Raw genomic sequence first — 461,373 nt, forward strand, 5'->3', positions numbered from 1 at the left:
TTCCCGCTGATCCTCACCCAGTCCGACTCCACCAAGGTGATCACCCTCGGCCTCTACAACTTCCAGACGCAGTACGGGATCAACATTCCCGGCCTGCTCGCCGCGGTCGTGCTGTCGATGGTGCCCGTCCTGCTCGTCTATCTGTTCGCCCGGCGGGCCCTGGTGCAGGGGCTGATGGGCGTCGGAGGAAAGTGACCGACAACGTGACCCTCGACATCGCCCCCGGCACCGCGACCTGGACCGACCCGACCCTCGACCTCGCGACCCGCGTCGACGCCCTGGTCGCCGCGATGACCCTGCCGGAGAAGGTGGCCCAGCTCTACGGCGTCTGGGTCGGCGCCGCCGCCGACGGGGGAGAGGTCGCGCCGTACCAGCACGACATGGAGGAACCGGTCGACCTGGACGACCTGCTGGACGCCGGCCTCGGCCAGCTCACCCGCCCGTTCGGCACCGCGCCCGTCGACCCCGCGCTCGGCGCGCTGTCGCTGCTACGGACCCAGCAGCGCGTCGCCGCCGCCAACCGGTTCGGCATCCCGGCCATGGCGCACGAGGAGTGCCTGGCCGGCTTCGCCGCCTGGGGCGCGACCGCGTACCCCGTGCCGCTGTCCTGGGGCGCCACCTTCGACCCGGAGCTGATCGGGCGGATGGCCGCCGCCATCGGCGCCGACCTGCGCCGCGTCGGCGTGCACCAGGGGCTGGCGCCGGTGCTCGACGTGGTGCGCGACGCGCGCTGGGGGCGGGTCGAGGAGACCATCGGGGAGGACCCCTACCTGGTGGGCACCATCGCCACCGCGTACGTGCGGGGGCTGGAGTCCGCCGGCGTGGTGGCCACCCTCAAGCACTTCGCCGGCTACTCCGCCTCCCGGGGCGGACGCAACCTGGCGCCGGTGCCGATGGGCCCCCGTGAGCGCGCGGACGTGATCCTCCCGCCGTTCGAGATGGCGGTACGCGAGGGCGGCGCGCGGTCGGTGATGCACGCCTACACCGACACCGACGGGATGCCCTCGGCGGCGGACGAGCAGTTGTTGACCGGCCTGCTCCGCGACGCCTGGGGCTTCGCGGGCACCGTGGTGGCCGACTACTTCGGCATCGCCTTCCTGCACACCCTGCACGGGGTGGCCGGCGGCTGGGCCGAGGCGGCGGCCGAGGCCCTGGCCGCCGGCGTGGACGTGGAGCTGCCCACGGTGAAGACCTTCGGCGAGCCGCTGCGCGAGGCGCTCGCGGCCGGGGCGGTGCCGGAGGCGCTGATCGACCGGGCGGTGCGCCGGGTGCTGACGCAGAAGGCGCAGCTCGGCCTCCTCGACGCCGACTGGAGCCCGGTGCCGGCCGCGCTGGCCGGCGCCGACCTGTCCGACCCGGACGCGCTGCGCGGCACCGTCGACCTGGACCCGCCGGCCAACCGGGCGCTGGCCCGCGAGGTCGCCGAGCGTTCCGTGGTGCTGCTGGCCAACGACGGCATCCTGCCGCTCGACCGGCCGGCCCGCATCGCGCTGGTCGGTCCGCAGGCGGAGAGCCCCACGGCGGTGCTCGGCTGCTACTCGTTCCCGGCCCACGTCGGCTCACGCCACCCCGAGGTGCCCGTCGGCATCGAGCTGCCCACCCTGGCGGCGGCGCTGCGCGCCGAGTTCCCGGACAGCGTCGTGGTCACCGTGGCCGGCGTCTGCGTCGACGGCGACGACACCGGCGGGGTGCCGGCGGCCGTCGAGGCGGCGCGGGGCGCGGACGTCGTGGTCGCCGCGCTCGGCGACCGGGCGGGCCTGTTCGGGCGGGGCACCAGCGGCGAGGGCTGCGACGCCGAGTCGCTGGCCCTGCCCGGGGCGCAGCAGCACCTGCTCGACGCGCTGCTGGACACCGGCACGCCCGTGGTGGTGACGCTGCTCGCCGGGCGCCCCTACGCGCTGGGCCGGGCGGTGACCGAGGCCGCGGCGATCGTGCAGTCCTTCTTCCCCGGCGAGGAGGGCACCCCGGCCATCGCCGGCGTACTCGGCGGCCGGATCGACCCGCAGGGGCGGCTGCCGGTCAGCGTGCCCCGTGGGCCGGGCGCGCAGCCGACCACCTACCTGTCGGCCCGGCTGGGCCAGGCCAGCGACGTCTCCAACGTCGACCCGACGCCCGCGTACGGCTTCGGGCACGGCCTCGGCTACACCACGTTCGACTGGTCGGGCCTGGTGCTCGACGAGCCGGTCGCGGCGACCGACGGGGAGCTGCGGCTGCACTTCGAAGTGCGCAACACCGGCTCCCGGTGGGGCAGCGAGGTGGTGCAGGTGTACGCCCACGATCCGGTGGCCTCGGTGGTCCAGCCCGTGCAGCGCCTCGTCGGCTACCTGCGGGTGCCGCTGGAGGCGGGCGCGGCCTGCCGGATCGACCTGGCGGTGCCGGCCGACCTGTTCTCGTTCACCGGGCGCGACGGGCGGCGCGTGGTCGAGCCGGGCGAGCTGGAGCTGCGGCTGGCGGCGTCCAGCACCGACCATCGGCTCGTGGCGGCGGTCGCGCTGCGTGGTCCGGCCCGACACGTCGACCACACCCGGCGGCTGCACCCCCGCTTCGCCGTCACGCCGTCGGCCGGCTGAGCGGTGGCCCTCACCGACCTGCCCGAGGAGCAGTTGCGGGCGTACCGGGGTCAGGTGGCGGAGCCGGCGGACTTCGACCGGTTCTGGGCGGACACGATCGCCGAGGCCCGGGAGTGTGGCTGGCCGGTGCGCGTCGAGCCGGTGCCCACCGGGCTGGCCACGATCGACGTGCACGACGTGACCTTCCCCGGGTTCGCCGGGCAACCGGTGCGGGCCTGGCTGCGGCTGCCGCGCGGCGTCGAGCCGCCGCTGCCCACCGTCGTGCAGTACGCCGGCTACGGCGGCGGCCGGGGCCAACCGCTGGAGAACCTGCTCTGGGCCTCGGCCGGCTTCGCGCACCTGCAGATGGACACCCGGGGGCAGGGGGCGGGCTGGGCCCGGGGGGACACCCCGGATCCGGCCGCCGCCGGTCCCGAGGCGCCCGGGGTGCTCACCCGGGGCGTGACGGACCCCCGTACGTACTACTACCGGCGGTTCCTGACCGACGCGGTGCGGGCGGTGGACGCGGCCCGGACCCTGCCGGCGGTCGATCCGGCGCGGGTCGCGGTCCTCGGGCACAGCCAGGGCGGGGCGGCGGCGCTCGCCGTGGCGGCGCTGCGGCCCGACCTGCGGGCCGTCGTGGCCGGCGTGCCCTTCCTGTGCGACATCCCGCGCGCGATCACGGTCACCGACGCGTACCCCTACCGGGAGGTCCGTGACTTCCTGGCGATCCACCGGCACGCCGAGGAGCGGGTGCTGGCCACCCTGGCCTACGTCGACGGGGTCAACTTCGCCAGCCGGTGCCACCTGCCGGCCCGCTTCTCCGTCGCGCTGATGGACGAGATCGTGCCGCCGTCGACCGTCTTCGCCGCCGTCAACGCCTGGCGGGGACCGACGGAGGTGTCGGTCTGGCGGTACAACGGTCACGAGGCCGGCGGGATCGACGACGACGAGGCGGCCGTGCGCTTCCTGCGCGTACACCTCTCGCCGGACCGGGCGCCCGACGGCCCGCAGCCTGATAGACAGGGGGCGTGGCCAGCCCAGCGCGGATCCGCCGGCGAACCGCGACCGCCCGTGGGCGGGCCGTCGCGGCGGCCGTCGTGATCGTGGCGCTCGCGCCCGGCTGCACCCGGCCCGCGCCGTCGCCGTCGCCGTCCGCCGTGCCGCCACCGGCCACCTCACCGACGCCGCCACCGTCCGCCCCGCCACCGTCCGCCCCGCAGACGTCGGCGTCGGCGGGCACGCCGCGCGGGCCGGGCCTCGTCGTCCTCAGCGACGTCGACCCGCGCATCCGCACCGACATCCGGTACGCGGGCGCGCACAACTTCGTCGGACGCCCGGTCGCCGGCTATGCCGAACCCCTCTGCCTGCTCAGCCGGCCGGCCGCCGAGGCGCTGCGCCGGGTGCAGGACGCCGCGCTGGCCCGGGGCCGCAGCCTGAAGGTGTACGACTGCTACCGCCCCCGCCGGGCCGCCGACGACTTCGTCGAGTGGGCCGGGCAGCCGGGCGAGCAGCGGATGAAGGCCGAGTTCTATCCCCGGGTGGCCAAGTCCGAGCTGTTCGACGAGGGCTACATCGGCGCCCCCACCGCCCACAGTCGGGGCAGCACGCTCGACCTGACCCTGGTCGACGTGCCGACCCCCACCCAGCCCCCGTACGCCCCGGGCCAGCCCCTGGTCTCCTGCACCGCCCCGAAGGGCCAGCGGTTCGCGGACAACGGCGTCGACATGGGCACCGGCTTCGACTGCTTCGACCCGCTCGCGCACACCGACTCGCCGCAGGTCACCGGCGTGGCCCGGGACAACCGGCGGCTGCTGCGGCAGCTCATGACCGACGGGGGCTTCGTCAACTACGACCGCGAGTGGTGGCACTACCGCTACCGCGACGAACCCTGGCCGGACACCTACTTCGACGTGCCCGTGGCCCGCTCCTCGGCCGAGCCGGCGGGCGGCTAGGGCCCCGCCTCGATGCGCGGCCGGTCGCGAGCAGCCAGCGCCGTCCGGGCTCCGCTCGAACACCGCCGCACCGCCGTCCCTCATCAGGAGACAGACTTGATCAGGCATCCGCTTTCGCTGGTCGCAGCCGCTGTTCTCGGCCTTTCCGCCGTGGCCGCACCCGCACAGGCCGCCCCGGCACCGGCCCACGTGGTGGCGCAATCCGACCTCGGCGTCCAGGTCGCCCCCACCGGCTGCACGACGTGGGTGCAGTGGGTGCAGGAGGGCGGCAACAGCTACTACTACGGTCGCGGCAACGTGCAGTGCGCCACCGGCCGCTACAAGGTCAAGCTTCAGTGCCGCAACCTGCAGACGGGCGTGGGGTACGTCGTCTACGGCGGCTATGCGGTGAACGCGCCGGGCACGGCCACCGCCACCTGCTACAGCGGTAACGTCGCCGAAGGCGTGTACCCCGTCGAGGACCCACTGCCCACGGCCGGCGTCACCGGTTGCGTCTCTTGGGCGGAGTGGGTCCACCAGGGGAGCAACCACTACTACGGCCGTGGTACCGCCCAGTGCGACACCGGCACCTACCGGGTCCAGATCCAGTGCCGCAACGCGCAGACGGGCCAGCGATACGTGGTCTACGGCCCGGCGGTCACCGCCCCCAGCATCTCCACCACCACCTGCTACCAGGGCAATGTCGCGGACGTGGTGTCGGGCGTGCCGGCGTGACGGCTGCCGTGGTCGCGCCGCGCCACGCCGGCTAGCTACGCCGGATCTCGACAGCCGGCGGTGTAGTCCCCTCGGTCTTGATACCACACAGGCATTCTTATGCCACACAGGTATCAGTGTTGCGGCGACAGTGGTTCATCAGCCTCACGCGCCTTCCACCGAGTTTCCCCCGCTCACTTGAAGGCGGCGTGACCCGTCAGCACCTGCCCGATGATCAGCTGATGCACCTCGGACGTGCCCTCGTAGGTGAGCACGGACTCGAGGTTGGCCGAGTGCCGGATGACCGGGTAGTCGAGGGTGATCCCGGCCGCGCCGAGGATCGCGCGGCACTCGCGGGCGATGGCGATGGACTCCCGCACGCTGTTGAGCTTGCCCAGGCTGATCTGCCGGTGGTCGAGGGTGCCGGCGTCCTTCAGCGCGCCGATCTGCAACGCCAGCAGCATCCCCTTGCCCAGTTCCAGCCCCATGTCGGCGAGCTTGAGCTGGGTGGCCTGGTACGCGGCCAGCGGCTTGTCGAAGATCTGCCGGCTGCGGGCGTACGCGATCGTCGTCTCCAGGCAGTCGTGGGCCGCGCCCAGCGCCCCGAACACGATGCCGAAGCGGGCCTCGTTGAGGCACGACAGCGGCCCGGACAGGCCGGCGGCCTCCGGCAGCATCGCGTCGGCGGGCAGCCGCACGTCGTCGAGGACGAGTTCCGAGGTCACCGAGGCGCGCAGGGAGAGCTTGCGGGTGATCTCGGGGGCGGTGAAGCCGGGGGTGCCGGCGGGGACGAGGAAGCCGCGTACGCCCTCGTCGGTGCGGGCCCACACCACGGCGACGTCCGCGACGGAGCCGTTCGTGATCCACATCTTGGTGCCGTTGAGCACCCAGTCGTCCCCGTCGCGGCGGGCCCTGGTGCGCATCCCGGCCGGGTCGGAGCCGAAGTCCGGTTCGGTCAGGCCGAAGCAGCCGATCGCCTCACCGGCGGCCATCCGGGGCAGCCACTGCTGCTTCTGCTCCTCGGAGCCGAAGCGCCAGATGGCGTACATGGCGAGCGATCCCTGCACCGAGACCAGGGAGCGCAGCCCCGAGTCGCCCGCCTCCAGTTCGAAACAGGCCAGCCCGTACGCGACGGCGGAGGTGCCGGCGCAGCCGTAGCCGCTGAGGTGCATGCCGAGCACGCCGAGTTCGCCGAGTTCGCGGGCCAGCTCCCGTACGGGCAGGCGGCCCTGCTCGTACCAGGTGGCGATCTCCGGCCGGATCCGCCGGTCGACGAAGCCACGGACGGCGGCCTGGAGGTCCCGGGTGTCGTCGTCGATCAGGGCGTCGACGCCGAAGTACGCGAGCGCGGGCGAGGGGATGGACAGGGTCACGGTTGATTTCCTCCCGGGGCTTGCAGGTGCGCGATCACGCTACGCGCGACGGCGACGGCCATCGAGTCCAGCGCGTCGTGGGTCATCGCCGCCATGTGCGGGGTGGCGAAGACCCGCCGATGGTGCAGGAGCGGATCGTCGGGGCGGGGCGGCTCGGGCGCGAAGACGTCCACCGCGTAGCCCCGCAGCCGCCCGGCGTCGAGCGCGGCGAGTACGGCCCCGCTGTCCACGACCCCGGCCCGCGCGGTGTTGACCAGCAGGGCGTCCGGCCGCATCCGGGCGAGCGCGGCGGCGCCGATCAGGCCGGTCGTCTGCGGGGTCTGGGGCACGTGCAGGCTCACCACGTCGGCCTCGCGCAGCAGGTCGTCCAGCGCGACGAGGCGTACCCCCGGGGGCGGGGTGGCCGTCGCGACGTCGTACCCGATCACGTTCATGCCCAGGCCCTGGGCGCGGGTCGCGACGCCCCGGCCGATCGCGCCGAGCCCGACGAGGCCCAGGGTGCGGCCGGCCAGCATGGTCCCGGTGAGCCCGGCCGCGACGACCGCCGACGGCAGCGACCGGCCGGCCGGGAAGGCGCCCCGGGCCAACGACGCGGCGGCCGACGGCGCCTGCCGGGCGAGGGTGAGGGCGGCCAGGATGACGAACTCGGCGACCGATTCGGCGTTGGCGCCCGGCGTGCTGACCACCGGGATGCCCAGGCGGTCGGCGGCGGCGAGGTCGATGCCGTCCAGCCCGGCGCCGTGGCGGCCGACGACCCTGAGCCGGCGGCCCGCTTCGAGCATGCCGGCAGTCACCGGAGAGGAGCGCACCACGAGGGCGTCGGCGGTGGTCAGTGGCCCGGCGGCGAGCGTCGCCGGGTCGGTGGCGTGGGCGACGTGCACCTCGCCCGCTGCCCGCAGCAGCTCCATGCCGGCCGCGGCGATCGGCTCGGTGAGCAGGATCTTCGGTGTCATGGCGTCCTCACCAGCCGGTGTAGCAGGTCACCGGTACGGAGTAGAAGTCCCGCGCGTAGCCGCCCTGCTCCCGAGGCCCGTGGTTGGAGGCGCCGGTGCCGCCGAAGGGCAGGTGCAGCTCGGTGCCGGCGGTGGGCAGGTTGACCGAGACGATGCCGGCGCGGGCGTCGCGTTTGAACCGTTCGGCCGCCGACAGCGACGTGGTCACGATGCCGGCGGAGAGCCCGTAGTCGGTGTCGCCGGCGACGCTGATTGCCTCGTCGAGGTCGTCGACCTCGATCACGCAGGAGACCGGGCCGAAGATCTCCTCCCGGGCCAACCGCATGTCGTTGCGTGCGCCGGCGAAGAGGGTGGGCCGCATGAACTGGCCCTCGTCCGGTTGGTGCGTCCCGCCGGCCACCACCCTCGCGCCCTCGTCGCGCCCGATCCGGACGTAGTCGAGGTTCTGGGCGAGCTGTTCGGGGCTCACCACCGGGCCCAGCTCGCTGCGGGGGTCGAGTGGGTCGCCGACCCGCAGCGCGCCGGCCGCCGCGGCCAGCGCGTCGACGAACCGGTCGTGGATGCCCGCCTGCACGATCAGTCGGCTCGACGCCGTACAGCGCTGGCCGGTGCTGAAGAAGCTGCCGTCCAGGGCGCAGCGCACCGCGACCTCCAGATCGGCGTCGTCGAGCACGACGAGGGGGTTCTTGCCACCCATCTCCAGCTGGAACCGCTTGTTGCCGTGCGCGAGGCACTGCCGTGCCACGTGGCCGCCGGTGCCGGTGCCTCCGGTGAAGGAGACGCCGTCGATCCCGGCCGAGGTCAGCAGTTCCTCGCCGACGACCCGCCCGGCGCCCATGACGAGATTGAACACGCCGGGCGGCAGCGCGGATCCGGCGATGATCCGGGCGAGTTCCCCGGCCGAGGCGGTGACCAGTTCGGCGGGTTTGAGCACGACCGCGTTGCCGTAGGCGAGCGCGGGCGCGACCTTCCAGGCCGGGATGGCGAGGGGGTAGTTCCAGGGTGTGATGATCCCGATCACGCCCAGCGGGCGGCGCCGGACCTCGGCGTGGACGCCGGGGCGAGTGGAGGAGTAGACCTCGCCCTGCGGTTGCAGCAGTTGGTGGGCGTAGTAGCGGAAGGTCTGGCCGGCGCGGCTGACCTCTCCGCGCGCCTCGCTGAGCAGCTTGCCCTCCTCCCGCGAGAGCAGGACCGCGAGTTCCTCGGTGCGGCGCAGGATGGTGGTGCCGATGTCGTCTAGGACGGCCATACGGGACCCGACGGGTTGGCTGGCCCAGCCGGGCTGCGCACGGCGGGCGGCGTCGATCGCCGCGCGGGCGGTGTCCCGGTCGGCCACGGCGTACTCGCTGACGATCTCGCCGGGGCGGGCGGGGTTGCCGTTGGACCGGCGTTCCCCGTCGACCCACTCGCCGTCGACGAGGTTGAGATGCACGGTCACGCTCATCGGCCACCAGCCGCGGCGGCGAGGGTCTGGTCCATCGGGCCGGGCTCCTCGGGGAAGTGGCAGGCGACCTGGTGGCCGCTGCCGGCTGCCGTCGTGAGCACCGGCTCCTGCGCCGCGCAGATCTCCTGCGCCTTCCAGCACCGGGTGCGGAAGCGGCATCCGCTGGGCGGGCTGAGCGGGCTCGGCACGTCTCCGGTGAGGATCACGCGCTGGCGCTCGGTCTCGACCAGCGGATCGGGGATCGGCACCGCCGACAACAGCGCCTTGGTGTAGGGATGCTGCGGCCTGCGGTACATGTCCTCGCACTCGCCCACCTCGACGACGGTGCCGAGGTACATCACGGCGATGCGGTCGCAGAGGTGCCGCACGACGGCCAGGTCGTGGGCGATGAACATCATCGTCAGGCCCAGCTCCTCCTGCAGTTGTTCGAGCAGGTTGACGATCTGGGCCTGGACCGAGACGTCGAGCGCGGAGACCGGCTCGTCGGCGACGATGAAGTCCGGGTTGCTGACCAGCGCCCGCGCGATGCCCACCCGTTGTCGCTGGCCGCCGGAGAACTCGTGCGGATAACGGTCGTGCCACTGCTCGCTGAGCCCGACCAGTTGCATGGTGTCCACCGCCTTGGCCCGCCGCCCGGCGGCGGAGAGGTCGGCGTGCACGAGCAGCGGCTCCTCGATGAGTTCGCCGATGGTCATGCGCGGGTTCAGCGACGCGTACGGGTCCTGGAAGATCATCTGCATCCGTCGGCGCATCGCCCGCATCCGGCCCCGGCTCAGGGTGGTCAGCTCGGTGCCGTCGAAGGTCACCGTTCCGCTGGTGGGCTTGAGGAGCTGGAGGATCGCCCGACCGGTGGTGGACTTGCCGCAGCCGGACTCACCCACGACTCCGATGATCTCGCCACGCCGGACGTCGAGGTCCACGCCGGACACGGCGCGCAGGCGGGCCGGGCGCAGCTTGCCACGCGCGGGCACCTTGAAGTCGACCGCCAGGTCGCGCACCCGCAGCAGGGCGTGCTCGGAAGCGGCGACAGGGGATTCGGTCATGAGCTCTCCTCTGTCGAGAGATAGGGGTGCCGGTCCTGGGTGGAGAGCCAGCCGCCCTCGCTTTCCGGTCGCATGCCCCAGCAGCGGGTCAGCTGGCCCCGGTCCGGCTTCTCCCACGTCGTGACGAGGTCGGGTGCGCGGCCCTGGCATGTCTCCCGGACGTGCGCGCAGCGGGGCGCGAACCGGCAGCCGGGGGGCATCTCCGACAGCTCCGGCGGGCGCCCGGCGATCGGTCGCAGCTTGCCGCCACGGACGAGGTCCAGCCGGGGCACCGACCCGAGCAGCCCCCAGGTGTAGGGCATCTGCGGACGGTGGAACAGATCGACCGTCTCGGCCCGCTCCACGATCTGCCCGGCGTACATCACGTTGACCCGTTCCGCCATGCCGGCCACCACCCCGAGGTCGTGGGTGATGAGCAGGACGGCGGTCCGGGTCTCCCGGGCCAGTTCCCTGAGCAGTTCCAGGATCTGCGCCTGGATGGTCACGTCGAGGGCGGTGGTGATCTCGTCGGCGAGGATCAGCCGGGGTTGGCAGGAGAGGGCCATCGCGATCATCACGCGTTGCCGCATGCCGCCGGAGAGTTGGTGCGGATAGGAACTCAGCCGGGTCTCCGCGGCCGGGATGCGCACCATCTCCAGCAGCTCGACGGCTCGCGTACGCGCAGCCCTGCGGCTGAGTCCAAGGTGCAGCTCCAGGGTCTCGGTGAGTTGCCTCCCCACGGTCAGCACCGGGTTCAGCGAGGTCATCGGATCCTGAAAGATCATCGAGATGCCCTTGCCGCGGACGGCCCGCAGCTCGCGAGGGCGCAGGCGCACCAGGTCCCTTCCTTCGAAGAGGACCTGTCCGCCGGTCACCTGTCCGGCCGGCGGCACGATCAGGCCCATGATGGACTGCGCGGTGGCCGACTTTCCGCAGCCGGACTCGCCCACCAGTGCCACCGTCTCGCCGGCGTCGACGGTGAACGAGACCCCGTCGACCGCCGTCACCGAACCCCGTGCCGCACGGAATTCGGTACGCAGGTCCCGCACCTCCAACAAGGCCATCGAACCCACCCCGCAGTCTGGACGCTTTACGTCGCCATTCGTCAACCAGGAGTGTTGCACAGACGATGTTCGTCGTCTAGGCTCCCGACAGCGACGAATACCGCCATCAAGTGAAGTTGGAGCAACGTTGGCATCCAAGAGCTCGATCGAAAAAGATCGCAGCATCATCCGGGAACTCGTCCAGGACCCGCGACAGACGAACGTGGCGCTGGCCGCCAAGGTCGGACTGTCGGAAGGGTCGGTCCGACGACGGATGGAAAGGTTGATCGCGGACGGGCAGTTGCAGTTCGCCGCGATTCCCAGCGCCGCGTTCATGGGGCGTCCGGTGCACACACTCTTCGAGATCCAGAGTGCGCCGGGCAGCACCGACCAGCTCATCGACAAGCTCGCGGGCATGCCCGAGATCGCGTACGTCTACCACGTGACCGGGCAGTTCGACGTCATCGCCGTCGGCTACTTCGCCTCCAGCAACGCCATGCGCCGGTTCTGGACGGAGCGGCTGGGCCACCTCGACGGGGTGATGGAGAGCCGCTCGGTGATGGTGCTGCGGGTCGCCAAGCGTGCGCACGAGTGGGCCCGCGACATCGCTGTCACCGGCGACGAGGAGTCCGCCCGGGACGCGAGCTCGGATCCTGGCGCGCCCGGTTCTGAAGTCTGACCAGACCGAAAGAGGCAAGACATGCTGCGCATCACGCTGATCCGCCTTGTATCGGTTATTCCGGTCCTGTTCGGGATCTCGGTGATCTCGTTCCTGGTGATCCGCATGATCCCCGGCGACGTGATCAGCTCGATCATGGGGCAGGACTTCGGCGACCCCGCGATCGAGGCGGAGATGCGCCGCTACTTCGGGCTGGACATGCCCGTGTACGAACAGTTCGTGCGGTGGTTGGGCGCCCTCCTGCAGGGCGACCTCGGCACCTCGATGCGCACCGGTCAGCCGGTGCTCGAAGAGATCATGCAGCGCTTCCCGTCCACGCTGTTGCTGGCCGTGTCGGCGCTGCTGGTCTCGATCCTCATCTCGATCCCGCTCGGTGTGCTCAGCGCCACCAAGCGCAACGGCCTGCTCGACGCCAGCACCCGGGTCGCGTCGCTCATCGGGCTGTCGTTGCCGAACTTCTGGCTCGGCATCCTGTTGGTGTACGTCTTCTCGGTCTCGCTGGGCTGGCTGCCGTCACAGGGCGCCGGGGAGGGCGAGGGCTTCCTGGGCAGCCTGAAGTACCTCGTCCTCCCCTCGGTCACCCTCGGCGCCAGCCTCGCGGCGATCAGCATGCGGATGACCCGGTCCAGCATGCTGGAGGTGCTCAACCAGGACTACGTCCGCACCGCCCGCGCCAAGGGGCTGGGCGAACGCGGGGTCATGGTCCGGCACGCCCTGCGCAACTCGCTGATCCCGGTGGTGACCGTGCTGGGCATCCAGGCCGGGGCGTTGCTGGGCGGCACGGTCATCGTGGAACAGGTCTTCGCCTGGCCGGGGCTCGGCACGATGGTCATCCGCGGGATCAGCCAGCGTGACTACCCCGTCGTCCAGGGGACCCTGCTCTTCCTGGCCTTCTTCTACGTCGTGGTCAACCTCCTCGTCGACCTGCTCTACACCTACCTGGATCCGAGGTTGCGCAGTGGTCACTGAAGTCGTTCCCGGCCGCCGCCAACGTCGCGGCGGGCAGCAGGGCGCCTCCCCGAAGTCTGTCGGGCGCCGCAGCGGGCACCTGCTGAGGTTGCTGGCGCGTGACAAGGTCGGCCTGGTCGGGCTGGTCATCGTGGTGCTGATGATCGCAGCCGCCGCGTTGGCCCCGCTGATCTCCCCGTACGACCCGACCGCGATGTCCGACCAGCGGCTCGCCCCGCCCGGCGGCGACTTCCCGCTCGGCGCCGACGAGGCCGGGCGCGACCTGCTCAGCCGGGCGCTCTACGGCGCGCGCACCTCGCTGACGGTGAGCCTGATCGTGGTGACCTGCGCCGGGGCCATCGGCGTCCTGCTGGGGCTGCTCGCCGGCTTCTACCGGGGCGTACTCGACGCGATCATCACCCCGGCGACCGACATCATGTTCTCCTTCCCCACCCTGCTGCTGGCCCTCGCGGTCGTGGCCGCCCGCGGGCCGGGCACGGAGAACCTCGTCCTGGCCCTGGTCATCGTCTTCATCCCCAGCTTCGCCCGGATCGTGCGCGGCACCGCGATGTCGGTGCGCCGGGAGCCGTACGTGGAGTCGGGCCAGGCGGTCGGGCTGAGCAACACCCGGCTCATCCTCAAGTACATCCTGCCCAACTCGGTCGCCCCGATCGCGGTGCAGTTCACCACGAGCATCGCCTACGCGATCCTGATCGAGGCGTCCCTGGGCTACCTCGGGCTCGGTGTCCAGCCGCCCCAACCGTCCTGGGGCTCGATGCTCTCCAACGGCAAGTCCTTCATGGAGATGTCGGTCTGGCCGTCGGTCGTACCCGGGGTCTGCATCATGATCGCCGTTCTCGGTTTCAACCTCCTGGGCGACACCCTTCGCGACGTTCTGGACCCGCGGTTGCGGGGCCGCTCCAGTCGCTGACCCGCAAGGAGCACAACCGCGTGGAATCCATCGACGAGCACCTGGTCCGCCGCCTCACCGAGTGGTCCGCGGGTCAGCCACTGCCCGAGCAGACCTCCCCGGCCGTCGACGTGGACCCCGGCCTGGCGCTGGACTACCTCGACGCCCAGATCCAGAGCCGGCACCTCGACCTCGCGCTGCGCTGGTTGCAGGCCCGGCAGGAAGGGTTCTACACGATCGGCTCCAGCGGGCACGAGAGCAACGCCGCCGTCGCGCTGGCGCTGCGCCCGACCGATCCCGCCCTGCTGCACTACCGTTCCGGCGGCTTCTACGCCGCGCGGGCCGGTCAGGTCGCCGGCTCCACGCCGATCGCGGACGTGCTGCACTCGGCGGCGGCGTCCCGGCAGGACCCGATCTCCGGTGGTCGGCACAAGGTCTTCGGCCACCGGGACCTGAGAATCATCCCGCAGACGTCGACGATCGCCTCCCATTTGCCGCGGGCCATGGGCCTGGCGTTCGCACTCGACCGGGGCGTCACCGACACCGGATACCCGGCCGACGCCGTGGTGGTGTGCAGCTTCGGCGACGCCTCGGCCAACCACTCCACGGCGGCCGGCGCCCTCAACGCCGTGGGCTACAGCGCCCACCAGGGCATCCCGGTGCCGCTGCTGTTCGTCTGCGAGGACAACGGCATCGGCATCAGCACCCGTTCCCCCCGGGGCTGGGTGCGCCGGATGCTGTCGGCCCTGCCCGGCATCGACTACGCGTACGCCGACGGCACCGACCCCGCCGGCCTGCTGGCCACCGCGGCCGACGTGGCGCACCAGGTGCGTACCCAGCGCCGGCCCGCCGTGCTGCACCTGAGCACCGTACGGTTCATGGGCCACGCCGGTTCCGACGCCGAACTGGCCTACCGCACCCGCGCGGAGATCCTCGCCGACCACGCCCGCGATCCGATCCTGGCGACAGCGGCCCTGCTCGCGCGGCGCGGGATGCTCAGCCCGGCCGAGACCCTCGACCGCTACGAGCATTGCCGCAAGCGGGTGATGGAGCAGGCCGAGCTGATGCTGGGCCGGGTCGGGCGACTGGACGACCCGGCGGCGGTGACCGCACCGTTGACCGCCCGGCGGGTGAACCGGGTCGGCGCTGCCGCGCGCCGCGCCGCTGCCGGGCGGGAGAGGGCGTTCGGCGGCAGGCCCCCCGAGTCTCGCGGCCCGCTCACCCTGGCCCAGTCGATCAACGCCGCCCTGCACGACGCGCTGCTGACCTGGCCGCAGGCTCAGGTCTTCGGCGAGGACGTGGCGCGCAAGGGCGGTGTCTACGGCGTCACCCGGGGGCTGCGGAAGGTCTTCGGGGCCAGCCGGGTCTTCGACACCCTCCTCGACGAACAGACCATCCTCGGGGTGGCGCTCGGCGGGGCCCTGGCCGGCACGCTGCCGATCCCGGAGATCCAGTACCTGGCCTACCTGCACAACGCGGAGGACCAGCTGCGCGGTGAGGCCGCGTCGCTGCGTTTCTTCTCCGACGGGCAGTACTCCAACGGCATGGTGGTGCGGATCGCCGGCCTGGCCTACCAGAAGGGGTTCGGCGGGCACTTCCACAACGACAACTCGGTGGCGGTGCTGCGGGACATCCCCGGGCTGGCCTTCGCGGTCGCCGCACACCCGGCCACCGCCCCCGCCCTGCTGCGCCAGTGTCTCGCCCTGGCCGAGCAGGAGGGGCGGGTGTGTGTCTTCCTGGAGCCGATCGCGCTCTACCACCGCCGTGACCTGCACACCGACGGCGACGGCGGCTGGCTCGCCGACTATCCGGAGCCGGCCGACTGGGCGGCGACGGAGAACCCGCTCGGCCAGGTGCGGACGGTGTGCGAGGGCACGGACCTGGCGATGGTCACCTTCGGCAACGGCGTTCCGATGAGCCTGCGGGTGGCCGCGACGCTGGCCCGGGAACGACAGGTCAGCACCCGGGTCATCGACCTGCAGTGGTTGTCGCCGCTGCCGGCCGTGAGCCTGCGCGCCGCGCTCGCCGGGATCTCGCGGGTGCTCGTCGTCGACGAGAGCCGCACCAGTGGTGGCGTCTCCGAGGCGGTGGTGGCCGCGCTGGTCGACTGCGGCTTCACCGGCCGGATCTCGCGCGTCAACAGCGTCGACAGCTACGTCCCCCTGGGCCCGGCCGCCGACCAGGTGCTGTTGGGCGAGGACGACGTGCTGGCGGCGGCCCGCTCGTTGCTCGGGTGATCCCGGCAGGACCGCAGGACGCCGGCGGCCCACCCGATCGACCGGGTGGGCCGCCGGCGCGTCTGCGGGACGCGTACGGCGTGTCCGCCCTGTCGAGCTGAGTCGTTGACGACACCAGGCGCCGCGTCCGCGCGGGCGGCAGCGGCCGGGCACGACGTGAGGGCGGCGGAGCACCCGTATCCAGGTGCTCCGCCGCCCTCACGACGCGGGCGGGTCGGTCAGTACCCCAGCTCGGGCTGACGCTTCGTGCCGGTCAACGGCTCACCGGCCAGGTACAGGTCGAAGTTGGCGCAGAAGTCCGCGTAGAGCCGTTGCAGGTTGCCCGAACCCCGGAACGACGTGTGCGGGGTGACCGTCGTGCGGGGCAGCCCCCACAACCGGTGCTCCGGGGGCAGCGGCTCCTCCTCGAACACGTCGAGCACGGCACCGGCGATGCTGCCCTTCCGCATGGCGTCGACGAGGGCGTCCTCGACGACCAGCGCACCCCGCCCGACGTTGACCAGGATGCCGGTCTCCTTCATCGCCGCGAAGCGCTCGGCGTCGAAGAAGTACCGGTTCTCCCTGGTCAGTGGCATGGCCAGCACCACGGAGTCGGCCTCGGGCAGCAGCGCGAGGTGGTCGGCGAACGAGACCACCCGGTCAAAGCCCTCGGCGGGCGTACCCGCCCGGTTGACCCCGATCACGGTGACGCCCAGGGCCCGGGCGCGCCAGGCCACCTCGCGCCCGATCCCGCCGGTGCCGAAGACCAGCATGGTGCTGCCGATGAGGTCCCGGCCGACGATGCGCACCCACTCCCGGCGCTCCTGGGCCTCGCGCAGGTCGGGAAACGCCCGCTGGTGCAGCAGCACCGCACCGATGACGTACTCGGCGATCGGCACGTTGTAGGAGTTCCCGGAGCGGGTGTAGACCAGCCCCTCGTCGAGGCGGCGGCGCATGATGTCGCCGCCCACCCAGTCGAACCCGGCGGCGGTGATCTGGACCCAGCGCAGGCCGTCGCACTTGCTGAGCAGTTCGTCGAAGGTGTCCTCGTTCATCGCGCTGCGCAGGATCACCTCGGCGTCGAGGTACTCCGCACGTACCGGCTCGTCCTCCGGCACCGACGTGAACCGGCACTGTGGATAACGCTCGCGCAGCTGTGGCAGCAGTTCGGCCAGGTTCGGCGTGATCAGGACGTGGGGTCCCCCGGTGGCCACGGTCATGACGACTCCTGCGCCTGCTTCTTCCGCTCGTTGTAGGTCAGGCCGCCCTTGGCCCAGTTGTCGTACGAGACCTCGTACAGCAGGACGTGGGTGTTCTCCCGCGGGGAGCCGTACTTGACCAGCACGTCGGTCAGTTCGGCGATGATCGCGTTCTTGGTCTCCTGGTCACGCTTGCCGATCTCGGCACGGATGATGGCCATCGTCCTCAGCTCTCCTTTGTCGTCGCCGCGGCGAAGTCGGGATTGTTGGCGTACTCGGCCTTGACCGCGAGGTAGGCGAAGGCGTGCGTGACACCGGTCCGCAGCACCCCGTCGAAGACCTCGCGGGCCTTCTCGATGTCGCCCTGGTGGTAGTGCCAGTTGCCCAGACCGTAGCCCTGCGTGACGGTCTTCAGGTCGTTGCCGTCACACATGGCCCACAGCTGCTCCGGGGTGATGTCGCCCGTGTAGAGCTGCATCCGGCCCTCGTAGCCGACCAGGTGGTCCTCCTGGACCAGGGCGATCGTGCGGAACCGGTCGAGCACCTCCTCGGCCTCGGCCGGCCGGCCGAGGCGGCGCAGCGCCATGTACTGCCAGTCCTGCGACGCCACGGTGCCCTCCTGGTGCCGCGAGGACTCCTCGGCCGCGCGGAAGCTGGGCAGGCAGCCCTCGAAGTCGCCGCTCAGGTACTGGGCGACCCCGAGGTGGTACCAGATGCCGGCGTGCAGCGTCGCGTTGTACCGGCCGAGGGCCTGCGGGTCCTGGGCGGCCATGGTGTCGGTGAGGTGCTGCGGGCGTACCTGCTCGGGCCGGCCGAGGATCAGGCTGACGACGTCCTTCTCCACCTCGGGCTGGTACATCTCGTACTCGTCCTCGACGCCGGGCAGCTGGTCGGCCGCGGCGCGCAGGTCGGCGATGGCGCCGGCGTAGTCGCCGATCGAGATGCGCCGGTGCCCACGGAAGCGCAGCAGGCGTGCGCTGCCCGGCTCCAGTTCGAGCGCCTCGGTCAGCAGCGCCACCGACTCGCCGTGCTTGTTGAGATAGCCCTTGAGTCGGGCGGCGATGACGTAGCGGTCGGTCAGCGGTACAACCGTCATGGGCCTGCCTTTCGTCGTCCTGCGGGGGTGGCGGGGGCGCCGGGAGGCCGGCGTCCCCGCCACGGCGTCAGCGGTCGAGCCAGATGTGCCGGTAGAAGCGGTACGTCGGTGTCGGGTCGCCCTGGTATCCCATGACGTCCTTCTGCACCACGTCGAAGTCCGCGTTCAGGAAGGTCATGGCCACCGGCCCGCGTTCGGCCAGGATCTTCTCGGCCTGCTGGTAGAGCGCGGCGCGCTTGTCCTTGTCCATCTCCGAGCGGGCCTGCACGACGAGGTTCTCGTACTCCTGGTCGGTCCAGTTGCCGTAGTTCAGGCCGCCGCCGGAGAGGAAGCTGGCGGTGAACCGCTCGTCCGGGTCGTAGGTCAGACCGAAGCCGGACTGGTACATGTCGAAGTCGGCGGACTTCGTCTTCGTGTCGGCGATGGTCGACTCGACCGACTCGATGGTCACCTTGATGCCGATCTTGGCGAGCTGCTGCTGCTCCACCTCGGCCGAGCGCACCTGGAACGCCGACGTGGCGATGACCATGAGCTTGGCCTCGAAGCCGTTCGGATACCCGGCCTCGGCCAGCAGCGCCTTGGCCTTCTCGATGTCGGCCTTGCCGTAGATCGGCTCCTGCACCGCGCCGAACCGGTCCGGCGGCAGGTATCCGGCGTTGAGCGCGGTCCCGAAGCCGGAGTTGGCCACATTGAGGATCTCCTGGCGGTCGAGCGCGAGGAAGATGGCCTGCCGGACCTTCACGTTGTCGTACGGGGCCTTGGAGGTGTTGAGCCGCAGGTGCAGCGAGAGCGACCCGGAGCCGCCGTACCACTTGAGCTTCTCGTCGCGCTTGAGCGCGTCGATGAACTCGGGCGCGGGACGCCAGAGGAAGTCGACGGTGCCGCTGCGTACCGCCGCGGCGCGGGCGTTGTCGTCCGGGTTGAACGTGAAGTCCATCCCGTCCAGGTAGGGGACGCCCGGCTCCCAGTACTGGGCGTGCTTGTCGAGCTTGATGGCCTGGCCGGTGACCCGCGAGGCGATCTTGAACGGGCCGCTGCCGCCGTCGACGCTGCCGTTGAGGCCGCCCGCCTCGGCCACCGAGCGGTCCACGATCGACGAGGCGGCGGTGGAGAGCAGGGTCAGGATGGCGGCGTTCGGCTTGGCCAGCTTCATCTCGACGGTACGTTCGTCGACCGCCGTGACCGAGGTGATGCCCTCGTAGCTACGGGCCCGTGGCGCCCGGGTCGCCGGGTCCTTGATCCGTTCGATCGAGTACTTCACGTCCGCCGCGGTCACCTTGCGCCCGCTGTGGAAGACGGCGTTGTCGCGCAGCTTGAACGTCACCGACAGGCCGTCGGTGCTCTGCGTCCACGACTCCGCGATGGCCGGCTTGATCTCGCCCCGGTACGACTGCACCAGCGACTCGTAGATCTGCTCGTTGATGACGAAGGCCGAGGTCTCCGACATGCGGTGCGGGTCGAGTTCGTTCGCGTCCAGCCGGATCATGACCCGGAGCCGACCGCCGGACTTCGGGGTGCCTGCCGGCTGCGACTCGTCCTGAAGGCGGACGTTGCCGCTCAGGCCGTCGTTGGAGCTGCTGCCGCTGTTCTTGGACGGAGGCTCACCGCCTCCGCAGCCGGCGGCGAGCGCCGAGATGACGCCCACTGCCAGCACCTTGGTCAAAACACGAGTTCGCATGGGTCTCCTTGGCTGGTATCACGATCAGCACTTACAGGTCAGGCCGGTTTCCACGTCTGTCCGTAGACCCGGAGCCAGTTGCCGCCGAGGATCTTGGTCACGTCCGCCGGCGAGAAGCCGCCGTTCAACAGCGCCTCGGTGAAGTTGGGGAAGTCCGCGGCGTCGTCCATCCCGATCGCCCGACGCTCGGTCCAGCCGAAGTCACCGAGGAGGTTCTGGTGCTCCTTGGACTTCGACTGGGCGATGGACTTCAACTGCGCGATCCGCATCGGCTCGGTCCACGTCTCGTCGTAGTCGGTGGCGATCGCGACGTGGTCGATGCCGGCCACCTCCACCACGCGGCTGACGTGCTCGACGAAGCGGGCGAGATCCGGACGCCGGGACGGCTCCTCCGGGTAGTACAGGAAACCTGACAAGGTGGTGATGCCTATGACGCCACCCTGCTCGGCGAGGCTGCGCAGGTATCCGTCGGACTTGGCCCGGATGTGCGGCGACATCGCGTCGCAGAAGGAATGGGTGACGACGACCGGCTTGGCAGACGCCTCCATGGCGTCCAGGCCGGTGCGCTCGCCACAGTGCGAGACGTCGACCAGGATGCCCAGCTCGTCCATCGCCTGGACGAAGCGGCGACCCCGGTGCGTCAGACCCGAGTCGGTCTCCTCGCCGCAGCCGGCGCCGAGCAGGTTCTGCCGCTGGTAGGTCAGTTGCAGGATGCGGACGCCGAGATCGTAGAAGGTGCCGAGCAGGTCGAGATCGACGCCGATCATCTCGGTGTCCTGCGGGCCGAAGATGACGGCTTCCTTGCCCTCGGCCTTGGCCCGCTCGATGTCGGCGACGGTCAGCGCGAGCAGCACGTCGTCGGAGTGTTCGTCGATCCACCTGCGGCACCGGTTCACCTCCCGCAGGGCGGTGACCGTGTCCGCGTACGGCCTGGTGACGGTGTGGTTGACAGCGGTGACGCCGCCTCGCCGGATCCGGTCGAGGTGGGCGTCGCTGAGCTCGATGACCGTGCTCCCGTCCACCACGGTGGCGGCGGCGTGGAGGTCGGTCGCCAAGTTGGCGGGAATTTCCGTGGTGGCAGTGTTCACGTCATCTCCAGGATCATCGGAAGATGGTGAGACCCTACGAGTGTCGGCGGTTCATGTCCATAGATCCTGGCTAACTCGTCAAATAATTGCCTCTGGACGACGAATTTCGTCGTTTTGACGGGTCGTTAGTCGTCCTAGGGGAGCGCTAATGGACAAACAGGACGACCTTCTGCTCCTGGCCTGATCACGGGGTCGTGGTGCGTCCGGACGGGACCCTCGGGGTCCCGCGGGTCGGCGGGCGGCGGGGCCGCGTACCGCGTCCTACCGACGTCCGGCATGATCACCCTGCGGCGGGGTTCCGCCGCGGAGCCGGGCGACCGTCGGACGGCGGGTGCGCCGTCACGCGAGGGGGAGTGGGCCGTGGCCACCGAACGGATCGGGCCGCCCGTCACCGGGGACGAGCGCGAGATGCTGCGCGCCTTCCTCGACTACCACCGGGCGACCCTCGCGATGAAGTGCGACGGCCTGTCCGACGAGGACCTGCGCCGGCGGTCGATGCCCCCGTCCACCCTGTCGCTGCTCGGCCTGGTCCGGCACATGGCGGAGGTGGAGCGGGCCTGGTTCCGCCGCACCATCGACGGCGAGGACGTGCCGCTGGTCTGGTCGGACGCCGGCGACTTCCAGGTGGCGTACGACGCGAGCGGCGCCACCCGCGCCGACGCCTTCGACGCCTGGCAGCGGGAGGTGGCGCACTCCCGCCGCATCGAGCGCGCCGCCGAGTCGCTCGACGTGACCGGCCGCCACGCCAGGTCCGGCGAGGACGTGTCCCTGCGGCTGGTGATGCTGCACCTGATCCACGAGTACGCCCGCCACAACGGTCACGCGGACCTGCTGCGCGAGGGCATCGACGGCACCGTCGGCGCCTGAGCCGGCCGGCGGCCCCCGCGCCCCCGTGCGCTCAGCCGCCGGCGCGCAGCGGCAACCAGGCCAGCACGTCCTGGATCTTCGCGTCCCAGTACGCCCAGTCGTGCGCGCCGGGGGAGAAGTCCACGGTGAGCGGCACGCCCCGCTCGTGGGCCGCCGCCACGAAGGTCAGGTTGTCCTCGTACAGGAAGTCCTCGGTGCCGCAGGCGACGCGCAGCGCGGGCAGATCGTCGTCGCCCGTGGCCCTGCCAAGCAGGGCGAGGAGGTCGTCGTCGCTGCCCGCGACGGGGCGCTCGCCGAAGGCGGTGTGCCAGACGGCGGGGTCGAGGGGCGCGGTCGTGGCGTGGCGGCGGGCGGCCACGTCGAGCGCGCCGGAGAGGCTCGCCGCCGCCGCGAAGCGGCCCGGCTCGCGCAGCGCCCACTTCAGCGCGCCGTAGCCGCCCATCGAGAGTCCGGCGACGAAGGTGTCCTCCCGGCGCGCGGAGAGCCGGAAGAACCCGTGGCACAGCCGGGGCAGCTCCTCGGTGAGGAAGGTCCAGTACCGGTTGCCGTGCTCCTCGTCGGCGTAGAAGCTGCGCCCGACCTGCGGCATCACCACGGCCAGGCCGAGCGGCGCCACGTACCGCTCGATCGAGGTGCGGCGCAGCCAGATCGTGTCGTCGTCGGACAGGCCGTGCAGCAGGTAGAGCACGGGCGGGTCGCCCTGCCCGGCGCTGCCGGACATGCCGATCTGCGTGGTGGTCTGCTGGGGCAGGATCACCGTCATCGAGGTGCTGAGACCGAGCACCTCGGAGTAGAAGTCGACACGCGTCAGGGCCACGGTCGTCGACCGTAGCGGATCGTCAGGTCCAGTACAGGACCCGGCAGGCCGGCAGCCGGGCCGCCAACTCGCGCTCGAACCAGGAGCGCAGCTCCGCCATGGTGTCGCGCGGGTAGACGTACTTCACCGCGCCGAATCTGCCGTGTTTGCGGCTGCGGGCGGACTCGTCCATCTCCAGCCTCGTACGCGGGTACCAGCCGAGCAGCACCTCCCTGCTGCCCGGGGTGAAGCGGTGGGTGATCAGCTCGGCGGTCAGGTCGAGCCCGGGCACCCCGGCGACGGCGCCGGCCACCGCGTCGAGCAGCTCGCCGTAGTGCTCCCGCCAGCCGGGCAGCGGCATGATGGGCGCGACGGTCAGGCCCACGGGGTAGCCGTCGAGGGCGAGCCGACGCAGTGCTGACAGCCGGTCCGCGACCGTGGCGGTGCCGCCCTCCATCCGTTCGCTGACCGGGCGGCAGTTGACACTGAACCGCACGCGGGTGCGGCCGGCGTGCGGCAGCCCGACGAACGTGTCGACGTCGGCGTACTTGGTGGTCCAGCGCAGCTGCACCGGGGCGTCCCAGCCGGCGAAGTGCTCCACGGCCCGCCGCCAGCTGCCGGTGAGGTGCTCCAGGGCCAGCGGATCGGTGTAGCAGGACGCCTCGAAGGTGGTGCCCTCGCCGGCCCGCGCGGTGCTGCGGCTGGTCACCGTGCCCCGCCCGGCGTAGGCGGCCAGGCCGGCGAGGATGTCGTCCAGGTCGGCGTAGACCCGCGTCACCGGCGGTCCCGACAGCGAGCCGGCCAGGTAGCAGTACTGGCAGTGGGCGGGGCAGCCCTCCGCCAGGTCGAAGCGCCAGTCGGCGCTGGGCGCGATGGGTTGCAGCCTGTGGCGCGACGGCGGGCTGACCACGATCGCCATGGTCGCCTTCGCCCGCGCGTACGTCTGCCGTTCCGTGTCGCCCCGGACGCCGGTGAGCCGGTTGCCGCGCAGCCGCTCGACCTCGATGCCCAGGGCCTCGACCCGCTCGGCGATCCGCCGGCCGTGCGGATGGTCGAGTGCGGCCGGCGTGGCGACCACCCGGCGCGGCGTCCACCGCCGCGCCGGGCGCGCCGCCGGCGCCAGCCCGGCCAGGTCGCGGGTCGGCACGCGTTCGCCGCTGGCGTCGTGCGGCGCGGGCGGTACGTCGACGGCCAGCGGCTCGTCGACGTCCACGGGCTCCGCCCCGGGCCTCATCCGCGCCGGTTACCCGCCCCGCCGGCCGGCAATCCCGGGGCGGTCAGCCGCGCGTCGGTGCCCCGTCCGGCCCGCGCCCCGCCGCCGGCGCCAGCCGGGCGTCGAGGGCGTCGAGGTCGGGGACGAACCACACGTGCCCGGACCGGTTCGACTCGTGGACGAGGGCGCGCAGGGCCGAGCTGGCCGCGAGGTGCGCGGCGATGTCGCCGACGACGACCAGGCGGATTCGGTAGTTGACGAACTTCTGCATGATCTCGCCGGCGAAGCGGGTGCCGAGGGCGAAGAAGGAGGGGTCGAGCCGGCTCGCCGGCACGGCCACCAGTTGGGCGCCGAGGAAGGCAGCGCCGATCAGGTCCAGCGCGTCCTGCTCGGTGGTCACGGGGGGACCGTCCGGGTCGCACACCAGCACCGGCACCCCGGCCCGCTCCTGGATGACGTCAGGCACCGCCGGCCTCCCCGGTGAGCAGGCCGTTGTCGCCGTCGAGCACGGCGTCGACGAGACGCAGCACGTCGGCGGTGGCCGAGGCACCGCCCAGTATCACGATCTTCATGCGGTTTCGCTCCTCGTCGTGGACGGTCTGGATGCGCAGCGGGTGCGCGGGCTGGTGGTTGGTGTTCGCCGTGGCCAGGACGAGCGTGGCCAGCCGGTCGGCTGCGGCCCGGTCGACGCCGTCGATCTGCAGGATGCTCGACACCTCCACCGCCGCGCCGCCGGCGGGTGCCGGCCGGCCGGTCAGCGAGTCGAGGTCGGCGCGGGCGATCCGGTACTGCTTGCCGATCCGCACCGCCCTGAGCCGACCGGCGCGGATGTAGCCGCGCACGGTGCGTACGTGCAGTCCCAACCGCTCGGCCACCTGCTCGACCGAGAACATTTCCTCACTCATCGGTACCCAACCTAGCCCCAACAGGGAGGGTTAGGGAAGTTCTTATCCTCGCCGCCGGGCGCAGGTGTCCCCGAATACCCATTGCGCCACCCCCGCGGCCCGCCTACCGTCATCGGCGCAAGGTCAACCGAGCCGCCCAGGGGAGTACGCCGTGTCGCAGCGCACCCGCACCGACGCCACGTGGCCGACGCCGCGTGGTGGGGCCGCGCTGTCCACAGGCGGACGGGCCCGCGGGCGGTGCCGCCCCGAACAGGGCCGGCTACAGGGGCGGTGGCGCGGCTAGCGCCGACCCGTACGCGCAGCCGCCCACCCCACCGGGGACCGGGCGGCTCTTTCGTCCACCCGGTGCGAACCAGGTCGACCGCCGCACCCGTTGGGCCCCGCCCTTCGGGCCGGCCGCGCGCCGGGCGCGGGGAGAGGCCGAGCGGCCACTCCCACCGGGTTCGACTCCCGGGCGGCCGTCGATCCCTTCCGGTCCCGCCGTTGCGGCGACGACCAGCCGACGACACGAGGAGACGACGATGAGCTACACCCCGCTCGCGGGCACCCGCGCGCCGGTACGGGTCTGGACCGACCCGTACGCCATCGAGCCGCAGGCCGCCCAGCAGCTGCGCAACATCGGCGCGCTGCCCTGGGTGCAGGGCGTCGCGGTCATGCCGGACGTGCACTTCGGCAAGGGCGCCACGGTCGGCTCGGTCATCGCGATGCGGCAGGCCGTCTCGCCGGCCGCCGTCGGCGTCGACATCGGTTGCGGCATGTCGGCGGTGCGCACCACGCTGACCGCCGCCGACCTCCCCGACGACCTGGCCGGGCTGCGCTCGGCGATCGAGGCCACCATCCCGGTCGGGTTCAACCAGCGGGAGAAGCCGGTCGACCCGCGCCGGATCCGTGGGCTGGAGCAGGCCGGCTGGGACGACTTCTGGCGCCGGTTCGCCGACCTCGACCGGCGGGTGGCGCAGCTGGAGACGCGGGCCCAGCGGCAGCTGGGCACGCTCGGCGGCGGCAACCACTTCATCGAGGTCTGCCTGGAGCAGGGCGGCGCCGACGACGGACGGGTGTGGCTGATGCTGCACTCCGGCTCCCGCAACATCGGCAAGGAGCTGGCGGAGCGGCACATCGCCGTCGCCCGGCGGCTGCCGCACAACGCCGACCTGCCCGACCGGGACCTCGCGGTGTTCCTCGCCGGCACGCCGGAGATGGACGCCTACCGCCGGGACCTGTGGTGGGCGCAGGAGTACGCGCGGCGCAACCGGGCGGTCATGCTCGCCCTGCTCTGCGGTGTGGTGCGGGAGCAGTTCCCGCAGGTCGGCTACGACGAGCCGATCAGCTGCCACCACAACTACGTGGCGGAGGAGAGCTACGACGGCGTCGACGTGCTGGTCACCCGCAAGGGGGCGATCCGGGCCGGCCGGGGAGACCTGGGCGTCATCCCGGGCTCGATGGGCACCGGCTCGTACGTCGTGCGGGGCAAGGGCAACCCGGACGCGTACTGCTCGGCGTCGCACGGGGCGGGGCGGCGCATGTCGCGGGCGCAGGCGAAGCGCACGTACAGCACCGCCGACCTGGCCGCGCAGACGGCCGGCGTGGAGTGCCGCAAGGACGCCGGAGTGGTCGACGAGATTCCCGGCGCGTACAAGGACATCACCCAGGTGATGGCGCAGCAGGAGGATCTGGTCGAGGTGGTCGCGCACCTCAAGCAGGTGGTCTGCGTGAAGGGCTGAGCGTCGACCGGCGCCCGGTGGGGGGCGGGCGCCGGTCGTACGGCCCGGGCGGCGCGGCCGGCGTCCGGTGGGGATCCCCCCGTCCGGGCCGGCCCCCGATCGATACCCGTAGAGTCTCGCCGTGACCGAGATCGACGTACAGGTCGACCTGTTCCACCCGGCGGACCGGGTGTGGCACGCATTGACGGATCGCGCCCTGCTCGCCCGGTGGTTCACCGAGGTCGAGCCGATGGCCGGAGGGCGCGACCGGCTGCTGCTGTTCACGGCAGGCCTGCCCGGGTTCGACGCCGCCGTCGACGCGGAGGCGACCGACCGGCGGGAGCCGGAGCTGATCGCGTTGCGGTGCCTCGAGGGCGGCCGACGCAGCCGGCTGACCTGCGCCGTCGCCCCCACCGCCGAAGGCTGCCGGCTGTCGGTGCGCGAGGTGCTGGAGCACGGCGGTTGGGCCGAGGAACAGCGCGAGGGCCGCGAGGAGTCCTACCGGCAGGCGCTGACGGGGCGGCTGCCGGCGATCCTCGACTGGCTGGCCTTCCGGCAGGTCGACCTGCGTCGGGGCGAGGCGGGGATGACCGCCGAGATGCCCGTGACCGAGGGCGTCGACGACGAGCCGGCCCCGGCCCGCCGCCGCTGGCCGCTGTTGGTCGGCGGGCTGACCGGCGTCGTGCTGGTCGCCGGGGCGGCGGTGTGGGCCGTGCTGCCCGCCGACCCGGAGCCGGTCGCCGGCCCGGCTCCGGCACCGTCGCCGACCGCCACGGCCACCCCGAGCCGTACGCCGCAGCCGACGCCCTCCGTCCGCCCCACGCGCAGCGCCTCACCGAGCCCGTCCCGCCCGAGCCGCACGCCGTCGGCGACCCCCTCGGCCACGCCTTCGCGTACGCCCAGCTCGGGCGCGCCGTCGGCGCCCGCCCTGACCGCCCGCTACGAGACCGTGTCGACGCGGCTGCTCGGCTACACGGGCGAGGTGGTCGTCGACAATCCCGGGGGCGCGGCGGTGAACGGCTGGAAGGTGGTCGTCACGCTGGCCGAGGGCGGCTCGCTCACCGACGTCAGCGGGGCCGAGTGGCGGCAGGAGGGGCAGGTCGTCACCTTCACCGGGCCGTCCGTGCCGGCCGGTCGCTCCCGCACGTTCACGTTCGCGGTCCGTGACGTCGACCCGCTCACCAGGGCGCCCGAGGACTGCGCGCTGGGCGACGCGCCCTGCGCGGGTCTCTGACGCCGTCGCGCGTACCCGTCGCGTCGGGCACGCGCTGTTAGGATGGGCGGCAGTGATCGGGACAGGGAGACCAGACATGGCGGGTGACGACGACAGCTCCGGGTGACACCGGATGGTGCCCGGCCACCGGCAGGCGTTCGACCGCCGCCGAGCGCCCAGGGCGTCGTTGCCGCATCCCGTCTCTCCCGGGCGCCGGGCGCGCCCACGTCACCGCAAGGGGTCTCCCCATGTCGCAACCCTCCATCGTCTGCTCGCGCCTCTCCTTCTCCTGGCCGGACGACACCCCGGTCTTCGAGGGGCTGTCGTTCACCGTGGGCGCCGGCCGCACCGGCCTCGTCGCGCCCAACGGCGCCGGCAAGACCACGCTGCTCCGGCTGATCGCCGGCGAGTGCCGGCCCACGGGTGGCTCCGTGACCGTCGATGGCGTGCTCGGCTACCTGCCGCAGAGCCTTCCGCTGACCGGTGACCTGACGGTTGCCGAGGTCATGGGTGTCGCGCCGGTCCTCGCCGCGCTGCGCGCCATCGAGTCCGGGGACGCCGACGAGGAGCACTTCACCACCATCGGCACCGACTGGGACGTCGAGGAGCGCACCCGCGCCCAGCTGGACCGCCTCGGCCTCGACGACGTGTCCCTCGACCGCCGGCTGCACACCCTCAGCGGCGGGCAGGTGGTCTCCCTCGGCCTGGCGGCGCAACTGCTGCGGCGCCCCGACGTCCTGCTCCTCGACGAGCCCACCAACAACCTGGACCTCGACGCCCGCCGCACGTTGCACGCCGTGCTGGCGGACTGGACCGGTTGCCTGCTGCTGGTCAGCCACGACCGGGCGTTGCTGGACGGGATGGACCGCATCCTCGAACTCGACCGCGCCGAGATCCGCTCCTACGGCGGGAACTACACCGCGTACGAGGAGGCGGTGCGCGTTGAGCGGGAGGTCGCGGAGAAGAACGTCCGCCACGCCGAGCAGGAGGTCAAGCGGGAGAAGCGGGAGATGCAGCAGGCCCGCGAGCGGGCCGATCGTCGGGCCGGCAACGCCGCCCGCAACCTCAAGAGCGCCGGCCTGCCGAGGATCGTCGCCGGTGGGATGAAGCGGAGCGCGCAGGAGTCGGCGGGCCGCGCGAACGAGACGCACGCCGCGCGGGTCGGCGACGCCAAGGCCCGGCTCGACGAGGCGGGTCGGGCCCTGCGCGAGGAGCAGCGGATCACGCTGGAGCTGCCCGGCACGAACGTTCCGGCCGGGCGTACGGTCTTCGACGGCGAGGGGATGCAGGTGCGCCACGGCGGGCGTGCCCTCTTCGCCGGCGACGGGCTGGAGCTGACGATCCGGGGACCCGAGCGGATCGCGCTCACCGGCCCGAACGGCGCCGGCAAGTCCACCCTGCTGCGCCTGCTCACCGGCGACGTGCAGCCGGAAGGGGGCCGGACCAGGCGGGCCGACGGCCGCATCGCGTACCTGTCGCAGCGGCTGGACCTGCTCGATCCCCAGCGCACGGTGGCGGAGAGCCTGGCCGCGTACGCCCCGACGACGCCGGAGGCGCAGCGGATGACCCTGCTCGCCCGCTTCCTGTTCCGGGGCCCCCGTGCCCACCTTCCGGTCGGGGCGCTCTCCGGTGGTGAGCGCCTACGCGCCACCCTGGCCTGCGTGCTGTTCGCCGAACCGGCACCGCAGTTGCTCCTGCTGGACGAGCCGACCAACAACCTGGACCTGGTCAGCGTCGCGCAGTTGGAGAGCGCGCTCGACGCGTACGAGGGCGCGTTCGTGGTGGTCAGCCACGACGCGCGGTTCCTCGCGTCGATCGGCGTGGACCGCTGGCTGCGGCTCGCCGACGGCCGGCTGCGGGAGACCACCGCCCCCGCCGGCGTGGCAGCGCAGTCGTGACCGGGGACGTCAGCCGATGCGGTACTGGTCGCCGTAGACGGCGAACACCAGCGGCGTGTTCAGGTTGAAGTTGCCGTTGTTGAGGAAGACCCGCTGCGCGGTGTCCACGCGGGAGGTGTCCGAATGGGCGGGTTCCTTCCTCATCTCGGCGACCCGCTCGTCGAGGAAGGCGTGCAGCCAGGTCCGCTCGTCGCCGCCCTGGGCCGGGGGCTTCGCCCGGGCCAGGGCGCGGCTGCGGATCGCGCGCATGCCCTCGTAGCCGTGCATCACCGCCGCGTCGTAGTAGGCGAACTGCCCGAGCGCCCGCACCCCGTCGGCCTTGCCGTCGCGGACGGACGGGTTGAAGTAGACGCGGTCCCGTTCGGCCTCCTGCGCGGCCCGGAACACAGGGTCGGCGGCGGCGGTGCGCCAGTCGCGGGGGAAGTACGGGTCGAGGCCGGCGTGCGAGTCGCTGCCGTTGACGGCGCGCAGCGCCGGCAGGTAGCCGGCCAGCACGTTGCCGGGCTTGGTCCGCGCGTACGCCTCCACCAGTTCGAGCATGTCGCCGGTGCCGGAGCAGAAGCCGATGATGCCGGCGGTGTAGCCCCGCCCGTCGCCGATGTCCTCGATGTAGGAGAACTGCGCGCGCCAGTCGAGCGAGGAGTTCTCCGCCGCCGACACGAGCTGCATGGCGACGTCCTTCTTGGCCGGGTCGTCGAGGGGAGCGCCGGCCGGGGCGGACGGGGTGGGTGTGGCGCCGCCGCCGGGCAGGGTCCACCGCTGGTTGGCGGTGCCGGCGCAGCTCCAGATCTGCAACCGGGTGCCGTTGGCCGTGCTCCAGTCCGTGACGTCGAGGCACTTGCCCGAGCCGGTGTTGACCAGAGCGCCGTTGCTGGCGGTCCACTTCTGTGCGCCGGTGCCGTTGCAGTCGTACAGCTGCACCTTGGCGCCGTCGGCGGTCGACGCGGCGGTGACGTCCAGGCACTTGCCGAGCGCGCGGACCGATCCGTCGGCGTTGCCGACCGTCCAGACCTGGGCTGCGGTGCCGTTGCAGTCCCAGAGCTGGATCGGCGTGCCGTTGGCGGGGTTGGCCCCGGCGACGTCGACGCACTTGCCGCCGAGGCCGGTGACCGGCCCGGCCGCCGCGGCGCTGGCCGAGGGCAGGCCGTAGCCGATCGCGGCGACGGTGACGGCGAGGGCTCCCGAGAGCTGGGCGACTGTCCGCTTGCGAGGCATGGCGCTCCTCGATTGGGATGGCGGTGCGCCGCCTCCGGTCGGTGGGCCCCGCGGCCCCGTGGGACGGCCGGACGGCCACCAGGAGCTTCAGGAAACTGTACTAACAAATAGCAGTGCGTCGATTGACTGTCAAACGTCGAGGCCGGCTGCCCCTGGGTGGGGTGGCGCGCGACGTGGCACGATGCGGGGTGGACCCGAGCAGGGGAGGCCGCAGTGTCGACATCCGTCACCGAGTTGAGTGAGCTGCGGCGTCGCCTGACGCGGGTGATCCTCGTCCATGTCGCGCTCTCGGTCGGGTTCGCGCTGCTCGCGGCGGGCGGCGTGTCGTCGTCCGCCGGGCGGGCGGGGGCGTTCGCCGTGCCGTGGCTGGTGATCGGGGTCGCCGGTGCGCTCGGTGCGTTGCTCATCGCCGCTGCCGCCTGGCAACTGCGCGCGGGCCGGTCGTCGGGGAGTCGGTGGGCCGTGCGGTGGGAGGCGTCGGCCCGCCTGGGCATGGCGCTCGCGGCGGCGGTGGCGCTTGCCGTCGGTGTCGCCGTGGCGCCGGCCGGGTCGGAGCGGGGATTCGTGATCGGGGTGGACGCGGCCCTCGCCGGCGCACTCGCGCTGTTCGCGCTGGCGGCCGGCGACGTCCGCCGGGCCGTCCGTTCGTCGGAGCGGACCGCCGCGTCGTCGGCCGGATGAGCGCCGGCGCCGGGGGCGATCCGCTCGCGGCGCCGAGGGGGCGGAGGGCGTACTCCCGCCCGGCCGGAGCAGGCTCCGGCCGGGCCGGCGGCGGTCGAGGCCGAGCCGCGTGGCCGGACCCGGCGCGGCCCGCCGCGACTGGGCGCCGATCCGGTCCGTGCGCCGCGCGGCGGTGCGGCCGGTATGACGGTTCCGTTATGCCGCATATCGACGGCCCTCGCTCTAGCATTCACGTACATCGATGACCGGTGGTGGCACGCCGCCGGCCAACTCAGGGAGTGCGTGTATGTTCCGACGACAACTGCTGCGCGCGGCGACCGCCGCGCTGGCGGCGGTGCTGGCCGCAACCGGAATGCAGGTCGCCACCGACACGAGCGCGTCCGCCGCCGCTCGCACCGTCTACTACGACGCGAGCCGCGCCGGCGAGTTCCGCACCAACTTCGACCAGGCCGCGACCATCTGGAACAGCCAGGTCAGCAACGTCCGGCTGGTTCCCCGCACGCCGGGCAACGTCACCATCTACGTCGACAGTGGCTGGCCGCGCGCCCAGGTCAGCGGGCTCGGCTCCGGCCGCGTCTGGATGGGCTGGACCGCCGTCAACCAGGGGTACGACCGCACCCGCATCGCCACCCACGAGATCGGCCACATCCTCGGCCTGCCCGATCGGCGTACCGGGCTCTGCTCCGACCTGATGTCGGGCAGCAGCGCGCCGGTCTCCTGCCGCAACGCGTACCCGAGCGCCGCCGAGGCGTCGCGGGTGAACCAGCTCTTCGCCGGCGGTCTCGCCGCGGCGGAGGCGCCGACCGGCACGTTCGTGTGGAACGACACCGACGACATCTCGCCGCTGGTGGTCAACGGCCGGCCGGCCACCGAGAACTACCCGTGGATGGTGTACGTCTCCGGCTGCACCGGCACGCTGATCAAGGCGAACTGGGCGGTCACCGCCAAGCACTGCGGGACCCCCTCCTCGGTGCGGGTCGGCAGCATCTACCGCAACAGCGGTGGCACCGTCGTCTCGGTGATCCGGGCGGTGAACCACCCGAGCGTCGACGTCAAGCTGCTCCGGCTGTCCAGCTCGGTCAGCTACGCCCCGGCGCCGATCCCGAGCACCTCCGGCGCGGTCGGCACCGCCACCCGGATCATCGGCTGGGGCCAGACCTGCGCCCCCCGGGGTTGCGGTAGCGCCCCGACCGTCGCGCACGAACTGGACACCTCGATCGTCGCGGACAGCCGCTGCCTCGGCATCAACGGCCCGTACGAGATCTGCACCAACAACACCAACGGCAACGCGGGCGCCTGCTACGGCGACTCGGGCGGCCCGCAGGTGCGCCGGATCAACGGGGCGTGGGCCCTGATCGGCGCCACCAGCCGGGCCGGCAACAACAACTCCACCTGCGCCACCGGCCCGTCCATCTACGTGGACCTGCCGTCCATCCGCACCTGGATCAACACCCAGGTCGGTGGCCTGCCGGTCTGACCCACCCGGTACGGGGGACGCCGCTGACGGCGTCCCCCGTACGTCTGTCTTCGGGCCGCGTCGTCGGGGCGTCACGCGGCGACCACCCGGAGTGCGGTACGGTGCCTGGCACATCGACCCCTTCCGAGGTGAACCATGCGTGTCGTGGCCGCGCTCGCCCTGACCCTGGCGTTGGCTCCCGCGCCGACGCCCTCCGGCGGACCGGTGGGCGACCTGCTCGACGGCGTCGGTCGGGTCGTCGGCGACCTGCTCGACGGTGGTGGGAAGGCCACCCCGGGCACCTCCCCGACGCCCGTCCCGTCCCACTCGACGGCGCCCACCCCGGGCCCGGTCGGCCCCTCCGTCGCCCCGGTGGCGCCCGGGCGGTCCGCGCCCGCCAGCGCCGGCGTCGCCGGACCCGCACCCGTGAGCGCCCGCGACGGGACGGCCGGACGCCCGGCGGCACGGGAGGGTGAGCCGCCCGCGAACGGGCCGGGCGCCACCTCCGACGCTCCCTCGACGGTCGCGGCCCCGCCCCGCGAGGACGACGGGGGAGTGGACCGGTGGCTGGTCTACTGCCTGGCGCTGGGCGTCCTGGTGCTGTCCGTGCTGCTCGTCCTGACCCGGCGTCGTCAGCCTGCCGTCGTTGCGACCGGTACGGCTGGCCCGGCGACCGACGCGGGTGCCGCGGGGAGCGGCGCGGCCGTTGCGGCTGGTCCGGCGGCCGGCGGGGATGTCGCGGCGGCGGTTGGGGCGGGGAGTGGCGCGCCCGGGTCGGCGAGTGGCGCGGTTGGCGCGGCCAGCCCGGCGGCCCTCACCCCGGACCCGTACGAGGAGCCCGTGGCCGACAACGTGACCCACCTGCCGACGGAACTCAACGCGATCTACGAGTTGGGTCGGCTCGACGAGCGGCTCGTCCAGGAGCGCAACCGCCGGTCCTGAGCCGGACGAGCAGCGACCGGGCGAACCCGGGGCGCGACTGCGCAGGCAGGTCACCGGCGACGGTGTCGTGCGACGGCTGCCAGAAGCCACGAACCACATCGCGCCCTTCGGCTCGTGTAGTTAGGGCCGGTCGCGGTTCGTGACACGGGTCCGTCTCACCGCTTCAGCGAAACCTCGGCGGTCGCGGTTCAGGACCCGGGCGAGGCGGTGACGGTTCCGCTCGAACCCAGGTGGTTTCCCGTTCGCGCCGTCGGCGGACGGCGCGAACGGGACGCGGCTCAGCTAATCGGGCCGAAGATCCCGGTACGGTCGAAGTCGGCATCCATGCTGTCCAGCACCGCTCCCAGTTGCTTCTCCTCGTACTTGAAGTGCGTCTCCATGACCGCCTCGATCCCGTCCAGGTGACGGTGTGCCACCTCCGGGTCGGTCGAGTCGGCCACCGCCTTCTGTAATCCACCGATGAGGTGCTCAATCATGTTGTGGTCCTGAGTCAGCTTCGCGACCACCGGCGCCAGGTCGGGTCGCGCCCGTAGCAGTTCCGGGAACAGCGAACCGTCCTCGGCGCGATGATGGCCGGACAGGGCAGCGCAGAACCCGTGGCAGAACAACAGCAGGTCGGTGGCGGCGTCGGCGGGGTCGCCGCCGTCCAGTCGCGCCCGCGCCAGCGCCAACGCATTGCGCAGCTTGCCGTGCACCCGCTGTAGTTCTCCGCCCCAGGCGGTGACGCGGTCAGTCGGCAAGAACGCCCTCCCGCCGCAGCCAGGCAGCGCACGCGGTCGTCCAGGACGCGGTGTGCGGCTCGCGTGCAATGAACTTATGCGGCTGACCGCCGTATTCCACGCCGTCGGCCAAGCCGATGCCGTGGCTGCCGCCCGGGTAGACGTGCAACTCCACCGGTACCGCGGCGGCCGCCAGCGCCCGGGTCCACTCCAGGGCGTTGGGCAGGCCCGGCGGGTCCTGAGCGGTGGCCCATACGAAGGTCGGGCACACCGAAGCGTCCACATGCTTGGCAGGGGATAGCTCGTCCTTGATGGGCAGCAGGTCGCCGAGCAGGTTCTCGACCACCGGCGGCGGCAGCAGGTCGAGGTCGGCCAGCGCGTAGGCCAGGATCGCGAAGTCCGGTCGGGGCGGGTCGGCGACGCCCTCCTCGATGGACAGGACCCGGCCGGTCATGAGCAGGCCGGCGAGTTGGCCGCCCGCGCTTGATCCGATGACGCCGACCCGGCCGACGTCGAGGCCGTGGTCGCCGTTGCGGATGTGGTCCAACCCGGCCCGGGCGTCTTCGAGCGGGGCCGGGAACCGGTCCGGCAGCAGCCGGTAGGACAGGACGAAGGCGTGGATGCCGAGGCCGGACAGCCAGCGCGCGTAGCCTTCGCCCTCGTGCGGTGGAAGTTCCCGGAAGCCGCCGCCGGGCAGGACGAGGACGGCGGGTCGGGGGCCGAAGAACCGGTCCTCGGCGGGGTAAAGCGTGATCTTCTGTGAAATTGGGGTGGGAATGGCCGTAGCCACCTTTCGATACGACGCCTCCATGCCTGACGATCAATCCGCCACCGGCACGCGACGCTGCTGGCACTATAACCGCGACCCGCAGATGAGCCGGCACCTGATCGTGACCGTGCGGGCCACGAGCCGGCCGCTGGACTGGCTGATCATCGGAGCCCGCGACATGACCGCCGATGAGGCGGCCGAGTACGACCGATGGGAGGCTGATCATGACTGACGAGAGGGAAATACGGGGTGAGGTTCCGGCCGGCGCGGGACTGCAGATACACGCCGTCGGCCTCCCGGTAGGCGATCGCCCTCCAGCCGTCACACTTCGGCTCGTACACCAGGTCCGGGCCCTCCGGCATGGCGTCGACCGATACTGCGAGCATCGGCGCGACCGGCCGCCGCAGCACCCCGGCGGGCGCTCCAGCCCGGCGCCGCGCCGGGCTCACCGTCCCCGCCGGTCTGAGCGGTCCTCACCTTCGCGTCGTGGGGGAGGGGTGACCCGGTAGGGACGAAGATCCGCAGAAGCCGATGCCCGAGGGCCGGCAGGTCGGGGGCTGGCCGGTGAAGGATCGCGCCCGTGGACGAGGACCATGTAGGCCGGGACGGCACCGTGGCTAGCACGGGCGGCGAGCACGGCGCCCAGGTGGACCGGTGGCAAGCCGACCCGGACCGCAGCGCCGGTCACGGCGCGAGGACCGGAAGCGGCGCGGCGTGCGCCACGAGGCGCTGTTTGACCGTGCGGAGGTGAAAGGACTCCGCCGGCGGCCTGTCGTAGCAGGCCGCTTGAAGTTGGGGGCAGCCTGGGCCCGGAGACGCGGGTGAGGGTGGGAGCAGCCCTGACAACGACGGGACGCGTCGGCACTGCCAGACGGCGCGGGTCCGGCAAACGAGTGGGAAAGGTGTACGTGAGGGACCAGTGTTGTAAAGCCCTTCAAGGCTTCCACCAGCTCGAATCTGGCGGATCTGGGCTGGGTTGCGGTGCGCACCCGTCGGTTGACCGGTGGGGAACTCCTGGACCGGGTGTCGCGGTCGGTCGGGAGGCTCTGGTGAAGGACTACGGCGTAGCCAGGGCGATGCCGCAGGGGCATAGCTGGACACCTAATCCGACGAACGGTCAGCAGTGAACGTGGGAACCATCTCGCACCACTCCACGACTCCGATCGTGCAGGTCGGCACGGGGATAGGCGCGTCGTCTGCCGAAGGGGCGGGATGGGGCGGGGCCTGCGTAGTACTCCGGGCACGGGAAAGCCGTGCACATGGGGAAGGCGGGCAGCAAGTTCGAGCAGCATGGATCAACAGGTCAGGAGTCCGTCCGTGAATACGGGCGAACTACTCCTTGAGCCCGACGTGGCCGAGGATCGGGTACTGAGGATGCAGACCAAGCTGCACCGCTGGGCCGGTGAGCGTCACCTACTTCACCGCCGACACCCTCGACGCCGCCTGCCGCCAGGCGCAGCGGCTGCTCGACGCCGTTGACGGCCCGGCCGACCGTTACGGCGAGCTGTATGCCCACGACGGAGACGGCACCGCGGTCTACGGCGACACCATTCACCGGCCGAGTGACCATTGAAAGCGCGCGAATGGGCGGCCCCATTGACCGGGCCGCCCATTCGGCTGCATGTATCCGGTGGCTCTACGGTCCACGGGGACCTGATCACCCCTGGCTGAGTGCCGTGGACGGCAAGCGGGGCGGGTCGAGGCTCGGGGGCAGTGAGGAAGGGGCACCGGGTGCCCGGCCCCGCGTGCACGCCAAGGCCGGCAGACCCCTGATGAGCGCTGAGAGCAGCGTGAACTGGTGCCGATCATGCGCTCCCACAGCATCCCTGTCAGGGGGGTGGGGGGAGGCGGCGTTCGATGGTGACGATGGTGCCCTCGGCGGTCGACATCAGCCGCACGTCGCCGTACGCGTTCATCAGCGTGGCGCCCCGACCCCGGTCCATCGCGGGGCGGCGGTCGCGCCACGTGCCGAAGTCGCGCACCGTGATCCGTACGGAGCCGTCGGCCACCCGTAGCCGTACCCGCACCTCGGGGCGGGTCGGGCGTTGGGCGTGCTCGACGGCGTTGTTGACCGCCTCGGAGGCGGCCAGCAGCAAGTCGGCCACGGTGTCCGGATCGACGTCCAGCCCCTCCAGCGAGGCCCGTACGTCCCGCCGCATCGCGGCTGCCGACGTGGGCTGCGACGGGTACGTCCAGCCCTCGTCCACCGCGGCCGGTTGCCCGGGAGCCGGGCGCCGGGCCTCGTCGTGCGCGTACCCGACGTTTCCGCCGTCGGGCGCGGGGTGCGGGACCTCCGTCGCGACGGCGTCCCCGGTCGGCGGGCCGGCGGGGACGTCCTGCCGGCCCGGGGCGCCGCCGTGCGCGTCCGTGGTGCCGCCGCGCGCGTCGGGGGTCGAGTCGTCGCGACGGTCTCCCCGGCTACGGGCGCCGTGCAGGGTGGCCCGGATCCGAGCGATCAGATCGGCCGCGGCGAAGGGCTTGACGACGTAGTCGTCGGCGCCCAGGTCGAGCCCCTCCACGCTGGCGTCCCCGCCGGCGCGGGCGGAGAGCACCACCACCGGCAGCGTCCGGGTGTCGGCCTGCCGGCGCAGCCGGCGGACCAGCTCGAAGCCGTCGACCTCGGGCATCATCACGTCGGTGAGCACCAGGTCGGGCCGTTCCCGGCGGATCGCCTCCAGCGCCTGCCGCCCGTCGCCGACCGTCTGCACCTGCCAGCCCTGCTCGCCCAGCAACCGGGCCAGGTACGCGCGCATGTCGGCGTTGTCGTCGGCGACCAGGATCCGCGCGTGCCGCGACGCGTCCTCGCCACCGTACGCCCGCACCGGTGGCCCGGCCGGCGCGGACGCCCCCGCCCGCGCCGGATCGGCCAGCCAGCCGATCGCCTCCTGGGCGGCGGCCCGGGCCGCGCCCCCGATCCCGTCGACCTCGGCGACCGGCCCGGCGGTACGCCCCGTGGCGGACCAGGGCAGCGCCACGGTGAACGTCGTGCCCGTCCCGATGCGGCTCTCCACCCGCACGTCGCCGCCCTCCAGGCGGGCCAACTCCCGCACCAGGGCGAGCCCGATGCCGGTGCCCTCGTGACTGCGCGACCGGGCGCCCTGCACGCGGTGGAAGCGCTCGAAGAGCCGGGGCAGGTCCTCCTCGGCGATGCCGATGCCCGTGTCGGCGACGGTCAGCCGGATCTCCTCGTCGTCGGCGGTGAGGGCGACGCGGATCCGGCCGACGAAGGTGTACTTCAGGGCGTTGGACAGCAGGTTGGTGACGATGCGTTCCCAGTTGACCGGGTCGACGCAGACCGGGCGCGGCAGCGGCGGACAGTCGACCTCCAGGCGCAGCCCGGCGCGTTCGACGGCCGCCCGGAAGACGCTCGACAGCTCGGCGGTCAGCCCGGCCAGGTCGACCTCGCGGGCCTGGCTGTGTGCCTGCCCGGCCTCCAGGCTGGAGAAGGTGAGCAGACTGTTGACCAGGGTGAGCAGCCGGGTGGCGTTGCGCCAGGCGGTGTCGACGCGCTCCCGCTGCGCCGCCGGCAGGGGATGCTCGTTGTCGTTGAGGGCGTCGGCCAGCGGGCCGAGCATCAGCGTCAGTGGGGTCCGGAACTCGTGGCTGACGTTGGTGAAGAAGCCGGTCTTGACCCGGTCCAGCTCGGCGAGCGTCTCGGCCCGCCGGCGCTCCTCCTCGTACGCCTGGGCGTTGCGCACGGCGACGGCCACCTGCTGGGCGAGCAGCGCGTGGAACGACCGGTACGCCTCGTCCAGCCCACGGCTGGGGCTGACCCCGACCAGCAGCACCCCGAGCGGCTGGCCCGCCTCGGCGGAGGGCAGCGGCAGGGCGAGGGCGGTACCGACCGGGTCGCCCCACGGTCCGGCGGGCAGGGTGAGCCACCGCTCGACGCCGGCCACCTCGGTCGTCGTGCCGCCGGCGGCGGCCGCCAGCCCCCACCCGTGCTCCTGGCCCGTGGACAGCGTGGCGGGCAGGGCGGCGGCCACCGGCTCCCCGCCGACGCAGGCGGCGCGGCGCAGCAGCGCGCCGTCGCGCAGGTAGATCGCGGCGAACGGGACGTCCAGCGGGTGCCCGCCGATGGCCTCGGCGAGGCGGACGCAGGTGCTCTCGACGTCGACGGTACGCCCGTCGCCGCCGACCGACAGGTCGCGCAGCAGGCGCAGCCGGCGCTCCCCGACGACCTGCTCGGTGACCTCGCTGCACACGGTGAGCACCCCCACCGTGCGTCCCTCGTCGTCGCGGGCGGGGGCGTGCGAGACGCTGAAGTACGCCTCCTCGCGGTAGCCGGCCCGGTCGAGCAGCAGTTGCAGGGCCGGTACCCAGCTGGCGACCCCGGTCGCCATCGCCTCGACGATCAGGGGGGCCAGCACGTCCCAGCCCTCGGCCAGGGTGATCCGGACGTCCCCGCCGAGCGCGTCGGGGTGCTTGTCGCCGATCAGCGCCGAGTACGCGTCGTTGTAGAGCTGGGTGAAGCGCTCGCCCCACAGCAGGAGCATCGGATAGCGGGAGGAGAGGACCATCCGGACCGCCGCGCGCAGGCTCTGCGGCCAGCCGTCGACCGGGCCGAGCGGAGTCTCCGCCCAGTCCAGGCGCGCCATCAGCCGCCCGGTCTCACCGCCGTCGGTGAACAGGTCCCCCGTGGGTCGCGTCACCCTCGGTCGCACCTCATCGCAGCCCTCACTTCCGGGCCCCGACGACCCTTGCTGGCGTTACCCGCACATCCTGGCACCCGGTCCGAGCTGCATGCCCGCCGGCACCCCAGCGCGTCTCTGTACCCGGGCGTCCGCGTTTCCACACCTGCCGGTAGCGGATTCGGGCGAACCGTCGGAGCGGACGACGCCGGTCAGTCGCGGTCGGCCGCCCGACGACGCAACAGCTCGACCGCCTCGTCGACCCGGCCGCGTTCGGTGAGCAGCGTCAGCAGCAGCGGAAGGTGCCGCCACCCGCCGCCGTCGACGGCCTGCCGCAGCAGGGCGACCGCCTCCTCGTGCCGGCCCCCGGCGGCCAGTAGGGCGGCCAGCTCGTCGCGGGCGCGCGGATCGCCCTGCTCGGCGGCGATCCGCCAGTACCGTTCCGCCTCGTCGGTGCGGCCCTGCTCGGCGCGCAGCGCGGCGAGCCGGGCGGCGGCGTGCCAGTCGCCGTGCTCGGCGCGTACGCGCAGCTCCTCCGTGCGTCCCCGGTCGGCCAGCAGGTCGACCAGGACGCTGCCCGCCCCGTCCGCGCCGGCCCGGTCGAGGTCGCGCAGGTAGCCGGTCGGGTCGGGTACCGCCACCAGGCCGGCGGACTCGGGGCCGAAGAAGCGGCTGCCGCCGAACTCGCGCCGGAGCTGGTCGTCGAGGTCGTCCGCGAGCGCGATCATGGCGCGCAGGGCCAGCAGCAGGTGGGTGGGCGCGAAGTCCTGCCCGAAGACGGGGATGGACGCCCAGACGGTGTCCCCGGTGCAGTAGACCCGACCGATCACGAGCCCGTTGGTGAGGTCGGAGAGGCGGCGGTACAGCGACTCGGTCGGGTCCACGCCGGTGAGCAGCGGGGAGAACACGTCGACCAGCGGCGGGTCGTCCTGCGCCCGTACGAAGATCATGGCGGAGCCGGCGCGGATGCCGACGTCGCCGTCGGCGTCGACCCGTAACTGGTCGGTGGTGACGCCCAGGAGGCCGGCGAGCACCGCCCTGACCCGGTGGGTCAACTTCCCGTCGCCGTCGTCACCGGTCCCGGGGCCGGGGAGCGGGTCGACGGTGCGGGCGGCGGGGGTCACGGGACGCGCGGCCAGCGCGGCGGCGAGCCGCGTCCGGGCCGGTACGGGAACCGCCGTGGCGGTGGTGGCCGGGCGGGCGGCCAGCGCGGAGACGAAACGGGCCAGCAGGCTCTCACGCGGCGTCATCGTGCTCGCCGCCCGTGTCGCCTCGACCCGTGTCGGCCGGTCGGTCCGCCACCCGGACCTGGTCGAACATCTTGGCGATCACCAGCGGCGCCGCGACGCCGAAGGTGAAGCTGGCGAAGGCGGTGGTGGCCAGCCCACCCGCACCGGCCGCCGCGGCGAGGCCGGTGCCGGCCATGGTCCTGAGCAGCACCGCGAACACGACGATCGGGGCGTCCCGCCGGTCCCGCCACGGCCACTGCCACCGGCCCCCGGACTCGCTGGTCGGGCGCATCATCCCGGAGAGGTTCAGCGCCTCGGCCACCGCGCTGCCGACCAGTCCCCACATCGCGGCCACCCATAGAGACACATCCCTACCGTACTGACCGCCCGCCGCGGCGGTCACACCAGCCCTCGGCTCGTCCCGGCGGCCCCGTCGACGCCGTCCCCGACGGTAGGACGCCGGGGCAACGCGCCGCCCCGACGTCGCGCGGTCCCGTCGTCCCGCCGTCGGCGACGGCTCGTATCCTTTCCGCGAACCTTCGGTGGGCTTTCGAGGATGAAAGGACACGGTGTGAGCAACCGGGCCGAGACGTTGGAGTTCCAGGCCGAGGCGCGTCAGCTGCTCCAGCTGATGGTCCACTCGATCTATTCGAACAAGGACGTCTTCCTGCGTGAACTGATCTCGAACGCCTCGGACGCGCTGGACAAGCTGCGCCTGGCGTCGATGGTCGACAAGGACCTGGAGGTCGACACCTCCGACCTGCACATCGAGATCGAGGTCGACAAGGCGGCGCGTACGCTGACCGTCCGGGACAACGGCATCGGCATGTCCCGCGACGAGGTCGTCCAGGTGATCGGCACGATCGCCAAGTCGGGTACGGCCGAGCTGCTGCGCAAGCTGCGCGAGTCCTCCGACGCCGGCGCGCGGCAGGAGCTGATCGGCCAGTTCGGCGTGGGCTTCTACGCGGCGTTCATGGTCGCCGACCGGGTGGAGCTGGTGACCCGCCGGGCGGGGGAGAGCGGCGGCACCCGCTGGGAGTCGGCCGGCGAGGGCACGTACTCCGTCGAGCCGGTCGAGCAGGCGCCGCAGGGCACCTCGGTGACCCTGCACCTCAAGCCGGCCGACGACGAGGACAACCTGCACGACTACACCGCCGAATGGACGATCCGCGAGATCGTCAAGCGCTACTCGGACTTCATTGCCTGGCCGATCCGGATGACCGTCGAGCGTCCCGGCGAGGGCGACGAGACCAGCACCGAGACCCAGACGCTCAACTCGATGAAGGCGCTCTGGGCCCGCTCCCGCGACGAGGTCGACGAAGCCGAGTACAAGGAGTTCTACAAGCACGTCAGCCACGACTGGGCGGACCCGCTGGACATCGTGCACATGCGGGGCGAGGGCACCTTCGAGTACGAGGCCCTGCTGTTCATCCCGTCGCACGCGCCGCTGGACCTGTTCGCCCCGCAGGGCCGCCGTGGCGTGCAACTCTACGTCAAGCGCGTCTTCATCATGGACGACTGCGAAGCGCTCATGCCCAACTACCTGCGCTTCGTCAAGGGCGTCGTGGACGCGCACGACCTGTCGCTGAACATCTCCCGGGAGATCCTCCAGCAGGACCGGCAGATCCAGGTCGTCCGTCGCCGCCTGGTCAAGAAGATCCTGGCCACGGTCAAGGACATGAAGGCCAACCACGCCGAGCGCTACCGCACCTTCTGGACCGAGTTCGGGGCTGCGGTCAAGGAGGGCCTGATCGACGACACGGAGAACCGGGACACCCTCCTGGAGATCCTGTCGGTGGCCTCCACCCACGACCCGGCCGAGCCCACCGACCTCGCCGGCTACGTCGGTCGGATGAAGGACGGGCAGAGCGACATCTACTACGCCACCGGCGACTCGCGCACGATGATCGAGAACTCGCCGCACATGGAGGCGTTCCGCGCCAAGGGCTACGAGGTGCTGCTGCTCACCGACCCCGTGGACGAGGTGTGGATCGAGCGCGTCGGCCAGTACGACGGCAGGACGCTGCGCTCCATCGCCAAGGGGCAGGTGGACCTCGACACCGAGGAGGAGAAGAAGGAGGCCGAGGCCGAGCGCGAGCAGCAGCGCAAGGACTTCGCCGACCTGCTCACCTGGATGGGCACGACCCTCGCCGACTCCGTCAAGGAGGTCCGCCTCTCCTCCCGGCTGACCACCTCGCCCGCCTGCGTCGTCGGCGACGCCCACGACATCACCCCGACCCTGGAGAAGATGTACCGGGCGATGGGGCACGAGGTGCCGGCGGTCAAGCGGATCCTGGAGCTCAACCCCGGGCACCCGCTGGTCACCGGCCTGCGCAAGGCGCACGAGCAGGGCGGCACCGAGGAGTCGCTGAAGGAGACCGCCGAGCTGCTGTACGGTCTGGCGCTGCTCGCCGAGGGCGGGGAGCTGGCCGACCCGTCCCGGTTCACCCGTATCCTCGCCGACCGTCTCGCCCGTACCCTCTAGGCGGGTTCCCGGCGCGGGCTGCCGCGTGGCGGTGACCGTCGGACGCCGAGGTCTCCGGTGTCCGGGTCCTCCGACCAGGAAGGATCCGGATGCCGGAGACCTCGCGGCCGACGAGGCGGCACCGCACCGACCGGCGTGCGGGCGTGGAAACCTCGCCGGCCGGGTATTCCCGGCGGTCATGAGCACGAGCAGCACGGCGGGCGACGGCCCGGCGAGCGCGGCCCGGGTGGGCACGGTCGCGGTCGTCGCCCACCGGAAGAAGACCCTGGGCGGCGGCCTCGACGAGCTGCGCGCCGAGCTGGCCGGCGCGGGGGTCGAGCGCCTGATCTGGTACGAGGTGCCGAAGAGCCGCAAGGCGCCGAAGAAGGTCCGCAAGGCACTCAAGAAGGGTGCCGAGCTGGTCTTCGTGTGGGGCGGCGACGGCATGGTGCAGCGCTGCGCCGACGCCCTCGCCGGCTCCGGCGCCGCCATGGCCATCGTGCCCGCCGGCACCGCCAACCTCTTCGCCGCCAACCTGGGCGTCCCGGAGGACCTGCCCGAGGCGGTCCGGATCGGTCTGCACGGCCGCCGCCGCGCCCTCGACCTGGGCAGGATCAACGGCGAGCACTTCGCCGTGATGGCCGGCGCGGGCTTCGACGGCGACCTCATCCGGGAGGCCGACCGCAAGCTCAAGGGCCGGCTCGGTCGCCTCGCCTACATGTGGACGGGGCTGCGGCACGTCCGTGGTGAACTGGTGCGCACCCGGATCACGGTCGACGGCACCCGGTGGTTCGACGGCGACGCGAGCTGCGTGCTGTTCGGCAACGTCGGCACGATCACCGGCGGCATCCCGGCGTTCGACGACGCCCGCCCCGACGACGGCTGCCTGGAGATCGGCGTGTCCACCGCCGACGGCGCGGTGGACTGGGCGCGCACCCTGGGCCGGATGGCCGCCGGCCGCTCGGAGGAGTCGCCGTTCGTACGGATCACCCGGGGCCGCAGGATCAAGGTCCGGCTCGCCGCCCCGCGCACGTACGAGCTGGACGGCGGCGCGCGCGGGGAGACCACCAGGCTCAAGGTGCGGGTGGTGCCCGGGGCGCTGACCGTCTGCTGCCCCCCGACGCACTGACCGGCCGCCCGCCGCGGGCGACACGCGGAGCCGGACGTTCCGCGTCAGGTGAGGCGGGCGCCGGCCGGAGTGGCGGGCACCAGGTGGCGGGTGATCCACAGCGGCGAGGTGACGGCGTTGCCCATCACCACCGCGTGGGCACCGGCGGCGAACGCCGCTCCGATCTGCTCGACGCTGCGGTAGCGACCCTCGGCGATCACCGGCACCGTCAGCACACCGGCGAGGCGGGCCAGCAGCGTCAGGTCCGGTCCGTCGGTCGGTGAGCTGGCCGGGGTGTAGCCGGCGAGGGTCGTCGCGACGGCGTCCGCGCCGGCCCGCACGGCGGCCACGCCCTCCTCGACGGTGGAGACGTCGGCGAGCACCAGCGCGTCGGTCCGTTCCCGGAGCGCCCGTACCGTGTCGGCGAAGCTGCGACCGTCCGGGCGGGGACGGTCGGTGGCGTCCACGGCGACGATGTGGGCGCCGGCTGCGGCGACGTCGAGCGCGTGCGCCGCCGTCGGGGTGATGAACACCCCGTCGACGCCTTGCTTGTGCAGCCCGATGACCGGCACGTCGACGGCGGCGCGGATCGCCCGGACGTCGGCGGTGCCGTTGGCCCGCACGGCCACCGCGCCGCCGCGCACCACCGCCGCGGCCACCCGGGCCTGCACGTACGGGTCGCGCATCGGGTCGTCGGGGTCGTCGAGCAGCGGCTGGCAGGAGACCACGAGGCCGCCGGCCAGCTGGTCGAACACGTTCACGCTCTCGTCCTCTCATCGGTGGGCACGGCCGGGATGCCGTCCGCCTGCCCGTCGTGGCCGGGTTGGCCGGCCAGCCGGGCGGCGCCCACGACGACCGCGTCGGCGCCGAGCGCCGCGGGGAGCAGGGGCACGTCCGCCCAGGCCGCGGGCAGTTCGGCGGTGAAGGCGGCGCGGGCCGCGGGCAGCAGGGCGTCGGCCGCCCCGCCGGCGAGCACCACGGCCTGCGGGTCGAGCAGGGCGACCAGCCCCGCGAGCGCCCGGCCGAGCGCCGTCGCGGCGCGCTCCACCACCTCGTGGGCGACGGGCTCGCCGGTCGCCGCCCGCTCGGCCACGTCCCGTCCGCTGATCCGCACGCCGGTCTGCAGGGCGTACGCGGCGGCGAGTCCCGTGCCCGAGGCGATGCCCTCCAGGTGCCCGTACCGGCCGCAGCCGCAGCGCAGCCGCTCGGCGCCGGGAGCCGGCAGGTGCCCCACCTCGCCGGCGCCACCCCGGGCGCCGGTGGAGATCCGGCCGCCCCGCAGCAGCGCGCCGCCCAGGCCGGTACCGACCGCGACCAGCAGCAGCTCCCGCCGGCCCCGGGCGGCACCCACCCAGCTCTCGCCGAGCCCGGCGGCGTTCACGTCGTTGGTGACCCGGACCGGTCGGGCCAGCCGCGCGGCCAGCTCGTCGGCGACCGGCGTACCGGACCAGCCGGGCAGGCTGTCGGTGGCGTACCGGATGGTGCCGGTGCCCGGGTCGACCGTGCCGGCGGTGCCCACGCCGACCGGGCCGGCGTCGCCCGGATCGAGCAGTTCCCGGGCGAGTCGTGCGGCGGTGTCCAGCACGGCCGCCGGCCCCGACCCGGCCGGGGTGGGTGCCAGGCGACGCCCCAGCACCTCGCCGTCGGCACCGACCAGCGCCGCCGCCGTCTTCGTGCCGCCGATGTCGACGCCCACCCGGGCGGTCGGCACCGTCATCCCTTGAGCCCGGTGTGCGCCAGGCCCTCGACGAACTGCTTCTGCGCGATGACGAAGACCACCAGGACCGGCAGCGCGGTCATCGACGCCGCGGCGAGCTGGACGTTCCACATCGGGCCGCCGTAGGCGTCGACGAACTGGGTGAGCGCCTGCGGCAGGGTGAACTTCTCCGGCGAGGAGAGGAACACGATCGGTTCCAGGTAGAGGTTCCAGCTGTGCAGGAAGGTGAAGATGGCGACCGCGCCCAGCGCGGGCCGCGACAGCGGCAGGGCGATCTTCCAGAAGGTGGCGAACCGGCCCAGCCCGTCCACCCGGGCTGCCTCCTCCAGCTCGCCGGGGAGGCTGATGAAGAACTGCCGCATGATGAAGGTCGCCAGCACGCTCGGCGCCCCGAGGATCGGCACCAGGATCAGCGGCCAGTGGGTGTCGACGAGGCCCAGCTTGAAGAACATCTGGAACAGCGGCACGATTGTCACCTCGCTCGGGATGAGCAGGCCGGCGAGGATCACCAGGAAGAGCACGTTCTGGCCGGGGAAGCGGATCCGCGCGAAGGCGTACCCGGCCAACGCCGCCACCGCCAGGGTGCCGACGGTGACCACCAGCGCGATGTAGAGGCTGTTCAGGTACTGCTGGCCGAACGGCTGCAACTCGAACACCCGCCGGTACGCGTCCAGCTCCGCGTCGACCGGCAGCAGCTTCGGCGGGAAGGCGAAGATGTCCGACACCGGCTTCAGCGACGAGGTGACCATCCACCAGGTCGGGAAGACGAACGGGACCGCCAGGACCATCAACACCCCGTAGAGCAGCAGCTTGGTCCGGCGCGACAGCTCACGACTCATGGTGGACCCACCTCTTCCGCATCTGCCACTGGAGCACGGTGAGCGCGAGCACGATGACGAACAGGACGATCGACAGGGTGGCGCCGTAACCGAAGTGATGGAACTGGAACGCCTGCTGGTAGAGGTAGTAGACGAGCACCGTGGTCGAGGTGCCCGGGCCGCCCTGGGTGAGCACGGCGATCTGCGCGAAGACCTGCAACGAGCCGACCACCGTGATGATCGACGTGAGCAGGATGGTCGGGCTGATCATCGGTACGGTGATCCGCCAGAACTGGCGCAGCCGGCTCGCCCCGTCCACCTCGGCGGCCTCGTACAGCTCGGCCGGCACCCCCTGGAGCGCGGCCAGGAAGAGCACCATGTTGAGGCCGACGTTCTTGAACACCTGCACCACCACGACCGAGAACATGGCGGTGCCCTCACCACGCAGCCAGTTCGGCCCGTCCACGCCGATCGTGTCGAGCAGGCCGTTCACGCCGCCGTTGTCCTGCAACAGGAACCCCCACACGATGGTCCAGGCGACCAGCGAGACGACCACGGGGGAGAAGAACAGGGTGCGGAACAGGATCGTCCCGCGCAGCTTCTGGTTGAGCAGTACGGCCAGCAGCAGGGCCAGGCCGAGGTTGAACACCACCAGCCCGACCGAGAACAGGCCGGTGGCCCGCAGCACCGAGCCCAGGTTGGTGTCCTCGGCGAGGGCCGCGTAGTTCTCGGTGCCGACGAAGTCGAACGTGCCGGCCAGCACGTTCCACTCGTGCAGGCTGTACCAGACCACCAGGATCAGCGGCAGGATCACGAAGACGGCGCTGCCGAGCAGCTGGGGAGCGATGAACAGGTAACCGGTGAGCTGGTCGCGGCGGCGACTGGTCCAGTACGGCCGCGACCGGTCCCGGGTGGGCGGGGCCTCGACCCCGCCCACCGTCGTGTCCGTCTGGGACATGGTCAGGCGCCCTACTTCGCCAGCAGCGGCTGGATCTTGGTGCAGACGCCGTCGAGGACGGCCTTGACGTCCGCGTCCGCCTTCCAGAGCGGGTCGAGCCCGGCGCGCACCTGCTGGCTGAGCTCGGCCTGCCCGGCGTGGCTGGGCTTGACCACGCCGTTGGTGATGCCGTCGATGACGACCTTCTGCAACTGCTCGGGCTTCAGCGTCGGGTTCGACTTGGCCAGCGTCTCCGCGGTGAGCTGCGACTGGCGCGGCGGCGGGAAGAACTGGGCCAGCTTGGCCGAGTTGGTGGGGTTCGTCAGGAAGGCGAGGAAGTCCGCCGCCGCGTCCGCGTTCTTGCTCTTCTTCATCACGCCGACGCCGGCCTGGCCGACCACGGAGTAGTTGCCCTTCGGCCCGGCCGGCAGCGGCACCAGGTCCCAGCCGAACCCGTCCGGCTTCAGCAGCGAGGCGCGGGAGATCTGGGTGACCGTCATGGCGGCGTCACCGGCGAAGAAGTCGGCGGTCGTACCCGGGCCGGGCAGCGCCTTGCCGGTGAAGATCGCCTTGTGCAGGGTGGTCATCGCCTCGACCATCTCCGGGGCGGCGAAGCCGCAGGACTTGCCGTCCTCGCTCCACGCCTGGGCGCCCCAACCCGTCCAGACGGTCGACAGGTTGTCCCAGCCCTTGTAGTCGAAGTCGCGGATCACCAGGCCGGCCTTGCCGGTCGCGCCCGCGGTGGCGCCGGCGACGGTCAGCGCGGTGTCCCAGTTCCACTGCCCGGCCGCGATCAGCTCGGCCGGGGTCTTCTGCCCGGCCTTCTTGAGCAGGTCGGTGTTGACGAAGACCCCGAACGGCGAGGTGGAGAACGGGTACGCGTACAGCTTGCCCCCGTCCTGCCAGAGCTTGAGCGTGGCGGGGGAGATGTCGTCGTACTGGTAGCCCTCGGTCTTCTTGAGCTTGTCGTCCAGCGGCAGCAGCGCGCCGGAGGCGACGAAGTCGGGCGCCGAGTTCTCGAAGACCCAGGCCAGGTCGGGCGCGTTGCCGCCGGCGATCTGGGTGGTCAGCGTCGTGGTGTAGTTCTCGAACGGCAGCGGGTCGAACGTGATCGACGCGACGTCCGGGTGGCTCTTGCGGTACTCGTCGGCGATCTCGTTGAACAGCTTGAGGTGCGCCTCGTTGGCCGACCAGACGGTCATCCGCAGACTGGCCGGACCCTTGTCCCCGGCCTCGTCACCGCCGCCGCAGGCGGTCAGGGCGAGGACGCCGGCCAGTGTCGCCGCGACACCGCGTACAGCCTTTCCCAATCTCATGATCTTCTCCTCAACGGGGGTGTTCAGTAGCCCGCGACCTGGGGCCAGCGCAGTTCCACGCCGGCCGCCGTGAGGCGGTCCTGGAAGTCGGCCAGCAGGCGGGGGGTGCCGCGGACCGCGCGCGGGGACTCGCCCCGCGCCAGACAGAAGTCGGCGAGCAGGCCGGCGACCTCGCCGACGTTCCACTCGACCGGGTGCAGCCGGTAGCTGCCGTTGGTGATGTGGGTGGTGCCGATGTTCTTGCCGGCCGGGAGCAGGTTCTCGACCCGCTGCGGGATCAGCGCCCCCAGCGGGATCTCGAACGGGCAGGAGCCGACGTCGATGTAGTTGTCGCCGCCGGTGGAGGGATGCAGGTCGATGCGGTACATCCCGACGCCGATCGAGTCCGGGTAGGCGACCGCGCCGTGCTCGCCGCGTACGGCCAGCGACAGGTCCTGCTCGACCACCGTGTACTCGGCGCGGATGCGGCGCGACTCACGGATGTAGGGCGCCTGCGCCAGGCCGTCACGGCTGCCGGTCACGTCGCCACGCAGGCGCAGCCCGGGGAAGCCGGTCCCGCCGTCCGGCCGGGGCGCCTCGGTCTGCATCCAGTAGAGCACCGAGTACGACAGCTCGCGGGCCTTGCTCAGGTGCCACGACGCGTTCGGCACGTCGATGACGGGGCCCTCGAAGTAGTCGATCATCGGCCAGTTCACCAGCGTGATGTCGCTGTCGTACGCGCCGTCGGTGAAGTTGCGCCGGGCGGCGATGCGCCGGAACGTCCAGAGGTTGCCGTCGCCGGGGTTGAGCCGCTGGTCGGCGTTGACGGCCAGCGGGTCGTCGTCCGGGTTGGGGGTGAAGCTGCGCTCGACGATCTCCAGGGTGCGCGGGTGCGGCGAGCGCCAGGACAGCAGCCGGTCGCCCCAGAAGTCGGGCTTGTAGTCGCGCCAGAAGTCGTAGTTCGCCGGCCGCTCGATGGTGTGGTCGCCGTCGACGTGGTCGAGGGCGAAGCAGACGGAGACGGCCTGCATGTTCATCGGCTGCGCGTCGGCCGGGGCGCTGGGCTCGCCGGTGTCGGCCTGCGACTCGAAGCCGGTGACGTACTCGGTGCCGGTCAGCGGCAGCAGCTCGCCGGTCTCCGTCGCGTCCAGCACGTACGGGGCGACGAGGTCGATCCGCTCGTCCCGGTCGCGGTGCGCCACGGTCACCCCGACCACCCGGTCCCCGTCGGTTTGCGCGGCCACCGGCCGGTACGGCTGGAGCACCCTCAGCCGGCCGGAGCCGAGGAACGGCGCCAGCATCTGCTCGATGACGGCGACGGCCACCCGGGGCTCGTGGCAGACCCGGCTCACCCAGCCGGCTCCCGGGTTCAGGTCGCTCCAGGCCCGGGACCGTTCGGTGAGCGGGTAGTGCCGGCGGTAGTAGTCGCGGATCCCGGTGCGCAGCGCCCGGTAGCTCGCGGTGGCGCCGAACTGCTCGATCCAGGAGTGCTCGTCCGGCGGGACGGCCTGGCTGGTGAGTTGCCCGCCGAGCCAGTCGAACTCCTCGGTCAGGATGACCGACCGGCCGGCCCGGGCCGCGGCGAGCGCCGCCGCCACCCCGCCCAGCCCGCCCCCGACGACGAGGACGTCCGCACGCATCTGTACCACTTGCTTCCTTCCGGTTGCACGGTCACCGCCGAGCTGCGGTGGACCGCCGATCAGGGGGTGCCGAGGGTGTCGCCCTCGACGAGTTCGCAGGGCAGGAGCCGCTGCTGGACGCCGACGGCGCTGCCGTCGATGACGCCGGCCAGCACCTCGACGGACTGCCGGCCCATCTCCTCGCGGGGGATGCGGAACCCGGTGAAGGCCAGGTCGGTGGGAACCGGGACCGTCGGGTCGCCGAGGGTCAGGATCGACAGGTCGGCCGGGACGCTCAGGCCCCGCCGCCGGGCGGCCTGCTCCAGCGCCACGGCGGTGGCGAAGTCCTCGATGAACGCGACGGTGGTCCGGTCGGCCAGCAGGTCGTCGAGGATCGCCTCGGCGTCGCCGGCGACGGCCGTCAGGTGGCGGGCGCTCTCGGCGGCCGTCGCGGCCGCGACGAACCCGCGCCGCCGGTCCGCCGAGGACTCCGCGGTCAGGTCCGTGTTCAGGTAGGCCAGGCGCCGGTGGCCGCGGGCGAGGGCCAGGGCGACCAGCTCGCCCACCGCCGTGGCGTAGTCGGCGCCGACGTACGGCACCGGTCCGCCGGCGTCGTCGCGGCGCCCGACGGCGACGTACGGGAAGCCGTCCCGGTTGAGCCGGTGCAGCTCGGCGGCGTCGATCTCCCGGCCGAGCAGGATGCACCCGTCGGCCAGGCGCAGCCGGTTGTCCTGGTGGAAGATGCGTCGCCGGCCGTCGACCACCGGGGCGCTGGTGAACAGCAGCAGGTCGCAGCCGGCCCGTTCCGCGTACTCCTCGATGCCCAGCAGGAAGGGGTGGAAGAAGTCACGGCTGCCGCTGGGGAAGGCGGGCTCGTAGGTGAACACCCCGAGGATCCGGTTGAACCGGGCGGCGAGCCGGCGTGCCACGGGGTCGGCGGCGTAGCCGGTCTCGGCGATGGTCCGCAGCACGCGGTCGCGGGTCTCGGGCGCGATGCGCACGTCGGCGTCGGCCCGGTTGTTGAGCACCAGCGACACGGTTGCCTGACTGACGCCGGCCAACCGCGCGATGTCACGCTGCGTCACGCGTCGGGGGGTAGAGGGCACGACTGGTCCTTCCGGTGCGGCTAATGCGTATTAGCGCTCGGCGTTGGGGAGGAGCCTGGCGGGCCGACCCCGCTCGTGTCAAGGGTGGGCGAAGAGATTTCGCGGAGATGAAGTCGCAGGAGTAATGCGGATTAGCTCCGGAGCGGCCACCCGGCGGACCCGGCGGCGGGCAAGCCTCCAGCGGGCTGTGGGGGCGTCGCGCCGGCCGGCGGCCGAGCTCTTGACAAGACCCTTCCGGGTCGAGCAACATTCGAGAAGCATAGATGCTAATACGTATTAGCAGTCGACTGGGCGGCCCGCTTCGCCGCTGCGGTCAGGTCGTTGTCTCACCCAGCGTGACGCCGCGCCGCCCTGCGGCCTGTCGCGCGACGTCCACGGTCGTCACCGGTGTGGGGAACCGTCCGCACCCCGTCGGCACGCCCGACACCAGCGGGCGGTTGCGGGCGGAACGCGACGGCGCCGGCGGGGACAGGGTCCACACCCTGACGTACGGGGGCCACGACGAGATCGGCCGCCCGATCGGCTGCACCGTGACCGTCACCGTGCCGCACGACCAGGGCCGCGCCTGACCGCACCGGAGAGGGCGCCCGGCCGTACCGCACGGTGCGGCCGGCCGCCCGTGCGTGGACCCGCCCGGCGCGGCCGGATACCGTACCCGCGGCGCGGATCACCCCGCGTCCTGGCCGTCGAGCGGTGGGAGGCATCCGATGCGCCTGCACGTGGGGTGCGCCATGTGGACGCACAAGTCCTGGCAGGGGCGCTTCCTGGCGCACCCGCTGCCGGCGAACGAGCGGCTGCGCGCGTACGCCGGCTGGTGCACCGCCGTCGAGGGCAACACCACCTTCTACGCGACCCCCACCCGCGAGACGGTCGCCTCCTGGGCGCAGCAGACCGACCCCGACTTCCGCTTCGTGCCCAAGCTGCCGAAGATCGTCACGCACGAGCGCCGGCTCACCGGCGCCGACGAGGAACTCCGGGCCTTCCTCGACGCCGTCGAACCCCTCGGCCCACGGGCCCACGCCCTCTGGATCCAGCTGCCGGGCTCGTTCGGGCCCGCCGACGTACCCGCGCTGGCCCGCTTCCTGCGCGGGCTGCCCGCCACCCACCGGTACGCCGTGGAGGTCCGCCACCCCGCGTTCTTCGACGATCCCCGGGCGGCACGGATGCTGGAGGAGGCGCTCGCCGCGGCCAGCGCGGAGTGGGTCCCCTTCGACACGACCGCGTTCTTCCGCACCCCGCCGACCAGCGACGCGGAGCGGGAGGCGTGGACCAGGAAGCCGCGCACCCCGCTGCGCACCCGCGCGCTGACCGACCGGCCGATCGTGCGGTACCTCGGCCGCGACGACCCCGCCCGCACCGTCGAGGGCTGGCAACCGTGGCTCGACGTGGTGACCGGCTGGCTGCGCGAGGGCCGCTCGCCGACGATGTTCGTGCACACCCCGGACAACGCCGACGCGCCCGAGCTGGCCCGCCGGTTCCACGACGAGGTCCGGGCGCGCCTGCCCGGGATCGAGCCACTGCCGGAACCGGAGCCGGTCGGGCCGTCGACGCTGTTCTGAACGGACCGACGTACGCCGATCCCGCCGTGCGGCCCCAGCACCCTGAGACCGTCGCCTGAGGAGACCCGATGCCGTCGCTGGCCGTACCACCGCTGTTCGCCGCGCTGGAGTCGGCCCGCACCGTGCTGATCGCCGGGGCGGGTGGCGGCTTCGACGTGTACGCCGCGATTCCGCTGGCCGTCGCGCTACGCGACGCCGGGCGGACCGTGCACCTGGCCAACCTGTCCTTCACGCGGCTCGAAACGCTCGACCTGGACGCCTGGGCGGCGCAGCACGTCGCCGCCGTCACCCCGGACACCGCCGGCCTCGACGAGTACTTCCCGGAACGGGCGCTGGCCCGCTGGCTCGCCGCCAACGACCAGCCGTGCACCGTGTACGCCTTCCCGCAGGTGGGCGTGGAACCGCTGCGCGACGCCTACCGACACCTGGTCGACGTGCTCGGCGTCGACGCGGTGGTGCTGGTCGACGGAGGCACGGACATCCTCATGCGCGGCGACGAGGCCGGCCTCGGCACCCCCGTCGAGGACATGACCAGCCTCGCCGCGGTCGCCGGCCTGGACGTGCCGGTGAAGCTGGTGGTGTGCCTCGGGTTCGGCATCGACGCGTACCACGGGGTGAACCACACCCAGGTGCTGGAGAACATCGCCGCCCTCGACCGCGACGGCGCGTACCTCGGGGCGTTGTCCATCCCGGGCGACAGCCGGGAGGCGCGGCTGTACCGGGAGGCGGTGGCGTACGGGCAGGCGGCCACGCCGCTGCGGCCCAGCATCGTGCACGGGCAGATCGCCGCCGCCATCCGCGGCGCCGACGGGGACGTGCACGTGACCCGACGCACCCGGGGCAGCACCCTGTTCGTCAACCCGCTGATGGCGATCTACTTCAGCTTCGACCTCGACGGTCTGGCCCGCCGATCGCTCTATCTCGACCGGCTGGAACACACCGTCGGCATGCGGCAGGTGGCGTCCCGGATCGAGGAGTTCCGCGACGAGGTCGAGCGGCGAACGCCCCGGGCCTTCCCGCACTGACCCGGCCAGGGCGCGCCACCTGCCGAATCAGGCCCGTTCCGGCCGGTTCGGGTCGATCAGCACCTTGGTGTGCTCGCTGCGGCCCGAGTCGAGTTCCTCGAGGACGTCCTTCAGCGACGACAGACCGAAGGTGCCCGTGTGCAGCGACGCCACGTCGATCCGACGCGCGGCGATCGCGTGCATGGCGCCCACGAAGTCCTCGTGGTGGTAGGCCAGTGACCCGATCACCGTCAGCTCGCGGCTCTGCCAGTCGCCGTAGCTGACGCTCGAGTTCTCCAGCGGATAGCCGAGCAACGCGAGCGTCCCGCCCCGGCGCACCAGCTCCGCCGACGGCTGCAACAGCGCCGGCACGCCGCTGCACTCGTACACGACGTCGGCGCCCAGGCCGCCGGTCAGCTCGTCCAGCGCGGCCGACAGCTCGGCGGGCTCGACCACGTGCGCGAAGCCGAGGTCGCCGGCCAGCGCGCGCCGCGCCGCGGACGGCTCGGAGACGACCATCGGCCCCGCCCCGGCGTTACGCGCGTGCTGAGCGGTGAGCAGCCCGATCGGGCCGGCGCCCTGGATCACGGTCGTGGTGCCGTACTCCGCCGCCACCCGCCGCACGGCGTGGAAGGTGACGGTGGCCGGCTCCACGAGCGCCGCCTCCACGTCCGAGAGGCTCTCCGGGACCGGGATCACCCGCCGCGCCGAGACCTGCACCCGGGTGGCGAAGGCGCCGTGCGGCGGCGCGTCGGCGTCGACCCCGTTGGCCTCGGCGAACACGGTGTCGCAGTTGCGGGCGTGCCCGGCGACGCACTGGCGGCAACGGCCGCATGCCGGCCCCACGGCGCCCACCACGCGCTGCCCGACCCGCAGGCCGTCCACGCCGTCGCCCACCGCCGAGACCGCACCGGTCCACTCGTGCCCGAAGACCGCCGGCGGCAGCATGTGCCCGTCGGTGTAACCGTGCACGTCCGTGCCGCAGATCCCCGTGTACGCGATGTCGACCGTCACCCGGCCGGGCCCCGGCTCGGTCACGGACACCTCGCCCTCGCGGAGCTGGCGCGGACCGGCGACGGCAAGGTAACGACCTGCGGACATGCGCATCCCCCTCGGCGACAGCCCCAGTCTTGCACCAGGCCCGCGCCGCAGGGGCGGCTACCAGGAGAATCGGACGCGCGGACGGTGGCGGGTCCCGCCGCGCTCATCGACCCCCGGCCCTCGAGAGCCCGGCGGCGACGTCGACGGGTGCCACCCGCCGGCGCACCCGGGCCGGCGGGGCGGGCAGGGCCCGCCGGTCGACCTTGCCGTTCGCGGTCGCCGGCAGCTCCGGCAGGGCCACGTACCGCAGGGGCACCATGTGGTCGGGCAGCTGCCGCGCCAGGAACGCGCGCAGCGCGGGCTCGGCCACGGCGCCCGGGTCGGCGTCGCGCTCGGCCACCACGTACGCCACCAGCGTCGCGGCGGCGCCCAGGTCGTCGCGCAGCAGCACGACGCTGTTGGCGACGAGCGGGTGCCGGTTGAGCACCGACTCGATCTCGCCGAGTTCCACCCGCTGCCCGCGGATCTTCACCTGGGTGTCGATGCGCCCGCCGTAGTGCAGGTGCCCGTCCGGCGACCACCAGGCCAGGTCGCCGGTGCGGTACACCCGCTGCGGCCACCCGGCGACCGCCACCTCGACGAACCGCTCGGCGGTCAGGTCGGGTCGCCCCGCGTACCCCCTGGCCAGGCAGTCCCCGCCCAGGACCAGTTCACCGGGCACACCCAGCGGGGACAGCCCGCCGCGCTCGTCGAGGACGTACGCGGCGACGTTCGCGATCGGCCGGCCGATGGGGACGGTGTCCTCGGGCTCGGGGCGGCGGCACGGCCAGGCGGTCACGTCGATGGCGGCCTCGGTGGGCCCGTACAGGTTGTGCACCTCGACCTGCGGCAGCGCCGCGGTGAGCTTGTTGACCAGCTTCGGCGGCAGCGCCTCCCCGCTGCAGATCACCCGGCGCAGGTTGGCGCAGCGGGCCAGGCCGGCCTCCTCGACGAAGAGGGCGAGCATGGACGGCACGAAGTGCACGGTGGTCACCGACTCGCGGGCGACGACGTCGACCATCTCCTGCGGGTCGCGGTGGGCCTGCGCCTCGGCGGTGACCAGCGTCGCGCCGGTCATGAACGCCCACAGCAGCTCCCACACCGACACGTCGAAGGTGTACGGGGTCTTCTGCAGCACCACGTCGCCGGGGCCGATGCGGTACGCGTCGCGCATCCACACCAGCCGGTTGGCCAGCGACAGGTGCGTCATCTGCACCCCCTTGGGCGCCCCGGTCGAGCCGGAGGTGAAGATGACGTACGACAGCCCTTCGACGACCTCCTCCGGCGCCCGGTAGCCACGCCAGCCGACGGGCGCGGCGGGCAGGTCGCCGCCGGTCAGCGGCTGTACGGGCACGGACGGCCCGCCGCCGGAGCCCAGCGCGGCCCGCCCCGCGTCGTCGGCGAGCACCAGCGCGGCGTCGGCCGCGCGGAGCATGAGGTCCAGCCGCGGGCGCGGGTGGGACGGGTCCAGCGGCAGGTACGCGCCGCCGGCCAGCAGGACGCCGAGCACCGCGACCACCATCTCGGGGCTGCGCTCGGTGCACAGCCCGACCACCGACCCGGGTCCCACGCCCTCGGCGCGTAGCCGCCCGGCCAGCGCCGCCGCCTCGTCCAGCAACTCGCGGTAGCTGCGCTCCCGTCCGCCCCCGCGCAGCGCGACGGCGTCCGGGGTGCGCTCCGCCTGGCGGCAGATCGTCTCGTGCACGGGCGTGCGCGGCGCGGGGGTGGGCGCCGGGTTGAAGCCGAGCAGCGTGCCGCGCTCCACCGGGCCGACCAGCGCGGCCTCCCGCGCCGGCCGGTCCGGATGGGCGGTGAGCCAGGCGCGCAGGGTGTCCAGGCGCTCCCGCAGGTACGCCGGCTCCCCCGGCTCGCGGGCGAACCGGACCGGCACCCCGCCGAGGACCGCCGACGCCCCGGCGACGTCCGTCCCGGGCGTGGCCAGCAGGACGTCCACGGCACCGCCCGGCGCGGACGGGTCCGCCGCGCCGGCCGCGACGACGGCATCCGGCCGCAGGCGGCGTGCCTGCTCGCGTACCCCCGTCAGGGTGCTGTCGGGGGACACCCGCACCAGGACGTCGCCGCGCGGGCCGCGCACCGCGACCGAGGTCGCGCCCGACAGGCGGTGGCAGAGCACGGCCGCCACCGCCGCGACCAGATCCAACTCGTCGTGGCCGGTCATGCCGTCACCAGCCCGGCCAGCGCGCGCGGCGTCGGATCCGCCGACAGCGCGTCGGCGGGGATGCGTACCCCGAACCTGCGCTGCACCTGGCTGATCATGCGGATGAACAGCAGCGACTCGCCGCCGAGGGTGAAGAAGTTCGCGTCCGGCCCGATGTCGGCGCAGCCGAGCATCCTGCCCCACAGCTCCATGATCTCCTTCACCACCTCGTCCTCGCCGGTGGCGGCGGGCTGCGGCGCCGGTTCGGCGACGGCCGCGTCCGGTGGTGGCGGCGCGGCGTCGAGCCAGTGCCGGGTGCGGGCGAACGGGTACGTGGGCAGCGGGACCCGCCGTGCGCCGCTGTCGCCGCGCACCGCGGCCCAGTCGACGGACGCCCCGGCGGTCCACAGCCCGCCGAGCCCGGCGAGTACGTCGCCGGCGTCGGCCCGCTCCGTCGGCCGCGGTTGCAGGGCGAACCCGGGCGCCCGCGACCCGCCCTGCCGGGCCATGCCGGTCAGCGCGGTGCCCGGCCCGACCTCGACCAGGACCGGGTCGGGCAGGCCCAGACCGGTCAGCAGCGCGTCGTGGTAGCGCACCGGGCTGCGCAGCTGCGCGCCCCAGTAGCCCTCGGCGCGCGGCAGCCCCTTGCCCAGCAGCGTGCCGTCGACCGTGCTGATCACCGGGACGGTCCGGGGCCGCCGGGCGACGCCGTCGGCCTCGGCGCCGAGCAGCCGCGCCGCGTCGGCCATCATCCGCGAGTGGAAGGCGCGCTGCGCGGGCAGCGCCCGGCACTGCACCCCCGCCGCGTCGAGGCGTTCCCGCAACGCGGCGAGTGGCGCCACCGGACCGGCCACCACCGTGAACTCGGGGGCGTTGCGGGCGGCGACGTCGAGGTCGTCCAGCCCCGCGAGGTGCTCGTGGAGGGCCGACGGCGGCGCGAGCACGGCCAGCATGGCACCCTCGGGCGCGTCCTGCATCAGCCTGCCGCGGGTCGCGACCAGGCGCAGCATGTCGTCGGCGGCCAGCTCGCCGGCCAGCGCCGCGGCCGCGAACTCGCCGACGGAGTGACCGATCAGTGCCGCCGGGCGTACGCCCCACGACACCAGCAGCCGGCCGAGCGCGAGCTCGTGCAGCGCCAGCGCGGGCTGGGTGACGTCGGTGCGGTGCACGAGCCCGTGCGGGTCGTCGTCGACCAGCACGTCGCGCAGGTCCAGCCCCAGCAGCGGGGCCAGCAGCCCCGCCCCGTGGTCGAGCTCCGCCCGGAAGGACGGGTAGCGGTCGTAGAGGCCCCGCGACATGGCGGGGAACTCGGCCCCCTGGCCCGGGAACAGGAACAGCACGCTGGGCCGGCGCGCGGCCTCGCGCACGGGCGCCCTGCGCAGCCGGGCCAGCGTCGCCGGGACGTCGCGCGCGGCGACCGCGAGGCGGTGCGTGAAGTGCCTGCGGTACGTCTGCGACGTCAGCGCGACGTCGGCGACGGCCAGGTCGGGGCGCTGCCGCAGGTGTTCGCTCCACTGCTCGGCGGCCGCGTGGACCGCCTCCGGGTCGCGCCCGGACAGCACGATCAACTCGGTGCGACCGTCGGCCGCCCCGGCACCGGAACCGGCCGGGCCGTCGGCCTCCTCCAGCACCACGTGGGCGTTGGTGCCGCCCAGGCCGAAGGAGCTGACCGCCGCCCGGCGCGGCCCGTCGGCATCCCACGGGCGGGCCACGGTGTCCACGGTGAACGGGGTCGACCCGTCGAGCAGCTCGGGGCGGGCCTGCTTGAGGCCGGCCAGCGGCGGGATCTGCCGGAAGTGCAGGGCCAGCGCGGCCTTGATGAGCCCGGAGACGCCGGCGGCCGCGTCGAGGTGGCCGACGTTGGCCTTGACCGAGCCGATGGAGCACGCCCGCGCGCCCGGGCGGAACACCTCGCCCAGCGCCGCCAGTTCGATCGCGTCGCCCACCTCCGTGGCGGTGCCGTGCGCCTCCAGGTAGCCGACGGTGGCGGGATCGACGTCGGCGGCGGCGTACGCGCGGGTCAGCACGTCGATCTGTCCGGCGACGCCGGGCGCGGTGTAGCCGACCTTCATGCCGCCGTCGTTGTTCACGGCCGACCCCTTGATCAGCGCGTAGACGGTGTCCCCGTCGCGGCGGGCGTCCTCGGTCCGTTTGAGCGCCACCATGGCGACGCCGTTGCCGGGGACGGTTCCGGCTGCCGAGGCGTCGAAGGGCCGACAGGCGCCGTCCGGCGACATGATGCCCTTCGTCTCGTAGAGGTAGCCGGCCTGCTGCGGCACCGCCACGCAGGCCCCGCCGGCGAGCGCGACGTCCGAGTCGCCCGTACGCAGGCTCTGGCAGGCCAGGTGCACCGCCACCAGCGACGTCGAGCAGGCGGTCTGCACGGTCACGGCGGGACCGCCCAGGTCCAGCCGGTACGCGATCTTCGCGGCGAGGTGGTCCTTCTCGTTGCCCAGCACCACCGAGAGCAGCCCCTGGGTGTCGACCAGGCCGGGGTGCGGGTACACGTGGTGCAGCGCGTAGTAGTTGAACCCGGCCCCGGCGAACACGCCGACCCGGCCGAAGGGGCGCCCGGTGGCCGAGCCGGCGGACTCCAGGGTGGCCCACGCCGTCTGCATCAGCAGCCGGTGCTGCGGGTCCATGGTCTCGGCCTCGCGCGGCGTGATGCCGAAGAAGGCGGCGTCGAACAGGTCCGGGTCGGCCAGCACGCCGCGTGCCGGCACGTACGCCGGGTCGTCGAGCCGCTGCGCGGGCACGCCCGCCGCCAGCAGCTCCCCGCGCGTCAGCTCACTGATCGTGATCTTCCCGGCGACCACGTTGGACCAGTACTCCCAGACGTCGGCGGCACCGGGAAACCGGCCCGCCAGGCCTACGATCGCGATGTCGCCGTTCATGAGGATGCGCCTGCTCCTTCGGTCTGTGCGTGCAGATGCCGGGCCAGCGTCTGGACGGTGGGGAAGCGGTAGAGGTCGGTCAGCGGGATGGCCCGGCCGGCCAGCCGCTGCTGGAGCAGCCGGCGCACGATCGCCAGCCGCAGCGACTCGCCGCCGACGTCGAAGAACGCCTCGTCGACGTCGAAGTCGTCGGTGCCCAGCGCCTCCACCCAGGCGCCCGTCACCAGCTCCTCGAACTCGGCCAGCGACGCCGAGCGCGCGTCGGGCGCCGGCGCAGCGGCGCCGGCGCCCGACGCGGCGTCGGGCGGCGGCGCCCCGGCCAGCGCGGCCAGGGCCCGCAGGTCGACCTTGCCGTTGCGGTCGAGCGGGAACTCGGCCACGGTCACCCACTGCTGCGGCCGGGCGTAGGGGGCCAGCTCGGCCTCCACGGCGCGGCGCACGGCGTCGGCGTCCAGGCCGCCGGGCGCGGGCTTGAGGGCGGCGCAGAGGCTTACGCCCGTGACCGGGTCGCCGGTGGTGAACACCACCGCGTCGCGCACCCCGGGTCGCGCCCGCAGCCTGCGCTCGACGTCGACCAGCTCGACCCGGTGCCCGGCGATCTTCACCTGGCGGTCGTTGCGGCCCAGGAAGCGCAGCTGCCCGTCCGCGCCCCAGCGCACCAGGTCCCCGGTGCGGTACAGGCGCACCGGCGGATCCCCGTGCCGCACGAACGACGCGTCGGTGCGGGCGGGGTCGTCGAGGTAACCGTCGGCGAGGCCGGTGCCCGCCGTGCGCAGCTCGCCGATCGCGCCCGGCGGGACGGGGCGCCCCGCCGGGTCGACCACGTGCAGGTCGGTGCCGCGCACCGGCGCGCCGATCGGCAGCGGGTCGGGCGTCGCGTCGGCGTGCTCGACGGACCAGGTCGTGGTGAACGTGGTGTTCTCGGTGGGGCCGTAGCCGTTGGTGACGCGCAGTCCCGGGCAGGCCCGCAGCACCCGGCGTACGTGCGCCGGGGACACCACGCCGCCGCCGGTGAACACCTGCCGCAGCCCGGCGAACGCGTCCGGCCGGTGGTCGGCGACCAGGTGGAACACGCCGGAGGTCAGCCAGGCGTGCGTGACGTCGGTGGTGCGCAGGAACTCGGCCAGGCCGCTGGGCGTCGGCTCCCCGGGCGGGAACACCACCACCGTGTCGCCGTTGGCCAGCGGCACCAGCAGCTCCAGTGTGGACGCGTCGAACGCCAGCGGCGACAGCCGCATCATCCGCATGCCCGCCCGGTCGGCGAACAGCCCCGGGTCGTCGGCCAGCCGCAGCACCGCCCGGTGCGGGACGACCACGCCCTTGGGCACCCCGGTCGAGCCCGAGGTGAAGGAGACGTACGCGGTGCGCGCCGGGTCGGTCGGGGCCGCGCCGAGCGGGTCGTCGCCGCCTTCCGCGCCCCCGGCCCGCGTCGGATGGTCCGGGCCGGCCAGGGCGCAGTCGGGGACGGTCGCGTACTCCGCGTCGGCCGGGGCCGTGCCGAGGCGGGCGCGCGGCGCGACGGTCGCGGCCAGGTGCGCCCGCCACTCGCCGGTGGCGTGCTGGTCGACCGCGACGTAGTGCGCGCCCAGCCGCAGCACGCCCAGCACCGCCACGGCCTCGGCGGCCGAGCGCGGCAGCTCCAGGAGCACCGCGTCGCCGGCCCGTACCCCGCTGGCGTGCAGCAGCCGCGCCTGTGCGACGGCGCCGTCGTGCAGTTCGCGGTAGGTCAGGGTGCGTCCGGCGTGCGCGTCGACCAGCGCGATCCGCTCGCCCGCGGATCGCGCGTGCGCCGCGAAGCGGCTCCACACGTCGTCGGTCGTGTCGTGTGACCCGCCCGTGCCCAGCGCCCGCAGCCGCGCGCGCTGCCCCGCCGACAGGGTGGTGACGTCGCGCAGGGCGGCGCCCGGCCCGGCGGCCAGCTCCCGCAGTGCCGCCTGGAACGACTCGGCCAGCTCGCCGGCGTCGGCGGCGGTGAGCGCCGACGTCGCGTACTCCAGGGCGAAGCGGGGACGCTCCGACCACGACTGGAGGTAGAGCAGCGCGTCGAACACCGCGCCGTGGCAGTGGCCCTCGTGCACCCGCCAGGCGCGGCCCCCCGCGACCAGCTCGTCGGGCACCAGCTCGTGGTGGGCGGCGAAGCCGAGCTGCGCCAGCGGGTTGCGGCCCGGGTCGGTGGCGACGTCGAGCCCGGAGACGACCCGCTCGAACGGCACGTCGGCGTCGGCCGCCGCCTCGGCCAGCGACGCGGCCACGGCGCGTACGTAGTCCTGCGCGTCGACGTCGTCGCCCGCCGCGCAGCGCACCGGGACGACGCGCGTGCACAGGCCCACGATGCCGGCCATGCCCGCCTCGAACCGGCCCGCCGCCGGCACCCCGAGCACCAGGTCGGTCAGGCCCGCCTGGCGGGACGCGGCCAGCGCCCACGCCGCCATGGCCACCGACGTCACCGTCACCCGGCAGTGCCGGGCCAGCGCGGTCGCGGCCCGCGTGGTTGCCGCGTCGAGGTGGAAGCGCAGGCGCGCGCCGTGGCCGTCGGCCTCGACGACCGGGGGCAGGTCCGTGGGGAGCGTGACCGTCCACGGCGCGCCGTCCAGCCGGGCCGCGACCCGCGCCAGCGCGCCGTCCAGCGCCCCGGACGCCTCCTGCGCGGCCAGCCGCGAGCAGACCCAGTCCGGCGACGGCGCGGGGCCGGTCGGGCCGGCGGCGGCGTAGAGCTCGGCGAACTCGCGCCAGAGCACCCCGATGCTCCAGCCGTCCGCGACCGTGTGGTGCACCAGCAGGGTGAGCAGGTCACGCCGCCCGGCGCGGGTCAGCACGAAGACGACCGGCGGCTGCGCGAAGGGACGCAGCAGCCGCGCGGCCGAGCGGCCGTACAGGTCGTGCACGGCGCGTACCGGGTCGTCGTCGGGCAGCGTCTGGTGCAGCAGCCGCGGCTCGTACGGCGCGGGCAGCACGATCCGCGCCTGACGCGGGTCGCGGACGAAGCGCGTACGCAGCGCCTCGTGGCGGGTCGTCAGCTCCCGCAGCGCCGTCCGGGTCCGGGCTTCGTCGAGCGGCCCGTCCGCCTCCAGCGTGAACATCAGGTGGTACGGCGCGTCGCGCTCGAGCAGGTGCGCGGCGAGCATGGCGCGCTGACCCGGCAGCAGCTCCAGCTCGGCCGGCCGGCGCGCGGCCACCGGCGGGGCGGTGTCCACGTGCGCCACCGCGCCGGCCAGCGCCCGCGCCAGCGGCAGCGCCGACAGCAGCCGGGCGCTGTCCACGTGCGCCCCCAGCTCGCGCTGGCCGAGCGAGACCAGCGCGATGGCCTGGAGCGAGGTGCCGCCCAGCCCGACGAACGACTCGGTGCCCGCCGCGTCGCGCAGCCGCTCGGGCGCGAGACCGAGCACCCGCGCGGCGAGCGGCGTCCAGGCGGAGAGATCCGGGGCGGCCATCAGACGGTCTCCGCCACCGGCTTGTCCAGCGGCACCTGGCCCGCGACGTCCCGCAGGTCGGCGAAGCGGGGGTTCTCCAGCACGTGGCCGAACATCACCGCGAGGTTGAGTTCCTGGCGGATCAGGGTGCTCAGCCGCAGCGCGCTGAGCGAGTGGCCGCCGAGGTCGAAGAAGTCGTCGTCGTCGTCGACCGTGTCGACGCCGAGCACCTCCATCCAGAGCTGCTCGAACTCGCCCACCCAGGTCCGGTCGTGTACGTCGCGCATCAGTGCTGCCTCTCTGAGTCCAGTCGGGTCGCGGGGGCGTCCAGGTAGTGCCGGGTGGCCGCGAAGGGGTAGGTGGGGGCGGGCAGCCGGCGGCGGCCCGAGTCGTGCACGGGGTCCCAGGCGCCGGCGAGGCCCCGCTGCCACAGCGCGCCGACGATCGCCAGCAGCCGGGCGTGCCGGTCGGCGGGCAGCGCGGGCGCGTCCGGGCCCAGGTGTGCGGTGACGCTCGTACCGACCTCGATCCAGAGCGCCCCGTCGAGCTGCGGCGGCACCGCCGGTGCGAGCGGCTCGGCCGCCCGCGCCCGCCAGTACGCGAGCCCGTCCGGCCCGGTCGGTGGCTGCCCGCCCGGCACGTGCACGGGCAGTTCGGCCGGTCCGAGCCGGAGGCCGTCGACGTCCGCGCCGCACACCAGCGCCAGCGCGTCCGCGACGGACATGACCCCGGCCACGACCGCGCACGCCACGGCGCCGAGGCCGCCGCCGGCCAGCGCACGCGGGGCCACGCCCCGGCTGCGCAGCGACCGCGCCAGGCCGACGCAGGCCAGCAGCCGGGTGCACCGCTGCCGTACGGCCTCGTCGAGGTCCCGGTCGCGCAGCAGCGCCACGCCCTCGTCGACGACCCGGCGGTACACCGGGTCGGCGTCGTAGTTCGGTCGGTTCCCGGTCAGCTCGCCGGCGCCGGTGAGGTGCAGCGCCACCCCGCGCGCCCGCGTCCTCGCGTCGACCTGCCGGGGCGCGGCCGGCGCGCCGTGCGACCCGGTCAGGAACGCGGCCCGCCACGGCAGCCGTGCCCGGCCGGTGCGCAGCGTGTACGCCAGGTCGGCCAGCTCGCCGGGCGCGGTCTGCGCCACGCAGGCGACGGTGCGGTCCAGGCTGTCCTGCGCCACGGCGGCGGTCTTGGCGGAGACCAGGACCAGTTCGGTGACGTGGCGGCGCGGCCGGGGCCGGGCGGGCGGAGCCTCCTCCAGCACGACGTGGGCGTTGGTGCCGCCGATGCCGAAGGCGCTCACCCCGGCCCTGCGTACGCCGTCGATCGGCGCCCAGGGTCGGGCCGTCGCCGGCAGCTCGAACACCGAGCCGTCCAGCCGTACCGCGGGGTTGGGCGTGGCGAGGTGGGCGATCGGCGGGACCACGCGGTGCTTCAGCGCCAACACCGTCTTGATCAGGCCGATCACTCCGGCGGCGGTGTCCAGGTGCCCGACGACCGACTTGGCCGCGCCGAGCGCGCAGGGCGCCCGGTCGGGCCGGTCGCTGTCGAAGACCTGCCGCAGCGCCGCCACCTCGATCGGGTCGCCGAGCGCGGTGCCGGTGCCGTGGGTCTCGACCAGGCCGACGCTGTCCGGGTCGACGCCCGCGACGCCGATCGCCGCGGAGATCACGTCGGCCTGGCCGGTGGGGCCGGGCGCGGTGAAGCCCGCCTTGCGGGCGCCGTCGTTGTTGACCGCCGAGCCGCGGATCACGGCGTGCACGGTGTCGCCGTCGCGCAGCGCGTCGTCGAGCCGCTTGAGCACCACCACGCCCGCGCCGTCGCCGGGCACGGTGCCGTCGGCCGCCGCGTCGAACGTCCGGCACCGGCCGTCGGAGGAGAAGATCCCGCCGGGCTCGTGCAGGTGCCCGCGCCGCGTCGGCGGGGCCACCGTGGCGCCCCCGGCCAGCGCCATGTCGGCGTCGTAGGTCAGCAGCGCCTGCGCGGCCTGGTGCACGGCGACCAGCGACGTCGAGCAGGCGGTCTGCACCGTCAGCGCCGGGCCTTGCAGGTTCAGCTTGTACGCGATGCGGGTGCCCGCGAAGTCCTTGTCGCTGCCGATGATCAGCCCCAGGCCGCCGGCCGCCTCGACCGCGCGCTCGTCGGGCCACACGTTGTCGAGCAGGTAGACGTTCAGGCCGGTGCCGACGTACACCCCGATCCGGTTGCCGTCGGCGGCGACCGGCGGGTGCCCGGCGTGCTCCAGCGCGGCCCAGGCGCACTCCAGCAGGATCCGCTGCTGCGGGTCCATCAGCGCGGCGTCCGACGGCGAGTAGCTGAACAGCCGGTGGTCGAAGCGGTCCGCGTCGCGCAGCACCGCCCGGGCGGGCACGAAGTCGGGCCGCTCCACCATGTCCTTGGGCACGCCCCAGCCGAGGAGCTGCTCGGGGGTGAAGAAGGTGACCGCGTCGATGCCGTTCACCACGTGGTGCCAGAAGAGGTCCAGGTCGCGTCCGGCGCCGGGGACCCGCACGGCCATACCGACCACGGCCACCGCCGCGCCGTCGTGCGGCTCAGCCACGGCGACCGCCGCGCCGTCGTGCGGCTCAGCCACGGCCACCGCCGCGCCGTCGTGCGGCTCAGCCACGGCGACCTCCCGTGGTGCGGCGCCGCTCCGCCAGCAGGGCCCGTCCCCGGTGGCGCTGCGCCACCCGCGCGTCGGCGACCACCGGTGCCGCCCGTTGCAGGTGGGCGGCGCAGCCGGCGACGGTGCCGGCGCGGAACAGGTCCGTCACGGAGACCTCCAGTCCCTCGTCGGAGAGCCGCTGCTGGAGTGCGATCAGCGCGAAGCTGTGCCCGCCCAGGTCGAAGAAGTTGTCGTGCAGCCCGACGTCGGCCCGGTCGAGCACCTCGCTCCAGCAGGCCCGGATGCGCTCCTCCAACCCGCTGCCGGCGGTGTGCCCGCGCGGTGCGGCGGGCACGGTGGTGTCGCGGGCGGCCCGGCTGTCGGCCAGCAGGCGGGCGGTGTCCACCTTGCCGTGGGCGGTGAGCGGGACCGCCGCGACCGACAGGATGCGCGACGGCACCATGTACGCCGGCAGCGTCGCGCGGACGTGGGCGCGCAGCTCGCGTTCGGCGTCGGGGCCGAGGTCGCCGACGACGAAGGCGGCCAGCTCGTCGTTCTCCGCCGCCACCGCGCACGAGCGCACCGCCGGGTGGGTCAGGAACGCGCCCTCGACCTCGGCCAGCTCGACACGGTAGCCGCGCAGCTGCACCTGGGTGTCGGTGCGGCCGAGGTACACCAGGTTCCCGTCGAGGCCCCACCTGACGACGTCGCCGGTCCGGTACATCACGCCCCCGCCGTACGGGTCGGGCAGGAAGCGCGCCTCGGTCAGCTCCGGGTTGCCCACGTAGCCGTGCGCCACGAGCACACCGCCGCAGTACAGCTCGCCGGGCACGTTGCGGCCGGTCGGCCGCAGGTCGTCGTCGAGGACGTAGCAGCGCCCCGACGGCAGCGGCACACCGATGGTGCCCTCCCTGACCCGGGCCAGCTCCGCGGTGGGGGCCTCGAAGATCGTGACGTGGATGGTGCCCTCGGTGATGCCGTACATGTTGACGAACACCGCGCGCAGCCCCGGCGCGCCGGCGACCAGCGACGCGACCCGCGACCAGCTCAGCGCCTCGCCGCCGAGGACGACGTAGCGGATGGGGGAGACCTCGTCGGCGTCCAGCAGCCGCAGGTACGGCGGCAGCAGCCGGTAGAGCGCGCCGGGGGTCTGGAACAGCACGGTGACGCCCTCGCGGCGCACCAGCGCGGCCAGCCGCTCGCGGTCCACCAGGTCGGCCTGGTCGGCGACGACCAGCCGCCCGCCGGTGCTCAACGCGCCCCACATCTCCCACACCGAGGCGTCGAACGAGAACGAGCTGGCGGCCAGCCACACGTCGTCGGCGGTGACGTCGAGGCCGGCGGGGGTCGGGTCGTTCAGGGCGTCCAGGCCGCCGTGCCCGACCATGACGCCCTTGGGCACCCCGGTGGAGCCGGAGGTGTAGATGACGTACGCCTGGTCGCCGGGCCCGGGGAACGTCGGTGCGACCACGGACGTCCCGTCGAGGGTGTGCGCGTCGGCCAGCCGGATGTCGCGGCCCCGCGCCAGCGCGCCGGCCGTGTCGGCGGTGGCGGCCTCCACCAGCATGACCGGCAGGTCGGCGCTGGCCGTGATCAGTTCGAGGCGCTGTCGTGGATACTCGGGGTCCAGCGGAACGTAGACGCCGCCGAGCTTCCACACGCCCAGAATCGCCGCGACGATCGCGGGGGAGCGGCGCAGCAGCAGTCCGACGCGGTCGCCGCGACCCACCCCCCGGTCGGCCAGCCCGGCCGCGATCCGCCCGGCCCACCGGTCCAGCTCGGCGTAGGTGACCTCCACGTCCCGATGGCGTACGGCCACCGCGTCGGGGGTGCGCGCCACGTGCTCGACGAAGCGGCGCAGCACCGACGGGTGCTCGGCCGGCCGCCGCGCGACCGGCGGGTTCACCCCCTCGGTCAGCAGCAGCCGCTCCGCCTCGTCCACCATGCTCGGCTCGGCGTCCGGCCCGTCGACGATCGACCGCAGGAAGGTCAGGTAGTGCGCGAGGAGCGTCGTGACGGTCTCCGGGGTGAACAGCTGGGTGCTGTACTCGGCCCGCAGGAACGGCGCGGCGGTGGAGACGTCGAGGGTCAGGCCCAGGTCGAACTTGGTCACGTCGACCTCGACGTCGACCTCGGTGACCGTCACCCCGTCGAACTCGGGGAACGCGAAGGGGAAGTTCTGCACCGTCAGGGAGGTCTGGAACAGGGGCGCGTGGCTGAGCTGCCGTTCGCCGACGGTGGCCGCCACGATCTGCTCGAACGGCACGTCCTGGTTGGCGAACGCGGCCATGCTGGCCCGGCGGGCCCGCTCGACCAGCTCGGCGAAGCCGGGCCGGCCGGACAGGTCGAGCCGGATCGGCAGCGTGTTGACGAGGCAGCCGACGACGCGCTCCTCGGCCTCGTCCATCCGGTTGGCCACCGGCACTCCGATGACCACCTCGTCCTGGCGGGCGTAGCGCGACAGCACCGAGGCGTACGCGGCGAGCGTCACCGTGAACAGCGTCGTGCCCCGCGAACGGGCCCACGCGGTCAGGCGCTCGACCAGCCGTGGCTCGACGGGGCGGCGCAGCACCGCGCCGTCGGCGCTGAGCACGCTCGGCCGGGGGAAGTCGGTGGGCAGCGCGAGCTGCGGGACGTCGCGCAGCTCGGCGCGCCAGAAGTCCAGCCCGGAGCTGTCGCGCTCGAAGCAGTCGCGTTGGTGCTGCGCGTACGCCAGGTACGACTGCGCCGGTTCGGCGTAGGCGGCGGGCGTCCCCGACAGCGCCGCGTGGTACTCGGCCGCGAGGTCGCGCAGCAGCAGCCCCACCGACCAGCCGTCGCAGGCGATGTGGTGCACCAGCACCGCGAGGGTGTGCTCGTGCGGTCCCCAGGAACGCAGGAAGGCGCGCAGCACCGGGCCGTCACCGAGCTCGAACGGGCGTCGGGCCTGCTCGGCCACCAGGGTGTGCAGGAAGGCCTCCTGGATCTCCCGGTCGGCCCACGCGCCCGTCTGCACCTCGACGTGCGCGTGCGGGGTGGGTGACACCCGCTGGGTGAGTACGCCGTCGACCAGCGCGAACGTGGTGCGCAGCGCGTCGTGCCGGGCGACCACGCGGGTCAGCGCCGCGCGCAGCGCCTCGGGCCGCAACGCCCCGTGCAGGTGGACGGCGAACGCCACCACGTACGCCGGGTTGCCGGGCTGGAGCTGGTTGAGGAAATAGAGTCGTTCCTGAGCGAAGGAAGCACGACCGGTACGAACCATGGCTCGATGGTGGTCCCTGCGACGTCCCGTCCGGCAGAGCGAGCTTCCCCGCCTGAGCAGGGAAAACCTCCCGGTCGGGTGCCGGACGCCCCACCCCGACCCCGGGACGCGGCGCGGCCCCCGGTCCGACGGGGTCAGCCGTCGGACCGGGGGCCGGTCGGGGTGCGTCGGGGCGGCCGTGCGGGACCACCCGGTCGGGGAGTGCCTAGTACTCGCCGCGCCCGAAGGCGGCCAGCTCCGCGGAGTGTCCCGGGTTGCTGACGTACGTCGCGCCGATCGGGGCGGTGACCCGGCACCACGCGTCGAGCCGCGCCACGTCGATGCCGGCCGCCGCGGCCAGTTCGTCGCGCCGGCGCAGCATCTCCGCGCGGTCCAGGCCCTCCAGCACGTAGTCGACCGCGTCGAAGCACGGGTCGCCGGCGCAGGCCATCGGGTCGATGGCGACCAGGCCCTTCACGCCGCCGGCGAGCACGTTGCCCAGGTGCAGGTCGCCGTGCAGCAGCACGGTGGCGGTGGGTGCGGCGAAGAGGTCGTCGCGCAGCCGCTTCGACCCGGCGAGGTCGGCGCCCCGCCGCGTCGCCGAGTTGAACAGCACGTCGATCCAGTCCTCCAGCCGGCGCGGGGCGGCGGCCGGGTCACCCGCGCCGTGCAGGTCGTTGAGGAAGGCGGCGTACTCCTGCGGCGACGGCGGTCGCGGCATCTTCTCCACCAGCGTGCCCGGGTGGATCGACTCGAGCAGCACCGCGCCCTTCTCCGCCGCCAGCACCGCCGGCACCCGCCCGCTGGGCGCGAACTGGCGCAGCATGTCGACCTCCTCGCGTACGGCGTAGCTGTCGGGCGACAGCTTCAGCACCGCCTCGCCCCGCGGGTGCCGGCACCGGAACACCACCGAGGAGTTGCCGGACTTGACCGGCTCGCCGAGGTCGAGCTCCCACCGCGCGACGAGTTCGTCGAGCCGTCGGGTCAGCGTGCCGACCCAGCGGTGCGCCGCCTTGCCGAACCGCGGCTCCAGCCGCTTCGCGACCGCCTCCAGATCCAGGGTCATCCCGCTCACCTCTCCGTCGATCTCGCGCCGGCGTACGCGGCGGAGCCGCCCGGCAGGGGGGTGCCGCCGTGCGCCCGGGCCGACGGGGCGCCGCCGCCGGGCAGCGGGTGGGAGCCCGGCCCGTACGACCCGACGCGCTCCAGCCTGGCCTTGCGGGCGACCTCGATCGCCTCGTGCCGGTCCGACACGTTGAGCTTGCTGAAGATCGTCGAGATGTGGTTGCTGACCGTCTTCGGCGACAGGTTCAGCCGGGTGGCGATCGCCCCGTTACGCATGCCGGACGCGATCAGCTCCAGCACCTGCCGTTCACGCGTGGTCAGCTCCGGGAAGAGCTGCTGGTTGCGTGGTTCCCGCCCGAGCTGCCTGACGAGCTGGTCGGCCACGCGGGGGCCGAGGATCACCTCGCCCGTCGCCAGGCCCCGGATCGTGCGGACGATCCCGTCGCCCGGGCAGCTCTTGAGCACGTAACCGCGGGCGCCCGCCCGCATGGCCGCGAAGACCGACGCCTCGTCCTCGACGGCGGTGAAGACCAGCACCGCGGTCGACGGTGACATCCGGGCGATCTCCTGCAACGTCACCCCCACCTGGAAGCCCGGCAGCTCGACGTCGAGCACGAGCACGTCGGGGCGCAACGACGCCACCGACCGCATCGCCTCCCGCGTGGTGCCCGCCTCGGCCACCACGGTCACCTCAGCCGAGGGCGACAGCAGGGCGTGCAGGCCCCTGCGTACCACCGGCTGGGCGTCGGCCAGCACAACTGTCACGGCGCGACGTTTTGCGCCGTCCGCGACGTCTCCCGGTTCCCGCCTCATCGTATGAGCCGGTTCCGGGGTCGAGCCAACGCTGACCATTGCCACACCCCACCCGTCCTAACTGGTTCCGCGACGCCTCCCGGTCCGGAAGGCGTCGCGGAAGCGCCGACCGTGATCGGCGTGAACATTCTGACGGGCAATAGAACAACACATGAACTCGACGCGACGGCAGCCATGTCAATCATCTGACGCATTTCCCACGACCAATTAAATGAAAAGCGTCGAAGGCGATCCTCGGTCTGAATGGAGCAGGCCGCGACAGAACGGGAATGCCGGGACGAGGCGCCCGAAGGCCTGCTCACGCGGCCACGGAGGGCCGACCCGGCCGCCCTGGCTAGCGCATCGCCCGCCGGGCGTCCACGGGAGACCTTCCCTGGTCGGCCGGGAAGTCGTCCCGTGCCCCGTCCGCCGTGCGCCCTGTCCCGCCCGGCGTCTTCGCCCGGAGGATCGACGCGACCGATCCACCACACCAGGATGTGCAAATATGCCGTTGTCTCGACTGCTCGATTATTCGTCGCGTCTGGTGCCGACCGATCCGCTGCGCAGGAAACTGATCGCGATCCGGCTGGCCGAATCGATCGGCAAGGGAGTCTTCCTCAGCGGCAGCGTCGTCTACTTCACGCTTCGCGTCGGGCTCGACGCCCGACAGGTCGGTCTGGGCCTGTCGGCGGCGGGACTGTCCGCCTTCATCTCGTCGGTCCTGTTCGGCGTCGTCGCCGACCGGGTGGGCGCGCGCCGGCTGCTCGTCATCCTCTTCGCCGCGCTGGCGGTGGGCTTCGGGCTCTACACCCTCGTGGACGGCGCGACCCACTTCTTCGTCCTGGTGGTCGCCGTCGGCTTCCTCGAGTACGGCACCGGCCCGACCAACGGCGCCCTCGTCGGCAACCTCGTGCCCGCCGAGGAGCGGGTCAAGCTCAAGGCGATGATGCGGTCGGTGTTCAACATCGGGTTCAGCATCGGCATCGGCGTGGCGGCCGTCGCCGCGCTCGACCAGCGGCTGCTCGTGCTGATCCCGCTCAGCACCGCCGCGCTGATGGCCGGGGCCGCGCTGCTGGTCACCCGCCTGCCCGACGTGCCGCCGCGCCCCGCGCCGGTGGGCTTCAAGCGCTTCGCCGCCGTACGCGACCCGCGCTTCCTCGCCGTCATCGGCGTCTCGACGGTGCTCGCCTCGCACGTCACCGTCATCCTGGTCACGATGCCGCTGTGGGCGCTCAACCGCACCTCGCTGCCGCACTTCCTGGTCCCGCTGCTGCTCATCTTCAACACGGTGTTCGTGATCCTGTTCCAGGTGCGGGCCAGCCGTGGCGCGGACACCGTCGAGGGCGCCGGCCGGCTCGCGCGGCGTTCCGGCTACTGGCTGGCGGGCGGCTGCGCCGTCATCGCGGTGAGCGCCCTCGGCGACAACGTCGTACTGGTCTGCGTCGCGATCGTCGCCGCGGTGCTGATCCTGTCGGTGGCCGAGGTCATGCAGGCGGCCTCGGGGTGGGGCCTCGCGTTCGGCCTCGCCCCCGAGCACGCACAGGGCGAGTACCTGGGCGCGTTCGACCTGCACGTGATCACGCAGAACATCGTCGGCCCGGCCGCGCTGTCCGGCCTGGTCATCGCCTTCGGCTTCTGGGGCTGGCTCGGCATCGCGCTCGCCGCGCTGGCGGCATCGGCGCTGATCATCCCGGTCGCGCACCGCAGCCGGGCCACCCTCGTCCCCGAGGCGGCCACCGCGACCAGCCCGTAGCCGCCGCCACCGGCAGGGGCGGGCGAAACATACCTTCATTGCCCACGGGTCAACATGTAGACAATCTTCCTCGTTCTGTCTATCGTCAGCACCACTTAGCGATGTCCTTCGATTGAAAGAGGTCGTCAATGGTGCACATCAGACGATGGGCCGGCATCGCCACCGCCCTGCTGGCGACGGAGCTCCTGGTCGCGGGCACTGCGGCGCACGCCGCCCGGCCCACTCCGGATCCGGTCCGGTTGAGCGTCGAGGACGCCGTGGCCGCCAAGCTGCGCGCGCAGGTCGACGCCGCGGCGGCGGAGCACGCGGACAGCCCCGCGGCGGAGGACGCCGAGAACTCCGAGACCCGCGTGAGCGTCACCCGCAGGAACGGCCAGTGGGCCTTCGGCACCGCCGTCGCCGTCACCACCCACGAGAAGGACGTCCACCCGACCGGCGCGATCTTCATCGCCCGCGCCGAGGCCGGCACGTGGCGGGTGAACTTCGACGGCGAGGCCGGGTTCAGCGAGCTGGCCGCCGAGTCGCCCCTGGTGAACAAGCAGGAGAAGGCGACCTTCACGCGTACGCCGGGCACCATGTACGCGGGCGGCGACTACCGGACCGGAATGGCCCTGCCCTTCGCGGTCGGCCAGACCTGGACGCTGACCGGCGGCCCGCACGGCTGGGGCGGCTCCGAGGCGCCGTACAGCTCGATCGACCTGGCCGGCGGCGACCAGGTGGTCCGTGCGGCGCGGGCCGGCACGGCGTACACGATGTGCACGGGCTGGATCCGGGTGATCCACGACCGGGGCTACTCCACCGACTACTACCACCTGTGGAGCAGCATCTCGGTCAACGGCGCCGCCGTCGGCCAGGGCGCGTACCTGGGCTACACGGGCACCGACGTCACCTGCGGCGGGGCGGCCTCCGGCCGGCACGTCCACTTCGGGCTGCGACAGAACAGCGCCTACGTCTCCATCGGCGGGCACGGCATCGGCAAGTGGACGTTCGAGAACGGCGCCGGCCCCTACCAGGGTGGCGCGCGGCACGGCTCGACCTGGCGGGGTGCCGGCGGCGCCCTCTACAACTACGGGGCGCTGGGCTTCAACCAGGCGGTGGTCGACGCCAACGGCGGGGGCACGCTGACCAAGCGGTCCGGGCCCGGCACCGGCTACGCCGTGCAGGGGTCGGTGGGCGACGGCGCGACCGTCACCGTCTCCTGCTCCGCCAACGGCACCTCCCACACCGGGCGGTACGGCAGCACCGCGCTGTGGAACCGGCTGAGCGACGGCACCTGGGTGTCCGACGCCTACCTGTGGACCGGGGTGAACGGCCCGATCAACGGTTGGTGCTGACCGCGCCCGACCGAAGCTTCCGACGCAGGGCCTCCGCCATCTCGGCGGGGGCCCTGCCCACATGCGGGGCCAACCAACCGCGACCGTCCCGGACGGGGCGCTCGCCGGGTGGAATGCGTGCGCGTGGAGGGCTGGCGCCAACAGGTTTGTTATGGATACCTATTGGCATGACCTCGGATGTGGTTCCTGCCGGCGGCGATCCCCGCCGGCTCCTGGCCGACGTACGCGGCCTCTCCCGCCGCGTACGCCTGGCCCGGCGGGTGACGTGGCTGCCGCTGCTGGTGCTGGCCGTGGTGACCTTCGGCGCGATTCCCGCCTCCGGCGGGGGTCCCACGATCGTGCGCGACTGCCGGGCGGCCGACGGCGGTGAGGTGTGCAAGGTCTGGGAGCCCGTCGCGCAGCTCTACTGGCTGGCGGCGCTGCTGGTGGCCTACGCGGTGATCGCAGGCCGGTGGCAGGCCGCGCCCATGCTGGTCATCACGGGCGGCCTGCTGCTGTTGGGTAGCGCCGGCTTCGCGCTCGCCCCGCGGCTGCGGCGGCCCCGATGAGCGACCCGGCCGTCACCCCGGCGCCGGACGGGTCCGCGCCCGCGCATCCGGTCACCGACCTCGACGACGTGGTGCACCAGCGGGTCCGCCTCGGCATCCTCACCATCGCGCACGAGGCCCGCCGGGTCGAGTTCGGGTTCCTGCGTACCCAGCTCGAGCTGACCGCCGGGAATCTCTCCAAGCACCTGAGCGTGCTGGAGGCGGCCGGCCTCATCGGGGTGGAGAAGGGCTACCAGGGTCGACGCGGCCGCACCTGGATCACCCTCACCCCCGCCGGCCACACCGCCCTGGCCGAGGAGATCGCACGGCTGAAGGCCCTCATCGCACGGGTCGAGAACACCGAGACCCCGCAGGACCGATGACCACCCGACACGGACCCGGCCGGTCAGGGCAGGATCTGGACGTACCCGTCGGTGGCGTGCAGGCGGATCCGCTGCCCGTCCCGGATCAGCCTGGTCGCGTTCTCCACCCCGACGAGGGCGGGCAGGCCGTACTCGCGGGCGACGACCGCCCCGTGGGTCATGAGGCCGCCCACCTCGGTCACCAGTCCCTCGATCGCGACGAACAGGGGTGACCAGCTCGGGTCTGTGTAGGCGGTGACCAGGATGTCGCCCGGTTCGAGATGGGCCTCGGCCAGGTCCAGGACGACGCGCGCCCGCCCCTCGACGATCCCGCCGGAGACCGGGAGGCCGACCAGCGCGCCGGTCGGCACGTCGTCGCGCCGGTACGCCCCGGTGATGCCCTCACCCTCCGAGGTGAGCACCCGGGGCGGGGTGAGCGTCCGGTACGACCGGAACGCCTCCTTGCGCCGGTGGATGAGCCGGTCGTCCACCTCGCTCGTGCGTACGACGTCGTGCAGTTCCTGGAACGTGAGGTAGAAGATGTCCTCCTTCTCCCGGAGCACGTCGGCCCGTACGAGGCGCTCGGCCTCCGCCAGCAGGGCCTGCTTGTAGATGAGGTAGCGGCTGACGATGGCGTACTTCGGGTACTCCCGGTAGCCGATGAAGGTGCGGACCCGGTCGATCATCCGCTTGGTCTCGGCCGCCTTCCGCTCCCCGTCCGGCAGGGCGCGCAGGCGCTCCAGGACCTCCCGTTGCTTCTGCTGCGCCTGCCGGTGCCCCTGCTCGAAGCGCCGCTTGCCGGCACCCGGCTCGAGGTTCCTGATGTTGTCGAGGATGACGGGCACGAGCGTGCCGGGGCGCTCGCTCCAGCGTGGCCTCGTGATGTCGATCTCGCCGACGCAGCGCATGCCGTACCTGTCGAGATAGGCCTGGATGGCGTCGCGCGCCTCCCGGCCGCCCGGGAGCTCGACCAACCCATCCAGGAAGTTGTCGTCCCCGGCCTCCCGCAGGAAGGCCACGACCTGCGGATGCGGGCGGATGACGTCGGCGACGTCCAGGAGGGCCAGCCCCATCTCCGACGTGACGTTGTCAGGCGCGGACAACGTGAGCGTGTCGGCGGCGTTCCGCTCGCCAAGCCACGCCTGCAACCGCTCGTTGAGCCACCAGGTGGCCTCCATCCCCGCCATGATCGCCTGCATGCTCAACGGATCACCGAGGGCGCGCCTGTGCTCCTCGAAGGCCGCCAGGAGGAAGTCGAACAGCGCCGGCCCGGACACCGTCCGGATGTCGCGTCGCAGGGTGGCGATGGACGCCTGGCTGCGTTCGATCAGGTCGGTGACGATGGCCGGATCGGTCTCGATCGGGGTGGGCGCGCCGCCCCCGGTCGGTCCGGCCGGGCCCTGGTCGGGCAGCGACGGAAGGAAGTCGCCCCGGTCGACGACGCTCTGCAGCGCGTCCCGGACCAGCGGATCGGACCGCCCCACCATCTCCAGGAAGCCGGCGCGGCCCGCCGGCGAGGCCAGGGCCCGGGTGGCGTCCACGAACAGCCGCCCACCGGCCTCGTGCATCGGCGCCATGGCGGTCAGCTGCCACACGGAGATGCCCAGGGGCTTCATCGGATCGGTCATCATCTGCTGGTGCCCGACGGAGACGTAGACGCGGTTTCCCGCGTTGCCGGCCTCGGGGACGGGGAACAGCGTGGTGATCGGTCGGCTCTGGACGATCTCGAAGTCGTCGTCGACCAGGCACCATTCGATGTCCTGGGGATGGCCGAAGTGGGCCTCGATCCGCCGGCCCAACCGCACCAGCCGCACGACCTGAGCATCCGTGAGCGCCGGCTGCTCCTGTCGCTCGGGGTCGATCGCCCGTTCCCGCGTCCCGCCGGTCGGCAGGGCGTGGACGGCGAGCCGCTTGGCGGCGATCGTCCTGCCGATGATCTCGTCGTCGCGCACCCGGTAGGCGTCCGCGTTCACCAGGCCGGAGACCAGGGCCTCGCCGAGGCCGAAGCTGGCCTCCACGGAGGCGACCCTCCGGTTGGACGTGACGGGATCGGCCGTGAACAGGACGCCGGCGGCCTGCGGGAAGACCATCTCCTGCACGACGACGGCCATCTGGACCTCGCGGTGGTCGATGCCGTTGCGCTGGCGGTACGTCACGGCCCGCTCCGTGAAGAGCGAGGCCCAGCACCGGCTGACGTGCTGAAGGACCGCCGTCCGCCCCACGACGTTGAGGTAGCTGTCCTGCTGGCCCGCGAAGGAGGCGGTCGGCAGGTCCTCGGCCGTCGCGCTGGAACGCACGGCACAGGCGGTTCGCTCGCCGAGGTCGCGGAGAGCCCGGACGATCGCCGCGGCCACGTCGTCGGGAAGCACGGACCCTTCGATGCTTTGGCGGATCTCCGCGCTGAGCGCACGGATCGCCTCCCGGTCGTCCGCGTCCAGGCGCGACAGCCGATCGAGCAGATCGTCGGCCGAGGGTGCCTCGGCCATGATGCGCCGGAAGGCGTGCGTCGTCACGCAGAAGCCTGCCGGCACCCGTACGCCGTCGATCCGCGACAACGCCCCCAGGTGCGCGCCCTTGCCGCCCACGACGGCGACCTGCTCCTCGTCGACCTCCCGCAGAGCCGACACGTACCGTCCGACACCGCGATTTCCGTGGGTCGACACCAACACCCGCACGTCGTGCCCCATTTCTTAGGTTGATCCGGGTCCGGCCGACGATTCTGCGGCAAGACCCGGGTCTTGCCGCAAGCCCCCGGGTGCGATATACGTTTAAGTGGGATCGGGTTTCCTTTGTTTTTCGCCGCACACTGAAACCATTTCGCGAAAATGTGGCGTGCGGCGTCATTCCGACTTCGGAAACGCACGCACCCGATGCGGATGCTGTTACGACTGGCGGGCGGCCGAGGCGCGACTGAACGGGTACCCTCGCCGGGGCCTGAGCCCCGGGACACCGGATCGGGCCGGCGCCAGTTTCCTCGACGGGCGGCCGGCGGTTGTACGAGACGTGACGGGAACCTCGCCATCCATCACCGCCGCCTCGGCGGCGGCGCAGCCCGAGTGGACGACCAGGTGGGCGGAGCGCGAGAACGACCGGCGACGGTGCGCGTACGACGCGGAGGTCGCGGCCTGGCGGCGGCACCACGACCACCTGGTCCGGCTGCGGATCGAGGCGGCCGGGTTCCTCGGCTGCACGCGACCGAGGGCCGGCCTGCCGGTGGAGCTCGACGGCGACGAGGTGGTCTACCGGGTGCTGCCGGTCGCGGACCTGGTCGAGGCGGACGCGCGGCACGGCACCGGGCTGCCCGCCCCCGGTCCGACCGTCGTCACGAAGGACGTCGCCGGCCGCGCCCTGCCGAGGGGCGTGCGGTGCGTCGCGACGGGCATGGCCGTGGTGACCAACCACCGCGTCGCCTTCGCCTCGCCGGGCGGGCGGCGGCGCGAGTGGCGGTACGCGGACCTGGTGGGGCCCGCGCACCATCCCGCGGCCCCGCTCACCCTGCTGCACGCGACCGACGGGCGCCGGCTGGCCGGGCTGCGGGTGCCGGCCGTCGCGGCTGTGAACTTCCGCTTCTACCTCACCCTGGCCTTCGCCGCCGCCACCGGCGGTCGGGCCGGCGTCGTCGGGCAGCTCGATGCGCTGCTGGCCGCCCACCGGCGCGCGCGGCCGGCACCACCGCAGCCGGTCCACCCGGATCAGGCGCCGCCGGGCGTGCTGCCGGCCGGACGTCGCGCGGCCCTGGCTGCCGCCGTCGTCGCGGTGGTGTTCGTGGCGCTGTCCTCGACGGTCCCGGTGTCGCCGTCCCGGGCCGGCGGTCCGGTCCCGGCCGTCAGCCCGGCTCCCGCCACCGCGCCGCCCGCACCGCGACGGCCCACCCCCGGTCTCCGCGTGGACGTCGCGCTGCCGCTGGCGCGGTGGTACGCCTGCCCGCCGGACGGTCCCGGTGCCGACCCGGTTGCCGGTGGCGACGGTACGCGGCGTGAGCCCGGCAGGATGATCGCCGACTCCTCGGCCCGTTCAGGTGGCGCGGCGGGAGCGGTCGACCCGGCGGCGATGCCGCCTGCGGCGGTTCACGCGGTCACGGTGGCGATGAACGCGGCGACGTTCGCCACGGTCCGTTGGATCTTCTCCCCCACGGTGAGCGACTCGTGCAGCCGGGCGCCGGCGCCCGCGTCCTTCTTGCCCCGCACGTACAGCGAGCAGGCGAGGTCGCTGCACATGTAGGTGCCGACGGTGTTGCCCTGCTGCCCGGCCCTGCCCGCCCTCGGCGCGACCATCAGCGAGACGCCGCCGGTGGGGGAGGTCAGGCACATCGAGCACATGCCGCGCCGTGGTTGCGTGGGGGCGGGGCTGGGGCAGCGCAGCGCGAGGGCCCGGGGCTGGCCGTCCAGCTCCGTGACGAGGTACGCGCGATGGGGGGCGCGCGGATCCCGCCAGCCGAGGTAGTCCAGATCGTCCCAGGGGCGCTCGGCCAGGTCACGCGGGACGGACAGGCGCCTGGCCTCGCCCTTGGTGCAGTTCACGAAGGCGGTACGGATCTCCTGCTCGGTCAGCGGCTTCATACAACGCACGCTAATTTGCCTAAAGGTATTAGGCAAATGCATAATGAGTCATGCCGAGCGGGCGGAGGAGCATGGGCCGCGCAGGACTGACCACGGAGCGCCTGACCCTGGCGGGCGCCGAGCTGGCCGATGAAGTCGGCTTCGACCAGGTGACCGTCTCGGCGGTCGCCAGGCGGTTCGACGTCAAGGTCGCGAGCCTCTACTCGCACCTGAAGAGCTCCCAGGACCTCAAGACCAGGATCGCCCTGCTGGCCCTGGAGGAACTCGCCGACCGGGCCGCCGACGCCCTGGCCGGCCGCGCCGGCAAGGGCGCCCTGACCGCCCTCGCCGACGTCTACCGCGACTACGCCCGGGAGCACCCCGGCCGCTACGCCGCCGCCCAGCTCCGGCTCGACCCGCAGACGGCGGCTGCCAGCGCCGGCGGCCGGCACGCCCAGCTGACCCGGGCGCTGCTGCGCGGCTACGACCTGAGCGAGCCGGACCAGACGCACGCCGTCCGGCTGCTGGGCAGCGTCTTCCACGGCTACGTCAGCCTGGAGATGGGCGGCGGGTTCAGCCACAGCGCCCCCGACACGCAGGAGACCTGGTCGCGGGTCCTGGACGCCCTCGACGTCCTGCTGCGCAACTGGCCCGCGCCGGGTGACACGACGCGCTAGAGCCGGTGCCGGACCCAGACGTTGGGCTCGACGTAGAGGGCGTGGTCGTGCGCCACGTCGCAGCCGCCCCGACCGACCCGGCGAGCCGCCGCGGGGCCCGCGCCCCGACGGCCGTTGGCCGGTACGCGGACCTTCGGTCTATGGTGGCGCCGTGACCGTCCCCGGCCCCTCCCGGCAGCGCCGCACCGCGGCCCGCCAGGACCTTTGCGCCCCGCCGCGCACGGCCGCGACGGTCGGTCCGCTGACCCGCCCCGTGGCGGGTACGGCCACCCGTCGCCTCGTCGTGCCGTCGGTCGCCCGCCGGGGCGCCGTCGCGCCGCCGACCCGGCGGGCGCCTCGTCCGCGCCGCCCCCCACCACCCGGTCGAGATCCACAGGACCGGCACCGGCGGGCGGAGCGCATCAGCGCTCCGCCCTTTCTTTTCGCCCCGAGCAGGAAGAGGAACCGATCGTGTACGTCGTGAACAGGCAGGCCGAGCTGGGGGTGCTCCGGATCGTCCTGGAGGAGCAGTACGAGCGGCACAGCACCCAGCTGGCGTTGCTGGCCCGGCAGGCGCGCCGGACGTGCTCGGACGGCGTGGACGTCGAGGCCGCCTCCGCGTTGACCGCCGCCACGCGCCGCGCCCTCGGTGACATCGCCCGGGCGCTGCACTACCTGGAACAGGGGCACTACGGCACCTGCGAGGAATGCGACCGCGACATTCCGATCGAGGAGTTGGCGCACCGCCCGGCGACCCGCTACTGCGCCCCCTGCCAGCCGGGGTCGCACCGGCGATCCGCGCCACTCGCCGCCCTGCGGAGCGACGTCCGATCGTTGCGCGCCTCCCGTGCAACCTCCGGCGCGCCCGGCTCAGCGCAGCGGGTCGAAGGGGCGAAGCTCCACGGGCTGCCCGCCGCCGGTGATCTGCTCGGCGAGCAGTTCGCCGGTGAGCGGGCCGAGGGTGATGCCCCACATGCCGTGGCCGCCGGCGGCGAAGACGCGCGGTGACCTGGTCCGGCCGATCAGGGGAAGCCCGTCCGGGGTGCAGGGGCGCGAGCCGACCCACTCGTCGGTACGGTCGTCCAGGTCGGCGCCCCGCAGCAGCGGTCGGGCGGCCTCGGCGATGGCCGAGATGCGGCGCCCGTCCAGCGGCGCCTCGGCGCTGCGGAACTCCATCATCCCGGCGACGCGCAGCCGGTCGCCCAGCGGCGTGCAGGCGACGCGCTGGGCGGGGAAGTAGACCGGCCCGGCCGGCAGGTGCTCGATCGCGACGCTGAAGCTGTAGCCGCGGCCGGCCTGCACGAGGGTGCGGACGCCGAACCGCCGGGCGAGCTGGCCGAGCCAGGTGCCGGTCGCCAGCACCACCGCGTCGTAGCGCTCGTCGGTGCCGGCGGAGGTCACCACGCGCACGCCGCCCGCCTCGTCGCGGACGTCCACGACGTCCACCCCGGCCACGATCGCGCCGCCGCGCGCGCGGACGGAGTCGGCCAGGGCGTGCACGTACTGCCCCGGGTTCACGTAGCGCTGGTCGTGCAGGCGGATGGCGGCGCCGACCGCGTCCGACAGGGAGGGCTCCACCTCGCGGGCCTCGGCCCCGGTCAGGACGTCGAACTCGATCCCCTGGCCCGCGGCGTGGATGTGCGCCAGCTCGTCGAGCAGCACCGACCGTTCGGCCTCGGTCCGGTACGCCGCGAGGAACGACTTCGCCTCGTGCGTCGGCGCCGCGACCCCGCCGGCCGTCAGCGTGTCGAACGCCGCCAGCGCCCGCCGGTTCATCGGGATGAAGGCCCGCATCGCGCGCTGCCACTTCGACGGCGTGCTATGCCGCGCGAAGCCGGCCAGGAACCGCAGCAGCCGGGCGTCCGCGCGCGGCGGCACGTAGACCGGGGAGGACGGGCTGAGTACGGCGCGCACCCCGTAGCGCAGCACGGCCGGCTCGGGCAGGGGAGTGGTGATGCCGGGGGTGAGCCAGCCGGCGTTGCCCCACGACGCGCCCGCCGCCACGCCCGTACGGTCGAGCACGGTGACCCGGACCCCCCGCTCCTGAAGGAACCAGGCGGTGGCCAGCCCGACCATCCCCGCGCCGACGACGGCGACGTGCTGGGGGGCGGGCACTGACTCGACGGGGGACATGTCGTTTTCTCCTTCAGGTGCAACGGGGATTGCGGCCAATCCTGTCCCCGCCGGGCCGAGAGGTCATTGTCCGTCGCGGCCAAGGATCGCCCAGGTCGTTGGCCGGGTGGCACAAGACCGAGGCACAATCGCGGCATGCTCACCGTGGCCGGCGTGGTGGACGCGGCCGGCGCCGCGTTGCTCAAGGTCGTCGTACCCGCCGGCGAGGCGGAGGTACGCGACGTGACCCTCGCCGAGCTCGACGACGCCACGCCCGGCCAGAGCGGCGACCTCGTCCTCGGCGCGGGCATCGCCACCCGCGAGCAGGCACTCGCCGTCGTCGCGCGCTGCCACGAGGCCGGGGCGGCGGGCCTCGTCCTCAAGCCCCCGCTGGCCGCGCACCCCGACGTGACGTCGGCCGCCGCCGAGCGGCGCCTGACCCTGGTGGAGTTGCAGCGCCACGGGTCCTGGGCCCAGCTCGTCTGGCTGCTGCGCGGGATGATCGACCGGGCCGTCGCGCCCGGCTCGCCGGAGACCGGGGAGCCTGGCGTGTACGACGAGCTGTTCGCCCTCGCCGACGCGACCGCCGCCGTCGTCGACGCGCCGGTGACGATCGAGGACGCCCAGTCCCGGGTGCTCGCCTACTCGTCGCGCCAGGACCGCACCGACCCGGCGCGCGTGTCGACGATCGTGGGCCGCCGCGCGCCCGGCGACGTGATCGCCCACTTCCGTTCCCGTGGCGTCTTCCGCAAGCTCGCGACGGGCAGCGAGCTGATCTTCGTACCACAGGGCCCGGACGGGACGCTGCCCCGCCTCATCATCCCGATCCGCGCCGGAGGCGAACTGCTCGGCTCGATCTGGGCCGTCGTCGAGGGCCCCGTGCCGGAGGGGCGGCTGCGCGATCTCCAGGGCACGGCGTCGGTGCTGGCCCTGCACCTGCTGCGCCTGCGCGTACAGGCCGACGTCGCGCGCCGGGTGTCGGCCGACCGGCTGCGGGCCGTCCTGCGGGCCCCCGGCGGCATCGGGCGCGAGGAGCTGGCGCTGCCCGAGGGGCCGTGGCGGGTCGTGGCCCTCGGCGCGCACGGCGGTACGGGGGAGATGGTCGACAACCTCGCCCTGTGGGAGTCGATCACCCGCCGCCACGGCTGGCGCCAACCGCTGCTCGCGGACGTCGGCGACGTCCTGTTCGCCGTCCTGGTCGACGGGGGCGCCTCGCCCGGGTCGCGGCGGTGGATGGAGAAGCTGATCCACGACGTCGCCGTGCACGACCCGGGCCTGTACGCCGCGTCCGGCGGTGTCGCCCGGGACCTGACGGAGCTGCCGCGATCGCGCGCCGAGGCGGCGGAGCTGCTCGCGCTGTGCGCCCCGGCGGGGCGACGCGGTCCGGTGCTGCGGTTCGAGGACCAGTGGGCCGAGGTGGTCGTGCACCGGGTGGTCGGCGCGGTGCCGAGCGGCGACCTGCTGGTGGGTGGGCCGCTGCCCGTCCTCGTGGCCCACGACCGGGAGCACGGCACCGAATACGTCGCCACGGTGGCCGCCTGGCTGGACCAGCAGGGCGACCCGACGAGGGCCGCCCGACAGCTGCACGTGCATCCCAACACCCTCCGGTACCGGCTGCGCCGCCTCACCGAGGTCGTCCCCGTCGACCTCGCCTCGCCGCGCGCCCGGCTGGCGTTGCAGATCCAGCTCGCGGCGCTGGGCCGCGCGGGGTCCCCACCCCGCCCGGCGGGTTGACAGCCGCGGGCAGCCGGTGGGCCGGGCGCCCGGTTCGTCCCGACGGCTGGGCCCGGCGGCGCGGGGACCTCGGACTGCTCAGGCGAGACGGTGGTCGAGGGCGGTGTGGCGGCGCCCGGCGCCGACGGTGCGGACGGCGGCGGCGAGGGCGCGGCGGGAGCCGACGAGGACGACGAGCTTCTTGGCGCGGGTGACGGCCGTGTAGAGCAGGTTGCGTTGCAGCATCATCCAGGCGCTGGTGGTCAGCGGGACGACCACGGCCGGGTACTCGGAGCCCTGCGAGCGGTGGATCGTCATGGCGTACGCGTGGGCGAGTTCGTCGAGCTCGTCGAAGTCGTAGTCGATGCTCTCGTCCTCGTCGGTGCGTACCGTCAGGGTCTGCTCCTCCGTGCTCAGGGCGGTGACGATGCCGACGGTGCCGTTGAAGACGCCGGCCTGGCCCTTGTCGTAGTTGTTGCGGATCTGGGTGACCTTGTCGCCGACGCGGAACACCCGTCCGCCCAGGCGCCGCTCGGGCTGCCCCTCGCGTGCCGGGGTGAGGCGCTGCTGGAGCAGCGTGTTCAGGGCCGCCGCGCCGGCCGGGCCGCGGTGCATGGGGGTGAGCACCTGGACGTCGCGGCGCGGGTCCAGGCCGAAGCGGGCGGGGATCCGGGCGCAGGCGACGTCGACGGTCAGGGCGGCGGTGGCGTCGGTGTCGTCGCTGGCGAACAGGAAGAAGTCGCTGAGGCCCTGGAGCAGCGGCGGCCTGCCGGCGTTGATCCGGTGGGCGTTGGTGACGACCCCGGACTCCGCGGCCTGGCGGAACACCTGCGTGAGCCGGACCCGGGGAATGGCCGGTGCGGCGAGCAGGTCCCGCAGCACCTCGCCGGCGCCGACCGAGGGGAGCTGGTCGACGTCGCCGACGAGCAGCAGGTGCGCGCCGGGCGGTACGGCCTTGACGAGCTTGTTGGCCAGGATGAGGTCCAGCATGGAGGCCTCGTCGACGACGAGGAGGTCGACGTCGAGGGGATTCTCCCGGTCGTGGCTGGCCTCCCCGCCCGGGCGCAGCTGCAACAGCCGGTGCACGGTGGCCGCCGGATGCCCGGTCAGCTCCGACAGGCGCTTCGCGGCGCGGCCCGTCGGCGCCACGAGGGTGACCTTGGCCTTCTTCGCGGCGGCGAGTTCGACGATCGAGCGGACGGTGAAGCTCTTGCCGCAGCCGGGCCCACCGGTCAGCACGGCGACCCGGGAGGTGAGGGCGAGGCGGACGGCCTGCTCCTGCTCGGGGGCGAGGTCGGTGCCCGTACGGGCCTTCAACCAGGCCAGCGCCCTGCCCCAGTCGACGCCGGTGAAGTGGGGCAGCCGGTCGGCGCGGTCGCGCAGCAGCCGCAGCAGGGACCCGGCGAGGGACTGCTCGGCGCGGTGGAACGGCACCAGGTACACCGCCGTCGTCGGCTCGCCGTCCGGTCCGGGCAGCGTCTCGCGGACCACGCCCTCCTCCTCGACGAGTTCGTCGAGGCAGGCGGTGACGAGGTCGCCCGGCACGTTGAGGATCGTGATCGCGGCGTCGACGAGCTTCGGGTGGGGCAGGTAGCAGTGCCCGTCGTCGGTGGCCTCCGACAGGGTGTGTTGCAGGCCGGCCTTGATCCGCTGCGGGCTGTCGTGCGGAATCCCCACGGCCTGGGCGATGGTGTCGGCGGTCTTGAAGCCGATGCCCCACACGTCGGCCGCTAGCCGGTACGGCTCGTTGCGGACCACGGTGATGGCGGCGTCGCCGTACTGCTTGAAGATCCGTACGGCCAGGGAGGTGGACACGCCGACGCCCTGGAGGAAGAGCATCACCTCCTTGATGGCCTTCTGCTCCGCCCACGCCGCGGTGATCTTCGCGGTGCGCTTCGGTCCCAGGCCCGGCACCTCGACCAGGCGGGCGGGCTCCTCCTCGATCACGCGGAGGGTGTCGAGGCCGAAGTGCGCGACGATCCGCTCGGCGAACACCGGACCGATGCCCTTGACCAGCCCGGATCCGAGGTAGCGGCGGATGCCCTGGATCGTGGCCGGCAGCACGGTGGTGTACGAGTGCACCTCGAACTGCCGCCCGTACTGCGGGTGCGACGACCATCGGCCGGACAGGCGCAGGCTTTCGCCCGGCTGGGCCCCCAGCAGCGCACCGACCACCGTGAGCAGGTCGCTGCCCCGGTCGGTGGCCACCCGGGCGACGGTGTAGCCGGTCTCCTCGTTGACGTACGTCAACCGTTCGAGCACCGCGTCCAACACGGCGGAGGGGGCGCGGGTGGGGGCGGTCACCCGCCCATCCTGCCTCCCGCCGGCGCCACGGTCCCGGCGGCCCGGCGCGCGCCACCGCGGAGGAGCCGTCCCGCGCGGACGGATCGTGGATCCCGCCGGTGCCCGGATACGCGGACGGCGGCGCGCAGAGCCGATGAACCACTGCCACCGGGACGCTGATACCTCTACGGCATAAAAATACCTGTGTGGTATCCCGCGAGCGCAGCTACACCGCCGCCGTCGAGGTCCGGCGCAGCCCGTCACGGTTCATGGGACAGAACGGTGGTGCGGGTGTTCCCTCGTCGTGGCCGCCACCGTCAGATCTTGGTGCCGGAAACCTTACTGTCGGGTTTTCGGGCTGGCGCCGTACCGGCACTTCCGGTCTTCGACGAGGTGGCCGCCGGCTGGCGACGGCAGCTGATGTGTAGATGTTTGTGCGAGATCGGCCGAACCTTCGTCCGCACGGGCAAGGTCGACACGCCGTGCCCGTGCGGTGATCTAACGTGCCCCCATGCCGATCACGCTCCGACCGCTCACGCTCGACGACACCGCTGCCGTCCACGACTGGGCGCGCCTGCCGGAGTCGTGCCGCTACCAGGCGTGGGGACCCAACACCTACGAGCAGACGCAGGCGTACGTGCGGGACGCCGTGGCGGCACCGCCGGACCGGCTGGTCTTCGGGGTGCTCCTCGACGGTGAGGTCGTGGGCAGCGCAGAGCTGAAGCTGCACGGCCCGAGCACCGGCGAGATCGCGTACGCGATCCATCCACGGCGGTGGGGGCGGGGCATCGCCACGGCCGCGGCGCGGGAACTGCTGCGACGGGGCTTCGGCGAGCACCGGCGCCATCGCATCTTCGGTACGTGCGATCCCCGTAACCTCGCCTCGGCGGCGGTGCTGCACAGGATCGGTATGCGGTACGAGGGCCGGATGCGTGGCACCGCCTACATCCGCGACGGCTGGCGCGACTCGCATCTGTACGCGGTCCTCGCCGACGACTGAGCCCGGCCCGGTCGCACCTCACCGTCCCCGCCGGGCGTGGGAGCGGTAGGCTGTCGGAGCGGGTACGCGACGGCCGATGACGGGCCCCGACCACCCGCCTTCCTTCCGGCTCGCAGCTGCCAGTGAACATGTTGCGCGCCGCCCTGTGAAATCTTGGAGTACGTCTTGGCAGACATGACGCCGCCCGCCCTGAATCCCTTCGAATCAGAGGGAGACGGGGACACCGACCGCGAACGCGGGCGAGCGGTGGACGTGAGCGCGGACGCGATGACCCGCATGCGCACCCCGTTCGTCCCGGCAGACAGTGACTGCGGCACCGCTGACGAGAGGCGGGCGTCGCGTTCCTGACGCGCCGCGCCGGAGTGGTCGAGGGCGACGACTCCGGCTGGATCCGCCACAGGATCGGCGTCCGGCCCTCAGCTGACCGTCAACTAACGGTTCAACTGGTTCACCAGGTGGGTCCGGGCTGGGCAGACTGGGACGATGTCCGCAGCTGAGTCGCCCGCCCGCCGCCGTCGTACCCAGGCATCCGTCGCGGTGGTCGCCGCGCTCGCCGTGGCGGTCGCCCTCGGCGCCTGGTCGCTGCGGGACCGGGTAGCCGGTGGAAACGGCCTGCCGGAGCAGGGCGCCGTGACCGCCTTCGGCGCCGCCCCGGCGCATCGCGCCCCCGCCTGCGCCGGTCGACCGGCCCGGGCGCCCCGCGAGCTGCGGGGCATGTGGATCACGACGGTGAACAACATCGACTGGCCGAGCCGGCGGGGACTGCCGGCCGAGACGGCGCGGGCCGAGTTCCGGGGCTGGCTGGACCTGGCGGTACGGCGCAACCACAACGCGGTCTTCGTGCACGTGCGCCCGAGCGGGGACGCGCTCTGGCCGTCGGCGTACGCACCGTGGTCGGAGTGGCTGACCGGGCGACGCGACGGCCGCGACCCGGGCTGGGACCCGATGGAGTTCATGGTCGCCGAGGCGCACGCCCGCAACCTGGAGTTCCACGCCTGGTTCAACCCGTACCGGGGCGGGCAGCCGGCCACGGTCGGCGGGCCGGGCCCGAGGCTGGACCGGCTCGCTCCGACGCACCCGCTGCGGCAGCACCGCGACTGGGTGGTGACCTATCCCAGCGCCGACCGGCCCGGCAGCCGCCTCTACTTCGACCCCGGCATCCCCGAGGCACGCACGTTCGTCGAGGACTCGATGCTGGAGGCGGTCCAGCGCTACGACGTCGACGGCGTGCACTTCGACGACTTCTTCTACCCGTACCCGGAGGCCGGGCAGGACTTCCCGGACGACGCGACGTTCGCCCGGTACGGCCGGGGGTTCGCGGACAAACGGGCCTGGCGCCGGGACAACGTGAACACGCTGGTCCGCGAGATGAGCGAGCGGATCAAGGCGATCAAGCCGTGGGTCAAGTTCGGCATCAGCCCGTTCGGCATCTGGCGCAACGACCGCACCGACCCGGCCGGCTCGGCGACCGCCGGCTTGCAGAGCTACGACGACATCCACGCCGACACCCGACTCTGGGTACGGCGGCAGTGGCTGGACTACGTCGTCCCGCAGCTCTACTGGCACATCGGGTTCGGCAAGGCCGACTACGCGAAGCTGCTGCCGTGGTGGGCGGCCACGGTGCGCGGCACGAGGGTGCAGCTCTACATCGGCCAGGCCGACTACCGGGTGGGTGAGCGCGGCGCCTGGCGCGACCCGACCGAGCTGACCCGCCAGCTCGCCCTCAACCGTCGGTACGGCGTCGACGGCAGCGTGCACTTCAGCGCCAAGCAGGTACGCGCCGACCGGCTCGGGGCCGTCAGCCGCTACAGCGCGGCCCACCACGCCGGCCCGGCGCTGGTGCCCACGATGGCGCACCTTCCGTCGACGCCGCCCGCCGCCCCCACGGTCACCGGCGCGCACCGGGCGAACGCCGACGGCGTGACGCTGACCTGGCGCGGGGGCGGCGCCACGAGCTTCGCCGTCTACCGCGTCGACGGCGACGCGGCCCGGCTCGTGGGCGCGGCCCGGGGCACCGGCTGGGTGGACCGCACCGCCCCGGCCGACCGCCCGCTGTCCTACTGCGTGTCCGGCCTGGACCGCAGCGGCAACGAGGGCCCGCTCAGCGCACCCGTCTCCGTCGGCGCGCGGTAGGAGACCGCCGGGGCGGCAGCCGTCGTGCCGCCCCGGTCGCGGGGGCGGCCCGTCTGGCGGGCTACCCTGCGGCGGTGGTGGTCGGTGAGGACGCAGAGCGGCTGGCGGCGTCGCTGGCCGGCCTGATCGACACGGTCACCTTCGCCGACCTGACCACGGACGAGGTCACCGCCCGCCTGATCGACACGGTGGTCGGGTGGGCGACGGCGCAGGGCTGGCGGGTCTACCGGCGGGCGGCGAGCGTGCTGCCGTTGCCACCGCCGATGTCCGCGCAGCAGTCGGTGCTCGACGTGGCGTGTGCCCGCCCGGACGGGCCGCCGGTCGTCGTCGAGGTCGACCACGGTACGCGCCGCCGCACGTGGGAGAAGCTGCTCGCCGAGGCCGACGCGGGGCGGATCCCACTGTGGGTGCGCTGGGGCGCCGGCCGGCTGACCGCGCCGCCCGCGCCGATCCTGATGGTGACCTGCGAGGTGAGCAGCCGTACGGACCCGACCGGCCGGGGCCGGGTGCACAGCCGTTCGCCACGGGCCGACATGCCGCCGCCGACCCACTCGGCCGTACGGGTCGAGACGGTGGCCGCCGTCGAGTTGCCGCTGCCGCCGAACGGGGCCTGAGCCGGGGCGTGTGCCGCGGGCCGGCCGCCGGCGTCGCGGCGGGTACGCGCATCCGGCGCCGCCGGGTGGCGCTCGACGGTGCGACGCGCGATCAGGACACCACGGAGTCGTCGTGCCGTGCCAGACTGTGATCATGAGCGAGACGCCGAGCTTCCTCCGCCCGTTCGTGCTGACGCCGCCCGCCCGCCGGCACGAGCGGGTGGCGAACCTCGACTGGTACGTACCGGACGGTGACGTCCCGCGCCCCGCCGTGGTACTCGTCCACGGTGGACCGCTGCCGGACGACCTGCATCCGGGTCCGCGTGACTGGCCGGTCTACCGCGGCTACGGCTGCCTTCTGGCCGACCTCGGTGTCCTGGCCGTCGCCGTCGAGCACCGGATGCGCGTCGTAGACGGCCCGCAGGGTCCCGCCACCGACTGCGCGACGGCCGCCCTCGACGTCGCCGCGGCGGTGGACCAGGTACGCGCCGACCCGCGCGTCGACGGCGAGCGCATCGCCCTCTGGTTCTTCTCCGGCGGGGGACTGCTGAGCACGGACTGGCTGCGGGACCGGCCTTCCTGGCTGCGGGCGGTGGCGCTGACGTATCCGCTCCTCGCGCCGCTGCCCGGCTGGGGCGTCGACCCGCGCTTCGCGCCGGGCGTCGCGCTCGGCGAGCCGGGCGGGGCCGTACCGCCGCTGCTGCTCACCCGGGTCGGCCGGGAACGGAAGGAGATGGCCGAGACGGTCGCGGCGTTCCTCGACGCGGCGGGCGACGCCGGCGTACGGGTGGAGGTGATCGACGTACCGGACGGGCAGCACGGGTTCGACATGCTGGACCACACCGACGAGTCCCGGCGGGCGGTCGAGCAGGCGGCCGACTGGGTCGCCCGGCGACCCGGCTCCTCGCCGTCGCGCACCGCCGCCGCTGAGCGGTACGACACGCTGCTCCGCCACCTCGGCAGCGGCCCCGTCGCCACCCGGGCGAGCTGCCGCAACTGATCCGTCGCGCCGGTCCCGGCGAACGGCCACCGGGAGCGCGCCCGGCTGAGCGCGGTAGGTGTGGATACTCAGCGCGGGACCGGTGCGACAGCTCAGGCGTCCGCGACCGGGCCGGTCGAGGATTCACCCATGACCGAGACGTTGCGTCGATATTCCGATCCGTCACCCCTCGCGTCACCACGCCTGACGGCCGGCGAACGCTGGCGCCGGGCCCGTCTGGCCATCTTCGTCCGGGTGCTCGGGGCGGCGGTACGGCTGGCCGGCCGCCACCCCGCGTCGTGGCGCTGGTCGGCCCGGCGGCACCACCCGGTGCTGGACCGGATCGCGGCGGCGAACGCGCGCGCGGGTTGTGCGCTCGCCGCGCTGGACGTGCCGGCGTACCGTGCCTTCCTGCGCGCCCGACCGGCCGGAGCCGGCCGTCGGCTGCGGGACTTCCCGGAGACCGACAAGGTGAGCTACGTCGTGCCCTTCCCCGCCGCGCGACGCTGCCGGGACGGGCGACTGCCGGACCGGGGCGTGGTGGTCGACGAGTCGGCCGGCTCGTCGGGCCGACCCTTCAACTGGCCCCGGGGCGAGCGCGAGCTGCGCGCCGTGCACCGCGACATCGTCGGCTACACGAGCCTGGTCTTCCCGATGCGCCGCCCGTTCGTCATCAACGCCTACTCGATGGGCGCCTGGGCGACCGGGACGACGACCGGCGCCGCCATGGCGCGGATCGCGGTGGTCAAGAACACCGGCCCGGACCTCGGCAAGATCGTCGACACGCTCCGCGAGTTCGGCCCGGACTTCGACTACCTGGTGACCGCGTACCCGCCGTTCCTCAAGCACCTGCGCGACCGGCTCGACGCCGAGGGCTTCGACTGGTCGCGCCACCGCATCTACGCCAGCTGCGGGGGAGAGGGGATGACGGAGGCGCTGCGCGGCTACCTGGAGGAGCGGTTCCGCAAGGTCCGGTCCGCGTACGGCGCCTCGGACCTGACCATCGGCCTCGGCGCGGAGACCCGGTTCACGGTGTGGCTGCGCCGCCGCCTGCGCGACGACGCCGAGCTGCGGGCGGCGCTGCTCGGCGCCGACGAACAGCGGCTGCCCATGGTGTTCCAGTACAACCCGTTGGCCACCTACCTGGAGACCAACGAGCGCCGGGAGTTGCTCTGCACGATGACCGGCCCCGACGTCCTCCAGCCACGGCTGCGCTACAACGTCGGCGACGAGGCGCTGCTCGTGCCCTACCGGCGGATCCTCGACCTGGTCCGCGCCGACCCGGATCGCTGGGCCGCGTGCCGCGCGGCGCTGGCGAACGAGCGGATGACCCTGCCGGTGCTGCTGCTGTTCGGCCGGCGCGACTCGACGGTGTCCTACCTGGGCGCCAACCTCTACCCGCAGGACGTGGAGTACGGCCTCTACACCGGCAACCCGTTCGCCGCCGAGATCAGCCGGTTCTGCCTCGCGCTGGTCGAGGACGCCGCGCTGGAGACCCGGCCGGTGATCCACCTCGAACTGCGACGCCCGCTGCCGGAGCCCGAGCGGGAGGCGCTGGCCGCCGCCTGCCGCGACGGCGTACGCGGACACCTGGCGGCCGTGTCCCGCGACTTCGCGCAGTCGCTGACCGAGGACCCGGCCGCCGGCGACCTCCGCGTCGAGCTGCACGAACCGGGAGCCGGCCCGTTCGCCGGACAACAGAAGATCAAAAACGTCTACCTGGTGGGCTGAGTGATGCGTACCCGTGACTTCTCCCGCGCCCCGGCGCGCGCCCAGGCCGGCGCCATGTTCTTCGGCGCCACCCGCTACCGGAGCCCGCTGGCGATCCTGCGGCTCCTGCCGGCCTGGCTGCGGATGGTCCGCGACATGCGCCGCATGTCCGGCTACCGCTGGCACCGGGTGTACTGGGAGTTCCCGTTCACCCTCGGCACCGTCGCCTTCTTCAGCGACCGGGAGGCCCTGATGCGCTTCGCCCGGTCCCGGCACCACCGCAAGCTGATGGTCTGGCTCACCGACGGCGACCGCCACGCGACCGCGGGCTTCATCCGCCTGTTCACCGCCGAGGCCGACGGCTACTCCAACGGGCTGTGGCGGGCCGAGTCCAACGAGATGGGGCACATCCCGACGTTCACGCCGCTGGGCTCGGAGACGGTGGGTCCGGCGGTGCGGCGATGAGCGCCCGGCACGGTCTGCGACGAGTCGTCGACGGGCGCGGCCTGCGCGAGTTCCTGTCGCTCACCGACCGGGTGTACGCCGGCGAGCCGCGCTTCGTGCCGCCGTCACGCCAGCAGGTGCGGCGGTGGTGGCGCGACGGCGTGCCGATGTACGTGCTGCGCGACGGCGCCACCGGTGCCGTCGTCGGTCGCACCACCCTGCACACCGACGCCGCCCTCGACGCCAAGCTCGGCCGCCGGTGTCAGCTCTTCGGGCTCACCGAGTTCACCGGCGCGGCGGCGCAACCGCTGTTCGAGGCGATCACCACCGCCGCGCGCGCCGCCGGCGACCGCGACGCGCTCTTCGGGCCGGTCGCGTTGCTGCCCAACCAGGCGGGCGGGGTCATCACCTCCGGCTACGCCGACCGGGGCTTCATCGACAGCGCCTGGAACCCGCCCCGGTACGTGAGCGCCTACGAGTCGTACGGGTTCCGCCGGCGGTTCGAGTCGGACACCTGGATCTGCCCGGTCCCCGCCGGGGACGACGTCCCGGCCGGCACCGACCCGGACGGCGCGGAGCTGACGGTGCACCGCGGCGACGTCCGCCGGCTCGCCGACCAGCTCGAACTGCTGCGCGGGATGCTGAACGCGTCCTTCGCCCAGCTCGGCTACTACACCGAGATCTCCGCCGCGCAGCTGCGCCGGCAGACCGACGGGCTGGCGTACCTGCTGGACGAGTCACTGCTGCTCTACCTCACCAGGGCCGGGCGACCCGTCGCGTTCGTGCTGTGCGTGCCCGACATCAGCGAGTTCGTGGTGCGGGTGCGCGGCGACCTCAACCTGGTCAACCAGGTCCGGCTGCTGGCGACCCGCCGCCGCTACCGGCGGGAGGCGGTGCTGATCGTCAAGGGCGTGCTGCCCGAGCACCAGGGGCGCGGATACCAGCGCCTGCTCTCCGCCGCGCTGCGGCGCAACCTGCACGCCGGGGGATACACGACGCTGCGCAGCACCTACGTCGGCCGGGACAACCCGGCCTCCGCCGCGCAGTACCGGGCGCTCGGCGGCCGGCCGCTGCACGGCTACACGTTCTACGAGAAGGCACTGTAGATGGACCTCGCGGCGTTCCGCGCGCTGGAGCCGCTCTGCTGGCGGGCGCCCAGCGCGCACAACACCCAGCCGTGGCGGCTCGACCACCGCGGCGGCGAGGTGCGGGTGGGCTGGGACCCGGCGTACGCGCTGCCGGCGTCCGACCCCTCCGGGCGGGACCTGCGGCTGTCCCTGGGCGCCTTCGTCGAGACGTGCCTGATCGTCGCGGCCGACGCCGGGCTGCGGATACGGTTCGTCGCCGACCACCGCGTCGACGACCGCCGGGTGGGCTGGCTGCGGCCCGGCCCGCACCGCTACGACACCCCGTTCGACGCGGCGCAGGTGCTCACCCGCCGTACCCACCGGGGCCGGTTCTCCGCCGGTCCGGACGCCGCGGTGGTGGCGGCCGTCGACGCCGTCGCCCGGGCCTCGGGCGGCGCGGTCCGCGTGGTGCCCGACGCCGACCTGCTGGGCCGCCTGCTGCGGGTCGCCGACCGGTGGACGTACGCGGACCCGTCGGTGGTCCGCGAGTTGCGGTCGTGGCTGCGGCTCACGCCGGCGCACCCGGCCTACCATGCCGACGGGCTCACCGACCGCTGCCTCGGGCTTTCCGGGCGCGAGGCGGCCGCGCTGCGGGGGGCGCTGGCGGCGTACCCGGTGCTGCGCCGGCTGGGTCTGCCCCGGCTCCTCGCGGCGGCGTCCGGCAGCCCGCTGGCGCTCGGCGGCGCCGTGCTCGTCCTGGTCGGACCGCCCGGAACGGACGACGCGGGGCAGGTCGAGTTCGGCCGGGTCCTCACGCGTACCTGGCTGACCCTGCACGCGGCCGGCCTGGCGGCGCACCCGCTGAGCCAACTCGTCGACGCGCTCGCCACCCGCGACGCCCTGGGGACGCTGCTGGGCGTGGCGCCGCAGCGCCTGCTCCACGTGGCCCGCGTCGGCCGGCCGGTGGGCCCGGCGCCACCCTCGGCGCGCCGGGTCGGCGGCGTCGGGCAGGGCGTCCGCTGACCCCTGGCGCCGGTGGCACCGCACGGGTGGCACGTGTTCCCGGATTCAGGAGGACCGGCGCGCGGCGACGCGTCCGGGGTCAGGACGTCGGGCTGGTCGCGGGCGACCGGAACTCCGCCGGGTGGGCCGCCGGCTCCGCACCGGCGCGGCGGATCGGGGTGAACAGCCCGCCGACCGCGACCAGCAGACATCCCGCGCCGGCGACGAGGGCGACGGCGCTGACGCCGTGCCTGCTCGCGGCCCACGTCAGCACCGCGGCGCCGGCCGGGCCGAGCGAGTAGTGCGTGCTCCAGAACGCCGAGGTGACCCGACCGAGCAGGTGATCGGGCGTGATCTCCTGGCGCAGCGACATCGAGCAGATGCCGCCCACGCTGACGCCGCACAGGTACACCGCCATCAGCACGGTCACGCCCCGCACGTCCCCGACGAGGCCGATGCCGACGATGGCGAGACCGCACATGGCGTGTGCGCCGATCCAGGTCGTGCCGAAGCCACGGCGGCGGCGCAGGGGCGCCACCAGCAGCGCTCCGACGATCGTGCCCAGCGCCGCCAGGCCCAGCACCGTGCCGACGGTGCGGTCGGAGCCGCCGAGGTCGTGCTTGACGTGGAAGACGAGCACGTCGGTGAGCCCGTACGTCAGGAAGATGAACACCGACAGCAGCACGGTCAGCGAGCGGAGCACGGGCTGCCGCCAGAGGAACCGGGCGCCGGCGAGGAACTCGGCCAGCCGGCTCTGCCGCCCCGCCGTGCCGTCGACCGCCGGCCCCTCGTCGGGCCGCCGCAGCCGCACCAGCCAGAGGCCGACGGCCGACAGGGCGAAGCTGGCCGCGTTGACGGCGATGGCCGCCGGGGCGCCGAACCGGGCCGCCACCACGCCGGCGAGCAGCGGCCCCAGCACGGCAGCCGCCGCGTACGTGGCCTGGAGACGCCCGTTGGCCTCGGTGATCCTGGGCCGGTCGACGAGGTTGCGCACGGCGGTCACCGCGGCGACCTGGAACACCATGCCGGCCGCCTCGCAGATCGGCAGCACGACGAAGAGCAGCCACACCTGCGGGCCACCGAGCCAGGCCAGGGGAACGAGGGCGTAGAGCACCAGCCGGAGCAGGTCGGCGGTGATCATCAGTTTCCGCCTGTCGTACCGGTCGACCAGGACGCCGCCGAAGATCCCCGCGCCGACGGACGCGGCGCCGGCCACGGCCGTGAGCAGGCCCATCCGGGCGACCGATCCGGTCGCGTGGAGCACGAGCAGCGGCACCGCGAGGTAGGCGAACGAGTCACCGGCGGCGGAGAGCGACTGCGCGGCCCAGTAGGCGCCGAAGTCGCGGTCACGCCACAGCGGACGCCGGACCGGGTCGGTGCGTCGGCTCATGCCGGCGAGGGTAATCCGATGCCCCCTGCGAGCGGTGCCCCTGGCACGCGAACGGGCGTCTTCCGGTTGGAAATCAGGGTGAGGCCGGCCGCCGCCGCCCCGTACGATCTTCCTCGCGGTGGGCGGCTCCCCGCGGTGCTTCCTTCTCACCCTTTCCTGGCAACTAGCGTCGCGACTCTCCGCCCACCGCTCTTACACGGGGAGGGCGCGAGCATGGATGCGCTGGCCGTGGTGCTGCTGCGACGCACCGGCCGGGTCGCGGTGGTGTGTGCGGGCGCCGCCCCTGCGGACGGTGCGGCCTGGGTGGCCGCGCTCGAGGCCGATCTGGCCGGTCGTGGCTGGCTGCTCCGGGACGACCTGCGCACGGCGGCGGCCCGGCTGCCGGCGGCGGTGCGGGTCCGGTGGGCCGACTGGCTGCTGGCGACCATCGACGAGATGGTCGGCGCGGATCGTCCGATGCTGCCGCTCTACCGGTCGTTTCCCGACACCCCGCGCGACATCGAAGCGGTCTACGTACGGCGGCTGCTGACCCATCTGTTCGCCGTGCCCGGCGCGCCCTGCGTGCTGTGCGGCCGCGAGGAGGGTGGCGCGCCGCTCGACCCGTGCGGCCATCCCGTGTGCCCGGCGTGCTTCCCGCCGGAGCAGGTCACCGCGTGCCCGGTCTGCGGCCGGCGGCTGGCGGCGGACGACACGTACCTCACCGTCGTCGCGCCCTCGGCCCCGGTGCGCCGCCGGCTGCGGCGGGCCGGTGCGCCGGTCGAGGACGCCGTCCCGGCCGCGCCGCCGATGCCGATGCGTCTCGCCGGGCTCCAGGCCGACCCGGTCGGCGCCGCGGTCCGGCTCCGCGACGAGCTTGTCGCCCGGCCTGCCGCGCTGAGCGAGTCCGACCGGGCCGACCTCGAGGTGTTGGTGAACGCCACCGCGCCGGGCAGCCTCGACTGGTTGCCCGAGGTGGTGCCCGCGCGGGAGACCATCGCGCTGGTCGTCGCCTGGGCGCTGCACGCCACGGCGTGCACCCCCGGCTACCGCGACCTGGTCGCCGCGGCCCGGCGGCGGTGGTCGACCGCCACGGACGTGGCGCGGACCCTGTGGGCGTACTCGGGTGGGGACCCGGGGCTCGTCCTGCCGAGGCGGGACGACGAGTCCGAGGGCGCGGCCTGGCGTCCGGTCCACGAGCCCGTCGTCGTCCTGCCGGTCACCCGGGTGCGGGCCCTGCCCCGGCCGCTGCGGCGCGCGGCTCTCGCGCATCTCGACGCCTGCGGTGCCGCGGGCGCGGCGGAGGACCTGCGGCGGCACCCCACCGTCTGGAAGCGCCTCGGCGAGCGGCTGCACCCGTACGAGAACGTGGCCGCGCACCCGGCGGCGGCCGTCGCGTTCGCCGCGCTGCGCGGCACCCGCGCGGCCCGCGCCAGCGCCCTCGGCGCGGCCATCGTGGCGGCCTGCGCCCGCGAGCCCCGGCAGCTCGTGCCGACCGGGCACCCCGACGGCACGGTCACGGTCCGCGTGCGGACCCACGCGTCCCTGGTGGAGGAGGCCCTGACCGGCGGTGACGTGGCGAGGGCCGCCGGCCTGCTCACCGAACGTCCGGGCGAGCTGTGGCGCCGGCTCGACCACCTGCTGCGGGTCGCCGGGGACGATCCGGCGGCGTACGCGGCCATCGAGACAGCCATGCGCCGGACGGTGGCCCGGGTGGCACCCGGCGTGCTCGCCGCGGCGGCGGCTCAACTCACCGGCCGCAACGGGACGGTACGGGCGACGGCTGCCGAGCTGGCGGCGACCGCGCGGGCGCGGGCGGCGGCGCAGGCCCACGGCTCCGCGCACACCGGGGCCGCCCCGGCGCTCGCCGTCGGCCTGGGCGACGTCCTGCGCGCCGTCGCGCGAGGCGTGCGCGGTGCCGGCCCCGCCTTTCTGCGGGAAGCGCTCCGGTCGGGCGGCGAGGTGCCCCCTCCCGCCGAGGCGCCGCCCGTGGGCGGCGCCGTCGAGGAGTCCGGGATCGTCGGTGGCCGTCCCGGTCCCGGTATGCCCCGGCGGGTGTTCCATCCCCGCGGCAGCGTCGTGACCACCTGGACCGAGCCCGAGCGACGCCCGCCGGTGCCCGTGCCGGCGATCACCGCGGTACGCGGGCTGGTCGACGCCGAGCTGACCGCCCGCGCCGCCCGGCTCGGCCGGTTCGACGTGGCCGTCCTCGACGCCGCCCTGGCCGAGGTGCCCGCGCCGACGCGGGAGCGGGCCGCCTCGGCGCAGCTGGCGGGGTGGCCGAGGGGCAGCGTGCGGGCGCTGCCCGACGCGGAGGTGCTGCGGTTCTTCCTGCACTGGGAGGAGCCGGGCGCCACGCGGGTCGACCTCGACCTGTCCTGCGTGTTCTTCGACCGGGACTGGCAGCGGGTGGGCCACTGCGACTTCACCCGGCTGCGTTTCGCCGGCGACGGCGCGATCCACTCCGGCGACCTCACCTCCGCCCCGGCTCCGCTGGGGGCCACCGAGTTCCTCGACCTCCACCTGACCCGTCTGGCCGAGCACGGCGTGCACTACGCCGTGCCGACCGTCCTCAGCTACAACGCCGTGCCGTTCGAGGCCCTCACGGAGGCGGTCGCCGGCGTCATGCTGCCCCTCACCCGGGGCGAGCAGTTCGACGGCGCCCGGGTCGCGCAGCGGTTCGACCTGCGCGGCAACGCCCGGATGTTGCTGCCGATGGTCGTGGACCTGCGCACCCGACGGTTGCTCTGGACCGACCTGACCCTGACCGGCCGTGGCTACGGCCACAGCGTCGGCCGGCACGGTGACCAGCTCGCGCGGGCGGCCGCCGACCAGTGGGAGCACTTCCTGGGCGGCCACCGTGCCACGGTCCTCGACCTGCTGGCATGGCACGCGGTCGGGCGCGCCGACCGGATCCTGGTCGGCCACGCGGACCACACCTACACCGAGGTACCGGCCGACGTCGCCGCCGTCCGCGCGGCGGCGTCGGCGGACACCGGCGAGATCCGCGTACCGCCCGACCTGGCCGGCCGTACGGTCCTGGCCGGCGCCGCCGACCCCGACGCGCTCGACCGGCTGATCCGCGTGCCCACCCCGGTCGCGTCGGGCTCGACGGTGGTGACGGTGACCGGCATGCCCGGCCATCCGTGGGCGGTGCTGCGCGCCGGCGACGTGCTGGCCGGGCTGAGCACGGGCTGAGGCGACCGATCCGCGCGGTGCGTGGGGCGGTTATGTAGGCTCGCATCGATCTTCGCGGGAGGCCAGTCAGTGATCGAACTACACGTCGAGCCGGAGTTGTTGGAGAAGGCGTCGCGGGTGTGCGACGACCTGCGGGACGATCTGCGGCGCGACGTGTCCGACGTCGGTGACGAGACGCGGGCCGCGGTCGCCGGCCTGCCCGGATGGCAGACCCGGGCGGCGCTGGAGCAGCTGCGCTGGTCGTGGTCGGACGACCTGACCAAGTTGGACCGCTATCTGTCCCAGGTGGGCGACGCCCTGCAGGGCTGCGCGATGGACTACCGCTACAGCGACGAGGCCAACGCCGCCCGTTTCGACATCCACGGGCGGTGACCGCACGGTGGTGACGTACGCGGACCTGCGCGAGGCGCGCGTCGCCCCGCTCCGGGACGCCGCGCAGGCCTGGACTGACCTGTCCCGGGCCTGCGCGAAGCTGGAGGAGCGGTGTGGCGCCGAGCTGACCGGACCGCTGCGCGTCTCGGGCTGGCAGGGGCCGGCCGCCAGTGCCGCGTTGGGCCGGCTGGGTGAACTCGATGACGAGTTCGAGGTCGCGAGCCTGCAGACGCGGACCGCCGCGAGCGTGTTGCGGGAAGCGGCGGAGGAGTTCGGCGACCTGCAGCGGCGGTTGGAGTCGGCCGTCGGGGCCGCCCGATCCCTCGGACTGGCCGTGGACGAGGCCGGGCGGGTGTCCGCGCCGGCGATGGCGGCAGGGGACAAGCACGACCCGGACGCGGAGACGATCCACCGTCGGCATGTCCGCAACGCCGCGATCTATACCGATCTCATCACGCGGATCGTCACCGAGGCCACCGAGGCCGACAGCCGGATCGCCCGCGCCCTGACCCAGTTGAAGGCCAGCGCGCCGGGACAGTTCGCCTGGGAGTACAACCGGGTCAACGACGGCGCTCTCGCCGCCGCGGCGGCGCTCGAGCTCAGCGAGGAGAGCATCCCGGCGCCGGGCAGCAGTCCCGCCGACGTGCACGCCTGGTGGAGTCGCCTGTCCGACGACGAGCGGCAGGTCTACCTCACCGCCTACCCGGAGAGGATCGGCGCCCTCGACGGGCTGCCCGCCACCGACCGCGACGCGGCGAACCAACTGGCGCTGCGCACGTTCGTCGGGGACGACGCCGGCCGGCACCGCGACCGGGACGACCCGCAGCGTGCCACCGCGCTCATGCTGCTGGGCAAGCTGGAAGGCACGGAGCACGCGGCGCCGAACGAGCGGCTTTACCTGCTCTCGGTCGATCCGACGGGTGACGGCAAGGCGGCGGTCGCGATCGGCAACCCGGACACCGCCGCCCACACCGCGGTCCTCGTACCCGGCGTCGGCACCGAACTCGACGACATCCGCGGCCTGATCGGGAGGGCCAACGACCTGCGGGAGGCCTCGGTCGAGCTTGCCCCCGCCGGCGCCGACGTCTCCGTCGTGGCCTGGCTCGGCTACGACACCCCGTCGGTGAATCTCGACATCGTCAGCGCCGTGTTCGGAGCCAAGTCCGAGGCCGGCGCCCGCGCGCTCGACGGCTTCGTCGACGGGCTCCGCGTCTCCCACGACGACAGTCCCTCCCACGTCACCGCCATCGGTCACAGCTACGGGTCGACCGTCCTCGGCGAGGCCGCCAGCACCGGCGACGGCCTCGCCGCGGACGACCTGATCGCCGTCGGCAGTCCCGGCATGCGCGTCGAGAACGCCGGCGAGTTCGCCATCGACCCGAGACACGTGTGGGCCGGCGCCGCGGCCGACGACACCGTCGTCGCCCGACCGGAGGAGACGATCGGCTGGCTCGACGGCGTACCCGTCGTCGGGGAGTGGTTGGTCGACGGCCTCGTCGGCATCCACGGCCCCGCCCCGCACGACCCGGAGTTCGGCGGCAACGTCCTGCACGTCGACACCTCCGGCCACAGCGGATACTGGGCGCAGAACAGCCAGATGCTGCGCTCCCAGGCGGCCGTCATCGTCGGCGACTACGAGGCAGCCGCCCTCGACCACGGAAGAGCCCCGTGACCCTTCGTCACCGTACGCCCTGGTGGCACGCCGTGGCGGTGGCGGCCGTACTGGTGCCGGCCACCGCCTGCGCGGGCGGTGACCCCGGCCCATCGTCAGGAAAGGACGACCCGTTGCAGACCAAGGCAGCCGCCGAGGTGAGCACCCTGGCCGAGGCTCGTGCCCAGGCCGTCGCCACCACCGCCGGCGTCACGCTGGACGACTGGCGGACCAACACCTCGCCCTGCCAGGGCCAGCGGGGCGAGATCGCCGACGACGGACGGTGGACGTTGAGCGGCTTCGCCGGGCTTCCGGTCTCGCCCGCCGACCAGATCACCACGCTGCGGCGCATCCGGGACATGTGGCGGCAACAGGGCTACGAGATCACCGAGGACCGCACCTTCGCCGACGGCACCCGGGGCGCCGTGTCGATGCGTGACCCCGACACCGGGATCACGATCAGCCTCACCACCACCGCGAGCCGGGACCGCGTCGCCCTGATCCTGGCGAGCGACTGCTACCGGCCCGCGGCCGGCGAGGACCCCGCCAACGCCTAGCGTGTCCTGCCGATCTTGTCGCACCCACGCGGCTTCGGTAGGGATGCATCCTTGCCTCTCATGGGAATGGGGTCACGGTGACAACAAGTGACTACGACAGGTTCGCGAACGCCTATTCGGCGGAGAACGAGTCCAACCTCTTCAACGCGTACTACGAGCGACCTGAGATGCTCCGTCTCGCCGGCGACGTACGAGGTCGCCGGATCCTCGACGCGGGGTGCGGTTCCGGCCCGTTGTCAGCCGCGCTGCGCGCCAAGGGAGCCGTGGTCACCGGCTTTGACGCGAGTGCGGCCATGGTCGACCTGGCCCGCCAGAGGCTGGGTGAAGACGCCGACGTGCACGTGGCGGACCTGAGCGCGCCACTGCCGTTCGCAGACGCCGAGTTCGATGACGTCGTCGCGTCCCTGGTCCTGCACTACCTGGAGGACTGGTCCGGTCCCCTCGCCGAGCTGCGTCGCGTGCTGAAGCCAGGCGGTCGCCTGATCCTCTCGGTCATCCACCCCGCGATCTATGCGATCGCGTATCCCAAGGCCGACTACTTCGCGCTGACGAAGTACTCCGAGGACTACGTCATGGACGGCCAGACCGTGTGGCTGACCTACTGGCACCGGCCGCTGCACGCCATCGCAGATGCTTTTGCTGCTGCCGGGTTCCGCATCGCGACGATCAGCGAACCGCCCCCTTCTCCGGACACTCCCGCGGAACTGCTCCCACCCGACATGAACTCCGGGTCCTTCATGTGTTTCCTCTTCTTCGTCCTCGAATCCGCCTAGGGCCCGTTCTGTCGATCATGGAAGCCAGATGATGGCGGCGATGAGGACAAGGCCAGCCCGGTAGGGGATGCCGCACCTCGGCGCGGACGTGGGCGGCTGACGGGTCGCCGAGCCCCCGTTCGCCGGAGCCATTAGGTGAGGCTAACCTGGCCCTCGATCGCTGGGAGGGCGCAGCTCGTGCACACATCCGAGAAGGTCAGTGGAGGGACGGTCCTGCGCCGCGCCCTGCGTCGCCAGCGCGGTCGCGTGGTGGCCGGTACCGCGCTGCTCTGCACCCACCAGGCCACCGAGGCCCTCGTCCCGGTCGCGATCGGCGTGATCATCGACCGCGCGGTCGCCACCGGGGACGTACGGGCGCTGCTGCTCTCCCTCGCCGGTCTCGCCGTCCTCTTCACCGTCCTCGCCTTCGCCTACCGCACCGGCGCCCGTCTGGGGTACGCCGCCCTGGAGCAGGAGGCTCACCTCCTGCGTGTCGAGATCGCCCGCAGCGCCCTCGACCCGCGCGGGAACCGCTCGGGCATGCGCGACGGCGAGCTGCTCTCCGTCGCCGCCTCCGACGCCGAGTTGTCCGCGCTCGTCGTACGGGTCGCGGGGCTCTGCGCCGCCGCGCTCACCGCCATCGCGGTCGCGGCCGTGGCGCTGCTCGTCGTCGACGTTCCTCTCGGGTTGGGCGTGCTCGTCGGCGTGCCGCTGGTGGTCGTCGCCCTGCAACGGATGGCGCCGCTGCTCAGCCGGCGCAGCGCCGCACAGCAGGAGGCCCTCGCCGCCGCCACCTCGCTCGCCGTCGACCTCGTCACGGGCCTGCGCGTGCTGCGCGGCATCGGCGCCCAGGACCACGCCGCACGCCGGTACGCGGCCGCCAGCCGCCACGCCCTCGACGTCACCCTGCGCGCCGCCACCACCAAGGGCCTGCACCTCGGGCTCACCACCACGGTCAACGGCCTCTTCCTCGCGGCCGTCGCCGGCGTCGCCGGCTGGCTCGCACTCCAGGGCCGGCTCACCATCGGCGAACTCGTCGCCGTCGTCGGGCTGGCCCAGTTCATCGCCGAGCCCGTGCAGACGCTGGGCTGGTCCGTGCAGCTGTTCGCCATGGCCCGCGCCTCCGCCGGGCGGGTCGCCCGGGTGCTGGGTGCCGAGCCGCTCACCCGGCCCGGCTCCGCCGGTCCGCCCGCCCCGGCCCCGGCGCGGCTCGCCCTCGACACGATCGGGCACGCGGGGCTCGACGGGCTGTGCCTGCGGGTCGACGCCGGTGAGGTCCTCGGCGTGCTCGCCTACGACCCGGGTGACGCCGAGGCGCTGGTGGCACTGCTCTCCGGCCGCGTGCCCCGCGAGGACTACCGGGGCACGCTGTACGTCGACGGCACGCCCGCCGAGGACCTGCACATCGACGCCGTACGCGGCATCCTCCTGGTCGAGCCGCACGACGTGGCGTTGTTCGAGGGGACGCTGCGCGCCAACCTCGCCGCCGGCACCGACGCCGACGAGGCGGTCCTGCGCGCCGCCGTACGCGCCGCAGCGGCCGAGGACGTGCTCGCCGCGCACCCGCACGGCATCGACCGCCTGCTCACCGAGCGGGGCGCCAACCTGTCCGGCGGCCAGCGGCAGCGGGTCGGGCTGGCCCGGGCGCTCGTCGCCGACCCGCCGGTGCTGGTGCTGCACAACCCCACCACGGCGGTCGACGCGGTGACCGAGGCGCACCTCGCCGAGGGGCTGGCCGCAGCCCGCGCGGCGGCGGCCCGCGGCACGGTGCTGATCACCAACAGTCCGGCCCTGCTGCGCACCGCGCACCGGGTGGCCGTCATCGACCGTGGACGGGTCGTCGCCGAGGGCCCGCACGAGCGGCTGCTGGCCGGCGACGCCCGCTACCGGGAGGAGGTCCTGCGATGACCGACCAGTCCGCAGTCGGCGCCGCGTCGCGGCGGCTGCTGCCCACGGCAACCACCCGGCAGACCTGGGCGGCCCTGCGGGCCGAGTTCGCCCGGCTGCCCGGGCTCAGCGCCGCCGCCACCATCCTGCTGGTCGCCGCCGCCGCGACCGGGCTGGTCGCCCCCTGGGTGCTCGGCCGCCTCGTCGACGACGTCATCGCCGGCTCCGACACGCCGCGGATCGTGGCCTGGGCGGGCGTGATCGCGGGCGCCGCCGTGCTCGCCGGCGTCCTCACCGCGATCGGCGCCGCCCTCACCGCACGCCTCGGCGAGACCGTGCTGGCGCGGCTGCGGGAGCGGGTCCTCGACCGCGCCCTGCACCTGCCGTCGGCCACGCTGGAGCGGGCCGGCACCGGGGACCTGGTGGCCCGCGCCGGCGACGACGTGGCCGTGGTGACCAACGTGATAGCCACCAGCGGCCCCGCCTTCCTCGGCGCGCTGCTGTCCATCGTGCTGACCGCGTTGGGGCTCTTCGCGCTGGACTGGCGCCTCGGCCTCGCCGGGCTGGCAGCGGCCCCCGCCTACACGTTGGCGCTGCGCTGGTACCTGAGGCGCTCGGTGCCGTACTACGCGCGCGAACGGGTCGCGACGGGCGAGCGGACACAGGCCATGGCCGGGGCGCTGCGCGGCTCGGCGACCGTGCGCGCCTACCGGCTGGAGGACGCGCACGTCGGCGGGATCGCCGATCGTTCCGTCGCCGCCCGCGACCTGTCGCTGGAGATCTTCAACCTGCACACCCGGTTCGGGCTGCGGATCAACCGGTCGGAGTTCGTCGGCCTCGCCGCCGTCCTGCTCGCCGGTTTCCTGCTGGTGCGCGACGACCTGGCCACCGTGGGCGCGGCGACGACCGCGGCCCTCTACTTCCACCGCCTGTTCAACCCGATCGGCCTACTGCTGCTCCAGTCCGACTCCGTGCTCCAGGCCGGGGCGAGCCTCGCCCGGCTCGTCGGCGTCACCACGCTGCCCGCCGGCTCCGCGCCCGCCGCCTCGCCAGGCGGCTCCGCGCCGCCAGGCGGCTCCGCGCCCGACAGTTCAGCGTCCGTCGACACCGCGTCGCCCGACGGGTCCGGGGCCGGCCGGCCCCGACGGTCCGCAGGGCGGGCCGGCTCGGGACCCGCGGCGCTGGAGGTGGTCGTCGACCGGCACCGCTACGACGACGGGCCCGTCGTGCTGCGGGACGTCGCCCTCAGCCTGGCGCCCGGTGAGCGCGTCGCGCTCGTCGGCGCGAGCGGGGCGGGCAAGAGCACGCTCGCCGGCATCGCCGCCGGAATCATCGCGCCGACCCGGGGCGCGGTCAGCCTGCGCGGCGTGCCGCTGGGGGACCTGGACGAGCACCGCGTCCGTCGCGAGATCGCCCTGATCAGCCAGGAGGTGCACGTCTTCGCCGGAACGCTCGGCGACGACCTGCGCCTGGCCGACCCCGAGGCCACCGACGCCGAGGTGACCGCCGCCCTCGACCTCGTCGGCGTCACCGACTGGCTGCGTACGCTGCCGGACGGGTTGGACACGTGCGTGGGGGAGGGCGGGCGGCAGCTCACCGCCGCCCAGGCCCAGCAGCTCGCCCTGGCCCGTCTCGTCCTCGCCGACCCCGCCGTCGCGGTCCTCGACGAGGCCACCGCGGAGGCCGGCAGCGCCGGCGCGCGCGACCTCGAGCGCGCCGCCACGGCGGCCACCGAGGGCCGCACCACGCTGATCGTCGCGCACCGCCTCAGCCAGGCGGCCACCGCGGACCGCATCGTCGTCCTGGAGCACGGGCGCATCGTCGAGCACGGTACGCACGAGCAGTTGCTGGCGTCCGGGGGCGGGTACAGCCGGTTGTGGCGGTCGTGGCGCGCGCCCGTTCCCGTACTCCCGCAGGAGCGCGCCGGCGAGGAGGGCGCCGCCCGTCGGGCGCGGCCGGACGCGGCGCCGGATCGGGATGTCGACGCTACCCACGCCCCGGCGTGAGCCGGACGAGGTGACCGTCGATCTCCCCAAGGGCGTCGGCGATCGCCCACGCCTTGAGCACGGACTCTGGTCGCCCTGGCCTTCGCCGCCGCCTGAGCGGCCGGCGACGGCCTGGGGCGGCGGGCCGGGCGCCGCCCGCGTGACGTCGCCCGCCGGCGCGGGGCAGGATGGGGTACGTGGACATCGAGCCGGTCGACTCGGCGCCCGGGCAGGCGTTCCCGTGGGCGCTCCTGCGGCAGCGCTGGGACGATCTGACGTTCCTGCACTGGGCGGTCGCGCCTGAACTCGTCGCGCCGCTGCTGCCCGCGGGGACGCGCCCCGACACCCTCGACGGGGTCAGTCACGTCGGTCTGATCGGTTTCCGGATGGTGGGGGTGGGCCTCGGGCGCGGGCCGGGTGTGCCGTACCTCGGCAGCTTCTGGGAGACCAACGTCCGGCTCTACTCGGTCGACGACACCGGCCGGCGGGCGGTGGTGTTCCGCTCGCTGGACGCGTCGCGGCTGGTCCCCGTGCTGGTGGCCCGGGCGACGCTGCGGCTGCCGTACACGTGGTCGGCGATGCGGCTGGAGCGCGACGGCGACCGCTACACCTACCGGTGCCGGCGCCGGTGGCCCGGCCCGGCCGGTGCGACCAGCCGCATGGTGGTGCGGGTGGGCGAGCCGATCACCGACCCGACCCCGCTGGAGCACTTCGTCACCGCCCGCTGGGGGCTGCACACCCGGGCGTACGGGCGGACGCTGCACCTGCCGAACTGGCATCCGCGCTGGCCGCTGCACCGCGCGGAACTGCTGCACCTCGACGACGAGTTGGTCGCGGCCGCCGGGTTGCCGGCGCCCGTCGGCGCGCCGGTCAGCGTGCTGTATTCCCCCGGCGTCCCGGTGCGCTTCGGTCCACCGGTCAGCCTGCGCCGGGCGCGGTCTGCCTAAGTCAGGCAGTCAGCCGGAACCGCTGACTCTCGGCTGCTGATGGTCGGTCAGCCGGAACCCGACGCCGCGCACCGCGTCGATGGCCACCCCGGTGCCGAGGTCGTGGAGCTTGCGACGCAGCCGCTTCACCAGGGACTGCACGTCCGCCCTGCGTTCGCGCCCCTCGTCGCGCCAGACCGAGCGGTGCAGCTCGGCGTAGCTCCAGACCCGGATCGGCTCGGTGGTCAGGCAGGACAGCAGGTCGTGTTCGAGCCGGGTGAGGCCGACCTCGCGGCCCCGGCTGCGGGCCGTCGACCGGGTCGAGTCGATCAGCAGCGCGTCGTCGTCCGTCGTGCCCGGCGTGCCGGCCGGAGCCGGCGAGGACGGCTGGGCCGGCAGCCGCGGCGGGACCGCGATCAGCCTGCGCAGCTCGTCGAGGTCGGCCACCAGCAGCAGCGGCGCGACGCCCTCCAGGCGTTCGGCCAGTCGTATCCGCTCGGCCGGCGACGGTGTCACCGCGATCACCAGCGGAAAGGGTTCGTCGGCCGGCTCTGGAGCGTCCGGCACCGTGCCTTCGTCGCGTGCCCCCACAGCACCCACCCGGAAACTATGGACAGCCTCTGCCCATCTTCGTCATGGCCCTGACTAATGTCGGCAAGCGCCCCATTCGCCGGCCAACACCTAGTGACAAATTGCTTACGGCAAATTCTTGATCGTCCATTCTTGTCGATCATAGTGTCCAGACGGGCAGCCGGCGTGACCCGCGCGGTGCCTTGGGGGGCATGGAGGGGCCGGATCCCGATCATCCGAACGGAGACGGGCCAGCCCCTGCGCCCTCCACCATGGCTCGTTCCACTCTGGGTCGTTCTGGAGGAGGCACCACCGAATGTTCACACGTCCACCCACGAGGCGCTTGGCCAGATCCCTGGTCAGCGCCGGTGCGGCGATGATCCTCGCCGCGACAGGCCTGGCCGCGACCGGGTCAGGCGCACAGGCCTCCCCGTCCGACAAGATCCGGCCGGAGCTCACGAAGGAGCTCCAGGGCAAGACCGAGGGCGACTTCTGGATCCGCTTCAAGGACCGGGCCGACCTCGGCGAGGCCGCGGCGATCAAGGACTGGGCCAAGCGCGGGACCGCCGTCGCCGACGCACTGAAGAAGACCGCCGCCAACAGCCAGTCCAAGATCCGCGCCGAACTCGACGGCTCCGGAACGAAGTACGAGACCTTCTGGGCGACCAACGCGATCAAGGTCAGCGGCGGTTCGCTGACGATGGCGCAGAGCTTCGCCGCGCACGCCGAGGTCGAGGGCCTGTACGCCCCGGTCGCCTACGAGGTGCCCGAGGTCACCAAGGGCACCGACGAGAAGACGGTCAACGCCCTCGAGTGGGGCGTCGCGAACATCAACGCCGACGACGTCTGGTCCCAGTACGGCGTCAAGGGCGCCGGCATCACGGTGGCCAACATCGACACCGGCGTCCAGTTCAACCACCCCGCGCTGGTGAACTCCTACCGGGGCAACAACGGCGACGGCACGTTCGACCACAACTACAACTGGTTCCGCGCCGCCGGTTCCTGCGCCGCGCCCTGCGACACCAACGGCCACGGCACGCACACGATGGGCACGATGGCCGGCGCCGACGGTGCCAACCAGATCGGTGTCGCCCCCGAGGTGAAGTGGATCGCGGCCAACGGCTGCTGCCCCAGCGACGCGGCACTGGTCACGTCCGGGCAGTGGATGCTCGAGCCGACGGACCTCAACGGCCAGAACCCGGACGCCAGCAAGCGGCCGAACATCATCAACAACTCGTGGGGAACCACGCTGCCCTCCAACGACCCGTTCATGGAGGACGTGACGCTGGCGTGGACCGCGTCGGGCATCTTCGGTGTCTGGTCCAACGGCAACAGCGGTTCGGCGTGCCAGACCAGCGGCTCACCGGGCAGCCTGGTCAGCAACTACTCGGCGGGCGCCTACGACGTCAACAACAACATCGCCAGCTTCTCGTCCCGGGGCGCCGGCCAGAACGGCGAGATCAAGCCCAACATCGCGGCGCCCGGCGTGAACGTCCGGTCGAGCATTCCGGGCAGCGGCTACGCCAGCTACAACGGCACCTCGATGGCCGCCCCGCACCTCGCCGGCGCGATCGCGCTGCTGTGGTCCGCCGCGCCGGCGCTCGTCGGCGACGTCACCGCCACCCGCGCGCTGCTCGACGACTCGGCGACCGACAAGGCCGAGGCGCAGTGCGGCGGCACCGCCGACGACAACAACGTGTTCGGCGAGGGCCGGCTGGACGCGCTCGCACTGCTCAACGGCGCCCCGATCGGCGACAGCGGCACGCTGGCCGGCAAGGTCACCGACGCGACCACCGGCGCCCCGATCGCGGGCGCCACGGTGAGCCTGACCGGCGCCGCCGACCGCGAGCTGACCACCGGTGCGGACGGGACCTACTCGTCGCTGCTGCCGGTCGGCGACTACCAGGTCGCCGTGGCGGCGTTCGGCTACCAGGCGAAGACCGTACCGGCGGCGGTCGCCCGCAACGCGACCACGACGCTCGACGTGGCCCTGACCGCGGTGCCGAGCGTCACCGTCAGCGGAACCGTCACCGACGGATCCGGGCACGGTTGGCCGCTCTACGCGAAGGTCACCGTGGAGGGCCAGTCGGGCGTGTCCGACTACACCACGCCCGTCAACGGCCGCTACAGCCTCAAGCTGCCGGCCGGCAGCACCTACGACCTGAAGGTCGAGTCGCAGTACCCGGGCTACCAGACGGTGAACAAGCAGGTCGTGGTCGGCGCGGGCAACGCCACGGCCAACGTGGCGGTGCCGGTGCAGACCAACGCCTGCACCACGGCGCCGGGCTACCGGTTCGGCTCCGACGGTGAGTACGAGACCTTCGACGGCAGCACCGTGCCGGCCGGCTGGTCCGTGGTGGACCACGCGGGCAGCGGCCAGGTCTGGAAGTTCACCGACGACGGCGCCCGGGGCAACCTGACCGGGGGCACCGGCAACTTCGCGATCATCGACAGCGACGAGTACGGCTCCGGCGGCAAGCAGGACACCTCGCTGGTCAGCCCGGTCGTCGACCTGACCGGCGTCACGGCACCGGTCATCCGGTTCAACCAGGACTACAACTGGCTGGGCAGCGACCGCGCGGACGTCGACCTCAGCCTCGACGGCGGGACGACGTGGACCAACGTGCTCCGGCAGGCCGCCGACGTGCGCGGCCCGAAGGTCACCGAGATCGCCGTACCGCAGGCCGCCGGCCAGGCCCAGGCCCGGGTCCGGTTCCGCTACTACGACGCCTCGTACGAGTGGTGGTGGTCGGTCGACAACGTGCTGATCGGCAGCCAGCTCACCTGCGAGCCGATCGACGGCGGTCTGGTGCTCGGCCACGTCCGTGACAAGAACGACAACGGCTACGTCAACGGCGCCACCGTCACCAGCGACGACCGGCCGACGGAGAAGGCCACCACCGTGGCGACGCCGGACGACCCGGGGCTGGCGGACGGCTTCTACTGGCTGTTCTCGACGCTGACGGACACCCACAGATTCACCGCCCGGGCCGGCAGCTACGTCAGCCAGAGCAAGCAGGTCGACGTCCAGGCAGACTGGGCCACCGCGGCGAACTTCCAGCTCGCGGCCGGCCGACTGTCGGTCAAGCCGACCCAGGTCACCGGCTCGGCCCGGATGCCCAGCGGCAAGGTCACCAAGTCGTTCACGGTGACCAACACCGGCGGGGCCCCGGTCGCCGTCGAGTTCAGCGAGCGCGCCGGCGGGTTCGAGCTGCTGCGGGCCGACGGGTCCCGGATGAGCAAGCAGGAGGTGCTCGGCTCCCAGGGCGCGCCGGTGCAGCGGCTCGAGGTCCCGACCTCGTTCGCGGCGAAGACGTCCGGTAAGTCGACGGCGGCGGCGTCGCCCGAGGCCGGCCCGCAGGCCGCGCCCTGGACCGACATCGCCAACTACCCGGCCGTGGTGATGGACAACCGGGTGGTCAACCTCGGCGGCAAGGTGTACTCCATCGCCGGCGGCACCGGCTCGGCGTCCTCGGCGAAGAACTACGCCTACGACCCGGTCGCGCAGACCTGGACCGCGATCGCCGATCTGCCCGGTGCACGTACCGCCATGACGGTGGGCGTCCTGGACGGCAGGATCATCGCGACCGGCGGTTGGGCGGCGGCCGGCCCGGACGGCACCACCTGGTCGTACGACCCGGCGGCCAACACCTGGACGGAGAAGGCCGACAACCCGGCGCCGCGCTCCGCGGCGGGCCAGGCGGTCGCGGGCGGCAAGCTGTACGCCATCGGCGGCTGCACCACCGCGTCCTGCACGCCGATGTCGAACGACGTCGTGCGCTACGACCCGGCCGACGACAGCTGGGAGACCCTGGCCGACTACCCGAAGTCGGTGGCCTTCCTCTCTTGCGGCGGGATCGACGGCATCGTCTACTGCACCGGAGGCAACGACGGCTCCGCCGCGCAGAAGGCGAGCTACGCCTACGACCCGGGCGCCAACACCTGGACGGCCATCGCGGACGCGCCGGCCGACAACTGGGCCAGCTCGTTCGCCGTGGCCAACGGCAAGTTCCTGGTCGTCGGCGGCTCCCAGGGCGGTGCCATCACCAACGTCGGCTTCGCCTACGACCCGGCCACCTCCTCGTGGTCGAGCCTGCCGAACGCCAACACCGCCCGCTACCGTGGCGGCGCGGCGTGCGGCTTCTACAAGGTCGGTGGCTCCTCCGGCGGCTTCACCGCGACGCGGGACAGCGAGGCGCTGCCCGGCTTCGAGGAGTGCGCCGCCAGCACCGCCGACGTCAGCTGGATGACGATCGACAAGACGGCGGCCACCCTGGCGCCGGGCGAGGCCGTCACGGTCAACGTCGGCATGTCCGCGAACGTGGACCAGCCCGGCACGTACACCGCCTCGGTCGCCATCAAGGAGAACACCCCCTACACGGTGGAGCCGGTCGCGGTCACGCTGAACGTGCTGCAGCCGACGACCTGGGGCAAGCTGATGGGTACGGTCACCGGGACGAGCTGCCAGGGCGCCAGCTCGCCGATCCCCGGTGCCACCGTGCAGGTCGACTCGTGGGCGATGTCCTGGACGTTCGCCACGGACGCCGAGGGCAAGTACGCCTACTGGATGGACCGTCGGAACAACCCGTTGACGATGATCGTCGCCAAGGACGGCTGGAAGCCCCAGACCCGCCAGACGAGGATCAACACCGCCACCCCCACGGTGGAGGACTTCGCGTTGTCGCCCGTACGCTGCTGACCCCGACCGTCGGCTGACAGGTCCGGCCCGCCTGGTTTCCCACCAGGCGGGCCGGACCGCGTCGGCTGTCGAGGGAGGGCCCGTTCTCAGACCGGGGCGAGGCGGAAGCCGACCCCGCGGACCGCGTGGATCGACGCCGAGGCGTCCAGCCGGGCGAGCTTGTGCCGCACCCGGCGGACCACCGAGTGCATGTCGGAGCCCCGTCCGAGGTGCACGTTGCCCCAGACCTCCAGGTGCAGCCGTTCGTAGGTCCAGACCTGCCCCGGCGCGCCGACCAGGCAGCGCAGGAAGTCGTGCTCCAGCCGGGTCAGCTCGACCTCGCGGTCCAGCCAGCGCAGCACCCGCCGGTCGGAGTCGACGCTCAGGTCGGCTGGCGGCGGTGTCGCGGGTCCCGCCACGGGCCCGGTCGGCGCGGTGGGCGCCGTTGGCGCCACCGGGGGCGTCCCGGCGACGCCGAGGAACGTACGCGCCTGAGCGACGCTCGAGACGATGAGGAACGCCTCCGTCCCGCCGAGCAGACGCGCGAGCCGCCTGCGTTCGGCCGGCGAGGAGGCGATGCCGATGACCAGCGGAGCGACCCCCCTCATTCCCACCCCTTCCGGTGCCCCACCACGGCGGGACGGATCTCGCCACGACGCCGATCGACGGGTCCACTGACCCTAGTGACGTCGCGTCTCGCTGCGGTTAAAAACAGGGACATGTAGGCGTCCATAAATTGCTTGCATTTCCCGGTCGAAGTAGGGGCGGGGCCCTTCGGCGGCCGTGCTCGGCCACGTCGAACCGGGCGCGGGCGGACGCGGCCAGGGGCCCCGGCGACCGGGTCAGGTGCGGGCGGGCGACCAGCCGGCGGGAACGAGCCGGGCGGCGTCGCCGCCCTCGCCCGCGAAGAGGAGCCCGTCCCGGTCCGCCGCCACGATCCGGTCGACGTAGACGCCCCGGCCCTGGCTGGAGGCGTCGGTGGTGCTGCTGAAGCGCAGGTGGGTCGCCAGTTCGGGCAGCTCGACCGAGACCTGCCACCAGACCCGGCCGCCGAAGCCGGTGACCGTGCCGTCGCTGCTCCACCGCCGGTCCGAGTGGCGCAGCACCATCGGCGCCGGTGCCCAGGTCGTACCCCCGTCGGTGGAGACCTCCACGCGGGCGCTGTCGTAGCGGGGCTCGGTGTCGTACCAGAGCAGGAAACTGGCCGTGCCGCCCCGCGCCGCCCGACGCAGCGGGGCGGTGAGGGTGGCCGTGGCGAGGTCGCGCGGGTCGGCGCGCCAGGCCTCGCGGGAGCGGGGCCGCACCGGCACCGCCTCGGCGAGGTCGCGCGCGACGGCGCGCCGGGCGACGTTGTTGCTGCCCCAGCCGCGATCGGGGTGCACCCGGTTGCTGAGCAGGATGACGAACGAGTGGGAGAGGGGGTCGACGACGATCGACGTGCCGGTGAAGCCGGTGTGCCCGAACGCCACCGGGGAGGAGAGTCCCGCCATGTACCAGTGCTTGTCGAGTTCGAAGCCCAGCCCGCGGTCGCTCTCGGGATAGGCCTGCTCCAGCGGGGCGTTGTGGTTGATCAGCATGGCGCGCACCGTGTCGGGGCGCAGGATCCGTCGCCCACGGTACTCGCCGCCGTTGAGCAGGGTCTGGCAGAGCACGGCCAGGTCCGCCGCCGTGGAGAACACCCCGGCGTGCCCGGCCACCCCGCCGAGCGACCACGCGTTCTCGTCGTGCACCTCGCCGTGCACCATGCCCCGCCCGGCGTACGGCTGGTACTCCGTGGCGGCGATCCGTGGGCGCCGCTGCGGCCCCGGGTTGTAGCCCGTGTCGGTCATGCCCAGCGGCGCCGCGACGTCGTCGGCGACGAGCGCGTCCAACGGCCGGCCGCTCACCCGTTCCACCAGCACGCCCAGCGCGATCAGCCCGAGGTCGGAGTACACGTAGCGGGTACCGGGCCGCACGCCGGCCGTGAGCGGCGTGGCGAGCGCGGCGGCGAACCGTTCCGCCGGCGTGGCGTACCTGCTCCACAGTGGCGCGAAGGCGGGCAGCCCCGAGGTGTGGGTGAGCAGCATCCGTACGGTGACGGTCTCCTTGCCGCCGGCCGCGAACTCGGGGACGTACCGGGCGACCGGCGCGTCGAGGTCCACGCGTCCGCGCTCGACCTGCTGCATGGTTACGACGGCGGTGAACAGCTTCGACACCGAGGCCAGGTCGAAGATGGTGTCGGGCCGCATCGGGAGCTGCTGGTCGGCGGGGAGTTCCACCCCGACCAGCCCGGGCGGCGGCCCGACTGCCGCGTACCTCAGGGCGGAACCCACCGCGGCGTGCTGCACGACCACGCCGTCCTTGGCCGCCAGGACCACGGCACCGGCGTACGCGGGATGGCCGGGGTGGTCCGGCGTCGGGGCGAGGTACGCCGCCAGGTCGGCGGGCATGCGGTCCACGTGTTCCGGCAGCAGGCCGACCTCGCGGGCGTGCCCGGGGCGCAGCGTGTCGTGCCGGAAGTGGATGTCGGCGGGCGTGACGCTCGGCGGTGCCGAACCGGCCGGCGGCGGTGCGGCCCCGGCGGCCGTGGGGGCGAGGGCCGCGCCCGACACGGCCACGGCCAGGCCGAGCGCGAGGGGGCGCAGCGCGAGCGGACGCAGCGACGACATGGGTTGCCTCCTACCAGCTCGTGCCGTGGCCGTAGGGGTGCAGCACGGTGCCCGAGCCGTCGGCCGTGGCGATGGTGACGGGCAGTCGGCCACGGGGGGACAGCTCGCCGTGCAGCGCGCGGACGAGGGCGTCCATCGCCGCCCGCGTGTACGAGTAGGTCGCCAGGTAGGTGCTCACGCCCGGCAGGTACGCGATGTCGTAGGGATCCCGGACCGCGACCACCACCACGGGCCTGCCCGCGCCGAGCAGGGCGGCGACCAGCCGCTGCTGGGTGCCGCGTGGATCGGTGACGGCGGTGTCCCACGCCTTGTTGGTCAGCACGACGGTGAGATCGTGCTCGGCGGCCAGGGCGGCCGTCTCGGCGATCACCTTGTCCGACGGCAGGGTCGCGGGGCGGGCGGTCACCCGGGCGTCGCGGGCGGTGAATCCGCCGGCCACGGTCTCCACCGTCGCGAAGGCGGCGCTGTTCCAGCCCGTGACCAGCACCGAGCGCCGCCCGGGGCGAAGCGGCAGCAGCCCGGCGTCGTTGCGCACGGCGGTGAGGGTCGGGTCGGTGACCCGTGCCACGGCGGCGAGGTGCGCGGGCGCCCCGACCGTGCGTACGGCCTGCTCGACGTCGACCAGGGGTGAACGGGCCAGGCCCTGCCGGTACTTCAGCGCGAGGATGCGCCGGACCGACTCGTCGACGCGCCGCTCGGTCAGCTCGCCGGTGGCGACGGCCCGCAGCACCGCGTCCCGCGCCAGCCGCAGGTCCGGCGGCATCAGGAGTTGGTCGGCGCCGGCCTTGAGCGCCAGCACGGGCACCCGGTCGTCGCCGTACTTGCGCCGCACGGCGGCCATGTTCAGCGCGTCGGTGACGACGACTCCCCGGAAGCCGAGTTCGCCGCGCAGTACGCCGGTGAGGATCGTCGGGGACAGCGTGGCCGGGTCGCCGGAGGGATCGAGCGCGGGTACCACGATGTGCGCCGTCATGATCGATTCGACGCCCGCGTCGATGGCCCGCCGGAACGGTGGCGCGTCGATGCGGTCCCACTCCTGGCGGGTGTGGTCGATGACGGGCAGGTCGGTGTGGCTGTCGGTGGCCGTGTCGCCGTGCCCGGGGAAGTGCTTCGCCACCGCCGTCGCGCCGGCGCCGTCCTGGAACCCGGCGACCTGGGCGGCGGTCAGGTCGGCCACCAGGGTGGGGTCGGCGCCGAAGGACCGTACGCCGATCACCGGGTTGCCGGGGTCGACGTTGACGTCGGCGATCGGCGCGTACGGCTGGTGGATGCCGACCGCGCGCAGCTCGCGCCCGGTGATCTCCGCGGCCTCGCGTGCGGCCTGGGGCGAGCGCCCGGCCCCCAGGGCCATCGAGCCGGGGAACTGCGCGGCGGGAGCGGGCATCCGCAGCACCACGCCCTGCTCCTGGTCGGTGGAGATGAGCAGGGGCACGCGGCCCTTCGTGCCGTCGCCGACGGCGGCCCGCTGCAGTCCGTTGGAGAGGGTCGCGATCTGGCGCGGGCTGTCCAGGTTGTGCGACCACGAGAAGTAGCAGATGCCGCCGAGGTGGAACTGGTCGACGACCTCCGCCGGCGTCTCGACGCCGAACGCCGCGCGGTTGGCGGCGCGGTCGGCGGCCGTGGGCTCGGTGGCGTCACCGCCGTAGACGTAGGTGGCGAAGAGCTGGCCGACCTTCTGCGGCAGGCTCATGTGCCGCAGGGTCGAGGTGACCCAGCCGTGCTCGCCGCCGGGCGGGCGCTCGGCCGCGGGGGAGGCCTGGACGGGCGGCGGGGCGAGGGTGGTCGCCAGGGTGGCCACCAGGGCGGTCGCGGTAACGAGTTGGGCCTTCATCGACGACGACCTCTCAGTCCGGATGGCTGAAACTTAGCTACACATCGATGAATCGTCAAGAAGGTTTGCTACAGCACACCGGGGCCGACGCCGTCCGCCGCAAGGGCCGGCGGGGTGCGCACGGGGCCCGGCATCATCGGGCCGATGACGTCCGGCAGCGCGCGGTCGCCGAGGCGGAACCCGCAGGGCGCGGGCGGTGTCATGAAGGCGTCCCCACCGGAGGTACCCCTGAACGACGAAGACCTGGTCACCCGCGCCCGGACGGGCGACCTGACGGCGTACGAGCTCCTGGTCGCCCGGCACAGCACCGCCGCACACCGCACGGCGGTGCTGCTCGGCGCGGGTCCGGACGCGGAGGACGTCATCCAGGAGGCGTTCGTGAAGGGCCATCGCAAGATCTCCCGCTACCGGGGCGAGTCGTCGTTCCGGGCCTGGCTGTTGGCGATCGTGGCCAACGAGACCCGCAACCTGCACCGGTCGCGCAGCCGGCGCGACGGTCTCGCCCTGCGCGCGGCCGCGGCGGACCCGCGTACGGACGTCGGCGAGGACGCCGCCGTCGAGACCGTCCTAGCGGGGGAGCGGCGCGCCGCGTTGGTCCGGGCCCTGCGCCTGCTGCCGGTCAAGGACCGCGAGGTGATCGTGTGCCGGTTCTTCCTCGATCTCAGCGAGGACGAGACCGTGGCGATGCTGGGCTGGCCGCGCGGCACGGTGAAGTCGCGCACCTCCCGGGCGCTGGCGAAGCTTCGCGGCCTGCTCGACGTGGCGGAGGTGCGCCGTGGATGACCTCGAACGCGAACTGAGGGACCTGTCCGCCTGGCTCGAGACGCCCGAGCCGCCCGACGTGACCGCCCGGGTGCGCGCCCGCCTCGCCGCGCCAGCGCCGAGGCGACGTCGCTGGCGCCACCTGCTCGCCGGGGCGCTCGCCGTCGCGGTCGTGGCGGTGCTGCCGCCGGGCCGCGCCGCCGTCGCCGACGCCGCCGCCGGGCTGCTGCGCTTCGCCGGCATCACCGTCGCCGCCAGCCCCGAGCCGACGCCTCCCACGGGCGCCGCCTCGCCGCTGCCGGCGCAGCGGCCCGTGCCCGTGGCCGAGGCGCAGCGCGGGGTGCGCTTTCCCATCCGTACGCCGAAGATGCTGGGCCCGCCCGAGCGGGTGCTGGTCGCCGACCCGGACGGCGAGGGCTTCCACCGCGTGGCGACCCTGCTCTACCGCGGGGGCGCGCTGCGCCTCGACGCCTTCGACGGCCGTCTCGACCTGGTCTTCCACAAGGAGACCACCGCGCCGGGAGCCACCTGGGTGCAGGTGAACGGCGACTTCGCCGTCTGGATCGACGCCCCGCACGCCGTGTCCTACGTGGACCGCGACGGCGCCGTCCGGGTTCAGACCGCGCGCCTCGCCGCGTCGACCCTGATCTGGCAGGAGGCCGGCGTGAGCTACCGGCTGGAGGGCGACCTCACCAGGCCCGAGGCGCTCGAGATCGCCCGCTCGCTGGGTTAGGGCGCGTTTTGCCCCGCCGGCCGTCGAGGATCCGGCACATTGGTCCCGGTTCATGGAACGGACCGTAGGAGTGATCGTCCTGTGCCGGTCCGGGAGCGGATTCGGCGAGCCGATCCCGTGGCCTGCGCCGGGAACCACGGGGAGCCGGCCGGTGTCCTGACTGTGCACACACGAGTGGGACGTCGGGAGGCATGGGATGGGTGCAGGACGCGGGGTGTCGCTGGCAATGGTGCTGTTGTTGGCGGGGTGTACGACGGCGGGGCGGCCGGCCGCGCCGGCCGCCTCCCCGGATCGCACGGCGCCGACGGGCGCGGCGTCGGCTGCGCCCCCCGGCTGCGGCTCCCGGGTGCAGACGGGGCCGCTGCCCGACTGGGCGGACGCCGGGTTCAGCGGGAGTACCCGGATGCCGCACGTCCTCGGCGCGAGCGGCGAGATCGTGGCGATCCTGTTCGGGCAGCCGCTGACGACGGTCAGGAGGAACGGGACGAACAACAAGATCCTCTGGGTCGCCCGCCCCACCACGACACCCCCCGCCGTGGCCACGGCGGATCCCCTGCGGATCACTGCCACCCTGGACGGCACCGGAACCCGGGTGACCCGGGAGGTCGCCGGCGGCCCGGGCCCGTCGACCGTGGACATGCCGCAGGCCGGCTGCTGGCGCCTCGAACTGCGCTGGTCGGGCCGGACCGACGTGATGGACCTCGGCTACGAGGACGGCTGACCCCGGCGGGCGGCCCGGGTCGGGGCCGTGCCCCCGTCCCCAGCGGCCAGTTCGAGCGCGCCGGGGCGATGTCGACCGCCACCATCCGGGCCCCGCACGCCACCGCGATCATCACGGCGGAGAGCCCCACCCCGCCGCAGCCGTGCACCGCGACCCACTCGCCGGCCGCGACCCGCCCCTGGCCGACCACGGCCCGGAACGCCGTGGCGAAGCGGCACCCGCGGCCGCGACGCCGCGGGCGGGCGGACCGCGACGCGGAGCGCGGCGGGAAGCGACCGGGGCGGGCGGTGTCGCCACCGCCCGCCCCGGGTCGCCCTCGCGGTACGCGTGGACGGGCTCCGGTCAGGGGGCGCAGCCGGTGAGGTCGGGGCTCGCCGGGGTGCCGGTGGCGGGTCCGAAGAACAGCAACGCGCAGGCGCTGAAGAAGGCGGGGTTCTCCTCGGGGATCCAGTGGCCGGTGTCGGGGGCGACGACGGTACGGACGTCGGCGGCCACCTGCTGGAAGGAGGCGGCGACGGCCGGCCCGAAGACGGCCTCGGCCCCCATGGCCAGCACCGGCATGGTCAGGCGCTTCGCCTGCGCCTGGGCCTGGTTGTCGGCGGCGTCGGCCTTCATCGCCCGGTAGTACTCGTATCCCGCCGTCCGCCTCGCCGGGTCGGAATACGCGCGGTAGTAGACGCTGCGGTCGATCGCCTCCGGATGCTGCGTGCGGTCGAAGAGCATTCCGAGATAGGTCGGGACGTCCTCGTTGTCCATGATGCGCTCCGGGATGGGCGCGGGCGAGGCGTTGAAGAGGAAGTGCCAGCTGACGCCGTAGAAGTCCTCCAGCCCGAAGCCCGGCAGCGGGCTTTCGACGACGCCGATCCGGCTGACCTCCGTGGGAAAGTCGCGGGCGTAGTTGTAGGCGACCATCGCACCGAGGTCGTGACCGATCAGGGCCACCCGGGTGAAGCCGAGTTGGTTGACCGCCTGGCGGATCCGTCGCGCCGTGGTCGCCTTGTCGTAGCCGCCGGCCGGGACGGCGGAGGCACCCAGGCCGGGCAGGTCGAACGTGATCACGGTGTGCTGCCGGGCAAGGGTGGGCAGCACCTCGTGCCACGACCACGACGTCTGCGGCCACCCGTGCAGCAGCACCAGCGGCGAGCCGCTGCCGGTCACGGTGTAGCGCAGGGTGGCGCCGTCGACCGTGACGTTGCCCTGGCGTACGGCCTGCACGCCCACGCTCGCCGGGGCGGCGGGCTCCGGCGCGGGCGCGACGGCGGCAGCCCCGGCGCCGGCCCCGCCCACGAGCGCCACACCGACGGCCGCCGCGACGGCGATCCGCCCGAGGCGACGACGCGAACCACGGCCGGTAACCTGTTCTGTCGCAGAATTCGACGCAGACAATTGCATGGGCACTTCGCTTTCCGTGAGTTGGCGACCAGATCGGACGGTCGGATCATCAAACAAAGCGGAAACGGCGGCTTTCACCAGCGCGCTTGGCAGGCCGATCGAACGGCTGCGGAAAGGTTACAACGGATGTCAAGGCATCGATCGATTGTGGCGTTTCGTCAAAAATGCCTCGGCCCGTGCCGCCGACACAAACGTCGATACCCGCGCCCGCGCGGGACGTGCCGCGGTGACGACCGTGCCGGCGGGCGCCTCCGGGGGCGCGGTGAGGGGTTACGGCGGCTTTGCCGACGCTTCGCGCCGCGTGGCAGGATATCGACCATGACAAGCGACGAGCAGGTGAAAGCCAGCCACCGCAACACCCCGACGAGCGACGAATTTCGCGCTTTCATCGCCTCCGGTTGGGCCAGTCCGGATGCGGCACCTGTCCCGCGCGCGGAGGTCGCCGACCACGCGGCCCGTCGCCGGGCGGCCTTGTCACGGCGGTTCCCGGGCGAGCGCCTCATCATCCCCGCCGGCGGCCTCAAGGTGCGCAGCAACGACACCGACTACACGTTCCGTCCGCACACGGCCTTCGCCTGGCTGACCGGCCTCGGATTCGACACCGAGCCCGACAGCGTCCTGGTGCTGGACCCGAAGCCCGACGGCCACGAGGCCATCCTGTTCTTCCGGCCGCTGGCCCCGCGCGACAGCGAGGAGTTCTTCGCCGACTCCCGGTTCGGCGAGTTCTGGGTCGGGCCCCGCCCCACCATGCGCGAGCTGGAGCAGCGCCTCGGCCTCGGCACCCGGCACATCGACTCGCTCCCGGACGTCCTGGCCAAGGACGCCGGCGCGACCGTGGTGCGTGTCGTGCGGGGGGCCGACGGCGAGCTGGCCCGGCTCGTCGACGAGACCCGGGCCCAGGCGGAGACGCCCGCGTCGGTCACGCAGCAGCACGAGGCGGACGAGGAGCTGGCCCGCCACCTGTCGGGGATGCGACTGTGCAAGGACGAGTGGGAGGTGGGCGAGATGCGCAAGGCGATCGCCGCCACCCACCGGGGCTTCGAAGCGATCATCGCCGGGCTGCCCGAGGCCGTCGGCAAGGAGCGCGGCGAGCGGTGGGTCGAGGGCCTCTTCGGCCTGTACGCCCGCCACGACGGCAACGGGATCGGCTACGAGACGATCTGCGCCTCCGGCGACCACGCCAACACGATTCACTGGACGAAGAACACCGGGCCGGTCCGCGAGGGCGACCTCATCCTGGTGGACGCCGGCGTCGAGGTCGACTCCCTCTACACGGCCGACATCACGCGTACCCTGCCGGTGACCGGCCGCTTCACCGACGTGCAGCGCAAGATTTACGAGGCGGTCCTGGAGGCGCAGGAGGCCGGCCTGGCGGCGGTGAGGCCGGGCAACAAGTTCAGCGACATCCACGCCGCCGCGAACGTGGTCATCGCCCGACGGCTGCACGAGTGGGGCCTGCTGCCGCAGGGGGTGACCCTCGAGCAGACCCTGGACCGCGAGCAGGGCGGCTGGCACCGGCGCTGGATGGTCCACGGCACGTCCCACCACCTCGGCATGGACGTGCACGACTGCCAGATGCTGCTGCGCCAGGACTACATGGACGGCGAGCTCAAGCCCGGGATGATCCTCACCGTCGAGCCCGGCCTCTACTTCAAGGCCGACGACCTGCTGGCGCCGGAGGCGTTCCGCGGCATCGGCGTGCGTATCGAGGACAACGTGCTGGTCACCGAGGACGGCCACGAGAACCTGTCGGCGGCCATGCCGCGTACCGCCGACGACGTCGAGGCCTGGATCGCCCGGGTGCGCTCCGGCGCGGCTGTCTGAGCCACCGCGTACTGCCGGCCGGCACGCGCGGGCGCTCGACGCCCGCGCGTGCCGGCCCTTCGCGCCGGGGCGCTCAGCCGCCGTGGAAGGTGCAGCCGATCCGCGCGCCGCCGGCCATGCTGACCACGCCTACGCCCGGATCGGTGCTGCCGCGCACGAGGCAGCCGGCGTACCCGTCCTCGTCGACGATATCCCGGTCGGCCAGATAGACCCCCCAGTTGAGGTAGAGCTCCCGCACCCCGCCGGCGCCGTCGGGGAACGGTTCGGCGGCGGGCCGGACCCGGCGTTGCAGCACGAACGGGCCGTCGACCGCGGCGTCGAGCCGGGCCCGCCACTCGTGGTCGCTCACCGTCCAGCCGGCCAGCACGCCGTTGCCGCCGTGCAGCAGCGTCGGCTTGAGGATCAGCTCGTCCTGCCGGGCCCGGGCGTACGCGAGCAGGTCGACCTCGGCCCCCTCGGGATCGGTGCCGCGCGGGCGCACGTGCCGGGTCCACGGCAGGAGCCGGTCGAGGCAGGCCAGCTCGTCGGCGTCGAACAGGCCCCGGTGCCGGTCGTCGGAGAGCATGGCCAGGGTGCCCTTGTTGCCGTACAGTTCGGCGTCCAGGCGGCTGAGCAGGCCGACCTTCTCCTGCTCCACGGCGACCATCAGCGGCTCCACCTGGGCTGTCACCGCCGGGTCGGCCAGATCCTCGGGCAGGAAGTACCGCAGGACCACGTCGACGGCGCGGCCCGCCACCGTGGGCCGGCCCTGCAGGTACGTGAACTGGCCGAGGTGGCAGCCGATCGCCTCGACCCCGTGTCCGGCGAGCATCTCGGCGAGCACATCGAGCCGGCTCCCGACGATCGGGAAGTTCTCGATCGTGTCGACCACGGCGACGACGGGCGGCCGGTCGGCGGGGATCATCGCGGCGCACTCGGCGTACATCGTCCGCACGATGCAGCCCAGCGTGTCCCGGTACCCCAACCGGTGCTCGTCGGCGAACTGCCGCAGCGGCGGGTACGCCAGCATCGCCCGGTTGATGTCGGCGCTCTCGAAGCCGCCGAGCGCACTGGTGATGTTGAACTCGAGCAGGCGGAAGCCCGCGCCGTCGTGGTAGAGGTCGGCGCGGCCCAGCGGAACCAGCGAGCCGGCCCGGGCGCCGCGCGTGATCAGCGCCGTCTGGCGCGGATCCATGCCGACGGCCCGCGCCAGCGCGGTGAGGTCGCCGTCGAACACCCGCTCCGGCAGGGCGCGCAGCAGGTCGTAGACCGTGCGCAGGTCCCGGGCGACGGCTCGGCTCTCGGCCGTACCGAGGAAGGCGGGGCCACTCATGAACCGGTCCCGGTAGGGCTCGAGGGTGGCCGATTCCCGGGCGGCGGCGGTCGGGTCCTCCGCCGACGCGCTGCGGGCGAGGTGCTCGACGTACGCGCGGCCCAGGGGTGACCTGTCCACTGCGGGCGGCCGGGTGGTCGTCATGGTGTGTCCTCTCGGGGCGGGTGGTGCGTCCGGTTCCGCTCGGGCGGGGCCGGCGGGAGCGCGGCGGCGACGGGCATCTGCCGCGGATCGGGCTCCGCCGACGGGCGTGGGTCGACGTTTAGTCGGATGCCCTTTCCATCCGCCGATCCACCGCCGCCGACAATCGGGCGGACCGTCGGGAAATGCCGGCAGGTGGTGCTGACGAAGATGGTCGCAAATGGTCGTGGCGGAGTCGACGCCGCAGTACCGCCGATGCGGCTGCGGGCGCTTGCGCGACAACCGGGGACGGTGCTGTTCGCGAAAAGAGCAGGACGGACGAACTGTCCGAAGCCGCACCGGAGCACGGGTGCACGAAGGGTCGACATCGCGGCACCCGCTACCGGGGAAGGGTTCTGTGACGACCAGCACTCCAGCGTGGACTGTCGCGAGAGTGACCCATCAGTCAGGTCCACCCGGCGTGACCATCTGATAGCTTCGATGCGGCGGATCGCTGCGGCTGACGGGAGTCGCAGAGGCCCCATTGTTTGTCGTGCATGTAGACGGGGGCTTCTTCGGTTATTACGTCGAGACTTCTGAGATCAAGCTATATGTCCGATTGTTGCTCGACGACGCGACAGTTCCGGCCCGACGGAAACCGCCGAACGACTCCCGGTCACGACGTGTGCCGACGCACTCCGGCCTATTCGTCTGCCGACGACCCACCGACCGCGACGCCGCGAGGCTGGCCGCGCCGCGGTGGCGTCGCGCGGGCCGACCGGGCGTGCGGGCCCGAGGCCGACACGCGCACGGCGGCACCGGGACGCCGGCCCCACGCACCCGGTCACGTGCCGCCGGCGCGAGGTTCCGCCGGGCCGGCGCACATCGACATGGTGAGGACGACGCACATGAGAACCTACGACCCGGGCACCGCGAGCCCCGCGACCCGCCGCGCCCCCGCCCGGCGGCCGCGGACCGGCTGGCTCCGGCGCCCTGGAGGCACGCCTTGAGTCTCGCACCGGACGTGACCGACGCCGAGGTCGGCGTCCTCGGGCCCGCCACCGTCGCCGTCGTCGGCACCGGGGCGATCGGCCAGGACCTGATCAGCAAGATCCACCGATCCCCGCTGCTCGACTGCCGCCTGGTGGCCGGGCGCAACCCGGACTCGGCGGGCCTGCGGCACGCCGAGCGGTTCGGCTACCCCGTCACGGCCGCCGGGATCGACGCCGTACTGGCGGCGGAGACCGGGTTCGACGTGGTGTTCGACGCCACCAACGCGGCCTCCCACCTGCGCCACTGGTCGCTGCTGGAGCCGCTGGGCACGCTGGTGGTCGACCTGACGCCCAGCCGGGTGGGCCAGATGGTGGTGCCGACCGTGACCGGGGTGGAAGCGACGACCGGGCGCAACGTCAACCTCATCAGCTGCGGCGGCCAGGCGTCCATCCCGGTCGCGCACGCGCTCGCGGCCCGTTTCCCGGTGAGCTACATCGAGGTCGTCTCGACGGTGGCCAGCGACGTCGCCGGCCGCGGCACGCGGTTGAACCTCGACGAGTACGTGGCGACCACCCGGCACGCCGTCACGACGTTCTCGGGCGTGCCCGACGTCAAGGCGATCCTCAACATCAGCCCGGCGGTGCCGCCGGCGACCTTCCGGACGGCCGTGCACGCGCGGATCCCCGGCGCCGACGTCGAAGCGGTGCGCGCGGCGGTGGAACCGGTGGCCGAGCAGGTGCGCTCGTTCGCCCCCGGCTACGCCGTGACCGCCTGCACCGTCGTCGACGACCGGGTGACGGTCGCCCTGCAGGTCACCGCCCACAGCGACGTCCTGCCCCGGTACGCCGGCAACCTCGACATCATCAACTCGGCCGCCATCCTGGTCGCCGAGCAGCACGCGGCCCGGCGGGGCCGGGCGGCCCGGACGGAGGCGCTCCGATGAGCGACGTCGTGATCCACGACCCGACGCTGCGCGACGGCCAGCACGCGGTACGCCACCAGCTCGGGGCCGTCGCCCTGCGCCGGTACGCCGAGGCGGCGGACACGGCGCGGATCCCGGTGGTGGAGGTCGGCCACGGCAACGGCCTGGGCGCGTCGTCGTTGCAGGTCGGGCAGGCCGCGGTGAGCGACGACGAGATGCTCTCGACGGTCCGCGAGGCGCTGCGACACAGCCGGATGGGCGTGTTCATGCTGCCGGGCTGGGGCACCTCCGACGACCTGCGGCGCGCGATCGGCCACGGCGCCGACGTCGTACGCATCGGTGTGCACGCCACCGAGACGTCGCTCGCCGAGCGGCACCTCGACGTCCTGCGCGAAGCCGGCGCCGAGGCGCACTGCGTGCTGATGATGAGCCACATGGCGTCCCCCGGCGAGCTGGCCGAGCATGCCGCGCGGGCCGTCGGCTACGGCGCGCAGGCGGTCGGGATCATGGACTCGGCGGGTCACTTCCTGCCCGCCGACGTGACCGAGCGGATCGGTGCGATCGCCGCGGCGGTCGACACGCCGGTGATCTTCCACGGCCACGACAACCTCGGCATGGCCGTGGCCAACTCGGTGGCCGCGGCGCAGGCCGGCGCCGGGATCATCGACGGTTGCGCGCGGGGCTTCGGGGCCGGTGCCGGCAACACCCAGCTCGAGGTGCTCGTGCCCGTGCTGGAGCGCAGCGGCTTCGCCACGGGCATCGACCTGTACGCGCTCCTCGACGCCGCCGACCTGGCGGAGCGCGAACTCATGCCCGCCCCTCCGGTGACCGCCTCGATGTCCATCGTGAGCGGTCTGGCCGGGGTCTTCTCGGGCTTCAAGCACCGGGTGGTCGAGCTGTCCGGCCGCGCCGGCGTCGACGCGCGCGACGTGTTCTTCGAGCTCGGCCGGCGGCAGGCCATCGCCGGCCAGGAGGACCTGATCGTCGACGTGGTGGCGGAGTTGAGCGCGCGCAGGGCCGTCACGTGACCGGCCGCGCACCGCGGCCCTCAGCAGCGAGGAAAGGCGACATGGGAGTTTCGGACGCAGTGTCCAGTGCGAACGGGTCGGCGGGTGTCCCCGTGGCCCGCATGACGTTCGACGAGTTCATGGCCGTGGGCCCCGGCGGCCTGTTCAAGGCCGACGTGCCCGTGGTGATCGCGCTGCCGCCCGACGTGCAGGGGCTCGGCCGCGACGGCGTGGCGAGCCGGCTGGCCGAGATGACCGTCACCCTGTTCACCGAGCCGGGCGACAAGAACCACCCGGGGCGCTGGGAGACCCGCGACATCAAGCTGCGCGACTTCTTCGCCGACGAGCGCCACCTCACCACCGCGGGCACGTGGCACCGGGTGGTGTCGAACATCCGCAACAGCCCGGCGGACGTGAACGCCGTCATCGGCTTCGACGCGGAGAAGTTCTTCGGCTACGGCGACTCGCTGTACGCGGCGAACCTGTGGATCAGCCACCGCGGCGTGTTCACCAAGAACCACTTCGACGAGTTCGAGAACTTCAACATCGCGCTGGAGGGCCGCAAGCGTTTCATCATCGCCCCGCCCGGCTCCCGCGAGTACTACCCGCGCTCCGTGCTGCGCGGGTTCGGGGACAAGTCCCAGGTGTTCGACCTGGACAACGTCGACCTGGCGCGGTTCCCGCGGCTGGCGCCCAAGCTCGCCCAGCGTCGCGACTTCGTCCTCGAACCGGGTCACATGCTCTACCTGCCGCTCGGCTGGTGGCACCAGGCCGAGTCGCTGGACGAGATGAACATCAACGTCAATTTCTGGCTGAAGTCGAAGAAGATCCTCCGCAGGCCGCACGCGCTCGGCGTCGCGCTGTACACGTACGCCTACCGGAGGGTCAAGGGTGTCTACAGCTACAAGCCCACCGAGGTGAACTCCTGATGAGCGAGCGCAAGACCATCACCCCCACCCACCGCTACCGCAACAACGACAAGCTCATCGGTGTGGGGAACACCTTCTGGAACATGTCCGAGGAGCACGGGGTCGCCGGCATCGTCGGCGACCTCTCCGACGGCGTGTTCCGGATGGCCGACGGCCACGAGTTCGTCAACTTCACCGTCTGCTCCTACCTGGACCTGGACACCCACCCGAAGGTGATCGACGGGGCCGTCGCCGCGCTGCGCCGCTTCGGCGTACTGGACCACTGCATCCCGCGTACCCGGGTGCAGACGTCGGTGCTGCTGGAGCTGGAGGAGTCGCTGGGCGAGCTGTTCGACGCGATGGTGATCAGTGCGATCTCCACGGCGGCGGCCAGCACCGGCCTGCTGCCGCTGATCGCGTCGGGGCACCTCGGCAACGGCACCCGCCCGCTGATGGTCTTCGACAAGAACGCGCACGTCTCGATGGCCAACGCCAAGCCGAACTGCGCCGACGAGACCGAGGTCGTCACCTGCCGGCACCACGACCTCGACTACCTCGAGGACATGTGCCGCACCTACGAGCGCGTCTGCTACGTCGTGGACGGCTCGGACAGCCTCGGCGGCTACGCGCCCGTCGAGGAGCTGGCCGTCTTGCAGGACAAGTACAACATGCTGGTCTTCTACGACGACTCGCACTCGCTGTCGGCGTACGGCGAGCGCGGCATCGGCTACGTCCGCTCGCACTGCCCGGTGCGCGACGACCGGACCATCACCGTCGCGACCCTGAGCAAGGGCTTCGGGGCGGGCGGCACGGCCATCCTGCTCGACGGCTTCCCGCAGGAGACGCGGCGCATCGTCGAGCGCTTCGCGGGGCCGCTGGGCTACTCGCAGAAGATGAACGCCGCCGCGGTGGGCGCCGCGCTCGCCTCGGCCGAGATCCACCGCACCGAGGAGCTGACCCGGTTGCAGGGGCGGCTGCGGTCCAACATCGCGCTGTTCGACTCGCTGCTCGCCACCGAGCAGTCCGGCAGCACGTACCCGATCCGGGTCGTGCCGATGAGCGACGAGACAGTCGTCGAGGCGGCCCAGCGCGTCTTCGCGGCAGGGTTCTACACCTCGCCCGTGTTCTTCCCGATCGTCGCCCGCGGCACCGCCGGCCTGCGGGTCATGCTGCGCGCGGGCCAGACCGCGGAGCAGATCACCAGGCTGTGCTCCGTGCTCGTCGAGGCCGGCGCCCGCCCGGCCGCTGCGCGGCCCGAGCCGGTGACCCCGTGACCGGCGCCGCGCGGGCCATCCCGCGCAGCATCCTCTACACCCCGGCGCTGTCGCTGGACCGGGTCGTCAAGGCGTGGTCCTACGACGCGGACGTGCACCTGATCGACCTGGAGGACTCCGTACCGGCGGCCGAGAAGCCGGCCGCCCGCACCGTCTGCCGGGCCGCCCTGGAGAAGGCGCCCCGGCCGGAGAACGTCGCGGTCCGCATCAACCAGCTGGGCAGCGTCGCGGCGGTGCAGGACCTGGTGGCCCTCACGGAGTCCCCGGTGCGACCCGGCATCGTCATGATGACGATGGTGACGTCGGCGGCCGAGGTGGCCCTGGTGCGTCAGATCCTGGCCTCCGCCGAGGCGCATCCGGAGATCTACGTGACGGTGGAGACGGTGGAGGCGGTCGCGGAGATCGACGCGATCGCCGGGGCCAGTGACGGGCTGGTGCTCGGCTCGGCCGATCTGGCCGCGACGCTCGGGGTCGAGATCACCTGGGAGGCGATGCTCGCCGCCCGGCAGGCGATGGCGCTGGCCTGCGCGCGGCACGGCACCGCCTGCATCGACACCGCCAACTTCCGGCTCGCCGAACCGGCCGTCCTGGCGCAGGAGACCGCCCGGGTGCGGGCGCTCGGCTTCCACGGCAAGGCGACGGTGCATCCGAGCGAGCTCGACGAGATCAACCGGGTGCTGCGTCCCCAGGTCGACGACCTGCGCCTGGCCCGCCGGGTGGCCGAGGCCGTACGGGCGGCCAACGGCGGGATCGCCGTGCTGGACGGCAACATGGTCGGCCCGCCGTTCGCCCGGATGGCCCGCGCCACCGTGGCGCGCGAGGACGCCTGGGCCGCCCGGTTCGACACCGGCGGGGCTGCCGGATGACCGGGCCGGTCACGGTCGACGCCGCGCAGATGGCGGGCACGTCCCAGCTGGTGCGGGTGATCGACGCCCTCGGCGAGATGTTCGTGGATCTGGCGGCCGGTCGGACCGACTCCCCGGCACGTACCGTCATCGAACACGGCCCCCAGCGGGTCCTGCTGGTCAGCCCGGCGGTCTGGGAGCGGCGCGGGGTGGGCAGTGTCAAGATCACCACGCTGACCCCCGACAACCCCGCACGCGGTCTGCCGCTGATCCACGGGGTCGTCGCCCTGACCGACCTGACCACCGGGCAGATCACGGCCCTGCTGGACGGCGCCGAGCTGACCGCCGTCCGCACCGGTGCGGTCGCCGCCCTGGCGACCCGCTGGTGCGCCGCCGAGGACGCCGAGGACCTCGCGGTCATCGGCGCGGGGGTGCAGGCGCGGGCCCTGGTGAGCGCGGTGGCGGCGGTGCGCCGGATCCGCAGCGTACGGGTGTTCTCGCGCACCCGGCAGCGGGCCGAGCGGTTCGCCGACTGGGTGCGCGACGCGGTGCCCCACCCGGTGCACGCGAGCGTCTGCGACAGCGCCAAGGCCGCCGTCGCGGACGCGGCGATCATCTGCACCGCGACGTCCACCAGCGACAACACCCCACTGGTCGAGGCGGACTGGGTGGCGCCCGGGGCGCACGTCAACGTCATCGGCGGCACCCACCCGGACGCGATCGAACTCGACCCGGCCCTCCTGGCCGACGCCCTGGCGGTCGTCGAGGACCGGAGCGCGGCGCTGGAGGGCGCCGGCGAGGTGCGGGCCGCCCTGGCCGCCGGGCTGATCGGCGTGGACGACCTGCGCGAGCTGGGCACGCTGGTCGGCGGCGAGGTCCGCGCCGACGGGCGGACCTCCGTCCTGCGTACGGTCGGGATGGCCATCGAGGACACCGCCGCCGCCGTGGCGCTGCACGAGGGGGCGACGCCCGTGGCGTAGGTCAGGAGGCGCTCTCCCGGCAGCGGACCATGAAGGAACGCTCGAAGACGATGACCGTCTCGCCGGTGGACTTCGTGCCCGTCGTCTCCACCGTGACGATGCCCTGACCGGGCCGGGAGCGGCTCAGGCGCTTGTCGAGGATGCGGCTGGTGGCGTACAAGGTGTCCCCGACGAACACCGGCTCGCGCAGGCGGACCTTGTCCCAGCCCAGGTTCGCCACCGCCCGCGCCGACAGGGCCTGCACGGTCATGCCGCCGACCAGGCACAGGGTGATCCCGCTGTTGACGAGCACCCGCCCGTACTCGCTGCCGGCGCCGTAGTGCTCGTCGAAGTGCAGCGGGTGCTGGTTCATGGTGAGCAGGGTCAGCCAGGTGTTGTCGGTCTCGGAGATGGTGCGGCCCGGCCAGTGCCGGATCACCATGCCGGGCTCGAAGTCCTCGTAGTCCCCGCCGTGCTCCTCGCGGTACTCGTTGCCCTGCACATGACGCAGTGTCATCGACAGCTCTCCCCGTGTCGGGTGTGGACGAACCGGCGCGGTCCCCGTCGGACGTGAATGTTAGTCTATGTCGATCTTCGTTTCGGAAGACACCGGCCCGCGGCGAGCACGTTTCCGCCGGTCGGCCCGACGTGCGACTGCGGGGAGCGTCAGATGACCGTGCGCGAGGACGTCCGCGGTGCGGCGTCGACCGGACACCCCTGGTTCGGCTCCCACCAGCTCAGGCCGGCCGCGCCGGCGGAGACGATCCGCGAGATGCTGCGTCACGAGCTGCGCGACACGGGCTGGCCCTACCAGCGGCTGCTGCCCGCGGCGCCCATCGCCGTCCCGCGTGCGTCGTACGCCCAGCTCTTCCGGGTGGCCGCCGCGCTGGTCGGCCTGCTCCGCCGCACCGCCCTGGAGACGGCCCCCACCACCGAGGGCCGGCTGGCGGCCTACCGCATGCCGCAGAGCGAGCACCAGCTCTTCGTCCGGGACGCGTTCGTCGAGGAGCGCTACCCGGACTCCGTCGTCCGGCCGGACGTCGTCATCGGGCCGCAGGGGCCGCAGTTCCTGGAGTTCAACGTCAGCGGCGCGCTCGGCGGCGTGGTGGAGACGCACTGCCGCCTCGAGGTGTGGCGCAGGCTGCACGCCGACGCCGAGGGCCGGACCCCGTTCACCTCCCCGGACCCGTTCGCCGTACGCGCCGAGATGTACCGGTCGCTCAGCGCCGAGCTGGCGGCGGCGCCACGGATCGCCATCGTCGGCAGCGCCCGGGTCTACGGCGTGCAGTCGCGCTACTTCCAGCTGGAGGCCGACTACCTCAACAACCACGGCCTGACCGCGCGGTTCTTCGAGCCGGAGGAGCTGCCGCAGGCGTGGGACTGCCCGCCCCACCTGCGCTATCCGGTCGGGCTGCGCAACTTCACCATCCCGGACTGGCTCGACGCCGGCCTCGACACCAGCTACGTGCAGGACGCGCTCGACAACGGCTGCCTGCTCGTGGGGACCCAGACGTCGACCTTCATGCACAGCAAGCTCACCATGGGGCTGCTGTCGGAGGGCCGGCCGTGGATGAGCGCCGCCGAGCGCAGCCTCGTCGACCAGTACGTGCCGTGGACGCGGATCCTCTCGGACCGCAGGACCACCCGCGCGGGCCGCGAGGTCGAGCTGCTCCCGTTCGTCCTGGCCAACCGCGACCTGCTGGTGCTCAAGGCGGGCCTGGGCGAGAGCGGCAAGCAGGTGGTCATCGGCGGCGAGGTCGACCAGGCGACGTGGGAGTCGGCGGTCACCGAGGCCGCCGACGGCACCAGCGTGGTGCAGGACTTCGTGGCGCCCCGCACGTGCCGGGTCGCGCTGGTCGCCGACGGCGCCGACGAACCGCACGACGCCGAGGTCGCCCCGGTGATCGGGCCGCTGCTGTTCGGCGGGCGCCCGGCGGGCCTGTTCTGTCGCTACTACGGCGACGGCTCCGCCGGCATCGTCAGCGCCCGGGGCCGCGAGAGCAGCTCCGACAACTGCATGGTGGCGGTCTGATCCACAGGGGCCGGTCGGCGGTCGAGGGGCCGCGACGATAGGGGTTCGCGCGCCGGATCAGGTGTTGTCGCGACCCGGCCCCCGGTGTCACGATCGCTGCCACCGGATGCCCGTGCCGTGCGACCCGACGGTCGTACGGGCGCCCCGCCGCCGTCGAAGGAAGGGACCTGCCATGCCTGCCGATGCCGAGGTGTCCGCGCGGCCGGCCGGGTGGGACCCCGACCGGGCGGTACCCGCGCTGATCTGGGACGCCACGGGACGTGCCGGTGACCGGACGGCCGTCGTCGGCGCGGACGCCGCACTGACCTACGCGCAGCTGCGGCACGCCGTCGCCGGCCTCGCCGACGTGTTGCGTGGCCACGGCGCGGGGGCCCCGGTGGCCGTCCTGGCGCCCCGCGGCGCGGCCCAACTGGTGGCGTGCCTGGCGGCGTTGCACGCCGGGGCCGGCTACGCCTGCGTGGAGGCCAACCAGCCCCCGGCCCGGATCGAGAGCCAGCTGCGCGGCTGCGGGGCTGCCGTCGTGGTGACGGATCGCGACGACCCGCCGGTGCCCGGGCAGGTGGTGCTCCCCGTGGACCTGGCCGGCTGGATCGCCGCCGGGGCGGCGGCGGAGCACGCCGGGGCGCTGCGCGGTCCGCTGGCGGTGGCCGCCGACCAGCTCGCCTACACCGTGTTCACCTCCGGCTCCACCGGCGTACCCAAGGTCGTCGAGATCCCGCACGCGGCCCTGGCCAACTACGCGGCCTTCGTGGCCCGACTGGCCGCCGCGGAGCGCGACCACGGCGGGCAACTGCGCTTCGCCTCGGTGACCAGCCTCGCGACGGATCTCGGGCACACGGCGGTCTTCCCGGCCCTCATCGGCGGCGACACCGTCCACCTGGTGCCGACGGAGACCGCGACGGATCCCGACGACTTCGCCGACTACCAGGACGAGCACGGCATCGACGTCCTGAAGATCACCCCGTCGCACCTGGCGGCGCTGCTCGACGAGGCGCAGGAGCGGGTCCTGCCCCGCCGCCTGCTGGTCGTCGGCGGCGAGGTGTGCCGCTGGGAGCTGGTGGACCAGGTCCGCGAGCTGTCGGACGTGCGGATGGTCAACCACTACGGCCCGACCGAGACGACCGTCGGCGCGCTCACCTTCGAGGTGCCGACCGACCCGGCCGCGCGCCCGGACACCGCCACCGTGCCGATCGGCCGGCCGATCGACAACGCCCGCGTCGCCGTTGTCGACGCCGACCTGCGCCCGGTCGCCCCGGGCGTCGAGGGGGAGCTGCTGATCTTCGGGGCGGGGCTCGCCCGGGGCTACCGCGACGACGCCGCGCTGACCGACCAGCAGTTCCCGACCGGGCACCCCGACGGCCGGTGCTACCGCACGGGCGACCTGGTGACCCGGCACCCCGACGGTCTGGTGGAGTTCCACGGCCGCCGGGACGGCCAGGTCAAGATCCGGGGCCACCGCGTCGAGCTGGGCGAGGTGGAACAGGCGGTACGCCGCTGCGCCAGGGTGCGCCGGGCGGCGGTGGTGCCCCTCGGCGGGGCCGCCGGGCGCCTGGTGGCGTACGTCGTGCCCAGCGAGCCGCCCGGGCCCACCGCCCGCGAGCTGCGCGACCAGCTCCGCGAGACGCTGCCCGACTACCTGCTGCCCGGCGCCGTGGTGTGCCTCGACGAGCTGCCCCGTACGCCGAGCGGGAAGCTGGACGTGCGGGCGTTGCCGGCGCCCGGCAGGCCCGGCGCGCGCCCGTAGCTGTCGACCCGGCCGCCTCGCACGCCCTCGTACCCGGGGCGCGGCAAGCCGACCATCGGCCTCGGGCGCGGCAAGCCGGCCACCGGCCCTGGGGCGCGCGCCACCAGCGCCCGCAGCGGCGGCCGGGCGTCCGTCGGCCTCAGTCGGCGAACGGGTCGAGCCCGAGCGCGACCCGCCCGATGAACGGGTAGCCGTCCAGCGGCCCGAACGGCTGCATGAAGCCGCCCGCGCGGGCGTCGCGGTAGAGCCGGGACAGGGGGTGCCGGCTGCTGAAGGACGCCCCGCCGCAGATCGTCATGGCCCGGTCGACCGTGCTCACCGCCGTACGGTTCGCGTGCAGCTTCGCAAGCTGCCAACCGCGTACGACGTCCCGGACGGCGCCCTCGGACCGCTGCGCCGGGTCGGCGGCGAACAGGGCGTCCACCAGGCGACCGGAGCGCTCCAGCACCCCTCGGGTGGCCGCCAGGTCGAGCTCCATCGTGGCGATCTCCCGCTGCACGGACGGGTGGTGCGCCGGCGCCGTGCGCCCGGGCTGCCGGGGGGTCCTGGTGGCGTGCTCGACGGCGAGCTGCCAGGCCGCCTCGGCGATGCCGAGCGAGGCGCCCAGCAGCGGAAAGTTGATCGCGCAGGAGCGGATCAGGTCCTCCGACGTCGGCGGACCGAACGGTCCGCCGATCGTGACCCGGTCCGCGGGGACGACGCAGTCCTCCAACAGGATCGAGTGGCTGCCGGAGCCCCGCATGCCCATCGCGTCCCAGTCGCCCAGCACGGTCAGCCCGGGCGTACCGGCCAGGACGACGGCCTCGGCGTGCCGCCAGCCGCCCTCGGGGTCGGCGACCCGGACCGCGACGTTGAACGAGTCCGCGACGGCCGAGTTGGTGACGAACGTCTTGCGCCCGGTGATGACGTACTCGTCGCCCTTGTGGACGGCCTCGGTGAGCGCGGCGTTCCAGGACGCGCCGGGCTCGGTGGAGGCGCCGGCCATGATCAGGTCGGAGCCGCCCAACGCCTCCAGGATCGCGTCGAGCTGCGCCACCCGGGCCCGGTCGCCGGCCGCCTCCGCCCGCTCCCAGCGGCGGACCTGGGCCCACACCGAGGCCATGTGCATGTTCGCGCAGATGGCGGTCGACCCGCAGCCCCTGGCCAGCCGGGAGACGGCCACCAGCACGTCGAGCAGGGAGTCGACCCCCAGCCCGCCGTGGCGGGCCGGGGCGCACGCGGAGAGGACCCCGCTGTCGCGCAGGTCGGCGAAGTTGTCGGCGACGAACGTGTTGTCCCGGTCGTGCCGGGCCGCGCGTTCGGTGAGGGTGTCGAGGTGCCCCTCGGCGAGGGACACCAGCTCCCGGCCGGCGGCGGTCGTGGCGGTGAGTTCCCCGAACACCTACAGCATCCTCAGGATGGAGAGGAACTCCTCGGCCCGCTCGGCGTGGGGCTGCTGCGGGCCGTCGAACCGGGCGCCGGTCTCCGTCGGCACCGGCGTCGGCAGCACCCTCGGGAACAGCGGGCCACCGATGGGATCACCGGGCCGCAGGCCGTGGTCCCACAGCAGCGGCAGGACGGCGTGCTGCGGCTGGAAGGTGACGCCGTCGCCCACCCACCGGGAGACGAACGCCCGGCGCTGCCGCTCGGGCCCGGTGCCGGTGGCGCCGTGCAGGGCGGCCGGGTGGAACAGGACGATGTCGCCGGGCGTCAGGTCCCAGCTCAGGACCTCCTGGTCCGCGATGTCGGGCACCGCCTCGAGTTCCTCCCGCCGCCCGAGGTGGGTGGCGCCCGGGGTGATCGGCACGTAGCGCCGGTTCCAGCGGTGCGAGCCGCGTACCACCTGGAGTGCGGCGGTGTCGGGAGTGCACGGGTCGAGGGGGATCCACATCGCGCACACCTGGTCGCCGGCGATGGGCCAGGAGCTGACGTCCTCGTGGAACGGCGTCGGCGCGCCCGATCCGGCCGGCTTGGCGAAGATCTGGTCGTAGAAGGCGGTGATCGCGGTGGAGCCGAACAGCTGCTGGGCGATGCGCGCGGCGGGGGAGAAGAACATGAAGTCGCGGAAGCCGTCGTGGGTCTTCCACATGAAGGCGTCGCCGGCGAAACCGCCGCCTCCCAGCAGCGCGGTGGCCTGCGCCAGGACGGTCGGGTTGGCGAGCAGGTACTCCACGCCTTCGGTGATCCGGCCGAGCCACTTCTCGTCGATCATGCCGGACAGCCGGACCACGCCGTCGGTGTGGAAGGCGTCGATCTCGGCGACGGTCAGGTCACGCGGCGGTGCCTCGGGAGGGCTGATGTCCATGTGTGGTCCTCGGTCAGGGAAGACGTCGCCAGTGGGCGCCGAAGAGGGTCTCCTCGTCGGGCAGGCTGGGCGGCAGCGGATGGGAGACGTAGGTGTAGTTGAGGAAGTCACGCCAGGTCACGTTCTCCGACCGGGAGCAGCCGCCCCAGCTGCCACTGGCGATGACCTGGGTGAACGCCATGCCGTTGTCGAAGCTGCCGCTGTTGCCCACGGCGGTCGACTGGTTGACCATGACCCGTCCGGCGCGCGCCCGCTCGGCGAGCCGGACGACCCGGTCGGGGCGTTCGGTGTGGATGCCGCAGCTGTGGCCCTGCCCGATCCGGGCCAGCAGCGTCTCCACCGCGACCAGCGCGTCGTCGAAGTCGGTGAAGGTGGTCACCGTGAAGACCGGCGCCAGCTTCTCGCCGAGCATCGGGTCGTCGAGCGCCGGGACGCCGCCGGGCGTCAGGGGAGGCAACTGGGCCACCAGGGCGGTGGTCTTGGTCGGCTCGGCCAGGTCGATCCCGGCGGCGGCGGCGAGCGCCGTGGCGGGCCGCCCCACCGCGTCACGGTTGAGCTGCCGCCCGTCCGGCCAGAGCAGCGTACGCAGCCGCGCCGTCTCGGCCGGGTCGCACAGGTGGGCGCCCTGCCGGGCCAGCTGGTCGCGGAAGGCGGCGGCGATCCCGGCGTCCACCAGCACGTTGCTCTCCGACGAGCAGGAGGTGCCGTTGTTGAAGCTGCCGCCGAGCACGATCAGTTCCGCCGCGGCGGCGACGTCCGCCGAGGCGTCCACGATCACCGCCGGGTTGCCGACGCCCGCGCTGATCGCCGGGGTGCCGCTGCGGTACGCCCGGCGTACCGTGCCGGGGCCGCCGGCGGCGATCACCAGGTCGGCGGCGGCCATCAGGGCCTCGGTGGTCTGCCGGTCGGTGACCGGCAGGCACTGGACGAGGTCGGGCGGGGCACCCACCGACGCCAGGCTCTGACGCAGCAGGTCGACGGTGCGGGCCGCGGAGTGCCGGGCCCGGGGGTTGGGGGTGATGACCACCGCGTTGCGGGTCTTGAGCATCGGCAGGGCGTTGCCGACCACCCCGGAGCAGGGCGCCGTGGCGGGGCTGGCCACCGCGATCACCCCGATCGGCTTGGCCAGCTTGCGCAGGCCCCGTTCCGGCAGGTCCTCGATGATCCCGGTGGTGACGACCCCGTGCAGGTCGCGCAGCGTGCCGAGGACCCGGCGCCGGTAGAGCGTGAACAGGTGCTCCGGGTCGCCGAGACCGGTCTCCCGGTAGGCGAGTTCGGCCAGCGACCGGGCGGTGTCCTCCTGGTAGGCGGCCCACCCGGCGGCCGCGACCAGGTCGTCGATGCGCTCCTGCGGCCAGAACTCGACCTCCGCCTGGGCCCGTCGGGCGCGGGCCATGGTGGCGTCGACGTCGGGCGCGGCCTGCCCGGTAAACGACGTCGCATCGGACGCCGGCCCCTCCTGGCGGATCGCGGCAGGCCCGCCCGGCGGGGCGGTCAGCGTCGCGGCGGCGTCGGCCGCGCCGAGGTCAGCGCTGGACACCGGCGTGCTCCCGGTTCGAGGGGCGCGCCGAGCGCAGCCGGCCGATGGTCTCCTCCAGCATCTCGTCGGTCACGGTGAGGGAGAGCCGCAGGTAACCGGGCGCGCCCATCACCGAGGCCGGCAGCACCAGGAGGCCGTGCTCCTCCAGCAGGGCGGCGTGCGTCCAGTCGTCCGCGTCCGGCACCCGGGCCATCAGGTAGAACGTCCCCTCGCTGGGTTGGACCTCGTACCCGGCCTCGCGCAGGGCGTCGACCAGCAGGTCACGACGCTGCTCGATCGGCTTGACCTGCACGGCGTGCTGTTCCAGCTCGGGCAGGGCGAACAGCAGCGAGTTGTTCGGGAACGCCCAGCCGGTGGTCAGGCGCGCCACGGTCAGCGCCCGGCGCAGCACCGCCGGGTCGGGCGTGGTCGGCGGGATCGCCACGTAGCCGACGCGCTCGCCGGGCAGCAGCAGCGTCTTGGTGTAGGTGTGCACCAGGAAGGTGTACGGGTAGTGCGTCGCCGGGCTGGGACACGGCCGGCCACCGAACACGATGCGCCGGTACGCCTCGTCGGACAGTAGGTAGATCGGCCGGCCGTTGCGGGCGGACGCCTCCCGCAGCACCTCGGCGAGGGCCGCGAACTCGTCGTCGGTGTAGACCGCGCCGGTCGGGTTGTTGGGGCTGTTGACGATGACGGCGACGGTGCGGGGGGTGATCGCCGCCGCGACGAGGTCCGCGTCGAGCCGCCAGGAGCCAGGCGTCAGGGCCACCGGACGGGGGACCGCCCCGACCGAGGCGATGATCGGCTCGTAGTAGAACCAGGCGGGGTCGAGGTAGATCACCTCGTCGCCCGGGTCGCAGACGCTGCGCAGGCAGATGGTCAGCCCGGCGAACGCCCCGTTGGTCAGGGCGACGTCGTCGGCGGTGAACGGCAGGCCGAGCTCCCGGCTGAGGGTGGCCGCCACCGACTCCTGGGCCGGCGGGTGGTCGCGGGTGTAGGCGAACCAGTCGGTGTGCTGCGGGCTCAGGTGCCGTTGCAGGACCTCGACCAGGGCCGGCGCGGGAAACTCGTGCGGGTCGCCGAAGGCGAGGTCGATCACGCCCGGGCCGCCGCGCAGCCGCGTGTAGGACGACTGCTCGAGGTAGGCCCCCAACCGCCGGCCGTACGCGTCGGTCGCGTCGGTCATCTGCCGACTTATCCGGTGCTCCATCCTGCTCCGATCTCCACCCTGGTCCGTGGCCGGCGGGGTCACCGGGTTCACACCTTGGCGGGTTGTGCGTCGGGGACTCTTGCGGGCAACTGACGCACGGACCGCGCGGAGAAGGTGGCGACGGTCACCAGACCGAGCACCCCGCCCGCGATGACCAGCGTCTGCGGTACGCCGATCCGCTCCGCCACCGGGCCGACGACGGCCAGGCAGAGCGGGCCCAGCACGAACGAGCCCATGGCGTCGTACGAGCTGATCCGCGACAGTGCCTCGTTGGGCACGTGGTTCTGCAGGGCGGTGTCCCACAGCACCTCGAAGATGTCGACGCAGACGCCGTTGACGAGCATCGACGCTGCGATCAGCCAGACCGGCGCACCGGCGGCGATCAGCGCGAACGGTGGGAGGAAACCGAAGGTCGCCAGCACCGCGACCCGCATCGGCCGGCGGGGGCGGATCCGCATCGCCACCAGGCTGCCGCCGACCAGGCCGACGGCCTGCGCGGTGACGATCATCGACCAGGCGGTGGCGCCGCCCAGTTGTTCCTTGGCCGTCAGTGGTCCGAGCACGTAGATCGCCGAGAAGCAACCGTTGACGAACGCGAACTGCACGACCACCAGCCACACCCAGGACCGGGAGGTGAACTCCCGCCAGCCCTCGCGCAGGTCGGCGAGGAGGGTGCTGGTGGCGGCCCGCCCGGGGTGGGCGACCCGGACGCCGGCGAGCAGCAGCGCCGAGCCGAGGAAGGTGGCCGCGGGCACCGCCAGCGCCCAGCCGGCGCCGAAGGCCGCCACGAGCACTCCGGCCAGGGCCGCGCCGCCGATGGTGGTGCTGTTGCGCGACAGCCGTAGCAACGCGTTGGCGGACTGGAGCTGCTCCGGGGCCACCACCTGCGGCACGACGCCGCGGGAGGCCGGCAGGAAGAGCGCGGCGGCGGCGCCGTTGACGGCGGACAACGCGACGACGACCGGCAGCGAGGGTCGGCCGGTGACGAACACCACGGTCAGGACCGCCTGCGCGGCGAAGGCGAGCAGGTCGGAGCCGACCATCAGGCGGAAGCGGTTCATCCGGTCGGCGAGGACGCCGCCGTACAGCAGCAGCGCGACCTGCGCCAGCGACCGGGCGGCGAGCACGAGGCCGAGGTCGGTGGCGGAGCCGCCGGGCGCGTCGAGGACGGCGAAGGCGAGCGCCACCGGGATCACGGCGCTGCCCAGCAGCGACAGCGTGCGGGCCAGGAACAGCATCCGGTACGACCGGTCGGCCAGGATCCGCAGGTCGTCGCGCACTGGCATCACCTCCGGTCGGACGGGTCGCGTGCCGGGCACCGGCGGCGTCACAGCGTGCCCATCATGTGGCAGGCAGACGGGTTGCCCAACCCCTAGGAGTTGGAAGAGATGTCGTGAATTGTGAGGTCAAACCCCTATAACGGCTCTGTTCGCTGACTGCACGCTCAGTCACCTGGTACAGATCGATGATCGGCACCCGCATCGGTGGGGCGTGCCCGCGTCCGGCGGTGATCCGGACCGTGGACCGGATCACCGACGGACAACGGAGGACCAGTGGGACGGCAGGAGCATCCGGTCGCGAGTGACGTCACGCAACGCGTGGCGCGGCTGTCCAGTTCGGCGCGGGCCCTGCTCGACGAGCGGCTGCGCGCTGGCCGCTCCGATCCGGCGCCCGTCGCCGGCGCCATCGCCCGGCTGGGCGCCGCCGAGGCGCCCCTGTCGTTCGCCCAGGAGCGGCTCTGGTTCATCGAGCGCCTGGAGGACGACGCCGTCCACCACAACGACGCCACCCTGCTGATCCTGACCGGCTCGCTCGACCGGGAGGCGCTGCGCAGGAGCATCGAGGAGGTCGTCCGCCGCCACGAGATCCTCCGTACCACCTTCCGCCAGCTCGGCGAGCGGGTCGTGCAGGCCGTCACGCCGCCTGCCCCGCTGAGCATCGACGTGGTCGACCTGCCCGACGCCACCGCGCATCCCGACGACGCGGTGCTGCGGGCCGCCGTCGAGCGGGAGATGCGGGTCCCGCTCGACCTGGCCGCTGGCCAGAGCATGCGGACGGTGCTCTACCGGATCGCCCCCGACGTGCACGTGCTCGGGGTCACCGTGCACCACCTCGTCTGCGACCTGTGGTCGTTCACCATCTTCTGCCGCGAGCTGGCCGCCACGTACGCCGCGTTCGCCTCCGGCGCCGCGACACCGGACCTGCCCGAGCTGCCCATCCAGTACGCCGACTACGCCGCCTGGCAGCGCACCGCCGTCAGCGAGGAACGGATGGCGGCCCACCTGCGCGAGCGGGTCGACGAGCTGTCCGGCGTGCCGCCCCTGCTCACCCTGCCCACCCGGGGGCCGCGCCCGGCGGTGCAGCAGTTCGTCGGCGCGTCCGAGTGGTTCCGCGTCGGCGCCGCCGACGCCGAGCGGATCCGCGCGCTCGGGCAGGGCCAGGGCGCCACCATGTTCATGACCCTGCTCGCCGCCTTCAGCGTGCTGCTCGCCCGGCACAGCGGCCAGCGGGACATGGTCGTCGCCAGCCCCATCGCCACGCGCGAGCAGGACGAGCTGGAGCACCTCATCGGCTGCTTCCTGAACATGATCGTGGTGCGCGCCGACCTGTCCGGCGAACCCACCTTCGCCGAGCTGGTGGCCCGGGTCAAGGCGGCCTCGCTGGACGCGTTCCGGCACCGCGACGTGCCGTTCGAGCGGCTCGTCGCCGCGTTGCAACCGGAGCGCAGCCGCAGCCACCAGCCGCTCGCGCAGGTCGCCTTCGTGCTCCAGAACGTGCCCACCAGCCGGCTGGACCTGCCGCGGCTGCGGGTCGACGTCCACCAGATGGAGACCGGCCGGTCCCGGATGGACATGTCGATGAGGATCACCGAGACCGCCGACGGGCTGATCGGTGAGATCGAGTACGACACCAGCCTCTTCACCGGCGAGTCCGTACGCGACATGGCCCGGCAGTTCGAGCTGCTGCTCGTCGAGGCGGCGCGGGAGCCCGACACGAGCGTGTGGCGGCTGCCGCTGCTCGACGACGCGCAGCGCCGGCGGATCCTGCACGAGTGGAACGACACCGCCGCCGACCTCGGCCCCGAGGCGCTCGTGCACCGGCTGGTCGAGGCGCAGGCGCGACGTACGCCGGACGCGGTGGCGGTCGTCGAGGGCAACGTCCGCACGACGTACCGCGAACTCGACGAACGGGCCAACCGCCTGGCGCACCACCTGCGCGACCTCGGTGTCGGCGTGGAGGACCCGGTGGCGGTGTGCCTGCCGCGCTGCACGGCCGAGGTGGTGGCGATCCTCGCGGTGCTCAAGGCCGGCGGCTACCACCTGCCGGTCAACCCGCGCGACCCGCAGGCCCGCCGCGACGCGCTGCTCGGCCAGGTCCGCCCGGCGGTCGCGATCTCCGCCGGGGACCTGTGCGACGAGGTGTGGAGCCCCGGCCGGCGCATCATCGACCTGGACGGGGAGTCGTCGCTGACCGCCACGTGCCCCGCCACCGACCCCGCCGTGTCCCTGCACCCGGACAACCTCGCCTACACGCTGTTCACCTCCGGCTCCACCGGGCAGCCCAAGGGCGTGCAGGTCACCCACCGTGGGTTCACCAACCGGATGTTGTGGGCGCAGCGCAACTTCCCGCTCGGCCCGGAGGACCGGGTGCTGCGCAAGGCGGCCTGCACCTTCGACGTCTCGCTGGACGAGCTGTTCCGGGCGCTGTTCAACGGCGCGGCCAGCGTGCTGATGCCCGAGACGGCGACCTTCGACCCGCGCCGGCTGGCGGGGGTCATCGCCCAGCACGGCGTGACCGACGCCGACTTCGCGCCGACCGCCCTGCGCGAGGTGCTGCTCACCACCGACGCCGCCGACCTGAAGTCGCTGCGACGGATCGTCTCGGGCGTGGAGGAACTCACCCCCGAGACGCAGCGGCTGGTCTTCGACCGGCTCGACGTCACCATGTTCAACCTGTACGGCCCGACCGAGGTGTCGGTCTCCTGCACCGCCTGGCCCTGCGACCCCGCCGACGAGCGGCCGTTCGTCCCGATCGGCCGTCCGATGGCGAACGTCCGGGTGTACGTGCTCGACGAGACGATGCAGCCCGTCCCGCCGGGCGTGGCGGGGGAGGTGTACGTCGGCGGCGCCGGGCTGGCCCGGGGCTACCTCGACAACCGCGCCCTGACCGCCGAGCGGTTCCTGCCCGACCCGTACGCCGTCACGCCCGGCGCCCGCGTCTACCGCACCGGCGACCTGGCCCGGTTCGGGCCGGACGGCGTCCTGGAGTTCCTCGGCCGGGGCGACGGGCAGCTCAACCTGCGCGGCTACCGCATCGAGCCGGGCGAGGTGGAGTCCGCGCTGCGCCGCCACCCGGCGGTCCGCGAGGCCGCCGTCGTCGTACGCCGGGACCCGCCCGGCCGCGACGCCCGGCTGGTCGGCTACGTCGTCGGCGACGACCTGCCCGGCACCGCGGACCTGCGCGCGCACCTGCGCCGGCGGCTGCCGGACTACCTGGTCCCGGCCGCCTTCGTGAGCCTGCCCCGGCTGCCGCTGACCAACCACGGCAAGCTCGACGTCGCGGCGCTGCCGACCCCGGGCCAGGACGAGCCCGGCGCCGCCGGCGCCGCCGGCCCGCGTGACGAGCGTGAGCGGGTGCTGCTGGACATCTGGTGCGACGTGCTCGGGCGCGAGGGCATCGGCATCCACGACGACTTCTTCGACCTCGGTGGCGACTCCCTCACGGCCACCCGGATCGTGGCGATGGCGGGCGCGAAGCTGGGGGTGGACGTCGAGGTCGCGGTGATCTTCGACGCGCCGACGGTCGCGGAACTGGCCGCCCGCCTCGCGCCCGGCCAGCCGTGACACCCGGTCCGACCCCTGTGCAGCGAGTGGAGAGCCAGATGACCGAGCATTCCGGCGCGTTGACCCACGAGGCGACGGACGTCGTCAACCTGGGCGCCGCCCTGTCCCACCAGGCGCGGTTCCAGCCCGGCAGCCCCGCCCTGCACCTGGTGGCCGAGGACGGCTCGACCGACACGGTGGACTACGCGACGCTCGACGCCCGGGCCCGCCGCGTCGGCGCGGCCCTGGCCGGGCACTGCCGCCCGGGGGACCGGGTGCTGATGCTCGTCGGGGCGGGCGTCGACTTCCTCGCCGGCTTCTTCGGTTGCCTCTACGCCGGCACCGTGCCGGTGCCGCTGGCCGCCCGGCTCAACCGGGCCAGCGCCCCGGTGGTCGGGCGGATCCTCGACGACGCGCAGGCCACCGCCGTGCTGGCCGCCCGCGCGGTCACCGCCGCGGTCGACCTGGGCACGCTCATGCCCGGTCGTCGGCTGCCGGTCCTGGAGATCGAGTCCCTCGACGCCGCCCCCGCCGGCTGGCAGCCGGCGGTGGACGAGGGCGGGCTGGCGTTCCTCCAGTACACCTCGGGCACCACCAGCACCCCCAAGGGCGTGATGGTCAGCCACGCGAACCTGCTGGAGAACCTGCGGGCCATCCGCCGCTCCTTCGCCTTCGACGACGAGACCGTGATGGCCTCCTGGCTGCCCCCGCACCACGACATGGGACTGATCGGCACCCTGCTGACGCCCGTGTACCTCGGGGTGCCGACGGTGCTGATGGACCCGGCGACGTTCATCCGTACGCCCGTGCGGTGGCTCGAGGCGATCAGCCGCTACCGGGCCACCATCAGTGGCGGGCCCAACTTCGCCTACGACCTGTGCGTACGCAAGGTCGCCCCGGCCGACCGCGCCGCCCTGGACCTCAGCTCCTGGCGGGTGGCCTTCAACGGCGCGGAGCCGGTACGCGCGGCGACCCTGCGCGCCTTCGCCGAGGCGTTCGCCCCGCACGGGTTCGACGAGCGGGCCTTCCTGCCGTGCTACGGGCTGGCCGAGGCGACGCTCCTGGTCGCCGGACGGGCCCGCCCGCAGCGCCCCGTCGTGACCACCGTTGCCGACGAGGACCCGACCGGTTCCGCCGCCGCCCGCCCCGGCACGGAGGTCGTCGGCTGCGAGATCCTGCCCGAGGCGGAGGTCCGGATCGTCGATGCGGCCGGCCAGCCCGTCGCCGACGGCACCGCAGGCGAGATCTGGGTCCGCGGCGGCAGCGTCGTCGACGGGTACTGGAACCGGCCGGAGGAGTCCGCCCGCACGCTGCACGCCACCCTAAGCGGCGACCCCGCCGACGGCCCCTACCTGCGCACCGGCGACCTCGGCTTCCAACAGGACGGGCACCTGTACGTGCGGGGCCGGATCAAGGAGACGGTGGTCATCCGGGGCCAGAACCACTACCCGGACGACATCGAGCAGACCGTCCGCGCCGCCTGCCCCCGCCTCGGCGGGCGGATCGCGGCGTTCGGTGTGGACGTCGCCGACGACGGCCACGGCGTCGGCGAGGCCGTGGTCCTGTGGTACGAGACCCGCTCCGACAAGGCGTCGGACGAGGCGCCGGCCATCGCCGAGGCGGCCCGCCGTGCCGTGGTGACGGTGCACGGCCTGGACCTGCACCGGGTGCTGGCCGTACCGCCGGGCACCATCCCCGTCACCACCAGCGGCAAGACCCGGCGGGGCGACTGCGCCCGGGCGTACGCCGCAGGCAGCGCCACGATCGTCGCGGACGACCCCCTGCGCCCGGTCGCGCGCCCTGCGCCGGCCGTCGCGCCGGCGCAGGCGCAGCGGCTGCGGGTCCTGGCCGGCGGGCTGATCGAGGTCGACCCGGAGCGGATCGACCCGGACCGCACCCTGCCGGAGCTGGGATTCGACTCGCTGCGCGCCGTGGAACTGCAACACCTGATCGAGGGGGAGTGGGGCGTCCGCCCGTCCCTGACCGACCTGCTGGGCGACAGCACGGTGGCCGAGCTGGCCGCCGCGCTGCCGGCCGCGCCCGCGCCGGCCGACCCACCCGCCGCCGCGCCCGCCGCCGACCGGCCCTACCCGCTGTCGTACGGCCAGCGCGCGATCTGGTTCCAGGGCGCCCTCGCCGACGACCCGGCCAACCTCAACCTGTGCCGCGCCGTCACCGTCGACGGCGAGCTGGACGTCGACGCGCTGGCCCGCGCGGTGCGCGACCTCGGCGTCCGGCATCCGGCCCTGCTGACCCGCTACGACGACGCCGGCGCCGAGGTCACCCAGCGGGTGGTCGGCGACGCCGAGGTCACGCTGGACGTACGCGACGCGACCGACTGGCCGGCGGGCCGCCTCGACGAGGAGATCGAGGCGGAACTCGGGGTCGGCTTCGACGGCCCGCCCCTGCTGCGCGCCGTGCTGTTCCGGCAGGCGGCGGACCGGCACACGCTGCTGCTGTGCACCCACCACAGTGTCATGGACGTGTGGTCGCTGGCGGTGCTGGTCGAGGACCTGGCGACCGGCTACGGCCGGCACGCCGCCGGGGACGACGCGGCGCCGCCGGCGCCCACCGCCCACCCGGCCGAGTTCGTCGCCTGGCAGCGTTCCTTCCTGGACGGCGCGGCCGGCCGGGAGCTGACCGCGACGTGCCAGGCGCAGGCCGCCGACCTCGTGCCGCTGGACCTGCCGACCGACCGGCCCCGCCCGTCGGTGCGCACGTTCCGGGGCGCCGCCCACGCCTTCCGGCTCGGCCCCGACCTGTGCGCCGGGATCGACGCGCTGGCCGCCTCGCACGGGGTCAGCCGCACTGCCGTGCTCTTCGCCGGCTATGCGGCCGTGCTGTCGCGCTACGCCGGCCAGGCGGAGTTCCCGCTCGGCTTCGTGCACGCGGGCCGGGTCCGGGGCCGCTTCGCCGACCTGGTCAGCTACCTGGTCAACCCGCTGGCGGTGCCGGTGGACCTGTCCGGCGACCCGGAGTTCGGCGCCCTGGCCCGGGCGGCGCACGACGCGGTGCTGGCCGCCTCCGACCGCGCCGAGGTGCCGTTCGGGCGGATCGTCGAGGGGCTCGGGCAGGCCGCCGACCCCAGCCGTGGCGCGTTGATCAGCGCGGCCTTCGCCTACCAGCACGGGCGCGGCACCGACCGGCTCGGGCTCGCGCCGATGGTGCTCAACCACGAGGGGGCGCTGGGGGACTGGGCCGGGCTGCGGGTACGCAACCGGCCGGTGCGGCAGCGGGCCACCTACTACGACCTCTCCCTCTACCTGGGCGAGCACGGCGGCGAACTGCTGGGCACCTTCGACTACAGCACCGACCTCTTCGACGCCGACACGGTGGGCGTGCTGGCCGAGGCGCTGACCGCGCTGCTCGCCGCAGCCGTCGCGGCGCCGGCGACCCCGGTCGGCGCCCTGCCCCTGCTCGGCGCCGAGGGGCGGCGGCGGGTGCTGGTGGAGTGGAACGACACCACGACCGACCACGACACCGGACGCTGCGCGCCGGAGATCGTCGCCGAGCAGGCCCGCCGGACCCCGGACGCGCCGGCCGCGATCGACGACACCACCCGGTTGACGTACGCCGAACTCAACGCGGCGGCCAACCGGCTGGCCCACCGGCTGATCGGGCTGGGCGCCGGCCGAGGCACCCGGGTCGGCCTGCTGGTGCCCCGCTCCACGGTCAGCCTCACCGCCGTGCTGGCGATCCTCAAGACCGGTGCGGCCTACGTGCCGCTCGACCCGTCGTACCCGGTGGACCGGCTGCGGTTCATGCTCGCCGACTCCGGGGCCCGGCTGCTGGTCGCCGCCCCCGACGCGGCCGCCGACCTGCCCGACGTCGAGGTGGTCGACCCGGCCGAGGAGTCGCTCGCCGCCGAGGACGACCGCGACCCGCGGCCGACGGCCCACCCCGACGACGTGGCCTACGTCGTCTACACCTCCGGGTCGACCGGCACCCCGCGCGGTGTCCTCGGCCTGCACCGGGGCATCGTCAACCGGCAGCGGTGGATCATGGACCGCTTCCCGATGGGGCCGGACGAGGTGGGCAGCCACAAGACCTCGCTGAGCTTCTTCGACTCCGGCGGCGAGATGTTCCTCCCGCTCTTCGCCGGCGCCCCGCTCGTCGTGGTTCCCGAGGACGTCGGGCGCGACCCGGTCCGCCTGGTCGACCTGCTCGCCCGGCACCGGGTCACCCGTCTGGTGGCCGTACCGTCGCTGCTGCGGGCCATCCTCGACGGCGTACCCGACGCCGGGGAGCGGCTGTCGGCGCTGCGCTACTGCCACTCCAGCGGCGAGGCGCTCACCCCGGACCTGGCCGCGCGCTGGCTGGCTGCCCTGCCGGGCTGCGTCCTGGTCGACCTGTACGGTTCGTCGGAGATCTCCGCCGACGTGACGCTGGACGTGGTCACCGGACCCGAGCGGGTCGGCAGCGTCGGTCGGCCCATCGGCAACACCCGGGTGTACGTCCTGGACGAGGCCCTGCGGCCGGTGCCGCCCCGCTTCGCCGGCGAGGTGTACGTCGGCGGGGCCGGCCTGGCCCGTGGCTACCTGGACCAGCCCGCGTTGACCGCGGCGCGGTTCGTCCCCGATCCGTACGGCAGCGGCGAGCGGCTGTTCCGCACCGGTGACCGGGGCCGGTTCAGCCACGACGGGCGGCTGGAGTTCCTGGGCCGGGCCGACCACCAGGTGAAGGTCCGTGGCTTCCGGATCGAGCTGGGCGAGATCGAGGCGACGTTGCGGGCCCACCCCGGGGTGGCCGCCGCCGTGGCCGCGCTCGCCGAGGCGCCGGGCGGCGGGGAACAGCGGATCGTGGCGGCGGTCGTGCCCCGGCAGCGCAGCGGATCCTCCGCTTCGGCCGGCGCCGATCCGGGCGGGGCGCCGGCCACCACCCGGGTGTCGGACTGGCGGCTGCTCTACGACCGGATGTACACCGAGGCCGGTCCCGCCGAGGAGGCCCAGCAGGCGATCTGGACCAGCAGCTACACGGGCGCGCCGTTCACCGACGTCGAGATGGGCGAGTGGATCGACCAGGCGGTCCGGCGCATCCGCGAGCTGCGCCCCCGCCGGCTGCTGGAGCTGGGCTGCGGTACGGGCAACCTGACCCTGGCGCTGGCGCCGGACTGCGAGGCGTACGTCGGCACGGACTTCTCCGCCGCCGGCCTGAAGGTGCTCGAACAGCGGCTCGACGCCGAGGGGATCGACCGGGACTCCGTCACGTTGCTGCTGCGCGAGGCCGACGACGTCACCGGCATCGAGGCCGGCAGCTTCGACACCGTGGTGCTGCACTCGGTGACCCAGTACTTCCCCAACCACGACTACCTGCGCGAGGTGCTGCGCGCGGCGGTCACGGCGGCCGCGCCGGGCGGGCGGATCTACCTCGGCGACGTACGCGACCTGGACCTGCTGGAGGTGTTCCACGCCTCCGTGGAGCTGGGCGCCGAACCGGAACCCGGCCTGACCGTGGGCGAGCTGCGCCGCCGCGTCGCCGCCCGGGTGCTCGCCGACGACGAGCTGGTGCTGGCCCCCGACCTGTTCCTCACCGCCCCGGACTGGCTGCCCGGGGTCACCGGGGCGGAGCTGCATCTCAAGCGGGGCCGGCAGGCCAACGAGCTGAGCGCGTTCCGCTACGACGTCGTCCTGCACGTGGGCGCCGACCCGCAGCGCCCCGCCGCCGACCCGCTCGACCCGCTGCGGCTCGACTGGGCCGGCGACGCCCTGGACGTCGCCCGGCTGCGCAGCCTGCTGCGCGGCAACCGCAACCGCCCGGTGGAGGTGCGCGGCGTGCCGAACGCGCGGCTGGTCACGGTCGCCGGCCCCGTACGCCGGCTGGCCGGGCTCACCGACGCGGACCCGGTGACGCGCCCGGCGGGCGAGCTGCCGGCCGGGGTCGACCCGGAGGACTGCTGGAGCATCGGCGAGGCGCTGGGCCGGCGCACCTCGGTCGTGCCGTCGACCGAACGCGATCCGTACGCGATGGACCTGCGGTTCTGGCCGGCGGGCCGACCCGACGACGCGGTCGGCTGGACGCCGCCCCGCACCCGGCGCGGCGAGTGGCCGGAGCTGGCCAACGACCCGCTGCGCGCCACCGCCCGGCGGGACCTGCTGCACGACCTGCGTACCCACCTGCGGCAGCGGCTGCCGGAGTTCATGGTGCCGCTGCTGTACCTGGTCGACGAGCTGCCCACCACGGCGACCGGCAAGGTGAGCCGACGCGCCGTGGCGGCCGAGGCCACCGAGGCGATGGCCCGCCTGGGCGCGGGCGCCACGGCCCGGCCGCCCACGGCGGGCGGCGGCGGACTCCAGGCCCAGGTCACCGAGGTCTGGCTGGACGTCCTCGGCGTCGGCGCCGTCGGGCTCGACGACAACTTCTTCGACGTGGGCGGCAACTCGCTGAGCCTGGTGCAGGTGCACATCCGCCTCCAGGAGCTCATCGGCCGGCAGTTCCCGCTGGTCGACCTGTACGAGCACACCACCGTGCGCAAGCTCGCCGAGCACCTCGGCGAGCCCGCGCGCCCGGCGGCGCAACCGCCCGCCGACCCCGGTCCCGACCGCACCGAGCAGGTGGCGAACCGCCGCCGGCTGATGCGCCAGCGAATCCAGGAAGTGGGAAGTCGATGAGCAGCGAGATGGACATCGCCGTCGTGGGGATGAGCGGACGGTTCCCGGGCGCGGCGAACGTGGCCGAGTTCTGGGAGCTGCTCCGCGACGGTGTGGACGCCGGCCGCCAGCTGACCCCCGCCGAGCTGGACGCCGTCCCGGCCGCGGAACGCACCGACCCGGCGTACGTGCCGATGTGGTCGGGCATCGAGGGCGCGGACCGGTTCGACGCCCAGTTCTTCGGCTACTCGCCGACCGACGCGACGCTGATCGACCCGCAGCACCGGATCCTGCTGGAGTGCTCGTGGGAGGCGCTGGAGGACGCCGGCTACGACAGCCGCCGCTTCCCCGGCGACATCGCCGTGTACGCCGGCTGCGGCCTGAACCAGTATCTGCTCTACCACCTGCTGCCCCAGCAGGAGCTGGTCGACTCCGCCGGCCGCCTCGGCATGGCCGTCGCCAGCGACAAGGACAACCTGGCCACCCGCATCTCGTACAAGCTCGACCTGACCGGGCCGAGCATGACGGTGCAGACCAACTGCTCGTCGGCCCTGGTCGGGCTGCACCACGCGATCGGCAGCCTGCTCGACTACCAGTGCGACATGGCGATCGTGGGCGCGGTCAGCGTCAAGAACCCGGTGCCGCGTGGCTACCGGCACGAGGCCGACGGCATCAATTCGCCCGACGGGCGCTGCCGGGCGTTCGACGCCGAGGCCGCCGGCTACCACCTGGGCGACGGCGCGGGCGTGGTGGTGCTGCGCCGCCGGGAGGACGCCGAGGCCGCCGGCGACCGGATCTATGCCCTGGTCAAGGGCTCGGCGGTGAACAACGACGGCGCCGGCAAGGTCAGCTTCGTGGCGCCCGGCCGGTCGGGCCAGGTGCGGGTGATCCGCCGGGCGCTGCGGGTCGCCGACGTCGAGGCGAACTCCATCCAGTACGTCGAGGCCAACGGCAGCGGCACGCTGATGGGCGACTCGATCGAGGTGTCCGCCCTGGAGGAGGCGTACGGACCCGCCGCCCCCGGCGCCGAGTGGGCCATCGGCTCGGTCAAGCCGAACGTCGGCAACCTCGACACCGCCTCCGGCGTGACCTCGCTGATCAAGGCGGTCCTCGCCGTGCACCACGGCGAGCTCCCGCCGTCGATCCACTACCGCAAGCCCAACCCGCAGACCTCGCTCGACCGGGGGCCGTTCCGCGTCAACGACATGCTGCGGGACTGGCCGGAGGCGGCGGGGCCGCGCCGGGCCGCGGTCAGCTCGTTCGGCGTCGGCGGGACCAACGCGCACGTCATCCTCGAACAGGCGCCGCCACCCGCGCCGCCGGGGCCGAACCCGCCCGCCGTGCTGCTCACCGTCTCGGCGGCCGGCGGCGAGGCGCTGGCCGCCGCCGCGGCCCGGCTCGCCGGGCACGTCGGGAGCCACCCCGGGCAGGCCCTCGCCGACATCGCCTACACCAGCCAGGTCGGGCGGCGCGCGTTCCGTCACCGGGCCTTCGTGGTGGCCGCCGACGCCGGGGAGGCGGCCCGCGCGCTGTCCGCCGTCGGCGCGGTGGAGGCGTCGCCCGAGGCGACCCCGGTGGCGTACGCGTTCGGTGCCACCTGCCCCGACCTGGCCGCGCTGTGCGACGCCCTGCCCCGGCTGCGGGCGGAGGTCGACCGGGTGGCCGGCGAGCTGGGCCTCGACCAGGGCTCCGCCCCGGCGGGCTCCGACGCGGCCACCGTCACCGGGCAGCTCGCGCTCGCCCGGCTGCTGGCCGCCTGCGGCGTGTCCCCGGTCGCCGCCCACGGCCACGGCGCGGGTGCCGTGACGGCGGCCGTCGTCGACGGCCGCTGGACGACGGCGCAGGCGGGCCGGGCGCTGCGTGCCGGCACCCACCCGCCGGCCCCGGCCGTCGCGCCGGCCGGGGCCGCCGTCACGCTGGCCGTCGGACCGGCCGAGGCGTCGACGCTGGCCCTGACCGACGACGCCGGCAGCCTCCGGGGGCTGCTCGGCGCACTCGGCGAGCTGTGGCGCCGGGGCGTCGAGGTGGACTGGGCCGCCCTGCACGAGGGCGGGTCGCGGCGTCGCGTCGGCCTGCCGACGTACCCGTTCCAGCGCTCGCGGCACTGGGTCGACCCGGTGGCCGTGGCGCCCGTGACCGGCACGGCGCCGGCGGCCCCGGCCGCCGAGGCCCAGCCCGCCGCCGGGACGGTCCTGGAGGAGGCGGTGGCCGCCGTGTGGCGACGCCGGCTCGGGGTGGACCGGATCGGGCTGCACGACTCGTTGCTGATGCTCGGCGCGGACTCCCTCAACGCCGCCCGGACGCTGCGGGACCTCGCCCAGGCCTTCCACGTCGAGCTGCAACTCGGCGTGTTCCTGGAGACCCCCACCGTCGCCGCGCTCGCCGCGGTGATCGACGGCAAGCTGCGCGAGGCGCAGGAGATCCGGGCCGCGCTCGCCGCGGTCGCCGAAGAGGGAGCGTGAACCCCGTGCCCGACGTCAGTTTCATCACCGTGGTCCCCCGGGTACGGGACCTCACGCAGTACTCGCAGACGGCGATGTCCGTCATCCGCCGCACCGACGCGGCGGACCTCGACGGGGTGCTCATCTTCACCGGCAGCGGCGCGGTGCTCGACCCCTGGATCCTGGCGACGGCGGCGGCGGCCGGCACCACCCGGCTCAGCCCGCTGGTCGCGGTGAACCCGGTCTACCAGCACCCCTTCACCGCGGCCCGGATGGTCGCCTCGCTCGGCCTGCTCTACCAGCGGCGCATCGACCTCAACCTGATCACCGGCACGGCCGTCAGCGACCTGGACGCGCTCGGCGACCGGCTGGAGCACGACGACCGGTACGCGCGGCTCGCCGAGTACGTCGAGATCATGATGGGGGTGCTGGGCAGCCGTCGACCGTTCAGCTTCGACGGGCGGTTCTACCAGGTGTCGCGGTTGCAGCTCACGCCCGGGCTGCCCGCGCACCTGCTGCCCCGGCTGTTCGTCGCGGGGCAGTCCCCGGCCGCCCGCGAGGTGGCCGCACGGGTGGGCGCCACCAGCATCCAGATGCTGACGGCGGGCCGGTCCGACGCCGACGGCGCGCCGGCCGGCGCGTTGAACTTCGGCCTGCTGACCCGGGCGACGGCGGAGGAGACCGAGCGGGTCGCCGCGGCCCGCTTCCCGGAGGACCCGGACGGCGCCAAGATCACCGCGGTCACCATGGCCAACACCGACTCGGTCTGGAAGCAGCGGCTCTTCGCCGAGGCGGAGGCGGGTCACGGCGCCGTGACCGTCGACCCGGCGTACCGGCTCGCGCCGTTCCGCTCCGGCCAGGCGGACGGGCCGTACCTGGTGGCCGACCACGTCGGTGCCGTCGAGCGGCTGCTGGCCATGATCCGGGCCGGGGTACGCACGTTCGTGCTGGACACCCCCACCGACGACGAAGACTTCCACAACCTCGCAACGGTCGTCCGGATCGTCCGTGACCGACTGCGGGTCGACCCGACCGAGGGAGAACGATGAACCAGCCTTTCGCCAGCCACGACCTCGTCCACGCCCTGCCCAACCTGGCGCTGGAACCGCTGATCCACCGGTACTACGCCTGGCTGAACCTGGTGTCGCCGGTGCCGGCGGCGATGAACTTCGCCAAGCTGCACGTACCGCTGCTGCGCTCGTTCCTCGACGCGCCGGCGCTGCACCGCCGCTCGGCGCGCGACCCGAAGCTGCGCGGCGGCATGTTCGTCGACCTGGAGGACGACCAGCTCGACGGGGTGTCCGACCTGGCGACCCGGCTCGCCGACGGGCCGATGCCGGAGCTGTCGGCGGCGATGGACGAGCTGACGGTCAACCTGGAGAAGCTCGCCGACGGCTTCGACCTGACGCCCCGCTACGGCGAGATCCCGCCGGCCCTGCGCGGCTACGTCGAGCTGGTCTACGACCTCAACGACCACGCCCGGATCCGGCTCGCGGAGCGGATGCTCTACCGTTCGCGGCACTTCGACGAGACCGCCCACTCGGTGGACCTGTCGCTGGCCACCGGCGACGAGCGGCCCTTCGCGATGACCACCCCCCGGTTCCCCGGCAACGGGCACGTGCAGGCCACCATGCCGCTGCGGGACCCCCGCATCGACCTGCTCTTCTCCACCATGACCACGGCCCGGCCCTTCGGCGAGCTGCGGGAGGCGTTCGACGTCTCCGACGCCGACCTGGCCACCTTCAGCGGGCTGTTCTCCGCCGAGCCCGGCGGGAGCCCCGACCGCAACCTGGACGGCCCGGGGCTGCGGGTGCGCTACTTCGGGCACGCCTGCGTGGTGGTCCAGTCCGGCCCGGTCACCGTGATGACCGACCCGTTCCTGTCCGACGCGCTGGGCGACGGCGACCGGTACGCGTACGCCGACCTGCCGGACGTCATCGACTACGTGCTGATCACGCACGGGCACCAGGACCACCTCGAACTGGCCAGCCTGCTGAAGCTGCGGCACCGCATCGGCACGGTGGTCGTGCCGAAGACCGCCGCCGGGGCGTTGCAGGACCCGTCGCTGCGGCTGTGCCTGGAGGCGCTCGGCTTCCCCAACGTGGTCGACGTGGAGCCGGGCGAGACCATCGAGCTGCCCGACGGGCAGATCGTGGTGTGCCCGTTCGTCGGCGAGCACTGCGACCTCGACATCGCCGCGAAGGTCACCTACTCGGTGCGTACCGGGGGGAAGAACCTCTACTTCGGCGCGGACAACCGCTGCGTCGACCCCGCCCTGTTCGGCCACATCCACGACATGATCGGCGACGTCGACCTGGCGTTCCTCGGCATGGAGTGCGACGGCGCCCCGCTGTCCTGGATGTACGGCCCGCTCTTCTCCCGCCGCATCGACCAGAAGATGAGCCGCAGTCGAAAGCTCAACGGCTCCGACGCCGTCGAGGCGATGGGCATCGTGCGGCGGCTGCGGGCCCGGCAGGCGTACGTGTACGCGATGGGCCGCGAGCCCTGGCTGGTGTTCGTCATGGCCACGAACTACACCGACGAGTCGTACCAGCTCAAGCAGATGGCGGAGTTCTTCCAGCGCTGTGCCGACGTCGGGGTGCCGGCGCGGGAACTCTACGGACGGGCCGACCTGGCATGAGCCGCACCTGGACCTGCCACTCCCGGTACGTCGCCACGCGCGACGGGACCCGGCTGGCCGCGTACGTATTCCGGCCGGTCGGCCAGCGCGAGCCCGCGCCGGCCGTCTGGGCCCACGACCGCTACCACCAGGTGTCGCCGCGCCCCGGGCGCGACGACTTCCTGGCGGTGGTGCGGGCCGAACTGGCGGACGTCGACCTCACCGACATCGACGACCTCGGCGTGGCCGAGGTGGCCCCCGGGGAGGTGACGCTGCGGGCCTTCCCGATCGCGCAGCGCCTGCTGGCCCGCGGCTACGTCGTGGTGGTGGTGGACAGCCGCGGCAGCGGCGCTTCGTTCGGCACCAGCGACGGTCCGTTCGGGGCGGCCGAGGCGACCGACACGTACGACGTCACCGAGTGGATCGCCGCCCAGCCCTGGTGCGACGGGCGGGTCGGCATGTTCGGCCGCTCCTACCTGGGGGTGTCGCAGTACCTGGCGGCGAGCACCGCCCCGCCGCACCTGGTGGCGATCTTCCCGCAGATGGCGCTGTTCGACCTGCACCGTTTCGCCTGGGACGGCGGGGTGTTCCGGGACGACTTCGCCCGCGCCTGGGGCGAGGACGTGCGCGAACTCGACCTGCGTGGTCCCGTCGCGCCCCTCGACGACGACCCCGACGGTCGCCTGCTGGCCGCCGCCCGCGAGCAGCACGTGGCGAACCGGGACGTCCGGACGATGTTCGCCGGCCTGCCCGCACGCGAGTCGCGGCTGGCCGACACCGGCGAGGCGGCGTACCTGACCCGCAGCCCGTCGGAGCTGCTGGAGGCGATCAACGCCTCCGGGGTCGCCGTCTACCACCTGGGCGGCTGGCACGACGTCTGGGCGCGCGACGCGACCGAGTGGGCCCGCCGGCTGACCGTGCCGCACCGGGTGGTCATCGGCCCCTGGCCGCACACCGGGGGCGTGCTGGGCGGCGCCGGCTACAACCTGGCCGACGAGCACGTGCGCTGGTTCGACCACTGGCTGCGCGGCAGGGACACCGGGATCATGGACTCCCCGACCGTCCGGTACCACGTGCTGGGCGCCGACGAGTGGCGCACCGCCCGGTCCTGGCCGCCGGATCCGGCGACGACCGGCACCTGGCACCTCGGCCCGGCCGGCGAGCTGGGACCGGAACCCCGGGTCGGCGAGGCCCGCCGGTACGAGGTGGACTACGCCACCACGTCCGGCAAGACCACCCGGTGGGCCAGCGGCTACGGCTCGCCCTTCCAGCGGCCGGACCTGACCGACAACGACACCCGGGCGCTGTGCTGGACCTCGGCGCCGCTGACCGAGGCGGTCGAGCTGGTCGGCGCCCCGCTGCTGCGCCTGGCGGCCCGGGTCTCCGACGGCCCGGCGGACGTCTTCGCCTTCCTCGAGTCGGTCGCCCCCGACGGCACGTCCCTGTACGTGACCGAGGGCTGCGGCCAGCTCGACGGCGACGCCCGCCTGGAGATCGAGCTGCACCCCATCGCCTACCGGTTCGCGGCCGGCGAGCGGATCCGGCTGGCGATCACCGGGGCGGACGCCGACAACGCGCTGACCGTGGTGCGCGACGTCGCGCCGGTGCTGACGGTGCGCCACGACGCCGACGCCGCCCCGACGCTGGAGCTGCCCCGCGTGGTGGCCTCCGGACGCCGGGACGCCGACGACGCGGCCGTCACCGCCCCGCTCTCGGTGGCGCAGCGGGCGATCTGGCTGGCCGAGCAGGCCGGCACGAGCGGGGCGGCGTACCACCTCGCCGCGGCGGTCGAGCTGACCGGGCCGGTGGACACCGACGCGTTGCGCGCGGCGGTCGACGAGATCGTCCGGCGGCACGAGGCGCTGCGGACCACCATCGTCGAGGTCGACGAGGAGCCGGTCCAGCGCATCCACCCGGCGGCGCCGCTGGGCATCGCGCGGCTCGACCTCAGGGACTCCTCCGGCGACGGCTGGGCGGGCGACGAGCGGGTGACGGGCCTGCGGGACCGCCGGTGGGACCTCGCCCGGGAGTGGCCGATCCGGGTCGCGACCGTGCTGCTGCCCGCCGACCGGACGGCGTTGCTGCTGGTGGTGCACCACGTCGCCGCCGACCCGACGGCGGCGGAGATCTTCTTCGCCGAACTGGCCCGGCTCTACCCCTCGTACGCGCTGGGGGAGCCGGTCCGGCTGCCGGACGTGCCGTGCCAGTACGCGGACGTGGCCCGCCGGCAGCAGGCCGAGCTCGCCGGGCCCGGCGCGGCCGACCAGCTGGCCCGGTGGCGGCGTTATCTGAACGGCGCCCCGCAGGTGATCACCCTGCCCACGGACCGGCCCCGACCGCCCGTGCTGGACCACCGGGGCGGGTCGGTGCGCTTCACCATCGACGACGGGCTCGCCGCCCGGCTCGTGGCGGCCGCCGCCGCCGCGCGCACCAGCCCGTTCACCCTGCTGACCGCCGCGTTCGCCCGCACCCTGAACGCGTACGGCGCGGGCGACGACCTGCTGATCGGCACGCCGAGCCTGCAACGCGACGACGAGTCGACCCGCGACCTGATCGGCTGCCTGGTCAACCTGCTGCCGCTGCGGATCCGGGTCGATCGGGACGCCACCGTGGCCCAGTTCCTGCACGACGTACGCGGTGCGGTGCTGACCGCGCTGGAGCTGCGCCGGGTGCCCTTCGACACGCTGGTCGGCGAGCTGCGCCCGCGGCGGGACCCGGCGGTCTCCGCGCTGGTGCAGGTGTCCGTCCGCTTCGGTCGGGCGGTGCCGGAGCGGTTCCGGCTCGGTGCGGTCGAGGCGCTGCGGTTGGAACCGCCGGAGTGGACCTCGGCGAAGTACGACCTGGCGCTGGCCGTGAACCAGGTCGGCGAGGACCGGATGGTGGGCAGCCTCGACTTCCGCCTCGCCCTGTTCGACCGGGCCACCGTCCAGCGGATCCTCGACTCGCTGCTGACGGTGCTCGACCAGCTCGTCTCCGACCAGGAGCGGCCGGTGGGGGAGCTGTCCGCCATGCCCCGCCGGGAGCTGCGGGCCGTGCTCGACGGCTGGAACCCGGCGCGGCTGCCGGACGACCTGGCCGGGCGGGACGACCTGCCGGCGGTGGCCCGCTGCTACGTCCTCGACGACCGTGCGCGGCCCGTGCCGGTCAACACCCCCGGGCGGCTCTGGATCGCCGGGGCGGGCGACGTCGACGACCCGTACGCCGGGACGCCGGGGGCACGGATGCGGGACACCGGGGCCACCGCGCGGTGGAGCACGGCGGGACGGCTGGAACTGGTGCCCGCCGCCACCGGGCAGCCGACCGTTCCGCCGCAGGCCGCCCCGGACACGGCGCAGCCGCCCGCCGCGCCGTCGGGCCCGGCGGGCGACGACGGCCGCTCCGAGGTGCTCGAGCAGCTCGGGCAGATCTGGGCCGCCCTGCTCAAGGTCGACGGCGTCGACCCCGGGGACGACTTCTTCGACCTGGGCGGCGACTCGCTCTTCGCGATCCGCCTGATCAGCCGGATCCGCAAGGCGTACCAGGTGCGGCTGTCCCTTCAGGACGTGTTCGCGGCGCCGACGCTGGGCGAGCAGGTCGACCTGGTCCGCGAACGGCGGGCGTCGTGACCGGGCCGGTCTTCTATCCCTGGTCCGCGCAGGAGGAGGTCGATCCGGTCCGCGTGGCCGGCGGCGCGGGCAGCTGGTTCTGGGACGAGCAGGGCAACCGCTGGCTCGACCTGCACGCCCAGATGGGCAACCTGCACCTGGGCCATCAGCACCCGGCCCTGGTGGCGGCGGTGCGTGAGCAGGCCGGACGGATGTGCACGATCGCGCCGTCGTTCGCCGTCGACGTCCGCGACGAGGCGGCCCGGGCGATCGTCGAGGTCGCCCCGGAGGGCCTGGAGACGGTCCTGTTCACCACCGGCGGTGCGGAGGCCGTGGAGCACGCCGTGCGCATGGCGCGGGTGGTGACGGGGCGGCCGAAGGTGCTGGCCGCCTACCGGTCCTACCACGGGGCCACGGCGGGGGCGCTGGCGCTGACCGGCGATCCCCGCCGCTGGCCGGTCGACACGGCCAGCGGCGGTGCCGTGCACTTCATGGGCCCGTACCCGTACCGCAGCGAGTTCCACGCCGAGAACGCCGCGCAGGAGGGCGAACGGGCGTTGGAGCACCTGCGCCGGCTCGTCGGGTACGAGGGGCCGGAGACGATCGCCGCGATCCTCGTCGAGCCGGTGGTCGGCAGCAACGGCGTGCTGGTGCCGCCGGACGGCTACCTGGCCGGCGTCCGCCGGCTCTGCGACGAGCACGGCATCCTGCTGATCGCCGACGAGGTGATGACCGGCTTCGGGCGGTGCGGCCGCTGGTTCGCCAGCGACCTCTGGGGCGTGGTGCCCGACCTGATGACGTTCGCCAAGGGGGTCAACTCCGGCTACGTGCCGGTCGGTGGGGTGCTGCTGTCCCGCGTGGTGGCCGCCCACTTCGCCCGCCGCCGCTACCCGGGCGGGCTCACCTACTCAGGGCACCCGCTGGCCTGCGCCTCCATCGTGGCGGCGCTGCGGGTGCTGCGCGAGGAGAACCTGGTCGAGCGGGCGGCCGTACTCGGTCGCGACGTGGTGGCCCCGGCGCTGGCCGGGCTGGCCGAGCGCCACCCGGTCGTCGGCGACGTCCGCGGCGTCGGCCTGGCCTGGGCCGTCGAGCTGGTCCGGGACCGCGCGACCCGCGAGCCGCTGGCGCCGTACGCGGCCCCGGGGGCGCTGGCGCCGGAGATGGCCGCCGTCCTGGCGGCGTGCAAGCGGCAGGGCGTCTGGCCGCTGGCGGCGGGCAACCGACTGCACCTGTTCCCTCCGTTGACCATCACGGAGGAGGAGTTGACCGCCGGGATCGCCGGGATCGACCGGGCCCTGACCGAGGTGCCCGGGGTGCGAGGAGGAGAACGATGAGCGTGGAACAGAGCGAGCCGACCGACGTCTGCCGGGTCGTGGTCAACGGCGAGGAGCAGTACTCGGTCTGGCCGGACGGGCGGGAGATTCCGGCGGGCTGGCGGGAGGAGGGCTTCGTCGGGCCGCGCGCCCGGTGCCTGGAGCACATCGACTCGGTGTGGACGGACATGCGCCCGCTGAGCCTGCGCCGGGCGATGGCGGGCGGGACGCGGTAGGGGGCGTCAGGGGTCGGCCGTGCGGGGCGGGTCCGTCCGGTCGGGCCCGCCTTCCGTCCGTGTCCGGTCACTTCCCGCGAGCGGAAAGCGGCGGGCGGTAATTGTGTGCGTGGGCTCCGGTAACGGGAAGAAAAACTTCGGGTTGCGGAGTCGGGATTCAAACATTAGCGTCTATCCACAGTGGACCCCGGCGGTTCCGGATGGGAGTCAAGATGCGTGCTCACTGCTACACGGCAACGACTCTGGTGGACATCGACCTCGTGGTTCGGCCCCGCAAGAGCCGGCTCGCCTGACAGTCAGGAAACGGGAGACCACGGTCTCCGAGGCAATTCTGGTGCGACCCTTCGAAATGCGTCTTCCGGAACGTCGGTAGGCGATCTAGTCAGTTCGCAGATCAGTTGATATATGGTCCGCCGGGGCCATCTAATCTTCCGGGGGATGCGGGTGCGGGACTATTTCGAGACGAGCGAACACCAGGAGTACCTGTGCCGTCTCGACGGCCGGGTCGGTCCCGCGACGCTCATGACCCAGGTGTGCCACCGCCTGGACGGCGACGTCGACGTCGAGGCGTTGCGTCGCGCCGTCGGGCGGCTGGACGAGGCGCATCCGTTGCTGCGCCGGGCGTTCGCCGAGCGGGACGGGTACGTGGTCCTGCGCGACGGTCGCGATCGGGCCGACCTGGAGGTCGTCGAGGTGCCCGACGACCGGGCCGCCGTCGGCTGGTGCCAGGCCGCCCTGCGGCGGCCGGTGGACCTGTGGGCCGGGCCGTGCTGGGCGGTCTCGCTGGCCCGGACCGGCACGGGGAGCTCCTACCTGCTGCTGCGCGCACACATGGCGCTTCTCGACCACCAGTCCCTCGATCTGCTGGTCGACGACCTGGCCGTCCTCTACGGGGCCGAGTTGGGCGCCGGCACGGGCCAGCCACCCGCCGCCGAGTCGATCGACGACGTCCTCGACCGGCTCTTCGAGCTGGGCGAGGAACAGGCGGAGGAGGACCTGGACTGGTGGCTCGACACGTTCGGCCGGCTCGGCCCGGTGGAGACCGGGGCCGACCTGACCGACCCGTTCGACGCGACACCGGACGGGCCGCCCCCGGCCCCCGGTGGCCACCTCGCGCAGGCACACGTCCCCTCCGGCGGGATCGTGCCGGCCGTACGTCGCCTGCGGGTCTCCCCGTTCGCCGCGTACACCGCGGCCCTGCTGGGCGCGCTGGGCGAGCCCGCCGCCACCCGGTCGTTCCGGGTGGCGTTCGTCGTGGACATGCGGTCGTTCCTCGACTGCGAACGCGTCGTCGGCCAACTGAGCCAGGCCGCGGTCCTGCGGGTCGACGTACCGCCGGGGATCGGCTTCGCCGAGCTCAGCCGTCGGGTCGCCCACCAGGCTGCCGAGTCGCTCGGCCACCAGGCCGTCCCCTTCGAACGGGTCGTCGTGGAGCTGAAGCGGCGCGGGGTGCCGGTGCACCTGCTGGCCCCGGTCTCGGTCAACTACTCCCTGCTGCGGGCGATCGACTGGCCTGGCGCCACCGCCACCGCGATCGAGCTGGACAGCACCACGGCCCTGGACGACACCGCCGGTCTGGGCGGCTACTTCGACCAGCTCGACGGCGAGGAGCGGCTACGGGTCAAGCTGTACGCCGCGGCCTCCTCCTACAGCGCCGCACGCACCGACGAACTGCTGGCGCAGACCCTGCGGTGCCTGGAGGCCGGGCTGGCGTCGCCGGATCAGCCCCTCGCGGCCGGCGCCCCCAGCGCCTGACGGCGCCCGCCCGCCTCCGCGCCGCCCGGCGCCACCACTTACCGGTCGTCCAGCGCCCGGGCCAGCCAACCGGCGATCCGTTGCACCGTGGGCCGGCGCAGCAGTGAGTAGTGGTCGCCCTCGTACTCGTGCACGGTGGTCCCGGTGCCCACGTACCGCTCCCAGCGCGGCTGCCAGCGCGGCGACGCGGCGGCCTGCACGACGGTCAGCGGCAGCTCCGCACCCTCGGGCCGGTACCCCGCGACGGCCGTCACGTGCCGGGCGAAGGTCTCCACCCGCCGGCGCACCTCGCGCACCGGCAGCGCCACCGGGGTCACCCCGGCGTCCACCAGCCACCGGCGCAGCAGCATCGTCTGTTCCTCGACCGGCAGCGCGGCGAGCGTCGCCGCCGTCGGCGCGGGATGGTCCCGGCCGAGCGACGCGGCGAGGTCCGCGGCGAACCTGGCCGCCGTCGCACCGGCGTCGGTCCCCTCGGCGGCCGGGCGCGCCTGCCCGGGCGCGGTGTCCACGACCACCAGCAGGTCGACGCGGTGCCCGGCCCGCACGAGCCGGCGGGACATCTCGTACGCGAGCAGGCCGCCCATCGACCAGCCGAACAGCCGGTACGGGCCGGCCGGCCAGCGGGCGACGACCTGGGCCAGGTACGCCTCGGCTAGCGCGTCGACCGAGTCCGCGGTGGCGTCGGCGCCCGACTCGATGCCGACCAGGTGGTGCGCGGGCAGCAGCCGCGCGAGTTCGGCGTACGCGCCGACGGTGCCGCTGACCGGGTGCGGCAGGATCAGCGGCGGACGCTCGACCGGCCCCCCGAGGTGCACCAGCGTGCCGGACGCCGCGCCCGCCCGGGTACGCGCCGCCGGCTTCGCGGTCGGCGCGTCCGGGATCGGCGCCGGGCGCCGCACGGGCAGCGCGTCGACGGTGACCTCCGGGTCGGCGGCGACCGCGCCCAGCAGCGCCACGAAGTCCTCGGCGACGCCGGCCAGCTCCGCCGGGTCGAACAGCTCGTCACGCCACGTCCAAGCCGCCACGAGCCCGCCCGAGTCGTCGGTCAGGACGTCGAGCTGCACGTCGAACTTCGCGGTGCCGGTGTGCACGTCGATCCAGGCGGTGCCCAGGCCGGCGAGGCGGGGCGGGGGCGCGGGCCGACCCTCGACGCTGAACGCGAACTGCGAGAACGGCATCCGGCCCGGCACCCGCGCCGGACGCACCTCGTCCACGATCCGCTCGAACGGCACCCCCATGTGGGCGTACGCCCCGAGGGTCAGCTCCCGGACCCGGTCGACGACCTCGAAGAAGGTCGGATTCCCCGCCAGATCGGCGCGCAGCACCACGGTGTTGACGAAGTACCCGATGCGGCTCTCGTCGGCCTCGCTCGTGCGGCCCGCCGTCGGCGACAGCACGGCGACGTCGCTGCTGCCGGTGCGCGCGGACAGCAGCACCAGGTACGCCGCCAGCAGCGTCATGAACGGGGTGGCCCGCCGGGACCGACCCAGCCGGGTCAGGGCGGTCGTCACCCCGCGGTCCAGCGGGACGTCGAGGCGCCCCCCGGAGGCCAACGCCCCGGGCACCCGGTCGCGTACGCCGGGCAGGTCCAGGTCGGGCAGGCCGGCCAACCGCTCCCGCCAGTACGCCAGCGCGGCATCCGGGTCCGCGTCGTCGGCGAGGTCGTCCGCGTCGTCGGGATCGTCGTCGGACGCCGGCGGATCGAGGTCCGGCACCGCCCCCGCCCGCAGTGCGTCGTACGCCGTGGCGAAATGCTCCCAGAAGACCGAGCGGGACCAGCCGTCGAAGACGATGTGGTGCACGGTGACCGCGAGCAGGTGCTCATCGGCCCCGCAGCGGATCACCACCGCCCGCAGCAGCGGCCCGTCGGCGAGGTCGAACAGCTCGTCGTGGGCCCGCCGCAGCTCCTCGCGTACCCGCTCCTCGCGGGTCGCGGCGTCCACCGTGCCCAGGTCGACGACCGGTACGGGCACCGGGGCGCGGGGGCCGATCCGCACGACCACCTCGTCGTCGACCATCGCGAAGGTGGCCCGCAGCAGGTCGTGCCGGTCGGTGACGGCGGCGAGCGCGCCGCGCAGGGCCGGCAGGTCCAGCTCGCCCGTCATCCGCACCACCGTCAGGATGTGGTACGCGGTGCTGGTCGGCTCCAGCTGTTGCAGGAACCAGAGCTGGCGCTGGGCGACGGTGGCGGGACCGGTCGGCGTGGTGCCCAGCCGCTCGCGAAGCAGCCGTACCAGCAGCCGCCGGTGTTCCTCCTCGGGCCAGCCGGGTGCCGGCCGCAGCAGCGCGGCCACCGGGTCGGACGACGGGCCGCTCATCGCGGTGCTCCTGTCTGGTCGTACGGCTGCTCGGGCCGGGTGGCGGCGGCCAGCGCCCGGCGGGCCTGGTCCTCGGTGAGCTCGGCGACGGCCTCGCGCAGGCCGGCCACGGTGTCCACCCAACCGGGCCGGCGCTCGACGCGGCGCAGCTCGCCGGCCAGCCCCGCGATCGTCGGGTCGCGGAACAGCGCCGCGACCGGCAGGTCGACCTCGAACACGGCGCCGGCCTGCGCCGTGACCTGGGTGGCCAGCAGGGAGTGACCGCCGACGGCGAAGAAGTCGTCGTCGACCCCGAGACCCGCGACCGGGACGCCCAGCACCGTCGCCCAGATCCCGGCGAGCTGCCGCTCCAGGTCGTCGCGCGGCGCCTCGCCCCGGCTGGTGGTGTCGGGGGTGGGTAGGGCGTTGCGGTCGATCTTGCCGTTGCGGGTGAGGGGGAGGTGGGGTAGGGCGAGGATGGCGTGGGGTACGAGGTGGCGGGGCAGGGTGTGGTGGAGGGTGTCGCGGAGGTGGTTGGTGTCGATGTTGGTGCCGGTGACGTAGGCGATGAGGTGGCGGCCGGTGGGTAGTGCGCGGGTGGTGACGAAGGCGGCTTCGATGTGGGGTTGTGCGCGGAGGGTGGCTTCGATTTCGCCGGGTTCGATGCGGTAGCCGTTGATGGCGATTTGTTCGTCGGTGCGGCCGAGGAATTCGAGGGTGCCGTCGGTGCGGAGGCGGCAGAGGTCGCCGGTGCGGTAGAGGCGGCTGCCGGGTGTGGTGGCGTGGGGGTCGGGCAGGAACCGCTCCGCCGTCTGCCCGGGGCGGCCGAGGTACCCCCGGGCGAGCCCGTCGCCGGCGATGCAGAGTTCGCCGGGCGCGCCGGGCGGGACCAGGCGCAGATCGGGGTCGAGCAGGAGGACGCGGACGCCGTCGATCGGGCCGCCGAGATCCGGGCGGTGGGTCCCGTCGGGGCGCACCGCGCCGGCGGTGGCGACGACCGTCGCCTCCGTCGGGCCGTAGTGGTTGACCAGGGCGTAGGGGGTGCGCGCGGAGGGCCGGGTGGTGAGGGCGTCGCCACCCGTGAGCAGCGTCCGCAGGCGGGTGGTGGGCGGCGTGGGCAGCCGCAGGATGGCTTCGGCGATCGGGGTGGGCACGAAGGCCACGCTGAGACCCTGCCGGTGCATCCAGTCGTGCAGCGCGGCGGGGTCGAGGCGGTCGGCGGGGTCGGCGACGTGCAGGGTGGCGCCGCTGACCAGCGCCGGCCAGATCTCCCACACCGCCGCGTCGAAGCCAAGGCTGGCGATCTGACCGTGGTGCTCGCCGGGCCCGCTGGGATAGGCGTCGAGATGCCAGCGTACGAGGTTCGCCAGCGCGTGGTGGGCGACCATGACGCCCTTGGGGGTGCCGGTGGACCCGGAGGTGTGGATGACGTACGCCAACTGCTGCGGATGGATGTCGACCCGGGGCGCCGACGGCGCGGGGGAGTCGGGCCGCTGCGGGGCGAGGGTGACGACGCCGGGGGGTGTGTCGGTGTCGTGGGGGTGGTCGGTGATGAGGACGGTGACGGCGGAGTTGGTGATGAGGTGGTGTCGGCGTGCGGGTGGTGCGGTGGGGTCGATGGGGAGGTAGGCGGCGCCGGTCTTGAGGACGGCGAGCATGGCGGTGATGGCGGGGGTGCCGGGTGGGAGGCTGACGGCGACGGGGTGGTCGGGTCGGGCGCCGTGTCGCAGGAGTTGGTGGGCGAGGTGGTTGGACCACTCGTCGAGTTCGCGGTAGGTGATCGCGCCCGTCCTGTCGACCACCGCGAGCGCGTCGGGCTGCCGCCGGGCCCTCTCCGTCACCAGTAGCGGCACGCAGCCGGGATCGCCGTCGGACCGTCCGGCCGTGCCCTCCGGCTCGGTGGCCTCGACGTCCGTACGGTCCGCGACGTCGCGGCCGGCCTCGGCCGGCCGCGACGCGCCACCCGGGCCCGTCCTGCGCCGACGTCCGGTGGACGCCGTCGCGAGCCGCCGGCGCTGCTCCTCGGTGACCGCTTCCACCGTGGACAGCCGCTGATCGGGATCGGCCAGCACGGCGGCGACCAGGGCGCGGTAGCTGTCGGCCAGGTCGGCCATGGTGCCGGGCTCGTACAGGTCCCGGGCGTAGCTGAAGTACACGCTGACGGCGTCGGTCCCCACCTCCGCGTGGACGGTGAGGTCGAACTTCGCCGTGCCCGGCTCGGCCGCCACCGGTCGCATCGTCGCGGTGCCCAGCGACACGGGTCCGTCGGCGACGCCCGTCACGTTCCCGCCGGTGAAGACGGTTTGGATGAGGGGTGGGGTGTGGGGGTCGCGGGTGGGTCGGGTGTGTTCGACGAGTTTGTCGAAGGGGATGTCTTGGTGGGTGACGGCGTGCATGAGGACGGTGCGGGAGTGGTGCAGGAATTGGCGGAATGTGTGGTGGGGGTTGATGTCGACGGCGAGGGGGAGGGTGTTGACGAAGAAGCCGATGAGTTTTTCGGCGTCGGGGTCGGTGCGGCCGGTGAGGGGGGTGCCGATGACGATGGGGTTTTGGTTGGTGTAGCGGTGGATGAGGAGTTGGAATGCGGCGAGGAGGATGCCGAAGGGGGTGGAGCCGGTTTGGGTGGCGAGGGTGGTGAGGGTGGTGGTGGTGTCGGGGGGTAGTTGGCTGTGGTGGATGGTGGTGGGGCCGGGTGTGGTGTCGGGTCGGGGTCGGTCGGTGGGTGGGTGGCAGACGGGTGGGGCGTCGCGTAGGCGTGTGGCGAGTTGGTGGAGGTGGTGTTGGGCGTTGGTGGTGTTCCAGTGGTGGTGTTGGCGTTGGGCGATGTCGGCGTATTGGGTGTTGAGGGGTGGTAGTGAGGGTGGGCGACCGTGGGTGAGGTCGGTGTAGAGGTGGTTGAGTTCGGTGTGGAAGAGGCCGACGGACCAGCCGTCGAGGACGATGTGGTGCCAGGTGAGGCAGAGCACGTGGGCGGTGTCGGTGAGTTGGAGGATGTGGCTGCGTAGTAACGGGCCGGTGGCGAGGTCGAACGGTGTGTCGAGCTCGGCGCGCAGGACGTCGCGGACGTGGTGGTCGTGGTGGTGGGGATCGATGTGGGTGAGGTCGTGGCGGGTGCTGTGGTGGGTGGTGGGGGGTTGGGCGATTTGCAGGGGGACGCCGTTGTGTTCGGTGAAGGTGGTGCGCAGGACTTCGTGTCGGTGGATGATTTCGCCGATGGCGGTGTCGAGGTGGTCGAGGTCGAGTTCGCCGTCGATGTGCCAGGCGGTTTGGGTGTTGTAGGCGGTGGATTTCGGGTCGAGGGTGTGCAGGAACCACAGGCGTTGCTGCGCGAACGACAACACCCGACCCGGTGCCGGAGGCCCACCGTCGCGCGGGACCGGATCCGGATCCGCTGCGGTGCGGACGTCCTCCTCCCGGGCCGGCGCCGAGGCCAACTCGGCCCGCAGGCGTTCGGCCATCGCGGCCACGGTCTGCGCCTCGAACACGATCGCCGCCGAGACCGGCACGTCGAACCGCTGGCGTAGCCGGGCCGCAATCAGGGTGGCCTGCATGGAGTGCCCGCCGAAGGCGAAGAAGCCGTCGTCGCGGCCCGGCGTCCGGCCGAGCACGTCGGCCCACACCTGCGCCACCCGCCGCTCCAGGTCGTCGCGCGGCGCCTCGCCCCGGCTGGTGGTGTCGGGGGTGGGTAGGGCGTTGCGGTCGATCTTGCCGTTGCGGGTGAGGGGGAGGTGGGGTAGGGCGAGGATGGCGTGGGGTACGAGGTGGCGGGGCAGGGTGTGGTGGAGGGTGTCGCGGAGGTGGTTGGTGTCGATGTTGGTGCCGGTGACGTAGGCGATGAGGTGGCGGCCGGTGGGTAGTGCGCGGGTGGTGACGAAGGCGGCTTCGATGTGGGGTTGTGCGCGGAGGGTGGCTTCGATTTCGCCGGGTTCGATGCGGTAGCCGTTGATGGCGATTTGTTCGTCGGTGCGGCCGAGGAATTCGAGGGTGCCGTCGGTGCGGAGGCGGCAGAGGTCGCCGGTGCGGTAGAGGCGGCTGCCGGGTGTGGTGGCGTGGGGGTCGGGCAGGAACCGCTCCGCCGTCTGCCCGGGCTTGTTCAGGTAGCCGCGGCTGACCACGTCACCGGCGACGTAGACCTCGCCGGGTGCCCCGGGCGGGACGAGTTGCAGGTCGGCGTCCAGCAGGTAGATGCGGGCGCCGGCGATGGGGGTGCCGAGGTCGGGCCGGTGGACGCCGTCGGGACCCACGGGGCCGACGGTGACGGCGACGGTGGTCTCCGTGGGCCCGTAGATGTTGAACAGGGTGTACGGCGCCTGCACGGACGGCCGGGTGGTGAGCGCGTCCCCGCCGGTGAAGATCTTGTGCAGCCGGCTGGTCGACGGGGCGGGCAGCCGCAGGACGGCCTCCGCGATCGGGGTCGGCAGGAACGTCGTCGTGACGCCCTCCCGGACGAGCCAGTCGTGCAGCGCGGCGGGGTCGAGGCGGTCGGCGGGGTCGGCGACGTGCAGGGTGGCGCCGCTGACCAGCGCCGGCCAGATCTCCCAGATCGCCGCGTCGAAGCCGAGGCTCGCCACCTGGCCGTGGCGCTGGCCGGGGCCCGTCGGGTGGGTGTGCAGATGCCAGTGCACCAGGTTGGTCAGCGCCCGGTGGGGCACCATGACGCCCTTGGGCGTCCCCGTGGACCCGGAGGTGTGGATGACGTACGCCACCTGCTCCGGGTGGATGTCCATCGCAGGCGGGGCGATCGCGCCCGCGACCGGTGCCGAGCCCGGGGCGAGGGTGACGACGCCGGGGGGTGTGTCGGTGTCGTGGGGGTGGTCGGTGATGAGGATGGTGACGGCGGAGTTGGTGATGAGGTGGTGTCGGCGTGCGGGTGGTGCGGTGGGGTCGATGGGGAGGTAGGCGGCGCCGGTCTTGAGGACGGCGAGCATGGCGGTGATGGCGGGGGTGCCGGGTGGGAGGCTGACGGCGACGGGGTGGTCGGGTCGGGCGCCGTGTCGCAGGAGTTGGTGGGCGAGGTGGTTGGACCACTCGTCGAGTTCGCGGTAGGTGATCGCGCCCGCCCCGTCGACCACCGCCGTCACGTCCGGATGCCGCGCCGCCGCCTCGGCCACCAGCCGCGGCACGCATCCCTCGTCGCCGGGCGGGACCGCGACCGGAGCGGCGATCAGCGCGGCGAGCCGCTCGCGCTGCGCGTCCGTGACCGCGACCACGGTGGACAGGGGCCGGTCCGGATCGGCCAGCACGGCGGCGACCAGGGCGCGGTAGCTGTCGGCCAGCTCTGCCATCGTGGCGGGCTCGTACAGGTCGCAGGCGTAGTCGAAGAGCACCCGGACCACGTCCGGCTCCACCTGCACCTGGACGGTCAGGTCGAACTTCGCGACCCCTTCGTCGATCGGCAGCGGCCGCATCGTGGCGGTGTGCAGCGGCACCGGATCGTTGCCGTCCATGGTGGTGAAGACGGTTTGGATGAGGGGTGGGGTGTGGGGGTCGCGGGTGGGTCGGGTGTGTTCGACGAGTTTGTCGAAGGGGATGTCTTGGTGGGTGACGGCGTGCATGAGGACGGTGCGGGAGTGGTGCAGGAATTGGCGGAATGTGTGGTGGGGGTTGATGTCGACGGCGAGGGGGAGGGTGTTGACGAAGAAGCCGATGAGTTTTTCGGCGTCGGGGTCGGTGCGGCCGGTGAGGGGGGTGCCGATGACGATGGGGTTTTGGTTGGTGTAGCGGTGGATGAGGAGTTGGAATGCGGCGAGGAGGATGCCGAAGGGGGTGGAGCCGGTTTGGGTGGCGAGGGTGGTGAGGGTGGTGGTGGTGTCGGGGGGTAGTTGGCTGTGGTGGATGGTGGTGGGGCCGGGTGTGGTGTCGGGTCGGGGTCGGTCGGTGGGTGGGTGGCAGACGGGTGGGGCGTCGCGTAGGCGTGTGGCGAGTTGGTGGAGGTGGTGTTGGGCGTTGGTGGTGTTCCAGTGGTGGTGTTGGCGTTGGGCGATGTCGGCGTATTGGGTGTTGAGGGGTGGTAGTGAGGGTGGGCGACCGTGGGTGAGGTCGGTGTAGAGGTGGTTGAGTTCGGTGTGGAAGAGGCCGACGGACCAGCCGTCGAGGACGATGTGGTGCCAGGTGAGGCAGAGCACGTGGGCGGTGTCGGTGAGTTGGAGGATGTGGCTGCGTAGTAACGGGCCGGTGGCGAGGTCGAACGGTGTGTCGAGCTCGGCGCGCAGGACGTCGCGGACGTGGTGGTCGTGGTGGTGGGGATCGATGTGGGTGAGGTCGTGGCGGGTGCTGTGGTGGGTGGTGGGGGGTTGGGCGATTTGCAGGGGGACGCCGTTGTGTTCGGTGAAGGTGGTGCGCAGGACTTCGTGTCGGTGGATGATTTCGCCGATGGCGGTGTCGAGGTGGTCGAGGTCGAGTTCGCCGTCGATGTGCCAGGCGGTTTGGGTGTTGTAGGCGGTGGATTTCGGGTCGAGGGTGTGCAGGAACCACAGGCGTTGCTGCGCGAACGACAACACCCGACCCGGTGCCGGAGGCCCACCGTCGCGCGGGACCGGATCCGGATCCGCTGCGGTGCGGACGTCCTCCTCCCGGGCCGGCGCCGAGGCCAACTCGGCCCGCAGGCGTTCGGCCATCGCGGCCACGGTCTGCGCCTCGAACACGATCGCCGCCGAGACCGGCAGGCCGAACCGCTCGCGTAGCCGGACGGCGACCATCGTGGCCCGCAGCGAGTGCCCGCCCAGGGCGAAGAAGTTGTCGTCCCGGTTCGGCGACTGGCCGAGCACGTCGGCCCACACCTGTGCCACCCGCCGCTCCAGGTCGTCGCGCGGCGCCTCGCCGACCCGCTCCGCCGGTGCGGGCAGCGCGGCCCGGTCCAGCTTGCCGTGCGGCGTGAGCGGCAGGGCGGCGAGCCGGACCCACGCGGCGGGCACCATCGTGGCCGGCAGGGACCGGGCCGCGTGCTCGGCCAGCGCCGCGTCGTCCGGGCCGGCCTCGGGCACGACGTACCCGACCAGCCGAGGGCCGGCCGTGCCCTGGTGCAGCCCGACGGCGGCGGCCCGCACGTCCGGGTGGCGCAGCAGCACGCTCTCGATCTCGCCCAGCTCGATGCGGTGACCGTGCAACTTCACCTGGTCGTCGACCCGGCCGGCGAAGTGGTAGGTGCCGTCCGGGAGCTGACGCGCCAGGTCACCGGTGCGGTAGAGGCGGCTGCCGGGCGGCCCGTATGGGTCGGGCGGGAAACGCTCGGCGGTCAGGGCGGGACGGTCGTGGTATCCGCGGGCCACGCCCGGCCCGCCGATGAACACCTCGCCGAGGCTGCCGGCCGGCACCGGGCGTAGGTCGTCGGCGAGCAGCCGGATCACGGCACCCGCGGCCGGCAGCCCGAGCGACGGCGGGCCGTCGCCCTCGACCGCCACCTCCCCGGCCATCGCCAGCACGGTGGCCTCGGTGGGCCCGTACAGGTTGACGGTGGTGAACGTGTGCTCGGGCCGGGGACGCGCCAGCAGCTGCTGACCCCCCGAGCCGAGGATGCGCAGCGCCCAGTCGGGCGGCGTCGGCCGGGTCAGCACCGCCTCGGCGAGCGGGGTGGGCAGGGTCGCCGAGGTGATCGCGTGCGCGGCGAGCCAGTCCACCAGCCGGTCGGGATCGACCCGGGTCTCCTCGTCGGGCAGCCAGAGGCTGGCGCCGGCCACCAGCGGCGCCCAGATGTCCCACACCGACGCGTCGAAGCCGGGCGAGAAGAGGTGCAGGCAGCGGTCGTCGGGACCGAGCCGCTCCGCGTCGGCCCGCCACCCGGCCAGCCCGCGCAGCGAGCCGTGCTCCACCATGACCCCCTTCGGCAGGCCGGTGGAGCCGGAGGTGTAGATCACGTAGGCGAGGTCGCCCGGCCCGACCGGCACGGCGGGCGGGCCGTCGGGGTACGCGGCGAGCGTGGCCCGGTCGTCGTCGAGCAGGACGACCGGGGTTCCGGGGACCACCAGGTCGGGCCGGACCAGCGACCGGACGGTGACGAGCACCCGCGCCCGGGAGTCGGTGAGCATGTGCCGGACCCGCTGCGGGGGATAGCCGGCGTCGATGGGCAGGTACGCCGCGCCGGCGGTGAGCGCCGCCAGTACGCTGACGATCCCGTCGACCCCGCGCGGCAGCAGGACGGCGACCAGGTCGCCGCGGCGTACCCCCGTGGCCCGCAGGTGGTGGGCCAGCCGGTTGCTGCGGGCGCGCAGCTCCCCGTAGGTGACCAGGGCGTCGTCCGTGCCCAGCGCCGGCGCATCGTCGGGATGCCGGGCGATCACCTCATGGACGAGGTCCGCGTGGCGTGGCGCGACCTCGGCGGACGACCGGGCGGGGACGGGGTTCGCTGACCAACCGCTTTCCTTGATCATGATGCGCGGATGCTGCCAGCGCGGCACGCGCGTCGTCAATGGAAACGGGCCGGGCTAGGGGCTCTCCGCGCCATTGTTGGGGCCGGTCAGGCCTCTCGCGGGAGCTGGTTCGGACGGGACCCGGCCGGACCCGCCCCGCGGCGGGCCTGACCGCCGGCAGCCGCCTCGACGGCCCGGCGGCTCACCTCGACAGGCGGTCGACGACGTCGGCGGCGGTGACCACCTCGCCGAGCTGACCCAACGTCTCCAGGCTCGCCCGGTGGGTCTCGTCGGTCGCGGCGGTGCAGGCGTCGGCGACGACCACCGGCCGGTAGCCGTGGTTGACGGCCTCGAACACGGTGCCGGTGACGGAGAGGTTGGTGGCGACGCCGGTGAACAGGAGGGTGTCCACGCCCCGGCGGCGCAGCACCGTGTCGAGTTCGGTGCCGAAGAAGCCGGTGAGGCGGACGTGGGTGATGACGACGTCGCCGGCCTCCGGCGTGAGTTCGTCGATGATCCGGGCCTTCGGCGCGCCTTCGAGGAACGCCTGCCGCTCCCGGACCATCGCGAAGCTGGGCGTGTTGGGGATGAGGTCCGGGTAGCCGGGCCGGTGGGCGACCCGCGTGTAGACGACGAGCCCGCCGCTGGCCCGTACGGCCGTGGCGACCTGCGCCGCGTACGAGGCCACGCGGTGCCGGGTGACCTGCTCGGCGAAGAACGGGCCGAACACGCCGTCGGGGCTGACGACCTCGTGCTGCCAGTGGACGCCGACGACGGCCGTCCGCATCGGGTCGAGTTCTCCCATCGTCCCTCCCGTCACGGGGCGGAGAGCTGCTGCGGCGCCGGCTGGTAGCCCCGTCCGCCCGCGCCGGCCGGCCCTCTGCCGTACGCGTCGAGGCGCCCCCACCGCCCGGGAATGTCGAGCAGCGCCACGAAGTCGAGACTAGCGGGCAGAGCGGGCCTGATCACAAGGTCTTCGCCGACCGGGTTGAGTCCGAGCATCGTGCGCAGCAGCAGCAGGGTGGCGCCGGCGGACCACGCCTGCGGGCTGCACGCGGTCGGGTAGTTGACCGGGTACTTGGTCTCGTCGCGGCGGTAGCCGGCGAAAGCCTCGGGCAGGCGGCCGTCGTAGAAGACCGCCGCGTCGAGGATCCCGGCGGCGATCCGGGCCGCCTCGTCGGCGTACCCGTAGCGGCGCAGCCCCCAGGCGATGAACGAGTTGTCGAACGGCCAGATCGTCCCGACGTGGTAGCCGATCGGGTTGTAGCGGCCCGAGCCCTCGGCGAGGGTACGCACCCCCCAGCCGCTGAACAGCGCGGGCGACATCAGGTGGCGCACCAGGGCGGCGGCCTTCGGCTCGTCGACGATGCCGCTCCACAGCAGGTGGCCGATGTTGGACGACAGGGCGTCGACCTGGCGGCCGTCGCCGTCGAGCGCGAGGGCCATGTACTCGCCGTCGGCGACCCAGAAGTCGTGGTTGAACCGCCGCTTGAGGTCGGCGGCCTCCCGCTCCAGCCGGTCCGCGTACGCCGGGTCGTTCCAGACGGCCCGGGCGAGCCGGGCGGTGCGCATCTTCGCGTCGTACGCGTACCCCTGCAACTCGCAGGTCGCCCTGGGGAAGCCGGGCAGCCGCCCGTCGCGGTACGAGATGCCGTCCCAGGAGTCCTTCCAGCACTGGTTCTCCAGGCCGTTGCGGGTGTTGCGCCGCTGGTAGGAGATGTAGCCGTTGCCCGTCAGGTCGGCGTAGTGGTCGATCCAGTCGATCGCCGCCCGCGCCTGCTGTTCGACCGAGCGGACGAGCCCGACGTCGCCGGTCCAGCGCTCGTACTCGTCGAGCAGCACCAGGAACAGGGGAGTGGCGTCGGCGCTGCCGAAGTACGGGGTGTGCGGCGTCTCCTCGAACACGCTCATCTCCCCGTACCGCATCTCGTGCAGGATCCGGCCGGGCTCCTCCTCCCGGAAGTCGTCGACCCGGCTGCCCTGCCGGAACGCGAGAACCTGAAGCGTGGTGGCCGCGAGGTCGGGCGCGAACGGCAGGGCCTGGAGGCTGGTGAGGATGCTGTCCCGGCCGAACAGGCTCATGAACCAGGGCAGGCCGGCCGCCGGCACGCTGCGGTCCTCGGCGAGGAAGGGGCTGAACCGCAGCGCGGCCAGGTCGATGAGGCTGCGCCGGTACGCGCCGCGCAGTGGCTCCCAGCCGGACTCCAGCCGGGGCGCCTCGGCCAGCCAGTCCTTGAGCCGGCGCTCCTTGTCCTGGCTGCGCGTCGTCCGCGCGGGGATGGTGAGCCGCTCGAGTCCTCGCGGCATCGGCAGGTCCGGCTCGGCGGTCAGGCGGGTACACCACCGGCTGTGCGGTTCGAGGTGGACCCTGAGCGTCAGCCCGTCGTCGTCCAGCTCCGCCGGCGTCGCCGCGGAGACGATCGTCTCCCGCCGGAAGCGGTCGCGCTGGTAGCCGAGCACGAGGCAGCCGTCGTCGACGCGCCGGTAGTGCCGGCCCTTCTTCCGCGCCGTCGCGTCCTTGACCTCGAAGACGTCGGCGAAGTCGGCGTCCACCTCGACCCGGACGATCAGGTCGACCGGCCGGTCCTCGTGGTTGGTGATGCTCAGCTCCTCGTGCAGGCCGGAGTCGAGCGTGTGTATCCGACGCACCGACAGCGTGCTGTTGACGTAGACGTCCTGGCGGCCCGGAACCAGGTAGAACCGGTTCTCGAAGTAGTGGATGTCGTCGATCGCCAGGGTGCTCAACCGCTCCCCGTCGATCGTCAGCACCCACTTCGACAGCAGGCGCGTGTCGTGGGCGAACAGCCCGAGCGGGGTGTCCGGTGACGGGACGATGTCGCCGGCGCCGTCGCAGACCATGAAGGTCGTGCCGTCCAGGATGCCGACCTGCTCGTCATCCATGGCCACCTACCCGGCGTCGCGTGTCGTCCGAGGCGGGCGGCGGCGGGAACAGCTTCCGGACGGTCGCGAAGAGCCGAGGGCTGCCCGCCACGGCCGCCTCGCCGCGCAGCACGGTCGTCAGGAAGTAGGCCTCTCCGCTGGCGATCCGGTCGAAGACCTCGCGGTCCGCCTCGACGACCGCGTCCCCGCCGGTGGCCGTCGCCTCCTCGGAGACCCTGATGTCGCCCTTCTCGATGGAGACCAGCCAGTGGTCGGTCCGGCCGTCACGGCTGATGTCGAAGCGCACGCTGCCCTCGTCGATCACCCTCAGCCGGCGGTCGTGCCCACGGCGCGAGAGGCCGTGGAAGAAATCCCGGGTGGCATCAGTCATCGCGACCCCTCCTCACCGGCCACGATTCCCCGGAAACGCCGCTACCGCCTCACCCGGAGAAGGTGAACTTCGCCGAAGCGGCCCCACCGGTCCGCGCTCGCCGCCGGCCGGCCCCGCACCGCCCCGCCGTGGCGCGTGGGGCGGCCCGGCCGACACCTGCCCCGCCACCCGGTATCGCCACTAGCCTGGGACCCGATGGATCCCATCCAGGCGACGCTGCTCGTCGCCGCCGGTGTCGCCACGGGTGCCTTCAACGCGGTCGCGGGCGGTGGCTCCCTGATCGCCTTCTCGGCGCTGATCGCCGCCGGCATACCGCCGCTCACCGCCAAGCTGACCAGCACCGTCGCCGTCTTTCCCGGCAACGTGGCGAGCGTCGCCGGAGGGTACCGGGACCTGCCGCCCCGCGCAGACGTCCGGCGCGTCCTGCCCGCGGCGGTCGGCGGCGGCGTCGCCGGCTCGGTGCTGCTGCTGGTGACGCCGAGCCGCGTCTTCGACGCGATCGTGCCGTTCCTGGTGATCGCCGCGTCGGCCGTCCTCGGTCTGCGGGGCCGGCTGGACGGCCTGGCCCGGCGCTCCGTCCTGCGGCACGGGCGGGAACACCCGGCGGCCCTGCAGGTGTCCGTCGCCCTGGGCGGCGTCTACGGCGGCTACGTCGGCGCCGGGTTCGGCATCGTCCTGGTCGCCGGGCTGGCGCTCCTCCAGCACGAACCGCTCACCAGGACGATCGCCCTGAAGAACCTGCTGTCGGCCGTGATCTCGTTCACGGCGGTGGTGCTCTTCGTTCTCTTCGGCACCGTCAACTGGGCGGGGGTGGCGATCCTCGCCCCGGCCACGGTCGTCGGCGGCTACGTCGGCGCCCGACTGCTCCGCAGACTCCCCGGCGGCCCGCTCAGGGCGGTGGTCGTCGCGTTCGGGGTGGTCTTCGGGCTGTTCCTGCTGGGGCGCAACGTCCTGTAGACCGCGCTGCCGCGCTCGACCTACCGCGGGCAGACCCGGCCCCGACGACGGGACGGGCCCCCGGCCACCCGCTCGGATGACAGGGCCCGTCCCGCACCGCTCAGGTCAGCGGGACCTGGCGGGCGAGCGCGGCACCGCCGGCCTCGAAGGCGGCCAGGACCGAGGTGGGCGCGCCACCGGTCGCCGGCACCACGACGGTCACCGGGCGGCCGGAGCGCACCTGCACCGAGCGCTCACCGAGCGACCGGTCGCCGTCGGCGGTGTGCAGGTACACCGTGCCGGCGCGGTCGGCCCGTACGGTCACCCGTGCACCGTCGGCCACCTGCCGCTGGCCGGTCAGCCGCAGCGCCCGCTCGGGCAGCCGGGTCACGGCGGCCGGCGCCACGCCGTCCACCGCCGACTGCGCGATGGTCTGCGGGCTGTGCACGCTGCGGGCGGCGGTGTCCGGGAAGACCGGGGCGCTGGGCTGGCGCTGCGCCGGGGTGAGGCCGGGCAGGGTGACCAGCCCGTAGCGGTACGGGTCGGCCCGTACGCCGGTGAAAGGTGGACCAGCCCAGCCGCGACTGGGAGCTGAGGTCCTGGGTGTCCGAGTCGTACACCAGCACGTTGAAGCCCATCCGCGCCGGGTCGATCGCGTCGGGCAGCACCGCGAACGGGATGCGCGCCTCGACGGTGTAGCCGGTGTACGGCGCGGTGACCTTGCTGACCACGGTCATCCCCGGGGCGGTCGTGGCGCCCGGTCCCTGCCGGTTGTCGGCGTCGCGCTGCCAGCACGGCGGGTCGCCGTTGGCGGGGTCGTCGGTGACCGGGAAGATGCCCGCCTTGAACACGGTGGAGGTGTCCGACGAGTTCCCCTTCGGGTCGACGATGATCTCCACGCTGTCGGTGCGCCGCTGCCGTTTGCAGTCCTGCGGCACCACCTTCTTGCCGAGCACGTCGTCGGTGACCTGTACGAACACGACGAGCGCGTCCTCGGTGAAGGCGATGCGGCCGGTGGCCGAGGCGTCCTGTGCCGTGGTGGCCTGCCCCTCCCAGATGCGGGACAGGTCCAGTTCCTCGCCGGGGTATTCGCCGGGGGAGGCCACCCCGTCGACGGCGTGGTCGTGCCCGGCGCGCGGCACCTCGCTGGTCGGCACGATCTCCAGGGCGCCGGTCTCCACGGTGCTGCCGGCGGCGCTGGTGGTGGTGATGGTGATCCCGCCGTCGCCGCCGTCGCCGCCCTCGTTGGCGGTCGGCAGGCTGGCGTCGCTGTTGGTGACGGTGAAGGTGACCGCCCCGGTCGCGCCCGGCGCGAGGGCGGCGTAGCTCTTCGTCGCCGCGTCGGCGGTGAAGCCGGCCGGCAGGCCGAGGGCGACCGTGCCGCTCTGGGCGGTCTCGCCGTGGTTGCGCAGGTCGATCCGGACCGTCCGGCTCTTGCCGGAGCCGATGGTCGGCACCGGCTTGATCAGGGTGTCCAGCTGCGGGTAGCCGCTGTCGCCGGCCCAGCTGCGGAACAGCCCCACCTCGGGCAGCGGCTCCAGGGTGCCGCGTACGTCGGCGACCACCCGGACCGCGCGGTCCGTGCGGCCGGTGCCCTGCCCGGTGGTCAGGGACGCGCCGACGAGGTGCTGGGCGTTGGTGTCGGCGCCCGCGGGGACGGTCACGGTGAAGGTGACGGTCCGCTCCTTGCCGGCCGGTACGGCGCCGCGCACCGCGACGGAGCCGGTGGCCGTCCAACCCTGCGGCAGCCGCAGGGAGACCCGGGGCGAGGTGAGCGCCCGGTTGCCCGGCGCCCAGCGGATCTTCGCGGGGTCGGTGGGGGCGGCGGCGGTGTTGGCCCAGCCCTGGGTGACGTAGTCCCGGCGGGCGTCGACCTCGACCTCGGCCCAGGTCTTGCCGCCGGCGCTGCGCGCACCCTCCCAGACGCCGAAGACCTGGTCGGTCGGTACGGCCGCCACGAAGCCGGCGGCGCACTGCGGCCCGGTCGACGAGCTGCCGGTGCCGCCGGTACGCAGGAACTTCGCCGCCCGGAACGGCGTGAGCCCCTCCTTGGTGATCTGCTCGGGGAACGCCTTCGGGTCGGCGGCGGCGTGGAACGCCTCGGCGGCGAACCGGGCGGCCTGCTGGTGGTTTCCGTGGTTGCCGGGTGTGGGCGACGGGTTCATCGTCATGACGATCTCGGGCCGGGTCTGCCGGATCACCCGGACGATCTGGCCCAGCGTGTCGTCGTGCCCCCAGATCTGCTCGGACAGGGGCGCGGAGGCGGTGTACCAGAAGTCGACGCGGTCCAGGTTGTAGAGGTTCTCCACCCCGGCGCGGCCGATCGCGGTGCGCTCCTCGCGCTCGCGGATGATGCCCAGCGGCGGGCCCTCCTCGAGGCCGACGGCGTTGCCACCGCCCTCGCCCCGGGTGATGGTGACGACGCCGGCCTTGGCGCCGTGCTTCTCGTTCCACTGGCCGAGGGTGGCGAGGCTGCCGGCCTCGTCGTCGGGGTGCGCGCTGACGAAGAGGACGTCCAGGTCGACGGTGTCGGTCGGCCGGGCGTCGACGTGGGGGTCGCGGTCGGACGGTGAGAGGGCGGGCAGGGGCGCCGGGCCCGAGGAGCGCCGGCGTCACCTCAGGTACGCAGCGGCACGGGGTCCGTACACACTGGAAGGCCTTCGCCCGGTGACGCTAGGGACCGGCGCGGCGGCCCGTCAATGCTTTGCAAGGTCTTTCTTCTTTTGCGAAAGAAACTAACTCCCCGCAAGCCGAGGGAATGCCGGCGGTGAGTTCGCCCGACCGTCGGCCCCGATAGGGCAGGAAGGAAGGGCGTTTCTGCTGCTCAAGGAGGAGGTCGCAAGGTAACGAGACGGTTTCGTTACTTGACTCGATAGTTCGTTCGCCGTAGGAAGGAAGTGTGACAGACGTGGTGACGCCACCAACGAGCCCGGTGAGCCGGGAGCGGTCGAAGGAGATCAAGCGGTTGTCCGTGATCTCCACCGCCCGCCAGGTGCGGCTGCTCTCGCGCGCCGAGCTGACGGAGCTCACCGGGCTGAGCCCCGCGACGCTCACCCCGCTCGTGCGGGAGCTGATCGCCGAGGGCTACCTCATCGAGCGCGGCCCCGGGACGTCCCGCACCGGGCGGCCCCGGGCGATGCTGGAGTTCAACCCCCGGGCCGAGCTGGTCGCCGCCGTCTCCCTGGAACCGTCCCGGATCAGCTGCGAGATCGCCGACAGCGACGGCACGGTGATCGCCCACCGCGCCGTCCGGCTCGCCGGCGACATCGTCGACACCATCTGCCGCTCGGTGCCCGAACTCGCCGGCGACGGCCTGCCGGCGCTGCGCGGGGTGGCCATCGCCGCGCCCGGCGTCTCCACCGGCGGCGCGGTGCGCCTGGCCCCCTCGGTCGGCCTCGTCGAGGGGCGGCCGGTGGGGGAGTCGGTGCAGCGGCACCTCGGGGTGCCGGTGGTGGTGGACAACGACGTGAACCTGATGGCGGCCGGCGAGCACGCCGTCGGCGCCGGCAGCGACGTCGCCGACCTGCTGCTGCTGCACGTGGCCGACGGCATCGGCGCCGGTCTGGTGCTCGACGGGCAGGTCCGCCGGGGTGCCGGCGGGGCCGCCGGCGAGGTCGGCTTCCTGCCGCTGGACCCGACCGACCGTGGCCACGACGGGATCGGTCCGTTCGAGGCCCGCTGGTCGGAGAACGCCATCGCCGAGCGGATGGTGGCGCTGGCCCCCGGGCGGCGGCCGGACTCGCCCGTGGCCGACCTGGTGGCGCTGGCCGCCACCGACGAACGGGCCGCCGCCTACCTCGACGACGTGCTCGCGGCCTGGTCGCGGCTGATCGTCTCCTGCGTCTGTGTCGTCGATCCCGGGCGGGTGCTGCTCAGCGGCGCCGCCGCCCACCTCGACGACGCCGCCGTGGACCGGCTCCAGGCGCTGGTCGCGGCCGCCGCGCCCAGCGCCACCGAGGTACGCCGGGCGGTGCTCGGCGACCGGGCGGTGCTGCACGGGGCGGTCAGCTACGCCCTCTCCGCGGCCGCCGCCGGGATGCCGACCCTGCTGCCGGCCCCTTGACCACACACCACGCACACCGCAGTTCCCCCCACACCCCTCGGAGGTACACCCCATGAGACGTCGACTTCTCCTCGCCGGTGCGCTCGCCACCGTGCTCGCCGCCGGCACCGCCTGCGGTGGCGGCGGTGGTGACGACGCGGCCGGCGGCGCGAGCGCCGAGAAGCTGACCATCTACACGGCCCGCGACAAGAAGGTCTCCACCTACGTCGTTGACCAGTTCACCGCCAAGTACCCGGAGTACAAGGGCAAGGTGGAGATCCTCAACCTGGGCGCGCAGGAGATCCTGGAGCGGGTCCGCGCCGAGAAGGCCAACCCGCAGGCCGACGTCTGGTGGGGCGGCACCCAGCAGGGGCTCTCCGCCGGCGCCGGCGAGGACCTGCTGACGTCCTGGCAGCCGGCGTTCGCCGAGAAGATGGACCCGAAGTACAAGGACGCCGAGGGCCGCTGGTTCGGAGAGATCCTGCTGCCCGAGGTCATCATGTACAACAACAAGGCGCTCACCCCGGAGCAGGCCCCGAAGGACTGGGACGACCTGCTGAAGCCGGAGTGGAAGGACAAGATCATCATCCGGGACGTGGCCGCGTCCGGCACGATGCGGTCGATCTACGCGTCGATGATCATGCGGCAGTCCCCGGACGGCAGCAACCCGCAGCCCGGCTACGACTGGCTCAAGAAGCTCGACGCCAACACCGGCGCCTACGCGGCCAACCCGACCGACCTCTACCTGAAGCTCTCCCGCCAGCAGGGCGTGGTCAGTGCCTGGAACCTCCAGGACGTCCTGCTCCAGGCCAACCAGTCGAACATGCCGTTCGGCTACGTGATGCCCGCCTCCGGCGCCCCGGTGCTGGTCGACGGCATCGCCGCGGTCAAGGGCGGCAACACCACCGGCGCCCAGAAGTTCATGGAGTTCCTCTTCGACGACAAGCTGCGCGGCGACCTGGCCAAGGACTACTACCAGATCCCGGCCGTGGACATCGCCGAGAAGCCGGAGTGGCTGGCCCAGCTCGGCCTCAAGCCGCTGGACGTCAACTGGGACGTGATCGGCAAGAACGAGACCGAGTGGATCAACCACTGGAACAGCCAGATCAAGAACAAGGGCTGACCGCCCGGGCGTTTCGGGGGGCGGGCCCGTCCCGCCCCCCGCGCCCCCACCTGACGACCGACCAGGTCCGGTACCGCACGAAGGAGAGGACCTCATGATCGATGTCACGCTGGAGTCGGTGAGCAAGCGCTTCGCGCGCGGCGGCGACACCGCGGCCGTGGACGACGTCGACATCACGATCGCCGCCGGGGAGTTCTTCACGCTGCTCGGTCCGAGCGGCTGCGGCAAGACCACCACCCTGCGGATGGTGGCGGGGTTCTACTTCCCCACCTCCGGGCGGATCCGGTTCGGCACCGAGGACGTCACGCGCCGGCCGCCGAACAAGCGCGACACCGGCATGGTGTTCCAGAACTACGCGCTCTTCCCGCACATGAGCGTCGCGCAGAACGTCGCGTACGGCCTGAAGATCCGCAAGGTCGGGCGGGTCGAGGCGCGGCGGCGGGTCGAGGAGGCGCTCGGCCAGGTGCACCTCGCCGGCTACGGCGACCGGCGCATCGACGAGCTCTCCGGCGGCCAGCAGCAGCGCGTCGCCCTGGCCCGGGCGCTGGTGATCCGGCCGCGCACCCTGCTGCTCGACGAGCCGCTGTCGAACCTCGACGCCAAGCTGCGCGAGGAGACCCGGGTCGAGATCCGTCGCATCCAGCGCGAGGCCGGCACCACCTCCATCTACGTCACCCACGACCAGGCCGAGGCGATGGCCATGTCGGACCGGATCGCGGTCATGCAGTCCGGCCGGGTGCAGCAGATCGGCGCCCCGCAGGAGATCTACCACCGCCCGGCGACCAGCTTCGTGGCCCGCTTCATCGGCCGCAGCAACGTGCTCACCCTGCCGGTGGTCGCCGCCGCCGCGCAGACCGTCACCGTGGGGCTGCCCGCCGGCGGCGAGGTCACCGCGCCCGCCCCGACGGGCCATGGCCTGCGCCAGGGCGACACCGCGCTGGTGTCGGTCCGGCCCGAGCACATCGGGCTGACCTCGGCCACCGAGGTGGGCGCGCTGCCCGGCCGGGTCACCGAGGTGGAGTTCACCGGCATGGCGACCAACCTCGTGGTCGACGTGGCCGGCGAGCCCGTGCAGGTCGCCGCGATCGACGTGCCGGCCGGGATCGCCGCCGGCGACCAGGTCGGGCTGCGGCTCAACCGGGAGCGGATGTGGGTGGTGCGCCCGTGAGCACCATCCCCGCCACGCCCAGCCCGGCCACCGTCGCCCCGATCACCGGCGAGCCGACGCCGCCGCGCGGCCCACGCCGCCGGCTCGCCGACCGCTTCGCCGGCGGCACCGGCTCGCGCTGGTTCCCGTACGTCCTGGTCTTCCCGCTCGCCCTGATCCTCTTCGGGTACGTGGTGCAGCCGATGTTCGCCACCTTCGCCGAGAGCGTCGGCGTGGACGGGGTGGAGAACTACGGCAGCTTCGTCACCGGCGGCGGGGTCGCCCGGTCCTCCCTGGTCACCTCGCTGATCATCTCCGCGGCCAGCGTGCTGCTCTGCGGCGTCGTCGGCGTGGCGATGGCCTTCCTGCTCAAGCGCTTCTCGTTCCCCGGCCGCAAGCTGATCGAGGCGATCATCCTGGTGCCGGCGGCGCTGCCGCCGCTGATCGGGGCGATCTCGTTCCAGCTGCTCTACAGCGAGACCGGCATTCTGCCGCGCGGCCTCCAGCAACTCTTCGGCGCCGAGAACCCGGTGCTGCCGTTCAGCGGCATCGCCGGGGTGCTGGTCGTGCACACCTTCACCATGTACCCGTACTTCTACCTCTCCGCCTCGGCCGCGCTGTCGGGCATGGACCCGTCGGTGGAGGAGGCGGCGTACAACCTCGGCGCCGGCCGGGTGCGGGTGTGGCGCACGGTGCTGCTGCCGATGCTCACCCCTGCGCTGGTCTCCGCCTCGCTGCTGGTGTTCATGACCTCGCTGGCGTCGTACACCGCCCCGCTGCTGTTCGGCGTGGACCAGACGATGACCATGCAGATCTACATCAACCGCACCAACGGCGACCTGCCGATGGCCTCCACGTACGCCTCGGTGCTCGGCGTGGTCTCGGTGCTGTTCCTGCTCGGCATGCGCTGGTACGAGGGGCGGCGCAGCTACCGCTCCCAGTCCAAGGGCGTCGCCGCCCACCGCCGCGAGATCACCAACCCGCTGGGCAAGTGGCTCGCCCTGGCCGCCTCGATCCTGGCCACCGCGGTCCTGCTCGCGCCGGTGGCGACCATCGCCCTGGTCGCCTTCTCCCAGGACGGCTCCTGGACCACCGAGGTCATTCCGGCGGCGTACACCACGCAGAACTTCGTCACGATCTTCTCCGATCCGGCGGCGTTCCAGCCGATCCTCAACTCGTTGCAGATGAGCCTCATCGCCACCGTCGCCTGCGTCGTCGTCGGCGTGCTCATCGCGTACGCGGTGCGCCGGCTGGACTTCCGCGGCCGGGGCCTGCTGGACGTGGCGGTCATGCTGGCCTGGGCGCTGCCCGGCACGGTGGTGGCGATCAACCTGATCTCGGCGTTCAGCACGGGCAACGCGTTCAGCTTCGGGCAGGTGCTGATCGGCACCTTCTGGATCATGCCGCTGGCGTACTTCGTGCGGTTCCTGCCGCTGGTCTTCCGCTCCAGCTCGGCCACCCTGGCGCAGATCGACCCGTCGCTGGAGGAGGCCGCGCGCAACCTGGGTGCGTCCTGGTGGCGGGCGTTCGGCACCGTCACGCTGCGGCTGATGCTGCCCGGTGTGGTGGCCGGCGCGCTGCTCGCCTTCGTGCACGGCGTCGGCGAGTTCGTCGCCTCCGTGCTGATCTACACCTCCGAGACGGCGCCGATCTCCGTGGAGATCAACAACCGGATGTACTCGTTCGAGGTCGGCACCGCCGCCGCGTACGGCATGCTCCAGGTTGTCCTGATCTTCGTGGTGATGGTGGTCTCCGGCCGGCTGGACGGCGGCCGGCGCTCCAGTCGGGAGGCGGCCCGGTGGACGGCGTGAGCGCGGCCTGGCCGACGGGCGGCGGGCTGGTCCCCGCCGCCCGGATCCCCGGCGGGGAGCTGGCGGCGGTCGCCGAGGCGGCGGACTTCGCGGTGCTCCCGGTCGGCGCGGTCGAGTGGCACGGCCCGCACCTGCCGCTCGGCACCGACCTGATCCTCGCCGAGGGCTTCGCCGCCGAGAGCGCGCTCGGCGGCGACGACGCGGCGCCGTCCGGCGGGGGCACCACCACCCCGGCCGGCGGGGCGGCGGGCCCGCGCGGGGTGCTCTTCCCCGCCGTGCCGTACGCCGCCTGCCCCGGCCAGACCCGGCCGTGGCCGGGCACCGTGGCGATCCGACCCGAGATCGCGGTCGGCTACCTCGCCGACGTGATCGAGGGGATCGTCGCCGCCGGGTTCCCCCGGCTGCTGATCGTCAACGGACACGACGCGAACATGTCGACGGTCCGGGCCGCCATGGAGTGGGTCTCCGGGCGGCGCGCGGCGAGCCTGCTGCTGGTCAACTGGTTCCAGCTGGTCACCCCGGCCGAGACAACCGAGCTGTACGGTCCGTTGCCCGCGCGCGGGCACGGCGGGGCGTACGAGACCTCCGGGGTGCTCGGCTTCGACCCCGACGCGGTGCGTCTCGACGCGGTCGCCGACCTGCCGCCGAAGCCGAAGCTGCCGGTGACCCACCCGTACGTGCTGGTGGAGTCCCGGCCCGACCCGTGGCAGGGCTGGTCCGGGCACATCTCGCTGGCCGGCGAGGAGGCCGGCCGCCGGGTCCGGCAGCTGGCCGGGGCCCGGCTGCGCGAGGTCGTCGCCGCCTGGGTGGCCGCTCCGCCGCCCGCCCCGCCCACCGACGCCCCACTGCCCACCGACGCGTCGACCGGCCCCACGCCCACCGAGGCGACCGCCGGTGGACCCGAGCCCGAGGAGGCGCCGTGACCGTCGACCGGGGACTGGACGTCGTCGACTTCCACCTGCACTTCCGCATCGGCGCCGACGAGACGATCCGGGCCTGCGAGCACGCCGCCGACATGCACCCCGGCGGCGAGCACGAGCGGGCCGTACGCGTCGCCGGCTCCGCGCCGTACGCGCGGCAGTGGCGGCAGGCGTGGGGCTTCCCCGACCCGGAGCCGCCCGCCGAGCGCTGGCAGGACGAGGCGGACCGCTGGGCCGAGGAGCTGCGCGCGGTGAACGTGCGCCGGGCGGTCTTCGTCACCGGCGGCGGCAACGACACCGTCGCCGACGTGGTCGAGCGCCACCCCGACCTGCTGCTCGGCTTCGCGCACCACGACCCGTACGGCGCGGACGCCGCCGCCGAGCTGGAGCGCGCGGTCGTCGAGCGGGGCCTGCGCGGGCTGAAGCTGTTCGCCCCGCTGCTGCGCGGCCCGCTCGACGACGAGGCCCTCGACCCGCTCTGGGGCGCCGCCCAGCGCCTCGGCGTGCCGGTGTTGATCCACATCGGTCACTACGGCAGCGCCGGCGGCCTGTCCCACGGCCGCTACGGCGGCCCGGACGAGCTGGCCCGGATGGCCCGCCGATTCCCCGAGCTGGCCGTGGTGGTGCCGCACTTCGGCGTCCAGCACGTGCAGGACCTGCTCTTCGCCGCCTGGGGTTGCCCGAACATCCACGTCGACACCTCGGGGTCGAACCAGTGGGTGCGCTGGATGCCGTACAAGCTGACGCTGGAGGAGCTGTTCCGGCGCTGCTACGAGACCATCGGCCCGCACCGGATCGTGTTCGGCAGCGACTCCTCGTGGTTCCCGCGCGGTTACGTCACCCGCTACCTCGACGACCAGCTGCGGATCTGCCGCGAGCTGGGGCTGCCCGACGACCACCTACGCGCGATCTTCGCCGGGAACGCCGAGCGCCTGCTCGGCCTGGACGACTGACCGGCTGACGCCCGGGCGCGGCGCGCGCCGCCGCGCCCGGCACGGAAGGAAGTAGAGACCGTCATGAGCACACCCGCGCTGACCACCTACCAGCGGCACCACCTGCGGCCGACCTACGACCACCACGTCGGGTACCTCTTCCCGGCGATGGTGCGCGCCAGCCAGGCCCACGTGGTGATGCTGGTCGAGCAGGGGCTGGTGCCCGCCGAGCGGGGCGCCCGGCTGCTGCGCGGGCTGGCCGAACTGCGCGCCGACACCGCCGGTGCGCCGGAGTTCGACGGCACCTTCGAGGACACCTACTACCTGATGGAGAAGCGGCTGGCGCAGGCGTGCGGCATCCCCACCTCCGAGCTCGACGTGCAGATGGCCCGCAGCCGTAACGACCTCGACGCCGGGGTGTTCCGGATGCTGCTGCGCGACCAGCTCCTCGGGGTCCTCGACCGGGTGCTCGCCGCCGGCGCGACGGCCCTGGACTCCGCGCACCGCTACGCCGACGTGGTCATCACCGGCTACACCCACCGCCGGCCGGCGCAGCCCACCACCATCGGGCACGCCCTCGCCGGCTACGCCGAGGCCCTCGCCGGTGAGGCCGTCGCCTACGCCGAGCTGATCGACCAGCTCAACACCTCGCCGCTGGGTTCCTGCGCCTTCGCGGGCACGGACCTGGACATCGCCCCCGCCCGGGTGGCGGAGCTGCTCGGCTTCGACGGCCTGGTCACCAACTCGTACGAGGCGGTGGCCGGCGCCGACCACCTCGTGCGGGTCGGCACCCTCAACGCCCAGGCCCTCGCGACCGGCGCCCGGCTGGCGCGCACCCTGATGGACTGGCTGAGCTGGCGCTGGGTGAGCACGCCCGGCGACTTCACCCAGGGCAGCAGCATCATGCCGCAGAAGCGCAACCCGGTGGTGCTGGAGCACCTCGTCTCGATGGCCGGCGCGACCGCCGCCGACGCCGCCAGCGTGCTCAACAACGTGGGCGCCGCCTGGTGGGAGGACTCCAACAACGCCACCACCGACGTGCAGGTGCGGCTCTGGGAGAGCAACGACCGCACCGACCGGTTCTTCGCCCTGCTCGGCGGCTTCCTCGCGGAGATCGAGCCGCTGGAGCCGCCATCGGCCGAGGAGATCGTCGCCTCCGGCGCCACCACCACCGCCGCGGCCGACGCGCTGACCCGGCACGGGGTGCCGTTCCGGGCCGCCCACTCGGTGGTCGGCCGGCTGGTCCGGGGTGGGGCCCCGGCCACCTGGACCGCGCAGGGCGTCCGGGCGGCGGCCGACGGGATCGCCGACGGACTGACCGACGCGGCGGTCGCCGACCTGATCGCCGCCGCCGTACGTCCCGAGCTGGTGCTCGACCGCGCCCAGGTCGACGGCCCCGGCGCGGACGCGGTGCGCGCCCAGGTGGCGGTGCTGCGCGGCACCTTCGACACCGTCGCCGCCCGGCTGGGCGGCGTGCGCGCCCGGCTGGCCGCCGCCGACGAGGCGCTGGACGCCGTGGCCGCGCAGGGGGCGGCCCGATGAGGGCCCGCGACGCGGCGGCCGGGACGGCGGGGGTGGCCCGGTGAGCGTGCGACTGGCCGGCCGGGCCGCCCAGCCCGCGCCGCCGGCCGGCGATGCGGGAGTGCTGCTGGGCATCGACTTCGGCGGCACCAAGATGGCGGTCGGGGTGGCCGACGCGCAGGGCCGGTTGCTGGCCCGCGAGCGGGTCCCGACGTACGCCGAGCGGGGTGCCCCGCAGGCCCTGCACCGCGCCCTGGAGTTGGCCGCGAAGCTGGTGGGGGCGGTCGGCGCCCCGGTCACGGCGGCCGGGATCGCCTCGCCCGGCGTGGTCCGCTCCGACGGCATCGACCTGGCCCCGAACGTGCCCGGCTGGGACGGGCTGCGCCTCGCCGACGCGGTGCGCGACCGGCTGGCGGTGCCGGTGGTGGCGGTCGACAACGACCTCAACGCCGCCGCCCTGGCCGAGCTGCGGCTCGGCGCGCTCCGCGACGCCGATCCCGGCCTGGTGGTGGGCCTGGGCACCGGGGTGGCGGCGGCGGTCACGGTGCGCGGGTCGGTGCTGGCCGGTCACCACGGGGCGGCCGGCGAGATCGGGTACGCCGTGGCCGGCGGTCCGTGGCCGGGCACGATGCTGGAGCTGGGCTTCTCCGGGCGGGCGCTGGACCGGCTCGCCGAGTCGCTCGGCGTGGCCGGCGGCGCGCGGGGCCTGGCCGCCGCCGCCGAGCGGCCCGGCGCGGCCCGGGACGGGCTGACGGCCCGGGCGGAGGAGCTGGCCCGGCACCTGGTCACCTGCTGCCTGCTGCTGGACCCGCAGCGGGTGGTGCTGGTCGGCGGGGTGGCCGGCAACACGCTGATCCGAACCCTACTGGGGGAGCGGATGGCGGCGGTCCTGCCGTACCCGCCGGAGGTGGTGCTGTCCCGGTTCGCCGACGACGCCGCGTTGCTCGGCGCGGTCATCCTCGCCCGCGAGGCGGTGCCGACGCCCCGCTGAGGGTGCCGGCCGGGCACCCTCCCGGCGCTGCAAACACTTGCAAGCCGTGAAGCCGGCGATCCACCATGGATCGCCGGCTTCACGGCTTTTGACGTCTATGACCAACGCTGATGGCGGGCGTCAGCAATGTTGCCATGAAATTTCGAGAAGTTTGCTGCAAGGTATTGCAGAGCCTGCCGGCGATCGAGCATTGTCTTTGCTACGCGGACGGCCGTCCCCTCTCGTCAGTGCCTCTTCGTCCCCGGAAGTAGGTCCTTCTGTCATGGCACGATCGAAACCGCCCCTGCGCGTGCGCATCCCCCGCCTGTTCCTCGCCGCCGCCGTCGTCGCGTCCGGCGCCAGCCCGCTCGTGGCGGGCACCGCCGAGCCCGCCCGCGCCGCCGTCGCCCTCAACGACAGCGAGGTGACGGCGAACCTGTGGGAATGGAACTGGAACTCCGTCGCGGCTGCCTGCACCGACCACCTCGGCCCGGCGGGCTACGGCGCGGTCCAGGTCGCGCCGCCGCAGGAGTCGGTGAGCCTGCCCAACACCGCCGACGGGGTCCATCCCTGGTACGAGGTGTACCAGCCGGTGTCCTACAAGCTGGAGAGCCGGTTCGGCAACCGCCAGCAGTTCGCCGCCATGGTCACCGCGTGCCACGCCGCCGGCGTACGCGTCTACGTCGACGCGGTCGTCAACCACATGGCCGGCGTCAACAACCCCGCCGGCACCGTCGGCTACGCCGGCACGACCTTCACCGGCTACGACTACCCGGCGGTCCCGTACGGCTACGGCGACTTCCACCACCCCGGCGACAACTGCCCGACCTCCGGCGGCGGCATCACCGACTGGAACGACGAGTCCCAGGTGACCAGCTGCGAACTGCTCTCCCTGTCGGACCTCTACACCGAGAAGGAACAGGTCCGCAACAAGATCGCCGCCTACCTCAACGACCTGATCGGGCTGGGCGTGGACGGGTTCCGCGTCGACGCCGTCAAGCACGTCAAGAAGGCCGACTTCGCGGCCATCCTCGGCAAGCTGAACAACACGGTCGCGGAGAACAAGCGCCCGTACGTCGCCCAGGAGATCTTCGACGGCGCCTCGAACGACGCGCTCAAGGCCCGGGCGTTCATCGGCAACGGCGACGTGCTCGACTTCGCGTACGCCAAGGGTCTGCGCTCCAGCTTCCAGGGCTCGATCGCGAACCTCGCGAACATTCCGACCTGGAACCTCGACGCGCCCGGCGCGAACGTCTTCGCCATGGTCACCAACCACGACCTGGAACGTGACGGGGTGGTGCTGTCCTACAAGGACGGCAGCGACTACACCCTGGCCAACTACTTCGCGCTGGCCTACCCGCACGGCAAGCCCTCGGTCTACGACAGCTTCACCTGGTCGAACCGCAACCAGTCGCCGCCGGCCACCGGCAGCGGCCACGTGACCGACACCGTCTGCGGCGGCGCCTGGACCTGCCTGACCCGCTCCACCGGGATCAAGGGCATGGTCGGCTGGGCCAACACCGCCCGCAACGTCAAGACCATCTCGGACTTCACCGTCGTCGACAGCAACGTCGTCGGCTTTCACCGGGGCGACCGCGGGTGGATCGGCATCAACGACTCCGCCGCCGCCAGCACCGCCCAGTTCGTCACCGGCCTCGCCGACGGCGCGTACTGCGACGTCATCTCGGGTGCCGCCACCGCCGCCGGCTGCACCGGCGCCACGGTCACCGTGACCGGCGGCCGGGCCACCGTCACCATTCCCGCCAACGGCGCGGTCGCCATCCACGCCAACGCCCGCGGTGGCCCCGCCGCGAAGGTCGCCACCACCTTCACCGCGACCGCCCCGCTGCCCGCCGACCGCGCGCTGCACCTGGTGGGTGACACCCCCGCGCTCGGCAACGGCGACGCGGGCACCTCCGTGCCGCTCACCCGCACCGCCACCGGCGCCTGGACGGCGACGGTCGACCTACCGGCGGCCACCGCCGTCTCCTACCGGTACCTGGTCAAGAGCGGAACCACGGTGGTCGAGCAGGAGGCCACCAGCCGCACCTTCACCACCCCCGCCGGCGGGACGACGACCCGGACCGACACCTACGTGCCGGGACCCGTGGGGGACAGCGTCGCCACGACGTTCACCGTCACGGCCGCCGTGGCCGCCGGCCAGGAGGTCTACGTCGTCGGCAGCGTTCCGGCGCTGGGCACCTGGGCGCCGGCGAACGCCGTGCGGCTGCCCGCCACCGGTGGGGTCTTCCGGGGCGTGGTCGACCTGCCCCGGTCCACCACCGTGGAGTACAAGTTCATCAAGAAGACCGCGGCCGGGGTCGTCACCTGGGAGTCCGGCGCGAACCGGAGCCTGACCACCCCGTCGGGCGGCAGCCTCACCGTCACCGAGACCTTCCGCGGCGACACCGCCGGGCCGGTCGCCACGGCCTTCCACGCCACCGCCACCACCACCTTCGGCCAGAACGTGTACGTCGTCGGCAACCTGCCCGCCCTCGGCGGCTGGAACCCCGCGAACGCCGTCGCGCTGTCCCCGGCCGACTACCCCGTCTGGCGGGCCACCGTCAGCCTGCCGCCGAACACCGCCGTCGAGTACAAGTACCTGAAGAAGAACCCCGACGGCTCCGTCACCTGGGAGTCCGGCGGCAACCGGAGCTTCACCACCCCGGCGGGCGGCACCAGCACCCGCACCGACACCTGGCGCTGAGCCACCGGTGTGGCCGGCCCCACCGGGGCCGGCCACACCGACCGGCGTCCTCGCCGGCTCGCTACGCCGCACGGCGCGCGGTCACCCGTCCGGACACGGTCCGTGATCTATCGTGAGTGTCGAGTGCCGGATCGACACCAAACCCACCGGGGGTAGGGCATGGGCCTGATCCACATCGAGCTGTTCGCAACCCTCGACCTCGTCGGGCAGGCGCCCGGCGGTCCCGAGGAGGACCCGGCGGGGTTCCCGTTCGGCGGCTGGCAGGCGCCCCTGCTGGACGCGGTCTCCGGGGCGCAGGTCGCTGCCGCCTACGAGGGCACCGACGCCCTCCTGCTCGGCCGGCGGACGTACGACATCTTCGCCGCCCACTGGCCGCACCAGGAGGGTGGCGAGGACAACGAGATCGCCACGCTCTTCAACCGCGTCCCGAAGTACGTGGCCTCCCGGGGTAGGCCCGACCTCTCGTGGGCCGGCTCCACCCAGCTCGGCCCGGATCTGGTCGGCGCGGTGCGCGAGATCCGTGACCGGCACGAGCACGTGAAGGTCGTCGGGAGCCTGAACCTGGTGCAGACCCTCCTGCGCGAGAAGCTCTTCGACCGACTCGACCTCTGGGTGCACCCGATCGTGCTCGGCGTCGGCAAGAAGGTCTTCGACGGTGGCGCGGTGCCCACGAACGTCACCCTCCTCGAACCGCCGGTGGCCAACCCGCGCGGCACCGTCTACCTGCGCTACGGGCTCGCCGACGGCGCGCCCGCAACGGGGGACATGAGCGCACCCGATCGCGGTGCCGGGCGCGACGACTGAAACCGTCAGGCAGGCGCGGGCCAGGCAGGCCGACGCCGTGGTCCGCGCCTGCCGCCTCACGACCACTTCTACGACAGGCCTAGGCTGCCGACGCGGCCCGCGGCTCGTTCGGCCGGGTGCGCTGCGCCAATCCGGGCGCCGGAAGGTCGGAGCGGCCCTGGCTGCCGGCCGGCCGTGCCGCGTACGGCGACGGCTGCCCGGAGTCGGTCTGGGCCATGCGCAGTGCGCGCTGGGCGTTGTTCCAGGCCGGGCAGGGCCAGGCCTGGCCCGTGCAGAGCAGGTTGCGGCAACCGCCGTCCCCGTCCGGCTCGTGGGCGTCGGCCACGTCCAGGGCGAGCTTCCACAGCAGCGGGTCGGTCACCTCGGCGGGACGGTCTGCCTGACGGTCGGACCGGGCGGTGGTGTCGGACACGAGTTGATTCCCCCTTGAGCGCAGGTGCGATCTGCAACCTTCTCCAGTTTCCACCTCGGCGAAACCTCGGCGCCCCTTCCAGGCTGCGCAACCGGGCGCCGGACGGCTCGCGGGCGTGGGCAGGGTGGCCCAGATCACCGGGCTGCCGGCCTGCACGAGGCGACCACGGCGACACCTGCGGCGGGAACGGGCCCGTCACCCGGAGTGGTGCGGGGCTCGCGAGGGCCGGTTCCGGCGCATCCGCAGCGCCGCGACTGCGGCGACGATCAGCAGGACCGCGAGGGCCGGCCCACCCGCGATGAGCATGAGCCCCGCTCCGATGTTGGCGCCGATCCCGCCGGCGGTCAGCACCCGCCAGGCGAGGCCGAGGAGGGCGCCGGCCGCGACGAGCGGCGCCAGCACCCACCACCACCGGCGGTCGAGACCGCGGCGTGCGGTGGCCCGGAGCAGCCAGGCGAGCGCGAGGACGACGCCGACGCACGCCAACACGCCGACGATGCGGTCTCCCGTCGTGCCGAGGCTCACCGGCCGGATCGCGTAGTCCAACTCGACGCCCTCGGCGGCGAGTTGCCGGGCCTCGTCGCCGGTCAGGTCGCCGATGAGCCACCAGGCCGCCAGCGGGGTGCAGAGAAGCAGGATGAGTGCGGTGATCGGAAACGTCGGTCGCTGCTGCTTCGTCATGCCCGTTGCCTTCTCCCGGCGATCTTGTCCACGTTGCTCGGGTAAGTATGTGGGGGCTTCCAGGGCAGGGCGTGAGCACTCCTACTCAGCGCCGGTCGTACGTCGGCCGGCGCGGCAGCTCAGTCCGGCAGCAGCGGCATCTCCAGGCCGGGGTTACGGCCGAGCAGCACCGCCCGGGTGAGCGCCCCCGACCCGAACCGGTCGCGCACCGCGTCCACGGCCGCGTCCAGGTCCGCCCCCGGGTCGCGCTCGAACGGCAGCGGCGGCTGGACGGGGAAGTCGTCCAGGTTCCCGACCGACACGCCGAGCAGGGTCACGCCTCGCCGCTCGATCTCGGGCAGCGCGGCCCGCAGCAGCGTGCGCGCCGCGCCGAGCAGCGGGACCGTGTCGGCGGTCGCCTTGGCCACCGTGCGGGAGCGCGTCGCGCGGGTGTAGTCGCCGAAGCGCAGGCGCAACGTCACCGTCCGGCCGGACCTCGACGCCGCCCGCATGCGCCGGGTCACCCGGTCGACCAGGCCGGCGAGGATCGCCTCCAGCTCGGCGGGGGAGTGCGGGACCGCGCCGAGGGCGTGCTGCGCACCCATCGAGGAGCGCCGGCGGCCGACCTGCACCGGCCGGGGGTCGCGGTTGTGCGCGAGGGCGTGCAGGTGCCGCCCGACGCCCACGCCGAGCAACGAGACCAGCGTCGCCTCGCCGAGGCGGGCGACCTGTCCGACCGTACGGATGCGTCGCTCGCGCAGCTTCGTGGCGGTCACCGGCCCGACGCCCCACAGCCGCTCCACCGGCAGCGGGTGCAGGAACGCCACCTCCCCGTCGGGCGGGACGACCAGCAGGCCGTCGGGCTTGGCGACCCCGCTGGCGACCTTGGCGAGGAACTTCGTGCGGGCCACCCCCACGGTGATCGGCAGGCCGACCCCCTCACGTACGTCCCGGCGCAGGCGGGCCGCGATGTCGGCGGGCGGGCCGACCAGCCGGCGCAGACCGCCCACGTCGAGGAACGCCTCGTCGATGGAGAGCCCTTCGACGATCGGGGTGGTGTGCCGGAAGATCTCGAACACCGCGCGGCTCGCCGCCGTGTAGGCGGCCATCCTCGGCGGCACGACGATCGCCTCGGGGCAGAGCCGCCGGGCCTGCCGGCCGCCCATGGCGCTGCGGACGCCGCGGGCCTTCGCCTCGTAGCTGCACGCGAGGACGACGCCGCCGCCGACGATGACCGGCCGGCCGCGCAGGCGCGGATCGTCCCGCTGCTCGACCGACGCGTAGAACGCGTCAAGGTCGGCGTGCAGGATACTGGCCTCGCGCGACACGAACACATGTTCGCATGGAACCCGACGGCAGCGGTACTGACCTGCCCGAACGCGTCGCGGCCTACAGCTCGTCGAAGGGGCGGGCGTAGGCGAACCCGCCCCGGATCGACGGCCGCCAGGCGCTCAGCGGGCGGGCCATGAAGTAGCGCGGCCCCCACGGCTGCGGCGGGGTGACGCCGAGGTCGACCGCCGGGCGGAACCCGAAGCGCGGGTAGTAGTCGGGATGCCCGAGCAGCACCACCAACGCCTCCCCGAGCGCATCGGCCGCGCCGAGCACCGCGTGCATCAGCGCGGAGCCGACGCCGTGCCGCTGCCAGGCCGGCAGCACGCCGAGCGGGCCCAATCCCAGCGCTACCGGCTCGCCGGCGACCATGCCCCGGGTGCACACGACGTGCCCGACCACCTGCCCGGCGTCGTCGGCCGCGACGAGGGAGAGGGCCGGCAGCCACCCGTCGTCGGCCCGTAGGGCGTCCACCAACCCCGCCTCGACAGGTACGGCGTCCGGCCTCCCGGGGTCGGCGAAGGCGGCCAGGTGCACCGCCCGGATCGCGTCGACGTCGGCGGGGATCTCACGTCTGATCAGCACCGCGCCACCATAGGCGGGGCGCGCCCTGCGGTGCGCGCGAATATGGCGCGCACCGGAGCATGTGGGAGCCCGCCGGGCCGCTCCACGGCCCGGCCCGGACGGCAGGTCAGGACATCGCGGTCGCCGAGGGCGGGGCGGTGCCGCCCTGCGGGGCCTCCGCCGTCATCAACCGCACGATCTCCGCCCGGTCGGCGGCGGACGGCAGGCCCCACTCGGGGCGGTAGCCGTACACCTCGTGCAGGGGGTGCGAGGCGGTCCGGCCGTCGAGGACCTCGATCGAGTCGGTGTCGATGAGGCCCGGGTGCTCGACGCCGCACGCCTCGGCGACCTTGACCAGGTCCCGGCGCAGCGTCCGGACGTAGTTGGCGGCGCGGACGGACTTCGAGCCGGGGTCAACGCCCCGGGCGAGCCACGGGTTCTGGGTGGCGACGCCGGTGGGGCAGGTGTCGGTGTGGCACTTCTGGGCCTGGATGCAGCCGATCGCCAGCATCGCCTCCCGGCCGACGTTCACCATGTCGCAGCCGAGCGCGAACGCGACCACCGCGTTGTCGGGCAGACCGAGCTTGCCGGCGCCGACGAAGACCACCTGCTCGTGCAGGTCGCGCTCGGCGAAGACCTTGTAGACCCGGGCGAAGCCCTGCTGGAACGGCAGCGACACGGAGTCCGTGAAGATCAGCGGCGCCGCGCCGGTGCCGCCCTCGCCGCCGTCGACGGTGACGAAGTCGACGCCACGGCCGGTGTCACGCATCAGGGTGGTCAGCTCCTCCCAGAAGCCGAGGTCACCCACCGCCGACTTGATGCCGACCGGCAGACCGGTCTCGGCGGCGAGCAGCTCCACCCAGTCGAGCAGGCTGTCGCAGTCGGAGAACTCGGCGTGCCGGGACGGGCTGACGCAGTCGCGCCCCTGCGGGATGCCCCGGGTCGCGGCGATCTCGGCGGAGACCTTGGCCGCCGGCAGCAGGCCGCCGAGGCTGGGCTTCGCACCCTGGCTGAGCTTGATCTCCAGCGCCCGCACCGGCGCGCCGGCGACCAGGTCCCTGAGCCGGTCGAGGCTGAACCGGCCGCGTTCGTCGCGGCAGCCGAAGTACGCGGTGCCGATCTGGAAGACCAGGTCACCGCCCTTGCGGTGGTACGGCGACAGCCCGCCCTCGCCGGTGTTCTGCAGGCAGCCGGCCAGGGCCGCGCCCCGGTTGAGCGCCTCCACGGCGTTGCCGGACAACGAGCCGAAGCTCATCCCGGAGATGTTCACCACCGACTCGGGCCGGAACGCGTGGGCACGGCCCCGGGCGGCGCCCAGCACCTTGGCGCACGGCAGCCGCGCGTCGTGCCCGGCGCCGGGCGTCGACGGCGGGACGGCCCGACCGAAGGTGCGGTGCTTGATGATCGGATATCCGGGCGTGAACTCGATGTCGTTGTCGGTACCGAAGCCGAAGTAGTTGTTCTGCTGCTTCGCCGACGCGTACACCCAGCGGCGCTGGTCGCGGGTGAACGGCCGCTCCTCGTTGTTGCCCGCGACGATGTACTGGCGCAGCTCCGGCCCGATGGACTCCAGCAGGTACCGGGCCCGGCCGAGGACCGGGAAGGTGCGCAGCAACGCGTGGTCGCGCTGGATCAGGTCACGCGCGGCGAGGGCGGCGACGGCGGCGACGGCGGCGGGTACGGCTCGGCTTGCCCACTTCATGCCCGCCACTCTTTCCGCGATCGCCCTCCGCCAAACGGACCGGCGGCCGCGCGGTCGGCGTCGACGACCCGGACGGCGCGCGGATCAGGGCGACGTCGTCAGGCGGTGGACGACCAGCATGGCGATGTCGTCGGTCGGCTGCTCGGCGGCCAGCGCGCCCATCACCGTGGCGCAGACCTGCTCGGCCGGCGCCGGCCGGACCACGTCGGCGAGCCGCCCGAGGCCGACGTCGATGACCTCGTGGCGGCGTTCGACGAGGCCGTCGGTGAAGCAGACGAACACCGCTCCCGGTGGGAACCGCACCTCCGTGTGCTGCCGGGCCGGCGGCCGGCGACCCGTGCCGAGCGGGGGGTCGGCGTGGACCGCGACGGGCTCGCCCGACCGCCCCGGTACGGCGAGGACGGGACGCAGGTGCCCGGCGGCGGAGAGCCGGATGCGGGTGCGGTCGGGGGAGATCATGGCGTACAGCGCCGTGGTCAGGTTGCCGGCCTCGAAGTGGCCGACCTTGCGGTCGAGGAGCGTCAACGCCTCCGCCGGGTCGTCGCAGACCAGCGCGTAGGCGCGCAGCGCGCTGCGGATGCGCCCCATCACCACGGCCGACTGAAGGCCGTGGCCCGACACGTCGCCGATGACCAGGCCCAGCCAGCCCGACGGCAGGACGAACACGTCGTACCAGTCGCCGCCGATCCCGGCGACGTGCCCGGGCACGTAGCGGGCGGCCAGGTCGAGGCCCGGCACGCCGGGCAACTGGGTGGGCAGCAGGCTGCGTTGCAGGGCGAGGGCGGCGCTGTGGTCGAGGTTGTTCGACCGGGCGAGGCTGGCCAGGCTGGCCCGGTCGGCGACCAGCTCCAGCAGGCGTACGTCGTCGTCGGTGAAGTGGCGTTGGCGCAGCGTGCCGACGTGCAGGACCCCGATCAGCTCGCCCCGGGCGAACATCGGCACGCCGAGCAGCGACCGCAGCCCCATCGCCACCAGGACCGGGTTGACCACGCTGCCGGGAACGACGTCCTCGACGGTCACCGGCCGTCGGGTCAGGGCGATGCGGCCGGCGAACCCGCGGCCCACGGAGACACGGAAGCCCTGCCGGACCTCCTCCTCCAGCCCCTTTGCCGCGGTGGCCACGAGCTGCTGGGCGTGCGTGTCCAGCAGGAGGATGGCCGCCGTGTCGACGTCGAGCAGGTCCCGGACACGGTCGAGCAGTTCGTCGAAGAGGTCGGCGGCGTCGAGGCGGGACAGCGTCGCGTCGGTCACGGCCTCGATGCGGCGCAACCGTTCGTCGTCCCCGATGAGGCTCTGCTCGGCCACCACAGGATCCTAGCCCCGTCGACCGCCCCCGCGACCGTGCGGTGCCGGCGCTGGTCAGTGGCGGAACGACCGGCGTACGACGCCGCCGACGAGCGCGCACCAGGTGTCGACGTCCAGCTTGCCGTGGGCCGGCAGGCCGTGGACGCGCTGGAGGTCCTTGACGGCCATCTTGGTCGGGTGGTCGTACTCGCCGGTGGGGGTGACCTCGATGTGGCCCCGGAAGTTCAGCAGGAACTGCACGGCGGTGACCGGCAGGCCGGTGGCGTCCCTGCCCAGCTCCGGCACCAGGGTCTCCCAGGTGGGCGCGGTGAGGGTGGCGTCGACGTCGACACCGATGCCGTTGCGGTACTGCCAGTCCTGCACGGCGGCGACGGTGGCGGCGTCGAAGACGCTGTTGACCGGTACGGCGTAGCCCCGGTGGGCGAGCAGGTACTGCACCACCCGCACGGAGGGGGAGCCGACGAAACGCCACAGGTCCGGCCAGCGGCGGGCCGGCACGTCGCCGAGGTCGGTGCCGAGTTCCTCGAAGACCCGGCGGCGCAGGGTGGGGAACTGCCGGTAGAAGGCGGCCCCGGGGCAGAGCGTGGTACGGAAGTCCCAGTGGCCGAAGATGTCGTGGGCGTGCAGTCCGTACCGCCGGCAGATGGTGGCGCAGAGCGCGACCAGCGAGTCCAGCAGGGCCTCCGGGGGCGTCTCGGTGACGTACGTGCCCTCGTTCTCGATGCCGATGGCGCGGCCGTTCTCGCCCGGGCAGTGCGCCGAGATCATCTGCCGGTCCCCGGCCCGCAGCCGCTCCAGGCTGCCCCGGCGCCCCTCCATGACGTAGCCGCCGCGGCTGATGGTGAAGTGCTGGCCGGTGTCGGACCAGCCGTTGCCGTCCATGTGCAGGTTCTGGCAGTCGCGGGCCAGCTTGACCGCCTGCGCCTCGGAGTGGTCGGTGACGTTGGGGAAGGCCATGTGGTGCACGATGATCTTGTTGGTGGGGATGGCGCTGACCGACAGCGGGTCCGCCGGCGGGCGCGCGCCCCACTCGTCGCAGCTGTAGATCCAGTCCAGGTCGGAGCCGGGGTCCGCGTGGGCGGCGTCCGGCAGGGCGAGCTGGCTGCCGACGACCGCGACCGTGGCGGCGCCGAGGCCGGCGCGCAGCAGGGTCCGGCGGTCCAGTGCGGAATCCTCGACGTGCATGGCGTCTCTCCTCTGCGGCCGGAGGTGGGGGCGGGGGCGGCCCCGTGAAAAGGAACTCCAGGCTTCGCGTGTGCAGTGGAGGATATTGCCAAGACTCGGCGGTGCGCCAGCCTTCTGCGCCTGACAGGATGCCGGGATGCGGCAGGGAGCGGTCGGTCACGTCCGGCTGGTGGAGCGCCAGGGGCGCCGCCTGGTCGAGAAGCGGATGACGGAACCGTCCCGCCACGACGCCGAGGTGCTCGCCCTGCGGGCGCTCGCCCACACGGGCATGCCGGTTCCCGAACTCGTCGAGGTCAGGCCCGGCTCGATCCTCATGACGCTCATGCCGGGTGAACGACTGGACAGCGAAGACGCCGACGTGCGACTCGACGGGCTCCGTGCCTCGGCGACACTGCTCCGTCGGCTCCATGAGCTGCCGCCACCTGACGGGCTGCCGGCCGCGCCGGACGATGCGCTGATCATTCGCCGCTACCGCGACGCCGGAGGCCCCCCGCTTCCGCTCGCCATTCCACCGGCCGGTGCCACGGTGTTCTGTCACGGCGACTGGACCGACGGAAACCTCCTCGCCGCGAACGGCGACATCACGGCGGTCGTCGACTGGGAAGCGGCCCACCTCGGCGACCCGCTCAGAGAACTGTCACGTGCGGCCTGGGGCGCCGCGCGGAAGGACCCGCGGTCGTTCGACGTCCTCGTCGAAGGATATGGAGCTGACCCGGCCACGGTCCAAGCCTGGTTGCCGATCCACGCCGCCGAACTCTGGCTGTGGTTCGCCGAAGCCGGGCCGCCCGAGTACCTCGAAAAGCTCACCGCGGAACTGCGGAGCCTACCGACGCGGACGGACGAGACGTATCGCGCTCTCGTCGACCGCCCCTGACCGGCTCGGCGCTAGAGCACCTGGGAGAGGAAGCGGCGCAGCCGGGGGTGCGCCGCCCGCTCGAAGATCGCGGCCGGCTCACCGGCCTCCAGCACCACGCCGCGATCCATGAACGCCACCGTGTCGGCGACCTCGCGGGCGAAGCCCATCTCGTGGGTCACCACCACCATCGTCATGCCACCGGCGGACAACTCGGCCATCAGCCCCAGCACACCCTTGACCAGCTCCGGGTCCAGGGCGGAGGTCGCCTCGTCGAAGAGCATCACCTGCGGGCGCAACGCCAGCGCGCGGGCGATCGCGACCCGCTGCTGCTGCCCGCCGGAGAGGTGCGCCGGGCGGGCGTCGGCCTTGGCCGCCAGCCCCACCAGCTCCAGGTGGTCGCGGGCGAGAGCCGCCGCCTCGTCCGCGTCGAGCTTGCGGATGCGGCGCAGCGCGAGGGTGACGTTGCGCAGCACGCTCATGTGCGGGAAGAGGTTGAACTGCTGGAAGACCATGCCCACCCGCTGCCGCAGGGCGTCCGGGTCGTCGCCGCGCACGCTGCGCCCGTCGAGCAGCACGTCGCCGCGGTCGGGCTCGATGAGCCGGTTGATCGTACGCAGCAGGGTGGACTTGCCCGACCCGGACGGGCCGATCACGCAGGCCGTCGCTCCGCGCGCCACGTCCAGGTCGACGCCGCGCAGCACCCGGTTCGCCCCGAAGGCGAGGTGCACGTCGCGGACGCTCAGGCTCACCGAGGTCGTCGTGTCGATGCTCATCGCTGGTTCCCTCCCGCCGCGCCCGGCAGCGCCAGGTCGAGGTCGTCGTCGTCGGCGTCGCCGGAGGTGGCCTGCCGGCCGTGCCGCAGCCGCCGGTCGATCCAGTTGACGGCGTGCGTCAGCGGGACCGTCAACGTCAGGTAGAACAGCCCGGCCAGCAGCAGCGCCGACTGGTTGCCGGTGTTGGCCGCGTAGTCCTGCCCGATGCGGAACAGCTCGCGCTGGCTGGCCAGCAGGCCGAGGAAGTAGACCAGGCTGGAGTCCTTGATCAGCGCGATGAGCTGGTTCACCCAGGCCGGCAGCACCCGCCGGATCCCCTGCGGGACGATCACCAGGCGCATCGCCTCGCCCCAGGACAGGCCCAGCGCCCGGGCGCCCTCCAACTGCGCGGCCTCCACCGACTGGATGCCGGAGCGGAAGATCTCGCCGATGTAGGCCGCCGCGATCAGCGACAGGGCCAGGATGCCGAGGGGATACGGGTTGGGTCCCCACACCTGCATCCCCAGCGGCGCCAGGCCGACCCCGATGAGCAGGATCGTCGCCGCGGCCGGCAGGCCGCGGAACACGTCGGTGTAGACCCGCGCCGGCCACCGCAACCATCGCGTACGCGAGATGCCGGCGACGGCCAGCGCCATGCCGAGCACCGAGCCGAGCAGGGCGGCGGAGATCGCCAGGATCAGCGTGTTGGGCAGCCCCACCGTCAGCATCTCGGGCAGCGCCTCGCGCATGGAGTCCGCGTCGAAGAAGGTCTCCCACAGGGTGCTCAACGGATCCATCGTCGCTCCCACCGCCCCGCTCGCTCGTCGTCGCTACGTCTCAGGAGGTGGCCGACGCCGAGACCGACGCCGACGGCACCGGGACCGTGCCGCTGCCCGGCGTGAAGTCGGCCGGGATCGGCCGGCCCGGGTAGTACTGGGCCTGCAGACGGCTCCACGTGCCGTCGGCGATCACCTCGTCGAGGCCCTTGTCCAGCGCCTCGCGCAGCTTGTCGTTGCCCTTGGCGACCGCGTACGCCGTCGGGGCCGGGCTGAGCAGCGTGGCCGCCACCGTGATCTTGCCGCCGCTGCCGGCGGCCGAGGAGTCGCCGATCTCGGCGGGGGCGATCCAGGCGTCGGCCGTACCGGCCTTGAGCTGGTTGATCGCGCCGTTGTAGTCGGGCACCCGGACCGGATCGAGCCCCTCGCCGGTGGCGTAGTCGTCCTGGACGGTGCCCTGCACGACCACCACCCGCTTGCCGGCGAGCTGGTCGAAGCCGGTGATCGACGAGCCAGCCGGCACGTCGAGTCCGAAGTGGCCGAAGTCGTAGCCGTTGCCGAAGTCGACGGTCTTCTTGCGCGCCTCGGTGATCGTGATCGAGGAGCTGCCGACGTCGAACTTGCGGTTGTTGACCTGCGAGAGCAGGGCGGAGAAGTCGGTGCCGACGAACTCCACCTTCAGGCCGACCTTCTGCGCGACCGCGACGAGCAGGTCGTTGTCGAAGCCGGTGAACCTGCCGTCCTTGAGGTAGACGTTCGGCGGGGCGTCGGTGAGCGTGCCGGCGCGCAGCACGCCCGGCTGGAGCAGGCCGTACGGGTTGTCGGCCGCGCCGGCCGCGTCGTCGCCGCAGCCGGTCAGGGTGGTGGCGGCGAGGACGGCGGCCACGCCGAGGGCGGCGGCCCGGGTGAGGGACGAGAGGATGCGCACAGGTGTCTCCGATGAGGTGTCTCCGGCGACGGGCACGGGCGTGCGTCGCCGACGGTGCGCCCGATGGGCGTACCGCTGGGATGGTTCCGGGAAGAGGGGGCGCGCCTAGCGCGCGTCGCCGGGGCGACAGGAGGTGGCGCAGACCCGCATCATGTCGATGTGGCGGCGCCGCGTCAGCGCCGGCGACGCCGGTGCCACGGCGGGAACCGCCGGTGGGGGGAAGGTGCGCAGGGACATGGCTCTCCTCGGTCGGTGTCGACCTGGGAACCAGGCCGCGCTTGCACCGGAGCCGCTCCGATGCCTGGTCTTCACCCGGGGCACCCCTGCGCGGACGAGGGTTGCCGGCCAGCGAGCCGGGGCTTGACGCTGGCGCTCATGACCTGCCGACGAGGCTAGCAGCCCGCCACGCCGGGCCGTCCAGCCGTTATGACCACCCTCACGCGCTCCCGCCGCCCCCGGGGTGGTCCCGGTCACTCCTCGATCGCCCCGCCGACGCGGCGCAGGTGCTGCCGGAAGGTGAGCCCGGGCTCGGCGGCGCGACGGGCCAGGTAGTCGGCGAAGGCGGTCTGCTCCCGCAGCGTCTCCCCGGCACGGATGCGCCGGGCCTGGAGCCGTTCGACGGTGCCGATGCGCTCCGCCGCCGCGAACAGCTCCGCGGCCCGCGCGGCGGGCAGGAACAGCAGCCCGTCGTCGTCGGCGACGACGAGGTCGTCGGCGGTCACCAGGTGCGGCCCCACCCGGGCGCTGGTGAGCGTCTCCGCCTCCCGCGGGTCGAGCCGGGCCGGCCCTGCCGGCAGGCTGCCGTAGCTGAAGACCGGCAGGCCGATCTCCACCAGCTCCGGCGTGTCCCGGTGCAGGCCCCAGACGACGAGGCCGGCGATCCCGGCCGCGACGCCCTCCAGGACCGCCAGGTCACCGACGCACGCCTCGTCGCTCCGGCCGCCGTTGTCGATGACGAGGACGTCACCGGGGGCGGCGGTGCCGTACGCCTCCAGGAACACGTCCACGCTGCCGTGATGGCGCACCGGCAGCACCCGGCCCACGAGGCGGTGACCGGGCACGACCGCCCGGATCCCGGCCGGCGCCGCGCGCGGGGGCACGCCGAGGCGTACGCAGGCGTCGGCGATCAGCGGGGTGGACAGCTCGGCGAAGCGCTCCCGCATGACGTCCTCCCGGCGGCGTGGTGGTTCGTGGGTCGTCATCGTAGGGAGCACGGGTGCCGACGCGGCGAGGTCCAATCCGGTGCCGCTGGCTCGGACCTAGACTGTCCACGTGATCCCGATCGAGGCCGTCGCCGTCGCCTACGGCCGCTGGATCACCCCCGACCTGCCGCTGTACGGCAACGACCACCAACGCTCCGACTTCGCTCCCTGACCGGCCCGGTGCCACGCCGCCCGCCGTTCACCTCCGCCACACCTTCGGGAGCGCTCCGCCATGCCCACACCCGACCACACCGGCGTCGTACCACCCGCCGCCGCCGACCCCACCGACACCTCCGCCGTCGCGGTGCTCCGGGCGCCACGGGCCGCCCGGGTCCTGGCGGCCAGCCTGCTCGGCCGGATCCCGCTCGGCGCGGCCCCGCTGGCCCTGCTGGTGTTCGCCCGCGAGACGATGACGCTGACCGTCGCGGGCCTGCTCGTCGGCGCGTTCACCGCCGGCACCGCCGTGGGCCAGCCGATGCTCGCCCGGATGGCGCAGCGCTGGCGACAGCCGCCGGTGCTGTGGCTGTCCGTGACGGCGTCGACGATCGGCTTCGCCCTCACCGCCGCGCACGTGAACCTGCCGGTGACGGTGTGCGCCGCCGCCCTGGCCGGGGCGGGCGCGCCGCCGTTCGAGTCGTGCCTGCGGGTGCTCTGGCGCGACCTGCTCCCCGCGCACCGCGTGCAGACCGCGTACACCCTGGACATCGCCGTCCAGGAGCTGATCTTCATCCTCGGCCCGGTGGTCACGCTCGCCGCCGTGGGCCTGGCCGGCCCGGCCGGCGGCCTGGCCGCCGCCGCGCTCCTGCAGGCCGTCGGCACCGCGTGGTTCGCCACGACCGACGCGGTGCGTCGCTGGCGGGGCGAGTCGGCCGCACGCCACTGGGCCGGGCCGCTGCGTGCCGGCCGGCTCCGGCTGGTGCTCGGCGCGTTGCTGCTGGTCGGCGCGGCGGTGGGCAGCGTGACGGTCGCCGCGACCGGATACGCCGAGGCGGCCGGAGCCCGGTCCTGGGCGGGCTGGCTGCTCGCCGCGCAGGCCACCGGGGCGCTGGTCGGCGGCCTGCTCTACGTACGCTTCGGCGGGCTGCGCCGGCACGCCACGCTGCCCCGCGCGGTCGGCGTCTTCGCCGTCGGCTACCTGCCGTTGCTGCTCACCCCGACCCCGGCCGCGATGCTGGGGCTGATGGCGGTCAGCGGGCTCGCGCTGCCGGCGCTGCTGACCATCGCCTTCGTCGCGATCGACGACGTGGCTCCCACCGGCACGGTGGCCGAGGCGTTCGCGTGGGCGGCGACGGCGTTCTCGGTGGGCAGCGCGGGCGGCGCGGCGGTGGCCGGTGCCGTGCTGGACGCGGCGGGGGAGGTGACCGTCGGCTTCCTGATCGCCCCGCTGAGCGCCGTCGCGGCGTGCGGGATCGCGCTGGCCGCCACCCGCGCCGCCGGCGGCGGTCGGTCGGCGAGCTGATCGAGGGGCCGGTCCCCGGGGCGCCGGGGTCGGGCTCAGACCCCGGCCGCCGACTCCTCGGCTGGCTGGCCCGGCTGTCCGGGTACGACCGCCGCCGGCACCCGCGGCAGCGTGAACACGAAGCGGGTCCCGTCGCGGTACGCCTCGTCCAGGCTCAACGTCCCGCCGTGGTACTCGACGACCTTCTTGCACACCGCCAGCCCGATGCCGGTGCCCGGGTACGCGCCCCGGGGGTGCAGCCGCTGGAAGATGACGAAGATCTTCTCCGCGTACCGGGGGTCGATGCCGATGCCGTTGTCCTCGACGGCGAAGGACCAGCCCTGGGCGGTGTCCGTCACGGTCACCCGGATGCGCGGCGCCCGGTCCGGGCTGCGGAACTTGACCGCGTTGCCCAGCAGGTTCTGCCACAGCATGGTCAGCAGGGTCGGCTCGCCCCGTACGGTGGGCAGCGGGTCGCGGTCGATCGTCGCGCCCGACTCCTCCACGGCCCGGGACAGGTTCGCCTCGGCCTGCGCGAACACCTCGGCCAGGTCGACCTCCCGCTCGTCGCCGTAGACCCGGCCGATCCGGGAGAAGGTGAGCAGATCGTTGATCAGCTCCTGCATGCGGCTCGCCCCGTCGACGGCGAAGCCGATGTACTGCCGGGCCCGGTCGTCGAGCTGGTCGGCGTAGCGGCGCTCCAGCATCTGGCAGAACGACGCCACCTTGCGCAGCGGCTCCTGAAGGTCGTGCGAGGCGACGTACGCGAACTGCTCCAGGTCCTCGTTGGAGCGGCGCAGCTCGTCCGCCTGCTGTTCCAGGGCGTCGCGGTCGTGCTGGCTGCGTTCCCAAGCCTCCACGACCGCGCGGCGCATCGTCTCCACGTCGCTGGTCAGCCGGGCGATGTCGGCCGGACCGTCGGGCCGCAGCCGGTGCCGGAAGTCGCCGCCAGCCACCTGACGCACCGAGGCGCCCAGCCGGTCCAGGGGCCGCAGCACCCGCGTACGCACCAGCACGGAGCCGACGATCCCGCACACCAGCAGGGCCGCGAGGATCGCCACGAAGGTCAGGTCCCGCAGCGCCCGGGCGGCGTCGAGGTCGTCCCGACCGGCGTCGCGGATCCCGTCCAGGCGGCCGACCAGCCCGGTCAGCTCGGCGCGCACCGCCGCGAAGGTCTGCGCGTCCCCGGTCACCAGCGGCGCCAGCTCCTGCGGCGTGGCGCCGGCCTGCCGGGAGGCGATCAGGCGTTCGGCGAACTCCGCGCGCCAGCGGTCGGCCAGCCGACGCGCCCGCTCCAGGTCGCCCAGCGCCTCCGGCTCGTCGGCGAGCAGGACGCGCAGCCGCGACATGGTGGTGCGTTCGCCCTCGACGCCCTGCCGGTACGAGTCGAGGAAACGCGGATCGGCGGTGACGACGTGGCCGCGTACGGCCGCCGCCTGGGCGAGCAGGCCGCTGTCGAGCTGGCCGACGGCGGTGCGGGCCGGGGCGATCCGGTCGGCGAGATGGTTGGAGACCCCGGCGGTGTGCCGCAGCGCGGCGGCGCCGGCCCCGCCGCCGAGCAGGACGATGGCGGTCATCGTCAGCAACAGGACAGTGAGCCACCGGCGGGTCGTCATCGGACGACGGGTCGCTGCCTCGGGAGTCGCCTCGCTGCCCACGACCTGCACCTTAGTGCAGTCGACGGGGCGCGGGCGCGGGATGCTTGCCCCCGGGTGCTACCAGTGGCGTGTGTCCGTAACCGACCATGCCGCCGTCCACCGGCACGCCCCGGACGTCCGGGGGCCGGAAGCAGCCGTTGCGCCGATGGCCGCGCCGGCTCCCGCGATCACAATGGCGACCGGGGGCGGCCCCACCGCCCCCGGCGCGGGGGAGGTGTACGCGTGAGCGGCTGGCAGGTCTCCGGCTACCGTCCGGTGCGGCAGCTCGGCGCCGGCGCGTCCGGCCGGGTGGACCTCGCCGTGCACGACGCGACCGGCACACCCGTCGCGATCAAGTACCTCACCGGCGGGATCGGCGACGATCCGACGTTCCGCACCGCGTTCCGCGCCGAGGCCCGGCTGTTGGCCGAGATCGACGACCCGCACGTCTCCCGCCTCTACGAGTACGTCGAGTCGCCCAGCGGGGCGGCGATCGTCATGGAGCTGGTCAACGGGGTGTCGCTGCGGCAGATGCTGCGCGCGCACGGACCGACGACGCCGGAGTCGGCGCTCTGCGTCCTCAAGGGCTCGCTGGCCGGGCTCGGCGCGGCGCACGCCAGGGGCGTCGTGCACCGCGACTACAAGCCGGAGAACGTGCTGGTCACCGCCGAGGGCACCAGCAAGCTGGCCGACTTCGGCATCGCCATGCCGGTGGGCGGGAGTTCGGGGGTCAGCGTCACCGGCACTCCCCGTTACATGGCGCCCGAGCAGTGGACGGGCGCGCCGGCCAGCCCGGCCTGCGACATCTACGCGGCCACCGCCACCTTCTACGAGTGCCTCACCGGCCGGCCGCCCTTCGACGGGCGGGACCTGCCGACCCTGCGCCAACAGCACGCCCGCGCGCCGATCCCCACCGACCCGGCTCCCGTTCCGGTGCACGACCTGCTGCGGCACGGCATGGCGAAGCAACCGGCCGAGCGACCGCAACCCGCCCAGGTCTTCCTGGCCGTGTTGGAGCAGGTGGCGGCCGAGGCGTACGGGCGGCGGTGGGAGGAGCGCGGCCTGCGCGAACTGGCCCGGAGGGCGGCCCTGCTCGCCGCCCTCCTGCCGTTCCCGGACGGCACGGGCGGGGCCACCAGCCTGGCCAGCACCACGTTCGGCGGGGAGTCGGGCCGGTGGACGTGGCTACGATCCGGCCGGGCCCGCGCGGCGCTGGCCGGCGGCGGGCTGGCGGCGGCGCTCCTGCTGGGTGGCGCCGGGCTCAGCTACGCCGGCCGCGAGGAGCCGTTGCCCGCCGCCGCGACCCCGCCACCCGACGTGCCGGCGGCCCCCACGGGCGCGCCGTCCGTCCCGGCCACCCCGACGACCGGGGCGACGCCGACGCCGGACCTGCCCGCCACTGCCCCGGCCCCGACCGCGACGACGGCGGCGCCGGACGGCACGGGCGCCCCGGCGACGTCCGCCCCCAGCCCCGCCGCACCGACCGCGTCGACCAGCGCCAGCGCCGCGCCGGTGGACACCGTCGCGCCCTCCGTCGGGCGGGTGACGGCCAGCCCGGACGAACTCGACCCCCGGGGCTGCCCGTACGGACCCACGTCCAGCACGGTGTCCGCTGTCGTCTCCGACGACCGTACGGCCGCGGGGGAGCTGCGGGTCAGCCTCCGGTACACGGTGGACGGTCGTACGACCGAGGTGCCCATGGCGTCGGGCGCGCGCGGAGTGTTCCGGGGCGTCCTGGGTGACCTGCCCCGGCCGGCGGAGACCACCCGGATCCCGGTCCGGGTCGTCGCCGTGGACGAGGCCGGCAACACCTCGGCCGAGGGTTCGCCGGTCCACGTGACGCTGCATCCGTACTGCACGCCGGGCTGACCCCGGACACCTCGATGCCGACCACGACGATGGAGGACGGGCCGCCGTGACCCAGCCGAACGACCCCACCGAGGCGCTGCCCACCCATCGGCGGCCGGCGGACGCCGCGGAAACCACCCGCCTCGTGGTCCACCGCCCGCAGCCACCGACCGAGCCGACCGTGCACCTGCCAACGGGTGACGCGACGGTCCACCTGTCGGCCGGGGAGCCCACGGCGCGTCTGGTTCCGGGCGACGCGACCGTGCACCTGTCGGCCGGCGAAGCCACGGCGCGCCTGGCCCCGGGTGACGCGACGGTCCACCTGTCGTTCGGCGAGCCGACCGGGTCGTCGGCTTACGGTGAGGTGACGATGCCGCAGCGCGCCGTCGGCGGGGGGACCGGGACGTGGCCGGCGGCGCAACCCGCGTCGGGGGAGTGGACCGCCCGGGCGACGACCGTGGGAGGCGGGCACGCGGCCGGCACCGGGCCCGGGCCGGGCACTCTCTTCGGCGGGCCCACCGGCGCCGCCGCCCCGTCCGGCGGGCAGGTGCGGTTCGGGCCGGGCGTGCCGACGACCCCGCCGCCGGCGCCCGCGTGGCCGTCGCCGCCGCGGCGGCGGTCGGCGTGGCGGACGGTGACCTCGGTGCTGTCCACCCTGCTGACCGTCGCGCTGCTCGCCGCCGTCGGCCTCTACCTCTGGCAGCGGATCAGCCCGCTGGAGGTGACCGGGGTGACGCTGGCGGTTGCCCAGCCGGCCGGCGAGCGGTGCGACGTCACGATCGACGTGGTCGCCACCGTGTCGACCAACGGCCGGGCCGGGGAGATCCGCTACCAGTGGCTGCGCACCGGCAGCGCGCCCGGCAGCCTGCTGACCGAGCGGGTCGGGCGCGGCCAGCGCACCGCCGAGCTGACGCTGCGCTGGACCTTCAGTGGCGTGGGCACCACGACCGAGACGGCCACGGTCAACATCACCTCACCCGCTCCGGTGCAGGCCCAGACCCCGGTGTCCTACGACTGCCGGCGCCGCTGAGCGGGGGTTTCCCGGGCCGTCGCCGGGGGTAGGTCGGGCCGGACGAACCCGGATGCCGTGTGGAGGACTACCGATGAGAGACAACTTCGGCGACGCGGTGGGGGACGCCCTCCGGTCGGTGATGCTGTTCCTGCCCAAGGCCGTCGCCTTCGTGGCGATCCTGGTGGCCGGCTGGCTGATCGCCAAGGCCGTACTGAAGATCGTGGACAAGGTGCTGGAGCGGGTGGGCTTCGACCGTGCCGTGGAACGCGGCGGGATCCGTCGCGCCCTGGCCCGCTCCCGGTACGACGCCAGCGACATCGTCGCCAAGCTCGCCTACTACGGGGTGCTGCTGGTGACCCTCCAGCTGGCCTTCGGCATCTGGGGTCCCAACCCCATCTCCGACCTGATCGCGGGCGTGATCGCCTGGCTGCCCCGCGCCTTCGTCGCGATCGTCATCGTCGTGGTCGCCGCCGCCATCGCCAACGCGGTGAAGGACATCATCAGCGGTGCCCTGGGCGGGCTGTCGTACGGCCGGCTCCTCGCCACCATCGCCTCCGTGTTCATCCTCGGGCTGGGCGTCATCGCCGCGCTCAACCAGATCGGCGTGGCCACCGCCGTCACCACTCCCGTGCTGATCGCGGTGCTGGCCACCGTCGGCGGCATCCTCGTCGTCGGGGTGGGCGGCGGGCTGGTCCGTCCCATGCAGAGTCGCTGGGAGTCGTGGCTGAGCCGGGCCGAGCAGGAGTCGCGGCAGATCGCCACGCACGCCCGCGCCTACCAGGCCGGGCGCCGCGACAGCGAGGCGCACCTCGCCGCCGGGACCACGAGCGGCGACCCGGATGCCACGCAGGTGGTGTCCGGCCCCCGTGTCGTCGCGGACCCCGACGCCACCCAGGTGGTCTCCGCCTCCCGCGTCGACGCCGACCCGACCGTGCCGGTGCCGCGGCAGGGCGAGGCGGACACCACCCAGGTCACCTCGCCCGCCGCAGCCCGTCCGGCCGCCGAGGACAGCGAGGCCACCATGGTCATCCCGCCGATGGGCGGCGAGCAACGCCGCCGCTGAGCACGACGCCGGGGCGGGATCCGACCGGGTCCCGCCCCGGCGTGTGTCCGGCGAAGGGTGTGCCCGTCCGGGCCGGCGCGACTACGATCGCCGGCATGACGTGGCGATGTTGATGCACTGCTAGGGGCCACTGCCGTGGGCCGCCGCGGTCGCCGTACGTCCGGCGTCCGCTTCGTCCCCACAGGAAGGTCCCATGACTGTCCACCCTCCGCGCGTGTCCGACGCGCGCGTCCGCCGGCTGGCGGCCACCCTCTACGGGTACGCGTTCCTCAGCGAACTCGTCCTGCTCTATCCGCTGTACGCGCTGCTGTTCAGTGACACCGGCCTGTCGGTCTGGCAGATCTCGTCGCTGTTCGTGATCTGGTCGGCCGCCAGCATCCTGCTGGAGGTGCCCTCCGGCGCGTTCGCCGACGCGGTGTCCCGGCGGCTGCTGCTCGCCCTCGCGCCGCTGGTCACCGCCGCCGGCTTCGCCCTCTGGGTGCTCGTGCCCTCGTACCCGGCCTTCGCCGTGGGGTTCGTGCTCTGGGGCGCCGGCGGGGCCCTCGCCTCGGGCGCGCTGGAGGCGCTGGTCTTCACCGAACTCGACCGCCTCGGTGCCGCCGGCCGCTACGCCCGCGTCATCGGCCGGGCGAAGACCGCCGAGACGCTCGGCGTGCTCGCCTCGATCCTGCTGGCGGGCCCCGCGTTCGCCCTCGGCGGCTACCCGGCCGTCGGCGCGGCCAGCGTGCTGGCCTGCCTGCTCGCCGCCGCCGTCGCCACCCGCCTGCCGGAACACCGCCGGCCGATGACCGCCGCGCCCGCCACCTCCGTGCCCGCCGGTGCCGAGGTCGACGCGGGAGCCGATCCGACCGGCCGCGACGGCGCGACGGACGAGGAGGACCTCGGCTGGTGGGCGAGCCTGCGCGCCGGGCTGGCCGAGGTCCACGCCGACCGGGCCGTGCGCGCGGCGGTGCTGCTGGTGGCGGTCGTGGCGGCGGTCTGGGGCGCCCTGGACGAGTACACCCCGCTGCTGGCCCGCGACACCGGCGTCGGCGAGGCGACCGTGCCGCTGCTGCTCCTGTTCACCTGGGTGGGGGTGGCCGTCGGCGGCCTGCTCGCCCCGGCGGGGGAGCGGCTGACCGGCCGGGGGTACGCCGGCCTGCTGGCGCTGTCGGCCGTGGCCCTGGCCGCCGGTGCGCTGCTCGCCCGGCCGCTCGGCTTCGCGCTGGTGGCCGCCGCGTTCTGCGGCTTCCAGCTCGCCACCGTGCTCGCCGACGCCCGGTTGCAGGCCCGGATCACCGGGGCCAGCCGGGCCACCGTCACCTCGTTGGCCGGAATGGCCACCGACGTCACGATCATCGCGGTCTACGGCGGGTACGGCCTGCTCGCCACCGGGGCCGGCAACGGGGTCGCGTTCGCGGTGGCCGCGGTGCCGTACCTCATCGTGGCACTGCTCCTGGTGGTGCGCGTCGGCCGGCCGACGCGCCCGCGGCCGGCGGGCGGGGCGCAGCCGGGCGGCGGGCCGCAGCATCCGGGCCGCGCCGGCTGACCGGGGGACCGGCGGCGGTCCCCGCAACCGCCGCCGGGTCGCGGGTCAGGCGCCGGCGGTCTCGCCGGTCTGCTCCCAGATCGAGCTCATCTCGTCGAAGGCCTGCTCCATGAGCTGCACCATGGCGCGTCGGGCGCGGTCGCCGTCGCGCCGCTGGATCGCCTGGGCCACCTCGGCGTGCAGCTGGAGGGCCTGCTCGTGCGGGTGGTGCGGCATGAGGTGGTGCTGGTGCCGGCCGGTGAGCACCTCGGCGATCAGGTCCTGCAACCGGACGAACATCTCGTTGCCCGAGGCCACCAGGATCCGGCGGTGGAATTCTATGTCGAGCTGGAGGAAGCGCTCCTCGTCGCCGGCCTTGCCGGCGGCCCACATCTTCGCCGCCAGCCCGACCAGGTCGCTCGCCTCGTCGTGGCCGACCCGGCTGGCGGCCAGCCAGGCGGCGTGCGGCTCGACGGCGGTACGCAACTCGGTGATCGAGCGCAACTGCACGATGCGCCCGGCCGAGGCGAGCCGCCAGCGGATCACCTGCGGATCGAAGACGTTCCAGTGTTCCGACGGGCGGATCATGACCCCCACGCGGCGGCGGGTCTCGATGAAACCGATCGAGGCGAGTACGCGCAGCACCTCGCGGACGACCGAGCGGGACACCGCGTAGCGGTCCACCAGGTCGTCGATGTTGAGGACCGACCCGGGCGCCAGTTCCCCGTCGCAGATGGCCGTGCCGAGGCGGTCGAGGACGCGTGCGTGCAGGCCAGCCTCGACAGGGGCGAGCTGGGCGGCCACAGCCCCCGGAGAGGACGATTCCACGCGACGGAGCATATCAGTTAGGTCTACCCCTTGTATAAGTCTGCTTTTTCGGCCTAGCATCCCGAAGTTAAGCGGATGTAAACCGCGAGGTGGCGGCCCACCCATCGGGGCGGCGGCCACGGCCACGGCATAAGGAGAGTTGGACGTGAGACGTCGATCAGTTATCGGGACTTCCCTGGCGATGGTCGTCGCCCTCGGCCTGTCCGCCTGCGGTGGCGGCGGGGACGACGCCGGCGGCTCGAACACCGTCCGGGTCACGCTGGTGAACCACGTCTGGACGGAGAACATCAAGAAGGCGCTGCCGGAGTTCGAGAAGCAGTCGGGCCTGAAGGTGGAGGTCACCCAGCTCGGTGAGGACCAGCTCTCCGACCAGTACAACGTCAAGCTCAACGCCGGGTCCACCGACCTGGACGTGATGATGTACCGGCCGCTTCAGGAGGGGAAGCTGTTCGCCAAGAACAAGTACCTCGCCGACCTGACCGAGAAGAGCAAGTCGGACAGCGCGTTCGAGGTCGGTGACTTCCAGGCCGGGCCGGTGCAGGCGACCACGTACGAGGACAAGGTGGTCGGCGTGCCGATCATCACCGAGCAGGAGGTCCTCTACTACCGCAAGGACCTGCTGGAGAAGTCCGGCTTCACCGCCCCGCCGAAGACCCTCGACGAGCTCAAGGCGCAGGCGGCGAAGGTCGAGGCGGACAACCCGGGCGTGGCGGGCTTCGTGGCCCGTACCGGCAAGTCGGCCGCGGTCACGCAGTTCTCCAGCTTCCTGTACAGCTTCGGCGGCGACTTCGTCGACGCCAGCGGCAAGGCCTCGGTCAACACCGAGCAGGCCAAGCAGGCGTACGCCTACTACGGCGGCCTGCTGCGCGAGCACGGCCCGGAGAACATCAGCACCGACATGAGCTGGTCCGAGGCGATGGCGATCTTCACCCAGGGCAAGGCGGCCTTCTACACCGAGGCCAACTCGCTCTACAAGAACGCCACCGACCCGACCAAGTCGAAGGTCTCCGACACCGTCGGGTTCGCGGCCTTCCCGGCCGGCCCGGCCGGCTCGAAGCCGTACAACGTCCCCTCCTGGGCGCTCGGGGTCAACGAGGCGTCGAAGAACCAGGACAACGCCTGGAAGTTCATCCAGTGGGCGGCCGGCAAGGAGCAGGCGCTGGCGCAGCAGAAGGCCGGCGTGCCCAGCGCCCGTACCTCCGTCTGGGAGAACCCGGAGGGCGCCGCGACCTACCCGAAGGACCTCGCCGAGGCCACCACGGTCAGTACCGCCAACGGCGTGGGCCACGACCGTCCGCTGGTCGAGAAGGTCGCCCAGGCGCGGGAGATCGTCGGTCAGCCGATCGTCGACGCGATCACCGGCAAGGACGCGGCAGCCTCGGCGGACGCTGCCAACGAGGCGTTCCAGAAGTTCCTCGACGACGAGGCGAAGTAGCCCGAACCGCAGGTGGCGGAGCCGACCGGCTCCGCCACCGCGCGTCGGGACGCTGGCCCTGACCCCCACCCCGGAGACCTCATGTCAGCCGTCACCACACCCGTCACACGATCGCCCGAGGCGCGCCCGCCGTCCCCCGAGACCCCGGCCTGGTCGCGCTGGGCCAACGAGCACCGCAAGTGGCTGTTCGCGGCACCCGCCATGATCTTCGTCGCGGTGCTGATCATCTTCCCGGTGGCGTGGACCGGATACCTCAGCCTGACCGACGCCGAGGGCTCGGTCCGCGCCGAGAGCGAGTTCATCGGCTTCCAGAACTACCTCGACGTGCTCCGCGACACCGACCGGTTCTGGCCGGCCGTGTGGCGCACCGCGCTCTTCACCGGCGTCGTGCTCTTCTTCGAGGTCGTCCTCGGCATGGCGATCGCCCTGCTGCTGTGGCGGCCGTTCCGCGGTGAGAAGTGGGTCCGGGTCGCGATCCTCCTGCCGCTGGTGGCCACCCCGGTCGCGGTCGGCATGATGTGGCGGCTGATCTTCGACCCCAACATCGGGATGGCGAACCAGGTGCTCGGCTGGGTCGGCATCGGCCCGCAGCCCTGGCTCTCCGGGCAGAACTCGGCGCTGCCCACGACGATGTTCATCGACATCTGGCAGTGGACGCCGATGGTCGTGCTGATCCTGCTCGCCGGCCTGACGTCGCTGTCCGACGAGCCGCAGGAGGCGGCGCTGATCGACGGCGCCAGCACGTGGCAGCGGTTCCGGCACGTCACGCTGCCCCTGCTGATGCCCACCGTGATCGTGGCGATCCTGCTGCGCGGCATCGACGCGCTGAAGACCTTCGACATCCTCTACGCCACCAAGGGGCGCGGCGGCGGGTCGTTCCACGAGGTGGAGACCCTCAACGTCTACGCCTACGGCCTCAGCTTCGACTACAACGACTACGGCGTCTCATCGACCGTCCTCATCATCTTCTTCCTGATCATCATCGGGGTGATGTGGGCCCTGACCTACCGCAAGAAGGGGCTGAACCGATGAAGCTGCGCAGGCCGTACAAGGTCTTCCGGACGGTCGCCCTCGTCCTCGTGGTGCTGTCGCTGATCGCGCCGCTGGTCTGGATGGTCGCCGCGTCGTTGAAGACGAACGTCGACATCTACGACACCGAGAAGGCGTTCGTCTTCTCCCCGACGCTGGACAACTACTCCAACGTCCTCCAGCAGGCCAACTACATCCAGTTCATCGGCAACAGCCTCTGGGTGGCGCTCGCCGCCACCGTGCTGTCGCTGCTGCTCGGGGTGCCGGCCGCGTACTCGATGAGCCGCTTCAACATGAAGAAGTCGGCGCTGGTCGTGCTCATGGCGCGGGTCATCCCCGGCGTCTCGCTGCTGGTGCCCTGGTACTACGTCTTCTCGAACCTGCAGATGGTCGGCGGGTTCACCGTGCTGATCCTCAGCCACATGTTCGTGTCGCTGCCGCTGATCGTCTACATCATGATGGGCTACTTCGACGGCCTGCCGACCGAGCTCGAGGAGGCGGCGCTCGTCGACGGGCTGACCCACATCGGCGCGTTCCGGCGGATCACCCTGCCGCTGTCGGTGCCGGGCATCGCCACCGCCGGCATCCTGTCGTTCATCTTCTCCTGGAACAACTTCATGTTCGCCCTCGTGCTGTCCGGGGCCGACACCAAGACGCTCCCGGTGGCGATCTTCGACTTCGTCGGTTACGCCAGCATCGACTGGGGCGGCCTGATGGCGGCGGCGACCGTGGTCACCCTGCCGATCATGCTGATCGCCCTGTTCGTGCAGAAGTACGTCGTCTCCGGCCTCACCGCCGGCGCCACGAAGGGCTGAGGACACCATGACCACGATCGAACGGGTGGAGACCTTCCTCGTCGCGCCGCGCTGGCTCTTCGTCCGGGTCGAGACCGCCAGCGGGATCGTCGGCTGGGGCGAGGCGACCTGCGAGGGCCGCTCCGAGACCGTCCGCACCGCCGTCGAGCAGCTCAGCGAGCTGCTGATCGGCAAGGACGCGCTGCGCATCGAGGACCACTGGCAGGTCATGACCAAGGGCTCGTTCTACCGGGGCGGGCCGATCCTGGCCAGCGCCGTCGCCGGGCTCGACCAGGCGCTGTGGGACATCGCCGGCAAGCACTTCGGCGCGCCGGTGCACCAGTTGCTCGGCGGCCCGGTGCGCGACCGGATCCGGGTCTACGGCTGGGTCGGCGGCGACGAGCCGAGCGAGGTACGCGACCAGATCGCCGCCGCCGTCGCCACCGGCCTGACCGCGGTGAAGATGAACGCCTCCGGCCGGATGAGCGCCGTCGCGTCCGTCGCCGAACTCGACGCCGTGGTGGCGCGGGTGGCCGCCGCCCGCGAGGTGCTCGGCGACGAGCGCGACGTGGCCGTCGACTTCCACGGCCGGTTCAGCCTCGCCACGGCCCGCCGGGTCGCCCCGCTGCTCGAGCCGTACCGGCCGTTCTTCCTGGAGGAGCCGGTGGTGCCGGAGAACTCGCACCTCATCGGCGAGTTCGTCCGCTCCACCACCACGCCGGTGTCGACGGGGGAGCGGCTCTACAACCGGCAGGAGTTCCTGCCGGTGCTCCAGGCGGGCATCGCGGTCGCCCAGCCGGACCTGTCGCACGCCGGCGGCATCACCGAGGTCCGCAAGATCGCCGCGCTGGCCGAGGTGTACGACGCGCAGCTCGCCCCGCACTGCCCGCTCGGGCCGATCGCGCTCGCCGCCTGCCTCCAGGTCGGCTTCGCCACGCCGAACTACCTGATCCAGGAGCAGAGCATCGGCATCCACTACAACCTCGGCGCCGAGGTGCTGGACTACTGCCTCGACAAGACCCCGCTGACGTTCGTCGACGGGTACGTCGAGCGGCTCACCGCACCCGGCCTCGGCATCGAGATCGACGAGGACGCCGTACGCGCGGCGGACGAGCGCGGCCACGCGTGGCGCAGCCCCACGTGGCGCCACCGCGACGGCTCCTACGCGGAATGGTGATCACATGACCGTCAACCTCACCGCCGAACTGACCGCCGCCCGCATCCTCGCGATCATCCGCGGCACCGACACCGCCGCCGCGATCGCCGCCGGCACCGCCCTGCTCCAGGAGGGCGTACGCGTCGTCGAGGTGGCCCTGACCACCCCGGACGCCCTGCGCGCGATCGAGGCGCTGCGCGCCGCGGCCCCCGCCGGAGCGTCGGTCGGCGCCGGCACCGTGCTGACCACCGCCGACGTCGCGGACGTGGCCGCCGCGGGCGCGCAGTTCGTGGTGACGCCCGCCGTGGTCGAGTCGATCGCCGAGGCGGCCCGGCGCGGCCTGCCGGTCGCCGCCGGGGCGCTCACCCCGACGGAGGCGTACACGGCGGTGCGGATGGGGGCGTCGGCGGTCAAGCTCTTCCCGGCGTCGGTCGGCGGCCCCGCGTACCTCAGGGCGGTGCGCGACCCCTTCCCGGACATTCCGTTCGTCGCGGTCGGCGGCGTCGGCCTGGACGATGTGCCCGGCTACCTGCGGGCCGGCGCCATCGCCGTCGGCCTGGGCGGTCCCCTGGTCGGCGACGCCGCCTCCGGCGGCGACCTGGAGGCGCTGCGGGCGCGGGCGCGCACCTACCTCGCCGCCGTGCAGGAGCCGGCCGCGTCATGACCGCACCGGACCTGCTCACCGTCGGCGAGGCCCTGGTGTCGCTGCGCTCGGCCGGCCCGCTCGCCGCCGGGGGACCGCTGACGATGCACCTGGCCGGCGCCGAGTCCAACGTGGCCGTCGCGGTGGCCCGGCTGGGCCACCGCGCCGCCTGGGTCGGCCGCCTCGGCGCCGACGAGTTCGGCGAGTACGCGCTGCGGCAGCTGCGCGCCGAGGGCGTCGCCGTCGACGGCGTGACCCGCGACCCGGACCGGCCGACCGGCCTGATGTTCCTGGAGCGGCGCACCGCCGACCTGACCCGGGTGCAGTACCACCGGGCCGGCTCGGCCGGCTCCGCCCTCGACGTCGACGACCTGCGGGCGCCGCTGGCCGTCGGCGCGCGGACGCTGCACCTGAGCGGGATCACCCCGGCGCTGTCCGACACCGCCCGCGCGGCCACCCGGTGGGCGGCCGAGGCCGCCGTCGCCGCGGGCGTACCGGTCTGCCTCGACGTCAACCACCGCGGGCGCCTCTGGTCCCGCGACACCGCCCGCGAGGTGCTCACCCCGCTGGCCGGGTACGCCTCGATCGTCGTGGCCTCCGCCGACGAGCTGGACCTCGTCGGCGACCCCGGGGCCGACGAGTCCACCGTCGTGGCGGACCTGCTGCGCCGCGGCGTGGACACGGTCCTGGTCAAGCTGGGCGGCGACGGCGCCCGCGCGCACACCCGCGAGGGCGTCGAGCGCGTCGGGGCGCTGAGCGTGACCGCCGTCGACGCCGTCGGCGCCGGGGACGCGTTCACCGCCGGCTACCTCTCCGGCTGGTTCGACGGGCTCGACCTGGCCGGTCGGCTGCGCCGCGCCGCCACCCTCGGCGCCTTCGCGGTCTCCAGCCCCGGCGACTGGGAAGGGCTGCCGCGCCGCGCCGAACTGTCCCTCCTCGACGGTCACGAGGCCGGAGACGTCCTCCGTTAGCCGCCGAGCACCCCGTAGAAGAAAGGCACCCCGTGAAGATCGTCGCCGCTGACGTCATCGTCTCCAGCCCCGACCGCAACTTCGTCACCCTGAAGATCACCACCGACGACGGCGTCACCGGCCTGGGCGACGGCACCCTCAACGGACGGGAACTCTCGGTCGCCTCGTACCTGCGCGACCACGTCGTGCCGCTGCTGATCGGCCGCGACGCGCACCGCATCGAGGACGCCTGGCAGTTCCTCTACCGCTCGGCGTACTGGCGTCGCGGGCCGGTCACCATGGCCGCCATCGCGGCCGTCGACGTGGCCCTGTGGGACATCAAGGCCAAGGCCGCCGGCATGCCGCTGTACCAGCTGCTGGGCGGTGCGTCGCGCACCGGCATCATGGCGTACGGCCACGCCTCCGGCCGGGACCTGCCGGAGCTTTTCGACTCGATCCGCCGGCACCTCGAGCAGGGCTACCGTTCGATCCGCGTGCAGACCTCGGTGCCGGGCATCAACGCGGTGTACGGCGTCGCCACCCAGCCCAGCGCCGCCGGCAAGCGCTACGACTACGAGCCCGCTCAGCGCACCCCGCTGCCGGCCGAGGAGGACTGGGACACCCGCTCCTACCTGCGCCACCTGCCCGGCGTGTTCGAGGCCGTCCGCAACGAGTTCGGCCCGGAGCTGCCGCTGCTGCACGACGGCCACCACCGGATGACCCCCATCCAGGCCGCGAAGCTCGGCAAGGCGCTGGAGCCGTACGACCTGTTCTGGCTGGAGGACTGCACCCCGGCGGAGAACCAGGAGGCGCTGCGGCTGGTCCGCCAGCACACCACCACGCCGCTGGCGATCGGCGAGGTCTTCAACACCGTCTGGGACTACCAGACGCTCATCCGCGAGCAGCTCATCGACTACGTCCGCTCCGCCGTCACGCACACCGGCGGCATCACGGCCATGCGCAAGCTGCTCGACTTCGCCGCCCAGTACCAGATCAAGTCCGGCATCCACGGCCCGACCGACATCTCGCCGGTCGGGATGGCCGCCGCCCTGCACCTGGACCTGGCCATCCACAACTTCGGCATCCAGGAGTACATGCAGCACGGGGCGCTCACCAACGAGGTGTTCCGGCAGTCGTTCACCTTCGCCGACGGCTACCTGCACCCGGGGGAGCAGCCCGGGCTCGGCGTCGAGCTGGACGAGGAGGCCGCCGCGAAGTTCCCGTACGTGCCGGCGTACCTGCCGTTCAACCGGCTCCAGGACGGCACGGTCCATGACTGGTGAGACCGTCGCGCCCCCGACGCGGCACGTGGTCGTCATGGGGGTGTCCGGGGCCGGCAAGACGACCGTGGCCCGGGGCATCGCCGCCCGTACCGGACTGATCTTCGCCGAGGCCGACGAGTTCCATCCGCCGGCCAACGTGGCGAGCATGCGGGCCGGCGTGCCGCTGGACGACGTGGCGCGCCTGCCCTGGCTGCGCGATCTCGCCGGCTGGATGGCCGCGCGCGCCGCCGACGGCGTGTCGACGGTGCTGGCCTGCTCGGCGCTGAAGCGCTCCTACCGCGACACGCTGCGCCAGGGGCCGCCGAGCGTCGAGTTCGTCCACCTGGACGGCGCGGCCGAGGTGATCCGGGAGCGGATGGCCCGCCGCGCCGGGCACTACATGCCGCCGAGCCTGCTGGCGTCGCAGCTGGCCACCCTGGAACAGCCCCACCCGGACGAGTCGGTGCTGGTGCTGGACGTGGCGCTGACGCCGGACGAGCTCGTCTCGGCGGCGGTCGACCGGCTCGGCCTGGCGCGCGGCGTCGCCGCCAACGGCTGAGCGCGTCCCGGTCGCGGTGCCCCGGCGCCGCGACCGGGCGGCCGGTCTCGGCGCGGGTGCGCCGGCCGCTGGCAGTCCCGAGCGGGCGGCAGACCGGTCTCGGGCGGGTGGGCCGGTCGCCGTCAGTCGGGCGACCCGTCGAGGTAGACCCAGCGGCCCTCCTCGCGGACGAACCGGCTGCGCTCGGTCTGCGTGCCCGGCCGGCCGCCGGCACGGTGGTGGGCCCGGAACTCGACGGTGCCGGTGGCGTCGAACAGCCCGCCCCGGTCGGTGTCGACGATCTCCAGGCCCGTCCAGCGCTGGCCGGGATCGAGGTCGAGCCGGCCCGGTCGGGTCGAGGAGTGCCAGCTGCGCAGCAGGTACGCGGTGTCGCCGACGGCGAAGGCGCTGTAGCGCGAGCGCATCAGCGCCTCGGCCGTCGCCGCTTCCGCCTCGCCCCGGTGCAGCCGCCCGCAGCATCCCGCGTACGGCTGGCCGGAGCCGCAGGGGCAGGGCCGGTCAGGGTCGTCGGCCGCCCGCCGGCGGGGTCGCTTCGCCACCGGCCCATTCTGGCCGACGGCCCGGCGCGGCCGGCGTCCGGACCCGACCGCCGTCCGCGCGCGGGCCGGTGCGCGCGGCGGACGGCCGACCGGGACGGCACGACGCGTGGCTCCGGCCGACCGTCGCCCGGGCGTCGTGGTCCCGGCTCAGCCGGCGCTCGTCCGGGGTGCCCGTCGGGTGCCGAACGACTCCATGGTCGTCGCCTTGCGGGCGGGGGCCTTCGAGGCCGCGCCGGCGCGGGTCGCCGCGGCCTTCGCCGCCTTCCTCGCGGGTGCCTTCTTCGCCGGCGCTGCCGTGGCGGGCGCCTTGCGGGCGCGGGCCGGGGTCGCCGTGGCGGAGGTGTCCTTCTTCCGGGCCACGCGGGCGGTCGTCGGGGTCGGCTTCTCCCCCGGGGACCTGGCCGCGGTCGCCCCGGTGGCCCGCTTCGTGGCCGTCGCCACCTTCTTCGCCGCCGCCGCCCGCTTCATCGGGGCCTTGCGCGCCCCGGTGGCCTTCCTGGCCCGTCCTGCGTCCGCCATCGTCGCTCCTCGGGAATCGGCCCTGGGCGCACGGTCTTCCCCCGGCCCCGGCGGTCAAACGCCGGGGCCGACGCGGCGCGGGAGCCGGCCCGGCCCCCGCGCGGTCGCGTCACGTCCCGGTCGCCGGCTTGTACGCGCAGACCAGTTCCCAGCCGCCGGGCAGCACCCTCACCCGCTCGAAGCCGACCTCCTTGAGCAGGCCGGTGTAGAACTCGACCTCCCGCAGCCGGCTCACACAGGTGTCGACCCCGATGAGGAAGTAGCTCCAGAAGAACTGCATCGCCAGCCGGTCCGGGGTGCGGAACTCCTCGCAGATCAGCAGCATCCCGCCCGGCTCCAGGGCCGCGTACGCCTTCTCCACCAGCCGGCGGGTGACCTCGTTCGGCCAGTCGTGCAGCACCCGGACGAACGCCATGGCGTCGTAACCCGGCGGCAGCGGCTCGGCGAGGAAGTCCCCGCCGACGAAGCCGAGCCGGCCGACGTGCCCCCGCTCGGCCCGGGTGGCCGCCACCAGCGGCGCCACGGCCGGCAGGTTGTACACGTCGACCCGCAGCCCCGGGGCGTCGTCGAGGACGTGCGCGGCGAGCGTGCCGTCGCCCCCACCGACGTCCAGCAGGCGGCGCCGGTCCGACCACAGCCGGTCGGCGTTGCGGTGCACGGCCTCGATCACCGGGCCGAGACCGACGGCCATGCTGCGTTCGAAGTCGGCGGTCTGCGCATCGGTCTTCGGCGGCCAGGCGAAGTCGTCGTCGCCCATGCTGACCTCGCCGCGCAGGCTCTCGCCCAGCCGGCCGTGCAGCCGCCGCCAGGGGTAGCGGTCCCGGTCCCGCTCGATGGCGTCGGGGCCGACCACCGCCGCCACGGCGTCGCGCAGGCCGGGCGCCGCCCGGTACGTGGCCGAGGCGAGGTCGTCGCCCGGTTCGTTGCGCGCGACGAAGCCGAGGCTCTCCAGGCAGTCGAGGAACTTGTAGAGCCGCAGGGGCCGCACGTCGAAGCGCTCGGCGAGCGCGCCGAGGCTGACCGGCCCCGGCTCCAGGGCGTCGAGCAGGCCCATGCCGAGCGCGGTCTCCAGGACGTCCATGGCCTTGGGCCCGTTGGCGAGCAGGCTCATCAGCGCCCGCGGCGACAGGGTGACGTTCACCGGTCCAGCTCCTCTTCCAGCGCGTCCATGAATGCGTCGATCTCCTCTAGGGTGTTGTAGACGTGCGGGCCGATGCGCAGGTAGCCCCGCCAGCTGCAGACCATGTCCCGCGCGGCCAGTCGCCGCTTGACCGCCTCGCCGTCGGCGACGTCGAGGCAGACCACGCCGCCGCGCCGGTGCGGCTCGACCGGGCTGACCACGCTGATGCCGGCCGCCGCCGCCCGCTGGAGGACCCGGGACGTGCAGGCGAGCGAGTGCCGCCGGATCGCGGCGGCGCCCACCCCCGCCAGCAGGTCCAGCCCGACCTGGGAGACCAGCGAGGTGAGGGGGTACGGCGTCCCGCCGGCGAAGCGCCGGGCGCCGGGCGCCCAGCCCGCCGACGGCTGGAAGGTCAGTGCCCGGTCGCCGGCCTGCCAGCCGGTGGCCGCCGGTTCCAGCCGGGCCGCCAGGTCCGGGCGGACGTACAGGAAGGCGGTGCCGACTCCGCACAGCCACTTGTGCGCGCCGCCGAGGACGACGTCGACGCCGAGCGCCGTCACGTCCAGCGGCACGACGCCGACGGTCTGGAAGGCGTCGACGACCACCAGGGCGCCGACGTCGTGGGCGCGGCGGACCAGTCGGGGCAGGTCGATGGTGGCGCCGGAGGAGAAGCTGGCGTGCGGGACGCACACGAGCAGCGTCCGCTCGTCGATCCGCGCTTCGAGGGCGTCCTCGTCGAAGTGCGGGCCGCCCGAGGAGACGACGTCGAGGCGCGCGCCGTAGCGGCGGAACGCGGTGAAGATGAACGGCACGGTCGGGTACTCCAGGTCGGTGGTGACGACCCGGTCGCGCGGCGCGCGGTAGTCGAAGCAGGACGCCACCCGGGCGAGCAGGGTGCTCAGGTTCGCGTCGGTGACCACGCTGCCCGGTGGCGCACCGATGAGGGCGGCGATCGAGTCGGCGTACCGGTCGAGGCCGACGTGCCAGTCCTGCCAGACGTCGTCGCGCCAGCCGCGCAGCGTCTCCCAGTAGTCGGTGAGCACGTGCTCCGCGCCCCTGGGCACCGCCCCGGTGGAGTTGTTGTTCAGGTAGACACAGGTGGACAGCAGCGGGAACTCGGCGCGCAGGGCGGCATGGGCTCCGGCGTCGAGGCACCCGGGCGTGTCGGGTGCCGGTTCGGGCGAGGTCATTCGGGGCTGCCTCCGCTCGGTCCGGTCCCCGAGGAGGGATCCGGGTCGGGGGTGACGGAGCTGAAGACCGGGATGGACCGCACGGCGGCCAGGTAGGGCGTGCCCTCGGTGTAGCCGGTGCCGGGGCGCGGCCCGAGCATCCGGGTGGCCAGCCGGTGGTGGGTACGCCGCCACTGGAGCACGGCCGCCGCGAACGCGCCCATGGCCCGGGCCACCAGGTCGACGTCCGCCCCGGTGAGCGAACCCGCGCGCACCGCGGCCCGGAACGCCTCGTCGATTGACGGCTGCCCGGCGTGCACCCGGTCGCGTACCTCCGGCACCTGCTCGTAGGCGGGCGACTCCAGCCGCGCCGCCTCCGGGGTGCGGCACAGCGACTCCATCAGCTTGTAGGAGCGGGACTGGATGGCGCTGGCCCCCTCGGTGTACTGACGGAACGTCCGGAACGCCGCCGGCTGCATGGTGGCCAGCAGCGAGAACAGCGGCCCGGCGGCGGTGAGGAGCTGACAGCCGTACGCCAGCCGGTCGGCCGCCACCCGCGCCCGACCGGCGGCCAGGGCGGCGATCGTGGCCCGCAGTTCGTCGACGAGCCCCGCGAAGAGGCACTCGTACGCCTGGAGCACCCGGATGAACAGGTACTCGTCGTGCGAGACGTAGACCGGCAGCATGCTCAGCCACAGTGCCGGCTCCCCGGCGGGGGCGCGGTCGGCGGCGAGGGCGCGCAGCACGGCCGCCGGCTCCTGGGCCGCCCCGGCCAGGCCCAGGCGGGCGAGGGCGGGGGCCGCGGCCCGTACGCCGAGCCGGTGCCGCTTGGCCACCACCTCCCGGCCCGGCCGGTCCTCGGGCAGCAGGTCGGTGGCCTCCGACGCGGCGGCCGCCTCGAACGCCAGCGCGTCGGCGACCAGGCGGACGAGCAGCCGGTCGCGGTCGCGGCGGGCGCGGTCGGGGTGTGCGGCCGGCCCGCCGGCGGGCACCGCCTCCGTGCTGCCCGGCCGGTCGTCCGCGCCGCAGGGCTCGTCGTCCGCGCCGCCCGGCCCGTCGTCCCGTCCGTCGTCCGCCCCGCAGGGCAGCCGGAGTAGGCGCAGCGCCAGGTAGCTGCGGTAGTCGTAGCGGCCGTCCCACTTGTCGAGCGCGACGTCGAGGAAGTCGCGCAACTGCCGGACCGCGGGCGTGGGCGGGTCGGGGGCCGGGGCGGTCACCTGGGCCCGGACGTGGTCCAGCAGCGCCAGGAGCTCCTTTTCCACGAAGTGTTTGCCGACCCGGTGGAACTCGGCCAGCACGGGAGAATAGGGAAAATCGTCCGCCTCGGCGGCACCCGACATCCAACTCGTCAGTTCACGCACGAACCGCACCTCGACATTCGGCTCGTGTCAACCGTGGACGGGGAGACAATTGAAAAATTGAGGGGTGGGCGGGGATTGCGGCGACCGCTCGGCACGGGAACGGTCGCTTTCACCCGTGCAGGGTCTTCACGCGGGCCTGCCACAGTTCCGGGAAGAACCGGTGCCCGATGAGCTTGGCGAGCACGGTCGCCTCGGCGCCGTCGGGGGCGTGCCCGCCGACGCGCAGGGCGGCCTGGTAGTGCCGCACCCGCCACAGCGACACCCGCTCGTCCCACTCCATCATCGCCTCGGCGAGCAGGTGGACGGGGTCGGTCGGGTCCGCCCGGCGCAGCTCGGCCAGGGCGGTGCCGTGCGCGGCGAGGTGGTCGGTGAACGCCAGGCCGAGCTGCCGGCTGGCCGCCTGGACCCGCCGCCAGCCCGGCGACTCGGCGCCGGAACCCTTGCCCAGTGCGGGCTGCATGGCCTCGAAGGCGGCCGGGGAGAGGTGTCGGAACATCTCCAGCTGGTCGGTGATCAGCCGTACCCCGAGGGTCGCCCGGGTCAGCAGCGGCCCGGCCGCCGCGGGTTCGCCGGCGCGGATCCGGGCGACCGCCTCGGTCAGCTCGGCCGCCGCGAGCTTCAGCCACAGCTCGGTGGACTGGTGCACCACCTGGAAGAGCAGCTCGTCGCGGTGGATCATCTCCGCCGGGCTCCGTTGCAGGTCGAGCAGCGCGTCCGTGCGCATGTAGCGCGCGTAGTCCGTGGCGCCGTCGCCAGGTAGAACAGGTGAGTGGTCCCGCTTCACGGAATTGTCCCCTTCGGTCGGCGTCGCTGCGTCGGGAACCGTCGGCCCGACAGCGCGTGCGGCGGCCATTATGCAACGACGAAAGGCAATGTGTCACGCCTCCGTCGCGGGCCGTGTCCGACTCCGGAAAGGGGAGGTTTCCGCCATTTTCTGCGATACATAAAGGCGGCGGAATAGCACATAGATCAACATGGGTCAATAGCGGTGGGCGGCTGACATGTCACACGGCCGCCGGCGGCCGTGTCTCACCAGGGCGACGGTGGCGGCACGACCGGCGGTCGGTCCTCGCAGGTGATGGTGTTGGGCAGTTGCCACGGGGCCAGCCAGCCGCCGTCGTTGCCGCCGAGATCGGTGAGGGCGAACTCCGAGCCGGTCGCCGGGAAGTTGAACGACCCGCAGTTGTTGACGCCGACGGCGCCGACGTTGCGGGCGTCGACGTTGCGCAACGAGGCCGAGCCCGCCGCGCGGGCGCTCAGCACGGAGGTGCCCGTGCCGTCGACCCGGATGTCCTGGAACCGGACGCCGGTGATCGAGTGGAGGTCCTTCACCGGCCAGTCGCTGACCAGCATGATGGCGTTGTACGTGTTGTCGAGGTAACTGTCCCCGATCACGTCGACGGTCGCGTCGATGTCCCGGTCGAGCGCGTAGAACCAGATGGCCCCCAGCCCGATCTACCAGTTCAGCTCGTACGTGCCGGCGCGGGCGGTGGTGTTGCCGGTGATCAGCAGCCGCCCGGTGAAGGGCTCGTTGAACTCGTCGAACATCGACACGCGGCCCTGGGCGCCGAGCCGGGTCATGCGGCCAGGTCGGGGACGTTGACGTTGGTGTGGAACCAGTCGAGCCCGTCGAGGGTGCAGGTGCGGCCGACCATCCACGGCGAGAGCATGTGGAACGCGTGGTAGACCTCGGAGAAGCCCGGCCGGGAGTCGTGGGGCGGCGGGGCCCGTGACGGGAGCGGGCCGGTGCACGCCCGCCCCCGTCACGGCGTCATCCCCGCAGCAGCGGAAGTACCCGGCGGCCGAGCAGGTCGACGCCGCCGGTCGGGGTCAACCCGTGCGGGGTGCCGAACTCCACCCGGGTCGCCCCGGCGTCGAACACCGCGGCGGCCTGCGCCGCGACGTGCTCGGGAGTGCCGGAGAAGGCGAACAGATCCAGCAGGTCACCGCCGATCAGCGCGCCGGCCACGTCGTGCTCCTGGCGGGCGACGTGCCGCTGGATGCGCGCCAGCAGCTCCGGGTCGATGTCGACGTTCGGGTCGAGGGCGGCGACGACCGCCAGGTACATGGCGACCTCCGTACGGGCCACCCGGCGGGCCAGGGCGCCGTCCTCGTCCACCACGGTCACCGCCCCGATGACCACACCCACCTGGTCCCGGCCGGCGGGCGTGGCGTCGTCCAGCCAGGCCCGCATCGTCTTGGCCATCGCGGGGTTGGCCGACCCGCCGACCTTGATCTCCGAGGCGAACGCGGCGGCCGTCCGGGCGGTCTGCTGCCCCCACGTACCCACCAGGACGGGCACGTCGGTGCGGACCGGGGCGTAGCGCAGGGCCGTGCCGGGGGCCACCGTGAACTCCCGGCCCGCGAAGCCCCGCTCGTCGCGCGACAGCAGCAGCCGCACCACCTCGACGGTCTCGGCGATCCGCCGCAGCGGCCGGGCCTGCGCCACCCCGACCTGGTCCAGCCAGGTGCCCCGGGCCAGCCCGAGGTAGGCCCGCCCGTTCGACGCCAGGTCCAGGGCGGCGACCTGCCCGGCGATCTCCACCGGATGCATGGTGAACGGGTTGAGGCAGGCCGACCCGAGCCGGATCCGCCGGGTGTGCCGCGCCGCCACCAGCAGGGGGAAGAACGGCGGCTGGTACATCAGGTCGCCGAAGACCGACAGCACGTCGAAGCGGTGCCGTTCGGCGAGTTCGGCCAGCGCCGCGTACTCGTCGGCGCTCTTGTCGGACTGGAGTCCGATGCCGACCAGTCGGCGACCCTCGTCGGTGCTCACGTCAGTTCCTCCGTCGGGATCCGTCGCCGGGCGGTCCGCTCGATGCGCATGATGACCCGCTCGTCCGGGTCGGGGCAGGCCACGTGGCAGTCGCGGGCCAGCCAGTCCTCCGGCGGCAGCGGTCGCTGCTTGGCCGGCAGCAGCGGCAGGCACGCCGCCAGGGCGTACAGGCAGAAGTGCCGACCCGTGGGGATGCGGAGCCGGTTCGACTCGGTCAGGTCGATGTAGTCCCCCGGCTGGAGGCCGCAGACGGAGCGGCCCTCGATGCGTTCCACCACGACCCGCAGGTCGTACAGGTCGGTGACCGGTTCCTCGGCGCTCATCGCAGCGCCTCCGCGTGGTGGTGCACGATCCGCCAGCCCCGCTCGTCGCGGCGCAGCACGTCCGTCACCCGGAAGCACTCGTCCGGCTGCCCGGCCGCGTACCGGGCCCGCAGCACGTAGCGGACCAGGCCGGTGTCGCCCCACGCCTCGGTGCGGAGCTGCTCGGGGGCGACCGAGGTCGGGGACGCGGCCGCTGCCCGGGCGGACGCCCGACGGTCCCGCAGGTCGTCGAGGGCGGCCAGGCCGTCGAGCAGGTCGGGCGCGTCGGACTCCCAGATCGTCAGGTCGGGGTGCAGCCGGGCGTCGAACGCCGCTCGGTCGCCCAACGACCGGTACATGTCGGTGATGGCGGCGGTGAGATCGTCAACGGTCATCGGGACTCGCTTCCGGTCGGGGCGGACGGGGGTGTCGGGGGGTGGATCAGGAGAGTTCGGCGAGGCGGGCGCGCAACGGATCGAGCCCCATCGGGCCGAGCCGCAGGGCGCGGTGGTGGAACCGCTTGCGGTCGAACCCCGCGCCCTCGCGCCGTTCGGTTTCCCGGCGGGCCTGCTGCCACAGCCGCGCCCCGACCTTGAAGGCCAGCGCCTGCGCCGGCCAGCCGAGGTAGCGGTCGACCTCGAAGCGTGCGGTCGCCGGGTCCAGCCCGGCGACGCGGGCCAGGAAGTCCACGGCCAGCGCGGGGGTCCACCGGCGCGCGTCGGTGAAGCCGGTCCCGGTCGGGATCGGCACGTCCAGGTGCAGGCCGAGGTCGATGACCACCCGGGCGGCGCGCCACATCTGCCCGTCGAGCATCCCGAGCCGCTCGGCCGGGCCGGTGTAGAGGCCCACCTCGTCGGCGAGGCGTTCGGCGTAGTGCGCCCAGCCCTCGGCGTACCCGTGCACCTGGCACAGCGAACGCTGCCACGGGTGCAGGCCGGCGGTGGTGAGGGTGATCGCGTGCTGGAGGTGGTGCCCGGGCAGCCCCTCGTGGCAGAGCGTCCCGACGTGCCGCCACACCGGCACCGTCGACTCGCCGGGGGGCGTCGACCACCAGATCCCGCCCGGGCGGGTCAGCCCGACGTCGGGCGGGGTGTAGTACATGACGCCGGAGGCGGCGGGGCTGATCCGGCACACCACGCGGCGGGTGGCGGCCGGGATGTCGAAGTGCGCACCGTCCAGGGCGTCGGTGAGCCGTTCGGTGCGCTCGCGCAGCCAGCGCTCCAGGTCGGGCCCGACCGGCACCCGGCCGGCGGGGTCGGCGTCCAGCGCGGCCCGCGCCGACGCCACGTCCGGGTGGCCCAGCTCGGCGGCGACCGCGCGCTGCTCGGCGGCGGTGCGGGCCAGCTCCTCCCAGCCGTACGCGTACAGCTCGTCCAGGTCGACGCTCGCGCCGAGGAAGCTGCGCGCCGTGACGGCGTACAGGTCGCGGCCGACGCCGTCGACCGCGCTGGCCCGGGGCGCCAGCTCGGTACGCAGGAACGCGGCGAAGTCCGCCGTCGCGGCGGCGGCCGACCGCGCCCCGGCGGCCAGCTCCCCGGCCAGCGGTCCGTCCGGACACCCGGCCACCAGCCGGCCGTAGAAGTCGTCGGAGGTGACCCAGGCGGTGCACTGGTCGGCGACCGCCAGCACCTGCCGGCGCGCGACGAGCTGCCCCCGCCCGGCCGAGCGGCGCAGCGTCTCGGCGTACTGCCCGAGCGCCGTCGGCACCCGGCGCAGGTGCGCGGCGACGACCGCCCAGTCCCGCTCGCTGTCGCGCGGCAGGTTGTCGAAGACCTGCCGGACCAGGTGCACCGGCGTCGCCAGCGGGGCCAGCAGCCGGGTGGTGAAGCCCGCGTCGTACAGGTCGACCTCGCTGGCCAGCCGGTCGGTCAGCGCGCCCGCGAGGGCCCGCTGCGCGGTGCCGTCGGCGCTGGCGCCGGCCGCCGCGGCGGCGGTGCGGCGGGCCAGCTCCGCGCGGGCGGCGAAGCCGTCGGGGGAGAGGTCCGCGAAGTGCGAGTCGGGGGTACGCCCCGCCGCCTCGGCGGCCTCCGGATCCAGTTCGGCGAGCGCGTCGAGGTACCCGTCGGCGACCTCGACGATCGTGGTCATCGCGCGTCCCGCAGGCGGCCGTGGTCGTCGCGGTACGACACCCCGCCCTTGATCACGGCGTGCAGGCTGCGCAGCGCGGACACCGAACGGGTGGGGTCGTCGCGCAGGACCAGCAGGTCGGCGTGCTTGCCGACCTCGACGCTGCCGAGCGTGTCGGCCTGACCCAGCCACTGCGCGGGGCGGATGGTGGCGGACTTCAGCGCGTCGGCGACGGGCATCCCGGCGTCCACCATGAACTCCAGCTCCCGCACGGTGGCGGTCGTCTCGTCGTAGCCGGCGTGCGGCGGCATGTCGCTGCCCAGCGCGATCGGCACGCCGTTGCGGATGGCGTGCTGGAGGCTCTCCCAGTGCCGGGGCCCGGCCGACAGGGCGCGGTCCATCAGCCAGCCGGGCACGCCGGCGTCGCGGAAGAACTGCTCGCAGCGGCTGACCACGATCGTCGGCACGTACCAGACGCCGCGCTCGGCCATCAGCCGGGTCACCTCGTCGGTCAGCTCGTAGCCGTGCTCGACGCAGTCCAGGCCGAGTTCCACGGCGCGGCGCACCGACTCGGCCGGGCCGGCGTGCGCGGTCACCTTGCGGCCCCAGTCGTGCGCCACCCGGATCACGGCTGCCAGCTCGTCGTCGAGCAACTGGGGGGTGTCGATCGACTCGAACTCGCCGGCGATGCCGCCGGAGATGCACACCTTGATCAGGTCGGCGCCGGCGCGGATCTGCTGCCGGGTGAGTCGGCGGAATCCGTCCGCCCCGTCGGCCTCCAGGGCGTCGGCCTCCCAGCCGTGCCCGCCGGTGCAGCAGAGGGCGTGCCCGGCGGTGAAGATCCGCGGGCCGTCCACCGCGCCGCGCTCGATGCCCTTGCGCAGGGCGAAGTCGGCGTAGCGGCTCTCGCCGACGAGGCGGGCGGTGGTGACCCCGGAGTGCAGGGTCCGGCGCGCCGAGTCGGCCATCAGCAGCACCAGCTCGGCCAGGTTCGACCGGTGCACCTCGTCGCCGAAGTGGCCGGGCAGCCCGAGCGAGAGGTGCACGTGCATGTTGGTCAGGCCGGGCATGACGTGGTCGCCGTGCAGGTCGACCACCCGGGCGTCGCCGGCCTCGGCGAGGACGTCGTCGACCGGCCCGACCGCGCGGATCGTGCCGTCGGCGCCGATCCAGACGCCGCTGTCGCGCTGCACGTCGTCGCGTACGCCGTCGTAGAGCGCGAGGTTGACCAGGACCTGTTCGGTGGGGATGTGCATGCGGTGTCCTCTACGCGGCGGGCACGGTGCTCGGTGCCACCGTGGGGTCGTTGAGCCAGCAGGCGGCGCTGCGGCCGCCGAGGTCGAGCGTGGGTGGGTGCTCGCCGCACGGCGCGAAGGCGTGCGGGCAGCGTGGCCGGAACCGGCACCCGGTCGGCGCCTGCGCCGGGTCGGGCACCTCGCCGGCGAGCGTCCTGGGCAGCTGCGGGTGCGGCCCGATCTGCGGCACCGCGTCGATCAGCGCCCGGCTGTACGGGTGCCGGGGTGCGCGCCACAGCTCGCGGGTGGGCGCGGTCTCGACGATCCGGCCCAGGTACATCACCGCCGTGACGTCGGCGATCTCGTGTACCAGGGAGAGGTCGTGCGAGATGAACAGCATGCCCATGTCGAGGTCGCGGACCAGCCCGACGAGCAGGTTGACCACCTGCGCCTGGGAGGACGCGTCCAGCGCGGTGACCGGCTCGTCCGCGATGATCATCCGGGGTTCCGGCGCGAGCGCCCGCGCGATGGCGAGCCGCTGCCGCTGGCCGCCGGAGAACTGGTGCGGGTACCGCTCCGCCGCCGAGGCGGGCATGCCGACGCGGTCCAGCAGCTCGGCCACCCGCGCCCGGCGGGCGGCGCCGGTCACCGTGTCCGGCACCCCGTCGAGCAGCTGCGCGCCGATGGTGCGCCGGGGGTTCAGCGACGCGTACGGATTCTGGAACACCATCTGGAGTCCCACCTGCGGCACCGGCCGGCGACGCCAGCCCAGCGGGGTGACCGGGCGCCCGGCGAACCGGATCGCCCCGGCGCTCGGGGCGGCCAGCCCGACCGCCACCCGGGCCAGCGACGACTTGCCGCAGCCGGACTCGCCGACCAGGCCGACGATCTGCCCGGGCGCCACCTCGAGGCTCACCCCGGCCACGGCCCGGACCGGTCCCCGGCCGCGCGCCCTGTACTCGACCTCGACGTCGCTGATCTCGAGCAGGTTGCCCGAGTCGACCGGCTCGTTCATGCCGCCACCTCCAGGTGCGGACGGACCACGCAGGCCACGGACCGGTCGTCGCCGGCGGGGGAGAGCGGGGGCGGCGCGGTCTGGCAGGACGGCTCGGCGAATCCGCACCGGGGCTGGAACGGGCACCCGGGCGGCGCCTGCCCCGGCGCCGGCGGACCGCCCGGGATGGGCCGCAGGGTGCCGACGGACTGGGTGCCGTGCGGGCGGGCGCCGAGCAGCGCCGCCGTGTACGGGTGCCGCGGCGCGGTGAGCAGCGCCCCGGTGGGCCCGGTCTCCACCACCCGCCCGGCGTAGAAGACGTACCCGCGGGTGGTCAGCGCGCTGAGCACCCCCAGGTCGTGGGTGATGAACGCGACGGCCAGCCCGGTCTCGGCGCGCAACTGCTCCAGCAGCGCCAGGATGCCGGCCTGCACCGTCACGTCCAGTGCGGTGGTCGGCTCGTCGGCGATCAGCAGCCGGGGGCGGGCGGCGAGGGCGATCGCGATGGCGGCCCGCTGCCGCATGCCGCCGGAGAACTGGTGCGGGTACGCCCGTACCGCCCGCTGCGGGTCGGGGATGCGGACCTGCTCGAGCAGCTCCACCGCCCGCCGGTCGGCCGCCCGCCGGTCCAGGCCCAGGTGGACCTGCATGTGCTCGGTGAGCTGCCGGCCGATCGTGAGCATCGGGTGTAGCGCCGCGGTGGGGTCCTGGAAGACCATCGCGATGCCGGCGCCGCGTACCTTCTGCCAGCGCCTGGTGTCCAGGCCGAGCAGTTCGGTGCCGGCGAAGCGGGCCGATCCGGTGACCTTGGCACCGGCGGGCAGCAGCCCGAGCAGGGTCTGCGCGGTGAGGCTCTTGCCGCAGCCGCTCTCCCCGGCGATGCCGACCATCTCGCCCTCGTCGACGGTGAACGACACGTCGTGCAGGATCGGCAGCGGCCCCGTGGGGCCGGGCAGGGTGACGGCCAGGGAGTCGACCTCGAGCAGGGGTGCCATCTCTCAACGTCCCTTCGCGTAGCGGGGGTCGATCCGGTCGCGCAGGGCGTCGCCGAGCACGTTGAAGGCCATCACCACGGTGAGGATGGCCAGACCGGGGAACACGCTGACCCACCACATGGAGAGGTCCTGCGAGCCGAGCGCCACCATCGAGCCCCACTCGGCGGCTGGCGGGCGGGGGCCGAGGCCGAGGAAGGACAGGGCCGACAGCAGCAGCACGGCGTTGCCGAGTTCCAGGGTGGCCAGCACGATGGCCGGGCCCACGCTGTTGGGCAGGACGTCGCGGCGCAGCGCGCGCAGCGGCCCGATGCCGAGCAGCCGGGCGGCGCTGAGGTAGTCCTCGCCGCGCATGGTCAGCACGGCGCTGCGGATGACCCGGGCGTACACCGGCCAGGAGACGATGACCAGCGCGAGGACGGCGTTGCGGGTGCTGGGCCCGAACGCGGCCGTGACCGCCATCGCCAGGATGATCTGCGGGAACGCGAAGACCAGGTCCGTCAGGCGCATCAGCGCCTCGTCGACGAACCGGCCCACGTAGCCGGCGACCAGACCGAGCAGGCCGCCGATCAGCAGGGCGAGCGAGACGATGGCGAGCGCGAGCGGGATCGACAGGCGGGCGCCGTGGACCACCCGGCTGAACACGTCCCGGCCGAGGGAGTCGGTGCCGAACCAGTGCGTGCCCGACGGCGGCGCGTAGGCGTCCGGGCTCTGCGCCAGCGGGTCGTACGGCGCCACCAGCGGGGCGAACAGCGCCACCAGCAGCCACCCGCCGAGGATGACCAGCGCCGCCAGGGCGATCGGCTGGCGCCAGATGGGCCGCCCGGTCCGGCGCCCGCGCAGCCGGCCCAGGAAGCGACGCCGGGCCAGCGCGTCCGTCGCCTTCGGGTCGGGCGCCACGGGGTCGGGTGCGAGTGTGGTCATGACAGGCGGATCCTCGGGTCGATGAGTCCGTACAGCAGGTCGACGGTGAGGTTGACCAGCGTGTAGACCAGCGCGACGAAGAGGCTGACGCCGAGGATCGCGGGCAGGTCCAGCGCCGTCGCGCTGCGGTACGCGTACTGGCCGAGGCCCGGCCAGCCGAAGATGTTCTCCACCAGCACCGTGCCGGAGAGCAGCGAGGCGAAGGCCAGCCCGGAGACGGTGATCACCGGGACCAGGCCGGCGCGCAGCAGGTGCCGGCGGAACACCACCCGGGCGGGCAGGCCCTTGGCGTACGCGGCCCGGATGTAGTCCTGCTGGAGCACCTCCAGCATGGAGGAGCGGACGAAGCGGACCAGCATCGCCACCGTCAGGCTGGTCAGCACGAGCACCGGCAGGATCAGGTGCTGGGCGGCGTCCCAGGCGACGTCCCACTGACCGGCGAGGGCGGCGTCGACCGTGTACATGCCGGTCACCGTCGGAGGCGGGCTGAAGTCGGTCGACAGCCGCCCGCCGCTGGGCGCCAGGCCGAGCTGGTAGAAGAACACGTAGAGCACGACGAGCGACAGCCAGAAGGGCGGGGTGGACAGGCCGAGCAGCGCGCCGACGCGGATCAGCTGGTCGGTGACCCGACCGTTTCGCACGGCGGCGAGCATGCCGATCCCGGTGCCGATCAGCAGCGCCAGCACCATCGTGGGGATGGCCAGTTCCATGGTCGCCGGCACGTACTGCAACAGGTCGTCGGCCACGGTCCGGCCGGTCTGCTGCGAGATGCCGAGATCGCCCTGGAACAGGTTGCCCAGGTACTGCAGGTACTGCACGTACAGCGGCTGGTCCAGGCCCCACTTCTCGCGGAACGCGGCCACCGTCGCGGGATCGTTGAGCGCCTGGTCGGAGAGGTTGGCCGTGACCGGGTCGCCGGGCACCACGGTGACCAGGCCGAACGTCACGATCGTGACGCCCAGCAGCAGGCCGGCGGTGATGGCCACCCGCTTGAGCAGGAAGACCAGCAGGGCCCGGTGCGGCCGGGGCCGGGACACGGTCGTGGTGACCGCGCCCGGCTCGGCGTCGTCGACTGTCGTCGTCATGGAGTGACTACCCCCGGCCCACCGCGGCCAGGTCGACCTGCCAGCCGGCGGCGGTGTAGTCCGTGCCGGTCAGGTCGCCGCTCGCCACCACGGTGGAGGAGTTGCTGGCCAGGACCACGTACGGGCTGGCGGCGTTCATCGCCCGCTGCCACTCCTGCATGGCGGCGGCCCGGGCGGCCAGGTCGAGGGTCTCGGTGACCTTCTTGCCGGCGGCCACGACGGCCGGGTCGGCCCGCTCCACCGTCCAGCCCGAGCGCAGCGCGGTGGCCTGGCCGGGGGACATGTTGTTGATCAGCGAGTCGGCGACCGGGTAGTTCAGGCTCTGCGGGGTGAACCCGAGGGCCATCTTGCCCGTACGCATCTCGTCGAGGAAGGTGGTCAGCGGCTGCGGGGTCAGCTCCAGCTTGATGCCGGCCTCGGCGGCGTCACCCTGCACCTTCGTCGCGACCGTGCCCAGGTCGACCCCCTTGTAGGTGATGGCCGGGTAGTTGAACTTCACCGTCGGGTTGCTCAGCCCCGCCTCGGTGAGCAACGCCTTGGCCTTCGCCACGTCACGCTTGGACTGCTCGGCCTCGGGCAGCGCGCCCGGGTAGGCGGGGGCCACCAGCCCGGCGCCGGGGGCGGCGCCCTTGCCGTACAGCCCGGCGATGCCCTCGTAGTCGATGGCGGCGCGCAGTGCCTGGTTGAACTTCGCGTTCGAGGTCACCGGGGAGACGGCCGGGTCGGCGTTGAGGAAGAGGAAGTAGACGGTGTCCTGCATCGCGGAGGTCTTCAGGCTGCCCGGCAGCCCCTCCAGCAGCTTGCCGGAGATGTCCAACGCGATCTCGGAGCCGCCGGCCCGCTGCATGGTCAGCTTCTGGGTCTGCACGTCCATGTTGCGCAGCACGACGCGGCTGAACTCGGGCTTGGTGCCCCAGTAGTTGGGGTTGGCCTCCAGCACCACCTGCGCCGACGGGTCGTACGACTTGAGCACGTACGGGCCGCTGCCGACCGAGTTCGTGTCGAGGTACTGCTGCGCGGTGTCGCTCTTCGCGGCGTCGGCGGCGTCCGTCGCGCCGTGCTCCTTGGCGACCTTGGAGTTGACCACGCCGGTCGACGGCATCGCGAGCACCACGGGGATGTTCGGGTCGGCGGTGGCCGAGGTGACCACCACGGTCCGCTCGTCGGTCTTGGCGAACGTGAGGCCGCTGACCATGACCGCCGGGCTGGCCTTGACGTTCTTCAGCCGGTTGAGGGAGAAGACCACGTCGTCGGCGGTGAGCGCGGTGCCGTCGGAGAACTTCACGCCCTCGCGCAGCTTGAAGGTGAAGGTCTTGGCGTCGGGCGACGCCTCGTACGACTCGGCCAGCGCCGGGACCGGCTTGCTGACGTCCGAGCCCTCGAAGGTCAGCAGGGTGTCGTAGAGGGAGTGCACGGCGGTCAGGCCGGTCGCCTCGTAGATCCGGCCGGGGTCGAGGGTCTTGAGGACGAACGAGGTGTTGACGGTGAGGGTCTTGGCCGAACCGCCGTTACCGCTTCCTCCGCTGCCGCCCGCGCTGCACGCGGTGCTGGAGGCTATGGCCAGCGCCGCCAGAGCGATCGCTCCGACGCGGAGCCGGCGAGGGGACACCGACATGCTGTTCCTACCTTCGTATGGGCCGGCCCGGGCGGGACGGGTTCTGAGGGCTGTTCGGGCCCGGCGACGCCGGGACGCCGCGGCCGGGCCGCTGGTGCCAACCGCAGCGGCTTTCGCGGGTCTTCGCGGTTGTGCCGCCATGGGGTTGGATGTACCCGGACGGGACTCGTGTCCGGTTCGTGCCTCGACGCCGCTTGTCTAGTAGCGCCAAACACGTTCACCTTGTGTTTGACCACCCTAGACAGCGGCGTATAGTCACGTCAAACATTTCTAGCCACACTGTTTTGGAACGAGGAAAGACGCATGCTCGGTGACCAGCTCCGCGACCTGCGCCAGCAGCACTCCCTCACGCTGCGCCAGCTCGCGGCCGCGGCCGACGTGTCGCCCGCCCTGCTCAGCCAGATCGAGAACGGCGCCACCGACCCCAGCCTGGCCACCCTGCGTAAGCTCGCCAAGGTCTTCGACACCTCCATAGCGGCGCTGTTCTCCGAGCCGGACGCCCCGCTGGTGCACATCAGCCGGCCCGGCTCGCGGTCCCGGCTCGCCGCGCCCCCCGGGCAGATCGCCTACGACCGGCTCACGCCGGGGCGGGGCGACCTGGAGGTGCTCGAAGCCGAGCTGGCGCCCGGCGACGCCAGCTCCACCGAGCCGTGGGCGCACCCCTCGACCGAGTGCGCCATCGCCGTCACCGGCGAGGTGGTGGCCGAGATCGGCGGCGAGAAGTACGTGCTGAAGACCGGCGAGGCGATCACCTTCGACTCCCGGCTGCCCCACCTCTACCGCAACGCCAGCGACCAGCGGGCCCGGCTCATCATCGCGGTCACCCCGCCGACCCCCTGACCCACCCGGCACGTCGTCCGGCCCGCGTCGCGCACGTGGGCGGTACGACGCCGCCCGTCGAAAGGACCCGCAGTGGACCGTGACAGCGTCGACTGGTTCGGCTACCTCCCGGCCGTCACCACCCCGTTCACCGCCACGGGCGAGCTGGACCTCGCCGCCTGGCGCGGGCAACTGGACTGGCTCGCCGCCGAACGGATGCACGGGCTGATCGTCGGCGGGACCACGGGCGAGTGGTTCAGTCTCAGCGAACAGGAACGGGCCGCGCTGTTCCGGGCGGCCGCCGACCGGGTCGGCGACCGGCTCACGGTGCTCGGCGGCTGCAACGCGTACACCCCGGCGGAGGCCATCCGGCACGCCGAGGCCGCCCGCGACGCCGGCCTGCACGGCATCCTGCTCACCCCGCCGCCGTACGTGGTGCCCACCCGGGCCGAGGTGGTGGCCTTCTACCGGGCCGTCTCCGAGGCGGTCGACATCCCGCTCTGCGTCTACAACTGGCCCCGCGGCACCGGCGTCGACCTGGACGCCGACCTGCTGCTGGAGCTGAGCGCGCTGGACACCGTGGTGGCGGTCAAGAACTCCACCCCGGACTTCGGCGGGTTCGTCCGTGGTCTGGTCGCCCTGCGGCACCGCGTGCGCTACTTCGGCATCCCCACCAACGAGGTGGGCATCGAGCTGATGACCACCATCGGCGGCGACGGACTGATGGGGGCCGGCGCCGTGCTCGGCGCCGACCACCCCGACTTCTTCCGCGCCCTGCGCGCCGGCGACCTCGACCGGGCCCGGGTCCTCGGCGCGCGCGACCGGGTGATCATGGAGGACTGGTTCGGGCCGGACTACGGCGCCCGGTTCGGCAACGCGCAGGCGATCATGAAGTACGCGCTCACCCTGCGCGGCGTGCCGGCCGGGCACGTCCGCGCGCCGCTGCTCCCGCTGACCCCCGCCGAGCAGGACCGCGTCCGGGCCACCATGACCCAGCTCGACCTGCTCCCATGACTGCGTACGACACCGCCGTCATCGGCGGCGGCCTGCTCGGCTGCGCGACCGCCTGGCACCTGGCCCGCGCCGGCAACCGGGTCCTGCTCGTGGAGAAGGACCAGGTCAACCGGCACGCGTCCGGGCAGAACGCGGGCAGCCTGCACTTCCAGCTGGAGTTCCGGATGGTCGAGCACGGCGACGACGCGGCCCGCGCGGCGGCCCGCGCGCTCCCGCTGCACCTCGACGCCATGCGGGCCTGGGCCGGCATCGAGGACGTACTCGGCGAGCGGTGCGGGGTCTCGCGCACCGGCGGACTGATGCTCGCCGAGACCCCGGCGGAGATCGCCGTACTCGACCGCAAGGCGGCCCTGGAGCGCGAGTACGGCCTCGACGTCGCGGTCCTCTCCGGTGCCGAGCTGCGCCGGTTCGCGCCGTACCTGGCGGACACCGTGCTCGCCGCCGGCCACGTGCCCGGCGAGGGCAAGGCCAACCCCCGGCTGGTCACCCCGGCGCTGGCCCGGGCCGCCGGCCGGCACGGCGCCGTGCTGCGCACCGGCTGCCGGGTCACCGGGCTGCACCGGCGCGGCCGGCACTGGGAGCTGCGTACCGGCAGCGGGCCGGGGGACACCGCCGGGGAGACCCATCTCGCCGACACGGTGGTGCTCGCGGGCGGGGTGTGGACCGCGGAGCTGGCCGCTATGGCCGACGTGCGGCTGCCGGTCTTCCCCGTCGGGCTGACGATGAGCGCCACCGCCCGCAGCCGGCCGTTCCTGCCGCACCTGATCCAACACGTGGGCCGGCGGCTGTCGATGAAGCAGACCGAGGACGGCAACGTGCTCATCGGCGGCGGGTGGCCGGCCAAGCTGGTCAGCCGGGCCGGACGGGTCGACCTGGAGACCAACCCGGAGCTGCGCTACGAGTCGCTGGTCGGCAACGCCGACGCCGCCCGGGTGGTCCCGGCGGTGTGCGACCTGCCGCTGATCCGGACGTGGACGGGCATGACCACGCTCACCCCGGACCACCTGCCGCTGCTCGGCGCGGTCCCGCGCCGGCCCGGGCTGTACGTCGCCACCGGCGGCTCGGCCTTCACCCTCGGCCTCACGTACGCGCGGCTGCTCGCCGCCATGGTCGTCTCCGGCGAGGCCGACCGGTCGATCGAGGACTACTCACCCGCCCGCTTCGGAGCGCTGAACTTTGTCTGAACACCGCCCGCCGCAGCCGGCGCACGCGCAGGTGCCGCGGCGCACCGCGATGGACCGGCCCGCCCCGGTCACCATCGAGGTCGACGGGCGGCCCGTGTGCGCCCACCCGGGCGAGTCGCTGGCCACCGCGCTGCTCGCCGCCGGCAGACGGGCCGTCGGCACCACGCGTGGCGGCGCCCGCCGGGGGCCGTACTGCAACATGGGAATCTGCTTCGAGTGCGTCGTCACCGTGGACGACGTGCCCTGCCAGCGTTCCTGCCTGGTCCGGGTGCGCGACGGCATGCGGGTCCGCACGGCGGTGCCCCGGTGAGCGCCCCCGACGTGGTGGTGGTCGGCGCGGGCCCGGCCGGGCTCGCCGCCGCCGCCGTCCTCGGCCGGCACGGCGCCGTTGTCACCGTCGTCGACGAGCAGGAGCAGCCGGGCGGGCAGATCTACCGTCGACCGCCGGCCGGGTTCACCCCGCCGAAGGCCCCGGCCGCCGCCGGTCGGGCGCTGCTGGCCGAGGCCGCCGCCGCCCCCGGCGTGCGGTGGCTCGCCGACACCACCGTGTGGGGCGTCCTCGGCACCCGGGCGGGTCTCGACGGGTACGCGGGCCAGCAGCCCGCGCCGGGCCGCCACCGGGTCGCCACGCACGGCCCGACCGGGGTGCGCCTGCTCGAGCCCCGGGCGGTGCTGCTGACCGCCGGCGCGTACGACCTGCCGGTGCCGTTTCCCGGCTGGACCCTGCCGGGGGTGCTCACCGCGGGCGGCGTGCAGACGTTCGTCAAGGCGCAGGGCCTGCTGCCGGGCGGGCGGTTCGTGCTGGCCGGCGGCCACCCGCTGCTGCTGGTGGTGGCCGCCCAGCTGGTGCGCGCCGGCGCCCGGGTGGTCGAGGTCGCGCTGGTCCAGCGCCGCCGCGACCTGCTGCCCGGGCCGGCCGGGTTGGCCGCGCTGGCGGGTGCCGGCGGCAAGGTCGCCGAGGGCGTCGACGCGCTGCGCGTGCTGCGGCGGGCGGGGGTGCCGGTCCGGTTCGGCACGGTCGTGCGCCGCGCCCACGGCGACCCGGACCTGAGCGGGGTGACCCTCGCCGAGGTCGACCCGGCCGGGCAGCCGGCACCCGGCACGGACCGGGACGTGCCCTGCGACGTGCTGGCGCTGGGCTACGGCTTCGTCCCCTCCGTCGAGCTGGCCCGGCAGGCCGGCTGCGCGGTGGCCTGGGACCCGCCCGGGGGCGGCTGGGTGGTCCGGCACGACGAGTGGCTGCGTACCTCGGTGCCGCGGATCGCGGTGGCCGGCGAGCTGACCGGCGTCGCTGGCGCCGAGCAGGCGGCGGTCGAGGGCCGGCTGGCCGCCCTCGGCGTGCTGCGCGACCTGGGGCTGCTCGACGAGCGTCGGGCCGCCGCGCTGGCCCGCCCGGTGCGCCGGGAGCTGCGCCGCCGGCGCCGCTTCGTCACCCAGGTGCTCGACCGGTTCGCGCCGGACCGGGCGGCCCTGGGCGGTCTCGTCACCGACGACACCGTGCTCTGCCGCTGCGAGGAGGTACGCGCCGGCGACGTGCGCCGCGCGCTGCGGGCCAACCCGCACCTGGGCACCGCGAACGCGGTGAAGCTGGTGACCCGGGCCGGGATGGGCCTGTGCCAGGGCCGGTCCTGCCAGCCGGGCCTGTGTCAGCTCATCTGCACGCTCACCGGCCGCGGGCCGGAGGAGGTCGGGGCGTTCACCGCGCAGGCGCCGGTCAAGCCCGTACCGCTGCGCGCCCTCGCGGTCGGCGAGGCGCCGCCCGGTACGGACTGACCCGCCGGCCCGGCCGGCGCGCACCCCGGAGCGCAGTGCATTCGTGAATGTCAATCGCTAGATCGGTGGGGCGGGGCGGGCCGGCCGGCCGCACGTACACGCGGATCATCCGATTTCTCCGCCGGGGACGCCCCACGGGGCCACGTCGACGCCCGCGCCTGCGTAGGTTGCCCAGCACATCCGCCTCGCCGAAGAGGATGGCCATGGGGAACACGCCGCACCCGCACGGCATGCCGCGCCGACGACTGCTGCGCGACGGCGCCGTCATCGCAGCCGCCGTGCCCCCGCTGCTGCTGGCGGGCCCACCCGACGCGTCGGCCGCCGTGCCCCGGTACGACCCGCAGCAACGGTTCGTCCGCCTGGTGGGCGGCGGGTACGGCGTCATCTTCGCGATCCAGGCCGACGGCGCGCTGTACTGGTACCGGCACACGGGCTGGCAGACCGGCGCGTTCCGGTGGGCGAGCGGGTCGGGCCGCCGGATCGGCTCCGGCTGGCACCAGTTCCGGGCGGTCTTCGGCGGCCTCGACGGCTCGCTCTACGCCGTACGCGGCGACGGCACCATGCACTACTACCGCTACCGGCTGACCAACTCGACGACCGGCGCCGGCACCTGGATCAGCGGCGGGCGGATCGGCGCCGGATTCGAGCGCTACCCCCGACTGTGCGGGTTCCACGGCGCGTTCTACGGGCAGAACGCCGAGGGCGAGCTGTTCCTGCACCAGTACGACCTGGTCGGCAAGGCGTGGACCGTCCAGGGGGCGCGGATCGGCGGCGGCTTCGTCGGCGCCGTGTTGCAGGCCGACACCTCCGGTGTCCTCTACGCCTACCACTACGGCGACATCCGCTGGCACCGGCACCTCGGCGGCGGCACCTGGGCGGCGGGCTCGGGCCTGCGGATCGGCTCCGGGTTCCGCAACTTCTTCCTCAACGACGGGGTGTGGTTCACCGGCCAGGGGTCGCTGTACGCGATCCCGCCGAACGCGGCCAGCGTCCGGCAGACGGGCGTGCTCACGCAGTACCGGTTGACGAACCACACCACCGCCGGCCCCGACCGGCGGGCCGCCTGGATGAACAGCGGCACCGGGAAGAGGGTCGGCTCCGGCTGGACGGTGCAGACCCAGGCCGGCCTCCAGGGCTACGCCAACACGCCGAGCGTGGCGCAGGGCCAGGTGGCCCGGATCGCGGTGTCGACCGGGTTCCCGTCGCTCACCGCGTCGATCGTCCGGTTGGCACCCAGCCCCGGCGACCCCGTGGTCGTCTCGCCGCCGCTGCCCGTGACCGGTGGCGTGCAGCCGCTGCCCGTGGGGTTCCTCCGGGTCGGTTGCGGCTGGTCGGACCGGTTGCGGTTCCCGGTCCCCGCCGACTGGCAGCCCGGCCTCTACGCCGCCCGCCTGGAAGGCTCCGACGGACTGCGCCGGTACGTGCCCTTCCTCGTGCGGCCGACCCGCCCCACCAACCCGATCGCGGTGTTGCTGCCGACCTTCACCTACAACGCCTACAACAGCTGGGGCGGGCACAACCAGTACTGCCCGGACTGGACCGGCCGGCGACCCCTGTCCGTACGCCGGCCGTCGACGGAGCTGAACGTCGACGACCCCGGCATCCGGGACCACACCCTCTTCTCGGACCTCCTGCTGACCCGCTGGATGTCCCGCCAGGGGCTCGCCTTCGACGTCTACGAGGACGCCGACCTGCACGGCTCCAACGGCTGGCTGACCAGCTACCGGGTGCTCGTGCTGGGCAGCCACCCCGAGTACTGGTCCGACACGATGCGCCAGCGCCTGGTCAACTTCCAGGCCGGCGGCGGCCGGCTGATCTACCCGGGCGGCAACGGCATGTACGAGCGGGTGCAGGTCGACTCCGCCCGTACGGTGGTGACCTACCGTCGCTCCGACGGCAGGCGGGACATCTACACGGAGCTGGGCCTGCCCGCCTCGCAGTTGCTCGGCACCAACTACACCGACGCCGGCACGTACGCCCCGTACCAGGTGCTGCGCGAGCATCCGCTGCTGGCCGGCACCGGCCTGGTGGCCGGCAGCAGGTTCGGCCGCACGGGCTACAACGGCGCCGCCAGCGGCTGGGAGACCGACGGGCTGCGCGGGCTGGCCGGCGAGGCGTCCTCGGCGCAGGTCATCGCCCGGGGCGAGAATCCGGGGGGCGGCGGCGCGACGATGGTCTTCCTGGAGCGGCCCGGCGGCGCGCTGGTCTTCAGCGCGTCCTCGGTCTCGTTCGTCGGCGCCCTGGCCGACGACCCGGCGATGTCGACGCTGTTGCGCAACGTCTTCGACCGGATGCTGGCCTCGGCCCCGGCGGTCCGGGCCACCGAGGTCCCGATGCCGCGCACCGCCCCCGCACCCGCCATCCCGGAGCCGTCGACGATGGAGTGACCGCGCTCAGAGCCAGCCCGAGCGGCGGAAGAGGCGGTGCAGGGTGAACGCGGCCAGCGCCATCAGGCCGAGCGCGGCGGGGTAGCCGTAGCGCCATTGCAGCTCCGGCATGACGGCGAAGTTCATGCCGTAGATCCCGGCGATGCCGGTCTGGGTGGCGGCGATGGCGGCCCACGCCGCGATCTTGCGCATGTCGTTGTTCTGGTCCACCGCGAGCTGCGCCAACCGGGACTGCAGGATCGAGTTGAGCAGGTCGTCGTACGCGGCGACCCGTTCCACCGCCCGGGTCAGCCGGGCGTCCACGTCGACGAACCACCGGTGCAGGCCACGCGGTGGGTTGTCGGGGCGCTGGTCGAGCAGCGAGCGCAGCGGCGCCTGTAGGGGCTGCACCGCCCGCTTGAACTCGACCACCTCGCGCTTGAGCTGGTAGATGTGCTGGATGTCGGCCGAGCGGTCGCGGGCGAACACGGCTTCCTCGATGCGTTCCAGGTCCCGCTCGACGTGCCCGGCGACTTCCAGGTAGAGGTCGACCATCCGGTCGCAGACGGCGTACGCGACGGCCCACGGGCCCTGCGCGAGCACCGCTTGGCGCTGCTCGACGTCGGCACGGACGCAGGTGAGCGCGCCCGCGGCGCCGTGCCGCACGGTGATGGCGAAACGGTCGCCGAGCAGCACCATCACGTCGCCGGTGTCGATCACCTCGGAGGTGTCGGTCAGCTCGGCGTGCTCGACGTAACCGGCGGTGCGCAGCACCAGCAGGGTCACGTCGCCGTCGCGGCGCACCGTGGGGCGGTGGCCGTCGGCGAGGGCCTGCTCGACGGTCAGGTCGTCGAGCCCGAACGTGCGCCCGACCGCCGCCATCACCGTCGGATCCGGCTCGTGCAGGCCCAGCCAGACGAAACCGTCCCGGGCGCGACGGCTGCGGGCGTACGCGTCGGCGTAGTGCGGGCGGCCGGGCTCGCGCCGCCCGTCCACGTAGACCGCACAGTCGACCACGGCGTCGGGATTGGCGCGTCGGGGCTCGGGCTCGCGCTGCCCGGGTACCCGTCGGCCGAGCAGCCGGTCGACCACGGCAGACAGTCTCACCCGTTGTCCCACCCGCCGAACCACCCGTCCGCCCTCCGCCGCGCCGGCAACCGCGCGGACACCGTACTCGCCTCGGGTGGTTCCGGGGTCACGGCACCCGGGTGGCGAACACGACGACGTTGTCGACGTAGCTGCCGGTGTCCCGGTCGAACCGGCCGCCGCAGGTGATCAGCCGCAGGCCGGTGGCGTCGCTGGGCCCGTAGACCAGGTCGGTGGGGAAGCGGTCCTTCGGGTACGACCCGACGCCGTCGACGGCGAACGTGGCGACGCTGGCGTCGGCGCGGGTGACCCGTACGGTGTCGCCGGCCCGCAGCCGGCCGAGGTCGAAGAAGACGGCCGGGCCGGCGGCGGAGTCGACGTGCCCGACGATCACGGCGTTGCCGCTCTCGCCGGGGCTGACGCCGTGGCGGTACCAGCCGGCCAGGGCGGGCCGGTCCAGCGGCGGCACCTCCAGGCGTCCCTCGGCGTCGGCGCCCACCGGGACGATCCGCGCCCGTACGTCGATGGCCGGGATCCGCACGTCCACCGGCTCGGCCCGGTGCAGCGGCGGCACCGCAGGCGCGGAGCGGGCCCGGGTGGGGGCGTCGGCGGCCTCCGGCCGGGGCGGGCGGGGCGGGATCGTCGCCACCCCGGCGGCGATCAGGCCGAGCCCCGTCGTGGCGAGCAGGACGATGACCGTGACCGCCCAGCCGGGCCTGCGCCAGGACACGATCCCACCTCCGTACGCGTTCGCCCGGGTGCCCGCTCCGGTGCGTGACCGGTGCGGGCACCCGTTGCAGGGATGGACGGGTTCTCCAGGATGGACGGCGCGGGGGCCGTCGGTCAGAGCGTGGCCGCCGCCATGTGGCGTCGGCGGCGGGCCAGGATCAGGGCGCCGCCCGCGGCGGAGCCGAGCAGGGCCCCGCCGGCCGCCAGCGTGCCGGTCCCGTCCGTGCCGCCGCGCCCGCCGGCCTGGGCCCCGCCGATCGGGGTGACGGTGAACGTGGCGCTGCCGGCCGCGCTGCCGTCGCCGCAGGTGGCGGCCACCGTGTAGGTGCCCAGGGTGAAGCCGGCGGTGAAGAGTTCTGCGCTCAGCCCGCCGCCGGCCGCCGCCGTGGTGGACCGGACGTTCTGGTCGCGGTCGGGGCCGGTGACGCGGAAGATCGCGTCGCCGGACTTCGGGTTGCAGGTCGTCGCGGTGAGCACGACCGTCCCGCCGACCGGCGTGGTGGCCGGTGACACGACGGTGTCGGCCAGCGCCGCGCCGGGGAGCAGGAGCGTGCCGAGACCCACGCCGAGCGCCGCCGATACGAGAACTGTCTTTGCCTTCATACGCGTCTTCCCTCACTTTTCGTCCGCTGACTGCGTGGGACGTCGTTCGGGTGGCCAACTCCGTGACTAGCACCGGTGTGACCAACCCTAGGAGGGTTGGGGTCCCCATCCGGTGAAAATGAGAAATCTTCGTTGCCGTCACGTGTCCACCCGGGAGGCGGAGGGAGCAGCGGAAATGCCGGCACGGCCCACCCGCGAGGGTTGGCCGTGCCGATGTCGCCGGGGGCCGTGCTGTCGCGGCTGGACCGTCTCGGCCCGTCTCGGGAACCGTGCCCCGCGGCGGGCCGTACGCGTCCGGCCCGCCGCGTCGGCCCGGTCCTGACCGGTTTGCTCGGGGCAGGGGTGGGTGTCAGCCCTGCGCGGTGGCGTTCTCGGGGCGCGGCTCGGGCAGCGGCTCCCCGGTCTCCAGCAGCGACTTGAGGCTGGCCAGCAGCTCCGGCCAGCCGCCGCTGCCGTCGAGCTGGCCGCTGACCGCCCGGTACATCTCGCTGCCCGGGGAGAAGTCCTCGTGGGTGACGGTCAACTTGACGAACCCGCCGTACGGGGCGATGTCGAAGGTGACCCGGGACCTCCGCTCGCCGAGTCGGGCCGCCAGCTCCTCGTCGGACCAGCCGAAGTGCGCGGCGTGCTCGGGCTGGAAGCCGTGCCAGCTGTAGGAGAGCCGGCGGAACGGCTCGGCGACCAGGACGCGCTGGCCGAGGTCGCGGAACTCGCCGCCCGGCTCGTCCTGCCACAGCACGGGGGAGCCGACCCGCCAGTCGGAGCGCAGCGCGACGCCGCCCCAGTAGCGGCGGGTGAACGCCGGCTCGGTCAGCGCGGTCCAGAGCTTCTCGGGGGTGGTGTTGACGTAGGTGGTGTAGACGAAGGTGGGACTGTCCATCGGCTCCCGCTCCAGAGCTGTCCGTAGGTCGGCGAGTGCGCGCACCCGCTCGCGGTCGTAGCGGTCGATCCATCGTTCGGCGACGGCGTTGATCGGGACGGGGTTGAGGTAGTGCAGCTTCTCCCGGCCGCGTCGCACGGTGGTCACCAGGTTGGCCGCCGCCAACACCGCCAGGTGCTTGCTGACCGACTGCCGGGTCATGTCGAGCCCGGCGCACAGTTCGCGCAGGCTCTGCCCGTTGCGCCGGTTGAGGTCGTCGAGGAGTCGGCGCCGACTCGCGTCGGCCAGCGCCCGGAACACGTCGTCCACCCTGCTCACCTCGCACACGCAGCCACCCGGCTGCCTGTCAGGTTAGACAACCGGACGGCTGCATGTCCAGCGTGCCGCCGCATTCACCCGTCGAAGGCGGTAGGAGCGGTCAGGCCGGGCGGCCGACGTCGTCGTGCAGCAGCCCCACCAGCGCGGAGATGCCCTCCCCGCCGTGGCCCCGGGCGACCGCCCCGTCCAGCAGGTCCCGCCCCGCGCCCGGCCTCAGGCGGATCTGGCGGGATCGGTCACCCAGCCGGCGAGCAGCACCAGCCCGGAGGGCCGGTGCACGGCGAGGAAGCCGAAGGGGCGGTCGATGTCGAGGCGTACCCGCCGCCTGCGCGCGGTGACCGGCCGAGGCGCCGAACCCGCCCGCGTGGAGACGGCGGTCACCGCGGCCGCGCGGAACCCCGCCGCGCCGAACGTCGCCGTCGCGCTCTGCCGCGCCTGCGACACGGCCAACGGGCGGGCGATGCCGGGGAAGTGGTCGCCGTCGCCGACGGCGGTGGCGAGACCGAACAGCGCGGCCCGCGCCAGCAGGTCGTGGTCGGCGCGGACGGTGAAGCCCACGGTGGAGACGAACAGCTCGGGCCGGTCGTCGTACGCCTCCACGACCTGTTCGTCGACGCCGGGGCCGGCGGCGACGGGCAGCGCGGACGGTGCGCCGATGGCGCCGATCGCGGCCGGCAGCACCTGCGCCGCCCCGCGCCCCGGCGTGCCCAGGGCGAGCACCACGTCGACGTCCTCGGCACCGCGTACGGTCAGCAGGCTCACCGGGCCGGCGGCGGTGTCGACGGCCCGTAGCGCGTCGAGGTCGTGGCCGATCCGGCTCAGCCCGGCCAGCCGGCGCCCGCGCCACGGCCCGGCGGCCGGCTGGCACCAGGCGTCGCGGAACGGCTCGGCCCACCCGGTCCGCAGCGACAGGGCGTTGGCCAGGACCATCGCCGTGGTCGGGGCGACCCGCACCGGCATCCGGCGGATCAGGCCGTCGGTGTGCGTGGCGACCCACTCGTCGAGGGCGGCCTGGTCGTGCGCCGGGTCGCCGGTCAGCTCCCCGCGCATGGCCGCCGGCACCTCGCGCAGCCACCGGTCGGTCAGCGGCAGGTCCCGCCGTGCCCAGGCGGCGAGGGCCAGCCGGGTGGTGGGGGAGCGGTCCAGGTCGAAGCGGGTCGGGTCCGGCGCGACCGCGAGCAGCTCGTCGCGGGCCGGGCCGGCGGCGTAACGGGCGAGCAGCGCCAGCAGCGGGTAGACGCCGGCGCCGGAGACGACCGTCTGGCCGCCGTCGAGGGCGGACGCCCAGCGGGCGGTGAGCGCGTTGACGGCGATGGTGCTCATGGGGGCGGCGTCCTCCGGGGGCGAGGTGACCGTCGCCCGGCGGCGACCGCTGGCACCCTACCGCCGCCCGCCGCCCGCCGCCCGCCGCCCGCCGCCCGCCGCCCGCCGCCCGCCGCCCGCCGCCCGCCGCCCGCCGCCCGCCGCCCGAGGGCCGGGCCGGAGGGCGGCAGGGCTGGTCGGTGGCGGGACGGCACGGGCGGTGTGGCAGCGTGGGCGGCGTGAACACCTGCGCACCGCTGGACGTCGACCTGGCGCTGGTCGGTGGCGGCGGCGCCGCGTCGCTGGTCCTCGCGGCCCTGGACCGGCACGGCGTGCGCGACCTGCGGGTCGCCGTCGTCGACCCGGTCCACCGGCGCGGGCAGGACCGGACCTGGGCGTTCTGGGACCGGCCCGGCAGCGACCTGGACCCGCTGCTGGCCGCGAGCTGGCCCCAGGTCGAGGTGGCGACGTCCGCCGGCCGCCGCGTCCTCGACCTCGCCCCCCTGCGGTACGCCATGCTGCGCTCGGGCCCGGTCTACGACCGGGCCGCCGAGGCCGAGCGGCGGCTCGGGGTGCAGCGGCTCGTGGCACCCGTCGACGCCCTGCACGACGACGGTGATCGCGTGCTGGTGCGTACGGGCGGGGGCGGCCCGACCGTCCGCGCGTCCTGGGTGCTGGACTCCCGGCCCCGGCCGCCCCGGCGACCCGGGCGCACCAACTGGCTCCAGCACTTCCGGGGCTGGTGGCTGGAGTCCGACGCGCCGGTCTTCGATCCGGCGCGGGCCGTCCTGATGGACTTCCGCACCCCGCAGCCCGACCGGGGCGTGTCGTTCGGCTACGTCCTGCCGGTCAGCGACCGGTACGCCCTGGTGGAGTACACCGAGTTCGGCCCCGACCTGCTCACCGACGCCGGCTACGACGCGGCCCTGGCGGGCTACCGGGACCTGCTCGGCCTCGACCCGGCCGGGCTCACGGTCCGCGAGGTGGAGAACGGCGTGATCCCGATGACCGACGGCCCGTTCGAGGCCCGGCCCTCACCCCGGGTGGTCCGCCTCGGCACGGCCGGCGGCGCCACCCGACCGTCCACCGGCTTCACCTTCTCCGCCATGCACCGCCAGGCCGAGCAGGTCGGCCGTGCCCTCGCCGCCGGCCGCCCGCCGGTACCCGGCCCCGCGTACCCCCGTCGGCACCGCTGGATGGACGCGGTCGCGCTGCGGGCGCTGGACGCCGGCGGCGTCGGCGGGCCGGACTTCTTCGGTCGGCTCTTCGAGCGCAACCCCGCCGAGCGGGTGCTGCGGTTCCTCGACGGCGCCACCAGCCCGGCGGAGGAGGTGGCGCTGATGAGTTCCACCCGGCTGGCGCCGATGGTCGCCGCCACGGCCGGCGACGCCGCGGCCCGGCTGCGCGACCGCGTCGATCCGGCCCGCCGCTCCGCGACGTGGACGGTCCCGCGACCGGTCGTCGGCGGCCGGGCCGACGCCGACGGCTGAGCGCCCGCCGCCTCAGCCGGCGCGGACGGCGTCGCGGACGAGGACGCGCAGCTCCTCCATCGGGTCGCCGTCGCCCGCGCTGAGCAGCGTCTTCGTCGCGGCCACGGTCAGGCCGAGCTCCGGATAGGCGTACGCGAGGCTGCCGCCGCTGCCCGCGCAGCCGAACGCCCCGTCCGACTCGACCGCGTATCCCAGTCCGAAGCTCGCCTCCTGACCGAAGACCCACTCCGTGCCGCGCACCGCCACGGCACCGACCTCCCGCAGCCGCGCGGGCGAGATCAGGCGTACGCCGTCGACCTCGCCGATCAGCGCGGCGAACATCCGGGCCATGGCCCGGGCGGACATCGTGCCGGTGGCCGGGACGTCGGCGCGGAGGAACTCGGGTCGGGTGCCGACGGAGGCGTCCGGCCGGAGACCGGGCGGGGCGACCCGGTCGAAGTTCGGCAGGTTGGCGGCGGCCCAGTCCAGCATCGCGGACAGGTTGCGGTCGGCGACCGGGGCCAGCCGGTTCAGATCGGCCTCGGGCACCCCGAGGAACAGCTCCCCGGGTACGCCGAGCGGCCCGGCGACGTCCTCGGCGAGCACCCGCGAGATCCGCCGGCCGGTGACCCGCCGGACCACCTCGCCGATCAGCCAGCCGAAGGTCCAGGCGTGGTACGCGAGCACGTCGCCCGGAGCCCAGAGCGGCACGCTGTCGGCGACGATCCCGCACATCCGGTCCCAGTCGCCGGCGTCGGCGACGGTGACGTCGGGCGGCAACGCGGGCACGCCCGCCGTGTGGGTCAGCACGTGCCGCAGGGTGACGCCACCCTTGCCGTGGCGGGCGAACTCCGGCCACACCTCGGCGATGCGCAGGTCGTAGTCGAGCACGCCCCGCTCGGCGAGCACGTGTGCCACGGTCGCGGTGAGCCCCTTGCCGGTCGACGCGCCCCAGATCGGCGTGCCGGAGGTCAGCGGTCGGCCAGTGGCGCGGTCGGCCACGCCCGCCACCTCGTCCACCACCTGCGTCCCGTGCAGGTACGCGGCCACCTGCACGCCGTCCTCCCGGCCGGCGGCCACCAACTCGTCGATCCGCGCGCGTACCTCGGCCCGCAGGCCGTCCCATCTCCCCGTCACGGGAGGCCATCCTGCCAGCGGCCGGGTGGCGGATCACACCCATTTTCCGCAGACCACGCCGCGGCCCCCGACAGCGGGGCCGGCGACGCCGATTCGGTAGGTTGCCGCCATGGTGGACGAGACGGCCGGCAGGGTCGTGCAGATCTGGACCGACGGCGCGTGCAGCGGCAACCCCGGCCCCGGCGGGTGGGGCGTGGTGCTGCGCTACGGCGCGCACGAACGGGAGCTGTGCGGGGGCGAGGCGACCCCCACCACCAACAACCGGATGGAGCTGATGGCGGCCATCCAGGCCCTGGAGAGCCTGACCCGCTCCGTCACCGTCGAGCTGCACACCGACAGCACGTACGTGCGCAACGGCATCACGAGCTGGCTGGCGTCGTGGAAGCGCAACGGGTGGCGTACGGCCGCGAAGCAGCCGGTCAAGAACGCCGACCTGTGGCAGCGGCTGGAGGCCGCCTGCGCCCGGCACGAGGTCACCTGGCTGTGGGTGAAGGGGCACAACGGTCACCCGGAGAACGAGCGCGCCGACGCGCTGGCCAACCGGGGCATGACCGAGGCCCGCACGTCGGCGGTGCCCGCCGGACGCTGACCGGTCCGGCGGGCGGCGGTCAGATCACTCGGTGCGGCTCGGGTCGGCGGTGCCGGAGACGGCGTCCACGTCGTAGCCGGCGCGGCTGACCTCCCTGGCCGGGCGTCGGTCGTCGGCCGGCAGGTCGGCGAAGTCGTCGCCGGTGTCGTCGGTGGTGTGCAGGGACTCGCCCGGTGGTCGCAGCGACGCCTGCATGGCGGTCGCGCCGTCCGGCTCGTCGGTGGCGGCCTGGTCGAAACGCTTCTGTTCGGTCATGCCGCACTCCTGCCCCCGTGGCCTGCCGCCAAACGCGGGTCCTTTCCGGTCCTGCGGCTGCACGGGCGCCCGACTGCCGCTCGGCGTCGTTCCGCCCCCTGGTCGGTCAGCGTGGCGCGTCCGGGTGGCCCGGCATGGTGGAGCCGCCGCTGGAACTGCCCGACGCGCCGCCCGCCATGCCGGAGCCGTCGTCCTCGGTGACCAGGCCGGGCTTCTCCGTCGTGTCGTCCGGCGCCGGGACGTCGGTGTCCGCCTCGACCTGGACCAGCCGTGCCTGGCCGGCCTCGTCCTCGGCGTGCGCCGGGTCGACCGGCAGCTCACCGTCGCGCGCCCGATACCCCACCGCTGCCTCCCGTGCCGTTGCCGTTGCCGTTGCGGCCCCGGCTACCCGCACCCCTCCCCCCGAAACCCCGGCCCCGCCGGCCCGGCCCGCCCTGTCGCGAAGAACGGGGGGTCAGCGGCGGCGGGTGGGGCGGGTGGGGGAGCGGGGTGGGCGGGGCTGGGGGGTGAGGGACAGGGCGGACCAGTGGTGGGGGCGGGTGCGGCCGGGGGGTAGGGCGGTGTGCCCGTCGCCCCGGGCCGCGTCGAGCTGCGACTGGTGCAGGAACAGGCTGCCGGACAGGTCCGCGCCGCGCAGGTCGGCCCCGCGCAGGTCGGCGCCGGTGAGGTCGGCCAGGCCGAGGTCGACGCCGCGCAGGTCGGCGCCGATCAGCAGCGCCCCGCGCAGGTTCGCCCGGCGCAGGTCGGCCCGGCGCAGGTCGACGCCGAACAGTTGGGCGCCCCGCCGATCCGCGCCCGGGCGGCCGCCCCGGGCCCGCGCCGCGTCCCCGGCGCGCGACAGCAGCGGGTTGACCCGCCCCCGGTACGCGTCCACGTCGAGCGCCACCAGCGTCTCGGCGGGCTCCCGGGCCAGCCGCTCGGTCTCGCCGAGCGCGACGGACAACTCGCCGCGCAGCGGCTGCGGTGGACGCGTCGCGAGGGCCTCGGTCAGATACCAGAGCAGCTCGTGCAGCGGCCGCATCACCGCGAACGTGTCGAACATGAGCGGCGCCGTCTGCGGCGCGTCGCGCCAGTCCCGGCCAGCGAAGGTGGTCTGGGCCACCCGCTGCCCGGCGCCGAAGCAGTCGAAGACGGTGCAGCCGGGAAAGCCCCGGCCGCGCAGGTCGGCGTGGATGCCGCAGCGCGAGTCGGCCCGCAGGTTCGGGCAGGGCTGGCCGGCGGGCTTGTCGATGGCGAAGTCGGCGGACGCGGAGAAGGCCGGTGCGACGCAGCAGAGCCCGAAGCACCGGGCGCAGTCGGCGCGCAGCCCGTCCGCCATCGACGCCGCCGCGGGGGTTTCCGACACGCTGACCGTTCTCCTGCCGTTCGGGGGTCTCCCGCCGGCGGCCTCGCGGGCGGGGGCTCCCATTGTCCCGCCCCCGTGAGGGCCACCGGGCCGCAGGGTGCGCGGCCAACGCCCCGGGCGCGGGGAGCCGCGGCGCACCGTCTGCGTGGCCCACACCGGGCGCGGTGGGGCCGCGGCGCGCCGACTGGCGTTCGGCGGGGGCCCCGCCTGCGCTCAGCCCTCCACCGAGCGCCAGTCGTGCGACTCCAGCGCGTTGGCCTGTGGGCCCATCATCAGCATGCCGCCGTCGACCGGCCAGGACGCGCCCGTGACGTACGCGGCGGCGGGCGAGGCGAGCAGCGCGACCACGGCGGCCACCTCCCGCGCGTCCCCCGGGCGCCCGACCGGCACCCCGGGGCGTTCCTGCGTGAACGGGTCGACGTCCTCCTGGCCGGTCATCGGGGTGGCGATCTCACCCGGGGCGACCGCGTTGACGGTGATGCCGTCCGCCGCCAGTTCCTGCGCCATCACCCTGGTCAGCAGGCCTAGCCCGCCCTTCGCGGCGCAGTACGCTGCCGAGCCGACCCGGGGCGCATGCTCGTGCACGCTGGTGATGTTGACGATCCGGCCGCCCAGCCCTGCGGCGCGCATCCGCCGGGCGGCCCGCTGCCCGCACAGGAACGGCCCGTCGAGGTCGACGGAGAGCACCTCGCGCCACTGCTCCCAGCCGGTGTCGACGAACGGTGTGGACGCCCCGGTGCCGGCGTTGTTGACGAGTACGCCGAGGCCACCGAGGCGGTCCGCCAGCTCGTCGACGACCGCGTCGGCTCCCGGCAGCCGGGTCAGGTCCAGGTGGGCGACCTCGCAGCGCCGGCCGGTGGCGCGTACCTCGGTGGCGGTCCGCTCGGCGCCCCCGGCGTCGCGGTGCCAGGTGACGCCGACGTCGAAGCCGGCCCCGGCGAGGGCGACGGCGCAGGCCCGGCCGATGCCGGAATCGGCGCCCGTGACGATGGCGATCCTCGGGTAGTTCTCGTAACGCGATGGCATGTCGGCGCACTACCCGTTCCATGCGAATGCAACCATGCGTCGATCCCCGTCTATGCAGGGGATTGTCCGCGTCGATGCGTTCTGACATCCTCCACCGTGGACGCTGCCAGCGACGGTCGCCAATCCGGAGGGCCGCACTGAGGTGGCGCCTTCTTCTGCCGGAGGGACCTCGTGAAGCGCAGACGTCGCCATCTGCTCGCAGGACTGGCGGTCGGTGCCCTGGTGGCGTCGACCGGTCTCATCGGAATCCACTTCGCCGGCGCCGAGGTGCCGACCCCCGCCGCCGCGGCCGGCGACGGGGAGATGCCGGGGGCGCTCGGCGCCCACATGGAACGGCTGCGCCAGGCCGTGCCGGGCAGCGACGGCATGTCGCCGGACGGGCCCGGCAACGCCGCGCAGCAGGAGTTCCTGGAGCGCGCGTACCCGGCCAACACGATCAGCATCGCCCAGGTCGACCGCTCCAAGTCGGCGTACGCCGCCGCCGAGCGGCGCGCCGGCGGCACCCGCGGCTGGACGAACATCGGCCCGAGCGAGGCCCTCTACCCGTTCACCGAGTTCCGCAACGCCTCCAACTACGTGCCGAACGCGTACGTCGCGGGCGGCCGGGTCACCTCCATCGACATCGCCCCGGACTGCAACGCCCTGCTCTGCCGGGCGTACGTCACGCCGGCCGGCGGCGGCGTCTGGGGCACCCTGAACATCCTCGCGGCCGAGCCCAAGTGGTTCTACCTGGGCGGGCCGCTGGGCATCAACGCGGCCGGCTCGGTCAAGATCGACCGCAACGACAAGACGGGGCTGACCATCTACGTCGGCACCGGTGAGGCCAACACCTGCGCCTCCGGCTGCGTCGCCGGCGTCGGGCTCTACAAGTCGACCAACGGCGGCGTCACCTGGAAGGGACCGCTGGGCAAGGACGCCCTCGCCGGCAAGGGCATCGGCGAGATCACCGTGAAGCCGGGCGACCCGAAGACGCTCTACGTCGCCACCACCACCGCCCTGCGCGGCATGTCCAGCTCCTGCTGCACGGGCGTGACCCGGCCCGTGCCCGACGCCGAGAAGTGGGGCCTCTACAAGTCCACCGACGGCGGCGCGAACTGGAAGTTCATCCACAACGGCTCGGCCGACGCCACCCAGTGCACGGGCAGCGCCGCGGAATACAACAACACGGCCGCCTGCTCGCCGCGCGGCGTGCGCTACGTCAAGCTCGACCCGCGCGACGCGAACACCGTCTACGCCTCCTCGTACGCCCGGGGGGTCTGGCGCTCCGCGGACGCCGGCGCCACCTGGACGCAGATCAAGCCGTCGCTGAACCCGGCGGTCTTCCAGACCCGGGCCGCGATCGACGTGACCGCCCTGCCGAACGGCAAGACCCGCATGTACGTCTACGAGGGCAACCTCGGCAACCCGTACTCGCGGCTGTTCCGCAGCGACGACGTGGCCGGCGACGCCCCCGCGTTCGCCGACCTGACCAGCGCCAACCCGGCGGACCCGGGCTACGCCACCTACAACCAGTGCACCGGCCAGTGCTGGTACGACGTGTTCGTGCACACCCCGGCCGGGCACCCCGACATCGTCTACACGGGCGGCTCGTACGTCTACGGCGAGACCGTCGCCCACAAGCGGGCCGTGGTGCTCTCCACCGACGCCGGCGTCAGCGGCACCGACATGACCTTCGACGGCACCGACGAGCTGCACCCCAACGGCCTGCACCCCGACCAGCACGCCCTGGTCACCAACCCGCGCAACCCGTACCAGTTCTTCGAGGCCAACGACGGTGGCGTGATGCGCTCCAGCGGCCAGTTCGTGGACCGCTCGGCCTGGTGCGACAACCCCGACCGCAACCTGGCCACGCAGGCGCAGAGGGACCGCTGCCGGCAGATGCTGTCGAAGATCCCGTCGAAGCTGGACGGCATCAACAAGGGCATGAACACGTTGCAGTTCATCAGCCTCTCCGCCAGCCCGCACGACCACCGGCTGTTGCAGGGCGGCACCCAGGACAACGGCACCTGGGAGAACAAGGGCGAGCGCCGGCGCTGGGTCAACACGATGATCGGTGACGGCGGCGCGTCCGGCTTCGACGTCGGCAGGCCGGAGTTCCGCTTCCACACCTTCTACGACGCCTCGCCCGAGGTGAACTTCGCCAATGGCGACGTGGGTAGCTGGATCTCCATCTCCGACCCGGTCTTCGGGCAGCCGGGCACCCTGTTCTACGCCCCGGTGATCACCGACCCGAAGGTCAGCGGCACGATGTTCGCCGGCACCTCGCGCACCGTCTACCGGACGAAGACCTTCGGGCTGGGCGACCGGAGCCTGGCCGAGGCCAACCGGATCTGCAACACCTGGACCGGCACCTTCGAGGCGCAGTGCGGCGACTTCGCGCCGCTGGGCACGGTCAACCTGACCGACGCCGCGTGGGGCGACCGGGCCGGCGGCGCCGTCTCGGTCGTCGAGCGCGTCGCCTCCGACTCGTCCACGGCGTACGCGGCCACCAGCACCGGCCGGGTGTTCGTGTCCCGCAACGTCGACGCCGAGCCGGCGTCGGCGGTCACCTGGACGCGCATCGACACCGCCGCCACGCCGAACCGCTTCGTCACGAGCGTCCACGTCGACCCGGCCGACCCGGCCCGGGCGTGGGTCTCCTACAGCGGGTTCAACTCGAACACCCCGGCCACCCTAGGGCACGCGTTCGAGGTGCGGCTGGCGGGCGCGGGCGCGACCTGGACCGACCGGTCGTACGACTTCGGCGACCAGCCGATCACCGACCTGGTCCGCGACGACGTCACGGGCACCCTCTACGCGGCCACCGACTTCGGCGTGCTGCGGCTGGCCAAGGGCGGCACGACCTGGGTGAAGGCGGCCCGGGGCATGCCGAACGTGGAGGTCGCCGGGCTGACCATCGTGCCGGGCGAGCGGGTGCTCTACGCCGCCTCGCACGGCCTCGGCGCCTGGCAGCTCACGCTCTGAGGCAGGTGACCATCGGCAACGACACGGTGAGGGGCCGCGCGCGCGGCCCCTCACCGCTGCCCGCGGCGGCCGGCCGCGTCTGGCGTACCCTCGGCGCGGCCTTCGTCCTGCTCGTCTTCGTCCCGCCGCTGCTGTTGCTGGTCTCCGGTTCGCTCACCGAGCCGGGCCTGCCGCCGCCGCCCACCCCGCAGCTCGTGCCGGAGCCGGTGTCCACCACCGGCTACCAGCAGGCCGTCGAGCTGGGCGGGCTGCTGCGGGCCTCGCTCAACTCGGTCCTGGTCGCGGTCGTCGCCGTGCCGCTGAGCGTGCTCGTCGCCTCCCTGGCGGGCTTCGCGCTGACCCGGATCGCCCCGCGCGCCACCGGCGTGGTCGTGGCGGCCTCCCTGGTGGCGCTGATGGTGCCGGCCACGGCGCTGCTCGTGCCCCGCTTCGCGATCTTCCGGGCGCTCGGCCTGACCGACACCCTGGTGCCGCTGATCGCCCCGGCGCTGCTGGGCACCTCGCCGCTCTACGTCCTGGTCTACCATCTGGCGTTCCGGGCGCTGCCGGCCGACCTCTACGACGCCTGCCTGGTGGCGGACCTCTCGCCGCTGCGCACCTGGTGGCGGGTGGCCCTGCCGCTGGTGCGCCCGGTCACCGCCGGCCTCACCGCGCTGACCTTCGTGCTCACCTGGTCGAACTTCCTCGACCCGCTGGTCTACGTCTACGACCGCGACCTGTTCACCCTGCCGCTGGCACTGCGCTCCCTGTCGGTGCTGGACCCGACGAACTTCCCGGTGTTCCTGGCCGGCGCGGTGCTGGCCACGGTGCCGGCGCTGGCCGTCTTCGTGCTCGCCCAGCGGCGCTTCCTCCACCACGACGATCCGACGGGACGGGACTGACGATGCGACCGAAGGCGCTGCTCGCGCTGCTGCTCACCGCCGTGCTGGCCGCCACCGGCTGCGGCTCCGGCGCCGGGTCGTCCGCCGACGGCCCGGTGCGGCTGCTGGTCTTCGGCGCCCCCGAGGAACTCGCCGCCTACCGCACCCTCGTCGAGGCGTACGAGAAGGCCCGCCCCGGCGCCGACGTGCAGCTCGTCGAGGCCAGCGACCGCAAGGACCTGCTGGCCCGGCTGGCCACCTCGGTGGCCGGCGGCGCCCCGCCGGATCTGTTCCTGATGAACTACCGCTTCTACGGCCAGTTCGCCGCCAAGGACGTCATCGAGCCGCTGGACGACCGGCTGGCCGCCTCCCAGGCCGTCGACCCGGCCGACTACTACCCGGTGGCCTGGAACGCCTTCCGCTGGCAGGACCGGCAGCTCTGCCTGCCGCAGAACGTCTCCAGCCTGGCCGTCTACTACAATCGCACCCTGTTCGCGAAGTACGGCGTGCCCGAGCCGAGGGCCGGCTGGACCTGGAACGACCTGGTCGCCACCGCGACCGCGATGACCCGCGACTCCCGCGGCGTGGTGGTCAAGGCCACCGAGAGCGAGGGCGCGGCGCTGCGGCCGGCCGTGCACGGCCTCGGCGTCGAGCCGTCGATCATCCGGCTCGCCCCGTTCGTCTGGTCCGGCGGCGGCGAGATCGTCGACGACCCGGCGAGGCCGACCCGGCTGACCCTGGACGGCCCGGCCGCCCGGGAGGCGCTGAAGAACCTCGTCGACCTGCGGCTGGCGTACGGGGTGGTGCCCACCGACGAGGAGGTGGAGGCCGAGGACGACGAGTCGCGCTTCGCCAACGGCCGGCTCGCCATGCTGATGAGCTCCCGCCGCTCCACCACCACGTTCCGCTCGATCACCGGCTTCGAGTGGGACGTCGCCCCGCTGCCCATCTACAAGGAGCAGGTCGGCGTGCTGCACTCCGACGCGTACTGCATGACGCGGGGCGCGAAGCACAAGGACGCCGCGTGGCGGTTCCTGGAGTTCGCCATCGCCGAGGAGGGCCAGCGGATCGTCGCGGCCACCGGCCGTACCGTCCCGTCGCACATCGGGGTGTCGCAGTCCCCGGCGTTCCTCGGCCCCGCCCAGCCGCCGCGCAGCGCGAAGGTCTTCCTCGACGCCATCCCCACCGTCCGGGCGCTGCCGACCGTCTCCACCTGGCCGGAGATCGAGGACGTCACCTACGGCATCCTGGAGAACGCCATGCACCGGGGCGACCGGCTCGACGACGTGATCCGTGAACTCGACCGGCAGACCCGCCCGATCTTCGCCCGCGGGGAGCACGGGTGAGTGACCCTGGCCTCGCCCTGGCCGGGGTCTCGGCCGCGTACCGGGGCGCGACCGTGCTGCACGAGGTGGACCTGGCCGTCGCCCGGGGCGAGCTGCTGGTGGTGCTCGGCCCGTCGGGCGCCGGCAAGTCGACCGTGCTGCGGGTCGTCGCCGGCCTGGAGCCGGTCACCGCCGGCCGTGTCCGCATCGCCGGCCGCGACGTCACCGCCGAGCGCCCCGGCCGGCGCAACGTGTCGATGGTGTTCCAGTCGTACGCGCTCTTTCCGCACCTGAGCGTCGCCGAGAACATCGCGTTCGGCCTGGAGGTGCGCGACACGCCCCGCGCGGCGGCCCGCGAGCGGGCCCGCGCGGCGGCCGAGACGGTCGGCTGCGCCGGGCTGCTGGACCGGCGGCCCGCGCAGCTCTCCGGCGGCGAACGGCAGCGGGTGGCACTGGCCCGGGCGCTGGTGCGCGAGCCGGACGTGTTCCTGCTCGACGAGCCGCTGTCCAACCTCGACCAGGCGCTGCGGGTGCAGATGCGCGCCGAGCTGCGCGCCCTGCACGACCGGCTGGGCGCGACGATGGTGCACGTCACCCACGACCAGACCGAGGCGCTGGTGCTGGCCGACCGGATCGCCGTGCTGCGCGACGGGCGCATCGAGCAGGTCGGCACCCCCGACGAGATCTGGCGCACCCCGGCCACCACCTTCGTGGCCCGCTTCGTCGGTTCCCCGGCGATGAACCTGCTCCCGGCCGACGGTCCGCTGCGCCCCGCCGGCGCCCCGGCCCCGGGTGCCGACCACGACGGCATGGAGATCGGCTTTCGTCCCGAGGCGGTCGCCCTCGACGCCGCCGAGGGCACGGACGCCACCGTCGAGCGGATCGAGGTGGTCGGCGAGGACGCGTACGCGTACCTGACCCTCGCCGGCGGGCACCGGATCGTCGCCCGGGTGCCCGCCGCCCGCCGCCCCGGGCGCGGCGCGACGGTACGCGTCGGGGTGCGCTGGGCCGACGCGCACGTCTTCCACGCCGGCTCCGGGCGCCGGTACGCCCCGTGACGAGCCCCGACCGTCGCTCGCGCCGGCAGCTGGCGCTCATGCTGACGCCGTACCTGGTGGGGCTGGTGGGCCTGGTGCTGCTGCCCGCCGCCGTCACCCTGGGGCTGGCGTTCACCGAGTACGACCTGCTGCGCCCGCCTCGCTGGGTGGGGCTGGACAATCTCGCAGCGCTGGCCGACGACCCGGTGTTCCGGGTGTCGCTGACCAACTCGCTGGTCTTCGCGCTGGTGGCCGTACCGCTGCGGATGCTGCTCGCCCTCGGCCTGGCGCTGCTGCTGCACCGCCGGGCGTTCGGCGTCGGCAGCGCCCGCACCGCGGCCGTGCTGCCGACCGCGGTGCCGGAGATCGCCTACGGGCTGCTCTGGCTCTGGCTGCTCAACCCCCTCTACGGCCCGATCAACCAGCTGCTGCGCGCGGGCGGGGAGAACGGCCTGACGGCGCTGGGGCGCACCCCGCCGCAGTGGCTCACCGACCCCACCGACGCCCGGGCGGCGATCATCGGAATGAGCCTGTTCACCATCGGCGAGACCTTCGTGGTGCTGGTGGCCGCCCGCCGCGCGCTGCCCCGCGACGTCTACGAGATGGCGGCGATCGAGGACGCCACCGGCTGGGACGTGTTCCGCCGCGTGACGCTGCCGCTGATGGCGCCGGCGCTGGCGCTGTTGGCGGTGCGCGACGCCATCCAGAGCCTGCACTTCTCCTTCGTGCCGGCGTTCGTGGTGACCGACGGCGGTCCGCCCCCGTACGCCACCACCTACCTGTCGCTGTTCGTCTACCGCACCGGCTTCGAGTACCTGCGCTACGGCTACGCGGCCGCCGCGACGCTGGTGATGATCCTGCTGACCGTGGCGGCGGTGCTGGTGCAGTGGCGGTTGATCCGCCGCTACCGGGCGTTCTACCGGCTCTGAGCACCCCCGATAACCGCGGGCGCCGGCCCCGGGGGCCGTGGCATGATCGCGCACTGCGCCGACGCGGGTGGCGGCGCGCGCGAGGAGGACGGCATGGAGTTCGAGGTACGCCGCATCGGGCCGGAGTCGACCGCCGAGGCGGCCGACGTGCTGGCCGACGCCTTCGACGGGTACCCCTGGATGGCCTGGACGGTGGCGGCCGACCGGCACCGGGAGCGGCTGGCGGCGATGTTCGCCGGCACCGTCGCCGCCGTCGGGCTGCCCCACGGTGACGTCTGGGCGGCGGTGGGCCCCGCCGGCCGGCTGGCGGCGGTGGCGGTCTGGCTGCCCCCGGACCGGCCGGTGCCGGACGAGGTCTGGGCCGCCGTCGCGGCCCGCAACGCCGAGCTGGCCGGCGACCGGCAGCTGGCGCTGCGCGCCGCCGACGAGGCCTGCGCCGCGCTGCGGTCGGCCGAGCCGGCGTCGCTGCTCGCCACCGTCGGCGTGCGCCGGGTCGAGCAGGGCCGGGGGCTGGGCGCCAGGGTGCTGGCGCCGGGCCTGGCCGAGGCCGACCGGGCCGGCCTGCCGGCGGTGCTGGAGACCTCGTCGGAGCCGAACGTGCGCTTCTACCGGCGGCTCGGTTTCGTCGTCACCGGCCAGGCGCGGGTGCCCGACGGTGGGCCCGACGTGTGGGCGATGCGGCGTCCGGCGGCCGGCGAGCGGGTGTAGGGACGGCCGGCCCGGGTAGCCGCCGGGGATGGAGCTGGTGGAGGAGTCGCCATACCGCTTCCGGATCGACCGGCACGACCCGATGCGGGTGCCGGGGGTGGTGTTCGCGTCCCGGTCGCTGCTGCCCGACGCCGGGGAGGACAGGTCGCTGGAGCAGGTCGCGAACGTCGCCACGCTGCCCGGCATCGTCGACGCCTCGTACGCCATGCCCGACGTGCACTGGGGCTACGGGTTCCCGATCGGCGGCGTGGCCGCCACCGACGTCGCGCACGGCGGGGTTGTCTCGCCCGGCGGGGTGGGCTTCGACATCTCCTGCGGCGTGCGGCTGCTCGCCGCCGACACCGACCGCGACGGGCTGCGGCCCCGCCTCGGCGCGCTGATGGACGGGCTGGGCGAGGCGACCCCGCGCGGCATGGGCAGGGGCGCGGTGTGGCACCTGTCGGATCGCGCGGAACTCGACGCGGTGCTGCGCGGCGGCTCCCGCTACGCCGTCGAGCGCGGCTTCGGCGTGCAGCGGGACCTGGAGCGCTGCGAGGACGCCGGGGCCGTCGGCGACGCCGATCCGGCGCGGGTCAGCGAGCGGGCGATCGAGCGCGGCGCGGGCCAGGTCGGCAGCCTCGGCTCCGGCAACCACTTCCTCGAGGTGCAGGCCGTCGACGAGGTGTACGACGACGCCGTGGCGACCGCCTTCGGGCTGCGCCCCGGCCAGGTCTGCGTGATGATCCACTGCGGGTCCCGTGGGCTGGGCCACCAGATCTGCACCGACTACGTGCGGAAGATGGAGAAGGTGATGGCCCGCCACGGCATTCACGTGCCGGACCGCCAGCTCGCCTGCGCCCCGGTCTCCTCCGCAGAGGGCCGCGCCTACCTGGGCGCGATGGCCGCCGCCGCCAACTACGCCCGGGCCAACCGGCAACTGCTGGCCGACGCCGCCCGCAGGGTCTTCGCCCGGGTCACCGGCAGCCGTCTCGACCTGGTCTACGACATCTCGCACAACCTCGCGAAGATCGAGACGCACGACGTCGACGGCGCGCCGCGCGCGCTGTGCGTGCACCGCAAGGGCGCCACCCGGGCGCTGCCGCCCGGGCACGACGAGCTGCCCGACGACCTGCGGGGCGTGGGCCAGCCGGTGCTGATCCCCGGCTCCATGGGCACCGGCTCGTACGTGCTCACCGGCGTGCCGGGCTCGCCGGCCTTCGCGTCCACCTGCCACGGCGCCGGCCGGGTGCAGAGCCGCAGGCAGGCCGTGCGCTCGGAGCGCGGTCTGGACCCGCGTGCCCAACTGGAGGAGCAGGACATCGCGGTGCGCGGTGCGTCGCGGCGCGGCCTGGCCGAGGAGATGCCGGCGGCGTACAAGGACGTCTCGGCGGTGGTGGCCGCCGCCGAGGGCGCCGGCCTGTGCCGCAAGGTGGCCCGGCTGGTCCCGCTCGGCGTGGTGAAGGGCTGAGCGGGGGTGGAGCCGGGCGCGGGGCTCACACGTCCAGCGTCACCGCGCAGGACCAGCCCCCGCCGTCGGGGCCGAAGCGCAGCCCGTGCAGGGAGACGGCCTTCGGCACCGCGCCGACCAGCTCGACGGCGTCGGTGTCCGCCGTGCGCCAGCGCACCCGCAGGCCGCCGGCACCGTCGTCGGCCACGGCGGTGTGCAGCGGTAGCTCACCCGCCGTCTCCATCCGGAAGATCACCTCGTCGAGCACCCCCACCAGCAGGTCCGCGTCGCCGTCGCCGGCCGGCGCGTGGAACTCCCGCCGCGCGCCCGGCCGCGCCCCGGCGGGGTCGACGAACGTGTCGACCAGCGCGGCGACCGCCTCGGCGACGCACTCCTGCCGGGTCGGCGCCCACGCCTCGATGCGGACGTCGGCGGTGTGCGGCAGGCGGCGGTGCCCCCGCCCGGGTCGTCGCTGCATGCCCCGATCCTGCGCCACGCGGGCCCGCGCGGCGGCCGGTTCAGTTCAGGCCGAGCCGGGCGATCGGCTCGACGAGTTCGCGTTCCTCGTAGGCGAGGCGGGACAGCAGGGTGTCGCTGAGCAGGTCGACCGCCGCGCAGCTCGGCCATCCCGTCGGCGACGGAGACGAACGCGACCAGCGCCCGGTCGACGCGTTCCAGCACGTCGTGTATCGCGGGGCCCACCGCCACGGGCCTGCGGGCGTACGGTCGGCGGATGCGGATCACGAAGTTTACCCACTCCTGTGTCCGGCTGGAGCACGACGGCGGCGTGCTGGTCATCGACCCCGGCGCCTGGAGCGAGCCGCGCGCCCTGGCCGGCGCGGACGCCGTGCTGGTCACCCACGAGCACACCGACCACGTCGACGTGCTCCGGTTGGCGGGCCTCGGCGTGCCGGTCTTCGTGCCGGCGGACGCCGTCCTGCCCGACCTGGCGCCGCTGCCCGTGACCAGGGTCGCCGCCGGCCAGCGGTTCACCGCCGCCGGCCTCACCGTGACCGCGCTCGGCGGCCGGCACGCCGCCATCCACGGCGGGCAGCCCGACTGCGCCAACCTGGGCTACCTGGTCGGCGACGCCGTCTACCACCCGGGCGACTCCCTGCACCGGCCGGACCGGCCGGTCGAGACGCTGCTGGTCCCGGCCCAGGCGTCCTGGCTGAAGCTCACCGAGGCGATCGACTTCGCCACCGCCGTGGGGGCCGAGCGGGTGTTCCCGATCCACGACGCGCAGCTCAACGAACGCGGCCTGAGCAGCGTGAACGGCTGGTTCGCCGAGACCGTGGCCGGCTACCGCCACCTGGCGCCGGGGGAGTCCGCCTGACCGGGTCACCCCACCCAGGGATGATCTCCACCGACACCGGCCGTGTCGTCCACGGACGAACTGCTATACGGTCGCGGGGTGAGGGTCGAAGAACACTGGTGGAACGGCGACACGTCGCAGCGTGGGCGTCGGGACGTGTACATCCGTACCGACGGGCAGCGATGGGACGTACAGGTACGGATCGGCGGCGAATCCGGCCGCTCCCGGGTGCAGGAATGCCCCGGTCGGACGTCGGCGGTCATTCTGGCCGGCGCGTGGCGCGGCAACCACCCCGCCTGGCGCGAGGTGTCCGACTGACGCCGACCGCCGGCACCGGACGGTGACGGTCGGTCACGGTCGATGTTGGCCGGCTGCTCCCTCCGACGTTGGTTACTCTCGGGTGACCACGGCGGGGGGAGCAGCATGAGCGGCGGGACCGTTCCAACGGTGATGCCGGCCGCGTTCATCGGTCACGGCAGTCCGATGAACGCGCTGGAGCTCAACCGCTACACGCAGGCGTGGCGCGCCTTCGGGCGGGCGGTCCCGCGGCCCCGGGCGATCCTGGTGGTGTCGGCGCACTGGTACGTCGGCGCCACCGCCGTCACCGCGATGCCCCGGCCGAGGACGATCCACGACTTCTACGGCTTCCCGCAGGAGTTGTTCGACGTCGACTACCCCGCGCCCGGCCTGCCGGAGCTGGCCGAGGAGGTCGCCGACGTCGTCCATCCCACCTGGGTCGGGGCGGACGTCGACTCGTGGGGGATCGACCACGGCACCTGGTCGGTGCTCACCCACGCGTTCCCCGACGCCGACATCCCGGTCGTGCAGCTGAGCATCAACGCGTTCAAGGGCCTGGACCACCATCTCGACCTGGGCGCGAGGCTCGCCCCGCTGCGCGAGCGCGGCGTGCTCGTCGTGGCCAGCGGCAACGTGGTGCACAACCTGCGGGGGGTGGACCCGCGCATGCTCGACGAGGGCTTCGACTGGGCGCGGCGATTCGACGAGGCGGCGAAGGACGTGATGCTCGGCGGGCCGACCGAGGTGGCCGCGCTGGACGCCCACCGCGACTTCGGCCGCGCCGTGCCGACGCCGGACCACTTCATCCCGCTGCTCTACCTGGCAGGCCTCGCCGGCGCGGCCGGCAACGGCGCGCAGGTGCTGGTGGACGGGTACGCGTACGGGTCGCTGTCGATGACCGCCTACACGCTGGGGTTGTCCTGCCGCACCGACGCCCCGCTGGCCGGCGCGCCCGCCCTGCCGACTGACGTGCCGCCGGACTCGGCCAACATCTGACGGCCACCCGGGGGCGTCGCCGCCGTCAGCGGGCCTTGACGACCTCGACCAGCTGGTCCAGCGCGGCGCTCCAGCCTTCGACGAAGCCCATCTCCTCGTGCGACTTCCTCGCCGAGGCGTCGGCGTGGATCGCCGTGGCGGTGTACTTCGTGCCGCCGCCGGTGCCCTCGATCCGGACGACCGCGGTGAACGGGAAGCCGTCGCCGCCGACCTGGGGACGGAAGCCGGGGCCCAGCCCCGAGGTGAAGGCCAGCGTCGAGCCCTCCTCGACGACGAGGATGCACCCGGTGCTCGGGTACTCCTCGCCCTCGGGCGAGCGCATCACGGTGTGGAACCTGCCGCCGGGCCGAAGGTCGATCTCGCAGGCGGAGGTCGACCAGGGCCGGGGGGCGAACCACTTCACGAGCAGCTCGGGCGTCGTCCAGGCCTTCCAGACCAGCTCGGGCGCGACGTCGACGGTGCGCGTCAGGACGAGGTCGAGATCCGGGTCCACGTGCGGGTAGGCGTTCATGTCTGCTGCTCCTTCAGATCGTGCAGAATCGAGTCGAGTTGGTCGAGGCGTCGGGACCACACCGCGCGCTGGCACGCGAGCCAGCTGTCGACGTGGGCGAGCGACTCGGGGGCGAGCCGGTAGGTGCGCACCCGCCCCTTCTTCTCCGACGTCACCAGGCCGGAGCGCTCCAAAACGCCCAGGTGCTGGGTGAACGAGGGCAGTGCCATGTCGAACGGGCGGGCGAGCTCGCTGGTCGTGGCGGGACCCCGACCGAGCAGCTCGACGACCCGGCGGCGGGTGGGGTCCGACAGCGCGTGGAACACGCCGTCCAGGGCCACGTCGTCGTTGCCGTCCCCGCCGCCGCCCAATTGCTTAGGCATAAGCCTAAGTATGCCCCCCGCCGCTCACTTAGGTCAAGGCCTAAGTGAAGTCGCCGGCGGCGGCCTCCGACCGGCCGGCGGCGTTCCTCAACGGCCGCGCGTGGGCCATGCTGATGCCATGACCGACGCCGGCACCCCGGAACCACTCACCCTCAACCTGTACTGCCGGCTCACCGTGGCCGTGACCGACCCGCAGGTGCTCACCGAGTACGCGGTGGCCGACCTGCGGGCCGCCGACATCGACTGGCCCGCCGAGGAGGACGACCTCGAGGCGGCGGTGGCCGACCTGCGCAACGACATCGTGGTGTCGCTGGCGTCCGTGGTGGACATCAGCCGGATGGTCGAGGGACTGCCCGGCGTGGCGGCCCGCGGCGGGCTGTGCTGGGCCGAGCCCGGGCCGCCCCGCGAGGCCGTCTGGCGCGCCGAGTAGGGCCGACCGGGCCGGGCGCGGGGCGTCGCTGTGTCGGTCCCGGACACGCCGGCGACGCCCGAGGTGTCGGCGGCACTCATGTCCACTGTGCCCGACGTCACGTTAGCGTCTGCGCACGACGGCACCACCGCCCGCTCCCGGACAGGAGAGCGCCATGACCGCACCGCTGAGGGCCACCGCCGCCCTCGTCACCGCCCTGCTGCTCGTCCTCACCGCCACCGTCCCCGCCCAGGCCGCCGCCACCCCCGCCACCAAGGCCCCGGTCGCCGGCACGCTGCGCGCCTACAACGTCTCCGGCGTGTACGTCGCCGGCGTCTCCTCCGGTGGCTACATGGCCACCCAGCTGCACGTCGCCTACTCGTCGCGGATCCGGGGCGCGGCGGTCTTCGCCGCGGGGCCGTACTACTGCGCGCAGAACAACGTCGCCCAGGCACTCGACGGCTGCGGCGACAACGTGTACCCCACGAACGTGTCGGCCCTGCAGGCGTACACCCGGACGTGGGCCTCCTACGGCTGGGTCGACCCGGTGGGCAACCTGTCCGGCGATCCCGTGTACGTCCTGCACGGCACCAACGACACCGTGGTCCAGAAGTCCGTCACCGACGACCTGGTCCGGTACTACCGGCACTTCGGTGCCAACGTGCAGTACGACAGCGGCACCCCGGCCGGCCACGCCTGGGTCACCCCGTACGGGACCCTGGGGTGCGCCACCACGGCGTCGCCGTTCCTCGCCGACTGCGGCACCGACCCGCAGAGCGCCCTGCTGCGCAAGCTGCTCGGCAGCGTACGGGCGCCGAACACCGGCCCGCTGGGCGGCAGTCTGATCCGGTTCAGCCAGCACACGTACGCGGTCAACGGCTGGGCCGACGGCCTGAGCATGGCCGCCGACGGGTTCGCCTACGTGCCGGCGTCCTGCGCCGCCGGGCAGTCCTGCCGGCTGCTCGTCGCCCTGCACGGCTGCCTCCAGGGCCACGGCGCGGTCGGCACCGCCTTCGTGGACCGGGCGAACCTCAACCAGTACGCCGACACCAACCAGTTGATCGTGCTCTACCCCCAGGCGCGCGCCGCCGCCGCCAACCCGAACGGCTGCTGGGACTGGTGGGGCTACCTGGGCGCGACGAACTACCCGATCAAGGGCGGCGCCCAGGTGGAGACGATCATGAACATGGTGCGCCGGCTGGACGGCTGAGCCGCCACCCGGGCGGGGCCCTGGCGTGGGCCCCGCTCAGGCCGGCGCGTCGCTGCCCACCAGGCGGGCGTCGGCCGCGGCCTGACCTTCGACGTCCCCCGCCTCCTCGCACACGCCCGCCGCGTCCGCCCAGTGCCGCCGGGCCTCCTCGGCGTCGCCGAGGGCCGCCGCCGCGTCGCCCAGGTGCAGCAGCGTCCGCCCCAGCCCGGCCGTCGGCCGCCCGTCGCGCAGCCGCAGGCTCTCGGCCAGCATCCCGTACGCCTGCCGGGCCTGCGCCGGCGTGGCGGCCAGCAGCGCGGCACCCGCGTTGAGCAGCGCGGCGGCCCGGTTGGTCGGGTCGACCACCGTGTCGTACTCGCGCAGCGCCGCCCGCCACGACTGGGTCGCGTCGAGGTGCTCGCCGAGCCCGGCGTGCACCAGCACCAGGTTGGTCAGCGCCGCCGCGTAGCCCCGGGCGTCGCCGAGCGCGCGGAAGGCGTTCGCCGCGCGGACCAGGTGGTGGTGCGCGACCTCCAGCTCCCCGCGGGCCAGCCGGGCGGCACCCAGACCCAGGTCGGTCAGGGCGTGCCCGGACCGGTCCGCCGCCGAGCGGTGCCGCCGCGACAGCTCCAGGTGCTCCACCGCGTCGTCGAGCTGCCCCAGGTCCAGCAGCACCAGGCCCAGGTTCATCCGCGCCTGCGCGGTGCCCCGCCGGCCCCGCTCCGCCACCGCGAGGCTCAGCGCCGTCGCCGCCCCCTGCGGGTCGTGCCGGCGGCGGCGCAGCACCCCCAGCTCGTTGTGCGCCCAGCCGGCGATCTCCGGCCGGTCGTCGGCCGTGGGCGTGGCGAGCACCGTGCGGCACACCTGCGCCCAATCGTCGAGCCGCCCGGCGTGGGCGAGCCACCCGCACAGCGCCACCGCCAGCCGGAACCACCACCGGCGCACCCGCCGGGGCAGGGTCTCCGCCGCGCCCGCCGGCACCCGCACCACGGCCAGCAGCAGCTCCTGGTGCAGGTCGAACCAGCCGTACGGGTCGTCGTCCAGCGCCAGCGTCGGCTCCCGGTCCGGCGGCGAGCCGACCACGGCCAGGCTCGCCGCGTGCCGCTCGGCCCGCCGCGCCAGGTGCCGGGTGAGTCGCGCCTGCGCGGCGACCCGCCGCCGCGCAGGCTCCGCGTGCCGCAGGTGCATCCGGGCGTACGGGGCCAGCAGCGGGCGCACCTCGTAGCGGTCGCCGGGAGCGCCGGTGACGAACCCGCCAGTGGCCAGCTCGTGCAGCAGGGCGGCCACCCGGTCCGGGCGGCGACCGTCGAGCGCCGCGAGCGTCGGCCGGTCCAGCGGCACCGGGCTGAGCGACATCAGTCGCCACAACCGCCGGGCCTCGCCGCCCAGCGCGTGGTACGCGGTGTCCCGCGCGGTCACCAGCAGGGTCGCCGGGGAGGCGGCGACGTGCTGGTGCGGGGGAGTGTCGACGGCGCGGCGCAGCGCGTCGAGCACGTCGCCGTGCCGCCACCCGTGCTGGGCCGTACGCCGACCCAGCTCCGCGACCGTGCGGGGCTGGCGCCCGCAGAGCTCGACGAGGGCGCGTACCGCCGGGTCGGTGCGCGGGTCCGGGCGGTGCGGTCGGGCGACGGGCGCGGTGGCGCCGGCGGCCGCGAACAGCTCGACGGCGTCGTCGGCGTCCGGCTCGACGAGCCCGTGCGCCACCACCCCGTCCAGCGCGGCCAGCGCCCCCGTGCCGGCCAGCAGCAGGCGGCACGTGCGTGCCGTCGGCGGCAGCAGCGGTCGCACCTGGGCCGGGTCGTCCACGTTGTCCAGCACCACGAGGATCGCCCGGCCGTCGAGCTGGCCGCTCAGCTCGTCGGCGGCGTCGGCGAGGTCGTCGGTGCGCCCCGACGCCGGCGGCCGGGTGCCGAGGATCCGGGCCAGCGCGGTCAGCACCTGCCGGGCGTCGAGCGGACGGCCGCCCCGGCGCAGGTCCAGGTAGTACTGGCCGTCGGGGAAGTCGTCCCGGCACAGGTTGGCGGCCTGGACCGCGCAGGCCGACGTGCCGACGGCCCGCCGTCCGACCACCGCGACCGCGTGCTCCTTGCGCAACAGCTCGATGATCGCGTCGACGTGCCCGGCGCGCCCGGTGAACCCGGCCGGCCACGGCAGGGTGGGCGTGCCGGCGGCCGGCGTCGCCTCGGTGTCGTCCGGCCCCGCGGCCTGCTGCCGCTGGCGGCGCCACTCCACGACCATCGCGGCGGCGAGGCCGAGCACGATCACCCCGGCGCTGGCGGAGCCGAGCTGGGCGACGGAGAGCTCGGAGAGCAGGTTGCCGGTGACGTTGCCGAGCACCGCGCTGACCGTTCCGCCGACCACGCCGCCGATCGCGAGCAGCAGGCTCAGCCGTCGGGGGCGGCGCCCCGTCACCGCACGCCCCCGGCGACCAGGCCGGCGACCAGCTGGCGGCGGGCCAGCACCACCAGCAGCACCGGCAGGATCGAGGCGATCACCGAGCCGGCGGCAAGCGCCCCGCTGTTGGCCGCGAAGCCCCGGGTCTGCCCGGCGAGGAACAGCCCCAGCGGCAGCGCGCCCGGCCCGCTGAACAGCAGACCCACCACCAGGTCGTTCCACACCTGCACGAACTCCAGCACCGCGACCGCCACCACCGCCGGGCGGTTGTGCCGGGCGAGCAGCCGCAGGGTGCCCCACCAGTGCCGCCCGCCCACCCGGGCCGCCCGCACCTGCTCGGCGGGCAGGTCCGCGAACGCGTTACGCAGCACCAGCACGGCGAACGGCACGCCCAGCGCGACGTGCACCAGCGCCAGGCCGCGCGCCGTGCCCGAGGAGAGCACCACGCCGAGCACCTCGTTGACCGGCCCGGCGATCACCTGCACCGGCACGATGCTGGCGGCCATCAGCAGCAGCCCGGTGGCCTGGGCGGGCGGCCCGGTCAGCCACGCCAGCGGGTACGCGGCGAGCAGCGCGACGCCCAGCACCACGGCGGTGACCACGGTCGCCAGCACCAGCGTGAAGCCCAGCGTGCGCCACAGCTCGGCGCCGGTGAGCAGCTCCCGATAGGAGTCGAGGCTGGGTGGGCTCCACCACCAGCCCCGGGCCGCCGCGTCCACCGTGCCGTGCAGCGAGGTGGCGAGCAGCACCCCGAGGGGCACCAGCCAGGCGACCGCCGCGCCGGCCACCAGCAGCCGGGTCGTCCGGCGCGGTGCCGGCGCCGCCGGCTCGGGCGCGACGGGCACCGGGTCCCGGGGCGGCGGCCACGCCTGCCGCACGAACAGCGCCGCGACCAGCAGGCCGGCGGCCACCGCCGCCAGCCACACCACCCCGAGCGCGGCGCCCTCGCCGGTGGTGGCGCCGTTGGAGGTCTGCCAGACCCGCAGCGCGAGCACCGACGCCTCGTCGCGCACCGAGCCGGGCGTCATCACCAGGATCAGGTCGAACGTCCTGGCGGTGCCGAGCGCCGCCAGGGTGAACACCACCGCCACGGTGCGCAGCAGCAGCGGCCGCCACTGCGCGTCCCAGAGCACGTCGCGGCGGTTGCCGCCGTAGGCGCGTACCGCGTCGGCGAGGCTGGGCGGCACCGCGTCGAGGGCGGCCCGGAACACCAGCACGGCCAGCCCGACCCACGCCCACACGAACGCCGACATCAGCGCCACCGTCACCAGGCGGGGGCCGAGCAGTTGCGGGGCGTCGGCCGCGGACCGGCCGGTCAGCGTCGCGGCGACCAGCGTGGCCAGCCCGCGCTCCGGGTCCGGGTCGTACATCAGCCGGAAGGTGACCCCGGTGACCACCAGCGGCAGCGCGGTCGGCACCACCAGGATGAGGCGGACCAGCCCGCCCTCCTGCGAGCGGCGCGAGGCGGCGGCGAGCAGGTAGCCCAGCACCGTGACCACCGCAGGCACCAGCAGCGCCCAGAGCAGCGTGCGTCCCACCACGGCGCCGGTGCCGGGCGCGGCCAGCGCGGTGCGGAAGTGCTCCGCGCCCACCCACCGGCCGTCGGTGGTGACGCTGGCGTGCAGCGTACGCAGCACCGGCCACGCCACCAGCCCGCCGAGCAGCAGCAGGGCGGGCAGCAGCAGCGCCGAGGTGGCGCCGGCCGCCGGATAGGCCCGCCCGCGCCGGGGCGGCCCGACGTCGTCGAGGACCGCCAGCTCGCCCAGTACGCGGCTCACCGGCCGCCCCCGCTCAAGCGGGCCGCCGCCGCCAGTTGCCCGACGGCCCGGCGGGCGGCCCGGCCAGCGGGGACCTTGTCGGTGACGTCGGCGAAGAAGTCCTGCATGATCCGCCAGATGCCCACCCCGTCGGAGCCGGTGAACGGGCCCGGCAGCCGGTCGGACAGGTCGAAACGCACGGCCCCGGCCGTACGCAGCTCGGCGGCGAGGCGGCGGCGGACGGGATCGCGGTAGTCCGCCAGCGGCACGGTGACGTTGGGGGAGAGGTAGCCGCCGGCGCGCAACCACGGCCCGAACGCCGACCCGCCGCTGAGCCAACGCACCAGCTCCGCCCCGCCGGCCGAGCCGGCGAACGCCACGGCGGCGTCGCCGCCGACGATCAGCGGGCTGTCGGCCAGCCGGGAGCCGGGGAAACGGAAGGTCTCCGGCTGCTCCGGGCCCCGGCGGAACCGGCGGCTGACGTCGTCGACGAAGTCGGCCCCGAAGAGCATCGTCGCCCGCCGGTGGTGCACCACCTGGATGGCCGACTCCTCGTACTGGGTGAGCAGGGCCCGGCGGCCGCCACCGGGGAACGCGCCGTCGACGCTCCACAGCTCCGCCAGCCGGTCCAGCGCCGTGTGCACCGACGGGCTGCGCCAGTCGGCCTCGCCGCGGGCCAGCGCCTCGTAGTAGCCGGGCGGCGCCACGTCGGCGAGCACGTTCTCGAACCAGTCGGTGAGCACCCAGCCGTCGGCCGCACCGATGGCCAGCGGGGCCGGGCCGTCGCCCGCGCGGGCCCGCGCGCCGAGGTGCCGGGTGAGCGTCACGAGCTGGTCCCAGGTGCGCGGCGGCGCGGGGAGCATCGACGGGAAGTACCAGAACAGCGACTTGTGGGCCGCCTTCACCCAGACGCCGTAGCGGCGCCCGTCGGCGGAGAGCAGGTCGGCCATGCCGGGCGGGAGGGCGTAGCTGGGGGCCGGGCTCAGCTCGCGCAGCCAGCCGCGGCGGGCGTACTCGACGACCAGCCCCGACGTGGGCAGGATCGCCACGTCGGGGCTGGTGCCGGCCAGCTGGCGGGCACGCAGGAACGCGTCGATGTCGTTGCCGGCGCTGACCACCTGCACGCCGGTGTCGTAGCCGGCCAGGACCTCGCGGAAACGGGCCAGCTCGCTGCCGTTCCACACGACGGCGACCTGGACCGCCGGCGGCGCCCCCGAGCAGCCCGCGACGGCCGTCGCGGTGGCCCCGGCGGCGGCCCGCAGCAGCGTACGGCGGCCCAGCCGCGCCGCCGGCACGATCCGACCCGCCGGCGTCATCCGCCCACCTCGGCGGCGACCGGCACGTCGGGCAGCGCGCCCGGCTCGGCCGTGCAGACCAGCACCGCCACCCCCGGGGTGTCCGGTGGGGTCAGCCGGCCGAGCAGCTCGGTCAGCCGTCCACCCCCGGCCGGCCCGGTCGGCAGGTCGATCACCAGCGCCTCGGGCAGGCAGACCACGGCGCGGGCGAGCGCCACCCGGAACCGCTGCGCCTCCGACAGCAGGTGCGGTCGCAGCCCCAGCGTCGGGGCCAGCTCCAGCCGGTCGACCACCGTCGCCGTCCACGCGTCGGCCACCTCGCGTACCCGTTCCCGGCGACGCTGGCCGTAGGCGATGTTGCGCCGCACGGTCAGGTGCGGCAGCAGCGCGCCGCCCGCCGGCACGTAGGCGATGCGGCGCTGCGGCGGCGGCAGGGCGGTGACCTCGCGGTCGCCCACCAGGACCCGCCCGGCGACCGGCGCGGCCAGCCCGCTCACCACCCGGGCGACGGCGGTGCCGACGGGTGGGGCCGCGACCAGTGCGGCCGTGGCGCCGGCGGGGACATCGAGGTCCACGGCGGCGGCGTCCGGCCCGGCGACGAGTGCGCACAGTCGTAACGTGGCCATCACCTCCGGTGACCGGACGGTCGCCCCCAGGGTCGCACAACCGGGCGACAATCGGCGCCCCGCCACCGTCCGCTGTTGAGGGGCACCGGGGCTCAGCCCGGCATCCGCCCACCGGATGGGAGCGCGTAGAGGTCGGCGGCGGTCGCGGCGAGCCGCTCGCGCAGTGCCGCCGGGGCCACGGTCGTCGCCCGGTCAGCCGGCCGCGCGTGGCGGGAGCCCGAGGCGCCGGCACGCCTCCCGGTACATGCGCACCACCTCCTGGCGGATCTGCGCGCGTTCGGTCAGCCGCTGGGCGAACGGCACCCGCACCGGGACCTCGACGTCGTCCACGGTCACGGCGAACTCCATGCCCCCGTCGTCCAGGCCGGTTGCCCGGGCCCGGATGGCCGCGGGGTGACCGCCGAGCGCGCGGCAGATGAGCAACGAGTCCGCGGCGTGGTCGTCGTTCATGTGCCGGCAGACAGCGGCGACCACGTCGGCGCCGAACGGGGCGCTCACGCGGACGCCTCGGCGTCGGTGGCCGGCGCGAGGTGCGACAGGGCGGCGAGGACCTCGGTGTTGTGCCGGTACGCCACGAGCACCTCGGCCCGCAGCGCGGCCCGTCCCGCCTCGCCGAGCGGGAGGTCGTCCAGCCTGGCCCGGTAGGCGTCCTTGTACACCTTCGGACTCGGGATCCGGTCGAACCGGTAGAACGCCGCCCCGGCGTCCCCGGTCAGCCCGTAGTGCCGGGCGAGCGAGCGTCCGATGTGTAGGCCGCCGGAGAGGTCGCCGAGGTAGCGGGTGTAGTGGTGGGCGATGAACCGCTCCGGTGCGCCGGCCCGCAGCGCGGCGAGGCGAGCGGCGTAGGCGACCGTCGCCGGGGTCGGCTCGATCCGCCGGCGCCAGCCGGGCCCGAGCAGGAACTCCAGGTCCGCGGCGAGGGCGGGCAGCCGGGTCAGCGCGTCGTCGACGAACGGGCCGGCGAGCGGGTCGTGGCGCATCGCCTCGGCGGCGCCCTCCAGCGCCTCGTAGATCACGTGGTGCTGCATCACGAGCGCGGCGTAGGCGTCGCGGTCCAGGTCGCCCGCGACCAGGGCGGAGACGTACCGCTGGGACTCCGCGCCCTGGTGGGCCTCCTTGCTGGCGGCCCGCAGTTCGGCCGAGAACGGGGTGCTGGTCGGGCTCAACTCTCCTCCAGGGTGACGCAAGCCGGACCGCTCGCCGCCGTCGGGAACGATCAACGGTAGCGGGGTGCGGGGTCCGGCACGACCTCGCGTCCCGGCGGGCTCAGGTCGGCGGGGGAGCGGTGCCCCGGTAGATCGCCGCCAGCCAGACGTCACGCAGGACGTCGACGACGTCGGCCTCGGCCACCGCCGGCCCGTCGCCGGCGAACGTGGCGTACCAGACGCGCTCGTTCATGGAGTTGAGTGCGATGGCGAGGTCGCGGGCGGGTATGCCGTCGGGGGCCGCCCCGCGCCGCCGCTCGGCCTCGATCGCGGTCTCGATGGCGTGCACCCAGCGTGCCAGCACGGCGGCCCAGAGCCGGCGCACCTCGGCGTTGGTGCCGCGTACCTGCGCGCAGGCCAGCACCACCGCCCGGTGCGCGCCGAACGTCTCGTGGAAGCGGTGGATCAGCTCCCGCCAGCGTGCCCGGGGATCCTCGGCCAGCCGCTCCAGCACGTCGCCGGCGGCGGCGTCGGCCTCCTCGGTGACCCGGTCCAGCAGCGTGAGCAGCACCGCGTCCTTGGACGGGAAGTAGAAGTAGAAGGTGGGCCGGGAGATGCCCGCGCCGCGCGCCAGGTCGTCGATGGAGATGTCGGCGAAGGCCCGCTCCCGCAGCAGCCGCTCGGCGGTGGCCAGGATGGCCGACTCCCGTTCGTCACCGGCGGAGCGCGCCGCGCGCCGTCCGCGCCCGGTGGCGCTCCCGGCGGCCGTACGGGCGGGTGTCATGCCCGGTGACTCTACACCGGATCAACACCCTGTCGATCCAACTCGACAGGGTGTTGACGCGCCTCGACGGCCGTGGCTAGTGTCCGGTGTCACACGGCGGACGGGAGACGAGATGGCCACCGACCACGTCGACGTGCTCATCGTCGGGGCCGGCCTGTCCGGCGTCGGCGCCGCCTGTCACCTGCGCCGCCGCTGCCCCGACAAGACGTACGCGGTGCTGGAGTCCCGCGACGCGATCGGCGGCACCTGGGACCTGTTCCGCTATCCCGGCGTCCGGTCGGACTCCGACATGTTTACCCTCGGCTACTCCTTCAAGCCGTGGACCGACCCGAAGGCCATCGCCGACGGCGACGCCATCCGCGACTACGTCCGCCGCACCGCCGACGAGTACGGCGTCGCCGACCACATCCGCTTCCGCCACCGCGTGCTGCGGGCCGACTGGGACAGCGCCAGCGCCCGCTGGACGGTGCACGCCCACCGCGACGACACCGGCGAGACGGTCGTGCTGACCTGCTCCTTCCTGTTCACCTGCGCGGGCTACTACCGCTACGACGCCGGCTACACCCCTGCGCTGCCGGGCGCCGAGCGTTTCGCCGGGCGGATCGTGCACCCGCAGCACTGGCCCGACGACCTCGACCACACCGGCAAGCGGGTGGTGGTGATCGGCAGCGGCGCCACCGCCGTGACCCTGGTGCCGGCGATGGCCGAGCGGGCCGCCCACGTCACGATGCTCCAGCGCTCACCCACGTACGTCCTGGCGTTGCCCTCGCGCGACGTGCTCGCCGACGCGCTGCGGCGCTGGCTGCCGGCGAAGGCCGCGTATCCGGTGGTGCGGTGGAAGAACGTCCTGCTCTCCACCGCCAACTTCCAGCTCAGCCGGCGCGCGCCCGCCCTGGTCCGGCGGCTGCTGCTGCGCGCCGCCCGGGGCCGGCTGCCGGCCGGCTACGACGTCGCCCGGCACTTCTCGCCCCGCTACGACCCGTGGGACCAGCGGCTGTGCGTGGTGCCCGACGGCGACCTGTTCGCGGCACTGGCGCGGGGGCGCGCGTCGGTGGTCACCGACACCATCGAGACGTTCACCGAGCGGGGCGTCCGCCTCGCCTCCGGCGAGGAACTGGCCGCGGACGTCGTGGTCACGGCCACCGGGCTCAACCTGCTCGCCCTCGGCGGCATGACACTGAGCGTGGACGGCGCGCAGGTGGACCTGCCCGGCACCGTCGCCTACAAGGGCATGATGCTCTCCGGGGTGCCGAACTTCGCGATGACCATCGGCTACACCAACGCCTCGTGGACGCTGAAGGCCGACCTGGTCGCCACCTACGTCTGCCGGCTGCTGCGGCACCTGGACCGCACCGGTCAGCAGGTCGTCACCCCGCTGCCACCCCCCGACGGCGAGCGCGAGCCGATCATCGACCTGACGGCCGGCTACGTGCTGCGCAGCGTCGACGTCCTGCCCAAGCAGGGCACCCGGGCGCCCTGGCGGCTGCACCAGAACTATCCCCGGGACGTCCTGCTGATGCGGCACGGCCGGCTCACCGACCCCGGCGTGCGCTTCTCCCGCGCCGGCACACCGCAAAGGAGGACCGTCCGTGCGTAGGTTCGTCTTCACCGGCGGCACAGCCGTGGTGACCGGCGCCGCCAGCGGGATCGGGGAGGCCCTCGCCCACTCGCTCGCCCGCCGGGGCAGCGACCTGGTGCTGCTCGACCGCGACGCCGCCCGGCTCGACGCCGTCGTCGCGGCCGTGCGCGCCGCGTACCCCGACCGGCAGCTCACCGCCCACGTGGTCGACCTGGCCGACGCCGCCGCGACCGCCCGGGTGGCGGAGGAGATCCGGCAGCGGCACCCGGTGGTACGGCTGCTGGTCAACAACGCCGGGGTGGCGCTGGGTGGGCGCTTCGACCAGGTGAGCCTGGACGAGTTCAGCTGGGTCGTCGACGTCAACTTCCGGGCCGTGGTGCAGATGACCCACGCGCTGCTGCCCACCCTGCGGGCCGAGCCGGGCGCGCACCTGGTCAACCTCTCCAGTCTCTTCGGGATCATCGCCCCGGCGGGGCAGACCGCCTACTCGGCCAGCAAGTTCGCCGTCCGGGGCTTCACCGAGGCGCTGCGCCAGGAACTGGCCGGTGAGGGGATCGGGGTGACCTGCGTGCACCCGGGCGGCATCCGCACCCGCATCGCGCAGAACGCCCGTGCGGGCGCCGGCGTGCCCGCCGAGGAGTTCGAGACCGGCCGCCGGCAGTTCGAGCGGCTGCTGACCATCGACCCCGCCACGGCCGCCGAGGTGATCCTGCGGGGCGTGCACCGCCGCCGGGGCCGGGTGCTGATCGGCTGGTCGGCGAAACTGCCCGACCTGCTGGCCCGGGTGGCGCCGGTGTCGTACCAGCGGGTCCTCGCCTTCGGGCTGAACCGGATCGCGGGCGAGTCCACCCGCCGGCTCACCACCGGGCGACCCGCCCCGGCGCAGCGGCAGGCCGAGGCGACCCCGGCGGCCGACCCGGCCGGGGAGCCGGCGTGAGCGCCCCGGCGGGACGCCGGCACGTCACCGTGGACGGCCGGCGGGTGTGTCACCGCGTCGACGGCGACGGGCCACCGGTGCTGCTGCTGCACGGCATCGGCCGCACCCTGCGCGACTTCACCGAGCTGCACGAGCTGCTCGCCGAGCGGTTCCGGGTGCACAGCGTCGACCTGCCCGGCTACGGCGGTTCGTTGCCGATGGCCCGCCCCTGCAACCTGTCGGCGCTGGGCGAGTTCGCCGCCCGCTACCTCGACGCCGTCGGCGTCGAGAAGCCGGTGCACGTGGTCGGCAACTCCCTCGGCGGCGCGGTCGCCATGCGCCTCGCGGCGTCCGAGCCGGCCCGGGTCGGCAGCCTGACGCTGGTCAACAGCGCCGGCTTCGGCCGGGAGGTCACCATCGCGCTGCGGCTGCTGGCGCTGCGCCCGCTGGGCCGGCTGCTGCTGCGCCCCACCCGCTGGGCGGCCCGCCGCGCCGAGCGGTCCCTCTTCCACGACCCGGCGCACGCCACCGCCGAACGCGTCGCCCACGCCCTGGCGGTCGCCCGCCAGCCGTACGCCGCCCGGGTCATGCTGGAGACGGCACGCGACCTCGGCACCTTCCGGGGCGTGAGCCCGCGGTGGCGCGAGGAGCTGCTGGCCGAGGTGCAGCGGCTCGACGTGCCCACCCTGGTCGTCTGGGGCGACCGGGACCTGATCCTGCCGGCGACGCACCTCGACGCCGCCCGGTCCCGGCTGCCGAAGGCCCGCACCCACCTGTTCGCCGACTGCGGTCACATGCCGCAGATCGAGTGCGCGGCCGAGTTCCACCGCCTGCTCGTCGACTTCTGGGCCGAGGCCGGCGCGGACGCCGCCGGCAGGTGAGCCGGCGGCGGGACGGGGAAGGCGGGCGGGGTGCCTGAGCTGACCCTGTTCCTCGGCGGCGACGTGATGACCGGCCGGGGCGTGGACGCGATCCTGCCCGCGCCCGGTCCGCCCGAGCTGCGCGAACCGGCGGTACGCGACGCCCGCGACTACGTCGACCTGGCCCGCGCCGCCAACGGGCCGGTCCCGCGCCCGGCGCCCCCGGCCTGGCCGTGGGGCGAGGCGCTCGACCTGCTCGACGAGGTGCGGCCCGACGCGCGCGTGGTCAACCTGGAGACCGCGGTGACCGGCCGGGGCGAGCACGCACCGGGCAAGGCGATCCACTACCGGATGCACCCGGGAAACCTCGGCTGCCTCGCGGCGGCCCGGCTCGACGTCTGCGCCCTGGCCAACAACCACAGCCTCGACTTCGGCACGGTGGGGCTCACCGACACCCTCGACGCGCTCGCCGCCGCCGGCATCGCCACGGCGGGCGCCGGCCGGGACGCGGCCTCGGCCTGGCGACCCGCCCGGGTGCCCCTCGGCACGGGCGGACGGCTGCTCGTCTGGTCGGTGGCCGCGCCGTCGAGCGGGGTGCCCCCGCCCTGGGCGGCCACCACCGGGGCGCCTGGGGTGGCGTACCTGCCGGAGGTCTCGGTCGCCTCGGCGGACGCGCTGGCGGCACGGATCGCCGCCGTGGCCGGGCCCGGGGACCGGGTGCTGGTCTCCGTGCACTGGGGCACCAACTGGGGGTACGACGTGCCGGCCGCGCACGTCGACTTCGCCCACCGGCTCGTCGATGCCGGCGTGGACGTGGTGCACGGCCACTCGTCGCACCATCCGCGCCCCGTCGAGGTGTACCGCGAACGGCTGGTCCTCTACGGCTGCGGCGACCTTCTCGACGACTACGAGGGCATCGGCGGACGGGAGGCGTACCGGCCTTGGCTGCGGCTGCTGTGGCTGCCGACCCTCGACGCGGCCACCGGTGCGCTGCAGCGACTGCGGGCGGCACCGGTGCGGATGCGCCGGCTGCGGCTGGCGCGGGCCGCGCCCGACGAGGCCCGCTGGCTCGCGGAGCTGCTCGGCGGCTTCGGCCCGCCGTTCGCGCCCGGGTTCGCTGTCGACGACGGCCTGCTGGCCCTGCGAGCGCGCTGACGGGTGGCGCACGCCACCTCCGGCGGGGGCGCGGGGGTGCGCCGGCGCGACGGGATCCACGATAGATACATGACGCATCCCTCCTCGCCGGGCCGGACGGCCACGCCCTCGGCCGCCGAGCGGGCCTACCGGCACCTCAAGCGCGAGATCCTGGAGCAGATCCACCCGGGCGGCTCGCTGGTCAGCGAGGGGGAGATCGCCGAGGCCACCGGGGTCTCCCGCACCCCCGTCCGGGAGGCGCTGCTGCGCCTGGAGGTGGAGGGACTGGTCCGGCTCTATCCGAAGCGGGGCGCGCTGATCCGCCCGGTCTCCGCCCGCGAGATCAACGACGTGATCGAGGCGCGGCGGCTGGTCGAGCTGCACGCCGCCGAGCGGGTCTGGCCCCGGCGCGCGGCGCTGCGCGGCGACCTCGCCGCCCGGCTGGCCGAGATGCGCGCCGCGCACGCCGCCGGCGACCTCGCCGCACTCATGCAGGCCGACCGGGCCTTCCACGCGACCGTGGTGGAGGCGGCCGACAACGAGATCCTCGCCGAGCTGTACCAGCGGCTGCGCGACCGGCAGCTGCGGATGGGCGAGGCCAGCTTCCGGCTCTCGCCCGGCTGGGCCGAGACGGCGCTCACCGAGCACGCCGAGCAGGTCGCGGCGCTCGACTCCGACGACCCCCGGCGGTGGCTCGCCGCCGTCGCCGCGCACATCGACAACGCCGCGGACGTGCTGCGGACCCTGCGGTGAGGATGCTGACCGCACCGGTCTCCTCGCGCCGGTCGGCGGGCGGCCTCGTCTGGGGCGTCGCCGTGGCCGCGTACGTGGCCGCCGTGTTCCACCGCAGCTCGCTCGGCGTCACCGGCGTCGACGCGACGCACCGCTTCGACGTCAACGCCTCGGCGCTGGCCACCTTCTCCGTCGCCCAGCTCGCCGTGTACGCGGCGATGCAGGTACCGGTCGGCGTGCTGCTCGACCGGTTCGGGTCCCGCCGGCTGCTCATCGCAGGCGGCGCCCTCATGGTGGCCGGCCAGCTCTGCTTCGCCTTCGCCACCGACGTGCCCCTGGCGATCGCCGCCCGCGTGCTGATCGGGCTCGGCGACGCGATGACCTTCATCAGCGTGCTGCGCATCGTGGCGCTGTGGTTCCCGGGGCGGCGCTACGCGATGATGACCCAGCTCACCGGCACCCTCGGCCAGCTCGGGGCGATCCTTGGCGCCGTACCGCTGGTGGCGCTGCTGCACTCGGCGGGCTGGACCCCCGCCTTCGTGACCGCCGCGGCGGTCGGGGCGAGCGTGCTGCTGATGATCGTCGTCGCCGTCCGGGACACCCCGGGCGGGCCGGTCCCGGCCGGCGCGGCGCCCACCCTCGCCGGCGTCCGCCGGGAGCTGGCCGCCGCGTGGGCTGCGCCGGGCACCCGCCTGGGGCTCTGGACGCACTTCGTCACCCAGTTCTCCGGCGCCGTGTTCGCCCTGCTCTGGGGGTACCCGTTCCTCGTGCAGGGGCAGGGGCTCAGCCCGACCACGGCGGCGTCGCTGCTCACCCTGATGACGGCCGCCATGCTGCTGACCGGGCCGGTGGTCGCGCACCTGTGCGCCCGGCACCCGTTCCACCGCTCGGTGCTCGTCTTCGCGACCACCGGCGCCACCGCCGCGGTCTGGGCCGTCGTGCTCGCCTGGCCGGGACGCGCGCCGGGCTGGCTGCTGGTCGTGCTGGTCCTGGTGCTCGCCGTCAACGGCCCGGCCTCGCTCATCGGGTTCGACTACGCGCGCAGCTTCAACCCGGTCAACCGGATCGGCAGCGCCACCGGGGTCGTCAACGTCGGCGGCTTCGTCGCCTCGATCGTGCTGGTGCTGGCCGTCGGCGTCGTGCTCGACCTGGCCACCCCGGCCGAGCGGGCCACCCCGGACCTGGCCGCCTTCCGGTGGGCCTTCGCCGTGCAGTACCTCCTCTGGGCACTCGGCGCGGTCCAGGTGCTGCGCTACCGCAACGCCGCCCGCCGCGACCTGGCCGCGCGGACACCCGCCGCGACGCCAAGCTGACCCGTCGCACCGGCTGCGGGACGCCGACCGCCCTCCCGGCGTGGGCGCGTGACGCGGCGCGGGCGTGTTCGCCGGTCGCCGGCGCGGGACGTCAGCGGCGCCGGCGGCCGTGGGTGAAATCGTCCAGCACCAGGGTCAGGCCGGCCCCGAGCAGCCAGACGTCCTTGGCCAGGCCGATGCCCTGCTGGGTGGGCCGGAGCCTGCCCGCCTCGCGCATCCCCGGCGTGCGCAGGTAGAGCTGCACCAGACCCGCGCCGAACGCGGCCAGCCCCAGCCCCGCCAGCGCCGACGGCACGAACGGCGCGAGCAGCGCGGCGCCCAGGGCGATCTCGGCCCGCGAGAGCAGCCGGGCGAACCGGTCCGGGTCGAGCCTGCCGAGCTGCGGCACGGCCCCGACGGCCATTCCGTGCACGCCCTGCGCGGCCTCGCCCTCCAGCGACCGCTTGCCCAACCCCGAGTTGAGGACGAACGCGCCGATGCTGACCCGCAGCGGCAGATGGCTGACCCTCATGGCGCACTCCCGTCCGACTGTCGAACCGTGCCCCCGCCTACCCCTCGCCGCCCGCGATAACCGCCCGGCGGCCCCGGTCGTCCGCGACGATCGGGGGTAGTTTCGGCCCGAGGGACGTGATCGAGGTGCCGCGTCAGCGCACCGACGGACGGCGGCGCGACGCGTCGGCGTGGAGCAGGAGGAAGCGTGAGCCAGGAGGTCAGGGGAGTCATCTCCCGCAGCAAGGGCGCGCCGGTCGAGGTGACCACGATCGTGCTGCCCGACCCGGGTCCGGGCGAGGCGATCGTGCGGATCCAGTCCTGCGGGGTCTGCCACACCGACCTGCACTACCGCGAGGGCGGCATCAACGACGACTACCCGTTCCTGCTCGGGCACGAGGCCGCCGGCGTCGTCGAGCAGGTCGGGCCGGGCGTCGACGGCGTCGCGCCGGGCGACTTCGTGGTGCTCAACTGGCGGGCCGTCTGCGGGGAGTGCCGGGCCTGCCGCCGGGGCCGCCCGTGGTACTGCTTCGCCACCCACAACGCGGCGCAGAAGATGACCCTCACCGACGGCACCGAGCTCACGCCGGCGCTGGGCATCGGCGCCTTCGCCGAGAAGACCCTGGTCCACGCCGGGCAGTGCACCAAGGTCGATCCGGCGGCCCGGCCCGCCGCCGTCGGTCTGCTCGGCTGCGGCGTGATGGCCGGTCTCGGGGCCGCCATGAACACCGGCGGGGTCACCCGGGGCGACTCGGTGGCCGTGATCGGCTGCGGCGGCGTCGGGGACGCGGCGGTGGCCGGCGCGGCGCTGGCCGGCGCGACGACGATCGTCGCCGTGGACACCGACCCCCGCAAGCTCGACTGGGCCCGGAAGTTCGGCGCCACCCACACCGTCAACGCCCGCGAGGACGACCCGGTCGAGGCGATCCGCGCCGCCACCGGCGGCTTCGGCGCCGACGTCGTGATCGACGCGGTCGGTCGCCCCGAGACCTGGAAGCAGGCCTTCTACGCCCGCGACCTCGCCGGCACCGTCGTGCTGGTGGGCGTACCGACGCCGGAGATGACCGTCGAGGTGCCGCTGCTCGACGTCTTCGGCCGGGGCGGCGCGTTGAAGTCCAGCTGGTACGGCGACTGCCTGCCCAGCCGCGACTTCCCCATGCTCACCGAGCTCTACCTTCAGGGCCGGCTCGACCTGGACGCCTTCGTCACCGAGGAGATCGCCCTGGCGCAGGTCGAGGAGGCGTTCGCCCGGATGCACCGGGGCGACGTGCTGCGCTCGGTGGTGGTGCTCTGATGGCCGCGCGCGTCGACCACGCCGTCACCTCCGGCACGTTCTCCCTCGACGGCCAGACCTTCGACGTGGACAACAACGTATGGGTCGTCGGCGACGACACCGAGTGCGTCGTCGTCGACGCTCCGCACGACGTCGACGCGATACTGGCCGCCGTCGGCGACCGGCGGGTGCGGGCGATCCTCGCCACCCACGCGCACGACGACCACGTCCGGGTGGCCCCGGCGCTGGCCCGGGCCACCGGCGCCCCGGTGCTGCTGCACCCGGCCGACCGGGTGCTGTGGGACATGGTGCACCCCGACGAGGCGCCGGGCGCGGACCTGCGCGACGGGCAGGTCGTCGAGGTGGCCGGCACCGCGCTGACCGTGCTGCACACGCCCGGGCACAGCCCCGGCGGGTGCAGCTTCCACGCGCCGCAGCTCGGCGTCGTCTTCACCGGCGACACGCTCTTCGCCGGCGGGCCGGGGGCGACGGGACGCTCGTACAGCGACTTCGGCACCATCGTCGCCTCGATCCGGGACCGGCTGCTCACGCTCCCACCGGAGACGGTCGTGCACACCGGGCACGGGGAGAGCACGACCGTCGCGGCGGAGGCTCCACACCTCGACGAGTGGCTGGCCCGCGGCCACTGAGCGGGCCGGCGGTCGTCCCGGGCAGTCGCCGTACGGGCTGCCCGGGACCGCTCGACGGCTACCTGCCGGGCCGGGTCACGCCGGGCGGCGCACGTACATCCGGATGGTCGTGCCGGCGGCGGTCGTGTGTACGCGTACCAGGTCGCACAGCGCCTGCACGATCACCAGCCCCCGGCCGCCGATGCCGTCCGCCGCCGGGGTCAGCCGCCCGGTCAGCGGGTCGGTCAGCGAACCGTCGTCGTGGATCTCGCAGACCAGGTGCTCGGCCGTCCGCCACACGCGCAGCACACCGGCGCCGCCGGCGTGCGCGACGCTGTTGGTCGCCAGCTCGGTCACCGCGATCTGGAGGTCGGCCAGCCGGTCCGCGTCCAGCCCCGCGGCCTCCCCGTGCCCTGCCACGAACCGGCGCACGGCGGAGAGCGTGTCCAGCTCGTACGCCAGCGCCGCGACCGGCTCCGTCGGGCTCGACAGGGGCTCGTTGTAGCGGGCCACCACCTCCGCCGGGGCGTAACGCGGGCTTGGCCGTCGCCCGGCGTCGTCGACGAGCACGGGGTGCGTGGCGTACGCGTCGGCCAGCACGTCGGCGTCGAGCCCGGTGGTGTCGTACGGGCAGAGGATGGTCGCGTCGCGGCCGGCGAAGGCCATGTTGATCAGTGCCTCGTGCTGGGCGCACGCCGGGTACTCCGTGTCGCTGCGCCCGGCCCAGATCGGCTCGCCGATGATGCGCACCCGCCGGCCGGCGTGCTGTTCGATGAACGCCTGCAACACCCACGGGATGATCCGGCCCGGGTTCCGGCCGGCCTGCGTCATGTCCGCCCAGCGCACGGCGTCGGCGGGGCCGACCTCGGCGCGGACCCGCCACAGGTTGGCGCCCGGCATCGCGACCAGCACCGGCTCCCCGGCGGCGAGACCGTCGGTGATGAACGGGACCGTGCCGGCGAGCAGGGCCCGCGGACCGTCGTAGAAGAACCCCTCGTGCACGAAGGCGCCCTGCTCGACCACGGCACCACCAGTCATTCGTCGCCTTCCGCTTGGCGCCTCCCACTGTAATCGTCGGTCCAGATGCCGGCCCACCGGGTGAAACGTCGGCGTCGCCGCGCCGCCCACCCGACTGCGCCCAAGGCCGTGACCGGGTCGACGCGAGCGTGCCGGCCAGGACACCACCGAAGAAAAAAAGGGGGTGCGTCCCCGCCCGCGCATGGGAGACATTCGTCGCCGTGCGACCCACCGCTGAACCGGCCGCCGCGCAGGCGGCACCGGCACTCACCCCCGCCCAGAGCGCCGCCCTCGCGTACGTCCGCGCGGTGGCGCTGCGTGACCGTCCCGCCGCCCTGGCCGCCATCGCCCGCGCGCTCGCCGGCTCCGGCGTCACCCACGGTCCGGAACTGTTGATCGCGGCGGTCGGCCGGCACGGACGGCTCACCCTCAACTTCCACCCCGACCGGCTGCTCGCCGACGGGCGTACGGTCGCCGAGGCCCTCGCCGCCGAGGGCGTCTACCGCAGCCAGTTCGAGACCGGTATCTCCAACGGCGGCCTGACCGCCTTCCCCGGCGGTGACCGGGACCGCTGGGAGGAGTCCCTCTTCGGCGGCGCCTACCAGGCACCCGGCGTACCCCTCGCGGACCGGCCGAAGTACGGCGGCCTCAACCTGCTCGACCATCCCGACGGCGCGTGCCCCCGGTTCGGCTCCTGTCACCTGCGGCTGCGTCCGCAGGTGCTCGCGCGGGCCACGTTCTGCTTCGGCGACAGCCACCTCGGGCCCCGGGACCTGGGCACCGTCGACGTCTTCGAGCCGGTGCTGGCGGCCCTGCTGGCCGCCACCGACGACACCGGGATCAGCCTCGGCGTGCCGGGCGACGTGGTGAGCCTGGCCCAGAGCCTGCTGCGCCGCCGGGAGGACGCCGCGTGGGCCCCCGGCGCGGCGGGGCGCGCGCTCGACGACTACATCGAGGCCCAGATCCACGGCGAGCTGAGCCTCGCCCGCGACGTGGAGGCGATGGTCGTCGACCCGTCCTTCCGGGGCACCGAGGCCGGGGACATCCTCGCCGCGCTCGCCCGACGGCACGGCTTCGCCCTGCACTGGCACGCCGGCTTCGCGCTTCCCGTCGACCGGATCGACGCCGACTTCCGGGGCCCGGCCATCCCGCCGCTGGCCGCCCGGGTGCACGCCGAGTTCGCCCGGCCGGGGGATCTGGTCGACGCCGCCCTGATCGGCCGGGCGGCGGCCTCGGTGGTCAGGGAGCCGTCCCGCTGGGCCGACCGTGGGCCGACGCAGGTGACCCTCCAGCACCTCAAGCAGCTCTGGCACGTCCTGGTCCGCTTCGGCGCCCCGCGCGACGCCTAGGAACGCCACACACCAGCCGCTTTGCCGGGCGCCTGCGGCTCGTCCCGGACAGGTCGATTGGTGCCTCTCCGTCCGCTCCGCGTAGTGACCCCGGTCGCAGCCGACCACGACCGGCGCATATCCGGAATGACCGACAGGCCCGGCTGGTTGTGTCCCCCGTACCGCCGGAGCCGAAACCCGTCCGGCGCGGAAGTTTCCCCTCCAGGAGTGCTCATCCAGGGAGCGCTTCGCCTGACCGAAAGGGCAACCATCGTGAAGTACGACTTCACTCGATGGCTCCCGGCCATCGCGAAGGACTCGACGGACTCGAACCGCAAGATCGCGCTGAGCGTGGTGGGTGTCGCCGCCCTCGGTGGTCTCGCCTTCGGGCCGACGGCCGTGGCCGCGCCGGTCACGTCCGCGCCCCACGAGGGTGCCGTGGCGGCGATCGAGCAGGCCACCGGCAAGAGCCGGCCGGGCGCGGCCGAGGAGTCGGCACTGACCACGGGCGGTACGACCACCAAGCCCTCCGCCGACAAGCCCAGCCGCGAGAAGCTCATCCCGCACGGCGTGCAGGGCGCCCAGTCGCGCATCCCGCTCGACGACGCGCAGCTCGCCAACGCCAAGGCCATCATCGAGGAGGCCAAGGAGAGCGGTGTGGGTGAGCGGGGTGCCGTCATCGGCATCGCCACGTCGCTTCAGGAGTCGAAGCTCTACAACCTCGGCCACCTGGGCGTGTACAACGACCACGACTCGCAGGGCCTGTTCCAGCAGCGCCCGTCGTCGGGTTGGGGCTCGCCCGAGCAGATCACCGACCCCGAGTACGCCTCGGAGGCCTTCTACCGGGCGCTCAAGAACGTGGGCGGCTGGCAGGACCTGCCGCTGACCTCCGCCGCGCAGACCGTGCAGGTCTCGGCCTACCCCTTCGCGTACGCGCAGTGGGAGGAGCAGGCGGCGGACATCGTGTCCCAGCTCTGGTGACGACGATCGCGTGATACCGGCCGGTCCCGCGTCTCGGGGCCGGCCGGTCGCGTCCATGCCGACGACGCCCCGCATCCGGGCCGGACCGCCGCCCGGCCGCAGCCGGCGCAGCGTCTCGTCGTGGTGGCCAACGCGAGCCCCTGTCGAGCTGCCCCGTCCACGAGACCGCCTTCCAGGTCCGGGCCCGCGACGCTAGCCGGCCACCGTTTCTGTGTCCCGTGAGATCTTGGTAGGAATGTGCCCCTCCAGGGCGCGAAACTACCAAGATCTCGTCGGCCACGATCACACCTACCTGCGTCGCGTGTCCGGTTGTGGCGCAAGCGTGCGGGACTGCGGCTGGCTGTGCTCGTCTGGTCCGGGATGGCTAACGGTGCCCGGTTTGAGGGTGTGGTCGGGGGCATCGTGGGGGCGGAATCGTGGCCGGGGCGGGGTCGTTACACCCTGCGTACGACCGAGCAAGGCCACACGCCGAGGCCACACGCCAAGGCCACACCGCCCGCCCCGACGGGGTGGCGAGCCGGCCCCGACGGGCAAGCGCCAAGGCGATGCCGCCCCGCCGGGATGGCGGGCCCGCCCCGACGGGGTGGCGGGACCGGGGTCCCGGAATGATGGCGGGCCGGTGGTCGTTACACATGGTCCGGCCGACGTGAGGGCAACCCCCCGCCCCCGCGAAACAGTCCGGGTCCTTCCGACCCGCACAGGTCGGACATCCGGCCGACACGGCCGATCTGTTCTTTCCTCCAGCGCGACGCGGGAGACCTTTCCTCCGGTACGACGCCGGAGAAATCTCCTCCGGTTCGACTGGAGATCCCCTGAGTTCCTTGGGCGCCGGACGGTGCTTGCACCCGCGTGAAGCCGATCCCCCTCGGCGTTGTGGGTGCCGACCCCCGAATGGAGCATCTGCGATGAACACGATCATTCGTAACAGCGTTCTCGGTATCGCCGGTCTCGCGTTCGCCGGTGGTGTGGCCGCCGGTCCGATGACCGACACCGCCCACACCAGCGCCCCGAGCGTGGACACGACGGCTGTCGCCGTCGCGGTGCAGGCTGACAAGCCGGACATGGGCAAGCTGGTGCCGCATGGTGTGCAGGGTGCCCAGTCGCGTATCGACCTCTCGGACGAGCAGGTCGGCAACGTCAAGGCCATCATCGCGGCGACGAAGAAGGCCGGCATGGACGAGCGGGCCGCGGTGGTGTCGATCGCGACGGCGTTGCAGGAGTCGAAGTTGGAGAACCTGGGTCACCTGGGTGACCGCAACGACCATGATTCGCAGGGCCTGTTCCAGCAGCGTCCGTCCAGTGGTTGGGGCACGGTGGAGCAGATCACCGACCCGGAGTACTCGACGACGGCGTTCCTGAAGGGTCTGAAGCAGGTCGACGGGTGGCAGGACATGCCGCTGACCGAGGCGGCGCAGACGGTGCAGGTGTCGGCGTACCCGGACCACTACGCGCAGTGGGAGCAGATGGCCGCCGACCTGGTCGCCGAGCACTGGAACAGCTGACCTGAGCAGTGTGAACGACTGCCGCTGGCCGGTACCCCACCCGGGGTGCCGGCCAGACGCATGCCCGGAGCCGGGGAGGCGCGGAGCCGGCGGCCGTCGTCACGCCGGTCAGGGCGGCGGCTGTCGTGACGCCGGTCAGGGGCGGCGGCCGTCGTGACGGCGGTGGCCGAGGGTGACGTCGACCAGGGCCGCCACCAGCGCGAGGGCGATCACCCCGGCGGCCAGCAGCAGCGAGTGCCGGAACGCGAGCGGGAAGTCCCCGTCGCTGGCGGCCAGCGAGGAGAAGAAGACCGAGCCGACGGCGGCGATGCCGGCGGCGGAACCGATCCGCTGGCCGGTCTGGAGCATGCCCGCCCCGCTGCCCGCCTGCCGCACCGGCACCTGGGACAGCGTCAGGGTCTGGTTCGGTGCGATCACCAGGCCGCTGCCCAGCCCGGCGACCAGCAGGGGGGCGGCGGTCAGCCACGGCACGGGTACGCCGCTGGGGGCCAGGTCGAGCACGACGACGACCGCCCCGAGCCCGACCACCACGGTGAGCAGCCCGACCGCGACGAGTGGGCGCCCGAAGCGGTCGACGATCCGGCCTCCGAGCGCCGACGCGGCGGCCGAGCCCAGCGCGAACGGGGTGATGGCCAGGCCGGCGACCAGCGCGCTGTAGCCGAGGCCGTTCTGGAGGTAGAGCGTGAAGATGAAGAAGATCGCGGTGAACCCGCCGAAGTAGACCAGCGCGATCAGCGAACCCAGGGCGTACGACCGGAAGCCGAACAGCCCCAGGTCGAACAGCGGTTCCTGGCGTCGGGCGTACCACCGTTCCCACACGGCGAAGCCGGCCAGGGTGAGCAGCCCCACGGGCACGAGCAGCCACCTCGCCGGGTTCCGCCACTCCTGCTGCACCAGCGGCAACAGCACGAGCAGCACTCCGGCGCCGAGCAGCAGCACCCCGACGGGGTCCAGCCGCCGGTGGTCGCGTGGGCCGGCCGGTCGGGCGGGGAGCAGCCGCCAGCCGAGGACCACCGCCAGGACGCCCACCGGCACGTTGACGAAGAACACCCACCGCCAGCCGTGCTCCTCGCCGCCGACGGCGATCAGCAGGCCACCGAGCAGCGGGCCGACGGCCGTGGAGATGCCGATGGTGGCGCCGAGCAGCCCGAACGGTCGGCCCCGCTCGGGGCCCTGGAAGAGCTCCTGGATCAGCCCGGTGACCTGCGGGTTGACCACTCCGGCGGCGGCGCCCTGGAGCAACCGGGCCGCGATCAGCCAGGCGGGGGAGGGCGACAGCCCGGCCAGCGCGCTGGCCAGCGTGAACAGGGCGATCCCGAAGACGAACGCGGTACGCCGGCCGCGTGCGTCGCCGAAGCGGCCGGCGGAGACCAGCACCAGCCCGAACGTCAGCGCGTACCCGGACAGCACCCACTGTAGGTCGCTGGGGGAGGCGCCGAGCGAACGGTCCATCGACGGTACGGCAACGTTGACGATGCTCACGTCGAGCAGCGTCATGAAGGCGGCGACCAGCCCGACCCCGAGGGCCTGCCAGCGCCGCCGGTCGTCCGGGGACGCGGCGGGTTCGGCCGGTGGCGTACCCGCCGGGCTCATCGTGCCTCCCGTAAACCAGTGAACGGGCATCGCTGAGCGCTACCCCGGTCCCCGGGAGGCGAACCATCACGTGGCGGGCGACGGCTCACGCCATCTGGCGGGCACAGAACCGGGGTCCGAAGTCCAGCCCGGCCATGGGGGAGTCCTCCCGGTGCAACAGGTTCTTCTCGGTGAGCTGGTGCAGCGGCTCGCGCAACTGCTCCGCGGTGAGGCCGGCCTCCTCGGCGATGAGGTCCGGGTACGGCACCTGCCCTCGGGCCTCCAGCGCCGCGACCGCGTCGTACACCCGTTCCTCGACATCCGACAGTTGCACCTGCCGCATGGCCCTTCCTCCTTCGCCTGGCCCGCCTCCGTGCGGGCGGTTGCGCCGCGCGGTTACCCGGTGGACGTCCGAAGATGCCCACCCGATCGGGCGGTGCCGCCGGTCGCGCCGACGCTGCCCGCGCGCCGCGGCTTGCCCTAGGCTGCACCAGTGATCGTCTGGGATCTCGCCGTCGTCGGCGCCGGCCCCGCCGGGCTCACCGCCGCCCGTGCCGCCGCCCGCGCCGGCCTGCGCACGCTGGTCGTCGAGCGCGCCGCACACCCGCGCTACAAGACCTGCGGGGGCGGCCTGATCGGCACGTCCCTGGCGGCGGTGGCCGGCCGGATCGAGGTGCCGGCGCACGACCGGGTCGACCGGGTGACGTTCACCCGGGACGGGCGGCGTGGGTTCACCCGCCACCATCGCGGCGGGCCGCTGGTGAGCATGGTGCGCCGGGAGGAGTTCGACGACCGGCTGCGCGCCGCCGCGGTCGCCGCCGGCGCCGAGGTCCGTGAGCGGGTCGCGGTCCGCGCCGTCGAGCAGGACCCCGACGTCGTACGCCTCAGGCTCGCCGACGGGGACACGGTGCACGCGCGGGCGGTGATCGGGGCGGACGGTTCCTCGGGCGTGACCGCACGGCACGTGGGGGCCCGTTACCGGCAGGTGGACCTGGGGCTGGAGCTGGAACTGCCCGTGCCGCCGCGGGAGCAGGCCCGTTGGCGGGGCCGCCTCCTGCTGGACTGGGGTCGGCTGCCGGGCTCGTACGCCTGGGTCTTCCCGAAGGGCGACCGGCTGACGGTCGGCGTGATCGCGGCCCGGGGTGAGGGGGAGCGGACCAGGGCCTACCTGCGGGGGTTCGTCGAGCGGCTGGGCCTGGCCACGGTGTCGCCGGCGCACGACTCCGGTCACCTGACGCGCTGCCGGACGGAGGACTCGCCGCTGCGCCGGGGCCGGGTGCTGGTCGCGGGCGACGCGGCCGGGCTGCTGGAGCCGTGGAGCCGGGAGGGGATCAGCTACGCGCTGCGTTCCGGCGCGCTGGCCGGCGCGGCGGTCGCGTCCGGTGACCTGGCGGGGTACGAGCGCGCGGTCGACCGGGACCTGGTGCCGTCGATGCGCGCCGGGCATCGGCTGCTCGACGTGTTCGCCCGGCGGCCGGAGGTCTTCCACGCGTTGTTGGCCACCCCGCCGGGCTGGCGGATGTTCGTGCGGTTCTGTCAGGGCCGGGCGAGCTTCGACGAGACGCTGGACCGCGCCCCGGTCCGGGCGGCCCTGGCGCTGCTGGACCGGTAGGGCAGGGTGCCGGCGCAAGGCACCTCGGTGGCGAGCACGTGGCCCGGAGCCTGCCCATCCGTTTCACCCAGGATCCTAGGATGCTTTAGCGGTGGTGTGCGACGCCACCACCGCACAGAATGATGACGTCGAAGGAGAGCAGCCATGGCAGAGGACCACTCCGGGACGTCGTTCACCGACGACGAGTACCACTTCCTGCGGCACGTGCGCTTCGGCGAGCTGCCGCCCGCGGTTCGCCCGGAGGAGCGGACCGCGCTGACCGAGACCGACCCGCGGCGCGACCAGCCGGATCCGGGTGACGAGCGCGACCGGTGGGACCTGCGGCACGGGGCCTGACCGACCGCCACGGGAGCTGAAACGTTCGTCCTCCGCTCGAAGCCGGTCCACCGACGACGGGGGACCGCCGACGACGGGGGACCGCCGACGCCGCCGCGCCGGGTGAAAACCGGGCGGAGTCGTTGCGTCGGCGCTGCTAAGGTTGCCGCCATGGCACGAGGTATCTGGTCGCAGAAGGTCCGCTCCGCCCGCTGACGGCGGCGCCTTCCCTCTGCTGAGTCCGCGCTCGCCGTTCCGGTTCCCGCCGGGCGGCCGCCTGCTGCTGCCCGGCTCCACCACGAGCTGCGGAGCACCGTTGAACCTCACCCCGAACCCCGAAGCCATCTCCCTGCCCGTCACCGCGGGCGGCGTCGCACACGTCCGCGCCGACGGCGTCACCGTCGTCCGGGGGTCCCGCCGGGTCCTGACCAACGTGTCGGTGACCGTCTCCGCCCGCTCGCGGGTCGCCGTCGTCGGCGAGAACGGCCGCGGCAAGACGACGCTGCTGCACGTTCTCGCCGGCCTGATCGCCCCCGACGAGGGCACCGTGCACCGGGCGGGCACGATCGGTTTGGCCCGCCAGGAGCTGGCCGTGCGCGACGGTGCGACCGTCGGCACCCTGACCTCGGAGGCGCTGGCCGCGTCGTTCGCGGCCCTCGCCGCGTTGGACGAGGCGTCCCGGGCCCTGGCGGCCGGCGATCCCGGTGGCGGCGACCGCTACGCCGCCGCGCTCGACGTCGCCACCGGCCTCGACGCGTGGGACGCCGAGCGCCGCGTCGACGTCGCGCTCGAGGCCCTGGGTGCCTGCACGGACCGCCGGCGTGCGCTGTCGACGCTTTCGGTCGGGCAGCGCTACCGGGTGCGGCTGGCCTGCCTGCTCGGCGCGCGCCACGACGTGCTGCTGCTCGACGAGCCGACCAACCACCTCGACGCCGACGGGTTGGACTTCCTGACCCGCAGGCTGCGCGAGCACGGCGGCGGCTTCGCCGTCGTCAGCCACGATCGGGCGCTGCTGCGTGACGTCGCGGACCGGTTCCTGGACCTCGACCCGACCCGCGACCGGACGCCGCGCCTGTACGCCGGCGGCTACGACGCCTGGCAGGACGCCCGGCGGCGTGACCGCGAATCGTGGGAGCAGGACTACGACGAGCAGCAGGCCGAGCATCGCCGGCTGACCGACGCGGTGGCGAAGGCCCGCGACCGGCTCTCCACCGGCTGGCGGCCGGACAAGGGAACCGGCAAGCACCAGCGCCAGTCGCGCGCGCCGGGCGTCGTGCAGGCGCTGAACCGGCAGCAGGACGCCCTGCGGGCACACCGGATCGACGTGCCGGAGCCGCCGCCGACGTTGCGGTGGCCCGACCTGGGCGTCCGCCCGGGGGCGCCACAGGTGCGGGCGTACGGCGTGGTCGTCGACGGGCGCCTGGCGGGTCCCGTCGACCTCAGCCTCGACGGCGGTGGCCGGCTGCTGGTCACCGGCGCGAACGGCGCCGGAAAGTCCACGCTGCTCGCGGTGCTGGCCGGGGTGCTCGAACCCACGGCCGGGCAGGTGTGGAGGGCGACCGAGGCACGGATCGCCCTGATCACCCAGGAGACCGCCGAGCACGACCCCGGCCTCACCGCGCGTGAGGTGCAGGCCCGTCACGTGGGGCGGCTGGTGGCCCGCGGGGTGCTCCGCGACGCCGAGACGGTCGGGCTCGGGGCGCTGGGGCTGCTGGACTCCGAGGCGATGCGTACGCCGGTCGGGCGGATGTCGCAGGGGCAGCAGCGGCGCCTCGACCTGGCGTTGGCGTTGGCCGGGCGGCCCGGCCTGATCCTGCTCGACGAGCCGACCAACCACCTGTCGTCGGCGCTGGTGGACGAGCTGACGGCGGCGATCCGCGAGACGAGCGCCGCCGTGGTGGTGGCCACGCACGACCGGCAGTTGCTGCGGGACCTCGCCGACTGGCCGTGCCTGGAGATCGGGGGTCGGATCGACGGCCGCGACCCACGCTGATCCGGCTTCATCCGCCCGGACGCCCGGACGGGCCGTGGGCGATCCGCCCACGGCCCGTCCGGCGCTGGATCAGAACACTGGTACGCCCTCGCGTACCAGCCGCCAGTTCGGCTGGTGGAAGTCGGCCGGGTCGATGGTGCCCCTGGCCTGCGCCCAGTCGATCAGCAGCTGGCGGATCTCCTGCTGCTCGTTGTAGACCTGGGTCTTGACGATGCCGGGGAAGTTGCCGCCGCCGCTGCGCCGGTAGTTGTTGACCGCCACCACGAACTGCGCGTTGTCCGCCACCGGCGTGTCGGTGCCGGGCAGCACCAGGCGGGTGAGGCGTTGGCCCACCAGCTTGGAGATGTCGATGTCGTAGTCCAGGCCGGAGACGACGTCGTAGTTGTAGTCCGGCACGGCCGGGTCGCTGATCGTCGCCGGGTCGACCGGGGCGCCCGGGGCGAGGGTCCGGAAGTACTTCGCCGAGTACTCCAGGTAGGTGCGTACCTCGGCACCGCTGAGCACGACGGCTTCGAGGGTGTTGTCGAAGACGTACAGCCCGGCCACGTCGCGGATCTTCACGTCGCCCGCGGGGAAGACCGCGGTGCGGCTGAACGGCGCCGCGATCGACAGCACCGGCAGGTCCGCGTACGAGGTGCCGGCCAGCGCCTGACCGACGACCTCGGTCTGGACGTGGTTGATGAAGTCCAGGATCGGGGTGTCCTTGTAGCGGCTCTCGGCCGCCGACAGCTCCACGGTGGAGCGGGCGACGACCTGGTTGACGTACGCCACGGTCTTCTGGTGCTGTGCCCGCACGGCCGCGAGGACCTTCGGGTCCTCGACCACCGTGTTGGTGTTCAACAGGGCGGCGGTCTTCTTGGTGATCTTCCAGCTACCCCGCTCGCGGGTGAGCGTGAAGTCCATCCGGCTCAGCCGCTGGCCCCACTTCGACGGCTCGGTGAGCAGCACCTGCTCGCCGGTGCGCTCGTTGGTCACGAACTTCTCGGCGACCTCGGCGTGGGCGTGGCCGAACAGGATCGCGTCGATGCCGGGGACCCGCTGGGCGATCAGCGCCGTCGGGTTCTCGATCGGCAGCTCGGGGCCGTAGCTGGAGGTGCCGCTGTCGCCGCCGTGGGCGGAGACCAGCACGATGTCGGCGCCGCGCGCCCGCATGATCGGCACGTACTTCGCCGCGGTGGCGATCATGTCGTCGAACCGCAGCTTGCCCTCGACGTTGGCCCGGTCCCAGATCGCGCTGCCCGGGTTGGTCAGGCCGAGGATGCCGACGCGCAGCGGCGGCGCGGCGAAGCCGACGGAGACCTTCTTGATGACGTACGGCAGGAAGGCCGGCTTGCCGGTGGCGGCGTTGACGGCGTTGGCGGCCAGCGCCGGGAAGCCCAGCTGCGAGATCCACTTCGCCAGCAGCGGCAGCCCGTAGTTGAACTCGTGGTTGCCGAGCGTCACGGCGTCGTAGCCGAGCACGTTCATCGCGTTGGCCATCGGGTGCGTCTCACCGGTGCTGGTGATCGGCTCCTGCTTGGCGTAGAAGGTCGCCAGCGGGGTGCCCTGGATGGTGTCGCCGGCGTCGAGCACCAGCGTCGCCTTGCCGCGCCGCTCGGCGCGGATCTGCTTGACCAGCGCGGCCAGCTTGGCGACGCCGACGTCGTTGTGCTTGCTGTCGTCGTACTCGGCGTCGGAGTAGTAGTCCCAGTTGAAGACGTTGCCGTGGGTGTCCGAGGTGCCGAGGATCGTGAGGTCCCAGGTCCTCGACCGGGCCGCGCCGGCCGCCTGGGCGGGGGTGGCGGCGATCAGCGGGACGCTCGCCGCCGCGGCCGCGGCGGCGAGCACCGTCCGACGCGACGGGCCGGAGGGAGAGGTCATGAGGTGCCCTTCCATGGGGGTTCGCGACGCCCGGTGAGCGCCGAGCGCACCATAAACGAGGCATCGCCACTGCTGCCACAGCCGCCCCGGGTGTTTCATCCCACCCCCGCGTGCGGGCCCACCGGTGTAACACCGGGACCGCCGTTTCCGCTCGCCGCCGCAGGGTAGGGCGGTGGGAGACCCACACCCGACCGGTGCGCGAGGAGACGTCGGTGACCGAGGACCAGCACACCCAGCAGGACCCCACGAGCCAGTACGGCCAGCAGGAGGGACAACCGAAGCAGCAGCAGACGCCGCCCGGCTCGACTCAGGAGATGACCCCGAAGCCGGATCACGGCGAGGAGTCGTACCGCGGCAGCGGCAAGCTCGAGGGGCGGCGGGCGGTCATCACCGGTGGCGACTCCGGCATCGGTCGCGCCATCGCCATCGCGTACGCCCGGGAGGGCGCCGACGTGCTCATCTCCTACCTGGGCGAGGAGGAGGACGCCGACGCCCGGGAGACCGTCCGGCTCGTCGAGGAGGCCGGCCGCAGGGGCATCGCGGTACGCGGCGACATCACCGACCAGCGGCACTGCCAGGAGTTGATCGAGCGGGCCGTACGCGACCTCGGCGGCATCGACATCCTGGTCAACAACGCGGCCTACCAGATGGCGCAGGAGGACGGCATCCTCGGCATCAGCGACGAGCAGTTCGACCGCGTGCTGAAGACCAACCTGTACGCGATGTTCTGGCTCTGCCGGGCGGCCGTGCCGCACCTGCCCGAGGGTTCGGCGATCATCAACACGTCGTCGATCCAGGCGTTCGACCCGTCGCCGCAGCTGCTGGACTACGCCACCACCAAGTCGGGGATCGCCAACTTCACCAAGGCGCTCGCCGCCGACCTGGCCGGGCGGGGGATCCGGGTGAACGCGGTGGCGCCCGGTCCGATCTGGACGCCGCTCATCCCGGCCACCATGCCGCAGGAGAAGGTCGAGAAGTTCGGCCAGGACACCCCGGAGGGCCGCCCGGGCCAGCCGGCCGAGCTGGCCCCGGCGTACGTCTTCTTCGCCTCCCAGGAGTCCAGCTACGTCACCGGCGAGATCCTCGGCGTGACGGGCGGCCGCCCCACGAAGTAACCCCGTCACACCCCGCGGCCCCGCGTCCCCGACCCGCCCTTCGCCCGCGCCCCTTGACCTGGTGTCCCTCGGCCCGCCGCCTGGCCCTGGCCAGTGCCGATCATGCAGTTGTGGTGCCTGACGAAAGGTGCGAACCGTCGCCTCCCGCCCACCACGACTGCGTGATCGACGAGGGTGGGCAGGGGGTCAGCGGGGCCAGGGGGTCAGGCGGGTGCGGACCTGGGCTATGGCGGCGGGGTCCAGGCCGTAACGGGCGAAGCGGCGGTCCGGCAGCCGGTCCAGGTAGCGGCCGGCCGCCCGCACGTCCTCGTCGTCCAGGGCCGGGTCGAGTTGGCGGGCCAACTCCAGCAACTCCGCCACGCCGTGGTGCTCGAGAGCGGCCGCGACGTCGATGTAGTCCCGGACCTCCCGCCGGTTGACCAGGGCGGCGGTCTTGTTCGCCATCAGGTCCCGCACGTCCATCACGGGCCCGAGATCCATGACCACCGGACTGCGGTGCCGGTCCAGGCGGGCCAGGCTGAGCCGGATGAGTCGCCCGTCCCGGCTCACCACGAAGTCCCGCAGGTCCCGGTCGAAGCCCTCGAACAGCTCGGCCAACTCGCTGTCCGGGTCGGCGTCGGTCACCTCGAACCCGGCCCGTTCCAGTGCCGCCCGCACCACGTCCGCCGCCGCGGCGGCGGCCCCCTCCACATCCGCGAAGAGATCCACGTCCTCCGTCGGGCGGGTCACCAGCCCGTGCGCGGCCCACGCCACCCCGCCGCCGAGCACGAACCGGTACGGCCCCGCGGCGGACAGCGCCACCCGGGCCACCTCGCGGTAGAACTCGTGCGGGTGCGCGCTGCTCACGCCGTACGCAGCCCCCGGTGGCGGCTCTCCCACGCCTGGCGTACGCCCCGGGGCAGGTTGAGCAGCCGCCACACCCGGCGCAGCGTGCGCCCGTCGATGAGCAGCCGGAGGTCCTCCGCGCGGGTGGTCTCGCGCAGCACGTTCTCGTACATCCAGAGCAGTTCGTCCGGATCGCCCAGGTCGAAGGTGCGGTCCGCGTTCCACATCAGCCGCACCGGCAGCTCCACCACACCACGGGTGGGGCCGGTCAGCTCAGCGAGCGTGCGGGCCACCACGGCGGGCCGGCCCGGGCGGGCCAGGTGGGCCGCGCGGGTCGGAGCGGGGGAGAGGGCCTGCATGCTGTCAGGGTAACCCCAGGTCGGGCCGCTGGGGATCGCGGTTTCGCCGACGTCGCCGCGTGGCGGGCGCGGCCGGGACGGTTTTTGCGTTCCTCGGCGTCGGTGAGCGCAGGTCGCCGTGGCTGGGTGCGAGGTGATCGTGGCGGTGGTTGCTCGGTGTCGGATGGCTGCGGGCCAACACCCCGGCTGCCCAATCTCGGCCCGCCCGCCGGCCTCCCTTTCAGATCTTGGCGAGAAACGGCCCCTCCGAGGGCCGTCTCCTTCCAAGATCTCCACCGTTCACCTACCGACCCGTCCGGGGTGGGTGTCCGGTTTCGTGGCGGCTGCCCGGTGCGACCGTGGCTGAGCAGGTGCCCCGGATCGTCGTCGGGGCGCATCACGGCGCGGATGCCCGGTCCCGGCGTGTGATCGGGGGCATCGTGGGGGCGGAATCGTGGCGGGGGTGGGGTCGTTACACCCGGCGTACGACCGAGCAGGAAAGGCCACGCCGCCCCGACGGGATGGTGGGCCGGGGCCCGGAATGATGGCGGGCCGGTGGTCGTTACACATGGTCCGGCCGGCGTGAGGGCAACCCCCGCCCTACGCAGTCGACGGGAGGGCCCCCAGCCCCGCGAAACAGCCCCGGCCCTTCCGACCCGCACAGCTCGGACATTCGGCCGACACGGCTGATCTGATCATCCTTCCGTGCGACGACCGGAGATCCCTCCGGTTGCGCTGGAGATTTCCCCTTGAGTTTCCTGGGCGCCGGACGGTGCTTGCATCCGCGTAGCCGAATCCCCCTTCGGTGCGGGTGCCAACCCCCGAATGGAGCGTTTCTGATGAACACGTTCATCCGTAACAGCGTTCTCGGTATCGCCGGTCTGGCCTTCGCCGGTGGTGTGGCCGCCGGTCCGATGACCGACACCGCCCACACCAGCGCCCCGACCGTGGACACCACGGCCATCGCCGTCGCCGCCGTGCAGGCTGACAAGCCGGACATGGGCAAGCTGGTGCCGCATGGTGTGCAGGGTGCGCAGTCGCGCATCGACCTGTCCGACGAGCAGGTCGGCAACGTGAAGGCGATCATCGCGGCGACGAAGAAGGCCGGCATGGACGAGCGCGCGGCGGTGGTGTCGATCGCGACGGCGTTGCAGGAGTCGAAGTTGGAGAACCTGGGTCACCTGGGTGACCGCAACGACCATGATTCGCAGGGTCTGTTCCAGCAGCGTCCGTCCAGTGGTTGGGGCACGGTGGAGCAGATCACCGACCCGGAGTACTCGACGACGGCGTTCCTGAAGGGTCTGAAGCAGGTCGACGGGTGGCAGGACATGCCGCTGACCGAGGCGGCGCAGACGGTGCAGGTGTCGGCGTACCCGGACCACTACGCCCAGTGGGAGCAGCAGGCCGCCGACCTGGTCGCCGAGCACTGGAACAGCTGACACACACGCACACAGACTTTCCACCACAAGGGGGATCGCTGGTCGGCACCCGAACCCGGGGTGCCGGCCAGCGGCACATCCACCGCAGGTGCACCTTGGCGGGCCCTGGCACATCGCGCGCGGGTGTGGCGGGGCGCGTCGGCGCGTCCTCGTGGAAGGTCTACTGTCCGTGGAGCGACAGTTACTTGTGATCACCTTCATGCTTGTGGTGATCTCAGCGCGATGACGTGAGTGAATCGCGGTGGGGGTCGATGTGAACTGTGGCCGCACGTCCGGTTGCCGTTGTCCGTTGCGTCTCGGCATCTGATCTGATGGCGTTCGACGCCGAGCGCTACGACCGCGAGGTCATCAAGCCACTGCGGGGCAGACACGGACGGCTACCCGCTGGCGACCTCGCCGCCCGCTACGCGGTGCAGCCCGAGTGGAGCCCGCAACAGCTTGTCGCCCACCTCGCGGAACTACGCGGGTTCTGGCGCGAACGGGCCACCGGCCCGGACAGCCGGGCCGAGGTCTGCCGGCTGCTGATCTCGGCGGACGACAAGCTCCGGCGCGAGACCGGCGACCTGATGAACGATCCCACCTGGTGGCGGGAGCAGGCGGGCGTGACCGGGGACTCGCCGCGGAGCGTGCCGGCCACCCCCGCACCGCAACAGGAGGAGCCCGTCCAGCCCGCCCGGTCGGCCGGGCCGCCCACCAGCGACTGGCGTGTCTGGTCCTGGCGGAGAGAGGCGCACGACTTCATCCAGGCCCGGCTCGACACCCCGATCGGCGGTGACCGTAGGCGGCAGCCCGCCGGCGGCGTCGACGATCGGCGGCACGACCGGGTGGGCGAGGCGGACGGCGGCGCGCCCGCCCAGCGCCGCCCCGGCCGGGCCGCGCAACCGGGGATCGCCGTCGGACAGGCGGACCTCACCGTCGGGGTGCTCGGCGGGTCGGGCGACCGGTGCCGGGTGCGGCTGTCGTGGCCGGCCGCGGGCGGCGATCGGGTACGGATCCGCTGGGCGGCGACGCCTCCGCCATGGCGGGCCGGGGCCGTCCTGCCCGTCTCCGCGCTGTCCGCCTTCGGCGCCGAGGTGGTTGGCGTACGGCAGGAACGCGACGGCGAGGTCAGCGTCGTGGCCGAGGTCCCGGTCGGCTACCACCTCTATGTGCCGTTCCTGGTCGAGGGCGACCAGGCCACCGTGGGGCGCCTGGTCGCCCTCGGCGTGGCCGAACCGGTGCGGCGACTGCGGGCCGAGCGCCGGGGCGACGACGCGGTCTTGTCGTGGATCTGGCCGGCGGGGGCGCGGCTGGCGCTGGTGGAGTGGACCTCGCCGACGGGCACCGAACGCGGCCAGGTGAGCCGTGCCGGCTACGCCAGTGCCAACGGCTTCCGCATCCCCGCCGCTGCGGACCCGTGCGTCGTACGAGTCGCGATCCTCGCCTCCGTCGTCGCCGACGAGGTGCGCTCACCGGTCCGTGAGGTGGCACTGCCGCCCCGGCCGGTGCGTGTCTCGTACACCCTGGCCCGGCACTGGCGCTGGCATCTCGGTCGCCGGGAGATCAGTGTCCGCCTGCGGGCGGCGACCGACGTCACGGACCTCGTCGTCACGGTGGTGCTCGGCGCGGAGCCCACGATGCCGCCCTCGCCCGTGGCCGGCACCGTCCTCGCCGAGGTCGTTGGCGTCGAGCTGCACCGAGAGCAGACCAGGGAACTCACCGTCGTGGTGCCCGAGCTGCCTCGGCTTCACCACCCCTACTGGATCCGGTGTTTCGTGCGTGGCGCCGTGCCGATCGCGGTTTCCGTTCCTCCCGTCGAGTCGATGAGGGTGTCGTAAGTGGCCGAGGTGGCGTGTCCGTTCTGCTATCAGCGCATCGACGGGTCGACGCTGTGGTTCCAGTGTCTGGGCAAGGGTGACGCCGACCACCGGGGGTGTGAGCCGGGCCCCGACGCCACCCGCCGCAACATGACCGGGTTCACGGAGATCATGCGACCCGTCTTCCCGCCGCCCCGTCACCAGCGGCTGCGGCCGGTGCGGGTGGCGTGGTGCCCGAACTGCGGTGGCAGGACGGGCATCCGCGCCTGCCCCTCCTGCCACACCCCGGTGCCACCGAACTTCGGGGAGACGGCCAGCCCGATGATCGCCATGTTCGGCGGCAAGGGCACCGGCAAGACGGTCTACCTGACTGTCCTCGCCAACGAGCTGCGTTCCTCGGACCTGCGCCGCAGGTTCGCCGCCGACATCCGGATGACCGGGGACGGGCAGGGCGGTTTCAAGTCCCCGCTGGAGTGGCTCGAACAGAACGTGGACCGGATGTTCACCGAGCACAAGCTCTTCGAGGCCACCGCCGCAGCGGTGAACGGCCGGCAGAACCCCCTGGTCTTCGAGTGGCGGGGTGAGCATCGACGATGGGGCCGGCCCCCGGTCTACCGCACCAGCTACCTGTCCTTCCACGACACGGCGGGCGAGGACGTCGGGACCCTCAGCGGCGCCAACGACCTGGCGTACGTCGGCGCCGCGGACGGCCTGATCCTGCTGCTCGACCCGTTCATGCTGCCCGGGGCCCGCGAGAAACTCCGGCTTCCGCCGTCGGCGATCCGGTCGACGGAGGACACCATCGCGGTGGTCGACCGGCTGACCCAGAGCCTGCGCGCCAGCAACGGGGTGCGTGGCAGCGAGCGGATCAGCAAACCGGTGGCCGTCGCGTTCGCCAAGATGGACGCGTTCTACGAGGAGCTGGGGCCGGAGCACCCGTTGCGCCAGGAACCCCCGCGAGGGCCGGCGTACGACGAACAGCTGGGCCGGGCCACCCACGAGCAGGTCGCCGCGCTGCTGCGGGGCTGGCAGGGCGACGACATCGAGCAGCACCTGCGGATGAACTACAAGACCTTCCGCTACTTCTTCGTCTCGGCACTCGGTGCCGAGCCCGACTACGACAACGCCCTGGTGGAGGAGCGCGGGGTGCGTCCGTACCGCGTCGACGAGCCGCTGCTCTGGCTGCTCAGCCTGCCCCGCTTCGGCGTCGTACCCCGGCAGGGCTGAATGACCGGGCGGTTCGAGAGCCTCATCTACACCGACTGCCGCCAGGGCCAGGGGCTGCGCGGCACGCCGGGGCTGCAGTTCCAGGCCCGTTCCGCGGGCGCGGACCGCAGCGCCGAGGCAGTCGTGCAGCGCAATCTGCTCTACGAACCCCCACCTCGGTGGATGCGGGAGCGTCGCCCGGTGAGCGAGTACCCGGTGTCGTTCGCCCACGTCTACGACGGGCTGTTCGCCACGGCCTCCGGGGTCTACCTGGGCCGGGAGAGCGTGGGCGGTCGGGAGGGCAACCAGCTCACCCACGCCATCGTGACCGACGACCCCGCCGCGTACGGGCTGGTGCGCCCGGCGCAGCTCTTCGGGGCGCCGTTCTGGACCGTCGAGCCGGCGCCCGACACGCGGTGCCCGCGGTTGGAGCCGGGCTGGCAGCCGGGTTCGTTCGGCGCGGCGGAGGCCCGGGCGTTCGTGCACGCCGCCTCCGACGGTGCCGACCTGCTGACGGCGCTGCTGTCGACGTTGCGCCCGCCAGCGGACGAGCCGAGCCGCCGGGTGCTCTTCGTCGCCCGCGAGCCCGCGGAGGTGCTGCGCTGGGTGACTGCGGCGACGCTGCTGTTGCCGCAGCGCGAGGCCCTGCGGATCGGGTTCAAGGTCTTCACCCTCAACCCCGCGTACGCGCCCCAGCGGATCCTCGCCGTGCACCCCGACTGGGGTGGCGCCGGCGCGACCCTCGACAACGACCAGGGCTATGTGGTGTTCGACCTGGTCCGGCACGTTTGGAGCCGGGTGGTGGAGACCCGGGCGGCGCGGCGGTGGGCCGAGCTGTTCCTCGCCGAGGACCCGCTGGACGTGGTGGACGCGGTGGAGGTCGCCGCCGCGTCCGGCGTGGACGGCGAGGGATCGGCCGACGTGGCCCTCGCCGCCGTCCTGCGGCGTCTCCCCCCGCGGGAGCAGGTGGCCGGGCTGGTGCGCTGGCTGAGGAAGGGACCGCCACCGCTGGTACGGCGCTACGGCGCAGGCATCGTCGACCTGCTCGTGGAGGCCGCGCCGCGGTGGCCCGTCGACGTCCTGCGCGGCCTCGACGACGTCAGCCGGGCGGCCACCTTCCCGCACCGGGGCGCGACCGTGCGCCTGGCGCTGATCGACGCGGAACTGCGGGAGGCGTTGGCCTCGGGCACTGTCCACGAGCGGGCCGCGCCGTCCATCGACGGGTGGACGCGGGCGGACGAGGCGAGGGCGCTCGGCCCGATCAGCGAGGCGCTACGCGCGGCCGAGCCGCGCCGATTCGAGGCGCTGCTCCGGTTGTGCGGGCGATTCGGGCTCAAGCCGCCGCTCGGCGGGTTGCAGCCGGGCCTGGAGCGGTTCGTCCTCGACTGGGCCGACCATCCTGACCGGGCGTACCGGACCGAGGCGTGGGCCTGCGCCGAGGGCGTCGAGCGGCTGCTGCGCCGGGAACTCGGCCAGCGCCTCGCCGCCGAACCGGACATCGCCTACGAGCTCGGCGACCAGTGGTGGGACGTGCTGCTGCGGGAGCCGATGCGGCTCGACGAGCCGTTGGACGCGGCGGTGGTGGAGGCCGCCCTGCGTCACCTGCCGCCGGTGCAGCAGCTGGACCTGATCGAGCAGTGCCTCCGCACCGCCGTGGACGCCGATCGGCCCGCCGCGCTGGTGAACCGTACCGCCGCCGTCATCTGGACGCACCGCCCGGTGGACCTGGCCGAGGCGCACCTGCTGCGGCGGCTGCTGCCCCGCAACGCGCCTCTGGACCCCCGGATCTTCGCCGAGCTGGGGGCGGTGCTCGTGGGGTACCCGCCGCATTCGGAGTACCTGGAGGCGGCGCTGGTGCTGATGGCGCACGGCCTGTGGTCACCGCCGCCGGAGGTGGCCCGCGCCATCCACGGTCACCGTGCGCTGACCGTGGCGCTCGAGCAGTTGGCGTCCCCTCGGCCCGACATCGACGAGCTGACCCTGGCGCTGCGCCACGTGCCGGCGCGGCTCGTGGCCGCCCGGGTGCGGGAGTTGTGTGACGCGCTGGCGGCAGCGCCGGCGGCCGCGGCCTTCGCCGTGCTCGTCCACGCGCCGCAGCTCACCGAGCCCTGCTCCCGGAAGATCCGCGGTGAGCTGATGGGCAACTCGAACCCGGCGCACGTCGCCCTCGCCTTCGTGCTGGTGCACATCGAACGGCAGTCGGCGACCATGGCCGCGATGGTCCAGCCGGGCACCCACGCGGACCTCGACCGGATGGTGCGTACCGCAGTGATCCGCTGTTCGCAGAAGCGGCTCGACGACATGACGGCGCAGGTGGAGGCAATGGGACCGATGTGGCTGGCGCGGTGGCGGACCCTGGTGCGCGACAACCGTCGCGGCCTGCTGCGCCGCCTGCGACCCGGCGGACGGGGGTGACCGGTGTCCGCCCCGGCCGTTGTCGTACTGGTGGTGCTCGGCTGCCTCGTGTCGATCGCGTACATCCTGGCCGCGGTGACGGTCGCGCCGGTCGTCGTCTACTGCCTCCTGGCGGGCCTGCTGGCCGGTGCCGTCCTCGGGTTGGCCGAGGCGACGCGGGTGCTCGGCGCTCTGGTGGACCCCCCGCGGGTGCGCACGCCGCATGACGAGTTCCGCGCCCGACCGGCTGGCCCGCTGCGGTCGTACCGGCGCGACTACGCCTGGCCCCACTACGCCGTGCGGCAGGCCGGCTACGACCTGCGGCACGTCGTCGAGCGCTGCTATGAGCGCGTCATCGGCTGGTGGCGGGCCGGCTGGCGGGCCCTGCCCCGGCTGCCTCGCTACCACGTGCGGGCGCTCGAAGCGCTCGACGGCGTCGCCGAGACGGAGACCAACCCCAGCCGGGCATGGTCGGTGGCGCTGGCCTGGCCGTTGCTCGCCGTGCCCTGCGCGGCCCTCGTCGGGGTCACCGTGGGGACGCTGGCCGTGTTGGTGCTGCTGGCCGTGGTCGTCGCCGTGGTGACCGCGACGTCCTGGCTCCTCGGTGCGGCGGCGGCCGGAGCGCTGCGGGCCGCCGACTGGCGGTGGCGTGCCGCCTGGCGGACGGATACCTGCTGCCCCCGGTGCTACTTCCTGGTGGAGCTGCCGGTGTTCGTCTGTCCGGGCGGCCACGCCGACCTGGCGCCGGCCCCGCCCGGGTCGTGGCGGCACCGGCTGCTACGGCCCGACAGCCAGGGCCTGTGGCGGCGCCGGTGCGGCTGCGGGGTGTCCCTGCCGGCTCGACAGTCGTCGGCGGGAGCGCGGCTGAGCGCGAGGTGCCCCAAGTGCGACAGCCCGCTCGCCGCCGGTACCGGCCGGGCCACGGAGATCCGGGTCGCGGTGTTCGGGGCCCCCGACGCCGGCAAGACGACGCTCGTCGACGCCGTGGTGGACCGGCTGTCCGTGCGCTTCCCGCCGGACAGGTGCGCGGTCGACCGGCCCGTTCCCGGCGGCCGGGACAGCACCCGGGTGGTCGGCGTCGCCCTGCAGGCACAGCGTGCGCCCCAGCGGGTGCAGGTGTTCGACGCCCCCGGGCGCAGCCTCGTGGACCGCGAGGTCTGCGCGTCGTACGGCTTCCTGGACGAGACCCGCAACTTCATGTTCGTCCTGGACCCGCTGTCGCTGCCAGCGCTACGTCGGCGGGTGGCGGAGGCGCCTGCCCACCTCGTCCCCGCCGTCCGGGTCGCCCGGCACGACGTGGCGGACTCGTACGAGGCCGTGGTCGTCGGCCTGCGGCACCGGGGCGTCGCCACGGAACGGTGCCGACTGGCCTTCGTGGTGTCCAAAGCGGACCTGCTCGGGCTGCTCCCCGGTGTCGTCGCGCCGGCGGACGACTCGGCGGCCGTGCGACGTTGGTTGGCCGGCCACGGCCTCGACCACCTCCTGACGGCCGTCGGGCGGGACTTCGCCGAGGTGCGCTTCTTCCTGCACGGCACGGTTGACCCTCCGCCGTCGGATCCGTTGCTGTGGTTGCTGCGCGGTGAGCGCGTCCTGCGTCGGGAGGTGGCCGGTGCGCTCCGCTGACCTGCCCGACTCCTACCGTTCGTTCCGGCTGGTCGTCCTCGCCTTGACCCTCCTGGTCATGGCGGGCCTGGTGGCGTGGGCGCTGCGCGACGGCGTGCCGCAGGCGGTGGCCGGTTGGGCCGCGGAGGTGCGGCGCGACTCCTGGAGCGTGTGGACGCTCTTCGGCTAGTTCTCGGTTCGCCGGGCCGCGCCGCCCTCGGTGAGCCGTCGTGCCTGCACCCGGTGCCCGTTCGCGGCCGTCCCGTCGCCGGCGCGTTCCCACAGCCCGGCGAGGTCCGCGTGGGTGCGCGCCAACCGGGCGCGTACGGTGGCGTCGCCGGTGTCGTCGCGGAACACCCGGCTCAGCACCGCGCAGCTCTCGGTGAGCGCCTCGATCGCGGCGCCGACGTCGTCGGTCTCGGCGAGCAGCCCGGCCTGGTGCCCCAGCACGGCGGCCAGGTCGGCGGCGTACCGGGCCGGATCGGCGGTGGCGAGCTGCCGGTGCAGGACGACCACCTCACGCAGCGCCGCGGCGGCCTCGGCGTGCCGTTCGAGGTCGTACAGCTGCACCGCCTGGCAGTGCAGCGCCGTCGCCAGACCGGCGAGGGCGTCGAGGCCACTCTCGGCCGCCAGTACGCGGTGCAGGCGTACCGCCTCGTCGCCGACCGACAGGGCGAGCTGGGGCGATCCGACCTCGTCCAGGTCCATGGCCTGCCGCAGCAGCCCCCGGGCCAACGCCGGTACGTGCGCCGTGTCCGCGGCGGCGAGCCGGCGGCGCAGGCGGACGCTCTCGTCCTGCGCCGCCAGGGCGGCGGTGCCGTGGCGTTCGCGGCGGTGCAGGGTGGCCAGCGTGTCGAGCGCCTCGGTCAGCCGGGCGAGGTCGGGAAGCCCGCCGTGGGTGCCGGCGCCCGCCGGGCCGGCGCTGCCGGCGTCGGCCAGGGTGCGGGCGTGAGCCACAGCCGTCGTCGCGGCGGCCAGTCCCTCGCCGCAGCGGCCCAGCTCGCCCAGGAGCCGCGCCCGCCGGATCTCGGCGTCGCAGAGCGGCGCGAGACGGCCGCCGGGCACACTGGCGTGAAGCTGCTCGTGGTACGCCACGGCCCGGTTCGTCGCGCTGAGCGCCTGCACGGTCAGGTCGGCCCGGTGCAGGGCGACGGCGTGTGCGTCCAGGGCCGACGTCAGGCGTTCCAGGGCGTTGCGCGTGGCCGGGGCGCCGCTACGGTCGAGTGCCCGTACCCGCAGGTCGATCTCCTCGGCCAGCGCGGCGAGCACGTCACCGTCCGACCCGCCGTCGGCCAGCCGCCGCCGGTGCTGGGTCAGCGCCTCCGCCAGCCACGGCAGGTACTGGTCGGCCTCCCCGAGCCGGCGGATGCCCTCGACGAGCCGGGCCGAGAGGGCCACCGGCTGGTCGGCGAAGAGGACCCCGGGGTCGGCGAGCCCGCTGGCGACGGCCCGGAGCATCGGCAGGGCGGCCCGTGGGTCCTGCACCAGCAGGCGCAGGCGCTCCACCAGGGCGGGTGGCAGGATCGACGTGCGGGAGCGCGTCTGCTGCAGCAGGGTGAGCAGCAGCGCCGGCTGGTCCTGGACGACCTGCCAGAGCGGGGCGGCCAGGGCGGGATGCCGGTGGCAGGCCGGCCCGAGCACCGTCACGGCCCGTCGCGCCTGCTCGGGGGTGCAGTGCGGCAGGACGTCCGTGACCAGCGCCGGGTTGTCGAGCGCGGCGGCGGTGCCGAGGGCGAGCCGAACCTCGTCCGGCTCGACGGGTCCCCAGTACGCACCGTCGTCGCCCGGATAGAGCTCGTGCAGCCAGTTCGCCAGGCGGTGCAGGATGGTCCGGTCGGGTGCCTCCCGGTGGCGGATCCGGCGCACCACGTCCTGGGCATCGGCGGCGGTGCGTGCGCCGTACAGGGCGGCCGCCGCCAGGTACTCGTCGAGGTGGCCCGCCTGGGCGTACGAGATCCGCGCGGACACTGCGGTGGCCTCCCCGTACCGGCGTTCCCGGGCGAGCAGCACCGCCACGACGTCCGGCACGGAGAAGGGCGGAGGCGGCCCCGGCGTGCCCCGCAGCAGGATCCGCAGCGCCGCCAGATGCAGCGCGACCGGCCTGGAGAACCGTTCGTGGCCGACATCGGGAAGGCGCGTCAACCGGGCGCGGTGCTGCCAGCGATCGTCGCCGGTGTCGGCGTCCAGCGCCGCGGCGATGCCGGCCAAGGCGTCGCGCAGCGCCTCCTGCCGCTCGCGTCCGGGCGGCCAGGGGGCCCGCAGCTGTTGGACGGTCGCCTTGCTGACCAGCCCCGCCGGGTCGGCGCGGCGCAGTTCCTGCCACCAATCGCCGGCGGAACGGGCGAGCAGGAGCAGGCGGCCCGGCGCGTCGCCGCGGGTGGCCCGGTCGAGCTCCTCCAGCACCTCGTCGGGTCGGGTCTCGGCGCGGTCGACCACGACCAGCCCGCCGTCGTCCGGCCCCGGGTCGAGGCCCGACTGCGGCGGCGCGCCCCGCCAGCGCGTACGACGCCCGGCCACCAGCTCGCGGGCCAGGCGCGTCTTGCCCTGGCCGGGACCGCCGACGAGCACCCGCACCGCTGCGCCCTTCGCCGCGCACCACCGTTCCAGCTCGGCCAGCTCCGCCGCGCGGCCGCTGAAGGGCACCACCCGGCGGTGCGGGGAGAACAGGTCGGGACCGCTGCCCGTGGGCGGGCCTGCCGTCTCGTCGCTCGGGGACCCGGCCCGGGGTTCGCGCACGAGGGGCGACGAGCCGTCCGGCGCAGCGGGAGAGGGACCGTCCGTTCCGGGGGGCGCGGGGTCGTCCGGCGGCGGCACGTCGGCGGGCCCGGCCGCCACCGGTTCGACGTGCCGCGCCGGGCGGGCCGTGACCCGGTCCAGCCTGGCCCGCCCGATGGTGTTGATCACCGCGAAGGGCGTGTCGTCGGGTCCCAGCCCGGGCCGGCCGGGGCTCGGGGTCAGCGCCGTGAAGTGCTCGCGTGCGACACCCACCCGCGCCTGCACGGACCGGGACAGGTGCTCCAGCAGTTCCCCGGCCCGGACCAGGTCGGGGCGCGCCAGCGTGTCGAGCAGCAGCGGCTGGACCCCGTCGACGAACCGGTAGCGCCCGGCCCGGGCGTCGACCACCCTCAGCAGGCCGCTGAGCAGCACCTCCGCCAGCTGCGACGGCGGGGCCGGGCGGAACATCGCGTGCTGGATGTAGCGGATCACCGGCAGCACCGGCTCGGTCATCGCGACGTACCCGGCCAGCCGGAACGCCTCGGGGGACGCCGACGAGCGGAAGCGCCGGACCCGCTGGGCCGGGCTGGGCGCCGCACCCTCGCGCCCGGGCGAGGTCCTCAGCCGGTCCCCGGTGACCACCGTGACCGCGCTGGTCACGGCGGGCGCGCCGGCGAGCAGCCGGGCCCAGCGGCCGATCCAGCGCGGCGACACCTCCAACACCGGTACCACCGTGCCGCCCTGCACGCGCATGCCGTCGAAGGCGCTGAACCGCAGGTCGGTGTTCGGTGTGCCCGGTCTCGGCGCGCTGAGCAGTCCCGCCACCGTCCGCCCGCCGGTACGCGACCACATCCGCTCGGGCAGCGGCTGGAGGATGGACACCGGCCCGTGTCGTGCCCAGCGGCGCAGAAGGGCGCCGGCGGCGCCGGTGTGCCAGATCTGGTCGACGCAGTCGCTGACGATGATCACCACGCGGCGCCCGCTCGGGTCGATCAGTTCCGCCGGGCGTCGCGCCTCGCCCCGCCAGCTCGACAGGGCGGCGGTGCCGTCACCCGCGCCGCGGTGCAGCCGCCACCGGCTGACCTGCCGGAAGATGCCCGACGCGGCCAGTGTCTCGACGACGCCGGTCGCGAGGTCGCGCCACAGCGTCATCGACTCCGTCCGGTCCACCACCACGGCGACGTCCAGCCACCGTTCGAGCGAGGGTTTCGTCACCGCCGGCCACGGCCGGTCGACCAGCGTGTGTTCGGCGACGGTGCGTACCGTGGCGTCCTCGTCGAGGACATCGACCCGGGGGCAGGGCACCCGCCGCAGCAGCGGACGCAGCGCCCGCTGGAAGCCCAGCCGGTCGGGCAGCGCGGCCGAGCGGGGCACGGCCACCTCCGCCGCCGTCACCCTGCCCGGTTCGGCCGGCGGCACGTACAGGCTGGTGGGCGTCGGCGCGGACGCCGGCGGCGGCAGCGACTCGGCCGGGGGCTCGGGTGCGTCGGCGGGAGGTGGCCGGTCGGGCACCGGATGGCCGGCCGGTGCGGGCGCGGTGGGCGTCTGCGCGTCCGGCTGTGGTCGGGCGGTCGGGATGCGGGCCCGCAGGTGGTCGGCCAGCCAGAGCGCCTCCGCCAACTCCCGGGGCGTGGGGTCGCCACCGGCGGCCACGATCGCCGCGCGGAGCCGGTCAATCGTCATCGGACTGGCGGGACAGGCTGGCCATCACCTTGTCGGCGAGTTGCAGCCGGTCGACGCCGCCGGACCGGCCGGCCTGGTCGGTCAGGTAGATGGCGTTGAGCAGTTGGTCGGTGGCGAGGTCGCGAGGTTCCCGGCGGGCGAGGAAGCTGTCGATCAGGTCGGTGCTGTCGTCGGCGAGGTCGTCGAGGTGCGCGCCGACGATGCGGGCCAGCTTGTCGCCGTCGGGTTGCAGCAGCGTGACCTGGACACACCGGCGCAGGAAGGCGGGCGGGAACTCCCGTTCGTCGTTGCTGGTCATGACGATGAGGGGGAACGCCCGGCAGCGCACCCGACCCGCGTGGATGGGGACCCGTTCGGTGCTGTCGGCGGCCATCACCAGCGCGTCGGGGGAGTGGTCCGCCTGCCGGACCAGCTCGGGGATCTCGTACGCGCCGTCCTCGAAGATCGTGAGCAGGTCGTTGGGCAGGTCGAGGTCACCCTTGTCGATCTCGTCGATCAACAGCACCCGGGGTTTCTCGGCGGGGAGCAGGGCGGTGCCGAGCGGGCCGAGGCGGATGAAGCGGCCGATGTCCTCGCCGTCCTCAGTCACCCCACCCCGGTTCCCGGCCGCCCCGCCCTGGTTGTTGTGGTAGAGCCGCGCCAGGGGGTCGTACTGGTAGAGGCCGTCCTTGACGGTGACCCGGCTGGTGATGTTCCACCTCAGCGGACGGCCGAGCCTGAGTTCGTGGGCTATCGCCGCCGCCAGGGTCGACTTGCCGGTGCCGGGTCGGCCGGTCACCAGCAGCGGACGTCGCAGGTAGAGGGCGGCGTTGACCAGCTCGACGGTGTCCTGGTCCGGCCGGTACCTCTCGCCCCGCCGCACGTCGGCGGCGGTCTCGGCGACCAGCGGTGCGGTGGGTGTGGCGGCCTCGTCGAACGAGCGCCACGGCGGCGGCGCGGGCAGCCGTTCGATGCCGTCGTGCGGGCCGCCCGTCCCCTTGTAGATCCACCAGCCCGGCGTCTCGGACACGTCCGCTCCTCACTTGGCGAAGCTCAACTGGACCGGCCGCCGCCGTGGGTCGTCCCACAGCAGGGTGACCTCCCGGCCGCAGTGGTCGTGCTCGTCGTCGACCGCACCGGCCTCGACCCGCAGGTCACGGATGCGCAGCGGCAACTCGTCGCTGCGGATGTCGCCCAGCCGGGCCGCCATCGCGGTGCGGAACCGTACGCCGGCGCAGCCCCCGTGCCCCGTGGAGTGGTCGTGGCAGGCGGCACGTGGCCACAGCAACACCGGCAGCCCGCTGGCCACGGCCGAACTGATCCGCTCCGGCGTCGCCCAGGAGCCGGCCAGGCCGAGGACGCCCCGGCGCTCGCTCATGCGCAGCCACGCCTGGAACGACCCCAGCTTCCGCTCGGGCTCGGCGCAGTCGAGCCACTCCAGCATCGCGTCGAGGCGCCGGGTGTCGGCCCGCAACCGTTCGGCCCGATCCTGGATCTTCCTCGGGTGCGGATGGTCGAACCAGTCCAGCGCGCGCACCACGACGGGCCTGCTCCAGCCCAGGGGCACGTGCTCCAGGTCGTCGAGGGCACGCCAGTCGTCGACGGGCCAGGCGAGGTGCCCGAGGGGCAGTACGAACTCCACCGTGATCGAGTCATAGGTCGCGTGGGGGATCGCCTGGTACGCGGCGGGCAGCGACCGCTCGACGGTGTCCTTGACCTCGTCCTCCGTGACGGTCTGCTCGAGGATTCGTTCGTCCATGCCACCGTCCGGGTCGGTGGCGGTCCAGATGGTGACGTGGTACGACCGGCGGACGCCCGCCGTCGGCGCGATGCGGACGACCACCCATCCCGGCCGGGGGGCCGGGCCCGGCGCCGCGGCCGGGATGGGCGCGGCGCCCGCGCCCCAGCCGTGCTGGCCGACCCATTCGTGCAGGAGGGCCGCGCGTTGCGGTGACTCCTGGCCGATCCGGCGCAGCAGCGTGATCACGAGGTCGACGACCTCCTCGCGGGGAAACGTGGTGCCGACGGCGAGCCACTCGACGGCGGCCAGCACGTTGCTCAGCACCGCGGGCGGCTGAGGGAAGAGCGGCCCACGCTGGCGCAGCACCTCCAGCAGCAGCCGGTGCGTCTCCGCGAGTTCCAGGCCGTGCAGGATCGCGTGCAACTCCCGGTACGCCTTCGCGCCGAACGGGCCGAGGCAGATGCGGTCGAGCAGCGGCGGCCAGTGCCGGCCGATCTCGTCCAGCGGCAGCAGCATGCCGGTGCGCATCTCGGGGTCCCGGTCGGCGGCGGTCATCATGCCGACCACCTCGTCGGTGCCCTGCAGGTAGGCCGCCGAGCCGCTGTAGCCACGGTCCAGCCGTGGCCCTCTCGGCCCGATGGCGTCGGTCTGGCAGGTCCCGTTGGCCAGCCGGGCGCCCACTGCCGTGAAGTGGGCGATCTGGCCGGTGTCGCGGTAGCTGTCGGGGAAGCCGAGTGCGCTCAGTCGCTGTCCGGCGTAGATCTGCACCCCGTTCCACGGCGCGAGCCGGGCCGGTTCCAGGTCGACCGGGTCGGTCAGGCGGATCACCGCGATGTCGCCCTCGTCGGCCACGCCCCGAACCCAGGGCCCCCGGAACACCACCTCGCCCGGCAGCCCTCGCTTGTCGGCGAGCAGAAACGACACCGCCGCGTTCTTCGCGTCGCCCACCACGTGCGCACAGGTCAGCACGTGGTGGGCGTCGATCAGGAATCCGCTGCCACCGCGCCCGGACGCGTCGGTGACGTCGATGCGGGCGTGCCACCGCGGGCTCGCGCTCACCGTTCGGCGACCTCGCCATCCTGGGTGCCGGACCAGGTGAGCTTGACGGTGAGGTGCGCGTCCACGCCGGTCTTGGCGATGACGGCGCCGGCCTGCGCGTTGACGTTGACCCCGAACTCGATTTCGATGTCGTTCGGCCGGTGGACGCTGTCGCGGAAGGTGGCCAGCGCCTTCTGCGCCGCCAGGTTGATCTCCCGCAGGCCGGACTCGAACCGCTTGCGCGCCTCGATCATCTCGTCGCCGAGCCCGGCCTCGCCGAAGCCGGCCTCCCGCCGGTCGACCTCGAAGACGACCTCGGCGCCGTCCTCCGTTCGGACGCGCATCAGCTCAGTTGCCATCGAAGCCCTTCCCGTCGGCCGAAGATCCTGCTGAGCATCGACCACCGTGGACCCCGCCGCTGTCGGCTCTCCGACTGAAAGGACCCTCGTTTTTTCCGTTGCCGCGTGCAGGCACCGGGCAGATCGGGGGCTCGGGTCGCGGGCGCGCGCGGGCTGCCCTAGTGTTCGAGGGGTCGACGGTGTCAGGGCCGCGGGAGGGGGGTCGCGGATGGGTCTGCGGACCTTCATCCAGGGCTGGCCGGTCTACCGGCAACTCACCGGCACCGACCCGCTGGGCCGGGGCGCCGCGGCGCAGTCGGGCCGGTCGGCGGAGCTGACTCCCCGCACCGAAGCCGCCGACAGCGTGGCCCGCTCGGTCTGCCCCTACTGCGCGGTGGGCTGCGGCCAGCGCGTCTTCGTGAAGGACGGCGCGGTCACCCAGATCGAGGGCGACCCGGACAGCCCGATCTCCCGGGGCCGGCTGTGCCCGAAGGGGTCGGCCAGCAAGAGCCTCGTGACCAGCCCGCTGCGGCAGACGAAGGTCCGCTACCGGCGGCCGTACGCCACCGAGTGGGAGGACCTGGAGCTCGACGTCGCGCTCGACATGATCGCCGACCGGATCCTCGCCGCCCGCGCGGAGACCTGGGAGGACGTGGACGCCCAGGGCCGGCCGTTGAACCGTACGTTGGGCATCTCCAGCCTGGGCGGCGCGACGCTGGACAACGAGGAGAACTACCTCATCAAGAAGCTGTTCACGGCGATGGGGGCGCTCCAGATCGAGAACCAGGCGCGCATTTGACACTCCGCCACCGTCCCCGGTCTGGGGGCCAGCTTCGGTCGCGGTGGCGCGACGGACTTCCAGCAGGACGTCGCCAACGCTGACGTCGTCATCATCCAGGGCTCGAACATGGCCGAGGCCCATCCGGTGGGCTTCCAGTGGGTGCTGGAGGCCAAGCGGCGCGGCGCCAAGGTGTTCCACGTCGATCCGCGGTTCACCCGCACCAGCGCGCTGGCCGACACGTACCTGCCGATCCGCGCGGGCTCCGACATCGCGCTGCTCGGTGGCGTGGTGCGGCACATCCTGGAGAACGAGCTGGACTTCCGGGAGTACGTGCTGGCGTACACGAACGCCGCGACGATCGTCAGCGCGCGCTTCGTCGACACCGAGGACGGCGACGGCTTCTTCTCCGGCTTCGACCCGGAGACGGGCAGCTACGTCCAGGACTCCTGGCAGTACGCGGGCCACGAGTCGGACTCCGGCAGCGGGCACACCGCCAAGGAGCGCGACACCGCCGCGGGGCTGCGTCACGAGTCGCACGGCGCCCAGGTCGGCGGGCAGGTCGAGCGGGACGAGACGTTGCAGCATCCGCGCTGCGTCTACCAGATCCTCAAGCGGCACTTCGCCCGCTACACCCCGGAGATGGTGGAGCGGGTGTGCGGCATCCCCCGGGAGAAGTTCCTGGAACTGGCCGAGGCGTGGACGGCCAACTCGGGTCGGGAGCGCACCGGCGTGCTGATCTACTCGGTAGGGTGGACGCAGCACAGCGTCGGCGTGCAGTACATCCGTACGGGCGCGATCATCCAGCTGCTGCTGGGCAACATGGGCCGCCCCGGCGGGGGCATCCTGGCGCTGCGGGGGCACGCCAGCATCCAGGGCTCCACCGACATCCCGACGCTGTTCAACCTGCTGCCCGGCTACCTGCCGATGCCGCACCACGCCGACCATCCCACCTTCGACGAGTGGGTGGACAGGATCCGCCACCCGGGTCGGAAGGGCTTTTGGGGCAATGCCCGCGCCTACGCGGCGAGCCTGCTGAAGGCGTACTGGGGGGACGCGGCGACGCCCGAGAACGACTTCTGCTACGGGTACATGCCCCGGATGACCGGCGACCACGGGACGTACCAGCAGGTGCTGAACATGATCGACGGGAAGGTGCGGGGCTACTTCCTGCTCGGCCAGAACCCGGCGGTCGGCTCGGCGCACGGCCGGGCGCAGCGCCTCGGCATGGCCAACCTGGACTGGCTGGTGGTCCGCGACCTGTTCATGATCGAGAGCGCCACCTTCTGGCGCAACAGCCCCGAGGTCGCCACCGGCGAGATCGTGCCGGAGCGGTGCGGGACGGAGGTGTTCTTCCTGCCGGCCGCCTCGCACGTGGAGAAGGAGGGCACCTTCACCCAGACCCAGCGGCTGTTGCAGTGGCGGGAGAAGGCCGTGGACCCGCCGGGCGACGCACGCTCCGAGCTGTGGTTCTTCTACCACCTGGGGCTGCGGCTGCGGAAGAAGCTGGCCGGCTCCGACCTGCCGCGCGACCGGGCGCTGCTCGACCTGGCCTGGGACTATCCGACGCACGGCCCGCACGCCGAGCCGAGCGCCGAGGCGGTGCTGCGCGAGATCAACGGCTACGAGGTGGCGACCGGTCGCCCGCTGTCCGCGTTCGCCGAGGCCCGCGACGACGGTTCCACCGCCGTCGGTTGTTGGATCTACTCCGGGGTGTACGCCGAGGGCGTCAACCAGGCGGCGCGGCGCAGGTCGCGCCACGAGCAGGACTGGGTGGCGGCCGAGTGGGGCTGGGCGTGGCCGGCGAACCGGCGCACCCTCTACAACCGCGCCTCGGCCGACCCGCAGGGCCGGCCGTGGAGCGAGCGCAAGCGCTACGTCTGGTGGGATCCGGACGCCGGGGAGTGGACCGGCTACGACGTGCCGGACTTCGAGCGGACCAAGCCGCCGACGTACCGGCCGCCCGAGGGCGCGTCCGGCCCGGAGGGGATCGCCGGCGACGACCCGTTCGTCATGCAGGGCGACGGCAAGGGCTGGCTGTACGCGCCCAGCGGCGTGCTCGACGGCCCGCTGCCGACGCACTACGAGCCGGCCGAGTCGCCGGTGCGCAACCCGTTCTACCGGCAGCAGGCCAACCCCACCCGCAAGGTGTACGCGCATCCGGTGAACTCGGTGAACCCGAGCCCGCCGCAGGAGCACAGTCAGGTCTTCCCGTACGTGTTCACGGTCAGCCGGCTCACCGAGCACCACACGGCGGGCGGGATGAGCCGTACGGTGCGGCCCTTGGCGGAGCTGCAACCGGAGATGTTCGTCGAGGTGTCCCCGGAACTGGCGGCGGAGGCGGGGCTGGCGCACCTGGGCTGGGCGCACCTGGTCAGCGGTCGGGCGGTGATCGAGGCGAAGGTGCTCATCACCGACCGGCTCACCCCGTTGCGCGTGGACGGCCGGGTGATCCACCAGATGTGGCTGCCGTACCACTTCGGGTTCGAGGGCCTGGTGACCGGCGACTCGGCCAACGACCTGTTCGGGATCACCCTGGACCCGAACGTGCTGATCCAGGAGAGCAAGATCGGTACCTGTGACGTGCGGCCGGGGCGGCGGCCCACCGGCCCGGCCCTGCTGGGCCTGGTGGCCGACTACCAGCGGCGGGCGGGCATCGTCCCCGGCCATCCGGCCCCGACGCTCACCCCGGGGGCGCTCGCCCCGCCGGCCGCCGCCGACGGTGCCGGGGAGGGCCGTGATGCTTCCTGACCCGCACAGCCTGTCCGGGCCGCTGGATCCCGCCCCCGAGGCGGGCTGGACCGACGCGCCGCCCCGGATGGGGTTCTTCACCGACACGAGCGTCTGCATCGGCTGCAAGGCGTGCGAGGTGGCCTGCAAGGAGTGGAACGACGTCCCCGGCTCGGGGCTGGACCTGCTGGGCATGTCGTACGACAACACCGGCGCGTTGACCGCGAACTCGTGGCGGCACGTGGCGTTCGTCGAGCAGCCCCGCCCGGCCGGGACCCAGGACCCGCCGGGCCGGACCGACGGGCCGGAGTTCCTGGGGATGCCGGGGGCGCAGCCGCCGGGGCGCGCCGGGGGCGCGGAGGGGCGCACCGACTTCCGGTGGCTGATGATGTCCGACGTCTGCAAGCACTGCACCCACGCGGCCTGCCTCGACGTGTGCCCGACCGGCTCGCTGTTCCGCACCGAGTTCGGCACGGTGGTGGTGCAGGAGGACATCTGCAACGGCTGCGGCTACTGCATCTCCGCCTGCCCGTACGGCGTCATCGACCAGCGCAAGGGCGACGGCCGGGCGTGGAAGTGCACGCTGTGCTACGACCGGATCGGCGCTGGCGGGACCCCCGCCTGCGCGCAGGCGTGCCCGACCGAGTCGATCCAGTACGGGCCCCTCGACGAGTTGCGGGAACGCGCGGCGGCCCGGGTGGCGACGCTGCACGAGCGGGGCGTGCCCGAGGCGCGGCTCTACGGGCACGACCCGGGCGACGGGGTGGGCGGCGACGGCGCGTTCTTCCTACTGCTCGACGAGCCCGAGGTGTACGGGCTGCCGCCGGACCCGGTGGTCACCACGCGGGACCTGCCGAAGATGTGGAAGCGGGCCGGCGTGGCGGCGCTGGCGATGGCGGCGGCGGCCGTGGCCGCGTTCGTGGGAGGTTCCTCGTGAGTCCGGAGCGTGGTGGGCGCAGGCGGCGCGGCGGCGAGGAGCTGCGCGTCCCGGAGGCCGAGTTCACCTCCTACTACGGCCGGCCGATCCTCAAGGCGCCGGTCTGGAAGTGGGACATCGCCGCGTACCTGTTCACCGGCGGGCTGGCCGCCGGCTCGTCGCTGCTCGCCGCGGGCGGGCAGCTCACCGGCCGGCCCGCGCTGCGCCGCGCCGGCCGGGTCACCTCGCTGGCGGCCGTCACCGCCAGCACCGTCTTCCTGATCAGGGACCTGGGCCGGCCCGCCCGGTTCCACCACATGCTGCGGGTGGCCAAGCCCACCTCGCCCATGTCCGTGGGCACCTGGATCCTCGGCGCGTTCGGCCCGGCAGCCGGCGTCGCGGCGGTCGCCGAGGGCGCGGCGTGGCTGCCCGAGCGGGGGCTGTCCGGCCTCGCCCGCCGGGTGCTGCCACCCGTGGGGCACGCCGCCGGGCTGGCCGCCGCGGCGACCGCGCCGGCGCTCGCCACCTACACGGGGGTGCTGCTGGCCGACACGGCCGTGCCGTCGTGGCACGAGGCGTACCCGGAACTGCCGGTCATCTTCGCGGGCAGCGCCCTGGCCAGCGGCGCGGGAGTCGGGCTGATCGCCGCGCCCGCCGCGCAGGCCGGGCCCGCCCGGCGGATGGCGGTGGCGGGCGCGGCCCTGGAGCTGTACGGCGCGCACCGCGTGGAGACCCGGCTCGGGCTGCTCAGCGAGCCCTACCGCACCGCGTCCGCCGGTCGCCTGCTGCGCGCCGGGCGGGCCCTGACCGCCGTCGGGGTGGCCGGCGCGCTGCTGGGCCGGCGCAGCCGCACGCTCTCCGCGTTGTCCGGGGCGGCCCTGCTGGGCGCCTCGGTGGCGACCCGGTTCGGCATCTTCCACGGCGGCGTCGCCTCGGCGAAGGACCCGAAGTACACGGTGGTGCCGCAGCGCGAGCGCCTCCAGCGGCGGCGCGCCGCCGAGGGCTGACGCCGCCCACGCCCGCCCGCCGGGCCTGTGGTTCACTGCTGCGTGGAGGCGTTCAGGCGGCTGGTGCCCCTCCCGGTCTTCAAAACCGGTGTGGTCCGGGATCCGGGCCAGGCGGGTTCGATTCCCGTCCGTCTCCGCCATGCTGCGGAAGAGGGACCATGGGGGACGTCGCGGCCGATCCGCGCCGGCGGGTGCCGCGCACCGACGCGCTGCTCGCCGACCCCCGGCTGGCCGCCGCGGCGGTCACCGTCGGCCGGGAGCGGGTCAAGGCCGCCGTCCACCGCGCCCAGGAGCGGGCCCGCCGTGGCGAGATCACCCCCGAGGCGGTACGCGACGCCGCGCTGGCCGCCCTGCCCGCGTCGACGCCCCGGGCGGTGCTCAACGCCACCGGGGTGGTGCTGCACACCAACCTGGGACGCGCCGCGCTGTCGCCCGCCGCCGTCGCGGCGGTGGCCGCGGCCACCGGGCACACGGACGTCGAGCTGGACCTGCGCACCGGACGGCGGGCCCGGCGCGGACGCGACGCCCTCGACGCCCTCGCGGCGGCGGTGCCCGACGCGGGCGCGGTGCACGTGGTCAACAACGGCGCCGCCGCGCTGGTGCTCGCCGCCACCGCCCTGGCCGCCGACGCCGAGATCGTCGTGAGCCGGGGCGAGCTGGTGGAGATCGGCGACGGGTTCCGCCTGCCCGACCTGCTGGAGAGCACCGGCGCCCGGCTGCGCGAGGTCGGCACCACCAACCGCAGCACCCTCGACGACTACGCCGCCGCGCTCGGCCCCCGTACCGGCTTCGTGCTCAAGGTGCACCCGTCGAACTTCCAGGTCACCGGCTTCACCTCCGCCGTGCCCGTACGGGCGCTGGCCACCCTCGGCGTCCCCGTGGTCGCCGACATCGGCTCCGGGCTGCTCGCGCCCGATGCGCTGCTGCCCGCCGAGCCGGACGCCGCGTCCACCCTGCGGGCCGGCGCGGCGCTGGTCACCGCCAGCGGCGACAAGCTGCTCGGCGGCCCACAGACCGGCCTGCTGCTCGGCGCCGCCGACCTGGTCGAGCGGCTGCGCCGCCACCCCCTGGCCCGGGCGCTGCGCGTGGACAAGCTGACCCTCGCCGCGCTGGCCGCCACCCTCGGCGACCCGACCACCCCCACCCGGACCGCGCTGCACGCCGACCCGGGTGCGCTGCGCGAGCGCACCGAGCGGCTGCGTGACGCGCTCGCCGCCGACGGGTGCGAGGCGCAGGTGGTGCCCGCCGGGGCGGTCGTCGGCGGCGGTGGCGCGCCCGGCGTCGAGCTGCCCTCCTGGGCGCTCGCCCTGCCCGAGCACTATGCGGGGCCGCTGCGCCTCGGCGACCCGCCGGTGCTGGGCCGGGTCATACGGGGACGGCTGCTGCTGGACCTGCGCTGCGTGCCCGTCGACGCCGACGCGGCGCTGCGCGCCGCCGTGCTGCGCGTACCCGGGCGGGGCTGAGCCGTGTTCGTGGTGGCCACCGCCGGGCACGTCGACCACGGCAAGTCGACGCTGGTGCGGGCGCTGACGGGGATGGAACCGGACCGGTGGGCCGAGGAACGCCGCCGGGGCATGACCATCGACCTCGGCTTCGCCTGGAGCACGCTGCCCTCGGGCGCGACGGTCGCGTTCGTCGACGTGCCGGGCCACGAGCGGTTCGTGCCGAACATGCTCGCCGGCGTCGGCCCGGTGCCCGCCGCGCTGATCGTCGTCGCCGCCGACGAGGGCTGGATGCCGCAGTCCGCCGAGCACCTGGCGGCGCTGGACGCGCTCGGGGTGGCGTACGGGCTGCTGGTGGTGACCCGCGCGGACCTGGCGGACCCGGGGCCGGCGACGGCGCAGGCCCGGGCGGAGCTGGTCGCCACCTCCCTCGGCGGCCTCGACGCGGTCGCCGTCAGCGCGGTCACCGGCGCCGGTCTGCCGCAGCTGCGCGCGGCGCTGGACCGGCTCGCCGCCCGGCTGCCCGGCGCGCCCACCGACGCCCCGGTGCGGCTGTGGGTGGACCGCGCCTTCACCGTCCGGGGCGCCGGCACGGTGGTGACCGGCACCCTCGGCGCCGGACGGCTGCGGGTGGGCGACGAGCTGGAGCTGGCGGGCAGTGCGGAGACGGTGCGGGTACGCGGCCTGCACTCCCTCGGCGTGGCGCGGCCCGAGGTCGCCGCGGTCGCGCGGGTGGCGGTGAACCTGCGCGGCACGCCCCGCGACCGCCTCGGGCGCGGCGACGCGCTGCTCACCCCCGGCCGGTTCCACCGCACGGACCTGCTGGACGTGAGGCTGGCCGGCGATGCGGCCGGGGCCCTGCCGGCCACCCTGACCCTGCACATCGGCGCGGCGGCCGTGCCGGCCCGGGTCCGGCCGCTCGGCGCCGACACGGCCCGGCTGCGGCTGGCCCGGCCGCTGCCGCTGCTGGTCGGGGACCGGGCGCTGCTGCGTGATCCGGGCCGGCACCACGTCGCGGGCGGGGTGACCGTGCTGGACGTCGCGCCGCCGCCGCTGACCCGCCGGGGCGCGGCGGCGGCCCGCGCGGCCGTACTGGCCACCATGGACGGCCGCCCCGACCTGGCCGGCGAGCTGCGCCGGCGGCGGCTGGCGCGGGCCGGCGACCTTCTTCGCACCGGCGTCGAGGTGACCGGCCGGCCGGTCACCGGCGACTGGTTGGCCGACCCGGAGCACTGGCGGGTCCTCGGCGCCCGGCTGGTCGAGGAGGTCGCCCGGCACGCCCGGGAGCATCCGCTGGAGCCGGGTGTGCCGCTCGAGCTGCTGCGTCAGCGCCTCGACCTGCCCGAGCGGGCGCTGGTCGAGGCGCTGGTGCGGCCGCCGCTGCGGCTGCGCGCCGGCCGGGTCACCGCGTCGGCGGCCGACGCGCTGCCGGAACCGGTGGCCCGGGCCGTGGCCCAGGTCCGCGCCGAGTACGCCGACCGCCCGTTCCGGGCCCCCGAGGCCGAGCACCTCGCCGACCTGGGGCTGGGTCCCCGGGAGATCGGCGCGGCCGTACGCGCGGGGGCGCTGCTGCGGCTGGCCGAGAACGTGGTGCTGCTGCCCGGCGCGGCCGACGACGCCGTACGGGTGCTGGCCGGGCTGCCCCAGCCGTTCACGCTCAGCGCCGCCCGGCGGGCGCTGGACACCACCCGCCGGGTCGCGGTGCCGCTGCTGGAGCTGCTGGACCGCCGCGGCGTGACCCGGCGGCTGCCCGACGACGCGCGGATCGTGGTCACGGCCGGGTCCTGAAGCCGCCCCGGCGGGGCGGGCGGTCGCCTAGCGTGACGCCATGGACCCTTCCGCGGTCTGGCGGGACAGGCAGCACAAGTGGCGGATCGAGGCGTACCGGGCGCCGGACCTGCGTTTCGCGATCTTCGCGACCAACGGCACCACCGAGTCCGCGCCGCTGTGGCTGTTCGGGATGTCGGCGCTGGCCCGGTGGCTGATGACGCACAAGATCTCCCTCGACGACCTGGAGGTCGACTGACATGGGGGCGCAGTTGGGTCAGCTCGCGCTGGTGGCGGTGCTGGTGCTGATCAACGCCGCCCTGTCGGGCAGCGAGATGGCGTTGGTGACGCTGCGCGAGGGGCAGGTGCGGCAGTTGGGCCGGCGCAGCCGCTCGGGGGAGCGGCTGGCGCGGCTGGTGCGCGACCCCAACCGGTATCTCGCCACCATCCAGCTCGGGATCACCCTCGCCGGGTTCCTCGCCTCCGCCGCGGCCGCGGTGTCCCTGGCCGAGCCGCTGGTCGGGCCGCTGAGCTTCCTCGGCGGCGCCGCGCGGGGCGTCGCGATCGTCCTGGTCACCGTGCTGCTGACGTTCGTCACCCTGGTCGTGGGCGAGCTGGCCCCCAAGCGGCTGGCGATGCAGCGCGCCGAGCGCTGGGGGCTGCTCAGCGCCGGCCCGCTGGACCTGCTGGCCCGGCTGTCCCGGCCGGCGGTCTGGCTGCTGAGCAAGGCCACCGACGTGGTGGTGCGGCTGGCCGGCGGGGATCCACGGGCCAGCCGTACGGAGATGACCGAGGACGAGCTGCGGGAGATGCTGGTCAGCCAGCGGGGCCTGTCCGCGCAGCAGCGGGAGATCCTCATCGGCGCGTTCGACATCGCCGGCCGTACGCTGCGGGAGATCCTGGTGCCCCGGCTGGCCGTGACGACGCTGCCCGCCACGCTGTCGGCCGCCGACGGGCTGCGCCGGCTCGCCGCCGCCGGCCGCTCCCGCGCCCCGGTCGTCGGGCCGGGCGGGCTCGACGAGGTGCGCGGCGTGGTGCACATCCGCGAACTCGTCGGCGCGGACGGGGCGACCGTCGCCGGCCGGGCCCGCCCGCCGCTGCTGCTGCCGGGCACCCTGCCCGTCTCCGACGCGCTGCGGGAGCTGCGGGCGTGCCACCAGCAACTCGCCCTCGTCGTCGACGAGCACGGCGGCGTCGACGGCATCATCACGATGGAGGACCTGCTGGAGGAGGTCGTCGGGGAGCTGTACGACGAGACCGACCGGGACGTGACCGGGGCGACCCGGGAGCCGGACGGCTCGCTGCTGGTGCCCGGCGACTTTCCGCTGCACGACCTGGCCGACGTCGGCGTACGCCTGCACTTCCGGCCGTCGCGGGAGTACACGACGGTGGCCGGGCTGGTGCTGGCCGGGCTGGGGCACCTGCCGAGCGGCCCGGGGGAGACCGTGCACCTGCCGGGGCTGACCGTCGAGGTGGTGGAGGTGTCCGACCGGGTGATCCGCCGGGTGCGGCTGCGCGGCTTCCCCGCCGGCCCTGACCCGGTCGGGTGACGGCGGGCCGAACCACCACGAACGGAGCGGAGCCGGACGTACCGTCCGGTACGTGAAGGACCGAGGGATGCGGACGTTCGTCACCGTGCTGGCCGGGCTCGCGGTGATCTACTTCGGCACCACCGGCCGCAGCGAGGAGGACGGCCGAGGCGTGTCCGGGGGGCTCGTCGTGCTCGCGCTGCTGGCGGCGCTGCTGGTGTGGCACCTGACGAAGCCGGGCGACAAGACGGCGAAGTAGGCCCTCACGCGGCGGCGGCGCGGGTCACCTCACCGGCGGACTCCTCGCCGAGGGCCACCCGGACCAGCGCCGAGGCGAGCCGGCCGAAGTCGGCGGGGGCGACCAGCGCGGCCAGCCGCTCCGCCGAGCCGGGCAGGCCGAGGCGTTTCGCGCCGGCCAGGGCCCGCCGGTCGGCGAACGGGCGCAGGTCCGGCCAGACCACCTGCGCCTCGCGCAGGAAGATGTCCGCGCCGGTGGGGCCGATGCCGGGGAACTCGGTCAGCAGGCGGCGCAGTCCGGCCGGCTCGCCGCCGGCCTCGCGGTGCAACCGGCGCAGGTCGCCGCGCCAGCGCTCCCGGCACAGCCGCGCGCCGGTGCCGAGCATGGTCGAGGTCCGCTCGTCGTAGCGGCGGTAGTGGCCCCGGCCCAGCGCGTCGACCCGGTCCTGCCAGCTCGCCGCCTCCATCGCCTGCGGGGTCCGCAGGCGAGCGGCGAACAGTTCCCGCGCGGCCGCCACGGCCACGCCCGCCCGGATCCGGGTGCTCAGCAGCGTGGCGAGCACCAGCAGCTGGTAGAGCGGGGCGGGCCGGTCGGCGAGCGTGATGCCCGCCTCCTCCGCGTACGTGCGGCCCCGCCGGTCCAGCAGGATCCGCGCCACCTTCCGGTCGTCGCCCATCCCTCGGATGTACCCGCCCTGCGCCCGGCCACCCCTGCGAGCGTCGGCCCCGGCGGGCATGCCGCAGGGGTGGACGGGTAACCGACGCCGGACCCGGTCGAACCCGGAAGGAGAGACCCGTGGTGAATCCGCAGCAGGAGGAGTTCCGCCGCAACAACAAGGGCGCCACCAGCCAGGACAGCAAGGGCCCGAACCCCGCGGGGCACCCGCGCAACCGCGGCTCGTCGCACGGCGACGAGGGTCGGCCGGTGCCCCGCGGGCAGGTGTCGCCGTACGGGCCGGCCGCCGAGCCGGTCGCCGACGACGAGAGCGCCCCGGGCTAGCGGCCCCGGCGCGAGGCGGGCGGTCGCAGCCGGTTCCAGGTGGCTGCGGCCGCCACGCCGTACGCGAGGTGCGGCACGAGGTCGGCCAGCCAGTCCCCGCGTCGCCACGTACGCGGATCGGTCACGCCGAGCACCGTCATCGACCCGTCGGACATCGTCATCACGCCGCCACCGAGCACCCCGGCGGCCAGCGGCAGCGGCATCCGGCGGCCCCGGGAGAGCAGGGCGTAGCCGATCCCCGCCGCGACACCGATGCCGTAGCCGAGCAGCGGGCCGAGGCCCGAGCGGCGGTTGGCCGCCCGGTCCCCGGGCCCCAGGTCCACGTGCGCCACCTGGGCCAGCCGTCCGGCGCTGCGCTCCGGGGTGCTGCTCGCCGGACGCGCCCGTACGACCATGTCCAGGTAGCTGACCACGTTCAGGGCGGTGCTGCCGACCGCGCCGGCGATCGCCCCGTCGGCCAGGCCGCCCGCCCTCACTTCGGGTCGCCCGGTTCGCGCTCGCCCTTGGGGCCGTAGACCCGCTCGCCGCGCACGACGCCCCGCTGCCCGCGGTCGGACTGCAGGATCCGGTTGGCCACGTCGTTGGCCTTGTCGTCGGGCACCCGTCGTCCCGAATCGTCCATCGCGTTGCGGATGCGTGCCCGCTGCTTGTCGTACGCGTTACTGCCCGGCCGTGGTCCTGGCATCGCTGCCTCCTCCGGTCGTCGTCGCCGTTGGCGTACCGCGGTCGTCTACCCGCCTGCGCCGCGACCAACCCCACGACCGGTTCGGCGCGGTGGGGCGGGCTCAGCGGGGCGCGCGGACCACCGCGACGGGACAGTCGGCGTGGTGCAGCATCGACTGGCTCACCGAGCCCAGCAGCAGCCCGGTCAGCTCCCCGCGGCCCTGCCGGCCGACCACCAGCAGCTGTGCCCGCCGGGACGCCTCGGCCAGCACGGTGGTGGGGCGGCCCCGGGAGGTCTCCCGGCTGACCGACACGTCCGGCCACCGTTGCGTCAGCCCGGCCAGCGTCTCGGCGACCACCCGATCCTCCTCGGAACGCAGCTCGGTGTCGTCGTACACCAGGGGCAGCATGTCCCCGGGGCCGGTGGATGCCGGATGCCGGTAGGCGTGCAACGCGACCAGCGGCGCGCCGCGCATGGACGCCTCCTCGATCGCGAACTCCGCGGCGAGCCGGGCGGTCTCGGAGCCGTCGACCCCCACGACCACGGGCCCGTCGGGGTGGTCGGTGCCCCGGGCGACCAGTACCGGGCAGTCGGCGTACGCGGCGACCTGCACCGCGACCGACCCGACCACCAGGGCGGAGAAGCCGCCGAGCCCCCGGTCGCCCAGCACGATCATCGCGGCGGCCGGGGACTCGCCGAGCAGCACCGCGGCAGCCTCACCGTCGATGATCTCGCCGGAGATCCGCAACCCGGGCACCGTGGCCTCGGCCTCGTCCGTGGCGGCGGTGACGACCTGTTCCGCCTGCTCCCGCAGGCCGGCGCCGGGCGGTCCGCCGGCGGGGGCGTCGACCGGGACGCGCAGCAGGGGCCAGATGAAGCCGTGCACGATCCGCAGCGGCCGGTGCCGGCGGGCCGCCTCGACGGCGGCCAGCCGTACGGCACGCAGCGCCGATTCCGAGCCGTCCACGCCGACGACCACCGCCGCGCCGTTCGCCGAGTTCACCGCCCACCTCCCGCCGGTTCCCGGCCAGTATCGCGGCCGGCCGCCTGTCGGCGGGCCGATACCGCGCAGGCCGAGTGGTCGGTACGCTGTCCACGCCCACCGGGGAGGGAGCGTCGTCGATGGTTGAGCCCGACCAGCCGAGCACCGCGCGCATGATCGATTTCTGGCTCGGCGGGGAGCACCACTTCCCGGTCGACGTGGCGGCCGCCCGTGCCTTCGAGCACGCGTACGGGCCGTGCGCGCCGGTCTTCCGCGAGCTGCGCGCCTTCCTCGGCCGGGCGGTGCGCACGATGGCCGCGCGGGGGGTGGACGGCTTCCTCGTCTTCGGCGCCGGGGTGCCCAGCATGGGCAACGTGCACGAGGTCGCCCCGGAGGCCACCGTGCTCTACACCGACGTCGACCCGGTGACCATCCGCCTCGGTCAGCGCCTGCTGGCCGGCAGCGACCGGGCCGGCTACGGCTACGGCGACGCCACCGACATCGGCACGGTCGACCGCGCCCAGCTGCACCGCTTCGTGCCGGGGTGGGGGAGGAGGCCGGTCGGGGTGGTCTTCCTCGGCCTGGCCGCGTTCCTGGACGACGAGACGCTGGCGCGCACCCTCGACGAGCTCTACCAGGCCACCGCGCCCGGCAGCCTGCTCGCCGTCGATTTCGACACCGAGGAGCTGGCCGGTCACCCGGAGGCCCTGGCGATGATGGGTCCGACGTTCCGGATGCGCGCGCCGGCCGCGTTCGCGCGGCTACTGGGCCGCTGGACGCCCACCGACGACGGCATCGTGCCGATCAGCCGGTGGCGCCCGGACGGCCCGCCGGCGCAGGTGCCGGACGCCTTCCACGGCGGGCTCGCCGTCCGCTCGCCGGGCTGACCGCCTCGCCCGGCGGACCGGGTTCCAGGACGCTTACCGTCCGCTCGCCGGGCTGACCGCCTCGCCCGGCGGGCCGGGTTCCAGGACGGCGGAGGCGGTACCGGCCGCCCGCCGCAGCACGCACGCGCCGGCGCCGCCCCGGGTGGTGCCGGCGCCCCGTGTCGTGGCCGTCGACGCGCCCCGGCGGGCCCGCCCGCCGGGAGGCCGGGGCGCGGGCCTCCGTATGATGCTTGCCCTACGGCAAGCTTTTCGGAGGATGATCATGTTGGAGGCACCGGGCCAGGTCTCGCGTGCGCTTCGCGCGGCCCCGCCCGACCAGGTGGTGGAGGCGGCGGACCGGGCCATCCGGTCCGCTCTGGGCGCCACGCGAACGGACGTGTTCATCGCCGACTACCGGATCACCGGGCTCTGGCCGGTGCTGGACACGGACCTCGCCGACGGCGGGGAGTTCCTCGCCTGCCACACCATGGCACAGCGCTGCTTCAGCAGCCAGCAGCCGGTGACCGACGCCATGGACGAGGGCCGGTGGTGGCTCTACCTGCCGCTGTCGGTGTGGGGGGAGCGGCTCGGGGTGCTCCTGGTCGAGCTGCCCGACCCGCCTGGTCCGGACGTCGTCGAGCGGGCCGCGGACGTCGCCGGTGAGCTGGCCGTCGTGCTGCGCGCGGCGGACCGGGAGACCGACCGGTACCGCCGGGTCCGCCGGCGGGAGCGGCTCAGCATGGCGGCGGAGATGCAGTGGGAGCTGCTGCCGGGACGCGGCGTGAGCCACGCGGCGTTCGATCTCGCCGGCCAGCTGGAGCCGGCGTACACCGTCGGCGGGGACCACTTCGACTGGTCCGTGGACGACGACCGGCTCACGGTGACGGTGCTCAACGGCGCCGGCATCGGGCTGGCGGCGGCGCTGCTGACCGCCGTCACCGTGAACGCGCTGCGCAACGCGCGGCGTTCCGGGGGGAGCCTCGTCGAGCAGGCCGAGCTGGCCTCCGACACGGTCTTCTACCAGCACCGTGGTCGCCGCTACGTGGCCACGCTCCTGCTCGAACTGGACACCGTCACCGGTCGGGTGCGGGCGGTGGATGCCGGCTCCCCGCACCTGTTGCGGCTGCGCGGCGGGACCGTGACGCCCATCCACCTGGAGCAGCAGCTGCCGCTGGGCATGTTCGCCGAGGCCCGCTACGACGTCCAGGAGTTCGATCTGGAGCCGGGGGACCGGCTCTTCGTGGTCAGCGACGGCGTGTGGGCCGCCGACCCCGGTGACCGCGGGACGTACGGCGAGCGGGCGATGGCGCGGGCGATGCGGTCCACGCGGCTGCAACCGCCGGCGGAGGCGGTTGGTACGGTGATGCGCGAACTGCACGCCTGGCACGCGGATGTCGATTTGCGTGACGATGCTGTCGTCGTCTGCCTGGACTGGCGTGGCTCCGCCGGGCGGGGCGACGGGTGAGAGCCGTCGTCGCGACGGCAGCACACGAGCGGGACGATCGCAGGGGACACCTGGTGGAACGACCTCTGAATCTCGCCGCGGCGATCGACGCCGCCGCGGAGGCGCTCGTCGGTGTGCTCGACTCGGCGGTGTCCCGGCACCAGATGGCCGTCTCCCCGACGCAGTTGCGCGTGCTGTCGCTGATCACCGGCCGACCGGAGACCAACGTCAACGGCCTGGCCGAGCTGCTGGACGTCGTACCCTCCTCGGCGAGCCGGCTCTGCGACCGGCTGGAGGCGACGGGCCTGCTGCGCCGGGTCGCCGACCCCCGCGACCGGCGGGAGGTGCGGCTGGTCCCCACCGCCGACGCCGAGCAGCTGCTGCACGAGCTCCAGGAGCGCCGCCACCGTGCCGTGCAGGCCGTGCTGGACCGGATGCCGGGTCGGGCGCAGCACGAGCTGCTGCTGGCGCTGCTGGCCTTCGAGCGCGCGGCCACCGCCGTGCCGACCGAGGTGCCGGCCGACGCCTCCGCCCGCACCGCCTGACGCCCGGCCCGGGCGGTTCTCCGGCAGCCTGTACGTTCCATCGCTCCACTAGTGTCCTAGGATGCCTTACAGGTGGTGACCCACCGCACAAAGGCAACCGAACACCGGCGGACGAGCAGCCTGAGCCGGAGGGCGGCGGCGACGGCCCGATATAGTGGCAGCGCAATCAGCCGGCCCGTGATCATGACGATCGCGGGCCGAGTCAGGTGAAGGTCCCGTCGGGGGGCCACAGGGGACGCCGGCGTGAGCCGGCCCGACAGCGCCCACGTTCTCCGCGCTCGGCCGGGCGGCGGAGCGTGTCGCGGAGGAGGTCCGGTGTCGCGTCCGCCGGCTCGGGAAGATCACCCGGAGGCCACCGCCGCCACGAGCGGGGCGGCCATCGGCGACCGGGTCCTCACGCTGCCGAACGTCATCAGCTTCGTCCGCCTGCTCGGCGTGCCGCTCTTCCTCTACCTGCTGCTCGTGGCGCGTGCCGACGTGGCGGCGGTCGTGGTGCTGGCCATCGGCGGCACCACCGACTGGGTGGACGGCTGGGTCGCGCGCCGGATGCACCAGGTCAGTCGGTTGGGGGAGCTGCTCGACCCGCTGGCCGACCGGCTCTACATCCTCGCCACGCTGCTCGCGTTCACCGCCCGCGACGTGGTGCCCTGGCAGTTCACCGCGGCGTTGCTGGCCCGGGAACTGCTCCTGCTGGGTTCGCTGGCGGTGCTGCGCCGCCACGGCTACGGTCCGCCGCCGGTGCACTACGTGGGCAAGACCGCGACGTTCCTGTTGCTGGCCGCTTTCCCGGTCTTGCTGCTCGCCGCGGCGGTGCCGGGCGCGGCGAGCGCCGCGGGGGCGATCGGTTGGGGCCTGGCCTGGTGGGGCCTGGTGCTCTACTGGGTGGCGGGCGCGCTCTACGTGGTGCAGGCCGCCCGGCTGGTCCGGGCGGTTCGGGCCGGGGGAGTGACGGCATGACGGGTACGCCGGGCGACGGTCGGGGCCGTCCCGACCGGGTGTACGCACCCGACTTCCTGACGGAGTTGTTCCGCAACCCGTTGGATCCCGGGTACGCCGACGCGGCGGCCCGGCGCCGGGAGCGGCAGACGCCGCCGGCGCAGTGGCGGCGCTGGTCGGCGCGCTCCGTGACCCTGGTGGTGGCGCTGCTGCTGGGTTTCCTGTTCGCGGTGGCGTACCGGCAGACGCTGGAGGCCGAGCCGGGGCGCAGCCAGGCCCGGTCCGGCCTGGTCGAGCAGATCAAGCAGCGGGAGACCGAGACGGACCGGTTGTCGGTGCGGGCCGACGAGTTGCGGGCGGAGGTGGCGCGGCAGCGGGCGGCGGCGCTGGGTGGCTCGGAGGCGGCGCGGTTGCACAATCTGGAGGCGGGTACCGGCCTGGGGCGGGTGCGCGGTGACGGCGTGGTGGTGCGCCTGGCGGACGCCCCGCAGAACCAGGACGCGGTGACCGGCGCGGACGTGGGGCCGTCCCGGGTGATCTACAGCGATCTTCAGGGTGTGGCCAACGACCTGTGGGCGGCGGGGGCGGAGGCGATCGCGATCAACGGTCAGCGGTTGACGGCGATGTCGACGATCCGTTCGGCGGGGCAGGCGATCCTGGTGGACTTCCGGCCGGTGACGGGCCCGTACGAGGTGTCGGCGATCGGCCCGGGGTCGATGCGGGACCGCTACGAGGACAGCCGCAGCGCGTTGACGATGCGCAAGGTGGCTGAGGACACGGGGTTGTCGTTCGGTGTGCGGGAGGCCGAGGACCTCACCCTGCCGGCGGCTCCGGACCCGCGGCTACGCTACGCGCAGCCCTCGGTGAGTCCGACGCCGTCGCCGTCGGGGGTCGACGGTTCCGTCAGTCCTGGGCCGACCGGTTCGAGGACGTCTCCCAGCCCCTCCGGAGGTGGTCGATGATCGCGGTGCTGGCCCTGCTGGCCGGTGTGGTGCTGGGGGTGTGGCTCGACCCCACGGTTCCCACGGCGTTGCAGCCGTACCTGCCGATCGCGGTGGTGGCCGCGCTGGACGCGGTGTTCGGCGGGGTGCGGGCGAAGCTCGACCGGATCTTCGACGACAAGCAGTTCGTGGTGTCGTTCATCTCGAACGTGCTGGTGGCGGGTCTGATCGTGTACCTGGGTGACCAGTTGGGGGTGGGCGGTCAGCTCTCCACCGGTGTGGTGGTGGTGCTCGGGGTGCGGATCTTCGGGAACGTGGCGGCGATCCGTCGGCACCTGTTCCGGGCGTAGGTTTGGTGGCGATGAGCAGCGACGAGCACACGGAGACGGGCACGGGCTGGCCGCAGCCGGCGGGTCCGGGGCGGCCGGGGGGTCCGGCGGGGGAGCCCGATCCGCGGCCGGAGGCGCCGGATCCGGACGAGTTGAGCCCGTTGGTGCCGGAGCGGTCGGCGCCGTCGGTGGAGCCTTCCGTGCGGGAGCCTGAGGACGGGGCGACGGTGGATCTGAGCCGGGCGGCCGGTGCGGGTGAGGTCGAGCAGCCGGCGGCTGCCGGGCCGGCGCCGCGGCGGCGGATGAGTTCGGCCGGGGTGATGATCGCGGCGTTGTTGGCGTTGCTGGGGTTCACGTTGGTGGTGCAGTTCAAGACGACGTCGACGGATCCGACGGTGGCGGCGACGCGGCAGGAGGATCTGGTGCGGATCCTGTACGACCTGAATTCGCGGGAGGTTCGGCTGCGGCAGGACATCGCGACGTTGGAGGAGAGCCAGCGGCAGTTGCGGTCGGGTCAGCAGGGTCGGCAGGCGGCGTTGGAGGAGGCGACGCGGCGGGCCGACGAGTTGGGCATCCTGGCGGGGACGTTGCCGGCGACGGGGCCGGGGTTGTCGGTGCGGTTCGAGGCGGGTGAGAAGTCGATCTCGGCGTCGCGGGTGCTGGACGCGGTGCAGGAGTTGCGGGGCGCGGGCGCGGAGGCGATGCAGATCTCCGGTGGTGACCGGGCGACGGTGCGGATCATCGCCTCGACGTTCTTCCTGGACGGGGAGGGCGGGGCGTTGGTGGTGGACGGGCGTCGGTTGACGGGTCCGTTCACGATCACGGTGATCGGTGATCCGGCGACGATGCGTACGGCCTTGAACATTCCTGGCGGGGTGGTGGCGTCGGTGACGGGTGACGGCGGTAAGTTGATCGTTGAGGATCGTGAGGTTGCCGAGGTTTCGGCGCTGCACGCGCCGATCAAGCTGGAACACGCCCGTCCGGTCTCCTGACCGGCGCGGCTCGCACCGGGTTTCCGGTGCGCCGATGGATGAAGGACGCGTCTGGTGATTCCTGAGGATCTGCGGTATACCGCCGAGCACGAGTGGGTGGCGGGTGACGGCGGTGGCACTGTCCGGGTCGGCATCACGCACTTCGCGCAGGACGCCCTGGGTGACATCGTGTACGTCCAGCTGCCCGAGGCGGGCGCGGTGGTGGCGGCCGGTGAGTCGTTGGGTGAGATCGAGTCGACCAAGAGCGTGTCGGAGATCTACGCCCCGCTCAGCGGTACGGTGTCGGCGCGCAACGAGGCGCTCGGCGACACCCCTGAGGTGATCAACACGGATCCGTACGGTGCGGGTTGGTTGGTGGAGATCGCCTTGGACGATCCGGCGGCGGTCGACGGCCTGTTGTCCGCGGACGCGTATCGTGAGCTCACCGAGAGCTGAGCGCGTCCCTTCCGGGCGTGGTGGGTGTTCCGCGCGTCCGGTTGCCCTGCATTTCGGCGCTGGCTAGGCTCGCCCAGTCGACCGAGAATCCAATAGTTCAGCGTTGCGGAATTGCCTTTCCGGGCACGGGGAGCCAGCCGCCGGGTGTGGTAGTGCCCGGCGGCCAGACCCGCCATTACCCGACGCCGACCGAACAGATCCGTGAGGTGGTCCCATGACGCGCCCAGACGACGAGTTCCCCCCACTCGACGTCACTTCGACGCTCAATCTCGGTTCGCTCGACGAAGTGCTGGAGGGGCCGGACACCGATGTGGTGCCGAGCCGGATGTCCGGTTCGTTGCCGCCGGGTATGGCGCTGCTGGTGGTTCGCCGGGGTCCGAACGCGGGTGCCCGGTTCCTGTTGGATCACGATGTGACGACCAGCGGTCGTCACCCGGACAGTGACATCTTCTTGGACGACGTGACGGTGTCGCGGCGGCATGCGGAGTTCCACCGTGACGGTGGGACGTTCACGGTGCGGGACGTGGGAAGTCTGAACGGCACGTACGTGAACCGGGAGCGGGTCGAGGCGGCCACGTTGAGCAATGGTGACGAGGTGCAGATCGGCAAGTTCCGGGTGGTGTTCATCGCCGGTCCGCGTCCCGAGGAGGGGGCCGGCCGGGGGTGAACGAGCCTGCGGCCTCCACGCCGCCCGAGGCGGCCCGCGCCCGTCCGCTGATGAGCATCGGCGAGGTGCTGGGTCAGCTGCGGGTTGATTTCCCGGACGTGACCATTTCGAAGTTGCGGTTCCTCGAGGCCGAGGGTCTGGTGGAGCCGCAGCGGACGGCTGCGGGTTACCGGAAGTACAGCTGGGACGATGTGGCGCGGTTGCGGTTCGTGTTGACCGCGCAGCGGGACCAGTATCTGCCCTTGCGGGTGATCCGTGATCAGTTGGCGCAGTGGGACGCGTCCGGGGAGTCGCCGGGTCGGCAGCGGCCGACGTTGGTGGCGGTGGGTCCGGACGGTGAGGTTCCGGGGCGGGTGTCGGAGGAGCCGGCCGGGTCGTCGCAGGTGCGGCTCGGCCGGTTGGATCTGGTGGCGCGCAGTGGGATCGACGAGTCGACGCTGGGCGAGTTGGAGCGCCTTGGTGTGGTGGTGTCGGATCCGCCGGGTTGGTACGACGACGATGCGTTGATCATTGCGCGTGCGGTGGCGGGTCTGGCGGCGTACGGGTTGGAGCCGCGGCATCTGCGGGCGTTCCGGACGGCGGCGGATCGGGAGGTCGGTCTGTTCGCGCAGTTGGTGGCGCCGTTGGCGCGGCAGAGTGATCCGGCGGCGCGGGCGCGGGCTGCGGAGACGGCGCGGGAGTTGGTGGCGTTGTCGCAGCAGTTGCATGCGGCGTTGGTGCGGGTGGGGTTGCGCTCGACGTTGGGTCGGTGATCCGGTGGGGCGTGCGGAAAGATCTTCCCCGGGAAGCGTGTCGTAGGCTTGCCGGGGTAACCCCTTTCTGGCGCGGGCGTGGTGCGGGTAGCGCATGGGACGGCCGTGTCGCGGTCCGTGTACCGTGCAGGGAAGGGCGCGGTGCGGCGTAGGTGACAACGACACGGAGGCGGCGGTGCGCGAGCTGAGCGTGGTCGGAGTTCGGGTGGAGCTGCCCAACAACCAGCCGATCGTCCTGCTCAGGGAGGTCGAGGGGGACCGCTATCTGCCGATCTGGATCGGTGCGGTCGAGGCGACGGCGATCGCCTATGAGCAGCAGGGGGTCAAGCCGGCCCGGCCGCTGACCCATGATCTTCTGCGGGACGTGTTGGCGGCGTTGAAGGCGCCGTTGCAGGCGGTGGAGATCACGGAGCTGAAGGAGAACGTCTTCTACGCGGATCTGTTGCTCGGTGACGGGGTGCGGGTGTCGGCCCGGCCGAGTGATTCCATCGCGTTGGCGTTGCGGGTCGGTGCGCCGATTCGTTGTGCCGAGGAGGTCCTCAGCGAGGCGGGGATCGTGATCCCGGACGAGCAGGAGGACGAGGTGGAGAAGTTCCGCGAGTTCCTGGACCAGGTGCGTCCGGAGGATTTCGCCGGCTGATTCCGGTCTTTCGCGCGGGTGGACAAGCTTGTCGGGCGCGGCGTCGTCCGTCACGTTCAGTGACGGTACGGTGCTGTGGATGATCGTCGTTGTCGTGTGTCGCGGCGTGTCGCAACGGTTCCTGCGGGGCAATTTCTCAAGGCGGCTATAGGGTTGCCGTGTCGAGGGGTGCACGTCCCGGAAGCGACGTGTCACCGCACTGGCGGGGAGGTTGTCCGGATGCACGAGCCGCGAGATCCCGATCCGGGTATGGAGCTGGACGAGCCGGGTGTGGCGCCGCCGGGTTGGGCGACCGAGGGTGACGGTGCCGTGGGGTACCGGGGTGTGACGGCCTGCCATGCGGTGGGGATCAGCTACCGCCAGTTGGATTACTGGGCCCGCACGGGGTTGGTGGTGCCGAGTGTGCGCGACGCTTCGGGTTCGGGCACGCAGCGGTTGTATTCGTTCCGGGACCTGGTGGTCCTGAAGGTGGTGAAGCGGCTGCTGGACGCCGGGGTGTCGTTGCAGAACATCCGTAAGGCGATCGAGGCGCTGCGCTCCCGGGGGGTGGAGGATCTCGCGGGCATCACGTTGATCTCCGATGGCACGACCGTGTACGAGTGCCGGTCGCCGGAGGAGGTGGTCGATCTGTTGCAGGGTGGCCAGGGCGTGTTCGGCATCGCGATCGGTGGGGCGTTCAAGGAGATTCAGGGTTCCTTGTCGCACCTGCCGTCGGAGCCGGCGACGTCGGTGGAGGCGCCGGTGGCGGCTGATCCGGTGGGTGACGAGTTGGCGGCACGTCGGGCGCGTCGTCGGGCTGGTTGACGGGCCCGGGGCGGTCTTCTGTGGGCGGCTGCCGGGCCCGGGTGGGTGGCGCCTGACGGTCCGGTGTGTGGTGTACGCCACGTCGTGACCTGTCGCCTTGTTGACACTCTTGCCGATCATGGCAATCCTGTCTGCGTCGTTGCGCCTGTCACGCACGGATGTCGCCGCCCGTCGGGTGTGGGCGGTCGTGGGTCGGTGCACGGAACACGACGCAGGCAGCGGCGGTGACGCCTGCCCGACGATCGGATTGAACCGAAGTGCAGACCGACCTGGATGCCGTGGGCGGGGGTTGCCCCGTGTCGCACGCGTCCGCTTCGCCGATGGGGGCGCTGACGGCGGAGGCGGTGGGGGATCCGACGGCGGAGGCGGTGGAGTTCCTGCACCTGTACCACGAGGAGCGCCGGCTGCCGGGGGTGGCGGCGCGGGTGGCGGGGGTGCGGGAGGAAATCGCGGTGACCGGCACGTACCGGCACACCGGCGACGAGTTGACCTACGGGGCGAAGGTGGCGTGGCGGCAGTCGGCGCGCTGCGTGGGGCGGGCCCGGTGGGCGGGGTTGAAGGTCCGTGACCGGCGTGACGTGACGACCGTGGCGGGGATGGCGCGGGAGTTGGCGCAGCATCTGGCGGTGGCGGACAACGGTGGGCGGATCCGGTCGGTGATGACGGTGTTCGCGCCCGACCGGCCGGGGGTGGGTCCGCGGGCGCGGATCTGGAACGACCAGTTGATCCGCTACTGCGGGCACCGGTTGGACGACGGGTCGGTGCTGGGCGATGCGGCGCAGGTGGCGATGACGGACGCGGTGCGGCGCCTGGGGTGGCGGCCGCCGGCGGTGCCGGGGCGCTTCGATCTGCTGCCGTGGGTGCTCGAGACGGCGTACGAGGATCCGACGTTGGTGCCGGCGCCCCGGGAGTTGGTGCGGGAGGTGGCGCTGGCGCATCCGGCGTACCCGTGGTTCGCGCGGTTGCGGTTGCGGTGGCACGCGCTGCCGGTGATCAGCACGATGCGGCTGCGGGTGGGTGGGGTCGACTACAGCTGCGCCCCGTTCAACGGGCACTACCTGGGCGACGAGATCGGCACCCGGAACATGGGCGACGGGGACCGCTACGACCAGTTGCTGCCGGTGGCGCGCGGGTTGGGGTTGGACACGTCGCGTGAGGACACGCTGTGGCGTGAGCACGCGGCCCTGGTCATCAATCAGGCGGTGTTGCACTCGTTCCGCTCGGCGGGGGTACGGGTGTCGGATCCGCACACGGAGTCGGAGCTGTTCATGCGGTTCTGCGCGCAGGAGGAGCGGGCGGGTCGGCCGGTGCACGGCGACTGGTCGTGGCTCAACGGCAGTGTGGGGTGGGCGGCGTTGCACGCGGTGCATCACCGCTACTACGACCCGCGGGTGCCGAATCCGAACCTGTGGCAGACCGGTCGCGCGTATGGTGCCGCGGGTGTCGTGTCGGCGACGTTGCGGCAGCGGCACGACGTGGCAGGCCGAGGGGAGGGCTGAGGCATGGACGTGGTGGCGTTGCGCCAGAGTTGGGCTCAGCTGTGTGTGGCGGGGGCGGAGGCGGCGAGGTACTTCTACGCGACGTTGTTCCTGATCGCGCCCGAGACGCGGGCGATGTTCCCGACGAACATGGAGTACCAGCAGGACAAGTTGCTGGCGGCGTTGGGGCACATCGTCACGCACGTCGACGACGAGCGGGAGGTGACGGCGTTCGCGCGGCGGCTGGGTGCCGATCACCGGCGGTTCGAGGGCGAGGACCGGCAGGGCCGGATGGTGCCGTTGGGGGAGGGGCACTACATCCGGGTGGGGCAGGCGTTGCTGGCCACGTTGGAGCGGTTCCTCGGTCCTCGGTGGACGCCGCAGCTGCGGGCGGAGTGGGCGGCGGCGTACGAGTTGGTGGCGCGGTTGATGCTCGCCGGTGCGGCGGAGGCGGAGCGGACGTCGCCGCCGTACTGGGAGGCGGAGGTGCTGGCGGCGCAGCGGCGGCGCGCCGACGTGTGTGTGTTCACGGTCCGCCCGAACTATCTGTGCGAGTACCTGCCGGGGCAGTCGTTGCCGGTGCAGGTGCCGCAGCTGCGGGCGTGGCGGTATCTGTCGCCGGCGAATGCGCCGCGCGCGGACGGGACGATCGAGTTCCATGTGCGGGCGACGGGTCGCTTCTCCACGCATCTGGTGCGCAGGCTGCGTGAGGGTGACCGGGTGTTGCTGGGCTCGCCCGTGGGGACGGCGTTGTCGTCGTACGACCGGTCTCCGGGGTTGGCGTTGCTGTTGGTGGCGGGGGGTACGGGGTTGGCGCCGCTGCGGGCGGTGGTGGAGGCGTTGCGGCAGGGCTCGGATCGGACGACGACGCTGGTGGTGGGTGCGCGGACCCCGGACGACCTGTACGACGACGCGGCGCTGCGGGAGTTGGCGTCGGCGTCGGCGCAGCCGTGGCGTTCGGCGTGGCTGCGGTACGTGCCGACGGTGGAGTCGGGTTGGCAGTGGCAGGGGGCGGTGGGCACGGCCGCCGAGACGGCGGTGCGGTTGGGTCCGTGGCCGGACACCGAGGTGTTGGTGTGTGGCAGCCCGGAGATGACCAGGGCGACGGTGGCCGCTCTGACGGCGTCGGGGGTGCCGGCGCAGCGGATCCTGGTGGAGGGGTACGACCATTCGCTCTATCCGCCACTGGCGGGCGCGGCTGCCGCCGTGCGGGACGACTTCGGTGGGACGGGGGTGCGATGAGCGTCGAGCATGGCGACCTCGCCGATGCGCGTGGTGAGCTGGCCCGGGCGGTGGGTGCGTTGGAGGTGCGTCGGTTCCGGGGCAGCCGGTGGTTGTCCGCCGACGAGGTGGTCGACCTGACGCGTTCGGCCGACGAGCGGGTGGCGTTGCTGGGTGGTGAGGTGGACCGGCTGCGGCGGGAGAACGAGGGCCTGGTGCAGCAGGTGGAGATGCTGCGGCACGGCGCGTTGCCCAGCACCGCCGCGCGGGGCCCGGATCCGATGGTGATCGAGTTGGCGATGCGGGCGCAGGACGAGGCGAACCGGACGATCGGTGAGGCCAGCGCGGAGGGCGCGGAGATCATCGCTGACGCGCGGCGGCAGGCCGACGAGATCATCGCGCAGGCGCAGGGCGTTGTCGGTTCGTCGCGGGGTGAGCAGGTGCGGCAGTTGGAGGAGCGGCACGCTGCCCTGGTGGCGGCGGTGGCGTCGGCGCAGCAGCATCTGAGCCGGTGGCAGGCGTACCTGTCGGAGCAGTCGGAGCAGTTGCGCGCCGACGCGGCGGCTGCCGGTGCGGTGAACGCGCACCTGCGGGCCGTGCTCGGCGAGTAGCCGCGCCGGTCCCGTCCGGCGGGTCAGCGTCGGTCGGTGGGGGCACCGCGTCGCCGTCCCCGCCGTGCCGTTGCCACAACTGCCGTCAGCGTCGGTCGACGGCGGCGACGGCGTCGGCGATGGGGGTGTCGCCGCCGACGACCTCCAGGATCGTGCCGGCGCTGTGCGGGTGGTAGAGCAGGGCGACGAGGACCCGGGCGACGTCGGTGCGGGTGACGGCGCCCGCCGGTGCCTGCCGGGCGAGGGTGATGCGCCCGGTGGGCGGGTCGTCGGTGAGGCGGCCGGGGCGCAGGATCGTCCAGTCCAGGTCGCGGCCGGTCAGGTCGTCCTCGGCGGCCTTCTTCGCCCGCAGGTACGTGGCGAACACCTCGTCGGTGCCGGCGGGCGCTTCGCTCTCCACGCCCATGGACGACACCAGCAGGTAGCGGCGGACGTCGGCGCGTTGCGTGGCGTCGGCGAGCAGGACGGCGCCGGCCCGGTCGACGGTGTCCTTGCGGCCGGCGCCGCTGCCGGGGCCGGCGCCGGCGGCGAAGACGACGGCGTCGGCGCCGTGCAGGTGCTCGGCGAGTTCGTCGACGCCGACGTGTTCGAGGTCGGCGACGACGGGGTGGGCGCCGGCGGCGCGCAGCGCGGCGGCGTGGTCGGGGTTGCGGATCAGGCCGACGGCGGTGTCGCCCCGACCGGCGAGTTCGCGGTGGGCGAGCTGGGCGATCTTGCCGTGGCCTCCGGCGATGACGACGCGCATACTGCCAACCTAGCCGCCGCTTCGGCCCGGCGCGGCCGGTCGGCCCGGGTGGCGGCGCGGGGCGTGGCCGGGCGGCGGGGTGGCGGCGCGGGGTGTGCACCGGCGGGACGGTGGCCGGCGTTCGCCGAGGGGCACCTGCCTGAGGCAGCATGGACGGGTGACGGAGACGGTCGACGCGCTGGCCGGGCTGGTGGCCGGCGGCGGTGTCGTGGTGTTGAGCGGGGCGGGGCTGTCCACCGAGTCGGGCATCCCCGACTACCGGGGGCCCAGTGGCGCGGCGCGGCGGCACACCCCGATGACGTACCAGGTGTTCACGCGTGACCCCCTGGCGCGGCGGCGCTACTGGGCGCGCAGCCACCTGGGGTGGCGGATGATCGCGCGGGCGACGCCGAACGAGGGGCACCGGGCGGTGGCGCGGCTGCAACGCGGCGGGCTGGTCGACGGGATCATCACCCAGAACGTGGACGGGTTGCACACCGCTGCGGGCAGCGCGCAGGTGGTGGAGCTGCACGGCCGCCTCGACGAGGTGGTGTGCCTGGACTGCGGCAACCAGACGTCGCGGGAGGAGCTGGACCGGCGGCTGCGGGAGGTGAACCCGGGCTTCGACGCGCGGGTGACGGCGGTCAACCCGGACGGTGACGTGGATCTCGCCGACGAGCAGGTGGCCGGGTTCCGTACGGTCGGCTGCACGTTCTGTCGGGGAGGCATGTTGAAGCCGGACGTGGTGTTCTTCGGTGAGACGGTGCCCGCGGCGCGGGTGGCCCGCTGTTTCGAGCTGGTGGCGCGGGCGCGGCTGCTGCTGGTGCTGGGGTCGTCGTTGACGGTGATGTCGGGTCGCCGGTTCGTGGTGGCGGCGGCGAAGTCGGGCATTCCGGTGGTGATCGTCAACCAGGGGCCGACCCGGGGTGACGGGTACGCGGCGTTGACGGTCGACGCGCCGTTGGGTCGGCTGCTGCCGGCGCTGGCCGACCGGGCGGTCGGCGGTGTGCCGGTGGGCTGACCGGCAGGGGCGGCAGCGGCCTGTCGGGGTGTGGAGCAGCGGGCGCTGGTAGCGTTGACCATGCCGGTAGCACCCACGTGGGAGAGACCGCCCAGCAGCATCTCAGGCGGCGCCGAAGGGGCAAATCCTCCCCGGAACCTCTCAGGCAAAAGGACCTCGTGGGCAGGCACTGTGGAGCGCCTCGTGGGCGCGACAGAGGGGGAGGCCGACCTGTCGACCTCGCCCCGGGAGTGCCGCCCATGACCGCAGAGCAGTTCGCCGCCCGCCACATCGGTCCCGATCCGCACGACGAGCGCCGGATGCTGGAGGCCGTCGGTTACGGCTCGGTCGAAGAGCTGATGGACGCGGCGATCCCCGAGGTGATCCGCTGGCACGGCACCCTGGACCTGCCGGAGCCGGCCAGCGAGCACGACGCCCTCGCCGAGTTGCGGGCGTTGGCGGCCCGCAACACCGTCGTGGTGTCGATGATCGGGCTGGGCTACCACGGCACGCACACCCCGGCGGTGATCCGCCGCAACGTGCTGGAGGATCCGGCCTGGTACACGGCGTACACGCCGTACCAGCCGGAGATCAGCCAGGGGCGGCTGGAGGCGTTGCTGAACTTCCAGACGATGGTCACCGACCTGACCGGGTTGGCCACCGCGAACGCGTCGATGCTCGACGAGGGCACCGCCGCGGCCGAGGCGATGACTCTCGCGCACCGGGCGTCGAAGAGCAAGAGCGCGGTGTACGTGGTCGACGCGGACACCCTGCCGCAGACCATCGCGGTGATCGCCAGCCGGGCCGAGCCGCTCGGTATCGACGTGCGGGTCGTCGACACCGGGCGTGACGAGTTGCCGGCGGAGTTCTTCGGCCTGCACCTTCAGTACCCGGGGGCGTCGGGGGCGGTACGCGATCAGGCGGGTCTGGTCGAGGCGGCGCACGCCGTGGGGGCGCTGGTGACCGTGGCGGCGGATCTGCTGGCGCTGACGCTGCTGCGCCCGCCGGGGGAGATCGGCGCCGACATCGCCGCCGGCACGACGCAGCGTTTCGGTGTGCCGATGGGCTTCGGTGGGCCGCACGCCGGCTACCTGGCGGTGCGGGCGGGGCTGGAGCGGATGCTGCCCGGCCGCCTGGTGGGGGTGTCGCGTGACGCGGACGGCAACCCGGCGTACCGGCTGGCGTTGCAGACCCGGGAGCAGCACATCCGCCGTGAGAAGGCGACCAGCAACATCTGCACGGCGCAGGTGCTGCTGGCGGTGATGGCCGGCATGTACGCCGTCTACCACGGTCCGGACGGGCTGCGGGAGGTCGCCCGCCGTACGCATGACAGGGCGGTGCGGTTGGCGGCGGCGCTGCGGGGCCTGGACGGCGTGGAGGTGGTGCACGAGGCGTTCTTCGACACGGTCCTGGCGCGGGTGCCGGGCCAGGCGGGGGCGGTCGTGGCCGACGCCGCCGCGCGGGGCGTGAACCTGCGCCTGGTCGACGCCGACCACGTGGGGGTGTCGTGCGACGAGACGACCACGCCAGCGCACCTGCGGACGGTGTGCGACGCGTTCGCGGCCGTCCTCGGCGGGCGGGCCGGGGGCGTGGCGGCGGTGTGGGACGCGCCGGTCGGGGGCGTGTTGCCGGCGGCGCTGACCCGTACGTCGGACTTCCTCACCCACCCGGTGTTCCGCAGCCACCACTCGGAGACGGCGATGCTGCGTTACCTGCGGCGGCTGTCGGACTTCGACTACGCCCTGGACCGGGGGATGATCCCGCTCGGGTCGTGCACGATGAAGCTCAACGCCACCACCGAGATGGAGCCGGTGAGCTGGCCGGAGTTCGCCCACATCCACCCGTTCGCGCCGGACGCGCAGACCTCCGGATACCGGGAGATGATCTCCCAGTTGGAGGGGTGGCTGGCGGAGGTGACCGGCTACGACGTGGTCAGTGTGCAGCCCAACGCCGGTTCGCAGGGCGAGCTGGCGGGCCTGTTGGCGATCCGGGCCTACCACCGCGACCGGGGTGAGGGGCACCGCGACGTGTGCCTGATCCCGTCGTCGGCGCACGGCACCAACGCGGCCAGCGCGGTGATGGCCGGCATGCGGGTCGTCGTGGTGGGCTGCGACGACGGGGGCAACATCGACCTGGTGGACCTCGACGCGAAGATCGACAAGCATCGGGACGCCCTCGCGGCGATCATGGTGACGTATCCGTCGACGCACGGGGTGTACGAGACGGGCATCGCGTCGCTGTGCGCGAAGGTCCACGACGCCGGCGGGCAGGTGTACGTCGACGGGGCGAACCTCAACGCGCTGGTCGGTTTCGCCAAGCCGGGCAAGTTCGGGGCGGACGTGTCGCACCTGAACCTGCACAAGACGTTCTGCATCCCGCACGGTGGCGGGGGCCCGGGGGTGGGTCCGGTGGCGGTGCGGGCGCACCTGGCGCCGTTCCTGCCGGGCGACCCGTTGGGCGCGCACGTCGACGGCCGGCCGGCGATCTCGGCGGCCCGCCACGGGTCGGCGGGGATCCTGCCGATCCCGTGGGCGTACCTGCGGATGATGGGCGCGGCGGGGCTGGTGCGGGCCACGGGTGTGGCGGTGCTGGCGGCGAACTACGTGGCGGCGCGGCTGCGCGGGCACTTCCCGGTGCTGTACGTGGGCAACAAGGGCCTGGTGGCGCACGAGTGCATCCTGGACCTGCGGCCGTTGACGAAGGCGACGGGGGTGAGCGTGGACGACGTGGCGAAGCGGCTGATCGACTACGGCTTCCACGCGCCGACGATGTCGTTCCCGGTGGCGGGGACGCTGATGGTGGAGCCGACCGAGAGTGAGGACCTGGCCGAGCTGGACCGGTTCTGCGATGCGATGATCGCCATCCGGGAGGAGATCGACAAGGTGGGGTCGGGGCAGTGGCCGGCGGGCGACAATCCCCTCGCCAACGCCCCGCACACGGCGGCGATGGTGTCCGCGGACGAGTGGCCGCACGCGTATGCGCGGTCGGTGGGCGCGTATCCGGGCGGGGTGGAGCGCGCCGGGAAGTACTGGCCGCCGGTGCGGCGCATCGACGGCGCGTACGGCGACCGGAACCTGGTGTGTTCGTGCCCGGCGCCGGAGGCGTTCGAGAGCTGACGTCGCGTGACGCCGGGGCGGTCGTGGTTGCCGCCCCGGCGGGTGCGCCGACCTGGGCCGGGGGGTGTCCCGACCGGGGGACCAGCCTGGATCGACGCGTTGATATTGCGTTACGCAGCGTGACAGGTCAGGCGACGAGGGCGTGTCGGGCGGGGCCGCGGTGGGGTGCGATGCTGCTGCCGTCGGGGAGGAGCTCGCCGGTGTCCTCGAACACGATGACACCGTTGCAGAGCAGGCTCCAGCCCTGCTCAGGGAAGCAGGCGAGGACCCGGGCGGCTTCCCGGTCGGTCGCTTCGGCGGAGGGGCAGGTGGGTTGGTGCTGGCACATCGGGATCTCCGGACTGTGGGGGCACTGTGTCATGGTTCACATGACCAGTGACGCACAGTACCAAGCAAAAGCGGTCAGCATCGAGCAGGTGTACGCGTGGATTCGCTGAAATCCACTGAACGGATGAGGGTGGATGGGCCGGACGGCGTGGAAACGCTCCCAGGGTTAGGGGTCGACGTGCCCGGGGCGCCGGCCGACTGCCGCCGTACGCTCGTCGAGCGGGCCCGCTGGCAGTGGTGGCCCGCCGACGGCGGGGACCCGGCGGCGCGGGTCGAGGAGTTCCTCGCCTCGTCCGGCCTGCCGCTGCACGAGCTGGCCCGCCCCGCGCCCCGCCACGACCCGGCCGGGGTGTGCGGCGCCGCCCTCTACGTCTCCGCCGCCGCCGGCGCGGCCCTGATCGGCGCGCCCCCGGGCGCCACCAACCCCGCCCCGACGCTGCCGGAGGTCGCCGTGGTCGTCTACGGCCACGACCCGGCCGCGGTGGCGTCGAGCCGCCCGGTCGCGGCGGGCGCCACGGCACCCGACGCGCACTGGTGGCGCGGCGAGTGGGCGCAGAGCTGGACGCCGCGCCAGCACGCCGACGCCGTCACGGCGGTGCGCGCCGCGATCGGTCGCGGCGACGTCTACCAGGTCAACCTCGTCGGCCACGCCGCTGCCCGCTACCGCGGCGACCCGCTGCCGGCCCTGCGTCGGTTGGCCGCGCTGCCCGGCGCCCGCTACGGCGGCACCCTCACCGGTGCGGGCTGGGCGATCGGCTGCGCCAGCCCGGAGACCCTGGTGGAGCTGGCCGACGGTCGGCTGATCACCCGGCCGATCAAGGGCACCCGGCCGGCCACGGCCGCCGGCCGCGCGGCGCTGCTCGCCTCGGCGAAGGAACGCGCCGAGCACGTGATGATCGTCGACCTGGAGCGCAACGACCTGGCCCGCGTCGCCCGCACCGGCAGCGTGCGCGTTGACGAGCTGTTCGCCGTACGCCGTTGGTGCGACCTGTGGCAGGCCGAGTCGACGGTGTCCGCGGCGGTCGCCGACGGGCTCGGTCTGGCGGACCTGCTGCGCGCGCTGTGTCCCGGCGGCTCGGTCACCGGCGCCCCGAAGCTCGCCGCCCTGGAGCACGTCGCCGCGCTGGAGCCTGTGGGTCGGGGCGCCAGCATGGGCGCGCTCGGCTGGGTCGCCCCGGGCCGCATCGACCTGGGGTTGACGATCCGCACCGCCGCCGTCGACGGCGAGCGGGTGCACGTCTGGGCGGGCGGGGGCATCACGTGGGGCAGCGAGCCCGACGCCGAGGTCGCCGAGGCCGCCGCGAAGGCCGCCCCGGTGCGCGCCGCCCTCGGCGAGCGCTGAGCGCGGCGCGCACCGGGGCAGCGTGACCCTGAGCGTGCACCGCCGTGTGGTGCTGCACCGTCGGTGCGGGGCACGTTGCAAGAACGGTGCCGGCGGCGTTCGGCCCGCTCGGCCTGCCGATCACCACGCTGGCCGACGTGACGGAATTGTGGCGGTCTTCGCCGTCTCCCAGGTGCCGGCGCCCAAGCGGCTGCTCGACGCCGGCACGCTGGCGTTCTCCTGGCCGGGGCTGTACGTCGTCACGGCCGTCCGCGACCCGTCACCGGTGACGACGCCTGGATGGTGCCGTAGCGCGGTTTCAGCACGGAGAGCGGCCCATCCCCTACCGACAATTTATTTTGTCTTGACAGGAGTTGCTGTCGGTAGGAGGCTTTCGGGGCGCGGCGCCCGCCCGGGCCCACCACCGCGCCCGCGCCCCGCCGCGTCGCGGGCCCTTCAGGGAGGACAGTCATGCTGATCAGCGTCCACGCCTTCGTCAGCCTCGACGGCGTCATGCAGGGGCCGGGCGGGGCCGAGGAGGACACCAGCAACGGCTTCACGCGCGGGGGCTGGCTCGTGCCGCACAGCGGCGACGGTCAGCTCGACGCCGTCGACGGGTGGTTCCGGCAGGCCGACGCCTTCCTGCTGGGACGCCGCACCTTCGAGATGATGCGCGGCTACTGGCCGCAGGTCACCGACCCCGACAACCTCGTCGCCACCGCGCTGAACACCTGGCCGAAGTACGTCGCCAGCAACACCCTCGCCGACGCCGACGCGGCCTGGGGCGACACCACCGTCCTGCGCGGCGACGTCGTCGCGCAGGTGCGGCGCCTCAGCCAGCAGCCGGGCGGCGAACTTCAGGTGCACGGCAGCTGGCAGCTCGCGCGCACCCTGCACGACGCGGGGCTCGTCGACACGTACCGGCTGCTGCAGTTCCCCGTCGTCGTCGGCGCCGGCAAGCGCCTGTTCGCCGACGGCGCGGCCCCGGCCTCGTACCGGATCACCGACTCGTCGGTGGTCGACGGGGGCGCGGGGGCCGTCGGGCTGACCCTGCGCCGCACCGGGTTCGGTGCCACCGACGTCGGCGAGTTCGTCGTGCGCGACGGCCGGGAGGCCGTGGCGTAGCGCCGCCGGCGTCAGCGGCGCTCGGCGAAGTCGTCCAGCGCCGCCACGACCCGCTCCGCCATGCCGTTGCCCGCCCCGTGCCCGGCGGCGTCCAGCAACTCCAGGCGGGCGTCGGGCCACGCCTGCGCCAGCTGCCACGCCACGTCCGGCGGGCTGCTGATGTCGAGTTTGCCGTGCAGCAGCACCCCGGGGATGCCGGCCAGCCGGCCCGCCTCGCGCAGCAGTTGCCCCTCGGGCAGGAAACACCCGTGCCGCCAGTAGTGGGTGACCAGCCGGGCGGAGACCATCCGGAACACCGGGTCGTCGTAGCGGGGGTCGGGCCGGTGCCCCGGCACGGTGGCGACGTGGGTGTCCTCCCACGCGCACCACTGCCGCGCCGCCCGCTCGCGCACCGCCGGGTCCGGGTCGGCCAACAGTCGGGCGTACGCGTCGGCCAGGTCGCCGTCGCGCTCGGCCGGCGGCACCCCGTCGCGGAAACGCGCCCACTCGGCCGGGAACACCCGCCCCATGTCCCGGGTGATCCACCCGATCTCCCGTCGGGTGCCGGCGGTCACGCTGAACAGCACCAGCTCGCTGACGCGCTGCGGGTGCCGCTGCGCGTACGCCAGGGCCAGGGCGGCGCCCCAGGACGCGCCGAGCACCAGCCAGCGCTGCACGCCGAGGTGCGCGCGCAGGCGTTCGATGTCGGCGATCAGGTGCTCGGTGGTGTTGGTGGACAGGTCCACGCCGTGATCGGCGGCGTGCGGGGTGCTGCGCTCGCAGCCGCGCTGGTCGAACAGCGTCACCCGGTAGCGGGCCGGGTCGAACAGGTCCCGCCAGCCGGGCTCGCAGCCGGAACCGGGCCCGCCGTGCAGCACCACGGCGGGCTTGCCGTCGGGGTTGCCGCAGGTCTCCCAGTAGACGAGCTGCCCGTCGCCGACGTCGAGCATCCCGTGCGCGTACGGCTCGATCCGTGGGTAGCGCCCGCTCATCGCCCGCCTCTTTCGTCACCGACCAATCTGACAGCGCTGTCACATTAGCCGGGATCGCGGCCTGTCGGCACGGGGGTGGCGTCCGCGCCTCGGTGCGTGTGCAGCAGGGCCGCCGCCCGGCCGGCCGCCACCGCCACGGCCGAGCGCAGCGCGTCGACGTCGACGTCCGGGCCGGGCGGCAGCAGCGGCAGCGTGGGACCGCCGGCCACCGGCCCCGGCCCCGGCGGCAGCGGCGGGAGCGCCCCGGCGTACGCCTCGGCGGCGGCCGTGCCCGCCTCGGTGCTCCGCTTCGACGACGCCGGCCCGTCCCCGGTCGCCGCGACCGTCGGAGCCGACGCGTCGGCTCCGGGTGCGGCGGCGCCGGCGGGCACCAGCGTGCGCGCCTCGCGGCCGCGGATCAGCAGCAGCAGGGTCGGGTCGGTGTCCAGCAGCCAGGACACCTGGTGGCACAGGGCGGCGGCGTGCCGGCACGGGTGGTCCCACTCGGGGCAGTCGCACTCCGGGGTGAGCTCGCCCAACCCGGGCAGCAGCGGCACCCCGCTCGCCTCGGCCAGGTCCCGGGGCAGCTGCCCGGCCAGCAGCGCCGCCTGGTGTCCGGCGCGGGCGGCCACCTCGCCGGCCAGCCGTGCCCAGTCGTCGTCCCCGAGCGCCGCGACGCGGATGCGGGTGTCGTACGCCTGCTCGGCGTCGCCGTCGTGCACGGCCGCGGCGAGCCGGCCGGGGCTGACGGTGATCGGCCCGACGTGCCCGGCGGTGGCCAGCCGGCGCCCGGCGCGCAGCGGCCCGGCGTCCAGGGCGTCGGCCTCCCACGCCCGGTTCCACGCCGTCGCCCACCAGGTACGGGGCCGGCGGCCCCGCCCGGGCGCGAAGGCGGGAAAGCCGCGCGCGGTCACCGGTCACCGCCGAGGGTCACCAGGTCGGCCAGTTCGGTGTCGCTGAGCGCGGCCAGCGCCGCCGGCCCGGCGTCGAGGACCGCCTCGGCGAGTTCCCGCTTGCCGGCGAGCAGAGCGGCGACGCGGTCCTCGACGGTGCCCTCGGCGATCAGCCGGTGCACCTGCACCGGCCGGGTCTGTCCGATCCGGTACGCCCGGTCGGTGGCCTGGTCCTCCACGGCCGGGTTCCACCACCGGTCGTAGTGCACGACGTGGTCGGCGCGGGTGAGGTTCAGGCCGGTGCCGGCGGCGCGCAGCGACAGCAGGAACACCGGGGCCTCCCCGGCGTCGAAGCGACGGACCAGCTCGTCGCGGGCGGCGACGGGCAGCCCACCGTGCAGCAGCAGCGCCCCGACGCCCCGGTCGCTCAGGTGCCGGTGCAGCAGCCGGGCCATCGCCACGTACTGGGTGAAGACCAGCACCGCGCCACCGGCGGGCAGGATCGCCTCGAGCAGCTCGTCGAGCAGGTCCAGCTTGCCGGAGCGCCCCGCCAGCCTCGGCGCGCTCTCGCGCAGGTACTGCGCGGGGTGGTTGCAGATCTGCTTGAGCGCGGTGAGCAGCTTGACCACCAGCGCGTGCCGGGCGATGCCGTCGGCGTCGGCGATCGCGTCGAGCAGTTCGGCGACGCAGGCCTGGTAGAGGGCGGCCTGCTCGGCGGTGAGGGCGACCGGCTGGTCGGTCTCGGTCTTGGCGGGCAGTTCGGGGGCGATACCGGGGTCGCTCTTGCGGCGGCGCAGCAGGAACGGCCCGAGAAGTCGGGCCAGTTCCCGGCCCGCCTCGGGGTCCCGGTCGACCTGCACCGGCCCGATCCAGCGGGCGCGGAACTCGCTGAGGGTGCCGAGCAGCCCGGGCGTGGTCCAGTCCAGGATCGCCCACAGGTCCGTGAGGTCGTTCTCCACGGGGGTGCCGGTCAACGCGACCCGGGCGGCGGCGGGGATCGCGCGCAGCGCCCTCGCGGTCTCCGCGTACGGGTTCTTGACGTGTTGGGCCTCGTCGGCGACGAGCAGCGGCCACCGTCGGGCGGCGAGCCGGTCGGCGTCGCGGCGCAGCGTCGCCCAGGTGGTGAGCACGAACCCGCCGTCGAGGCCGTCGAGGCTGCGGTGGGGCCCGTGGAAGCGGCGTACGGCGGTGCCGGGGGCGAAGCGGCGGATCTCGCGTTCCCAGTTGCCCAGCAGCGACGCCGGGCACAGCACGAGCGTCGGGCCGGCGGTGGCCGGGTCGCCCTGGCGGTGCAGGTGCAGGGCGATCAGCGTGACGGTCTTGCCCAGCCCCATGTCGTCGGCGAGGCAGCCGCCGAGACCGAGGGAGGTCAGTCCGGCCAGCCAACGCAGCCCGTGGCGCTGGTAGTCGCGCAGCGTCGCGGCCAACCCGGCCGGTACGGCCACCGGGGGCGCGGCGTCGCCGTCGGTGAGCCGCCGGGCGGCCTCGGCCAGCCAGCCCTCGGTGTGCACGTCGACGCGTTCGCCGTCGACGTGCGTGGCGCCGGTCAGCGCGGCGCGCAGGGCGGGCATCGCCGTCAGCGACCCGGCGTGCGGCTGCCGGGCGCGGCGGGCCAGCTCGGGAGGCACCAGCACCCACCGCTCGCGCAGCCGCACGACGGGCCGGTGCGCCTCGGCGAGCCGGGCCAGTTCGGCACCGGTGAGCACGCTGCCGTCAAGGTGCAGCCGCCAGTGCAGCGCCACGTCGCCGGGTGCGGCGAGCAGGCCGGGGCCGCGGCTCGGGGCGCGCAGCACCGCCGAGGCGGTGAGGCCACGGTCGAGTCCGGCCGGCCAGTGCACGTCGACGCCGTCGGCGGCGAGCCGGGCCGCCGCGCCGGTGGCCAGGTCGACGACCTGCGCGTCGCTGGGCGTGAGCGCGTCGGGCACGGCGGTGTCCAGCAGTTGCGCCAGGGGTGGCCACACCCGCGCGGCGTGGCGCAGGGCCAGCAGGGTGGCGTCGCGGCAGGCGGGCGGGAAGCCGGGTACGCCGGCGCGCCACAGCGCGGCGGCGTCGGTGAGCAGTCCCGGCGCGGTGCGGCGGTGCACCTGCGCCACCAGCCGCCACGGCGCGTCGGGGCTGTCGCGGTGCTCGAGGCGCAGCGACAGCCGTACCGCCGCGTCGGTGTCGGCGGCGACGCGGGCGGCCCAGTCGCGCAGCCGCCCGACGGGGGTGGGGGCGGGCGCCGACCACGCCCCGGTGGCCGCGTCGTCGCGGGGCAGGGTGTCGGCGACGGCGTCGAGGAAGTCGCGCAGCAGCCGCGCCGGATCGGGCAGCCACGTCGGGTCGCGCCCGGGCACGGGGGTGGCGCGGGCCGTGGCGGGCATCGCGGCGGCGAGGCGTGCCTGCCGGGCCTCGTCGTCGGCGGTGAGCGGCCCGACCCGCCAGGTGTCGTGCCCGGCGGCGGTGACGGCGGGCAGCAGCAGGCCGCGGGCGGCCAGGTGCAGGGCCTCGCGGGCCGCTGCGGCCCAGAACGCCGCCGCCGGGTCGGTGGCCGCCGCGGCCAGCAGCAGCGGTACGCCGGCGGCCACGCCCAGCCGTCGCGCGGGCACGGTCCCCGGGTGCCCGTGCGGTGGCGTCGCCAGGGTCGCCGTCACCGCCTCGCCGGGCCCGTCGGGCGGGGCGTCGGCGTCCGGTGACCAGACGAGCAGCGTCCCGGCGCGGGGCGGATCGGCGGGGCTGAACGTGACGGCGTGGCAGCCGATCGGCACGGGCGTCCTCGTTTCGGGTCGGTGGTCGCGCTGCCCGCCGCGGCGCGGGTCGTCGCGTCCGCCCGGGTGCGACGGCGACACCGCGGCGCGGCATGCGGCGCGTGGGCGGCGGATCGCGTCGGTCACCGGCCGAGCCTGCGGTAGCGGCGTACCGCCAGGGGCACGAACACGGCGATCAGCAGCAGCGGCCACGCCACGGCGAGCGCGACGGCGTGCTGCGCGGGGAACGTGTCGCCGCCCGCGCCGGGGTTGGCGAACAGGTGCCGGCAGGCCGCGACGGTCGCCGACAGCGGGTTCCACGCGGCGACGGCGGCGAGCCAGCCGGGCATGGTGTCGGGGGAGACGAACGCGTTGGAGGTGAACCCGAGCGGCCAGACGAGGATCTGCAGCATCACCACCGACTCGGGTCTGCGCAGCACCAGCGCCAGGTGGATGCCGACCCAGATCAGGGCGAAGCGCAGCAGCAGGAGCAGCCCGACGGCGCCCAGCGCGGCCGGGACGCCGGAGCGCCACTGCCAGCCGACGGCGACGCCGCAGGCGAGCATGACGGCCAGGCCGGCGGCGCTGTGCAGCAGGTCCGCGGTGGCCCGGCCGGCGAGCACCGCCGAGGACGCCATCGGCAGCGACCGGAACCGGTCGGTGACGCCGCGCGCGGCGTCGGTGGCCACGGCCGCGTACGTCGACTCGATGCCGAACAGCATCGTCATGGCGAACATGCCGGGCAGCAGGAACTCGCGGTAGTCGCCGCCGCCGGGCACGCTCATCGCGCCGCCGAACAGGTAGCCGAACATCAGCACCATCAGCACCGGGAAGAGCAGTCCGACGACGAACTGGCCGGGTTGGCGCCGCCAGTGCGCCACCGCCCGGCCGGTGAGGGTGACGCCGTCGGCGACGGCCCAGCGCAGGCGCCGCGGCACGGGCCGCACGCTCGTCGCGCTCATGCGCTCACCTTCTCCCCGTCGGGGCGGGCGGTGGGGGAGTCGCCGCCGGTGAGCCGCAGGAACACCTCGTCGAGGGTGGGACGGCGCACCGCGACGTCGGCGGCGGCCAGGCCGGCGTCGTGCAGGGCCCGCAGCACGGCGCCCAGCGCGGCCACCCGCCCGGTGACGGCGACGCTGAGGCGCAGGCCCACCGCGTCGACGACGGGGGTCGCCGCGACGGCGGCGCCGACGACGCGTACGGCCCGGTCCAGGTCGTCGGCGCGGGTCAGCACGACGTCGACGCGGTCGCCACCGAGCGCGGTCTTCAGCTGCTCCGGGGTGCCGTCGGCGACGACCCGGCCGCCGTCGACGACCCGGACGGTGTGGGCGAGCTGGTCGGCCTCCTCCAGGTACTGCGTAGTCAGCAGCACGGTGGTGCCGTCGGCGACGAGCCCGCGTACGGCGTCCCACACCTGGGCGCGGGCGCGCGGGTCGAGGCCGGTGGTGGGCTCGTCGAGGAAGAGCACCGGCGGGTCGAGGATCAGGCTCGCCGCCAGGTCGAGGCGGCGGCGCATCCCGCCGGAGTAGGTGCCCACGGGCCGGTCGGCGGCGTCGGTCAGGTCGAAGCGGGCCAGCAGGTCGGCGGCCCGGGCGCGGGCCCGCGCGCTGCCGAGGTGGTGCAGCCGACCGAACAGCACCAGGTTCTGCCGGCCACTGAGCACCTCGTCGAGCGCGGCGTGCTGGCCGACCAGACCGATGCGGGCGCGCACCCGCTCGGGCTGGCGCAGCACGTCGGCGCCAGCCACCCGCGCCGCGCCGGCGTCGGGCCGCAGCAGGGTGCTCAGCACCCGTACGGCCGTGGTCTTGCCCGCCCCGTTCGGGCCGAGCAGCCCGCAGACGGTGCCGGCGGGCACGGTGAGATCCAGCCCGGCGAGGGCCTGCGTGTCGCCGTAGCGCTTGCGTAGTCCCTCGGCCTCGATCGCCGTTGAGTCGTCGTGCATCGCGCCCCCGTCCGTTCGTCTCGTACGCCGTACCGTACACCATACGGTACGGCGCACGCTAAGGTGCCGGGATGACGACCGAGTACAGCGGCACCGGCGACCCGGCACGCAGCCTCGCCCTGCTCTGGCGCACCCGCGAACGCACCAGCCGCAAGGGCCGACCCGACCTGTCCGTGGACCGCATCGTGCGCGCCGCCATCGAGGTGGCCGACGCCGAGGGCCTCGCCGCCCTGTCCATGCGCCGCGTCGCCGAACGACTCGGCGTGGGCACCATGTCCCTCTACACCTACGTGCCCGGCAAGGGCGAACTGCTCGACGTCATGCTCGACACCGTCTACGGCGAGACCGCCCGCCCCGACGACGTGCCCGGCGGCTGGCGCGGCCGACTCACCCACATCGCCCGCGAGTCCTGGGCGCTCTACCTGCGCCACCCCTGGCTGCTGCAGGTCGCCACCACCCGCCCCCCGCTGGGCCCCAACGTCATCGCCCGCTACGAGTACGAGCTGCGCGCCGTCGACGGCATCGGCCTGACCGACCTGGAGATGGACGCCGTCGTCACCCTCGTCTCCGGCTACGTGCACGGCACCGTACGCAGCGCCGTGGAGGCCGCCCAGGCCGCCGCGCACACCGGCATGACCGAGCAGCAGTGGTGGCAGGCCCACGCCCCCTACCTGGAGAAGGCCCTCGACCCGCGCCGCTACCCCCTGGCCGCGCGCGTCGGCACCGCAGCCGGCCAGGAGTACCAGGCCGCCGCCGACCCCCACGGCGCGTTCGAATTCGGCCTGGCCCGCATCCTCGACGGCATCGAGGTGCTCGTCGCCGCCCGCCCGGACGCCACCGCCGCGACCGACGACCGATAACCTTGCCGGCATGACCATGCGTCCCATCAGGATCATCGGTGACCCCGTGCTGCGCACCCCCAGCGAGCCCGTCACCAGCTTCGACACCGAGCTGCGCGCCCTGGTCACGGACCTGATGGACACCCTGCTCGGCGCACCCGGGCGCGCCGGCGTCGCCGCCCCCCAGATCGGCGTCAACGCCCAGGTGTTCGTCTACGACGCCGACGGCGAGCGCGGCCACCTGGTCAACCCGACGCTGGAGCTGTCGGAGGAACTCCAGGACGACGACGAGGGCTGCCTGTCGATCCCCGGGCTCTACTTCCCGACCCCGCGCGCCCTGCACGCCACCGCCCACGGCTTCGACCAGCACGGCGAGCCGCTGACCATCTCGGGCAGCGGCTTCCTCGCCCGGGCCCTGCAACACGAGACCGACCACCTCGCCGGGCGCCTCTACGTCGACACGCTGCGCGGCGACACCCGCCGCAAGGCGCTGCGGGAGATCCGCGCCGGGCGTTTCGACTCACCCAGCCGCCACGGCTGAGCCCTCGCCCACCGGCCGCCGACGTTCGGTGACCACGATCCGTGCCGGCCGGCCGACGGGTGACCGCCGGCCGGCCGTCACCCCCCCCCGTGGTTGCCGGCGGGTCACCGCTGGTGGGCGTGCAGCGCGTACTCGCCGTAGTCGGCCACCCGGGTGAAGCCCAGGCGCCCGTAGAGCCGCACCGCCGCCGCGTTGTCCGCCTTCACGTTGAGCGTGACGTGGGTGACGCGCTCGCGCAGCCGCCGGCACAGGGTGGTCACCGCCGCGGCGGCCAGCCCTCGCCCGCGCCACCGGGGATGGGTGGTCACGTTGCCCAGCGCCGCGACCCTGTACGCCGGGGAGAACACGTGCACCCCGGCGACCGCCACCAGCTCGCCGCCGTCGCGCACCCCCACGTACTGGCCGGTGTCGAGCATCCGGGGATCGAACCAGTTGCCCGGGTAGGCGACCTCGCAGAGGCGGTGCAGCGCCGGCAGGTCGCCGGCGTGCAGCACCGTACCCGCCGCGACCTGCCCGTCCAGCCGCGCCGGATCCGTCAACGCCATCCGGTGGTGCGGGCCGGCCGCATCCATCCGGAACGCCCCCGCCAGGGCCGGCTCCACGCCGGGGGACAGGTGCGCCCACAGGTGGGCCGGCAGCACCGGCGCCACCTCGCGCAGCAGCGCCGCCAGCCGCCCGGCCCGGCGCGGCGGCGCGAACGCCAGCAGCGTGGGCGTCTCGGCGCCGTGGTAGAGCAACGCCACCTCCTCGTCGCGGCGGAACCAGGAGGTGTACGGCCAGAAGAAGTCGTCCAGGTCGCCGAGCTGGTACGCGTGCAGCACCGGGTCCCGCCCGAGCAGCGCGGCGAGGACGGCGCGGTCGTGTTCGGCGCGTACCGGCATCCGGCGATGATCACACACCGGCCCCGCTGCGCCGACGCGCGCCCGGCGCGCGCAGGGCGGGTCAGCAGCCCGTGTCCGCCTCGGCGGGAAGGTGCTCGTGCGCCCACCGGCCCAGCGCGTCCAGCACCGGCAGCAGTGCCGCGCCCGGCCCGGTGAGCTCGTAGCTCACGCCCAGCGGGGGACCCTGCCGGACCGTGCGGCTGACCAGCCCGACCCGCACCAGCTCGCCCAGCCGGTCCGACAGCACCGACTCGCTGATCCCGGGCAGGGCGCGGGTCAGCTCGGCGAACCCGGCGGGCCCGTCGGCGAGGGTGCTCAGCAGCATGCCGTTCCACCGCTTGCCCAGAAACGCGAAGGCCCGGGTCACGCCCCCGTCACACGTGCGGGGCGTGTCGCCCGCCTCCGGCCTGACCGTCATGACCCCAGGATACGGGGGACATCACCCGAACAAGGGACTACTAAAAAGCTAGCTGCTACCGTTACCGAAGCAAGCCAGCCGACTCCATGGAGACGCCCCGATGACCGACGTCCACCCGCCCCTGATCAACCTGGACCCCGAGGCCCAGGCGCTGCTGTTCACCGACGCCCGCACCGCCAACACCTTCACCGACGAACCCGTCACCGACGAACACCTGCGCGCCATCCACGAACTCGCCAAGTACCCGCCCACCGCCGCCAACACCCAGCCCCTGCGCATCCTCTACGTACGCCCCGGCGAAGCCCGCACCCGCCTCGTCACCCACATGAGCGAAGGCAACCAGGCCAAGACCGCCGCCGCCCCCATGGTCGCCGTACTCGCCGCTGACACCGACTTCCACGAGCACATCCCGCGGGTGTTCCCCATCCGCCCCCAGATGCGCGACGACCTCGCCGGCAACCCCGACGCCCGCGAGCGCATGGCCCGTTTCAACGCCACCCTCCAGATCGGCTACTACCTGCTCGCCGTACGCGCCGCCGGCCTCGCCGCCGGACCCATGGCCGGCTTCGACGCCGCCGCCGTCGACCGCGAGTTCTTCACCGACAGCACCTGGAAGACCCTGCTCGTGGTCAACATCGGCCGCCCCGGCGACAACGCCTGGTTCCCGCGCCTGCCCCGCCTCGACTACACCGACGTCGTCCGGCACGCCTGAACGACCAACGACCAGTGGGTGGCGACCGGTCAGGCCGCCACCCACTGGTCGAAACCCAACTTGCCGACCAACGCCACCACCACCACCAACAACACGACCCGCACGAAACCCGAGCCACGCCGCAACGCCATCCGCGCCCCCAACGCCGCCCCCGCGATGTTGCACACCGCCATCGCCGCCCCCAGCAGCCACCACACGTGCCCCGTCGCCGCGAACACGGCCAACGCCCCCAGGTTCGTGCCCACGTTCACGACCTTCGCCATCGCCGAACCGTGCACGAAGTCCGCCCCCACCAACGCCGTGAAGGCCACCACCAGAAACGTCCCCGTACCCGGGCCCACCAACCCGTCGTACAACCCGATACCCACCCCCGCCACGAGCACCGCCACACCCACCCGCACCCGCGTACGCCGATGCGGCTGCGCCACCACACCCAACCGCGGCCGCAACACCACGAACGCCGCCACCGACACCAACACCACCAACACCACCGGCCGGTACGCCGACGCCGGCACCGCACCCGCCAACGCCGCACCCACCCCCGCACAACACATCGCCAACCCCGCCGCCGGCCCCGCCACCGCCCAATCGATCTTCGTACGCCGCGCGTACGTCACCGCCGCCGTCGCCGTCCCCGCGATCGCCGTCAACTTGTTCGTACCCAACGCCGACGCCACCGGCATCCCCGGCGCCGCCACCAGCAACACCGGCAACAACAGCAACCCACCACCACCCACCACCGCGTCGATCCAACCGGCCACAGCGGCCGCGGCGAGCAGAGTCGTCAACGACAGGGGATCCACATCCACGGGCCGCCATTCTTCCCACCACCACCCACCCACCGACCCACCCTGTGGCCAGCCTCACCAGCGACGACACTCACCGACCCCGCACCCGCCGCAACCACACACCCACCGCCGACAACGCCACGAACAACAGCACCGAGCACAACAACACCTTCAACACCGGGCAACCCTCCCACCGACACGTAGGGTGCAAGCGTGCGCCTGGCCACCTTCAACCTGCTACACGGCCGGTCCCTCGCCGACGGAATCGTCGACCCCGACCGACTCACCGCCGCCGTCACCGCCCTCGACGCCGACGTCCTCGCCCTGCAGGAAGTCGACCGCGACCAGAGCCGCAGCGGCAACCTCGACCTCACCGCCATCGCCGCGCGCGCCCTCCACGCCGACGAACACCGCTTCGCCGCCGCCGTCGTCGGCACCCCCGGCGAACAATTCCGCCCCCTCACCCACGACGACGACGGACACGGCGAACCCTGCTACGGCGTCGGCCTCGTCACCCGCCACCGCGTCCGCACCTGGCAGGTCACCCGACTGCGCCCCGCCCCCGTACGCTCACCCGTCTACGTCCCCGGCCCCCGCGGCGGACTCATCCTCCTGCGCGACGAACCCCGCGTCGTCCTCGCCGCAGTCCTCGACACCCCACACGGCCAACTCACCGTCGCCGCCACCCACCTGTCCTTCGTCCCCGGCTGGAACGCCCACCAACTGCGCCAGACCGTCCGCGCCCTACGTACCCTGCCCGCCCCACGCGTCCTCCTCGGCGACCTCAACCTGCCCGCCGGCCCCGCCCGACTCCTCACCGGCTGGCACCCCCTCGGCCGCCGCCCCACCTACCCCGCCGGACAACCCCGCGTCCAACTCGACCACATCCTCGCCGACCGCCACGGCCTCGACCGCCTACCACCCGTCACCGCCGTACACACCCCGCTGTCCACCATCTCCGACCACCGCCCCCTCCTGGTCGACCTCGGCTGAACACCCGCCCCGCCAGCGGGTGATTCCGGCAGGTTGAACCGGCACCACTCGGGCAGGTCCTTCGGGCACCACTTGCCGTCGTGGTTTATCGGCGTTCATTGATGGTTAGCTTCTTTGGGCACCACTCGGGGCCTAAACGCCGAGGCGCTGCCGGATCGGGGAGTTGGGGACGGTTCTTGTCGCGAGTTGGTCGCGGAGCATCGTGGGGCGCACTCACGGTTGGGGTTCGCCCTGCGGTTGGTTTCGCTGCCAGCTACCGGCGAGCCAGCCGGGCTAAATTATCGACACCGCTGTGTCGTTCACATCGTTGGCTGGATGTAGTCGAGCTTCAGGCAGGGGCGAGCCACTGGGTCACTTTGTCGGTGAGGACCACCTCGTAGGGGAGGCCTCGCAGGTCTTGCGCGGTCACGCTCAGGCCGCGGGCCCGGCCGAGGTCGGCCAGCCACGACCAGGGGTGGTCCTCGGTGTCGTCCTCGTCGTCGGGAAGCACGGTGTTCAGCACATTTTGGGTGATGCTGTCTCGGGTCTCGCCGACCGGGGCAGTGTCGGTGCGTGGGTCGTCGGTTGATCTCCAGCCGATGGTGAAACCGCGATCGTTGTGCAGGATCACGCGCCGGCCATCTTCGAGCGTGACGAACTCACTGACGGAGAAGCCCTGTGAGTTCGTGTCGTCGGGGCGCTGCGGCCTCAGATCGCAGATGGCGCCGAGGCCGACGGCCCGGCCGGGCTCGACAGGGGGGAGATCCGTCCGGTCGTCGATGGCGTCCGGGTGCGCGCTCCAACCGCCTTCCACGCTGCCCACCTCCCTGCTGTCGAGCCCTTCGTGACCGTCTTGGGTATTTCTCGGACGAACCGCGCAGCCCTAGCCACTGATTACGGCATGACCAGCGTATTCGCGTCCCACCGCGACTGGCTGAGACACGGCCGTTGGTTTCCGATCGGTGAGGGGGTCAGGGGCTACACGAGAGGTTCTTGATGGCCGAGTAGGTGTAGCCGGATGGATCGACGACTCCGTTGAGGTCGACGTCGACGAAGCCGCGCCAGCCGACTGTCGAGCTGTTCGCGCAGGCCTTCCTCGCGTTGGCGCGGTTGCCGGAGCCGCCTCCCGCGGAGTAGTCACCCGATCCGGAGGCGACAGAGATCCACCCGCATCCAGTGGAGCCACAGAAGTAGGCCTGCAGGTGCACCTCGACGTTCGCCGTGCTGGGGCATGTGCCGGAGATCTTCAGCCACCACCCGTGCACGGAAGTGTCACCACCTGAGGGGTGCGGGTCGTCAACGGCCTGCCGGTACGTGCAGGAGCAGGCCTTGATGTCGCCCGACTCCGCCTGCGGAGCGACGTCGCCATCAGGGTAGGGAGCGAAGTGGCCGGACGACGCGCCGGACGATGACGCAGGCGGGGACGCCTGCGCGGTGGCGGGCAGCGCGCCGACGGTCATCAGGGCAGCGCAGACGACAGCCACCGACGTGCGCCGTAAGCGCCGGCAACCTGTCGATCAAAACCGCAGTCCTCAGGCTGGTACCAAGTTCAGATGTCGATCTTCGGCACCGACGAGCTGAGATTCAGGGACCGAACGCCACTGCTGGTGCCCGAAGAACCTGCCCGGGTGGCGCCGAATCGAGGTGCCGGAATCAAGCGGGGGAGCGGACACCCTCACCATCGGTGGCGTCACCGTCACCACACTCAGCGTTGACACCGCCCCGACGCATCGGCGAAGGTCTCTGGCGTGACGGCACCCACCCCAGGCCCGACGAGCCACACCACCGAACACCACCAGTACGTCATCATCGGAGCCGGACCAGCCGGCCTCCAACTCAGCTACTACCTCCAACAGGCCGGCTGCGACTACGTCACCCTCGAACGCGCCCCCGCACCCGCCGCCTTCTTCCGCCGCTTCCCCCGCCACCGCCGCCTCATCTCCCTCAACAAGGTCCACACCACCAGCACCGACCCCGAGATCCGACTGCGCTGGGACTGGAACTCCCTGCTGCACGAACCCGCCGACCTGCCCTTCGCCAAATACAGCAGCGAATACTTCCCCCACGCCGACGACATGGTCCGCTACCTCACCGACTTCCAGCGCTACCACCAGCTCGCCGTACGCTTCGACACCCCCGCCCACCGCATCGAACGCCTCGACGACGGCTTCCTCGTCCACACCCCCGACCGCGTCCTGCACTGCCGCTGCCTCATCGTCGCCACCGGCTGGGGACGACCCCACATCCCCGACATCCGCGGCATCCAACACGCCACCGGCTACGAGGACATGCACACCGACCCCGCCCACTACGCCGGGCAACGCGTCCTCATCCTCGGCAAGGGCAACTCCGCCTTCGAAACCGCCTCGGCGATCCTCGGACACGCCGCCATGATCCACCTCGCCAGCCCACGCCCCCTACGCCTGGCCTGGAACACCAAACACCCCGGAGACGTCCGCGGCCACCACGGCGCCGTCCTCGACAGCTACCAGTTCAAGACCCTGCACTCCGTACTCGACTGCGTCATCGACGAGATCCGCCCCCTCGACAACCGCTACCAGGTACACCTCACCTACACCCACGCCGACGGCGAAACCGCCGTCATGGAGTACGACACCGTCCTGCGCTGCACCGGCTTCACCATGGACACCACCCCCTTCGACCCCACCAGCCAACCCGCCATGGTCCCCAGCGGCCGCATGCCCGCCACCACCGCCGACTGGCAATCCACCAACATCGACGGCCTCTACTTCGCCGGCACCCTCGCCCAGGACCGCGACTTCAAGAAAGCCTCCTCCGCCTTCATCGACGGATTCCGCTACAACCTGCGCACCCTCACCGCACTGCTCCGCGAACGCTACGACGGCGTACCCCTGCCACACACCCTCGTCGACCGCGACCCCGACACCCTCACCACCCTCGTCCTCGACCGCGTCAACTGGAGCTCCGCACTGTGGACCCAGTTCGAATTCCTCTGCGACGCCCTCGTCGTCGAACCCCACGGACAGCTACGCCACTACATCGACCTGCCCGAAGACCACATCCGCACCCGCCTCCGCCACCACCCGCACTACTACACCGTCGGCCTGCGCTGGGGCCGCGACGACCACGGCGACGTCTTCGCCATCCAACGCCACCCCCAACCCGACCGCGCCGCCGAAAGCGCCTTCATCCACCCCGTCATCCGCCGCTACCACCGCGACACCCTCGTCGACGAACTCCACCTCCTCGAAGACCTGCTCGCCGAATGGCGCCGCCCCGACCGCCACGTGACACCCCTGCGCGACTTCTTCACCCGCGAACTGCACCGCGACCACTGACCCCCACCGCGGCACACCGCGCACACCCCCGCCAACGCCACCAACACCTACGCCGGCTGCAACTCGTCCACCACCGTCTGCGCCACCAGAAAATCCACCACATCCGTCAACCGACCCCGACGACCCGCCGCCCCCCGCTGCCGCACCGCCCCACCGCCCACCACCAGCAACCGCTCCGACCAGCCCCGCACCAACTCCTCATCCCCGCACGCCCGCAACACCGGCCCCAACCAGTCCACCACCTCACCCAACACCTCCCGCGCCGAACGCAACCGACCCGACCCCACCTCCAACAACGAACCCTCCAACCCGTCACGCGCCGCCCGCCAGTACGCCGCCCGCAACCACTCACCGGCAACCTCCGGACCGTGGTCACCCCGCTCCACCGCCTCCGACGCCCGCACCACCAACGCCCGCACCAACGCCGCCACCAACGCCGACTCCTGCGCCGACACCGGCACGTCCGCCACCCGCACCTCCAACGTCGGATGCGTCACCGACGGCCGGACGTCCCAGAACAACGTCCCCGCATCCACGATCGCCCCCGCCGCCGACAACATCTCCACCACCGCCTCGTAATGAGCCACCGACGTGAACCGCGGCGGCGGCCCCGCCACCGGCCACCGCGGCCACACCATCGACCGCCAACTCGCATAACCCGAATCCCGCCCCTCCCAGAACGGCGAATTCGCCGTCAACGCAATCAACAACGGCAGATACACCCGCAAATGATTGCTCACCAGCAACGCCCGCTCCCGATCCGGCAACTCCACATGCACGTGCACCGCACAGATCGCCAACTCGTCGTGCAGCCCCCGAAACGTCGCCGTACCCCGATCCGGCCGCGGCCCCCGCCGCACCGGCGGCGACGTCGCCCCCGGCAACACCGGCGTACCGGTCGCCACGATCCGCAACCCCTCCGCCTCCGCACACTCCGCCACCACCCGACGAGCCCACACCAACTGCTCCAGCAACCCCCGCACCGACGACGTCGGATCCGTCCGCGTCTCCACATGCAACGTCGTGATCTCACCCGACACCCGCGAACCCAACCGCGCCACCGCCCGCCCCACCACCGCGTCCGCCCCCGCCACCACACCCCGACTCACCGGATCCACCAGCAGGAACTCCTCCTCCACCCCCAACCGCGGAACCGACGCCCCCAACTCCCCACCCACCCGCTCCGGCACCACAGCCTCCACTCACGACACCCGACACGAACAGGCCGACAGGGTAGCCCGGACCAGTGACCAACGGGACACCCACAGTCAACACACCGACGACACCACACCACCCACCGGGACACCCCACCCCCGACCCCTGTGGCAAGCTGACCCCACACGCGACTGGCGGCCAGAGGATGGGCACCAAACCATCGGGGAGCTGCACGCGCGGAGGTCGACCGCCTGGGCCCCGCCGGCAGAGGAGCACCATGCCCACCGCCCGACTCCTGCCCGGCACCCCCGTCGCCGACCGCATCCTCACCGACGTCGCCGCCAGCGTCACCGCCCTACGCGCCGCCGGCACCACCCCCGGCCTCGCCACCATCCTCGTCGGCGACGACGACGCCAGCGCCGGCTACATCCGCATCAAGCAACGCCAGGCCACCCAACTCGGCTTCACCTCGCCCCACGTACACCTGCCCGCCACCGCCACCCAGGCCGACCTGCACCACGCCATCGCCGAATTCAACACCGCACCCGACGTGCACGGCCTGCTCATCCAGCACCCCATCCCCGCACACCTCGACTACGACCGGGCGCTGCAAACCATGGACCCGGACCTCGACGTCGACGGCATGCACCCCCTCAACATGGGACGCCTCGCCCTCGGCCTGCCCGGACCCCTGCCCTGCACACCCGCCGGCATCGAAGCCCTGCTCGCCTTCCACGACATCCCCGTCGCCGGCCGCGACGTCGTCATCCTCGGCCGCGGCGCCACCCTCGGCCGCCCCCTCGCCCTACTGCTCACCCAGAAACGACCCACCGCCAACGCCGCCGTCACCGTCGTGCACACCGGCGTCCCCGACTGGGCCACCCACACCCGCCGCGCCGACATCCTCATCGCCGCCGCCGGCGTCCCCGGCATCATCCGACCCGAACACGTCCGCCCCGGCGCCGTCGTCATCGGCGGCGGCGTCCGCTACGAAGGCCGACGCCTCCTACCCGACGTCGACGAATCCTGCGCCGACGTCGCCGGCGCCATCACCCCCCGCGTCGGCGGAGTCGGCCCCACCACCGTCGCCATGCTCTTCCGCAACGCCCTCGACGCCGCCCGCCGCGCCACCGGCCACGCCTGACCACCCCGGCCCGGGCGTCGAGAGCCTCGACGCCCGGGCCACCCCCGACACGGCCCCACACTTGGGTAGCTGTCCCAGGACCACAAATACTTGATCTTGATGCGGTTCCATTTGGTCGGGCGCTTGGATGACTGGTCCCGCCCGCCAACATGGACCATGGTCTTGGCTTATGGGGGCGACGGTGGAGGTGGGCCGGTGACGTTCGTCGCGCTGCACGCCGACCGCGGCCGGGTGGACGCCACGCTCGATGACCTCGGGTGCGGATGGGTGTGGTCGGAGATCCACCGACGGCGGCCGCGTGTGCGTCTGTGCTGCCAACAGTGCGACCACCCCGTGCACGCCAAGGTGTCTTCGGGCGGCCTGCGGTTCTTCGCGCACGACCCGGAGCGCCGCCCGGACTGCCCGGCGGCGCGCGAGACGATGGAGCACCATCTGCTGAAGCTGGAGTTGGCCACCGCGGTGCGGTCGACCGGATGGCGTGCCGAGTTGGAGGCGACCCGGCCGGGCGCGCAGTGGCGCGCCGACGTGCTGGCGGTCTCGCCCGACGGCTGTCGCACGATGGCGTGGGAGGTCCAACTCAGCTCGATTACCGCTGAGGAGATCGCCGAGTCAACGAACTGCGGCGGCGCGGGTTCTCCGACGCCGAGATCGTGGCCAGTGGCCTGGCCGCGACCAGCCGCGGCGGGCAGTTGGTCGACCGGTTCCGCAACCGGGTGATGGTCGGGGTGCGAGACCACCGTGCTGCCGGGGCACCGGTCGTCGGCTGGGTCGGCTACGCCCCGCCCGGCGCGGCGACCGACGCGGCGCCGGTGCTGCACAGCCCCACCACGGCGGTATACCGGCCGGCGGACTGCCTCATCGGCCTGGCGGAGCAGCCCGAGCGGGACGGCCGGGCCGTCGTGGCCCGCAGCGCGCTGGAGGCCATCGCCTTGGCCGAACGCGCCGACGAGCTGGGTGAGGACGCGCCGCTGGTGGTGGCGCCCGCCGGGCCCACGCTGACCGGCTCGCAGGTCGCCGCGCTCACCGCGCACACCGACACGGCGGCCGGCGTCACCGTCGTGCTCGAAAACGAGCACGACCGGCAGGCCGAACGGGCCTACCAACTGCTCGCCCCCGCCGTGGCCCGCCACCCGAGCAGGCCAGGGCCGCTCGGGTACGCCTACTCCGGCGCCAGCGCCGTCGTGGAGTCCCACCCCTTGGTGGAGGCTGCGGTCACCAGCCGGGTCGCCCGGGCCGCCCGAGGGTTCGTCACGCCGAAGGGGCGGGCGGTGGCCGCCGACTCCATCCGCGCCATGCTCGACGGGCAGCCCGCCGATCTCGTCGACCGGTGGGCCTCGTACGCCGCTGAACGGCTGGGTGTGCCCGTCATGCCCACGCCACCGGCACCTGCGACCACGACCCCGGACACCGCCGTCGACGCGCCGGCACCGGTGATGCTCAGCGGCGCCGCCGCCACGAACGGCCCTCCATCCGCTCCTGGTGACCAGCCGCCCACAGCAGCACCGGAGCAGCAGCGAGCAGAGACGGAGACGCGGGATGAACCGGTACGGGGCTCAGGCCCAGAGGCACTGGCAGACGTACCTGCCCCAGCGGTACGCGACCATCGCCGACCCGAACAGCTTCTTCTCGACTTTGGGGGAGGAAGCAGCGACGGCGATCGAGCAGCGGGCCCGGGAGCTGGCCGGGCCGGACCAGCCGGACGAGGGCTACCTCGGCAAGCTGGGCCGGCTGAACGCGGCGCAGCGGACGGCGGAGGAGGAGATCCTGCCCGAGCTGATCCTGATCGACCCGGCGACGGACGGCCCGCCGGGCGAGACGCCGAGCGCGTCGACGACGTCGGCGAGCCCGGCGTGGACGCCGCTGGTGGAGGACCCGAACGACCCGTGGTGGCAGCGGGTCGCGCAGGAAGAGGCCGACCAAAACGACGAACCGGTGCCGCCGACCCGGTAGCCGATCCGGTCGACGACGTCGGCGCGGCCGGCCCCGATCCCACCGGGCCGGCCGCCGACGACTCGACGCCCGACGACCCGGCGCCCGACGCCGCGGTGGTGGTTGATGCCACGGAATCGTTCCGGCCGAGCGGCCAGCAGGACCTGGTGCCCGTCGGCGAGATGGCCAAGCTCCGAGCGAACCTGGCCGCTCTGCGAACCCTGCGGGAGGTGCAGGCCGCCGGTCGGCCGGCGACCGCCCAGGAGCAGACCGTTCTGGCTCGCTGGTCCGGGTGGGGTGCGGTGGCGGGGGTGTTCGAGGCCCGCACCAACCACCCCAACTACGCCCGCTTCGCCGAGCAGCGAGCCGAGTTGCGGGAGCTGCTGTCGCCAGCGGAGTTCGCCGCGGCGGAACGCACCGTGCTCAACGCGCACTACACCGACGTCGCCTATGTGCAGGGGATCTGGGACGCGGTGCGGGAGCTGGGCTTCGACGGCGGCGCGGTGTTGGAGCCGGGCTGCGGGTCCGGCAACTTCATCGGCCTAGCCCCGCAGCAGGCACGGATGGTTGGCGTGGAGCTGGACCCGGTGACTGCCGGCATCGCTGCCGCCCTGTACCCGCACGCGGAGATCCGCACCGAGAGCTTCGCTGAGACACGGGCCCCATCCGGGGCGTTCGACCTGGCGGTGGGCAACGTGCCGTTCGCGCGGCTGCCCCTGGTCGACCGACGGCACAACCCGGGCCGGCACTCGCTGCACAACCACTTCATCATCAAGAGCCTGCACCTGACCCGGCCCGGTGGACTGGTCGCGGTGCTGACCTCCCGCTTCACGATGGACGCCCGGCACCCGGCGGCCCGGCGGGAGATGGCCGAGCTGGCCGACCTGGTCGCCGCGGTGCGTCTGCCCTCGGGCGCGCACCAGGCCACCGCCGGCACGCAGGCCATCACCGACCTGCTGATCCTGCGGCGCCGCGAGCCGGACCGTGAGCCTGCTCCGATGACCTGGGAGCAGACCCGCCCCCTGGACCTCGACACGGACGCCGAGCAGCCCGAGCACGTCAACGGCTACTTCCTCGATCGGCCGGAGCGGGTGCTCGGGGAAATGGTGCTGGGGCGCGGCATGAACCGCGACGGCGAGCTGATCGTGCGCGCGGGCGCCGACACGGCCGAGGACCTGGCGCGGGTACTGCGCGACATCGTCGCCGAGGCCCACCGCGAAGGGCTGGCCATGACGCCCCGCAACGACGCCGACCGGCTGGCCGAACCGCTGGCGGTGCTCGCGCCGACCGACCGCGCCGAGGGCCACATCGAGGCCCTGGACGACCGCACCTTCACCACGGTCGCCGATGGTCAGGTCGTGCCCCACGAGGTGCCCGCCACGCAGGCCGCCGAGCTGCGGGCGCTGCTCGGGCTGCGTGACACCGTGACCGCCCTGCTGTCCGCTGAGGCGGCCACCCTCGACGACGGTGACGAGCACGGCGGCCCGGCCGCCGAGGGCACGCCCGCCGCGCTGCGCGCACAGCTCAACGACCGCTACGACGCCTACGTGGCCACCTACGGGCCGCTCAACCGGTACACTCGGCGCCCGACCGGCCGCACGGACCCGGAGACCGGCGAGCCGAAGATGGCCCGGATCAACCCGCCAATGGGCAAGTTCCGGCAGACCGACCCGCACGCCGCCACCGTGTTCGCCCTCGAACACTTCGACGATCCGACCCAGCGCGCCACCAAGGCCGACATCGTCACCCGGCGCGTCATCCTGCCCCGGGCACCGCAGCTCGGCGCCGACACCCCGCAGGACGCGCTGGCGATCTGCGTCGACATCCACGGCGAGGTCCGGTTGCCGGAGGTGGCCCGGCTGCTGGGTGTCAGCGAGCCGGAAGCCCGCGCCGCGCTGGGCGAACTGGTCTTCGACGAACCCGACACGGGTCGGCTCGTGGAGGCCCCGGAGTACCTGTCGGGCAACGTGCGCGTCAAGCTGCGTGCCGCCCAGGCCGCCGCCGAGGAAGACCCGCGTTTCGAGGCCAACGTGCGGGCGCTGCACCGTGTCGTGCCCCGCGACCTCGGGCCGGGCGAGATCGACGCGGCGTTCGGTGCGCCGTTCCTGCCCGCCGCCCTCGTCGAGCAGTTCCTGCGGGAGACGCTGCGGGACCCGGGGCTGCGGGTGGAGCACGTCGGCGGATCCGACTGGCGCGTCCGCGGCTTGCGCGCCGGCGTGCTGGCCTGCTCGACCTGGGGCACGTCGGGCATGGCCGCGCCGGACCTAGCGCAGCGGCTGCTGACCAAGACCCCGATCCGGGTGTTCGTGGAGGTGGAAGAGGGCAAGCGGGCCCTCGACGTGGAGGCCACCGCAGCGGCGCAGGCCAAGGCGATCGAGCTGGAGGAACGCTTCGGCGCCTGGGTGTGGGAGGACCCGGACCGGGCCGCCGAGGTCGCCACCCGCTACAACGAGATGTTCAACGCCACCGTGCCGCGCTCCTACGTCGGGGTGACCCGGTCGCTGCCGGGCATCGCGGTGGGCTTCGTGCCCCGCCCACACCAGGTGGAGGCGGTGGCCCGCATCGTCGCCGAACCGGCGGTCGGGCTGTTCCACGCCGTCGGCGCCGGCAAGACCGCCGTGATGGCCATCTCCGCGATGGAGCAGCGCCGCCTCGGCCTGGTCAACAAGCCGGCGATCGTGGTGCCCAACCACATGCTGGAGCAGTTCACCCGCGAGTTCCTTCAGATCTACCCCCGGGCCCGGCTGCTGGCCGCCGGCCGCGACGACATGAGCACCCAGCGGCGGCGCCGCTTCGTCGCCCGGGCCGCGACCGGCGACTGGGACGCGATCATCATGGCCGCCTCGTTCTTCGAGCGGCTGTCGCTGTCCCCGGACGAGCAGCGCGCCTTCCTCGACGAAGAGCTGGCGGAGCTGCGCGAGAAGATCGTGCGCGCCGGTGAGCAGGCCATCGAGAACGGCGAGAGTCCCCGGCGCAACAGCACCGTCAAGCGGCTTCAGAACACCCTCGCGCGCAAAGAGGAACGGATCAAGGAGAAGCTGAGCAAAGCCCGGGATCCGGGTGTCACGTTCGAGCAGACCGGCATCGACTTCATCTACCGCGACGAGCTGCACGAGCTGAAGAACGACACCATCAACAGCGCCATCCCCGATGCCGGCCACGAAGGCTCCGATCGGGCGGTCGACTTCCGAATGAAGCTGAGCTACCTGCGCCGTAAGCAGGGCCTTCGGGTGGTGTGTGGCGCAACGGCTACCCCGATCGCCAACAGCGTGCGGGAGCTGTACGTGGTGACCCGCCAACTCCGCCCGGACCTGCTGGCGGCGACCGGCACCAGCGACTTCGACACCTGGGCCGCCACCTTCGCCAAGGTCGTCACCGCGATCGAGGTGTCGCCGACCGGGCAGGGCTTCCAGATGCGCGCCCGGCTGGCCAAGTACACCAACGTGCCTGAGCTGTCGCTGATGATGCGGACCTACGGCGACGTCCGCACGCCCGAGGACCTGGCGCTGCCCACGCCGCTGCTGACCCAACGCGACGACGGCGAACGCGCCCCGCACATCGTCACGCTCGACCCGTCACCCGAGCTGGAGGAATTCATCTCCAGCCTCAACGAGCGCGTCGACGACATCCGCAACCGCCGCGTCGAGCCGGAGCAGGACAACATGCTCAAGGTCTCCGGGGAGGCCCGCGCCGCCTCCCTGGACATGCGCCTGATCGGCGGCGAGCAGAACACCCCCGGCAAGATCGACGCCGCCGCCGACCGCATCGCGGCGATCTGGCGCGACACCCGCGACACCGTCTACCTGCTCAACCCCGACGCCGCCACGCCAGTGCCGCACCCCACCCCGGGCGCCCTACAGATCGTCTTCTGCGACCAGTCGACACCCAACCCGGAGAAGTGGAACGTCTACGACGCCCTCGCCGACCTGCTCGTCGAGCGGGGGATGCCCCGGGAGAAGATCCGCTACATCCACGAGGCCGACACCGACGCCAAGAAGGCCAGCCTGTTCAACGCCTGCCGCTCCGGCGACGTCGCCGTACTCATCGGCTCCACCGCCAAGATGGGCGTCGGCACCAACGTCCAGGCCCGCGCGGTCGCGCTGCATCACCTCGACTGCCCGTGGCGGCCGGCTGACGTGACCCAACGCGAGGGCCGCATCCTGCGCCAGGGCAACCAGAACCCCGAGGTCAGCATCTACCGCTACGTCGTCGCCGGCAGCTTCGACGCCTTCTCCTGGCAGACCGTGGCCCGCAAGGGCACCTTCATCGACCAGATCATGCGCGGCACCTCCGCCCGCGAGATCGAGGACGTCAGCGACGAGACGTTGCAGGCGCACCAGATCAAGGCCATCGCCACCGGCAACCCGCTGCTGATGGACCGCGAGCAGGTCGCCCAGGACCTCACCCGCCTGGACCGCGCCGACCGCGCCCACCACAACACCCAGGCGGCGCTGCGCCGACAGATCGGCGACCTCAAGGCGTGGATCGTCAAGGACACCCGCCGCGTCGACGTCCTCGACGACGCGATCAGCAGCCGCCAGGACACCCGCGGCGACAAGTTCGCGGCCACCGTCGCCGGACACCGGTTCACCAAACGCGCCGAGGCCGGCCGGGCCCTGCAACACGCCCTGACCGCCCACTCCCAGGGCCTCGCCTCCACCGACCAGCGCGAAGCTGACGGCGTGGCAGAGCTCGGCGGCTTCCGCGTCGACGCGGTGTTCTGGACCGGCCGCGACGGCATGCTCGTCGCGCTGAAATTCCACGGAATCCCCGACTCCTCCACCACCATCAGCCTCACCGCCGCGATCGAGGGTGATCCGACCGGCCTGGTCCGCCGCCTGGAGAACCAGCTCACCGACCTCGACAGCACCCGGGCCACCGTGCAGGCGCGCATCGCTCAGCAACAGGACGAGATCGACCGGGCCGTCGAGCAACTCGACCAGCCCTTCCCGCGCCGGGCCGAACTGCTGGACACCCGCCGCCGACTGCGCGCCATCAACGCCGTCATCGACCTGATGGCCGCCCCACCACCACCCCCGCCGAGCGGCCCGCCCGCCGTGCCGGTCACCGTCACCGACTGGATGCCGGCCAGCGTGCGCGAGGGCCTGACCCCCGACGAACAGAGCTGGCTCGAACGCCGGGTACAGAACGTCGCTGGCGACAGAGCCGTCCAGCAGGCCGCCCGCACCACCGATCTGCCCGCCTTCGCCGCCACCTTCGACACCGCTCTCAACCACGCGCTGGCCGACCCCGGCAACACGGAGATGGCCGTGGCCGTCATGCTCCGCTGCGACGAGCCGGACTGGCGCCACGCCCTCTACAGCGCCGCCGGGCAGGCCGTGCACGAGGTCGTCCGCGCCGCCCCGCCACCGGCGCCGGCGGCCCCCACCGTGCCCCCGCAGCGTGACGTCGAGCCGGACCAACCGCAGACGGTGAGCCCGATGACGCCGGCCGCCATCGTCGCGGCCACCACCCAGGCGGACCGGGCCCTACTCGATGCCTGCACCAGGCAGGCCGTGCGCGTCGACCACGTCCAGGCCGCCGCTCGATCCGGTGACGAGCCGGCCTTCGCCGCCGCCTTCACCACCGCGATGACCGCGGCTATCGGTCAGCTCGACGACCCTGCCGACGTCGGGCGCCTCACCGAACTCCACGGCAACGAGGCGTTCCGTGGCGGCATGGCCCAACTCGTGTGGAGCAAACTCACTCCGCTGCCACGCGTCAACCAGGGCGCCGTGCCCGACTCGTGACCGGCCGAGGCCGCCGCGGTCGCGGCCACCGCGTTTCCGTCCGCCACCACCGCCGTGCCGTCGCCGGCGTCGACACGGCCCGCAGCATCGGCAGCGCACAGCCCCGTCCCGACAGCGGAACCGGAGTCCGCCCGCTAGGAGGTGGGCGCGGTCAGGGAAGGTGCTGCCGCGCCGCTTCCGGGTCCTCGCGCCGTGGCCGGCGCTGCGGTCCGGGTCGGCTTGCCACCGGTCTATCCCCCGGCCGCTCCCCGAGCGTCGGCCAGACACACCGCACCGTCTGGGTGTCAGCCCGTGAAGCCAACACCTTCTGTCGGTGCACCTCGACCGGTTGGGGCATCGGATCTTGGTCGACTGCTGTTTTACCAGGAGCCTCTTCCTATGTCGGCAGACTTTCCCCGCGCCTACCGTGACCAGGCCCATCACGATGAAAGGCCCCAGTGGTGTCGACGGCGGTTACTGTCGACTGGTTGGCGACGTTGATGTCGCCGTCTTCCCTGTTTTGGTCTCGCGTATCATCTTCGGGATGGCCGTCATCGACCTGGACCAGGCACCCCCGTCGAGACACCGGTCGGGGTGGATTTCGTTTCGGCTCCCACTGGTGATTCTGTCCACAGTCGCCGCCGGATACCTTCCAGTGACTAATGCAACAGACATGGACCTACGCCGGCTTTGCATGAGTCAGGCGAACTCCACGAAAGAGTCCGCAACGCCGGTGCAAGCCTTCCTGGTTGACCCCCACACCGGTAAAAATGTCGCGCAACATCGATGCTGATTATCAATGCTGAATTGGCTCCTCTAGTTTCACGAATGGAAGACCAGAGGAGCCAATTCAACGTGGCTCAGTAGATCGTGACCGAGGTACCCGTCCGGAGGCGGCCGTCGGCATAGGACCAGGTGGCACCCGGACCATAGATTGGACTGCACACCGTTCCGCCGTCTGCCCAGCAGAACTTTGCGGTGTAGCTGCCGCTCTTGCCCCCAATGCGCGAGGGCCAGGATCCATTGAGCGTCCCCGCCGTGCCGTAGAAACCCTGGTGCGCATACGGCGTCGCGCCGGAGTGGTAGCAGGCGTACGAGGTGTTCGTACAGCTATTCGTGTTGCTAATCAGGGTGCTGAATTCGCTGATCGGCTGCGAGGAAACCACTGCACCGGTCTTCGGGTCGATCAAATAGTTCATACCTCCCGGCAGGACTGCCAGATCCGCGGGATTGGCTTGGTACGGTCACGACGGGAATGACTCCTTTCACGGTCTCCGCAATTCCCTTCTCCTACACATTCGATGGAGTGTGGAGCCTGTACGGCCGAGAGTTTCAATCCACGCGGACGACTTTCTGCAAGGACATTAAGGCCACGTGGGATTACCCACAGGGGTCGTATCATGAGTTTAAGGTTTCCCTTTCAGCGGGCGGGACTATCACCGTTCCCACTGACGGCGTAATGCGCACCTGGTGCTGGTCGAGCGTTCCGACGAACACCACTATGCGCTTCCACTATTACTCTACGGGTAACTCCAGCGGTGACATCGCAAAGGCTTCCGGCAGCGGCTCGGTCCACTACTGAACTGCAGACCTGTTGAGGATGCGCGGAGGCGAATCGCCTCCGCGCATCCTTGCGTCGGCGGGTCGCCGTCAGGGGGCGGATGGCGTCATGATCGACAATCTAGTCAGGTTGGCAAGGTCGGCTGTTGGCGTAAGCTCCACCGTGGTCGCGCCTGCCGCCTTGTCCGCAGACGCTCGGCCGATCGTGACAGCGCCAACCTGATTGCTCTGCTGGGACGGATCCGGCATCAAGACCCGGTTGGTCCGGTAGACCCCACCGTCTGCGGGAACGCCTTCCATGACCAACTTTCCGCCGGTGCCGCGTACGGAACCCGGAACATTGCTGATATTCGTGTACACCTGACCGGCGAATCCGGTGCTGGTAATGAGGTCGACAGTGGCTTCGCCGCGGACGGTATCGGCTTCCGTTACGCGTCCGACCAAGCCCTCGGCAACGACGGCTAGTTGCCCTCGCCGGACTCCCTGATCCTTCGGAAACGCCACGATGATCTGTTGGCCGTTCCTATCGACTACCTCAGCTGGTACGGCCCGCGCATCGCCGTCCACACCGCCCTCACCAGGTACCTCGAACACCTTCGTGAGGCTGGCGAACGGTCGCTTCGGCTTGACGAACCCCGCGATCGTCGTCGTCTGCGCGGTCGCAGCGATCGGGAATTCTTTCACAACAAGGCGACTGGTGGGTGCGTCGGGTTCTTGTATCATTTCATCATCGACTGCGGTACTCGAAACCCGCACCGCTGTCACGCCCGGCATGGCGAGGGCAATAGCATAGGTGCCCCAGGAGTCATTACTAACCACGCCGCCGGATCCGGACAACCGTGGACTGACCAGACTTATCACCTGAGTCTTCACCGGGTCGGGCGCCGGCCGATCAACCCGCATCCGCAAGGCGTCCGCCGCACCGGAATCACCGGTGAAGAACGCCAACCGCGCGTCGCCCTGCTTGTCGTATCCCTGCAGGATGACCACCGTCGAACGCAGGCGTGGATGGCGCGTCGCGACAAGGGCCCGAACATCAGTGTGCGGGCCTGCCGAGTTGGCACGGTCCCAGACGCTGGTGGCCTCACGTACCAGGCCAGCGTCCACGTCTCCCACCGGGGACCAGCCCAGAAACGGCCCATCCGGCGGCGGTGCAGCGAGTTGCGGTGCGGGCCCGAATCCGACAACCCGAAACATCGTGAGCAGCACCGCCACGCACACGGCAGCCGCGGCTCCGGCGGCGATACGTCGCCGCCCGCGACGCCGGTCTGCCCGCCGCATGATCTTGCCTTCATAGCCCTCGGTCGGTACCACCGACTCGGCCAGATCCACCAGACCGTCACGCAACTCGGTCGTGTTATGCATAGCGCACCTCTTGATCAGCAGCAGCGTCGGCCTCAACCCACTGCTTACGCAGAGTCTGCAAACCTCTTGATGAAAGACTCTTGACCGTGCCAACCGAACAACCCAGTACGTGCGCCGTGTCCTGCTCGGACAGGTCCTCGTAGAAGCGCAGTACGACGGCGGCACGCTGTCGTGCTGGCAGCCCGTCCAACGCCCGGCGGAGCAAGTCCCGCTGTTCCACCCCCACGTACTCGTCGCGTGCCTGGCTCTCCATCAGCCGGCCCAAGGGCTGTTCCCACCAGGATCGGCGCCGCCTCCAGGTCACGAAGGTGTTGACTAGGATGCGCCGAACGTAGTGATCGACGCCTTCCGAGCGTTGCAGTCGAGGCCACACCACAACCGTCTTGGCCAACGTCGTCTGGACCAGATCCTCGGCTTTCCCTCGGTCTCCGCACAGCAGGTAGGCGGTCCGGAGCAGCGCTCCGTAACGCGCCCGCACAAAGGCCGTCACCTCCTTGTCCTCGCGATCATGCATCAGCCACCCGCACCCTCAGCTTCAATCTCACGGCCACTACTTACGCTCTCGACCCCAGCAAACGTTGCCGTGACTCCGGGACTTTTTTGACGATCGATTGTCTCGACCCGTGGGTTGGTGCAGGTGACGACCAGCCCGGTTTCCTCGGTCAGCTCCCGGACCGCCACGTCGCCGGGGTGCCGCCCGGCTCGATGTGGCCGGGGTGCCCGTAGTCCTGGCGGAAAAATCAACGGATATCGCTGACCAGGGCAAACGTGTTGGGACGTGGCAGGAGGTGGGCGGATCCCTGAAGGGCCCAGACCAGGGGTTCGCCAGGTGTCTGTAGCCCTGTGACCTGCGGTTCTAGTAATCGCGGAAAAACCAACGGATTTGGCTGACCTGTGACAACGCGGGTCGATGATCGTCGCAGTGATGGTTTCCACTACGTTCACGGCGGTTTTGTCCGGTGGCGTAGGGAGTGTGCGATGGCGACGCGGTTGTTCCCCGATGATCAGATGGAGCGGCTGAAGTCGTACCCGGACATCGGCACGGACGAGTTGATCCGGTTCTTCACGCTCACCGCGGCGGACGCGGCGTTCGTCAGCCCGGGCCGTGGACGCGGTCCGACCGACCGGCTCGGCCTCGCAGTGCAGCTGTGCACGTTGCCGTGGCTCGGGTTCGTGCCGGATGAGGTGCGGTACGCGCCGCCGGCGGTGGTGGCCCGGCTCGCGGGCCGGCTCGGCGTCGACCCGCAGGCCCTGGAGCGTTACGGCGAGCGTCCGCAGACGCGCACGGATCATCTACGCCTGGTCTGTGACTACCTGCGATGGAAGTCCGCGCCGACCGGCGGCATCGAGTTGAAGGAGCTGGAGGAGTTCCTGCTGGGGCGGGCGTTGGAGCATGACTCGCCGACGACGCTGTTCAACCTTGCCTGTGAGTATCTGATTGCGAACCGGACGGTGCGGCCCGGGGTGGTCCGCCTGCTGGAGATGGTGGCCACGGCCAGGACGACGGCCAGGACGGTGACTCATGATCTGCTCGCGCCGTTGCTGACCGGGCAGATGACCGCCGATCTGGACCTGTTGCCAAGGGTGGACGCCGGGTTGGGGATGACCCGGCTGGCGTGGCTGACCAAACCGGCGGTGGACGCTACGGCCACCTCGATCAAGACATCGATCGAGAAGCTGACCTGGGTGCGGGCCATGGACGGGCACCTGATCGACCTGTCGATGCTGGCCGCCGAGCGGCGCCGGTTCCTGGCCACGATCGGCCGCCGCTCGACCGGGCAGGCCCTGGAACGGCGTGACGACGAGCGCCGGTACCCGATCCTGCTGACCCTGGTCGCGCAGTCCGCGGTCGATCTGCTCGACGAGGTGGTGGGTTTGTTCGACCAGGCGGTCTCCGCGCGGGAGGCGCGGGCGAAGGGCCGTACCGAGAAGGCCCTGGCGGAGCGGGGTAAGAGCGGCGAGTCCCGGCAGGCGCTGCTGGACATGATCCTGCCGGTGCTGGCCGACCCGGGCATCCCCGACGAGCAGGTCGGTGGGCTGCTGCGCGGGCAGATCGGGATGGGCCGGATCCGGGAGGCCGCGGCGATGGGCTGGCCAGCGTTGCCGCGCGACAACGGCCAGCTGGCGGAGATGAACGCCTCCTACAACTACCTGCGGCAGTTCGTGCCGCAGGTGCTTGCCGCGATCGACTTTCGCGGCGGGCCCGGTGCTGACGAGCTGATGCAGGCCCTCGCCATGCTGGCCGAACTGTCGCGGACCGGTACCCGCAAGGTCCCGGCGGGGGTGCCCGACGGGTTCGTCCCGGCCCGCTTCCGCGACTACTTGACCCGCGCGCAGCGGCAGAACGATGACGTGTCCTACCGGCATTACTGGGAGCTGTGTGTGCTGCTCGGGGTGCGTGACGGGCTGCGCTCCGGTGACGTGTTCGTGCCCGGCAGCCGCCGATATGCCGATCCCAGTTCGTACCTGTTCACCGAACCGGTGTGGGCGACGCGGCGCGACGAGTTCTGCGCGCTGGTCGGCAAGCCCGCCGACGGTCGGGTCGGACTGGAGCAGGGCCTTGAGGAGCTGCACACCACGCTGGGTGACCTGGAGCGGGTCTTGGCGGATACGGGCCCGGGCGAGGTGGGGTCGGTGCGCCTGGATGAGCAGGGCAACCTGGTCATCCCTCCGTTGTCGGCCGAGGACGTGCCGGCCGAGGCCACCACGATCAAGGAGGAACTGGCCGGGATGCTGCCGTTCGCGCCGATCGCGTCGCTGCTGATCGAGCTGGACCACCGTACCGGATTCCTGTCATGCTTCACCCACGCTGGCGGCCGTAAGCAGGCCATGTCGGGTGACCTCAAACGCAACATCCTCGCGGTGCTGATCGCGAACGCCACCAACCTCGGGCTGGTGAAGATGGCCGAGGCGTGCGGCGTGCCCTACGACGTTCTCGCCTGGACGCAGGAGTGGTACGTGCGGGAGGAGACCCTGCGGGAGGCGAACACGGTGATCGTCAACCATCACCACGGCCTGGCGTTCGCCAAGGTGTTCGGCGGGGGCACGATGTCGTCGTCGGACGGGCAGCGGTTCCCGACCCGGGGGAAGTCGCTGACTGCGCGGGCGATGAACACGTTCTTCGCCGACGAGGGCCTGTCGACCTACACCCACGTCTCAGATCAGCACTCCACGTACGGCACGAAGGTGATCGTGCCGACCACCCGCGAGGCCCACTACGTCCTGGACGACTTCCTCGGTAACGCCACCGATTTGCCGATCGCCGAGCACGCCACGGACACCCACGGCGTCACGTTGATCAACTTCGCGTTGTTCGACCTGGTCGGCAAGGCGCTGACCCCGCGGATCCGGGACCTGGGCAAAGTCACCCTGTGCCGCGACGACACCCCGACGGTGGTCAATGCCTGCTATCCGCACGCCGGGCCGCTGTTGACCGACCGCCTCGATCAGGACTTGATCGTGGACATGTGGCCGGATCTGCTGCGGATGGCGGGGTCGTTGAAGTTCGGGCAGGCTACCGCGTCGCTGATCGTCGGGAAGTGGTCGGCGGCTTCCCGGCAGAACACCCTGGCCATCGCGCTCAAGGAGTGGGGGACGCTGCGGCGCACCATCCATTCGGCGAAGTACCTGTCGGATCCGGTCTACCGGCGCAAGATCGGCCGGCAGCTCAACAAGGGCGAGTCGCTGCACGCGCTGCGCCGCGACCTGCACTACGCCAACCAGGGCAGCATCCGCCGCCGGCACCTGGAGCAGCAGACCGAACAGGCGTGGTGCCTGACCGTGCTGACCAACGCCGTGATCACCTGGACCACCGAGTACTACGCCATGGCCGTCGATCGGCTGCGCGCCGCCGGGCGTGACATCCCGGACGAGCTGCTGGCGCACATCTCGCCGGCGCACAGCGAGAACATCAACTTCTTCGGCACCATCACCGTCGACATTGAGGCGGAGTTGGCCAAACTCGACGAGCGCGGCGTGCGCCCGCTGCGGGGGTTCGGCCCCGGCGGCCAGTAGCCGAGCGTCTGACCCGCCTGCCAGGTGCCTGCCGATGGGGTGTTGATCAAGCCGATGATGACCGAGTGGCGGGCCCGCGCAGGGCGGCCTGGACATCCGTAAGCCTGGGCACGAACTGCGAGAACTCGTCGACGCGATCCTGCACGTCAACCGCACAGGCACCGCCTGGGAATAGCTGCCCACGACTTCCCTCAGTACAAGACCCGTCCACTTGCTGGAGCCGCCGCCGGCGCCACCGAGAAGATCCATGACCCTGCTGCCATCGACAGGCGTCAGACCAGCAAAGAATCATGAACGGCGGTCATTGACAGCGGCCTACTCGCATCAGCAGTATCGAGTAGGTGCGGGACGGGTTCCGTACACAAATTCACATTCGAAACCCTGGGGAGGTGAATCGATGAGTAAAGGATTCCGAAAGAGCGTAATCGCGGGCGTTCTGACGACATGCGCTCTGTCGACCACGATGATCATGGGTCCGGCGCCCGCTCTCGCGGTTGGCGGCGACTGCACCGCGAAAAAGGAGACGAGCGGGTTGAACAACCGAGGCGGCGCGCTCTGCTCGTCGTTGCAGGCCGATTCGAGGGCTCGGCCCAAGCTCGTCCGGGACCTGGGGCCGGACTACACCGGTGCTTACTTCACGGCGCTCAACGTGTGGCGGTACACCGACTGGTACACCTGCTACTCCGGATGCGAAGGGGCGTATGAGATCACGCACGTCTGATTCATGGCAGGATCGCGTGGTGGGCCAGCACTTCCGGCCCATCACACGAGTCCGCTAGGGAGTGCCATGCTCGTGCTTGAGCAGGTGACCGTCAAATATCCGGATGTCACGCCGCTCGATGGCCTCGACCTCACCTTGGCACCCGGTACAACCGCGATTATGGGTCCGAGCGGCAGTGGCAAGAGCACGCTGTTGCGCCTCATCGCTGGAATACAAGCGCCCACATCCGGCGAGGTCCGCATCGACGGCACCGCCGTGGTCACGGCGTCGTGGCGTTCAGCGGGCGATGCCCGAGTGTCCTTTATCCACCAGGACTACCGGTTGGTGCCGTTTCTGACGGTCGAGCAGAACATGTTGCTGGCAGCTGAGCTGAGGGGTGTCAGCCGCTCGCGGGCGGACGTCGGCTCGATGCTCGGCCGCGTAGCGCTGCCCATGCCGATGCGAGAGCGCCTGCCGGCAAAGTTGTCAGGGGGGCAGCAACAGCGGGTGGCGATCGCCCGTGCCCTGATGGCGGGAACCTCGGTCATCCTCGCGGACGAGCCGACCGGGGCGTTGGACGTGGACAACACCGAGCGGATCACGGACATCCTCGTCGATCTTGGACACCGGGAACGACTGGTAGTCGTGGTCGCGACCCACGACCCGGATGTGGCGCGGCGACTGGACCGTCGCTTCGAGCTGTCCCGGGGCAAGCTGGTGCAGTTGGCATGAGCTCTCGCGTCGGTGGCACGGCGCTGACCGTGGCCTTCGTGCGCCACCGGATGGCGCAGGTGGCTGTGCTCACGCTGCTGGGCTTCATGCTGGGCGGCACCGTTATCGGCCTGGCCGTGGCGCGCAGCAGCGCCGAGCAGGCGATCCAGGACTCGGTTCGCGCCGACATCGGGGGAAACCGCTACGCGCTCCAGACCGGTGATTCCGCTGCGAGCAAAGCCATCGCGACCGTACCGGACGCCATGCCAGTGCAAGATCAGACGGGTGACGTGCTCGCAGGTGACCTCTCCGCACCCGTACTGGTCCGCGCCTACACCAAGCCGTCGTTGCAGCTGGGAATCGTCATCCGGGGCACCCGACCCCGGGATGCGGGCGAGCTCCTACTGTCGGAGTCGACCGCGCAGGCCCTGGGGATCGCGATCGGCGACACCGTTCGGGTGCGAACCGGGGACGGCCAGCGGCCGGGCCGGGTCGTGGGCCTGTCAGTGGATCCGGCCAACCGGACGACGAGCACCTTGGTGCAGCTCGTGGCGGAGTCGGCGCAGTTCCGGCCCACCATCTGGCTCAGTGACACTGACTTCTACACCGTGGCGGCGCTGCGGCCTGTCCTCGATCAGCGCACGGCGACCTACCAGTCCGTCGACACCGTTCTCGAGGCATCCGCGCAGAACCGCCCCCAGTTCCTCAGCGCCATGCGGTTCGTCCCGGCCGGCTGTGGCCTGCTGATGGGCATCCTGCTCGTCGCGGCGGGTGTGGTGCTGTCCCGTCGGTGGCGGCTCGACGCCGACGCGCTGATCGCAGCGGGGATGCCGCCCGCCCTGGCATGGCGCAGGATGCTGTCAGTCGTCTGCGCGACGGTGCTGGCCGGCGAGGTCCTCGGCGGCTGCGCCGCGTCCACGGTCCTGCTTCTCTCGCGCGACCCAGTGTCCGCGTGGGTGGGGCAGCAATGGGTGGGGATCGCGATCCCGTGGCAGGAGCCCGTGGCCCTTCTGGGTCTTACCATTCTGTTCGCGCTGTCGGCCGTGCCGTTGACCCGCCTCGCCGCACGCTGGGCGGAACGCCGCATCCCGCGGCCCTCGCAGGGTCGCTGGGCGACCCTGGCGGGAGCACTGGCCGTGGGTCTCGGCCTTGCCGCGTTGGTGCTCCTGACCCGGCTGTCTCTGGGGCCGCACGGAAGCCACGCGGCCGCGCTCGTGCCGTTGGCGGCCGCTGTCGTCGCGTTCGCACTGCCGTCAGTCGTCGCACCGATCCTCTGCTGGGGACTGCCCACGGCTACCAGGACGCTCATGCGGCACCTGCTTGCGGGTTTGCGGCCGGTTGCGGCCACCGGCGCGGTCGTCATGGTGCTCAGCGGGTACTGGTCGGCGCAGAACACCTACGACGCCAACGTCGGCGAAGCCCTGTCGAGCCCGCTCGAACCGGCTGGTTCCTTCGTCGTGAGCGAGATGCCGGACAACTCGATTGAGGCGTTGGCGGCGTTCTACCGATCGCACGGTGGGCGGCAGGTTGTGCGGTATGCGATCCCCGACGAGTCGAAGGCTCAGCTGCGGGTGACGGCGCCGAAGGTCCTTACGTGCATGTCCAGCCAGCGCACTCTCAATCCCACCGAGGTGACCGACTGCTTTCCCCGGGAGTCGGCGGCGCCGCTCAACCGGGTCATGCTCGGAGAACCGGGGTCGGCGCCACGAGCCGATCCGCACTTGCTGGACAACGGCAAGGTCGGGCTGCTGCTGTTCGCCAGCGGGGACGGGACGGCAACTTCGCTCGCCGACACCCGGGCGGAAGCCGACTCGCAGCTTGGCGGCAACCTGCCCGGCCTGGTGGTCGCTCCGGACAGCGCCGTGGCTAAGAAGTTCGGGCTCACCGCGAACGGGACCAGCGAGGTGCTTCTTCCGGACTTCGCCCGATTGTCGCCACGCGACCAGTTCCTCGTCCGAGCGGCGGCCATTCGTCTCGCCCCGAGCGCGCAGTTGGCCAGCGGAACCGACCCGACGGCCTACGACCGGCTGCGCTCCGTCGCCAACACCGCCAGCTTCCTCGGCGCGACCACAGCAGCGTTGATCCTGCTGCTGGGCGGCGTCGCGTTGGTCGTCGCGCACACGTTGACCAGGCGCACGCTCGTCGACATTGGCGCGGTACCCGGCCGAAGGTGGGGGATCGTCGCTCGGTGGACAGCCGTCCCCTTGACGACGGCGGCGCTGGCCATCCCGCTGGCCATATTCACGGCATCTGGCGGGGGCCAGCGCACGGAAGCGTCATACGGAAGCCTGTGGTTTCTGCCGGGCCTCCTCGGTGCAGCCGCCTCCCTGATCGTCGGGGCGGCGTTCCTGCGACCACCCCCGACGGCCGACGAGTAGACGCAAGGTACAGCGCTGGTGGCACGACCGATCAGGGGAACTCGATCCCGGACCGCCGCCCACACTGGCAGCCAGGTCATCGCATATGGCTCGCGCGATGATCGCCTATTGGAAGAAGATCGCCTTGTGCCCACCGCGACATGTCTCGACCGTGTCGCAGTAACGTTCGTTCGCTTTACACCCGGGATCCGGTGATGTTCGCCCAGGTCGCATCTGTAACGGAACCCGTGTCCGCGCCTTCGTAACGCGCTCGGGGGTTCGCGATACAGTCACAGGCATGCGGATCGGCTACGGACGGGTCTCCACCCGCGACCAGAACCCCAACGCCCAGCACGACGCACTCACCGCGGCCGGCTGCGAGCAGATCTTTGTCGACAAGGCGTCCGGCAAACTCGCCCGCCGCCCCGAACTCGACAAGGCGCTCCTGGTCGCGCACCGGCCCGGGGATCAGCTCGTGGTCACCAAACTCGACCGGCTCGGCCGCTCCCTGGAACACCTCATCGAACTTTCCGCCCAGCTGCAGCAGCGCGGCGTCGACCTGGTCGTGCTCGACCAGAAGATCGACACGTCAACCGCAATGGGCCGGATGTTCTTCCAGATCCTCGGCTCCATCGCCGAGTTCGAACACGCCCTCATGTCCGAACGCACCCTCGACGGCCTGGCCGCCGCCCGCGCTCGCGGCCGCACCGGCGGCCAGAAACCCAAGCTCACCCCGCGCCAGGCGAAGATCGCGCGGGAGATGTACGAGGAGACCGGACCCGACGGACGCCGACTGCACACCGTGGAGGAGATCGCCGCTGAGTTCGGCGTCACCCGCCCCACCATCTACCGGCACCTGTCCAAGCTGCCCACCGAGGCCGGCTGAACAGAACGGACACCCACCCCACAGTCCTGCGAGCATCGCGGCTGCTTTCCGTCCACTCGTCCAGCGACTTTGGGGCTGGTGACACCTACCCAAGCAGCACAAGTCAGCGACGCCTCGCGCGAACCGAAGCCGGATCACCCAGATCAACTTTTTGGCCCCTCCTCGCAAGATCGTTACTGACCACCTGTTTGCCCTGGTCAGCGATATCCGTTGATTTTTCCGCTAGGACTACGGGCACCCCAGGAGGCGCAGCGGGTCTGCGACGCCGGCAAGACACTCACCGACGAGCAGCGGGACACCGTGTTCTTCTGGGCCGACGCTACGACCACGCAAACCGGGTTCGATGCCCCCGGCGGCACTCCGGGACCTGCCGGCCATTGGCTGTACAACGCGTGCTCCATCGAGCTACAGCACGGGATCGACCCGCTGCGCGGTTGCAGGATTCGCGCCAGCCTCGCGGTCGCGATGCATGACGCGTTCACCGCCTGCTGGCACTTCAAGTTCCGGCACAACCTGATCCGCCCCGAGACGTACATCAACCAGCACATCGACCCCGACTGGCGGCCGATGCTCATGACGCCGAGCTTCCCCGAGTACCCGTCAGGCCACTCAGTCGTCTCGCACAGTGCCGCACAGCTGCTGGGCGCCGCGATCGGCAACCGACCGTTCACCGACGAGACGTTGACCCATCTTGGCATTCCCGGAACCCGGTTCGCCTCGGCGCCCCAGGCTGCCGAGAACGCTTCGGCTTCCCGCCTGTTCGGCGGCTTGCATTTCCCGATCGGCATCACAAGCGGTGCCCAACTCGGTCAGGAGATCGGCGCGCGGGTGGCGCGTCGACTCAACGTGAAGTAGGTAGCGGCAACGAGAGAGGCCCAGATGATGAAACTTCCGCCGCTTCGACGAATCTTCGTGGTGCTGCTGGCGACCGCGGGGCTGCTTGCCGCCTCCGCACCGGCAAGCGCAAGGCCCGACCCGGGCGGCCTCACCGTCATGGACGGAGGATGCGGCGCCTGGCTCGACAACCCGCACTACTTGGGCGGCGCCGGGGGTGTCATCGTCAAGACTCGATACTCCTGCGACCTCGGCTTCACCATGACCGTCACCGGCGCCCTGAGTTACCTGTACTACTGCGGCGGCACCCAGCCAACCGGCAGTCTGGAATCCGGCTGGACCAACAGCCAGGGCTGCCAGCCGGTGCGCAGCTCCAACTACTCCAGCTTCGCCGTCGGTTCCAATCAGACCGTGACCAGGTACACCCCCGATGTCGGCGAGTCCGGCTCTCCGTACAAGGGCTGGTACATCGCATGCACCCGGTACTACCGCACGGGCGTCACTGGCTCGATCCGCGTCTGGAGCCCGCCAGCGTACGTCAATTGGTAACGTGGTCCCATGGACCCGGCGCCTGAGCAACAGGACAACTGGGTGCCGGACCTGCGTACCCTGCGGTGGGCCGCCGCGCAGGTCGATGCCGAAGGACTCGCCGCAGCGATCGCGCACGACGTCCCGCTACGGACCGGCATCCCAGCCGGCCTGACGCAAGAACTCTGGCGCGCGGCGGCAGACGCGGCGTACGAGGCTACCTGGTGGCCAGTCCTGCAAGCCGCGCAACGCCTTCGGGAAGACCCCAGCCAAACGACCGAGAGTTGAGCGTATTCACTGACCGACTGGGGTGGGCGTCATCGCTGTTCCTCCGTCGGTGCCTCGCTCGTAGTCGATGCGTTGGCCGAGGTCGAGCTGGAACGTGCCGTGCAGGGCCACGTTGGACCAGAACAGCGGGGTCAGGCCGCGCAGATCGTGCTCGGTGAGCCGGGCCGCCCAGTCCGGTTCGGCCAGGACGCGGTCGACCATGCGGGTGTTGACCAGCACGAGCGCGGACTGGAGCAGGTGCAGGGCGAGCATGGAGATCTCCTGAGCCTCGCGGTCGGCGCCGGGCAGCTCGGCCTCGCGGCCGTAGTGGATGGCCACGTTCGCCGAGTTCCACTGTTCGACGACCTGGAGCCCTTCGTGGATTTCGCGGCGCAGCGCGGGGTCGGCGAGGTAGTCGGCGATGAATGCCGTACGGACAGCGCGGCCGAGTTCCTCGATCGCGGCGAGAGTGGGGTGTTTCGGGCCGCGGGTGCTGAACCGGCGCAGAATCTGCTCGGCCTCGGCGGTGCCGAGCTGCAACGCTCGCGCGTACTTGATCATCTGGTCGTATTCGCGGGTGATCAGGTCCCAGTTGATCGCCCGAGTCAGCACCGGCTCCAACCCGGGGTAGCTGGCGCCGTCGTGTGGCCGGTAGAGCCTCGCCGAACCGATGTTCTTGAGCCGGGGCAGCAGCCGGTAGCCGAGCAGGTGGGTGAACGCGAACCCGACCACGGACGCGCCGTGGGTGTCGGTGTAGTTCGCGGTGATCTGCGAGTCGACGTCGGCGGCGTGCCGGATCAGGCCCTCCATCATCGCCGCGACCTCGGATGATGAGCAGGTCTTGAGCTGGGAGTACACGCACACGCTCTTGCGTTCGACGTGCCAGTAGATCATCACGCCGGGGCCGCCGTAGCGGGCGTGCCACTCGGTCATCAGGTTCGACTCCCACGAGCCGAACTTCTTCGAGTCGGACGCGCACGCGGTGCCGGCGCCCCACCAGCGCGGGTCACGCTCGCGCAGCGTCGCCCCGACCACCGCGGCGATGGCCCGCCGCAGGCCGTCGCGGGTGACGAACAGGTGCCTCGTGCGGCGTAGCTGCGCCTCGGTGACGCCGTGGTCGCCGGAGTGCACGATCCGCTTCACGCCGATGTTCGTGCCCAACGCGAACAGCACCAACAACAGCCGCTTACGCAGCTCGCCCGGGGCCAGGTGCTCGCGGGTGGCGATCGACGTGAACTCGGTGTGCAGATCGGTCAGCCAGTCGGCTTCCTTGAGCAGGTCGAGCAGGCTCACCACACCCCACCGGCGGGTCACCTCCGCCTTGACCGCGTCCAGGTTCGCCGGGACCGGCTGGGCCGGCTGCTTCGACACCGAGATCCACACCTGCCCCTTGCGAGTGCCGACCGACGTTCCGGCCGTACCGGCGCGCATCGCGTCCGCCCACCGGGCCAGCGACGTGTCCACCCGCGACCGCAGCGCGGTGACGAACTCGGTCGGGTCGGTCGGCTGGGCGATCGCGGTGTAGTGCACATCGCGGTGCAGGTCGAAATCGACCGGCAGGTCCGTCTCCGGATTACGCCAGGCACGGGCGCCCTCCACCCAGATCTCCCGCCGGCGGACCGCGTCCCGCAGCGCCTGCAACGCGCACAGCTCGTACGGAATCCGCTCGACCCGACCGCGGTCATCGACGACCGCGGGCCGCCAGTCGGCCTTGACCACCCCGTCCAGCGGCACCCGGTCGGCCCGGTCGTAGTGGGTGAGCCGGCCGTCGCGGTCCTTGTAGCGGTGCAGCACCTCCAGGGCGTCCATCACCGGCCGGTACGCCGTGTTGTTGCACCGGAACGTCAACGCGTCCAGCAGCTTCGGCAGCATCGTGCGGTAGTGGTGCGAGTACGAGCTGGCCAGCACCGTACGCACCCGCTGGCGTCGCCGCGACTCGGTCGCCTTCGCCTCGGCCACCAGATCCTTGAGGGTCTGCTCACCGACCGCCGGGTACACCACGTCGCGGACGATCCCGTCCGGGTGGGCCACCGACACCCCGGCCAGCCGGTACAGCACGTTGTCCTTGTCCGCGACCCGGCGGAACTCGGCGATCTGCTCCCGCTCGACCCGCCGCTCCGCCCGCGTGTTGATCACCCGCACCAGGTCGATGAACAACTCGACCAACGAATCGGTGACCTCGGTCTGCCGGCACCAGCACAACACCGCTAGCAGCGTCAGAGACACCTCCGGCGGGTGGTCGCGGCGCAGCGTCGACGGGTACTCCGCCGCCGCCCGCGCCCTCCACCGGGCGACCCGCTTCTCCGCAGTGTCGGCGAACAGCCCGGCCGGAAGCCCGATCGCCCGCACCCGGCGCAGCTTCGTGATCTCACCCAGCAGGGTCTCCAGGCCCAGCTTGCCCGGGTCCGCCTTCAACTCGTTGAAGAAACTCACCCCGCCAACGCCGTCGGCGTCCGCCTCGGCGTCCTGGCCGTCGCCGAGGACCGCCCACAACGCCGCCGTCACGTCAGCGGGCAGCCGGCCCACGGTGTCCTCGCAGAACCGGGCGTCAGCGATCCGGTTCGCCGCCCCGACGATCCGGTCCATCCGGCCCGGCGGCTCCACCTTCTCCGCCCGGCACCGGGCCAACACCGCCTCACGCTGCCGGTCCTCGTTCAACTCGCTCGGGCAGACCTGCTCGGCCAACCACGCGATCATCTTGTCCTCGTCGCCCCGAGAGAACATCCGGAACCCGAACGCGTCACGGATCTGAACCCGATACCGTTCAACGCCGCGCCCCGTCACCTCGAACTCGGCGTCCGGCACGCCGAGCTGCCGCACGAGGTAGTCCACCGCGGCCGGCGGGACCTCGCCGACGTGACGCGGGAACCGGCCCTCGATCTCGAAGAACTTCACCATCACCGCGAAGCTCAACCGGCGGCCGCCGTGCAGCCGCGCCATCAGCTCATGATCAGCATCGACCAGCGTCCACGACGCGATCAGGTCATCGAGTTCCCACTCCCGGCGCACCGCAACACCCTGACAGACGACGATCACCGGTTGACGGCGACCCGGAACCCGACGTCGATACGCTGAACGCCGACCCCAACGCCCGGCGAACACGAAGGACAGACCATGCGCAGGTGGGTACGGTACGAAGCTCCGATCATGGTCTGCGTCGACTTCGGCGACGACGGCTACACCGGCAAAGTCGTCACCGTCGCCCTCGGCGACGACCACGACGACGTCCGCCTCGCCCGCGACCACCGTGGTCACTTCCTGGTCTACGACGACACGATGGAACCCGTCTCCAGCGGTGAGCAGCAGGCGATCCGGGCCATCACCATCGCCGAGTACCGCGAATGGCCCGAACGCCTCGACTGGGAAGAAGGCCCCGACGTCCTGCGCTACCCCGACCTCTACGGACCCGCCGAAGCCGCCGACGACCAGGACGAAGGCGACGACCTCGAACCACTCGACCTCCACGAGCGCGGTGCCGTCCACTGACGCCCGTACCCCAACAGCTAAACCGGCCCCGCCAGCACGAAACAACGCTGCGCGGGGCCGATCCGTCTCCTACGACACCCGAACACCAAGATCAAGTATTTGTGGTCGTGGGGCAGCTACCCAAGCGTGGGGCCGACACCACACCAGGCCCGTCGAAACGCCCCCGGCAGAGCCGGACGCGCTGACCACTCGCCGCCCGAGCCGAACGCACGGCTGCGACCGGCCCGCCGCGTACCGCCGGACCCCGCTCACGACCGCCCGTCGCGCTCCGCCGCCACCAACCCCGCCAACGCCCGATTGGTACGGTTGGACCGCACCGCCGCACGCTGCTGCCCGGCCGTCACCTCGATGTACGTCTGCGACGACGCCAACGACGCGTGACCCAGCAACCGCATGATCTCCGCCGCACTCGCCCCGTCCTCCGCCAACCGCGTCGCGAAGGTGTGCCGCAACGCGTGCAACCGCGCCCCCCGCGGCACCCGGTCGGTGATGCCCGCCCGCCGGTAGCAGGACTCCACCAGATACTGCAACCCGCCCCGGCGCAGCGGCTCACCCTGACGGTCCACCAGCAGCGGCGCGTCCGGCCGCACCGTACGCGACCCGAACCGCCGCACCCGGCTCTCCAGGTAACCCACCAGCACCCCGTCCAGCTCCGGCTCGATCGGCACCACCCTCGGCCGCCCGCCCTTGCCGGCCACGTCGACCCGCCGCTCGCCCGCACGGCCCGTCAGCGATCCCACGCGCAGTGCCAGCAGCTCCGACAGTCGCAGCCCCGCGCAGAGCGCCAACGCCAGCACCGCCAGGTCGCGCTCCGGCCACGGGTCGCGCTGGCGGCCCTCCTGCCGGGCCACCGAGGCGAGCAGCTGCTCCGGGGTGTCCGCGCCACGCAGCGGCTTGGGCTGGGGGAGAGGCGCCCGGGGTCGACCGACCGCCGGCATCGGGTTGCCGGCGACCACCCCGTCAGCGACCAGGAAGGAGAAGAAACTGTTCCAGGTGGACCATGCCCGGTGCACCGACGCGGCCGCCCGGGGAGCGGCATACCGGGCGAATGCCGCGCGCATGACGCGGGCGGTGAGGGCGGCGACGGGGAGCGCGTCGAGGGGGAGGGGAGGGGTGGCCTCCTCGGCCGCGAGGGCGGCGACGGCACGCAGGTCCCGCCGGTACGCCTCCAGCGTGTGGGGGGAGGGCTTGCGGGTGGCGCGGGCCGTCAGGAACTCCTCGATCAGCCGCTGCGCCGATTCGTCCTGTTTGTCATGCATAAGGGATATTATGCAGCATTTTCGGGTTCGCCGGCAACGGTGGGAGAGGGGGGAAGCGTGCGGTGCTACGTACTGACCGGCGCGCCGGGGGCGGGCAAGACGACACTCACCGAGGCGCTGCATCGACGCGGGTGGTCCGTCGTCGCCGAGGCGGCCACCGACGTCATCGCCGCGCAGCAGGCGCGGGGCGTCGCCGAACCGTGGCAGGAGGCGGGCTTCGTCGACGCGGTGGCCCGGCTGCCGCGAGGCGCCCGGGACGCCCGGGACGGTGCGGATCCACGACCGGCCGCCGCTGTGCACGTTGGCCCTCGCGCGGTACCTGGGCCGCCCGCCGGGGCGCGTGCTGGTCGAAGAGGTGCAGCGGGTGCTCCGCGACGGCGCCTACGAGCGGCCGGTCTTCCTGGTCCAGCCCCTGGGCTTCGTGACGCCCAGCGCCGCCCGCCGCATCGGCTACGCCGAGTCGCTGGCGTTCGCCCGCGTGCACGAGGAGATCTATCGCGCGCACGGCCATCGGCTGATCCCGGTGCCGCCCGCGCCGGTGCAGGTGCGGGCGGCACGGGTGGAGACGCACCTGCGGCACCTCGCCGTCCTGCCGCCGGACCGGGCCGAGGGAGTGCCCGATCCGGTCCACTTGACATAATGTACATTATCGAACCGACTGCTTCAGCGCCGATGTCCGCAGAAGAGGGCTCTTCCGGCCGCCGCAGTCGTCCGCATTCGGCGTCCGCGTTCGGTCCGGCGCGTACGCCGCTGGCGTCGTGGGCGCCTCCGTACTGCGCGGAACGCGTCCGCGCAGTCGACGCGCCCACGACGCCAGCACGTGGCACCGTCGGTGGGTCGCTGCCTCGGCGGGACCCCTCGTTCTGACGACGATCAGTGGTGATCCACGCCGACGAGGGATCCCGCCGGCAGCGTGAACCCGCACCCGTCGGGCTGTGGCACTCCCCTGGCGTGTCCTGCGGCGTACGGCCGGCCTGCGGTCCTGGTGCGCCGCGCGGGCCTGCTCTTCGCCGAGGTCGCCCGCTCCTGCTCGGCGTCGCGTCAGGCGCCGACGTAGGCGGCGAGGTGCTTGCCGGTGAGGGTGGAGGCGGTGGTGACGAGGTCGGCGGGGGTGCCCTCGAAGACGATGCGGCCGCCGTCGTGGCCGGCGCCGGGACCGAGGTCGATGATCCAGTCGGCGTGGGCCATGACCGCCTGGTGGTGCTCGATGACGATGACCGACTTGCCGGCCTCGACGAGGCGGTCGAGCAGTGCGAGTAGTTGCTCGACGTCGGCGAGGTGCAGGCCGGTGGTCGGTTCGTCGAGGACGTAGACGCCGCCCTTCTCGGCCATGTGGGTGGCCAGCTTGAGGCGCTGCCGCTCGCCGCCGGAGAGCGTGGTGAGGGGCTGGCCGAGGCTGAGGTAGCCGAGCCCGACGTCGGCGAGGCGGGCCAGGATCGCGTGGGCGGCGGGGATGCGGGCGTCGCCGGAGCCGAAGAACTCCTCGGCCTCGGCGACGGACATGGCGAGCACGTCGGCGATGTTGCGGCCGCCGAGCGTGTAGTCGAGTACGGCGGCCTGGAACCGCTTGCCGCCGCACTCCTCGCAGGTGGTCTCGACGGTCGCCATGACGCCCAGGTCGGTGTAGATGACGCCGGCGCCGTTGCAGGTGGGGCAGGCGCCCTCGGAGTTGGCGCTGAACAGGGCCGGTTTCACGCCGTTGGCCTTGGCGAACGCCTTGCGGATCGGGTCGAGCAGGCCGGTGTAGGTGGCCGGGTTGCTGCGTCGCGAGCCGCGGATGGCGCCCTGGTCGATGACGACCACGCCGTCGCGGCCGGCGACCGAGCCGTGGATCAGTGAGCTCTTGCCGGAGCCGGCGACGCCGGTGATGGCGCAGAGGACGCCGAGTGGGATGTCGACGTCGACGTCGCGCAGGTTGTGTGCGTTGGCGTCGCGGATCTGCAGGGTGCCGGTGGGGGTGCGTACGGTCTTCTTGAGGGTGGCGCGGTCGTCGAGGTGGCGGCCGGTGACGGTGCCGCTCCCCCGCAGTTGTTCCACGCTGCCCTCGAAGCAGACGGTGCCGCCCTGGGTGCCGGCGCCGGGGCCGAGGTCGACGACGTGGTCGGCGATCGTGATGGTCTCGGGTTTGTGTTCGACGACGAGGACGGTGTTGCCCTTGTCGCGTAGTTGCCGCAGCAGGTTGTTCATCCGCTCGATGTCGTGCGGGTGCAGGCCGATGGTGGGTTCGTCGAAGACGTAGGTGACGTCGGTGAGGGACGATCCGAGGTGGCGGATCATCTTGGTGCGTTGTGCCTCTCCCCCGGAGAGGGTGCCGGCGGGTCGGTCGAGTGAGAGGTAGCCCAGGCCGATCTCCTCGAAGCTGTCGAGGAGGTGTTGCAGCCCTTTGAGCAGGGGTGCGACGGATGGTTCGTCGAGGTCGCGTACCCAGGTGGCGAGGTCGCTGATCTGTATGGCGCAGACGTCGGCGATGCTCTTGCCCTTGATCTTCGAGGAGCGGGCTTCGGGGCTGAGGCGGGTGCCGTCGCAGCTGGGGCAGGTCTGGAAGGTGACGGCCCGTTCGACGAAGGCCCGGATGTGGGGCTGCAGGGCGTCGACGTCCTTGGCGAGGAAGGACTTCTGGATCTGCGGGATGAGGCCGGCGTACGTCAGGTTGATGCCGTCGATCTTGATTTTGGTGGGTTCGCGGTGGAGCAGGTCGTGCAGTTCCTTCTTGGTGAACTTGTTGATGGGCTTGTCGGGGTCGAAGTAGCCGCAGCCGCGGAAGATGCGGCCGTACCAGCCGTCCATGCTGTAGCCGGGGATGGTGAGCGCGCCCTCGTTGAGTGACTTGCTGGCGTCGTAGAGGGCGGTCAGGTCGATGTCGTTGACGGTGCCCATGCCCTCGCAGCGTGGGCACATGCCGCCGAGGCGGTGGAAGGTGGCCTTCTCCGCCTTGGTCTTGGTGCCTCGTTCGACGGTGATCGCGCCGCTGGCCGTGACGGTGGGGATGTTGAAGGAGTACGCGTTGGGTGAGCCGATGTGGGGTTGGCCGAGCCGGCTGAACAGGATGCGCAGCATGGCGTTGGCGTCGGTGGCGGTGCCGACGGTGGAGCGCGGGTTGGCGCCCATTCGTTCCTGGTCGACGATGATCGCCGTGGTCAGTCCTTCGAGCAGGTCGACCTCGGGTCGGGTGAGCGACGGCATGAAGCCCTGCACGAAGGCGCTGTAGGTTTCGTTGATCATTCGTTGTGACTCGGCGGCGATGGTGCCGAACACCAGTGAGCTCTTGCCTGAGCCGGAGACGCCGGTGAAGACGGTCAGGCGGCGTTTCGGGATTTCGACGCTGACGTCCTTGAGGTTGTTGACGCGGGCGCCCTGCACGCGGATCAGGTCGTGGGTGTCGGCGACGTGCGGGGTATGCATCCTCGTGGCCGTGCTCATGGTGTCTCCATCTGTTGCGCGGGGGCCGGCTGTGCGGTCTCCGTCGGGCGTCTTCCTCTGCTGGTGGCGGGGGTTCAGCGCAGTTCGTTGATGCGGATCAGGTTGCCTGTGGGATCGCGGAAGGCACAGTCGCGCACGCCGTACGGCTGTTCGGTGGGTTCCTGGACGACGTCGGCGTCGCTGGCCTGTAGCCGGTCGAAGAGGCCGTCGAGGTCGTCGGTGGCCAGGGTGATGGCGCCGTAGCTGCCCTTGGCGATGAGTTCGAGGATGGTCTGGCGTTCGGCGTCGGTGATGCCGGGGTCGGCGGCCGGTGGGTGCAGGACGATGGAGGTGCCGGGCTGGCCGGGTGGGCCGACGGTGAGCCAGCGCATGCCGTCGTATCCGACGTCGTTGCGGACCTCGAAGCCGAGGGTGTCGCGGTAGAAGGTCAGGGCGGCGTCGGCGTCGGTGTGCGGGAGGAAGGCGTAGTGGATGGTGATGTTCATGCCGGTCACGCTAGTTGTGGCTGGGTGGCCCGTGCTTCTCGATTCCTGATCGGTCTGGTGACCTGTCGGGTGATGCACGACGGCAGTTCCCCCGTGGCGTGGGCGGCGCGGGCGCGGTAGGTGCTCGGTGGGACGCCGACGAGTTCGGTGAAGCGGGTGCTGAAGGTGCCCAGGGAGGAGCAGCCGACGGTGAAGCAGACTTCGGTGACGCTGAGGTCGCCGCGACGCAGCAGGGCCATGGCGCGTTCGATGCGTCGGGTCATGAGATAGGCGTACGGGGACTCGCCGTAGGCGAGGCGGAACTGGCGGCTGAGGTGTCCGGCGGACATGTTCACGCCGCGGGCGAGGGCTTCGACGTCGAGTGGCTTGGCGTACTCGCGGTCGATGCGGTCGCGTACGCGGCGCAGTCGGGCGAGGTCGCGCAGGTGCTGGGCTGCGGCGGAGGTGCTGCTCACGTGCAGGATCGTGCCATGTCGCGCCGGGGTTGCCCAGGAGGTTGGCGGTCTGTCGCCCGTGGTTGGTGTGCCGGCCGTCGTCGCGTTCGGTGCCTTCGGGCGGGGTCAGAGGCCGCCGGCGACGCGTAGGACGGTGCCGGTGGTGTAGGTGGCGTCGGGGCCGAGCAGCCAGGCGATGGCGGCGGCGACCTCGTCGGGTTCGCCGGGGCGGCCCAGTGGGATGCGGGCGGCGGCGCGGTCGGGTCGGTCGGGTTGGCCGGAGAGGGCGTGGATGTCGGTGCGGATGATGCCGGGGGCGACGGCGTTGACGCGGATGCCGCGGGGGGCGAGTTCCTTGGCGAGGCCGGTGGTGAGGGTGTCGGTGGCGGCTTTGACGGCGGCGTAGTGGATGTATTCGCCGGGGCTGCCGAGGGTGGCGGCGACGGAGGAGACGTTGACGATGGCGCCGTGGCGGTCCATGCGGCGGGCGGCCTGCTGGGCGCAGAGGACGTAGCCGATGAGGTTGACGTCGACGACGTCGCGTAGGTCGGTGGGGTCGAGGTCGACGAAGGCGCCGATGGGGCTGGTGATGCCGGCGTTGTTGACCAGGCCGGTGAGGGGGCCGAGGTCGGCGGCGGCGTCGAACAGGGTGGTGACCTGGTCGGGGTCTCGGGTGTCGGCGGGGACGGCGAGGCCGCGTACGCCGGTAGCTTCGATGGCGGCGAGCACGGCGGTGGCGGCGTGGTGGTCGCGGCGGTAGCTGAAGGCGACGTGGTGTCCGGCGTGGGCGAGGCGGCGGGCGGTGGCGGCGCCGATGCCGCGGCTGCCGCCGGTGATGACGGTGACCGGTGTCAATGTGTCTCTCCCCTGTGGTGGCTGCGGGGCCGACGCTACCGCCGGGCGGTGCGGGGCGCCGCCGGTGGGTCGGCGCATAGGCTCGGGCGCATCGGTGGTCGGCGACGTGGAGGTGCGCGGTGGCGGGTGTGGGTGTCGGGGACGTGGTGGACGACTTCGAGTTGCCGGACGAGACGGGTACGCCGCGGCGGTTGTCGGAGTTCCTGGCCGCCGGTCCGGTGGTGGTGTTCTTCTATCCGGCGGCGATGACGCGGGGGTGCACGGCGGAGAGCTGCCACTTCCGGGATCTGGCGGCCGAGTTCGCGGCGGTGGGTGCGACCCGGGTGGGGATCAGCCGTGATCCGGTGGCGAAGCAGGCGGAGTTCTCCCGGCGGCACGGGTTCGACTATCCGTTGCTGTCGGACTCCGAGGGCGTGGTGGCGGAGCGGTTCGGGGTACGGCGGCGGTTACCGTTGGGCGCGCTGAGCACGCGACGGATGACGTTCGTGATCGGCGCCGACCGGCGGGTGGTCGAGGTGGTGCGCAGCGAGCTGAACATGAACGACCACGCGGACGCGGCGCTGCGGGCGCTGGGGGGTTGATCTTCCGGTTGTCGGGGCGGGCTGGTATCAAGGCAGGCACTGAACAGGTGTACGAGGGAAGAGGTTGCTGATGGGTGCTGCTGGCCAGGGTTTGTCCACTGACGAGGTGCAGAGCATCCGGGAGGCGTTGGCGGCGGGCCGCAAGCCGAAGGTGGTGTTCACCGCCTCGGCGGGTCAGATCGCCGGGCAGGTGGGTCAGGTGGTGCAGCTGACCGACCCCGAGGTCTCCGACGAGTACGTGGTGGTCCGCTTCGGACGCGACGAGTTGCCCTTCTCCCCCGCCGACGTGGCGGTGGCTCCGCGCGGCGCCGGGCGCAGGGCGGCCGAGCCGCAGTCGGAGGCGCCGGAGCCGGAGCCGGCGGCGCCTGCGGAGCCGGAGTTCGTGTTGGACCGGGTGCCGCAGCAGCGGCGGGAGGAGCCGAAGGTGGAGACGGTGGAGGCGAAGCCGGCACCGGCGCGCAAGGCGGTGAAGGCCGTGAAGCCGAAGGGGCCGGCGGGGCTGACGGTGACGCTGGCGTACGCCGACGGTGAGTGGACGGTGGCGGCGCAGCAGGGCAGCAAGTCCCTCGCGAAGCCGTACGTGGTGAAGCCGGCGGAGGCGCTGCGGATGGTGGCGCTGGTCGACGTGCCGGGCGTGCACGAGGCGGTGGAGCAGATCATGGCCGTCGAGCGGGCCGAGGCCGAGCAGCAGGCGGAGAAGCTGCGCGCGGAGCTGGCGGAGATCGAGGCGCGCCTGGCGGAGCTGCGCGAGGCGCGTTGACGGTGTGGCCCCGGCGGCCGACGCGGGCGGGGAGGTCCGTGTCGGCCGCCGGGGCCGTTTCCGGTGGGAGGGGGCCACCGGTGGGAGGGGTCAGTGCCGCGGGATGTGGGCCACCCCGATGCGCTTGCGGAACACCCAGTAGGTCCAGCCCTGGTAGGCCAGCACGATCGGGGTGAACACCACCGCCACCCAGGTCATGATCTTCAGGGTGTAGGGGGTGGAGGCGGCGTTGGTGGCGGTCAGCGTCCCGGCGGCGTCCGCGGTGGAGGGCAGCACGTTCGGAAACAGCGCCGCGAACAGCGTCGCCACGGCCAGCGCGATGGCCACGGCGGTGCCGGTGAACGCCCAGCCCTCCCGGCGGACCCGGGCGGCGGCCAGGCCGCCGAGCAGCGCCAGGGCCGCGCCGGCGGCGAACACGACGGCGGCGGTGCTGGAGCGGATGGTCAGCGTCCAGCTCAGGAACGCCACCGCGAGCACGGCGGCGGCCACGCCCAGGCGCACCGCGAGGGCGCCGGCGCGCTCGCGTACCTCGCCGACGGTCTTGAGGGCGATGAACACGGCGCCGTGGGTGAGGAACAGGGCCGCCGTGGTCGCGCCGCCGAGCAGGGCGTACGGGTTGAGCAGGTCGAGCAGGCCGCCGATGTACTCGTGTTCGGCGTCGAGCGGCACGCCGCGCAGGATGTTGGCGAACGCGACGCCCCACAGCACGGCGGGCACCACCGAGCCGACGAAGATGGCGGTGTCCCAGCGGCGCTTCCAGGACGCCTCGGGCCGCTTGTGGCGGTACTCGAAGGCGACGCCGCGGATGATCAGGGCGAGCAGGATCAGCAGCAGCGGCAGGTAGAAGCCGGAGAACAGGGTGGCGTACCACTCGGGGAACGCGGCGAACATGGCGCCGCCGGCGGTGATGAGCCAGACCTCGTTGCCGTCCCAGACGGGCCCGATGGTGTTGATCAGGACGCGGCGTTCCCGGTCGTTGCGGCCGAGCACGGGCAGCAGCATGCCGACGCCGAAGTCGAAGCCCTCGAGGATGAAGTACCCGGTGAACAGGACCGCGACGAGCAGGAACCAGATGGTGGTGAGTTCCACGGTGTGTCTCCGGTGTTCAGTAGGCGAACGCGAGCGGGCGCTCGGCGTCGTCGTGGGTGTCGTCGATCTCGGGGTCCGGGGTCAGGTCGGGTACGCCGGCCTTGGCGTAGCGCAGCAGCAGCTTGACCTCGACGACGGCGAGGGCGGCGTAGATGAGGGTGAAGGCGGTGAACGAGGTGAGCACCTCGGTCAGCGAGACGCTGCGGGACACGCCGTCGCGGGTGAGCATCTCGCCGAAGACGATCCACGGCTGGCGGCCCATCTCGGTGAAGATCCAGCCGAAGGAGTTCGCTGCCAGCGGCAGCAGGGGCATGACCAGGCCGGCGCGCAGCAGCCACTTGCTGGTGGGGGTGCGGCCCTTGCGCTGGCTCCAGAGCACCAGCAGGGCGATGGCGGCGGCGGCCATCCCGAAGCCGATCATGAAGCGGAAGCTCCAGTAGGTGACCGGGATGATCGGGGTGTAGCTGCCGGCGCCGTACTGGGCGGCGTACTGGGCCTGTAGGTCGTTGATGCCCTGCACGGTGCCGTTGGGGTCGCCGGTGCCCAGCCAGGACAGCAGGTGCGGGATCTTGAGGGCGAACAGTTCGCGGCTGCCGTCGAGGCTGCCGACGGTCAGGACGGAGAACGAGGCGGGGCTCTCGGTGGTGTAGAGGCCCTCGGCGGCGGCCATCTTCATGGGCTGGACCTCGGTCATGATCTTGCCCTGGATGTCGCCGGTGAGGGCGACGGCGGCGGCGGAGACCAGGGTGACCCAGGAGCCGAACTTCGCGGCGAAGCGGTAGGCGGGGGTGTCGGCGGAGTCGCGGTTGCGTACCAGGTGCCACATGGCGACGGCGACCAGCAGGGATCCGGCCACCAGGAACGCGCCGGCGATGGTGTGCGGGAAGGTGATCATGGCGACCTTGTTGGTCAGCACGGCCACGAAGTCGGTGAGTTCGGCGCGGCCGGTCTCGGGGTTGATCCGGTAGCCGACCGGGTTCTGCATGAACGAGTTCGCCGCGAGGATGAAGTAGGCGCTGAGGTTGGTGCCGATCGCCGCGGCCCAGATGCTGGCCAGGTGCAGCCGCTTGGGCAGCCGGTCCCAGCCGAAGATCCACAGGCCGATGAAGGTCGACTCCAGGAAGAACGCGACCAGCGCCTCGATCGCCAGGGGGGCGCCGAAGATGTCGCCGACGAAGCGGGAGTAGTCGCTCCAGTTCATGCCGAACTGGAACTCCTGCACGATGCCGGTCACCACGCCCATGGCGAAGTTGATCAGGAAGAGCTTGCCGTAGAACTTGGTGAGCTTCAGGTACTTCTCGTCGCCGGTGCGGTGCCACATCGTCTGGAGGATCGCCACCAGTACGGACAGGCCGATGGTCAGCGGCACGAAGAGAAAGTGGTAGACGGTGGTGACACCGAACTGCCAGCGGGCGACGTCCAACGCGTCCACCAGTAACCCCCAGGCTTTGCATACTACGAGACGTAGTAAATACTACTGCGCGTCGTAGAGGATGCGGCAGGGGCGGGGGGCCCGAAGCGACCCGGGACCAATGACCCTGATCACCTCGGCCGGACGGCCCGCCGACGCGCATCACGTACGCCACCCGCACCACGCGGGCCGCCGCCCGCGTGCGACCATTGCGCGCTGATGGACACCACCCGCCCGACCTGGCAGCCGCCCCTGATCTGGCGTGCCGCACAGCTGCTCGCCCGCGTCGTCGTCGCGCTCCTGGCCCGCCTCGAGGTCAGCGGCGACGTGCCCGAGGCGCTGCGCCGGGGCCCGCTGATCCTGGCCGCCAACCACATCAGCCCGTTCGACCCCGTCGTGCTCGCCGCCGCCTGCCGCGCCCGGGGGGTCTCCCCCCGGATCATGGCCACCGGCGGACTGTTCCGCACCCCCGTCATCGGCGCCGCGATGCGCCGCGCCGGGCACCTGCGTGTCGACCGGGGCACCGCCGCCGTCGGGCGTGCCCTCGACGACGCCTCGGCGGCGGTCTCCGGCGGCTCCGTGATCCTGGTCTACCCGGAGGGCCGCATCGGCCTGGACCCCGGCATGTGGCCCGAACGCGGCAAGACCGGCACCGCCCGCCTCGCCCTGGCCTGCGGCGCCCCGGTCATCCCCGTCGCCCAGTGGGGCTGCCACGAGGTGGTGCCCTACCGCGCTCCCAAGGGCCTACTGGGGGGCATCGCCCGTTCCCTGGTGCGCCGTCCCGTCGTGCGGGTGCACTTCGGCGACCCGGTGGACCTCGCCGACCTGACGCCGGCAGCCCCGGGCGCCGCCCTGCGCGCCACCGACCGGATCATCGACGCCATCACCGATTCGCTGGCGCCGCTGCGGCCCGACGAGCCCGACAGGCCCCGCCACGTCGACCCGGGTCGCCCGGTCGACACCAGCCGCTCCCAGCGCCGCAGGAGAGCCTGATCCCCGGGCGTGGGCACAGTGGCGAGGTGATCCGCCTGCGGGTGCCGCTGCTCGTCTTCGCCCTGCTCGTCCTCGTCTGCGCAGGCGGGTACGCCGCCCTGCGCTCGGCGTACCACGACGCGAAGGACCGCCGGGATCTCAGCGACCTGACCCGCTCCTCCCCCTGGCCCGCCGAGGAGCTGCTGGTCCCCGACGACCTGCCCCGCTCCGGCGTTGTCGGCTGGCTGGACCGGCTCGGTCTCGACATCGCCTACGACCTGCGCACCCGCGACGGCCGTGAGGTGCCCGTGGTGTGGCAGCAGCACCAACCGGCCCCCGACGGGTCGCTGGCCGACGGGGTCGACTGCGGCGTCCGGACGATCCACGTCTGCACCGACGCCGGCGACGGTCTCACCCTCGTCGTGACCCGGGACACCGACAACAGCGACCCCGCCACCGCGCTGTACCTCTTCGCCGGTGACCAGGTGCTCAGCGTCAGCGTGCAAGGGCCGGATCCGGTGACCGTCGACGACCTGCGTGCTCCGCTCACCCGCACCCACCACCCCTCCGACGGCGAGCTGCTCGCCCTGCTGCGCCGGCCCGGCCACCAGACGGACTGGAGTTGACCCGGTCCCGCCGCCGGCCGGTCACGCGCCGGCCACCGCGCCCGGGCATACTCCCCGCGTGAACCACGCCTACCTGGACGGGCCCGCACCGCTGGCGTTCGCCCACCGCGGCGGCGCCGCCGAGGGCGACGAGAACACCGCGGCGGCGTTCGCCCGGGCGGTCGGGCTCGGCTACCGCTACGTCGAGACCGACGTGCACGGCACCGCCGACGGCGTCGCGGTGGTCTTCCACGACGCCACGCTGAGCCGGGTCACCGGCGAGGCGGGGCGCATCGCCGAGCTGCGCTGGGCCGACCTGGCCTCGGTACGCGTCGGCGGCGCCGCCGTGGTCCCCCGCCTCGACGAGGTCCTCGACGCCTGGCCGCAGGTGCGGTTCAACATCGACGTCAAGGCCGACGGCGGTGTGGAGGCGACCGTGTCCACCATCGCCCGCGCCGACGCCGGCGACCGGGTGCTGCTCGCCTCCTTCAGCGACGCGCGGCTGGCCCGGCTGCGCGCCCTGACCCAGGGCCGCGTCGCCAGCAGCCTCGGCATGCGCGAAGTGGCCCGGCTGCGGATGGCGTCGCTGACCGGCCGGCCGCTGCGCCTGCCCCCGTCGGTGGTCGCCGCGCAGGTGCCGGTGCGCTACGGACGCCTGCCCGTGGTGGACCGCCGGTTCCTGCGTCACGCCCACCGACTCGGCCTGCACGTGCACGTCTGGACGATCGACGAACCTGCCGAGATGCACGAGTTACTTGATCTTGGAGTGGATGGCATCATGACCGATCACGTCGGCGTGCTGCGCGACGTCTACCGCAGCCGCGGCCACTGGGCCGCCTGACCCGTTCGAAGGACCCCGATGGCCGAGACCGTCACCCCCGCGGTGGACGACACCCCCGCCCCGACGAGCACCCGCCGCGAACGCAGCGGCTGGTACTTCTACGACTGGGCGATGTCCGCCTTCTCCACCACCGTGATCACCGTGTTCCTCGGCCCGTTCCTGACCACCGTCACGAAACTCGCCGCCGGCTGCGAACTGGGCGCGGACGATTGCACCGGCCACGTCTACCCGCTGGGCATCAAGGTCGCCGCCGGCTCGTACTTTCCGTACCTGGTGTCGCTGTCGGTGTTCCTCACCGTGTTCGCCCTGCCGGTCGTCGGCGCGATCGCCGACCGGTCGGCGCACAAGAAGCGGCTGCTCGCCGCCGCCGCGTTCACCGGCGCCGCCGCCACCGTCGGCATGCTCTTCGTCACCGGCGACCGGTACCTGCTCGGCGGCGCGCTGTTCATGATCGCCAACATCGCCTTCGGCGCCGGGGTGGTGGTCTACAACTCCTTCCTGCCGCAGCTCGGCGGCCCCGACGACCGCGACGGCATCTCCAGCCGCGGCTGGGCGCTGGGCTACCTGGGCGGCGGCCTGCTGCTGGCGCTCAACCTCGTCGCGGTCAGCATGCTCGGCGAGGAGGGCAACCACCAGCGCACCCTCGACCTGGCCCGCTGGTCGATCGTGTCCGCCGGGCTGTGGTGGGCGGTGTTCACCCTGATCCCGCTGCGCTGGCTGCGCGAGCACCCCACCGCCGCCGCGCTGGCCGGCGGCAACCCGGTCACCGACGGGTTCCGGCAGCTCGGCCGCACCCTGCGCGAGATCAAGGCGTACCCGCTGACGCTGTTCTTCCTGCTGGCGTTCCTGGTCTACAACGACGGCATCCAGACCGTCATCGCCCTGGCCAGCCAGTACGGCACCGAGGAGCTCAAGCTCGGGCAGAGCACCCTGATCGTCACCATCCTGCTGGTGCAGTTCCTCGCCTTCGGCGGCGCGCTGCTGCTCGGCGCCCTCGCCAAGCGCATCGGCGCCTGGAAGACCGTGCTGATCAGCCTGGTGCTGTGGACCGGGGTGATCCTCGGCGCGTTCCGGCTGCCCGCCGAGGCGCCGCTGCCGTTCATGATCCTCGGTGCCGCCATCGGCCTGGTGCTCGGCGGCAGCCAGGCCCTGAGCCGGTCGCTGTTCAGCCAGCTCATCCCCGCCGGCAAGGAGGGCGAGTACTACGGCTTCTACGAGATCAGCGACAAGGGCACCAGCTGGCTCGGGCCGCTGGCGTTCGGCATCGTGTTCCAGCTCACCAACTCCTACCGGGTGGGCCTGGTGTCCCTGCTGATCTTCTTCGTCGTCGGGTTCCTGCTGCTGCTGGCCGTGCCGATGCGCCGGGCGATCCTCGCCGCCGGCAACACCCCGCCCCGGGTGCTCTGAGGCCCGCGCCCGTCCGCGCCGGCCGGATCGGGGGACGTCGATCGGCTAGGCTGCCCGACCGTGACCCACCACGCCGCCGCCCCGACCTGCCTGGCGCGCCCGCCGCTGGGCCCCGACGACTCCCCCGCCGGGTGCGCCGCGGCGCGGGGCGTGGACGGGCGCCCGCTGCACGCCGCGGCGTTGAAGTTCTTCTGGGGGCCCATGGACTGCGGCAAGTCCACGATGGCGTTGCAGATGAACCACAACCACTCCCGGCAGGGCCGCCGCGGCCTCGTCACCACCCGCATCGACCGCTCGCTCGGCCCGCAGGTCACCACCCGCATCGGCCTGGCCCACGAGGCCGTCGAGGTCACCGACGAGCTGGACCTGCGTACGCTGGTGCGCGACACCTGGGCCGAGGGCGTACGCGTCGACTACCTGATCTGCGACGAGGCGTCGTTCTACAACCTGGAGCACATCGAGCAGATGGCCGAGCTGGTCGACAGCTACGACGTCGACGTGTACGCGTTCGGGCTGGCCACCGACTTCCGCTCGTGCCTGTTCCCCGCCGCGCAACGGCTGTTCGAGCTCGCCGACGAGGTCGCCCGCATCCAGGTCGAGGTGCTCTGCTGGTGCGGCCGTGAAGGGCTGCTCAACGCCCGGGTGGTCGACGGCCGGGTGGTCCGTGAGGGCCTGCAGGTCGTCATCGGCGACACCGTGGACAGCGCCGAGGTGCGCTACCAGGTGCTCTGCCGCCGGCACTACCGCGCGGGCGAGCTCGGGCCCCGCTGACGCTCAGTACGGGTCGCCGCACACCCGCCAGTCGCCGTCCTCGCGTACGACCGACAGCTTGCGCTCCTCGGTGAGACCGCTGTCGCGGGTCAGGCGCACCGTCACCGTGCCGCGCGGGCGCCCACCGCGGGTCGCCACCGACACGTCGACGATCTCGTAGCCCTTGACCACCGGCGGCGTACGCAGCCAGCTGGTGAACCCGATCGGGCTCCACCGGCTGCGCGCGTCGGCGCAGAGCCGGTCGTACGCGCCGTCGGTGTCGCCCGCCGCCACCGACCGCAGGAATCCGTCGGCGGTCTCCCGCACCGGGCCGCTGGCCTGCGTGACCACCTGCACGTTCCAGGCGCCCAGCCCCGCCACCCCGACGCAGCACAGCAGCACGGTCACGCCCGCGAACACCAACCCGGTACGCACCGGGCGACGCCGCCGGGCCGGCCGGTTCCACGGCTGCTCAGCGCCCACCCGTCGACCGTAGAGAACCGGTGGCCCCGCCCGCAGGAAAGTCGGCCCGCTCGCCGGCGCCGCCGCCTGGTCACGCCTCGATGAGCCCGGCCCGGATGGCGTAGCGGGTCAGCTCCAGCCGGTCCCTGAGGCCGAGCTTCTGCAACAGGTTGGCCCGGTGCCGTTCGACGGTCTTGACGCTGATGAACAGCAGACGGGCGATCTCCTTGGAGGAGTGCCCCTCGGCGACGAGCTTGAGGATCTCCTCCTCGCGTTCGGTGATGGTCCTGGCCGGCAGGCTCTCGCCCCGGGCGCTGCGCTCCAGGTAGGTGCGGATGAGGGCGTTGATGGCACCGGGATACAGGAACGGCTCGTCGCGTACGGCGGCGCGGCACGCCTCCACCAGGTCGCGGTCGGCCACGGACTTGAGCACGTAGCCGTTCGCGCCGACCTTGAGGGCCTCGAAGAAGTACTGCTCGTTGTCGTACATCGTCAGGATGAGGATGCGCAGGCCCGGCTGCTGTCGCGACAGCTCCCGGGCGGCCTGCAGACCGGTCAGCCGGGGCATGGCGATGTCGAGGATCGCCAGGTCGGGCCGCTCGCTGTGGGCCAGGGCGATGGCCTCCGCGCCGTCGCCGGCCTCGGCCACGACCGTCAGGTCCGGCTCGCTGTCGAGGATGAGGCGTACGCCCCGACGCACCAGGGCGTGGTCGTCGGCGAGCAGGATGCGGGTGGTCACGACCGGTGCTCCCGGCCGCCGAGGGGCACCCGCAGCCGCACCTCGGTGCCGCCGTCGGGGCCGGGCGCCACGCTGAGCTGGGCGCCGATGAGCAGGGCGCGCTCGCGCATGCCCCGTACGCCGGCACCCTCGGCGGCGTCGCCGACGCCCCGGCCGTCGTCGCGGACGCGCAGCTGCACGTGGCCCGGCTGACGGGCCAGCGACAGCTCGACGGTGGTGGCCCGGGCGTGGCGCACGGTGTTGGTCAGGGCCTCCTGCGCCACCCGGTAGATCACCAGCTCGGCCTCGCCGTCGAGGGCGGGCAGGTCCGCGTCGAGGTGCTGGCGCACGGACAGGTCCGTGTGGCCGGTGACCTCCGTGACGAGGGCCTTCAGGGCACTGGTCAGGCCGAGTTCCTCCAGTACGCCGGGGCGCAGCCGGCGCGCGATGCGGCGGATCTCGTCGAGGCTGTCGCGGGTGGTCTCCTGCACCTGGGCGAGCTGGGCGCGGACCGGTTCGGGCGCGTGCCGGGCGACCTGCTTGAGTTCGAGCAGGACCGCGGTCAGCGTCTGACCGACCTCGTCGTGCAGTTCCTGGGCGACGCGGCGGCGCTCGGCCTCCTGGGCGGACAGGGCGCTGGCGGCGCTGGTGGCCCGCTCCGCCTCCAACCGGTCGATCATCGCGTTGAAGGCGCGGATCAGGTCCGCGATGCCGGCCTGCCCGGCCGGCACCGGGCGGGGCTCGGGCTGAAGCAGGTCGAGCGTGGTCATGGCCCGGGTCAGCCGGTGCAGCGGCGCGAGGCCGACGCGCAGCAGCGCGGCGTTGGCCACCAGCATCGCGGCCAGGCCCACGGTCAGGACCACCGCCTCGGTGAGCAGGACGGGGGTGGACACCGTGACCGGGCCGAGCAGCAGCAACGTGGCGGCGACGAGCACGGCGGCGTTGAGCAGGAAGATCCGCCAGAACAGCGACACGGCGGCTCCTCTCCTCGCGGCCCGTCCCTGACGCCGGGCGGCGTCGGCGGTTTCCCGCGGCTCGTCACGCCACCCACGGGCCCGCCCCGCGGCGGTGATCACCCTCATCATCCTCAGCCTGTCGGCCGGGGCGCGTGCGGTAAATGCGTGCCCGCACCCATTATCCGTCGCGCCACCGCCGGCAGGACCGCCGGCAGGGACCTGCCAGCACGGCAAATGGGTGTCAGCCCCGATGTCGACCCGCCCGGCGGCGATGACCATGAACGTGAGCCCGGGGCCCGGAGCAGCCCCGGGCTCCACTTCCCCTGCCCGGCTCCCGCTACCGCATCGTCACCATGATCATGACCGCGCCGATCGCCCGGGTGTCCCTGTGGCCGCGCTGATTCGCCGCGTAGCCGCCGTCGCGTTGTGCGACCCGACAGGAGGAGAGAGATGCAGATAGAACGAGTGCCGCTGCCCGGCGTCGGCGTCGGCTACACCGTGCACACCGAGCAAGGCCAGGTGCTCGGGATCGTCTGCCACCGTGGCGGCCGACGCGACGTCGTCGTCTACGCGCCCGGCGACCCGGACACCGTGGAACGGTCCGTGACCCTGAGCCCGGCGGAGGCGCAGGAGGTGGCGGAGCTGCTGCACCCGATCGCCACCGTCGACCACGTCACCCACCTGCAGCGGCACCGGGAGGCGATCAGCGTCGCCGAGCTGCCCGTCACGGCCGCGTCGCCCTACGACGGGCGGACCCTGGCCGAGGCCGTCGCGCGTACCCACGGGGTCAGCGTCATCGCCGTCGTGCGCGACGGGCGGACGACCACCGCTCCGGGGCTCGGGCACGTCCTCGTCCACGGCGACGTCCTGGTCGTCGCCGGGGCCCAGCCGAGCATCGGCGCGCTGAGCCGCGCGCTGGTCCACGCCGAGCTGTAGGCCGCGAGCAACCGACGCGGGGCCGGGCGCCTCAGCCGCGGCGGCGGGCTCGGGCCGCCCAGATGGCGTACGCGGGGTCGCGGTCGAGGTTGTGCCGGTCGCGGTCGTAGCGGCGGGTGGTGCGCGGGTCGGCGTGGCCCATCGCGTCCTGCACGTCCTCCAGGGGCACCCCCTCGGCGCGGGCGGTGGTGGCGAACGCGTGCCGCAGCGAGTGCGGCGACAGCCTCGCCCACGCCGCGATGCCGGCCGAGCGGGCCAGCCGGCGCACCAGCCGGAACATGGCGTGCCGGTCCAGCCGGGCCCCGCTGGCGGTGACCAGCAGCGGACCCGTTAGCTCGTGCACCGCCACGCCCTGCGCGGCGGCCCGCTGGGCCAGGTACGCGTCGAGGGCGTACGCGGTGCCGGGGGTCAGGGCGCGCCGGCGCAACTTGCCGCCCTTGCCGACGAACCGCACGCTGCGGTGGCCTCGCTCCGCGCCGAGGTCGGCCAGGTCGAGCGAGACCAGCTCGCCCACCCGCAGCCCGAGGTCGGCCAGCAACGCGACCGCCGCCCGGTTGCGGGCGGCGGTCGGCCCGGTGTCGGCCTCGGCGGCGGCGAGCAGCGCGTCGACCTCCTCGGGGGTGAGGCCGACCGTCGCGGAGTGGTCCCGGTCGATGCGGGGGCGGTCGGCCCCGGCGACCGGGTTGGCCTCGACGGCGCGCAGCTTGACCAGGAAGTCGTACCAACTCGACAGGGCCGAGAGCCGGCGGGCGACGGTGGCCGGGGTCAGCGGCTTGCCGGTACGCGCGCCGAGGGTGGCCTCCAGGGCCCGGGCGTACTCGTTGACGTGCAGGAAGTTCGCGTGCAGCGGGTCCAGCTCGCGGGCGGCGCACCAGGCGAGCCAGCCGGCGACGTCGCGCCGGTACGCGTCGCGGGTGTGCTCGGACAGCCGCCGGTTGCGCAGCCACGCCTCGGTGAAGTCGACGGGTCCCCCGGGCAGGGCCAGCGGGGTGGGCCGGCTTGGCCGCGCCGGAGCGTTCGGGGAGAACATGTGAAAAAGGTTCTCAGCTTCGGGTCGGGAACGACAGGAGGCGCGCCCTACGCGATCGTAGCCACCGCCGGTTGTTCGACGAGGCGCCGGTCGGTCAGCCGCCACCGCCGGTCGACCCCGACCGCCTCGGCGAACCAGGCGTCGTGGCTGACCATCACCAGGGTGCCCCGGTACTGCCGCAGCGCCTCCTCCACCACGTCGAGGGCGTCGAAGTCGAGGTAGTTCGTCGGCTCGTCGAGCAGCAGCACCTCGGCCGGGCTGTTCACCAGCACCGCGAGCAGCAGTCGACGCAGCTCACCGGCGGAGAGCACCCGCAGCGGCGCGTCCCACTGCTCCGGGCCGAACAGGTGGGCGTCGAGCAGCCGTTCGGCGTCGTCGACGTACACCGGCACCCGGGAGCGGAAGAAGTCACGCACGCTGACGTCGGTACGCAGCGCGTCGTGGGTCTGCGGCAGCACGGCGACCGGTCCGGCGGCGACGACCTCGCCCCCGGCGGGGTGGTCCTCGCCCGCGAGGACCCGCAGCAGGCTGGTCTTTCCGGTGCCGTTCGCGCCGGTGAGCAGGATCCGCTCGCCCGCGCGGACGCTCACATCGACGCGGTCGAGCAGCACCCGGTCGGCCACGCGCAGCGTCAGGCCCCGCGAGCGCAGCACCTCGCGCCCGCCGGTGGACTCCTGCGGAAACGCCAGCGTCAGCGGCGGGCGGGTGCGGGGCTCGGCGAGCCAGCGGATCGAGTCCATCTGCCGGCGCAGCCGCCGCTCGCGGGCCTTGGCCTTCTTCGCCACCTTCTTGGCATAGCGGCGCTGCTGGTCGGCGCCGAGGCCGCTGCGCACGGACTCCTCGACCCCGCGGGCCTGTTGCTTGGTGCGGTCGATGTCGGCCAGCCAGCGCCGGTGGTCCTTCTGCTGGGCCTCGTAGTCCAGCAGTAGCCGCTGCCAGCGGCGGGTCTTCTCCGCCCGGTAGTCGGTGTAGCCGCCGGTGTAGGTCTGCGGCGTCTCGTGGATGCCGTCCAGCTCGACGATCCGGGTCACCGTACGGTCCAGCAACGCCCGGTCGTGGCTGACGAGCAGCACCGCGCCGGGAAAGGCCGCCAGCCAGTCGCCGAGCCAGCCGATGCCGTCGGCGTCGAGGTGGTTGGTCGGCTCGTCGAGCACCAGCAGGTCCGGGGCGTGCAGCAGCACCCGGGCGAGGGTGAGCCGGGCCTGCTCGCCCCCGCTGATGCGGCGCAGCGGGGTGTCGTCGTGCAGGTGGTCGATGTCGAGTCGCTGGCGGACCTCCGTCAGCCGGGCCTGCGCCCGCCAGCCGTCGAGCGTCGCCCACCGCTCCTGCGCGTCGCCGTACGCGGCGAGCACCGTGTCGTCGCCGTCGGCCATCCGCCGTTCCAGCTCACGCAGCCGCGCGGCCAGCGGATGCAGCTCGCCGAGACCGGCGACGAGGAACTGCCCGACGGTGGCGTCCGGGTCCGGCACCTGCTGGGCGAAGTAGCCGACCCGTAGGCCGGGGGCCAGGGCCACGTGCCCGCCGGACGGCGGCTCCTCGCCGATGAGCACCCGCAACAGGGTGGACTTGCCCACCCCGTTCGGGCCCACGAGACCGACCCGGTCGCCGGCGTTGAGGACCAGCTCGACGTCGGTGAACAGCGGCTCGGTGTCGTAGTGCTTGCTGACGGACACGACCTTCAACATGGGTGATCCTCCGCGGGACGACGGGCGGGGCCGTCGACGCCCGGGTGGGCGGACGGCCGGGGCCGGCGGCGGCGGGGCGCTGCCCTGCCGCGTCCTGCGGGATCACATCGTCGGTCGGCTCCTGGCGGCTCGGCTGCACGATCGTCGTCGAGTCTGGCACGGGCCCCGGACGCCCGCCATCGGTTTACCGCCGTCGCGCACTCGTCGCCTGCCGCAGCGGAAACACGACGGGGGCGGGTGGCCGCACCGGCCGTCCCGCCCCCGTCCCGCCCGGGATCAGGCGTTGATCTCCTTGCGGCCGTTGCCGTTGGCGGTGGCCGTCACGGTCACCCGGCGGGGCTTCGCCCGCTCCGCGACGGGGATCCGCAGGGTCAGCACACCGTTGTCGTAGCCGGCCTCCAGCTTGTCGGTGTCGAGGGTGTCGCCGAGGAACAGCCGCCGGGTGAAGGTGCCCATCGGGCGTTCGGCGGCGACGAGCTCGACGTTCTCGCCGGCCGGCCGGCGACGCTCGGCGCGTACGGTCAGCACGTTGCGCTCGACGGTGCAGTCGATGCTGTCCGGGTCGACGCCGGGCAGGTCGAACGCCGCGTAGAACCAGTCGCCGTCGCGGTAGGCGTCCAGGGGCATGACCGCGGGGCGCGCGGCGGTGCCGAAGAACTGCTCGGTGATCCGGTCGATCTCACGGAACGGGTCGGTACGCATCAGCATGGTCCTGCCTCCTCGGTTCTCCTGGCCGAAGGTCCGTCTAGTTGAGCCGAGTCGACTCAACTTCCTCTTCAGTATTTAGCGCGTCGCGGCCGTGTCGTCAACTCAGCAGCTTCTCGAACCAGTGCTCGGCGTAGACGCCGTCGTTGTACGCCGGGATCTCCCGGTAACCGTGTCGGGCGTACAGGGCGCGGGCCTCCACCAGGTCGCCCCGGGTGTCCAGGCGGATCCGGTCGGCCCCGGCGGCCCGGGCCAGCGACGCCACGGCGGCGAGCAGTGCCGCCCCGCCCCCGTGACCGCGGTGCGCGGGCCGCACGTACACCCGGGTCAGCTCCGCCCAGCCCGGCCGGAACCGCAGCCCGGCGCAGCCGGCGGGAGCGCCGTCGCGGTACGCGACGAGCAGGATCCCCGTCGGTGCGGCCAGGTCGTCGCTCGGGTCCTCGGCCATCGCCGCCGCGACCTCGCCCGGCCTGGCCGGACGGCCGTGGTAGCGGCGGACCATCTCCTCGAAGTACGCCTCGAGCAGGGCCCTGGCCTCGGGTCGGTCGGGACGCGTCGGCACCGACGCCCAGTCTGTCGTGGTCACCTCAACCGCCGATGCGCCAGTAGACGCCCCGCTCCCGGGCCAGCAACTGCTCGTCGATCAGGTACCGGCGCAGCGTCACGTGGTCGGAGCCGCCGCCCTCGCACCAGCGCCGCAGCACCTCGTCCACCTCGCGCTCCGGGTAGCGCACCCCGGGCTCGAAGGACCTCGCCAGGTGCGCCAGCACCACCCGCCGCCGGCCGCGCTGCGCCGGCAGACCGGTCAGCGTGTCGCCGCGCACGAAGGTGCGCAGCATCCGGTCCGTGGGATCGTCGGCCGGTCGGGGCGCCGACGGCGTACGGGCCGCCTCCCGCAGCCGGTCGGCGTCCACCCGCAGGTCGCCGTCGCCGCCGGTCACCAGGCCCGCGTCGACGAGCCGACGGATCGCGGTGAGCACCTGCCGCGCCGGCAGACCCGTCCGGTCGACCACCGCCGGGGCGTCGACGCCGCCCAACACGATCGCCGCGAACACCCGTCGCCGTACGTCGTCGGCGAGTGCTCCCGCCAGAGCCTGCGCTGTCATGCCGGCCACCCTGCCAGCCGGCGTACGCGCACCGCACGTCATTTCCGCCCGCGCGGCCCGGTCACCGACGGATCAGCCCACGGGCCCGGGCGACGGCGACGGCGGCGGTACGCGAGTCGACGCCCAGCTTGCCGTAGACGTGCACCAGGTGCGTCTTGACCGTGGCCTGGCTCAGGTGCAGCCGCCGGCTGATCTGCTGGTTGGACAGGCCGTCGGCGACGAGTTGCAGCACCTCCGTCTCGCGGCGGCTCAACGCGGTGCCGGGGGCACGCACCCGACCCATCAGGCGACGGGCGACGGCAGGGGCGAGGGCGGAACGGCCGGCGGCGGCGGCGCGCACGGCCGCGGCGAGTTCCTCGGGCGGGGCGTCCTTGAGCAGGTAACCGATCGCACCGGCCTCCACGGCGGCGAGGATGTCGGCATCGGTGTCGTAGGTGGTCAGCACCAGCACGACAGGGCCGCCGGGGCGGGCGGTGATGGCGGCGGTCGCCTCGGCGCCGTCCATCCCCGCGCCGAAGCGCAGATCCATGAGCACCACGTCGACCCGCTCCCCCTCGGCGAGCGCGACGGCCCGCTCCGCGGTCGCGGCCTCGGCGACCACCTCGAAGTCCGGCTCGGTGGCCAGGACGGCGCGCAGCCCGGCACGCACGACCGGATGGTCGTCGGCCAGCAACAGGCGGATCCGACCGCTCACGAACCCGCCGCCTCGGTGCCCGCACGCGCGAGGCCGACGGCCAGCCGGGCACCGCACCCGGGCGCCGACTCCACGACCAGACTGCCGCCCAGTTCCTCGGCCCGGGCCCGCATCGCGGCCAGCCCGAACCCGCCGTCGCCGCCCGGCCGGTAGACGGCCGCGCCCACGTCGAAGCCGCACCCGTCGTCGACCACGTCGAGGACGACGTCGCTCCCGCCGTAGCGCAGCGTCACGTCGGCGCGCCTCGCCCCGGCATGGCGCACGGTGTTGGCCAACGCGGACTGCGCGATCCGCAGCAGCGCCACCTCGTGGCCGGTCGGCAGACGCACCGGCGTCCCGTCGACACGCAGACGTACGGCCAGCCCGGACGCGGCGGCGGTCGCGTCGCACAGTCGCCGCAGCGCCGCCGGCAGCGAAGCGCCGTCGAGACCCGGAGGGGCCAGGGCGCGCACGAACCGGCGCGCCTCGACCAGGTTGTCCTGCGCCGTGCGGCGGGCCTGCTCGACGTGGCCCGCCGCCACGTCGAGCCGGTCGGGGAACCCGCGCTGGGCGGCACGCAGCAGCAGTTGGATGCTCGACAACCCCTGGGCGAGGGTGTCGTGGATCTCGCGGGCCAGGCGTTCACGCTCGGCGAGGACCCCGGCGGCGTGCTCGGCGGCGGCCAGCTCGGTGCGGGTGGCCCTCAGCTGCTCGATCAGCCGCCGCCGGCGCTCGCTCTCCCGGTACAACGCCTGGTAGCCGAGGACCGTGCCCACCGACACCGCGGCGCCGATGGCCGGACCGATCACCGCGCCCGGCGTGAGCGCCCCCTGGTGGCCGGCGACACCGGCGACCGCCGCCACGGTCGTCGCCGCCACCGCCACGATCCCCCAGCGCACGGGCAGCAGGTGCAGGTGCAGCAGGAACAGCGGGAACGCGAACCACACCCCGTCCGGGGTCAGGGCCAGCAGCACCAGCCACCCGCCGGTCAGCACCGCCAGCCAGGCCAGCGCGGCAGGTCGGGACCGGCGCACCAGCGGCAGCGCCGCCCCGACGGCGTAGACGACGGCCAGCGCCACGGCTGCGGCGAGCACGGCGGCACGCCGCGGGCCCGGCCCGGTGACGGCCCGCACGGCGGCCACCGCGAGAAGGAGCCCGACCAGCAGGTGCAGGCAGACGCGCAGCACCCGCAGCGGCCGAGCGAGCGATTCCGGGTTCACGATGCCTCCAGGCTAGGACGCCGACGGCCGCCGCCATCAACCAAAAGGTTGATCCCGACGTACGCAGTTCGACGCCCCGAACCCGATCGGCGGCGCGATGGCGCCGGCCGCCATCCGGACGACGGTTGGTGCCGGGCCGCCACCGCGGCTTCAGGCCCCTACCGGAAGGCTGATGCGATCGTGTTCGTCGCGTGGAGAGATCTACGGTTCGCCAAGGGCCGCTTCGCCCTGATGGGAACGGTCGTGACGCTGATGACGCTGCTGGTGGTCCTGCTGTCCGGGCTGACCGCCGGCCTGGGACGCGGCAGCACCTCGGCGATCACCGACCTGCCCGCCGACCACCTGGTGTTCTCCGCCCCGGCCGACGGGCAGAAGCTCTCGTTCACCGAGTCCACCGTCAGCCGCGAGCAGTGGCTGCGCTGGCAGGACGTGCCGGGGGTGAGCGCCGCCGCGCCACTCGGCATCGCCACCACCCGCGTCGACGCGGGCGAGCGCAGCGCCGCGCTGTCCGTGTTCGGCGTCCCGCCCGGCTCGGGCCTGGCACCCGCCACCCTCGCCACCGGACGAGCCGTGCTGTCGCGCGGCGCGGCCGACGCGCTGCACGCCCGCCCCGGACAGATCGTGTCCGTCGGCGCGCACCGGCTGACCGTCGCCGCGGTAACCGGCGACGCCTCTCACAGCCACACCCCGGTGATCTGGACCGACCTGCGCGACTGGCAGGCCCTGGCGCCCGGCGCCGACGGCGACGCCGCGACGGTCGTCGCGCTGCGCACCACCGACGACGCCGACCTGGCCGCCGCCGACCGACAGCTGCACACCCGTACGGTCACCCGCACGAAGGCGCTGTCCGCGATCGGCTCCTACACCGCCGAGAACGGGTCGCTGCAACTGATGCGCGGGATGCTGTTCGGGATCTCCGCCCTGGTCGTCGGCGCGTTCTTCACCGTGTGGACCATCCAGCGCGCCCCCGACGTCGCCGTACTGAAGGCGCTCGGCGCCACCACCGGCCACCTGCTGCGCGACGCCCTCGGGCAGGCCCTGGTGCTGCTGCTGGCCGGCACCGCCGCCGGCACCGCGCTCGCGGTCGCGCTCGGCGCCGCGGCGGCCGGCACGGTGCCGTTCGCGCTCACCGCCGGATCGGTGCTGTTCCCGGCCGCCGTGACGATCGCGCTCGGCGCGGCCGGCGCCGCCCTGTCCATCCGCCGCATCACCTCCGTCGACCCGCTGATCGCCCTGGGGAGCGCCCGATGAGCCTCGCACTCGCCGACGTCACGCTGACCTACCCCGACGGCGACGCCCGGCTGACCGCGCTCGACCGGGTCAGCCTGCGCGTGCCGGCGGGCACCACCACCGCCGTCATCGGCCCCTCCGGCTCCGGCAAGTCGAGCCTGCTGGCGGTGGCCGCCACCCTGATCACCCCCGACTCGGGAACGGTGCTCGTCGCCGGCACCGACACCGCGGGGCTCGGCCGCGCGGGCACGACGGCGCTGCGGCGGGAGAAAATCGGAATCGTCTTCCAGCAACCCAACCTCATCGCCTCGCTGACCGCCGCCGAACAGTTGCAGGTGATCGCCCACCTCGCTGGCGGTTCCCGCCGCGCCGGGCGCACCCGCGCCGCGGAGCTGCTGGCGGCGGTGGGGCTCACCGGCCAGGCCGACCGTCGCCCACACCAGCTCTCCGGAGGGCAGCGCCAACGGGTCAACATCGCCCGCGCCCTCATGAACGACCCGGCGGTGCTGCTGGTCGACGAACCCACCAGCGCGCTGGACCACGAGCGCGGCGCGGCGATCGTCGAGCTGGTCACCGACCTCACCCGCCAGCGCGGCACCGCCACCGTCCTGGTCACCCACGACCGGGAGCACCTGCACCGCGTCGACGCGGTCGCCGAGATGATCGACGGCCGGCTACGCCTGCCGACCCCGGAGCGCCGGGCCGCGTTCCTTGGTGACCCGCATCCGGCCTGAACGCCCGGGCGGCGGCCGCCCCGCAGCTCCGGCGCTGCACGACGACCCCCGGTGCGGCAGAGTGACACCGACGGCCGGCGAGCGAGGAAGGGCGGTTGCGCGTGGAGGGTCCGACCGGGGTGGTGTTCCCGAAGAGCGACGCGGGACGCAGTACGTCCGCGCTCGGCCGGGCGGTCGTCGCCGACGCCCTGCGCGCCGTCGACCCGGTCGGCGCGCGCTCGGCGGAGCACGAGACGAACTGGCGCCACGGCTACCTCGGGCACTTCAGACGGCTCGTCGAAGCCGGGCTGCTCTCCCGCGACGCCGCGGTGACGATCGCCCGCGACGGGCTCGCCGCACTGCACCGCCGGATGGCCGTGGTGCACCCCGACGGCACCGAGACCGGCCTCGGCGAGGTGTTCGACGCGCCCACCGGGGCCGAGCCGCTGCGCACGGCCACCGTCGCCGGCACCGGCGAGGTCGAGCGCGAGTTGTCCCTGCCGTACCGGGGCCGGCGGCTGCGCGGCGACGAACTGCGCCGCCGGCTCGACGCGTGGGTGGGCGCCGGCGTCGTCGAACCGTCCTGCGCCGAGGCGGTACGCGCCGTCATGGCCAACCCGGACTGGCTCGACCTGCGCGACCAGCGCGTCGTGGTGCTCGGCGCGGGCGCGGAGATGGGCCCGCTGCCGTCCGTGCTGCGCTGGGGCGGCGACGTCGTCGCGGTCGACCTGCCGCGCCCGGAGATCTGGCGGCGCCTGCTGGACACGACGCGCCGTGGCGGGGGCCGGCTGCACCTTCCCGTCCCCGCCGGCACCGACCCCGACGCCGGCACGCTGGTCGAGCACGCCGGCGCCGACCTGCTGCACCACCTTCCGCAGGTCACCGACTGGCTGCTCGGCGTCGACGGCCGGCTCGTGCTGGGCAACTACGTCTACGCCGACGGCGCGACCAACGTCCGCCTCGCCACGGCCGTCGACGCCCTCACCCTGCGGCTACAGCAGCGCCGCGACGACGTGGCGCTGGCATTCCTGGCCACCCCCACCGACGTCTTCGCCGTCCCCGGCGACGCCGTGCGCCACGCCGAACGCGGCTACGCGGCGCGCGGTGTCGTCCGCCGGTCGCTGCGGGTCGCCTCCGGCGGCAGGCTCCTGCACCGCAACTACCCGCCGGGCGCCGACCCCGGGATCAACGACAGCCTCGTGCCCCAGCAGGGCCCCAACTACGCGCTGGCGAAACGCCTTCAGCGGTGGCGGGCCACGGTGGCCCGCGACGCCGGGGCGACCGTGTCGTTCACCGTCGCCCCGCCCACCCGCACCCGCTCGGTGCTGCGCAACCGCGCGCTGGCCGCCGCGTACGCCGGCGCACACCGCTTCGGCATCGAGGTGTTCGACCCGGCGACCAGCAACACGCTGATGGCCGCGCTGCTGGTGCACCACCTGCGTACGGGCGGCCCGGCGATGGCGCATCCCTGGCAGGACGAGGCGTACGGCGCGGCGCACGGCGGACTGTGGCGGGTGCCGTACGCTCCGCGCAGCGCCCTGGGCCTCGCCGTCCTGCTCGGCCTCGGCGGCGCGCGGACCTGACCCGCCCCGGGCCGTCCTCCGAGCGACGCCGGCGGCCCCTCAGCTCAGCCGAGCTGAAGACGGTCGGCCAGGCCGGCCCGGGTGAACGCGTCGACCACGTCGTCGCGCCCCTCGGTGAAGTGGGCCCAGCTGTCCACGTGCACGGGCACGACCCGCCGCGCGCCCAGGATGCGGGCGGCCTCGGCGGCCTGGGCGCTGTCGAGGGTGAGCAGCGCGCCGTCGAACATGGGGGTACGCACGGCCCCGGCGAACAGCACGGCGGTGTCGACCGGCCCGAAGCGCTCGGCGATCTGCCGGACCAGATCCAGCGAGGCGTTGTCGCCGCTGACGTAGACCGTGGGCAGGTCGGCGGCGGTCAGGACGAACCCGACGACCTCACCGGTGAGCGGCTCGCAGCCCTCCGGGCCGTGCCGGGCGGGCACGCCCGTCACGGTCACGGTCCCACCGCCGGGGCGGTCCAGCTCGACGGACTCCCACGCCGCCAGGCCCCGGGCGGTGCCGCCGAGGCGACCCGCCCCGCTGGGGGTCGTGACGGTCAGGGCCACGTCGGCCAGCAGGGCACGACCGGCGTGGTCGAGGTTGTCGGGGTGCTGGTCGTGGGAGAGCAGCACCCCGTCGACGGGTCCGAGATCGGCCGGGCCGGCGGTGGCGGGGGCCGTCTTGGTGAGGACCATGCCGGGGCCCAGGGGATAGTCGCCGGGGGCGTCGAAGGTCGGGTCGGTCAGGAACCTGAGCCCGCCGTACTCGATGAGGGTGGTCGGGCCGCCGAAGACGCGGACGGGGACGGTCGTCGTGCTGGTGTCGGTCACCACGGTTCCTCACGGTTGGGGAATGCCTTATCCGTGAGGAACCGTAATCGGCTCTCACGGATAAACGCAAGATGTACCATGAGAACGTGACGGAGTCCGCGACCACCGAGGCCATCGGCCCCGCCGCGCTGCTACCGGCGCCGGGCGCGGAGCGGCACGTCGCGCTGGACTTCGCCAACAGCGCCCCGACGCTGCCCGGTGGCCAGTCCCTGGATCTCCTCGGCACCCCCGAAGCCGCCGCGCGGTGGCTGGCCGAACGTCACCTCGCCCCGCCCGAAGCGGAGCTGCGGGAGGTGTGCGCGCAGCGGTTGCGCGCGCTGCGCGATCAGATCCGAGCCCTGATCGCCTCCCGGATCGACGCGCGACCCGCCCCCGCCGGCGCCCTGCGTGCGGTCAACGACGCCCTGACCACCGCTCCCGCCGCCGAGTTGCTGCACTGGGATGAGGCACGCGGCCTGCACCGCGCCCCGGCGCACCCCGTCACGCAGATCGTCGACCACGCCATGGCGGTCCTGGCGGCCGACGCGGCCGACCTGCTCAGCGGCCCCCACGCCGACCGCCTCGCCGCCTGCGGCTCCGCCCCCTGCACCCGCTACCTGCTGCGCACCCACGCCCGCCGGCACTGGTGCTCGGTCCGCTGCGGCGATCGCGCCCGCGCGGCCCGCGCCTACGCCCGCCGCACCCGCACCGAGGCGCCCTGACCCGGGCGGCTCTTCGGCAGGCCCCCACCGCTCATCGCCGGCCCCGGTGACGCCGACGAGGCCCTTGAGGACCATTGGCGCTGGATCCGGCGCTAAGGCTCGGGTCTGTTGATGGCGGTGGGTGTGCCGTACGTTGATCGGTCGTGCCGAGCAGATTCTTAACTGATGACCAAATCGCGCAGTTCGGCCGGTTCGCGGCTGCGCCGCCTGGTCAGGAGGCGTTGGAGCGGTTCTTCTTCCTCGACGACGCTGACCGGGAGTTGGTGGTGACCCGTCGTGGCGCTCACAACCGGTTGGGGTTCGCGTCGCAGTTGGTGACGGTCCGGTTCCTGGGGGCGTTCCTGTCGGATCCGTTGGATGTGCCGCTGGTGGTGCTGGACTACGTCGCAGCGCAGGTCGGTGTGGGTGACCCGTCGTGTGTGAAGCGGTACACGGAGCGGGAGAAGACCCGGCTGGAGCATCAGTGGGAGATCGCGCAGGTGGACGGCTTTGTGTCGTTCGCCTCGGCGCAGGAGTCGCTGGTGCAGTGGCTGGATCGGCGGTCGTGGACGACGGGCGACGGCCCGAAGGCGTTGTTCTTCGCGGCGGTGGCCTGGCTGCGTGAGCGGAAGGTGCTGCTGCCGGCGGTGACGCCGCTTATGAGGTTGGTGGCCGAGGTCCGGCAGGCGGCGGAGACGCGGTTGTTCGACCAACTGGCGGGGGCGGTGTCGGCTGAGCAGGCAAGGCTGTTGGAGTCGGTGTTGCAGGTGCCGGAGGGTCAGCGGCGCTCGCAGTTGGACCTGTGGCGCCGTGGTGAGCGGTCCACGACGGGCCGGGGCATGGTGGCGGCGTTGACGCGGGTGTCGTCGATCGCCGGGTTGGGGATGCGCCGTGTGGATGTGGCGGTGGTGCCGACCCGGCGGGTGATTGAGTTGGCCCGGCGGCGAAGGCACCGAAGCTGGCCCGGCATCCGTACCGGCGCAGGTTGGCGACGTTGTTGGCGACGGTGCGGTGGCTTGAGGTGACGGCCACCGACGACGCGTTGGAGTTGTTCGACGTGTTCATGTCGAACGAGTTGATCGGGCGGGCGTCGAAGGCAGCGAACAAGGAGAAGCTGCGTCGGCAGCCGGGGTACGCGCGGCACGCCGCGGACGCTCGGGCGAACCCGAAGTACTTCGCCCGCAGGCGGGGCGTGACCTGGCTGAACATGGTCTCGGATCAGGCGATCGGGTTGGCCGGCAAGGTGCTGTCCGGCACCCCGCGCGACACCCTGAACGTCGTCGACCTGGTCTACAACCCCGACGGCGGCCCGGGGCCGGAGGTGCTGATCACCGACGCCGGGTCGTACTCCGACGTGGTCTTCGGGATCGTCACCTTGCTGGGCTTCGACTACCGGCCGGTGCTCGCGGACCTACCGGATACGAAACTGTGGCGCGTCGATGCCCGCGCCGACTACGGCGTGCTGGACAAGACAGCGCGGGGCCGGGTCGACCTGGACAAGATCCGCCGGCACTGGCCGGACGTGTTGCGGGTGATCGCGTCGGTGCACACCCGGGAGATCTCCGCGCACGACGTGATCAGGGTGTTGCAGCACGACGGACGGCTCACCGACCTCGGCGAGGCGGTCGCGCACTACGGCCGGATCTTCAAGACCCTGCATGTGCTGACGTTCGCCGACGACCCGGACTACCGCCGGCACCTCAAGGGAATGCGCAACCTTCAGGAGGGCCGCCACAGCGTCGGCCGGCACGTCCTCCACGGCCGCAAGGGCGAGCTACACCAGGCGTACCACGCCGGGATGGAGGACCAGCTCGGCGCGCTCGGCCTGGTCCTGAACTGCATCACCCTGTGGAACACCCTCTACTTGAACCACGCCCTGGACGCGCTACGCAGCCAGGAGTACCCGGTGCTGGAGGCCGACGCCGTCCGCCTCTCGGCGTACCAGTACAAACACATCAACGTGCACGGCCACTACTCGTTCGCCCTGCCCGACCTGGACGGCGCCCGCCGGCCGCTGCGCGACCCCGACGCCTTCGAGGAGTAGCGCCTGACCGTCGCGCCGCGTTGACCGCGCCGCCGGCGCCGGCGCCGGCGAGCTACGTAAGCGGGTCGGTATGGCCCTCGCCGAAGCCGAGATGGGCTGAAGACGCAGCCGACCCGGCCCCGGGGAGCGAGGAAGAACGGAACGAAGATCGGCGCTAAGGCGGAAGCGCCACCGCGAGGCCGCGCAGGGGTGAAACTCCGTGCAGATCGCCCGGTGGCGACCGATGGCGCTGGCGGAAGTTGCGGGATCTGATTTCGGTTGCGGCCTTGCATGCCTGGAACATGTAGGAGTGTCCGCTGATAGGTGCAATATTTCCCGCGATTTCATTGATCAATTGAGCAACGTCGCCGGCCTCGAATTCACTTGACGTGAATAGGCATTGACGCTGCGTTGCCGCCTGGGTAGCGTCGTCGGGGTCGCTGACAATCACTGAAGTGAATGCCAAGACGAGGGAGAGTTGAGTGAGACGATCACTCTATTCTGTTGGTGCTGGTGTGGTGATGTCCCTGGCGTTGGCCGCTCCCGCCGCAGCGGCTCCGGTGCAGCCGTTCACCGAGACCACCGCCTGCGACAGCGGTCGTGTGTGCATGTGGGAGGACCCGTTCAAGGCTGGTAACCGGTACGTGCACTCCACGCAGACGACGTTCGAGATCCCCGGATGGGACGGCGACAACGAGATCAGTTCGGTCTGGAACCGCACTGGTCAGAAGCTGACGATTTTCGACAACGACGGTTACACCGGCACGCGAATCTGCCTGAACGCTGGCGAATATGTCGCGGAGTTGGGGCCGGAGCGCGCCTTCGACAATGAGGCGGAGAGTTACAAGCTCGCCAACAACTGTCTCTGATCGATCACAGCGACGCGCGGCGAGGGTGCTGGCCATAGATTCGTATGGCTGGCATCCTCGGCGTCGTGAGCAACTTCGGGGGTGGTCTTCAGGATGGGCATCGGTGTGGGTGCTGACGTCGTCTCGAGCGACGGCCTGACCTACACGGTCGGCCAGACGGTCGCCGTGCGCGAGGCCAGCGTATGTGTGGCAAGGGGCGAGGTCGTCGCGATCACGGGCCCGTCCGGCTCGGGCAAATCCACTCTGCTGTTCCTGCTCGCGGGAGTGTTGAGCCCGGACAAGGGGTCGGTGCATCTCAACGGCGTCGACCTCGGCGCGGTCAGTGACCGCGCACGAGCCGGTTTGCGGCTGCGCCAGTGCGGCTTCGTGATGCAGTTCGGGGACCTGATACCGGAGCTGACGCTGGCCGAGAATGTGGAGCTGCCGTTGCGCCTGACCGGCGTCTCCGCCCGCAAGGCCCGCGCGACCGCGGACGGACTGCTGGCTCGCCTCGGCCTCGACGGTGAGCGGAATCGCACGCCGTCGCGGGTATCCGGTGGGCAGGCCCAGCGGGCCGCCATCGCGCGGGCGCTCGTGCATCAGCCGAGTGTTGTCTTCGCTGACGAGCCGACCGGCGCGCTGGACTCCCACTCAGCCGCGCAGTCGCTGTCAGCGCTGCTCGACCTGGCTCGCGCTGGCGGCAGCGCTCTCATCCTGGTCACCCACGCCGCCGAGGTCGCCGCCACGGCAGACCGGGTCCTGACGATGCGAGATGGCGTGCTGCAGGCATGAGCTACCTCCCGTTCGTGCGGTTGGGGTTGCGGCTGTGCCGCGGCGGCGGCCCCGCTGGATTGGTCCGTCTGGTGCTGCAGGCAGCAGCGGTCGCCTTCGGCGCGTTCGTGCTCCTGGCCACCCTCGCCGCTCCAGGTGTCGCCGAGCGGCAGGACGGCCGCATCGGTGATCGAGAGCCCGTCCTGGCGGCATCAGCCGGCACGGCGGGGTGTTTCAAGCTACGCACCGTCGAGGACAACGTCGGCTCCCGCCCGTTACGCCGTGTCGCCGTGTGGAACGCCACCGCGCAGTCGCCTCGGCCGCCCGGCGTACTGGCTTGGCCAGCGGCCGGTGAGATCGTGGTGTCACCCGCCCTGGCAGAGCTCATCGGCGATGACGCGCGCGCTGCCGCGAGGTTCCCGCAGCGTGTCGTCGGCGTCGTTGGCCCCGCGGGCTTGGTTGCGCCGGACGAGCTGTTGGCCTACGTCGGCGTGCCCGCTGCCGAAGCGGATCGGGCGGGCGGCGCGCAGTGCGTCGAACGGATCGGTACGCAGATCAGGCATCGGGGTGCTTCATGGACTGGGGCTGTCGAGGAGGTGCTGCGGCCGGCTGTGCTCGTGCCGGTCGGCATGGCCGTGTTCGTTCTCATTCCTCTGGGCATCTTCCTGGCGGCGTCGGCACGGTTGTCGGCGGCCACCCGGGAACGGCGGCTGGCCGCTCTTCGCCTACTCGGGGCCGACGCCCGCCAGACGCAGGTTGTCAACGCCGTCGAGACCGGGGCGGTGGCGGCCGTCGGCGCCGCGATCGGGACCGCCGGCTGGCTGGCCGCCCGCGGTGGAACCGAACAGTTGAATCTTGGTCACCTGCACTGGTTCGCCGAAGACCTCGCGCTGTCGCCGTTCACTGTCGCGATGACCACAGTGGGGCTGCCGCTGTATGCCGTCGCCGTGGCCACCGGCGCGTTCGCCCGCCTGCGCGGCAATCCCCTCCACGCCTTCCGCAACGCGGCCAGTCGACGGCCGGCGCTGCTGCGGATTGCACCTATCACCTGCGGAGTCGCCCTCCTGGCCGGCGCTGCGGCACTGCCCGCGACAAGGGCCTACTGGGCGCTGTTGGCCTTCGCCGCCGGCCTCGTTCTGACAGCCGTGGGACTGCCGCTGGTCACGCCGCTGCTAGTGCAGACCATGTGGCAGCGCCTCAACCGGCGTCCCGGTCTCCCGCCGGCGCTGCGTATCGCCGGGCGGCGCGCCCTGGCCTCAGACGGCGCTGCGGCCCGCCTCGTCGCGACGGTAGGTGTCACCCTCTTCGCTGCGGGAATCGGCCTCGGCGCTGCGGAGCACGTCCGTCTCGCGGAGTCGTTGGCCACACCGTCCGCGCCAGCCCAGCTCAAGCTCACTCTCGATGGCGCCGTGAACCCCACCGTGCTCGACGCTCTGCGCGCCACCCCGGGCATACGCGGAGCCTCCCAGTACGAATACGCCTCGGCGGAACTGGGCGCTGAGCAGCGGGCCGACGTCATGATCGCCTCCTGCGCCGACGTCCGCGGACTGTTCGACGGCGCGGAAGCATGCAGTCCTGAGCGCGTCTACCGGTTGCACATCAACTCGCCCGACTTCGCCGGCGAGCCGCAACTCCCGGCCGGCACCACTCTGCGCCTGACGCCGGCCGCAGAAACCGACTGTCCCGCGGCGCGGACCGTCGTGGCGCCCGCCGACAAGCTTGAGCTGACCCCGAAGCTGTACGCCGACCGGCCGTACCAACTGCTCATCACCACCGCTGCGAACTGCACCGCAGCGCAGACCACCACCGTTCTCCTGCGCAACGAACCACCCGTCCTGGAACGGGCCCGCCAGATCCTCGCCACACAAGCTCCCGCATCCAACGTTCAAGGCTTCCTCGGCACCACGCAGGGCCTCGGAGGTGCCACCGTCACCGTGATCATCGGCGCGCTGATGGCTATCACCCTCCTGCTGTGCCTCGCCGCACTCGTCGTCGTCGCCGTCGACCGGCTGATCGAACGCCGCCGGCTCACTGCGGCCCTACGGGTCGTTGGAGTGCCCCGCCGGACAGAAGCCGCAGCCGACATGGCAGAAGTGGCCCTTCCGCTGGTCATCTCGGCAGGATTGGCGATGGCGGCGACCGCGGGTGCCGTCCATGTCGCCATCGACATCACCGGGGTCACCACGCGCCGGTTCGGGGAGGTCCTGCTCATACAGGTTGGACTCACCGCAACCGCCGTCGTGCTGCTCACCGCGGTCGTCTACGTCGGCACCCTGCTCAGAACCAGCAGCGAAGACCTGAGGCGCGAGTAACAGCGGGGAGCTCTTGGGAGCTGTCTCGATCCGGCGTTCCAGCGGCAGCCCGAGCGGCTGATGATGATGGAGCCACCGCGTCCCGTAAACGCTCCTTTCCGGGACGACCCATCGAGATCAACTCTGCGAGGCGTTCGCCCAGGACGGCGAGTCCCGAAACCCGTCCCAGAACCGGCGTGTCCAAGCCGGGATTACGGGACGTTTCCGGGACGATCGGCGACATGACCGAAGCCCCCGCCCGCGCCGCCGCCGCGCCGCCACGCCCGCACAACCGGATCCGCGTCGGCTACGCCCGGGTCAGCACCCGCGAGCAAGACCACGACTCTCAACTCGACGACCTCAACGCCGCACACTGCCGCGAGATCATCATCGAGACCGCGAGCACCCGCGGCGACCGCCCCAAACTGCGCGCCGCCCTGGACGCCCTGCGCCCCGGCGACACCCTCGTCATCCACCGCCCTGACCGGGTCGCCCGCTCCATGAAGGAACTGCTCGTCTTCCTCGAAGACGAACTCCACGCCCGCGACATCACCCTGGAAATCCTCACCGGCATCTGCGCCGGCGTGCACCGCCCCGGCGGCGCCACCCTCGCCGACCGGCTCCTGTTCGCCGTCGCCGCCCTCGCCGCCGAGATGGAACGCGAACTCATCCGCGACCGCACCCTCGACGGACTACGCGCCGCAGCCGCCGCCGGCCGACACGGCGGACGCCCCACCACCGTCACCGATGACATTCTCGCCATCGCCCGCGCCCGCCAGGCCCGCGGCGAATCCGTCACCACCATCGCCAGACACCTCAGCGTCGGCCGCTCCACCCTCTACCGGGCACTACAACCCCCCGACCAGGCGATTACGGCTTAGCGCCGGATCCACTGCCATTGGTCCCCCAGGGCCGAGTCCGAGCGCGCCGAGTTGGTCTTCCTGCCCGGTGCGGTACGCCTGGTGCAGCTCGCCCTTACGACCGTGGAAGATGTGCCGGGCCAGGTCGTGGCGGCCCTCGTTGAGGTTGCGCATGGCCTTCATCTCACGGCGGTAGGCGGGGTCGTCGACGAAGGTAAGCACGTGCAGGGTCTTGAAGACCTGATGCTCGAAGCGGTCGACGTCGTCCAGGAAAAAGAACCGCTCCAACACCGCCCGCTCCGGCGGCCCGGCGAACCGACCGTAAACGGCCTCCTCACCGGAGGTCAGAAAACTTCTCACGGCCGATCAACGACTACCACCATCGAGAGTTATCGCTCAACCTCGGCTTAGCGTGACTTTCCCGAACGTTGGTCCTCAAGCGCCTCGTGCTGGCCCGCGCGTTCTACCGCAACGCGCCGATCCTGGTCCTGGGCGAGGCCACGTCCGCGCTCGACTCCGAGGCGGAGGCCTCCTCGGCGACCGCTGACCAGCGGATTCACTGTCCTACGGCAGGCTTCAGGCGTATTCCGGCCGGCCCCCAGCAGGGCTCGACCGGCGCCAGATCACACTTCTGTCGCAGGTCTCGATTCCGACACGAGCGGTGCGTCCTCCCGTGCCAGGAGGTAGCGGGCGGCCGCCATCAGCGCCTCGGGCGAGTCCTGAAACGCGCCGAGGCCGATGTTGCACTCGCCGCAGAGCAGGCCACGCACCTGCCGCGAGTTGTGGCAATGGTCCACGACGAGGCGAAACGGTTCGGAGTTCGGTGTCCCGTCAAGTCGTGGCCGGCCTCTGGACCTGACCTTCAGTTCGCTCTCATGACGACCGCAGATGGCGCACCTGAACTCCTGAGCCACACGCCGCGCGTCGTACTCCTGCGGCCTGATCCGGTAGAAGGACCAGAGGTTGTCGGCTCGGATCTTGTCCGGATTGGCTCTGCGGTTCTTGTGGTTGTTGGCGCGGGCGTACTCGCGGCACGAGGCGCACGAGACCAACTCGCGGCCGGCCTTCATGAAGCTCTCGAGCGGTCGGGTCTTCTCGCATCGGTGACACACCTTGGACACGCCACAACAATACTCCATATTGTTGTTACCCAAGAACAGTCATTATGGTGTGCGGGCGATTCGCCCCTTTCGTCCGCACGTATTATCGGATTTTCGTTACCGGTAATTCCGTAATTTATCAGCAGGGCACCCCTCTCGTTCCGGGTGAGCTGAACCAGGCTTACCTCGGTCGTCGGGAGAGCCGGCGGGGCGAGTGGAAGATGCTCGTCCATACTGGTCCGCCATGGACCTGGACGAGTACCAGCGTGGGGCCCTCCGTACGGCCGCCCCACGTGACAGGAAGAACGAACTGCTCCACCTCGTGCTCGGACTGGTCGGCGAGTCCGGTGAGATCGCCGAGAAGTTCAAGAAGTGGGTCCGGGACCTCGACAGCGACGAGTCACGCATCGACCGGGCCGACATCGCCAAGGAACTCGGTGACGTCCTCTGGTACGTGGCGGTGCTCGCCGACTACCTCGATCTCACGTTGGACGACGTCGCGACCGCCAACCTGGCCAAGCTGGCCAGCCGCCAGGGCCGTGGCGTGCTGGGTGGCAGCGGCGACAACCGCTGAGCCCGGGATTGCCCGCGTAGGCAGTGGGTCGGCCGCAGGGCCTGGACCCGACCTGCGGCGGCCTGCTGGTCACCACGCCTGGTCGACGTACCGCCTGGCTACCATGCTGCCATGATCGAGGAACTGGTCCGGGCGGCCGGAGCCGGCGACGACGCCGCGCTCGAGGAACTGATCGAGATTGCCGCCACCGAGCCGACACGCCTCGTCGGACGCCTGAGCCAACTGCTCGACGCGGGCGTACTGTGGCCGCCGACCTTGTATCGCGGCGCGACCGGAGACGTGGTCCGCCGGATCGTCGACGACGTCGACGCCGGCCGCGCGCCGCACCGGCTCAACCACCTGCTGCTCATCCTCGCGCACGCCAGCGACCCGCACGCTGAGCAGGCCCTGCGGAGATGGCAGGAGCAGCCGCCGGCCGGTTCCGACAAACTGCACGTCGGGGCGCTGGCCTACGCCCACCAGGCCGGTTGGACGGTCGCTCCCGACGGCAGCCGCCGGGAGCTGTGCGCACCGACGGCGTACCGGTTGATTCCGAACGAGGTGCCAAGGCCGGCCGACGGCCCTGCCTGCCCGTGGTGCGCCTCCCCGCTGTGGACCATCGCCGACCTCGACACCGACACCCCCGAGGTGGGTAAGGTCCTGGCCCACACCGGCTGGGCCGGCCGGCTGAAGATCGTGACCTGCCACCTGTGCGCCTGTTACACGACGCTGTGCTGCAAGGTCACGCCCGACGGCGAGGCCGTCTGGTGGGCGGGAAACAGCCGCCAGGACTACGCGCCGGTCACCACCGAGCCGGAGGACCCGCCGGCCGTGCTTCCGGCCATCGGCTCCCGCCGGGCCTCACCGTTCGAGGCCAGCGCGTGGGACGAAGGCGGCTCCACCCTGGGCGGCCATCCCGACTGGATCCAGGACGCCGAGCACGTCGACTGCCCCGCCTGCCGGCAGCCGATGGACTATCTCGGCCTGGTCGGCGGGGCCGACGTGGACTTCGGTGAGGGCGCCTACTACCTGCACCTGCACGCGCCCTGCGGCTTCGCGGCGGTGAACTACCAGCAGAGCTGACCGCTGCGGCCCCCGAGCCCGAGCAGAAACCGTGGCCGCTTCGCGATCCCGACACCGCTGCGAGGTGACCGGCGGTCCACATGGTCGACGCGCCGTGTGGCCCGATCTGGGTTGCGGCCCGCGCCACCACTCGGACAAGCTTCCCGGATGCCTGCAGCTCACGCGTATCACGACCAAGCCGGTGACGTCTTCGCGGCACACGCCGCCGACGGTTCGCACAATGCCTACACGGACCGGCCGGCCATGCTCACGCTCGCCAGCGACGTCGCCGGTCTCCGGATCCTGGACGCCGGCTGCGGCGGCGGCCACTACGCGGCCGAGTTGGTGCGCCGGGGAGCCGAGGTGGTGGCGGTGGACGGCAGCGCGGCACTGGTCCGGCACGCCCGGGCCCTGCTCGGCGATCGCGCCGAGATCCAGCAGCACGACCTGGACACTCCGCTGGAATTCGCGGCCGACGCGTCGTTCGACGGGGTCGTCTGCGCGCTGGTGCTGCATCACCTCACCGACCGGGCCGGTTTCCTCGCCGAGGTACGGCGGGTGCTGCGGCCGGGCGGCTGGTTCCTGCTGTCGACGACACATCCGACGTCGGACTGGGGCTACTTCGGCGGATCGTACTTCGACGAGAGCTGGGTCGGGTTTTCTATGGCCGACGGGATCACCATGCGTTTCCAGCGGATGACGCTCGAATCTCTCATGACCGAGGTGCTCGACGCGGGGTTCGTGTTGGAGCGGCTGGTCGAGCCGAGGGCGGTCGAGACGCTGCGCGCCATCAACCCGGAGCGCTACGAGCGACTGACCGGGCGCCCGAGCTTCGTAGCCCTGCGCCTGCGCCGCCCCTGACGACGCCCGTTGCAACTCGTACGCCGCCACGTGCTCCGTGCAGTCGTCCGGGCATGGGCCGGCGGCGGTACGCAACCGTCCTCATCTCCGTCCCCGCCCGGCTGCGGCTGCTGCGTGACCCGCCTCACGCATGTCACAACGCCCGGTCGCCCGGTGTCTTCAGGTCGAAGGCCCCACAAGCGAAGGAGACACCATGACCGGCAACACCGATGTCGTCGTGATCGGCGGCGGATACGCCGGCGTCATGGCGGCCAACCGCCTGACGCAGCGCACCGACGTGCGCGTGACCCTGATCAACCCGCGCCCGACCTTCGTCGAGCGGGTCCGCCTGCACCAGCTGGTGGGCGGGTCCGACGACGCGGTCGTCGACTACACCGACGTCCTGGCCGGGCGCGTACGGCTGGTCGTCGACACCGCGACCCGGATCGACGCCGCCGAGCGCCGCGTGCGGCTGGCGACCGGCGGCACTCTCGGCTACGACTACTTGATCTACGCCGTGGGCAGCGGCAGCGCCGACCCGGACGTGCCCGGAGCCGCCGAGTTCGCGTACCCGATCGCGAGCCTGGAGGACGCGCGGCGGGTGCGGCCTGTCCTCGACGCCGCCCCCGACTCGGCCCCCGTCACGGTGGTCGGCGCGGGCCCGTCGGGCATCGAGACCGCCGCCGAGCTGGCGGAGACGGGCCGCGCAGTGACCCTGGTCTGCGGCGGGGTGCTCGGCCCGTACCTGCATCCTCGTGGCCGACGTGCGGTGGCCCGGCGGTTGGCGAAGCTCGGCGTCACCGTGCTCGAAGGCCCCGACGCGACGGTGACGGCGGTGGCCCGCGACGCCGTGCGGCTCGGTGGCGGCCGCGAGTTGCCCAGCACGGTCACCATCTGGACCGCCGGTTTCGGCGTGCCGGACCTGGCCGGCCGCAGCGGGCTGAGCACCGACGCCCTGGGACGCCTGCGCACCGACGAGACGTTGACGAGTGTGGACGACGCGCGCATCGTGGCGGCCGGAGACTCGGCGGCGCCGTCGGATCTGCCGTTCCGGATGGGCTGCCAGTCGGCGATGCAGCTCGGGCCGCAGGCCGCCGAGACGGTGCTCAGCCGGATCGCGGGCCGGCAACCCGCGCCGGTCGCGGTGGGTTTCGCCGGCCAGTGCATCAGCCTGGGGCGGCGTGCCGCCGTCTTCCAGTTCGCCCGCCGCAACGACGCCGCCGTGAGGTTCCACCTCGGCGGCCGGCCGGGCGCGCGGCTAAAGGAACTCGTGTGCAGGAGCATCGTCTGGCAGCTGTCGTACGAGGCGCGCAAGCCCGGCGCGCGCGCCTGGTGGATCAGCGACGGCACGCGCCAGCATCTGCTCCGGGCCAGGCGGAGCGAGGCGCCCACCAGCGCAGGACAACCGGCCTGACCAGGCATCGTGCGGCCCCCGCCCCGGGGCCGCTCGTGCGGCGGCGCATCCACAGCGGGGGGAGCCGCCGTACGAGGGCGGTCACCGGACGGTCAGGTGCCGCGCTGGTCGAGCGAGCCGTCGGGCCCAGGCGACGGCGAAGCGGCGCGGAGAGCTCGGCGATCGGCTGGTCCGTACCGGCCTTTGTGGACGCTCGGGTCACCCTTCGGCCGATGGCCGCCGCGCCGCGGGCGCGTAGCGTACGGTGTCGAAGCGGTGACCCCGGACCAGTCAGCGTCGATAGGAGCACCATGATCGCGGAGACGGTGGAATGCGCCTACTGCGGACAGCCGAAGTCGGACCGGGTGCGCAAGTGCCCACACTGCGGCAACGGCTGACGATCCGCTACCGCACCCGCACCTGCATGACCTGCCCCTCGGGATCGGTGCGCACCTCGAACGGGCGCTGATCGGCGGTTCCCTCCGCCGACCACGACCTGTCCACCAGTTGCACCACCTGCAACACCTCGATCGTCGCGTACCCGACCGAGGTGAGGTGACCCGCGATCGCCGTGGCGATGCTGGCGGCAGTCGGGGAGGAACGCCTCGCCAGGAAACCGCGTGCGCGCAGCTGAAGCGCCACGGCCTTCAGCACGTCGTAGGTGAAGTTCCCGGTCACACCGGCCAGGACGGCGTCGCGGAGGAAGTCGGTGACGTCAAGAGTGTGGGCCGCATCCGACAGTTCATCCTCGGCAACTCCGTCCAGCACCAGGGAGGAACCGTCGTCCAGGGGCACGAGCAGTTGCGTCATGCACACATGCTGGCAGACCCGCGCACCATGATCGTGGGAAGGATCGCGTGGAGGGTTACCCCGGACGCGGGCGCGTGTGGTGGCTCGGTTTCTGGCAAACCGCCGAGTACGCCCACTGGTGGCTCAGCGCAGACGTACGCCTGCTCGACAGCGCCGGCCCGCTGGCCGTGGGCTCTGTCGCACTCGACCGGCTGGCCGCGCCACTGGCCGCCCTCTCGGCCTCGCTGCCGGGTCTCGTCGCGAAGGAACGGGCAACGCTCGCCGACGTCGACCGCCGCATCGCGCAGGCACTCCCCCAGCACGACGACCCCGCGTCGACGGCTTCCGCCATCGCCAGGCGCATAGAACTCCTCGGCGAGCGGGTCGCTGTCCTCAACGGTGCCGCCCGTCGCTCCTGGACCGGCGCGATGGTCGACCCGGCCGCCAACCTCGCCCTGTTCCGCGAGCTGGGCAGCATCCTGCTGCCGAAGGAGCTTCGCGATCGGATCCGGACGGCGGACGCACACGACACGACGCTCGTCGTAGCGCCGGGTCCCGGCCTGTCGAGCGTGCCGTGGGAGCTTCTCGTCATCGACGACGAGCACGACGTCCGGCTCATCGAACGCGCGAACGTCCTGGGTGGAATCAGCCCGGCCATGCTGGTCAACCTGGCGAGACCGGCGGCACCCTGGACTGGCGACGGCCCGGCCGTACGGGTCGTCGATCCCACTGCGGCCGGAAGCCGGAACGGTGGCGGGCGCATCTACCCCGACGGGGTGCCCGAGGCGTGGCGCCGCCGCAGCGACGACACGGACGCGCTGCTCGGCGCGGGTGCGACGGTGGGCTGCTCGCCCTCGGAACTGGCCGCGGCCCTCCAGTCGCAGGCGTGGTCCCGGCTGGTGTTCGTCGGCCACGCCTCGGCCACGGACCCGGCGATGCCGACCTCCGCTGGCCTGGAACTGGCCGTCGACGGGGAGACCGGGAACTCGCGGCTCACCGCCGGGCAGTGGCTGAGGGAACCCGCGCGGTGGCCCGCCCCACGCCGGGTCGGCTTCGTCGCCTGCCAGTCCGACGACGCCGGGTACACCGAGCAGATCGGTCTCACCCTCGCGGCGATGAATGCGGGTGCGCGCACCGTGATCGCCACCCGTTGGAGCCTGCCGAGCGACGGCTCGGAGCGCCTCGTGGCCGGCGGGGCGCCGATCGGCTCGGCCACGACCGCGCTCGCGCTGGCCGTCGATGCGGCGCTGGAGACGACCGATCCCGTCGGGGCCATCGGCGAGTGGCAGCGTGACCGGCTGCGCTGCTGGCGGACCGCCAGCAGCGCAGCCGCACGCCGCCTGCACGCCCCGTTGGTGTGGTCGGCGTTGGTGAGCTACGACATTCCGGACGCTGCGGTCCGAACGATCCCAGGGGTCGACCACCCCACGCAGCGACGCCTCGAACCCGGGTCACCACGTCCCGACGTCCCCCGGTGGCAACCGGGCGACGACGCCGCCGAGGTGGCGAAGAACAGGTTGGCAGCCGGCGTGGCGGCGTTCGGCCGCGCCGACTGGCCCGAGGCGCGCGAGCACTATCTCGTAGCCCTGGCCGCCTTCGCCGCCCGCAAAGACCTGAAGGGCGTCGCCGACGCCACGACCAACGTCGGCAACGCCGCGTACTTCATGGGTGACCTGGAGGAGGCTGCCGACCGGTACCACACGGCCCTGCCCCTGTACCGGGATCTCGACCTCGATCGGCAGGCGGCCGTCGTCGGGCAGAACCTGGGCAACGTGTCGTTTCAGCGCGGCGAACTCGATGTCGCCGCGCAACAGTACCGGGAGGCCGCCGAAGCCCTGCTCAGAGGCGGGTTTCGTCGGCACGCAGCGGACACGCTGGTGAACCTGGGTGCGGTACTGATCGAACTGGGTCGCCCGCGCCCCGCCCTCGAACACCTCGACCAGGCAGGGGACCTGTACCGGGAGACGTGCGACGAAGGCGAACTGGGCGGCAAGCTCGCCGAACTCGACCAGAACACGGCGTTGGCGCTGGCCGGGGTGAAGTCCTTCGAGCGTGCCCGCGCCCATCTGCTCTCCGCCCTGCGGCACTGGCAGACCGACGATCCGTCGCCGGAGCGGGCCGCGCGCATCAACCACAACCTGGGTCTCGTGGCGTTCCGCGCGGGCGACCTGCCGGAGGCGCAGCTCAGGTACTCCCTCGCCATGAAGCACTTCCACACGGTGGGCAACGAGCACGAGGCGGCCGACGCCAGGCTCGGCCTGGGAACCGTCGCCCGCAACCGGGGCGACGTGGGCGAGGCCCGGGCGAACTTTCGGCAGGCGCAGGAGCACTACCGCAGGACGGGGCAGTGGCTGGCCTACGCCCAGGCCTCGTTCAACGAGGGGCTGACCTATCCGAGTGACAGCGGCCAGAGATTCGACCTGCTGGCAGGCGCGTGGGCGGCAATGCAGTCGATGTCGTGGCGGCTCTCGCACGTCAGCGAGCGGGCCGGCTGGCGCGCCGCCCTCGACCACGCCAACGACGAGGTTCTGGAGTCCGCTCGCCGCAGTGGACGCACGCGTCAGTTCGTCGAGCTGCTCGAGTCGTTGCGGATAGCCGGCACGCTGCGCCGCGCCACGCCGACACGACTGCCTCCGGCGCACCCGTCAGAAGTCGACCGGGACGCCCCGTTCGCCGAACCACTACCGTCGATGACGCTCTCCGCCGGACCGCTCACGCCCTGGGCACCGTCGTCAGCCGCCGACGAGGCGCCCTGCGACGCGCCACCCTGGATCGACTGCGGCTGGCCACCCACCCTGGTCGACGTCGTGGCGCGCGCCGAGGAGATCATCGCCGTCGCCGGGACGACGACACCTCCCCTACGCCGGGGGACGGTGTCGCTGATCCCGTTACTGCACCGACATCCGCCTGCCGACCAGTGACGATCGACCGGTTGCCGGACGGCACGGGTAGGCGATCCGACCAGACCACGGAGGTGGCTCACCCCATGTTCCCACTCAAGCTGGCGCACCAGGCCAAAGGCACGCCTGTGGAGACCCTGCACAAACTCGTCGAGGCGGCAGATCTCGTGATCACCGTGCAGGGCCCCGGCGAACTCGGCGAGATCGTCCGCGACATCGTTGCGGCGGCACCCCGCCTCGCCGAGGACCACGAGGTCAGAGCCGACGGCCTGATCATGAGTCGGGTGGGTCTCTACCGTGTCTTCTGGGGCGCGCTGAGGTGCCCCGGCGGGAGTCTGGCCATCCTGGTCCCGCTCTCGCTGCACGACGGACAGGAGGTCAGCGAGTGGACCCGGCACTTCATGAACGAGGTGCTCGACCCGGTCCGGGGCCTGTCGCGGCAGGGCTACTCCGTCGGCGGTGGCGGTAACGGGATGGTGACCGAACGGGACTTCTGTCACGCCTTCACGCAGGCTCACACCTAGCCCGCAACTGTCGCGGTCAGCGGTGGTCGTTCTCCTTCAGCTCGATCACCCAGGCGCGCCGCTCGGCGATCCTGCCGTCGCGCATGACGAACACCTCGGCCATCGACATGCGCATCTCCTCGCCGGTGTCGCGGCGCACCGAGCCGACGAGCTCGGCCATGACCGTGTCGCCCTGCTCCACCATGCGTACGACCTCCAGGTGGGGCGGCGGCACGAACCCCGGGCCCCTCGATGGCGGCGTCGTAGGCCTCCTTGCCCTTGAGGTGGAAGGCGCCGAACACCGTCCACTCGATGTCGTCGGTGAGGCAGGACAGGATCTGCCCGTGGTCGTTGCTGCGGAAGCCGTCCAGGTAGGTCTCGACGGTCTGCGTGTTGCGTGACATCCGGCGGTGTCCCCCTCGTCCTCGGCGGGCCTGCCCGACGGCAGACCCGCCGAAGCTAACCCCGAGGTGCGACAGGCCCGGACGGGACGCGCCGGCCGGGCGCGCATCTCAGGACGAGGTCTGCCGCGACCGGTTGTTGGCGTGCTTGCGGACCGCGAAGGCGTACGCCTCGGCGAGCAGTTGCCGCACCGTGGCCAGGGTCGCCTCGCCGGGGTTCACCACGCACACCCAGTGCTGCGGCGCGTAGCCGGGATGCGGCAGCACGGTGTCCGTCACCGTGTGGTCGACGCCGCCGTCGGAGCCGTACGGGAACAGCCTCGCGTACGCCGAGCGGGTCAGCCCGACGTTGAGCCGCCACGCATCCGGTCTGCCCAGCGCGGAGGCGTCGTCGTAGTGGTCGCCCGTCACGATCGTCGCGAACGGCAGCTGTCGCTCGGCGGGCAGGTCAGCCGGCGCCGTCGAGGACGGGGATCAGCTGCTCCTCCTCGTACGTCAGGTGGGCCTCCAGCTCGGTGGTGAGGCGCTCGACCTCCCGGCGGGCCTCGGCGGGATCGCCGTCGGGGTCCCCGACGACCTGCTGCAGACGTGCGACCAGCGCCGCGATGCGTTGGTGCTCCTCGCGCAACCGTGCCAGGGCCGGCGCGAGGTCGGGGCGCTGCCCGTCCAGGCGGGCGAACATGCCGTCGTCCTCGTTGCGGTGATGGTGGTGCAGGCCGTGGCAGAAGGTCAGGCAGTTGACCCGTAGCTGCGCGCCCAGACCCGGACCGGAGCGGGCCACCTCGTCGCGGATCAGCGCCAACTCGCGGCGGAACGCGTCGTGGATCAGCTTGAGCGCCGCTCCCCAGGACGCCGCTTCCGGCGGACCGCCCGCCACCTGGTGCAACGCCACCACGGGGATCACGCGCGAGGTCTTCGCCTGGTATGCCGCCCACCCCGGATCGGCCTCCACGGCGCGGGCGAAGATCTCGTCGCGTTCGGCGCCGGTCAGCACCTCCGCGCGGGCCTGGTAGGTGAAGACCCCGTCCTCGACGGTGGCATGCGGGTCGGCGACAAGGTTGTGGTACCAGTCCGGGTGCCTCGGACCGCCCCCGGCCGAGGCGATGACGAGGATGCGTTCCTCGCCGTCGGGCAGATAGCCGACCGGGGTGGTGTGCGGGGCGCCGGAGCGGGCCCCGATGGTGGTGAGCAGGATCAGGCGGGCCCCCTCGAAAGGGCCGCCGACCCGGCCGGAGTTGGCGCGGAACTCGTCGATGATCTGCTGGTTGAAGTCGTTGGGCAATGCTCTGCTCTCTGCTCGGGCAGGAGATGCGGCCACGGTGGATCGCCCGCCCGGCGACCGGTGGCGGCGAGGATGTGGGATACGCCGGCGTACGACCGGCGTGGACGGTGGAAAGGCGCGTGCGGCAGACGACGCGGCGCGGTGGACGTGGCGTCGACACCGGCGGGTGCGGGGCGTCGGCGGGCCGCGGGCCCGCCCCCGGCTCACCTGCCGGCCGGGTGCCCTGTCCGCTCGTGGCCCATGGCCGACCCGGCAGTCACGACTGCGACCCTAGTGCCGCTGCCGGCGGCCGGCAAGCGCCATCGGGTTCCGGGTACGGAGTGGACGAGCTCGGTTGGGCGACCGAGGGTGACCGGCAGAGCTGCTGGACCACCGCCGCGCCCGTGGCGCACGACCTGCTGGCGTACGCCGGCCAGGGTCAGCGGGCGACCCGACGCCGCCAGGGTGGTCGCCAGCCTCGCCGGCGTGGTGCGGCCGGCGGGGCAGGGGGCGCCGGAGCCGTTGCGGCGGCGGTCTCCCGCTCGGCCCGCCAGCGGCGGACCACCTCGTCGGCGTTGACGGGACGCACCGCGACCCGGGGGCCGGTGGGCGTACGCAGCCACGAGAGGATCTGGGCGTTGAGGTCGGCGACGAACGCGCGTACGGAGGCCTCGGTCGGCAGGTCCCGCACCTCGTCGGGTACCCGTTCGATGCGGCGGCGCAGTTGCAGGGGCGTCGGCAGCAGCAGGTCGGTGGGGAGCTTCTCCCGCTCCAGGAAGCTCTTGATCCACCACGACTCGTCGTACGGCTGGCCACGGCCGGGGATCGGCTTGCCCATGCCGGGCAGGTTGTCGAACTCGCCCTGCTCCTGCGCCGCGCGGATACGCGCCTCGACCGTCGCTTCCCAGCTGTCCACCCGCCGACACCTCCCCGGCCCACGGTAACGCGGCCCACCCCGTCGGGGCCGACGGAAGAGGTCAGCGCCCGGGCCCGGGTGGGCATTCCCGGGCGGGCCGGGCCCAGCGGGCGTGCCGGTGGCCGTCACGGGGGAACGGCGGGCGGGCCGGCAGCACCTCCTGGAAGAGGTAGCCGGCCTTCTCCGCGACGCGGCAGGACGCCGGGTTGTCGATCTGGTGCAGCAGGTCGAGTCGGCGCAGGCCGGCGAACCGGTCGAACGCCCACTCGGTGACCGCCGTCAGGGCGTGCGGGGCGACGCCCCGGCCCCGGGCGGGCGCGGCCGTCCAGTAGCCGACCTCGGCGTCCCCGCCGCCCCGCGTGACGTTCTTGACGATCACCTGCGCCACCAGGGTCTCACCGGCCGGGTGCGGCTCGATCACCGCGAAGCTGAACCGGGTGCCGTCGGCCCAGTCCCGGTGTGCCGCGGCCAGGAACCGGCGCGCCTCGGCGACGGTGGTCACCGGCGCCCGGGTCCAGCGTCGCAGCACCGGGTCGCGGTACGCGGCGATCAGGGCGTCGGCGTCGTCGTCGCGCCAGGGTCGCAGCAGCAGTTCCGGCAGGGTCGCGGTGGCCGACGCGCGCAGCATCGGCCCAGTGTGCCCGTTGCCGCGCAAGCGGTGGGGGCGGGCGATCGCACGCCCCCGCGCGCGCACACGGGTCCTCGGCGCGGCGGCGTACGGCGTAGGGTCGGCGCGAGTCGGCGGAACGGGGGGCGACATGGTCGGTACGGGTGCGCTGGTGGGTATCGCGCTGGTGGCGCTGGGGATGGTGCTGACCCCCGGCCCGAACATGGTCTACCTGGTGTCGCGGTCGGTGACCCAGGGTCGACGGGCGGGGCTGGTGTCGCTGCTCGGCGTCGCCGCCGGATTCGGCGTCTACCTGGCCGCCGCGGTCGCCGGCATCGCCACGGTGTTCGTGCTGGTGCCCGCCCTCTACACGGCGGTCAAGCTGGCCGGCGCGGCGTACCTGCTGTGGCTGGCCTGGCAGGCGCTGCGCCCGGGCGGGCAGTCGCCGTTCGCCCCGCAGCCGCTGCCGCCGGACGGGGCGCGGCGGCTGTTCACGATGGGCCTGGTCACCAACCTGCTGAACCCCAAGATCGCGATCCTCTACGTGTCGCTGCTGCCGCAGTTCATCGACCCGGCCCGCGGTCACGTGGCGGCGCAGAGCCTGCTGCTGGGGTCGACCCAGATCGCGGTGGCGCTGACGGTGAACGCGTTGATCGTGCTCAGCGCCGGCTCGCTCGCCGGGTTCTTCGCGCGCCGGCCGCTCTGGCTGCGGGTGCAGCGACTGGTGATGGGCACGGTGTTGGCGGGGCTGGCGGTGCGCATCGCCGCCGACCGCTCCCGCGCCGCCGTCGCCCTGCCCTGACCCCGGGTCCGCCGACGACGGTGCGGCGGACACCCGTGCGCCGGGCCCGTCGGCGAGTGGCGTCGTGAGTCGCTGGCCGAGGGGTCAGCCGTCGGCGCGATCCGGGGCGCCACGGCGGCCGGCGGCGTCGCTCTCCCGGAGCACGGCGGCGCCCCCGGCGGGCAGGTGCACCTGCGCGTCGACCGTCGCGCCGGTGAGCAGGTCGGTCCCGGCCGCCGGGACCCGCTGCGGCCGGTCGGTGTGGTTGAGCAGGAACAGCCAGCTCGCCCCGGCGCCGCGTCGGCGGACCGCCTCCACCCCGGCCGGGACGGTCGGGCAGACGGGTGACGCGCCGGCCGCCCGCGCCGCGTCCGACAACAGTCGTCGGTAGGTGGCGTCGTCGGGTCGGGTGGACAGGTACCAGGCCGTGCCGGCGCCGAAGTGGTGGCGGGTCACCGCCGGCAGCCCGGCGAGCACGCCGTCGGCGTACGTGTCCATCGGCTGGGCGCCGGCGAGGCGTACCGTCTCGGCCCACAGGCGGCCGGTCCCGCCGCCCGACAGGGGCACCGTCTGGGCGTCGGCGAGCGGGTGGAACTCCTCGACCCGTACGCCCAGCACGTCGCGCAGCGCCCCGGGGTGCCCGCCGAGGCGCACGCGGGCGTGTTCGTCGGCGACCCCGCTGAGCCACGTCACCAGCAGGTGGCCGCCGCCGCGCACGTACCGGCCCACCCAGTCGGCGGTGGCGTCGGAGGCCAGGTAGAGCGCCGGCAGCACCAGCAGCCGGTACGCGTCGAGCCGGTCGCCGGGCAGCACCACGTCGCAGCCGTAGCCGGCCCGCCACAGCGCCCGGTGCGCGGCGGCCACCTCGTCGCGGTGGTCGAGCTGCGGCGACGGCATCCCCGGGTGGCCCAGGGCCCAGCCGCTGGCGGCGTCCCAGGCGATCGCGACGTCGGCGTCGACGGTGCCCTCGTTCGCCTCCGAGATCCGCTCCAGCGTCGCGCCGAGGTCGACGGCCTCCCGGAACACGCGGGTGTCCGGGCCGGCGTGGGGCACCAGGGCGGAGTGGAAGCGTTCCGCCCCGCCCGCCGGGGCCCGCCACTGGAAGAACATGACCCCCCGCGAGCCACGCGCGACGTGCGACAGGCTGTGCCGGGTCATCCGGCCGGGTTCCTTGGCGTGCATCCGCCCGCCGGTGTGGATCTGGTTCGGGGCGCTCTCCATCAGCAGCCACGGCGCCGACCGGTCGCCGCCGGCGCCGTGGCGGGCCCAGCCCCGGGCCAGGTCGGCGGCGAGGGCGCTCTGTTCCTCGGCGCCGCCGTCGACCGCGTCCGGGTAGTGGTCGATCGCCACCACGTCCACCTCGGCGGCCCAGCGGGCGTGGTCGACGGGCACCCAGTCGCCGAGGACGTAGTTGGTGGTGACCGGGATCGTCGGGTTGGCGGCGCGCAGCAGGTCGCGCTGCTCGGTGTACGCGGCGAGCAGGGTGTCGGACCAGAAGCGGCGGAAGTCCAGCAGGTGTCCCGGGTTGGCCAGGTACTGCGTGGCGCGCGGGGTGTCGACCTGCGCCCAGTCGGTGTAGCGCTGGCTCCAGAAGCTGGTGGCCCAGGCGGCGTTGAGCGCGTCGAGGTCGCCGTGCCGCTCGGCCAGCCAGCGCCGGAACGCCCGGGCGGTGTGGGCGCAGTGGCAGGTGGTGCCGTACTCGTTGTGCACGTGCCACAGCGCGAGGGCCGGGTGGTGGGCGTAGCGCTCGGCGAGGGCGGCGGCGATTGCCCGGGCGGCGGCGCGGTAGGCGGGCGCGGCGGCGCAGTAGGTGTCCCGGCTGCCGTGGTGCAGGCGTACGCCGTCGGCGGTCACCGGCAGCGCGTCGGGGTGCGCCAGCGAGAACCAGGGCGGGGGTGACGCCGTCGGGGTGGCCAGGGCGACGGAGATGCCGCCGTCGTGCAGCAGGTCCAGCACCTGGTCGAGCCAGTCGAAGGTGTGCCGCCCCGGCTCCGGTTCGAGCCGCGACCAGGCGAACACCCCGACGGTGACCAGGTTGACCCGGGCGCGGCGCATAAGGGCGACGTCCTCGCGCCAGACCTCGACCGGCCACTGCTCGGGGTTGTAGTCGCCGCCGTAGCGCAGCCCACCGGCACCCCACATCGCGCCACCGCCAATTTTGTTGGAGAAGCGTCCAAAATATTGATCGAGTTTTAGCCTGTCAACGGCGATGCAGCGGTGGCGCAGCGAAGGTCATCGTTGACAGTTAGTTGGGAAGCCAAAGAAACTGGCGGGGCCGCCGGAACCAGCCTGGAGGAGACGCCGATGCCCTACCGACCGCCGTTGGTGCCGTACGAGACGTTCGTGGCCGACCCACCCGACCTGCCGGTGCGGGCCCCCGGCGAGGACGGGGCCGCCGTCGTCGGCCGGGCCGAGGTCGTCGCGACCGACCGGCACGGGGTGACGTTCAAGGCCGCGCTCTCCGACGGCGCGAGCATGGCGCTTCGCGTCGACGCCGCCGGCGAGGGGGTCATCCGCGTACGCCTGGCCGACGACCCGCAGGCGCGCAGCCGCAGCGCCCGGGCGCTGCCACTGGTGCACCCCGGCGCCCACCCCGCCACCGTCACCGTCACCGACGCCCACGTCCGCGTCGACGCCGGCGCCGTGGTCGCCGAGATCCGGCTCGACCCGTGGCACCTGCGTTTCCTCGGCCCGGACGGGCGGTTGCTGCTCGACCAGGACCGGGGCACCCGCGACATCAGCGGCCGGCGGCGCACCCTGCCGTTCGGCCGTTCCACCGCCCACGGCGCACCCGTCGCCTGGCACGAGAGCTTCGTCGCCCCCGGCGACGAACGCTTCGTCGGCTTCGGCGAGAAGTTCACCCCGCTGGACAAGCGGGGGCAGCGGGCGCTGATGTGGAACTTCGACGCCTTCGGCGGCGAGTCCGACCGCTCCCACAAGAACGTGCCGTTCTACCTGTCCGACCGGGGCTACGGGGTGCTGGTCGACAGCGGGCTGCCGGTGCAGTTCGACGTCTGCCAGTCCACCCACAGCAGCGTGCAGCTCCTGGTGCCCGACGACCTGCTCGACTACTACGTGCTGGCCGGCCCGACCCCGGCCGAGGTGCTGGACCGCTTCGACCGGCTCACCGGCCGGCCGTACCTGCCGCCGAAGTGGGCGTTCGGCGCCTGGGTCTCCTCCGGCTTCTTCCCCGACTCGCAGGAGCGGGTGCTCGAGCGGGCCCGCCTGCTGCGCGAGCGGGGCATCCCGTGCGACGTGCTGCACCTGGACTGCTACTGGCAGGTCGCCGGCCGATGGTCGGACCTGCGGTGGGACGACGAGGCGTTCCCCGACCCGACGGCGATGCTGCGCACCCTCGCGGGGCAGGGCTTCCGGGTCTGCCTGTGGATGAACCCGTACCTCATGACCGACAGCCCGCTCTACGCCGCGGCGGCCGAGGCCGGCTACTTCCTGCGCCACGCCGACGGCAGCCCGTACGTCGCCGACGTCTGGCACGGCAGCCACCCCGCCAGCGTGATCGTGGACTTCACCAACCCGGCCGCCGTCGAGTGGTTCGCCGGGCTGCTGCGGCCCCTGCTGGAGCAGGGGGTGGCGGTGTTCAAGACCGACTTCGCCGAGGGTGTGCCCGCCGACGCCGTCGCCCACAACGGCATGACCGGCGTCGAGCTGCACAACGTGTACGCGCTGCTGTTCAACGACGTCGTCGCCCGGGTCACCGAGGAGGTCGCCGGGCACCGCACCGTGTGGGCCCGCTCGTCGTACCTGGGCGGGCAGCGGCACAGCGCCCAGTGGAGCGGCGACGTCAACGCCACCTGGCCGGGGCTGGCCAGCACGCTGCGCGGCGGGCTGTCGCACGGGCTGTCCGGCGTGCCGTTCTGGAGCCACGACACGGGCGGCTTCCACGGCACCCCGACGCCGCAGCTCTACGCGCGCTGGACCCAGTTCGGCGCGCTGTCGCCACTGGTGCGTCTGCACGGCACCACCAGCCGCCTGCCGTGGGACTTCCCCGCCGAGACCGAACGCGACGCGGTCGCCGCCCTGCGGCTGCGCTACCGGCTGATGCCGTACCTGTGGTCGGTGGCGGTGCGCGCGGGCGCCGGCGGGGCGCCGATGATGCGCGCCCTGCTGGTGGACACCCCCGACGACCCGACGGCCTGGGCCACGGACCTGCAGTACCGCCTCGGCACCGACCTGCTGGTCGCGCCCGTCACGGACCCGTCCGGCCGGCGCGACGTCTACCTGCCGGTCGGCGACGACTGGATCGACGCGGCCACCGGCGAGCGGCACCCGGGCGGGCGGCACCTGCGGGTGGACGTACCGGCGCACCGGCTGCCGCTCTACGTCCGCCACGGCGCGCTCGTGCCGGTGGTCGCGCCGGGCGACACGGTGGGCGACGGGCCGTTCGCCGACGTCACGATCGTGAGCTGGGGCGCCGTCGACGCCCACGCCGTGCTGCACGACGTCGACGGCGACACCGTCGTGACGGCCGTACGCGACGGCGGCACCCTGCGGGTGGACACCGACGGGCCGCTACGGGTGACGCGCGTCAGCGTGGCCGGCGCGGCCGCCCCCGACCGGCTGCTGCTCAACGGGCAGCCGGTGCCCCCGGCGCCGTTCGACGCGTGGCTGCCCGACCCCACCTGAGGTGCGGCGGCGCCCGACCCGCCACGGGTCGGGCGCCGCACGGGACCACTCAGCCCTTCACCGCGCCGGTGATGACGCCCTTGGTGAAGTGCCGCTGCACGAACGGGTAGACGACCACCGCGGGGATCACGGTCACCACCACCACCGCCATCTTCACCGCCAGCGTCGGCGGGTACGCGGTGACGCCGGGCAGGCTGACCGCCGCCCCGGACACGTTCGGCGACTGCCCGGCGAGGATGTAGCTCTGCAACACCCGCTGGATCGGGAACTTGTCGTTGTCGTCGATGTAGAGCACCGCGTTGAAGTAGGCGTTCCAGTAGCCGACCGCGTAGAAGAGGCCGACGACGGCGATCACCGCCCTGGACAGCGGCAGCACGATGCGCAGCAGGATGTGCAGCTCTCCCGCCCCGTCGATGCGGGCGCTGTCGAGCAGCTCGCCGGGCACGTTCATGAAGAACGCCCGGATCACCACCAGGTTGAACACGCTGATCGCGCTGGGCAGGATCAGCGACCAGATGCTGTCCTTGAGCCCGAGCCCGGTGACCACCAGGTAGCTGGGCACCAGGCCGGGGAAGATCAGGAAGGTCAGCAGGAAGAAGAGGAGCAGCCCCCGGTGCCCCACGGACCCGGGTCGTGACAGTCCGTACGCGGCCAGCACGGTGAGCACCAGGCTCACCGTGGTGCCGAGCACCGTGACGAGGGTGCTGATCCACACCGCCCGGCTGATCTGGCCGCCGCTGAAGATGGTCACGTACGCCGACGGATCGATCTCGCGGGGCACCATCACCATCCCGCCCGCGGCGTCGATCGTGTCCCGCGAGGCGAGGCTGGTCACCAGCACCGCCCACAGTGGCACGAGCACGGCCGCGACGAGCAGCGTGAGCACCACGGCCTTGCCCACGGTGCCGGGCACCGTGGGTGGCTCCTCCCAGGCGGGTCGCCGCGACCGTCGTCGCGGGTGCGGATCCGGGCGCGTCGGCGCCACCGCGGCACCACCGAGTTGCGCGGTCATGGCTTCGCGTACACCCCCTGCTCGCCGAGCCGGTGCGCCACCTTGTTGGCGGTGAGGATGAGCACCAGCCCGATGACGGCCTTGAACAGCCCGGCGGCGGCGCCGAGGCCCCACTGCTGGGTGCTGATCGCCTGGTAGTAGACGAACGTGTCCAGTACCTCCGCGGCCTCCCGGCCGACCGCCTCGCGTTGCAGGATGAACTGCTCGAAGCCGACCGACAGCGCGTCACCCAGGCGCATGATGAGCAGCAGCACGATCACCGGGCGCAGGCCCGGCAGGGTGATGTGCCACAGCCGCCGCCACCGGCCCGCGCCGTCGGCCGCCGCCGCCTCGTAGAGGTTGGGGTCGATCGCGGCGAGCGCGGCGAGGAAGACGATGGCGCCCCAGCCGATGTCCTTCCACACCGCCTCGGCGGTGACCAGCACGATGAAGGTGTCCGGGTTGGTCATGACGTCGAACGGCTGCATGCCGGCCTCGCGCATCTCCTGGGCCAGCAGCCCGGCCCCGCCGAGCATCTGCACGAAGAACGTGACCACGAGCACCCAGCTGAAGAAGTGCGGCAGGTAGACCACGCTCTGCACGAAGCCGCGCAGCCGCGCGGAGACCAGGCTGTTGAGCAGGATGGCCAGTAGGATCGGCAGCGGGAAGAAGAAGACGAGCTGGAACGCGGTGATGGTCAGGGTGTTGCGCACGGCGTCCCAGAACAGCGGGTCGCCGAAGAGCGCCTCGAAGTTGCCGAAGCCGATCCACTCGCTGTACCAGAACGCCTCGACGGGGTCGTCGCCGACGAACGGGTTGTAGTCCTGGAAGGCGATGACGTTGCCCAGCGTCGGCAGGTAGTGGAAGACCAGCAGCAGCGCCGCCGCCGGCGCCGTCATCGCCAGCAGCGGCCAGTCCCGGCGCAGCCGGTCGCGCAGGCCGCGCCGGGCCCGCACCGGGGGCGTACGGCCGGCGGGCGGGGCCGGGCCGTCGGCCGCCGGCGCGTCGGTGCTGACCGGGGCGCTCATCGGCCGTTGTCGGCGAGCGCCTTCTCGTGGAACGCGCGCCCCTCCTCGCCTCCGGCGGCGAGGAACTCCTTGCGGACCTGCGCCAGGTCGCCGACGGGGCGGCGGCCCCGCAGGATGTCACGGATCTTGTCGTCGGTCGGCTGGATGATCTTCGACCAGTTGGCGGGCAGCTCCAGCTTGATGCCGGCGAACAGGTCCTTCTCCATGAGGGCGATGTTCTTCTGGTAGTAGCCCAGGTAGTCGCGTACGTAGTCGGGCGTGTCGCCGCTGCGTACCTTGACCGGGACCCGGCCACCGATGTGGGTGTACTGCGCGCCCAGCTCCTTGCGGCCCAGCTCGGTGGGGATCGGGCTGCCGTCGGCCGCGCGGGTGAAGTGCTTGCCCTCCACGCCGTACTCGCGCAGCTCGAACTCGCGGCTACCGAAGGGCGCGGCGCACCAGTTGAGCACCCGCAGCAGCTCGTCGACGCGCCCGGCGCCCAGGCCCTTCCTGACGAAGGTGTAGAAGACCGGCTTCTCGCTGCCCCAGACGACCGGCTGCGCCCCGGCGACGCCGAAGACCGGCAGCGGCTGCATGTCGAAGCTCGGCAGCTGCTTGACCCGCTCGCCCTGCATGCCCTGCCAGGCGCCGAGGCCGTCCTGGTACATGAGGATCTTGCCGGCCTTGAACAGCTGCTTCTCGTCGGCGCCCTTGCTGGCCACGGTGTCGGGGTGCACGAGCCCGTCGGCGAACAGCTTGGCGGTGAACTCCAGGGCGGCGGCGAAGGCCGGGTTCTCGAACTTGTGCTCCAGGCCGCCGTCGGGCTTCCTGCGCCAGGTCTGCTGGCAGCCGAAGAACTGCTGCACCATCTCGAAGACGCTGCCGAAGGCCCACACCCCCTTGGCGGGGTCGGTGGCCTTGCGGCCGAACTCGTGCAGTTCCTCGGGGGACGTCGGCGCCGCCAGGCCGGCCGAGGCGAGCAGGTCGGCGCGGTGGAACAGGGCGTACGCGAACGGCCCGTCGGTCGGGAACGGCACCGCGTACAGCCGCCCGCCCCAGACCGAGTACTCCCAGGCGCCAGTGGGCAGGGCGGCCAGGTAGGGGTACTTCGCGGCGGCGTCGCCCTTGAGGTGGTCGGTGAGGTCCTCGAACAGCGCGTTGACCGCGTCGGAGAACCGGGCGACCTTGTCGACCTCCCAGTTGGGCGCGCTGAGCAGGTCCGGCACGTCGCGGGCGCCGAGCATCGCGTTGAGCTTGTCGGCGTACGTGCTGCCGTCCTGAAGGCTCGGGTGCACCTCGACGCCCAGCCGGGCGTTGACGGCGGCGAGGTAGGAGTTGCGGCCCACCGTGGGCGGGGCGGGCCCCCACCACGGGCTCATCGTGCGGATCGGCGCGCCACCCCGGCCGGGCTGCTCGGTGACGGCGTCGACGAGGGTGCGAGGGTAGCTGAGGTAGCCGTCGGGGATCGGCCCCTGCCCGGGGATGTCGGGCGGGAGCAGTTGGGCCGGCTCGTGGGTGGGCAGCACCGAGCGGATGGCGTCGGCCTTGGTGGCGCTGCCCCTGCTGCCGGCCTGCTTGCTGCAACCGGCCAGGGTGGCGCCGCCCATCGTCGCGGCGGCGCCGAGGCCCAGCAGGCGCAGCAGGAACCGGCGGTCGGTGGATGCGCCCGGCGGGGACGGCTTCACGGCGCACTCCCTTCGTCTTCGGTGGCGGTATCGCGGACCGCGCGGTGCGGCTAGAATTAGTTGGGGTTCTAGCCGAACAAACTAATCGACGGTGATCCGTCCCACAAGACAGCGGCCCCCGCGACGTACGCGATGATGGGGCGCGCGGCACCACCGGGATCTCGCACCGTCGCCCAGGGAGCGGACAGATCGTGATCAGCAGCCACAACGAACCGCGGCCGAGCGACCTCGGCGACGTCCGGACGGCCAACCGTGCCGTCGTGCTGCGCCACGTCCGCCGGCACGCGCCCTGCTCCCGCGCCGACATCGCGGCGCACACCGGGCTGAACAAGGCCACCGTGTCCAGCCTGGTCGGTGAGCTGGTCGAGCGGCGACTGCTGCGCGAGACCGGGCTGACCGAGAACCGGGTCGGCCGCCCCGCGACGATGCTCGTCCTCGACGGCGCCCCGTACGCGGCGCTGGGCATGCAGATCGGCGCCGACGAGCTGGTGGTGCTCGCCACCGACCTGGCCGGCACCCGGCTGCTCACCTGGCGGCGGGCCTTCGCCGCGCCGTCGTCCTCCCCCGCCGAGACCGTACGCGCGCTGGCGGCCCTGGCCCGACGGGCGATCACCCGACTGACCGGGCAGGGCCGCCGCGTCCTCGGCCTGAGCGTGGGCGTGCCCGGCCTCGTCGACGCCGACGGCGCCGTGCCCCGGGCCACCGCGCTGGGCTGGCGGGACGTGGCCCTCGCCGCCGACCTGCGCGCCGCGCTGCGCGAGCCCGACCTCGCCGTCGACGTCGACACCGACGCCAACCTCGCCGCCCTGGCCGAGCACCGCCACGGCGCGTACGCCGGCACGTCCCACCTCGTGCACCTCACCGGCGGCGCCTCGGTCGGCGCCGGGATCGTCGCCGACGGCCGGCTGCTGCGCGGCGCACGGGGGTTCGCCGGCGAGGTCGGGCACCTCACGCTCGACCCGGCCGGCCCCGGCTGCGCGTGCGGACGGCGCGGCTGCCTGGTCGCGTACGCCGGGCTGCCGGCGGTGGTCGGCCGTCTCCTGCCCGACACCCGGCAGGACGGGCCGGTCACCGACTTCCTGCCCGAGATCCAGCGGATCCAGGCGCTGGCCCGCCAGGACGACCCCACCGTCCTGGCCGGGCTGGCCGACGTCGGCTGCCACGTCGGGCACGCCGCGTCCGTGCTGGCCAACCTGATCAACCCGCAGGCCGTCGTGGTCGGCGGGCACTTCGCGACCCTGGCCCCCTGGCTGCTGCCGGCGGCCCGGGCGGAGTTCGCCGCGCGCACCCACGCCCCGGCCGCCGGCGGCTGCCTGCTCGACGCCTCCACCCTGGGCTCATCGGCCACCGCGCTCGGCGGCGCCACCGCCGCCCTCGCCGTCGTCGAGTCGGGACGACTGCCCGCGGCGTGATGCCCGGGCCCACCGGGCCTTGACCGTCACCGGCCCGGGGTGCCAACCTCGAACCGCCGCCTCGTGGTTCGGGCACCCGGGCGGCATGTCTCGGGCAGTCGTCGAAGCGCTTCACCGCTTCCGGGCCGGCGACCGCCACCCCCTCACACCGCGATGCCGCTCGCGCCACCGATCGTCGAAGCGCTTCGACACGGGCGTCGGGCGGACCCACGGAAGGCGACCCGACCCATGACCCACCACCGCGCCCCCGCCCCGTACGCCCTCGTCGGCGACCTGCTGGGCCGGCTCACCCTGCCGGAGAAGCTCGGCCTGCTGCACCAGTGGCAGGCGGCCGTGCCCCGGCTCGGCCTGCCCCCGTTCCGCACCGGCACCGAGGCGCTGCACGGGGTGGCGTGGCTCGGCGAGGCCACCGTCTTCCCGCAGGCGCTCGGCCTCGCCAGCAGCTGGAACCCCGAGCTGGTCCGGGCCGTCGGCGCCGCCGTCGGCGACGAGGTGCGCGCCAAGCACCACGCCGACCCCGAGCGGGTCGGCCTCAACGTCTGGGCGCCGGTGGTCAACCCGCTGCGCGACCCCCGCTGGGGACGCAACGAGGAGGGCTGGTCCGAGGACCCGTGGCTGACCGGCCGGCTCGCCACCGCGTACGCCGAAGGGCTGCGCGGCGAGCACCCGCAGCGGCTGCGTACGGCGCCGACGGTCAAGCACTTCCTCGGCTACAACAACGAGACCGACCGGGCCACCACCTCCAGCGACCTGTCCCCCCGGGTGCTGCACGAGTACGAGCTGCCCGCCTTCCGCGCCCCGCTGGCCGCCGGCGCCGCCGTGGCCGTGATGGCCTCCTACAACCTGGTCAACGGGGTGCCGGCACACCTGAGCCCGCTCATCGCCGACGAGCTGCGCCGCTGGGCGCCCGAAGAGCTGATGGTGGTCGGCGACGCCGGCGCGGTGGGCAACATCGCCGGGGTGCAGGGCCACCTGCCCGACCACGTCGACGGCTACGCCGCCGCCCTGCGCGCCGGCATCGACAGCTTCACCGAGGACGACGCCGACAGCGCCCCCACCGTCGCGCGGCTCGCCGAGGCGCTCGATCGGGGGCTGATCACCGCGTCCGACGTGGACCGCGCCGTCCGGCGGATCCTCACCGTCCGGGTCCGCCTCGGCGACCTGGACCCGCCGGGTGACGACCCCTTCGCGGGCGTCGCGCCGGACGCCGTCGGCCGGCCCGCGCACCGCGACCTGGCCCGGGAGGCCGCCCGCCAGTCGATCGTGCTGCTGCGCAACGACGGGCTGCTCCCCCTCACCGACCGGACGCTACGGGTGGCCGTGCTCGGCCCGCTGGCCGACGCCGTGCACACCGACTGGTACAGCGGCACCCCGCCGTACGCGGTCACCGCGTACCAGGGGCTCGTCGGGCGGCTGGCCGCCGTCACCACCCACCCCGGCGCCGACCGGATCGCGTTGCGCGTCGGCGGGCGGTACGTCGGCTGCCCGGACAGCCCCGACGGCGGCCCGCTGAGCCTCGGCGCCGACGCCGCCGCGTTCGACGTCTTCGACTGGGGACGCGACGTGGTGGCGCTGCGCGCCGTGGGCAACGGCCGCCACGTCGGGGCCGACGAGGCAGGTCTGCTCGCCAACGACCGGCCGGGGCCGGGCGGCTGGGTGGTCCGGGAGACCTTCCGCCTCCACGAGGGCCCCGGCGGCACCGTGCTGCTGCACCACCTCGCCTCCGGCCGGTACGTCGCCGCCGACGCGCACGGGCGGCTGCGCGCCGACGCCCCGACGCCCGACGACGCGACCCGGTTCACGGTGGACCTGCTGGCCGACGGGGCCGCCGAGGCCGCCGCCCTGGCCGCCGACGCCGACGTGGCGGTGGTGGCGCTGGGCAACCACCCGATGGTCAACGGCCGCGAGACCGAGGACCGCGTCGACCTGGCCCTGCCCGCCGGGCAGGAGGCCCTGCTGCGGGCCGTGCACGCCGCCAACCCGCGCACCGTGCTGGTGCTGACCAGCAGCTACCCGTACGCGGTCGGCTGGGCCGAGGCGCACCTGCCGGCGGTGCTGTGGTCGTCGCACGGCGGCCAGGAGCACGGCACCGCGCTGGGCGACGTCCTGGCGGGCGACGCCGAGCCCGGCGGCCGGCTCACCCAGACCTGGTACGCCGACGCCGCCGAACTGCCCGACCTGCTCGACTACGACGTGATCGGCGCCGACGCCACCTACCTGTACCACCGGGGCGACCCGCTGTACCCGTTCGGCCACGGGCTCAGCTACACCCGCTTCGACTACGCTGGCCTCCGGTTGAGCGCCACCGAGGCCACCGCGGGCGAGGAGGTCGAGGTGAGCGTCGAGGTCACCAACACCGGCGACCGTCCCGGCGAGGAGATCGTGCAGCTCTACACGCGCCAGCGCCGCTCCCGCGTCAAGCAGCCGCTGCGCCAGCTGCGGGACTTCGCCCGGGTCAGCCTCGCCCCCGGGCAGCGGCAGGTGGTGCGGCTGCGGCTGCGTACCGCCGAGCTGAGCTGGTGGGACGACACGCGGGGCCGCCTAGTGGTGGAGGACGCCACCCACACCGTCCTCGTCGGACGCTCCGCGCACGACGTGCGGCTGGTCGGCGCGCTCGCCGTACGCGGCGACGAGACGGCCGACGGCCGGGCGGCGGTGCCGGCGCCGGGGCGGGCGCGGTGAGCGGCTCGCGCGGGCGCCCGTCGCCGGAGCAGCCGACCATCGCCGACGTCGCCCGGCACGCCGGGGTCGCGGCGAGCACCGTGTCGTACGTGCTCAGCGGCAAGCGCGCCATCTCCGCAGTCACCCGCAACCGGGTGCTGGCCAGCATCCGGCTGCTCGGCTACCACCCGCACGCCGGCGCGCGGGCCCTGGCCAGCCGCCGCGCCAACGTGATCGCGCTGGTCCTGCCGCTGCGCGCCGGGATGCAGGTGCCCGTGGTGATGCAGTTCGCCATGGCCGTGGTCACCACCGCCCGCCGCTTCGACCACGACGTGCTGCTGGTCACCTCCGACGAAGGGCCCGCCGGCCTGCGACGCGTCGCCGCCACCGCCCTGGTCGACGGCGTGCTGGTCATGGACGTGGAGCTGGACGACCCCCGGGTGCCGCTGCTGCGGGAGCTGGCCCGGCCCAGCGTCCTGATCGGCCTGCCCGCCGACGCCAGCGGCCTGACCTGTGTGGACCTGGACTTCCACCGGGCCGGGTGGGCGTGCGTCGCGCACCTGGCCGGGCTGGGGCACCGGCGCGTCGCGCTGCTCGGCGCGCCCGCCGCCGTCTACGACCGGGGTACGGGCTTCGCGCACCGCACCCGCGCCGGCGTGGTCGAGGCCGCCGCAGGGCACGGCGTCGACGCGGTGACACTGCCCTGCGAGGAGGGCGCGGTCGCGGTCCGCCGCAGCCTCACCGACCTGCTGCAACGCCACCCCGACGTGTCGGGTCTGATCGTGCAGAACGAGGCCGCCGTGGATCCGGTGCTGGCCACGCTGCCCGACCTGGGCCGGCGGGTGCCGCGGGACGTGTCGGTGGTGGCCGTCTGCCCGGACCGCTTCGCCGAGCAGGCCAGCCCGATGCTCACCGCCGTGCCGGTGCCCGCCGAGGAGATCGGCACGCGGGCCGTGGCGCTGCTGATGGGCAAGCTCGACGGCGAGGCCGTGCCCGAGGTCACCCTGCTGCCGCCCCGGCTGACCGTACGCGACAGCACCGCCGTCCCCGCCCCGACGGCGAGGACCGGCCGGTGACGGGCGGGCCGCCGCCCGCCGTGCACCGCATCGTCGACACCGCCCCCGCCACCCGCTGGGAGGACGCCTTCCTCTCCGGCAACGGCGAGGCCGGCATCATGGTGTACGGCCGGCCGCACGCCGAGCGCATCATCGTCAACCACCACCGCTTCGTCCTGCCCAACGGCACCCGCGACGCCCGCCCGCCCGAACTGGCCGCCCTGCTGCCGCGCGTCCGCGAGCTGATCCTCGCCGGCCGACGGGCGGAGGCCAGCCGGCTGCTCGCCGGCGACGGGGTGCTGCGCTGGACGCAGTCGTTCCATCCCGGCTTCGCCCTCACCATCGACGCCGTGGCGCCCGGCCCGGTCGACGACTACCGGCGGCGTACCGAGTTCGGCACCGGGGAGGTCGTCGTCGAGTGGGCGGGCGGACGGCGGCGCTCGTTCGTCTCGCGGGCCGCCGCGCTGGTGGTCACCCACCTCGACGCGGGCGCCTGCGAGGTGGGCGTCACCGGCGAGCTGCCCGGCCGGCCGGAGTCGGTGCGCTACACCGTCGCCGCGTACCGCCGGGGTGATCTGGTGTTCCTGCGGGTGCGGGGCCGCTACCCCGACGCGGGCGGCGCGTACGGCTTCGAAGGGCTCACCCTGCTGCGCGGCGACGTGGCGGTCGTCGGCGGCGACCGGGTGGTGGTGCGCGGCCCGGCGCTGCTGATGACGGTGCTCGACCGGCCCGACGCACCGCCGTGGCGCACCGGCGAGTTGGCGGAGCGGCTGGCGGCGCACGCCGGCGCCGACTACGAGAGCCTGCTGGCCCGCCACGTGGCGCTGCACGGGCGCGCCTACCGGCGGGTGAGCCTGGACCTGGCGGTGCCGGCCGCGCAGCGGGACCTGCCCGTGGGTGAGCTGCTCGCGGCGCAGGACGCCGACCCGGGCACGCTGTGCCCGGCGCTGCTGGAGCGGTTGTTCCACGCCGGACGGTACCTGCTGCTCAGCTCCAGCGGGGTGCTGCCGCCCCGGCTGACCGGGCTGTGGCTCGGCTCGTGGGACGCCGCCTGGGCCGGCGACTTCACCACCGACGCCAACCTGAGCCTGCAACTGGCCGGCGCGAACGTCGGCGCCCTACCGGAGGTGACCGCCGCGCACGCGAACCTGGTACGCGGGCAGGTCGACGACTGGCGGCGCAACGCACGGGCGATCTACGGCGCCCGGGGCCTGCTGGCGCCCAGCCGCACGGACGGCGAGCACGGGCACCTGTTCCACCTGCACGAGGACTGGCCGTTCGCGGCGTGGCTGCCCGGCGCGCACTGGCTGCTGTACCCGCTGTACGAACACCATCTGGTCACCGGCGCGCCCCTCGGTGAGGTCGCCGGCTGGCTGGTGGAGGTGGCGGACTTCTTCTCCGACGTCCTCACCGTCACCGACGAGGCGGGCACGGTGGTGCTCGTGCCGTCGTACTCGGCGGAGACCGGCCCGTACGACGAGCGGGGGCGGGCGGTGCACGTGGCCGTGAACGCCACGATGGACATCGCGGCCGCCCGGCACGCCCTGCGCACCGCCGCCGAGGTGAGCGGCGTCGACCGGTGGGCGGGGCTGCGGCGGCGGCTGCCCGCGTACCGGGTGGACGGGCGCGGCGCGCTGGCCGAGTGGGCCTGGCCCGGCTATCACGGCGACGACGAGCACCGGCACGTCAGCCACCTCTACCCGGTGTGGCCGCTGGACGAGATCGACCCGGACGACACCCCCGAGCTGGCGCGGGCCGCGCACCGGGCGCTGAGCCTGCGCGGCGACGAGGACCTGTCGGCGCACGGCAGCCTGCACCGGGCGCTGGCCGCCGCCCGCCTGCACGACGGCGCCCTGACCGCCGCGAACCTGCGGAAGATCCTCGGCAACGACATGTTCTTCCGGTCCCTGATGAGCGCGCACAACCCGGGCCTGGTGACGTACAACGCCGATGCCGCGCACGCCCTGCCGGCGGTGCTGATCGAGTCGCTGGTGCAGTCCCGACCGGGGCTGCTGCGGCTGCTGCCGGCCCCGCTGCCGCGACTGGACGCCGGGGTGCTGCGCGGCGTCACCTGCCGGGGCCGTGTCGGCGTCGAGGAGTTGTCCTGGTCGCCGGGGCGGGTGCGGGCCCGTCTGCTCTCCCCCGTCGCGCAGCGGCTGCGGGTGCGCAGCCCGTACGGCGAGCGGGACGTGGACCTGGTGGCGGTGACGCCGGTCGAGGTGGCCTTCGGTGCGCCGGAGCAGCGGGCGGTGGCCGGGCCGGGGTGACCTCTTGCGCCCGGCCGCCGACGGGCGGGCCGCTCAGAGCGCGTCGGGCCGGTCGAGCGCCGAATGCCGTTCGCCGGGCGCGGCGTGCCAGACGGGGGCGTCCTCGCGCAGCGCGGTGTCGATGCGCAGCCGCACCCACTCGTTGACCTCGGGCAGGTCGGTCGGGTCGAACCAGGCCACGTCGATGGACTCGTCGTCGTTGACGCGCGGCTCGCCGCCGACGGCCCGGCACCGGAACCACACGTTCAGGTACTCGCAGACGTCGCCGTTGGGGTAGACGACGGGATGGGTGGCGAGGCCGGCGAGACGCTCGATGCGTACGCGCACGCCGGTTTCCTCGTACACCTCCCGGACGACGGCGTCGGCGGGTTGCTCGCCGGGGTCGATGAGGCCGGCGGGCACCGACCAGAGGCCGTTGTCGGCGCGCCGGGCCAGCAGCACCCGCCCGGCGTCGTCGCGCACGACCGCGCTGACGCCGGGCAGCAGGAGCAGGTCGTGCCCGACGTGGGCGCGCAGCCGGGCGACGTACGGGGAGATGGCCACGTCGGCCACGCTAGCCGGTGCCGATGCCGGCACCGTTGCCGGCATCGGCACCGGCGCGGTGGCGGCGCAGCATCCCGGCGGCCAGCGGCGCGGCGTCCAGGTCACCGGCGGCGACCCGGGCGGCGACGGTACGGCGCACGAGCCGGTCGGCCAGCGCCGGCGCGTGCCGGGCGAGGGCCAGCTCGAGGCGCCCGCGCCGGGTGGTGGCGACGTCCCGGGGCGCGCGTCGGGCGGTGGCGGCACGCAGGATCGCCGCGACGACCCCCGCTACGGGTTCCAGACGCGACACTCCCCGCAGCGACAGCCCGGCGTCGGCGGTGCTGTCGTGGATCGGTGAGGCGACCATGCTCGGGTAGACGACGCTCACCCCGACGTGGGTGCCCACCTCGTGGCGCAGCGCGTCGGCGTAGGCGACCAGGGCCCGCTTGCTGACCCCGTACGCGGCGGCCAGGGGCAGCGGCAGCAGGGCCATCCGGCTGGCGACGAAGACCA

At 73.4% G+C, this 461,373-nt stretch carries 386 protein-coding genes, 1 tRNA gene, 4 pseudogenes and 2 riboswitches (2 of these 393 cut by a window edge); of the genes and pseudogenes, 212 read left to right on the plus strand and 179 right to left on the minus strand.

The genetic code is table 11. The features are described from left to right. The 5 genes from GA0070610_RS11770 to GA0070610_RS11790 form a co-directional block, all read left to right on the plus strand. On the plus strand, positions 1–195 hold the end of the coding sequence (locus GA0070610_RS11770; RefSeq protein WP_089000069.1) for a carbohydrate ABC transporter permease. 627 nt of this gene lie to the left of the window's left edge; 195 of the gene's 822 nt are visible here — the last part of the coding sequence; its start codon lies off the left edge, out of view; the stop codon is at positions 193–195. Then, the gene (locus GA0070610_RS11775) at positions 192–2,570 is read left to right on the plus strand and encodes a beta-xylosidase/alpha-l-arabinosidase (RefSeq protein WP_231926079.1); all 2,379 of its coding nucleotides are present in this window, start codon (positions 192–194) and stop codon (positions 2,568–2,570) included. The genes GA0070610_RS11770 and GA0070610_RS11775 overlap by 4 nt, the downstream gene beginning before the upstream one ends. A 3-nt stretch (positions 2,571–2,573) precedes the next feature. Next, entirely contained in the window at positions 2,574–3,653 is a 1,080-nt protein-coding gene (locus tag GA0070610_RS11780) for an acetylxylan esterase (RefSeq protein WP_089000070.1), read from the plus strand. Further along, positions 3,650–4,504: a M15 family metallopeptidase gene (locus tag GA0070610_RS11785; RefSeq protein WP_089003435.1), complete on the plus strand. Its 855-nt coding sequence runs from the start codon at positions 3,650–3,652 to the stop codon at positions 4,502–4,504. Before GA0070610_RS11780 ends, GA0070610_RS11785 begins: the two co-directional genes overlap by 4 nt. A 150-nt stretch (positions 4,505–4,654) precedes the next feature. Next, a complete protein-coding gene (locus tag GA0070610_RS11790; RefSeq protein WP_089000071.1) occupies positions 4,655–5,218 on the plus strand; it encodes a hypothetical protein in 564 nt (187 codons plus the stop codon). Positions 5,219–5,391: 173 nt separating this feature from the next. Here the strand turns inward: GA0070610_RS11790 and GA0070610_RS11795 are convergent, their stop codons facing one another. Genes GA0070610_RS11795 through GA0070610_RS11815 form a run of 5 tightly spaced genes read right to left on the minus strand, consistent with a single transcriptional unit; the run spans position 5,392 to position 11,053 of the window. Continuing rightward, the gene (locus GA0070610_RS11795; protein WP_392567319.1) at positions 5,392–6,519 is read right to left on the minus strand and encodes an acyl-CoA dehydrogenase family protein; all 1,128 of its coding nucleotides are present in this window, start codon (positions 6,517–6,519) and stop codon (positions 5,392–5,394) included. Between the two features lie 47 nt (positions 6,520–6,566). Beyond that, positions 6,567–7,523 carry a hydroxyacid dehydrogenase gene (locus tag GA0070610_RS11800; protein ID WP_089000073.1) on the minus strand — a complete coding sequence of 319 codons (957 nt, stop codon included), beginning with the start codon at positions 7,521–7,523 and terminating at the stop codon, positions 6,567–6,569. Positions 7,524–7,530: 7 nt separating this feature from the next. Further along, complete coding sequence (locus tag GA0070610_RS11805; RefSeq protein WP_089000074.1) at positions 7,531–8,967, minus strand: aldehyde dehydrogenase family protein; 1,437 nt, start codon at positions 8,965–8,967, stop codon at positions 7,531–7,533. Beyond that, positions 8,964–10,010 (minus strand): ABC transporter ATP-binding protein, encoded by a 1,047-nt coding sequence (locus GA0070610_RS11810; RefSeq protein WP_089000075.1) that lies wholly within the window; start codon positions 10,008–10,010, stop codon positions 8,964–8,966. Before GA0070610_RS11810 ends, GA0070610_RS11805 begins: the two co-directional genes overlap by 4 nt. After that, on the minus strand, positions 10,007–11,053 hold the full coding sequence (locus tag GA0070610_RS11815; RefSeq protein ID WP_089003436.1) for an ABC transporter ATP-binding protein: 1,047 nt from the start codon (positions 11,051–11,053) through the stop codon (positions 10,007–10,009). Before GA0070610_RS11815 ends, GA0070610_RS11810 begins: the two co-directional genes overlap by 4 nt. Positions 11,054–11,180: 127 nt before the next feature. Between GA0070610_RS11815 and GA0070610_RS30465 the strand changes: the two genes are divergently transcribed. The 4 genes from GA0070610_RS30465 (at position 11,181) to GA0070610_RS11835 (ending at position 15,806) form a co-directional block, all read left to right on the plus strand. Beyond that, entirely contained in the window at positions 11,181–11,711 is a 531-nt protein-coding gene (locus GA0070610_RS30465) for an Lrp/AsnC family transcriptional regulator (RefSeq protein WP_172896516.1), read from the plus strand. A 21-nt stretch (positions 11,712–11,732) separates the two neighbouring features. Further along, positions 11,733–12,680: a nickel ABC transporter permease gene (gene nikB, locus GA0070610_RS11825; protein WP_172896517.1), complete on the plus strand. Its 948-nt coding sequence runs from the start codon at positions 11,733–11,735 to the stop codon at positions 12,678–12,680. Further along, positions 12,670–13,590 carry an ABC transporter permease gene (locus GA0070610_RS11830; RefSeq protein WP_231926080.1) on the plus strand — a complete coding sequence of 307 codons (921 nt, stop codon included), beginning with the start codon at positions 12,670–12,672 and terminating at the stop codon, positions 13,588–13,590. The genes nikB and GA0070610_RS11830 overlap by 11 nt, the downstream gene beginning before the upstream one ends. An 80-nt stretch (positions 13,591–13,670) precedes the next feature. Beyond that, positions 13,671–15,806, plus strand: a complete 2,136-nt coding sequence (locus GA0070610_RS11835; RefSeq protein ID WP_231926184.1) for a thiamine pyrophosphate-dependent enzyme — start codon at positions 13,671–13,673, stop codon at positions 15,804–15,806. Positions 15,807–16,024: 218 nt separating this feature from the next. Here GA0070610_RS11835 and GA0070610_RS11840 read toward each other — a convergent pair whose 3' ends face one another. The 5 genes from GA0070610_RS11840 to GA0070610_RS11860 all read right to left on the minus strand — a co-directional run bounded on the left by GA0070610_RS11840 (position 16,025) and on the right by GA0070610_RS11860 (position 20,846). Next, entirely contained in the window at positions 16,025–17,005 is a 981-nt protein-coding gene (locus GA0070610_RS11840; RefSeq protein WP_089000077.1) for a D-2-hydroxyacid dehydrogenase, read from the minus strand. Continuing rightward, positions 17,002–17,205, minus strand: coding sequence for a tautomerase family protein (locus GA0070610_RS11845; RefSeq protein ID WP_089000078.1), 204 nt, complete (start codon positions 17,203–17,205; stop codon positions 17,002–17,004). Before GA0070610_RS11845 ends, GA0070610_RS11840 begins: the two co-directional genes overlap by 4 nt. Before the next feature lie 5 nt (positions 17,206–17,210). Then, positions 17,211–18,080, minus strand: a complete 870-nt coding sequence (locus tag GA0070610_RS11850; RefSeq protein WP_089000079.1) for a tetratricopeptide repeat protein — start codon at positions 18,078–18,080, stop codon at positions 17,211–17,213. Positions 18,081–18,147: 67 nt separating this feature from the next. Continuing rightward, entirely contained in the window at positions 18,148–19,758 is a 1,611-nt protein-coding gene (locus GA0070610_RS11855) for an ABC transporter substrate-binding protein (RefSeq protein ID WP_089000080.1), read from the minus strand. 38 nt (positions 19,759–19,796) lie between these two features. Then, entirely contained in the window at positions 19,797–20,846 is a 1,050-nt protein-coding gene (locus GA0070610_RS11860) for a dipeptidase (RefSeq protein ID WP_089000081.1), read from the minus strand. 360 nt (positions 20,847–21,206) lie between these two features. On the opposite strand from GA0070610_RS11860, the gene GA0070610_RS11865 reads away from it, so the two are divergent. Beyond that, on the plus strand, positions 21,207–21,713 hold the full coding sequence (locus GA0070610_RS11865; protein ID WP_089003440.1) for a DinB family protein: 507 nt from the start codon (positions 21,207–21,209) through the stop codon (positions 21,711–21,713). Between the two features lie 31 nt (positions 21,714–21,744). Here the strand turns inward: GA0070610_RS11865 and GA0070610_RS11870 are convergent, their stop codons facing one another. Genes GA0070610_RS11870 through GA0070610_RS11885 form a run of 4 tightly spaced genes read right to left on the minus strand, consistent with a single transcriptional unit; the run spans position 21,745 to position 24,627 of the window. Further along, positions 21,745–22,530 carry an alpha/beta hydrolase gene (locus GA0070610_RS11870; RefSeq protein WP_089000082.1) on the minus strand — a complete coding sequence of 262 codons (786 nt, stop codon included), beginning with the start codon at positions 22,528–22,530 and terminating at the stop codon, positions 21,745–21,747. A gap of 22 nt (positions 22,531–22,552) precedes the next feature. Further along, positions 22,553–23,743, minus strand: a complete 1,191-nt coding sequence (locus GA0070610_RS11875) for a spore photoproduct lyase family protein (protein ID WP_197697830.1) — start codon at positions 23,741–23,743, stop codon at positions 22,553–22,555. A 43-nt stretch (positions 23,744–23,786) separates the two neighbouring features. Next, on the minus strand, positions 23,787–24,188 hold the full coding sequence (locus tag GA0070610_RS11880) for a DUF4180 domain-containing protein (protein WP_089000083.1): 402 nt from the start codon (positions 24,186–24,188) through the stop codon (positions 23,787–23,789). After that, positions 24,181–24,627 carry a helix-turn-helix domain-containing protein gene (locus GA0070610_RS11885; RefSeq protein ID WP_231926081.1) on the minus strand — a complete coding sequence of 149 codons (447 nt, stop codon included), beginning with the start codon at positions 24,625–24,627 and terminating at the stop codon, positions 24,181–24,183. The genes GA0070610_RS11880 and GA0070610_RS11885 overlap by 8 nt, the downstream gene beginning before the upstream one ends. 521 nt (positions 24,628–25,148) lie before the next feature. Between GA0070610_RS11885 and GA0070610_RS11890 the strand changes: the two genes are divergently transcribed. The 3 genes from GA0070610_RS11890 to abc-f all read left to right on the plus strand — a co-directional run bounded on the left by GA0070610_RS11890 (position 25,149) and on the right by abc-f (position 29,438). Continuing rightward, entirely contained in the window at positions 25,149–26,348 is a 1,200-nt protein-coding gene (locus tag GA0070610_RS11890) for an RtcB family protein (RefSeq protein WP_089000085.1), read from the plus strand. Positions 26,349–26,469: 121 nt separating this feature from the next. Further along, positions 26,470–27,561, plus strand: coding sequence for an SRPBCC family protein (locus GA0070610_RS11895; protein WP_089000086.1), 1,092 nt, complete (start codon positions 26,470–26,472; stop codon positions 27,559–27,561). A 227-nt stretch (positions 27,562–27,788) separates the two neighbouring features. Beyond that, positions 27,789–29,438: a ribosomal protection-like ABC-F family protein gene (gene abc-f, locus GA0070610_RS11900; RefSeq protein WP_089000087.1), complete on the plus strand. Its 1,650-nt coding sequence runs from the start codon at positions 27,789–27,791 to the stop codon at positions 29,436–29,438. A 9-nt stretch (positions 29,439–29,447) separates the two neighbouring features. Here the strand turns inward: abc-f and GA0070610_RS11905 are convergent, their stop codons facing one another. Then, complete coding sequence (locus GA0070610_RS11905; protein WP_089000088.1) at positions 29,448–30,653, minus strand: chitosanase; 1,206 nt, start codon at positions 30,651–30,653, stop codon at positions 29,448–29,450. A 213-nt stretch (positions 30,654–30,866) separates the two neighbouring features. Here GA0070610_RS11905 and GA0070610_RS11910 point away from each other — a divergent pair, with 213 nt between their 5' ends. The 3 genes from GA0070610_RS11910 (at position 30,867) to GA0070610_RS11920 (ending at position 33,732) form a co-directional block, all read left to right on the plus strand. After that, positions 30,867–31,334: a hypothetical protein gene (locus GA0070610_RS11910; protein WP_089000089.1), complete on the plus strand. Its 468-nt coding sequence runs from the start codon at positions 30,867–30,869 to the stop codon at positions 31,332–31,334. A 352-nt stretch (positions 31,335–31,686) separates the two neighbouring features. Next, positions 31,687–32,811: a snapalysin family zinc-dependent metalloprotease gene (locus GA0070610_RS11915; protein WP_392567320.1), complete on the plus strand. Its 1,125-nt coding sequence runs from the start codon at positions 31,687–31,689 to the stop codon at positions 32,809–32,811. Positions 32,812–32,946: 135 nt separating this feature from the next. Next, the gene (locus GA0070610_RS11920) at positions 32,947–33,732 is read left to right on the plus strand and encodes a hypothetical protein (protein ID WP_089000091.1); all 786 of its coding nucleotides are present in this window, start codon (positions 32,947–32,949) and stop codon (positions 33,730–33,732) included. A 278-nt stretch (positions 33,733–34,010) separates the two neighbouring features. On the opposite strand, the gene GA0070610_RS11925 is transcribed toward GA0070610_RS11920, so the two are convergent. Continuing rightward, on the minus strand, positions 34,011–34,427 hold the full coding sequence (locus tag GA0070610_RS11925; RefSeq protein WP_231926082.1) for a hemerythrin domain-containing protein: 417 nt from the start codon (positions 34,425–34,427) through the stop codon (positions 34,011–34,013). Between the two features lie 34 nt (positions 34,428–34,461). Continuing rightward, positions 34,462–35,241: an alpha/beta hydrolase gene (locus tag GA0070610_RS11930; RefSeq protein ID WP_231926083.1), complete on the minus strand. Its 780-nt coding sequence runs from the start codon at positions 35,239–35,241 to the stop codon at positions 34,462–34,464. Positions 35,242–35,260: 19 nt separating this feature from the next. On the opposite strand from GA0070610_RS11930, the gene GA0070610_RS30885 reads away from it, so the two are divergent. After that, complete coding sequence (locus GA0070610_RS30885; protein WP_089000094.1) at positions 35,261–35,452, plus strand: hypothetical protein; 192 nt, start codon at positions 35,261–35,263, stop codon at positions 35,450–35,452. Here GA0070610_RS30885 and GA0070610_RS30470 read toward each other — a convergent pair. Further along, on the minus strand, positions 35,382–35,606 hold the full coding sequence (locus tag GA0070610_RS30470) for an ATP-dependent DNA ligase (protein WP_157747293.1): 225 nt from the start codon (positions 35,604–35,606) through the stop codon (positions 35,382–35,384). The genes GA0070610_RS30885 and GA0070610_RS30470 overlap by 71 nt on opposite strands. 1,016 nt (positions 35,607–36,622) lie before the next feature. Here GA0070610_RS30470 and GA0070610_RS30475 point away from each other — a divergent pair. Then, the gene (locus GA0070610_RS30475) at positions 36,623–36,793 is read left to right on the plus strand and encodes a hypothetical protein (RefSeq protein ID WP_157747124.1); all 171 of its coding nucleotides are present in this window, start codon (positions 36,623–36,625) and stop codon (positions 36,791–36,793) included. Positions 36,794–37,049: 256 nt separating this feature from the next. Here GA0070610_RS30475 and GA0070610_RS11940 read toward each other — a convergent pair whose 3' ends face one another. The 3 genes and pseudogenes from GA0070610_RS11940 to GA0070610_RS11950 all read right to left on the minus strand — a co-directional run bounded on the left by GA0070610_RS11940 (position 37,050) and on the right by GA0070610_RS11950 (position 41,447). Beyond that, positions 37,050–39,872: an ATP-binding protein gene (locus tag GA0070610_RS11940; protein WP_231926084.1), complete on the minus strand. Its 2,823-nt coding sequence runs from the start codon at positions 39,870–39,872 to the stop codon at positions 37,050–37,052. A gap of 638 nt (positions 39,873–40,510) precedes the next feature. Next, positions 40,511–40,906 (minus strand): annotated as a pseudogene (locus tag GA0070610_RS32075) (T3SS (YopN, CesT) and YbjN peptide-binding chaperone 1); the annotation flags it as partial. Positions 40,907–41,087: 181 nt separating this feature from the next. Beyond that, positions 41,088–41,447, minus strand: a complete 360-nt coding sequence (locus GA0070610_RS11950; protein ID WP_157747125.1) for a hypothetical protein — start codon at positions 41,445–41,447, stop codon at positions 41,088–41,090. 189 nt (positions 41,448–41,636) lie between these two features. On the opposite strand from GA0070610_RS11950, the gene htpG reads away from it, so the two are divergent. Then, entirely contained in the window at positions 41,637–43,565 is a 1,929-nt protein-coding gene (gene htpG / locus GA0070610_RS11955) for a molecular chaperone HtpG (RefSeq protein WP_089000096.1), read from the plus strand. Positions 43,566–43,743: 178 nt separating this feature from the next. Beyond that, on the plus strand, positions 43,744–44,673 hold the full coding sequence (locus GA0070610_RS11960) for a diacylglycerol/lipid kinase family protein (RefSeq protein ID WP_089000097.1): 930 nt from the start codon (positions 43,744–43,746) through the stop codon (positions 44,671–44,673). Between the two features lie 44 nt (positions 44,674–44,717). Here GA0070610_RS11960 and GA0070610_RS11965 read toward each other — a convergent pair whose 3' ends face one another. The 7 genes from GA0070610_RS11965 to GA0070610_RS11995 are packed head-to-tail and all read right to left on the minus strand — an operon-like array spanning position 44,718 to position 52,123. Continuing rightward, a complete protein-coding gene (locus tag GA0070610_RS11965) occupies positions 44,718–45,413 on the minus strand; it encodes an N-acetylmannosamine-6-phosphate 2-epimerase (protein ID WP_089000098.1) in 696 nt (231 codons plus the stop codon). Then, on the minus strand, positions 45,410–46,369 hold the full coding sequence (locus tag GA0070610_RS11970) for an ROK family protein (protein ID WP_089000099.1): 960 nt from the start codon (positions 46,367–46,369) through the stop codon (positions 45,410–45,412). Before GA0070610_RS11970 ends, GA0070610_RS11965 begins: the two co-directional genes overlap by 4 nt. Further along, a complete protein-coding gene (locus GA0070610_RS11975) occupies positions 46,366–47,208 on the minus strand; it encodes a carbohydrate ABC transporter permease (RefSeq protein WP_089000100.1) in 843 nt (280 codons plus the stop codon). Before GA0070610_RS11975 ends, GA0070610_RS11970 begins: the two co-directional genes overlap by 4 nt. Next, positions 47,198–48,145, minus strand: coding sequence for a carbohydrate ABC transporter permease (locus tag GA0070610_RS11980; RefSeq protein ID WP_089000101.1), 948 nt, complete (start codon positions 48,143–48,145; stop codon positions 47,198–47,200). The genes GA0070610_RS11975 and GA0070610_RS11980 overlap by 11 nt, the downstream gene beginning before the upstream one ends. An 11-nt stretch (positions 48,146–48,156) precedes the next feature. After that, positions 48,157–49,440 carry an ABC transporter substrate-binding protein gene (locus GA0070610_RS11985; protein ID WP_089000102.1) on the minus strand — a complete coding sequence of 428 codons (1,284 nt, stop codon included), beginning with the start codon at positions 49,438–49,440 and terminating at the stop codon, positions 48,157–48,159. 23 nt (positions 49,441–49,463) lie between these two features. Next, positions 49,464–51,059 carry an FAD-dependent oxidoreductase gene (locus GA0070610_RS11990; protein WP_089000103.1) on the minus strand — a complete coding sequence of 532 codons (1,596 nt, stop codon included), beginning with the start codon at positions 51,057–51,059 and terminating at the stop codon, positions 49,464–49,466. A 59-nt stretch (positions 51,060–51,118) separates the two neighbouring features. Beyond that, the gene (locus GA0070610_RS11995) at positions 51,119–52,123 is read right to left on the minus strand and encodes a LacI family DNA-binding transcriptional regulator (protein WP_231926085.1); all 1,005 of its coding nucleotides are present in this window, start codon (positions 52,121–52,123) and stop codon (positions 51,119–51,121) included. Between the two features lie 410 nt (positions 52,124–52,533). On the opposite strand from GA0070610_RS11995, the gene GA0070610_RS12000 reads away from it, so the two are divergent. From GA0070610_RS12000 to GA0070610_RS12010, 3 genes are all read left to right on the plus strand, one after another. Continuing rightward, positions 52,534–52,713, plus strand: a complete 180-nt coding sequence (locus GA0070610_RS12000) for a hypothetical protein (protein WP_089000105.1) — start codon at positions 52,534–52,536, stop codon at positions 52,711–52,713. 162 nt (positions 52,714–52,875) lie between these two features. After that, positions 52,876–53,703 carry a DUF72 domain-containing protein gene (locus GA0070610_RS12005; protein WP_197697880.1) on the plus strand — a complete coding sequence of 276 codons (828 nt, stop codon included), beginning with the start codon at positions 52,876–52,878 and terminating at the stop codon, positions 53,701–53,703. A 68-nt stretch (positions 53,704–53,771) separates the two neighbouring features. Beyond that, positions 53,772–54,728: a DUF1152 domain-containing protein gene (locus tag GA0070610_RS12010; RefSeq protein WP_089000107.1), complete on the plus strand. Its 957-nt coding sequence runs from the start codon at positions 53,772–53,774 to the stop codon at positions 54,726–54,728. A 27-nt stretch (positions 54,729–54,755) separates the two neighbouring features. Here GA0070610_RS12010 and GA0070610_RS12015 read toward each other — a convergent pair whose 3' ends face one another. The 9 genes from GA0070610_RS12015 to GA0070610_RS12055 form a co-directional block, all read right to left on the minus strand. Continuing rightward, positions 54,756–55,808, minus strand: a complete 1,053-nt coding sequence (locus GA0070610_RS12015; RefSeq protein WP_089003443.1) for a zinc-dependent alcohol dehydrogenase — start codon at positions 55,806–55,808, stop codon at positions 54,756–54,758. A gap of 103 nt (positions 55,809–55,911) precedes the next feature. After that, a complete protein-coding gene (locus GA0070610_RS12020) occupies positions 55,912–57,966 on the minus strand; it encodes an amino acid adenylation domain-containing protein (RefSeq protein WP_089000108.1) in 2,055 nt (684 codons plus the stop codon). Then, a complete protein-coding gene (locus GA0070610_RS12025) occupies positions 57,963–60,839 on the minus strand; it encodes a type I polyketide synthase (protein ID WP_089000109.1) in 2,877 nt (958 codons plus the stop codon). Before GA0070610_RS12025 ends, GA0070610_RS12020 begins: the two co-directional genes overlap by 4 nt. Next, entirely contained in the window at positions 60,836–64,270 is a 3,435-nt protein-coding gene (locus GA0070610_RS12030; RefSeq protein WP_089000110.1) for a non-ribosomal peptide synthetase, read from the minus strand. Before GA0070610_RS12030 ends, GA0070610_RS12025 begins: the two co-directional genes overlap by 4 nt. After that, positions 64,270–64,536: a phosphopantetheine-binding protein gene (locus GA0070610_RS12035; RefSeq protein ID WP_089000111.1), complete on the minus strand. Its 267-nt coding sequence runs from the start codon at positions 64,534–64,536 to the stop codon at positions 64,270–64,272. The genes GA0070610_RS12030 and GA0070610_RS12035 overlap by 1 nt, the downstream gene beginning before the upstream one ends. Further along, positions 64,536–66,869 (minus strand): beta-ketoacyl synthase N-terminal-like domain-containing protein, encoded by a 2,334-nt coding sequence (locus GA0070610_RS12040; protein ID WP_089000112.1) that lies wholly within the window; start codon positions 66,867–66,869, stop codon positions 64,536–64,538. The genes GA0070610_RS12035 and GA0070610_RS12040 overlap by 1 nt, the downstream gene beginning before the upstream one ends. Beyond that, entirely contained in the window at positions 66,862–70,089 is a 3,228-nt protein-coding gene (locus GA0070610_RS12045) for a non-ribosomal peptide synthetase (RefSeq protein WP_089000113.1), read from the minus strand. The genes GA0070610_RS12040 and GA0070610_RS12045 overlap by 8 nt, the downstream gene beginning before the upstream one ends. A 205-nt stretch (positions 70,090–70,294) precedes the next feature. Then, the gene (locus GA0070610_RS12050; RefSeq protein WP_089000114.1) at positions 70,295–71,134 is read right to left on the minus strand and encodes an aminoglycoside phosphotransferase family protein; all 840 of its coding nucleotides are present in this window, start codon (positions 71,132–71,134) and stop codon (positions 70,295–70,297) included. Positions 71,135–71,139: 5 nt separating this feature from the next. Further along, positions 71,140–71,898 carry a LuxR C-terminal-related transcriptional regulator gene (locus tag GA0070610_RS12055; protein ID WP_197697832.1) on the minus strand — a complete coding sequence of 253 codons (759 nt, stop codon included), beginning with the start codon at positions 71,896–71,898 and terminating at the stop codon, positions 71,140–71,142. A gap of 532 nt (positions 71,899–72,430) precedes the next feature. Here GA0070610_RS12055 and GA0070610_RS12060 point away from each other — a divergent pair. The 4 genes from GA0070610_RS12060 (at position 72,431) to GA0070610_RS12075 (ending at position 75,922) form a co-directional block, all read left to right on the plus strand. Further along, positions 72,431–73,678 carry an MFS transporter gene (locus GA0070610_RS12060; RefSeq protein ID WP_172896518.1) on the plus strand — a complete coding sequence of 416 codons (1,248 nt, stop codon included), beginning with the start codon at positions 72,431–72,433 and terminating at the stop codon, positions 73,676–73,678. Between the two features lie 128 nt (positions 73,679–73,806). Continuing rightward, positions 73,807–75,012, plus strand: coding sequence for a peptidoglycan DD-metalloendopeptidase family protein (locus tag GA0070610_RS12065; RefSeq protein WP_089000117.1), 1,206 nt, complete (start codon positions 73,807–73,809; stop codon positions 75,010–75,012). 167 nt (positions 75,013–75,179) lie between these two features. Then, positions 75,180–75,560 carry a hypothetical protein gene (locus GA0070610_RS12070; protein WP_089000118.1) on the plus strand — a complete coding sequence of 127 codons (381 nt, stop codon included), beginning with the start codon at positions 75,180–75,182 and terminating at the stop codon, positions 75,558–75,560. Next, on the plus strand, positions 75,557–75,922 hold the full coding sequence (locus tag GA0070610_RS12075; protein ID WP_089000119.1) for a winged helix-turn-helix domain-containing protein: 366 nt from the start codon (positions 75,557–75,559) through the stop codon (positions 75,920–75,922). Before GA0070610_RS12070 ends, GA0070610_RS12075 begins: the two co-directional genes overlap by 4 nt. Before the next feature lie 23 nt (positions 75,923–75,945). Here the strand turns inward: GA0070610_RS12075 and rph are convergent, their stop codons facing one another. Together rph and GA0070610_RS12090 are read right to left on the minus strand one after the other, a co-directional pair. Beyond that, positions 75,946–78,588: a rifamycin-inactivating phosphotransferase gene (gene rph, locus GA0070610_RS12080; RefSeq protein WP_089000120.1), complete on the minus strand. Its 2,643-nt coding sequence runs from the start codon at positions 78,586–78,588 to the stop codon at positions 75,946–75,948. 1,380 nt (positions 78,589–79,968) lie between these two features. Further along, positions 79,969–80,460 (minus strand): FBP domain-containing protein, encoded by a 492-nt coding sequence (locus tag GA0070610_RS12090; RefSeq protein ID WP_089000122.1) that lies wholly within the window; start codon positions 80,458–80,460, stop codon positions 79,969–79,971. A gap of 71 nt (positions 80,461–80,531) precedes the next feature. Here GA0070610_RS12090 and GA0070610_RS12095 point away from each other — a divergent pair, with 71 nt between their 5' ends. Next, entirely contained in the window at positions 80,532–81,116 is a 585-nt protein-coding gene (locus tag GA0070610_RS12095; RefSeq protein WP_089000123.1) for a TetR/AcrR family transcriptional regulator, read from the plus strand. Between the two features lie 849 nt (positions 81,117–81,965). On the opposite strand, the gene GA0070610_RS12100 is transcribed toward GA0070610_RS12095, so the two are convergent. After that, positions 81,966–83,228, minus strand: coding sequence for an NAD(P)/FAD-dependent oxidoreductase (locus GA0070610_RS12100; RefSeq protein WP_089000124.1), 1,263 nt, complete (start codon positions 83,226–83,228; stop codon positions 81,966–81,968). Between the two features lie 135 nt (positions 83,229–83,363). Here GA0070610_RS12100 and GA0070610_RS12105 point away from each other — a divergent pair, with 135 nt between their 5' ends. Beyond that, complete coding sequence (locus GA0070610_RS12105) at positions 83,364–84,941, plus strand: helix-turn-helix domain-containing protein (RefSeq protein ID WP_089000125.1); 1,578 nt, start codon at positions 83,364–83,366, stop codon at positions 84,939–84,941. Between the two features lie 78 nt (positions 84,942–85,019). Here the strand turns inward: GA0070610_RS12105 and recD2 are convergent, their stop codons facing one another. Beyond that, positions 85,020–87,224, minus strand: coding sequence for an SF1B family DNA helicase RecD2 (gene recD2, locus GA0070610_RS12110; RefSeq protein ID WP_089000126.1), 2,205 nt, complete (start codon positions 87,222–87,224; stop codon positions 85,020–85,022). Between the two features lie 490 nt (positions 87,225–87,714). On the opposite strand from recD2, the gene GA0070610_RS12115 reads away from it, so the two are divergent. The 8 genes from GA0070610_RS12115 to GA0070610_RS12155 all read left to right on the plus strand — a co-directional run bounded on the left by GA0070610_RS12115 (position 87,715) and on the right by GA0070610_RS12155 (position 96,152). Then, positions 87,715–88,203, plus strand: a complete 489-nt coding sequence (locus GA0070610_RS12115; protein WP_089000127.1) for a GNAT family N-acetyltransferase — start codon at positions 87,715–87,717, stop codon at positions 88,201–88,203. 483 nt (positions 88,204–88,686) lie between these two features. Then, positions 88,687–90,336 (plus strand): glycoside hydrolase family 10 protein, encoded by a 1,650-nt coding sequence (locus GA0070610_RS12125; RefSeq protein ID WP_089000129.1) that lies wholly within the window; start codon positions 88,687–88,689, stop codon positions 90,334–90,336. 74 nt (positions 90,337–90,410) lie between these two features. Continuing rightward, the gene (locus GA0070610_RS12130) at positions 90,411–90,950 is read left to right on the plus strand and encodes a hypothetical protein (protein WP_089000130.1); all 540 of its coding nucleotides are present in this window, start codon (positions 90,411–90,413) and stop codon (positions 90,948–90,950) included. A gap of 133 nt (positions 90,951–91,083) precedes the next feature. Next, positions 91,084–91,929 carry an alpha/beta hydrolase gene (locus GA0070610_RS12135; RefSeq protein WP_157747127.1) on the plus strand — a complete coding sequence of 282 codons (846 nt, stop codon included), beginning with the start codon at positions 91,084–91,086 and terminating at the stop codon, positions 91,927–91,929. A gap of 129 nt (positions 91,930–92,058) precedes the next feature. Further along, the gene (locus GA0070610_RS12140; RefSeq protein WP_089000132.1) at positions 92,059–93,639 is read left to right on the plus strand and encodes a phenylacetate--CoA ligase family protein; all 1,581 of its coding nucleotides are present in this window, start codon (positions 92,059–92,061) and stop codon (positions 93,637–93,639) included. 3 nt (positions 93,640–93,642) lie between these two features. Then, on the plus strand, positions 93,643–94,083 hold the full coding sequence (locus tag GA0070610_RS12145) for a DUF4188 domain-containing protein (RefSeq protein ID WP_089003444.1): 441 nt from the start codon (positions 93,643–93,645) through the stop codon (positions 94,081–94,083). Then, a complete protein-coding gene (locus tag GA0070610_RS12150) occupies positions 94,080–95,168 on the plus strand; it encodes a GNAT family N-acetyltransferase (protein ID WP_089000133.1) in 1,089 nt (362 codons plus the stop codon). Before GA0070610_RS12145 ends, GA0070610_RS12150 begins: the two co-directional genes overlap by 4 nt. Beyond that, a complete protein-coding gene (locus GA0070610_RS12155; protein ID WP_089000134.1) occupies positions 95,169–96,152 on the plus strand; it encodes a nitroreductase family protein in 984 nt (327 codons plus the stop codon). Positions 96,153–96,231: 79 nt separating this feature from the next. On the opposite strand, the gene GA0070610_RS12160 is transcribed toward GA0070610_RS12155, so the two are convergent. Then, a complete protein-coding gene (locus GA0070610_RS12160; RefSeq protein WP_089000135.1) occupies positions 96,232–97,521 on the minus strand; it encodes an MFS transporter in 1,290 nt (429 codons plus the stop codon). Between the two features lie 213 nt (positions 97,522–97,734). Between GA0070610_RS12160 and GA0070610_RS12165 the strand changes: the two genes are divergently transcribed. From GA0070610_RS12165 to GA0070610_RS12200, 8 genes are all read left to right on the plus strand, one after another. Further along, the gene (locus tag GA0070610_RS12165) at positions 97,735–100,695 is read left to right on the plus strand and encodes an MXAN_6230/SCO0854 family RING domain-containing protein (RefSeq protein ID WP_172896519.1); all 2,961 of its coding nucleotides are present in this window, start codon (positions 97,735–97,737) and stop codon (positions 100,693–100,695) included. Positions 100,696–100,764: 69 nt separating this feature from the next. Next, entirely contained in the window at positions 100,765–101,067 is a 303-nt protein-coding gene (locus GA0070610_RS12170) for a type VII secretion target (protein ID WP_089000137.1), read from the plus strand. 7 nt (positions 101,068–101,074) lie between these two features. After that, a complete protein-coding gene (locus GA0070610_RS12175) occupies positions 101,075–102,739 on the plus strand; it encodes an alpha/beta hydrolase (RefSeq protein WP_089000138.1) in 1,665 nt (554 codons plus the stop codon). Next, positions 102,736–103,275 (plus strand): hypothetical protein, encoded by a 540-nt coding sequence (locus tag GA0070610_RS12180; RefSeq protein WP_089000139.1) that lies wholly within the window; start codon positions 102,736–102,738, stop codon positions 103,273–103,275. Before GA0070610_RS12175 ends, GA0070610_RS12180 begins: the two co-directional genes overlap by 4 nt. 77 nt (positions 103,276–103,352) lie before the next feature. Then, positions 103,353–104,048, plus strand: coding sequence for a class I SAM-dependent methyltransferase (locus GA0070610_RS12185; protein ID WP_231926086.1), 696 nt, complete (start codon positions 103,353–103,355; stop codon positions 104,046–104,048). 177 nt (positions 104,049–104,225) lie between these two features. Further along, positions 104,226–105,935, plus strand: a complete 1,710-nt coding sequence (locus tag GA0070610_RS12190) for an ABC transporter transmembrane domain-containing protein (RefSeq protein ID WP_197697833.1) — start codon at positions 104,226–104,228, stop codon at positions 105,933–105,935. Continuing rightward, on the plus strand, positions 105,932–107,920 hold the full coding sequence (locus GA0070610_RS12195) for an ABC transporter ATP-binding protein (protein WP_089000140.1): 1,989 nt from the start codon (positions 105,932–105,934) through the stop codon (positions 107,918–107,920). The genes GA0070610_RS12190 and GA0070610_RS12195 overlap by 4 nt, the downstream gene beginning before the upstream one ends. Positions 107,921–108,096: 176 nt before the next feature. Beyond that, positions 108,097–108,846, plus strand: coding sequence for a YqjF family protein (locus tag GA0070610_RS12200; RefSeq protein WP_089003447.1), 750 nt, complete (start codon positions 108,097–108,099; stop codon positions 108,844–108,846). Positions 108,847–108,855: 9 nt separating this feature from the next. On the opposite strand, the gene GA0070610_RS12205 is transcribed toward GA0070610_RS12200, so the two are convergent. Then, positions 108,856–109,392, minus strand: a complete 537-nt coding sequence (locus GA0070610_RS12205; RefSeq protein WP_231926087.1) for a winged helix-turn-helix domain-containing protein — start codon at positions 109,390–109,392, stop codon at positions 108,856–108,858. A gap of 346 nt (positions 109,393–109,738) precedes the next feature. On the opposite strand from GA0070610_RS12205, the gene GA0070610_RS12210 reads away from it, so the two are divergent. Then, the gene (locus GA0070610_RS12210; RefSeq protein WP_231926088.1) at positions 109,739–114,094 is read left to right on the plus strand and encodes a S8 family serine peptidase; all 4,356 of its coding nucleotides are present in this window, start codon (positions 109,739–109,741) and stop codon (positions 114,092–114,094) included. An 86-nt stretch (positions 114,095–114,180) separates the two neighbouring features. On the opposite strand, the gene GA0070610_RS12215 is transcribed toward GA0070610_RS12210, so the two are convergent. The 4 genes from GA0070610_RS12215 to GA0070610_RS31680 all read right to left on the minus strand — a co-directional run bounded on the left by GA0070610_RS12215 (position 114,181) and on the right by GA0070610_RS31680 (position 118,755). After that, complete coding sequence (locus GA0070610_RS12215; protein WP_089000143.1) at positions 114,181–114,681, minus strand: winged helix-turn-helix domain-containing protein; 501 nt, start codon at positions 114,679–114,681, stop codon at positions 114,181–114,183. Positions 114,682–114,915: 234 nt separating this feature from the next. Further along, positions 114,916–116,721 (minus strand): serine hydrolase domain-containing protein, encoded by a 1,806-nt coding sequence (locus GA0070610_RS12220; RefSeq protein WP_089000144.1) that lies wholly within the window; start codon positions 116,719–116,721, stop codon positions 114,916–114,918. Between the two features lie 10 nt (positions 116,722–116,731). Next, on the minus strand, positions 116,732–118,552 hold the full coding sequence (locus tag GA0070610_RS12225) for a glycoside hydrolase family 3 protein (protein ID WP_089000145.1): 1,821 nt from the start codon (positions 118,550–118,552) through the stop codon (positions 116,732–116,734). Positions 118,553–118,620: 68 nt separating this feature from the next. Beyond that, entirely contained in the window at positions 118,621–118,755 is a 135-nt protein-coding gene (locus tag GA0070610_RS31680) for a hypothetical protein (protein ID WP_269458873.1), read from the minus strand. Between GA0070610_RS31680 and GA0070610_RS12230 the strand changes: the two genes are divergently transcribed. The 3 genes from GA0070610_RS12230 (at position 118,754) to GA0070610_RS31385 (ending at position 120,768) form a co-directional block, all read left to right on the plus strand. After that, a complete protein-coding gene (locus GA0070610_RS12230) occupies positions 118,754–119,335 on the plus strand; it encodes an RNA polymerase sigma factor (protein ID WP_157747128.1) in 582 nt (193 codons plus the stop codon). The genes GA0070610_RS31680 and GA0070610_RS12230 overlap by 2 nt on opposite strands. Continuing rightward, the gene (locus tag GA0070610_RS12235; RefSeq protein ID WP_089000146.1) at positions 119,328–120,047 is read left to right on the plus strand and encodes a hypothetical protein; all 720 of its coding nucleotides are present in this window, start codon (positions 119,328–119,330) and stop codon (positions 120,045–120,047) included. Before GA0070610_RS12230 ends, GA0070610_RS12235 begins: the two co-directional genes overlap by 8 nt. A 403-nt stretch (positions 120,048–120,450) precedes the next feature. After that, the gene (locus tag GA0070610_RS31385) at positions 120,451–120,768 is read left to right on the plus strand and encodes a hypothetical protein (RefSeq protein ID WP_231926089.1); all 318 of its coding nucleotides are present in this window, start codon (positions 120,451–120,453) and stop codon (positions 120,766–120,768) included. A 342-nt stretch (positions 120,769–121,110) separates the two neighbouring features. Here GA0070610_RS31385 and GA0070610_RS12245 read toward each other — a convergent pair whose 3' ends face one another. Next, positions 121,111–122,055 (minus strand): alpha/beta fold hydrolase, encoded by a 945-nt coding sequence (locus tag GA0070610_RS12245; protein ID WP_231926090.1) that lies wholly within the window; start codon positions 122,053–122,055, stop codon positions 121,111–121,113. A gap of 423 nt (positions 122,056–122,478) precedes the next feature. Here GA0070610_RS12245 and GA0070610_RS12250 point away from each other — a divergent pair, with 423 nt between their 5' ends. Beyond that, entirely contained in the window at positions 122,479–123,984 is a 1,506-nt protein-coding gene (locus GA0070610_RS12250) for an aminopeptidase P family protein (RefSeq protein WP_089000149.1), read from the plus strand. Between the two features lie 73 nt (positions 123,985–124,057). Here GA0070610_RS12250 and GA0070610_RS12255 read toward each other — a convergent pair whose 3' ends face one another. Next, the gene (locus GA0070610_RS12255; RefSeq protein ID WP_089000150.1) at positions 124,058–125,440 is read right to left on the minus strand and encodes a hypothetical protein; all 1,383 of its coding nucleotides are present in this window, start codon (positions 125,438–125,440) and stop codon (positions 124,058–124,060) included. Between the two features lie 982 nt (positions 125,441–126,422). Here GA0070610_RS12255 and GA0070610_RS12260 point away from each other — a divergent pair. From GA0070610_RS12260 to GA0070610_RS12285, 6 genes are all read left to right on the plus strand, one after another. Continuing rightward, complete coding sequence (locus tag GA0070610_RS12260) at positions 126,423–127,352, plus strand: acetaldehyde dehydrogenase (acetylating) (RefSeq protein ID WP_089000151.1); 930 nt, start codon at positions 126,423–126,425, stop codon at positions 127,350–127,352. Continuing rightward, a complete protein-coding gene (gene dmpG / locus GA0070610_RS12265) occupies positions 127,349–128,359 on the plus strand; it encodes a 4-hydroxy-2-oxovalerate aldolase (protein ID WP_089000152.1) in 1,011 nt (336 codons plus the stop codon). The genes GA0070610_RS12260 and dmpG overlap by 4 nt, the downstream gene beginning before the upstream one ends. A gap of 101 nt (positions 128,360–128,460) precedes the next feature. Then, positions 128,461–129,267 (plus strand): cupin-like domain-containing protein, encoded by an 807-nt coding sequence (locus GA0070610_RS12270; RefSeq protein ID WP_089000153.1) that lies wholly within the window; start codon positions 128,461–128,463, stop codon positions 129,265–129,267. Further along, positions 129,267–130,520, plus strand: a complete 1,254-nt coding sequence (locus GA0070610_RS12275; RefSeq protein ID WP_089000154.1) for an 8-amino-7-oxononanoate synthase family protein — start codon at positions 129,267–129,269, stop codon at positions 130,518–130,520. The genes GA0070610_RS12270 and GA0070610_RS12275 overlap by 1 nt, the downstream gene beginning before the upstream one ends. Further along, positions 130,517–131,386 carry an HpcH/HpaI aldolase/citrate lyase family protein gene (locus GA0070610_RS12280; RefSeq protein ID WP_089000155.1) on the plus strand — a complete coding sequence of 290 codons (870 nt, stop codon included), beginning with the start codon at positions 130,517–130,519 and terminating at the stop codon, positions 131,384–131,386. Before GA0070610_RS12275 ends, GA0070610_RS12280 begins: the two co-directional genes overlap by 4 nt. Continuing rightward, positions 131,383–132,345 carry an ornithine cyclodeaminase family protein gene (locus GA0070610_RS12285; protein ID WP_089000156.1) on the plus strand — a complete coding sequence of 321 codons (963 nt, stop codon included), beginning with the start codon at positions 131,383–131,385 and terminating at the stop codon, positions 132,343–132,345. The genes GA0070610_RS12280 and GA0070610_RS12285 overlap by 4 nt, the downstream gene beginning before the upstream one ends. A 1-nt stretch (position 132,346) precedes the next feature. Here GA0070610_RS12285 and GA0070610_RS12290 read toward each other — a convergent pair whose 3' ends face one another. Then, positions 132,347–132,841, minus strand: coding sequence for a MaoC family dehydratase (locus GA0070610_RS12290; RefSeq protein WP_089000157.1), 495 nt, complete (start codon positions 132,839–132,841; stop codon positions 132,347–132,349). Between the two features lie 153 nt (positions 132,842–132,994). Here GA0070610_RS12290 and GA0070610_RS12295 point away from each other — a divergent pair, with 153 nt between their 5' ends. Together GA0070610_RS12295 and GA0070610_RS12300 are read left to right on the plus strand one after the other, a co-directional pair. Then, positions 132,995–134,356, plus strand: coding sequence for a hypothetical protein (locus tag GA0070610_RS12295; protein ID WP_089000158.1), 1,362 nt, complete (start codon positions 132,995–132,997; stop codon positions 134,354–134,356). 172 nt (positions 134,357–134,528) lie between these two features. After that, on the plus strand, positions 134,529–136,100 hold the full coding sequence (locus tag GA0070610_RS12300) for an amino acid adenylation domain-containing protein (protein ID WP_157747129.1): 1,572 nt from the start codon (positions 134,529–134,531) through the stop codon (positions 136,098–136,100). A 139-nt stretch (positions 136,101–136,239) separates the two neighbouring features. Here GA0070610_RS12300 and GA0070610_RS12305 read toward each other — a convergent pair whose 3' ends face one another. From GA0070610_RS12305 to GA0070610_RS12325, 5 genes are all read right to left on the minus strand, one after another. Next, positions 136,240–137,481 (minus strand): acyl-CoA dehydrogenase family protein, encoded by a 1,242-nt coding sequence (locus GA0070610_RS12305; protein ID WP_089000160.1) that lies wholly within the window; start codon positions 137,479–137,481, stop codon positions 136,240–136,242. Next, entirely contained in the window at positions 137,482–138,384 is a 903-nt protein-coding gene (locus GA0070610_RS12310; protein WP_089000161.1) for a phytanoyl-CoA dioxygenase family protein, read from the minus strand. A gap of 13 nt (positions 138,385–138,397) precedes the next feature. Further along, positions 138,398–139,924 (minus strand): aldehyde dehydrogenase family protein, encoded by a 1,527-nt coding sequence (locus tag GA0070610_RS12315; protein WP_197697834.1) that lies wholly within the window; start codon positions 139,922–139,924, stop codon positions 138,398–138,400. Continuing rightward, a complete protein-coding gene (locus GA0070610_RS12320) occupies positions 139,911–141,092 on the minus strand; it encodes an aminotransferase class I/II-fold pyridoxal phosphate-dependent enzyme (RefSeq protein ID WP_157747130.1) in 1,182 nt (393 codons plus the stop codon). Before GA0070610_RS12320 ends, GA0070610_RS12315 begins: the two co-directional genes overlap by 14 nt. A 71-nt stretch (positions 141,093–141,163) precedes the next feature. After that, positions 141,164–142,396: an MFS transporter gene (locus tag GA0070610_RS12325; protein WP_157747131.1), complete on the minus strand. Its 1,233-nt coding sequence runs from the start codon at positions 142,394–142,396 to the stop codon at positions 141,164–141,166. 273 nt (positions 142,397–142,669) lie between these two features. Between GA0070610_RS12325 and GA0070610_RS12330 the strand changes: the two genes are divergently transcribed. The 9 genes from GA0070610_RS12330 to GA0070610_RS12370 all read left to right on the plus strand — a co-directional run bounded on the left by GA0070610_RS12330 (position 142,670) and on the right by GA0070610_RS12370 (position 164,475). Continuing rightward, positions 142,670–145,960: a non-ribosomal peptide synthetase gene (locus tag GA0070610_RS12330; RefSeq protein WP_089000164.1), complete on the plus strand. Its 3,291-nt coding sequence runs from the start codon at positions 142,670–142,672 to the stop codon at positions 145,958–145,960. A 38-nt stretch (positions 145,961–145,998) separates the two neighbouring features. After that, a complete protein-coding gene (locus tag GA0070610_RS12335; RefSeq protein WP_089000165.1) occupies positions 145,999–152,547 on the plus strand; it encodes a non-ribosomal peptide synthetase in 6,549 nt (2,182 codons plus the stop codon). Further along, positions 152,544–154,988: a beta-ketoacyl synthase N-terminal-like domain-containing protein gene (locus GA0070610_RS12340; RefSeq protein WP_089000166.1), complete on the plus strand. Its 2,445-nt coding sequence runs from the start codon at positions 152,544–152,546 to the stop codon at positions 154,986–154,988. The genes GA0070610_RS12335 and GA0070610_RS12340 overlap by 4 nt, the downstream gene beginning before the upstream one ends. Positions 154,989–154,993: 5 nt before the next feature. After that, positions 154,994–156,016 (plus strand): LLM class flavin-dependent oxidoreductase, encoded by a 1,023-nt coding sequence (locus GA0070610_RS12345; RefSeq protein WP_157747132.1) that lies wholly within the window; start codon positions 154,994–154,996, stop codon positions 156,014–156,016. Beyond that, on the plus strand, positions 156,013–157,608 hold the full coding sequence (locus tag GA0070610_RS12350) for an MBL fold metallo-hydrolase (protein WP_089000168.1): 1,596 nt from the start codon (positions 156,013–156,015) through the stop codon (positions 157,606–157,608). Before GA0070610_RS12345 ends, GA0070610_RS12350 begins: the two co-directional genes overlap by 4 nt. Beyond that, complete coding sequence (locus GA0070610_RS12355; protein ID WP_089000169.1) at positions 157,605–161,192, plus strand: CocE/NonD family hydrolase; 3,588 nt, start codon at positions 157,605–157,607, stop codon at positions 161,190–161,192. The genes GA0070610_RS12350 and GA0070610_RS12355 overlap by 4 nt, the downstream gene beginning before the upstream one ends. After that, positions 161,189–162,505, plus strand: a complete 1,317-nt coding sequence (locus GA0070610_RS12360) for an aminotransferase class III-fold pyridoxal phosphate-dependent enzyme (RefSeq protein ID WP_089000170.1) — start codon at positions 161,189–161,191, stop codon at positions 162,503–162,505. The genes GA0070610_RS12355 and GA0070610_RS12360 overlap by 4 nt, the downstream gene beginning before the upstream one ends. 2 nt (positions 162,506–162,507) lie before the next feature. Next, complete coding sequence (locus GA0070610_RS12365) at positions 162,508–162,720, plus strand: MbtH family protein (protein ID WP_392567321.1); 213 nt, start codon at positions 162,508–162,510, stop codon at positions 162,718–162,720. Positions 162,721–163,164: 444 nt separating this feature from the next. Continuing rightward, positions 163,165–164,475 carry a condensation domain-containing protein gene (locus tag GA0070610_RS12370; RefSeq protein WP_157747133.1) on the plus strand — a complete coding sequence of 437 codons (1,311 nt, stop codon included), beginning with the start codon at positions 163,165–163,167 and terminating at the stop codon, positions 164,473–164,475. Between the two features lie 38 nt (positions 164,476–164,513). Here GA0070610_RS12370 and GA0070610_RS12375 read toward each other — a convergent pair whose 3' ends face one another. The 5 genes from GA0070610_RS12375 to GA0070610_RS12395 form a co-directional block, all read right to left on the minus strand. Continuing rightward, positions 164,514–166,793 (minus strand): condensation domain-containing protein, encoded by a 2,280-nt coding sequence (locus tag GA0070610_RS12375; protein WP_089000173.1) that lies wholly within the window; start codon positions 166,791–166,793, stop codon positions 164,514–164,516. Next, entirely contained in the window at positions 166,790–175,138 is an 8,349-nt protein-coding gene (locus GA0070610_RS12380) for a non-ribosomal peptide synthetase (RefSeq protein WP_157747134.1), read from the minus strand. Before GA0070610_RS12380 ends, GA0070610_RS12375 begins: the two co-directional genes overlap by 4 nt. 181 nt (positions 175,139–175,319) lie before the next feature. Beyond that, on the minus strand, positions 175,320–175,922 hold the full coding sequence (locus GA0070610_RS12385) for a cysteine hydrolase (RefSeq protein WP_089000175.1): 603 nt from the start codon (positions 175,920–175,922) through the stop codon (positions 175,320–175,322). Between the two features lie 11 nt (positions 175,923–175,933). Further along, positions 175,934–178,018, minus strand: a complete 2,085-nt coding sequence (locus tag GA0070610_RS12390) for an amylo-alpha-1,6-glucosidase (protein ID WP_089003449.1) — start codon at positions 178,016–178,018, stop codon at positions 175,934–175,936. After that, positions 178,011–178,388: an SCP2 sterol-binding domain-containing protein gene (locus tag GA0070610_RS12395; RefSeq protein ID WP_157747135.1), complete on the minus strand. Its 378-nt coding sequence runs from the start codon at positions 178,386–178,388 to the stop codon at positions 178,011–178,013. The genes GA0070610_RS12390 and GA0070610_RS12395 overlap by 8 nt, the downstream gene beginning before the upstream one ends. Before the next feature lie 195 nt (positions 178,389–178,583). On the opposite strand from GA0070610_RS12395, the gene GA0070610_RS12400 reads away from it, so the two are divergent. Continuing rightward, positions 178,584–179,345: a sulfite exporter TauE/SafE family protein gene (locus GA0070610_RS12400; protein ID WP_089000177.1), complete on the plus strand. Its 762-nt coding sequence runs from the start codon at positions 178,584–178,586 to the stop codon at positions 179,343–179,345. Positions 179,346–179,445: 100 nt separating this feature from the next. Here GA0070610_RS12400 and GA0070610_RS12405 read toward each other — a convergent pair whose 3' ends face one another. Both GA0070610_RS12405 and GA0070610_RS12410 read right to left on the minus strand, forming a co-directional pair. Beyond that, complete coding sequence (locus GA0070610_RS12405) at positions 179,446–179,649, minus strand: hypothetical protein (RefSeq protein WP_089000178.1); 204 nt, start codon at positions 179,647–179,649, stop codon at positions 179,446–179,448. Next, positions 179,579–181,909, minus strand: a complete 2,331-nt coding sequence (locus GA0070610_RS12410; protein WP_331716520.1) for a PIG-L family deacetylase — start codon at positions 181,907–181,909, stop codon at positions 179,579–179,581. Before GA0070610_RS12410 ends, GA0070610_RS12405 begins: the two co-directional genes overlap by 71 nt. A gap of 314 nt (positions 181,910–182,223) precedes the next feature. On the opposite strand from GA0070610_RS12410, the gene GA0070610_RS12415 reads away from it, so the two are divergent. From GA0070610_RS12415 to GA0070610_RS12460, 10 genes are all read left to right on the plus strand, one after another. Further along, positions 182,224–183,387, plus strand: a complete 1,164-nt coding sequence (locus GA0070610_RS12415) for an ROK family protein (RefSeq protein WP_089000180.1) — start codon at positions 182,224–182,226, stop codon at positions 183,385–183,387. A 52-nt stretch (positions 183,388–183,439) separates the two neighbouring features. Further along, complete coding sequence (locus GA0070610_RS12420) at positions 183,440–184,489, plus strand: extracellular solute-binding protein (protein WP_089000181.1); 1,050 nt, start codon at positions 183,440–183,442, stop codon at positions 184,487–184,489. Positions 184,490–184,583: 94 nt separating this feature from the next. Continuing rightward, positions 184,584–185,657, plus strand: a complete 1,074-nt coding sequence (locus tag GA0070610_RS12425; RefSeq protein WP_089000182.1) for an ABC transporter ATP-binding protein — start codon at positions 184,584–184,586, stop codon at positions 185,655–185,657. Beyond that, a complete protein-coding gene (locus GA0070610_RS12430) occupies positions 185,654–187,447 on the plus strand; it encodes an ABC transporter permease (protein WP_231926091.1) in 1,794 nt (597 codons plus the stop codon). Before GA0070610_RS12425 ends, GA0070610_RS12430 begins: the two co-directional genes overlap by 4 nt. Further along, positions 187,444–188,370: a creatininase family protein gene (locus tag GA0070610_RS12435; RefSeq protein WP_231926092.1), complete on the plus strand. Its 927-nt coding sequence runs from the start codon at positions 187,444–187,446 to the stop codon at positions 188,368–188,370. Before GA0070610_RS12430 ends, GA0070610_RS12435 begins: the two co-directional genes overlap by 4 nt. Beyond that, complete coding sequence (locus GA0070610_RS12440) at positions 188,367–189,320, plus strand: amidohydrolase family protein (protein WP_197697835.1); 954 nt, start codon at positions 188,367–188,369, stop codon at positions 189,318–189,320. The genes GA0070610_RS12435 and GA0070610_RS12440 overlap by 4 nt, the downstream gene beginning before the upstream one ends. A 63-nt stretch (positions 189,321–189,383) precedes the next feature. Continuing rightward, on the plus strand, positions 189,384–190,841 hold the full coding sequence (locus tag GA0070610_RS12445; RefSeq protein WP_089000184.1) for an argininosuccinate lyase: 1,458 nt from the start codon (positions 189,384–189,386) through the stop codon (positions 190,839–190,841). 40 nt (positions 190,842–190,881) lie between these two features. Next, the gene (locus tag GA0070610_RS12450; protein ID WP_231926093.1) at positions 190,882–191,811 is read left to right on the plus strand and encodes an ROK family protein; all 930 of its coding nucleotides are present in this window, start codon (positions 190,882–190,884) and stop codon (positions 191,809–191,811) included. 262 nt (positions 191,812–192,073) lie between these two features. Next, positions 192,074–194,497 carry a carbohydrate-binding module family 20 domain-containing protein gene (locus GA0070610_RS12455; protein WP_157747136.1) on the plus strand — a complete coding sequence of 808 codons (2,424 nt, stop codon included), beginning with the start codon at positions 192,074–192,076 and terminating at the stop codon, positions 194,495–194,497. 159 nt (positions 194,498–194,656) lie between these two features. Further along, entirely contained in the window at positions 194,657–195,301 is a 645-nt protein-coding gene (locus tag GA0070610_RS12460; RefSeq protein WP_089000185.1) for a dihydrofolate reductase family protein, read from the plus strand. 79 nt (positions 195,302–195,380) lie between these two features. Here the strand turns inward: GA0070610_RS12460 and GA0070610_RS12465 are convergent, their stop codons facing one another. From GA0070610_RS12465 to GA0070610_RS12495, 7 genes are all read right to left on the minus strand, one after another. Further along, positions 195,381–195,713: a hypothetical protein gene (locus tag GA0070610_RS12465; protein WP_089000186.1), complete on the minus strand. Its 333-nt coding sequence runs from the start codon at positions 195,711–195,713 to the stop codon at positions 195,381–195,383. A gap of 195 nt (positions 195,714–195,908) precedes the next feature. After that, on the minus strand, positions 195,909–196,394 hold the full coding sequence (locus tag GA0070610_RS12470; RefSeq protein ID WP_089000187.1) for a hypothetical protein: 486 nt from the start codon (positions 196,392–196,394) through the stop codon (positions 195,909–195,911). Positions 196,395–196,513: 119 nt separating this feature from the next. Further along, a complete protein-coding gene (dinB, locus tag GA0070610_RS12475; RefSeq protein ID WP_089003453.1) occupies positions 196,514–197,701 on the minus strand; it encodes a DNA polymerase IV in 1,188 nt (395 codons plus the stop codon). A gap of 61 nt (positions 197,702–197,762) precedes the next feature. Beyond that, positions 197,763–198,287: a GNAT family N-acetyltransferase gene (locus GA0070610_RS12480; RefSeq protein ID WP_089000188.1), complete on the minus strand. Its 525-nt coding sequence runs from the start codon at positions 198,285–198,287 to the stop codon at positions 197,763–197,765. A 106-nt stretch (positions 198,288–198,393) separates the two neighbouring features. Further along, the gene (locus GA0070610_RS12485; RefSeq protein ID WP_089000189.1) at positions 198,394–199,968 is read right to left on the minus strand and encodes an FMN-binding glutamate synthase family protein; all 1,575 of its coding nucleotides are present in this window, start codon (positions 199,966–199,968) and stop codon (positions 198,394–198,396) included. An 84-nt stretch (positions 199,969–200,052) separates the two neighbouring features. Next, positions 200,053–201,273 (minus strand): PP2C family protein-serine/threonine phosphatase, encoded by a 1,221-nt coding sequence (locus GA0070610_RS12490; RefSeq protein WP_089003454.1) that lies wholly within the window; start codon positions 201,271–201,273, stop codon positions 200,053–200,055. 54 nt (positions 201,274–201,327) lie between these two features. After that, positions 201,328–202,458, minus strand: coding sequence for a peptidoglycan recognition protein family protein (locus GA0070610_RS12495; RefSeq protein WP_089000190.1), 1,131 nt, complete (start codon positions 202,456–202,458; stop codon positions 201,328–201,330). 136 nt (positions 202,459–202,594) lie between these two features. Between GA0070610_RS12495 and GA0070610_RS12500 the strand changes: the two genes are divergently transcribed. Next, on the plus strand, positions 202,595–203,332 hold the full coding sequence (locus tag GA0070610_RS12500; protein WP_089000191.1) for a phosphotransferase family protein: 738 nt from the start codon (positions 202,595–202,597) through the stop codon (positions 203,330–203,332). 11 nt (positions 203,333–203,343) lie between these two features. On the opposite strand, the gene GA0070610_RS12505 is transcribed toward GA0070610_RS12500, so the two are convergent. From GA0070610_RS12505 to GA0070610_RS12520, 4 genes are all read right to left on the minus strand, one after another. Then, positions 203,344–204,081, minus strand: a complete 738-nt coding sequence (locus GA0070610_RS12505; RefSeq protein ID WP_089003455.1) for an amino acid ABC transporter ATP-binding protein — start codon at positions 204,079–204,081, stop codon at positions 203,344–203,346. A 2-nt stretch (positions 204,082–204,083) separates the two neighbouring features. Further along, positions 204,084–204,863, minus strand: coding sequence for an amino acid ABC transporter permease (locus GA0070610_RS12510; RefSeq protein WP_089000192.1), 780 nt, complete (start codon positions 204,861–204,863; stop codon positions 204,084–204,086). A gap of 40 nt (positions 204,864–204,903) precedes the next feature. Continuing rightward, positions 204,904–205,770, minus strand: a complete 867-nt coding sequence (locus tag GA0070610_RS12515; RefSeq protein WP_089000193.1) for an ABC transporter substrate-binding protein — start codon at positions 205,768–205,770, stop codon at positions 204,904–204,906. 269 nt (positions 205,771–206,039) lie between these two features. Continuing rightward, positions 206,040–206,151, minus strand: a riboswitch (SAM riboswitch). A gap of 89 nt (positions 206,152–206,240) precedes the next feature. Next, positions 206,241–206,972, minus strand: a complete 732-nt coding sequence (locus tag GA0070610_RS12520) for an RraA family protein (RefSeq protein ID WP_231926094.1) — start codon at positions 206,970–206,972, stop codon at positions 206,241–206,243. Between the two features lie 232 nt (positions 206,973–207,204). On the opposite strand from GA0070610_RS12520, the gene GA0070610_RS12525 reads away from it, so the two are divergent. Next, on the plus strand, positions 207,205–208,431 hold the full coding sequence (locus GA0070610_RS12525; protein ID WP_089000195.1) for an MFS transporter: 1,227 nt from the start codon (positions 207,205–207,207) through the stop codon (positions 208,429–208,431). 35 nt (positions 208,432–208,466) lie between these two features. Here GA0070610_RS12525 and GA0070610_RS12530 read toward each other — a convergent pair whose 3' ends face one another. Beyond that, positions 208,467–210,068: a sensor histidine kinase gene (locus tag GA0070610_RS12530; protein ID WP_197697836.1), complete on the minus strand. Its 1,602-nt coding sequence runs from the start codon at positions 210,066–210,068 to the stop codon at positions 208,467–208,469. Positions 210,069–210,290: 222 nt separating this feature from the next. Here GA0070610_RS12530 and GA0070610_RS12540 point away from each other — a divergent pair, with 222 nt between their 5' ends. The 4 genes from GA0070610_RS12540 (at position 210,291) to GA0070610_RS12555 (ending at position 215,498) form a co-directional block, all read left to right on the plus strand. Then, complete coding sequence (locus tag GA0070610_RS12540; RefSeq protein WP_089000198.1) at positions 210,291–211,916, plus strand: serine/threonine-protein kinase; 1,626 nt, start codon at positions 210,291–210,293, stop codon at positions 211,914–211,916. A 46-nt stretch (positions 211,917–211,962) separates the two neighbouring features. Then, a complete protein-coding gene (locus GA0070610_RS12545; RefSeq protein ID WP_089000199.1) occupies positions 211,963–212,925 on the plus strand; it encodes a hypothetical protein in 963 nt (320 codons plus the stop codon). Positions 212,926–212,998: 73 nt separating this feature from the next. Further along, the gene (locus GA0070610_RS12550; RefSeq protein ID WP_089000200.1) at positions 212,999–213,970 is read left to right on the plus strand and encodes a mechanosensitive ion channel family protein; all 972 of its coding nucleotides are present in this window, start codon (positions 212,999–213,001) and stop codon (positions 213,968–213,970) included. A 193-nt stretch (positions 213,971–214,163) separates the two neighbouring features. Beyond that, positions 214,164–215,498 (plus strand): MFS transporter, encoded by a 1,335-nt coding sequence (locus GA0070610_RS12555; RefSeq protein ID WP_089000201.1) that lies wholly within the window; start codon positions 214,164–214,166, stop codon positions 215,496–215,498. Between the two features lie 45 nt (positions 215,499–215,543). On the opposite strand, the gene GA0070610_RS12560 is transcribed toward GA0070610_RS12555, so the two are convergent. Continuing rightward, on the minus strand, positions 215,544–216,305 hold the full coding sequence (locus GA0070610_RS12560; RefSeq protein ID WP_231926095.1) for a FadR/GntR family transcriptional regulator: 762 nt from the start codon (positions 216,303–216,305) through the stop codon (positions 215,544–215,546). A gap of 145 nt (positions 216,306–216,450) precedes the next feature. Between GA0070610_RS12560 and GA0070610_RS12565 the strand changes: the two genes are divergently transcribed. The 8 genes from GA0070610_RS12565 to GA0070610_RS12600 all read left to right on the plus strand — a co-directional run bounded on the left by GA0070610_RS12565 (position 216,451) and on the right by GA0070610_RS12600 (position 224,133). Continuing rightward, complete coding sequence (locus GA0070610_RS12565; RefSeq protein WP_231926096.1) at positions 216,451–217,740, plus strand: ABC transporter substrate-binding protein; 1,290 nt, start codon at positions 216,451–216,453, stop codon at positions 217,738–217,740. 81 nt (positions 217,741–217,821) lie between these two features. Continuing rightward, positions 217,822–218,772 (plus strand): carbohydrate ABC transporter permease, encoded by a 951-nt coding sequence (locus GA0070610_RS12570; RefSeq protein WP_197697837.1) that lies wholly within the window; start codon positions 217,822–217,824, stop codon positions 218,770–218,772. After that, complete coding sequence (locus GA0070610_RS12575; RefSeq protein WP_089000204.1) at positions 218,769–219,584, plus strand: carbohydrate ABC transporter permease; 816 nt, start codon at positions 218,769–218,771, stop codon at positions 219,582–219,584. Before GA0070610_RS12570 ends, GA0070610_RS12575 begins: the two co-directional genes overlap by 4 nt. 7 nt (positions 219,585–219,591) lie before the next feature. Next, on the plus strand, positions 219,592–220,740 hold the full coding sequence (dgoD, locus tag GA0070610_RS12580; protein WP_089000205.1) for a galactonate dehydratase: 1,149 nt from the start codon (positions 219,592–219,594) through the stop codon (positions 220,738–220,740). A 4-nt stretch (positions 220,741–220,744) separates the two neighbouring features. After that, the gene (locus GA0070610_RS12585) at positions 220,745–221,383 is read left to right on the plus strand and encodes a bifunctional 4-hydroxy-2-oxoglutarate aldolase/2-dehydro-3-deoxy-phosphogluconate aldolase (RefSeq protein ID WP_089000206.1); all 639 of its coding nucleotides are present in this window, start codon (positions 220,745–220,747) and stop codon (positions 221,381–221,383) included. After that, entirely contained in the window at positions 221,380–222,333 is a 954-nt protein-coding gene (locus GA0070610_RS12590) for a sugar kinase (RefSeq protein ID WP_089000207.1), read from the plus strand. The genes GA0070610_RS12585 and GA0070610_RS12590 overlap by 4 nt, the downstream gene beginning before the upstream one ends. A 32-nt stretch (positions 222,334–222,365) precedes the next feature. Beyond that, positions 222,366–223,595 carry a D-mannonate dehydratase ManD gene (manD, locus tag GA0070610_RS12595; RefSeq protein WP_089000208.1) on the plus strand — a complete coding sequence of 410 codons (1,230 nt, stop codon included), beginning with the start codon at positions 222,366–222,368 and terminating at the stop codon, positions 223,593–223,595. Next, positions 223,585–224,133: a gluconokinase gene (locus tag GA0070610_RS12600; protein ID WP_089000209.1), complete on the plus strand. Its 549-nt coding sequence runs from the start codon at positions 223,585–223,587 to the stop codon at positions 224,131–224,133. The genes manD and GA0070610_RS12600 overlap by 11 nt, the downstream gene beginning before the upstream one ends. 122 nt (positions 224,134–224,255) lie before the next feature. Here GA0070610_RS12600 and GA0070610_RS12605 read toward each other — a convergent pair whose 3' ends face one another. From GA0070610_RS12605 to GA0070610_RS12685, 17 genes and pseudogenes are all read right to left on the minus strand, one after another. Continuing rightward, positions 224,256–224,672 (minus strand): YchJ family protein, encoded by a 417-nt coding sequence (locus GA0070610_RS12605; RefSeq protein ID WP_089000210.1) that lies wholly within the window; start codon positions 224,670–224,672, stop codon positions 224,256–224,258. 147 nt (positions 224,673–224,819) lie between these two features. Beyond that, the gene (locus GA0070610_RS12610) at positions 224,820–225,191 is read right to left on the minus strand and encodes a hypothetical protein (protein WP_089000211.1); all 372 of its coding nucleotides are present in this window, start codon (positions 225,189–225,191) and stop codon (positions 224,820–224,822) included. A gap of 109 nt (positions 225,192–225,300) precedes the next feature. Then, positions 225,301–226,332: a methyltransferase gene (locus GA0070610_RS12615; RefSeq protein WP_089000212.1), complete on the minus strand. Its 1,032-nt coding sequence runs from the start codon at positions 226,330–226,332 to the stop codon at positions 225,301–225,303. Beyond that, the gene (locus tag GA0070610_RS12620) at positions 226,329–227,501 is read right to left on the minus strand and encodes an aminotransferase class V-fold PLP-dependent enzyme (protein WP_089000213.1); all 1,173 of its coding nucleotides are present in this window, start codon (positions 227,499–227,501) and stop codon (positions 226,329–226,331) included. The genes GA0070610_RS12615 and GA0070610_RS12620 overlap by 4 nt, the downstream gene beginning before the upstream one ends. Then, a complete protein-coding gene (locus GA0070610_RS12625; protein ID WP_089000214.1) occupies positions 227,498–228,850 on the minus strand; it encodes a tryptophan 2,3-dioxygenase family protein in 1,353 nt (450 codons plus the stop codon). Before GA0070610_RS12625 ends, GA0070610_RS12620 begins: the two co-directional genes overlap by 4 nt. Before the next feature lie 100 nt (positions 228,851–228,950). After that, positions 228,951–229,625, minus strand: coding sequence for a tryptophan 2,3-dioxygenase family protein (locus GA0070610_RS12630; protein WP_089000215.1), 675 nt, complete (start codon positions 229,623–229,625; stop codon positions 228,951–228,953). Between the two features lie 245 nt (positions 229,626–229,870). After that, a pseudogene (locus GA0070610_RS12635) lies at positions 229,871–230,371 on the minus strand (glycosyl hydrolase family 28-related protein); the annotation flags it as partial. A gap of 241 nt (positions 230,372–230,612) precedes the next feature. After that, on the minus strand, positions 230,613–231,617 hold the full coding sequence (locus GA0070610_RS12640) for an LLM class flavin-dependent oxidoreductase (RefSeq protein WP_172896522.1): 1,005 nt from the start codon (positions 231,615–231,617) through the stop codon (positions 230,613–230,615). Further along, positions 231,614–231,940 (minus strand): TIGR04076 family protein, encoded by a 327-nt coding sequence (locus GA0070610_RS12645; protein WP_089000216.1) that lies wholly within the window; start codon positions 231,938–231,940, stop codon positions 231,614–231,616. The genes GA0070610_RS12640 and GA0070610_RS12645 overlap by 4 nt, the downstream gene beginning before the upstream one ends. Continuing rightward, positions 231,937–232,314 (minus strand): nuclear transport factor 2 family protein, encoded by a 378-nt coding sequence (locus GA0070610_RS12650; protein ID WP_089000217.1) that lies wholly within the window; start codon positions 232,312–232,314, stop codon positions 231,937–231,939. The genes GA0070610_RS12645 and GA0070610_RS12650 overlap by 4 nt, the downstream gene beginning before the upstream one ends. Positions 232,315–232,360: 46 nt before the next feature. After that, a complete protein-coding gene (locus GA0070610_RS12655; protein ID WP_089000218.1) occupies positions 232,361–234,007 on the minus strand; it encodes a DUF885 domain-containing protein in 1,647 nt (548 codons plus the stop codon). Next, positions 234,004–235,242 carry an amidohydrolase family protein gene (locus GA0070610_RS12660; protein ID WP_089000219.1) on the minus strand — a complete coding sequence of 413 codons (1,239 nt, stop codon included), beginning with the start codon at positions 235,240–235,242 and terminating at the stop codon, positions 234,004–234,006. The genes GA0070610_RS12655 and GA0070610_RS12660 overlap by 4 nt, the downstream gene beginning before the upstream one ends. A gap of 10 nt (positions 235,243–235,252) precedes the next feature. Continuing rightward, positions 235,253–236,236 (minus strand): ABC transporter ATP-binding protein, encoded by a 984-nt coding sequence (locus GA0070610_RS12665; RefSeq protein WP_089000220.1) that lies wholly within the window; start codon positions 236,234–236,236, stop codon positions 235,253–235,255. Beyond that, positions 236,233–237,210 (minus strand): ABC transporter ATP-binding protein, encoded by a 978-nt coding sequence (locus GA0070610_RS12670; protein WP_089000221.1) that lies wholly within the window; start codon positions 237,208–237,210, stop codon positions 236,233–236,235. The genes GA0070610_RS12665 and GA0070610_RS12670 overlap by 4 nt, the downstream gene beginning before the upstream one ends. 3 nt (positions 237,211–237,213) lie before the next feature. Beyond that, on the minus strand, positions 237,214–238,131 hold the full coding sequence (locus GA0070610_RS12675) for an ABC transporter permease (RefSeq protein ID WP_089000222.1): 918 nt from the start codon (positions 238,129–238,131) through the stop codon (positions 237,214–237,216). Beyond that, positions 238,128–239,216 (minus strand): ABC transporter permease, encoded by a 1,089-nt coding sequence (locus tag GA0070610_RS12680; RefSeq protein WP_197697838.1) that lies wholly within the window; start codon positions 239,214–239,216, stop codon positions 238,128–238,130. Before GA0070610_RS12680 ends, GA0070610_RS12675 begins: the two co-directional genes overlap by 4 nt. Before the next feature lie 7 nt (positions 239,217–239,223). Then, a complete protein-coding gene (locus tag GA0070610_RS12685; protein ID WP_089000223.1) occupies positions 239,224–240,831 on the minus strand; it encodes an ABC transporter substrate-binding protein in 1,608 nt (535 codons plus the stop codon). A gap of 303 nt (positions 240,832–241,134) precedes the next feature. On the opposite strand from GA0070610_RS12685, the gene GA0070610_RS12690 reads away from it, so the two are divergent. The 6 genes from GA0070610_RS12690 to GA0070610_RS12715 all read left to right on the plus strand — a co-directional run bounded on the left by GA0070610_RS12690 (position 241,135) and on the right by GA0070610_RS12715 (position 248,008). Continuing rightward, positions 241,135–241,671: a helix-turn-helix domain-containing protein gene (locus GA0070610_RS12690; RefSeq protein WP_089000224.1), complete on the plus strand. Its 537-nt coding sequence runs from the start codon at positions 241,135–241,137 to the stop codon at positions 241,669–241,671. A gap of 72 nt (positions 241,672–241,743) precedes the next feature. Further along, positions 241,744–242,664, plus strand: a complete 921-nt coding sequence (locus GA0070610_RS12695) for a dihydrodipicolinate synthase family protein (RefSeq protein ID WP_089000225.1) — start codon at positions 241,744–241,746, stop codon at positions 242,662–242,664. Further along, entirely contained in the window at positions 242,661–243,848 is a 1,188-nt protein-coding gene (locus GA0070610_RS12700; protein ID WP_089000226.1) for an NAD(P)/FAD-dependent oxidoreductase, read from the plus strand. Before GA0070610_RS12695 ends, GA0070610_RS12700 begins: the two co-directional genes overlap by 4 nt. Beyond that, positions 243,841–244,158, plus strand: a complete 318-nt coding sequence (locus GA0070610_RS31390) for a (2Fe-2S)-binding protein (RefSeq protein WP_231926099.1) — start codon at positions 243,841–243,843, stop codon at positions 244,156–244,158. The genes GA0070610_RS12700 and GA0070610_RS31390 overlap by 8 nt, the downstream gene beginning before the upstream one ends. Then, entirely contained in the window at positions 244,155–245,621 is a 1,467-nt protein-coding gene (locus GA0070610_RS12710) for an FAD/NAD(P)-dependent oxidoreductase (protein WP_089000227.1), read from the plus strand. Before GA0070610_RS31390 ends, GA0070610_RS12710 begins: the two co-directional genes overlap by 4 nt. A 203-nt stretch (positions 245,622–245,824) precedes the next feature. Continuing rightward, positions 245,825–248,008 carry a N,N-dimethylformamidase beta subunit family domain-containing protein gene (locus GA0070610_RS12715; RefSeq protein WP_157747137.1) on the plus strand — a complete coding sequence of 728 codons (2,184 nt, stop codon included), beginning with the start codon at positions 245,825–245,827 and terminating at the stop codon, positions 248,006–248,008. Between the two features lie 6 nt (positions 248,009–248,014). Here GA0070610_RS12715 and GA0070610_RS12720 read toward each other — a convergent pair whose 3' ends face one another. From GA0070610_RS12720 to GA0070610_RS12740, 5 genes are all read right to left on the minus strand, one after another. Next, positions 248,015–249,094, minus strand: a complete 1,080-nt coding sequence (locus tag GA0070610_RS12720) for a magnesium and cobalt transport protein CorA (protein ID WP_374208865.1) — start codon at positions 249,092–249,094, stop codon at positions 248,015–248,017. 88 nt (positions 249,095–249,182) lie between these two features. After that, the gene (locus GA0070610_RS12725) at positions 249,183–249,803 is read right to left on the minus strand and encodes a class F sortase (protein WP_231926100.1); all 621 of its coding nucleotides are present in this window, start codon (positions 249,801–249,803) and stop codon (positions 249,183–249,185) included. Between the two features lie 113 nt (positions 249,804–249,916). Beyond that, positions 249,917–250,405, minus strand: a complete 489-nt coding sequence (locus tag GA0070610_RS12730) for a hypothetical protein (RefSeq protein WP_089000230.1) — start codon at positions 250,403–250,405, stop codon at positions 249,917–249,919. 349 nt (positions 250,406–250,754) lie between these two features. Then, positions 250,755–251,594 (minus strand): ArsR/SmtB family transcription factor, encoded by an 840-nt coding sequence (locus GA0070610_RS12735; RefSeq protein WP_089000231.1) that lies wholly within the window; start codon positions 251,592–251,594, stop codon positions 250,755–250,757. A 222-nt stretch (positions 251,595–251,816) separates the two neighbouring features. Further along, positions 251,817–252,926, minus strand: a complete 1,110-nt coding sequence (locus tag GA0070610_RS12740) for a serpin family protein (protein ID WP_089000232.1) — start codon at positions 252,924–252,926, stop codon at positions 251,817–251,819. A 218-nt stretch (positions 252,927–253,144) separates the two neighbouring features. Here GA0070610_RS12740 and GA0070610_RS12745 point away from each other — a divergent pair, with 218 nt between their 5' ends. After that, positions 253,145–254,395, plus strand: coding sequence for a lycopene cyclase family protein (locus GA0070610_RS12745; RefSeq protein WP_089003461.1), 1,251 nt, complete (start codon positions 253,145–253,147; stop codon positions 254,393–254,395). Positions 254,396–254,407: 12 nt separating this feature from the next. Here the strand turns inward: GA0070610_RS12745 and GA0070610_RS12750 are convergent, their stop codons facing one another. Continuing rightward, positions 254,408–255,511, minus strand: coding sequence for a serine hydrolase domain-containing protein (locus GA0070610_RS12750; RefSeq protein WP_089000233.1), 1,104 nt, complete (start codon positions 255,509–255,511; stop codon positions 254,408–254,410). Positions 255,512–255,620: 109 nt separating this feature from the next. Here GA0070610_RS12750 and rnhA point away from each other — a divergent pair, with 109 nt between their 5' ends. Further along, positions 255,621–256,100 carry a ribonuclease HI gene (gene rnhA / locus GA0070610_RS12755; RefSeq protein ID WP_089000234.1) on the plus strand — a complete coding sequence of 160 codons (480 nt, stop codon included), beginning with the start codon at positions 255,621–255,623 and terminating at the stop codon, positions 256,098–256,100. Between the two features lie 24 nt (positions 256,101–256,124). Here the strand turns inward: rnhA and GA0070610_RS12760 are convergent, their stop codons facing one another. The 4 genes from GA0070610_RS12760 to GA0070610_RS12775 all read right to left on the minus strand — a co-directional run bounded on the left by GA0070610_RS12760 (position 256,125) and on the right by GA0070610_RS12775 (position 258,726). Continuing rightward, a complete protein-coding gene (locus GA0070610_RS12760; RefSeq protein ID WP_089000235.1) occupies positions 256,125–256,355 on the minus strand; it encodes a hypothetical protein in 231 nt (76 codons plus the stop codon). A 106-nt stretch (positions 256,356–256,461) separates the two neighbouring features. Continuing rightward, positions 256,462–256,698, minus strand: coding sequence for a preprotein translocase YidC (locus GA0070610_RS12765; RefSeq protein ID WP_089000236.1), 237 nt, complete (start codon positions 256,696–256,698; stop codon positions 256,462–256,464). A 111-nt stretch (positions 256,699–256,809) separates the two neighbouring features. After that, positions 256,810–257,673, minus strand: a complete 864-nt coding sequence (locus GA0070610_RS12770; RefSeq protein ID WP_231926189.1) for a pentapeptide repeat-containing protein — start codon at positions 257,671–257,673, stop codon at positions 256,810–256,812. Positions 257,674–257,913: 240 nt separating this feature from the next. Next, entirely contained in the window at positions 257,914–258,726 is an 813-nt protein-coding gene (locus tag GA0070610_RS12775; RefSeq protein ID WP_089000238.1) for an SDR family oxidoreductase, read from the minus strand. A gap of 171 nt (positions 258,727–258,897) precedes the next feature. Here GA0070610_RS12775 and GA0070610_RS12780 point away from each other — a divergent pair, with 171 nt between their 5' ends. The 7 genes from GA0070610_RS12780 to GA0070610_RS12810 all read left to right on the plus strand — a co-directional run bounded on the left by GA0070610_RS12780 (position 258,898) and on the right by GA0070610_RS12810 (position 267,996). Beyond that, the gene (locus GA0070610_RS12780) at positions 258,898–261,690 is read left to right on the plus strand and encodes a beta propeller repeat protein (protein ID WP_089000239.1); all 2,793 of its coding nucleotides are present in this window, start codon (positions 258,898–258,900) and stop codon (positions 261,688–261,690) included. A 26-nt stretch (positions 261,691–261,716) separates the two neighbouring features. Continuing rightward, positions 261,717–262,571 (plus strand): carbohydrate ABC transporter permease, encoded by an 855-nt coding sequence (locus GA0070610_RS12785; protein WP_089003462.1) that lies wholly within the window; start codon positions 261,717–261,719, stop codon positions 262,569–262,571. A 2-nt stretch (positions 262,572–262,573) separates the two neighbouring features. Beyond that, a complete protein-coding gene (locus tag GA0070610_RS12790; RefSeq protein ID WP_089000240.1) occupies positions 262,574–263,896 on the plus strand; it encodes an ABC transporter substrate-binding protein in 1,323 nt (440 codons plus the stop codon). Continuing rightward, a complete protein-coding gene (locus tag GA0070610_RS12795) occupies positions 263,893–264,933 on the plus strand; it encodes an ABC transporter ATP-binding protein (protein ID WP_089000241.1) in 1,041 nt (346 codons plus the stop codon). The genes GA0070610_RS12790 and GA0070610_RS12795 overlap by 4 nt, the downstream gene beginning before the upstream one ends. Before the next feature lie 38 nt (positions 264,934–264,971). Continuing rightward, a complete protein-coding gene (locus GA0070610_RS12800; RefSeq protein WP_089003463.1) occupies positions 264,972–265,841 on the plus strand; it encodes a carbohydrate ABC transporter permease in 870 nt (289 codons plus the stop codon). 93 nt (positions 265,842–265,934) lie between these two features. Next, positions 265,935–266,549, plus strand: a complete 615-nt coding sequence (locus GA0070610_RS12805; RefSeq protein ID WP_089003464.1) for a GNAT family N-acetyltransferase — start codon at positions 265,935–265,937, stop codon at positions 266,547–266,549. Positions 266,550–266,577: 28 nt separating this feature from the next. Then, positions 266,578–267,996: an RtcB family protein gene (locus tag GA0070610_RS12810; protein ID WP_089000242.1), complete on the plus strand. Its 1,419-nt coding sequence runs from the start codon at positions 266,578–266,580 to the stop codon at positions 267,994–267,996. A 25-nt stretch (positions 267,997–268,021) separates the two neighbouring features. On the opposite strand, the gene GA0070610_RS12815 is transcribed toward GA0070610_RS12810, so the two are convergent. Next, positions 268,022–268,453: an archease gene (locus GA0070610_RS12815; RefSeq protein ID WP_089000243.1), complete on the minus strand. Its 432-nt coding sequence runs from the start codon at positions 268,451–268,453 to the stop codon at positions 268,022–268,024. A 255-nt stretch (positions 268,454–268,708) separates the two neighbouring features. Between GA0070610_RS12815 and GA0070610_RS12820 the strand changes: the two genes are divergently transcribed. From GA0070610_RS12820 to ygiD, 3 genes are all read left to right on the plus strand, one after another. Continuing rightward, complete coding sequence (locus GA0070610_RS12820; protein ID WP_089000244.1) at positions 268,709–269,311, plus strand: MBL fold metallo-hydrolase; 603 nt, start codon at positions 268,709–268,711, stop codon at positions 269,309–269,311. Positions 269,312–269,389: 78 nt separating this feature from the next. Next, positions 269,390–269,608: a hypothetical protein gene (locus tag GA0070610_RS12825; protein ID WP_089000245.1), complete on the plus strand. Its 219-nt coding sequence runs from the start codon at positions 269,390–269,392 to the stop codon at positions 269,606–269,608. Positions 269,609–269,713: 105 nt separating this feature from the next. Further along, a complete protein-coding gene (gene ygiD, locus GA0070610_RS12830; RefSeq protein WP_231926101.1) occupies positions 269,714–270,583 on the plus strand; it encodes a 4,5-DOPA-extradiol-dioxygenase in 870 nt (289 codons plus the stop codon). Positions 270,584–270,608: 25 nt separating this feature from the next. Here ygiD and GA0070610_RS12835 read toward each other — a convergent pair whose 3' ends face one another. Both GA0070610_RS12835 and GA0070610_RS12840 read right to left on the minus strand, forming a co-directional pair. Next, a complete protein-coding gene (locus tag GA0070610_RS12835; RefSeq protein ID WP_089000247.1) occupies positions 270,609–271,094 on the minus strand; it encodes an SRPBCC family protein in 486 nt (161 codons plus the stop codon). After that, positions 271,091–271,456 (minus strand): ArsR/SmtB family transcription factor, encoded by a 366-nt coding sequence (locus tag GA0070610_RS12840; protein WP_089000248.1) that lies wholly within the window; start codon positions 271,454–271,456, stop codon positions 271,091–271,093. The genes GA0070610_RS12835 and GA0070610_RS12840 overlap by 4 nt, the downstream gene beginning before the upstream one ends. Positions 271,457–271,574: 118 nt before the next feature. Here GA0070610_RS12840 and GA0070610_RS12845 point away from each other — a divergent pair, with 118 nt between their 5' ends. Both GA0070610_RS12845 and GA0070610_RS12850 read left to right on the plus strand, forming a co-directional pair. Beyond that, positions 271,575–271,886, plus strand: a complete 312-nt coding sequence (locus tag GA0070610_RS12845) for a hypothetical protein (RefSeq protein ID WP_089000249.1) — start codon at positions 271,575–271,577, stop codon at positions 271,884–271,886. 154 nt (positions 271,887–272,040) lie between these two features. Then, the gene (locus tag GA0070610_RS12850) at positions 272,041–273,075 is read left to right on the plus strand and encodes an extracellular catalytic domain type 2 short-chain-length polyhydroxyalkanoate depolymerase (RefSeq protein WP_089000250.1); all 1,035 of its coding nucleotides are present in this window, start codon (positions 272,041–272,043) and stop codon (positions 273,073–273,075) included. Between the two features lie 36 nt (positions 273,076–273,111). Here the strand turns inward: GA0070610_RS12850 and GA0070610_RS12855 are convergent, their stop codons facing one another. The 7 genes from GA0070610_RS12855 to GA0070610_RS12880 form a co-directional block, all read right to left on the minus strand. Next, positions 273,112–275,466, minus strand: a complete 2,355-nt coding sequence (locus tag GA0070610_RS12855) for a tetratricopeptide repeat protein (protein WP_089000251.1) — start codon at positions 275,464–275,466, stop codon at positions 273,112–273,114. Further along, on the minus strand, positions 275,463–277,226 hold the full coding sequence (locus GA0070610_RS12860) for an ABC transporter permease (protein WP_172896523.1): 1,764 nt from the start codon (positions 277,224–277,226) through the stop codon (positions 275,463–275,465). Before GA0070610_RS12860 ends, GA0070610_RS12855 begins: the two co-directional genes overlap by 4 nt. Further along, positions 277,223–278,521 (minus strand): extracellular solute-binding protein, encoded by a 1,299-nt coding sequence (locus tag GA0070610_RS30485; RefSeq protein WP_157747139.1) that lies wholly within the window; start codon positions 278,519–278,521, stop codon positions 277,223–277,225. The genes GA0070610_RS12860 and GA0070610_RS30485 overlap by 4 nt, the downstream gene beginning before the upstream one ends. Next, positions 278,518–279,126, minus strand: a complete 609-nt coding sequence (locus GA0070610_RS12865; protein WP_089000252.1) for an ATP-binding cassette domain-containing protein — start codon at positions 279,124–279,126, stop codon at positions 278,518–278,520. The genes GA0070610_RS30485 and GA0070610_RS12865 overlap by 4 nt, the downstream gene beginning before the upstream one ends. Positions 279,127–279,318: 192 nt before the next feature. After that, entirely contained in the window at positions 279,319–279,624 is a 306-nt protein-coding gene (locus GA0070610_RS12870; RefSeq protein ID WP_089000253.1) for a DUF2470 domain-containing protein, read from the minus strand. Continuing rightward, positions 279,621–280,292: a biliverdin-producing heme oxygenase gene (locus tag GA0070610_RS12875; protein ID WP_089000254.1), complete on the minus strand. Its 672-nt coding sequence runs from the start codon at positions 280,290–280,292 to the stop codon at positions 279,621–279,623. The genes GA0070610_RS12870 and GA0070610_RS12875 overlap by 4 nt, the downstream gene beginning before the upstream one ends. Before the next feature lie 100 nt (positions 280,293–280,392). Next, on the minus strand, positions 280,393–281,055 hold the full coding sequence (locus GA0070610_RS12880) for a TetR/AcrR family transcriptional regulator (protein ID WP_089000255.1): 663 nt from the start codon (positions 281,053–281,055) through the stop codon (positions 280,393–280,395). Between the two features lie 112 nt (positions 281,056–281,167). Between GA0070610_RS12880 and GA0070610_RS12885 the strand changes: the two genes are divergently transcribed. From GA0070610_RS12885 to GA0070610_RS12910, 6 genes are all read left to right on the plus strand, one after another. Beyond that, positions 281,168–282,652, plus strand: a complete 1,485-nt coding sequence (locus GA0070610_RS12885) for a flavin-containing monooxygenase (protein WP_089000256.1) — start codon at positions 281,168–281,170, stop codon at positions 282,650–282,652. Beyond that, a complete protein-coding gene (locus tag GA0070610_RS12890) occupies positions 282,645–283,571 on the plus strand; it encodes an SDR family NAD(P)-dependent oxidoreductase (protein ID WP_089000257.1) in 927 nt (308 codons plus the stop codon). The genes GA0070610_RS12885 and GA0070610_RS12890 overlap by 8 nt, the downstream gene beginning before the upstream one ends. After that, on the plus strand, positions 283,568–284,431 hold the full coding sequence (locus tag GA0070610_RS12895; RefSeq protein ID WP_089000258.1) for an alpha/beta fold hydrolase: 864 nt from the start codon (positions 283,568–283,570) through the stop codon (positions 284,429–284,431). The genes GA0070610_RS12890 and GA0070610_RS12895 overlap by 4 nt, the downstream gene beginning before the upstream one ends. Before the next feature lie 30 nt (positions 284,432–284,461). Then, positions 284,462–285,565, plus strand: coding sequence for a CapA family protein (locus tag GA0070610_RS12900; protein ID WP_089000259.1), 1,104 nt, complete (start codon positions 284,462–284,464; stop codon positions 285,563–285,565). A gap of 69 nt (positions 285,566–285,634) precedes the next feature. Then, positions 285,635–286,297: a GntR family transcriptional regulator gene (locus GA0070610_RS12905; protein WP_089000260.1), complete on the plus strand. Its 663-nt coding sequence runs from the start codon at positions 285,635–285,637 to the stop codon at positions 286,295–286,297. 2 nt (positions 286,298–286,299) lie between these two features. Further along, positions 286,300–287,589, plus strand: a complete 1,290-nt coding sequence (locus GA0070610_RS12910; RefSeq protein ID WP_089000261.1) for an MFS transporter — start codon at positions 286,300–286,302, stop codon at positions 287,587–287,589. A 91-nt stretch (positions 287,590–287,680) separates the two neighbouring features. Here the strand turns inward: GA0070610_RS12910 and GA0070610_RS12915 are convergent, their stop codons facing one another. Continuing rightward, a complete protein-coding gene (locus GA0070610_RS12915) occupies positions 287,681–288,100 on the minus strand; it encodes a hypothetical protein (RefSeq protein ID WP_089000262.1) in 420 nt (139 codons plus the stop codon). A 186-nt stretch (positions 288,101–288,286) separates the two neighbouring features. Here GA0070610_RS12915 and GA0070610_RS12920 point away from each other — a divergent pair, with 186 nt between their 5' ends. Then, positions 288,287–289,372: an S-(hydroxymethyl)mycothiol dehydrogenase gene (locus GA0070610_RS12920; protein WP_089000263.1), complete on the plus strand. Its 1,086-nt coding sequence runs from the start codon at positions 288,287–288,289 to the stop codon at positions 289,370–289,372. Further along, complete coding sequence (locus tag GA0070610_RS12925; RefSeq protein ID WP_089000264.1) at positions 289,372–290,001, plus strand: MBL fold metallo-hydrolase; 630 nt, start codon at positions 289,372–289,374, stop codon at positions 289,999–290,001. The genes GA0070610_RS12920 and GA0070610_RS12925 overlap by 1 nt, the downstream gene beginning before the upstream one ends. A gap of 75 nt (positions 290,002–290,076) precedes the next feature. Here the strand turns inward: GA0070610_RS12925 and GA0070610_RS12930 are convergent, their stop codons facing one another. Continuing rightward, positions 290,077–291,018: a sensor histidine kinase gene (locus GA0070610_RS12930; protein ID WP_089000265.1), complete on the minus strand. Its 942-nt coding sequence runs from the start codon at positions 291,016–291,018 to the stop codon at positions 290,077–290,079. 200 nt (positions 291,019–291,218) lie between these two features. On the opposite strand from GA0070610_RS12930, the gene GA0070610_RS12935 reads away from it, so the two are divergent. From GA0070610_RS12935 to GA0070610_RS12945, 3 genes are all read left to right on the plus strand, one after another. Continuing rightward, positions 291,219–292,346 carry a DUF3626 domain-containing protein gene (locus tag GA0070610_RS12935; protein ID WP_231926102.1) on the plus strand — a complete coding sequence of 376 codons (1,128 nt, stop codon included), beginning with the start codon at positions 291,219–291,221 and terminating at the stop codon, positions 292,344–292,346. Positions 292,347–292,598: 252 nt separating this feature from the next. Continuing rightward, entirely contained in the window at positions 292,599–293,306 is a 708-nt protein-coding gene (locus tag GA0070610_RS12940) for a hypothetical protein (protein ID WP_089000266.1), read from the plus strand. Positions 293,307–294,211: 905 nt separating this feature from the next. Continuing rightward, a complete protein-coding gene (locus tag GA0070610_RS12945; protein WP_089000267.1) occupies positions 294,212–294,808 on the plus strand; it encodes a hypothetical protein in 597 nt (198 codons plus the stop codon). A 135-nt stretch (positions 294,809–294,943) separates the two neighbouring features. Here the strand turns inward: GA0070610_RS12945 and GA0070610_RS12950 are convergent, their stop codons facing one another. Together GA0070610_RS12950 and GA0070610_RS12955 are read right to left on the minus strand one after the other, a co-directional pair. After that, complete coding sequence (locus GA0070610_RS12950) at positions 294,944–296,401, minus strand: MFS transporter (RefSeq protein WP_089000268.1); 1,458 nt, start codon at positions 296,399–296,401, stop codon at positions 294,944–294,946. Positions 296,402–296,486: 85 nt separating this feature from the next. Next, a complete protein-coding gene (locus GA0070610_RS12955) occupies positions 296,487–296,723 on the minus strand; it encodes a hypothetical protein (protein ID WP_089000269.1) in 237 nt (78 codons plus the stop codon). A 150-nt stretch (positions 296,724–296,873) separates the two neighbouring features. Here GA0070610_RS12955 and GA0070610_RS12960 point away from each other — a divergent pair, with 150 nt between their 5' ends. From GA0070610_RS12960 to GA0070610_RS12970, 3 genes are all read left to right on the plus strand, one after another. Further along, a complete protein-coding gene (locus GA0070610_RS12960) occupies positions 296,874–297,992 on the plus strand; it encodes a geranylgeranyl reductase family protein (protein ID WP_089000270.1) in 1,119 nt (372 codons plus the stop codon). Positions 297,993–298,136: 144 nt separating this feature from the next. Beyond that, the gene (locus GA0070610_RS12965) at positions 298,137–298,328 is read left to right on the plus strand and encodes a hypothetical protein (protein WP_089000271.1); all 192 of its coding nucleotides are present in this window, start codon (positions 298,137–298,139) and stop codon (positions 298,326–298,328) included. Positions 298,329–298,623: 295 nt separating this feature from the next. Then, positions 298,624–300,300: an ABC-F family ATP-binding cassette domain-containing protein gene (locus tag GA0070610_RS12970; RefSeq protein WP_089000272.1), complete on the plus strand. Its 1,677-nt coding sequence runs from the start codon at positions 298,624–298,626 to the stop codon at positions 300,298–300,300. 69 nt (positions 300,301–300,369) lie between these two features. Here the strand turns inward: GA0070610_RS12970 and GA0070610_RS12975 are convergent, their stop codons facing one another. Continuing rightward, on the minus strand, positions 300,370–302,160 hold the full coding sequence (locus GA0070610_RS12975) for a bifunctional metallophosphatase/5'-nucleotidase (protein ID WP_089000273.1): 1,791 nt from the start codon (positions 302,158–302,160) through the stop codon (positions 300,370–300,372). A gap of 212 nt (positions 302,161–302,372) precedes the next feature. Between GA0070610_RS12975 and GA0070610_RS12980 the strand changes: the two genes are divergently transcribed. Further along, positions 302,373–303,275, plus strand: coding sequence for an SDR family oxidoreductase (locus GA0070610_RS12980; RefSeq protein ID WP_089003467.1), 903 nt, complete (start codon positions 302,373–302,375; stop codon positions 303,273–303,275). A gap of 186 nt (positions 303,276–303,461) precedes the next feature. Here GA0070610_RS12980 and GA0070610_RS12985 read toward each other — a convergent pair whose 3' ends face one another. Together GA0070610_RS12985 and GA0070610_RS12990 are read right to left on the minus strand one after the other, a co-directional pair. Continuing rightward, entirely contained in the window at positions 303,462–304,121 is a 660-nt protein-coding gene (locus tag GA0070610_RS12985) for a nucleotidyl transferase AbiEii/AbiGii toxin family protein (protein ID WP_231926103.1), read from the minus strand. Then, positions 304,118–304,459 (minus strand): hypothetical protein, encoded by a 342-nt coding sequence (locus GA0070610_RS12990; protein ID WP_089000275.1) that lies wholly within the window; start codon positions 304,457–304,459, stop codon positions 304,118–304,120. Before GA0070610_RS12990 ends, GA0070610_RS12985 begins: the two co-directional genes overlap by 4 nt. A gap of 818 nt (positions 304,460–305,277) precedes the next feature. On the opposite strand from GA0070610_RS12990, the gene GA0070610_RS12995 reads away from it, so the two are divergent. The 6 genes from GA0070610_RS12995 (at position 305,278) to GA0070610_RS13020 (ending at position 313,065) form a co-directional block, all read left to right on the plus strand. Beyond that, positions 305,278–305,877, plus strand: coding sequence for a hypothetical protein (locus GA0070610_RS12995; protein WP_089000276.1), 600 nt, complete (start codon positions 305,278–305,280; stop codon positions 305,875–305,877). Positions 305,878–306,188: 311 nt separating this feature from the next. Then, positions 306,189–307,694: a hypothetical protein gene (locus tag GA0070610_RS13000; protein ID WP_089000277.1), complete on the plus strand. Its 1,506-nt coding sequence runs from the start codon at positions 306,189–306,191 to the stop codon at positions 307,692–307,694. Further along, positions 307,695–308,900 (plus strand): zinc ribbon domain-containing protein, encoded by a 1,206-nt coding sequence (locus GA0070610_RS13005; RefSeq protein WP_089000278.1) that lies wholly within the window; start codon positions 307,695–307,697, stop codon positions 308,898–308,900. Further along, a complete protein-coding gene (locus GA0070610_RS13010) occupies positions 308,901–311,294 on the plus strand; it encodes a GTPase-associated protein 1-related protein (RefSeq protein ID WP_089000279.1) in 2,394 nt (797 codons plus the stop codon). It begins immediately after the preceding gene. A gap of 3 nt (positions 311,295–311,297) precedes the next feature. Beyond that, complete coding sequence (locus GA0070610_RS13015; protein WP_089000280.1) at positions 311,298–312,896, plus strand: hypothetical protein; 1,599 nt, start codon at positions 311,298–311,300, stop codon at positions 312,894–312,896. Continuing rightward, on the plus strand, positions 312,883–313,065 hold the full coding sequence (locus GA0070610_RS13020) for a hypothetical protein (protein WP_089000281.1): 183 nt from the start codon (positions 312,883–312,885) through the stop codon (positions 313,063–313,065). Before GA0070610_RS13015 ends, GA0070610_RS13020 begins: the two co-directional genes overlap by 14 nt. On the opposite strand, the gene GA0070610_RS13025 is transcribed toward GA0070610_RS13020, so the two are convergent. The 4 genes from GA0070610_RS13025 to GA0070610_RS13040 are packed head-to-tail and all read right to left on the minus strand — an operon-like array spanning position 313,062 to position 320,390. Next, a complete protein-coding gene (locus GA0070610_RS13025; RefSeq protein WP_089000282.1) occupies positions 313,062–317,273 on the minus strand; it encodes an SAV_2336 N-terminal domain-related protein in 4,212 nt (1,403 codons plus the stop codon). The genes GA0070610_RS13020 and GA0070610_RS13025 overlap by 4 nt on opposite strands. Next, on the minus strand, positions 317,263–318,282 hold the full coding sequence (locus GA0070610_RS13030) for an AAA family ATPase (protein ID WP_089000283.1): 1,020 nt from the start codon (positions 318,280–318,282) through the stop codon (positions 317,263–317,265). Before GA0070610_RS13030 ends, GA0070610_RS13025 begins: the two co-directional genes overlap by 11 nt. Before the next feature lie 9 nt (positions 318,283–318,291). After that, a complete protein-coding gene (locus tag GA0070610_RS30890) occupies positions 318,292–320,052 on the minus strand; it encodes a VMAP-C domain-containing protein (protein WP_089000284.1) in 1,761 nt (586 codons plus the stop codon). After that, a complete protein-coding gene (locus GA0070610_RS13040) occupies positions 320,049–320,390 on the minus strand; it encodes a CU044_2847 family protein (protein WP_157747140.1) in 342 nt (113 codons plus the stop codon). Before GA0070610_RS13040 ends, GA0070610_RS30890 begins: the two co-directional genes overlap by 4 nt. Before the next feature lie 208 nt (positions 320,391–320,598). Between GA0070610_RS13040 and fdh the strand changes: the two genes are divergently transcribed. The 9 genes from fdh to GA0070610_RS30500 all read left to right on the plus strand — a co-directional run bounded on the left by fdh (position 320,599) and on the right by GA0070610_RS30500 (position 330,797). After that, complete coding sequence (gene fdh / locus GA0070610_RS13050; RefSeq protein ID WP_269458874.1) at positions 320,599–323,898, plus strand: formate dehydrogenase; 3,300 nt, start codon at positions 320,599–320,601, stop codon at positions 323,896–323,898. Next, positions 323,888–324,814, plus strand: a complete 927-nt coding sequence (locus tag GA0070610_RS13055; protein WP_089000288.1) for a 4Fe-4S dicluster domain-containing protein — start codon at positions 323,888–323,890, stop codon at positions 324,812–324,814. The genes fdh and GA0070610_RS13055 overlap by 11 nt, the downstream gene beginning before the upstream one ends. Beyond that, positions 324,811–325,800, plus strand: a complete 990-nt coding sequence (gene nrfD, locus GA0070610_RS13060) for an NrfD/PsrC family molybdoenzyme membrane anchor subunit (RefSeq protein WP_231926104.1) — start codon at positions 324,811–324,813, stop codon at positions 325,798–325,800. The genes GA0070610_RS13055 and nrfD overlap by 4 nt, the downstream gene beginning before the upstream one ends. Positions 325,801–325,844: 44 nt before the next feature. Beyond that, positions 325,845–325,940: transfer RNA gene (locus tag GA0070610_RS30495), tRNA-Sec, on the plus strand. An 18-nt stretch (positions 325,941–325,958) separates the two neighbouring features. Further along, positions 325,959–327,263, plus strand: a complete 1,305-nt coding sequence (gene selA, locus GA0070610_RS13065; RefSeq protein WP_089000290.1) for an L-seryl-tRNA(Sec) selenium transferase — start codon at positions 325,959–325,961, stop codon at positions 327,261–327,263. Between the two features lie 3 nt (positions 327,264–327,266). Further along, positions 327,267–329,030 carry a selenocysteine-specific translation elongation factor gene (gene selB, locus GA0070610_RS13070; RefSeq protein ID WP_089000291.1) on the plus strand — a complete coding sequence of 588 codons (1,764 nt, stop codon included), beginning with the start codon at positions 327,267–327,269 and terminating at the stop codon, positions 329,028–329,030. A 40-nt stretch (positions 329,031–329,070) separates the two neighbouring features. Then, positions 329,071–329,268 carry a hypothetical protein gene (locus GA0070610_RS13075; RefSeq protein ID WP_089000292.1) on the plus strand — a complete coding sequence of 66 codons (198 nt, stop codon included), beginning with the start codon at positions 329,071–329,073 and terminating at the stop codon, positions 329,266–329,268. 1 nt (position 329,269) lies between these two features. After that, positions 329,270–330,559, plus strand: coding sequence for a hemolysin family protein (locus tag GA0070610_RS13080; RefSeq protein WP_089000293.1), 1,290 nt, complete (start codon positions 329,270–329,272; stop codon positions 330,557–330,559). 52 nt (positions 330,560–330,611) lie between these two features. Next, positions 330,612–330,797 (plus strand): hypothetical protein, encoded by a 186-nt coding sequence (locus GA0070610_RS30500; RefSeq protein WP_148710079.1) that lies wholly within the window; start codon positions 330,612–330,614, stop codon positions 330,795–330,797. A 4-nt stretch (positions 330,798–330,801) separates the two neighbouring features. Here GA0070610_RS30500 and GA0070610_RS13085 read toward each other — a convergent pair whose 3' ends face one another. Next, complete coding sequence (locus GA0070610_RS13085) at positions 330,802–331,452, minus strand: hypothetical protein (protein ID WP_089000294.1); 651 nt, start codon at positions 331,450–331,452, stop codon at positions 330,802–330,804. Positions 331,453–331,571: 119 nt separating this feature from the next. Here GA0070610_RS13085 and GA0070610_RS13090 point away from each other — a divergent pair, with 119 nt between their 5' ends. Continuing rightward, positions 331,572–331,775: a hypothetical protein gene (locus tag GA0070610_RS13090; RefSeq protein WP_089000295.1), complete on the plus strand. Its 204-nt coding sequence runs from the start codon at positions 331,572–331,574 to the stop codon at positions 331,773–331,775. Here the strand turns inward: GA0070610_RS13090 and GA0070610_RS13095 are convergent. From GA0070610_RS13095 to GA0070610_RS13105, 3 genes are all read right to left on the minus strand, one after another. Then, positions 331,772–332,251, minus strand: a complete 480-nt coding sequence (locus GA0070610_RS13095; protein WP_089000296.1) for a hypothetical protein — start codon at positions 332,249–332,251, stop codon at positions 331,772–331,774. The two genes, GA0070610_RS13090 and GA0070610_RS13095, sit on opposite strands and share 4 nt — an antisense overlap. Beyond that, a complete protein-coding gene (locus GA0070610_RS13100; RefSeq protein ID WP_089000297.1) occupies positions 332,248–332,460 on the minus strand; it encodes a phosphatidylethanolamine-binding protein in 213 nt (70 codons plus the stop codon). Before GA0070610_RS13100 ends, GA0070610_RS13095 begins: the two co-directional genes overlap by 4 nt. 100 nt (positions 332,461–332,560) lie before the next feature. After that, positions 332,561–333,442 carry a universal stress protein gene (locus GA0070610_RS13105; protein WP_089000298.1) on the minus strand — a complete coding sequence of 294 codons (882 nt, stop codon included), beginning with the start codon at positions 333,440–333,442 and terminating at the stop codon, positions 332,561–332,563. A 119-nt stretch (positions 333,443–333,561) separates the two neighbouring features. Here GA0070610_RS13105 and GA0070610_RS13110 point away from each other — a divergent pair, with 119 nt between their 5' ends. The 15 genes from GA0070610_RS13110 (at position 333,562) to GA0070610_RS13180 (ending at position 346,082) form a co-directional block, all read left to right on the plus strand. Further along, entirely contained in the window at positions 333,562–334,308 is a 747-nt protein-coding gene (locus tag GA0070610_RS13110; RefSeq protein ID WP_089003468.1) for an SAM-dependent methyltransferase, read from the plus strand. A gap of 262 nt (positions 334,309–334,570) precedes the next feature. Beyond that, complete coding sequence (locus GA0070610_RS13115) at positions 334,571–335,752, plus strand: PP2C family protein-serine/threonine phosphatase (protein WP_089003469.1); 1,182 nt, start codon at positions 334,571–334,573, stop codon at positions 335,750–335,752. A gap of 53 nt (positions 335,753–335,805) precedes the next feature. Further along, a complete protein-coding gene (locus GA0070610_RS13120) occupies positions 335,806–336,276 on the plus strand; it encodes a MarR family transcriptional regulator (RefSeq protein WP_089000299.1) in 471 nt (156 codons plus the stop codon). 315 nt (positions 336,277–336,591) lie between these two features. Further along, on the plus strand, positions 336,592–337,233 hold the full coding sequence (locus GA0070610_RS13125) for a CDP-alcohol phosphatidyltransferase family protein (RefSeq protein WP_089000300.1): 642 nt from the start codon (positions 336,592–336,594) through the stop codon (positions 337,231–337,233). Next, on the plus strand, positions 337,230–338,174 hold the full coding sequence (locus GA0070610_RS13130; protein ID WP_089000301.1) for a DUF881 domain-containing protein: 945 nt from the start codon (positions 337,230–337,232) through the stop codon (positions 338,172–338,174). The genes GA0070610_RS13125 and GA0070610_RS13130 overlap by 4 nt, the downstream gene beginning before the upstream one ends. Further along, entirely contained in the window at positions 338,171–338,503 is a 333-nt protein-coding gene (locus GA0070610_RS13135) for a small basic family protein (protein WP_089000302.1), read from the plus strand. The genes GA0070610_RS13130 and GA0070610_RS13135 overlap by 4 nt, the downstream gene beginning before the upstream one ends. A gap of 11 nt (positions 338,504–338,514) precedes the next feature. Then, positions 338,515–339,474: a DUF881 domain-containing protein gene (locus GA0070610_RS13140; protein WP_089000303.1), complete on the plus strand. Its 960-nt coding sequence runs from the start codon at positions 338,515–338,517 to the stop codon at positions 339,472–339,474. Positions 339,475–339,528: 54 nt separating this feature from the next. Further along, the gene (gene gcvH / locus GA0070610_RS13145; RefSeq protein ID WP_089000304.1) at positions 339,529–339,909 is read left to right on the plus strand and encodes a glycine cleavage system protein GcvH; all 381 of its coding nucleotides are present in this window, start codon (positions 339,529–339,531) and stop codon (positions 339,907–339,909) included. A 214-nt stretch (positions 339,910–340,123) separates the two neighbouring features. After that, entirely contained in the window at positions 340,124–340,576 is a 453-nt protein-coding gene (gene odhI / locus GA0070610_RS13150; RefSeq protein ID WP_089000305.1) for an oxoglutarate dehydrogenase inhibitor Odhl, read from the plus strand. A gap of 50 nt (positions 340,577–340,626) precedes the next feature. Beyond that, positions 340,627–341,328, plus strand: a complete 702-nt coding sequence (gene ftsR / locus GA0070610_RS13155) for a transcriptional regulator FtsR (RefSeq protein WP_172896671.1) — start codon at positions 340,627–340,629, stop codon at positions 341,326–341,328. 175 nt (positions 341,329–341,503) lie between these two features. Continuing rightward, entirely contained in the window at positions 341,504–341,968 is a 465-nt protein-coding gene (locus tag GA0070610_RS13160; protein WP_089000307.1) for a bifunctional nuclease family protein, read from the plus strand. 219 nt (positions 341,969–342,187) lie between these two features. After that, positions 342,188–342,772 carry a MerR family transcriptional regulator gene (locus GA0070610_RS13165; RefSeq protein WP_392567301.1) on the plus strand — a complete coding sequence of 195 codons (585 nt, stop codon included), beginning with the start codon at positions 342,188–342,190 and terminating at the stop codon, positions 342,770–342,772. A 320-nt stretch (positions 342,773–343,092) separates the two neighbouring features. After that, positions 343,093–344,271 (plus strand): nitric oxide synthase oxygenase, encoded by a 1,179-nt coding sequence (locus GA0070610_RS13170; RefSeq protein WP_089003470.1) that lies wholly within the window; start codon positions 343,093–343,095, stop codon positions 344,269–344,271. Between the two features lie 3 nt (positions 344,272–344,274). Continuing rightward, positions 344,275–345,492 (plus strand): globin domain-containing protein, encoded by a 1,218-nt coding sequence (locus GA0070610_RS13175; RefSeq protein ID WP_089000309.1) that lies wholly within the window; start codon positions 344,275–344,277, stop codon positions 345,490–345,492. Beyond that, positions 345,489–346,082: an SPFH domain-containing protein gene (locus GA0070610_RS13180; RefSeq protein WP_089000310.1), complete on the plus strand. Its 594-nt coding sequence runs from the start codon at positions 345,489–345,491 to the stop codon at positions 346,080–346,082. The genes GA0070610_RS13175 and GA0070610_RS13180 overlap by 4 nt, the downstream gene beginning before the upstream one ends. Before the next feature lie 85 nt (positions 346,083–346,167). On the opposite strand, the gene GA0070610_RS13185 is transcribed toward GA0070610_RS13180, so the two are convergent. Next, entirely contained in the window at positions 346,168–346,827 is a 660-nt protein-coding gene (locus tag GA0070610_RS13185; RefSeq protein WP_089000311.1) for an NAD(P)H-binding protein, read from the minus strand. Between the two features lie 157 nt (positions 346,828–346,984). On the opposite strand from GA0070610_RS13185, the gene GA0070610_RS13190 reads away from it, so the two are divergent. Continuing rightward, entirely contained in the window at positions 346,985–347,827 is an 843-nt protein-coding gene (locus GA0070610_RS13190; RefSeq protein WP_089000312.1) for an NAD-dependent protein deacetylase, read from the plus strand. 68 nt (positions 347,828–347,895) lie between these two features. After that, positions 347,896–347,994: riboswitch (glycine riboswitch) on the plus strand. Positions 347,995–348,066: 72 nt separating this feature from the next. Continuing rightward, complete coding sequence (gcvP, locus tag GA0070610_RS13195) at positions 348,067–350,922, plus strand: aminomethyl-transferring glycine dehydrogenase (RefSeq protein ID WP_089000313.1); 2,856 nt, start codon at positions 348,067–348,069, stop codon at positions 350,920–350,922. 127 nt (positions 350,923–351,049) lie between these two features. Here gcvP and GA0070610_RS13200 read toward each other — a convergent pair whose 3' ends face one another. Further along, positions 351,050–351,250 (minus strand): DUF5999 family protein, encoded by a 201-nt coding sequence (locus GA0070610_RS13200; protein WP_089000314.1) that lies wholly within the window; start codon positions 351,248–351,250, stop codon positions 351,050–351,052. Positions 351,251–351,373: 123 nt separating this feature from the next. On the opposite strand from GA0070610_RS13200, the gene GA0070610_RS13205 reads away from it, so the two are divergent. Together GA0070610_RS13205 and GA0070610_RS13215 are read left to right on the plus strand one after the other, a co-directional pair. Then, positions 351,374–352,591, plus strand: coding sequence for a chorismate-binding protein (locus GA0070610_RS13205; RefSeq protein ID WP_392567322.1), 1,218 nt, complete (start codon positions 351,374–351,376; stop codon positions 352,589–352,591). A gap of 450 nt (positions 352,592–353,041) precedes the next feature. Beyond that, positions 353,042–353,695, plus strand: coding sequence for a dihydrofolate reductase family protein (locus GA0070610_RS13215; RefSeq protein WP_089000317.1), 654 nt, complete (start codon positions 353,042–353,044; stop codon positions 353,693–353,695). A gap of 11 nt (positions 353,696–353,706) precedes the next feature. Here the strand turns inward: GA0070610_RS13215 and pip are convergent, their stop codons facing one another. The 5 genes from pip to GA0070610_RS13240 form a co-directional block, all read right to left on the minus strand. After that, the gene (gene pip / locus GA0070610_RS13220) at positions 353,707–354,666 is read right to left on the minus strand and encodes a prolyl aminopeptidase (RefSeq protein ID WP_089000318.1); all 960 of its coding nucleotides are present in this window, start codon (positions 354,664–354,666) and stop codon (positions 353,707–353,709) included. Between the two features lie 44 nt (positions 354,667–354,710). After that, a complete protein-coding gene (locus tag GA0070610_RS31115) occupies positions 354,711–355,559 on the minus strand; it encodes an SWIM zinc finger family protein (protein ID WP_089000319.1) in 849 nt (282 codons plus the stop codon). Then, positions 355,556–358,285, minus strand: coding sequence for a DEAD/DEAH box helicase (locus GA0070610_RS13230; RefSeq protein ID WP_089000320.1), 2,730 nt, complete (start codon positions 358,283–358,285; stop codon positions 355,556–355,558). Before GA0070610_RS13230 ends, GA0070610_RS31115 begins: the two co-directional genes overlap by 4 nt. A 122-nt stretch (positions 358,286–358,407) precedes the next feature. After that, a complete protein-coding gene (locus GA0070610_RS13235; RefSeq protein WP_089000321.1) occupies positions 358,408–359,226 on the minus strand; it encodes an ABC transporter permease in 819 nt (272 codons plus the stop codon). Further along, the gene (locus GA0070610_RS13240; RefSeq protein ID WP_089000322.1) at positions 359,223–360,206 is read right to left on the minus strand and encodes an ATP-binding cassette domain-containing protein; all 984 of its coding nucleotides are present in this window, start codon (positions 360,204–360,206) and stop codon (positions 359,223–359,225) included. Before GA0070610_RS13240 ends, GA0070610_RS13235 begins: the two co-directional genes overlap by 4 nt. 71 nt (positions 360,207–360,277) lie before the next feature. On the opposite strand from GA0070610_RS13240, the gene GA0070610_RS13245 reads away from it, so the two are divergent. Both GA0070610_RS13245 and def read left to right on the plus strand, forming a co-directional pair. Then, positions 360,278–361,066: a TetR/AcrR family transcriptional regulator gene (locus tag GA0070610_RS13245; protein WP_089000323.1), complete on the plus strand. Its 789-nt coding sequence runs from the start codon at positions 360,278–360,280 to the stop codon at positions 361,064–361,066. 10 nt (positions 361,067–361,076) lie between these two features. Next, entirely contained in the window at positions 361,077–361,586 is a 510-nt protein-coding gene (gene def / locus GA0070610_RS13250) for a peptide deformylase (protein WP_089000324.1), read from the plus strand. Between the two features lie 104 nt (positions 361,587–361,690). Here the strand turns inward: def and GA0070610_RS13255 are convergent, their stop codons facing one another. Both GA0070610_RS13255 and GA0070610_RS13260 read right to left on the minus strand, forming a co-directional pair. Further along, entirely contained in the window at positions 361,691–362,467 is a 777-nt protein-coding gene (locus tag GA0070610_RS13255) for a GNAT family N-acetyltransferase (RefSeq protein WP_089000325.1), read from the minus strand. Between the two features lie 61 nt (positions 362,468–362,528). Then, positions 362,529–362,885, minus strand: a complete 357-nt coding sequence (locus GA0070610_RS13260; protein ID WP_089000326.1) for a winged helix-turn-helix transcriptional regulator — start codon at positions 362,883–362,885, stop codon at positions 362,529–362,531. A gap of 100 nt (positions 362,886–362,985) precedes the next feature. Here GA0070610_RS13260 and GA0070610_RS13265 point away from each other — a divergent pair, with 100 nt between their 5' ends. After that, positions 362,986–363,597: a malonic semialdehyde reductase gene (locus tag GA0070610_RS13265; RefSeq protein ID WP_089000327.1), complete on the plus strand. Its 612-nt coding sequence runs from the start codon at positions 362,986–362,988 to the stop codon at positions 363,595–363,597. Between the two features lie 29 nt (positions 363,598–363,626). On the opposite strand, the gene GA0070610_RS13270 is transcribed toward GA0070610_RS13265, so the two are convergent. Continuing rightward, positions 363,627–364,400: a sulfite exporter TauE/SafE family protein gene (locus GA0070610_RS13270; RefSeq protein WP_197697885.1), complete on the minus strand. Its 774-nt coding sequence runs from the start codon at positions 364,398–364,400 to the stop codon at positions 363,627–363,629. Between the two features lie 198 nt (positions 364,401–364,598). Here GA0070610_RS13270 and GA0070610_RS13275 point away from each other — a divergent pair, with 198 nt between their 5' ends. Continuing rightward, positions 364,599–365,378 carry an endonuclease/exonuclease/phosphatase family protein gene (locus GA0070610_RS13275; protein WP_089000329.1) on the plus strand — a complete coding sequence of 260 codons (780 nt, stop codon included), beginning with the start codon at positions 364,599–364,601 and terminating at the stop codon, positions 365,376–365,378. 328 nt (positions 365,379–365,706) lie between these two features. On the opposite strand, the gene GA0070610_RS13280 is transcribed toward GA0070610_RS13275, so the two are convergent. Next, positions 365,707–366,180, minus strand: a complete 474-nt coding sequence (locus tag GA0070610_RS13280) for a hypothetical protein (protein WP_197697840.1) — start codon at positions 366,178–366,180, stop codon at positions 365,707–365,709. A gap of 148 nt (positions 366,181–366,328) precedes the next feature. Beyond that, on the minus strand, positions 366,329–366,817 hold the full coding sequence (locus GA0070610_RS13285) for a hypothetical protein (RefSeq protein ID WP_157747141.1): 489 nt from the start codon (positions 366,815–366,817) through the stop codon (positions 366,329–366,331). Between the two features lie 288 nt (positions 366,818–367,105). On the opposite strand from GA0070610_RS13285, the gene GA0070610_RS13290 reads away from it, so the two are divergent. Continuing rightward, a complete protein-coding gene (locus tag GA0070610_RS13290) occupies positions 367,106–368,677 on the plus strand; it encodes an NAD(P)-binding domain-containing protein (protein ID WP_089000331.1) in 1,572 nt (523 codons plus the stop codon). Positions 368,678–368,724: 47 nt separating this feature from the next. On the opposite strand, the gene GA0070610_RS13295 is transcribed toward GA0070610_RS13290, so the two are convergent. After that, the gene (locus GA0070610_RS13295; RefSeq protein WP_269458875.1) at positions 368,725–369,879 is read right to left on the minus strand and encodes a carboxylate-amine ligase; all 1,155 of its coding nucleotides are present in this window, start codon (positions 369,877–369,879) and stop codon (positions 368,725–368,727) included. Positions 369,880–370,109: 230 nt separating this feature from the next. Between GA0070610_RS13295 and GA0070610_RS13300 the strand changes: the two genes are divergently transcribed. After that, a complete protein-coding gene (locus GA0070610_RS13300) occupies positions 370,110–370,976 on the plus strand; it encodes a bifunctional 5,10-methylenetetrahydrofolate dehydrogenase/5,10-methenyltetrahydrofolate cyclohydrolase (RefSeq protein ID WP_089000332.1) in 867 nt (288 codons plus the stop codon). 195 nt (positions 370,977–371,171) lie between these two features. Beyond that, positions 371,172–371,693: a competence protein CoiA family protein gene (locus tag GA0070610_RS13305; protein ID WP_089000333.1), complete on the plus strand. Its 522-nt coding sequence runs from the start codon at positions 371,172–371,174 to the stop codon at positions 371,691–371,693. Positions 371,694–371,748: 55 nt separating this feature from the next. On the opposite strand, the gene GA0070610_RS13310 is transcribed toward GA0070610_RS13305, so the two are convergent. Together GA0070610_RS13310 and GA0070610_RS13315 are read right to left on the minus strand one after the other, a co-directional pair. Then, entirely contained in the window at positions 371,749–372,000 is a 252-nt protein-coding gene (locus tag GA0070610_RS13310) for a hypothetical protein (protein ID WP_157747142.1), read from the minus strand. A 135-nt stretch (positions 372,001–372,135) separates the two neighbouring features. After that, positions 372,136–372,432 (minus strand): hypothetical protein, encoded by a 297-nt coding sequence (locus GA0070610_RS13315; RefSeq protein WP_089000335.1) that lies wholly within the window; start codon positions 372,430–372,432, stop codon positions 372,136–372,138. A gap of 80 nt (positions 372,433–372,512) precedes the next feature. Between GA0070610_RS13315 and GA0070610_RS13320 the strand changes: the two genes are divergently transcribed. Together GA0070610_RS13320 and GA0070610_RS13325 are read left to right on the plus strand one after the other, a co-directional pair. Continuing rightward, on the plus strand, positions 372,513–372,926 hold the full coding sequence (locus GA0070610_RS13320) for a hypothetical protein (RefSeq protein ID WP_089000336.1): 414 nt from the start codon (positions 372,513–372,515) through the stop codon (positions 372,924–372,926). Further along, entirely contained in the window at positions 372,863–378,655 is a 5,793-nt protein-coding gene (locus GA0070610_RS13325) for a helicase-related protein (protein ID WP_172896525.1), read from the plus strand. The genes GA0070610_RS13320 and GA0070610_RS13325 overlap by 64 nt, the downstream gene beginning before the upstream one ends. Before the next feature lie 839 nt (positions 378,656–379,494). Here GA0070610_RS13325 and GA0070610_RS30515 read toward each other — a convergent pair. The 3 genes from GA0070610_RS30515 to GA0070610_RS13335 form a co-directional block, all read right to left on the minus strand. Beyond that, positions 379,495–379,833 (minus strand): hypothetical protein, encoded by a 339-nt coding sequence (locus GA0070610_RS30515; RefSeq protein WP_157747144.1) that lies wholly within the window; start codon positions 379,831–379,833, stop codon positions 379,495–379,497. Positions 379,834–380,284: 451 nt separating this feature from the next. Continuing rightward, positions 380,285–381,559 carry a rod shape-determining protein MreC gene (locus GA0070610_RS13330; RefSeq protein WP_089000338.1) on the minus strand — a complete coding sequence of 425 codons (1,275 nt, stop codon included), beginning with the start codon at positions 381,557–381,559 and terminating at the stop codon, positions 380,285–380,287. After that, positions 381,552–382,073 (minus strand): SigE family RNA polymerase sigma factor, encoded by a 522-nt coding sequence (locus GA0070610_RS13335; protein WP_089000339.1) that lies wholly within the window; start codon positions 382,071–382,073, stop codon positions 381,552–381,554. Before GA0070610_RS13335 ends, GA0070610_RS13330 begins: the two co-directional genes overlap by 8 nt. 464 nt (positions 382,074–382,537) lie before the next feature. On the opposite strand from GA0070610_RS13335, the gene GA0070610_RS13340 reads away from it, so the two are divergent. The 8 genes from GA0070610_RS13340 (at position 382,538) to GA0070610_RS13375 (ending at position 391,877) form a co-directional block, all read left to right on the plus strand. Beyond that, positions 382,538–385,573 carry a Tn3 family transposase gene (locus GA0070610_RS13340; protein ID WP_089000340.1) on the plus strand — a complete coding sequence of 1,012 codons (3,036 nt, stop codon included), beginning with the start codon at positions 382,538–382,540 and terminating at the stop codon, positions 385,571–385,573. 397 nt (positions 385,574–385,970) lie between these two features. After that, the gene (locus tag GA0070610_RS13345) at positions 385,971–386,294 is read left to right on the plus strand and encodes a hypothetical protein (RefSeq protein WP_157747145.1); all 324 of its coding nucleotides are present in this window, start codon (positions 385,971–385,973) and stop codon (positions 386,292–386,294) included. A 66-nt stretch (positions 386,295–386,360) separates the two neighbouring features. Beyond that, a complete protein-coding gene (locus tag GA0070610_RS13350) occupies positions 386,361–387,005 on the plus strand; it encodes an ABC transporter ATP-binding protein (RefSeq protein ID WP_157747146.1) in 645 nt (214 codons plus the stop codon). Continuing rightward, positions 387,002–389,362, plus strand: coding sequence for an ABC transporter permease family protein (locus tag GA0070610_RS13355; RefSeq protein WP_089000343.1), 2,361 nt, complete (start codon positions 387,002–387,004; stop codon positions 389,360–389,362). Before GA0070610_RS13350 ends, GA0070610_RS13355 begins: the two co-directional genes overlap by 4 nt. Before the next feature lie 277 nt (positions 389,363–389,639). After that, complete coding sequence (locus GA0070610_RS13360; protein ID WP_089000344.1) at positions 389,640–390,227, plus strand: recombinase family protein; 588 nt, start codon at positions 389,640–389,642, stop codon at positions 390,225–390,227. Between the two features lie 210 nt (positions 390,228–390,437). Continuing rightward, positions 390,438–391,082 carry a vanadium-dependent haloperoxidase gene (locus GA0070610_RS13365; protein WP_089000345.1) on the plus strand — a complete coding sequence of 215 codons (645 nt, stop codon included), beginning with the start codon at positions 390,438–390,440 and terminating at the stop codon, positions 391,080–391,082. Between the two features lie 24 nt (positions 391,083–391,106). Further along, on the plus strand, positions 391,107–391,610 hold the full coding sequence (locus GA0070610_RS13370; RefSeq protein ID WP_157747148.1) for a hypothetical protein: 504 nt from the start codon (positions 391,107–391,109) through the stop codon (positions 391,608–391,610). Between the two features lie 9 nt (positions 391,611–391,619). Next, the gene (locus tag GA0070610_RS13375; RefSeq protein WP_089000347.1) at positions 391,620–391,877 is read left to right on the plus strand and encodes a hypothetical protein; all 258 of its coding nucleotides are present in this window, start codon (positions 391,620–391,622) and stop codon (positions 391,875–391,877) included. Positions 391,878–391,883: 6 nt separating this feature from the next. On the opposite strand, the gene GA0070610_RS13380 is transcribed toward GA0070610_RS13375, so the two are convergent. Then, complete coding sequence (locus tag GA0070610_RS13380; protein ID WP_089000348.1) at positions 391,884–394,865, minus strand: Tn3 family transposase; 2,982 nt, start codon at positions 394,863–394,865, stop codon at positions 391,884–391,886. A gap of 105 nt (positions 394,866–394,970) precedes the next feature. Between GA0070610_RS13380 and GA0070610_RS13385 the strand changes: the two genes are divergently transcribed. Next, positions 394,971–395,342, plus strand: coding sequence for a hypothetical protein (locus GA0070610_RS13385; protein ID WP_089000349.1), 372 nt, complete (start codon positions 394,971–394,973; stop codon positions 395,340–395,342). A 248-nt stretch (positions 395,343–395,590) separates the two neighbouring features. On the opposite strand, the gene GA0070610_RS13390 is transcribed toward GA0070610_RS13385, so the two are convergent. Continuing rightward, the gene (locus tag GA0070610_RS13390; RefSeq protein ID WP_089000350.1) at positions 395,591–396,601 is read right to left on the minus strand and encodes a tyrosine-type recombinase/integrase; all 1,011 of its coding nucleotides are present in this window, start codon (positions 396,599–396,601) and stop codon (positions 395,591–395,593) included. Between GA0070610_RS13390 and GA0070610_RS31940 the strand changes: the two are divergent. Both GA0070610_RS31940 and GA0070610_RS31685 read left to right on the plus strand, forming a co-directional pair. Next, positions 396,596–396,745, plus strand: a pseudogene (locus GA0070610_RS31940) (AAA family ATPase); the annotation flags it as partial. The gene GA0070610_RS13390 and the pseudogene GA0070610_RS31940 overlap by 6 nt on opposite strands. Positions 396,746–396,869: 124 nt before the next feature. Next, the gene (locus GA0070610_RS31685) at positions 396,870–397,241 is read left to right on the plus strand and encodes an AAA family ATPase (RefSeq protein ID WP_269458876.1); all 372 of its coding nucleotides are present in this window, start codon (positions 396,870–396,872) and stop codon (positions 397,239–397,241) included. A gap of 401 nt (positions 397,242–397,642) precedes the next feature. Here the strand turns inward: GA0070610_RS31685 and GA0070610_RS13400 are convergent, their stop codons facing one another. The 4 genes from GA0070610_RS13400 to GA0070610_RS13415 form a co-directional block, all read right to left on the minus strand. Further along, the gene (locus GA0070610_RS13400; RefSeq protein WP_089000351.1) at positions 397,643–400,021 is read right to left on the minus strand and encodes an ATP-binding cassette domain-containing protein; all 2,379 of its coding nucleotides are present in this window, start codon (positions 400,019–400,021) and stop codon (positions 397,643–397,645) included. A 74-nt stretch (positions 400,022–400,095) separates the two neighbouring features. Continuing rightward, positions 400,096–400,506, minus strand: coding sequence for a VOC family protein (locus GA0070610_RS13405; protein WP_089003473.1), 411 nt, complete (start codon positions 400,504–400,506; stop codon positions 400,096–400,098). 5 nt (positions 400,507–400,511) lie between these two features. After that, positions 400,512–400,961, minus strand: a complete 450-nt coding sequence (locus GA0070610_RS13410; protein WP_089000352.1) for a helix-turn-helix transcriptional regulator — start codon at positions 400,959–400,961, stop codon at positions 400,512–400,514. Between the two features lie 105 nt (positions 400,962–401,066). Further along, complete coding sequence (locus GA0070610_RS13415) at positions 401,067–401,795, minus strand: SDR family oxidoreductase (RefSeq protein ID WP_089000353.1); 729 nt, start codon at positions 401,793–401,795, stop codon at positions 401,067–401,069. Positions 401,796–401,914: 119 nt separating this feature from the next. Between GA0070610_RS13415 and GA0070610_RS13420 the strand changes: the two genes are divergently transcribed. Both GA0070610_RS13420 and GA0070610_RS13425 read left to right on the plus strand, forming a co-directional pair. Further along, positions 401,915–402,376 (plus strand): peroxiredoxin, encoded by a 462-nt coding sequence (locus GA0070610_RS13420; protein WP_089000354.1) that lies wholly within the window; start codon positions 401,915–401,917, stop codon positions 402,374–402,376. Positions 402,377–402,446: 70 nt separating this feature from the next. Beyond that, positions 402,447–403,136 (plus strand): hypothetical protein, encoded by a 690-nt coding sequence (locus GA0070610_RS13425; RefSeq protein ID WP_089000355.1) that lies wholly within the window; start codon positions 402,447–402,449, stop codon positions 403,134–403,136. Positions 403,137–403,226: 90 nt separating this feature from the next. On the opposite strand, the gene cydB is transcribed toward GA0070610_RS13425, so the two are convergent. Next, the gene (cydB, locus tag GA0070610_RS13430) at positions 403,227–404,225 is read right to left on the minus strand and encodes a cytochrome d ubiquinol oxidase subunit II (RefSeq protein WP_089000356.1); all 999 of its coding nucleotides are present in this window, start codon (positions 404,223–404,225) and stop codon (positions 403,227–403,229) included. 16 nt (positions 404,226–404,241) lie between these two features. Further along, positions 404,242–405,657 carry a cytochrome ubiquinol oxidase subunit I gene (locus tag GA0070610_RS13435; protein WP_089000357.1) on the minus strand — a complete coding sequence of 472 codons (1,416 nt, stop codon included), beginning with the start codon at positions 405,655–405,657 and terminating at the stop codon, positions 404,242–404,244. 198 nt (positions 405,658–405,855) lie between these two features. Between GA0070610_RS13435 and GA0070610_RS13440 the strand changes: the two genes are divergently transcribed. From GA0070610_RS13440 to GA0070610_RS13460, 5 genes are read left to right on the plus strand one after another with little or no spacing between them, the layout of a single operon-like run. Then, complete coding sequence (locus tag GA0070610_RS13440; RefSeq protein WP_089000358.1) at positions 405,856–406,629, plus strand: lysophospholipid acyltransferase family protein; 774 nt, start codon at positions 405,856–405,858, stop codon at positions 406,627–406,629. A gap of 26 nt (positions 406,630–406,655) precedes the next feature. Next, positions 406,656–407,234: a hypothetical protein gene (locus tag GA0070610_RS13445; protein ID WP_089000359.1), complete on the plus strand. Its 579-nt coding sequence runs from the start codon at positions 406,656–406,658 to the stop codon at positions 407,232–407,234. 58 nt (positions 407,235–407,292) lie between these two features. Continuing rightward, positions 407,293–408,054, plus strand: coding sequence for a glycerophosphodiester phosphodiesterase (locus GA0070610_RS13450; RefSeq protein ID WP_089000360.1), 762 nt, complete (start codon positions 407,293–407,295; stop codon positions 408,052–408,054). A gap of 18 nt (positions 408,055–408,072) precedes the next feature. Then, on the plus strand, positions 408,073–409,461 hold the full coding sequence (locus GA0070610_RS13455) for an MFS transporter (RefSeq protein WP_089000361.1): 1,389 nt from the start codon (positions 408,073–408,075) through the stop codon (positions 409,459–409,461). A gap of 60 nt (positions 409,462–409,521) precedes the next feature. After that, positions 409,522–410,232 (plus strand): thymidine kinase, encoded by a 711-nt coding sequence (locus GA0070610_RS13460; RefSeq protein ID WP_089000362.1) that lies wholly within the window; start codon positions 409,522–409,524, stop codon positions 410,230–410,232. Between the two features lie 3 nt (positions 410,233–410,235). Here GA0070610_RS13460 and GA0070610_RS13465 read toward each other — a convergent pair whose 3' ends face one another. From GA0070610_RS13465 to GA0070610_RS13475, 3 genes are all read right to left on the minus strand, one after another. Further along, positions 410,236–410,694: an Rv0361 family membrane protein gene (locus GA0070610_RS13465; RefSeq protein ID WP_089000363.1), complete on the minus strand. Its 459-nt coding sequence runs from the start codon at positions 410,692–410,694 to the stop codon at positions 410,236–410,238. Positions 410,695–410,764: 70 nt separating this feature from the next. After that, complete coding sequence (locus GA0070610_RS13470) at positions 410,765–411,412, minus strand: response regulator (protein WP_089000364.1); 648 nt, start codon at positions 411,410–411,412, stop codon at positions 410,765–410,767. Then, positions 411,409–412,365, minus strand: a complete 957-nt coding sequence (locus GA0070610_RS13475; protein ID WP_089000365.1) for a HAMP domain-containing sensor histidine kinase — start codon at positions 412,363–412,365, stop codon at positions 411,409–411,411. The genes GA0070610_RS13470 and GA0070610_RS13475 overlap by 4 nt, the downstream gene beginning before the upstream one ends. Positions 412,366–412,797: 432 nt before the next feature. Between GA0070610_RS13475 and GA0070610_RS13480 the strand changes: the two genes are divergently transcribed. Further along, on the plus strand, positions 412,798–413,283 hold the full coding sequence (locus GA0070610_RS13480) for a cation:proton antiporter regulatory subunit (protein WP_089000366.1): 486 nt from the start codon (positions 412,798–412,800) through the stop codon (positions 413,281–413,283). A gap of 31 nt (positions 413,284–413,314) precedes the next feature. On the opposite strand, the gene GA0070610_RS13485 is transcribed toward GA0070610_RS13480, so the two are convergent. The 7 genes from GA0070610_RS13485 to GA0070610_RS13515 form a co-directional block, all read right to left on the minus strand. Further along, positions 413,315–414,313 (minus strand): tyrosine-type recombinase/integrase, encoded by a 999-nt coding sequence (locus tag GA0070610_RS13485; protein WP_089000367.1) that lies wholly within the window; start codon positions 414,311–414,313, stop codon positions 413,315–413,317. 47 nt (positions 414,314–414,360) lie between these two features. Beyond that, positions 414,361–415,998: an ABC-F family ATP-binding cassette domain-containing protein gene (locus GA0070610_RS13490; RefSeq protein WP_089000368.1), complete on the minus strand. Its 1,638-nt coding sequence runs from the start codon at positions 415,996–415,998 to the stop codon at positions 414,361–414,363. A 276-nt stretch (positions 415,999–416,274) separates the two neighbouring features. Beyond that, on the minus strand, positions 416,275–416,706 hold the full coding sequence (locus GA0070610_RS13495; protein ID WP_089000369.1) for an Hsp20/alpha crystallin family protein: 432 nt from the start codon (positions 416,704–416,706) through the stop codon (positions 416,275–416,277). 97 nt (positions 416,707–416,803) lie between these two features. Continuing rightward, complete coding sequence (locus tag GA0070610_RS13500; protein ID WP_231926105.1) at positions 416,804–417,265, minus strand: GNAT family N-acetyltransferase; 462 nt, start codon at positions 417,263–417,265, stop codon at positions 416,804–416,806. A gap of 25 nt (positions 417,266–417,290) precedes the next feature. Continuing rightward, complete coding sequence (locus GA0070610_RS13505) at positions 417,291–417,809, minus strand: DUF2087 domain-containing protein (RefSeq protein WP_089003475.1); 519 nt, start codon at positions 417,807–417,809, stop codon at positions 417,291–417,293. Between the two features lie 61 nt (positions 417,810–417,870). Next, positions 417,871–418,503, minus strand: a complete 633-nt coding sequence (locus GA0070610_RS13510) for a response regulator (protein WP_089000370.1) — start codon at positions 418,501–418,503, stop codon at positions 417,871–417,873. Further along, the gene (locus tag GA0070610_RS13515; RefSeq protein WP_089000371.1) at positions 418,500–419,702 is read right to left on the minus strand and encodes a sensor histidine kinase; all 1,203 of its coding nucleotides are present in this window, start codon (positions 419,700–419,702) and stop codon (positions 418,500–418,502) included. The genes GA0070610_RS13510 and GA0070610_RS13515 overlap by 4 nt, the downstream gene beginning before the upstream one ends. A gap of 252 nt (positions 419,703–419,954) precedes the next feature. On the opposite strand from GA0070610_RS13515, the gene GA0070610_RS13520 reads away from it, so the two are divergent. The 3 genes from GA0070610_RS13520 to GA0070610_RS13530 all read left to right on the plus strand — a co-directional run bounded on the left by GA0070610_RS13520 (position 419,955) and on the right by GA0070610_RS13530 (position 423,228). Next, positions 419,955–420,953, plus strand: a complete 999-nt coding sequence (locus GA0070610_RS13520; protein ID WP_231926193.1) for an ABC transporter permease — start codon at positions 419,955–419,957, stop codon at positions 420,951–420,953. Beyond that, complete coding sequence (locus tag GA0070610_RS13525) at positions 420,950–421,666, plus strand: ABC transporter ATP-binding protein (protein WP_089000373.1); 717 nt, start codon at positions 420,950–420,952, stop codon at positions 421,664–421,666. The genes GA0070610_RS13520 and GA0070610_RS13525 overlap by 4 nt, the downstream gene beginning before the upstream one ends. Before the next feature lie 101 nt (positions 421,667–421,767). Then, positions 421,768–423,228 (plus strand): hypothetical protein, encoded by a 1,461-nt coding sequence (locus GA0070610_RS13530; RefSeq protein WP_089000374.1) that lies wholly within the window; start codon positions 421,768–421,770, stop codon positions 423,226–423,228. Positions 423,229–423,272: 44 nt separating this feature from the next. Here GA0070610_RS13530 and GA0070610_RS13535 read toward each other — a convergent pair whose 3' ends face one another. Continuing rightward, positions 423,273–424,037 (minus strand): MBL fold metallo-hydrolase, encoded by a 765-nt coding sequence (locus GA0070610_RS13535; RefSeq protein ID WP_089003476.1) that lies wholly within the window; start codon positions 424,035–424,037, stop codon positions 423,273–423,275. 86 nt (positions 424,038–424,123) lie between these two features. Here GA0070610_RS13535 and GA0070610_RS13540 point away from each other — a divergent pair, with 86 nt between their 5' ends. The 3 genes from GA0070610_RS13540 (at position 424,124) to GA0070610_RS32085 (ending at position 426,761) form a co-directional block, all read left to right on the plus strand. Next, positions 424,124–424,738, plus strand: a complete 615-nt coding sequence (locus GA0070610_RS13540; RefSeq protein WP_231926106.1) for an ABATE domain-containing protein — start codon at positions 424,124–424,126, stop codon at positions 424,736–424,738. Positions 424,739–424,881: 143 nt separating this feature from the next. Further along, entirely contained in the window at positions 424,882–425,742 is an 861-nt protein-coding gene (locus GA0070610_RS32080) for a DUF4158 domain-containing protein (protein WP_197697844.1), read from the plus strand. Then, the gene (locus GA0070610_RS32085) at positions 425,739–426,761 is read left to right on the plus strand and encodes a Tn3 family transposase (protein ID WP_197697845.1); all 1,023 of its coding nucleotides are present in this window, start codon (positions 425,739–425,741) and stop codon (positions 426,759–426,761) included. Before GA0070610_RS32080 ends, GA0070610_RS32085 begins: the two co-directional genes overlap by 4 nt. A gap of 154 nt (positions 426,762–426,915) precedes the next feature. Here GA0070610_RS32085 and GA0070610_RS30525 read toward each other — a convergent pair whose 3' ends face one another. Further along, positions 426,916–427,191, minus strand: a complete 276-nt coding sequence (locus tag GA0070610_RS30525; RefSeq protein WP_157747149.1) for a hypothetical protein — start codon at positions 427,189–427,191, stop codon at positions 426,916–426,918. A gap of 31 nt (positions 427,192–427,222) precedes the next feature. On the opposite strand from GA0070610_RS30525, the gene GA0070610_RS13550 reads away from it, so the two are divergent. From GA0070610_RS13550 to GA0070610_RS13565, 4 genes are all read left to right on the plus strand, one after another. Further along, entirely contained in the window at positions 427,223–427,609 is a 387-nt protein-coding gene (locus GA0070610_RS13550) for a peptidase inhibitor family I36 protein (protein WP_157747150.1), read from the plus strand. Positions 427,610–427,702: 93 nt separating this feature from the next. Beyond that, on the plus strand, positions 427,703–428,380 hold the full coding sequence (locus GA0070610_RS13555) for an ABC transporter ATP-binding protein (RefSeq protein WP_089003477.1): 678 nt from the start codon (positions 427,703–427,705) through the stop codon (positions 428,378–428,380). Then, complete coding sequence (locus GA0070610_RS13560) at positions 428,377–430,671, plus strand: FtsX-like permease family protein (protein ID WP_089000377.1); 2,295 nt, start codon at positions 428,377–428,379, stop codon at positions 430,669–430,671. Before GA0070610_RS13555 ends, GA0070610_RS13560 begins: the two co-directional genes overlap by 4 nt. 221 nt (positions 430,672–430,892) lie before the next feature. Then, positions 430,893–431,531, plus strand: coding sequence for a recombinase family protein (locus tag GA0070610_RS13565; protein ID WP_089000378.1), 639 nt, complete (start codon positions 430,893–430,895; stop codon positions 431,529–431,531). Between the two features lie 33 nt (positions 431,532–431,564). On the opposite strand, the pseudogene GA0070610_RS30530 reads toward GA0070610_RS13565, so the two are convergent. Both GA0070610_RS30530 and GA0070610_RS13575 read right to left on the minus strand, forming a co-directional pair. Next, a pseudogene (locus tag GA0070610_RS30530) lies at positions 431,565–431,753 on the minus strand (Tn3 family transposase); the annotation flags it as partial. A gap of 380 nt (positions 431,754–432,133) precedes the next feature. Beyond that, positions 432,134–432,631, minus strand: a complete 498-nt coding sequence (locus GA0070610_RS13575; protein ID WP_157747151.1) for an endonuclease domain-containing protein — start codon at positions 432,629–432,631, stop codon at positions 432,134–432,136. Between the two features lie 223 nt (positions 432,632–432,854). Between GA0070610_RS13575 and GA0070610_RS13580 the strand changes: the two genes are divergently transcribed. The 4 genes from GA0070610_RS13580 to GA0070610_RS13595 all read left to right on the plus strand — a co-directional run bounded on the left by GA0070610_RS13580 (position 432,855) and on the right by GA0070610_RS13595 (position 436,479). After that, positions 432,855–433,184: a nucleoside triphosphate pyrophosphohydrolase family protein gene (locus tag GA0070610_RS13580; protein WP_089000381.1), complete on the plus strand. Its 330-nt coding sequence runs from the start codon at positions 432,855–432,857 to the stop codon at positions 433,182–433,184. A gap of 111 nt (positions 433,185–433,295) precedes the next feature. Further along, the gene (locus GA0070610_RS13585; protein WP_089000382.1) at positions 433,296–434,246 is read left to right on the plus strand and encodes a hypothetical protein; all 951 of its coding nucleotides are present in this window, start codon (positions 433,296–433,298) and stop codon (positions 434,244–434,246) included. A 147-nt stretch (positions 434,247–434,393) separates the two neighbouring features. Next, positions 434,394–435,086 carry a class I SAM-dependent methyltransferase gene (locus GA0070610_RS13590; protein WP_089000383.1) on the plus strand — a complete coding sequence of 231 codons (693 nt, stop codon included), beginning with the start codon at positions 434,394–434,396 and terminating at the stop codon, positions 435,084–435,086. Positions 435,087–435,279: 193 nt separating this feature from the next. Further along, positions 435,280–436,479, plus strand: a complete 1,200-nt coding sequence (locus GA0070610_RS13595) for an NAD(P)/FAD-dependent oxidoreductase (RefSeq protein ID WP_089000384.1) — start codon at positions 435,280–435,282, stop codon at positions 436,477–436,479. Between the two features lie 384 nt (positions 436,480–436,863). Here GA0070610_RS13595 and GA0070610_RS13600 read toward each other — a convergent pair whose 3' ends face one another. After that, the gene (locus GA0070610_RS13600; RefSeq protein WP_089000385.1) at positions 436,864–437,268 is read right to left on the minus strand and encodes a hypothetical protein; all 405 of its coding nucleotides are present in this window, start codon (positions 437,266–437,268) and stop codon (positions 436,864–436,866) included. 47 nt (positions 437,269–437,315) lie between these two features. Here GA0070610_RS13600 and GA0070610_RS13605 point away from each other — a divergent pair, with 47 nt between their 5' ends. Next, positions 437,316–440,168 (plus strand): CHAT domain-containing tetratricopeptide repeat protein, encoded by a 2,853-nt coding sequence (locus GA0070610_RS13605; RefSeq protein ID WP_157747152.1) that lies wholly within the window; start codon positions 437,316–437,318, stop codon positions 440,166–440,168. A gap of 65 nt (positions 440,169–440,233) precedes the next feature. Then, on the plus strand, positions 440,234–440,671 hold the full coding sequence (locus tag GA0070610_RS13610) for a hypothetical protein (protein ID WP_089003478.1): 438 nt from the start codon (positions 440,234–440,236) through the stop codon (positions 440,669–440,671). A 16-nt stretch (positions 440,672–440,687) separates the two neighbouring features. On the opposite strand, the gene GA0070610_RS31130 is transcribed toward GA0070610_RS13610, so the two are convergent. The 5 genes from GA0070610_RS31130 to GA0070610_RS13635 form a co-directional block, all read right to left on the minus strand. Continuing rightward, positions 440,688–440,885, minus strand: coding sequence for a nuclear transport factor 2 family protein (locus tag GA0070610_RS31130; protein ID WP_197697846.1), 198 nt, complete (start codon positions 440,883–440,885; stop codon positions 440,688–440,690). A gap of 277 nt (positions 440,886–441,162) precedes the next feature. Then, positions 441,163–441,498, minus strand: coding sequence for a DUF6194 family protein (locus tag GA0070610_RS13620; RefSeq protein ID WP_269458881.1), 336 nt, complete (start codon positions 441,496–441,498; stop codon positions 441,163–441,165). Position 441,499: 1 nt separating this feature from the next. Continuing rightward, positions 441,500–442,333, minus strand: a complete 834-nt coding sequence (locus GA0070610_RS13625; RefSeq protein ID WP_089000388.1) for a nitroreductase/quinone reductase family protein — start codon at positions 442,331–442,333, stop codon at positions 441,500–441,502. A gap of 418 nt (positions 442,334–442,751) precedes the next feature. Continuing rightward, a complete protein-coding gene (locus GA0070610_RS13630) occupies positions 442,752–443,228 on the minus strand; it encodes a DnaJ family domain-containing protein (RefSeq protein ID WP_089000389.1) in 477 nt (158 codons plus the stop codon). Positions 443,229–443,289: 61 nt separating this feature from the next. Beyond that, a complete protein-coding gene (locus GA0070610_RS13635; RefSeq protein WP_089003479.1) occupies positions 443,290–443,856 on the minus strand; it encodes a GNAT family N-acetyltransferase in 567 nt (188 codons plus the stop codon). A gap of 130 nt (positions 443,857–443,986) precedes the next feature. Between GA0070610_RS13635 and GA0070610_RS13640 the strand changes: the two genes are divergently transcribed. Then, the gene (locus GA0070610_RS13640; RefSeq protein ID WP_089000390.1) at positions 443,987–444,637 is read left to right on the plus strand and encodes a LysE family translocator; all 651 of its coding nucleotides are present in this window, start codon (positions 443,987–443,989) and stop codon (positions 444,635–444,637) included. Positions 444,638–444,721: 84 nt separating this feature from the next. On the opposite strand, the gene GA0070610_RS13645 is transcribed toward GA0070610_RS13640, so the two are convergent. Further along, positions 444,722–446,758 (minus strand): beta-galactosidase, encoded by a 2,037-nt coding sequence (locus GA0070610_RS13645; RefSeq protein WP_172896526.1) that lies wholly within the window; start codon positions 446,756–446,758, stop codon positions 444,722–444,724. Between the two features lie 162 nt (positions 446,759–446,920). On the opposite strand from GA0070610_RS13645, the gene GA0070610_RS13650 reads away from it, so the two are divergent. Then, on the plus strand, positions 446,921–449,260 hold the full coding sequence (locus tag GA0070610_RS13650) for a TIM-barrel domain-containing protein (protein WP_089000392.1): 2,340 nt from the start codon (positions 446,921–446,923) through the stop codon (positions 449,258–449,260). 49 nt (positions 449,261–449,309) lie between these two features. Here the strand turns inward: GA0070610_RS13650 and GA0070610_RS13655 are convergent, their stop codons facing one another. From GA0070610_RS13655 to GA0070610_RS13665, 3 genes are all read right to left on the minus strand, one after another. Continuing rightward, positions 449,310–450,173 (minus strand): carbohydrate ABC transporter permease, encoded by an 864-nt coding sequence (locus GA0070610_RS13655; RefSeq protein WP_231926107.1) that lies wholly within the window; start codon positions 450,171–450,173, stop codon positions 449,310–449,312. A 95-nt stretch (positions 450,174–450,268) separates the two neighbouring features. Then, on the minus strand, positions 450,269–451,279 hold the full coding sequence (locus tag GA0070610_RS13660) for an ABC transporter permease (protein WP_089000393.1): 1,011 nt from the start codon (positions 451,277–451,279) through the stop codon (positions 450,269–450,271). Continuing rightward, entirely contained in the window at positions 451,276–452,943 is a 1,668-nt protein-coding gene (locus GA0070610_RS13665) for an extracellular solute-binding protein (RefSeq protein WP_089000394.1), read from the minus strand. The genes GA0070610_RS13660 and GA0070610_RS13665 overlap by 4 nt, the downstream gene beginning before the upstream one ends. A gap of 191 nt (positions 452,944–453,134) precedes the next feature. On the opposite strand from GA0070610_RS13665, the gene GA0070610_RS13670 reads away from it, so the two are divergent. The 4 genes from GA0070610_RS13670 to GA0070610_RS13685 all read left to right on the plus strand — a co-directional run bounded on the left by GA0070610_RS13670 (position 453,135) and on the right by GA0070610_RS13685 (position 460,338). Beyond that, positions 453,135–454,355: an ROK family transcriptional regulator gene (locus GA0070610_RS13670; protein WP_089000395.1), complete on the plus strand. Its 1,221-nt coding sequence runs from the start codon at positions 453,135–453,137 to the stop codon at positions 454,353–454,355. 228 nt (positions 454,356–454,583) lie between these two features. Further along, on the plus strand, positions 454,584–457,037 hold the full coding sequence (locus GA0070610_RS13675; RefSeq protein ID WP_089000396.1) for a glycoside hydrolase family 3 C-terminal domain-containing protein: 2,454 nt from the start codon (positions 454,584–454,586) through the stop codon (positions 457,035–457,037). Continuing rightward, a complete protein-coding gene (locus GA0070610_RS13680; RefSeq protein ID WP_089000397.1) occupies positions 457,034–458,092 on the plus strand; it encodes a LacI family DNA-binding transcriptional regulator in 1,059 nt (352 codons plus the stop codon). Before GA0070610_RS13675 ends, GA0070610_RS13680 begins: the two co-directional genes overlap by 4 nt. After that, the gene (locus GA0070610_RS13685) at positions 458,089–460,338 is read left to right on the plus strand and encodes a glycosyl hydrolase family 95 catalytic domain-containing protein (protein ID WP_231926108.1); all 2,250 of its coding nucleotides are present in this window, start codon (positions 458,089–458,091) and stop codon (positions 460,336–460,338) included. The genes GA0070610_RS13680 and GA0070610_RS13685 overlap by 4 nt, the downstream gene beginning before the upstream one ends. Positions 460,339–460,371: 33 nt before the next feature. Here GA0070610_RS13685 and GA0070610_RS13690 read toward each other — a convergent pair whose 3' ends face one another. Together GA0070610_RS13690 and GA0070610_RS13695 are read right to left on the minus strand one after the other, a co-directional pair. After that, a complete protein-coding gene (locus tag GA0070610_RS13690) occupies positions 460,372–460,881 on the minus strand; it encodes an NUDIX hydrolase (protein ID WP_089003482.1) in 510 nt (169 codons plus the stop codon). A gap of 10 nt (positions 460,882–460,891) precedes the next feature. Further along, positions 460,892–461,373: the 3' portion of an SDR family NAD(P)-dependent oxidoreductase gene (locus GA0070610_RS13695; protein ID WP_089000398.1), read on the minus strand. Its footprint extends 373 nt past the window's final position; 482 of the gene's 855 nt are visible here — the last part of the coding sequence; the start codon falls outside the window, past its right edge — the gene reads right to left on this strand; the stop codon is at positions 460,892–460,894.

The sequence above is a fragment of the Micromonospora echinofusca genome (assembly GCF_900091445.1).
GTDB classification, from domain to species: Bacteria; Actinomycetota; Actinomycetes; order Mycobacteriales; family Micromonosporaceae; genus Micromonospora; species Micromonospora echinofusca.

Bases quoted from the DNA above. Each gene is read 5' to 3' on its own strand.
- GA0070610_RS11800 (WP_089000073.1), bottom strand. From the start codon at position 7,523: ATGACACCGAAGATCCTGCTCACCGAGCCGATCGCCGCGGCCGGCATG.
- GA0070610_RS11805 (WP_089000074.1), bottom strand. From the start codon at position 8,967: ATGAGCGTGACCGTGCATCTCAACCTCGTCGACGGCGAGTGGGTCGAC.
- GA0070610_RS11810 (WP_089000075.1), bottom strand. From the start codon at position 10,010: ATGACCGAATCCCCTGTCGCCGCTTCCGAGCACGCCCTGCTGCGGGTG.
- GA0070610_RS11815 (WP_089003436.1), bottom strand. From the start codon at position 11,053: ATGGCCTTGTTGGAGGTGCGGGACCTGCGTACCGAATTCCGTGCGGCA.
- nikB (WP_172896517.1), top strand. From the start codon at position 11,733: ATGCTGCGCATCACGCTGATCCGCCTTGTATCGGTTATTCCGGTCCTG.
- GA0070610_RS11840 (WP_089000077.1), bottom strand. From the start codon at position 17,005: ATGACCGTGGCCACCGGGGGACCCCACGTCCTGATCACGCCGAACCTG.
- GA0070610_RS11845 (WP_089000078.1), bottom strand. From the start codon at position 17,205: ATGGCCATCATCCGTGCCGAGATCGGCAAGCGTGACCAGGAGACCAAG.
- GA0070610_RS11850 (WP_089000079.1), bottom strand. From the start codon at position 18,080: ATGACGGTTGTACCGCTGACCGACCGCTACGTCATCGCCGCCCGACTC.
- GA0070610_RS11855 (WP_089000080.1), bottom strand. From the start codon at position 19,758: ATGCGAACTCGTGTTTTGACCAAGGTGCTGGCAGTGGGCGTCATCTCG.
- GA0070610_RS11875 (WP_197697830.1), bottom strand. From the start codon at position 23,743: ATGAGGCCCGGGGCGGAGCCCGTGGACGTCGACGAGCCGCTGGCCGTC.
- GA0070610_RS11885 (WP_231926081.1), bottom strand. From the start codon at position 24,627: ATGAGTGAGGAAATGTTCTCGGTCGAGCAGGTGGCCGAGCGGTTGGGA.
- GA0070610_RS11890 (WP_089000085.1), top strand. From the start codon at position 25,149: ATGAGCTACACCCCGCTCGCGGGCACCCGCGCGCCGGTACGGGTCTGG.
- abc-f (WP_089000087.1), top strand. From the start codon at position 27,789: ATGTCGCAACCCTCCATCGTCTGCTCGCGCCTCTCCTTCTCCTGGCCG.
- GA0070610_RS11905 (WP_089000088.1), bottom strand. From the start codon at position 30,653: ATGCCTCGCAAGCGGACAGTCGCCCAGCTCTCGGGAGCCCTCGCCGTC.
- GA0070610_RS11915 (WP_392567320.1), top strand. From the start codon at position 31,687: ATGCAGGTCGCCACCGACACGAGCGCGTCCGCCGCCGCTCGCACCGTC.
- GA0070610_RS11920 (WP_089000091.1), top strand. From the start codon at position 32,947: ATGCGTGTCGTGGCCGCGCTCGCCCTGACCCTGGCGTTGGCTCCCGCG.
- GA0070610_RS30885 (WP_089000094.1), top strand. From the start codon at position 35,261: ATGCCTGACGATCAATCCGCCACCGGCACGCGACGCTGCTGGCACTAT.
- GA0070610_RS30470 (WP_157747293.1), bottom strand. From the start codon at position 35,606: ATGCTCGCAGTATCGGTCGACGCCATGCCGGAGGGCCCGGACCTGGTG.
- htpG (WP_089000096.1), top strand. From the start codon at position 41,637: ATGAAAGGACACGGTGTGAGCAACCGGGCCGAGACGTTGGAGTTCCAG.
- GA0070610_RS11960 (WP_089000097.1), top strand. From the start codon at position 43,744: ATGAGCACGAGCAGCACGGCGGGCGACGGCCCGGCGAGCGCGGCCCGG.
- GA0070610_RS11970 (WP_089000099.1), bottom strand. From the start codon at position 46,369: ATGACGGTGCCGACCGCCCGGGTGGGCGTCGACATCGGCGGCACGAAG.
- GA0070610_RS11975 (WP_089000100.1), bottom strand. From the start codon at position 47,208: ATGAGTCGTGAGCTGTCGCGCCGGACCAAGCTGCTGCTCTACGGGGTG.
- GA0070610_RS11980 (WP_089000101.1), bottom strand. From the start codon at position 48,145: ATGTCCCAGACGGACACGACGGTGGGCGGGGTCGAGGCCCCGCCCACC.
- GA0070610_RS11985 (WP_089000102.1), bottom strand. From the start codon at position 49,440: ATGAGATTGGGAAAGGCTGTACGCGGTGTCGCGGCGACACTGGCCGGC.
- GA0070610_RS11990 (WP_089000103.1), bottom strand. From the start codon at position 51,059: ATGCGTGCGGACGTCCTCGTCGTCGGGGGCGGGCTGGGCGGGGTGGCG.
- GA0070610_RS12005 (WP_197697880.1), top strand. From the start codon at position 52,876: ATGTGGACGCACAAGTCCTGGCAGGGGCGCTTCCTGGCGCACCCGCTG.
- GA0070610_RS12010 (WP_089000107.1), top strand. From the start codon at position 53,772: ATGCCGTCGCTGGCCGTACCACCGCTGTTCGCCGCGCTGGAGTCGGCC.
- GA0070610_RS12015 (WP_089003443.1), bottom strand. From the start codon at position 55,808: ATGTCCGCAGGTCGTTACCTTGCCGTCGCCGGTCCGCGCCAGCTCCGC.
- GA0070610_RS12020 (WP_089000108.1), bottom strand. From the start codon at position 57,966: ATGACCGGCCACGACGAGTTGGATCTGGTCGCGGCGGTGGCGGCCGTG.
- GA0070610_RS12025 (WP_089000109.1), bottom strand. From the start codon at position 60,839: ATGAACGGCGACATCGCGATCGTAGGCCTGGCGGGCCGGTTTCCCGGT.
- GA0070610_RS12030 (WP_089000110.1), bottom strand. From the start codon at position 64,270: ATGGCCGCCCCGGATCTCTCCGCCTGGACGCCGCTCGCCGCGCGGGTG.
- GA0070610_RS12035 (WP_089000111.1), bottom strand. From the start codon at position 64,536: ATGCGCGACGTACACGACCGGACCTGGGTGGGCGAGTTCGAGCAGCTC.
- GA0070610_RS12045 (WP_089000113.1), bottom strand. From the start codon at position 70,089: ATGGTTCGTACCGGTCGTGCTTCCTTCGCTCAGGAACGACTCTATTTC.
- GA0070610_RS12050 (WP_089000114.1), bottom strand. From the start codon at position 71,134: ATGACCCTGGATCTGGAGGCGGTCGCGAAGCGGCTGGAGCCGCGGTTC.
- GA0070610_RS12060 (WP_172896518.1), top strand. From the start codon at position 72,431: ATGCCGTTGTCTCGACTGCTCGATTATTCGTCGCGTCTGGTGCCGACC.
- GA0070610_RS12065 (WP_089000117.1), top strand. From the start codon at position 73,807: ATGGTGCACATCAGACGATGGGCCGGCATCGCCACCGCCCTGCTGGCG.
- GA0070610_RS12070 (WP_089000118.1), top strand. From the start codon at position 75,180: ATGACCTCGGATGTGGTTCCTGCCGGCGGCGATCCCCGCCGGCTCCTG.
- GA0070610_RS12075 (WP_089000119.1), top strand. From the start codon at position 75,557: ATGAGCGACCCGGCCGTCACCCCGGCGCCGGACGGGTCCGCGCCCGCG.
- rph (WP_089000120.1), bottom strand. From the start codon at position 78,588: ATGGGGCACGACGTGCGGGTGTTGGTGTCGACCCACGGAAATCGCGGT.
- GA0070610_RS12090 (WP_089000122.1), bottom strand. From the start codon at position 80,460: ATGAAGCCGCTGACCGAGCAGGAGATCCGTACCGCCTTCGTGAACTGC.
- GA0070610_RS12095 (WP_089000123.1), top strand. From the start codon at position 80,532: ATGGGCCGCGCAGGACTGACCACGGAGCGCCTGACCCTGGCGGGCGCC.
- GA0070610_RS12100 (WP_089000124.1), bottom strand. From the start codon at position 83,228: ATGTCCCCCGTCGAGTCAGTGCCCGCCCCCCAGCACGTCGCCGTCGTC.
- GA0070610_RS12105 (WP_089000125.1), top strand. From the start codon at position 83,364: ATGCTCACCGTGGCCGGCGTGGTGGACGCGGCCGGCGCCGCGTTGCTC.
- GA0070610_RS12115 (WP_089000127.1), top strand. From the start codon at position 87,715: ATGCCGATCACGCTCCGACCGCTCACGCTCGACGACACCGCTGCCGTC.
- GA0070610_RS12125 (WP_089000129.1), top strand. From the start codon at position 88,687: ATGTCCGCAGCTGAGTCGCCCGCCCGCCGCCGTCGTACCCAGGCATCC.
- GA0070610_RS12135 (WP_157747127.1), top strand. From the start codon at position 91,084: ATGAGCGAGACGCCGAGCTTCCTCCGCCCGTTCGTGCTGACGCCGCCC.
- GA0070610_RS12140 (WP_089000132.1), top strand. From the start codon at position 92,059: ATGACCGAGACGTTGCGTCGATATTCCGATCCGTCACCCCTCGCGTCA.
- GA0070610_RS12145 (WP_089003444.1), top strand. From the start codon at position 93,643: ATGCGTACCCGTGACTTCTCCCGCGCCCCGGCGCGCGCCCAGGCCGGC.
- GA0070610_RS12150 (WP_089000133.1), top strand. From the start codon at position 94,080: ATGAGCGCCCGGCACGGTCTGCGACGAGTCGTCGACGGGCGCGGCCTG.
- GA0070610_RS12155 (WP_089000134.1), top strand. From the start codon at position 95,169: ATGGACCTCGCGGCGTTCCGCGCGCTGGAGCCGCTCTGCTGGCGGGCG.
- GA0070610_RS12160 (WP_089000135.1), bottom strand. From the start codon at position 97,521: ATGAGCCGACGCACCGACCCGGTCCGGCGTCCGCTGTGGCGTGACCGC.
- GA0070610_RS12165 (WP_172896519.1), top strand. From the start codon at position 97,735: ATGGATGCGCTGGCCGTGGTGCTGCTGCGACGCACCGGCCGGGTCGCG.
- GA0070610_RS12195 (WP_089000140.1), top strand. From the start codon at position 105,932: ATGACCGACCAGTCCGCAGTCGGCGCCGCGTCGCGGCGGCTGCTGCCC.
- GA0070610_RS12215 (WP_089000143.1), bottom strand. From the start codon at position 114,681: ATGAGGGGGGTCGCTCCGCTGGTCATCGGCATCGCCTCCTCGCCGGCC.
- GA0070610_RS12220 (WP_089000144.1), bottom strand. From the start codon at position 116,721: ATGTCGTCGCTGCGTCCGCTCGCGCTGCGCCCCCTCGCGCTCGGCCTG.
- GA0070610_RS12225 (WP_089000145.1), bottom strand. From the start codon at position 118,552: ATGAAGGCCCAACTCGTTACCGCGACCGCCCTGGTGGCCACCCTGGCG.
- GA0070610_RS12230 (WP_157747128.1), top strand. From the start codon at position 118,754: ATGAAGGCGTCCCCACCGGAGGTACCCCTGAACGACGAAGACCTGGTC.
- GA0070610_RS31680 (WP_269458873.1), bottom strand. From the start codon at position 118,755: ATGACACCGCCCGCGCCCTGCGGGTTCCGCCTCGGCGACCGCGCGCTG.
- GA0070610_RS31385 (WP_231926089.1), top strand. From the start codon at position 120,451: ATGCCGCACGTCCTCGGCGCGAGCGGCGAGATCGTGGCGATCCTGTTC.
- GA0070610_RS12250 (WP_089000149.1), top strand. From the start codon at position 122,479: ATGACAAGCGACGAGCAGGTGAAAGCCAGCCACCGCAACACCCCGACG.
- GA0070610_RS12255 (WP_089000150.1), bottom strand. From the start codon at position 125,440: ATGACGACCACCCGGCCGCCCGCAGTGGACAGGTCACCCCTGGGCCGC.
- dmpG (WP_089000152.1), top strand. From the start codon at position 127,349: ATGAGCGACGTCGTGATCCACGACCCGACGCTGCGCGACGGCCAGCAC.
- GA0070610_RS12270 (WP_089000153.1), top strand. From the start codon at position 128,461: ATGACGTTCGACGAGTTCATGGCCGTGGGCCCCGGCGGCCTGTTCAAG.
- GA0070610_RS12275 (WP_089000154.1), top strand. From the start codon at position 129,267: ATGAGCGAGCGCAAGACCATCACCCCCACCCACCGCTACCGCAACAAC.
- GA0070610_RS12285 (WP_089000156.1), top strand. From the start codon at position 131,383: ATGACCGGGCCGGTCACGGTCGACGCCGCGCAGATGGCGGGCACGTCC.
- GA0070610_RS12290 (WP_089000157.1), bottom strand. From the start codon at position 132,841: ATGACACTGCGTCATGTGCAGGGCAACGAGTACCGCGAGGAGCACGGC.
- GA0070610_RS12295 (WP_089000158.1), top strand. From the start codon at position 132,995: ATGACCGTGCGCGAGGACGTCCGCGGTGCGGCGTCGACCGGACACCCC.
- GA0070610_RS12300 (WP_157747129.1), top strand. From the start codon at position 134,529: ATGCCTGCCGATGCCGAGGTGTCCGCGCGGCCGGCCGGGTGGGACCCC.
- GA0070610_RS12310 (WP_089000161.1), bottom strand. From the start codon at position 138,384: ATGGACATCAGCCCTCCCGAGGCACCGCCGCGTGACCTGACCGTCGCC.
- GA0070610_RS12320 (WP_157747130.1), bottom strand. From the start codon at position 141,092: ATGACCGACGCGACCGACGCGTACGGCCGGCGGTTGGGGGCCTACCTC.
- GA0070610_RS12335 (WP_089000165.1), top strand. From the start codon at position 145,999: ATGACCGAGCATTCCGGCGCGTTGACCCACGAGGCGACGGACGTCGTC.
- GA0070610_RS12340 (WP_089000166.1), top strand. From the start codon at position 152,544: ATGAGCAGCGAGATGGACATCGCCGTCGTGGGGATGAGCGGACGGTTC.
- GA0070610_RS12350 (WP_089000168.1), top strand. From the start codon at position 156,013: ATGAACCAGCCTTTCGCCAGCCACGACCTCGTCCACGCCCTGCCCAAC.
- GA0070610_RS12355 (WP_089000169.1), top strand. From the start codon at position 157,605: ATGAGCCGCACCTGGACCTGCCACTCCCGGTACGTCGCCACGCGCGAC.
- GA0070610_RS12375 (WP_089000173.1), bottom strand. From the start codon at position 166,793: ATGAGCGGCCCGTCGTCCGACCCGGTGGCCGCGCTGCTGCGGCCGGCA.
- GA0070610_RS12380 (WP_157747134.1), bottom strand. From the start codon at position 175,138: ATGATCAAGGAAAGCGGTTGGTCAGCGAACCCCGTCCCCGCCCGGTCG.
- GA0070610_RS12385 (WP_089000175.1), bottom strand. From the start codon at position 175,922: ATGGGAGAACTCGACCCGATGCGGACGGCCGTCGTCGGCGTCCACTGG.
- GA0070610_RS12390 (WP_089003449.1), bottom strand. From the start codon at position 178,018: ATGGATGACGAGCAGGTCGGCATCCTGGACGGCACGACCTTCATGGTC.
- GA0070610_RS12395 (WP_157747135.1), bottom strand. From the start codon at position 178,388: ATGACTGATGCCACCCGGGATTTCTTCCACGGCCTCTCGCGCCGTGGG.
- GA0070610_RS12400 (WP_089000177.1), top strand. From the start codon at position 178,584: ATGGATCCCATCCAGGCGACGCTGCTCGTCGCCGCCGGTGTCGCCACG.
- GA0070610_RS12420 (WP_089000181.1), top strand. From the start codon at position 183,440: ATGAGACGTCGACTTCTCCTCGCCGGTGCGCTCGCCACCGTGCTCGCC.
- GA0070610_RS12425 (WP_089000182.1), top strand. From the start codon at position 184,584: ATGATCGATGTCACGCTGGAGTCGGTGAGCAAGCGCTTCGCGCGCGGC.
- GA0070610_RS12445 (WP_089000184.1), top strand. From the start codon at position 189,384: ATGAGCACACCCGCGCTGACCACCTACCAGCGGCACCACCTGCGGCCG.
- GA0070610_RS12455 (WP_157747136.1), top strand. From the start codon at position 192,074: ATGGCACGATCGAAACCGCCCCTGCGCGTGCGCATCCCCCGCCTGTTC.
- GA0070610_RS12460 (WP_089000185.1), top strand. From the start codon at position 194,657: ATGGGCCTGATCCACATCGAGCTGTTCGCAACCCTCGACCTCGTCGGG.
- GA0070610_RS12470 (WP_089000187.1), bottom strand. From the start codon at position 196,394: ATGACGAAGCAGCAGCGACCGACGTTTCCGATCACCGCACTCATCCTG.
- GA0070610_RS12485 (WP_089000189.1), bottom strand. From the start codon at position 199,968: ATGAAGTGGGCAAGCCGAGCCGTACCCGCCGCCGTCGCCGCCGTCGCC.
- GA0070610_RS12495 (WP_089000190.1), bottom strand. From the start codon at position 202,458: ATGCACGTCGAGGATTCCGCACTGGACCGCCGGACCCTGCTGCGCGCC.
- GA0070610_RS12500 (WP_089000191.1), top strand. From the start codon at position 202,595: ATGCGGCAGGGAGCGGTCGGTCACGTCCGGCTGGTGGAGCGCCAGGGG.
- GA0070610_RS12510 (WP_089000192.1), bottom strand. From the start codon at position 204,863: ATGGATCCGTTGAGCACCCTGTGGGAGACCTTCTTCGACGCGGACTCC.
- GA0070610_RS12520 (WP_231926094.1), bottom strand. From the start codon at position 206,972: ATGACGACCCACGAACCACCACGCCGCCGGGAGGACGTCATGCGGGAG.
- GA0070610_RS12525 (WP_089000195.1), top strand. From the start codon at position 207,205: ATGCCCACACCCGACCACACCGGCGTCGTACCACCCGCCGCCGCCGAC.
- GA0070610_RS12550 (WP_089000200.1), top strand. From the start codon at position 212,999: ATGAGAGACAACTTCGGCGACGCGGTGGGGGACGCCCTCCGGTCGGTG.
- GA0070610_RS12555 (WP_089000201.1), top strand. From the start codon at position 214,164: ATGACTGTCCACCCTCCGCGCGTGTCCGACGCGCGCGTCCGCCGGCTG.
- GA0070610_RS12570 (WP_197697837.1), top strand. From the start codon at position 217,822: ATGTCAGCCGTCACCACACCCGTCACACGATCGCCCGAGGCGCGCCCG.
- GA0070610_RS12575 (WP_089000204.1), top strand. From the start codon at position 218,769: ATGAAGCTGCGCAGGCCGTACAAGGTCTTCCGGACGGTCGCCCTCGTC.
- dgoD (WP_089000205.1), top strand. From the start codon at position 219,592: ATGACCACGATCGAACGGGTGGAGACCTTCCTCGTCGCGCCGCGCTGG.
- GA0070610_RS12585 (WP_089000206.1), top strand. From the start codon at position 220,745: ATGACCGTCAACCTCACCGCCGAACTGACCGCCGCCCGCATCCTCGCG.
- GA0070610_RS12590 (WP_089000207.1), top strand. From the start codon at position 221,380: ATGACCGCACCGGACCTGCTCACCGTCGGCGAGGCCCTGGTGTCGCTG.
- GA0070610_RS12600 (WP_089000209.1), top strand. From the start codon at position 223,585: ATGACTGGTGAGACCGTCGCGCCCCCGACGCGGCACGTGGTCGTCATG.
- GA0070610_RS12610 (WP_089000211.1), bottom strand. From the start codon at position 225,191: ATGGCGGACGCAGGACGGGCCAGGAAGGCCACCGGGGCGCGCAAGGCC.
- GA0070610_RS12620 (WP_089000213.1), bottom strand. From the start codon at position 227,501: ATGACCTCGCCCGAACCGGCACCCGACACGCCCGGGTGCCTCGACGCC.
- GA0070610_RS12645 (WP_089000216.1), bottom strand. From the start codon at position 231,940: ATGAGCGCCGAGGAACCGGTCACCGACCTGTACGACCTGCGGGTCGTG.
- GA0070610_RS12650 (WP_089000217.1), bottom strand. From the start codon at position 232,314: ATGACCGTTGACGATCTCACCGCCGCCATCACCGACATGTACCGGTCG.
- GA0070610_RS12655 (WP_089000218.1), bottom strand. From the start codon at position 234,007: ATGACCACGATCGTCGAGGTCGCCGACGGGTACCTCGACGCGCTCGCC.
- GA0070610_RS12660 (WP_089000219.1), bottom strand. From the start codon at position 235,242: ATGCACATCCCCACCGAACAGGTCCTGGTCAACCTCGCGCTCTACGAC.
- GA0070610_RS12665 (WP_089000220.1), bottom strand. From the start codon at position 236,236: ATGAACGAGCCGGTCGACTCGGGCAACCTGCTCGAGATCAGCGACGTC.
- GA0070610_RS12670 (WP_089000221.1), bottom strand. From the start codon at position 237,210: ATGGCACCCCTGCTCGAGGTCGACTCCCTGGCCGTCACCCTGCCCGGC.
- GA0070610_RS12675 (WP_089000222.1), bottom strand. From the start codon at position 238,131: ATGACCACACTCGCACCCGACCCCGTGGCGCCCGACCCGAAGGCGACG.
- GA0070610_RS12680 (WP_197697838.1), bottom strand. From the start codon at position 239,216: ATGACGACGACAGTCGACGACGCCGAGCCGGGCGCGGTCACCACGACC.
- GA0070610_RS12685 (WP_089000223.1), bottom strand. From the start codon at position 240,831: ATGTCGGTGTCCCCTCGCCGGCTCCGCGTCGGAGCGATCGCTCTGGCG.
- GA0070610_RS12690 (WP_089000224.1), top strand. From the start codon at position 241,135: ATGCTCGGTGACCAGCTCCGCGACCTGCGCCAGCAGCACTCCCTCACG.
- GA0070610_RS12700 (WP_089000226.1), top strand. From the start codon at position 242,661: ATGACTGCGTACGACACCGCCGTCATCGGCGGCGGCCTGCTCGGCTGC.
- GA0070610_RS12715 (WP_157747137.1), top strand. From the start codon at position 245,825: ATGGGGAACACGCCGCACCCGCACGGCATGCCGCGCCGACGACTGCTG.
- GA0070610_RS12730 (WP_089000230.1), bottom strand. From the start codon at position 250,405: ATGAAGGCAAAGACAGTTCTCGTATCGGCGGCGCTCGGCGTGGGTCTC.
- GA0070610_RS12740 (WP_089000232.1), bottom strand. From the start codon at position 252,926: ATGAGCACCATCGCCGTCAACGCGCTCACCGCCCGCTGGGCGTCCGCC.
- rnhA (WP_089000234.1), top strand. From the start codon at position 255,621: ATGGTGGACGAGACGGCCGGCAGGGTCGTGCAGATCTGGACCGACGGC.
- GA0070610_RS12760 (WP_089000235.1), bottom strand. From the start codon at position 256,355: ATGACCGAACAGAAGCGTTTCGACCAGGCCGCCACCGACGAGCCGGAC.
- GA0070610_RS12770 (WP_231926189.1), bottom strand. From the start codon at position 257,673: ATGGCGGACGGGCTGCGCGCCGACTGCGCCCGGTGCTTCGGGCTCTGC.
- GA0070610_RS12775 (WP_089000238.1), bottom strand. From the start codon at position 258,726: ATGCCATCGCGTTACGAGAACTACCCGAGGATCGCCATCGTCACGGGC.
- GA0070610_RS12790 (WP_089000240.1), top strand. From the start codon at position 262,574: ATGCGACCGAAGGCGCTGCTCGCGCTGCTGCTCACCGCCGTGCTGGCC.
- GA0070610_RS12800 (WP_089003463.1), top strand. From the start codon at position 264,972: ATGCTGACGCCGTACCTGGTGGGGCTGGTGGGCCTGGTGCTGCTGCCC.
- GA0070610_RS12805 (WP_089003464.1), top strand. From the start codon at position 265,935: ATGGAGTTCGAGGTACGCCGCATCGGGCCGGAGTCGACCGCCGAGGCG.
- GA0070610_RS12810 (WP_089000242.1), top strand. From the start codon at position 266,578: ATGGAGCTGGTGGAGGAGTCGCCATACCGCTTCCGGATCGACCGGCAC.
- GA0070610_RS12815 (WP_089000243.1), bottom strand. From the start codon at position 268,453: ATGCAGCGACGACCCGGGCGGGGGCACCGCCGCCTGCCGCACACCGCC.
- GA0070610_RS12820 (WP_089000244.1), top strand. From the start codon at position 268,709: ATGCGGATCACGAAGTTTACCCACTCCTGTGTCCGGCTGGAGCACGAC.
- ygiD (WP_231926101.1), top strand. From the start codon at position 269,714: ATGAGCGGCGGGACCGTTCCAACGGTGATGCCGGCCGCGTTCATCGGT.
- GA0070610_RS12835 (WP_089000247.1), bottom strand. From the start codon at position 271,094: ATGAACGCCTACCCGCACGTGGACCCGGATCTCGACCTCGTCCTGACG.
- GA0070610_RS12840 (WP_089000248.1), bottom strand. From the start codon at position 271,456: ATGCCTAAGCAATTGGGCGGCGGCGGGGACGGCAACGACGACGTGGCC.
- GA0070610_RS12845 (WP_089000249.1), top strand. From the start codon at position 271,575: ATGACCGACGCCGGCACCCCGGAACCACTCACCCTCAACCTGTACTGC.
- GA0070610_RS12850 (WP_089000250.1), top strand. From the start codon at position 272,041: ATGACCGCACCGCTGAGGGCCACCGCCGCCCTCGTCACCGCCCTGCTG.
- GA0070610_RS30485 (WP_157747139.1), bottom strand. From the start codon at position 278,521: ATGACGCCGGCGGGTCGGATCGTGCCGGCGGCGCGGCTGGGCCGCCGT.
- GA0070610_RS12865 (WP_089000252.1), bottom strand. From the start codon at position 279,126: ATGGCCACGTTACGACTGTGCGCACTCGTCGCCGGGCCGGACGCCGCC.
- GA0070610_RS12880 (WP_089000255.1), bottom strand. From the start codon at position 281,055: ATGACACCCGCCCGTACGGCCGCCGGGAGCGCCACCGGGCGCGGACGG.
- GA0070610_RS12885 (WP_089000256.1), top strand. From the start codon at position 281,168: ATGGCCACCGACCACGTCGACGTGCTCATCGTCGGGGCCGGCCTGTCC.
- GA0070610_RS12905 (WP_089000260.1), top strand. From the start codon at position 285,635: ATGACGCATCCCTCCTCGCCGGGCCGGACGGCCACGCCCTCGGCCGCC.
- GA0070610_RS12910 (WP_089000261.1), top strand. From the start codon at position 286,300: ATGCTGACCGCACCGGTCTCCTCGCGCCGGTCGGCGGGCGGCCTCGTC.
- GA0070610_RS12915 (WP_089000262.1), bottom strand. From the start codon at position 288,100: ATGAGGGTCAGCCATCTGCCGCTGCGGGTCAGCATCGGCGCGTTCGTC.
- GA0070610_RS12925 (WP_089000264.1), top strand. From the start codon at position 289,372: ATGGCCGCGCGCGTCGACCACGCCGTCACCTCCGGCACGTTCTCCCTC.
- GA0070610_RS12930 (WP_089000265.1), bottom strand. From the start codon at position 291,018: ATGACTGGTGGTGCCGTGGTCGAGCAGGGCGCCTTCGTGCACGAGGGG.
- GA0070610_RS12945 (WP_089000267.1), top strand. From the start codon at position 294,212: ATGAACACGATCATTCGTAACAGCGTTCTCGGTATCGCCGGTCTCGCG.
- GA0070610_RS12950 (WP_089000268.1), bottom strand. From the start codon at position 296,401: ATGAGCCCGGCGGGTACGCCACCGGCCGAACCCGCCGCGTCCCCGGAC.
- GA0070610_RS12955 (WP_089000269.1), bottom strand. From the start codon at position 296,723: ATGCGGCAGGTGCAACTGTCGGATGTCGAGGAACGGGTGTACGACGCG.
- GA0070610_RS12965 (WP_089000271.1), top strand. From the start codon at position 298,137: ATGGCAGAGGACCACTCCGGGACGTCGTTCACCGACGACGAGTACCAC.
- GA0070610_RS12975 (WP_089000273.1), bottom strand. From the start codon at position 302,160: ATGACCTCTCCCTCCGGCCCGTCGCGTCGGACGGTGCTCGCCGCCGCG.
- GA0070610_RS12990 (WP_089000275.1), bottom strand. From the start codon at position 304,459: ATGCAGGCCCTCTCCCCCGCTCCGACCCGCGCGGCCCACCTGGCCCGC.
- GA0070610_RS12995 (WP_089000276.1), top strand. From the start codon at position 305,278: ATGAACACGTTCATCCGTAACAGCGTTCTCGGTATCGCCGGTCTGGCC.
- GA0070610_RS13000 (WP_089000277.1), top strand. From the start codon at position 306,189: ATGGCGTTCGACGCCGAGCGCTACGACCGCGAGGTCATCAAGCCACTG.
- GA0070610_RS13010 (WP_089000279.1), top strand. From the start codon at position 308,901: ATGACCGGGCGGTTCGAGAGCCTCATCTACACCGACTGCCGCCAGGGC.
- GA0070610_RS13025 (WP_089000282.1), bottom strand. From the start codon at position 317,273: ATGACGATTGACCGGCTCCGCGCGGCGATCGTGGCCGCCGGTGGCGAC.
- GA0070610_RS13040 (WP_157747140.1), bottom strand. From the start codon at position 320,390: ATGGCAACTGAGCTGATGCGCGTCCGAACGGAGGACGGCGCCGAGGTC.
- GA0070610_RS13055 (WP_089000288.1), top strand. From the start codon at position 323,888: ATGCTTCCTGACCCGCACAGCCTGTCCGGGCCGCTGGATCCCGCCCCC.
- selA (WP_089000290.1), top strand. From the start codon at position 325,959: ATGGGGGACGTCGCGGCCGATCCGCGCCGGCGGGTGCCGCGCACCGAC.
- GA0070610_RS13075 (WP_089000292.1), top strand. From the start codon at position 329,071: ATGGACCCTTCCGCGGTCTGGCGGGACAGGCAGCACAAGTGGCGGATC.
- GA0070610_RS13080 (WP_089000293.1), top strand. From the start codon at position 329,270: ATGGGGGCGCAGTTGGGTCAGCTCGCGCTGGTGGCGGTGCTGGTGCTG.
- GA0070610_RS13085 (WP_089000294.1), bottom strand. From the start codon at position 331,452: ATGGGCGACGACCGGAAGGTGGCGCGGATCCTGCTGGACCGGCGGGGC.
- GA0070610_RS13100 (WP_089000297.1), bottom strand. From the start codon at position 332,460: ATGCCAGGACCACGGCCGGGCAGTAACGCGTACGACAAGCAGCGGGCA.
- GA0070610_RS13110 (WP_089003468.1), top strand. From the start codon at position 333,562: ATGGTTGAGCCCGACCAGCCGAGCACCGCGCGCATGATCGATTTCTGG.
- GA0070610_RS13115 (WP_089003469.1), top strand. From the start codon at position 334,571: ATGTTGGAGGCACCGGGCCAGGTCTCGCGTGCGCTTCGCGCGGCCCCG.
- GA0070610_RS13130 (WP_089000301.1), top strand. From the start codon at position 337,230: ATGACGGGTACGCCGGGCGACGGTCGGGGCCGTCCCGACCGGGTGTAC.
- GA0070610_RS13135 (WP_089000302.1), top strand. From the start codon at position 338,171: ATGATCGCGGTGCTGGCCCTGCTGGCCGGTGTGGTGCTGGGGGTGTGG.
- GA0070610_RS13140 (WP_089000303.1), top strand. From the start codon at position 338,515: ATGAGCAGCGACGAGCACACGGAGACGGGCACGGGCTGGCCGCAGCCG.
- odhI (WP_089000305.1), top strand. From the start codon at position 340,124: ATGACGCGCCCAGACGACGAGTTCCCCCCACTCGACGTCACTTCGACG.
- ftsR (WP_172896671.1), top strand. From the start codon at position 340,627: ATGAGCATCGGCGAGGTGCTGGGTCAGCTGCGGGTTGATTTCCCGGAC.
- GA0070610_RS13165 (WP_392567301.1), top strand. From the start codon at position 342,188: ATGCACGAGCCGCGAGATCCCGATCCGGGTATGGAGCTGGACGAGCCG.
- GA0070610_RS13170 (WP_089003470.1), top strand. From the start codon at position 343,093: ATGGGGGCGCTGACGGCGGAGGCGGTGGGGGATCCGACGGCGGAGGCG.
- GA0070610_RS13175 (WP_089000309.1), top strand. From the start codon at position 344,275: ATGGACGTGGTGGCGTTGCGCCAGAGTTGGGCTCAGCTGTGTGTGGCG.
- GA0070610_RS13180 (WP_089000310.1), top strand. From the start codon at position 345,489: ATGAGCGTCGAGCATGGCGACCTCGCCGATGCGCGTGGTGAGCTGGCC.
- GA0070610_RS13185 (WP_089000311.1), bottom strand. From the start codon at position 346,827: ATGCGCGTCGTCATCGCCGGAGGCCACGGCAAGATCGCCCAGCTCGCC.
- gcvP (WP_089000313.1), top strand. From the start codon at position 348,067: ATGACCGCAGAGCAGTTCGCCGCCCGCCACATCGGTCCCGATCCGCAC.
- GA0070610_RS13200 (WP_089000314.1), bottom strand. From the start codon at position 351,250: ATGTGCCAGCACCAACCCACCTGCCCCTCCGCCGAAGCGACCGACCGG.
- GA0070610_RS13205 (WP_392567322.1), top strand. From the start codon at position 351,374: ATGAGGGTGGATGGGCCGGACGGCGTGGAAACGCTCCCAGGGTTAGGG.
- GA0070610_RS13215 (WP_089000317.1), top strand. From the start codon at position 353,042: ATGCTGATCAGCGTCCACGCCTTCGTCAGCCTCGACGGCGTCATGCAG.
- pip (WP_089000318.1), bottom strand. From the start codon at position 354,666: ATGAGCGGGCGCTACCCACGGATCGAGCCGTACGCGCACGGGATGCTC.
- GA0070610_RS13235 (WP_089000321.1), bottom strand. From the start codon at position 359,226: ATGAGCGCGACGAGCGTGCGGCCCGTGCCGCGGCGCCTGCGCTGGGCC.
- GA0070610_RS13240 (WP_089000322.1), bottom strand. From the start codon at position 360,206: ATGCACGACGACTCAACGGCGATCGAGGCCGAGGGACTACGCAAGCGC.
- GA0070610_RS13245 (WP_089000323.1), top strand. From the start codon at position 360,278: ATGACGACCGAGTACAGCGGCACCGGCGACCCGGCACGCAGCCTCGCC.
- def (WP_089000324.1), top strand. From the start codon at position 361,077: ATGACCATGCGTCCCATCAGGATCATCGGTGACCCCGTGCTGCGCACC.
- GA0070610_RS13255 (WP_089000325.1), bottom strand. From the start codon at position 362,467: ATGCCGGTACGCGCCGAACACGACCGCGCCGTCCTCGCCGCGCTGCTC.
- GA0070610_RS13260 (WP_089000326.1), bottom strand. From the start codon at position 362,885: ATGACGGTCAGGCCGGAGGCGGGCGACACGCCCCGCACGTGTGACGGG.
- GA0070610_RS13265 (WP_089000327.1), top strand. From the start codon at position 362,986: ATGACCGACGTCCACCCGCCCCTGATCAACCTGGACCCCGAGGCCCAG.
- GA0070610_RS13285 (WP_157747141.1), bottom strand. From the start codon at position 366,817: ATGACCGTCGGCGCGCTGCCCGCCACCGCGCAGGCGTCCCCGCCTGCG.
- GA0070610_RS13300 (WP_089000332.1), top strand. From the start codon at position 370,110: ATGCCCACCGCCCGACTCCTGCCCGGCACCCCCGTCGCCGACCGCATC.
- GA0070610_RS13320 (WP_089000336.1), top strand. From the start codon at position 372,513: ATGAACCGGTACGGGGCTCAGGCCCAGAGGCACTGGCAGACGTACCTG.
- GA0070610_RS30515 (WP_157747144.1), bottom strand. From the start codon at position 379,833: ATGAACTATTTGATCGACCCGAAGACCGGTGCAGTGGTTTCCTCGCAG.
- GA0070610_RS13330 (WP_089000338.1), bottom strand. From the start codon at position 381,559: ATGCATAACACGACCGAGTTGCGTGACGGTCTGGTGGATCTGGCCGAG.
- GA0070610_RS13335 (WP_089000339.1), bottom strand. From the start codon at position 382,073: ATGCATGATCGCGAGGACAAGGAGGTGACGGCCTTTGTGCGGGCGCGT.
- GA0070610_RS13340 (WP_089000340.1), top strand. From the start codon at position 382,538: ATGGCGACGCGGTTGTTCCCCGATGATCAGATGGAGCGGCTGAAGTCG.
- GA0070610_RS13345 (WP_157747145.1), top strand. From the start codon at position 385,971: ATGAGTAAAGGATTCCGAAAGAGCGTAATCGCGGGCGTTCTGACGACA.
- GA0070610_RS13350 (WP_157747146.1), top strand. From the start codon at position 386,361: ATGCTCGTGCTTGAGCAGGTGACCGTCAAATATCCGGATGTCACGCCG.
- GA0070610_RS13355 (WP_089000343.1), top strand. From the start codon at position 387,002: ATGAGCTCTCGCGTCGGTGGCACGGCGCTGACCGTGGCCTTCGTGCGC.
- GA0070610_RS13360 (WP_089000344.1), top strand. From the start codon at position 389,640: ATGCGGATCGGCTACGGACGGGTCTCCACCCGCGACCAGAACCCCAAC.
- GA0070610_RS13370 (WP_157747148.1), top strand. From the start codon at position 391,107: ATGATGAAACTTCCGCCGCTTCGACGAATCTTCGTGGTGCTGCTGGCG.
- GA0070610_RS13375 (WP_089000347.1), top strand. From the start codon at position 391,620: ATGGACCCGGCGCCTGAGCAACAGGACAACTGGGTGCCGGACCTGCGT.
- GA0070610_RS13385 (WP_089000349.1), top strand. From the start codon at position 394,971: ATGCGCAGGTGGGTACGGTACGAAGCTCCGATCATGGTCTGCGTCGAC.
- GA0070610_RS13390 (WP_089000350.1), bottom strand. From the start codon at position 396,601: ATGCATGACAAACAGGACGAATCGGCGCAGCGGCTGATCGAGGAGTTC.
- GA0070610_RS13400 (WP_089000351.1), bottom strand. From the start codon at position 400,021: ATGAGCACGGCCACGAGGATGCATACCCCGCACGTCGCCGACACCCAC.
- GA0070610_RS13405 (WP_089003473.1), bottom strand. From the start codon at position 400,506: ATGAACATCACCATCCACTACGCCTTCCTCCCGCACACCGACGCCGAC.
- GA0070610_RS13425 (WP_089000355.1), top strand. From the start codon at position 402,447: ATGGGTGCTGCTGGCCAGGGTTTGTCCACTGACGAGGTGCAGAGCATC.
- GA0070610_RS13440 (WP_089000358.1), top strand. From the start codon at position 405,856: ATGGACACCACCCGCCCGACCTGGCAGCCGCCCCTGATCTGGCGTGCC.
- GA0070610_RS13455 (WP_089000361.1), top strand. From the start codon at position 408,073: ATGGCCGAGACCGTCACCCCCGCGGTGGACGACACCCCCGCCCCGACG.
- GA0070610_RS13480 (WP_089000366.1), top strand. From the start codon at position 412,798: ATGCAGATAGAACGAGTGCCGCTGCCCGGCGTCGGCGTCGGCTACACC.
- GA0070610_RS13485 (WP_089000367.1), bottom strand. From the start codon at position 414,313: ATGTTCTCCCCGAACGCTCCGGCGCGGCCAAGCCGGCCCACCCCGCTG.
- GA0070610_RS13490 (WP_089000368.1), bottom strand. From the start codon at position 415,998: ATGTTGAAGGTCGTGTCCGTCAGCAAGCACTACGACACCGAGCCGCTG.
- GA0070610_RS13495 (WP_089000369.1), bottom strand. From the start codon at position 416,706: ATGCTGATGCGTACCGACCCGTTCCGTGAGATCGACCGGATCACCGAG.
- GA0070610_RS13505 (WP_089003475.1), bottom strand. From the start codon at position 417,809: ATGACAGCGCAGGCTCTGGCGGGAGCACTCGCCGACGACGTACGGCGA.
- GA0070610_RS13520 (WP_231926193.1), top strand. From the start codon at position 419,955: ATGACGCTGCTGGTGGTCCTGCTGTCCGGGCTGACCGCCGGCCTGGGA.
- GA0070610_RS13525 (WP_089000373.1), top strand. From the start codon at position 420,950: ATGAGCCTCGCACTCGCCGACGTCACGCTGACCTACCCCGACGGCGAC.
- GA0070610_RS13555 (WP_089003477.1), top strand. From the start codon at position 427,703: ATGGGCATCGGTGTGGGTGCTGACGTCGTCTCGAGCGACGGCCTGACC.
- GA0070610_RS13560 (WP_089000377.1), top strand. From the start codon at position 428,377: ATGAGCTACCTCCCGTTCGTGCGGTTGGGGTTGCGGCTGTGCCGCGGC.
- GA0070610_RS13565 (WP_089000378.1), top strand. From the start codon at position 430,893: ATGACCGAAGCCCCCGCCCGCGCCGCCGCCGCGCCGCCACGCCCGCAC.
- GA0070610_RS13580 (WP_089000381.1), top strand. From the start codon at position 432,855: ATGGACCTGGACGAGTACCAGCGTGGGGCCCTCCGTACGGCCGCCCCA.
- GA0070610_RS13585 (WP_089000382.1), top strand. From the start codon at position 433,296: ATGATCGAGGAACTGGTCCGGGCGGCCGGAGCCGGCGACGACGCCGCG.
- GA0070610_RS13590 (WP_089000383.1), top strand. From the start codon at position 434,394: ATGCCTGCAGCTCACGCGTATCACGACCAAGCCGGTGACGTCTTCGCG.
- GA0070610_RS13595 (WP_089000384.1), top strand. From the start codon at position 435,280: ATGACCGGCAACACCGATGTCGTCGTGATCGGCGGCGGATACGCCGGC.
- GA0070610_RS13600 (WP_089000385.1), bottom strand. From the start codon at position 437,268: ATGACGCAACTGCTCGTGCCCCTGGACGACGGTTCCTCCCTGGTGCTG.
- GA0070610_RS13610 (WP_089003478.1), top strand. From the start codon at position 440,234: ATGTTCCCACTCAAGCTGGCGCACCAGGCCAAAGGCACGCCTGTGGAG.
- GA0070610_RS13635 (WP_089003479.1), bottom strand. From the start codon at position 443,856: ATGCTGCGCGCGTCGGCCACCGCGACCCTGCCGGAACTGCTGCTGCGA.
- GA0070610_RS13640 (WP_089000390.1), top strand. From the start codon at position 443,987: ATGGTCGGTACGGGTGCGCTGGTGGGTATCGCGCTGGTGGCGCTGGGG.
- GA0070610_RS13645 (WP_172896526.1), bottom strand. From the start codon at position 446,758: ATGTGGGGTGCCGGTGGGCTGCGCTACGGCGGCGACTACAACCCCGAG.
- GA0070610_RS13650 (WP_089000392.1), top strand. From the start codon at position 446,921: ATGCCCTACCGACCGCCGTTGGTGCCGTACGAGACGTTCGTGGCCGAC.
- GA0070610_RS13660 (WP_089000393.1), bottom strand. From the start codon at position 451,279: ATGAGCGCCCCGGTCAGCACCGACGCGCCGGCGGCCGACGGCCCGGCC.
- GA0070610_RS13675 (WP_089000396.1), top strand. From the start codon at position 454,584: ATGACCCACCACCGCGCCCCCGCCCCGTACGCCCTCGTCGGCGACCTG.